The following is a 446,039-nucleotide window of genomic DNA, read 5'->3' as shown; positions in this document are numbered from 1 at the left end:
CGGGCTGTGCGACCACGGCGTCTTCACCCTTCTCTATGTCGCGCTCGCCGCGTCGATGGGCACGGCGGAGGCTTGGGCCCTCGCCATCGCCGCCGGGGTGGCGCATGCGGTGCAGTCCAGCCTTTATGAGGGCGAGCGCGCCCGCTTCCATCGTCGTGCGCGCGGGGTCGGCCTTGCCGCGCCGCCCCAGCCCACCGGTGGTGCGCTTGTCCGCCTCTACGACCATGTCGCGGGCAGTCTGGACCGCATCGCCATGCCGTTCGAACGGACGCTGGTGGCCGCCGCCGATCCCGCAAGCCTCGGCCGCACCTATGGCGCACGCGCGGTGCCGCCGATGCGGCTGTTATCCCTTCTCACCGCCAATGTCCGTGTCGCCGCGATCTTCGTCGCGACGCTGGCCGCCGATCCGCGGCTCTTCTGGTGGTTTGAAATCGCGCCCCTCACGGCCGTCGCCGTGATCGGTATCGCCTGGCATCGCCGGGTCGAGCATGCGCTGGCCGCCCAGGGCGCCACCGCCGGCCGACCGGCCTCTTCGTTTATCGTAAAGGAACAGAAACAGTCATGAACAGCATCCGGATCGCCGTCGTCGGCATCGGCAACTGCGCGAGCTCGCTGGTGCAGGGGCTGGAGCATTATCGCGAAGGCGCCAACGACATGATCGGCCTCATGCATTATGAGGTCGGCGGCTATCGTCCCAGCGACATCAAGGTCGTCGCGGCGTGGGACGTCGATGCGCGCAAGGTCGGCAAGGACGTGGCCGAGGCGATCTTCGCCAAGCCCAACTGCACCGCCGTGTTCGCCGCCAATGTGCCCGCCACCGGTACGATCGTGAAGATGGGCGCGGTGCTGGACGGCGTCGCCGACCACATGGCCGATTACAAGGAAGAGCGTACCTTCGTCGTCGCCAACGACACGCAGCCCAGCAAGGAAGACGTGATCGCCGACCTGAAGGCATCCGGCGCCGACGTGCTGATGAACTATCTGCCGGTGGGCAGCCAGCAGGCGACCGAATTCTACGCCGAATGCGCGCTTGAGGCCGGCGTCGCCTTTGTCAACAACATCCCCGTCTTCATCGCGTCCAACCCCGTCTGGGCCAAGCGTTTCGAGGATGCCGGCGTGCCGATCATCGGCGACGACATCAAGGCGCAGCTCGGCGCCACCATCGTCCACCGCGTGCTGACCGACCTGTTCGCCAAGCGCGGCGTGAAGCTGGACCGCACCTACCAGCTCAACACCGGCGGCAACACCGATTTCCTCAACATGTCGAACCACCGCCGTCTGGAATCCAAGAAGATTTCCAAGACCGAGGCGGTACAGTCGGTCGCCGCCGAGCGGCTGGACGATGACAACGTCCATATCGGCCCGTCCGATTACGTGCCGTGGCAGAACGACAACAAGGTCTGCTTCCTGCGCATGGAAGGCCAGCTTTTCGGCGGCGTGCCGATGAACCTCGAACTGCGTCTCTCGGTCGAGGACTCGCCCAACTCGGCGGGTGTCGCGATCGACATGATCCGCTGTGCCAAGATCGCCAAGGATCGCGGCCTTGCCGGCGTGGTCGACCCCGCATCGGCCTATTTCTGCAAGCATCCCCGCAAGCAGATCACCGACGACCTGGCCAAGCAGGAAGTCGAAGCGTTCATCGCAGCCGCCTGAACGCGATGATCCGCACCGCGATCATCCTGGCGGCCGGCGAAGGCAGCCGGCTTCGGCCGGCCGCCCCGTTCAAGCCGCTCTGTCCCGTCGCCGGCCTGCCGCTGATCGACCATGCCCTGTCCGGGCTGGCGGCGGCAGGGCTGACGCGGGCGATCGTGGTGCTGGGCTATGGTGGCGACACGATCGCGCGGCACCTCGCCGCCCGGTCGCAGCCGCTGCGCGTGGAAACGGTGCATAGCGACCATCGCGAGCCCAACGGCGTCTCCGCGCTTGCCGCCGCCCCGCTGCTGCGCGGCGAGGAGGCGCTGCTCGCCATGTGCGACCATCTCGTCGATCCCGCGCTCTACCGCCGCCTTGCCGCCATCGGCGCGCAAGGGGGGCTGACGCTGGGCATCGACCGCCGCCTGGGCCATGACTGGGTGGACCCGCTCGACGTCACCGCCGTGGCGACACAAGGGGACCGCATCATCGCGATCGGCAAGGGGCTTGAACCGCACGATGCCTATGACACCGGCGTCTTCGCGATCGGTCCTGCCCTGTTCGCCGCACTCGGCAGCCTGGGCCATGCCTCGCTGACCGACGGGGTTCGCCTGCTCGCCGGTGAAGACCGCGCATTTGTCGCTGATTGCAGCGACTTGGCCTGGATCGACGTCGATGACGCGCCGGCCCTTGCCAAGGCGGAACAGTGGCGCGCGCTGGCTGCGTGATCGCGATTGTAATCCCGCAGCTTTTCTGAATAGTATACCGTAGATGGCCGATCGTTCGGACCATCGCCCCTTTTACGCGCGTGCAGGAGCCGCATGAGCCTCATCGTCCGCACCTTGTCCGAACAGATTTTCGCGATCGTCCGTGAACGGATCATCAGCGGCGTTCTGCCCCGGGATACGCCGATCCGTCAGGACGCCCTTGCCACCGAACTGGGCGTCAGCAAGATACCCCTGCGCGAGGCGCTCGCGCGGCTCGAACAGGAAGGGCTGCTGACCAGCCAGGCCAATCGCGGCTTCTTCGTCCGCCCGATGAGCGCGACCGAGGCCGAGGAAATCTACGAACTGCGCCTCGCGTTGGAGCCGGAGGCCGCCGCGCGCGCCTGCCTGCTCGCCACGGAGGATGACCAGCAGGCCGCGCGTGAGGCCTTTGCCGATCTCGACATCGCCGCGCACGAGGCGCTGCATGACGTCGCCGTGTGCAACCGCGCCTTCCACATCGCGCTCGTCGCCCCGCTCGGGCGACCCCTTACGATGCAGCTGGTCGAGCGCCTTCAGGTGCTGGCTGAACGCTACGTCATCACCCATCTCGAACCCGCCGGCCGCGACGACCGTGCCCACCGCGAACATCACGACATTCTGGAGGCCTGGCTGGCGCGTGACGCGGACCGCACCGCGCACCTGCTGACCGGTCACCTGAACGGCACGCTCACCGATCTGCGGGCGCAACTCGCCACCGACTGACAATGACATAAGAACAAAGGGGATATCATGGGGGTGTTTGGACCGCGCAAGGCCATGGAGGGGGGCGCCGGCATGGCCGGCCACCAACTGGCCAAGACGCTTAGCTGGCCGCATCTGATCGCACTCGGCGTGGGGGCGATCGTCGGCACCGGCATCTATACGCTGACCGGTGTCGGGGCGGAGCGCGCCGGGCCCGCCGTCATCCTCGCCTTCGCGATCGCCGGTGCGGTCTGTGCCTGTGCCGCGCTCGCCTATGCCGAAATGGCGACGCTGATCCCGGCCGCCGGCAGTGCCTATACCTTCAGCTACACCGCGATGGGCGAGGTCGTCGCCTGGGTCGTCGGGTGGAGCCTGATCCTCGAATATTCGCTCGCCTGCTCGACGGTCGCCGTCGGCTGGTCGGGCTATCTGGTCGGCTGGATACAGTCGGCGGGCATCCATCTGCCGCCTGCCCTTCTCTCCGGGCCTCATGCCGGCGGCGTCGTCAACCTGCCGGCGGTTCTCGTCGCGCTCGGCGTCATGGGCATGCTGATCGCGGGCACCCGCGAAAGCGCCACGCTGAACATCATCCTGGTGGTCATCAAGCTCATCGCGCTGACCATCTTCATCGCCATGGCGCTGCCCGCCTTCAACGGCAACAATCTCGAACCCTTCATGCCTTATGGCTTCGCCGCGACCGAAATCGACGGGCAGAAGCGCGGCGTGATGGCCGCCGCCGCAATCGTCTTCTTTGCCTTTTACGGCTTCGATGCGGTCGCGACCTCGGCAGAGGAGGCCAAGAACCCCGGACGCGACCTGACGATCGGCATCGTCGGCTCGATGGCGGTGTGCACGCTGATCTACATGGCGGTCGCGGTCGCCGCGATCGGTGCTACGCCCTTCACGACGCTGGCCAATTCGCCCGAGCCGCTCGCCCTCGTCCTCCGCCAGCTCGGCCAGCCCACCGCCGCCTACCTGATCGCCCTGGCCGCCATCGTCGCGCTCCCCTCGGTCATCCTCGTCATGATGTACGGCCAAAGCCGCGTCTTCTTCGTCATGGCGCGCGACGGCCTGCTCCCGCGCTCGCTCTCGCGCGTCAGCAAGCGGACCGGCGCGCCGACCACCATCACGCTGCTCACCGGCATCGCCATCGCCGCGGTCGCCGGCTTCTTCCGGCTGGACGAGATTGCCGAACTGGCCAATGCCGGCACGCTGATCGCCTTTATCGCGGTCGGCGCCTGCCTCATGATCATGCGCCGCCGCGCGCCCGATATGCCGCGCCTGTTCCGCTGCCCGGCGCCATATCTGGTCGGCACGCTGGCGATCCTGGGTTGCCTGTATCTGTTCTTCAGCCTCCCCGCCTCCACCATCGCCCGCTTCGTCCTGTGGAACGCGCTGGGCCTCGTCTTCTACTTCGCCTACGGCCGCCGCCACAGCTTGGCCCGAATTACGAAGGAATAAGGGGCCGGCGGCATGATAAGGGGGTATGTCGCCGGAACCGGAAGGACGTGCCGCCCTGATGAAGTGTCTGATTGCCGCCCTCTTCGCGCTGGTCTGCGCCATCGCCGCTCCGGCGGCGGCGCAGACCGCACCGTTCGATCTCACCGGCCCGTCGCTGCGTATTCAGGTTACCCATGCCGGGCAGACGCTGCCCATCTCGCGGGTGCCGAACCTCTCGGCGGGCGATCGCCTGTCGATCAAGGCGGAACTCCCCGCCGACCAGTCCGCGCATTATCTGCTCGTCGCCGCCTTTCTACGCGGCGCCACCAATCCGCCGCCAAAGGACTGGTTCTTTCAGGCAGAGACCTGGACGAAGAAGGGGCGGGACGGGCTCAGCATCACCGTGCCGGCCGGTGCACGCCAGATCATCCTGTTTCTGGCACCCCAGACCGGTGGCGATTTCAAGACGCTGGTCGATGCCGTACGCGGCCGCCCCGGTGCATTCGTCCGCGCGGCGCAGGATCTCAATCAGGCCGCGCTCGACCGCGCCCGTCTCGATAGCTTCCTTGGCGCCATCCACCGCCTCGATCCCGGCGACCCCGCCCGGTTCGAGGCGGTCCCGCCGCTTCTCGCCCGCAGCCTCGCGATCAAGCTCAACACCGACTGCCTGCAACGTCAGGTCGATCTCCAGGCCGCCTGCCTGACGCAGAACCGCGACTCGCTGGTCCTGTCCGACGGCCACAGTGCGACGATAACCGAGGCGCTGGCCGGCACCCCGGCCGATCTCGCCATGCAGATCGCTGCCACGCCGCAGGGCGGTCTTGGCTATTACAGCCCCTATATCGCGGTGGTCCGCGATGTCGTGCGCATCCTTGGCGCGTTCCAGACCGCACAATATCAATATATTCCCGCGCTCGGCCTGATCCGCGATGACCTGATCGGCCTGCTGCTGAACGCCGCGCCCTCCTTCCATTCGCCCTATTCGGTTCTCGTCACTGCGCTGCCCATGGTCGACGCGCCGCAAATCCCGCCCTTGCGCGCCGCGCGTCCCGACCCGCTATGTATCGCCGCCCCCGGGCTGACGCTGCCGGTAGAGGGCGCGCCGCTCGTCTATGCCACCCCGTTCGCGCACAACATGGCGCTGCGCCTGAAACGGCGCGACGGCACGACCATCGACCTGCCGGCCCGCGCCGATGCGGAGGCCGGCGGCTACCGTATCGACACCGCCGGTCTCGATCTCGCCACCCTGCCGCCCACGGCACAGGGCGTCCTGCACGGCCGCTGGGGGTTTACCGCCTTTGACGGTCCCGCCTTCCGGCTCCAGACACCCACTGGCTGGAACTGGTCCCCCGGTGGCGGCTCCGCCGTGGTGGGCCGTGTGGACGCCGTAACGCTGGCCGGGGGTGCCGCCACCTGTGTGGAGGGCGTCTCGCTTCGCCACCCCTCGGGCCGCGTCGAATCCGTCACCTGGTCGGCGAACGCGGCGGGCGACCTGACGATCAAGCTGCCGCTCGAACAGGCCCGCCCCGGCGCCGCGACGCTGCTGATCGCTACCACCGGACAGGCGACACCCGCCACCCTGCCGCTGACCCTGTTCAACGAGGCGAGTGCGATCGATGCGCTCACGCTGCGTCCCGGCGACATGGAAGGCGAGCTTACCGGCGCCCGCCTGGACGCGGTTGCGCGTGTCACCGTCGGCGATCTCGCCTTCACCCCCGGCGCGCTTACCCGCCGCGACGGTCGCGATCATCTTATCCTCGCCACGCCGGCGCCTGTTTCCCTGACACAAGGCCAGACCGCACAAGCTAAGGTGACGTTGAAGGATGGCCGGGTTCTCGCCACCACGGCCACCATCGCCGCACCGCGTCTCCGGCCCGAGGTGATCGCACGAACCGTGGCCCGCCCGCCCTCGCTGCTGACCCTGGCGGATGAAACCGCTCTTCCCCACGACGCCACGCTCACCTTCTCGTTGCGCGCCGACCATTTCGATGGGCGTGAAACGATCGAGGTCGCCAACGCCGATGGCACCGCAGTGACCACGCTGGTGCCGGGTACGGATATCATGCTGCAAAATGCGCGCACCTTGGTCGCCACCCTGGCGCCTGCGCGTGTATTCGGACCCTCCATCTACGGCCCGCTGCGCTACCGCGTGATACAGGTCGGGACACCCAGCCCGTGGCAACCCCTCGCCACCTTGGTGCGCCTGCCCAACATCACCCGCGCCGCCTGCTCGCCGGATGGCTGCGCGATCACTGGGGCCCGCTTGTTCCTGATCCACTCGGCCGGCGCCCTGACCGTACCGGAGGGTTTCACCGGCACCAGCCTGAGCGTCCCCAGCCCCCTGCTACACCTGTCCGACGCTCCCGCGATCACCGCAACGCTACAGCAAACACCTGCTCAATAGGCTGGCGGGTCGCTCGCGGGAAAGCTTTCGTCGGACCCTTGATCGACGCGATCCCAATCCCCTTGTGCATCACGTATCCGGTCCTGTCCGGCGCCCCGTACCTGAACCACGCTCTCGGCCGGTCCCTCCTCCACCACGAACGCCACCGGCACACCCCGCCGCACCACCCGCCCCCGCCCGAGCAGGAACCCGGCCAGGAAAGAAAGACCAATTACGACAGGTGCTTGCCACCCCGAGGATGCAGTGCTGCGCGGTTTTTCAACGGGCGTCGCCACCATCCCGTTAGTTTCGGCAAAGACAACGCCAGAGGCTTCTTCCACCTCGACAACCCGGCCATTTTCCACTGCGATTTGATGTCGGAAGCCGTTCTCGACGTCGCCGGAACCTTCGCCGCGCATACCGCCGTCGGGCGTGCCCTGCTTGTCCTCTGTCTCAGCCCCTCCATAAACCCGAACACCCATAAATCCTCCATCTCTTTGCCCCGCGAAACGCGTCGATGCAGAACTTGTGTCCGGTTTATCTTCATGAATAATCACGCAATATTCCGATCAACCACCTCTGAGCAGAACCGTCGGGATGCGTAAAACCGTACGCAGGTCGGTCGCGTCGTCCGTCGCGCCGACCTCAACCGACCAGTTGAGGCTGGCGCGGTCGGTTACGCGGTAGGTTACGCCGAAGAGCAGGCGTCCGATCTGCAGGTCGCGGGAGCGGGTCATGCGCTGTCCGGGCCAGGCGGCTGTCGGCTCGATCAGGCTGGTGAGCGTCTTGGTGCCGAAGGCCCAGCTGTGGGCGTAGCCGAAGTTCATGGTGGTGCGCTGGTTGAAGGCGATGCCGATGCCGGCGTTGGCGGAAAGGGCGTCGCCGGGGTCGACATAGTCGATGATGACGGGGGGGATGCGGGTGTCGACGTTCTTGCCGAGGTTGAAGGTGTAGGCGAGGGTGGTGAAGAGGACGAGGGGTCGGTGGGGAGGATGGCGGTGAGGCCGGGGGTGAGGCCCCAGAAGCCGGCGCCGGTGCTGGCTCGGGTGGGGCGGCCGAGTTCGTCGCGGGGGATGGCGAAGGGGTCGGAGCCGGTGGGGATAACGCCCTGTAAGTTCGCGATAACGAAGGGTAATCCCGCCCGCCCGTCAATCAACTGATAGCGCGCGGAAAGTTCGATATCACCGATGCCGCGACCCGAAACCGAGCTGTCCAGCGTCGCGGCGGAGTCGTTGGGCGTACTGCCCGCAATGGGCGCGACGACCGACGCATCGGAGCGGTAGACGAACGGGACCCGCATGCCGAGTTCCAGCCGATCGGTCAGGCCGTAGCGAAGCGCGGCGGAGGCGGTCAGCACATCCTGTCGGCTTTCGTTGATGTCGAAGACCCCGACCAGCACCGCCTCCACCAGTTCGATGCCGCGAAAGATCGCACGGTTGCGATCGGCGCGAGCATAGTCGAACTGCAATTCGCCGGTAAGCTGACCCTTTCGCGTGACGACGCTGCCCTGCGCATCGAGCACGGCCAGCTCGATCGGCCGATCCTCGTCCTCCGGCGCCTGGCCGACGCGCTCGAGCGGCGCGAGCGGCGGTTGCAGCACGCCGGCGGGATCGCCGGGCGCACCGGGCGCGGCCGCCTGCGCGGCGACCACCGCGGGCGGACGCACCGGGCCGATCGGGGGAAGCGGTGCGGTGGCCGCCGCCTCCCCGGCATCCACCCGCTCGCGCAATCGGGCGATCTCCGCCGATTGGGTCTGCAACTGCTGGCGCTGCGCCTCGATCAGCGTCATCGCCCGGTCGAGTTGCGCCTGGAGCGACGGGCGCCGCTGGCGCTGGGCGGCATCGGCGGGCGCGGCGAGCAGCAGCGGCAAACCCGCCCCGGCGAGCAGCAGCGCGCGTACCCCCCGCATCAATTGGCGGCCCGCATCATGGCGGCCTCGATCCCCACATTGGCCGCACGGAACATCGCGGAGCCCAGCACGTCCGGCCCGGCATTGGCCAGCGCGATGCTGACGCTGGTCTGCGTATCGATCGCGCGGTCGTCGCCGGTATTGAGGATGAGCGAGCCGAACCCGGCACCGGCGAAATGGGTGATGCTGAGATCCTGCCCCTCCAGCGTCGCGGTGCGCGTGGCACCGGCGGTCGCCTGACGCAGCCAGCCGGCATCGGTGGCGGCGCTTGCATCCCCCACGCGCTGGAGCCCGGCCGCAAGCGACTGGGCCGAGGCGGCACCGCCGGTGATGGTGACGCCGGGCATCGCCGCGCCGCGCGTGACATGGATGCCGGTGGCGCGATCATAGCTGATGACCGGCGTGGTCGCGGATGCCCCCCCTGCCCGCCATCGCCGCGCGCCGCCACGGTTTCGCCGGGACGCGGCGTGTAGACGGCAAAGGACGGGCCGGCATCCTCGGTCCGGAAGACGGTGCGCAGCACGACCGCGCCGTTGATCGCCGTCTGCGCCTGCACGGTCAGCGCGACATCAATGCCGCTGGGCAGGCGGAAGCCGCCGCGTTGCTCGGCCAGTTCCGTATCGGCCACCGGCGCCGCCGCGAACGGCGCCCCTTGCGCGATCAGCATCATCACGACTGCCCCCATCATGATATGTCTCCGTAAAATGGCGCGGTGATCGACAGCGCCTGCTGGCTGACCGGTTCGGCAAAGCGCGCGCCCAGCGGCGCCCGCGCATAGGCCGACCATTGCGACGCCCGGTTGAAGCGGTTGCGTGCCAGTTGCTGGTCGGCGGCGAGCACGAAATAAATGCCGTTCCACGCCGCCTGGAACGCGGCCCGTGGCATGACGGTGATCCCCGATGACGGATCGCCGAGCAGCACCTCGTCCCCCCGGACACCCTTCACCACCACGAAATGGCGGTAGTTGCGGACCGCGATCAGCGCGATGCCGGGTATGCCGGTATCCGCCACCCGGTCGAGCGGCACCTTGTAACCATCCGCCGCCAGCCCGCGACTGGCGAGCCACCGCTTCATGTCGAGCAGCGAAAAGCCGAGGCGACGGATCTGCGCGCGGTCGCCGCGTGCCCACATGCCGCGAAAGGCCACCTCCTCGCGCACGTCGAGGTCGTAATGGTAGCGAAGCAGCGTCGCGAGCGCCGCCGACCCGCAACTGAAATCGAATTTCTGGCGGACGATGCCGGCGAAACGCTGATCGGCCACCGAGCGGATGGGCACCGAGAAATCGCCGACGGGCGCCCCGGATGTGACAAAGCGCGCGCGGTCGGACACCGTCCCCCCGCACGCGCCCAGCAGTAGCGGCAGCGCCATTCCCGTCGCGACCGCCATGCCCCCGATGCCCCCCCGCCCGGTCATGGAGCCGGTGCGATGGCGATATTGACGTTCATCGCCGCATTGATCGCGACGTTGTTGCCGGTGTTGATGTTCACGATCGACAGGCCGGACAGGTTCTGAAACGCGTTGTCCGCAACGCTGGCGTCGCCGGTGCGAACGTGATCGCCGACACTGTTGTTCGCAACCCCCGCCGCCTGATCGGCCAGCGCCGCCTGGCGCGTATCCTGTCGCCCCGCGATCGCCGCCAGCACATCCTCGTCCAGCGCGGATGTGCCGAACAGCATGTCGCTTGCCGGCAGCGTCACCGGTTGCGCCTCACCCCGATCCTGTACCTGAGCGGCAAGCGGCGCCGGAGCAGCGATGCACAGGATCAGGGCGGCGGTGGTCATGGGCAGGATGGTCATCGAAATCTCCCCAGGCGAGAAAGGAAGAAGCGGCGGCAGGGGAACTGCCGCCGCTTCGTGACGCCCCCGCCTTAGAAGGCGACGTCGCCGGTGGAGACCGCCACGCTGACATTGGCGTTCTGCGATGCCGCGACCCCGGTATTCTGGTTCAGCGCCTGCATGCCGGCGAAGTTCTGGAAGGCACTGCCGTCATTGCTGATGCTGTTGTCCACCGCGGGCGTATCGCCGTCATAGCCACCGAAGGTGACGCTGACGCCGGTGACGTAGCTGGACAGCGTGGAGCTGGCGACCAGCGCGCCGTCGCCGAACACGTTCGAGGACGAGGCCGTCCCCGTACGGGTCGAATAGTCCAGCGAATTGGTCGAATTGTCGTTGCCGCTGTCGGCGATCATCACCGAATTGTCGTTGGTGGAATTGTCCGAATTGTCCGTCTGCGAGTTGTCGTTGCCGCTATCGGCGATGTCGACCGAATTGTCGGTGGTCGAGTTGTCGGAGTTGTTCGAATTGTCATTGCCGCTGTCGGCGATGGCGACCGAGTTGTCGGTGGTCGAATTGTCGTTGCCGCTGTCGGCGACGTTGGTCGAGTTGTCGGTCTGCGAATTGTCATTGCCGGAGTCGGCGATGTTGGTCGAATTATCCGAGCTGTCGTTGCCCGAATCCGCGATATTGGTCGAGTTGTCCGAGCTGTCGTTGCCCGAATCGGCGATGGCCACCGAATTGTCGCTGTTGTCGCTGTTGTCGGTCACCGTGCTGCCATTGTTGGCCGCGAAACGACCGCCCGACACCGAGCTGTTGTCCGAGCTGTCGCTGTTGCCGCTATCGGCGATGGCGACCGAGTTGTCGGTGGTCGAGTTGTCGTTGCCCGAGTCGGCAATGTTGGTGGAGTTGTCCGAACTGTCGTTGCCGCTGTCGGCAACGTTGGTCGACGCATCGGTGGTCGAATTGTCGTTGCCGCTGTCGGCGATCGACACCGAATTGTCGGTGTTGCCGCTGTCGGCGACGTTGGTCGACGCATCGGTGGTCGAATTGTCGTTGCCGCTGTCGGCGATCGAAACCGAGTTGTCGGTGGTGGAACTGTCGTTGCCACTGTCCGCGACGTTGGTCGATGCATCCGTCGTCGAATTGTCGTTGCCGCTATCGGCAATCGACACGGAATTGTCGGTCGTGGAACTGTCGTTGCCGCTGTCCGCGACGTTCGTCGAATTATCGGCGTTGCCGCTATCGGCGATCGAGACCGAGTTGTCGGTGGTGGAGCTGTCGTTGCCGCTGTCCGCAACATTCGTCGAATTGTCGGCATTGCCGCTGTCGGCGATCGAGACCGAATTATCGGCATTGCCGCTGTCGGCGACGTTGGTCGAGGCATCGGTGGTCGAGTTGTCGTTGCCCGAGTCCGCGACGTTGCCCGAGTCCGCGACGTTGCCCGAGTCCGCGACATTGGTCGAGTTGTCGGTTTGCGAGCTGTTGTTGCCGCTGTCGGCCACGTTCGTGGAATTGTTGGTCTGCGAGTTATCGTTGCCCGAGTCCGCGACGCTGGTCGAGTTGTCGGAACTGTCGTTGCCCGAATCCGAGATCGTCTGCGTGGCTTCCGCCGTCGATTGATCGTTGAGGTTGTAATCGTAGGACGAGGAAGAAGAACCGTCCTGCGCCACGTTGCGACCGGCTTGTGCGTCGTTCTGGGTCGTAGGTTCGGTGGTCTGTGCATCGGCGACTGCCGCCGCGCCGACGAGCAGCGCCACCGCGGAGCACGAACGGAAGAGATGGATCTTCATGATCTGCATTCCTCTCTGACGAGATTCACATCGCATCCGTCCCCCTGTTTCGCGGCGGATCACATGCGAAGTGGCGCCGACATTCGGCGCTGGCCCAGATATTCACCTGTTGTTCATGTTGTTCGCCCCCGGCTTGCGGTGTTTCCCCACCCCGACCGGGGGGCGTGACAGCCCCCATTCGGGGGGAGCGCTCGGCAGGTCACACATAATGGGTGCGGCACCCGGGCGCGGTGCGCACCGCACTTTTGAGCATCAGCCAGACCAGTTCGGCCTGTCGGTTGGTATCCGTCTTCAGGAAAATCTGTTTCAGATAAGAGCGTGCGGTCTGTTCGCGGACATGCATCGCCGCGGCCGCCGCGTTCAGGCTGAGCCCGTCGGCCAGCAGACAGGTGAGCCGCGCCTCCACCGGCGACAGGCCGTACAGCTTGCAGGCGGGCTCGACGACACGGCGCAGATCCTGTTCGGGATCGAAGACGTAGATCACCGCGCTTTCGCCGCCCTGCCCGGCCGGACCGGTCTCACCCGACATGATCGCGGCGAGCAGCGGGCGACGGCCTTCGCGGGTGAGCGCGACGACGGGGGCATCACCGGGCCCCGAGGGTTCGCCGGCCCCCAGCACATGCTCGATCGCGGCCTGCAGGCGCAGGGTATCCGCGAGCCGCCGTCCCGCAACCAGGCCGCCATTGCGACGCAGGCCGTCTCCGGCGGCGATCATCGCCTCTGCGGTGGCGTTGGCGAACACGCATTGGCCATCGCGATCGACCAGCAGGATGCCGACATCGCTGGTGTTGACCGCCGCCGTCAGGCCACGCAACCGGGTGAGCGCCCGCAGCCGCCCGGCCCATAGGCGCGAGACCGCCTGGACGATGGGCAGCCAGCGGGTGGCGGCGTCGCGCGCCGGGCTGCGCGCGGCGATGCCGATGCGGCGGAACAGCGAGGTGATGGTGACGGTGCCGCCATGCGCGGCGATGCTGGTGGTGAGCAGACCGCCGGTGGAGGCGTCCTCCAGCGCGCGCCACTGGCCGGGCATGGCGGGATCGATCCCGGTGGCGGCGCGCAGGGCGCGGTCGGTTATCTCGTCACGGGTGTGACGCTCCTCGGCACAGGCGCCGCCTGCGAACAGCAGCACCGGCGCGCGGTCGCGATCATGCCATGCGACCAGCACCCCGTCCGCGGCGATGGCCGTGGCCATCTCGCGCATGACCGCGGCGACCGGGGCCAGGCCGTCTTCGTCCTGCGCAGGCCCGATGGCCGCGCCGTCGGTAGCGGGGGACAGGAGAGCGTATCCCGGCACATGCCGGTCCCGCGCATGCCCGGCCGGCTGCACAATCGTCGCCATCGCCACCACCTCCTCCGCAGGCGACGTCCCTCCTCTCTCCCGCGCGCCCGAGCGGGCGCTGCCGGGGGGCGGATCGTCGCCCGAACCCGTCGCGGCGCAGCGCGGCGGGTCGATGGCTTATGGTGTGCCCGGTGGCAGGGGTCGGGGCAATTCGGCCGGAATGGCTACGCCCATGCTATCCGCAAGGGTGCGGGAACCTTCCGCCGGCGCGCGCAGCAGCGACCAGCCGGGGGGCAGATAGTCGATCGCCATATAGTAATAGAGGGTGCAGGTGCCGTCACCGCGGTAGCTGCCGCCCTTGACGATGCCGAAGGCGGTGGTGCCGAGGAAGACCGGGCCGCCGCTGTCGCCGCTGCGGCAGGTGGGGCCGCGCACGGCGACCCAGGTGGGGGTGCAGCCGCCGCCGCACAGGTCGCCGGCAGGGGCGAAGTCGACGAGTTCGACCGTGGCGCAGCTATAGCCAGTGCGTTCGCCGCGGTGGCAGACGATGTCGCCGGCGCGGGTGGCGTCTCGGGAGCGGGACGTGGTCACGGTGCGGGTCAGCGTCTTGGCGGTGTCCGAGAAGAAGCGGGCGGCGAGCGGCTGCGCGCTGACATGGACCTGTACGTCCTGATAGCCCCAGCCCCACTGGCCGGCAAATTCCAGCGGCGTTTCGCTGCGGTCCGGCTCGACATAGGACAGCGCATCGGGGCAGTGGGCGGCGGTGACCACCCCGCTGCGCGCGCCGTCGGTGACGACGAAGCCGGTGGTGCATGCGTAGCGGCGGCCATCGGCTGGATCGACGCCGACGAGGCGGGCGCCGCCCTCCGCCGACAGGTTCGCGGCGGCATCGTCGAGGCGGGCGATGCGGACGGGCACGCCGGTCAGCGCCGCCAGGCGCGCGCGCAGCTCGCCGGGGGCGTAGAAACCGGCATCCCCCTCGCCCACCATCACCACCAGCTCGCCGGTGCGCGGGTCGACGCCCATGGCCGGGGGGCGGGACAGCATGTTGCGGATCTGCGTCTGGTAAAGGGCGATCGCGGTGACCAGTTGCGCGCGGGTCGCCGCAGCGCCGGTCCGGTAATGAATGGGAACGGACAGGCCGCCGGCGCGCACGGTTTCGTCGGCGACCGGATCGGTGCCGGTCAGGAGGACGACGATGCGCCAGACGGGTTCATGCTCGATCGCGATGCCGGCCAGGCGGTCCGCAAAGCGGGCGCGGATCGCATCGGTGGCGGCGACGCTCTCCTCCTGCGCGGCGAGGCGCTGGACCGCGATGTCGAGGGATACGCCGTGCGTGGTGGCGTATTCGGCGGCGTCCTGCGCCAGCGCAGCCTCCGGCGCCTGTTGCGCGACCGCACCCGCCCCAATCATCATCAGCAACAACGCTGCCACCCAGCTTCGTCTTCTCACACGGGCGATCTAGACGGACGCGGTGATATGCCGCCTGAACGGATCAGCGCTCCGGCGGCGCAAAGGCGTGGATGACGCGCATGTCATATTCGACGATGCCCGCCGCGACCCGCTCGATCATGCGCTGCGCATGGCGCCACATGGTGGGCTGGCGCGGCTCGGCCGCGTGGGGCACCGCGAGCAGGCGGCTGCCGCAGGAGCGGGCGAAGGAGGCCATCGCGTCCTCCCCCTCCCGCTCGGTCACCACCACCGAGGGGAAGGGCAAGGGCGCGGCGGGCGAGGCGAACAGCGTGTCGCGACCGTCCGCGCCGTCGGGCATGAACAGGAAGGCCCCCGCCACCCGGTCGACATATTGGCTGGGCGAAAGCCGGGCCCACCAGGCGGCGGCGGCACAGCTTGCCCCTTGCGCGACGAGCAGGACCGCGCGGTCCGCCTGCGCCACCGCCTCATCCAGCCGCGCCGCCCACAGGTTGCGCTGCGCCGCGCTGGTGGCGGTGAAGGGCAGTTCGGCATCGCCCCGGACCGGCCAGGCGAGAAGCCGGTCCCAGGCGGGCGCACCCGCCTCACCGCCACCGGGCAATGTGATGATCGAGAACGGATCCCTGGTGGTCAACGCCAATGCCATGTCGCGACTCCGCCTGCCTGGCCGTCCAAGGTAAGCGAATGCCCGGCCGCCGCAAGCGGCTTCAGCGCGCCATGGCGGCGGACTGGTCCACGGGCACGACCGGCAACCACACCCGGCTGGGTTTGGCCCCGCCCTGTTCGATCGTCACCGTCGCCGCCCGGTAATCCTCCTTCTTTGCCAGGAAGATATTGGGCACGAAGGTTTGCGGATTGCGATCATAGAGCGGGAATTGCGACGATTGCACCTGCACCATGATGCGGTGGCCGGGGCGGAAGACATGGTTCACCGTCGGCAGGCGGAAGCGATATTCCTGCACCTTGTTGGCCGGTATTGCGGAGGGCCGCGCGAAGCTGTCGCGGTAGCGGCCGCGGAAGATGTCCTGCGAGACGGCGAGCTGGTACCCCCCCATCGACGGTTGCGACGCATTCTCCTCGGGCAGCACGTCGATCACCTTGACCACGAAATCGCCGTCGGTGCCGGTGGTGCGCGCGAACAGATCGGCGATCGGGGCGCCGGACACGCGCACCGCCTGCGTCAGCACCGGCGTGGTATAGGTCAGCACATCGGGCCGCCCGTCCACCCCGCGCTGGTCGCTGACCAGCCAGTCGCCCCAGCGACCGTCATCGAAATTCACCGGTCGCGGCAGATGCGGCACCGGCTTCATCGGATCGGAGACATAGGAGGTGGAAGACGTCGCCGGTTTCTCGAAACCGAGGCTACCCTCCCCGCCCAGATAGAGCGGGGTGAGCGGCGCCGCGCACCCCTTCTCGCATGCCAGCGGCCAGGTGGCGAACCGGTCCCAATGATTGTCGCCGGTATTGTAGATCGCGGCCTGCGGCAGATTGGCGGCAGGCCCGTCCTTCAGATACTGGTTGAACAGCGGCAGCACCATCTGTTCGCGAAACTGCGCCGCGGTATCGCCATTCCATTGGAACGGCCCCAGCGAGCGCCCTTCGCGGTTGATCTGGCTGTGCCGCCACGGTCCCATGACGAGGAAGTTGTTGCCCGTCTTGCCGGCCGCCTTCAACGCCTCCCACGACATGATCGCGCCGTACATATCCTCCTGATCCCACAGGCCCTGTTCCCAGATGGTGGGGACGTTGGACGGATTGGCGGCGATCAGCTTGTCGAGCGCCTGACCCTGCCAATAGGCGTCGTAGGACGGGTGGCTGACGAAGCGTTTCCAGAAGGGCAGCTGATCATAGCCGGACTTCCTGGCCCAGTCGCCCGCCGAGCCGGCGAGGAAATTCCCGTAATCGTCATAGCCGCCGCTGGGCGGTGCCTTGCCCGCGCCCTTGTAGCCGGTCTGCGAGCCGATCCAGCCGATATTGGCGAGCCGGAACGCGCCGTGGTGGAACCAGTCATCGCCCATCCAGCCATCGATCATCGGGCTTTCGGGTGCGGCGACTTTCAGTGCAGGGTGCGGGTTCAGCAACGCCATGACGACGGTGAACCCTTCATAGGACGAGCCGATCATGCCGACGCGGCCGTTCGATTCCGGCAGGTTGGCCTTGTTCACCAGCCAGTCGATCGTGTCATAGGCGTCGGTGGTGTGATCGACCTTGGTCGGGTTGAGCGGGCCGATCGGCGGACGGGTGACGATATAGTCGCCCTCCGACCCGTATTTGCCGCGAATGTCCTGATAGACGCGGATATAGCCGTCCTTGACGAAGATCTCGTCGGCCAGGGGCAGCGCGTTCAGCATGCGCGAGCTGTCCATGCGGCTGGCGCGGCCAGCGGCGTTATAGGGCGTGCGGGTAAGCACGATCGGCGCGTTCGTCGCGCCCTTGGGGACGACGATGACCGTGTAGAGGCGCGTGCCGTCCCGCATCGGCACCATCACCTCGCGCTTGTCGTAATCATAGCCGATGCGCGGCGGGCTGAACTTCTGCGGGATGTCGCCCGTCGCCCCCTGCGCTACCGCCTGCCCGTCCTTCGGCGCGGGCGTCGCCTCCTGCTGGGCAAGGGTGGGCGACAGGGCGAAGAGTGCGGTGGCGGCGAACAGCAACGGCTTTATCATCGATGGCCTCGAAATAGGTGTCGGCGGCATCGTGGCGATACGCGCCGCCATGCGCAATGGGATAGTGTATCACGGGACGGTGGACAGCGTGGGTACAGCTAGCCCCGTCTAGCGTTTTCGCCCGGAACAAGGAGGATGTGCGATGCGAAGCCTGATCGGCATGACGGCGATGATGGCGGTGGGCGGGATCACGGGCGCCGCGGCCCCTGCCGCCGAGAAGACCGCCGATTACAGCTTCGACTATAGCTATCCTCAGGAGGCGGCGCGCATTCCGGCGCTGCGCGCCTGGCTGGAAGCGGACAAGGCGCGGTTGCGCACGCAGACCGCGCGCGACGCGGCGCAGGAGCGGGTCGAGGCGCGCGACGGCGGCTATCCGTTCCGGCCCTATGATACGCAAAAGACGTGGAAGCTGGTGACGGATACGCCGCGCTTCCTGAGCCTGTCGGGCGACGTGTACAGCTATACCGGCGGCGCGCACGGCACGCCGGGGTCGATGGGACTGCTGTGGGACAAGGCGGCGGGCAAGAGGATCGCGCCCAAGCTGGTCTTTTCCTCGCTGCCCGCGGCGCAAGGCGTGATCGGCCCGGCCTTTTGCGCAAAACTGAAGGCGGAGCGGCGGCGACGGATCGGGGACGCGGCGGCGAGCGACGGCATGTTCGCCACCTGCCCGACGCTGAAGGATTTGACGGTGCTGCTGGGATCGTCCGGCGGCGGGCGGTTAAACCGGATCGGCCTGATCGCCGACCCTTATGTCGCGGGGTCCTATGCCGAGGGGGCCTATGAGGTGACGCTGCCGGTGACGCAGGCGCTGATCGGCGCGGTGAAGCCGGAATATCGCGGGGCGTTTGCGGTGGGGCGGTAGAGCGCAGAGGATGGATGTGGTGGCTGAAAGCGCCCAATAGCGGACATGGCGACGAAGAGGTACAAGTGGGCATGAAGCAGCGACTGCTACCGGTGATAGGCGTCTTCTTCGCGCTCTCCGCCTGCTCCGACTGGAAGGCCGGCCCGCCACTGGCATCCCCTGACGGGAGAACGATCGCGCAGATTGAAGTAGCGCTCGCAGGAGCGCCTGCCAACAACAGAACGCGTGTGGTGCTCCGCAATGGGCCCGGCGGCACCTTGCCTAAACCGGTTCATATTGTTGAAGCGAAAGACGCAATAGTCGGGTCCACTCGTCTACAATGGGCGGACGGAAATCACCTTCAGGTTACGCTCTGCGACGCTACATCCTTTAATGTCATCGCCGAGAACATGCGGGAACCTGCGTATTTAGACGCCGGGAGAGCCGATGGGACCGGCTTGCCTAACGCGGTGTGGGTAGAGGTTGTGAACCTCACCTACTCCGAAACGAACCGGGCTTGCTTGCCACATCGTAACGGCAGCTAGCGTCCGCTAACCACCAAATTCGGTCATGCTGGTACGACCTACACCGTTAAGCCACGCCCGGCATCAGCCACGATGCGGCCCGAAGAAGATCACCGCCGCACCAATCAGGCACAACGCCGCGCCCGCCAGATCCCAACGATCCGGGCGGACGCCCTCGGCAAGCCATAGCCAGAGCAGCGCGGACGTGATGTAGATGCCGCCATAGGCCGCATAGGCCCGCCCCGCCTGTGCGGTATCGACCAGCGTCAGCAGCCACGCGAAGATCAGCAGCGATACGGTGCCCGGGACCAGCCAGAGCGGCGACCGGCCCATGCGGGCCCAGGCCCAGAAGGCGAAACAGCCGGCAATCTCCGCCAGCGCCGCGCCGATATAAAGGATCGCCGATTGCACCGGGCGATCCTAGCGCGGCATGGGCATGGTGCCGACGAAAAAAATCGGGCCGGTCCAAGGGGGAAGGACCGGCCCGAGGCTCGGGGAACCGGGGCAGAAAGGATGGGCGTCAGAAGCGCGCGCGCAGGCCCACCAGCACCTGACGGCCCGGATAATAGACGCTGTAGGCGGCATTATCGTAGCCGAAGGTGGTGCGGATCGGCTCGTTGGTGATGTTGAGCACGTCGAGCGTCAGGCGCACGCCATTGTCGAGGAAGGGCAGTTGATAGCCCGCCGACAGGTCGAGCTGGCCGCGCGAGTCCGCGCGCAGCGGCAGCGGCAGGTTGTTCTGCGGCGCATTGGCCGCGATCACTCCGCCCTGCCAGACATAGTTCAGGCTGAGCGACAGGCCGTGATCCTCGTAATAGCCCTGCACGTTATACTGCCAGCGGGGCACGCCGGAGGCGACCAGCGTCTGCGGGCTGCCATTGACCAGCACCGGATCGGAATCCTGGGTGATGTGCGTGCCGTTCGCCTGGAAGCCGAGGCCCTTGATCGCGAAGTCCAGCGGCTGGTTCCAGGTGACCTCGACGCCCTTGATGATCAGGCTTTGCAGGTTGATCGGGCGGTTGACGGTGATCGGCACCGCCGCGATCGCCGCTGCGGTGGCACCCGCGCCGCCGGCCCGGTCGACCAGCGCCTGACGCTGCGTCGCCTGCAGCGAATCGAGCGGGATGTTGAGGTCGCCGAAGGCGGTCGGCTGCTGCACGGTGACGGTGAAGCCCTGGATGTTCTTTCGGAAGAGGGCGACGCCGATATAGCCGGCGCCGCCGGTGTAGAACTCGCCACCGAGGTCGAGATTGTCCGAGGTGTAGGGCTGGAGTTGCGGGTTGCCGGCGGTGGCGATCTGGGCGGAGGGGTCGGAGAAGGTGATGCCCGGCAGGATCGAGCCGGCATCGGGGCGGGTCAGCGCCTTGGAGGCGGCGAAGCGCAGCTTCAGGTTGCGCGCGACGTCATAGGTGAGGTTCAGCGAGGGCAGCACCTCCTGATAGGAGGAGTTGGCCGTGATATCGACGATGGTGCTGCCGATCTGGCTCGGGCCGACGACGCGCTGGTCGGTCCAGACATAGCGGAAGCCGGCATTGGCGCGCAGCTCGCGACCGAAGATCTCCGACACGCCGTTCAGCTCGAAATAGCCGCCATAGACCTTCTCGAACACGTCGCCGGTGGCGCCGCCGGTCACCGACCCGCGCGCCTCGGGCGCGGTGTCGCGGAACTGGGCGTAGTTGGTCGCCTGGGCGAGACGGGCGATGTCGGGGACGATGAAGCTGGTGACGCCGAAGCGGCCGCGCGACAGGTGGCCGAAATTGTCGACGCCGGTGCGGTTCAGATATTGCGGGATCGCGCTCGTCGGCACGGTGCCGGTGTTGCCGGTGCACGGATTGCCGCAGACCGACAGCTGATAGGCGTTGGTGTTGTCGAAGGCGCGGACGCTGCGCGCCGCCTCGTCATAGGCGGCGCCGATCTTCACGTTGAGCGTGTCGTCGCCGTAATAGATGTCGAGATGCGCGCCCTTGGTCTCGGTCTCGCGGCGGACGTTCTGGACGTTCACGCGGTACCATTGCCAGCCGAGATTGGGATCGCCCAGGTCGCGGTTCGCCGAGATGATCGGCTGCGGGCTGTCCGTCGTATTATCATAGGTGACCTCGACCCCCGAATTGGGCGCGGTCTGGAAGGCGAAGGTCGGCTGTTCGCGGAAGAAGTTGCTCTTGCCCCAGTTGCCCGACAGGTCGATCTTCAGCCGCTCATTCGGGCGCCAGCTGATGCTGGGGTTCACGTTCCAGAATTCGGTATCCTGGTTGAAGATGCTGTTTTCGGAGAAGAAGGACGAGTTGGCGAAGGTGCCCGAGGTGACGACGTTGTTCTGGTCGACCTGGATGTCGAACGGGACCATGCCGCCGGTCGATTGCGGCGAGGTGCCGGGGCCGGAGTTGCGGACCTGCCAGTTCATGTTGGAGCGCAGATAGTCGCGGCGCGACTTGGCGTAGATGCCGTCGACCACCAGGTGCAGCGCGTCCGACGGGCGCCATTCGGCCGAGCCAACCGCCGAGATGCGCTCGCGCGTGCCGGTGGTCAGCACCGGGCGGCCGAGGCGGGGAATGATCGCCTTGGACAGCTGCGAAAGGGACAGCCCCGAGGTGGCGGCGAGATCGAGCGGCTGGCCGGTGGTGAAGCCGCGGCCCAGGTTCGCGGGCGCGGTGCTCGCAAAGACGAAGCCGTTGCTTTCCGGCGGCGAGGCGTTGCAGCCGGGGCCGCAGGGCAGGTTCGCGTCGGTGAAGCCCACCGTGTCGTAGCCGTCGATGCGCAGCTTCTGATGCACGCCGGCGACCCCGAGCAGGATGCCGAAGGTGTCGCCAAAGGTGTGGCTGGCGACAAGCGCGCCGCGCGGGCCGATGCGGTCGTTGCTGTCGGTATAAGCGCCCTGGGCCACGACGGTGACGTGCGTGCCCGGATTGTCGAAGGCGCGGGCGTTGCGCAGATTGACGGTGCCGGCGATGCCGCCTTCCAGCATGGAGGCGACCGGGCTCTTGTTCACGTCGAGCCGGGTGAAGAGTTCGGACGGGAAGAAATCGAGATCGACCTCGCGATTGCCGCCGCCGGTGCCGTTGGTGCCGCCATCGGACGCGACCGCGAACTGCGCGCCGTTGAGCAGCACCTTGGAAAAGCTGGGGCCGAGGCCGCGGATCGACACCTGCGTGCCCTCGCCGCTGATGTCGCGGTTCAGGCGGACGCCGGGGATGCGGTTCAGCGTCTCGGCGAGGTTGGTCGCCGGCAGCTTGCCGATATCCTCGGCAAAGATCGAGTCGCCAAAGGCGACGGCGTTGCGCTTGGCATTGGTCGCGCTCTGTAGCGAGCCGCGGATGCCGGTAATGACGATCTCCTCGGTCTCGCCCTGCCCGACCGACGGATCGGTGACCGAGTCGGTCTGCGCGGGTGCGGGATCCTGCGGCCCCTGCGTGGGAGCAGGCTGCGCCGTGATGCCGAGCGACGGGTCGGGGGCGGTCTGCGCGGCGAGCGGTGCGGCGATGGCGAGGACGTTGAAGGCGGCGGCGCCGAGCAGCGCGACGCGGATGGCGGGACGACGGGCGATGGTCATCATTCTTCCCCTCCTTGATCAAAGGACCGGCCCCGCTTCATCTGGCTGGGTGCCGCGAACGCTTCTAATCTGATAGCGCTATCATCATCTGACCACGTTACGCCGGATTGGTCAAGCCTATCTATGTGGTCATAAGGCCACTATCCGACACCAAATCGCCTATCGGTAGCGATAGAGGCGCACCCGTTGGATACCCCATGTCCCGGCGGGCAGGCGGATATGCCGCCCCTGATGCGTCTGGTCGCCATTCAGCAGCCGGCCCGGCTTCCAGTTGCCGGCAGCATCGAACACACCCTCATGCGCACGATCGATCCCGGCGAGCCCCGGTCCGTCACCGATCGGCTTGAAGGTGACGGTGATCCCCTGCCCGGCGACCAGATATTCGTCCTCGCCGGTCTGGATGATGAGACCGCCATAACCGGCGGTGTCCGGCGTCATCGTCGGCCGCTGGATATCGGCATAGGCGATGGTGAAGCGGTAGCCGCCGATGTCGCGCACCTGCGGCTCGTAATCCACCGTCTCGTCGTAGCGCTGGCGGGGCTTGAACCCGGCCATGCGGCCCGTCCCCTGCGCATCGAGGATCATCGGGCGAAGCTGGTCGAGCACCGCATAGGCGTCCTTCAGCGCGCCGGGCGCTTCATCGATCGAGTCGATGGAAAACGGCCCGAAGCCGAGCGCATCATGCTCGCCGATCGCATAAAAGGCATTGGCGGGAACGATCGGATTGTCGGCGTTGTGCGCCTCAGGGATGAACAGGGGATTGTCCGGCCGCTTGTAGCGATCGACGATCTGGGTGAAGTTCGGGAAGTAGATGTCGGGCGCCAGGAAATCGAGGCTGGGGGCGCCGGCCTTCCACACGTCGATCAGGTGGGGGAGCGGCCCGCCGCTGGGATATTCGCCGGGAATACGCCCCGGACGATTGAGCGCGACGTTGACGTACATCGGCATCGGATACGCCGCCTTGCCGGCCGCGGCGAGACCATCGGCGAAGCGCGCATAATGCCAGGCGGCGAACACCTCCGCCGCGGCATCGCCGGGGCCGAACAGCTCCTCCCAGCTGCCTGCGGTTCTGGCGCCCCGCTCTGTCCACATCGCCTTCATCTCGGGGACCAGCGTGTCGCGGTGCGCGACGAGATAGTTGACCAGTTCGGGCGGCACCGGTTGCCGGAAGGCGGCGTTGGCGGGCGCGCTGTAATCGCGCGCGACGGGCAGCATGCCGATCTCGTTTTCGACCTGAAGCATCACCACCGTGTTGTCGCGGTCGTCCACCGCCTTCAGATGCGCCATCAGCGCGGCCAGCGCACGCTGGTCCGCGCGCAGCGTATCGGCGCCGAAGGTGGACAGGATTTCCACCCCCTGCCCGTTCGGCAGTTCCGCACGCGGGAAGCGGGCCTGATCGCGCTTCACCCAGGAAGGCACATAGGTGGACATGGAGTTCTTCCACGCCCCGAACCACAGGATGACGAGCTTCAGGTCGTTGGCGCGCGCCGCCTTCAGCATCGTATCGACCGAGGACCAGTCATAGCGCCCCTCGACCGGCTCGATCAGCTCCCACGAGACGGGGGCAAGAACGGTGTTGAGATGCATCGCGCGCAGCCGTGCCCAATGCGGCGCCATGTAATCGGCGCTGGAGGCGGCGGAGTTGGACAGCTCGCCCGCGATCATCAGCATCGGCTTGCCATTCACGACGAGCTGCGTCGCATCGCCCTTCTTTACCAACCGCGGCGGATCGGCAAGCGCGGGCGTGGCGAGGCCGAGCGCGGCGGTGGCGAGCAGCAGGGTGCGGATCATTGCGAAGCCTTCAGCAATGTTCGGATGGCGCCGTGCGCACCCGATCGTTCGAGGTTGGTCAGGTGCGCGGCGATCAGCTCGTGAACCGCCGGCTCGACGCGCGTGCCGAGCAGCGCCAGCGTCGCGGTGACGGGATCGTCGCTGCGTGCCGCCACGGCCAGGCGGTCGGCGAGCGGATCATCGACGGTGAACGTCTCACCGGCATCGGTCCGCCCCGATTGCCAGCGTATCCAGGCGGCGACGCCAAGCGCCAACGCATCCCCCCGTCCGGCCACCAGCGGCGCAAGCAGGCGCTGCGGCAGTTTCTGCGACCCATCCATCGCGATCTGGCGGGTGCGATGCTGCAGCGCCGGGTTGGCGAAACGCGCCATCAGCGCGGTGCGATAGGCCGGAATGTCGAGGCCGGACGGCGGGTTCAGCGTGGCGGCGGCCTGATCCCAGAGCCGCTCGACAAAGGCCCGGCCCTCTTCGCGGGCGACGAATTCGTGAACAAAGGCGTCGCCGATCAGCCCGCCGAGATAGGCGATGCTGGAATGGGCGCCGTTGAGCAGGCGCAGCTTGGCATCCTCCCAGGGCGCGACATCGGCGGTCAGCTGCACCCCGGTGAAGTCGGGGCGCGGACCGCAAAAGCGATCCTCGACCACCCATTGCAGGAAGGGCTCGGTCTTCACCATCGCCTGATCCTCGACGCCGAGGCGGGTGGCGAGCGCGGCAATGTCGTCGGGGGTGGTGGCCGGCACAATGCGATCGACCATCGATGCGGGAAAGGCGCCCTCCGCCGCGATCCAGTCGGCAAGACCGCCATCATGGGCGCGGGCCATTTCGAGCACGGCGGCGCGCAGCAGGGCGCCGTTATGCGGCAGATTGTCGCAGGACAGCACAGTGAAAGGCGGCAGGCCGGCGGCACGGCGCGCGGCGAGGCCGGCGACGAGGAAACCGGGGGCGGTGCGCGGCGGGGCGAGATCGGCCAGGTCGTGCGCGATCTCGGCGTCGTCCGCCAGCAGCGTGCCCTTCGCCCGGTCCAGCTTATAGCCCTTTTCGGTCACGGTGAGCGTGACCAGATGCGTGTCGGGATGGGCCAGCGCCGCGACGACGGCGGCGGGGTCTTCCGGCGCGACCAGCACCTCCAGCACCGCGCCCATGACCTGCGCGCGCTCCCCCGCCCCGTCGCGGACGAGAAGCGTGTAGAGCCCGTCCTGCGGGGCCATCTGGTCGCGGACGGCGGCCGAGCGGAGCGATACGCCGGTGATGCCCCAGCGCAGATCGCCCGATGCCAGTGCGGCCTCGAAGATCGCGGCCTGATGCGCGCGGTGAAAGGCGCCGATCCCCAGATGCACGACGCCGCGGCGGACGGCGGGACGGTCATAGGCGGGGCGGGCAATGTCGGCGGGCAGATGCGCCAGCGCGGCGTCGGAAAGTCTCAAGCCTTGGCCTCCGTGATGATGCGGACATTCTGATAGCGCGGATTGAGCAGGTGGAAGACCAGCAATGCGAGCAGATAGGCCAGGCCGCAGGCGATAAAGAAGGGTTGGTAGCTGCCCACCCGGTCGAGCAGCAGGCCGAGTGACTTGGACGCGATGAAGCCGCCCACCGCGCCGGCAAAGCCGCCAAGGCCGATCAGCGTCCCTTGCGCGAAGCGCGGGAACTGGTCGCCGGGCAGCGCGAACAGGTTGGTGGAGAAGCCCTGATGCGCGGCGCACGCCAGCCCGATCAGCGTCACCGCGATCCAGATGTTGGACGCCTGCGCCGCGAACATGACCGGCACCGCGAACAGCGCGCAGGCGAACATCGCCCGCTTGCGCGCGGTGCCGGCAAAGACGCCGCGCTTCAACAGGTGCGACGAATACCAGCCACCCGCGATCGCGCCGAAATCGGCCAGGATGTAGATGGCGACGAGCGGCGGGCCGAAGCTCTTCAGGTCATAGCCGTAGCGGGTGTTGAAGAAGTCCGGCAGCCAGAACAGGAAGGTCCACCAGACCGGATCGATCAGGAAGCGCCCGGCCATATAGGCCCATGCCGCGCGGTGGCGCAGCACCGTCAGGAAGCCGGCGCGGCCGCTGGTGTCGGCCGGCTCCGCCTCGATCCAGCGGCGCTCCTCGGGCGTGATCGCCGCATGCTCGTGCGGCGCGCGGTAGAAGCGCCACCAGACGAACAGCCAGACGAGGTTGAAGCTGCCGGTGATCAGGAACGCCCAGCGCCAGTCGAACAGCAACCCGGCGACGATGAACGACACGAGCAGCGGGGTGATGATCGCCCCGACATTGGCGCCGGCATTGAAGATGCCGATGGCGAGCGCGCGCTCCTTTTGCGGAAACCACTGCGACGCGGCGGCGAGCGCGGACGGGTAGGTACCCGCCTCGCCGAATGCGAGCGGGATGCGCGCGATGACGAAGCCGGTGGTGGAGGTGACCAGGATCTGCGCGAAATGGCCGAGCGTCCAGCTTCCCATCGCCAGCAGATAGCCCAGGCGCGGACCGATGCGGTCGATCGCCCAGCCGAACAGCAGAAAGCCGATGCCGTAGAAGACCTGGAAATAGCCGGTGATGTCGCCGTAGCCGGTGTTGGTCCAGCCGTAGAGCGCGGTCAGTTGCGGCTTCAGCACGCCCAGCACGAGCCGGTCGATATAGCTCAGGACCACGGCGGCGAAGAGCAGCGCGCAGATCGCCCAGCGGATGCGGCCGCGCGGGCGGGGAACGGCGTGCGCAGCGGTTTCCGGCGCCTCGGCGGCGGTTTCGGTGAAGTTGCTCATACGTCGGCCCTCTCCCGTCCGGGGAGAGGGAGGGGCCCCGCGGCATAGCCGTGGGGAGGGGGAGGGGCTGCCAAGCAGTGCCCTGCCCGCGGCAGCCCCTCACCCTTCCCACTGCCTGACGGCAGCGGGCCCCTTCCAGCATCAGGTCGCCCATGCCACCGGCACTGGCTAAACAGCGCGGAGCGCTGTTCACCGGATGCTCCCCGAGTGGGAGAGGGCGTGACGTGGCTCACCAGCTCCATAGCGTGCCGTCCTCCAATCGGTTTACGGGGAGGAAGGCGCGCTTGTATTCGTACGTCGCCGCCAGATCCTCGTCGACGTCCACGCCCAGCCCCGGCGCGTCGCCCGGGTGCATCATGCCGTCCGCGAAGCGGTAGCCATGAGGAAAGACCGCATCGGTCTCGGCGGTGTGGGGCATGTGTTCCTGAATGCCGAAATTGGGCACCGACAGGCCGAAATGCAGCGCGGCGGCCATCGTCACCGGCGACAGGTCGGTGGCGCCGTGGCAGCCGGTGCGGACCTGATATAGCTCGGCCAGCGCGGCGATACGGCGTAAATGCGTGATCCCGCCGGCATGGACGATGGTGGCACGGATATAGTCGATCGACTGCGTTTCGATCAGCGACTTGCAATCCCAGATCGAATTGAAGACCTCGCCCACCGCCAGCGGCGCAGTCGTGTGCTGGCGGATCAGGCGGAACGCGTCCTGGTTCTCCGCCGGCGTCGCATCCTCCAGCCAGAAGGGGCGATAGGGCTCCAGGTCGCGGCCGAGCCGCCCCGCCTCGATCGGGGTGAGGCGGTGGTGGATGTCGTGCAGCAGATGGATGTCCCAGCCCAGCGCCTCGCGGGCGGCGGCGAACAGTTGCGGCACCACGCGCATATATTTCTCGGTCGACCACACCGCCTCGGTCGGCAGGTCGCCATCGGCCGGCTCGTAGCGCTGGCCCGCCTTGGCGACGCCGTAGGTGGAGGCAAGGCCCGGCACGCCGCATTGCAGGCGGATCGCCCGGTATCCCTGGTCGCGGTGGCGGATCGCCTCGGCGATGGTGTCCTCGATGCTGGTGCCGTTGGCATGGGCATAGACCATGCAGCCGTCGCGCACCGCGCCCCCCAGAAGCTGGTAGACGGGCAGGCCCGCAACCTTGCCCTTGATGTCCCACAGCGCCATGTCGACCGCGGCGATCGCGGTCATCGTCACCGGGCCGCGGCGCCAATAGGCGCCCTTGTAGAGATATTGCCAGATATCCTCGATCCGGTGGGCGTCGCGGCCGATCAGGCAGGGGACGACATGGTCGGTCAGGTAGCTGGCGACGGACAGTTCGCGGCCGTTCAGCGTGGCATCGCCGAGGCCGGTGGTGCCGTCGTCGCATTCGATGCGGAGCGTGACGAAATTGCGGCCCGGACAGGTGACGATGACGCGGGCGGAGACGATCTTCGGCATCGTGGTCCTTCAGGCGATGTCTAGGGTGACGGACTGGAGATCGCGGCTATTGGCGCCGGTCATGATGTGGAACTGGCCGGGTTCGACCACCTCCTCCATGTCGAGGTTCCACAGCGCGAAGGCGTCGGGACCGAGGGTGAAGCGCACGGTGCGCCGCTCGCCGGGCTTGAGCGAGACGCGCTGGAAACCCTTCAGCGCCTTGATCGGCTGGGTGACGCTGGCGACCAGATCATGGACGTAGAGCTGGACGACCTCGTCCCCCGCCCGCGTGCCGGTGTTGGTCACGTCCACCTCGACCTCGACGCTGGCCGCGACACCAATGCGGGTGGCGGACAGGCGCGGCGGGGAAAGCTGGAAGGTCGTGTAGCTGAGGCCGAAGCCGAACGGGAACAGCGGATCGGTGGTGTCGAACAGATAGCCGCGCCGCGCCGAGGGCTTGGCATCGTAGAAGACCGGCAACTGCCCGACATGGCGTGCGACGGTGACGGGCAGCTTGGCGCCCGGGTTGACGTCGCCGAACAGCGCGGCGGCCATCGCATGGCCCCCCTCCTGCCCCATATACCAGCATTCCAGCACGGCGTTCGCGCCCCCCGTCACGGTCGGCCACGACGGCGGACGGCCGTTGATCGCGAGTACCACGACGGGCTTGCCGGTCGCCTTGAGCGCGAGAAACAGCGCGTTCTGTTCGCCGAGCAGGTCGAGGTCGGTGCGGTCGCCGAGATGGTTCTTCGCATAGCCCTCGCGGCTGGTCTGTTCGGTGTCGCCGATGGCGAGCAGGACGATATCGGCGGTGTTCGCCACCGCCACCGCCTCGGCGATAAGCTGGCGGTTCTTGGCGGGATCGGCGAGCAGCACCTCGTTGGCGGAGCGATCCTCGCTCCGGGTGATGAAGACGCCTTGGGCATGGACGACCTCGGCACGACCGGCGAGACGCTGGCGGACGCCGTCGAGCAGCGAGACCGGCGATTTCGGGATGGACGAATAGCCGCCCAGCCGTGCGACCGCCGCATTGGGGCCGATCACCGCCACGCGCCTGTGCCCGCCCGGCGTCAGCGGCAGGGTGCCGTCGTTGACGAGCAGCGCGATCGACTTTTCCGCGGCCTCTCGGGCAAGCGCCCTCGCCTCGTCATTCGCGGTCAGGCGGGCGGCGGCGCGGGGATCGACGGTGGCACCCTCGAACAGCCCGGCGCGGAACTTCAGCGTCAGCATGCGGCGGCATGCGGCATCGACCGCGGCGAGCGAGACCTGGCCGGCGCGAACCTGATCGGCGAGCGAGCGGAACGCCTGCCCGTCGGGCAGGTCGCTGTCGACGCCGGCGGCGAGCGCTAGGCGGGCGGCGCCGTCCATGTCGGCCGCGACATGGTGGAAGCTGGCGAGTTCGGGGATGGCGGCATAATCGCTGACGATCGCGCCGTCGAAGCCCCATTCGCCGCGCAACACCTGCGTCAGCAGCCAGCGGTTCGCGTGGCTGGGGACGCCGTCGATCTCGTTATAGGAGGGCATGACCGCGCCGATGCCGGTCCGCTTCACCACCTTGCGGAAAGGCGGAAAGAAGCGTTCGCGAAGCTCGCGCTCGGCGATCGGGGCGGGCGCGACATTCTCGCCGCTTTCCGGCTGGCCGTGGCCGGTCATGTGCTTGAGCGTGGCGAAGACCTTGCCCGGTGCCAGCGTCTTGCCCGGCCCCTGCAGGCCCAGCACCGCGGCGACGCCCATCTCGCCGCACAGATAGGCGTCCTCGCCGAACGTCTCCTCGATCCGGCCCCAGCGCGGGTCGCGGGCGATATCGACGACGGGCGACAGGGCCAGCACCGTGCCGTGCGCCCGCACCTCGCGCGCGATGACCGCGTTGACGCGCTCGACCAGATCGCGGTCGAAGCTGCCGGCGAGCGCGATCGCCTGCGGAAAGCTGGTCGCCTCGGGCGCCATGTAGCCATGCAGCGCTTCCTCATGGAACAGGATCGGGATGCCCAGGCGGCTGCGCTCCACCGCCCAGCCCTGCGCCGCGTTGACGAAGGCGATCGTGTCGGCCGGTGCGCGCCAGCGGCCGGTGACGTCGGTGCCGGTGTTGTTCGCGGTCGCCGCACCGCCCCGGTCGGACGGCCGCGCGATCTGGCCGATGCCGTGGGGATAGGCGGCGTCCGCCCTGCTCGGATCGAAGGCGCGCGCATCGTTCATCACGTCACGCTTGGAGGTGGAAAGGGTGATGAGTTGCGCCACCTTCTCGTCCAGCGTCATCCGGCCCATCAGGTCGCGGACGCGCAGGTCCACGGGGGCGCGTGCATCCTTGTAGAGCGGCGCGGCGGGGCGGGCCGCGGCAGGCAGGAAGGCGAGCGCGGAGGCCGACACCGACCAGCGCAGCAGATCGCGGCGGCTTGCCATCATTGCACGGCCCCGACAGGGTGGAACGACGTGGCAGATTGCATCCTGACCTCTCCTGAAATTGGTCAGACGCCACATTCTTCTTGATGCGGTCGCTGATAGCGTTACCAATGACCTAGCCGACGGGGACTTGTCAATTACCCGCGGGATCGCCCGGTAAAATGGGGAAAGGTGAGGATGGCCATGATGCGATGGAAAGCCCTGATTTCTGCGGCTCTGGCGAGCGCGTCTTTGCCTGCGATTGCGATGGCCGAGGATGGATATGCGCTCTGGATGCGCTATCAGCCGCAAGCGTCCCTACAGGGCGAAGTGGTCAGGCAACCGGTATCGATCGTCGTCCCGAACGCCACGCCCACCCTGACCCGCGCGGCGGAGGAATTGCGACGCGGGCTGTCCGGCTATGCCGCCGGGCCGGTGGCGACGGCGCCGGCCGTGCGCGCCGGATCGGTGATGCTGGCGGTCGCGAGCGACCCGGCGGTGGCGAGCCTGCACCTCCCGACACGGTCGCTGGCCGACGAAGGCTATCTGGTGCGATCGGTCACGATCGGCGGAGCGCCGGTGACACTGGTGACGGGCAATAGCGACCGGGGCGTACTCTACGGCGCCTTTGCGCTGCTGCGCCATCTGGGCACCGGCGGCACGCTGGCCAAGGTCGACCTGACCTCCACCCCCAAGGTGAAGCTGCGCGTGCTGAACCATTGGGATAATCTGGATGGCTCGGTGGAGCGTGGCTATGCCGGCCAGTCCATCTGGGACTGGTGGAACCTGCCCGACCTGAAGGACCCGCGCTACACCGACTATGCCCGCGCCAACGCGTCGATTGGGATCAACGGCACCGTCCTGAACAATGTCAACGCCAAGGCGGACAGCCTGACCGCGCCCTATATCGCCAAGGCGGCGGCGCTGGCCGACATATTCCGTCCCTGGGGGATCAAGGTCTATCTGTCGGCCCGCTTTTCCGCCCCGATCGAGATCGGCGGGCTGAAGACCGCTGACCCGCTCGACCCGCAGGTCGCGGCATGGTGGAAGGCGAAGGCGGACGAGATCTACCGTGCCATTCCCGATTTCGGCGGCTTTCTGGTCAAGGCCAATAGCGAGGGCCAGCCAGGTCCGCGCGATTACCATCGCAGCCATGCCGACGGCGCGAACATGCTGGCCGCCGCGGTCGCCCCGCACAAGGGCATCGTGATGTGGCGCGCCTTCGTCTATGCCGACACCGATCCCGACGACCGGGCCAAACAGGCCTATACCGAGTTCAAGCCGCTGGACGGCACGTTCGCGCACAATGTGCTGGTGCAGGTGAAGAACGGCGCGATCGACTTCCAGCCGCGCGAACCCTTCCACCCGCTGTTCGGCGCGATGCCGAAGACGCCGCTGGTGATGGAATTCCAGATCACCAAGGAATATCTCGGCTTCGCCTCCCACCTCGCCTATCTCGGGCCGTTGTTCCAGGAGGTGCTGGACGCGCCCACCGGCGTGAAGCGCGGTCAGACGGTGGCCGATGTCGTCGACGGATCGGCGGAAGGGCACAGGCTGACGGGCATGGCGGGCGTCGCCAATATCGGGCGCGACCGCGACTGGACGGGATCGCCGTTCAACCAGGCCAACTGGTATGTCTTCGGCCGCATGGCCTGGGACCCGGAGGCGCATGCCGACACGATCGCGCGCGAATGGGCAGCGCAGACCTTTACGCCCGACCCGGCGGTGGTCGATCCCGTGGTCGCGATGATGATGGGATCGCGCGAGGCGGTGGTGGATTACATGACGCCGCTGGGCCTGGCCCATCTGATGGCGACGGGGCACCATTACGGGCCGGGGCCGTGGGTGTCGGACCTTGCCCGGCCGGAATGGAACCCGGCTTACTATCACCGGGCGGATAAGCAGGGCATCGGCTTCGACCGGACCAGGAGCGGCAGCAACGCGGTCGCGCAATATGCGCCGCCGGTGGCCAAGCGCTTCGCCGATGTCGGCACCGTGCCGGAGCGCGACCTGTTGTGGTTCCACCATGTCGGCTGGGACCGGCGCATGGCATCGGGCCGGACCTTGTGGGAGGAGATGGTGCGGCATTACGATGCCGGCGTCGCCTATGTCGCGGGGATGCGGCAACAATGGGATGCGCTGCGCCCGCGGATCGATGCCGAGCGGTGGGAGAAGACTGCAACGCTGCTGGCGATACAGGAGCGGGAAGCCCGGTGGTGGCGGGATGCCAGCCTTGCCTATTGGATGTCGGTCAACGGCCGCGCATTGCCGGCCGGCGCCAGGGCGCCCGAGCATGATCTGGCCTGGTACAAGGCACAGAACTTTCCGCGGGCGCCGGGGCATACGGGGTAGTTTTTGATCACGCGAAGACGCGAAGCCGCGAAGAGGAAGAAAGAACGGGTTCACGCGGAGGCGCGGAGGCGCGGAGATTGCGTTGGTAGCCCCGTCTCGCGTCAGCGAGACCTTCCACATGTCTGCTCGCCATTGCATGAGCCGCCGCTGGCGGCTCGGGGCATGAACCGCGGGCGGAACATCCTCCGCGTCTCCGCGCCTCCGCGCGAACCACCTTCTTCCTTCTTCCTTCTTCGCGTCTTCGCGTCTTCGCGTGAAAACCTAAAGCCCCTCGCCCCACCCACTGCGCATGGGACAGCCGCCGCGCGAGGTCCCAGACCTGCTGGCGCTGGGGCATACGGCGTGATTGATCACGCGAAGTCGCGAAGCCGCGAAGAGGAAAGAAGAACGGGTTCACGCGGAGACGCGGAGACGCGGAGATTGCGTCGGCGGCCCCCGTCTCGCGTCAGCGAGACCTTCCATAACCCTGCTCGCCATTGCATGAGCCGCCGCTGGCGGCTCGGAACATGGGCCGCGGGCGGAACATCCTCCGCGTCTCCGCGTCTCCGCGCGAACCACCTTCTTCCTTCTTCGCGGCTTCGCGTCTTCGCGTGAAAACCTAAAGCCCCTCGCCCCCCACCCACTGCGCATGGGACAGCCGCCGCGCGAGGTCCCAGACCTGTTGACGCAGATCGGGAACCGCAACCACCTCCCACAAGCCACCGCGCGTCATCGGGCCGATGCAGTAAAGCCGGTCCTGCGCCTCACCACCCGCATCGATCGCGCGCGACTGGCGGTCGACCTCCAGACCGAGGCGCAAGGGATCGGGACGGATCGCGCCCTCAACCAGCAGATGGCGGATCAGCGGCTCGTCCGAGCGCAACAGGTCGCCCTGCGGCCCGGTACAGTTGACGAGGCGCGCGGCGGGCGTGCTCTCCACCCGGTCCGTCCCGCGCGGGCGCCAGTGCAGCGTCAGGCCGGACGGCGCGGCCTCGGTCGCAATCGACTTGCCCGCAACGAACCGCAAGCGCCCACTCTCCACGAGCGCATCGATCCGGTCGGCCACCTGCGGCGCGAGGCGGTGGCGATGGACGTCCCAATAAGGGCGCAGGTGGCGGAGGAAGCGGCGACGATCGGCATCGTCGGTCGCGCCCCACAGCATCTGCGTCACCGGGCGCAACTCGTCCACCGCACCGCGCCAGCCGATCTCCTGCGCGCGCGCGCGGACGGTGGCGATCAGCGCGGAGGGACGCCCCTGCGGCCGGTCGCGCAGGCCGGGGACATGGGCGCCCTCGGCATGGCGGCGCGGGGCAAGGCCGCGACGGGACAGCGCGAGGATCTCGCCGCGAAAGCCGCGCGCATCGAGCAGAAGCGCGGCATCGATCGCGGTCAGGCCGGTGCCGACCAGAATGACGCGGTCGTCGTCCGCCAGCCCTTGCGCGATGTCCGCGCTCCACGGATCGGGGCAATAGCCGGGGACCGCCGGGTCGATGCCGGGCGGGGTATGCGGCGGCAGGTTGCCCAGCGCCAGCACCGCGACGTCGGCGGCGATCCTCGTACCATCGGCCATGGCCAGCGTGACACCGGAGCCGGGGCGGTCGATCGCGCGGACCTCGCCCGTCACCAGTCGCAGCCGCCCGCCCGCCTGTGCGGTGGCGGCATCCAGCATGGCGCGCAGATAGGCGCCGTAGATGCGCCTGGGCACGAAGCTGTGGCGATCCCCCTTGCCCTCGCGCGCCAGCCATTCGACGAAATGGCCGGGTTCGTCGGGCAAGGCGCTCATCCGCTCGGCGCGGACGTTGAGCAGGTGATCGGGATGCGCCGCGCTATAGGCGACGCCGCGCGCCAGTTGCTCGGGCCGCCGCTCGACCAGGGTCACGCGCGGCCCTTGATGCCGGAGCAGGTTGATCGCGAGCAGGGTGCCCGAGAAACCGGCGCCGACGATCACGACATGATCGGCGTCGGCGGCGAGAAGCAGGTCGGATTGGGCCATCGCCGCACAGACTAGGCGATGGCCCCCGCCATGGCTACCGCTTGCTCACAGGTCGATCGAGGCGGACAGCTTGAAGGTGCGCGGGGCGCCCTGCAACAGCGCCTGCGACGACGTATCGAAGGCCGAGGCCCAATAACGGCGGTTGGCGACGTTATCGACCGCGAAGCGGAAGGTCAGCGGCATCTCGCCGATCACCGCGACATAGCGCGCGCCCAGGTCGAGCCGGGTCCAGTCCCCGATCGAAAGCGTGTTGGCCGCATTCACCTGCTGCTCGCCGGTGTGCACGACACGGCCGGTCAGCGTCAGGCCGGGGACGAAGGACAGGTCCCATTCGACATTGGCGTTGGCCAGCCATTCGGGCACGCCGGGGGCGGTATTGCCCTCGTTGGCGACCAGCGCCTGGTCGCGCAGTTCGGTATCCAGCACCGAGACGCCCGAGATCAGCCGCAGCCCGCGGGTCAGCTCGCCGCCCAGCGTGAATTCCAGCCCGCGATTGCGCTGTTTGCCGAACACGCCGAAGCGGTTGAACCCGGTCCCTTGCGGATCGGGGATCGCATAGGCGCTGGGCAGATCGGTGGTGAAGGCGGCGAGGCTGGCGTTGATCGCACCGATCGCGAACTTGGCGCCGACCTCATACTGCACCGACTTGAACGGCGCGAAGATCTCGCCGGGGTTGATCAGCGTCGTATCGGTGGTCGACGCGGTCGGCCCCTGCTGCAACCCCTCGATCCGGTTGGCGTAGACCGACAGGGTCGGAGTCGGCTTGAAGACGATGCCGACCACGGGGGTGATCGCATCCTCGTCATAGCGGGTGGCAAGTGCGCCGGTCGTGATCGCATAGCCCTTCACCGCGATCGTCTGGAGGCGCAGGCCCGCGGTCACCAGCAGCCGATCCTCGAAGAAGCCCAGCGTGTCGGACGCGAAGACGCTGCCCAGCCGGGTGCGGCTGACCGGGAAGGGATCGTCGAGATTGCCGCCGACCAGTGTCGAGCTCGGGATGGTGGCGACCGGCGTGTCGTACAGGTTGGTGGCAAATCCGACATAGCCGGGGCCGTAGAGGAAGTCGTAGGCGTTGCGATTGACCTGCCAGATATGGCTGCCGCCGACATTGATCTCGTGGCTGATCCCGGCGCCGGCCAGCTTGACGCGCAGTCCGCCCTGCGCCGCCTCGTTGTTCGCGGTCAACGGCACGAACAGCGCGGTGCCGGTGGCCGCGCCGGTCGCCGCATTGTTGATGGTCAGCCCGCTATACAGCCCGCGCTCCGACCCGTCGCGCGCCCCGGCCTGCGCCCACAGCATCGCACCGTCCGCCAAATCCCACTCCCCCCGCACCGTACCAAACACATCGCGCAGCGTCGAATAGGTCCAGGGTTGCGCGTAATTGGCATCGGCATCGGGCACCGCCGGGATCGCTGCACCGGCACCGATCGTGACCTTCGGGCGCAGGCCGCGGATCCTGACCCGCTGATAGCCGAGGTCGGCGGACAGGCGCACCGCCGCGCCCCGGTAGTCGATCGCGCCGCCGATGACGTAGCTGCTGCGGAACTCGTCCTCGATCGCGACGTCGCCGCTGCGCCCCGCACCGTTGATCCGCACCCCCCATGCGCCGTCATCGCCGAAGCGGCGCGACACGTCGAAACTGCCGCCGAAATGGCTGTCGGAGGTGTAGTTGCCCGTCACGCGGGTCAACGGCACGTCGCCCGCCCGCTTGGCGATCAGGTTGACGCTGCCGCCGATGCCGGTGCCGCCGGGCGCCGCCCCGTTCAGGAAGGCGGTGGCGCCGTTCAGCACCTGGACCTCCTGGTAGAGTTCGGGCGCGATCAGCTGGCGCGGCGTGATGCCATACAGGCCGTTCAGCCCGACATCGTCGCCGTAGAGCGTGAAGCCGCGGATGACGAACTGTTCGGCGGCATTGCCAAAGCCATAGGTGGTGCGGATCGTCGGGTCATTTTCCAGCACCTGTCCCAGCGTCTGGGGCTGCTGGTTGAGGATCAGCGCCTCGTTATAGCTGCGGATGCTGAACGGCACGTCCTCGCCGCGCTTGTCGCCCAGCACGCCGACCGAGCCGGCGGACACGACCTGCGTCGCATTCTGCCCCTGCGCGGTCACCAGGATTTCATCGTCACCGGCGCGGTCCTGCGCTGTGGCGGGGATGGCGTGGAGAACAGCGGCGCCGGCCAGCAGCACGGCCAGGCGGCGGGTGGAAACGTTCATCGATCTTCCTTTGGTACGGATCAGGTGCGGCGGCGCATCGCCCAGCCGACCGCAACGATCGGCAGCGCGAGCGCGACCCAGGAAAGGACATCACGCGCGCCGTCACCGGTCAGCGCGACGACGAGCCCCAGGATGCTGGCGAACGCGAGCAGGACGGGCACGGCAAAGGTCGAGCGGATCATGCCACCACCACGGGCGCCGCGACGATGCCGCCCGTCTCGACCTCGCGCACCCGCGCCTCCAGCGGTGCGCGGCGGCGGCCGAGCCAGAGATAGACGCCAGAGCCGAGCACGACGACCGTGAAGCCGGTCAGCACCGCCCACAGGATCTTGAGCGGCAGGCCGCCATAATCGCCGAAATGGAGCGGCTGCGACAGCAGCAGCATCTTCACATACCAGGGCAGCGGGCGACTGTCGGTCAGGCGGCCCGTCTCGGCATCGACCAGCGCCGGGATCAGCAGCCGCTCGGTCAGCGGCGTGGTGCCCTGCAGGAACACCGCATAATGGTGCCGGCTGCTATAGGGGGTGCCGGGAAAGGCGATGAACTGCGGTGCGCTGCCCGGCGCCGCACGGCGCGCCGCCGCCATCGCGCGGTCGAGCGAGCCGTAGCGCGACGGCGGCAGCGCGGCACGCCCCGCATAGGCCTGCGTCATCTCCGCCAGCGCGCCGACGCGCCACAGGTCGATGATCGGGCTGGCCAGCGCGTTGATGACGCCGGTCGCGCCGACCACGGTCATCCAGGCGAGTGCGACGATGCCGAGCAGGTTGTGATAGTCGAGCCACTTGATCCGCCGGCTGCGGCTGGTGCGCAGCGTGCCGAAGTCGAGCTTGCGCATGAACGGCGCATAAAGAACCACGCCCGACACGATCGCGACGACGAACAACAGCCCCATCGCGCCCAGGAAGAACATGCCCGGCAGCCCCAGGAACATGTCGCGGTGCAGTTGCAGCAGAAAGTCCATCACGCCGCCGCCGGCCTCCTGGCCGACCTCGCGGCCCGTCGTGCGATCGAAGAACCGCAGCGTCATCTGCTCCACCGCCGCGCCCGCCCGCGGACCGGTGGTGACGGTGACCATCGGCGAGGCATTGTCGAACGCCATGTAGAGCGGCACCGCGCCGGGACGGGTGGCAAGCGCGCGCGCCATGACGGTATCCAGCGGCAACAGTCCCGCCCCCTCCCCGGACGAGGCCGGACCGACCAGCGGCGGGGCATGGCCGGTCCAGCGATCGATTTCCTCATGGAAGATCAGCGGCAGGCCGGTCAGGCACAGCATCAACAGGAACAACGTGCAGATCAGGCTGGTCCATTTATGGACCAGATACCATGCGCGCACCGTCCGCCGGGTCATCGCCGGACGGCCCGCCGAGCAAAATTGCGACGCATTATCATAGTTTGCCGCTATGCGCGATTGGCCGGCCCGTTGCAAGGCGATCGCATTTTCGCCCGAAATGGCCGCTGACCGCCGCCGGCTGATCCCCACCGCGGTACGGGTCCGTTGCACGTCAGCTATACCGAATCGGGCGCGCCGTGGCGCATAGCTCCACGCTTTTCACGCCATCTGCCTAAAAAATCAGCATTCGGGGTGGAGCATTGCGTCCCGCTGCGCCATGTATTGGCCCACCCCGTTCGAAAAGGAGATGCCCGGTTTGGAAATCGTGACCCTGTGCCTTGTGCTGTTGCTCGCCGTCGTGGTGAGCGGCATGATCTCCCGCCTGCTGCCATCCGCTTTGCCACGGCCGCTCGTCCAGATCGGCTTGGGCATCGCCATCGGTTCCATCGCGCATGTCCGGGTCACGCTCGATCCTGAACTCTTCTTCCTGCTGTTCGTGCCGCCGCTGCTGTTCCTGGATGGATGGCGCATCCCCAAGGACGAGTTGTTCAAGGATCGCGGTGCCGTGCTGGGACTGGCGCTGGGCCTCGTCTTTCTGACGGTCCTTGGCATGGGGTGGTTCATCCACTGGATGATCCCGGCCATGCCCTACGCCGTCGCCTTCGCACTGGCCGCCGTGGTGTCGCCGACCGATCCGATCGCGGTGTCGGCCATCGCCGCCAAGGTCCCGATCCCGCGCCGGATGATGCACATCCTGGAGGGGGAATCGCTGCTGAACGACGCATCGGGCCTAGTCTGCCTGCGCTTCGCCATTGCGGCGGCGCTGACCGGCACCTTCTCGCTTGGCGAGGCGGCGCTGACCTTTGCTTGGATGGCGCTGGCGGGCGTTGCGATCGGCGTCGGCTGCACATGGGGCATCACCGCGGCCAAGGGCTGGTTCGCGCGCCGCTTCGGCGACGATTCCGGATCGAACATCCTGGTCAGCCTGCTCATCCCGTTCGCGGCCTATCTCGCGGCGGAGCATGTCCATGCCTCGGGCGTGCTGGCCGCCGCCGCCGCCGGCCTGTCGATGACCTTTACCACCGCCTGGGCCAGCGTGATGGCGGCGACGCGCATCCGCCGGCGGGCGGTGTGGGACATGCTGCAATTCACGCTGAACGGCGTGATCTTCGTGCTGCTGGGCGAACAGATGCCCGAGGTGTTCGCCGCCGCGCGCGACACGGTGGTGTCGACCGGGCATGACAGCCCGTGGTGGCTGGGCGTCTATGTCGCCGCGATCGTCGGCGGGCTGGCGCTGCTGCGCTTCGCCTGGGTGTGGGTGTCGCTGCGCTTCACGCTGTTTCGCACACGGCGCCGCGACGGCACGCATGTCAGCCCGCCGCGCCGCATCGTGGCCGCGATGTCGGTGGCGGGCGCGCGCGGCGCGATCACGCTGGCCGGTGTGCTGACGCTGCCGCTGGCGATGAACGACGGCAGCCCCTTTCCGGCGCGCGACCTGGCGATCTTCCTCGCCTCGGGCGTGATCCTCGCCTCGCTGGTGATCGCCAGCGTCGCGCTGCCGCTGCTGCTGCGCGGGCTCGACCTGCCGCCGGAGCATGGCACGGAGGCGGAACGCGACCGGGCGCGGCGCATCGGTGCGCAGGCGGCGATTGCGGCGCTGGAAAAGGAACAGCACCGGATGAGCGAGAACAGCGAGGATGCCGACCATTATGTCGAGATCGCCGCGCGCCTGATGGATGGCTATCGCGACCGGATCGACAGCCTGTCGGACGACACCGAGACGAAGCGGCAGGACGAATGGGAAGGCACGGAGCGCATCATGCGCCTCGCCGCGATCCGGGCCGAGCGTAAGGCGATCTTCGATCTGGCGCAGACGCGCGAGATCAACATGGACACGGCGAGCCGGCTGGGGCGCGAACTGGATCTGCTCGACGCCCGGCTTTCCACCGCGCGCTGATCCTTGCCCCCGGTCGCTCGAGCCGCTTAGGTAGCGCGATCGACATGCAGGAGGGGCGATGCGGCAGGGTTTGGCTTTGGCGGCGGGCGTGCTGGCCGTGCTTGCGGCACCGGCAGCGGCGGCCGATCGCTGGCAGGGAAGCTGGGGTGCCGCACAGGTGGCGACGGGGGGCGACACGGCGTGGCCGGCCACCCGGTCCCGCGACGTCACGCTGCGCCAGATCGTGCGCGTCTCGGCCGGTGGCAGGCGGATGCGCGTGCTGCTGTCCAATGTCCATTGCACCGAACCGCTGACCATCGATGCCGCGGCGGTGGCACTGGCCCCTGCCCCCGGCACGCCGCGCGCGAACACGGCGCAGCCGCTGCGCTTCTCCGGCAAGGCCTCCGTCACCATCCCGGCCGGCGAAGAACGTTGGTCCGACGCGGTCGCCATGGCCCTGCCGCCCGCCGCCGATGTTGCGGTCAGCCTGTACCTGCCCCGCGTGCCGGCGCCGCAGACCGGTCACCCCGGCGCGCGCGCCACCAGCTTCCTGAGCATTGGCAACCATGTGACGGACGTCGACCTGCCGGGGGCCGAGGCGGTGACGCGCTGGTACTGGCTGGCCGGCATCGACGTGGAGGCGGCCCGTCCCGCCGCGATCGTCGCGGTGGGGGACTCGATCACCGACGGCTACGGCGTGAAGCCGGAGCGCAACAGCCGCTGGACCGATGTGCTGGCCGCACGCCTGCGCGGCAACGCCTCGACCCGGACGATCGGGCTGGTGAATGCCGGGATCGGCGGCAACCGCGTGTTGAACGACGGCAGCGGGCCGCGATTGATCGACCGTTTCCAGCGCGACGTGCTGGATCGCAGCGGTGCGCGCTGGGCCATCCTGCTGGAGGGGGTGAACGACCTCGGCACGTTGACGCGCGACGCCCCGGCGACGCCCGCCGCGCATGCCGAACTCGTCCGGCGGATCACGCACGCTTATGCTGACATGGCGGCAAAGGCCCATGCTCGCGGCATCAAGATTGCGATAGGCACGATCATGCCGTTCGGCGGCAACGACTATTACCATCCCGACGTAGAAACCGAAAACACCCGACAAGCCATCAACAGCATTATCCGCTCGGACGGCTTAAACGGTTCTTTCGATGCGGTGATCGACTTCGACGCGGTGATGCGCGATCCCGCCGCGCCCGACCGACTGGCCCCACAATATGACTCCGGCGATCACCTTCACCCGTCCGAGGCGGGTTATCGTGCGATGGGCGAGGCGGTGCCGCTGGGGCTGTTTGCGCCTGCCGCGGCAACGCCGATGGCGCTGACCTTTGACGACCTGCCGGCGCATGGCCCCCTGCCGCCGGGTGCCTCGCGGACAAAGGTGGTGGAGCAGATCGCCGCGGCGCTGGCGGCGGAAAAGGCACCGGCATTCGGCTTCCTCAACGGCGGCTTCGGCACGGATACGCCGAAGGACAGCGCCGCCGCGATCGCCGCCTGGACCGGTGCGGGACTGGCGCTGGGCAGTCACGGCTATGCGCACGCCGCGCTCGACACGCTTGGCGCGGCGGGGTTTGCGGCCGACCTTGCGCAGAACGAGGCGGTGCTAAGGCGCGTGGCGAAGGGCGACTGGCACTGGTTCCGCTATCCCTTTCTGAACGAAGGGCGTGACCCGGACGTGCGCGAAGCGGCGCGCCGATCGCTTGCCAAGGACGGCTACCGGATCGCGGCGGTCACGACGAGCTTTGCCGATTATGACTGGAATGCGCCTTACGCGGCATGCGTGGCAAAGGGTGATGCCGGCGCGGTGGCCCGGCTGGAGGCGGCATATCTGGCCGACGCGCGCGCCTCGGCGGCGGCGGCAAGGGCTGCCGGGGGTGAAACGCCGCAGGTGGTGCTGATGCATGCCGGCGCGTTCACCGCCCGCATGCTGCCCCGACTGCTGGCGATGTACCGCGCCATGGGCTTCCGCTTCGCACCGCTCGCCGAGGTGGAGCGTGCCCCCTTCTACGCCGCGGCGGTCAATCCCTCGCGGCCCGGACCTACCGCCTCATTGCCGATGCCCAAGCCGGCAGGGCCGCCTGCGGGCATCTGCCAATAGCTCCCGCGGAGGCGCGAAGAACGCGCCTCTGCGCGAACCATCCTACCCCGCCGGCGTCAGGCGCACGGCCGCGCCCCCCGAAGGCGCCAGCAGTAGCGACAGGCTGTCCTCCGCGGAAACGGTCCGGTCGCTGCGCACCGCCTGGTCGGCGGCGGCGCCGTCCTGCCAGATCTCCGCCTTGAATCGCCCCTTGCCGAGGAAGTTGAGCGGCAGGGTGACGGGGCGGCCCTGTTCGGACGTCATCGCGCCGATATACCAGTCCCGTCCCTTACGCCGGGCGATGACGACATGGCTGTCGATGTCGCCGTCGAGGAAGCGGGTTTCGTCCCACACCGTGGGCACCGCCTGGATGAAGCCGAATTCCGGCTGGCCGGCATAGGCGTCTGGACTGTCGGAGACCATCTGCAGCGGGCTTTCCCAGACCACATACATGGCAAGTGCCGCGCCGCGCGTCGTCTGCACCTGCGGCGGGCTGTTGACGATCTGGAAATCGGCCGGTGTGCGGTTGCGAAAGCCCCCCGGCGTATAGTCGAGGGGGCCCAGCACCATGCGCGTAAAGGCGAGATTGACGTTGTGCCGCGCGGTGATGAGGCGTGACCATTTGTTATATTCCGCCCCCATCACGCCTTCCTGCGTGACGAAGTTGGGCCAGGTCCGCGCCAGACCGGTCGGCGGATAGGCGCCGTGCAGGTCGACCATCAGGTGCCGCTTGGCCGCCGCCGCCAGCACGCGGTGATAATAATTCACCATCGGCTGGTCGTTGCGATCCATGAAGTCGACCTTGATGCCCTTGATCCCCCAGCGGGCATATTGATCGAGCGCTTCCTCCAGCCGCTGATCGAGCTGGCTCCACTGCAGCCAGAGCAACAGGTCGACGCGCCGCGCCTTCGCATAGGCGACCAGCTCGGGCATGTTCAGGCCGTTTTGCGTCTTCGTGATGTCGGTATCGGGCGGCGCGGAGCCGCCGACGCCCGAGTTCAGTGCCCACCCCTCGTCGACCAGCAGATAGGGCAGCCCCGCCTGACCGGCAAAGTCGATCAGCTTCTTCAGGCCGGTCATGGTCATCGGTCCGGGCGCCTGACCGGGGAAATATGGCCCGGACCACCAGTCCCAGGCGGACTTGCCCGGCTTCAGCCACGACCAGTCGCCGCTCGCCTGCGGATTGAGGTTGCCGATCGTGTTCGACGCGATCAGGTCCCCTGCCTTGTCCGCCATCAGCACCACGCGCCACGGCGTTACCACCGCCTGCCCCGCCGCCTTGCGCACCGCCGTCCGCAACTCGCCCGGCAGCATCGCCTGCACCACCTCGACCCCCAGGGCGCCATCTCCGCGCCCGGCAAAGTAACTGCCCGGATAATCGGTCAGATCCGCCTCGGTCAGCATGAAGTTGGTCGCGCCGCTGGGCGTGCGGCACAGCAGCGGATTGTCGTACAGGTCGGTCGGTCGAAGCTGGCTGATCGTCAGAGGGTCATAATAACCCTCATGGCTGGAGGTGAAGCGGCCGACGTTCAGGCCCCAGCATTTGTCGTCGGTCGGGAAGGAGAAACCGGTCCGCTCGACGCGGATCTCGGTGGGCCTGGCGCCGCCCGGCATGGTGTAGCGAAAGGCGATGCCGTCGTCATAGGCACGCACCGTCAGTTCGATGGCCGCGCGGGTACCGGCCGGATCGGCAAGCGCCACGACCATCTCGTTATAATGGTCGCGCGCCCTGGCCGCCTTGGTCGCGACCAGCGGCAGCATCCGGTCCGCGGTCGAGCGGCGCAGTTCGCGTGCGCTGAGCGCGTCGGTGCGGGAGCCGTCGGTGAAGTTGAAGCCGAGGGGGGACGGGGCGATGATCGGTTCGCCGCGGCGGGCGATCTGGAATTGCGGGGGACCGCCGGTGCTGCCGTTCAGGGAGAAGACGATGGTCCCGTCGGGCGAGGCGAGCGTCAGCGCCTGTTGCGCGGCGGCGGGCGATGCACCGGCCAGACACGTGGCGGCGAGCAACAGCCCATGGCGGATGTTCGTCATGCTAATCCCCTCTTGATACGATTGGTGCGTGCGTCAGCCGAGCCGCGCGGGCGGACGCCGCCTGGGTGCCGCGTCCGACTGGCGCCGGATCAGGCTGAAATCGAGCAACCGGTGCGGTTCGGCCGCCCCCGTCTGGCGGCGGATCGCCGAGACGAGCAGTTCGACGGCGGCGCGGGCCATGTCGGCGATGGGCTGGTGGATGGTAGTCAGCTCGGGCCAGATGGCGGTCGCCAGCGTGGTATCGTCAAAGCCGACCACGGTCAGGTCGCCGGGCACGTCCAGCCCGCGGCGATGCGCCACCGCGACGGTCGCGGCGGCCATGTCGTCGTTGGAGGCAAAGATCGCCGATGGCGGATCGTCGCGCTCCAGCAGCCGTTCGGCCGCGTCCAGCCCGGAGCGATAGGTATAGAGCCCCTGCGTTACCAGCCCCTCGTCAAAGGCGATCCCCGCCTCGTCCAGCGCCGCCCGGTACCCCTCGAACCGCCGGTCGCTGGCCGTGAGGTTGGGATTGCCGCGGATGAAGCCGATACGCTGGTGACCCAGCGCCATGATGTGGCGCGTCATGTCCAGCGCGGCGGTACGGTCGTCGATGCGCACCGCCAGCATCGCCTCGCACGGCTCGCCGCTGGCGACCAGCACGGTGGGAATGCGTGCCTGGTTGAGCGCGGCGAGTACCGCATCGGCCTCACACAAGGGGGGCGGCAGCACGACGCCGTCGATGCCGCCCTCGATCAGGTGGCGGGCGACCTCCACCTCATGCTCGCCGATCTCGCATTTCTCGACAATGATCTGCACGTCGGAACGCGATGCCTGGTCGAGGCTGCCGAGCAGGAATTCGCTGAGAAAGCCGGCACTCGGATTGCTGTAGAGCATCCCGATGCGGATCTGCGCCGCGCCGGCCAGGCTGCGTGCCGCCGGGTTGGGCGCGTAGTTCAACGCCGCGATCGCCGCGTTCACCGCCTCGCGGGTGGCGGGTCGGACATTGTTCTCGCCATTGATGACGCGCGACACGGTCATCAGGGAAACGCCGGCAGCCTTGGCAACGTCGCTGATGGTGGGAGCGCTACGGGTACGGCGCGTCGGTTTCTGGCTCATGCTCCCCTAGCTTCCACGATCGCGCGGCGAGCGCAATCAGCCGCGCAACTTTTGCTGCCGATGATCCGGTCATATTGTGCTTGCACGACATGTAAGGCCAATCCTATGATAGCGCTATCGCAAATGGTCCCGGCAAGAGGACCGTCATTAGGAAGGACGTCGAATGCGCCGCATCCGATCGCTGTCTGTCGTGCCCGCGCTGGCACTGGCCATCGCCGCCTGTTCCCCCTCCGGTCCGGGTGGCAATGCCGCCGCCGCGAACGAGAGCGCCCCCAATGCGCAAGGCCAGGCCAAGCGTTACCTGTCACAGCCGCTGGTCACCGAAATCTACACCGCCGACCCGTCCGCGCATGTCTTCGGTGGCAAGATCTACGTCTATAACAGCCACGATATCGACGGGCCGACGCCCGAGGACGATCTGGGCGCGCATTTCGAGATGCGCGACTACCGCGTGCTCAGCATGGACAAGATCGGCGGCCCGGTGACGATCGGCCCGGTCGCGCTGGACGTGTCGCAGGTGCCATGGGCCGAAAAGCAGATGTGGGCGCCCGACGCGGCATATAAGAACGGCACCTATTACCTCTATTTTCCCGCCAAGGACCGGCAGGGCGCGTTCCGGATCGGCGTCGCCACCTCGAAGAACCCCATGGGCCCGTTCAAGCCCAATCCGCAGCCGATCAAGGGCAGTTTCTCGATCGACCCGGCCGTCTTCACCGATGATGACGGCAAGTCGTACATGTATTTCGGCGGCATCTGGGGCGGGCAGCTTCAGCGCAATACCAGCGGCACCTATGATCCGAACGGATCGAAGACCGACCTGGAGGCGGATGACAAGCCGGCGCTGACCGCCAAGGTCGCCGCGATGGACCCCGGCATGACCGAATTCGCGGAAAAGCCGCGCGACGTCGTCATCCTGGATGAGCGCGGCCAGCCGCTCAAAGGTGGCGACCATGACCGTCGCTTCTTCGAAGCGTCGTGGATGCACAAGTACAAGGGCAAATACTACTTCAGCTACTCGACCGGCGACACGCACTACCTGGTCTATGCAATCGGCGACTCACCTTATGGTCCCTTTACCTACAAGGGTCGGATCATGGAGCCGGTCGAGGGGTGGACGACGCATCATTCGATCGTCGAATGGGACGGCCGCTGGTGGCTGTTCTACGCCGACACGCAACTGTCCGGCCAGACGCGGCTGCGCAACGTGAAGGTAACGGAGATGTTCTACAATCCCGACGGCACCATCAAGACGATCAACCCGGTCCTGAAATAACCCCTGCCCCCCAAGCGGGGATAAGGAAGCGCGCATGTTCCTGGGTATCGATATCGGCACGTCCGGCGTGAAGGCGGTGGTGCTGGACGCGGGTGGCACGGTGGTGGCGCAGGGTACCGCCCCGCTCGGCGTGCAGCGGCCACAAGCGCTGTGGTCCGAACAGGCGGCGGACGCCTGGTGGGACGCGACCTGCGCAGCAGTCGAGGCGATCGATGCCGATGTGCGGCGCGGCGTGCGGGGCATCGGGCTGGCCGGGCAGATGCACGGCGCCACGCTGCTCGGCGCCGACGATCGGCCGCTCCGCCCCGCCATCCTGTGGAATGACGGGCGCTCCTACACCGAATGCGAGGAACTGGAACGTGCCGCGCCCGACCTACATACGGTGGCGGGCAATCTGGCGATGCCCGGCTTCACCGCGCCCAAATTGCTGTGGGTGCGCCGTCACGAACCGGACGTGTTCGCCGCGACGCGCACCGTGCTGCTGCCCAAGGACGACGTTCGACTGCGCATGACCGGTGAGAAGGTTTCGGACATGTCCGACGCCGCCGGTACGCTGTGGCTGGATGTCGGTGCACGCCGGTGGAGCGACGATCTGCTCGCGGCCACCGGCCTTGGGGTCGGACAGATGCCGCGGCTGGTGGAAGGATCGGCGATCTCGGGTGTGTTGCGTGCCGAAGTCGCGGCGCACTGGGGCATGGCCCCGGTGCCCGTCGCCGGCGGCGGTGGCGACAATGCCGCCGGCGCGGTCGGCGTCGGCGTGGTCCGCGACGGCGATGCCCTGCTGTCGCTGGGCACTTCGGGCGTGATCTTCGTCGCGAACGGCCGCTTCAAACCCTATCCGCAAGGGGCGGTTCATGCCTTTTGCCACTGCCTGCCCGGTATGTGGCATCAGATGAGCGTGCATCTGTCGGCGGCGGCCTGCATCGATTGGGTGGCGCGGCTGACCGGTGCGCCGGGGGCGGCGGCGGTGTTCGAGCAGGCCGAGCGCGCCGGCCCGGCATCCGGCCCGGAGCTTTTCCTGCCCTATCTGTCGGGCGAGCGGACGCCGCATAACGACGCGCAGGTGCGCGGCGGCTTCCTGCGCCTCGACCATGACACCGGCCCCGAACGGCTGTCGCAGGCGGTGCTGGAGGGGGTCGCCTTCGCATTGGCGGACGGCGTCGGCGTGCTGCGCGCCGCGGGTACGACGATCGACCGGCTGGCGGTGATCGGCGGCGGTGCACGGTCGCGCTACTGGGGTCGAACGCTGGCCGCCGCGATGCAGGTGCCGCTGGTCTATCTGCAGGGTGGCGAGGTCGGGCCGGCACTGGGCGCGGCGCGCCTGGCGCAACTGGCGGTCGACGGCGGCGATCCGGCGGACGTCTGCATAGCCCCGCCCGTGTCCCTCATCGTCGAGCCGGAACGCGACCTGATCGACCGGCTCGCCCCGAAATACGCCGCCTTCCGCGACGCCTATCCCCGTATCAAGCCCTGAACAGGAGCAGCCAATGGCCACCGACTTCTTCGCCGACGTGCCGACGATCCGCTATGAAGGTCCCGATACGGACAATGAACTCGCCTATCGCTGGTACGACAAGGACCGGATGGTGCTGGGCAAGCGGATGGAGGACCATCTGCGCTTTGCCGCCTGTTTCTGGCACAGCTTCTGCTGGCCTGGGTCGGACGTGTTCGGCGGCGGCACCTTCGACCGGCCCTGGCATCGCGGCGCGAACGACAGCGCGGCGGCGGCGAGCAAGCGCGAAGTGGCGTTCGACTTCTTCTCCAAGCTCGACATACCCTATTACTGCTTCCACGATGTCGACGTGATGGCCGATGCGCACGGCGTCGCCGAGCATCGCCGCCTGTTTGCCGAAGCGGTCGATCATCTGGAGCGGCTGCAAGGATCGTCCGGCCGCAAGCTGCTGTGGGGCACGGCGAACCTGTTCGGCCATCCGCGCTTCGCGGCGGGCGGCGCAACCAATCCGGACCCGGAGATCTTCGCGTTCGGCGCGATGCAGGTGCGCGACGCGCTGGAAGCGACGCATCGCCTGGGCGGTGCGAACTATGTGCTGTGGGGCGGTCGCGAAGGGTATGAAACGCTGCACAACACCGATCTCGGTCGCGAGCTGGACAATCTCGGCCGCTTCCTGACGCTGGTGGTCGAACATAAGCACAAGATCGGCTTCAAGGGCACGATCCTGATCGAGCCCAAGCCGCACGAGCCGACCAAGCATCAGTACGACTTCGACACCGCCACCGTGTACGGCTTCCTGAAGCGCTACGGGCTGGAGGACGAGGTTCGCGTCAATATCGAGGCGAACCATGCGACGCTTGCCGGCCATACCTTCGAACACGAGATCGCGACCGCGGGTGCGCTGGGCATCTTCGGGTCGATCGACGCCAATCGCGGCGATCACCAGAATGGCTGGGACACCGACCAGTTTCCCAATTCGGTCGAGGAGATGACGCTGGCGATGCTGGAGATCCTGCGCGCGGGCGGCTTCACCACCGGCGGCTTCAACTTCGACGCCAAGGTGCGGCGCCAGTCGATGGAGCCGGTCGACCTGTTCTACGGCCATGTCGGCGGGATCGACACGGTCGCCAAGGGCCTGCTGAACGCCGCCGCGCTGATCGAGGACGGCCGGCTGGATGCGATCAAGGCGGAGCGCTATGCCGGCTGGGACGGCGAATTTGGCCAGGCGATCGCCGGACTCGACCTGGCCGGGATCGCCGACCTGGCGGAAGCGCGCGCGATCGACCCCCGCCCCCGCTCGGGCCGGCAGGAGCGGATCGAAAACCTGCTCAACCGCTTCCAGTAAGCCGAACCGGCGGCGCCCATGACGGGGCGCCGCCGCCTTCCTCATTCGCCGAACAGGTCCTTGAACCGGCGCGGCTGCGAGCGGAGATATTGCGGCGCAGCCTTGACCTGCGCGCCCAACTCGGCCGCGGCATGCCAGGGCCAGCGCGGATCGTAGAGGATGGTGCGGGCCAGCGCGATCATGTCCGCGTCGCCGGTCGCCACGATCGCCTCGGCCTGTTCATAGCCGGTGATCAGGCCGACCGCGACGACGGGCATGGTCGTCGCCTGCTTCACTGCGCGGGCCAGCGGCACCTGATAATTGGGGCCCACCGGGATCTTCTGGTCGGGGTGCAGGCCCCCGCTCGATACATGGATCGCAGCACAGCCGCGCGCTTCCAGTGCCTGTGCAAAGGCGATGGTCTGTTCGACATCCCAGCCGCCTTCCACCCAGTCGGTGCCGGACACGCGCATCGTCACCGGCTTGTCCGCCGGGAAGGCCGCACGCACCGCATCGAACACCTCCAGCGGGAAGCGCATGCGGTTCTCCAGCGAGCCGCCATAATCGTCGTCGCGCCGGTTCGACAGCGGCGACAGGAACTGGTGGAGCAGATAGCCATGCGCGCCGTGCAACTGCACCGCATCCAGCCCCAGCCGCGCCGACCGCTTCGCCGCCTCCGCAAAGGCGTCACGCACCCGCGCCAGTCCGTCGCGATCCAGCGCGACCGGCGACACTTCATGGGCTTCGAACGGCACCGTAGAGGGGGCGACCGTCTGCCAGCCATGCGCATGATCCGGGGTCAGTTGCGCACCGCCGTCCCAGGGCCGCTCGGTCGACGCCTTGCGCCCGGCATGCGCCAGCTGGATCGCGATCGGCATGTCGGACCAGCGGCGGACACTTTCGATCACGCGCGCCATCGCCGCCTCGGTCCTGTCGTCCCACAGGCCGACATCGGCCCAGGTAATGCGCCCCTCGGGGACGACTGCAGTCGCCTCGATCGTCAGCAGGCCGGCACCCGACAGGACAAGCTGGCCGAGATGGATCAGGTGCCAGTCGGTCATGCAGCCGTCCTGCGCCGAATATTGGCACATCGGGGCAATGACGATGCGGTTGGGCAGCGCCATGCCGCCAAGCGACAGGGGCTGGAACAGGGCGGGATTGGCCATGCTGGTCTCCGATGATTGCACTGCGCCGGATGGTTCGGCCGGTCGCTTCCGCGCCACAACCGTTCAGGGCCGGCGGACGTTGCGATAGGCCCGACACGGCCGGGCGCGCCTTAACCTCGTTCTAACCGGCTGGAGAATAAGGCGGGCGGGTGAGGCACCGCCATCTTCCGTCCCTTGCGCGCGCCGGGGTCCTGCTCGCGGCCGCCACCTCGTGCGTGCCGCAGCCGCGGGCCGCGCGCGACGCGGCGGCGGCGCCCGCACCGCTCGCCGCGCAGCCGCTGCTGCGCGAACTGGCGCTGGACGTACCCGCCGATGCCGTCGCACCCGAAGCCGCCGCGCTGCCCGCAGCGGCGCTCGCCCCCGCCCCGCCCTTCGTGGCGCAGGCGGCAAGCGCGGACGATGCGGCGCGCGCCGCCGACTGCCTGACCGCCGCGGTCTATTACGAGGCACGCTCCGAACCCGTCGACGGCCAGCGCGCGGTGGCGCAGGTGGTGTTGAACCGGGTACGCGATCGGGCCTTCCCGCGCAGCGTCTGCGGCGTCGTCTATCAGCGCTCGTCGCGCGGATGCCAGTTCAGCTTCGTGTGCGACGGATCGATGGACCGGCGGCGCGAGCCGGGTGCCTGGGCCAGAGCCGAGGCCGTCGCACGCGGGGCGCTGGCGGGTCTGGTCTATGACCCGGTCGGCTCGGCCACCTTTTATCACACCAGCGCGATCCTGCCCTGGTGGGCCCCCAGCCTGTCGCGGATCGGCACGGTGGGCGCGCATATCTTCTATCGCTGGCGCGGCGGCATGGAGCGCGCACTGGCCTTTCGGCAAAGCTATGCCGGCGTGGAGCCGGGCAGCACGCCGCCCCTCCTGACGCCAGCGGCCGAGTCGCGGATCGCCACCGTACTGGCCGAGGAGGTGGAGCGCACCGGCGGCGTCACCATCCATCGTGGTGGCCAGACGCTGGTCGCCCAGGGCAAGGCTCCCGTCCAGCAGAGCGGCGGCGTGCGCATCCATCGCGGCGTCCCGGCGCCGGCCGGGATGCAGGATGCCGGGGCCGTGATCGGCGAGGAGGAAAGTCCGACCTGAGGCCGGACGCCTCGCCGCGAACCACGGTCATCGGCGCATTTGCGACGGACTCTAGGCCCTTCAATCCGCCGCCCCTTGCCGCTAGGGAAGCCGCAATCATCAGGAGATACATGTGAGCAAGCTGCATCTCGTCTTCGGCGGCCGCGTCAGCGACCCCCAGACGCTCGATTTCGTCGATCCCTCCAAGCTGGAAGTGGTCGGCATCTTCCCCGATTATGCCAGCGCCGAAAAGGCATGGCGCGCCGCGGCCCAGCGCACCGTCGACGATGCCGAGATGCGTTTCGTGGTCGTCCACCTCCACCGCCTGCTGGAGCCGCAGCTTCCGCTGGCATAAGGCTTCGCGCTTGAACGTGAAGCGTTCATGCTGAGCGAAGTCGAAGCAGGGCCACCAGCGCTTGGCCCTTCGACTTCGCTCACGCCGAACGGATATATGGGTCAGATTTTACGCATGATCTTTCAGGTCCCGCGATAGCGCCAGAGCAGCAGCGGCCGGGCGAGCGCCAGTCCGGCGATGAAGCCCCCGATATGCGCGCCGATCGCGATCGTCGTGCCGCCGAACCCGGCCAGCCCGACGAGCAACTGGATGCCGATCCACGCCGCGGCCAGCCACAGCACATGCACCATATCCGCCGACACGCCCGCCACCGCCTGCGCACGACGCTGGCCATAGAGCAGCGCATAGGCGCCGACGACCGCGGAGATCGCGCCGCTCGCCCCGATCATCGGCACATGCGACACCGGGTCCATCAGATATTGGCCGAGTGCCGCGGCAAATGCGCCGGCAACGTACAGCAGGACGATCCCGCGCGCGCCCACCGCCCGCTCCGCCTGCCCACCGCAATAGACCAGCATCAGCAGGTTCAGCGCGACATGCGCGAACCCGCCATGGATCAGGGTGGCCGTCAGCGGCGTCAGGATCGCCGGCACCGGAAAGCCCGCATCGGGCGGCACGGCGGCGTCAAAGCGCAGCGGAATGAAGCCGCCACCCACCGCCGCCTCCGGCAGCAGGTTCATCGCCAGGATGAGCAGCGACGCGACCAGCGTGACGATGGTGATCGTCGCGGTGGCGCGTGCCTGGCTCCAGTCCACCGCGTTCAGATGAAGTCGATCTTGGACACGAGGTAGTAGCGCTCGCCCGCGGGCACCGACACTTCCACCTCGTCATCCACCTTGCGGCCGATCAGCGCGCGACCCAGCGGCGAGTTGTAGCTGATCCGCCCGGTCTTGGCATCCGCCTCGGTCTGGCCGACGATCTGGTACGTCACCGGCTTGTCGTCCTCGTCCAGCAGCGTCACGGTCGCGCCGAACACGACCTTGTCGCCCGAAAGCTCCTTGGGGTCGATGATCTGCGCCCGCGCCAGCTTGTCCTCGATATCGCTGATCGTGGCTTCGTTCTGGCCCTGCTGTTCCTTGGCGGCGTGATATTCGGCATTTTCCGACAGATCGCCGTGCGCACGTGCTTCCTCGATCGCATCGACGATCAGGGGGCGTTCGGCTTTCAGACGCTTCAGGTCCGCGGTGAGCTTTTCATAGCCCTCCTGGAGCATCGGCATCTTTTCGACGGTCGCCATAATACTAGTCCCCAATTCCTATATCCCCGAGCGGACCCCCGCGGGGCCCGCTCGCACATCATCGTCTCATGTCGGGATCAGTTGTGCGAAGGAGGATAGTAGGATTGCAGGGGGCGCACTTCAAGGCCACCCGAATCGCCCGCGCGAATCGCGCGCGCGGCCTGCACGCTGGCCGGTGCGGTGGTGAAGTACGGGATGCGCTGGCCCAGTGCCGCCTCGCGGATCGGCTTGGAATCCTTCAACGATTGCCAGCCCTCGGTGGTGTTGAAGATCAGGTCGATGCCGCCGTCCTTGATCCGGTCAACGATATGCGGCCTTCCTTGCGCCACCTTGTTCACCCGCTCGACCGGCAGGCCGGCACGCTCCAGATAGTCCGCGGTGCCACCGGTCGCGACGATCGCGAAGCCCGCCTCGACCAGATCGCGGACCGCGCCGACGATGTGCGGCTTGTCCGTGTCCTTGACGCTGACGAACACCGCGCCACCCTTGGGCAGCACCGTACCCGCACCGAGCTGCGACTTGGCGAAGGCGGTGGTGAAATCGGGATCGATCCCCATCACCTCGCCGGTCGACTTCATTTCCGGCGACAGCACCGGATCGACGCCGGGGAAGCGGGCGAAGGGGAAGACCGCCTCCTTTACCGCATAATAGTCGATATGCCGGTCGATCTTCGGCAGGTCGGCCAGCTTCTCGCCCGCCATCACGCGCGCGGCGATCTTGGCGATGGGCGTGCCGATCGCCTTGGCCACGAAGGGCACGGTGCGGCTGGCGCGCGGGTTCACCTCGATCAGATAGACCTTGTCGTCCTTGACCGCGAACTGGATGTTCATCAGGCCGCGCACGTTCAGGCCGCGGGCCAGTGCCTCGGTCTGCCGCTCGATCTCGGCGATAATCTCGGCCGACAGGCTGTAGGGTGGCAGCGAGCAGGCGCTGTCGCCCGAATGGACGCCCGCCTCCTCGATATGCTGCAATACGCCCGCCACGACGACATCGTCGCCGTCGCACAGCGCATCGACATCGACCTCGATCGCGTCGCGCAGATACTGGTCGATCAGCACCGGCGCCTCGCCGGACACCTGCACCGCGGTCTGGATATAATCCTCAAGCTGTGCCGGGCCGTCGACGATCTCCATCGCCCGGCCGCCCAGTACGAAGCTGGGACGCATCAGCACCGGATAGCCGACGCGATCGGCGACGATCAGCGCCTCCTCGCGGCTGCGGGCGATGCCGTTGGCCGGCTGCAACAGGCGCAGCCGGTCGACCAGCGCGGCAAACTGCTCGCGGTCCTCGGCCAGGTCGATCGCGGCCGGGCTGGTGCCCAGGATCGGGATGCCGGCCGCTTCCAGCCCGCGTGCCAGGTTGAGCGGCGTCTGCCCACCGAACTGCACGATCACGCCGACCAGCTCGCCACGGCTCTTCTCGACGTCCAGGATCGCCAGCACGTCCTCGGTGGTCAGCGGCTCGAAATACAGCCGGTCGGACGTGTCATAGTCGGTCGACACCGTCTCCGGGTTGCAGTTGACCATGATCGTCTCATAGCCCGCATCCGCCAGCGCGAAGCAGGCGTGGCAGCAGCAATAGTCGAACTCGATCCCCTGCCCGATCCGGTTCGGGCCGCCGCCCAGGATCACCACCTTGCGCCGGTCGGAGGGCTGCGCCTCGTCCTCGGGCTCGCCAAAGGTCGGCGCCTCATAGGTCGAATACATGTACGGCGTCTTGGCATCGAACTCGGCGGCGCAGGTGTCGATCCGCTTGAACACCGGGCGCACGCCCAGCTTCTGGCGATGCTCGCGCACTTCCTCTTCGGTGACGCCGCCGGTCATCGCCTTGACGACCTCGTGGATCAGCCCCGATCCACGCGCGATGCCGCGCGTCATGCCCCGCAGATTGGCCGATTGCAGCGCCAGCCACGCCAGCCGCTTGTCCGAAAAGCCCATCGCCTTCAGGCGGCGCATGCCGGGTGCGTCGATCGGCAGGCCATGCTCCATCACCTCGGCCTCCGCCGCGACGATCTCGGCGATCCGCTCCAGGAACCACGGATCATATTTGGCGATCGCGTGCACCTCGGCGACGGTGAAGCCTTCGCGCAGCGCCTGTGCCGCGACCAGCAAGCGGTCGGGCGTCGCGCGAGCCAGCGCGGCCTCGATCTCGGCGCGCGGCGCGCCGACCAGATGCTCGACATGGTTGAAGCCGGACAGGCCGGTTTCAAGCCCGCGCAGGGCCTTTTGCATCGATTCGTGGATGTTGCGGCCGATCGCCATCACCTCGCCCACCGACTTCATCGCGGTGGAAAGGACCGGCTCGGCGCCCTTGAACTTCTCAAAGGCGAAGCGCGGGATCTTGGTGACCACATAGTCGATCGTCGGCTCGAACGATGCGGGCGTCGCCCCCGTGATATCGTTCTCGATCTCGTCCAGCGTATAGCCGACCGCCAGCTTGGCCGCCACCTTGGCGATCGGAAATCCCGTCGCCTTGGACGCCAGCGCCGAAGACCGCGAAACCCGCGGATTCATCTCGATGACGACCAGACGGCCGTCCTTGGGATTGACCGCGAACTGGACGTTCGATCCGCCCGTCTCCACGCCGATCTCGCGCAGCACCGCAATGCTGGCGTTGCGCATGATCTGATATTCCTTGTCGGTCAGCGTCAGCGCGGGCGCGACCGTGATGGAATCGCCGGTATGGACGCCCATCGGATCGATATTCTCGATCGAACAGATGATGATGCAGTTGTCCGCCCGGTCGCGAACCACCTCCATCTCATATTCCTTCCACCCGAGCAGCGACTCCTCGATCAACACCTCGGTCGTCGGCGAAGCATCCAGCCCCGCCCGCGCGATCGCCAGGAATTCCTCCCGGTTATAGGCGACGCCGCCACCGGTGCCGCCAAGCGTGAAGCTGGGGCGGATGATCGCGGGCAGGCCGACCTTTTCCAGCGCTTCCAGCGCCTCGGCCTCGCTGTGCGCGATGGCGGAGCGGGCGCTTTCCAGCCCGATCTTGGTCATCGCGTCCTTGAACTTCAGCCGGTCCTCGGCCTTGTCGATCGCCTCGGCATCGGCGCCGATCATCGTCACGCCGAACTTTTCCAGCGTGCCGTCATGGAACAGTGCCAGCGCGGTATTTAGCGCGGTCTGGCCGCCCATCGTCGGCAGAACGGCATCGGGCCGTTCCTTCTCGATGATCTTGGCGACGATGGCGGGCGTGATCGGCTCGACATAGGTCGCGTCGGCCAGATCCGGATCGGTCATGATCGTCGCCGGGTTCGAATTGACCAGGACGATGCGATAGCCCTCTTCCTTCAGCGCCTTGATCGCCTGCGTGCCCGAATAATCGAACTCGCACGCCTGACCGATGACGATCGGCCCCGCGCCGATGACGAGGATGGAGGAGATGTCGGTGCGTTTTGGCATGAGTGCCCCTTCAACGGCGGTGGGCCGCCGATTATTCCGATGATGACGACCGTTCAGGCCGGAAAGCTGCGCAACCGGATCAGCCCCGATCGCTCCGCAACGACCCCACGAACCGCTCGAACAGATAGAAGCTGTCCTGCGGTCCAGGACTCGCCTCGGGGTGATACTGCACCGAAAACGCCGGCCGGTCGGTCAGTTCCAGCCCCGCATTCGACCCGTCGAACAGCGACACATGCGTCTCGCGGGCGTTGGCGGGCAGCGTCTCGCGCTCGACCGCGAAGCCGTGGTTCATGCTGGTGATCTCGACCGCGCCGTCGGACAGGCGCTTGACCGGATGATTGGCGCCGCGGTGGCCCTGGAACATCTTGGTGGTCTTCGCGCCCACCGCGAGCCCCAGCAACTGGTGGCCCAGGCAGATGCCGAACAGCGGCTTGCTCGTTTCCAGCAACTGCCGGATCACGGGCACGGTATAGTCGCCGGTCGCGGCCGGATCGCCCGGGCCGTTCGACAGGAAGATGCCGTCCGGCTCCAGCGCCATGATCTCGTCATAGCTGGCGGTCGCCGGCACCACCGACACCTTGGCGCCGGCCTGAACCAGATTGCGGAAGATGTTGTGCTTCGAGCCGTAATCGATCGCGACCACGTGCGGGCGATCCGCGTCTTGGATCCCGCCATAGCCGAAGCCCAGCCGCCATACGCCACCCTCGCGCGTCTCGCCCCAGCCATAATGCAGCTCGGTCGACACGCCCTTGGCGAGGTCCATGCCCTCCAGCCCCGGCCAGCCCCGCGCCATCGCCATCAGCGCGTCGAGGTCGAACACGCCGGCCGCCGAATGGGCGATCACGCCGGTGGGGCGCCGCCGCCGCGAATGCGCCGGGTCAGCGCGCGCGTGTCGATGCCGGCCAGGCCAATGCGCGTATGCCGCGCCATCCAGCCGGACAGGTTCTCCATCGCGCGGAAGTTGGACGGCGCGGTCGGGTCCTCGCGCACGATCATGCCGAGCGCGTGCGGCGCGTCAGCCTCGATATCGTCGGGGTTCGCACCGACATTGCCGATATGCGGAAAGGTGAAGGTGATGATCTGCCCGGCAAAGGACGGATCGGTCATGATCTCCTGATAGCCGGTCATCGCGGTGTGGAAGCAGACTTCGCCCACCGCTTCCCCTTCGGCGCCGAAGCCGCGGCCCCACAACACCTCACCGGATGCCAGAACGAGGACCCCGGTCGCGCCCTCGGGCTTGTCGGGCATGGCAAAGGGCTTGGCGTCGGCCATGATCGGCGGGCACTCCATGTTGGTTGGTCGGCGATGTCGCTAAGTGCCGCCCGCTAGACCCCATCGGCCCCCACGTCAACCGGTTCACGGGGCGGGCCCGCCCGGCTATCGTCCGCGTTTTGGCGAAAGACGAGACGATGATTCGCGACGACATCAAGGCCGCACAGGTGGCCGCCATGAAGGCCGGCGACAAGGAAAGCCGCGCGGCGATCAGCCTGATCCAGGCCGCGATCAAGAACCGCGACATCGAAGTCCGCACCGGCGGCGCGCCTGCCGACGACGATACGCTGGTGATCGAGGTGCTGCAGAAGATGGTCAAGCAGCGTCGCGAATCGATCGCGATGTACGAGAGCGGCAACCGCCAGGAACTCGCCGACGCCGAGCGCGCCGAGGTTGCGGTGATCGAACGCTTCCTGCCGCAAACGCTGAGCGATGACGAGACCCGCGCCGCGATCGAGGCGATCAAGGGGGAGATCGGCGCGACCGGCATGAAGGACATGGGCCGCGTCATGGCTGAGCTGAAGGCGCGCCACGCCGCCGTGCTCGACATGGCGAAGGCCAGCGGGCTGGTAAAGGCGGCACTGGCGTAAGGCCGCGCAAAATCGCGCCGGTCGAGGGGCATCGCCGCTTGCCCCCTCCCGCTAAAAGGGGCATGATATAATCAGCGGGCTGCCATGAGCCTGACCCCGCAATTCCTCGACGAGCTCCGCGCCCGGACGACCCTGTCCGCGCTCGTGGGCAAGAGCGTCAAGCTTCACAAGGCGGGGCGGGAGCATAAGGGCTGCTGCCCGTTCCACAATGAGAAGACGCCCAGCTTCTACGTCAACGACGAGAAGGGCTTCTATCACTGCTTCGGCTGCTCCGCGCATGGCGATGCCATTCGCTGGATGACCGACCAGCGCGGCCTGCCCTTTATCGATGCGGTCAAGGAGCTGGCGCAGGCGGCCGGGCTGGAGATGCCGGCGCAGGATCGCCGCGCCGCCGAAAAGGCCGAGCGCGCGCGGGGGCTGCACGATGCGATGGGCGACGCCGCGACCTGGTTCACCGAGCAACTGGGCGGCCTGTCCGGATCGGAAGCGCGCGGCGTGCTGGACAAGCGCGGCATCCGCCCCGACACCGCGCGCGCCTTCGGCCTGGGCTTCGCGCCGGACAGCCGTGGGCAGCTCAAGGCCGCGCTCAAGGATTATGGTGCGCCCGCGCTGATCGAATGCGGCCTGCTGATCAGCGTCGAGAACAAGGAGCCTTACGACCGTTTCCGCGGCCGGCTGATGATCCCGATCCGGGACCAGCGCGGCCGGGTGATCGCGTTCGGCGGCCGGATCATCGGCGATGGCGAGCCGAAATATCTCAATTCCCCCGACACGCCGCTCTTCGACAAGGGGCGCACGCTCTACAATCTCGATCGCGCCGCACCTGCGGTGCGCAAGTCCGGCCGCGTGCTGGTGGTCGAGGGGTATATGGACGTGATCGCGCTGGCGCAGGTCGGCATACATGAGGCGGTAGCCCCGCTCGGCACCGCGCTGACCGAACACCAATTGGAAAAGCTGTGGCGCATGGTCGAGGTGCCGGTGCTGTGCTTCGATGGCGACGCCGCGGGTCAGAAGGCCGCGATCCGCGCCGCGCACCGCGCGCTGCCGCTGCTCCAGCCGGGGCGCAGCCTGTCCTTCATCACCCTGCCGCAGGGGCAGGACCCCGACGATCTGGTCCGTGCCAGGGGTGCGGGCGCGATGGAGGAACTGCTGGCGAGCGCCCAGCCGCTGGTCGACCGGCTGTGGCAGAGCGAAATGGCCGCCGAACCGCTCGACACGCCCGAACAGCGCGCCGGGTTGAAGCAGCGCCTGTCCGAACTGGCCGGCACGATCGCCGACCAGGGTGTGAAGTTCGAATATCTCTCCGAATTCCGCCGCCGCGCGGACGAGCATTTCCGCCCGGCCAAGAAACCGTTCGTGCCGTTCCAGAAGCGCACCGGCCCGTGGAAGCCCCCGCCCCTGCCCGTGACCGAGGATGCCAAGGCGTTTCGGGCGGCGGGGATCGACCGGGTACTGGCCAAGGCGGTGCTGGCCGGACTGATCCGCCATCCGGCCGAGATCGCCCGGCACATGGAGGTGTTGGGATCGCTGCGGCTGGTCGATGGTGCGCTGGGCCGATTGTTCGAAGCGGTGGTCGATGTCGCGCTGGAGGATCAGCGCGGACAGGACCCGCTTGATAGCGGGCGGCTCGTCACCATATTGGCGCGGTCCGGTTTCGAGACAGTCGCAAGCGAACTGCTGAGGGCCGATACGATGCCATATTCGTTTACGCAGCGATCCGCCGACCACGACCGTGCCCGTGCCGACCTGGACGAAGCCATTGCGATCCTGATCGCACGGCCCGAGGTCGACACGATGCTGGCGGAGGCGACGCAAGCGATGCAGTCCGAATTCACCGCGGATGCATTCGAACGGCAGGTGGCATTGGTGAGGGAAAAACAGGCGTTGGAGGATCGGCTTGCAAATCTGGTGCAGTCGAACGAAGACGCCCGTGCGATGGGATCCGAGGGCAATTGATGGCGAAGGCGAATATGGCGGCGGACACGACCGACACCACGGAAACGGGCGATGCGCCGCTGATCGACCTGAACGATGCGTCGGTCAAGAAGCTGATCGCGCGCGCGAAGAAGCGCGGCTACATCACCTATGACCAGTTGAACGAGGCGCTGCCGCAGGACCAGATGTCCTCCGACCAGCTCGAGGACATCATGTCCGCCTTGAACGAGATGGGCGTCAACATCGTCGAGAACGAGGAAGCCGGCGAAGACGGCGAGGCCGAGGAGGATTCCGCCGACGAGGCGGAGGCCGTCGACGGCGAGTCCGATGGTGCCGCGCCCGCGCTCGAAACCAAGAAGAAGGAAACCGTCGATCGCACCGACGATCCGGTCCGCATGTACCTGCGCGAGATGGGAGCCGTCGAGCTGCTGTCGCGCGAGGGCGAGATCGCGATCGCCAAGCGGATCGAGGCGGGCCGGGACACGATGATCCTGGGCCTGTGCGAATCGCCGATCACCTTCAACGCGATCATCGACTGGTCGACCGCGCTCAACGAAGGCACGATGCAGCTTCGCGAGATCCTCGATCTCGACGCGATGCTGTCCAAGGATGCCGGCCCCGGTGACCTGTCCGACGACGAGGACGACGATTCGGGCGAGATCAGTGCCAAGAACGCCGGCCCGCAGTTCAAGGAAGAGGAAGAACCCGAAGAGGTTTCCTCCGACGATGACGACGACATGACCGAACGGCGCGCGCCGCGTCCCTCGGACGACGAGGAGGAGGACAACACCCTCAGCCTCGCGCAGATGGAGGAAACGCTCAAGCCGCAGGCGCTGGAGAAGTTTGCCAACATCACCGCGCTCTACAAGAAATTCTCCAAGGTCCAGCAGAGCCGGCTCGACGCGATGGCGGGCGGCGACGACCTGTCCGCGGCCGACGAGAAGAAGTATCACAAGCTGCGCGAGGAGCTGACCGCCGAGGTCGAGAGCGTGCAGTTCCACAACCAGAAGATCGAATATCTGGTTGACCAGCTTTATGCCTATAACCGCCGCCTGACCGCGCTGGCCGGGCAGATGCTGCGTCTGGCCGAGCGTCACAAGGTCAACCGCAAGGACTTCCTGGACCGCTATCTCGGCCATGAGCTCGATGAGAGCTGGCTGGATGCGGTGCGCGGGCTGGACAAGAAGTGGGGCAATTTCGCTGCCAACGAGGCCGCGACGGTGGATCGCATCCGCTCGGAAATGGGCGAGATCGCGCAGCAGACCGGCATGGCCCTCATCGAGTTCCGCCGCATCGTCAACATGGTGCAGAAGGCGGAACGCGAGGCGCGTATCGCCAAGAAGGAAATGGTCGAGGCAAACCTGCGCCTCGTCATCTCCATTGCCAAGAAGTACACGAACCGTGGCCTTCAGTTCCTGGACCTGATCCAGGAGGGCAATATCGGCCTGATGAAGGCGGTGGATAAGTTCGAATATCGCCGCGGCTACAAGTTCTCCACCTATGCGACGTGGTGGATCCGGCAGGCGATCACCCGCTCGATCGCGGATCAGGCGCGGACCATCCGCATCCCGGTCCACATGATCGAGACGATCAACAAGCTGGTCCGCACCAGCCGCCAGTTCCTCCATGAGCAGGGTCGCGAGCCCACGCCCGAGGAAATGGCGGAGCGCCTCTCCATGCCCCTGGAGAAGGTGCGCAAGGTGATGAAGATCGCCAAGGAGCCGATCAGCCTCGAAACGCCGATCGGCGACGAGGAAGACAGCCACCTGGGCGACTTCATCGAGGACAAGAACGCGGTGATCCCGGTGGACGCCGCGATCCAGGCGAACCTGAAGGAAACGGTCACCCGCGTCCTGGCCTCGCTCACCCCGCGTGAAGAGCGCGTGCTGCGCATGCGCTTCGGCATCGGCATGAACACCGATCACACGCTGGAAGAGGTCGGGCAGCAATTCTCGGTGACCCGCGAGCGCATCCGCCAGATCGAGGCCAAGGCGCTCAGGAAGCTGAAGCACCCCAGCCGCAGCCGCAAGATGCGGTCGTTCCTGGACCAGTAAGCTGCACTACTCCCTCTCCCCTCCGGGGAGAGGGCCGGGGTGAGGGGCCGCCAAGCCGTGCCATGCTGCTGGGTACCCCCTCACCCTTCCATCGCTGCGCGACGGGCCCCGCCATTTCCCCGGAGGGGCGAGGGTCTTTTCATGCCCTCTTCCCTCCGGGGAGAGGGAGGGGAGCCACGGCAAAGCCGTGGGGAGGGTGAGGGGCCGCCCCACACGCAACGGCGGTGATGCCCACACTTTGCGATCCCGCCCCCACCCCGCTACGGCGCTTCTCATGAAGCGCATCCTCCTCGCACTCCCCTGCTGCTGGCATCCGCCGCCACGCCCACCAACGCCCCGAAGCCCGGCTTCGTCCGCGTCCAGATCAACACCACCGAGGGGCCCATCGTCGTCGCCCTCGACATGCGCCGCGCGCCCGCGACCAGCGCCAATTTCCTCGCCTATGTCGATGACGGCCGTTTCGACGGCACCACCTTCTACCGCGCCGCACGCGGCAAGGCCGATCCGAAAAAGGGCTTCGTCCAGGGTGGCATCCGCACCGATGCCCGCCGCATCCTGCCCCCCTTCCCGCTGGAGACGACCGCCAAGACCGGCATCCGTCACACCGACGGCGTGATCTCCATGGCGCGTGGGCAGACCCCGGCCTCGGCCGGCGGCAATTTCTTCATCACCGTGGGACCGGCGCCCGCGATGGATGCCCGCCCCGGCTATGCGGGCTATGCCGCGTTCGGCCATGTGGTGGCGGGCATGGAGACGGTGAAGCGCATCCTCGCCAAGCCGTCCGGCGGCGGAATGGACGCGTTCAAGGGACAGATGATCCTGAAGCCCGTCGGCCTCGTCTCCGCCAAGCGGCTCGACGGGCGGCCGAAACCGACCGGCCAGCCCAAGCCCTGGCTCATCAACATCGGCGGCTGATGATAATGTGCTGAGTTCAACCCGACACCCGTTCGTGCTGAGCGCAGTCGAAGCAAAGCCACCCGCGCTTCGCCTTCGACTATGCTCGATCCGTCTGGACGGGGGTAAACCAGTCTCAGCATAGTCTGCCCTGAACGCGCCCACGAAAAAGGGCGCGGAAGCCGAAACTTCCACGCCCCTTGACGTTCAGGCCAAGGCCCGCGCCGGGATCACTCCGCGGCGGCAGTGCCCTTGGCAGGACGCGTGTCGCGGCGCTCGGCGATACGCGCCGACTTGCCGGTGCGGCCACGCAGGTAATAGAGCTTCGCACGACGAACCGCGCCCTTGCGGACGACGTCGATCGAATCGATGTTCGGCGAGTAGAGCGGGAAGACGCGCTCGACGCCCTCGCCGAAGCTGATCTTGCGCACGGTGAACGACGAGCCCATGCCCTTGTTCGAACGCGCGATGCACACGCCCTCGTAGTTCTGGACGCGGGTGCGCTCGCCCTCGACCACCTTCACGCCGACCTTCAGCGTATCGCCGGGGCGGAATTCGGGGATCTTCTTCGTCTCGTTGAACTTGGCGATCTGCTCGGCTTCGAGCTGCTGGATCAGGTTCATAAACAAACGTCCTCAATCATCGCCGCGCGCCAGAGGGCGACCGACCCGAGCGCCCTCATGACGCTCCCAAAGGTCCGGCCGCCGTGACCGTGTATCGTCGCACGCCCTGGCATGGCGCCAGGCGGCGATCTTCGCATGATCCCCCGATCGCAGCACTTCGGGGATCGTGCGCCCTTCCCACATGGCGGGCCGGGTGTACTGCGGATATTCGAGGAGGCCGCTTTCGAAGCTTTCCTCATCTCCGCTCGAAGCCGCGCCCATTACCCCTGGAAGCAGCCGAACGCAAGCGTCGAGCAGCACCAGCGCGCCCATCTCGCCACCCGACAGGACATAGTCGCCGATCGACACCTGTTCGATGTCGCGCGCCTCGAACAGACGCTCGTCGAACCCCTCGAACCGCCCGCACAGGATCGTCACCCCTGGCCCCGCCGCCAGACTGCGCACGCGCTCCTGGTTCAACGGCCGCCCCCGCGGCGTCATCGCCAACACCGGCCGCGCGTCCGCCACCGCATCCACCGCCGTGGCCATCACATCGGCCCTCAGCACCATCCCCGCCCCGCCCCCGCCGGCGTATCATCCACCGACCGATGCTTGTCCGTCGCGAAATCCCGCAACTGAACCGCATCGCAAGCCCAGCGCTCCTCGCGCAGCGCACGCCCGGCGAGGCTGTGCCCCAATGGTCCGGGAAACATTTCAGGGTAAAGCGTCAGGATGGTGGCGCGAAAGGTCGGGGTCACGGCGTCCGTTTCAGGCAGGGAAGTCGGCAGGCGCTATACATGGACGCGCCGTAACAAGGAACGATGATCCCGCCTCAACGCTTTGGCCCGCCATGGACGATTGCATCATCATCGGTGCCGGGCCGGCGGGCTTGACCGCGGCGATCTATCTGGCGCGGTTCCACCTGTCGATCCGCCTGTTCGACAGCGGGTCGAGCCGCGCGGCGATGATCCCGTGTACCCACAACCATGCCGGCTATCCCGACGGAATCAGCGGCAAGGATCTGCTGGCCGCCATGCTGGCCCAGGCGGAACGTTATGGTGCACGGCGCGAAGCCGCGCGGGTGACCGCGATCGAGCCCGATGGCGACACGTTCCGCGTCGTGACCGACCATGCGGCCTATCGGGCGCGTACGGTGCTGCTAGCTACGGGTGTAGTGAACCATCGCCCGAAAAGCCTGTTGCCGGATGTCCACGATCCGGCGCTGGAACGCGGGCTGCTGCGCTATTGCCCGATCTGTGATGGTTATGAAGTCACCGACACGCGCGTTGCGGTGATCGGCACCAGCGACCACGGCATGCGCGAGGCCTTGTTTCTGCGAGGGTTCACCCGCGACGTCACGCTGATCGCGCCCGACGCCGAACACATGCTCGACAAAGCCTGCGCAGACGCGTTGGACGACGCGGGCATCACGCGGGTCGACGGACCGTGCGGCGGCTGGGCGATCGAGGGGGATCGGCTGGCGCTGGATACCGCGGGCGGTCGGATGGCGTTCGACAGCGTCTATCCCGCGCTGGGTTCGCGCATCCGCTCACACCTTGCCGTCGCGGCGGGAGCGCGGGCGAACGACGAGGGATGCCTGGAGGTAGACGACCACCAGCGTACCAGCGTGCGCGGCCTGTTCGCCGCAGGGGACGTGGTGAAAGGACTGGACCAGATCAGCCACGCAATGGGGGAGGCGGGGGTCGCCGCAACGACGATCCGCAACCTGCTCAGCGAGCAGCGCCCGATCAGGCGATAAAGGTCCGCGCGACGATCAGGCGGTTCGCGTCCCATTCGGGCACCGCCTCGACCTTCATCGGCACCATGAAGCGCCGGCCGTCGGGCCATTCGATCTCGATCACGTCGCCCGCGCCGAAATCCTCGATCGCGACAACATGACCCACCGCCTCGCCATCGTCGGCGACGACGGGCAGGCCGAGCAGATCGGTGTGGTAATATTCACCCTCCTCCAGCGGAGGCAGGGCGTCACGCGGCACCGTCAGTTCGGTACCGCGCAAGGCCTCGGCGGCATTGCGATCGCTCACCTGCGCGAAGCGGGCGATCGCGCCGTTCGATCCATGCCGCAACGACTTCAGCGTCAGCGTGCCATCGTTGAAGGTGGTGAAAGCGGACATGTCGTCCGCAAACACCTTCAGCCGGACCTCGCCACCGATGCCATGGGCACCGATGACGACGGCCAGCACGACGGCACCGTCAGGCTTGGGGCGAGCCGGTGTCGCCGTCGGGGGCGTCGTCGCCGCCTTCGGCTGGGTCCGTCGTGGAGACGCCTTGGTTGGTGGCATCTTCGTCGTCATCGCGGTCGGTCCGGGGATCAGGGTCGATCATGGTCATGCGCTTTTCCTCTCACACGAAGGGAAGAGGCAAACGCATGACCATGGCAAACCGATGCTTATGCTTCGGCGGTGGCTTCTTCAGCAGCCTTGGCCTTCTCGGCACGCTCCTCGGCGCGCTCCTTGGCCTTCTCGCCCGGCTCACCCTTCTTCGGGTTGCTGCGCGCGGCGCGCTCCTTCACGCCGGCCACGTCCAGGAAGCGGGCGACGCGGTCGGTCGGCTGCGCGCCATTGGCCAGCCAGTGCTTCGCACGCTCGGCGTCGAGCACGATGCGCTTCTCGTCGTCCTTGGCGAGCAGCGGGTTGTAGTTGCCGATCTTCTCGATGAACTTGCCGTCACGGGGGCTACGCGCATCGGCCACGACGATGCGGTAATAGGGGCGCTTCTTGGAGCCGCCGCGCGACAGGCGAATGGAAAGTGCCATGATGTTCGTCCTTCGTTTATAACTGGATGATGATGATGGTGATCCGGCCGAGGCCGGGGTTACTTCTTCTTCAAGAGGTTCTCGAAACCGGCGGGGAGCTTGGGCATGCCATCCGGGCCGCTGCCCATGCCGCCCGGGCCACCCAGACCCGGCAGGCCACCGCCCGCCTTGGTCATCATGTCGCCCATCTGCGGGCCGCCCAGCGCATTGCCGAGTCCGCCAAGGCCGCCCTTGCCGAGCATCGACATCATGCCCTTCAGGCCGCCCATCTTCTTGATCTTCTTCATGGCGGTGGACATTTCCTGGTGCATCTTCAGAAGCTTGTTCACCTCCTGCACCGTGGTGCCCGACCCCTTGGCGATGCGGATCTTGCGCTTGGCGTTGATCACCTCGGGCTTGGCGCGCTCCTTCACCGTCATCGAGGTGATAATCGCGTCCATGCGCACCAGGATCTTGTCGCCACCGGCATCGTTCAGCGCGTTCTGCGCCTTCTTCATGCCCGGCATCATGCCGGCCAGCGCCCCCAGCCCGCCCATGCGGCGCATCTGGGCCAGCTGGCCGCGCAGGTCGTCCATGTCGAACTGACCCTTGGCCATCTTCTTGGCCATGCGCTCGGCATCTTCGGCCTGGATCGATTCGGCCGCCCGCTCGACCAGGCTGACCACGTCGCCCATGCCCAGGATGCGTCCGGCGACGCGCTCGGGGTGGAAGCCCTCCAGCGCGTCCAGCTTTTCGCCGGTGCCCGCGAACTTGATCGGCTTGCCGGTGACCGAGCGCATCGACAGCGCCGCGCCGCCGCGCGCATCGCCATCCATCCGGGTCAGCACGATGCCGGTCAGCGGCACCTGTTCGGAGAAGCTGGTCGCGACGTTCACCGCGTCCTGACCGGTCAGCGAGTCGACCACCAGCAGGATTTCCTGCGGTTTCGCAATCTTGGCGACCGACTTCATCTCGTCCATCAGCGCCTGATCGACGTGCAGCCGGCCCGCGGTGTCGAGCATCAGCACGTCGAAGCCCTGCAGCTTGGCCGCCTGGATCGCGCGCCGCGCGATGTCGACGGGCTGCTGGCCCTGGATGATCGGCAGCGTCGCCACCTCGACCTGGGTGCCCAGCGTCGCCAGCTGCTCCTGCGCGGCCGGGCGATTGACGTCGAGCGACGCCATCAGCACCTTCTTGCGCTCGCGGCCCGACAGGCGCTTGGCGATCTTGGCGGTGGTGGTCGTCTTGCCCGAGCCCTGCAGGCCGACCATCATCACGATGGCGGGCGGCGTGACGTCCAGCGCCAGCGAGGATTCGTCCGCGCCCAGCATTGCGACCAGCGCGTCATGGACGATCTTGACGACCTGCTGGCCCGGCGTGACCGAGCGCAGCACGTTCTGGCCGATCGCCTGTTCGGTGACCTTGTCGACGAATTCGCGCGCGACGGGCAGCGCGACATCGGCTTCCAGCAAGGCCACGCGCACTTCGCGCATCGCGGTGCGAACATCCGCCTCCGTCAGCGCGCCACGGCCACGCAGACGGTCGAAAACGCCGCCAAGCCGGTCGCTCAAGCTCTCGAACATCGCCTACTCCAATCCAAATATCACCAAAAGCAAAAGCGCCGGCGGGCGAAACCTCGCCGGCCAGCGTGCACCCTTGGGCGCGCAAATTCGCATTCCGTGACGGAACGTGGCCGGCCATCTACGCCAAAACACGGGTCGGCGCAAGCGAGGCGGGGGACACCAGCCGGTTAACCTCTTCTACATCGCTGACGTGCAAGGAAAACCGGCGTGGGAGACGAACCGATCATCGTGGCCGATACGGCGCATGGCCCAGCGCGGATCTTCGCCGCCGGGCTGGCGACGGGCACGGCGCTGCTGGCGATTGCGGTATTTTGCGCGGTGAGCGGCTATGGTGGCCTGGCGCTGATGGTGCTGATCGCCGCTGCCATTGGCCTGGGCCTCGTCTATCGATCGATGCCGGCAAGCGTGCCGCGCCTCCCCTCGTTCCACCGGACGAGCCCGACCCCGGATCGCGACGCGTTCCGCACCGGTGCCGCCGCCCTGATCGATGCCGCGCGGCGGCGTCGCAAGGTCCCGACGCTGCTTCGCCTGGATATCGACCGGGTGCGGGCCATTTCCGGGCCGCAGGGGCGCGAGGCGCATGATCTGGCACTGCGCCATGTCGCAGCGCTGCTGGACGACGAACTGCCACGGTCCGCGCTCGTCGCGCGGCTGGAGGGGGATCGCTTCGCCGCGGTGATGGCGTTCGCGCCCGGCGACGCGGCACGGGTCGAGCGCATCGTCGATCGCCTGGCGGTACGGCTGGTGCAGCCGATCCGCCGCGACGGCATGGAGGTACAGGCCAGCGTCACCTTCGGACTGGCGCGCGACACCGGCCAGGAGTCGCTCGACACGCTGCTCCGCCAGGCGGACATGGCACTGACCGCATCGGCACAGGGAACGGGTGGCCAGCCCTGGTTCACGCCCGAGATCGAGCGGGCGCTGGGTGAGCGCGCCGCCTTCGTCGCCGCACTGCGTGCCGGGATCGAGCGCGGCGAGATCGTGCCGCATTTCGATCCGCAGGTCGATCTGGGCAATGGGCGTCTCGTCGGCTTCGAGGTGCTGGCGCGCTGGCACCATCCCGAACGCGGTATCCTGCCGGCCCGCGAGTTCCTCGCCATTGCGGAGGAGACGGGGCTGATCTGCGACCTGTCACTCGCCGTGATGCGTCAGGCCTTTGCCGCCGCACGCGATTGGGACCCTTCGCTCAAGCTGGCGATCAACCTGTCCGCCACGCAGTTCCAGGATGCCTGGCTGGCGCAGAAGATCATCAAGATCCTGACCGAAACCGGCTTTCCGGCCCACCGGGTCGAGGTGGAGATTACCGAACGCGCGCTGCTCGCCGACCTGCCGCTAGCCCAGTCGATCGTCGCCAGCCTGAAGAACCAGGGCATCGGCCTGGCGCTGGACGATTTCGGCACTGGCTATTCCAGCCTGGCGCATCTGCGCGCCCTGCCCTTCGACCGGATCAAGATCGACCGCACCTATGTGCAGGCGATGGGCGCGGATGCGGAGCGCGCCGCCATCGTGCAGGCGATCGTGCAACTGGGCGACAGCCTGAACCTGCCGACCACGGCCGAGGGGGTCACCGATGCCGATCTGGCCGAGCGCTTGCGCACGCTGGGCTGCGTCCAGGCGCAGGGTACGCTGTACGGCGAGCCGATGGCGTTGCCCGATATCCGCCGGCTGCTGGCCGAACGGCATCTGCTGTCCCGCGCGGTGGTGACGCCCGGACCGGGGCTTACCAGCCCGCGCCTGGCTGGCTGAGATAGGCCTGTTCCTCGGGCGTCGATTCGCGGCCCAGCGCCGCATTGCGGCTGGGATAGCGGCCGAACCGGGCGATCACGTCGCGATGCTCGACCGCGAAGCGCAGGTTTTCCTCCACGCCCAGCGCCTCGAACTTGCGGACGCTCAAATGCTGCACGGCCAGGGATTCGGCATGCATCAACGGCATGTAGAGGAACACGCGCCTCTCCGGTGGCAGGCGCATGTCCCAGCCCTTGTCGATCGCCTCCATGGTCAGCGCCAGCGCCAGCGTATCGCCGTCATAGGCGCGCGCATCGCCCCGGTGCATGTTGCGCGACACCTGATCGAGCAGGATGATCGCCGCCAGCAACGTTTCCGGGTCGTCCCGCCACTCCGCCGCGCTGTCCGCCAGCACGGCATCGCGCAGCGCGCCGAACCGCTCGGTCAACGCCGCGTCCAGCTCCGCATCCTTGCCGAAATGCTGTTCCGGGGTCAGCGCGAACAAGAATGCCAACACGCTTTGCGCGTCTTCATGGACTATTGCGCCGCGCGCTCCTAGATCGCCATCCATGTCCGCTTCTCCTGCGCCCGAGGTCGTCAGCCTGGGTTGCCGACTCAACATCGCCGAGAGCGAAACGATCCGTGCGCTGCTCGGCGCGACGGAGGACACCGTCGTGGTAAATAGTTGTGCCGTCACGAATGAAGCCGTCAAGCAGACGCGTGCCGCGATCCGCCGCGCCGCCCGCGCGCGGCCGGGGGCGCGCATCGTGGTCACGGGCTGCGCGGCCGAGATCGACCCGCACAGCTTCACCGCCATGCCCGAGGTGTCGCGCGTGGTGCGCAACCCGGACAAGCTGCGCCCGGAAAGCTGGGGCGCCACCACCGCCGCGACCCGGCCGGTGGCCTTCGGCCAACACGCCCGCGCCTTTGTCGAGGTGCAGAATGGTTGCGACCATGCCTGCACCTTCTGCATCATTCCCGCCGGGCGCGGCCCCAGCCGCTCGCTGCCGGCGGGCGGCGTGGTGGACCAGATCGCGCGTGCGGTGGATGCCGGCCATAACGAGGTCGTGCTGACCGGCGTCGACCTGACCAGCTATGGCCACGACCTGCCCGGCCAACCGACCCTGGGGTCGCTGGTCGAACGTATCCTGACCTTCGTGCCCGCCCTGCGCCGCCTGCGGCTGTCGTCGCTCGATTCGGTGGAGGTCGACGATCGGTTGTTCGATCTGGTGACGGGCGAGGCGCGGGTTATGCCGCACCTGCACCTGTCGCTGCAGGCCGGCAACGACCTGATCCTGAAGCGGATGAAGCGCCGTCACAGCCGGGCCCAGTCGGTGGAGATCGTCCAGCGGCTGCTCGCCCGCCGGCCGGAGATCGCGATCGGCGCCGACCTGATCGCCGGCTTCCCGACCGAGGATGACGCGATGGCGGCGGATACGCTGGCGCTGGTCGAGGATTGTCGCATCGTCCATGCCCATATCTTTCCCTATTCCGCGCGCACCGGCACGCCCGCCGCGCGCATGCCGCAAGTGCCGCACGACCTGCGCCGCGCGCGTGCCGCCGCCTTGCGCGACGCCGCGGGCCGCGCGCGCGCGGCATGGCTGGCGGCTCAGGTCGGCAGCCGGCAGGAGGTGCTGGTCGAACGCCCCGGCACCACCGGCCACACCCCCGGCTTCGCCACCGTGCATCTCGATTCCCCGGCCCCGCCCGGCACCATCGCCCCGGTCCGCGTGACCGGCGCCACCGACACCCATCTCATCGGAACGCGTCTATGAGCACATCCCCCTCCTGGCACGAAAAGCTGCTGGGCGGCTTTCGCCGTACCTCCGACCGGCTGGTCGGCAATCTCGCCGGGCTTGGCGGCGCGCGCCTGGACGAGCCGACGCTGGACGATATCGAGGAGGCGCTGATCGCCTCCGACCTGGGGCCGGAGACTGCCGGCCACATCCGTCAGCGGCTGGCCGAGGGCACGTTCGAGCGCAACATGGAGGATCTGGGCATCCGCCTCGTTGTCGCCGAGGAGGTGGAAAAGGCGCTGGCGAAGGTCGCCACCCCGCTGGAGATCGATGCCTTTCCGCGCCCGCAGGTGATCCTCGTCATCGGCGTCAACGGATCGGGCAAGACCACCACCATCGCCAAGCTGGCGCATCTGTTCATGGAGCAGGATTACGGCGTGATGCTGGCCGCGGGCGACACGTTCCGCGCCGCCGCGATCGGCCAGCTTGCCACCTGGGCGGCGCGCGTGGGCGTGCCGATCGTCTCGGGCAAGGAAGGCGGCGACGCGGCCGGCATCGTCTATGAGGCGGTCAAGCAGGCCACCGCGACGGGTATCGACGTGCTGATCGTCGATACCGCCGGGCGCCTGCAGAACAAGCGCGAGTTGATGGACGAACTCGCCAAGATCCGCCGCGTGCTCGGCCGCCTGAACCCGGAGGCGCCGCACGACATCGTGCTCGTGCTCGACGCGACGACGGGCCAGAATGCGCTGAACCAGATCGAGGTGTTCAAGGACGTGGCGGGCGTGACCGGGCTGGTCATGACCAAGCTGGACGGCACCGCGCGTGGCGGCGTGCTGGTGGCGGCGGCCGAGCGCTACGGCCTGCCCATCCATGCGATCGGCGTCGGTGAAGGGATGACCGACCTGCGCCCGTTCGACGCCAGCGAAGTCAGCCGGATCATTGCCGGCATCGAAGGAGGCCGCAAGTGACCGCGCCGCGCGACGCCGCGCCCGACCGGGCCGGGCTGAAGCTGGGGCTGGAATATGGGCCGCTGCTGCTGTTCTTCGCGGTCAACTTCCTCGCGCCCGCCGGTCCGCTGACCCGGGTGCTGATCGCCACCGGCGTGTTCATGGCCGCCACCGTGGTCGCGATGATCGTCAGCCGGATCAAGCTGGGCCGGGTGTCGACCATGCTGTGGCTGTCGGGCGCGCTGGTGCTGCTGTTCGGCGCGCTGACCCTGTATTTCCGCGACGAGCGCTTCATCAAGATGAAGCCGACCATCGTCTACACCGCCTTTTCGGCGATCCTGACCTATGGCCTGATCACCGGCCGGCCGCTGCTCGAAGCCTTGCTCGGTTCGGTCTATGCCGGGCTGACTCAGACCGGCTGGCGCAAGGTGACGCGCAACTGGGCGATCTTCTTCGCCTTCATGGCGGTTTTGAACGAGGTGGTGTGGCGCTCCAGCACCTGGGACTTCTGGGTGGGCTTCAAGCTGTGGGGTGCGATCCCGCTGACGCTGGGCTTTGCGCTCGCCAACATCCCGATGCTGATGCGCAATGGCCTGAGCGCAGGCGAGAAGCCAGTCGGCGACATTCCGCCCGAATAAGGAAAAGGGGGCGCACAGGTGATCCTGTACGCCCCCCCCTTCCCGTCCCTCCCGCCGAAGCGGGAGGGGACGTCGACGTCAGGCGCCGGCCGCCTCGAAGCGCTTCGACACCTCGTTCCAGTTCACCACGTCCCACCACGCCTTCAAATAGGCGGCGCGGTCGTTCTTGTAGGTGAGGTAATAGGCGTGTTCCCACACGTCGTTGCCCAGGATCGGCGTGCCCTTGTCGGCCACGTCGTCCATCAGCGGATTGTCCTGGTTCGGGGTCGAGGTCACCTTGAGCGCGCCCGAGCCATCGACGATCACCCACGCCCAGCCCGAGCCGAACTGCCCGGCGCCCTTGGTGTTGAAGTCTTCCTTCAGCTTGTCGAGGCCGCCATAGGCATCGATCGCCGCCTGCAGCTTTTCCGACGGCTGGCCACCGGTGCCCGGCTTGGCGAGGATCTTCCAGAAGAAGTCGTGGTTCCAGTACCCGCCGCCATTGTTGCGCACCAGCGGCGGCTGCGACGAGATCTGGCCGAGAATGTCCTCGATCGACTTGCCCTGCAGCGACGCGTCCTTTTCGACGCCTTCGTTCAGCTTGTCGGTATAGGCCTTGTGATGCTTGTCGTGGTGGAAGGTCATCGTCTCCTTGGAGATCACCGGCTCCAGCGCGTCATAGTCATACGGCAGCGGGGGCAGTTCGAACGCCATTTCTTTGTCTCCTTGGGGATTTGCCATGGCAAACGCGAGGCGCCCCAAATGGCTCCCCCGGCCTGATTACGCAACCGTACCGATCAGGTCATGACGACGAAGCGCATGACGAAGCTGATCATAGGACAGGCCGAGCGCATCCGCCGTCGTCCGCTGGTTGAACCGGTTGTCCGCCAGCGACTTGGCCAGCAACTCCCGCTCGAACCGCGCCACCCGGCTCTTGAAGTCGGACGGCCCGACCTCGCAGGCCGCGACCTCGTCGCCCGATGACGGCTCCTCCTTCGCGGGTGCGGGCGCCGCCGCTGCGGATGCCGCAGGCGACTGCCCCTTGGGCCGGAACGGCGACTGGAACGGATCGATCTCGATCGCATCCACCGGCCCCTCCCGCTCCCACCGGTACACCGCGCGCTCCACCACGTTGCGCAATTCGCGCACATTCCCCGGCCAGCGATGCTGCATCAACGCATCGACCGCCGCCGGCCCGAAGCCAGGCCAGCGATCCCAGCCGATCTCCGCCGCCATCCGCCGCCCGAAATGATCGGCCAGCACCATGATATCGGCCTGCCGTGCCCTCAGCGGCGGCAGCGTCACCACCTCGAACGACAGCCGGTCGAGCAGATCGGCGCGAAACTCGTGCGCCTCCACCTTGTCGGGCAGATGCTCGTTGGTGGCGGCGACGATGCGGACATCGACGCGCATCGGCCGCGACGCACCGATCCGGGTTACCTCGCCATATTCGACCGCGCGTAGCAGCCGGTCCTGCGCCGCCATCGACAATGTGCCCAGTTCGTCCAGGAACAACGTGCCGCCATCGGCTTCCTCGAACCGCCCGGCGCGCGTCTTGGCGGCGCCGGTGAACGCACCCGCCTCATGCCCGAACAATTCCGCCTCGATCAGCGTTTCGGGAAGTGCCGCGCAGTTCATGACGACCAGCGGCTGGTCCCAGCGCGGCGACAGGCGGTGGAGCCGTTCGGCCACCAGTTCCTTGCCCGTTCCCCGCTCGCCGATGACGAGCACGGGCCGGTCCAGCGCCGCCGCCCGGCTGGCGCGTTCCAATGCGTCGAGGAACGCCCCCGACTGACCGATTACCTGGCTCGTCCGTTCCATGGCCAATTGGTGGCGGATTTCACCAAGGCTTGGCAAGCGGGAATATGGGTTAGGCCTGCAACGATCGGCAAACCGCACGGAAATCCGCCGTTTTTAAAATTGGCACGGGTCCTGCAATGCTGTTGGCATCCCGCCGATCGGCGGATCACCAAGGTTCAGGAAAAAGGGATTTCCACCATGTTCACCACCGAGATCAGCCGCAAGTTCGCCACCGTCGCCTGCACCATCCTGATGAGCGCCACCTGCCTGTTCGGCGCGCTGGCCCCGGCGACGGCGTCCCACACCGAAACCCCCGTTGCGGCGGCGACCGGTCCGGTCGCATAATCGCCGCAACCTGTTTCCCCAAGGAGTACCCGATGGGCATTTTCTCCCGCACCCGCGATATCGTTGCCGCCAACTTCGCCGACCTGCTCGACAAGGCGGAGGACCCCGCGAAGATGATCCGCATGATCATCCTCGAAATGGAGGAAACGCTGGTCGAGGTGCGCGCCTCCGCGGCCCGCACGATCGCGGACCAGAAGGAGATGCGCCGCCACATCAGCAAGCTGGAGCAGCTTCAGGCAAGCTGGACCGAAAAGGCCGAGCTGGCGCTGTCCAAGGACCGCGAGGATCTGGCCAAGGCGGCTCTGGTCGAGCGGCAGAAGGCGGCCGACATGGCCGACCAGTTGTCGGTCGAGGTGCAGGTGCTCGACGATGCGCTGCGCGCGTCGGAAGAGGACATCACCAAGCTGCAGAACAAGCTGCGCGAGGCCCGCACCAAGCAGAATGCGGTGCAGACCCGGCTGGAAAGCGCCAACACCCGCGTCCGCCTGCGCGAGATGTGGAACGGCCCCAAGACTCACGACGCCTTCAGCCGGTTCGACGTGCTGGAACGCCGGGTGGACGAGGCCGAGGGCCGCGCCGACGCGCTGGGCCTGGGTGTCGCCAAGACGCTGGAGGAGGAGATTGCCGAGCTGCGCACCTCCGACAAGGTCGATGCCGATCTCGCCGCCCTGAAGGCGCGCATGAAGAAGGAGGGCTGAGATGAATTTCGAGGGCGTACTCGCCATCTTCCTCGCGCTGATCGGCCTGCCCTGGCTCATCTTCCACTATGTCACCAAGTGGAAGCAGGCGCCCAAGATCACGCATGAGGACGAGCAACTGCTCGACGAGCTGCACATGCTCGCCCGCCGCCTGGAAGACCGGGTGAACACGGTCGAACGCATCGTCGCCGCCGACAATCCCAACTGGAAATCGGGCATCGCCGCCCCGGAATGGCAACCCGAACCGCGCCTGACCAAGGGCGACTACGCACCCGATCGGAGGAACTGACATGTCCGCCAGCCGCACGCAATTCTACCTCGACAAGCAGAACGCCAAGTTCAAGGGCGTGTGCGCCGGGATCGCCGACTATACGGGGATCGACGCGCTGTGGGTCCGGGTCGCCGCCGTCCTGCTCACCGTATCGGGCGTCGGCATCCCCTGGGTTCCCCTTGCCTATGTCCTCGTCGCCTGGATGGCGGTGGCCAAGCCGATCGGCCTGTATCAGACCGATGACGACGCCAAGTTCTGGCAGGGTGTCCGCTCCAACCCCAAGCGTTCGACCGCCGAGGTCCGCTCCAAGTTTCGCGACATCGACCGCAGGCTCGCCGACATCGAGCTGCACTATACCAGCCGCAACAGCCGCCTGGCCGACGAGATCGACAGCCTGCGCTGACCCGGAGGATAAGACCATGTCCCCTGATAAATTCGCGACGATACAGGCCCTGTTCCCCTTTATCGCGATCATGGCGTCGCTGGGGATCGGCGGCTGGGTGCTGACCACCTGGATGCGCATCAAGAACGGCTACCCGCTGGACGGTGCCTGGGGTCAGGCGATCTATCCCAAGACCGATCAGGAGGCCGCCGAGCGCATCCGCCTGCTCAGCCAGGAAAACGCGCAGTTCCGCGCCGAAATGGGCGCGGTCAAGGACCGGCTGGCGGTGGTGGAACGCATCGTCACCGACGGCAGCCACCGGCTGGATCACGAGATCGAGCAGCTCCGCCACAAGCCGAACTGAAGGACCGAGCCATGAACGGATATGTCATCGCCTTCTTCTTCATCCTTGTCGGCTTGCCGGTGATGGTCGGCGTCGCTGGCGACATGTTCAAGCGCCACCTGCGCTTCAAGGAGCGGCAGTTGGAGATCATGGGCTCGCAAACCGCGGAAAAGGCTGCACAATATGCAGCGCAGACCGAGCGTCTGGAACAGCGGGTGCGCGTGCTGGAACGCATCGTCACCGACAGGGGGATGGACCTGTCGGACGAGATCGAGCGGCTGCGTGACGAGCGTCCGCTCAACTGAAAACCAAAAGATACAAGGGAGATGAAAGATGAGCGGCGGACAGGTGATGGTCGTCCTGATCGTGATGATCGTGATGATCGCCAGCGTCGTCAGGGGTAAGCATCGGCGATCGCCCGGGCTCGACCTGATGGACCGGAGCCATGGCGAGCAGGACGGCGAAACCCGCGCGATGCGCCAGGAAATGCAGCAGTTGAAGGAGCGCATCCAGGTGCTGGAGCGCGTGATCACCGACAACCACAAGACCGTCGACCTCGACCGTGAGATCGACCGGCTTCGCGACCGCTAAGGGAGGCGGACATGACGGACCCCGATTTCTACATCACCATGGCCGCCGCCGGGCTCGTCGGGCTGGGCATGACCACCGCCGCCGCGCTGGCCGGATGGCGCGGCTGGCTGCAGCTCAAGAACCGCGAATATGACCGGGCGCACGACCTGCCCTTCACGTCCCCGGCCAATGCGGGCGCCCGCATCGAAATGGCCGACCTGAAGGAGCGCATCCGCAAGCTGGAGGCGATCGCCGCGGGTGTCGATCTCTGAACCGGGCAAGGGGCGTTTTGCCCCCGGCGGTTGCTCCCAGGGGCCCGAGGCGGTAGCGCAGGGCCCATGCCGAACCTAGCCGACCTTCGCGACGAATATGACTTTCTCGACGCCGACGATCGCTACCGGTTGCTGATCGATCTGGGCCGCGAGCTGGAGCCGATGCCCGAGCCGTTGAAGACCGATGCGACGCTGGTACGCGGCTGCTCCGCATCGGTCTGGGTCTATCCGACCCGCAAGGAAGACGGCACGCTCCATTTCCTCGCCGATTCGAATGCCGCGATCACCAAGGGGATCATCGCGCTGGTCCTGCTCACCGTGCAGGACCGCGAGCCCGCCGCGATCTCCGCCACCGATATCGAGGGGGAACTGGCCTCCTTCGACCTGAAGAACCAGCTGAGTTCGAACCGGACGCAGGGCATTCCGAACATGATCGCGCTGATCCGCGACACCGCCGCGCGCTACGCCTGAGGGGCACCCCGTCCCAGACGCATGGCGATCTCCGCCACCGGATCGCCGGGCGACACCACCAGCCATTCGCCCGGCCGCGCGGTATCGACCAGGGTGACGGCGTTCCTAGGGCACAGCTTCAGGCACCTGGTCTCGATCACGCCCAGCGGTGCCTTGCGGCCCTTCCCCCCGATCAGCTTGCGCAGCACCTTGGCGAGCGGCGTCCTGCCCTTCGGGCCGAACCCGCCGCCGACCTTCTTGGAACATTTGCCGCAGACCATCACGGCGCCGGTCCACTCCGCCTTGGCACGCCGGATCATGCGCGCTGCGTGCTCCGCATCTCCTCGGCGGCACGCAGCACCTCATAGGCGGCCTGCACCTGCTGGAACCGCGTCGCCGCATCCGGATCGTTCGGGCGGACATCGGGGTGATTCGCCTTGGCTAGTCCGCGCCACGTCGCGCGGATCAGGTCGAAGGTAGCGTCCGGCTCCAGCCCCAGCACGTCCAGCGCGCGCATCTCGTCACGCGACCGGCTGCCGTCGCCCGACCCCGCCCAGCCATGATGGCGCGATTGCGCATAGCCGGCATTGGTCCGCCGCTCGCCCGCTTCGCGCGCCGCCGCTTCCTCGGCGTCCAGCCCCTGAAAATAGTCCCAGCCGCGATTATACTCGGCGGCATGGTTGGTGCAGAAGTACCAACGATCGGGATTGTTGGGAGATTTGGGGGCCGGACAATCGCCCGGCTCGTCACAGCCGTGCCGGTCGCAGATCCGCACGGGCTTGGCCTCGCGGCCCGAGCCATAGCCTCGCCAGCGGGGAAAGCCCCAATCGTTCGATCGTGTAGTCGGTCGCGCCACAGGAGCGGACATAAGGCGATGCGCCGCCGGTGCAAGACGTGGCGCGCGCACGAAAGGTGCCATGCCGGCCGTAACCCCTTGACCGTCGCGCCTGCCCTGCCATCATGAACATGTCATAAAAGCTCTCATGTCCGAAGAAAACGGACAGTGGTGCCGATGCTTTAGCGAGTAGGATCAATGGTGCCGACTTCCCGTTCCTTTATGGCCAATCTTCGGGCGGATGTCCCGGCCTCGATCGTGGTGGCGCTGGTCGCCCTGCCCCTGTGCCTGGGCATCGCACTGGCATCCGGGGCGCCGCTTTTCTCGGGCCTGATCGCGGGGATCGTCGGCGGACTGGTCGTCGGCTTCGTGTCGAAATCGCCCCTGTCGGTCAGCGGGCCGGCGGCCGGGCTCACCGTGATCGTGCTGGAAGCGATCGAGCGGATGCCCAACTACCAGATCTTTCTGGTCGCGGTGATGCTGGCAGGCGTGCTGCAACTGGGTTTCTCCTTCACCCGCGCCGGCATCCTGGCGGAATTCGTCCCCTCCTCCGTCATCACCGGCATGCTGGCCGCGATCGGCCTGATCCTGATCCTGAAGCAGGTGCCCCACCTCGTCGGCTATGACGGCGATTTCGAGGGCAGCTTCGAATTCGCCACCGCATCGGGCGGCAACACCTTTACCGACCTGTGGACCAGCGTGACCAGCGACGTCACGCCCGGCGCGATCGTCATCGGCGTCGTCTGCCTGCTCTTCCTGTTCACCTGGGACGCGTACCGTCCCAAGCAGGGCCTGCTGCGCTTCGTGCCCGGCCCGCTGCTCGTGGTGGTGATCGGCGTCGTCGGCAATGCGCTGCTCGGCGCGACCGTGCCGGGCTGGCAACTGGGCGCAAAGCATCTGGTGCAGGTGCCGGTCGCGGGCAGCCCGGCGGAGTTTGTCGGCCTGTTCCGCATGCCCGATTTCAGCGGCCTGACCATGGGCGTGGTGTGGACCAGCGCGGTGACGCTGGCGATCGTCGCCAGCCTGGAATCGCTCCTGAGCGTCAAGGCGGTGGACGAGATCGACCCGCGCCGCCGCACCACCGACAAGAACTGGGAGCTGATGGCGCAGGGCAGCGGCAACATCGTGTCCGGCCTGCTCGGCGGCCTGCCCGTCACCTCGGTGATCGTCCGCTCCTCGGCCAATGTCGATGCCGGCGCCGAAAGCAAGCTGTCCGCGATGCTGCACGCGCTCTGGCTGCTCCTGTCGGTCGCGCTGATCCCGGTGATGCTGAACCTGATCCCGCTCTCGGCGCTCGCCGCGGTGCTGATCGCCACCGGCTACAAGCTGACCAAGCCCAAGCTGTTTACCGAGCGGTTCAAGCAGGGCTGGACGCAGTTCGTGCCCTTTGTCGCCACCGTGCTGGCGATCCTGTTCACCGACCTCCTGATCGGCATCCTGATCGGCCTGGCCGTCGGCTTCGTCTTCGTCGTCGCCCGCAACTTCCGCACCGCCATCACCTTCGCATGCGAAGGCGAGGACTGCCTGATCCGCGCCCGCCGCAATCTGTACTTCATCCACAAATATGAACTGCAACAGCAGCTTGCCCGCGTACCCGACGGCGCGAACCTGCTGATCGACCTGTCCTCCACGTCGTATGTCGACCTCGACAACGTCGACATCATCAACGCCTTCATCAAGGGCGCCGCCTACCGCGACATCGACGTGATCGTCCGCGGCGACATCGCCGAGCGCAGCGCGCCGCTCATCAACGCCCCCATCGCCGGAGTGCGCTTCGCATGAGAGAATACAAGCAGCTCCTACTCGCCAACAAGGCGTGGGCGACCGAACTGATCGAGGAAAAGGCGGACTTTTTCGAACGCCAGACGGCGGGGCAGAAGCCCGATTTCCTGTGGATCGGCTGTTCGGACAGTCGCGTCACGCCCGAGCGGATGACGATGACCCCGCCGGGCGGCATGTTCCTGCACAGGAACATCGCTAACCTCGTCCATGACGACGATCTGAACCTGTTGTCGGTGGTGCAATATGCCGTCGACGTGCTGAAGGTCCGCCACGTCATCCTGTGCGGCCATCATGGGTGCGGCGGGGTGCAGGCGGCCCTGTCGGGCGGGACCAGCGGCCCGGTCAATACCTGGCTGGGCAATGCCCGCGACGTGCTGCACCGCCACCGTGCCGAGATCGATGCCGAACCGACCGAGGACGGCAAGGTCAACCGCCTGGTCGAGCTGAACGTCCGCGACCAGTTGATGCATCTCGCGCGCATCGACATCATCCAGAACGCCTTCCGCGAAGGACGCGAACTTTGGCTGCACGGCTGGGTCTACGACATGCGCGACGGCCATATCAAAACGCTGATGGAAATCGATGCCAGCACCGAATTGAGCGCGGTCGGCAACCCCGACAAGGTTCTGGTATAATCCGGTCAGCCACCGTCAGGCGGTCACGCCCGACAGTGGCTTTCCTCTTCACCCCGGCAATCGGAAGTTCACGCGCTGCGTCGTCGCGCCGCAACCCAGGCTGCCATCGGGCCGATAGGTCTTGGCATAGCGTGCCGCGCTAAACATCTTCGTGCCCGCCTTTGAAAAGACGAAGGGCGGATAGCTGAGCAGCGTGCGGGCATTGGCCACACTGCCATCCGCCTTCACGTCATATTGCAGCTGCGTCCACCCCTCGAACCCCCAGCGCAGTGCGTCCGTCGGAAAATCATTGGCGCCGAAGCTGGAGAGTTGCTTGGGCGGTGCATCCATGATGCTGCACTGGTTCGCCGACAGCCCGGTGCGATCGAACGCCGCCCTTGCCGCCGTCCCGTCGCCACGCGACTGCGCCAGCGAGGCGAGACGAACCAGCGCCCCCACCTTCAGCGGGTCATTGGCCGCCAGGGCGCCATCGTCGGCCACCTGCCGCAACAGCGGCTCGCTTTCCGCGCCCCTCTTGCGATCGCGATCGGCGATCATCAGCCGCAGCGCGGCGCGCGCCTGTGGATCGCCGGCATAGACGGGGTCGGTCAGCATCGGCTCGACCGCACGCCGGAAGCGGCCGGGCTTCCACAGATCGGGTGCGTCGGCGGTCAACATCGTCATCGCATAATTGAGCCTGACCGGGGCCGGCGCGCCCGCCGCCGTCGCGATCGCCAGCGCACGGGTGGCCAGCGGCTTCTTCTCCGCGTCCGGCACCATGGCGTTGGTGAGCAGCGCCTGGATCGCGCCCAGCGCCGCCAGCGACTCCGCCCCCTTGCCTGCGTCTGCCTGGCGCAGGGCCTCGCGCTGTGCGGCCAGCGTGGCGGGGCCCGGCCGCTCCGGATAGGGGGCCACCGTCACGCCCTTGCCTTCCAGCCACGCCACCGCTTCGCTATCCAGCTCTCCCCCGATCGAGGGCCGCGAAAAGGCGGTCGAACACCGCATCTCGACGCGCATATTATAGCGGTAAAAGGCCGGCAGCGTCTTGATCTGCTCCGGATTCCACCACCAGTCCTGGACGATCCGGGCAAAGGCCAGTGCCTTTTCCCCGCCGCCCGAGGCATAGATAGGCGTGGCCTGGATCACCGTGCCGTCGTCGCCGATGCTGAATTCCACGACGCCGACATCCTCGGGGCGCAGGTCCGCCTCGCCGCCACAGTCCGGGGCCTTCATCTGGGCACCGGGCGAGAACTCGCCCTTGGTGGAGCGCCCGGCGCCGGTATAGGCGAGATATTCGCGCGCTTCCTCCTCATGCCCGCCAAGCAGCGCGGCGATCGCCGTATCGGACCGGGCGGACACGTCCAGCAGGTCGGTGCGGTTGGTGATCCCGCCCAGCAGTTGCACCGCGGCCTTGCCGTCGCGTCGTGCCACCTCGAAATCACCCTGATTCATGTGCAGCATCGCCCGGCGCCGCATGAACAAAGCCCGCGAAGCATTGTCGACCGACGCGGTCTTCAAAACCGCATCGGCCCGGTCCAGCGTCGCCCCGGCGGCGGCCGGATCGGTGAAAATCTGCGCCTGGGACAGCCCGAGCAACGCGATCAGCATATCGGCGGGGACGATCGCATTCTTCTCCGCCTGCGCATATTCGGCGGCGGCGCCCGCATAATCGAACGCATCGGCGGCGATCCGGCCCAGCATCGCATGCGCCTTGGACCGGTCCTCCGCCAGCGAGGCGTCATCGGTGGGCAAGCCCGCCAGCCCGGTGCGGATCATCGCCAGCGCCTCGTCCCGCCGCCCGAGGCGAAACAGCGCGCCGCCCCGGCGAACCTGCACGATCGCCCGGCTGCGGCTGCCCGGCTTCGTGCGCGGCTCCAGCTTTTCCCAAGCCGCCAGCGCCGCGGCATTGTCCTTGCCCGCGTCGAGCGCGGTGGCCGCGTCGTAATCCTGCTGGACACTGCCGGTCGCAGGCTGCTGTTGCGCGGAAACCGCGCTGCCCGTGAGCAGCGCTGCCGCGATCAGCGCGCGCGCGGTGGTGAAATCGTGCATCCCCCATGGCCCTCCCAAACCTCGTCGCCCGAGGTCTGAACCATTCGAAAGGATAACGCCAGAGGGTCTGTAAGCCGGGTTCTGTCCACCGGCCACAAGGCCGGATGGGCGACCATTCGTCTAGGACGACGCTTGCGCGCCGCCTCAAGCAACCAACCCGGACGGCGGGCGGGAACACGCCCCGGACCATGAAGGTCCATGCCATCCCTATTCGGTCTTGCTCCCGGTGGGGTTTGCCGTGCCGTCCCTGTTACCAGGGCCGCGGTGCGCTCTTGCCGCACCCTTTCACCTTGACCTGCCCGAAGGCTTCGTCCCGAAGGATTGGGTCGTCTGCTCTCTGTTGCACTGTCCCTGGGGTCGCCCCCGCCGGGCGTTACCCGGCACCGTTGTTCCGCGGAGCCCGGACTTTCCTCGCCTCCATCGCTGGAGCCGCGGCCGCCCGACCCTCTGGCGGGGCGGGCTGTAGCGGCATGAGGGCGCGCTGACCAGAGCTATCCGACCAGCGCCGCGATCCAGCCCCGCGCCGGGTTGGCGGGATCGGCGAGCAGCTTGATCGTCAAGGCGATCGACATGACGACCAGCAGCGGCCGCACCCCCCGCCCGCCGAAGCGCATCGCCAGCCGCGCGCCGATCAGGTTGCCCGCGACATTGGCCGCCGCCATGCCCAGCCCCAGCATCCACAACATCTGCCCGCCCGCGATCATCGCCAGCACTCCGGCAAGGTTGGTCGCCAGGTTCAGGAACTTGGTATTGGCGATCGCGCGCACCAGCCCCAGCCCGCCCAGCGCGACCAGCGCGGTCGTGATGAACGATCCCGTGCCCGGCCCGAAAAAGCCGTCGTAAAAGCCGATGACGCTCACCACCCCGGTCAGCCCGATCCGCCCCAGCCGCGCATGGCGATCCACATCGCTCATCGGCGGCGACAGCAGGAAGTAGAGCGCCATCACGATCAACAGCACCGGCACCAGCCCGGCGAGGAAACCGGGATCGATATACTGCACGGCGGTGGCCCCGGCGACCGACCCGGCAAAGGCGCCGATCGCCGGCACGGTGAAGCGGTGCAGATCGACATGCCCGCCGCGCCGGTAGGCGAGAAACGCCGAGCCCGTCCCGATCGCGCTCTGCAGCTTGTTGGTCGCCAGCGCGGAAACCGGCGGCACGCCCGCCGCCAGCAGCGCCGGAATGGTCAGCAGCCCCCCGCCCCCGGCCATTGCGTCGATCGTGCCGGCGAACAGCGCGACCGTCATCAGGAACAGGATGGCGTCCAGCGTCAGGTGCATGGGGGCTCGCTGGTCCGTTCCAGCTCGGCGATCTCGAAGTCGTAGCGGGTCCAGCCACGCTGGCGGGCGGCGTCGGCGGCGGCCGCCTGCTTGCCACGCGCTTCGGCCAGCGTCTTGGCGTGGCCCCAGAACACCTCGGTCTTGCCGTTCTGCAACACCGCCACGATGCGCCAATAATGGCTGAAAGTAGCGTTGGTCGGCCCGATCGTCTTCACATAGCCGTCGGGCATCGTGGCCGTCAGGTAGAATTTGCGGGCCATGGGCGCGTCAGTCGTCGCCCTGCGGCCGGGGCAGCAGCAGCGCGAGCAGGATCATCCGGCACTCGGCATCGATCTCGCCGTCTACCAGCTCGGGGCGGAAACGGCGCTGAAACGCCATGATCGCCGCCATCCGGTCGGTCACGTCATAGCCGAAGCGTTCCAGCGCCAGGCAGAAGCCGGCCTCCGTCCACATCGGGTCCATCAGGTTTCTGGTCGGCCGCGGCAGGGCTAGGCGCAGCCGCGCGAGTTGCCCCCAGGGAAACAGTTCGCCCGGATCGCGCTTGCGGGCGGGCGCGATGTCGGAATGGCCGACGATGTTGCCGCGGGTGATCGCGTACCGGTCCTTCAGGTCATGGACCAGGGCGATGACCGCGGCGATCTGCTCGTCGGGGAAGGGCCGATATCCCCAGTCATGGCCGGGATTGACGATCTCGATGCCGATGCTCGCCGAATTGACGTCGTCGACGCTGCGCCAGTGCGAGCGACCGGCGTGCCAGGCGCGCTTGTCGTCGTCCACCATGCGCAGGACCGTGCCGTCCTCCGCCACCAGATAATGGCACGACACCTTGGCCTCCGGATCGCGCAGCCGCTCGATCGCGGACTGCGCATCCTGCATGCCGGTATAATGCAGCACGATCATCGTGATGGGCAGCGAGCGCTCGTCGAAATTGGGCGACGGCGTGTCGATGATCGTCATCAGGCTTTCCCCGGCCACGCGCCTTGACCACGCGAGGCCCCGCGCATCGCGGGAATGGTGCGCGGCGTCAAGCGGCCTTGGCGGCGCTCCGTCCCCCGCCGGAGCAACCCTCGGCCGGTTGATAGAATCCGCGAAAGCGGCCGCTCGGCTCGAACCGGTCGGTCTGGCCGATCACCGTCTCGCCCGCGCCCAGCACCAGCAGCCCGCCCGGCGCTAGCGCATGGGCCAGCCGGTCGAACGCGCCGGCCTTTGGCACCGGGTTGAGGTACAGCATGACGTTGCGGCACAGGATCAGGTCGAACGCGCCGCCCGGCGGGCGATCGGCGACCAGGTTGATCTGGCGAAACGCGATGTGGCGCAGGAGTTCGGGGCGCGCGGTCCACTCGCTGCCGTCGCCCTCGAACCAGCGCATCATCCGCCGGATGGGCAGGCCGCGCTGGATCTCGAACTGCGAAAACCGCCCCGATCGGGCGCGGGCCAGCGCGGCGGTGGAAATGTCGCTGGCGACGATCTCGGGCATGGGTGCGCCGGTCGCCTCCTGCCGCTCGGCGAACAGCATCGCCAGCGACAGCGGCTCCTGTCCCGTAGAGCATCCGGCGCTCCAGATGCGCACCCGGCGCCCCTGCTCTTCGGCGGCGGTGACCGCCTCCACCATCATGTCGAACACCGCGGTGTCGCGAAAGAACGAGGTTTCCTGGTTCACCAGCGCATCGACGATATGCCCGGCGAGCGCCGGATCGCGCCCGTCGAGCAGGCGCGCGACCAGATCGTCCAGCGTGTCGAGCCCGCGCGCGCGCATCAGCGGCGTCAGTGCGGCATCCATCCGGGTCGAACGATGGCTGGCGGTATGCTGTCCGGTGCGCACCTCCAGCAGCGCGGCCAGCACGTTGATCGCAGAGGCCGACATCACGGCCTCCGCCGGCTGGCGATCAGCGCACCGATCGCCTCGGGCGGCAGCACGGCGTCCGCGCCGCCATGATTGGCGACCGCGCCCGGCATGCCCCATACGACGGAGCTGGCACGGTCCTGCACCACCACCGCCCCGCCCGCCCCGCGCACCGCGCCCGCGCCCTCGGCCCCGTCCCGCCCCATGCCGCTCAGCACGACCGCCATCGCCCGCTCGCCATAGACCGCGGCAAGCGAGTGGAGCATCGGATCGACCGAGGGCATGCAGCCGCTAGCGACCGGCTCGTCGCTCAGGCGGATGGCCATGCCCCCCTCGCCCAGGCTGACGCAGTTGATATGGGCGTCGCCCGGTGCGACGATCAGGCGGCCGGGCCGGATGCGCATCCGGTCGACCGCGACATCGCATGGCCGGCCCGCGAGGACCGAGAGTTGCGCGGCGAAATAGGGAATGAACGACGCCGGCAGATGCTGCGTGACCAGCACCGGCAGGTGAAAGGATGCGGGCAGCGCACGCAGCACATGGCTGAGCGCATGGATGCCCCCGGTCGATGCGCCGATCGCCACGATGTCATAGGCATCCGCCCGCCCGGCCCGCGGTGTGACGGGGGCGGCGGCCGCGATCCGCAGCATCGGCTGCACGGTGCGCTGGCGCAGGCCGATCAGCCGCTCGATCAGCATCTCCGCGAAACGCCCGGACAACGCATGGCTGTGCGGCTTGACCAGCGTATCGGCCGCTCCCAGCGCCAGCGCCTGCACCGTCGCCACCGCCCCCTCGGTCGCCGCCGACGACACGATCAACACCCGCGCCCCCTGCCCCGCCACCAACAAATCCGGCAACGCGGTCAGCCCGTCCACGCCGGGCATCTCCAGGTCGAGCAGGATGACGTCGACGCGATTGGTCGCCAGAAACGCGCGCGCGGCGGCGGCGTGCGGCACCGATCCGGCCACCTGGAACGCGGGGTGCGCCTCCAGCAGCCGGCCGATCACCGCCCGCGCGACGGCGGAATCGTCCACCACCAGCACGCGGGTGGGCGGCTCGGCGCTTGAGGAAATCGGATCGGACGCCATGGCGGATCGCTCAAGGAAAAGAGGAAGCCCTACAGCCCGGTTCAGGCCATACCGACGATCTGCAGCTTGCTTTCCAGCGTGTCGCGGTCGAACGGCTTCATGATATATTCGTCGGCACCCGCCTCGATCGCGGCACGGATATGGGCCATGCCGTTCTCGGTCGTGCAGAACACGACGCGCGGACGCGGCCGGACATCGGCCTCGCGCAGCGCACGCAGGAAATCCATCCCGCTCATCACCGGCATGTTCCAGTCGAGCAGCACGACATCGGGCGCCGCGACCAGGCAGGCGTCCAGCGCCTCGCGCCCGTCCGCCGCCTCGCGCACGGTGAAATCCAGCGTCTCCAGGATGTGGCGGGCGACCTTGCGGATCACCTTGGAGTCATCGACGACGAGACAGGTCTTCATGGAAACGCCCTATAGGAGAAGGAGTACGCGTAGCCGCACGATAGAGCGGCAAGGGTAAGGACCGGGTTAACCCCGTTCAGGCCGCCTGCGCCGCGGGCGCCATGCTCGCCGGGATTAGCCGCGCCAGATCGAGGATCAGCAACGGCTCGCCGTCGCGCACCACCAGGCCCGATCCCGCACGCGCCCAGCCCTGGCGCAGCGCCAGGCCGGTGGACAGCGGCTGGCGCTCGAACAAGGCGATATCGTCCAGCGCATCGACCAGGATGGCGTAGAAATGCCCGTCCTGCTGCGTGATGACGGCGCGGCGCGCGGTGGCCGGCGTCGGGTCGAGCCCCAGGGCGATGCCGGTATCGATCACGGTGACCACACGGCTGCGCAGGGCGGCAAGGCCACGCACCGCCGCCTCCACCCGCGGCACCGCGACGACATCGCCGATATCGACAACCGAATCGACCTGGTCGGCATCGATGGCGATGCCCTTGCCGGCGACATAGGCGATCAGGAAAAGCTGCATCAGCGGGCTCCCGCACGGGCGCTGTGATCCGCCAGCGCCGCGATCAGCGCGGGGCGGTCGTAGCGATAGATGCTGTCGGCGCAGGCGCCCACCGCCTCGCGCTCGCGACGCAGGCGCAGGACGGGGGTGTCGCTGGCGGCGGCCGGCGCCTCGCCATCCTCCATCACCAGCGCGACCACCGGCCGTTCGCCCGGTGCCAGCCGGCTGGTGCAGCGATAGCCTTGCGCCTCCAGCGCGGGGCGCAGGAACGTGTCCATCCACGGCGATCCGTCGCCCTGCAACAGGCACAGGGGCGCGACGCCCGTGCCCACATCGATATCGGCGAACAGCGCCAGCGGGTCGATCACCTCCACCTGCTCGCCCGCAATCACGGTGACGCCGAGCACGGGACCGGCCACGCCGCGCGCCGGTGCGATCTCGGCCTGCAACTGCACGATCTCGATCGCCTCGGCGATGGCATAGGCGGTCTCGGCATGGCCGTCGGTCAGGCGCAGCACCGCGACCTCGACCAGCCCGTCCAGCGGCGCGATATGGTGCAGCGGGATCAGCGTGTCGCCCAGCGCCAGCCGCATCCGCCCGGCCGTGCGCCGGATGGCGGAGGTCGGCACGGTATCGACCCGGTCGATCGCGCCCAGCGGGATGGCGCGGCGTGCCCCGTCCAGATCGTCGAACAGCAGGGCGCTCACCCCTTGCGCGGCGGCATCGGCATTCTCGGTTTCCACGGCCACCGCCCGGTGGAAGCGCAGGCCCGCGACGGTCGCCAGTCCGGCGCTGTCCAGCAACAGCATCGGCAGGCCGCTGTCGGGCAGCGTCTGCCCGGCATACAGCCCGGTCGCCATCACCACCGGCGCGGCAGGCTTTACCACCACTTCCTCGGCATCCAGCACCGAATCGATGCCCAGCGCATAATCGCCGTCGCGCGTCGCGACGATCGCCAGCGAGGCGAGCTGCCCGCCCTCGATCCCCAGGAAATCCGCCAGCGGCAGCAGCGGCAGGCGCCGGCCGCGCACGGTGGCGACCGCGGCATCGCCCACCATGTCGATCCTGACCTGGTCGCCCCGGATCGCCACGATCTCCTCGATCGCCTGACGCGCCACCGCAAAGCGCTGGCCGCCGGCGCCCAGCACGATGGTGGAGATGATCGACAGGGTCAGCGGCACATGGATCACCAGTCCCAGCCCGCGCCCCGGCTGGTTGTTGATCGAGATGCGCCCGCCGATATGTTCGATATTGGCGCGCACCACGTCCATGCCGACGCCGCGACCCGATACGGCGGAGGCCACGTCCCGGCTCGATAGCCCCGCCTCGAAGATCAGCTCCAGCCGCTGCGCCTCGGTCATGGCGGCGATCTCGGCCTCGCTGCGGATGCCGCACGCCACCGCCTTGGCGACGATGCGGTTCAAGTCGATGCCCGCGCCGTCATCGGTGATCTCGACCAGGATCTGGTTGCCCGACTGGCGCGCGGCGATGACGAGTTGCCCGGTCTCCGGCTTGCCCGCGGCGCGGCGTCTCGCTGGCGCCTCGATGCCATGGTCGATCGCGTTGCGCACGATATGCGCCAGCGGATCGCGCATCAGCTCGATCATCTCGCGGTCCAGCTCGACATCGGCGCCGTCGATGCGCAGCGCCACCGCCTTGCCCAGGTCCGCCGCGGTATCGCGTACCATGCGCGGCAGGGCGGAGAACAGCGCCTCGATCTTTTGCATGCGCGTGCGCGTCACCGTGTCGCGCATGTCGGCGACAGTCAGCGACAGCCGGTCCAGCGCGGCCTCCAGCCGCGGGTCCAGCGTCTCGTCGCGCAGCCGCCGCGCCAGCTCGTTGCGCGCCAGCACCATCTCGGACATGCCGCTCATCATCCGGTCGAGCAGATCGACGTTCAGGCGCACGCTGCGACTGGCGGTTCGCTGGCCGCTCGGCTGGCCGGCCGCCGCCACCGGCGCCACCTCCCCGCTGAGCGCCGCGATCAACAGGTCTTCCGACGAATCGTCCAGCCCGGCGCCGGCGTCGATCGCCTCGACGATCTCGCCGATCCGGTCGACGATCGCCAGCACCGCGTTCACCAGATGCGTGTCGGGCACGCGCGTGCCGTCGCGCACCGCGGCCAGCACGTCCTCGGCCGCATGGCTCAGCCGGGCGAGCCGCGGCAGGTCCAGAAAGCCGCAACTGCCCTTTACCGTATGGACGAAGCGGAAGATCGCATCGAGGCGCGCCCGGTCCGTGGGCGCCGCTTCCCAGGCGACGATCTCGCCCGACAACGCCTCCAGGGTTTCGCGCGTCTCGGCGATGAATTCCTGCAACAGGTCGTCCATGGGTCCTCGGTCAGCGCCTTGATCGCCAACGCTGTGGACCGCGACCCGTTAAGAGGCGGTTTAGGCGCGAAACCTGTCAGGATCTGTGCGGAAACGTGCCGAGGCACGGCTGGCGGTGCCCCGAAACGCGCTCTTTTGCGCGTTTTCAGCCAAACCCTCAGACCGCGCGCATCGCCGCGCCCAGGATCATCACCCCCTCGGCGGGCTCGGACACCAGCACCTGCCCGCTCGCCTCGGTCGCCAGCGTATGCACCAGGAACGCCGCCGCCCCGCGCGACGTCACCTCGCCGCTACCCTCGCCCTGCACCAGCGTCCGGCGCAGATCCGGGTCCAGCACGATCCGTGCGCCCTCGATCTTTACCACGATCTCGATCGCGGTATCGTGCACCTCGGCCCCCACATCGATGCGCCCGCCGCGCACCAGCGCCTCGACCCCGATCAGCGCCAGGTTCAGCAGGATCTTGACCGCGGGCTTGGGCAGTTGCGGCTCCTCCACTACCCAGCCCAGCGTCGTGCGACGATTGTCCGCCAGCAGCCCCTCGATCGCGGAACGCGCCTCGCGCATGTCGACCATGTCGCCAAAGCCGCCCGCCGCCCCGAACGCCAGGCGGAAGAATTTCAGCTTGTTGGCCGATGCCCGCGCGCTTTCCGCAAGCAGGTCCATGCACCGTGCGCGCATCGCCGGATCGGTTTCATCCGCCAGCAATTCCAGACCGTTGTTAAGCGCACCCACCGGGGACAGGAGATCGTGGCACAGCCGCGAACACAGCAGGCTCGCGAAATCCACCGGACTGACGGTCATGAATAATCCTTCCAACAGGATTGCCTATCTGACGGAGCCGCGGGGTCTTCGCAAGCGAGTGTGACGCGTGTGAACCGCCCATGCCGCTCACCTGCCGCCACCGCGCGCCAGGCGGTGACGGTATCGCCGGCCACCAGCAGCCACAGCCGCCCGTCGGGCAGCGCATCCTCGGCATCGCGCGGCGACGGCTCGGCGTGCCCGCTCGGGTGCGAGTGATAATGGCCGAGCACCGCCGGCCCCCCGCCGCGCGCCGCGCGATAGGCGGCGAGCAAGGCGGCCGGATCGATCTCGAACCGGGTCGCCGGCGTCGCGCTCACATTGTCGCACGCGCGCGCCTCCTGGATATGCGCACCCTCGCCCAGCAACAGGCCGCACACCTCGACCTTTGGCGATGCTGCCGCCGCCGCCCGGATTCTTTTCAGCGTATCGCTTGAAATCGTTACGGTCATGCGCACATCGGTACGGTATGGACCGGGGGGTTTCCATCCTTGAAGCGACGATCGCGCCTGCGGCTGACGGCTGGCGGCTGGATCGTGCGCTGGCGGACGCGGTGCCGACCTTGTCGAGAGAGCGCCTGAAGGTGCTGATCGCGAGCGGGGCGGTATCGCGTGACGGCGTGCTCGCCCGCGATCCCGCCAAGCGCGCCAGCAGCGGCGACCTGTTCCACGTCACGATCCCCAATCCCACCCTGCCGCATAACGAGGCGCAGGATATTCCCCTCGTCGTTGCCTATGAGGACGAGCATCTGATCGTCATCGACAAGCCGGCCGGGCTGGTCGTCCATCCCGCGGCCGGCAATCTCGACGGGACCTTGGTCAACGCGCTGCTCCATCATTGCGGTGGATCGCTGTCGGGCATCGGCGGCGTCGCGCGGCCCGGCATCGTCCATCGCATCGACAAGGACACCTCCGGCCTGATGGTCGCGGCCAAGACCGACCGCGCGCATGAGGGACTGGCCAAGCAGTTCGCCGCCCATTCGATCGACCGGCGCTACCGCGCGATCACCGGCGGTGTGCCGCGACCGGCCGAGGGCTCGGTCGACGCCCCACTGGCGCGCAGTCCGCAGAACCGCAAGAAGATGGCGATCGTGCCCGGTGGCAAGCGCGCGGTGACGCACTACCGGATGATGGAGCGGCTGCGCGACGCCGCCCTGGTCGAATGCCGGCTGGAGACGGGGCGCACGCATCAGGTGCGTGTGCACATGGCATCCATCGGCCACGCCTTGCTGGGCGACCCGGTTTATGGTAGAACAAAAGGTACACAGAAAGGGCTGCTCGAAACGCTCGGTTTCCGCCGACAGGCCTTGCACGCGGCGCATCTGGGGTTCATCCACCCCGTGAAATCTGTCGCTTTGGCGTTCGAAAGCCCGATGCCTGCCGATATGCAGGAACTGTTCAGTCAGCTTCACGTATAGCACGGAGCATACCGCATCGCCGAAAACGGCATCGCGGCATGGGCTCCAAGGAAGGGAGATCAAGGATCATGGCAAAAAGCAGCAACGTCCCGGCGACGATTCCTGCGCTCGGCGGGGAGCAGTCGCTCAACCGCTATCTCGCCGAGATCAAGAAATTCCCGATCCTGGCGCCCGAGCAGGAATATATGCTCGCCAAGCGGTTCCAGGAACATGGCGACCCCGACGCGGCCGCGCAGCTGGTGACAAGCCACCTGCGCCTCGTCGCCAAGATCGCGATGGGCTATCGCGGCTATGGCCTGCCCACGTCCGAGCTGATCTCGGAGGGCAATATCGGCCTGATGCAGGGCGTGAAGAAGTTTGAGCCCGATCGCGGCTTCCGCCTCGCCACCTATGCGATGTGGTGGATCCGCGCCTCGATCCAGGAATATATCCTGCGCTCGTGGAGCCTGGTGAAGATGGGCACCACCGCGGCACAGAAGAAGCTGTTCTTCAACCTGCGCCGCATGAAGTCCAAGCTCGACGCGTTCGAGGATGGCGACCTGAAGCCCGAGGACGTGGCCAAGATCGCCACCGATCTCGGCGTCAGCGAGGGCGACGTGGTGTCGATGAACCGTCGCATGGCGATGGGTGGCGACACCAGCCTCAACGTGCCGATGCGCGAGGATGGCGAGGGTCAGTGGCAGGACTGGCTGGCCGATGACACGCCGCTGCAGGACACCGTCGTCGCCGAAGCGCAGGAGGCCGATGTCCGCCACGGCATGCTCGTGTCGGCGATGGACGACCTGAACGACCGCGAGAAGCACATCCTGACCGAGCGCCGCCTGACCGACGACCCCAAGACGCTGGAGGAACTCAGCCAGGTCTACGGAGTCAGCCGCGAACGCGTCCGCCAGATCGAGGTGCGCGCCTTCGAAAAGCTGCAAAAGGCGATGATGCGGATCGCGGGCGAAAAGCGGCTCCTCGCCGCCGCCTGACATGGGCCGCACCGTCGTCATCGGCGGCGGCGCGGCCGGCATCGCGGCCGCGCGCACCCTGCACGATGCGGGATGCGACGTATTGATGGTCGAGGCGGGCAACCGCCTCGGCGGCCGCGCGCACAGCGTCCCGCTGACGCTTCCTAGCGCCCATGTTACCGTCGATTTCGGCTGCGGCTGGCTGCACTCCGCCCGGCGCAATCCATGGGTCGCCCTTGCGGAAGCGGCACGCTTCACCATCGACCGCGCCCCTCCCAACTGGGAGGGCCAATGGCGCGACCTGGGATTTTCGCCCACCGAACAGCGCAGCTTCGGCGCGGCTTGGGACCGTTGGGAACAGGCCGCCCGCGCCGCGCTCGACGGACCGGACCAGCCACTCTCCGCCTTTATCGCGCCGGACGATCCCTGGCTCCCGATGATCGACGCCATATCGGGCTATGCCAATGGCGCGCCGCTCGGTGCCGTCTCGCTGCACGACTGGATCGCCTATGAGGACGCGGCCGGTGAGGATAACTGGGCGGTGGTGGAGGGCTATGGCACGCTCGTCGCGGACCATGCCCGATCGCTTCCGATCCGCCTGAACACGCCGGTCACGCGGATCGACCACCGCGGCCGCACCATCCGGCTGGATACGCCCGCCGGCACGCTGACCGCCGACCGGGCCGTCGTCGCCGTCCCCACCCCCATCCTCGCCGAGGGCGGCATCGTCTTCAACCCGCCCCTGCCCGCCAAGCAGGACGCAGCGGCGAACCTGCCGCTCGGCCTGGCGGACAAGGTGTTCCTCGCCGTCGATCGCCCGCCATGGCCCCCGCATCAGCATCTGACCGGCAACCCGCGCGCCGCCTGCACCGCCAGCCACCGCTTGTCCCCCTTTGGCTGGCCGATCGTGGAAAGCTTCTTCGGCGGCGCCTGTGCGCAGGCGATGGAAAGCGAGGCCGCTGCCATCCAGTTCGCGATCGACGAGCTCGTCGCGCTGCTCGGCAGCGACTGGCGCACCCGCCTCCATCCGCTTGCCGCCACCGACTGGGCCCATGCGCCCCATATCCGCGGCAGCTACAGCCATGCGCGCGTCGGCCATGCCGGCGCCCGCCGCATTCTGGCCGAGCCCGTCGACGACCGCCTGTTCTTCGCCGGCGAGGCCTGTTCGGCGCATGATTTCTCCACCGCGCACGGCGCCTCTGCGACCGGTGTCGCTGCTGCACATGCGATCATGACAGCGGGGCCGCCCCTCGCCTAGAAGGGCGGCCATGTTCCGTGCGCTCCGCTGGCTGCTCAAGGCCGCCCTTGTCTTCGTCGCCGTCACCGTCCTCTGGGTCGGGCTGTACCGGTTCGTGCCCCCGCCCTTCACCTTCACCATGCTGGGCGATGTCGTCGGCGGGCGCGGCGTGACCAAGGACTGGATGTCGCTGTCGCAGATGGACCCCGACATGGCCCGCGCCGCCATCGCCGGCGAGGATGCCCGCTTCTGCGAGCATCATGGCTTCGACTTCAACGCGATCGCCAGCGCCGCCTATCGCAACGCGAAAGGAGGCCGCATCCGCGGCGGATCGACGATCAGCCAGCAGACCGCCAAGAACGCCTTCCTGTTCCAGGGCGGCGGCTATGTCCGCAAGGCCGCGGAGGCATATTTCACCGTGCTGATCGAGGCGCTGTGGGGCAAGCGGCGCATCATGGAAGTCTATCTGAACATCGCGGAAACCGGGATCGGCACCTATGGCGCCAATGCCGGGGCGATGCGCTATTTCCACCACGACGCGTCGCGCCTGTCGCCGACCGAGGCGGCGCGCATCGCCGCCGTCCTGCCCCTGCCCAAGAAGCGCGAAGCGGTCTCCCCCGACGGTTTCGTCCGCCGCCACGGCAACCGCATCGCCCGCTATGTCGGCGTCGTCCGACGGCAAGGGCTGGACGCCTGCGTCCGGTGATGAAAACCCTCCCCCCTCGGGGGAGAGGGATGCGTTCCTACTTCGCCTCGCCTGAAATGGCGTCGCCGGCCTTGTCCGCCGCGGCGCCCACGCTCCGCGCGGCCGACGCCACCGCATCGTCCTTGCGGCTTTCGGCGCTGTTCTGGTTGAACAGGAAGAACGCGCCGATCACCACCGCGACCAGCAGCACCAGCGCGATCGCGATCCCGCTGCCGCCGCTGCGCCGCTCGATGATCGTCGTCGTGTGCCCCGCCGGCGCCGCCGTCGTGGTGGTCGTCGTATCGGAATAACGTTCATCGGCCATGTCGTTGATCCTCCTCCTTATTTTCGAGGAAACAAACGCCATGGCCTGCAAACCCGTTCCCGGGCCGGAACGGAATCAGATCGGCAGCTTGAAGCCCGGCGGCAGCGGCAGGCCGCTGGTCATCTTGCTCATCTCGGCGTTGGAGGCGGTATCCGCCTTGCCGCGCGCATCGTTGATCGCGGCGGCCAGCAGGTCTTCCAGCATCTGCTTCTCGGACACCTGCATCAGCGAATCGTCGATGGAGATGCCGATGATCCGGCCCTTGGCGGACGCCTTCACCTTGACCAGCCCGCCGCCCGACGCGCCCTCAACCTCGATCGTGTCGAGATTGGCCTGCGCCTTTTGCAGTTCGTTCTGGACGTTCTGGGCCATCGCCAGGATGTCGTCGAGATTCTTCACATCATGCTCCGTTTTCCGGGCCATTCCACGAGTTCGGTCTCGGGAAAAGCCTCTCGTGCGGCGCGCACCATGGGCGAATCCCAGGTTGCGGCCTTGATCGCCTCGTCCCGGACCTGCTGCGCCTCGTTCAGCGTCGGCTGGCCCGGAACATCGTCCAACGTAATGCGCCATGCGCTTTTCGTCATCGTCTTCAGGACGGCCGCCAGATCGGTCAGCGTGTCCGCCGCCATCGGCCGGCTGCCGCTGAAGACGATCTCGGGCGGCTGATACCGCACCAGCCGCGCTCCCTGACGAAGCCGCGCGACGAGCAGAAGTTCCCCGTCCGCGTCCAGCCGCTCGACCAGCGCCTCGAAACTCTCCGGCATCTGCGGCTCCGCCGGCGGAGGGGCCGCCACCGCGACGGGTGCCGCAACCTGCGCGGGGGCGGGCGCCGAGGCGGACACTGCCCCCGCACCCTGCCCCGGCGACTGCGTCAATTGCCGCGCCAGTTCGCCCGGATCGGGCAGCGTCGAGGCATGGACCACGCGCAGCAGCGCCATTTCCGCCGCCTCGATCGGCAGGGCGGCGCGCGCCACCTCGTCATGGCCCTTGAGCAGCAGCTGCCAAAGCCGGTGCAGCATCGGAAAGCCGAGGGCCGCCGCCCATTCCCCGCGCGCCTCGCGCTCCTCCAGCGGTTGCGCCGCATCGGGGGGCGTGCCGACCTTCACCAGCGTGATGCCGTGCACCGTCTCCAACAGCGCGCGCAGCACCGATTGCGGATCGACCCCGTAATCATATTGCCGCCGCAGCAGCGCCAGCGCATCGGCCGCCTCGCCGCGCAGCATCAGGCCGAGCAGGTCTCGCACCGCGCCCCGGTCCGACAGGCCGAGCATCTGGCGCACCGCCTCCGCGCTGACCCCGCCGCCATCCAGGTCGGCATGCGCGATCGCCTGGTCCAGGATCGACAGGCCATCGCGCGCCGATCCTTCCGCCGCCCTCGCGATCAGCGCCAGCGCCTCGGGCTCGGCGGTCACGCCCTCGGCCTCGCAGACATGCGCGAAATGCGCCGCCAGCATCTCCGCCGAAATGCGCCGCAGGTCGAAACGCTGGCACCGCGACAGCACGGTGATCGGTACCTTGTTCACCTCGGTGGTGGCGAACAGGAACTTCACGTGCGCCGGCGGCTCTTCCAGCGTCTTCAAAAGCGCGTTGAACGCGTTCTTGGACAGCATGTGGACCTCGTCCACGATGTAGATCTTGAAGCGCGCCGACACCGCGGCATAGCGCGACGCCTCGATGATCTCGCGCACGTCGTCGACGCCGGTATGGCTGGCGGCATCCATCTCGATCACGTCGATATGGCGCCCCTCGGCGATCGCGCGGCACGGCTCGCAAACCCCGCACGGGTCGATCGTCGGCCCGCCCTGTCCATCCGGACCGATGCAGTTCAGCGCCTTGGCGATCAACCGCGCGGTGGAGGTCTTGCCCACCCCGCGCACGCCGGTCATCAGGAACGCATGCGCCAGCCGATCGCGCTTGATCGCGTTGCCCAGCGTCTGCACCATCGCATCCTGACCGATCAGCTGCGCGAAGGTCTGCGGACGATATTTGCGCGCAAGCACGCGGTAGGCGTCGGGCTTGGCCGGCTGTGGCGGTTCGCCGAGGTCGAAGGAGTCGGACATCGCGGGTCTATGTAGGCCCACGATGCGGCGATTGATAGCGGATTGGAGGGGGCTGTCGGGGGGCGACCTGGCGGAGCCTTGTCGTCGGACGGTGCTGATGCCCCGCCGGGCCGCGCCGTGGCAAAGCCACGTCGTCGAACGGTGCTGGCGCACCGCCGGGCCGCGCCGTGGCAAAGCCACGTCGTCGAACGGTGCTGGCGCACCGCCGGCCGCGCTTACCTGCACGGCAGGTTCGCGGTGGGAGCCGGGACGACCCGCAGCGAAATCGTTACGGCTGCTTCCGTCAGGACCTGACCGGGTTGGCGACGACTACGTCCGCCCGACTCCCGCCGCGCATATGGCGGAGCCGGGCGGATCGATCAAGCCGCCTTGTTGCTAATCAGCGACGAACGTTGAAGCAGCGGCGAACCGGCCCGTAATAGCCATCGACCCAGCGACATACCGTGCGCCCGCGATAGCCGTTGCGGTACCCCCGGTCGCGATAGCCTGCCCGGTATCCGCGGTCCCAGCGATCGCCGCGCCAGTGGCGTCCACGGTCCCAGCGCGGCCCGTCCCGCCAGCCCGGCCCACGGTCCCAGCCGCGCCCGCGCGGCCCGTCATGCCACCCTTGCGGATGCGCGGCGGCTGGTGTCGCCGCGGCAAGGCCGGTGACCGCAAGAAGACCGGAGGCCATCAGGGCAAAGACTTTCATGACGCATACTCCCGTTTACGCGCCCGCCGGAACCGGTGGGCATGTGGGGAGATTGCGGCCGAGTCGATGATCGCGTGCTGAATTAACCGTTTAGCGGGTGTTCAGGCGGCACGCCGTGTGGCCGCGTGATGCTCGGCCCGGCGCACCAGCCGCTCGACGTCGTCGCGGTCGATGTCCAGCGTATCGCCGAATTCCGCCAGCGCGCGGTCGATATCCTCCGCCGCCAGATCGGCAGCACGCGGTGCCGCCAGCGTCGGCGCGCGGTGCGGGTAGCTGTGTCCGGACAGCCGGTGGAACGCCACGCCGACCAGTGCGATGATCACCGCGTTCACCCCTACCGGGACGAAGGCAAAGGCATAGCCCGCACCCAACACCGGCGCCCCGCCGATCACCGCGGTCAGCGCCGCCGCGCCGCCCGGCGGGTGCAGCGACCGGGTCACCGCCATGGCCAGGATCGCGCCCCCCACCGCCAACGGCGCGGCAAGGCCACTGCCCGGCAGGGCATGGACCACCGCCACCCCGACCAGTGCCGAGATCACGTTGCCGCCGATCACCGGCCAGGGCTGCGCCAGGGGGCTCGCCGGCACCGCGAACACCAGCACCGCCGAGGCGCCCATCGGCGCCACCAGCAGCATCGTCGCGCCCGCGTCTCCGCACAGCAGCGCGGTCACCACCCCCGTCAGCGCGATCCCGATCAGCGCCCCTAACGGCGCGATCAACCGGTCGCGCAGAAAGCCGGCGGACAGAACGGAGGGGAACCGCGAACGCATCGAAAACCCGTATGAAAGAAGAGGAAAAAACCGCCGCGCTATGCCCCCGGCAAGCCCGCGTCGCAACCGGCGCGGCGATCAGGGCAGCCGCACCACCAGTCCGTCCAGCGTCGTATCCAGCCGGATCTGGCAGGACAGCCGGCTGGTCCGCGTCGCTCTTGGCGCCAGGTCCAGCATATCCTCCTCCTCCGCGCTCGGGCCGGGCAGCCGGTCCGCCCAGGCCGGGTCGACGACGACATGGCAGGTGGCACACGCCATCTGCCCCTCGCACGTTCCCTCCAGCGGCTGGCCGATCGCCTGCCCCACGCGCAGCACCGTATCGCCGGCCTCCCCCTGCGCCTCCGACACCGATCCGTCGGGCGCGACGAAGCCGACCCGGATCATGCCTGCGCCGCCGCCGCGACCAGGATCGCGTCCACCGCCTGCATCAGTTCCGCCTCGCGCGTATAGCGCCCGAACCCCAGCCGGATCGACGACCGCGCCTGCGCATCGGAAAGCCCGATCGCGCGCAGCACATGGCTGGGCCGCCCCGATCCGCTGGCGCAGGCGGAGCCCGCCGAAAACGCGACACTCCGCACGTCCGACATCAACCGGCCGACATCCAGGCGGTCGCGCCGCACGTTCAGATTGCCCGGATAGCGCGGATCCGCCGCCCCGTTGAGCGACCAGCCCGCCGCCCGGAACCGGTCATGCGCCGCCCGCCACAGGCCGGTGACCGCGCCCGCATCGTCCGCCGCCATCAACTGTGCCGCCACGCCGAAGCCGGCGCACAGGGCCGGGCTCAGCGTGCCCGAACGGCCCGGCGCCTCCTGCCCCCCGCCATGCATCAGCGGCGCCGGCACCACTCCGTCGCGCAACCACAATGCCCCGATGCCCTTGGGGCCATGGATCTTGTGCGCAGAGACCGCCACCATATCGACCGTCGCGGGCAGCGGCACCCGGCCATAGCCCTGCACCGCATCGCACAGCATCCACGCGCCGGCATCATGCGCCAGGTCCGCCAGTTCAGCGATCGGCTGCACCACTCCGATCTCGTTGTTGACCAGCATCGCCGCCACCAGCCCGGTGCCCGGCCCGATCGCCGCGCGCGCGGCGTCCAGGTCGACCAAGCCGTCGCCATGGACGGGCAGCACGACATGCGGCCGCCCGCTCGCCGCCACCGTGTCCAGCACTGCGGCATGCTCGGTCGCGATCGTCACGATCGCCCCCGCGCTGCCCTTGATCGCCCAGTTCAACGCCTCGGTCGCGCCACTGGTAAAGGCCAGCCTGCCGCCGGCGGGCAGCAGCGCGGCGATCCGGTCCCGCGCCACCTCCACCGCCGCCCGCGCGGCCCGTCCCGGCCGATGCGGCGAATGCGGATTGGCATGCGCATCGCGCAGCCACGGCACCATCGCCTCGAAGGCTTGCGGCGCCAGCGGCGTCGTCGCCTGATAATCCAGATAGATCATGCCCGCCCCCGCGCGATCCCGCGCCACGCCGCGATAAAGGCGTCGACCTCCTCGCGCGTCGTCGTCCGCCCGAAACTGACCCGCACCACCTCGCGCGCCGCCTCCTCACGCCAGCCGAGCGCCGCCAGCACGTGACTGGGCTTCAGGCTCCCGCTCGCACAGGCGCTCCCCGCCGACACTGCGATCCCCCCTGAATCGAACCGGATCAGCTGCGCCGCCGCCGGCACCCCCGGCATCCGATACGCCCCGATCGCCGGGTGCCGCACACTATCCTCGGCCACCACGATCCCCCCCGACCGCCGCACCGCATCGTCCAGATGCGCGCGCAATGCCGTGTGATCGGGCTCCGCCTCGCCCAGCGCCGCGGCATAGCCGATCGCGGCGGGCATGTTCTCCGTCCCCGGCCGGTATCCCCGCTCCTGTCCGCCGGTCGGCAGCAACGTCGCCAGATCGCGCACCAGCAGCGCGCCGATCCCCGGCGGCCCGCCGCGCTTGTGCGCCGACAGCGCGACGAAATCGGCATGTTCGGCGACGTGCAGGTCCGCCCCCGCCGGCATCTGCGCGGCATCGACCAGCAACAGGTGCCCGGCGGCATGCACCGCCTCGGCCAGCGCGGCGATCGGCTGGCGCACGCCGGTCTCGCTATTCGCCCATTGCACCGCCACCAGCGTGCGCGGCCCCGCCAGATCGGGCAGCACCACATGCCCCGCCGCATCCACCGCCATCACGCTCGCCGCCCCGCTCGCGCGCAGCACCGCATCATGCTCCACCGCCGAGACGAAGCACCGCTCCACCATCGAGCGCCCCAGGGCGATCGCCAGCGACTCGCTCGCGCCCCCCGTCAGCAGCACCTCCTGCCCCCAGCCATAGGCCGCCGCCACGTCCGCGCGCGCATCCTCCACCAGCCGCCGCGCCGCGCGCCCCTCCGCATGCGGCGAAGACGGGTTTGCCCAGCGCGCAAAACCGTCCGCCACCGCCTCCCGCGCGGCGCGGGTCATCGGCGTGGTGGCGGCGTGATCAAGATAGAGACGGGTCAGGACGCGCGTTCCAATTGCTTGTAAGGGGCTCCCGCCTATATAGCGCGCACTGTCCGGCGCTCCACCTGCGCCCTTCCTGATCGGCGAGATTCATGCCCGAAGTCATTTTCCCCGGCCCCGAAGGCCGCCTCGAAGGCCGGTTCGTCCCTGCACCCCGGCCCCGCGCGCCCGTCGCGATGATCCTGCATCCCCACCCCTCGGCGGGCGGCACGATGAACAACCGCATCGTGCAGGAACTCTACAAGACGTTCCAGCGTCGCGGCTTCGCCACGCTGCGCTTCAACTTCCGCGGCGTCGGCAAGAGCCAGGGCACGTTCGACAACGGCATCGGCGAACTGTCCGACGCTGCCGCCGCGCTCGACTGGGTACAGAGCTTCCATCCCGAGGCCTCGACCACCTGGATCGCCGGCGTCAGCTTCGGCGCATGGATCGGCATGCAACTGCTCATGCGCCGCCCCGAAATCCGCGGCTTCATCTCGGTCGCGCCGCCGGCCAACATGTACGACTTCACCTTCCTGGCACCCTGCCCGTCGTCGGGCATCATCATCCAGGGTGAAGGCGACGAGGTGGCGACCCCCGCCGCGACGCAGAAGCTGGTCGACAAGCTGCGCACGCAAAAGCACATCACCATCCACCACGACACGATCCCCAAGGCGAACCACTTCTTCGAGCATGAGATGCCCGAGCTGATGGGCAGCGTGGACCGTTACCTCGACATGCGCCTGGATCCGAACTCGCCGATCAAGTGAGGCGCGTTGCAGCCGATTAGCGCGAAGCTAATCGGCGCCGCGGCAACGTGCCCGGCCGGCGGCGCCCAGGCGCTGACCGACATGGCCGGTCCTGAGCGACTGCCTTGGCAAGCGGTCGAAGGATGGCTCTGCCACGCCGGGCGCTCACATCGTCCAGATCAGCACATTGCCCAGCAAGACCGCGGCCATGACGAGCATCAGCACCCCCTTGGTCCGGTCGCGGCGCTTGGCGATCAGATAGCCCCCACCGCCCACACAGGCGAAACAGGCCAGCATCGCCAGCGCCGGCGCGGCCTGCGCGATCCCCTCAAGCACCGGCCAGCACCCGGCCATAGGCGGCCATGTCGACGTTGCCGCCGGACAGGATCACCAGCATTCCCGGCTCGGCCCGCACGCGCCCGGCGAGGAGCGCCGCCAGCGCCACCGCCCCGCCCGGCTCCACCACCAGCCGCAGCGTCTCCGCCGCCCAGCGCTGCGCGGCCGCGATCTCGGCTTCCGACACCGCAACGCCCTCCGCGCCCCGCCGCGCCAGCACGTCGAAGGTCAGCGGCGACACCCGCGTCGTCTGCAACGCGTCGCACGCGGTCGGCGGCGGATGGTCGCCGACCGGCTCGATCCACCCCGCCTCCAGGCTGCGACGCATATCGTCCCACCCCTCCGGCTCGACCACCGTCACCCGCGCCTCGGGCAGCGCCAGCGTCAGCCCGGCTGCCAGCCCGCCGCCGCCACATGGCACCACCACATGCGCCGGCGCCGGCAGGCCGCGCTCCGCCATCTGCCGCGCCGCCTCGATCCCGGCGCTCCCCTGCCCCTCGATCACCCACGGATCGTCGAAGCTCGGCACCAGCGTGGCGCCGCGCGCCTCGGCCAGCCGGCCCGCGATCGTCTCACGGCTTTCGCGCGCGCGGTCGTAGTCGACCACCTCCGCCCCCAGCGCCAGCGTCCCCTCGCGCTTGGCGCGCGGCGCATCGGCGGGCATCACGATCGTCGCTGCGATCCCCAGCCGCTTCGCCGCCCAGGCGATTCCTTGCGCATGATTCCCCGACGAGAACGCCACCACCCCACGCGCCCGCGCCGCCTCATCCAGAGCGGTGAGCCGGTGCCAGGCACCACGAACCTTGAACGCACCCATGGGTTGCAGGGATTCGGCCTTGAACGCGACCTCCACCCCCTTGAAACGATGGGTGAAAAGCGGCGTCGGGGCCAGGATTTCCGCCATTTTCGCGGCGGCGTCCCGTACCCCGGCCCGTGTCGGCTGTCGCAGAATAGTCACATTTTATCCCTGACCGGTTTCAGACGCTTTACATAGCCAAAAGTGGGTCCTACATCGCGCGTCCGCTGCCCCATGGGACTTCCAACCGCAAGGCAGCTTTTTCTGTTGTCATGCCGCAAGGCAATTGGAGGTCCCTTGAGTTGCACAAGCATCATAGCGCGCTGGGGTTAGTTTCCACCCTTCGTCCGGTACAGCCGGTCACGCTCGTTCGCCCGCACGCCGCTGCGCGCGCCGCCCGCTTCTTTGTGGAGAAGTTTCCGGGCCGGCCGATGTATGCGGTAAAGGCGAACCCGTCCCCCGAACTCCTGCAGATCCTGTGGGACAACGGCGTCACGCACTACGACACCGCGTCGATCGGCGAGGTGCGTCTGGTGAAGTCGACCCTGCCGGATGCGGTGTGCTGCTTCATGCACCCGATCAAGGCGGAGGAGGCGATCGCCGAGGCGTATTTCGACCACGGCGTGCGCACCTTCTCGCTCGACAGCATGGAAGAGCTGGCGAAGATCGTCCGCGGCACCCGGGGTGCCACCGATCTCACGCTGTGCGTGCGCCTTCGCGTGTCGTCGGAATATGCGAAGCTGAGCCTTGGCTCCAAGTTCGGTGTCGCGCCGGACGAGGCCAGGGAGTTGCTGATGGCGACCCGCCAGGTGGCGGACGCGCTCGGCATCTGCTTCCATGTCGGCAGCCAGACCATGTCGCCCGACGCCTATGCCAATGCGATGGAGCGTGTCCGCGCCGCCATCGTCGAGGCCGCGGTGACGGTGGACGTGATCGATGTCGGCGGCGGTTTCCCGTCGCGCTATCCCGGCATGAACCCGCCCCCGCTGGAGCGGTATTTCGAGACGATCCACCGCGCGTTCGAGAGCCTGCCGATCAGCTATTCGGCGGAACTCTGGGCCGAGCCGGGTCGCGCGCTGTGCGCCGAATATGCCTCGGTCGTCGTCCGCGTCGAGCATCGCCGCGGATCCGAACTGTTCATCAACGACGGCGCCTATGGCACGTTGTTCGATGCGGCGCATATCGGCTGGAAGTATCCGGTGCAGTTGCTGCGCGAGCCGGAATCGGACGCGCGGGACATGGACTTCGCCTTCTGGGGTCCGACCTGCGACGATATCGACTATATGAAGGGTCCGTTCCCGCTGCCTGCGGACACGCGTGCCGGCGATTATTTCGAGATCGGCATGCTCGGTGCCTATGGCTCGGCGATGCGCACGCAGTTCAACGGCTTCGGCTCCGACCTGACCGTCGTGGCCGGGGACGAACCGATGTTCTCCGTCTACCGCGAGGACGAGGCCGACGACCGCGTTGCGACGGGCAACGTCGTCAAGCTGTAACGGCCTCCCTATATCACATGTCTTCCCCCCTCCCGCTTGCCGGCGGGAGGGGCGGCTTTGGGTTTCCGCGTCCCCAATATCGAACGACGACGGCTGGATAGCCAAGGGCGAACCATGACCGACACGCTGACCAAGACCGCAAGCGCCAACGCGCCGATCAACGATACCCGCAAGGCCGAACTGCTGTCGAAGCAGGTGAAGCATATCGACATCAAGAGCTTCGACGCGCGCCCGATCGTCGACGCGATGGCCGATATGAGCTTCACCAGCCGCGACCTGGGCCGCGCGACCGGCATCTACAACCAGATGCTGGCCGACAAGGACTGCTCGATCTTCCTCGTCATCGCCGGGTCGACCTCGGCCGGCGGCTGCATGGACCTTTATGCCGAGCTAGTGCGCAACAACATGGTCGACGGCATCGTCGCGACCGGCGCCACCATCGTCGACATGGATTTCTTCGAAGGCCTGGGCCACAAGCATTACCAGGCGCTGGAGATCCCCGACGACGACACGCTGCGCTCGCTCTACATCGACCGCATCTACGACACCTATATCGACGAGGAAGCCCTCCAGAACGTCGACCACACGATCTTCGAGATCGCCGAGTCGCTGGAGCCGCGCGCCTATTCCAGCCGCGAGTTCATCCGCGAGATGGGCAAGTATCTGGTCAAGCACGGCAAGAAGGAGAACAGCCTCGTCAAGCTCGCTTATGAGCATGACGTGCCGATCTTCTGCCCGGCGTTCGTCGACAGCTCGGCCGGCTTCGGCCTCGTCAAGCATCAGGTCGACGCCGCCAAGGCGGGCCGTCCGTATCTGATGATCGACGCGGTCGCCGACTTCCGCGAACTCACGCAGATCAAAATCGAGGCTGGCGTCACCGGCCTCCTGATGATCGGCGGCGGCGTGCCCAAGAACTTCATCCAGGACACCGTCGTCTGCGCCGAGATCCTGGGTCATGACGACGTCCAGGTACACAAGTACGCGGTGCAGATCACCGTCGCCGACGTGCGCGACGGCGCCTGCTCGTCCTCGACGCTGCAGGAAGCGGCAAGCTGGGGCAAGGTGAACACCGGCATCGAACAGATGGTCTTCGCCGAGGCCGGCTCGGTCATGCCGCTGCTCGCCTCCGACGCCTACCATCGCGGCCACTGGAAGGACCGCCCGGTCCACCGCTGGGCCAAGCTGTTCGACAAGTAAGTTGGAAAAGGGCCGGCGGGAAACTCTGCCGGCCCTTTCCTACCCCTCGCCCCTTCCGGGAGCATCAGGTAAACAGCGCCCCGCTCTGTTTAGTCCATGCCGGGGGCATGGACGACTTGATGCAGGAGGGGCCCGCCGCGAAGCGGTGGGAGGGTGAGGGGCAGCCCAGCAATGCTGAAGCCTGTGGGACCATAGTCCCCCTTGCCCCCAACCCCACACCCCGCCAATCTCCGCCCCAAACTGCGGAGAGGCCAGCATGATTTCCCGACGCACGCTCATCGCCGCCACCGCCGCGCTGCCGCTGGCCACCCGCGCGACCGCCCAGGCCCGCCCCCAAACCCCCTGGCCGCCTGCGGAACACGTCAAGCTCTGGCCCGGCCCACCCCCCGGCGCCCCCAGCCCCCTTCCCCGCTACGCGCCGGAAATGAGCGGCAACCCCGCCGACCCCGAACTCTGGCTGCGCGGCGTCATCGAACCCGTCATCGGCGTCTTCCGTGCCGAGCGTCCGGACGGCCGCGCGGTACTGTCGATCCCCGGCGGCGGCTATGGCTTCGTCTCGATCGAAAACGAAGGCATCGACGTCGCCCGCGCGCTCAACCCGCAAGGCATCACCGTCTTCGCCCTCGCCTATCGCCTCCCCGGCGAGGGCTGGGCGAACCGTGCCGACGTACCGCTTCAGGATGCGCAGCGCGCCATGCGCCTGATCCGCGCCAATGCCGCCCGCTACGCCATCGACCCCACCCGCCTCGCCGCACTCGGCTTCTCGGCGGGTGGCCATCTCGCCGCCGCGCTTACCGTCGGCCACGCCGACCGCGTCTATGCCCCCATCGACGCCGCCGACCGGCAATCCACCCGCCCCGATGCCACCGGCCTCGTCTACCCCGTCACTCGCATGTCCGACCCGCGCACCCGCGGCCGCTCGACCGACAACCTGCTCGGCCCCACCCCGGCCCCCGAAACCGTGACGCGCTACGACACTCCGCCCCGCGTCCGCGCCGACACCCCGCCCCTCTTCATCGCCCACGCCATGGACGACCCCGCCGCCCGCGTGGAGGAATCCTTCGCGATCCTCGCCGCGGCCCGCGCCGCAAACGTACCCGTCGAAGCACACCTGTTCGAACGCGGCGGCCACGGCTTCGGTGCGCGCCGCGCGGCCGAAGGGACGCCGCCACGCGAATGGCCGCACCTGTTCGACCTGTGGCTGCGCCAGCGCTTCAACCGAACAGCCGCGTAAGGCTCCGCTCCAGCATCAGGAACTGCCACAGCGTCCGGCCATGCTCCGCGCGGCCGGCGCGGTGGTCGTCGGCAAGGCGCGCAATCTCGGGCAGCGCGAACCACCCCGTCTCGCGCAGCAGCGACGAGGTGGCGAGCCCCGCCGCCTCCTCGGCCAGCGCCCCGCGGAACCAGTCGCTGATCGGCGTCACGAACCCCATCTTGGGCCGGTACAGAATGTCCCCGGGCAGATACCGCTCCAGGCTGCGCTTCATCAGCCATTTGCCGCATCCGCGCTGCAACCGCATGGCCGGCGGCAGGCTGGCGGCGAACTGCACCAGCCGGTGGTCGAGCAGCGGCTCGCGCGCCTCCAGCCCCACCGCCATCGAGGTGCGGTCGGTCTTGGTCAGGATGTCGCCGGGCAGCCATATCTTCAGGTCGGCATATTGCACCCGGTCCAGCGCCCCTTGCGCCGGGGCATTCTCCATCGCCGCGACGTAACGATCCTCGGCCCGGTGTCCGCCCAGCGCGGCCCGCGCTTCCTGCGTGAACAGCCGCGCGCGCAGGGCCGACGTCGTCACGGCGACGCTCGCCGCATAGCCTTCCGCGCTTCCGGCCGCGAGCGCCAGCAGCGTCGTCTTGGCCCTCAGCGGCCGCGGCGCCCAGTCGGCCTTTGGATAGAGATTGCCCAGCGTCCCGAACACCGATTGCCGGAACCCCGCCGGCAACAGGCCGCGCACCCGGTCCTCCGCCGCCTGGAACGCATGCCGGCGATACCCGGCCATCGCCTCGTCCGCGCCGTCACCCGACAGCGCCACGGTCACATGCTCCCTTGCCAGCGCACAAACCTGATAGGTCGCCAGGGCCGAGGCATCGGCGAACGGCTCGTCGAAATGATGGACCAGCGTGTCGATCAGCCCGAAATCGTCGCTGCGCACCACCCGCGTCGCATGCGCGGTGGCGAAGCGGCGCGCGACCGTCTCGGCGTAAGCGCGCTCGTCATAGCCCGCTTCCTCGAACCCGATCGTGCAGGTGCGCACCGCGCGCGGGCTCGCCTCCGCCATCAGCGCGACCACCGCCGAGCTGTCCACCCCGCCCGACAGGAACGCGCCCAGCGGCACGTCCGCCACCATCCGGCTGGTCACGCCCGCGCGCATCAGGTCGAGCAGTTCCTCGCCCAGCGCCGCCGCCGATCCACTGGCGCGCCGGGAGAAATCCACGTCCCACCATTGTCGCGGCCGGGGAATGCCCCGCCCGCGCTCGACCAGCAGGTAATGCCCGGCCGGCAACTTGCGCACGCCCGCGATCAGGCAGGCATCGTCGGGCACATAGCCCAGCGCCAGATAATCCTCGACCGCGGTCAGGTCGGGTTGCCGGCGGAGCAGGGGATGCGCCAGCAACCCCTTCAGTTCGGAGGCGAAGGCGATCGATCCGTCGGACAGTTCGGCCCAGTGCAGCGGCTTCACGCCCAGCCGGTCGCGCGCCAGGAACAGGGCGCCCGCCAGCATGTCGTGGATGGCGAAGGCGAACATCCCGTCCAGCCGGTCGAGCATCGCCGGCCCCCAGTAGCGCCATCCCTGAAGCAGCACCTCGGTGTCGCCCTCGGTGCGGAAATGTGCGCCCATCCCGCGCAATTCGGCCCGCAGCGCCTGAAAATTATAGATCTCGCCGTTGAAGGTCACCGCGATCTCGCCGTCGATCATCGGCTGCGGCGATCCCGCCAGGTCGATGATCGACAGTCGGCGATGGCCCAGCCCGACGCCGGGGGCGGTCCATACCCCGTCGCCGTCCGGCCCGCGGTGCGCCTGCGCCGCGATCATCGCGCGCACCCGCGGCGGATCGACCGGCTTGGGCGTGCCCGGATGAAAGATCCCTGCGATCCCGCACATCTCAGCGCGCCGCCGTCAGCCGGTCCGCGAACCGGGCCGTTCCGCCGGTCGCCGCGACGAAGTCGCCGATCGCGGCGGGGTCGCGCCCCTCGGTCGACAGGTGGATCGCGGTCGCCGGTCGCACCTCCCCCAGCAGGCGGGCCTTCATCGTCACCATCTTCACCCGTCTTTCGTCCGCCGTCGTCTCGCCACCGACCCGGTACCATGTCGCCACGATCCGCTCCACCGGTCCCGGTGCCATGATCCGCATGGCCGATCCGCCCGCGATCGGCGCCATGTCCGCCACCCGCACCCAGCGGTCGTCCTCGCGCAGCACGCCGGTGCCGAACGCCGCCAGTTTCTTGGTTCCATGCTGCTCGGCGAACACCGCCACGCCGACATCCACCGGCCGCCCGCGCGCATCGACATAGCGGCCGAACAGATAATGGTCCGCCGCCGGATACCAGGGCTGCCATGCCGACCCCAGCGGCGCGCGGTGCCATCCCGGCACATCGGGCAGCACCATCTGCGCGGGCAGCGTCGCCACCCGCCCGCCCGTCATCGCCGCCCAGCTGGGGAAAACCGCCGCCGTTGCGATCACCAGCGCCGCGCCCGGGATCAGGCCGATGCGCCGGCGCGGCACGCCCGACAGTGAAGCGGGGTCGAAGGCGGGGTCATCGGGCGCCCGGTCGAACCATCGCCACCCGATCGCCAGCACCGCCGCCATCACCGCGGCGAAGAACAGCCATCCGAACACGATATGGTCGAACCCCGCCGCCGCCTCGATCCCGAACAGCTGCGCACCATAGATCGTCCCCCACGCCCGCACCCCGTTCGCGAGCACCGGCACCACCAGGCACGCCGCCAGAAACGCCGCCCGCCGCGTCCAGCGCCGGAAACACAGGTTCGCCACCAGCACCCCGAACGCCAGCATCGCCAGCACGAACTTCGATCCCGAACATGCCTCCGCCACCTCGAACCGATACGCCCCCGCCTGGATCAACACGCCGTCGACCGCTGCCGGCACCCCCGCCAGATGCAGCAGCGGCATGACGATCGCCACCGTCACGCGTTGCAGCGACGGCTCCAGTTCCTGCCCGAACGGCACGGCGAACAGCGCATAGGCCAGCGGGAACAGCACGCCCCGCGCCACCATCGGCCCCAGCAGCGTCACCACCGCCCCCTGGCACATCAGCACCAGCCCGAGCTGCCGCGCGAACGCCACCGTCCCCGCCTCGCCCATCAGCCAGCCCGCCCCGCCCAGCGCCACCAGCGCCAGCCCCGGCCACCACGCCTGCGGGCGCAGTTCCGCCAGTTGCGCCCGCCGCTGCCACACCAGCCACCCGACCACCGGCAGGATGAACAGGCAATGCCCATAGGTCGTGTTCGTCCACCACAGACCGACCAGCTGCACCACATCCCGCCAGAACAGCGCCACCAGCGCCAGCCACACTGCCGCCAGCACCAGCAGATGCCAGCGCCACCGGCGGCTCACGCCTCCAGCCCCATCAGCGCGTCCAGCGGGGCCAGCCGCGCGCCCCAGTCATAGCGGCTCAGCACCTGGGCGCGCGCGTCCGGCCGATCCGCGGGTCCGTCCAGCGCCGCGATCACCGCCGCCGCGAACGCCTCCGGGCTATCGGCCACCGCGATCGTGCCGCCATGGTCGATGCCCTCGGCCGCCGCCTGCGTCGCCACCACCGGGCGGGCCATCGCCATCGCCTCCAGCACCTTGTTCTGGATACCGCGCGCCAGCCTGAGCGGCGCCACGCACACCCGCGCCGCCGCCAGCCATCCGCGCACGTCGGGCACCGTCCCCGTCACCACCACCCCGTCCCGCGCACCCAGCCGCGTCACCGCCGCCACCGGCGCCCGCCCCACGATCACAAACACCGCCGCCGGCCGGCTCTGCCGGACGATCGGCAGGACATGGTCGGCAAACCACGTCACCGCCTCGATATTCGGGCGGTAATCCATCTGTCCGGTAAACAGGATCGTTTCCGCCCCCGCCGCCACCGGCTGACACGTGGCCGGGTCATAGGTCGCCGCATCGATCCCGTTCTCGACCGCGACGATCCGTCCCCGACCACCGCCTGCGCGAAACAGCGCTGCCTCCGCCGCGCTGACGAACAACGTCGCCGCGGCGCGCGCCGAAACCGATCGCTCATGTGCCGCCAGCAATCTGGCCTCGCGCGCATAGATCCACGCCATGGGGCCGCGCGCGCCCTCGGCCAGTTGCGCGAACTTGGCGGAATCGACATCCACCATGTCCATCGTCATCGGCACGCCCGCCGGGGCATAGGGCGCCATCTGCCCCGAAAAGACATAGGTCGCAGCGATCGGGTGGGCGCGCACCACGTCCGCGACGGCCGCCGTCATCCGGCGATCGGCAAAGGCGGTCAGCGACAGGGGCCGCCCGCTCGCCAGCGCCTCCAGCCCCGCGCGCGGGCTGGATTTGGTGCGCGGTACGATGCGGCAACTCGCCAGCCGCGCCGCCAGCGCGGGCGGCACCACCCGGTCCGCCGGATCGTCGGCAAAGGCGCACAGATGCACCCGCGCCCGCGCCGCCAGATGCGACAGGATATGGAAGCTGCGGATCTTGTCCCCGCGGTCGGGCGGAAACGGCGCCCGGTGCGCCAGGAACAGCAGGTCCTTCACCGCCTCAGCCGAGCCCCCTGGAAATCCAGGGCCCGGCACGATTGGCCAGCCATAACGGCAGGCGCTTCCACGTCGCCACCATCAGGGCATATTTGGGGTTCAGCGGGTTCACCTCGCGCGCATCGCCCTCGTGCCGGCTGGCATAGCGCAGCGGCTGGCCGTCGAACCCCCAATTCTTCTTGAACGCGGCGGCCCCCGTGCCCGTCTTCGACCGACCGAAGTCGAACCGCGTACATCCGCGTTCGCGCGCATGACGCATCAGGGCGAAATACATGGCGTCGTTGGCGCGCAGGCCCCGCGCCGCCTGCGTACCCCCGCCCCAATAAGGATACACCGTTCCGCCGAAATACAGGTTCAGCACGCTCGCCACCGCCCGGCCCTCATGCCGCACGGTCAGGATGTCGGCGTCCAGTTCGTCCAGTACGGCCGCGAACAGCGCGCGCGGGAATACCGGCGTCCCCAGATTGCGCACCGACTCGCCGTAAACGCGTGCATGCGCCGCCCGGTCGCGCGCCCCGCCGCCGGTTTCGATCTGCAGGTCCAGCGCCAATGCCTTGCGCAACTCCGCACGCTGCTTGCGCGGCACCGCCTTCAATTCCGCCTCGTCATCCGCCGCCAGCGGCCGGACGAAGCCCAGATAGCTGCTGTCATTCACCGCCCAGCCCTCGGGTGCCGGCCCGCCGCGCAACTCGACATTGCCCATCCCCCCGGCCCGCGCCATAGCCCAGGCCGCCGCCGCCAGCGCGTCCACACCCTCGCCCAGCACGCCGCCATCGACACCGAACCCGGCGGATACCAATGCCTTACCGAACAGGGGCGATCGCATCGCGGTCAGCGGCAGCACCCCCACCGGCACGCCGCCGCGCTCCGCCACCAGATAGCGTGCCTTCTGCCCCGTGCCCCGCTCCACCGCGCGCGACCAGCCGGTCAGGTGAAAGGGCGTGGCGCCCGGCGCCTGCTGCACGAACGCATCGATGCGCGCGGCCTCACCGGCCACACGCAGGTCCGCCACGCGGATCTCGGTCATGACAGCGCCCGTGCCTCCTGCGCCACCACCGCGTCCATCCGGCCCCAGTCGTGCCGCCTCGCCAGTCGGCGCAGCTTGCCCGCCATCGCGCCCAGCCGCGAATAATGCCGCACCCGCGATTTCAACGGCGCGTTCGCCACGCGCGGCTGGTCCGGGTCGATCTCCCAGGGGTGGAAGTAGAACACCGCACCATGCGCCTCGGCGTTCACCTGTCGCACCGCAAAGTCCATCAACTGCCCCGGCAACAGGCGGAAAAAGCCGCCCCCCGTTGCCCATCGCCGCCCGGCGATCTCGGCCACCGTCACCGGCACCTCGATCAGCGCGCTGTCGCCGAGCGGGCGATAGGCGTAGCGCGGCGCCTCGCGCCAGCCATAATGGTCGTGCGCCAGCGGTGCGACGCTGGAGGAATAGGCATAGCCTGCCTCGGCCAGCACCTGATGCGCCCATGGAGTGCGCGCATCGATCGAAAAGCTCGGCGCGCGGTAGCCCGTCACCGGCTGCCCCGATGCATCCTCGATCGCGGCCCGTGCCCGCGCCAGATCGGCGCGGAACGCCCCTGCGTCCATGGTGAAGACGCGGGCATGATCCCAGCCATGGCTCGCCATCTCGTGCCCGGCATCGACGATGCGGCGGATCAGGCGTGGGTGGCGGTGTGCCACCCATCCCAGCGTGAAAAAGGTCGCGCGCGTTCCCGTCTCGGCGAACAGGTCCAGCACCGCACCGGTATTGGCCTCGACGCGGGCGTCCAGCCGGTCCCAGTCCGCCTTGTCGATCACCCGCTCGAACGCGCCGACCTGGAACCATTCCTCCACGTCGACCGACATGCCGTTCAGGGGCTTAGGCGGCATGGTCCCACGCGCTCGGTCGGTGCAGGGGCGACAGGTCGGGCTGTTCGCGATCGGATTCCACCCAGTCGACCAGCAGCGTCAGGATACGGCGCAGCGCCGCCTCCTGCTGCTCGACGCGCGTCTCCAGCGCCGCCACCCGCGCGCGCAATCCCTCGTCGGGGGCCGGAGCGGGCGACGGAGTGACGGGCACCGGTACCTCGTCGGCAACGAAGCGCACCGGTTCCGGAGCCACGGCCTCGGTCGGCATCGGCAGGTCCGCCGCCATGTCCTCCGCCACCGTCTCCACCACCCCGGCATCGATCAGCGTCAGGTCGAGCACCGCCGCCTGCAGCATCACCCGCCCGGCCAGCAGGTTCAACCGCCGCGGCACGCCGCCCGACACGCGGTACAGCGCCGCGAACGCGTCGTCGGCGAAGTCCGGCCGCCCCTGCCACCCCACGATCGACAGGCGATGCGCGATGTAATCGGCGACCTCATGTTCCTCCATCGGGTCGAGATGGTGGATCGCGATGATCCGCTGGCGCAGTTGCTCCAGCCGCTCCGACCCGTGCAGCCGCTCGCGAAACTCGGGCTGGCCGAGCAGCACGATCTGGAGCAGCGCATGTCCGCCCGCCTGGAAGTTGGAGAGCATGCGCAGCTCCTCCAGCGCATCCACCGGCAACCCTTGCGCCTCGTCCACGATCAGCAGCGTCCGCCGCCCGGTCCGCGCGACGCCGTGCAGCCCCCGCTCGATCGCGGTCAGCAGCTGCGCCTTTTCCAGCCCGTCGGGATCGACGTTCAGCTGCGTCGCGATGGTGCGCAGCAGGTCGCGCGCGTCGATCGCGGTCGACACGATGGTCACCGCATGCAGCCGCCGCGGATCGATCGTCTCCAGCAGGTGACCGACCAGCGTCGTCTTACCCGCGCCGATATCGCCGGTGATGACGATGAAGCCCTCGCCCTGCGCCAGCCCATATCCCAGATAGGACATCGCCTTGCGGTGGGTCGCCGTCTCGTACCAGAAGCGCGCGTCGGGCGTCAGCTGGAACGGCCGTCCGGTTAGCCCGTAATGCGTGTCGTACATATCCTGCCTTTCCGGCCGATCAAAAATAGTAACGGGCGGCGATGAGCGCCTGTGCGGACAAGGCGCTGTCGAGGTCGCCCACCTGGAAGTGGTACAGCCCGACGCTGGCCGTGGTGCCCAGCCGTCCGAAATTGCGGTAATAGCTGGCGGTCGCCCCCACCGAGACGACATCGTCCGCCCCCGCAAGCTCGCTGCTGTAATGATTGATGAAGGCGTTCAGGTCCACGCCCGACACCGCGTTCAACTGGCGTGCATAGAAGAGCTGCCCGTACCAGCTTTCGTCCTCCAGCCCGTACAGCACCACGCCCCCCGGCACGTTCGGCGCAAAGAGCCGCCGGTTGGCATAGCCGGCACCCGCGCCCCAGGTCGCCAGTCCCCGCTGCACCGTGACGATCCCGTCCACCCCGCGCGCGCGGTAGCTGGCCGTCTGCACCGACTGGAACACGTCGTTCAGGCATCCGCCCGGCGTCGTCCCGCTGGTCGAGAAGACGCAGCCATTCACCCCCTGGCCGAACACGTCGCGCGCACCGATAAAGCTGGTCGGCAGGCTGGCCAGCCCGGTGCGAAGCTGCCGTCCGAAGGTCTGCACGCCGTCATACACCACGACCGCCACACCCATGCTGCGCGACGCCTGATAGCGCAGCGATCCCGTGTAGCTGATCGATCCGAACCGCTCGCCCACCCGCGCCTCCAGCGCGGTGCGGCGGTTGGGCCGCCACATCACGCCGACATCGTAATAGACGCCGTCCGTCCGATACGCGATCCGCCGCGGCGAGGCGGGATCGGTGACGAAGCGGCCATCCCCGTCCAGCACCGGCGCCCCGTCCGCACCGCGCAAGGCGTCGCGCTGGCTCGTCTCGATCCGCTCGTAACCGACCCCGCCGACCAGCGCGACATAAGGGGAGACCGGCCACAGCACGTCGCCGCGCCCGTACCAGCCCTCGTACCGGCCGGACAACTGCCCCGCCGTTTCGCGCTCATAGGCGCCGCTGGCCGTAAAGCCCGGCGTCGCCACCACGCCCGGCGCCACGCCGATGCTGGCGGTCGCAATGTGGTTCCAGCTGTCGTCGAAATAATCCAGCCGCGGCAGCGTGGGCGAAATGCCGCCGATCGACGGCACCTCCACCTTGGTATAACCCAGCCGGTAATTGGCGTTCACCGTCGCGAGGCCCAGCTGGCCGGTATAGCTCGGCCCGACATAGGCCGAATAAAGCTGGCTGGTGTTGCCGACATTGCCGACCAGCACGCCCGGCGCATCGCCGCGAATGTCCGATCGCACCCGCGTCGCCAGCGCCCCGCCCTCCAGGCTCAGCCCGCGGGTCAGCGACACGAACCCGCGCGCCAGCCCGGCATGCACGTCGCTGTCCGCCAGATCGTTGCCCCAGCCGATCCGCCGCTCGTAGCGATAGCTGGCCTGCCCCTGCGCGCGCGCGGTGGCGATCGACGCATCCACCCCGGCGGCCAGCGTGGTATAGGTCAGCACGTCGCCGGAGCGCAGGTCCGCCGCCAGCACCTGCCCCAGTTCGATATAGGGCTGCACCACCGTGCGGCCCGATGCCGGCGCCCCGTTCGCGGTCCCGTCCGCAACCTGCGCCTGCGACGGCACCGATGGGCCGGCGACGCCGCCGCCCGTCTGCGCCGCCGCGGGCACCGCCAGGACGAGGCCGGCAAGGGCCGCCACTGCCTTCACCGTGCGCCCTCCTGCCCGTAATAGCTGCCGAACCGCTGGCTGCCGGACACGAACGCCACCGAGTTCAGCACGAGCTGGATATGCTCGCACCCGTCGAGCAGGTTCACCGCTGCGGCCAGTTCGTTTTCCGGCGTGCGGTCCGCCCGCACGATCAGCATCACCTGCCCGACGAGCATCGCCAGCACCGAGGCGGGCGACGCCGCCAGCGCCGGTGGCGAATCGAAGATGATCAGGCGGCGGGGATTGGCCTCCAGCAGCCGGGCCAGCACCGCGCGGGTTCGCGCCGATCCCAGCAATTCGGTGTCGCTCGCCGTCTTGGTACCCGCCGACAATACCGACAGATGCGGCACGTCGGTGCGCACCACCAGCGTCTCGACGTCGATCCGCGCATCGTCCAGCGCATCCAGCAGCCCCGGTCCCTCGGGCAGCCCCAGCCGCGCCAGCACGTCGGGCTTGGCAAAATCGGCATCGACCAGCAACACCTCGGTATCGCGTTCCGCTGCCACCGACAGCGCCAGGTTGATCGCGCAGAACGTCTTGCCGTCGCGCGGCCGCGACGAACAGACCAGCACGCTACGCGCCTTGTCCGTCTCGCCCGCCGCCAGCAGCCGTTCGCGCGTCACGAACAGCTGCCGCTTCACCAGCCGGAATTCCTCCGCCAGCGGCCCCACCGGCGCGCCGGGCACGATCATGCCGTTTTCCGCCAGCATCGCCCGGTCGATCGTCGCCACATCGGTAAAGCCCGGCGCATATTCGCTTGCCAGGAACGCGCTGTCCGCCGCACTCGCCCGAAACACCTCGGGAATGTTCAGCAGCACCGGCCCGTCATTACCCGGCGTCGCCGGCATCGCGACCGGCGCCTCGAACTCCCGTTCCGGCGGCACGGCCACCGCCGCCGGCGGCGTTGCCCGAACATGCGCCGAAAAGTCGTATATCTCGGCCGCACGTTCCAGCAGCGAGGATGATCGGCGCGGTCTGGGGTTGCTCATCTGGGTCCTCACGCCGCCATTCCGCGCTGCAATACCTCAACACCCAGCAGCAGCACATAGGCCACCCCCAGCGCCGCCGTCCCGCCGAGGAACAGTTTCAGCCGCTTTGCCCGTGCCTCGGCCTGGGCGCGGGTCACCACCTCGCCGATCGCACCGATCACCGGCATGCCGGTCGCCCGCTCCAGCGCGCCAACCGTGGTGAACGTCCCCCTCAGCTTCGCCAGCGCGAACGCCGCGGCGACACCTGCGCCCAATCCGGCCACGAAAACGCCGCTCAGCAACAACATGCGGTTCGGCGCCACCGGCTTGGAGGCCAGCGTCGGCGGATCGATCAGGCTGAAGCGCACGGCATCGGTCTGCGTCTGTGCCTGACCGCGCAGCGCGATCTGTTCGCGCTGGCGCAGCAACTGGTTATACTGGTCCTGCAGCACCTGGTAATCGCGCTCGATCTGGCCCTGCTCGGCCGCGACCTCCGGATCGCCGGCCAGCTTGGCGTTCAACTGGTCCAGGTCGCCCTGCAACTGCGCCTTTCGCATCCGGAGTGCCGCGACCTGCGCCTGCTTGTCCGCCGCCAGCGATTGCAGCGACAGGTAGAGGGGATTGGCCGTCGCACCGCCCGCAGTGCCCGCCGGCTCGGCCCGCGCCGCCGCGGTCGCCGCGCCCAGCTGGCTCTTCAGCGCCACCACATCGGGGTGATTGTCGGTATAGCCGCGCGCCCGCGCATCGGCCAGCTGACCCTGGATCGCCGCCAGCCGCGCGCGCGCCGGGCCACCGGTGGTGCCCCCCGGGCCCGCCACGGTCTGTGCGGTGGACGCCATCTGCCCCTGCACCGCCGCCAGCCCGGACTGCGCCGCCGCCAGGTCGCCGTCCACCTGCGCCATCTGCGCGCGCGACGCACCGATCCGGTCGCTCACCGACCCGGTACCCGGCAGGCCGCCCAGATACCGGTTCTGGAAGTCGGCGCGCTTGGCCTCCGCATCCGCCAGTTGCCGCTGCCGCTGCGCCAGTTGCTTGTCTAGAAACGCCAGGCTCTGGCTCGTCGCGCTGCGATCGCCCGCCAGGTTGGTTTCGACGAAAATGTCGATCAGCTTCTGCGTCACGTCGCGCGCCAGCTTGGGGCTGCTCATCGTCGTGGTGATCTGGAACAGATTGTCCTGCTGGCTGTCGATCTTGATCGACTGCGCCAGCGACGACACCCGGTCGGCCACGTCGCGGTCGTTCGCCACCGTGTTCGCCAGATCGGTGCCGCGCACCACCTTTTGCAGGTTCACCGCCGAGATCAGCGTCTGGCGCACCTGGTCCACCGTCTGCTGCGCCGCCTGCGGCGCCCCGTTCAGGTCGGCGGGCAGGATCGACTGCATGTCGACCAGCACGCGGGCGCGCGACTCGTACCGGCTCGGTATCTGCGCCACGAACAGCCAGCCGAGCACGCACACGGCCCAGGCGACCGCCAGCGCGACCCAGCGCCGCGTCCACACCGCGTGCAGCGCCAGCCGTACCTCGTCCAGGATGCCGTTCATGCGCGCATCCTCAGAACATCGACTCGGGGATGATGATCACGTCGCCCGGCTCCAGCCGGACATTGGCGGAGGAATTGCCGCGCTTCAGCAGGTCGGCGATCTTCAGCGCATATTCCTTCTGCTTGCCCGTCGCCCGGTCGTAGCGCACCAGCTTGGCCTTGTTGCCCGCGGCATATTGGCTGAGACCGCCGACCGCGATCATCGCATCGAGCAGCGTCATGTTCGCGCGGTAGGGCAGCGATGCCGGCTTTTCGGTGGCGCCGACGATGCGCACCTGCTGGCTGAACGTGCCGGAAAAATTCTCCACGATCACCGAGACGATCGGCTTGGAGATATATTCGGACAGGGCCTTGGTCATGTCGTCGGCCAGCATCGCCGGCGTCTTGCCCACGGCGGGCATGTCGTTGACCAGCGGCGTCGTGATCCGGCCGTCGGGGCGCACCTGCACCTTGGCGGTCAGTTCGGGATTGCGCCACACGAAGATGTTCAACTGGTCCAGCGGACCGATCACATATTCCTCGCCCGGCTGCTCCTTGCTTGCCACATAGGACGCCGCGGGCAACTGCGCTGCCGGCGTCGTCGTCGTGGCGCACCCGGTCAGTGCCGTGGCAGCGATGCCGGCGAGCAGGCAGGAACGGACAAATGGGCCGGGCATCGGAACATCACTCCTCAAGACGCCATGTCCGGCGCCATCGTCTTCACCCTCCGCTATGCTGTGCCAGAGGTGAACATAGCGTTAGAGGCGCATGGAAAGTCGCAAAACGACGGCACCGTCACCGCGCCAGCCGCTCCGCCGCCGCCGGATGGCCCAGAAACGCCGCCGGGCTTGCGCTCGCGCCATACGCCCCCGCCAGAAAGATCGCGATCACGTCCCCCGCCGCGGCGGCGGGCAATGCCACCCGGTCGCCCAGACGGTCCAGCGGCGTGCACAGCGGCCCGACCACCGATACCGTCTCGTGCCGTTCCGCGCCCATCGCATGCGCCACCGCCAGCGGATAGTTGCGCCGCACCACCGTGCCGAAATTGCCGCTCGCGGCCAGCTGGTGGTTCAACCCGCCCGACAGGATCAGGAAGGTCTCGCCCCCGCTCTCCTTGCGGTCGATCACCCGCGCCAGATACACGCCCGCCTCCGCGACCAGCCAGCGGCCCAGTTCGATCGCGAACCGGCTGTCGGCCAGCACCGCGGCACGCCCCGACAGGGCATCGACCAGCGCCGCACCCACCGTTTCCACCTCCAGCGCCGTGTCGCCCGCGAAATAGGGCACGCCGAACCCGCCCCCCAGATTGACCAGCGGCGGCGCATGGCCCGCCTCGTCCGCCAGCCGCGCCGCCAGATCCAGCGTCGCGGCGTGCGTGTCGATGATCGCCTGCGCATCCAGCGCCTGGCTGCCCGCATAGATGTGGAAACCGCGCCAGTCCGCTCCCGCCGCCACCAGCCGCCGCACCAGCGCGGGCACCCGCACCGCGTCGATCCCGAATGGCGAGGGGCGCCCGCCCATCCGCATGCCCGATCCGCGCAACTCCACATCCGGGTTCACCCTGACCGCCAGCCGCGGCACCCGGTCAAGGCGTGCCGCGATGGTCAGCGCCCGCTCCGCCTCCCCTTCCGATTCCAGGTTCAGCGTGATCCCGGCGGCGATCGCCGCGGCCAGTTCGCCGTCGCGTTTGCCCGGCCCGGCAAAACTGACCGGCAGGCCAAGCCCTGCAACCGTGTCCAGTTCCCCGGCAGATGCGACATCGAAACCGTCGACCATGCCGGCCATCGCTGCCAGCAGCGGCGGGAACGGATTGGCCTTGATCGCATAATGCAGGTCGATGCCCGCAAAGCTCGCGCGGAACCGCGCCACCCGCGCCGCGACGATGGCGGGGTCATAGACGAATACCGGCGCGTCCCCCTCGATCCACTCCGCCGCCGCGCGCCCGCCGATCGCCAGCGCACCCCGCTGCCCGGCGAACTCCGGCGGGATCGGTCCCATCGGCTTCATGCGCGCAACCCCGCCCGGTCCAGCTTGCCATTGGCGTTGCGCGGCAGGGCTTCCCGCCAGTCATAGCTGCGTGGTTGCATGAAACTCGGCAGGTCGCGCTTCAACCGCGCGCGCAAGCCCGCCTCCTGCGCCGGATCGCCGGCCAGCACGACATGGATCGCCTGGCCCAGCCTGTCGTCCGTCAAGCCCATCGCCACCGCTTCGCGCGCCTCGCCACCCGCCAATACCGCCTCCTCGATCTCCTGCGGGCTGATCCGGTTCCCCGCCGACTTGATCATCTCATCGTCCCGCCCGACGAAGCGCAACAACCCGTCCTCGCCCTCCACCACGGTGTCGCCCGACCACACCGCCATGCCCCCCGACACGGCAAATTCCGGCGCCGGGCGAAAGCGTTGCGCGCTACGCTCCTCGTCCTGCCAATAGCCTCCCGCGACGAGCGGCCCGGCATGGACCAGTTCCCCCTGCTCGCCGGGGACCGCACGCGTGCCGTCGGCCCGCACCACCATCACCTCGGCAAAGGGAATGGCCCGCCCGATCGCGTCGGGATGCGCGTCGACCAGCGCCGGATCGAGATAGGTGGAGCGGAACGCCTCGGTCAGCCCGTACATCGCGTACAGGTCGGCGCCCGGAAAGCGCGCCCGCAGATCGCGCACCAGGCGCGGCGTCAGTGCGCCACCGGAATTGGTCAGTCGCCGCAGCGATGCCGCGACCTCCGCCGGCCATTCCGCCTCCAGCACCTGCACCCACAGGGGCGGCACCCCGGCCAGCGTCGTCGCACCGACCCGCGCCACCGCCTTCACCACGTCGCGCGCGGTCAGATAATCCAGCGGCGCCACGCTTGCGCCCGCGATCCAGCTCGAAAACAACTGGTTCTGCCCGTAATCGAAACTCAGCGGCAACACGCCCAGCACCCGGTCGTCGGGCGCCAGCTTCAGGTAATGCGCGACCGACACCGCCCCCAGCCACAGATTGGCATGGCTCAGCATCACCCCCTTGGGCCGCCCGGTCGATCCGCTCGTATACAGGATCGCCGCCAGCGCACCGGTATCGGCGCCGGAGCGGCCGAGCGGCGGCCCGTCCAGCGCATCCTCGGCAACGATCGGCGTCGCCACATCCTCAAGGCCCGCCGCCCGCACCTCCTGCGTCACCAGCATCCGCGCACCGCTGTCGTTCAGGATATGCTCCACCTGTGCCCGGCGCAGTGCCGGATTGATCGGCACGTGCACCAACCCGGCGCGCGGCACCGCCAGCGGCAGGATGCAGGCCATCCGCGTCTTGGGTAGCCAGCTCGCCACCCGGTCCCCTTGCGCAAAGCCCTGCGCCGCCAGCCAGCCGGCCGCCCGCGCGACCGCATCCTCCAGCGCGGCATAGTCCATCACCCCCGCCCGCTCGATCAGCGCCGGCGCACCGGGCGCGCCGGCCAGAACATGGTCGATGGGTCGGGGGGTGGCATCCAGTGCGATCATGACACCGCCGCTATGCGCCAAGCCGTTGCCGAATTCACCCCCGCGCATTAACGGGCGGGCTGAACCATAGCGAGGCCACAAGCCGTGATCCCCGAAGGCCGCCACGAAATCGAACATACCGTCCGCGCCGTTCTGGCCGACGTGCTGGGACTGACGCCGGAGCGCGTTGCCGGCTTCACCGCCGACACGCCGCTGTTCGGCGCGCTACCCGAACTCGACTCGATGGCGGTCGCCGGCGTGCTGACCGAGCTTGAGGACCGGTTGGGTGTCCTGATCGAGGATGACGAGGTGGACGGCGAGATGCTGGAAAGCTTCGGCAGCCTCGTCGCGTTCGCCGCCGGCAAGGCGCTCGTTTGATCGATCGCTACACCTGGTCGGGGGGTACCGAGGCGATGCTGCGCTTCGGCCCCCCGACCGGTGTTGTGGTCATCGCCATCCTTCCGCTTCTCGAAGAAGCGAATCGCACCCGCGGCCTTGCCGTCGCGATCCTGCGACATCTTGCGGATCGCGGCATTGCCGGGGCGCTGCCCGATCTGCCCGGCACCGGCGAAAGCCCGCTTCCTACCGATGCGCTGTGCCTGCCCGACCTGCGCACCGCACTCGCTACCGCCGTCCGCTCCCTGAACCGCCCCGCCGTCACGCTCGCCATCCGCAGCGCCGCGCTTCTCGATACCGACGCGCCGATGGTCGCGCGCTGGCTTCTGGCGCCGCAGGGGGGCGACGATCTGCTGCGTGCATGGCGGCGACTGTCGACGGGCGAGATGGTGGCGGGAAATGCCGTCGCACCCGCGCTGCTCGCCGCGCTGCCCGGCAACGACCCCGTCGCCAGCGACGTACCGACCCGCGTCGTGCGCCTGGATACCGATCCCCGCCCCGCGGACATGAAGCTGCCCGGCGCTCCCCCCTGGCACCGTTCGGAACCGGACACGGACCTGACGCTCGGCACGGCGCTGGCGGACGATATCGCGACATGGGTCCGGCGATGCGCCGCCTGATCGCCTTCGCGTGCGAGGGGGCGTCCCTGCTCGGCACGCTGGACGACGCGGCGGGCAGCACCGGCATCCTGATCGTCTCCGGCGGCAACGAACCTCGCATGGGCGCGCACCGCGGCATGACGATGCTCGCGATCCGGCTCGCCGCACGGGGCCACCCCGTCTTCCGCTACGACCGGCGCGGCATCGGCGATTCGCAAGGGGCGAACGGCGGCTGGCAATCCGCCGCGCCCGATCTCGCCGCCGCCGCCGCTATATTCCGTGCCGCAGCGCCGCAGGTCACGCGGCTGATCGGCTTCGGCAATTGCGATGCCGCCACCACCCTTGCGCTCTATGGTCGCGCCGCCGGGATCGATCGCGTCGTTCTGGCGAACCCGTGGCTGGGGAAGGACGATGACGCACTTCCCCCCGCTGCCGCGATCCGCCGGCATTATGCGCAACGCCTGTTCTCGCCCGCGACATGGTGGCGCCTCGCCCGCGGCGGCATCGACCGGACCCGCCTGCGCGCCGGTCTGGTGAAGCTGTGGCGCTCGCCCACCCCGCCCCTTTCGGACCGCGTGATGCGTGCCATCGCCGACTGGGGGGCGGACGCCTCCATCCTGCTTGCCGAGGGCGACGCCACCGCCATCGGCTTCCAGGCCGCCGCCCGCCGCCACCGTTTCGCCACCAGCTACGTGGCCACCGCCTCCCACAGTTTCGCCGGCCACCCGCAGGCGGTGGACGCGGCGATCCTGGCAGCACTTGCTTAGAAGGTGGTGCTGACGCCCAGCGTAAAGATGCGACCCAAGCGGTAACGGTTGATGTCCACCTGCGCACCGTTTTCGAAGGTCTGGAATTCGCGGTAACCGGTGCCCGTCAGGTTCCGTGCCTCGAACTTCACCTCGAACTGACCGCCCAGCAAATCGACGCCCTGCCGCGCCACCACGTCCAGACGGATGCCCGGACGCTCGATCAGATCCGGCAGGCGCAGGCCGCCGCCGCCCGACACCGGGCCGCGATTGGTCACGCGGTTGCTGGCATAGTTGAACAGCACGGTCAGCTGCGACAGGCTCTCCTTGTCCTCCAGCCCCAGCTGCAGGTTCACCAGATGGTCCGACTGGCCGACCAGCGAGGCACCGTCCTGGAACAGGATGTTGGCCGGGCGCAGCACCGGGTTGACGCCGGTCTGCAGCGGGCTGGCAATCAACTGGTCCGTCGCGTCGATCGACGATTTGGTGAAGGTATAGTTAGCGATCGCGACCAGGCGGCGCGTCGCTAGGAAGCCGATGTTCAGCCCGTCGAGCGGGATATATTTCTGCAGCTCGACCTCGCCGCCGTACAGCTTGGCGCGCGGGGCATTGGCGAAACCGGTCTGGAGCACGTCCGCGCCGCCGGGGAAGAACGCCACCGCCTCGATCGGATCGTCGATCCGCTTGTAGAAGCCGGAGGCGCTGAACCGCTGGTCGCGCGCGAAATACCATTCGTAGCGCAACTCGCCGTTGTAAAGCTGCGAGTCCTTCAGGAAGGCGTTGCCGAAAAACAGGCGATCGCTCTCGAAATCCTGGTAAAGCTGCGGCGCCAGTTCGCGGAACTGCGGCCGAGCCAGCGTCTTGGACATATGCCCGCGAAGCTGCATGTCCTCGGCGAAATTCCAGGTGATCGTCACCGCCGGCAACCAGTAATCATTCTCGATACGCGTCGGCGCGGCATTGCCCGAGGGCATCACCTGCTCGTCGCCATTCTCGTAGCGCACGCCGACCGTGGCACGCAGCCCGTCGGTGATCTCGCCCTCCACCTGCGCATAGGCGCCGTGGACGCGCAGGCTCGCGTCATATGCGGCCGCTCCCTGCCCGGTCGACGTGTTGCGCAGATAGATGCCCGCATTCTGGATGGTGAAGTCGGACAGCAGGTAATCGGGACGCAACTGTGCGATGGTGTCGGACACCGGTCCGTTGTTCGGCCCCGAATATTGGAAGGTGTAGCGGCTGGAGCTACGCGCCGTGTCGTTATAGGCATAGCCGACCGACACCGCGAACGGCCGGTCGAACGGCACGTTCCAGGTCAGGTTCGCCTGACCCGACCACAGGCGCTCGTCCAGTTCGCTGAACGCGATGGCGGCGGACTGCAACCCGCTCAGGTTGTTCGTATAGTCGCCGATCGCCTCGTTATACTGATAGGTGAAGCCGCGCTCATACGGGCTGTTGCGCTTGGTCTTGGCATAGGCGCCGCGTGCGTCGAACGAGATGTCGTCGAACTTGAACTCGCCCACCAGCTGCGTGTCGCGCAGTTCGCGCTCGAACCAGCTCGTATTCTGGTTGATGAACGGGTCGATCCCGCCCGGCAGCGTACCGATATTGGCGGTCGTCCCGCGCGACAGGCGCCCCTGCTTCAGCGTGTCGTGGATGTAGAGGTTGGTCAGCCGGATCTTGTGCGCGCCGAACTCGGCACCCATGCCCAGCATGCCGTTCACGATCGCGCGGTGATCGGTCAGCACGGTGCGGAAATCGCGCAGCAGGCCGCCGTCGATGTCGTCGGATAGCTGCTGGCGCGAATCGCGGGTCCGCCAGCTGTTCGACAGCCCGGCCGCCGCGATCACGCCCAGTCGGACATTGCCGATATCGGTGGAGCTGCCGAAGCTGGCCTCATAGGAGAAGTTGGCCGGCAACTGGTTGTTCTGCTGGAGCAGCGTCGTCTGCGCGTTGTTCAGCCCGATGATCTCGGACGATCCGGGCGACGTGCCCGCGATGCCGGCGCGCTTGATGAAGCCCGGCGTCGTGCGCGTGCCATCGTCGAACCCGGTCCAGTCCGCATCGCCGCCGGCATAGGTATAGCCCAGCTCGCTGGTCGTCACCGTGTCCGCGCCGAGCGATCCGCCGATCTGGAAGAAGGTCTTGTCCGGCACCGCCTTGGTGGTCAGGTTGATGACGCCGCCGCCGAATTCGGCCGGGTAGTTCACCGAATAGCTCTTCTGCACCAGCGCAGAGGCGATGACGTTGGTCGGGAAGATGTCGAGCGGCACCACGCGGCGCAGCGGCTCGGGGCTGGGCAGCGGCGAACCGTTGAGCAGCGACGAGGAGTAGCGATCGCCCAGGCCGCGGACATAGACGAAGCCGTTGCCGACCACCGACAGGCCGGTCACGCGGCTGAGCGCACCGGCGATGTCGCCCTCGCCCGTCCGCTGGATGTCGGCGGTGGACAGGACGTTCAGCACCTCCGGCGTGGCGCGCACGACATTGGGGATGTTGCGACCGACCACGACGATCTCGTCCGTGTTCGCCGCCCCGCCCGGGGTCGAGACGTCGACCTGTTCCTGCTGCTGCTCGGCGGCCGCTTGCGGGTCCTGCTGCGCCGGCGTGCCGGCCTGCGGCGACACCACCTGACCGGCCGGAGCCCCGCCGCCCGCGGGCGCCGCAGTGCCGGTCTGCGCGACGGCGGCGGCCGGAAGCAGGATGGTGCTCGCCAGCAGGGTGGAAAGGTAGGATGACGTCATGATGGCCCCGAGCCTTGAAGTAATGGCTCGTGGGCGACCCCCGCCGCCCCGAGCCTTGAATGGGTTCGCGGGCGGCTCCGGCCGCCCGCGTGGATGAGCTGCTTAGCTCGGCAGGCTGGTACAGGCGCCCGACGTCGTGCCGAAGTTGGCGCGGTTGGAATTGCACGTCCAGCCGCGGAACCAGGTGTCGTTCGGGCCGCTGACCGCGCCGACATAGCTGGTCTGAACCAGGAACGAGGTGCCTGCCGGGTTCAGCGTGGAGGCGTTGAACGCGGTTGCGGTCGTGGCCTGGCCGGCGGGGTAGAAGCCGTTGGTCAGCAGGCCGGTGCCGCGCTCGACATTGTTGCCGCCCGCTGCGTTGAAGATCGCCGCCATTTCCGCATTGGTGACGGTGACGTTGTTCACCGTCGTCTCCGCATAGGGGTTGGCGCAACCGAACAGCACCGAGTTGAACACCGGCGGGCCATTGTCCTCCAGCGCGGTGTTGGCGGGACGGATCGTCGTCTTGCCCTGCGCATCGGCGCCCGCGACGATGTTGAGGCAGGCGGTCGGGCCGACCACGATGCCATTGACGAAGCGCGCATCGGCGCCGCCACGCAGGCGGATCGCGGCGTTGGTCGCGGTCGAGGTCTGCACGAAGGTGAAGTTCGACAGCGTGTAGCGCTGACGCGGCAGCGCGTCCTCGTTGTTGTTCGAGTCGATCTCAGTCGAATAATTGTCGGTCTGCGTGTTCACCGGCTTCTGGATCGCCAGCACGAACTGGATGAAGCCCTGCCAACCCACATCGGTATCCACCGCGTCGTCGTCGGTGCCGGTCATCACCAGGTAGCGCATGTTGGTGCGACCGCCGAAGACCTCGATGCCGTCGTCCGACGAGTTATGGACCTGGACGTGGTCGATCGTCGTGCCGGAGCCCGTGCCGCCGAGCGTCAGGCCCTGCAGCTCGTTGTTCGGGCTGATGATCGTGCCCGAATACCGGATCTGGACGTAGCGCACGGTGCCCGAGCTGTCGGTCGGCGTCGCGCCGCCGTAGAGCGCGGTGGAGGTGCCCTCCACTACGTTTTCGCAGTTCACCGAACCACCCGCGACGGTCGCGTTGCAGTTCGAGATCGGCGCGCGGCCGGCCATGATGATGCCGCCCCACAGGCCCTGGCTCTCGTCGGTGACGCCGCCGGTCAAATTCTGCTGCGCGGTGAAGATGATCGGCTGCGTCTCGGTGCCCTCGGCGTTCATGCGCGAGCCGCGGTTGACGACCAGGAAGTCGTTATCGGCGTTGGTCGTGTTGGCATAGATCAGCACGCCCGGCGCGATCGTCAGCGTGGCCGACGCACCGCCCGGTGCGTTGCCCGCGCCGCCGATGTCGACGCCGACATCGACGCGGCCGTTGATCTCATAGGCGACGCCCGCGACCTTCTGGAGCGACAGCGAACCCTCGATGCGGCTCGGCAGGCGGCAGCCGCGATAGCTGCCGACGATGCCGGCGTCTGACGTGCCGGTGGGGCAGGACGCGGCGGGCGTGCCGGGTCCGGTGGGGGTCGGTGTGGGGGTGGAGGGCGTTGGCGTCGGGGTGCCCGGCACGACGATGACGCCTTCGCCCGGCGAGGCGACGCCGTCCGCGCCGTTGCAGCCGGCAAGTGCCAGGCTCGCGGTCGTCGCCAGTAGAAGAGTGCCGAGGCGGTGGAAGCGGGCCATGTTAAGCTCCTGGTCGATCTTGGATGGTGCGATCGACCAGAGCATTCCCCCCTGCCGATCTCCCCGCGGCGGTTAGGCGGGCCGCATGACGGGAAGATGTGGTTTCGGGGTCAGAACTGTTACGGCTGCGTGACGGTTTCGTGACGATGCCGGGATGACACAGCGCGGCCGCATCGGCCGTTTCGATGCAATGCAGCAATGCTGCTCGTCAAAGACCGACGCTATCGGAATGGCATGGGGAGCCCCTCCCCTTCAGGGGAGGGGTTGAGGTGGGGCGTTTCCTCGAACGCGGCGCTTGTGGAGGCGCCACTGCTTCGACCTTTGAAGATGCAGGGTCGCTGGACTGTTCGCTCACGCCCCCGGCCTCTCACCCCAGCTTGGCGGTGGGCGTCAGCCACACCGTGCCGCGCCCGCGAAAGACGAACACCAGCCCCTCGCCGCTGCGCATCGCGTTGCGAATGCCCTGCACCAGCGGCCGCAACTCCACCTGCAACGTCGCCGAATACATCAGCATCAGGTCGCCATCGACGATCAGTTCGCCCGACCCGTCCAGTTCGATCACCTCGATCTCGTCCACCGGCACCGGCGCCTCGACGACGAACGCACCCGCGCCCGTCAGCTTGGGCTGCATCAGCCCGTTGCCGGAAAACAGCCCCGCGACCGAGCGGTGGACATGCGTCGACACCTGGATGTTCGCGTCGCACGCGTAAAAGGCGCCGTCGTCCAGGATCAGCGAATCCTGCGGCCCGTCCATCGCCGCCAGGATGAAATGCTTGGTGGTCGGCTCGGTCCACACCTCGCCCCGCCCCGAAAAGCGCGTCGCATAGGCCGATTCACCCGACCCCGCCGATTTCACCGCCCGTGCCAGAAAGCCGCCGCTCTCGTTGCGCTGCACCTCGGTATGGATCGCGCCGTGCGCATATTGAAGCGCCCCCGGCTCCAGCAGCGCGGCCCCGCCCTCCAGCACGATGCGAACCTGCCGCGCGGTCGCCTCATGCGCGGGGTAGACATAGACGGGGGCCGCGGCGGCCTGCCCGGCCGTTCCGCCCTGCGCCGTCGCCTGCACCGCGCGCGCCATGGCATAGCTCTTGCGCTTGAACTGAAAGAGTTCCAGCCGCATGCCATTGCCCTGCTGCTCGTCGATCTTCGTCCTGAAATCGGCCATCTCGTCCTCCGTCACGTCACGCGATCTTCAGTTCGGCGCCCGTCGTCCCGAACGCTTCGGCCCGCGCCATCACCCGCCGTGCCCAGCGGGCATGCGTCGCGGGTTCGCACATCACGCCCGCGCTGTTGAACACCGCCGGGCTGTCCTCGCCAAGGATCGCCTGCGCCTCGGCCAGTTGCGCCATCGGCACCGCCAGCGCGGCATGGATCACCGGCACCTGGGACGGGTGGATCGCGGTCTTGGCGCACAGCCCATGGTCCAGGTCGCGCTCCACCTCGGCGGCGAGCAGCGCAGGGTTGGCGAAATTCTCCATCACCGGCGCGGTCAGCTCGAACCCCCAGGGTGCGAACGTCGCCACCAGCGTTCCGATCAGCGGGCCGAGCGGCCCGTCATAAACGGTGCGCGTCGCCGATCGCCGTGCCCCCAGGATCTGCAACAGGTCGTTGCCGCCGATGCGCAGCGCCAGGATACGGTCCTGCTGCCCCAGCAACTGGTCGCGCAGGCGGCGCATCTCGTGCCCGTCGCATACCTCGCGCGTTTCCAGCGTCGGCATCAGCCGGTGCCCCTCGTGCAGCGGCAGCGCCAGATAGGCGGGCAGGCTGTCGGCATGCGCCTTGGGGATCACGAAGCCCGCCGCATGGCCGATGCCGTCCAGATGCAGGATATGCTCCAGCATGCCCGCACTTCGCGGCCGGACGAACACCGCCAGCGGAATGGCGCCAAGGACCGGCAACACCGCCGCCAGATTGTCCAGCGCCGCCGGCACGTCGCGCGCATGCACCGAATCCTCGACGCACAAGACCGCCGATCGCAGCCCCGACGCCGCCGCCCGCGCCAGTGCCGCCGCCAGGTCGCCCCGCGTGCACGGCATATACAGGGTCGCGCCCAGTTCGATCGCGGATACGGTCATGCCGCCACCCGGTCCCGGCCCAGCGAGCGGATGATCGTCACCGCCCGGTACCGGCAATCGGCGTCCAGCCGCTCCACCGGCACGCCGCCCTGTTCGGCCAGATGGATCAGGTGCGCGACATCGGCATCGCCGGGATCGCGCACGAACAGTCGTTCCGGCATCCGCCGCAACAGGGCGCGTGTCGCCTCCGCGATGCCCGGCTTCACCCGGTTCGCATCCCCGCTGCCGATCGCCGCCAGCATCCGCGTGACCAGCGCACCGCTCGCCGCGCGCAAGGCCGGGCGCTCCGCCCCGTGCCCCCCGATCGGCCGCGGTTGCGCCAGCGCCGCCATCGGCGCCAGCGCGTCGACGAATGTGCGCGACCGGTCCGCCCCCGCATGCTCGGGATAGGTGACGCAGGCATGGAAATCCCCCGGCCCCACCACCGCGTCCGACAGGATCGACCGGCTGACCAGCCCGGACACGATGCCGTTCAACAGCCCCGACGCGATCAGGTAATCGTCCGCGGTCGCCGCGATATCGGCCACGCCCGCCGGGTCCGCCACCACCGCCAGCACCGGTGCAAAGCCGAACGGCCGGTCGGCCAGGCTGCGCTGCAACTCGCCCGCGATCGCGCCCTTGCCCGTCCAGCCGTCGACGAACACCACGTCCGCCGGATCGTGCCGCGCCGCGATATGGGCCAGCGCCGCACGGTCGATCCCCCGGTCGCGGATGATGCTGATCGCATAATGCGCCGCTTTGACGCCGTGCGCACGCAGCGTGCGCAGCAGCAGCACGCCGATCGGCGTCCCCGCCCGCGCCAGGCTGGCGATCACCACCTCGCGGCCCTCCGCCCGCGCCGCCAGATGCGCGGCCAGCGCGGCGATATCGCTCGCCAGCCTCAGGCCGTTGCGTTGCAGGGCGGCATCGTACAGCGCCAGATAGGCGGCATCGGGCACCGCCTCGGGCGCGATCATCTCCGAATAATGCCGCGCGCCGGACTGGATCGCCCGTTCCTTGGCCGCGACGTCGGTGGCCGCCAGCACCACCGGTTTCAACAGGAAGGTGACGTCCGCCGGATCGTAGCTTCCGGAAAAGCCGCTCATGCGAACAGCCGGTCCGCCAGTTGAGATCGCGTCGGCAGCATCGCGAAATCGCACAGCGCCATGAACGGCGCATCGGTCAGGCTGTCGCCCACCCCGATCACGCTCGCCTCCGGAAACCGCGCGCGAAGGCCGGGCAGCAGATGCGCCACCGCATTGGCCTTGCCCAGATAGGGCGGCATCATCGCGACGTTGTTGCCGTTGCGATGCAGCGTCCATCCCGCCGGCACGTCCGGGATCGCGGCGTCCACCACCTTGAACAAGGCGTTGTGATCCGCCTCGGGATGCTTGGCCAGCGTGTAGATCGGAACGCCCGCCTCTTCCAGCACCCGTACCCTCAGCGGCACGCCCTGTGCTTCCGCCTCATGGGCGATCGCCGCGGCATAGCCGTCCAGCGCCCCGGCATGGTCGGCCGCGGCACGCGCGATCTCGGCCGCCCAGCCTTCATCCGGCTCGCCATCCTCGCCCAGCACCACGCCGCCATGCGCGCACACGCCGGCGGCAAAGGGCACGTTCACCCGGCGCAGCGCATCCAGGCTGCGGCCGGTGACGGGCACCAGATGCGTCGTCTCGGCCAGCCATTCGATGAAGCGCATCTGCCGCGGCGTGGCATAGCTCAGCGGTGCCCCATCGACTGCAAAGCCGATCGGGGTCAGCGCCTCGTCGGCCAGGTCCTCGGGGCATTTCGCCCGCGTCTGGAACAGCGTGTCGTCCAGATCGACCAGCGCGATCGCCCGCATCAGCGCGTACTCCAGCGCAGCGTTTCTGCATCCAGCGCCGCGACCAGTGCCGGATCGACATCCGGTGTCTCGTGGCAGATCCATGTCGTCCGCCCATCGGCGGCATCCGCATTGTAAAGGAAGTTCGGCACACCCGTCCCATAATTGTCGTCGAAACACAGCGCGCAGGCCAGCGCCCCGCCGATCCGCGCCGGACTGCGGCTCGTCGCCTGCACCACCACGTCCAGCCCCGCCGCCTCCAGCCGCTCCGCCAGCCGGAACGGCGCATAGGTGAACTCCCCGGTCCCTACGATCCGCAGCGGACCGTGCACCGCCGGCTCCCTGTCCGGCCCGGCGACATCGCTGTCACGGCGGCCCAGCCGCCCGTGATTGACGGGGTCGTCCAGCACGCCCAGCGTTCCCGCCGCCGCCTCGAACCCGGCCACGTCTTCCGCCGCCCCGCCCGGCGTCCAGCCCAGCCGCCCTTGCAACAGGCTCGCGATCGTCGCCGGCCGCGGCATCGCCGCCAGCCATCCGCCCCCCGACCAGTCGGTCAGCGTCGCGACCACGATCCGCTCCACGCTCGGCCAGCGCGCCACCAGTACCCTTGCCAGATTGGTCAGCGTCGTCCCCGTCGACACCTCGTCATCGACCAGCACCAGCGTCCTCGGCGCCTCGAACCCCGGCTCCACCGGCTCGTACACCAGATGCGCGGACGCATGGCTGTGCGGCTCCTCGAACCGCGCCAGCAGCGGATGGTCGATCCGCTGCCGCGTCGAATGCAGGAACAGCGCGTCGCCCCGCGCCATCTCCTCATGCAGCGTCTGGCCCAGGCACACCGCCGTCTCGGCCAGCCCCATCACCACGATGGGCCCCGCCAGATCGCCCGGCAACCGCGCCGCCAGCGCGCGCACCGCGGCGCGCATCTCCCCCGGCCGCGCCGGCCAATGCCGCCCCAGCACTTTGGACACTACCAGGAAACCGCGCCTGGGATTGCGCCGCGCCGCGAACCCGCACAGCCGCGCGAGCGGCCAGTCCGGATCGCCCCCCGTCACCTCCACGCGCAACTGCCCCGTCGGCAGCGACACCGCCGCTGCCGACACCTGCCCCCCCGCCGCCATCATCGCCTAGACGTTGACGCCGAACGACCGGGCCAGCGGCCCCAGGCCACCGACAAAGCCCTGGCCGATTGCCTTGAACTTCCACTCGCCACCATGGCGATACAGGTCGCCGAAGATCATCGCCGTCTCGGTCGATGCGTCTTCGGACAGGTCGTAGCGCGCGATCTCGGTGCCGCCATCGGCGTTCAGCACGCGGATGAACGCATTCGATACCATGCCGAAATTCTGCCGACGCGCCTCGGCCTCATGGATCGTCACCGCAAAGCTGATCTTGGCGATGTCGGCGGGCAGCGTGTCGAGGTTGACGCTTACCGTCTCGTCGTCGCCCGAGCCTTCGCCGGTCAGGTTGTCGCCCTGATGCTCGACCGCGCCGTTTGCGCCCAGCTTGTTGTTGTAGAACACGAAGTCCGCGTCCGACCGCACCTGTCCCGCCTCGTTCAGCAGGAACACCGACGCATCCAGGTCGAACCCGCTGCCATCGGTCACGCGCGTGTCCCAACCCAGGCCGACGCGTACCGCCTTCAGGCCGGGTGCTTCCTTCGACAGGCTGACATTGCCGCCCTTGGACAGGGATACCGCCATCTGATCGTCTCCATTGCTTGCCGGCCGATCATCGACCGATATTGACGTAAAGGTTGCGCGCTCAGTCCTTCAGCGCGGTGCCCGACGGCTTGACCGGATCGGCCGCCTCGATCGGCTGCTCCGGATCCCGCTTGTTGCTGCGCACCGACGCCCAGAAGGCCAGACCGATCAGCGCGGCGCCGATCAGGCCGGTCACCGTCTCCGGTATCTCGAACTCGACCGACAGCAGCATGATCGCGGCCAGCGCGATGATCGCGTAAAAGGCGCCGTGCTCCAGATAGCGATACTGGGTCAGCGTGCCCTTATCGACCAGCATGATCGTCATCGAACGCACGAACATCGCCCCGATGCCGAGGCCCAGCGCGATGATGAACAGATTGTTCGACAAGGCAAACGCACCGATCACCCCGTCGAACGAGAAGCTGGCGTCCAGCACTTCCAGATACAGGAAGGATGCCAGGCCCGACCGCGCCGCCGCGCCCGTCGCGGCATCGCCGTCGCCTTCCAGCAGCACGCCCAGCGCATGCACCGCGATATAGGTCAACAGCCCGAAGATGCCGGAGGTGATGTAGGTCATCGCCTCCTCGACGGGGATGAAGCGCGAGATCACGTACATCGCCAGCAGCACGATGCCGACCGCCAGACCCGAAATGTCGGTCAGCTTGGCCAGCGGCCGCTCGATCACGCCGATCCAGTGCTCCTCCTTCTCGTCGTCGAAGAAGAAGTTCAGGCCGACCATCGCCAGGAACGCGCCGCCAAAGCCCGAGATGCCGACATGGGCGGAGGTGATGATCTGTTCGTACCGCACGGGATCGCCCGCCGCCAGCTTCAGCGCCTCGACCGGCCCCAGGCTGGCCGCGATCGCGACGATCGCCAGCGGGAACACGATGCGCATGCCGAACACCGCGATCAGGATGCCCCAGGTCAGGAAGCGGCGGCGCCATTTCTCGTCCATGTCGCGCAGCACCGTCGCGTTGACGACGGCGTTGTCGAACGACAGCGACACCTCCAGCACGCCCAGCACCGCCACGATCCACAGCACGCCCAGCGTGCCGCCGACGGTGCCGGTGCTCTGCATCCCCAGCCAAGCCGCGATGGCCAGGCAGATGCCCGTGAAGATGAACGAACCCTTGTAATATTTCAGCAGCACGAATGTCCCCCGGATGCGCCGTCTTGGTGTATGGGGCGCTTATGTCAGTCCTTTGACCCCGCCGTCCAGCGCAGGCCCCAGCGATAGGCTTCGTCCAGCTTGCGCTGCCCCTGATGGTAATCCACCAGCCGCATCGCCTGGAACCGGCCGCCGACATTTTCCAGCATCGCGACCGCGCACAGCCGGCGGTCGTTGCGACCCTCGGTCATGCGCACCTCGATATCCTGTTCGCCGGGCATCTTCACCGTCACCACGCCGTCCGTCGCCTGCCAGTTCGGCACGCCTTCGTAGATCAGCGCGAAAACGAGGATGCGGCGGATTCGGTCCCAATGCCGGCCGTTTACCCGCATCGTCTCGCCGCTGGCGGTGTCGCCCGATCGATCGTCGGCGGACAGCGCGATCCACGGCTCGCCCTCATAATCGCCGAATGTGCCGCCCAGCGCCTGGATCACGCCCTTCCAGCCATCGTCCAGCTCGAACAGGCAACCCAGGTCCAGGTCGACCGCGCCGCTGCGCCCCCAGCCGCCCCTGCCGCGCGACCAGTTCAGGTTGATGACGATCTCGCCGGTCGGCTTGGCAAGGCTGACCGTCTGGCGCGGCTTGTCCAGCGTCACCTTGCTCAGCCGCACCGGCGGGGGTGGAGGCGGTGGCGGTGGTGGCGCGGCGACAGGCTCCGCCACCTCGATCCCGAACGAGCGGGCGAGCGGCGCCAGCCCGCCGTCGAAGCCCTGCCCCACCGCGCGGAACTTCCACTGCCCGGCGCGCCGGTACAGCTCGCCCAGCATCATCGCCGCCTCGCTCGCCCCTGCCAGACGAGGGCGATATTCGACATCGCCCGCCGTGATCGCGGCGCCCTCCAGCACGGCCACCGTGCCCCGGTCCACGGTTATGCAGAACACGATCCGCTCGATCGCCGGGTCCAGCCGCGACAGGGTGACCGCAAAGGTCCGCGTCGCCACGTCCAGCCGGACCGCGCCCGCGGGGTCGGCGGGCTGGTTGTAGAACAGCATGTCGGCATCGCCGCGCACCCGCCCGTCCCCGCGCAGCAGGTAAGCGGACACATCGGCCTCCGCCGGCAGGGTCAGGGCGACGCGCACCGCGTCCCCCGCCACCGGTGCATTGCCGCCCTGGCTCAGTTCGCGCATCGCGAGGGGCGCCCTTACAACGCGGCCGTGATCGGCCCCATCATATCGTGAAAGGTGCGGCCCGTGGTCTTCTCGCCCAGCGCCTTCATCTCCCACCCGTCGCCGACGCGCACCACCTGCGCCATCACCTGCCCGGTATGCGTGCCCGATCCCGACAGATCGAACCGCGCCAGTTCGCTGCCGTTGGTGGCATCCACCAGCCGGCAATAGGCATTGTCGATCCGGTCGAACGTGTCGCCGCGAAAGCTGTTCACCGTGAACACCAGCGCGCGCACCGTGGAGGGCAGACGCGTCAGGTCGACATTGATCGTCTCGTCATCGCCAGCACCCGCCCCCGTAAGATTGTCGCCCGAATGGACGATGCTGCCGTCGCGGCTGGTCAGTTGCCGGAACCACACCTGGTCCACCATCTGCCCGCCGGCATCGAACAGCAGGCAGGACGCATCCAGGTCGATGTCGCCGCCCCCGCCGCCCAGCAGCGCGCCGAACAGCCCCTTGGCCTTTTTCACGTCCCAGCCCAGCCCCATGGTCACGCGGGTCAGCGTGCCGCCACCGCGCTTTTCCAGTCGAACTGTCTGACCTTTTTGAAGATTTACCATCGCGCTGCCCCTCCCAAGGCAAAAGATCGGAAGATGTCCGCACCACGCTAGACCGCCCCTGCGGGCGCCCGCAACCGCTATTCGTCGCGGATCATCGCGGAAAAGGGCGGCGCCGGCGCATCCAGCCGGATCGCATCGGGCACCGCCGCCACCAGTGCGCGCCCCCGTGGGCGCGGCACCATGTCCGCATGCGCCAGCCCCAGTCCCAGCGCGACATGCCACCAGGGCAGGTTCACGCCGGCAAACATGGTGTTCAGGCACCCGCCGCTCATCCGCGTATTGACCTCGATCAGCCGCGGCTGCCCGGCCGCATCCTCGATCATCTGCACGTTGATCAGGCCGGACAGGCCGAACAGCCGCACCGTCGCCGCCGCCAGGTCGATCGCCTCGCCCTCGCTTTCCACCCACTGCCCCACGCGCTCCTTGCGCCGGGCGACCGCACTCACCACGCGGCCGCCGTCCGCCAGCACATCGACGCTCGTCTCATGCCCCGGCAGATATTCCAGCACCAGCAGGTCGGGCGCCTGCCCGTCGTCCAGCGCCTGCGCAAAGGCCTCGACCGCGATCGTCCGCGCATCGACATCCATCAGCGTCGCGATCAGCGGCCGTTCGTCCTCCAGCCGCCAGAAGCCCGCCCCGAACACGCCGCGCCGCGGCTTGACGCACGCGCCAAGCCCCTGCCCGCGCAGGGCGGCGGCGGCGCCGCGTACGTCATCGCCGCCCCGCGCCAGCCACGCCTGCGGTACCGGCAACCCGGCCGCCGCCACCGCGTCCATGAACGCCCATTTGTCGTCCAGCAGGTCCAGCATGTCGGGCGCCGCCGGCAGCGCCAGCCGCGTGCCAAGCGCGGCAAAGGCGGCTGCGTCGCCCGCGATCAGGTCGCGGCGCATGCCGGGCACGAACAGGTCGACGCCGTGCACCCGGCACATCTCCAGACACCAGTCGCGATAGCCGTCCGCCGCGATCGGCTCGATCAGCGCCAGATCGGCGGCCGCCAGCGCCGCGGCATCGGCATAAGGGTGCGAGGCGATCAATCGCACCCGCCCGTTCGCCCCCGCTCTTATCAGGGCCAGCGCATTGCGGACCGAATGCCCGCGATCGAACCAGATCGTCTTCATCGCCGGCGCTGTTTCAGACTTTGCGCGCCAGCGATAGCGCCCCCCGGCCGGTATCACCCTGAAACCGGCGCCGCCGCGAAGGTCCGACCGGGTATCCTTCAGGCGTGACTGTCGTTGAACGCCAGGCTGCTGGAAATCTCCGCCGCCGCCGCCCGGATCGCGTTGCATGCGGCATCTTCCGATACCGTCGAATCGGTCAGGCGCAGGAACGGTACGGTCAACGCGGCGATCGCCTGCCGCCCGCGCAGGATCGGCGCGGACAGATCGCGCATCCCGTTGATGCACGGGTTGTCCTGCCGCCCCAGGCCGGTGACGCGGATCTCGTCGGCACGCGCCCGGAACGCATTCAGCTCGTCGGCCGAGGGGGCCGGCTGGAACGACCGCTCCCAGTCACCCCGGATGGAGGGCGACTGAAACGCATAGAGCACCGCTCCGGAGGAGGTCCGGTGCAACGGCTGCCGATATCCGACCCGTACCGCAAAGCCCACCGCCGCGGTCGATTCCATGCGCGCGACCACGGCCATGTCGCTGCCCGTCTGGATGCCCAGATGACAGGATTGACCGATATCGATGGTCAGTTGCCGCATGATCGGCAGGGCCTGTTCCAGCATGCTGCGTACCGGCGGCCGCTTCAATCCCAGATGGAACAGGCGCGGCGTCATGACATAGCCGGCGGGTCCCTGTTCCACGAAACCGCGATGCTCCAGCACTTGGATCATGCGAAACAGCTCGCCCGTGGATCGCCCCAGTCGCTGCACGATGGCGCTGACCGTCAGCGGCTGCTCCTCGCCCGCCAGCAGCTCCAGGATATCCAGACCTTTTTCCAGCGCGGGCGCGCGATAGAGCCGCTTGCCGTCCCGCTCCAGGATGCCGTCTTCCATTTCCGCTTCCGCTTCCAAACGCCGTTCCCCCGTTCCTGCTGTCTGGCTCGATCTTTTGCTTATCGGTCCGTAGCTTCGCGACATGTCGGTTCGGTCGTGTGCATCGTTCCAAACCAGCGTACCGTAACCTGGATTAACTTTAGCTATGCAATGGAACGCGGAAACGTCAATGATCTATGCGTTTGCTGACACCGCTGGACAACAATGGCGCGCAAAACCGTGATCCTGCCGGCCCGTTCACCCTGTCGCAATCCCCCGTCCCCCACAGGCTAGGTCATATCGACCCGTCAAATCCACCCAAATCGGGATGTTCAATGGCCATGTCGCCTCTCCTTGCCCGCCGCCACCTGCTCCGCGGTGCCGCGCTGCTGCCGCTGGTCGCGATCGGCGCCTGCACCACGCCACTCGGCTCCTACAGCCTGGGCGACGGCATCCACCGTCTGCTCACCCTGTCCAGCCAGCGTGCCTTTGCCCGGCTGCTGCAACCCGGCGGCTTCTACGACGACCAGCTGACCCGCATCACCGTGCCGCAGCAGGTGGCGGGCGGCCGCGACGGCGACGTGCTGGCCGCGATCCTGCGCACCCGCGCGGTACGCGACCGCATCGCCTTTGCCCTGAACGACGTGGCCGTGGATGCCGCCGACCGGGCGACGCCGGTCGTGCTTGATGCGATTCGCGGCCTTAGCGTGGCCGATACCGTATCGGTGCTGCGCGGCGGGCCGACCGCGGCGACGACCCTGCTCGAACGCCAGGCGCGCGGCGCGGTGGTCGACGCCATGTTTCCCGAGATTGGCGGCGCGCTACGCTCCGACGGCGCGGAGATACTGGGCGCGGTCATCGCCGCGCGCACCGGGGTGGATTACACCGCACTCGCCCGGGATGTCGCCGAACAGGCCGGCAGCGCCATCTTCCGCGCGATCGGTCGCGAGGAGGCCGCGATCCGCGCCGACCCGCTGGCGACGCGCGACCCTGTGCTGATCGCGGTACTGGGCGGCCGCTGACCCGTCGGTCAGCGTGCCAGTTCCACCATCTCGCCGCAGGCGGGGATGAACCGCACCGCCTCGGTCAGCGGCGCCCCCGCCAAAAGGCAGCGGAGCGTCGCGATCGACCCGCCATGCGCGATCACCAGCACATGGTCAGCGTCGGGCAGCGCGTCCCAGGCCGCCCGCACCCGCCCGGCCAGCATCGCCCCGGTCTCGCCGCCACCCGGACGGAAACCGTGCGGGTCGGTCATCAGGCCGTCCATCGCATTCCCGCTCTCGCGCCAGATCGCGTCCCAGCGCCGGCCCTCCCACGCGCCGAAGTCGCGCTCGCGCCACCGCGCGTCCTCGATCGGCGCGGAACACAGCATCTCGGCCAGTCGCCGCGTCCGCTCCAGCCCCGAATGCACGACCCGGTCCGCCCGCACCGCCGCCGCCAGCGACCACGCCATCGCCCGCCCTTCGCGGCTCCATCCCATGTCCGACACGCCGTAGCACCGCCCGGCCCAGGCCCTGGCGACCGGCGGGTGCCGCAACAGCCGCACCGTCACGCGCCGGCCACCACCAGCAGCACCAGCACCTGCGCCGCATAGGCCGCAAAGCCCAGACAATCCCCCGTGCCGCCCCCGATCCGCCGCCGTATCCCGCGCGCGATCCACACCAGCATCAGGCTGATTACCACCAGCACGATCGATGCAGTCCATCGTCCGCCGGTCGCCAGCAGTCCGATCGCCGGCAACACCATCACCGCCGCCAGCCAGAAGGATCGTCGCGGCAGGCGTCCGATATCCTTCGCAACGCCCTCGCCCGTCGCTGCGGGCGGCGCCATCGCCATCAACAGCACCGCGCTCCACCGCGCGATCCCCGCCGCGGCAACGATCGCATACAGTCCAACCGAACCCGGCACCGCCAGCGTCGCCGCCACGCGCAGCGCGACCGCCAGCCCCAGCCCCAGCGCACCGTAACTGCCGATCCGGCTGTCCTTCATGATCCGCCGCGTCGTCTCCGCATCGCGCGCAGCCCCGAACGCGTCGCAGAAATCGGCCACCGCATCCTCATGAAACGCACCGGTCAGCCACGCCTCCACCGCCAGCGCAACCAGCAGCGCGACCAGCGGCGGCCACCATATCTGCCCCAGCGCGAACACGGTCGCCGTCATGATCCCGATGACGGTGCCCACCAGCGGCAGCCATCCGGTCGACCGCACGAACGCGTCGCCCGCCCTTGCGCCGTCCAGCCGCGCCAGCCACGGCACGGGCACCCGCGTCAGGAACTGTACCGCCATCAGCGGCGGTGCCCAGAACGGCGCCCTAGTCCGCACGGCCCACGCCGATCGCATCCAGCTGCGCCACGTCGCGCAGCAGCGCCGCCGCGCTGTCCAGCAGCGGCAGCGCGACCAGCGCCCCGCTTCCCTCGCCCAGCCGCATGTCCCATTCCAGCATCGGCGCCAGCCCCAGCGCCGCCAGCGCCGCTGCGTGCCCCGGCTCGGCCGAGCGATGCGCCGCGATCATCGCCCGCGCCGTCCCCGGCGCCAGCCGCTCCGCCACCAGCGCCGCCGCCGTCGCGACATAGCCGTCGATCAACAGGGTCACGCCGGCCCGCGCCCCCTCGGCATAAAATCCCGCCATCGCCGCGATTTCATAGCCGCAGATACCCGCGATCGCCTCGCGGACATCAGCCTCGCCGCGCGCTCGTGCCACCGCACCGGCGGTCACCGCCCGCTTTGCCGCCATCACCGCATCGTCCGCACCCGCCCCGCGCCCCACCGCGGCATCGGCCTCGATCCCCGTAATGAGCGCGGTCAGGCACGCCGCCGGCGTCGTATTCCCGATCCCCATCTCGCCCGCGATCAGCACCGCCGCGCCTTCACCGACCGCGCGGCGCGCCTCCTCGGCGCCCACCGCCCATGCCGCCTCGAACGCGTCGATCGACATCGCAGGCCCCCGCGCAAGGCTCGCCGTCCCGTCACCGACCCGCGCATCGCGGAAAAAGGCCGGCCCATCGGTGGTGCGCGGCCCCGCCACACCGACATCCACCAGCCTGAGCGCACAGTCCTGCGCGGCCGCCAGCGCATTGCTCGTCGCCCGGCCGCTCAGGATCGCCCCGACCATCACCCCCGTCACCGCCGAGGGCCAGGCCGACACGCCATCGTCCACACAGCCATGGTCGCCCGCGAACAACACCAGGCGGCGCGGCCGGGTCTCCGGATCGATCCGCCCCTGGCTCAGCGCCAGCCGCACCGCCACATCCTCCAGCCGGCCCATGGCGCCCCGCGGCTTGGCCAGCGCGTCCAGATGCGCGCGCACCTCCGCCTCGGCGATCATGCCGCCTTCCCCGCCAGCGCCAATATCCGCTCCACCGCCACCACCGCCTCCAGTTCCCCCGCGATCGCATCCAGCGCCGCATCGATCGCCTCGCTCCGGTCCCACCCGTCCGACACCGCCCCGATCACCTCCAGCCAATGCCCCCGCGCGCCCACCCGGTCGAACAGCCCATGGACGTAACAGCCCGCGATCCGCCCATCCTCAGCGGTCGCGCCATCGACGCCGCCATCCTCGAAGCGAAGCAGCGGCGGCGTTCCCGCGTCCACCCGCGTCACCCCGGCATGGATCTCGTACCCGGCAAAGTCGCCCCCGCCGCCGTGCAGCGTGCCCGTCACCGCCCGCACCCGCTTGTCGCGGCCGAGTTCGGTTTCCACCGGCAACAGGCCCAGTCCCGCGACGCTGTCCGCCGCACCCTCGATCCCCTCCGGATCGGACACCCGCCGCCCCAGCATCTGATATCCGCCGCAAATCCCCAGCACCCGGCCGCCACGCCGGACATGCGCGAACAGGTCCACGTCCCACCCCTGCGCGCGCAGGAACGCCAGGTCTGCGATCGTCGCCTTGCTCCCCGGCAGGATCACCAGCGCCGCATCGGCCGGCAAAGGCTGCCCCGGCGGGATCATCGCCAGCCGCACGCCCGGCTCGCTCGCCAGCGCATCGAAATCGTCGAAATTGGCGATCCGCGACAACATCGGCACCGCGATCACCACCCCCTGACCCCCGCCCATCCGGTCGAGCGCCACCGCATCCTCCGCCGGCAACCGCGCCGCCGCGTTCAGCCACGGCACCAGCCCCAGCGCCTCCCACCCGGTCCGCGTCTCGATCGCCGCCATGCCGTCTGCGAACAGCGCCGGGTCGCCGCGGAACTTGTTGATCAGAAACCCGCGTACCATCGCCCCGTCCGCCTCGTCCAGCACCGCGCGCGTGCCGACCAGCGATGCGATCACCCCGCCCCGGTCGATATCGCCCACCAGCACCACCGGCACGCCCGCCGCGCGCGCAAAGCCCATATTGGCGATGTCACCGTCGCGCAGGTTGATCTCCGCCGGACTTCCCGCCCCCTCCACGATCACCAGATCGGCTTGCCCGCGCAACCGGCGATAGGACGCCAGTACCGGCGTCATCAGCCCCGCCTTCGCCTCGCGCCAGCGCCCCGCCTGCACCACGCCCGCGACCCGCCCCTGCACCACCAGTTGCGACGTCCGGTCGGACTGCGGCTTCATCAGCACCGGGTTCATGTCCGTCGTCGGCGGCGTGCGCGCGGCGATCGCCTGCAACGCCTGCGCCCGCCCGATCTCGCCGCCATCCGCGGCGACCGCCGCATTGTTCGACATGTTCTGCGGCTTGAACGGCCGGACCTTCAGCCCCCGGTTGGCAAAGAGCCGGCACAGCCCGGCGACCAGCACCGACTTGCCCACGTCCGACCCCGTCCCCTGCAGCATCACCGCGCCCAAGCGATCACCCCCACCAGCATCCACATCATCAGGCACGCGCCGCGATAGACGCGCAGCGCCCGCCTCAGATCGCCCGCATCCGGCACCGCCCCCTCGCCCAGCACCGCCCGCATCGCCGGCTCGCCATCATAGCATACCGGCCCGCCCAGCCGCCGCCCCAGCACGCCGGCCATCGCGCTCTCCGGCCAACCGCCATTGGGCGAGGCATGTTTGCCCGCATCGCGCAGCATCACCCGCCATCCGCCCCGCCCGACCAGACAGATCAGCAACCCCGCGATCTGCGCCGGCAACCAGTTGATCACATCATCGGCCTTCGCACTCGCCCATCCGAACGCCGCCAGCCTTTCGGTGCGATGCCCCACCATGCTGTCCGCGGTGTTGATCGCCTTGGCCACGAACAGCCCCGGCAAACCGCCGATCAGGAACCAGAAGGCCGGCGCCACCACCCCGTCGCAGAAACTCTCCGCCAGGCTCTCGATCGCCGCCGTCGCCACCCCGCCCTCGTCCAGCGTGTCGGTATCGCGCCCGACGATCATCGCCACCGCGCCGCGCGCCGCCACCAGATCGCCCGCCGCAAGGGGGGTCGCCACCGCCGAAACATGGTCGTGAAGGCTTCGCTGCGCCAACCCCGTCGTGCCCGCCAGTATGACCGCGACCCACCCGAGCATCCCGATCGCCAGCCCGGCCGCGATCGCCAGCCCGATCAGCACCGCCAGCAACACCACGCCCCCGATCCGGCGATGCCGCCGCCAACGCCGCTCGAACGCCGCGATCAGTGCCCCCACCGCCTCCACCGGATGCCGCCACCGCCGCGGATAGCCCAGCACCGCCTCCAGCATCAGGATCGCCAGCAGCGCCGCCGCCTGGTTCATGCGCGCGCGGTCGGCAGGATGAAGCGGTGTCCGCCCGGTGTCCGCCCGATTTCCACCGCGACACCATAGGTCCGGGCGATCAGCGGCGCGGTCAGCACCGCCTCCGCCGCTCCCGCCGCAACGACCCGCCCCCGGTTCAGCAGCACCACATCATCGGCGATCCGTCCCGCCAGATGCAGGTCGTGCAGCACCACCACCACGCCGCGCCCGGCATCCGCCACGGCGCGCAGCCGCGCCAGCACGTCCAGTTGATGCGCCGGGTCCAGGCTCGCCAGCGGCTCGTCGGCCAGCAGCCAGTCCGGCTCCCCCGCCAGCACCCGCGCCAGCAGCGCGCGCCCCCGCTCCCCGCCCGACAGGCGTTCGACGCCGCGCCGGGCCAGATGCTCCACATCGGTCTCGGCCATCGCCCGCGCCACCGCCGCGCGGTCGGCATCGGTCTCGCCCCAGCGCCCCCGATGCGGCAGGCGACCCAACGCGACCAGCGTCGCCACGTCGATGTTCCAGTGCACATCGCCGTCTTGCGGCAGCAGCCCGATCCGCCGTCCCCGCTCGCGCCGGTCGAGCGCCGTCACCCCGTTGCCGTCCAGCGTCACGCGGCCCGCATCCGGCCGCCGCAACCCCGCCACGCAGGACAACAGGCTGCTCTTGCCCGCCCCGTTCGGCCCCAGCAGCGCGGTCACGCGCCCCTGTGCAAACGCGAACGACACCTCATGCAGCACCGGATTGCCGCCCAGCGCCAGCGAGACGCCCTCGATCGCCAGCACGCTCATGCCAGCCCCCGCCGCATGCGGATCAGCAGATACAGGAAGAACGGCCCGCCCAGCATCGACATCGCCACCCCCAGCCTCAGTTCGCTGACCGTCGGCGCGATCCGCACCAGACTGTCGGCCACCGTCACCAGCAGCGCCCCGCCCAGCGCGGAGGGCAGCAGGATCGCCGAGGGGCGATTGCCCGCCAGCGGCCGCACCAGATGCGGCACCATCAGCCCGACAAAGCCGATCACCCCGGCCGTCGCCACGCTCGCCCCCACGGTCAGCGCGGTGCCCGCGATCACCGCCAGTTGCAGCCGCCGGGGATCGACCCCGATCGACCGTGCCGCCGCCTCGCCCAGCGTCAGCGCATCCAGCGACCGCGCCGTCGTCGCCAGCACCGCGATCCCGCCTGCGATCAGCGGCAGCGCGACCTTGACGTCGTCCCAGCTCCGGTCGGTCAGCGCGCCGATCAGCCAGGTGACGATCTCGCTGGCGACGAACGGCGTCGGCGCCAGGCTGATCGCCAGCGTCGTCAGCGATCCCGCGATGCTGGTCAGGATCATGCCCGCCAGCGTGAACAGGATCAGGCTGCCCGACCGCCCGGCGATCAGCGCGAGCAGCGCCATTGTCACGCCTGCCCCGGCCAGCGCGAAGCCCGGCAGCAACCACGCCTGCGCCGCATAGCCGAAGAACAGCGACAAGACCGCCCCCAGCGCCGCGCCGGACGATACGCCGAACAGCCCCGGATCGGCCAGCGGGTTGCGCAGATAGCCTTGCATCACCGCACCCGACAGGCCGAGCGCCGCGCCGACCGCCATCGCCAGCACGGTGCGCGGCAGGCGCAACTCGGCGATGATGATCCCGCGCGGATCGTCCGCGGTCCATGCGCCCCACGGCACCCAGACCTTGCCCGCCGCCACCGACAGCAACGCCGCCGCGATCAACGCCAGCAGCAGAAACAGGCTCAACCGCTTCATCGCCCCAAACCTTTCCGCACCGCACGCAACCGCGCCATCGCTGCGACGATCGTCGGCCCGCCGCAATTCATCAGCCGCGCCGGATAGGGCGCCACCGTGATCCGCTCGCCCAGCCGCCGCACCGCCGGATGCCGCGCCAGCCGGTCGCCGCCGGCCTCCGCCGTGCCCACCGACAGCAACACCCGCGGCGGTCGCGCCACCAGATATTCCAGCGGCAACACGTCCCATTTCTTCAGGCCATAGGCCGCGCTCATGTTGCGGAACCCGCTGCGCGCCAACAGGTCGTCGGACAGGGTTCCCGCTCCCGGCACCAGTCCGCCACCCTGCCAGATCAGCGCCGGCACCTTTACCCCCGCCACCGGCCGCGCCGCCGCCGTGATCGCCCCCGCCAGACGCGCGCCCCGGTCGGCATGGCCGATCGCGGCGGCCATCTCGCGCACCTGCGCCACGCTTTCGTCCACGCTGTCGGGTACCGGATATTGCACCAGCCGGATCTTCATCCGCTTCAACGCCGCGATCGTGGAGGGCGCGACATGGGGGCCGCTCAGCACCAGATCGGGGCGCAGCGCCACCACCTCCTCCGCGGTGCCCGAGGTCGCGTGAAAGCGCCGCGCGAGGTCCAGCGGGATGGAGGAGGCGCGCGCATCCTGCGAATAATGGCTGATCCCGGCGATCTCGGCGGGATCGGCGATGCGCATCAGGATCGCATCGATGCACGGATTGATCGACACGATGCGCAAGGTCCCCGGCACCGGCACCGGCGCCGCCGACACCGTCATCAGGCACGTCGCCGCGCCGATCGCGCGCGCCATGCTCAATATTCGACGCCCTTCTGCGCCTTGAAGCCTGCGTTGTAGGGATGTTTCACCTCGCCGAACTCGGTCACCAGATCGGCGATCTCCAGCAGTTCGGGCTTGGCATGGCGCCCGGTGACGCAGATATGCTTGGTCAGCGGCCGGTCCTTCAGGAACGCGACGATCTCGTCCGCCGGCAACGTCCCGTCGCGCAACACGATGTTCAGTTCGTCCAGGATCACGAAGTCGATCTCGGGGTCGAGGATCATCGCCTTGGACCGTTCCCACGCCGCGCGCGCCGCGCGGATATCCTGCTCGCGGTCCTGCGTGTCCCAGGTGAAGCCTTCGCCCATCACCTCGAAGGTGGCGAGATCGGGATGCGCTTCGAAGAAGTTGCGCTCCCCCGTCTCCCACTTGCCCTTCACATATTGCAGGATGGCGACCTTCATGCCCCAGCCGATGCTGCGGATCGCCATGCCGAAAGCGGAGGACGACTTGCCCTTGCCGTTGCCGGTATGGACGATCAACAGGCCGCGCTCCAGCGTGCGCCTGGCCTGCATCTTCTCGCGCGCCGCCTGCATCCGCTTCATCTTGGCGTTGTGGCGGGCATAGTCCTCGGGCGTATCGGTCATCGCTTGAACTCCTGTAACGCGTCGGCCAGTCGCCGCACCGCGGCCGCGTCTCCGGGCAGGCCGATGCGCAACCGGTCCGGCTGGTCGGCCAGCGGCCGCACCAGGATCGCACGCTCGGCCAGATGGCGGAACAGGCGCCCGGCACCGGGTACCGCGACCAGCCGGAACAACCCCGCCCGCCCCGACACCGCGAACCCGGCTGCATCCAGTACCGCATCCAGCGCCACCGCCGCATCCCCGATCCTGCGCACCTGCTCCACCTGCCACGCCGTGTCGCCATAGGCCTGCGTCCCGATCGTCACCGCCGGCCCGCTCACCGGCCAGTCCCCCAGCAACGCCCGCAAGGCGTCCGCCAGCGCCGGCGCCGCGATGACGAAGCCCAGCCTCACCCCCGGCAACCCATAGAATTTGCCGAACGACCGCAGCACCACCAGCCCCGCGTCATCCATCGCCGCCAGCCCCGGCGCCGGGTCGGCATAGGCCTCGTCCACCACCAGCATGCCGCGCGCCAGCAGGTCGCGGGCGCTCACCGGGTCCAGCCGCCGGCCGTCGGGGTTGGCAGGGCTGGCAAGTATGGTCAGGTCGTGGCCGCCCTGCCCCAGCGCCTCCCACGCGATCGGCACCGCCGCCGGCCACGCGGCCCGGTGCCCGCCATAGCCCGGCACCACCACCGCCGGACGCTCCCCCGGCATCAGCAGCGCCAGCAGCCGCATCGCCAGGTCCGTCCCCGGCACCGCCACCACCGCGCGCGCGCCGGGCACCCCGAACGCGCGCGCCGCCGCCGCCTCCAGCGCCGCCACCGCCCCGCTCTCCGGCAGGCACGCCAGCCCGGTTTCCGCCACCGGATAGGCCCGCGGCGCGATCCCCGTCGACAGGTCGATCCAGTCCTCGCCCCCGAACACAGCCCGCGCCTCCGCCACCCGGCCGCCATGCACGTAGAACGGTGCCAGATCCCCCGCGCCGATCATCGCCTCAATACGCCACCCGCACGCCTACAAACCCCGCCCGCCCCTGCTGACCGTAATCGAGCACCGTCTGGTAGCGTTCGTCGAACAGGTTCTCGATCCGGCCATAGACGGCCAGATTGCCCGTCACCGGCATCGATGCGCGCAGGTCGACCAGCGTGTACCCATCGAGCCGGCGAACATTGGCCGCATCGTTGAAGCTGTCGCCGACACTCGTCACCGTCGCCCCCGTCTCCAGCCCGAACGCCCAGCGGTAATCGGCATTCACCGTCACGCTGTGATCCGGCCGCCGGGCCAGCCGCCGCCCGAAACCGGCGGTGCCCGCCGAGCGATCCTCGGCGTCCAGATAGGTATAGGCCGCACTCAGCCGCAACGCCTCGACCGGCACCAGCGCCAGGGTGAACTCCAGCCCCTGTGACCGTGCCCGCGCGACATTGTCATAGGTACCGAACGGCCGCCCCGCACAGATGCCGGAAAGCGGCGCGGCGCACGACACGAAGGTGATCAGGTCGCGCGAGGTGCGGTGGAACCATGTCGCACTCGCCTCGATCGCACCGTCCAGCGCGCGCTGCGTAATGCCCGCGTCCCAGCCCTTCGACCGTTCGGGATCGAGCAGCGCGTTGCCATATTCGCTCTGCAACTGGTACAGCGTCGGCGCCTTGAACCCTTCCGAATAGCTGCCCCGGAACAGCGTATTGCCGCCATTGGGCGACCAGACGCCGCTGGCCGATACCGTGGTCGCGCCGCCGAACACGTTATGGTCGTCATGGCGCACGCCGCCCGTCACGGTCAGCCCTGCGACGGGCGTCACCGCCAACTGGCCATAGACGCTGAACAGCCGCGCCCGCCCGCGCGTTTCCGGCCCGCCAAAGCTCGTGGTGGTGAACCGCGTCACCTCGCGCTCCGCGCCGAACGTGCCCTGCACCGCGTCGCTCAGGTCGAGCAGCCCCTGATATTCTATACGCTCGTTGCGGCCATTGCCGCGAAACGTCTCGGTCGGCACCCCGTCCGGATCGATGTTGCGCCGCCGCGTCTGCGTATAGGCATAGCCCAGCCGGTTGCGCAGCCGCCCGTCGAACAGCGCCAAGTTCGCGCCGCCATAGCCGACGAACTGCTTCGACGTGCCATATTCGCGCGTATCGCCAAAGGTGAAGGCGGGTGCGGGAAAGCCGTCAATCTCCGTCCGGCCATCCGAATAGAATCCGCGCAGGTCCAGCGACAGGTTGGTGGCAACGTCCACCGTCACGCTGCCATTGGCGCCGTAGTTGCGATATCCGTCGCGCTCGGTCCCGCCGGCAAAGGCGGACAGGCCGTCGCTGGTGAAATACCCGCCGCCAAGGCTCGCCGCGACCGGCCCCGCCTTGCCCGACACGTTCGCGAACACCTGCCCCGTATCGCGCCAGCCCCCTTCCGCGCGCGCGTTGACCGACAGTGCCTCGGTCGGCTGCCGCGTGATCAGGTTCACCACACCGCCGATCGCCTGGCTGCCCCACAGCACCGACTGCGCACCCCGCAGCACCTCGATCCGCGCGATATTCCCCACCAGCAATCCGCCGAAGTTGAACCCGCCGCCGGGCGCCGACGGATCGTTCAGCTTGATGCCGTCGATCAGTGCCACCGTCTGGTCGGTTTCCGCACCGCGGATGCTGACCCCGGTCTGCGTGCCGATCCCGCCGTTGCGGGCGATGGTCACGCCGGGCGTCTGGCGCAGCAGGTCGGCCACCGCCACCGACTGGCGCCGCGTGATCTCGGCGGTGTCCAGCACGCTTATCGCCTGGCCCACCCGGTCGATCGGTTGCGCGGCGCGGTTGGCCGTCACCACGATGCGGTCGTCGGCGCCCTGCACCTGTTCCAGTCCGGCATTGGACTGCGCGCTCTGGCCCCAGGCCGGCAGCGCGGCGAGCAGCACCGGCGCCGCCAATAGATATCGAATCGTCACAGCTCTTGTTTCCCCCTTCGCGTTCGCAACAGGGGGCACGCGCACGGGCGGCGCCGAACAAGCCCCGCTGCACCCACGCCCCCAAAGACGTCGTCACGCGAGGATCATTCCTCGATCGCCCGGCACACCCCGTCCGCGCGAAGGACAGACCGCGACAGGCAGGTCTCCTGGCTCCCGGGTCAGCGCCGCGCCCGGCCTTCCCGGATCAACTCCAGTGGCATGGGGATGGGCGAGGCTCGCCGGTCACAGTTGCGGGGGCAGCTTCGGATCACGCCGGCCCGGTCCGGGCGTCGCTTCCGAATTCCCTTTTCATCCCGTCTCCGGGAACCTGTCACGCTTGCGCCCTTAGGCGGGGGCGGGCACGGGGGCAAGATGGCGACGACGTTGTTCCTCGGGGGTGCCCGCTCGGGCAAGAGCCAGCTGGCCCAGACCGCGGCGGAGCGCTTCGCCGCGCCGCTGATCTACTGCGCGACGGGCCAGGCGTTCGACGACGAGATGGCGGAGCGCATCGCCCGGCACCGTGCCGATCGCGACGCGCGCTGGACGACGATCGACTGCCCGGTCGCGCTGCCCGCGGCGATCCGCGAGGCCGTGGGCGGTGCGATCCTGGTCGATTGCCTGACCCTGTGGCTGACCAACGTCATGCTCGGCGATCACGACGTCGCTGCCGCCCGCGCCGACCTGCTCGCCGCGATCGGCGAAGCGCGCGCGCCGCTGTTCCTCGTCTCCAACGAGGTGGGGCTCGGCCTCGTCCCCGAAACCCCGCTCGGCCGCACCTTTCGCGACGAGGCCGGCCGGCTCAACCAGGCGGTGGCCGCGGTGGTGGAGCGTGCCTATTTCGTCGCCGCCGGTCTGGCGCTGCGCCTGCAGCCGCCCGATATTTGACGTGCGCGACCCCGCCCGCAAAAGAAGATCATGCCCACCGACAAACGCACCACCGGACGACCCACCCGCGAACAGGCGCAGCAGATCAACGACCTGGTCCTCACCGGCGCGCGCGAGGCCTTTTGCTGCCGCGGCATCGACGGCACCTCGATGGAGGAGATCGCCGCTGCCGTCGGCGTCAGCAAGCACACCATCTATCGCCGCTATCCCGGCAAGATGGCGCTCCTCGATGCGGTAGTGACGCGCGACCTTGAGCGACTGGCCGAGGCGTTCGTCGAGGGCGACGGCGCGGAAAATCCCCTCGCCTCGCTGAAGCGCGCCTCGCGCCATTTCTTTGGCTTCTGCCTGTCGCCCGACAATGTCCGCTTCATGGCCTTTCTCACCTCGGAGGCCGCCTATTCGGAGGAGCTGCGCACCCGCTTCGCCGCGTGGAACCGGATCATGTCCGCGCCCATGCTCGACCGCATCCGCCACGCGCAAGCCGCCGGGCTGCTCCGCCAGGCCGATCCGACCTGCCTCTACCATCTGCTGGGCGACCTGCTCGACGGCCCGACCCGGCGCCTCCAATTCGGCCTGCCCGATCCCTTTTGCGGCCTTTCGCCGGATGCGTTTTTCGAGGAACGCTGGCGCGTCTTCCTGCGCGACGCCGCGATCTGAAGGAACGCCGGCCCACGCCGCCGCGTTCGCGCCCGCATGGCCGACGACTTCCTGATCTTCCGTCCCGACGATGTCGACCTCGCACGCTCGCCGCTGCGTCGCGGGATCGCCGAGCCGACCTATGTGCTGGGCGCGTTCAATCCCGGCATGGCGCGATTGCCGAACGGCAACCTGCTGCTGATGGTCCGCATTGCCGAGGCACTGGCGCAGCCGGTGGTGGACGGCCATGTCCGCGCCATCCGCTGGACGCCCGGCGGCTATGTGCTCGACCGCTACCCCCTTGCCGGCGTCGACATGACCGACCCGCGCCAGTTCGCGCTGAAGGGCCATGCCCACCGCATGCTGGCGCTCACCTCGCTGTCCTGGCTGCTGCCGGTCGAACTCACCCCCGATGGCGAGCGCATCGTCGCGGTCCATTACGACAAGGTGATCGAGCCCGCCGCCCCCTATCAGGATTACGGGGTCGAGGATGCCCGGATCAGCCGCATCGCCGATCGCTGGTACATGACCACCTGTTCGGTCTCTGCCGAGCGTCACTGCACCACCCTCCACATCTCCGACAACGGCATAGATTACCGGCTGGAGGGGATCGTCCTCGATCATCAGAACAAGGACATGATCCTGTTCGAAGGGCTGGTCGGCGACCGCTTCATGGCGCTGACCAGGCCTTTGGGAGAGGTGTATTTCGCCTATCCCGAGGACAGCCCCTATGTCGGCGGCCCCGCGATCAACTTCGCCGCCTCCCCCGACGCGCTCCACTGGAAGCCGCTGGAGGCACCCGGCATTCGCGCGCGCAAAGGCTCCACCTCGGCGATGAAGATCGGCGGCGGCACGCAGCCGGTGCTGACCGATGAAGGCTGGCTGACCCTCTATCACGGCGTCGAGCGGCGCGAGACGGTCGGCATCTATCGCAGTTTCTGGGCGCTGCTCGACCGCGACGACCCCACCCGCATCCTGCGGCTGGAGGACGATGCGCCCTTGATTGAGGCCGCACCCGCCCTCACCGCCGACATCGCGCACCAGATGTACCTGCCGACCCCCGTCGTCTTTTCCACCGGGCTGGCCGATGGCGGCGACCATTATCTGGTCGCCAGCGGCGAGGCCGATCTCGCCTGCCGGATGACCCGCCTGCGCAAGGATCGCTTCCGATGAGCATATCGGCCCCGGACGTGACCACGGAAGCACCATGGTGGCGATCCGCCGTCCTGTACCAGATCTATCCCCGCTCGTTTCAGGACAGCGACGGCGACGGCATCGGCGACCTGAACGGCATCGCCGCGCGGCTCGATTATCTGGTCGATCTCGGCGTCGATGCGATCTGGATCTCGCCGATCTTCCCCTCGCCCATGGCCGATTTCGGCTATGACGTGGCGGATTATTGCGGGATCGATCCGCGTTTCGGCACGCTGGCCGATTTCGATGCGCTGCTCGCCGCCGCCCATGCCCGCGGGCTGAAGATACTGCTCGATTTCGTGCCGAACCACAGTTCGGACCAGCATCCCTGGTTTCGCGAAAGTCGCGCGTCGCGCACCAACCCGAAACGCGACTGGTATCTGTGGCGCGACGCCGCACCGGATGGCGGCGTGCCCAACAACTGGATCAGCGATTTCGGCGGCCCCGCCTGGGAATGGGACGAGGCGACCGGCCAATATTACTATCACGCCTTTCTGAAGGAACAGCCAGACCTCAACTGGCGCAACCCGGATGTGCGTGCGGCGATGCTGGACGTGCTGCGCTTCTGGTTCGCTCGCGGCGTCGATGGCTTCCGCATCGACGTGCTGTGGCACATGGTCAAGCACGCCGATTTTCCCGACAATCCGCTGAACCCCGCCTGGCACGTCAGCATGGGCGAGATGCACCGTGTGCTGCAACTCCACTCCACCGACCAGCCCGAGGTGCACGCCATCGCCGGCGACATGCGCCGCATCGCCGACGATTACAGCACCCCCGGCGAGGAGCGCGTGCTGATCGGCGAGATCTACCTGCCGCTCGAACGCCTGATGCACTATTACGGGCAGGACGAAAGCGGCGTCCACCTGCCCTTCAACTTCCAGTTGATCGACGCCCGCTGGGACGCGCGCACGCTGGCGCAGATGATCGCCGATTATGAGGCAGCGCTCCCCCCCGGCGGCTGGCCCAACTGGGTGCTGGGCAACCATGATCGCCCACGCAGCGCCACCAAGCGCGGAGCCGAACAGGCCCGTGTCGCCGCCATGCTGCTGCTCACCCTGCGCGGCACGCCCACCCTTTATTATGGCGACGAACTGGGGCTGGAGGATGCGACCATCCCGCCCGACCGGGTGCAGGACCCGCGCGAGTTGCGCGAACCCGGCCTCGGCCTCGGCCGCGATCCGGTTCGCACACCGATGCCATGGGATGCCGGCCCCCATGCCGGCTTCTCCACCGCCGAACCATGGCTTCCGCTCGGGGCGGACTGGCGGACGCGGAACGTCGCGGCCGAACGGGATGACCCGGCCTCGATGCTGTCGTTGCACCGGGCGTTGCTCGCCCTGCGCCGCCGCCATCCCGCGCTCGGCGTCGGCCAGTTCCGGTTGATCGAGGCGGAGGGCGATGTTCTCGCCTATGAACGCGTCTGCGGCGACGACCGCATCGTCGTCGCGCTCAACCTCGGCACGACGCCGCACCCCGTCATCCTGCCGCCGGGCGCATGGCGCCTGCTGCTGTCCACCACTCCCGACCCCTTCACCGATACCCTCGCGCCCAACCAGGGCGTCATCCTCCAGCCAGAACGGTAACGCCCTTTTCATGAAGATCGCGATGATCGCCCCGATCGCCTGGCGCACCCCGCCGCGCGCCTATGGTCCCTGGGAACTCGTCACCAGCCTGCTGACCGAGGCGCTTGTCGCGCGCGGGGTGGACGTCACCCTGTTTGCCACCCAGGACAGCATCACCGCCGCCACCCTCGCCGGCCCCGTCCCCGCCGCCTATTCCGAAGATCCCTCGATCGACGCCAAGGTATGGGAGATGCGCCATCTCTCCACCGTCTTCGCGCGCGCGGCCGAGTTCGACCTGATCCACAACCAGGCCGACTTCCCCGCCCACGCCTTCGCGCCCCTCGTCTCCACCCCGATGGTCACCACCATCCACGGCTTCTCGTCCGACCGGATCCTGCCGATGTACGCGCCCTATCAGGACCGCGTGCACTATGTCGCGATCTCGAACGCCGACCGCCACCCCGCGCTCCGCTACGCCGCCACCATCCACCACGGCATCCCGGTAGACGACTTCCCCTTCGACCCCGTCGGCAGCGATGACCTCCTCTTCTTCGGCCGCATGCACCCCGACAAGGGCGCCCGCGAAGCGATCGACGCCGCCCGCGCCACCGGCCGTCGCCTCCACATGGCCGGCATCGTCCAGGATCAGGGTTACTGGGACCGCGACGTCCAACCCCATGTTGACGGCACCCGGGTCATCTATCACGGCCCGCTCGGCGGCGAGGACCGCACCCGCGCACTCGGCAACGCCAGGGCGCTTCTCCACCTCATCAACTTCGACGAACCCTTCGGCCTGTCGGTGGTCGAGGCGATGGCCTGCGGCACCCCGGTCATCGCGATCGACCGTGGGTCGATGCCGGAGCTGATCGAAGACGGCGTCAACGGTTTCCTGGTAAAGGACGTGGCGGAAGCGGTAAGGGCGATCGACCGCCTCGACACCATAGACCGCGCCGCCTGCCGCCGCACGGCGGTTGAGCGCTTCTCGATCGACCGCATGGCCGACGCCTATATCGCGCTCTACCGCGACATCCTCGGCACCTGAACCCCTTTCCCCTGCGGGGAGCATCAGGTAAACAGCGCCCCGCGCTGTTTGATTCATGCCGGGGGCATGAACGACCTGATGCTGGAGGGGCCCACTGCCAAAGGCAGTGGGAGGGTGAGGGGCCGCCAAGCAGCGCAGCCTCTACGACCCCAAAACCGCCCGCTCCATCCTTCGGAGCATCGCGGTAAACCCCGCCAGTTCCTCCTCCGAAAACTCGGCAAACAACCGCGCCTCCAGTTCCAGCGCCTTGGGCGCCACCTGTGCGTACAGTTCCTCTCCCGCCGCGGTCAGCATCAACAGGTGCGACCGCCGGTCACCGTCATGCGGCACCCGCGCCACCAGACCGCGATCGGCCAGCGCGATCGCGGCGCGGCTGACCGTCACCTTGTCCATCCGGCTCCGCTCGCAGATCGCCGACTGGGCGATGCGGCCCTCTTCCGCCACGATCGCGACCAGCCGCCATTCGGGAATGCTCAACCCGAAAAGTTGCTCATACGCACTGGCGATATGCCCGCTCACCAGATTGGATGCGATCGACAACCGATAGGGCAGGAAATCGTCCAGCCGCAGCACCGCCGCACCGCCGTCTTGCGATCGTAACATTTGACACCATCCTTCCCGTGCGGCACATTGGTAACCAACGATACCAGATCAGGAGTTGGATGCCATGTCCGTCGAAACGAACCCGCTGGGCCTGGACGGCTTCGCCTTCTGCGAATTCACCTCGCCCGAACCCGAAGCGCTGGCCCGCCAGTTCGAGATGATGGGCTTTGTGCCTGCACATCGCCACCCGACCAAGGCGATCACCCGCTATGTGCAGGGCCGCATCAACCTGCTGCTCAATGCGGAGGAAACCGGCCAGGCCGCCGACTTCCGTGCCGAACATGGCCCGTCGGCCAGCGGCATGGGCTTTCGCGTCACCGATCCGGCCGCGGCGCACGCCCATGCGCTTCAGCACGGCGCGGTCGCGGTCGATCCCTCTGTCGGCGCGCTGGGCGCGGACAGCTTCGCGGTCGAGGGGATCGGCGGCTCCTATCTCTACCTCGTCGCCGCCGGCAGGGACATGTACGCCGACTGGATCGAAATCCCCGGCTGGCAACAGGCGGCACGGGAAAACAGCGTCGGGCTCGACCTGCTCGATCACCTGACCCACAATGTCCGCCGCGGCGAGATGCGCACCTGGTCCAGCTTCTACGGCCGCATCTTCGGCTTCGAGGAGCAGAAATATTTCGACATCAAGGGCAAGGCGACTGGCCTGTTCAGCCAGGCGATGATCGCCCCCGATCAGGCGATCCGCATCCCGCTCAACGAAAGCCAGGACGAGAACAGCCAGATCGAGGAATTCATCCGGCAATATCAGGGCGAGGGCATCCAGCACCTCGCGCTGACCACCGACGACATCTACACCACCGTCGAAAAACTGCGCGAGCGCGGCGTGCGCCTGCAGGACACGATCGAGACCTATTTCGAACTGGTCGACAAGCGTGTCCCTGGCCATGGCGAGGATCTGGAACGCCTTCGCAAGAACCGCATCCTGATCGACGGCTCGGTCGAGCGCGGCGAGGGACTGCTGCTCCAGATCTTCACCGAGAACATGGTCGGCCCGATCTTCTTCGAGATCATCCAGCGCAAGGGCAATGAAGGCTTCGGCAACGGCAATTTCCAGGCGCTGTTCGAGTCCATTGAACTCGATCAAATTCGTCGGGGCGTCATCACCGTCGACGCTTAAGAAAGAAGTGGATCACGCGAAGGCGCGAAGACGCGAAGAGGTACCGTCCCGGGCAAGCGATCGCGTCAGCGATCAAACCGATGCCTGCGGGTCGATATGGGAAGGCCGCTCACGCGGCATACGCATCATCTTCGCGCCTTCGCGTCTTCGCGTGAACAATCTTCTTGCAGGAGATCGGCGATGACCGACTACACCCCCGGCTTCGGCAACCACGTCTCGACGGAGGCCGTGGCCGGCGCCCTCCCCATCGGCCGCAACTCGCCGCAGCGCCCCGCCTTCGGCCTCTATGCCGAGCAACTGTCCGGCACCGCCTTCACCGCGCCGCGTCACGAGAACCGCCGCTCCTGGCTCTACCGAATGCGCCCCACCGCGGAGCATCCGCCGTACACTCGCTACGAGGGCGCCCCCCGCTTCGCTCCCGGCACCGTCGAAGGCCCGCTGCCCCCCAACCGCCTCCGCTGGGACCCCATCGCCGATCCCGCCCCCGGCACCGACTGGCTGGACAGCCTGACGACGATGCTCGCCAACCGCGACCCCGCCGATCTCGAGGGCGTCGCCATCCACCTCTACGCCGCGAACAAGGACATGCACGACCGCGTCTTCATGGACGCGGACGGCGAACTGCTACTCGTCCCCCAGTCCGGCCGCCTCGCGATCTTCTCCGAACTCGGCCGCCTCGACCTCGCCCCCGGCCAGATCGCCCTCATCCCCCGCGGCGTCCGCTTCCGCATCACCCTCCCCGATGGAGCCGCCCGCGGCTATGTCTGCGAAAACCACGGCGCCCTGTTCCGCCTGCCCGATCTCGGCCCGATCGGCGCCAACGGCCTCGCCAATCCCCGCGACTTCGAGACGCCGCACGCCTGGTATGAGGATCGGGATACCCCCACACAGGTCGTCCAGAAATATCTCGGTCATCTGTGGACGACCCAACTCGATCACAGTCCGCTCGACGTCGTCGCGTGGCACGGCAATCTTGCGCCCTGGCGCTATGACCTGTCGCGCTTCAACACGATCGGCACGGTCAGCTTCGACCATCCCGATCCGTCGATCTTCACGCTCCTGACCTCGCCCTCCGACGTGCCCGGCCGCGCCAATGCCGATTTCGTCCTGTTTCCGCCGCGCTGGATGGTGGCGGAGGATACGTTCCGCCCGCCCTGGTTCCACCGCAACGTCATGTCCGAGGCGATGGGCCTCATCACCGGCGCCTATGATGCCAAGGCGGAAGGGTTTCAGCCCGGTGGCCTCTCGCTCCACAACCTCATGGCCGGCCACGGGCCGGACCTCGCCAGTTGGCAGGGCGCCTCGCATGCCGCATTGAAACCGCACAAGATCGACGGCACGATGGCGTTCATGCTGGAAAGCTGCTGGCCCTATCGCCCCACCCGCTTCGCGCAGGATCATGCGCAGCTCGATTACGATGCGGTGTGGAAGGACTTCCCCAAGGCCCGGCTGCCGTGACCCTGCGGCTGCACGGCTATTGGCGCTCCAGCGCCGCCTACCGTGTCCGCCTCGCGCTCGGGCTGAAGGGGCTGGCCTATGAACAGGTCCCGCACGACCTGCGCACCGGCGCGCAGGCCACACCCGACTACCGCACACTGAATCCGCAGGCGCTGCTGCCGACGCTGGAGGCGGACGGCCTGGTCCTGACGCAAAGCCCCGCCATTCTGGAATGGCTGGACGAGCGCTTTCCCGATCCCCCGCTGCTGCCCGCCGACCCCGATGCGCGCGCCGTCGTTCGCGCCATGGCGGCGATCGTCGCCTGCGACATCCATCCGGTGAACAATCTGCGCATCCTCTCCGCGCTTCGCCGCGACTTCGACGCACAGGATGTCGCGGTCTCGCGCTGGATACGCCGCTGGATCACCCAGGGCTTCGAAGCGCTGGAGGTGATGATCGCCCGTCACGGCGGCGGTTTCGCCTATGGCGACACGCCGACGATCGCCGACTGCCACCTGCTCCCCCAGGTCTATAACGCACTGCGCTTCGACCTCGACCTCGCCCCCTTCCCCCTCCTCGCCGCCGCCGCCGCAAAACTCGACGCCCGCGTGCCGCAAGCCCATCCCGACGCGCAGCCGGACGCGCCATGAACGACAGCGGCGCAAGCGAAACGCGCCTGACCGCCACCCCCGCCGGTGTTCGCCTGGGGCCGCTCGACACCATCGCGGACGGCGCCGCCCGCAACTTCGTCCTCCAGATGCGCGCCGGCCGGTTCCACGGCTTCATCGTCCGCCGCGGCGATGCCGTGCATGGCTATGTCGATCGCTGCCCGCACATGGGCCTGCCCCTCGCACAGGCGCTCGACGCCTATCTGACGCCTGACGGCACCCATATCGCCTGCTCCTGGCACGGCGCCGTCTTTGCGGTGGAGAATGGACTTTGCCTCGGCGGCCCGTGCACGGGCCAGCGGCTGACGCCGTGGCCCGTTACCGTTACTGATGGCCAGATCGTCACCGCCACCAGCGACCGGGATTGATCGCGCGGCAACGATGGTGCAGCTTGGGGCGTTGTTATCGCAACCCGATACGAAAGGACGCCGTGAGCATGCTCTCCATCCTCCTTTTCGCCGCCGCCGCCGGTCAGGCCGCCGACCAGCCTCCCGAATTCGGCATCGATGCGCCCACACCGAATATGTGGCAGGGCATTCAATATTATCCGACGCTCTACACCCAGGGCGATGACCGCGCCTTTCGCCGCCGCATGCTGGCCTTTCGCGAGGAAGCGTTGCAGCAACAGGCGCTCGACGGCGGCACGCTGACCGCCGAACATCGCGCCGAATTGCAGCGCAAGCTCGATCGCATCCACTTCCGCTACGCCGAACGTCGCCGGCGGGCCGACATATTGGCGGTGGATAGCAATGGTCGCGCGGTCTATTCGGCCGCGACGCGTCCGACCTTTGTGCAACCCCCGGGGCTGCGCCTGACCCGCGTGGCGAACTGACCGTCGGTCAGCGCGCCACCATCGGCCGTTCGTCCCGCCGCAGCGTCAGGACCTCGACGCCGTCCTTCGTGACCGCGACCGTATGCTCGAACTGTGCCGAGAGCTTGCCGTCGCCGGTCACCACCGTCCAGCCATCGTCCATGGTGGACACCTTGCGCGTGCCCTGGTTGATCATCGGCTCGACGGTAAAGGTCATCCCCTCGCGCAGCGGCGCGCCCGTACCCGGCCGCCCGAAGTTCAGCACATCGGGCGCCTCGTGCATCTCGCGGCCGATGCCATGGCCGCAAAAGTCGCGCACCACCGAATAGCCGTTCTTCTTGGCATGCCGCTCGATCGCAAAGCCGATATCGCCCACATGCGCGCCCGGTCGCACCTGCGCAATGCCCTTCCACATCGCCTCCTGCGCGACCCGCACCAGCCGTTTCGCGCCCGGTGACACCTCACCGACCATGTAGGTCTTGCTGGCGTCGGCAATGAACCCGTTCTTCTCCAGCGTGATGTCCAGGTTGATGATGTCGCCGTCCCGGATGATCGTCGCCGCATCTGGCACGCCGTGGCACACCACTGCGTTGATCGAACAGTTCAGCACATAGGCAAAGCCATATTGCCCCTTGCTCGCCGGCCGTGCCGCCAGATCATGGGTGATGAAGCGGTCCACCATGTCGTTCACTGCCAGCGTCGACATGCCCGCCAGATCCTGGCCGTCCAGCATCTCGAACACCGATGCCAGCAACCGGCCGGACGTGCGCATCAACGCCAGTTCGTCGGGGGTCTTCACCATATCAGGCCGCCACCGCCCGCACGCCGCCAACCTGTGCGGCCTCGACCTGCATTCTCATGATTTCGTTGAACGAAAGCGTGGGATTGCACTCGGCGATCATGCCCACCTTCATCCAGAACTCCGCCTGCGCATTGATCGACCTGCACATCACAGCGCTCGCCCGACGCGCCTCTTCATGCAGGTCGTCGTCGATCTTCACGATACCCATGCCAATTTGCCCCTCTATATGGAACATATACGTTTCATATATTCGAGGTCAATCCGCCATGCCCCCTGCCGTCCCTCCCCATCGCAGAGGTCAGGAGGTCCCGTGAGGACCAAGCCCGATCCGACACCATCAGGTTCGGAGCTGATCGCGCCGATCCGCGGGATGAAACGTGATCCCGTGTACGGGAGCATGTCAGACGCAAAGATGGATCACCCACCGGCGGCGCGCCAGGCACAGCTGTCACCCGCCAATGGCCGCGCGACCTTGCGCGTCAGGCGCGCACCACCTGGCCGACGCGTCCGCCATTTCGCCGGACCGTACCCCGTGATGGCCGGACGGCTGCGGCCTAGGCCGTCAACTCGGCCTGTGCCACCGCCTGCAGACGCTCCATCAGTTGCGGCTCCAGCCCCAGGTCGCGTCCGGCACGCTCGTTGCGGCCCAGCGTGCGAACGTCGACCCCGGTCACCCGTCCGAAGATCGTCAGCGCTTCCAGATAATAGCCCGCCGCGCTCGCATGATACTGGTCCCAGGTCCACAGATCGACCTGCCCGAAGGCGATGCCGTCATAGGGATTGGGATCGGCGATCCGGTCGCGCATCGCCCGCGTCCATGCCTGTCCCACTGGAATCGCGCCGGCAATATCGGAACTGGCGCGCACCGCCAGCGCGTTGCCCGCCGCCAGTGTCTCGGCCATCGCGGCATAGCCCTGCCCCCGCCACGGACTGGGGTGGCGATAGGTCAGGTCGGCGCGGCTCCACGTCGTCACCAGCTCGACGCGCACCTTGGAGTTGGCGCGCTTCACCATGGCGGCCAGTTGCGCGGCCGCCCCGGCATGACGCATCGGGTCGCCGGGCTTTTCCGGGTCCAGCGTGCTATACCCTTGCAGGATCACCGCGTCCCAGCGACGGTCGATCTGCCGCTGCTTATGTTCGAAATGATAAGCCAGATCCTTGCCCGGCACCGTCTCCAGGCTGACCTTCCAGTCGAGCTTCGCCTGCTCGGCAAAGGTCTTGAACAGCGCCGGCACGCCGCCGATCCCCTCCCGGTTCAGGTCGGTCACCGCATCGGGGCGGTAGCGCATCACCGGCGAATTCGCGCCAAAGGTAAAGCTGTTGCCGACGAACAGGATCGTCTCCGCCGCCGCCGGCGTGGCAATCAGCGCACCCAGCGCGGCAACGATGATCCCGATCCTCATGGCATCCCCCAAACCCTGTGCGTGCACGCAACGCCCCTAGCCGCTCGGCGATCCTTGCGCCAACAGGCGATATACCCTATACCCCTATAAGCTATGGCCCATGTCACGACCAACAAGGACAAGATCGTTGCGCGCGTTCGCCGCATCGCCGGGCAGGTCGCCGCGGTCGAACGCTCGGTGCTTGCCGACGCGGAATGTGCGGACACGCTGCATCTCGTCGCCGCCGTGCGCGGCGCGGTCGCCGGGCTGATGGACGAACTGGTCGAGGATCATCTCCACGCCCATGTCGCGGCCGCCGGCGTCACCGATGCGGAGCGTGCCGCTGCCGCCGCCGAACTCGCCAAGCTGCTCCGTCGCCACTTCCGCTAAAGGTTTCGCGACCATGGTCTCGCACGATCACGATTATCTGGGCCACCATCATGACGAGAATGCGCGCCGGACGCGCTGGGTCGTCTGGCTGAGCGCCGGCATGATGGTGGCCGAAATCGTGGCGGGCTGGCTGACCGGGTCAATGGCCCTGCTCGCCGACGGCTTCCACATGGCGACGCATGTCGGGGCGCTGGGGATGGCGGCGCTCGCCTATTCCTATGCACGCCGCAACGTCGGCAATCCGCGTTATGGCTGGGGCACCGGCAAGGTGGGCGAACTTGCCGCCTTCGCATCGGCACTGGTGCTGGGGATCGTGTCGCTCGGCATCGCGGTCGAATCGATCATGCGGCTGGGTGAACATCACCCTGTTGCGTTCGGCGACGCCACGCTGGTCGCGGTCCTCGGCCTGTTGGTCAATCTCGCCAGCGCGGCGCTGCTCGGCGGCGGGCACCATCATCACGGCTCCCGGCATGATCATGATCACGGCCATGACCATGACCATGGCGACGATGCCAATATGCGTGCCGCCTATCTTCATGTGCTGGCGGACGCGCTGACCTCGGTCATGGCGATCGCCGCGCTGCTGGCGGGACGCTATCTGGGCTGGTGGTGGCTCGATCCGCTCACCGGACTTATCGGCGCGGTGGTCATCGCACGCTGGTCCTGGACGCTGATGCGCGATGCGTCCGCGGTGCTGCTCGACGCCACCGATCCCGCGCTCGCCGCCCGCGTCCGCGCGTGCGTGGAAGGCGCCGGCGATGTCCAGATCCTCGACATGCACGTCTGGCGGATCGGCCCCGGCGCCCATGCCGCCATCGTGGAGGTGCGCGGCACCGTCACATCGGCCACCTTGCGCCAGCGCCTGTCGCCGATCCCTGCCCTTGCCCACGTCACCATAGAGGTGCGCTGAACCTCTTTTTCCGTCCCGCTACGGTACGGAACCGGACCCTGACAAGCCGGGGCGGAGTGGGTTAGGATGCATTCATGGCCGATGCCTGGCGCCCCCTTGCCGCGCGGATCACCGCGATCGCGATCCTGTCCGTCACCGCGGGCAGCGCCGCCATGTTCGCGATGGCGGCGGATGGTTCGAGCGTGGCGCCGCCCCCGGCCCGGAAGGCGGCCGCAAAGCTATCTCCGACTCCAACTCCCGCGCCCATTCCAACGGCGACCCCAACCCCGCTGGTCGTCCGCCGCATCCTTCACCTCGAAAAGCCCCTGCGCCACGGTGATTTCGTCTGGGATGATGCGGGCGTACCGACGGGCCCACTGGTCATCACCATCGATCTGGCGGCGCAGACCATTTCGGCATTTCGCGACGGCTACGAAATCGGCGCGGCCGCCATCCTGTACGGCGCGGATAACAAGCCGACCCCTCTTGGCGTCTTCCCGATCCTGGAAAAGGACGCCGATCACGTCTCCAACCTGTATGACGCACCGATGCCCTATATGCTGCGTCTCACCCGCGACGGTGTCGCGATTCACGCCAGCGACGTGCGGTTCGGCTATGCGACCCATGGCTGCATCGGCGTGCCGCCCGGCTTCGCGCGGCGCCTGTTCACGGCGGCCAAGCTGGGTGACACGGTCATCGTCACCAATGGCAAGATGATGCAGATGGGCGATACGATCACCAGCTAGGGGCGGTCGCAGGGCGGGGCGGCGGTTTTCGGGGCGGGCGGCGGCACGGTCGCCTGGGGGGCCAGCGCTTCCCATTCCTGCACCCCGACGCCCGCCCCTTTCGATGCCACGAATTGCGCGCGCAGGCACCGGGTGGTCACGCGCGGGAAAGCCACCGTCTGCCACTTATCGGCGGACGTGCCATAGGGGCCGGCTCCCCGAACCGGCTTCCAGCCGCCATCCCAATATTCCAGCCGCCACGATGCGGGCGGCGCCACCCCTTCGCCGGCCCCTGCCGGCTGGTCCGCGAAGAAGCGGATGCGGCTGCCGTTCAGCGTGACCGGGGCCGCCCAGCGATATTCGATCCACGGCGTTGCGGGATTGTCCTTGCCCCGCCAACTCGACCACATGTCGGGCGGCAGCGGTGCAGCGCGTATGATGCCGTCGTTCAGCGATTTCAGCCAGAATTGGGTGGGTAGCGCGTTCGGGCCGGCGGTGGGGGTGGCCGCGGGGGCGATGTTGCGGCCGGGGCGCGGGGCGGCGCGGGGGCGATGGTCGGTACGACCGGGCGGATCGCCGCCGGCGTCACGCTGTCGTCCCATTCCAGCCGGTCGATCGCGACCGAGCGGCGGAAATGCCCGCCGCCCTTTGCGTCCGCAGTGTGGTAGGTGATGTACCACTTCCCCTTGAATTCGACCGCCCCCGCATGCGACGTGGTGGACGATACCGGCTTCAGCACGACCCCGCGATAGGTCCACGGCCCCAGCGGCGACGTGGCCGTGCCATAAGCCTGGCACGCATGGTATAGTGCTGGCGTGCACGGGCTGTCCGGTCCGGCGTTGTTGCCGGCATAAAGCATATAATACACGCCCTTGCGCTTCATGATCCACGGCGCCTCGAAAAAGCCCGTCAGCCCCTCGATCACCTGCTCCGGACCCTTGGCGCTCACCATGTCCGATGCCAGTTCCATCCCCCGCAACCGCCCGAACGTCCCCCAATAGATGAACACCCGCCCATCCTCATCCACCAGCACCGTCGGATCGATATTCTGGATGTCGTTGTTCTCCGGCACGCGCTGCGAGATGATTGGCCCCGCAGGATGCGCATCCTTCCACGGACCGCGGGGACTGTCCGATACGGCGACACCGATCGCGAACCGGTCCCGGGCGTCGCTGTTCCGCTCCTCGACGGGCGCGTAGAAGTAGAAGCGGCCGTTCCTCGCCTTCACGATCTGCCCGGCATAGGCGCGGCCCGGCGACGCCCAGGCGAACAGGCGCTCCGGCCGCGCGATGCCGGGATCATGGCGCCACCGACGCGACGCCGGATCCTGCGTGGATAAAAGCTGCCACTCGTTCATGATGAAGTCGTTCACCCCGTCGGGGGCCTCGTCGCGCCCTGCCAGGATGTACAGCGTATCGCCATTGACAACGGGGGCGGGATCGGTGGTGTAATACCGTCCGTCTGCAAGGATCGGATTACCCGCAGACTGCACCGTTTGCCCGTCAGCCGCAGGTCCTGCCAGCAGCAATGCCGGCGCCATCGCCAACCATCCAATCGGCTTCATCTTCATCTCCCGTTGCCGGTATCTTCCTCCAACTGCAATCGAATGACAATATACCGTATAACAATGATTGAAAGTTGTGGCGTGGGCCGATACGCTTCAACGAACGGGCGCATTCCGGCGCCTTTCCGTCTCTCGCAGCTTGCTCAACGAGGTCCGTCATGCCGCTCCTTCGTCCTGCCATAGTGTTTGCCTTGACGTTGGGCACGGCTACCTCCGCCTTGATTGCGCAGGATGTACCGAAACCGGCCGTTCGCCCGGTCGCGACGACCGAATACAGCGTCGGCCCGTTCCGCCTGGCGCTGCGCCGAGACACGCAGACGCTGGCACGCCTGTCTCCTGCGGGTGAGCCGGGCTTCAGCTTCGTACCCACCGCGCGCGAAGCGGAACGAAGCGGTGATGGCTATAATCATCTCGGCGATCTCAACCTTCGCCTGCGTACCCCCGGCGGCACGTGGCGCGACTTCGCCTCCGCGCATGAACGCCGCCCGATCCGGCCCCTTCCCAGCGGCGGCACGATCATCGCTGCGGCCGACATCACCGCCAGCATGGGCGAAGGTGCCCCGGTCCGGGTCGAGCGCTATTGGCGCAACGAAGACGGGCGCCTTGCGCTCGCCTTTCGCATCACCAACACTACCACCACACCGGTCGAGATCGGCGCGCTGGGCATGCCGATGGTGTTCGACAACATCATCACCGATCGCAATCTGGAACAGGCCCATGCGCAGGCCAGCTTCGTCGATCCCTATATCGGGCGCGATGCCGGCTATCTTCAGGTGACACGCCTGAACGGGCTTGGTCCCGCGCTGCTCGTCCTGCCGGCCAAGAACACGCCGCTGGAAGCATATGTCCCGCTGAAGAACCCCGGCGAAGCCGAGGACGGATCGATCTTCACCGATCGCAGCCCGCGCGGACAGACCTCCGAGGGCTTTTACGACTGGACGGTACATTCCGCCGGCTATGGCGAGCGTGAATGGAAAAAGGCGGGCGAACAATGGAACGCCCCCACCGCCCGCACGCTCTCGCCCGGCGAAACGCTGGAAGTCGGCGTACGCTTCGCCCAGTCTCCATCGATCCGTGCGATCGAACCGACGTTGATCGCCAACAATCGTCCCGTCGCGGTCGGCCTGCCCGGCTATGTCGTTCCTACCGATCAGGATGCGGCGCTGTTCGTTCGCGGGCCGGCCGCGATCACCTCGATCGAGAGCTATCCCGCAGGCAGGGTAACGGCGAAGCCCGCCGGCACGGTGAAGGGCTGGACACGGCTCGCGCTGCGCGGCAGCCAATGGGGGCCTGCGCGGCTGACGATCGGCTATGCCGACGGCACGAAGCAGACGGTCAGCTACTTCATCACCAAGCCGCTCGATCAGGCGATGGCGGACCTGGGGCGCTTTTCGACGAACCAGCAATGGTATGAGGGCAAGGGCGATCCCTTTGGCCGCAGCCCGGCCATCCTGACCTATGACAACGAAAGCAAGGCGATCGTGGATGTCGAACCACGCGTCTGGATCGCGGGGATGAGCGACGAGGGCGGCGGCGGCAGCTGGGTTGCGGCGACGATGAAGCAACTCGATCATCCCGACCCGCAGGAGGTCGCCAAGATCGAACGGTTGGTGGATGAAACCGTGCATGGCCGCCTGCAGGTGGTCAGCGGGCCACAGGCCGGCGGCGTGAAGAAGAGCCTGTTCTATTACGATCCGGTCAAGTTCCCTACGCTCTACACCGGTGATCCGGAGAAGTGGAAAAGCTGGACGTCGTGGAAGGAGAAGGATGCCAATGATCTGGGGCGTGCCTACAACTACCCCCATGTCGCGATCGGCTATTGGGTGCTGTATCGCATCGCCCGCAATCATCCCGGCATGGTCAGCCGGCACGATTGGCGCTGGTATCTGGACCGGGCGTATGAAACCTCGGTAGCGATGACGCGCGCGCATTATGCCGAATTCGGCCTGATGGAAGGCGACGTCTTTCTCGACATCCTGAAGGATCTGAAGCGCGAAGGCATGACCGCAAAGGCTGCCGACATGGAGCGGCTGATGAAGGCGCGGGCCGATCACTGGCGCACGTTGAAATATCCGTTCGGATCGGAAATGGCCTGGGATTCGACCGGCCAGCCGGAAGTCTATGCCTGGATGCGCTATTTCGGTTTCCAGCCACAGGCGGACGTCACGCGCGAGGTGATCCTGGGATATGATCCGACGGTGCCCAGCTGGGGGTATAACGGCAATGCCCGCCGCTACTGGGATTTCCTGTATGGCGGCAAGTATCCGCGTATCGAACGACAGATCCATCACTACGGATCGGCGCTGAACGCGGTGCCCCTGTTCGATGCCTATCGCCAGAATCCGGCCGATCTGCACCTGTTACGGGTCGCCTATGGCGGCATGATGGGCGGCATCACCAATATCGACCAGCAGGGCTTCTCGTCCGCCGCTTTCCATGCCTGGCCGGACATGATGAAATGGGACCCGTATAGCGGTGACTATGGCATGGGATATTACGGCCATGCCCTGACCGCGGCGACCTATCTGGTCGATCATCCGACCTTTGGCTGGGTCGGTTTCGGCGGAAGCGTGGTCGAAAACGCCGGCACGGTGACGATCGTCCCGAAGGACGGTGCACGCACCCGCTTGTTCGTCGCGCCCGTTGGTCAATGGATCACCCTGGAGGCCGGGAGGATCGCGGAGGCGTGTTACGTGCCGAAAACCGGCCGGATCACCCTGACGCTGGACCCGGCGGCACCGAATACGCCAGCCGCGCGGGTATTCGTCGAAGGAACGATGGCGGGTGCGAAGACCTATGTCCTGAACAACGGCAAGATGGAGCGAGGTGGCTACACCGTGCCGCTCGGCCATGGCGCCACAAGGATCGAACTGACCCGGCCATGATCCGGTGCCCTCCCCCTGCCGGGGAGGGCTTTGCATCACTGTTCCAAGCCCAACAGAAAAGACGCCGTGCATCGCTGCACGGCGTCTTTGTCCTGTCGCCAGGTCCCCGGACGTTCCCGCCCGGGGAAAAGCGGGTTCAGGCCTTCTGCGGAACGCCCGAAGCCGCCGCCACTTCGGCGGCGAAGTCGGATGCTTCCTTCTCGATGCCTTCGCCGAGCTGGAAGCGGACATAGTCCTTCAACACGATCTCGGCGCCGGCATCCTTGCCAGCCTTGGCAACGACGTCGCTGATCTTGGTCTTGCCGTCCATCACGAACAGCTGGCTGACCAGCGCATGCTCCTTGCGGTACTTGGCGATCGAGCCTTCCACCATCTTGGCGATGATGTCGGCGGGCTTGCCGCTCTCGCTGGCCTTTTCGGTCGCGATCGCGCGCTCGCGCTCGATCTCGGCCTCGTCCAGATCGCCTTCGTTCAGCGCCTTCGGGAAAGCGGCCGCGATGTGCATCGCAAGCTGCTTGCCCAGGCCCTGCAGCACCTCGTCGGACGCTTCGGACTCGAGCGCGACCAGCACGCCGATCTTGCCCAGGCCCGGCGATGCCGCGTTGTGGACGTAGGACACGACCGCGCCCTTCGACACTTCGAGGCGCTTGGCACGGCGGATCGCCTGGTTCTCGCCGATCGTCGCGATGTTGTTGGTCAGCGTTTCCTCGACCGTCGTACCCGACGGCATTGCGGCGCCCTTGATCGCGTCCAGATCGTCACCGGTGTTGAGCGCGATCTGCGTCAGCTCGCGGACGAACGACTGGAACTGATCGTTCTTGGCGACGAAGTCGGTCTCGGAGTTGACCTCGATCGCGGCACCCTTGGTGCCGGCGGTCGCAACGCCGACCAAGCCCTCGGCCGCCGTGCGGCTGGACTTCTTGGCGGCCGCGGCCAGGCCCTTGGTGCGCAGCCAGTCCATTGCGGCGTCCATGTCGCCGCTGGTCTCGTTCAGCGCCTTCTTGCAGTCCATCATGCCGGCGCCGCTCTTTTCGCGCAGCTCCTTGACCATCGCTGCCGTGATCTCAGCCATGTTCCGTAATCCTCTTTGATCGTTCGATATGGTTGCGGGCGAGACGGGGCGTCGCCGCCCTATCCCGCCCGCATGACGTCTTGACGACGATTAGGCGTCGATCTGGCGCTCGGCCTCGGCGCCAGCGCCCTCGACGTTCGCCGCGGCGGGCTCTTCGACGCTCAGCGCTTCCTCGACGGGCGGCTCGGCCATCGCACCGACATCGGCACCGCTGCGGCGCTGCTGCTCCTGGCCGCCGCGGGTCGCGGCGATCGCCACGGCTTCGCAATACAGGCGGATCGCACGGCTCGCGTCGTCATTGGCGGGCACCGGGAAGGCGATGCCGTCCGGCGACACGTTCGAATCGAGGATGGCGACGACCGGGATGCCCAGCGTGTTGGCTTCCTTGATCGCCAGCTCTTCCTTGTTCGCGTCGATCACGAACATCACGTCGGGCACGCCGCCCATGTCGCGGATGCCGCCCAGCGACAGTTCCAGCTTGTCGCGCTCACGGGTGAGCTGCAGGACTTCCTTCTTGGTCAGGCCCGCGGTGTTGCCCGAAAGCTGCTCTTCGAGCGACTTGAGACGCTTGATCGAGTTCGAGATCGTCTTCCAGTTGGTGAGCATGCCGCCCAGCCAGCGGTGGTTGACGAAATGCTGGTTCGAGCGGCGGGCCGCATCGGCAACCGCTTCCTGCGCCTGGCGCTTGGTGCCGACGAACAGCACCTTGCCGCCGCCGGCGACCGACGAGCTGATGAACTCCAGCGCGCGCGCGAAAAGCGGCACGGTCTGCGAGAGGTCGAGGATATGGACGCCATTGCGGTCGCCGAAGATGTAGGGCTTCATCTTCGGGTTCCAGCGGTGGGTCTGGTGGCCGAAGTGCGCGCCGGTCTCGACGAGCTGCTGCATGGTGACGACAGGTGCCGCCATAGTGAAATTCCTTTCCGGTTTGTCCTCTGGGAAGCGGATGACGCGTCAGCCTAAGGCCTGCGCACCGGTATGTGATGCTTCCCATGCGGTGTTGAGGCGCGCGCCTTACCGCATCGAACGGCCTTCTGCAATCCGCTGAAAAACAGGTTGACCGCTGGAACGAATGTGGAACATACATGGACCACATAGAGGACACGGAGCGATTCGTCGCGTTTCACATGCGAAACGTCTTGAAATCGGTGCAACTCACCGACTCAGCCCCGGAACCTGTCCACTATGCGTCTGTTGATCGAGACGTTCGATTGAGCGTCGGACCGGAGGGCATCATGGTTACAGTGCTGAGTGTCTTGGTATTCGTGGGTGCCCTGGTCACTGCCGTGTCGGTGATCGCCATGATGGTCGCCCCCCAGTGGCGGCGCATTCTGCATCTTGCGTCCGGCCATGTCGAACCAGCGTTCACGCCCCTGAGCCAGCTGGTGGTCGCCGAGCGCCGGATTGCCGTCAGGCGCTGGTCGTCGATGTCGCCGGCTTATGTTCCGGTGCGCCAGTCGCGCGCTGCCGCCTGACCCGTCCGTAATTCATCATGCTGAATGGGATGCTGGCGAGATAGGCGACGCAGATCAGCGTGAGCGTGTGCCACGGCACGGACACCAGCGCCCCACCGAGCAGGACGACCAGCGCCAGCGCTTCGAAGCGCACCGTACGGCGCAGGCGGAACGATCCCCATGAAAAGGTGGCGACGCTTGATACCATCAGCATCGCGATGAACGCGACCCAGGGGCCGACCAGATAGGGCGAGGCGAACAGCGTTTCGCCGGTCCAGAACCACAGATACATGGGCAGCATGGCGAGCCCCGCTCCGGCGGGCGCCGGAATGCCGGTCAGGAAGCCGGCCGATTTGTGCGGCTGCTCCACCTCGTCAATCGCGGCATTGAACCGCGCCAGTCGTAGCGCGCAGAACACCGCAAGCAGCAAGGCGCAGATCCATCCGATCCGCGGGGCGCTGGACAGCGACCAGAGGTACAGGATCAGCGCTGGTGCGACGCCGAACGAAATGGCGTCGGACAGCGAGTCCAGCTCCGCCCCGAACCGGCTTTCACCGTGAAGCAGGCGAGCGATCCGTCCGTCCAGCCCGTCCAGGACGCCGGCGATCATGATCATCGCAACCGCGCTCTGCCATTCTCCGCCGATGGCGAAGCGGACGCCCGACAGACCGGAACAGAGGGCGAGCGCCGTTACCGCATTGGGGGCGACCGCCCGCAATGGCAGTCCGCGTGGCGCACGGCGCAGCCGGGACCGGCGCGGCAGCGCCATTACTGCGCGACGCCCGTAACGGGTCGTCCACCGACACGGCCGAGCACCGTTTCCCCGGCGATCGAACGCTGCCCCAGCGTCACCTGCGGCATCACGTCATCGGGCAGATACACGTCGACGCGGCTGCCGAAGCGGATAAGGCCGATGCGCTGGCCGGCCGCGACCATGTCTCCGGGCTTCACGAATCCGACGATCCGGCGTGCGACCAGCCCCGCGATCTGGGTAAAGCCGATCTTGCGACCGTCCCGGCCTTCGACCACGAAATGCTGTCGTTCGTTTTCGTCGGATGCCTTGTCGAGGTCGGCGTTGAGGAACTTGCCGGAGATGTAGACGACCTGGCGGATCGTGCCTGCGATCGGGGTGCGGTTGATGTGCACGTCGAATACCGACATGAAGATCGACACCCGCATCATCGGCGCGGTGCCCAGCTCCCCGGTCAGCTCGCGCGGAATGGGTACGCGCTGGATCATGGTGATGAGGCCGTCGGCGGGTGCGACGATCAGGTCGTCGCCCTGCGGCGTGGTGCGGATCGGATCGCGAAAGAACGCCGCCACCCAGATGCACAGGCCGATGAACGGCCAGAACAGGATCTTGGTGACCAGCGTGGCGAGCAACGTGAGGCCGCCGGCGATCAGGACGTATTTGCGCCCTTCCGGATGGACGGCGGGGAAGCGCCACTTGACCGTGGTCGTGGCGACAGGGGGCTTTTCAAGCGAAGGCATCGCATCAGTCTACCGGTGGCGGGCGCACGACACAATGTTTTCGGTGCGCGACGGCCCGTGCCCCGCCCCCCGGTTGATCCAGCCGCCCCCCTCCCCTAGACGCATGCCCAAACCACCCCTGCCAAGGAAGTGAAGATGGCCAAGATCAAGGTGAAGACGCCCGTCGTGGAGATCGACGGCGACGAGATGACGCGGATCATCTGGGAATGGATCCGCGAGCGCCTTATCAAGCCGTATCTGGACATCGACCTGGAATATTACGACCTGGGCATCCAGAAGCGTGACGAGACGGACGACCAGATCACCGTCCAGTCGGCCAAGGCGATCCAGAAGTACGGCGTCGGCGTGAAGTGCGCGACGATCACCCCCGACGAGCAGCGCGTCGAGGAGTTCGGCCTGAAGAAGATGTGGCGCTCGCCCAACGGCACGATCCGCAACATCCTGGGCGGCGTCGTCTTCCGCGAACCGATCGTCATCAAGAACGTACCCCGCCTGATCCCCGGCTGGACGCACCCGATCGTCGTCGGCCGCCACGCCTTTGGCGACCAGTACAAGGCCACCGACTTCAAGGTGCCCGGCAAGGGCAAGCTGACCATGAAGTGGGAAGGCGAGAATGGCGAGACGATCGAGGAGGAGGTGTTCGACTTCCCCGCGGCCGGCGTCGCGATGGGCATGTACAATCTCGACGAATCGATCCGCGACTTTGCGCGCGCCTCGATGAACTACGGCCTGGGCCGCGGCTGGCCGGTGTACCTGTCGACGAAGAACACGATCCTGAAGGCCTATGACGGCCGCTTCAAGGACATCTTCGAGGAAGTGTACGCCGCCGAGTTCAAGGACCAGTTCCAGGCCGCGGGCATCGAGTATCAGCACCGCCTGATCGACGACATGGTCGCCTCCGCGCTGAAGTGGCACGGCGAGTTCGTCTGGGCGTGCAAGAACTATGACGGCGACGTGCAGTCGGATCAGGTGGCGCAGGGCTTCGGCTCGCTGGGCCTGATGACCTCGGTGCTGATGACGCCCGACGGCCAGACGATCGAGGCCGAGGCCGCGCATGGCACCGTCACCCGCCACTATCGCCAGCATCAGCAGGGCAAGGCGACGTCGACCAACCCGATCGCGTCGATCTTCGCCTGGACCGGCGGCCTGAAGTTCCGTGGCAAGTTCGACGGTACGCCGGACGTGACGCGCTTCGCCGAGACGCTGGAGCAGGTCTGCATCAAGACCGTCGAGAACGGCCACATGACCAAGGATCTGGCGATCCTGATCGGCCCGGACCAGCCCTGGATGACCACCGAACAGTTCTTCGAGCAGATCCGTTCGAACCTGGAAGCCGAGATGGGCAACTGGGCCTGAGCTGAACCACCGGAAAGCGGGCTCCGGCAACGACCGGGGCCCGTTTCCCTCGCGGCGGGGGCTATTCCCCTTCCGCCTCCAGATACCGGATCACGTCGGCACGATCGAGCGGATCGGCAAGCCCGGCAAAGCTCATCCGCGTGCCCGGCGCGAAACGCTGCGGATCGGCAAGCCAGCGATCCATCGTCGCCCTGTCCCAACGCCCGCCGACGCGCGACAGCGCCACCGTATAGCCGAACCGATCGCTGCCGCCCGCAACCGGCTTGCCCATGATCGCATGCAGGTTCGGCCCTGCACGGTCCAGCTGCCCCTGCCCGATCGTGTGACAGGCCAGGCATTGGCCGAACACGCGCCGGCCATTACCGGGATCGGCGACCCGCATCAGCGCATCGAGTGACGGGTTCGGCCCCGCCGATGCCAGCCGCCTGGCGTGGTCATCATCACCGCATCCCGCCAGCGCCAACAGGATCGTCACGGGCAGCGCCCACCAGCATTTCGTCATGCCGCGGCAGATAGGGCCCCGCCCGCCCCCCGCGCAGTGGACAGTTCGTCCCATCCGGCGACCGGGCGCCCGGTTTGTGCAAAACATACCTGACAAGGGGGACATGGGCTGGTTAAGCTGCGGCCATGGCACTTCGGCTCGACAATCACGGCTTCAGCGACGCGCTCGTCATCCTTGGTGCGGCAGGCATCGTCATCCCGGCCTTTGCCCGTTTCCGGGTCAGCCCGGTGATCGGCTTCATCCTGGTCGGCCTGCTGGTCGGCCCGGCCGGGCTCGGCTCGCTCGTGCCCGACGCCTCCTGGCTTTACTATGTAACCATTTCCGACCCGGAATCGATCGAGCCTTTCGCCGAGTTCGGCATCATCCTGCTGCTGTTCTCGATCGGACTGGAATTGTCGTTCCGGCGCTTATGGTCGATGCGGCGGCTGGTGTTCGGCACCGGCGTGACCGAACTGCTCGGCTCCGCCTTTCTGATCGGCCTGGCGCTGCATCTGCTGGGGCAAAGCTGGGGCGGTGCGATCGGACTGGGGCTGGCCTTGGCGCTCTCGTCCACCGCGCTGGTGCTGCCGCTGGTAGGCACGACCAGTCCGGTCGGGCGCGGCGCGTTCGCGATGCTGTTGTTCGAGGATCTGGCGCTGGTCCCCATCATCTTCGCGCTCGGTGCGATGGCGCCGACGGCCAGCGAGGAAGGCTGGGTGGGCATCGCCGGCGTCGCTCTGCGTGGTGGCCTGACCGTGGTCGCGATGTATCTGGGTGGGCGCATCGTGCTGCCGCGCCTGTTCGCACAGGCCGCGCGTACCAAGAGCCCGGAGTTGTTCCTGGCCGCGTCGCTGCTGGTGGTGATCGTCGCCAGCGTCGCGACCACCGCGGCCGGATTGTCGCCGATCGTCGGTGCGCTGCTCGCCGGCCTGCTGATCGCGGAAACCGAGTATCATTCGGAGGTTGAGGTGATGACCGCCCCGTTCAAGGGGCTGGCGCTCGGCGTCTTCCTCATCACCGTGGGCATGAGCCTGGACCTGCGCCTGATCGCCAAGAACTGGCCGTCGCTGCTCGCCGCCGTCATCGGCGTCGTCGCGGTGAAGGCGATCGTTACCTATCTGCTGCTGCGCGTCGCCCATGCCCGGCGCGGCACCGCGGCGGAAACCGGCCTGCTGATGGGCAGCCCGTCGGAGACCACGTTGATCGTGCTGGGGACGGCGGCACAGGCGCAGTTGATCCAGCCGTCGACCGCCGCCTTCTGGCAGACCGTGACCGCGATCGGCCTGACGCTGACTCCGCTCCTTGCCAAGGCCGGGCGTATCGCCTCGCGCCGGATCGAGCAGGCCGGAGAAGGCCCACCGATCCCCGAAGTGGAGACGGAAGGTCCCGGCGCGGTCGTCATCGGTTTCGGCCGGGTCGGCAAGCTGGTGTCGGATATGCTGACCGCGCACGGCCAGCGCTATCTGGCGGTGGAGGCGAACATCGACGCCGTGACCGAGGCGCGGCGGGCCGGCTATCCGGTGCTGTTCGGCGATGTCGCGCGGCCGGAACTGGTCGACCGGCTGAACCTGGCACAGGCGCGCGCGCTGATCCTGACCATGGACGATCCGGTGCTGACCGTCCGGCTGGCGCGGCGCATCCGGCAGGCGGTGCCGGCCCTGCCGATCATCGCGCGCGCCCGCGATGCCAGCCATGCCGCCGAACTCTACCGTGCGGGCGTCACCGATGCGGTGCCCGAAACGCTGGAAAGCTCGCTGCAACTCTCCGAGGCGGTGCTGGTCGATCTTGGCGTCGCGATGGGCCCGGTGATCGCCTCGATCCACGAAAAACGCGACGAACTCCGCCAGACGATCCGGCGCGAGGCGCAATTGACCCGCGAACCGCGCATCCGCCGGATCAAGCGGCTGAGCGAGACCGGCTGATGGCGGGCGGGGACGGTGCCGCCCCGCTTCCCACCTTACCCTAACCGGCCCAGCGCCGCGTGCAGCCGGGCCGCTTCCGCCATCTTGTCGGCATGATCGGCCCGCGCCTTTTCCACCGCCTCGGGCTTGGCGCGCTCGACGAAGCTGGCATTGCCCAGCCGCGCGCCCAGCGAATCGCGCTCCTTTTCGGCCGCGGCGATCGCCTTGGTCAGACGGGCGCGCTCCGCATCCAGATCGATCACGCCTTCCAGCGGCAGGATGAACGTCGCCTCGTCCACCACCACCTGGGCGGCCCCGCCGCTGGCGGCGTCACCCTCGGCGCGGTCTACGCGGGCCAGCCGCGCCAGCACCGATGCCTGCCGGTCGAGGCGTGCCAGCGTATCGTCATGCGCATCGCGGACGTGCAGCGGCAGGCGTGCGCCGGGCGGCACGTTCAGTTCGGTGCGCGCGGCGCGGATGTCGCCGACCAGCCGGATCAGCCAGTCGATCTCGCGCTCCGCCTCCGGATCGAGCGCGCGGGCGTCCGCCATCGGCCACTGGGCGACGATCAGGTCATGATCGCGCGGCCCCATTGCGTGCCACAATTCCTCGGTGATGAAGGGCATGAACGGGTGGAGCAGCACCAGGATCTGGTCGAGCACCCACCCGGCGACCGCGCGGGTCTCTTCGCCACCGGCCTCGCCGCCTTGCAGCACCGGCTTGATGAGCTCCAGATACCAGTCGCAGAAACGGCTCCAGACGAACTGGTAGATCGCGTTGGCCGCCCCGTCGAACCGGTAATCGGCCAGCGCCAGGTCCACCGCCTGCACCGTCTTCACCGTCTCGGCGATGATCCACTTGTTCACCGCCAGCGTGGCGACCGGCGCGTCGAGCGTCGCGGAGGCGCCGATGCCATTGGCCTGTGCGAAGCGCGCCGCGTTCCACAGCTTGGTCGCGAAGTTGCGATACCCCTCGACGCGGCGCTCATCCATCTTGATGTCGCGGCCCTGGCTCTCCATCGCCGCCATGAAGAAGCGCAGCGCATCGGCGCCATATTGGTCGATCAGGCCGAGCGGATCGACCGTGTTGCCCTTCGACTTCGACATCTTCGAGCCGTCGGCCGCGCGGACCAGCCCGTGCAGGTAGAGCGTGCGGAACGGCACGTCCTTCATGAACTGCATGCCCTGCATCATCATCCGGGCATCCCAGAAGAACAGGATGTCGAAGCCGGAGACGAGGACGTCATTGGGATAGCGACCACCCAGCGTCGGATCCGCCGCGTCGGGCCAGCCGAGCGTCGCGAACGGCCACAATGCGGAGGAGAACCAGGTGTCCAGCACGTCCGGATCGCGGGTCAGCACCACGCCGGCGCCGGCCTGTGCCTGCGCCTCTTCCTCGGTTTCGGCGACGAAGGCGCGGCCATCCTCGGCGAACCATGCGGGGATCTGATGGCCCCACCAAAGCTGGCGGCTGACGCACCAGGGCTGGATATTCTCCATCCAGTTGAAGAAGGTCTTCTCCCAGCTTGCCGGCACCAGCTTGATCGCACCCGATCGCACCGCCTCGATCGCCGGTTGCGCCAGCGTCTTGGCGTCGACATACCATTGATCGGTCAGCCACGGCTCGATCATCACGCCCGATCGGTCGCCATAGGGTGTCTGGATCACCCGGTCCTCGACCCGCTCCAGCACGCCCGCCTCTTCCAGCAGCGCGATCACGGCCTGGCGCGCCTCGAACCGGTCGAGCCCGATCAGTGCTTCGGGCACCAGCCCGTCCGCGGTCTGGCAGATGCGCGCCTTCGCATCGAGCATGTTGAGCATGTCGCGCGCCTCGATCCCGGCGCGGCGGCCGACCTCGAAATCGTTGAAGTCGTGGCCCGGCGTGATCTTCACCGCGCCCGAGCCCAGTTCGGGGTCGGCATGCTCGTCGGCGACGATCGGGATCAGGCGGCCGGTGATCGGCAGGCGCACTTGCGCACCGATCAGCGCGGTATAGCGCGGATCGTCCGGATTTACCGCCACCGCCATGTCGGCCAGCATCGTCTCCGGCCGCGTCGTCGCCACCGAGATCGTGCCGCTGCCATCGGCCAGCGGATAGGTCAGGTGCCAGAACTTGCCCTGCACCTCGCGCGTCTCGACCTCCAGGTCGCTGATCGCGGTGCCAAGGCCCGCATCCCAGTTCACCAGCCGCTTGTCGCGGTAGAGCAGCCCCTGACGGTGCAGTTCGACGAACACCTTCAGCACGGCCCTGGAGAAGCCCTCGTCCATGGTGAAGCGCTCGTTCGCCCAGTCCATCGAGCAGCCCAGCCGGCGAAGCTGGCGCGTGATCTGGCCGCCCGACTCCGCCTTCCAGTCCCAGATTCGGGCGACGAAATCATCGCGGCCGAGGTCGGTGCGCTTCACACCCTGCTGCGCCAGATTGCGCTCGACCACCATCTGGGTCGCAATGCCGGCATGATCGGTACCGACCACCCACAGTGCGTCCTTGCCCTTCAACCGGGCGTGGCGCGTCAGGATGTCCTGCAGCGTATTGTCCAGCGCGTGGCCGATATGCAGGCTGCCCGTGACGTTGGGCGGCGGGTTGACGATCGTCCACGGCTCGGCATGCGGGCGCTCGGGACGGAACAGCCCCTCCTGCTCCCAATGGGCATACCAGCGGGCCTCGATGGCGGCGGGGTCGAAGGTCTTGGGCAGTTCGGTCATGCCCCTGCCCTTAATCGGCGTCGCGGCCGGGCGCTAGACCATCAGGTGCGCGCGCCCGGCTTGTCGAGGACGGCGCGGATGCGCTCGTTCAATTCCCCGCGACGATAGGGCTTGCGGATCAGCTCGTAGGAGCGCGAACCCTCGTCGATCGCCTCATCGGCAAACCCGGTGGTCAGCAGGATCGCAGTGCGCGGGTAATCGCGCTTCACCGCCTGCGCCAGACCGACGCCGTTCATGCCGCCGGGCATCAATATGTCGGTGAACAACAACTGGAAATTGGCGTCGCGCGCCAGCACGTCCAGCGCCTCGCGCGCGTTATGGGCAAGGACCACGTCATAGCCCAGGTCCTGAAGCATGGCGCGGCCCAGTTCGCCCACCTCTTCCTGGTCCTCGACCATCAACACGCGCTCCACGCCGTGTGCGGCGGGCTTGGACAGGGCCGGGTTCGGTCGCCGCTCGGTCGCACCGCTGGCGCGCGGGAAATAGAGCGAGAACAGCGCACCGCCATCGTCGCTGGTCCCCACCGTCGCCAGCCCGCCGGACTGGCGCATGAAGCCATAGACCATCGCCAGGCCAAGGCCGGTGCCCTTGCCCATGTCCTTGGTGGTGAAGAACGGGTCGAAGATCTTGTCGGCGATCGCCGGATCGACGCCGGGGCCGTTGTCCGCGACGGTTACCTGCACATATTCGCCGGCATCCAGCTTCAGCGCGGCGCCCCCCTCGTCATCGGCATCTTCCGGCAGGAGGACGTTGCGCGTGGCGATGGTGATGCGCCCGCCGTCGTCGTCCACCGCGTCGCGCGCGTTGCCGACGATGTTGAGCAGCGCCATCTCGGCCTGCACCGGATCGATCCGGCAATTCCACAGATTGTCCGCCAGCTGCCGTCGCAGCGCGACCGCATCCCCCACCGTCCGGTCCAGGATCGGGCGGAAATCGGTGACCAGCGAATTGAAGTTGAGCAACCGGTCGCGCAGTTCCTGCTTGCGCGCAAAGGCCAGCAATTGCTGGGTCAGCGTCGCACCGCGGCTGGCCGCCCCCGAAATCGCCTCTACGGCACGCCGCGACGCCCGGTCACCATCGGCAACCCGCGCTTCCAATATGTCGACATAGCCCAGAATGACCTGGAGCAGGTTGTTGAAGTCGTGCGCGATGCCGCCGGTCAGCTTGCCGACCGCCTCCATCTTCTGCGCCTCGTGCAGCGCATCCTCCGCTTCGCGCCGCCGCGAAATGTCGAGCTGGCTGCCGAAGAAATAGACGAGTTCCCCGTCATCGTCATAAACCGGCGACACGAACAGCGCATTCCAGAAGGTCGATCCGTTCTTCCGGTAGTTCAGGATCTCGACCGCGACTTCCTCGCGCGTGCGGATCGCGGTGCGCACCTGATCGACGACGCTGCGATCGGTTTCCGGTCCCTGGAGAAAGCGGCAGTTGCTCCCGACGATTTCCGCCTGGGTATAGCCGGTCATGAAGGTGAAGGCGTCGTTGCAGAAGATGATCGGATTGTCCGGCTGATGCGGATCGGTGACGATCATCGGCATCCGCGTCGCCTTCACGGCCGCAAAGAAGATGTCGCTGCTGCCCTCCTGCTGGGCTTCGGCCTTGCGGTCACGCGGTGGCGGCGTGTGCGGCGTCTCGCCACCCTCGTGGTCAGGCATCGATAGTGTCCGACGGCACCGATAGTTGCCGGATCAATGCCCTTCGCCGGTGATGCGGGCGATCTCCCGCGCCACCATGCTTTCCACCATGTTCGGCAGATTGGCATCCAGCCACTCGCGCAGCATGGGACGCAGCATCTCGCGCACCAGTCCCTCCAGCGTTCCGTCGCTCCCGGCCTCCGGCTTGACCATCAAACGGGTCAGCGCCTCCAGCGAACCACGGCTCGCCTCGGCGACACGGGGGGATACGATCGGATCGGCAGCCGGTTCGGGCTGGGGTGCAGGTGCGGGCGCCGGGGCAGGCGCGGCGGCACGCGGCGCGGGCTTGCTGAGCAGCGGCGAAGCGGCAGGGGGCGCGGCGGGCACAGGCGGCGGAACCGGCATGGGGTCGCTCAACTCCAGCACCTCGCCTGCATCGTCCTCATCCTCGTCATCGGCATCGTCCAGTGAGGGATGCAGCATCGGCGGCGGCATGGTGCGCGCAGGGCGGCGCGGGCGGCCCGGTGCATCCCCTTCTTCCGCGATGATCCGCTTAATGGAAGACAGGATCTCCTCCATCGACGGTTCCGCGCTGATATCCCCCATGACAGCAATCACCCCGGTTGACGTCCTATTGTCTGTTCGGCGATTCCGCACCTGTGGTTAAAGCCGGGCTTCTGTCAACCGGTCGATCGACCGTGCTGTCCAGAGGACGGGTGACGACCGCGGTCTGCGCCGGCGTGTTGGCCGTGGAGACGGCGACCGGCATGGGCTCGCCGTCTCCGCCCCAGTCGTTGATCCGGTTGCGGACGCGGCGGTAATTGACCACCGGATCGTACAGCACGCCACCGTCGAGCCCCAGGTCGCGAGCCTCGGCATTGCCCATCGCCGCCAAGAGCGCGAAGCCCGCGACATAGGCGTCGCGCCGGGCGGTGACGAGCTGCACCTGGCTGTTGAGCAGTTCCTGCTCGGCGTTCAGGATTTCGATCACGGTGCGGGTGCCGACGCTGTTCTCGGCACGAACACCCTCCAGCGACAGCGTGTTCGCACTGACCGCGGCCTCGGACGAGGCGATCACCTGGCGCGAGGCCTGCCATTGGGCATAGGCGGACCGCGCCTGCGCGATCACCTGCCGCTCGGTCGCGGTGACATTCTCGATGGCCTGGGCGCGCAGCGCCTCCGCCTGGCGGACCTGCGCGGCCGGGAGCCCGCCCTGGAACAGCGGCACGTTCAACTGCAGGCCGGCGTTCACATTCTTGCCCGATCCCGGAATGCCGGCGCGAACCGCCTGATCGGTCAGCGAATCAAGATAGTTGAAGTAGGACCCGCTGGTCACCGCATTCAGCCGCGGCAGGCGGTTGGCGCGCGCCACGCCGATATCGAACCGCGTCGCATCGGCATTGCGACGCGCGGCCAGCAGTTGCGGATTGCTTTCCAGCGCGACCGACACGGCCGTGGACGGTGCATCGGGCAAGTTTGGCAGCGACGGCGGCTGTTCCAGCCGGTCGGGCGGCGAGCCGACGACGTTGATATAATCCTCTCGGCTGGCGATCAGCTGTGCCTCCGCCGATTGCAGCTGCGCGCGCGCCTGAGCCAGTCGCGCCTCCGACTGGGCGACGTCGGTGCGGGTCAGGTCACCCACCTCGAACCGGTCGCGACTCGCGCGCAGGTTCGTCTCCAGCACCCGGACATTCTGCGTGTTCAGCCCGACCACCGCCTCGTCGCGAATCACGTTCATGTACGCGCTGACGACGGAGGTGAAGATCTGCGCCTCGGTGCTGCGCAGGGTCGCGCGACCGGCATCGACGCGGGTTTCCGCCGCGCGCAGCCCGTTCTTGACCGCGCCACCCTGATAGATCGGCACGGAAAGCTGGACGTTGGCCACGCCCTGTCGGGTCGGATTGACGAAATTGTTGTTCGCCTGGACCACGAACTCGGTCAACTGCCCCGTCGCGTTCACCGTCGGCAGCGCCCCCGCCCGCGCGATCGGGACGTTCTCGTCCGTGGCACGCTGTTGTGCCCGCTGCCCCGTGATCGTGGGATTGCCCTGATAGGCCTTCAGCAGTGCCTCCCGCAGCGTGTCGGCCGACGCCGGCACGCACGGAACGATGGCTGCGCCGATCAGCAGCAGGCGGACGGGGCGGAGGCGCATGGTTTCGCCTAGAACCGGAAGGAGCGCGGACGCTCGAAACCGGGCAGCACGGTGCAGTCCACATCGGCAAAGGGCTGCAACCCGAAACCGCCCTCGGTGCGTCGGCCGGTGGCCAGGCGGCTGACGCCGTTTTCGATCAGCCCGGTCGCGATCCGCCCACCGACGCGCACCTGCTCGATCAGTGCGGCCGGCACCTCTTCGACGGCGCCGTCGATCAGCAGCACGTCATAGGGCGCGTCCGCGGCATGACCCTCGGGCAGCGGCCCCTCGACCACGCGGACATTGCCATATCCGGCAAGAGCCGCGCGGGCATCCTGTGCCAGCGCCGGATGGCTTTCGACCGCCACCACTTCGGCGACGATGCCGGACAGCAGGGCCGCGGTATAGCCGCCAGCCGCACCGATCAGCAGCACGCGGTCGCCGCGCTCCAGATAGGCCTCGGTCAGCAATCGGCCGGTGGCCATCGGCAGGTTGATGCTGCGGCCATGGCCGATGTTGATCAGGCTGTCGCGATAGGCGAGCGAGCGCGCGTCGGCGGGCAGGAACGCCTCACGCGGGACCTGCGTCATCGCGGCGACGACACGGGTGTCGTTCACCGCATTGGTGCGCAACTGGCTGGCCACCATCGCGTGGCGCATCGCCTCGTAAGTCGTGGAGCCAGCGGCGTTTCCGGCCGCGCTGGTGATCCCGGATTCCGTCATCGTGGTCGTCATGGCCATCCCTGTCGCACAACTGTTGTAGCTGCGCAATACACTAGTTCAACTGATGCGGCTTGTATCGCGCCCGCATGACGAGGCCAAGCGGACCGTGACGATGCCATGGCATCCCCGACATGTAGAAATCGTCGGCTGCGGCTTGACCCGTTTCAAAAAACCTACCAAAGGCCCGCCTCCGGCCCGATGGCGGAGTGGTGACGCAGAGGACTGCAAATCCTTGCACCCGGGTTCGATTCCCGGTCGGGCCTCCACTCTTCTTACCAAACCCGCAGAAATCAGCTGGTTTGGAAGAGAAAGATGGCTAACCCTACATGCTGGTTAGCCATCAGATCGTCTGAGGCGCGCTGAATGACGGCGCGGCATGGCCCACGTTTTCTGCGCGAAAATGCATTGTTTGCCCGCAGATTGCGATGTGTGAGCTGGATCAGCGACCATGGGTTCCCATCTTGATCGCGGTTGAGATATGCAGGTTGGATGATCCGGAAAGCGCACGCGGTCGAGTTGATCAAGGAACTCAACGTCACCGATGAAACCGAGGACCTTGAAGCCAAGGAAGTTGGGAGCTCGTTGGTCGGCAAATCAGTTTATGAGACGATCTGCGCTTTAAGCAACGAACCTGGGCTGGAAGGTGGAACCATCCTTCTTGGGGTAGAGAGGGAAGTTGCACTCTTCACCTTATATCGACCCGCGGGGGTGACTGACCCCGATAAGTTATCTGGCGACATTTCGTCAGCATGCGCGACGATGTTCAATCAGTCCGTGAGGGTGGATATAAAAACCGAGAAGGTCGGCAATGCAACAATCTTGCGTATTGACGTACCCGAACTTCCCCACAATCAGAAGCCGCTATACTTCAAAGCCACTGGCCTGCCGCGTGGGGCGTTTCGACGCATCGGCGCAGCCGACGTCAAATGCAGCGATGAAGATCTACAGGCGTTCTTTCAAGGCAAAGTATCAGATCCAATAGACGGTCGCGTCCTGCTCGATGCAACTATAGACGATCTTGATACAGCATCTATCGTTGCATATCGAAAAGCGAGATCAGACGCCAACCCGATTGCCGAAGAACTAAATTGGTCCGATGAAGAAATGCTCCATTCACTTGGAGCTTTGAAGCGCGTAAACGGCCAATACCAAATCACAGTAGCGGGCCTTCTGACGTTCGGTAAAGCCAGCGCGTTGCGCCGATTGGCTCCAGCGCAACGTGTGGATTACATACGCGTGCCAGGACGGCATTGGGTTTCTGATCCCGACGCACGATTCGATTCGCTAGACATGCGAGGCTCCTTAGTGACCCTGATAGGGAGGGTTATCGCTGCAATTGTGGACGATCTTCCCAAAACGTTAGTTTTTGACGAAGGCGTCACGGGGCAGCGCAAGGAAACCCCGGTATTACCACTTCGCGTGCTTCGCGAGGCCGTGGTTAATTCTCTTATGCATCGAGCGTATGATGTCAGTCAACCGGTACAGGTAATACGCTATGCAAATAGGATCGTGATCCGCAATCCAGGCTATTCTCTGAAGTCACAGGAGCGCTTTGACGAACCTGGATCGGCTATAAGAAATCCAACGATTGCTGAAATTTTACATGAAACCCGTTTCGCCGAAACGAAAGGTAGCGGCATACGGGTCATGCAGCAAAAAATGAAGCAACGCGGACTAGCTGCTCCGACGTTCGAGTCCGACCGAGACGGACATGAATTTCGGGCAACATTCTTGTTTCACCACTTTCTTGATGAGAAGGACTGGCAATGGCTGAGCCGGTTCACAAAATTCAACCTGACGCAAGACCAAATGAAGGCATTGATCTTCGTTCGCGAAGTTCAGGCAATCGATAACGCAACTTATCGCAGCTTAACGCAATTGGATACGTTGTCTGCCAGCAAGAGCCTCCGTGCGTTAGTGCAAAGTAAGCTTCTGAAAGACAAGGGCAGCGGAGCAAAAACCTTTTACGTAGCAGGCCATGAGATGGCACTACGGGAGATCCCGTACGACGAACCAACCATCCATGCTAACGCTCCTAGCATGGATGGTAGCGCCGCTAAGATGGATGCTAACGCCGCTACGCCCCCTCCCCGACGCTCAAGAGAAAGCAGCTTAGCGCTGGTCGGCGGTCGGCATGTCGAGCTTGCAGATTTGCCTACACAGCTGCGGTACGCGGTGCGTTCGCTCGCATTGAAAAAAAGAGTGCCCCCGGAAGAACTGACTTCAATGATTGCAAGGCTCTGCGACTGGAAAGCGTTATCGGCAACCGAGATTGCTGGGTATCTTGGTAAAAAACATAACTACATCTCGCAGCGGTTTATAGCGCCGATGGTTTCCCAAGGTCTCATCCGATACAAATATCCTGAAATGCCCCAGCATCCTGAGCAAAAGTATCTATCGCCCCGGCTAAGTGACATGCAAGGCAGCAGCCGTCGATAGCAGCATCGCAGAATACCATCTGCGCTAGTATATAACATTACCGTATCGCTGTTGTAACAACAAACACATGCTCAGAGAATGCCATGAAAGTACGTTGGGTCATTCTGCTATTCATTGTTGCACTATTCTTGTGGGGATTGTGGGCTGACTACAGCGTTACCATTTCACAGTTTTTTTTAGAAAGGAAGTCTGTTGCCGTCCAAGAGGCCGGCTCTTGGGGCGATACATTTGGGGCGTTCACGGCGCTAATCTCGACGCTTGGTACAGTCATAGTCATTGTGACACTTAACGTGCAGCGCCGAGCCATCAGAGATCAGGCTTTAGACCTACACCGGCAAAGGTTTGAAAGTCATTTTTTTGAGCTTTTGAAACTTGCACGAGAGCTTAAGGCAGAGCTCAGCTATGAGTACTCCGATGCATTTTTTAGACAACGCCGAGCGCAAGATTTTACAACCGGGATAGTCGCGCCATCGTCGTCAGCAAAGCTTGTAAAGGTTGTGAAGGGCGGGGATGCGTTTCAAGCAACGATTGACGACTATCGATTTCATATTACGCAAAGCGAAAAATACTTTCGCTCGTTCAAGTCTTTGGGCGAATCTTATTTGAAACACATCCACCCTCGCGCTGAGCCAACTTTTTCACCATACTTCAGATTGATATACACTATTCTCGATCGATTAAGATCGGATAAGGTTCTCACTGCTAGTGAAAAGCACCAATACGCTCGTCTCCTTAGAAGTCAGCTAACGAGTACCGAACTGACTATGATCGCGGTAAACGCAACGGCGACGTCGTTATCAAAAGATATGCACAAGCTGTTGGTTGATTTTCGTATGCTAAAGTACCTTCCACAAACCAGCTTGTATAAGAGACTTCGACACGCCTATGGTGAAGAAGCATTTCAACCGCGGGATTAATACAACATATATATGGTAATTACGGACGCAGTCTCACCATAACCATGAGCTAAATTCTAGGCGCCATCATCATTCATGAACCGCTTGTTTGCTTAGACTGCGCAGCAGCGCGTTTCGAATATACCTACGAAAGCGAGGTGCTTATCTGATCGACCAGCAGCCGCGAGCACAGATTTCTATCATCCGATGCATTCCCGACGCACCACTGCCATGCGCGCCATCAACGGGCCGCAGCCGCTCAAGTTCGAAGCACACCATCCCGGCTTCATTCCCTGACGGTCACATCGATAGAATCGCGCGCCCGCTCCCATCGCGCCAATGACGCGATCGCATCATCAGCCATGCGTCGCTGATCCGCCTGCGCGGTGTAGTGCGCGACCTCGTTGTCCTTGCTGTGGCCGGACACCGCCTTCATCGACTGGTTAGCCGTGCCGAGCTCCGCCATCCGGCGCATCGTCGCCTTCCGAAGGCCGTGGGCGGTGCAGCGATGAAGCCCCGCTTCGTCGCAGCGTTCCCTGAACCAATTACCGAAACCGCCATCCGTGAACGGCCGCCCGCATTCGTTGATCAGGAAGCATAGGTGGCTCCCGCGTGCCGGCATGGCGACGATCGCCTCCAGCAGCTGCGGTGCGACGGGTAGCCAAAGCCCCTTCCCGCCCTTCTTCTGTACGACGTGGATCCGACCGTCCTTGATATGCTGGCGACCCATGCGAATCGCGTCGCTACGGCGCTGACCGGTCCATAGCATCAGTTCCATGGCGAGGCGGGCATTCGTGCCCAGCCTGTGATGGGCGCGGTACTGCGCGATCTCGTCCTCGGTCCACGTGTGGAAGCCTGTCGATCGCTGATCCACTGGCACCTTTACGCGCTCCGCCTGGGCGGCCGGGTTCGTCGCGATCATCCGCTTCTTCACGGCGAAGTCGAACAGCCGGACCAGCTCCTTCCGCAGCTTGCGTGCCGCCTCCGGTCCTCCGCTAGGCCGCTTGCCCCGCGGCGTATCGACCATCGTGCGCACCAGCTTCTTGGCGATGATGCCTTCGACGTGCTCGAAACCGATCCGGTTCACGGGCTTGCTGCCATGCTCGTCGCGGAAGGCGCCGACGATTCGCCGCACCTTGTCCTGGGTCACCGTCGACGGGCCGAGTCGGGTCGGCACGGCGAAATATTGAGCGACCAGGTCGGCGATCGTCCCGGGCGCGGCGCGCTCTATCGCGATCGTCGACGGTGCGGTCGCTGCGTCGAGGAAGGCCCGGTATTCAATCCGAAACTCCTCGGTGCCGAACGCGGCCTTGAAGTAGCCGGTGGGCTGCCCTGCCCTGCGGAATCGCAGGCGCTCCTTGCCGTGGCGATCAGCGAAACTGGAGACGTACTTCGGAAGAAATCTGCGCTTAGCCAAGGACGGTGTCCCACGGGTTAGGTTCGGACGCGGGCGCGACCGATTCGCTGAGAATGACGATACGCCCGTTCGGATCGATCTCGACCCGGCCGACGCGCATCCCGGCCGCCTTCGCGCCCTTCACTGCGCGCGTGACGTCCTGCTGCTTGAACTTTGCGGCGAGGGTCACGCCCATCTCCTCCGTTCCCATTGCTCGTATTCGTGTGCGAGCCATACGTGCGGTCCGGCGCTGCCGCAGACATCGCGGTGCTGCCACGCCAGAGCCTCGGCGAGCTCCGCCTGCGCCGCGAGGTCGGCATCGTCCGGGTCGCGGCGAGCACGGTGCCACGCGCCGCCAGCGACCCGCATCGCATTGTCGCGCATCTCCTCCCACGTCGCTCCGAAAGCGTCGCGGTAGTCGGCCGGCTGCGGCAGATCGCGAGGTTCCAGCGCCATCCGCCACAACGCAACGATCGCACGCATAATGCGCAGGCCGCGCTCGGCATCATCGGGCGTCAGCTTGTTGGCCTCGATCGCGGCAGGATAGCCCTTCTCGCGCTGGTCGAGCAGCTGCGCCGCCATACGGCTGATCCCCGCCCAGTCGCCACACCGACGCGGCAACGGCCGATCACCGGCGAAGCTGATGGGCGGGCGGTTCACCGGGCGCGACCCCGGCCGATGGATTGAGCAGCGCCAGATAGGCGCCGCTTGGCGACCCGGCCGATGCGGTGGGTGGCATGGGACACGACGGCTTCGGCCGCACGCTGCGCGGCCCAGCCCGCGATCTGCATGGCAGCGTCCTGTGGCCGCATCAGACACGCCCCGCCGTCACCAGCGCCAGCAAGCCACCAACCACAGCTCCAATCAGGAACCAGCGGAGCCTGCTCGCAGAGACGCTGCCGATAGCTGGCCTTGCGCTATGCACGGTGCGCGTGTCGATCTTCATGCCGACCCACCCATCGCCAGCGACAGGACGGGACGAAGCCGCCCGGTCGGCGCCGGGTTGCACGCAGGCGTCCATTCCTCGGCGCTGACATCGAGCATCCAGCCGCGCTGATAGCCATGCTCGCGCGCCCAAGCGGTGAACTGGTAGTTGAGGCGCTTCACCAGCGCGGCGACGGCGTCCGTGTCCCAGTGGTTCGGGCCGCCCTCTCCGTCTTCGCCCAACAGCTCGGCGTTCACGTCCTCGAACACGTCAGCGATGCAGCCGTCCGGCTCGAACATGCTCGGCTCGAAGATGTCGAGCGCGTTGGTCTGCGGCACGGCTTCGGCCGTCCAGAAGCCGACGCCCGGGAACCGTTGGCCTGCGGCGATCGCGGCGGCCTCGCGCGTGACATGTGGGCCGTACCAGATCTCGGCGTCTTCGAAGCACGGCGTGGTGCTGTAGTAGAAGGCGGGCATCAGCGGACCCTCCCCACACCGACTTCGATCATCAGGCCGAACCACTGGAGACAGAAGGTCCAGCCGCGGACCTCGTCGCGCTCGGGGATCTTCGTGTCCTGGCCGAACGCGATCCGCATGTTGCGGATGAAACCCGGCTTGAGCTCGACGCCCCCGTCCGGATTGTAGGTCAGCGCGTCACCGCTCCAGCGGCCACCCTCGGCGCGGGGTTTCAGGTGACGGATCATCAGTGCGCCTCCGTCAGCAAGACAGCCGGGGCACGCCAGAGGCGCCGGCGGTGACTATCGCTCCAGCGGGTCTCCATGTGCTGCCAGCGCACGGTCGAGCGGCCGAAGCCTTCGACGTTGAGGATCGCGAAGGGGATGAACACGGTCCGCCACTGGCGGCGGGCGAAATACCGGACGCGGCGCCGGTCGACCTTGGGCAGCGCGCGGATCATCAGAACCGCCCCGCGACGTGCGCGGTCAGCATGCCGATGCCGACATACAGGGCGATGCTCAGGGGGGTCCCGATCATCATGCCGCGGGCGAGGCCGCGATCGACGGGCGGCCTGATGCCACGTGCGCGCATGCGCTGAACGGTCGACGCGATGTCGAGCGACGCCGGGCGGGGATAGGCGATGGTGGGCTCGGGTGCGTCGTGCCCGAGCGAGTTCATGAAGGCATGCAGCGAGGCGCTGGTGCCCTCGCCGTCATGGTGGTGTGGCTGGATGCGCATAGCGGTCTCCTGACCGCCGGGCGTCAAAGTGCCGGCGGTAGGCCGCTATTTGTACGAGCTGTTCGCACGCGTCAAACGATTATTTCGTACAGACCCTTCGCATACGTCGCACATCTGTAGGCGAGGCATGTATATCCCATTTGAATTGGCGCTTCGCCGCGTAAGCATCTGGCATTGTCACCGATACGTGGTCTGCCTTGAGCATCGCCCTCACGAGCCTCCTGTCAGCGTCTTTCTCGCGTGGCATCCAGCTGCCCTTATCAAACCAAGCCATCTCAACATGCTGCTTGGGCCAGCCACCAAACCTGAAGTCGGCGAACACCCCCCGGAGAGGAGGTGGCCGATCAGGCGCATGCACGAGGGAGAGATGTAGCGATGGAACGCCGTCTTCATTGCATGAAGCTGAGATCTCCGGACGCCGTCCGTCGATTAGCGTGGTTTCAGTCGAGACGAGACGAAGACCGCCCATGAAGTCATCGTTCGTCTCGACGTAAGTTCTACCAGCAGATGGCGTGGCGCTCGGCTTTTCTGCTGGAGGGCGATCGCACGCCGTGACAGCAAGCGCGAACAAGATGATCCGTTTCATCGCTTGAAAAAGTGCTGTTGGTGGGCGCGGACTACAATGCCGATTACCCGTACATGGTCGTCATGATGGGCGTCATTGTCAGGGTTGCCTATCTCAATGTCGGCCTGAAACTCAGGCTTCGTTGATTCGCAGCGCAGTAACCATCGGTCATCCTCCCGAACCAGGCGCTTGCATGTCATCTCCGTTAGATCATGCGCGGTGCGCTCGACGATGACCAAGTCACCCGGCCGCGGTGATAGGCCGCTTGCGCGGACGTCGATGCATTCCAACTCAGAACCAGGCGGGATGATTTTATCCATCGACTGGCCATCTACGCGGACGGCGAAGCGAACGGCGCCCTTGATTGGCGATGGCGGCACCACGATCGTATATCGCTCCTCGGCACGCCAGTGGCTCTGTTCCCGCCATATTCCAGCTGCCACCGATCCAATTACCTCCAGCCTGTCCTCATGAATGTCGCGGCCTTCAGGCGCAGGCGTGCGCGGCACGACGCCGGCCAACTCCATTACCTCTGCGCGTTCGATGCCGTGCAAGACGAGAATGTCGGCCACTCGGCGGGCGAACGGAACGGGTAGAAATTCGCGCTTCGACTTCTTCGTGTCCTCGTATGCCGCATAGGTGCTCAAGGCGAGGCCAAGAGCCTCGGCCATGGCCCTGATCGTGAGTTTGGGCTCAGCGCGCTCCCGCAGCGCCTTCAGTTTTGGAGCAACCGGTTCCATGTGGTGAGGCATGCGCGATTTATTCGCACGCTGTCTGTACGAAATGTTCGTTGTATTTTGTGCGACAGAGTCGTACACGGCGTTCCATGAGCGAGCGACGTACCCTCTTCGACGCCTTCGGTGGCACCCGCAAAATGGCGGACACCTTGGGAGAAGCGCCGTCTACGGTCCAGAGTTGGAAAAGCGCTGGTCGCATCCCTGCTGGTCGGCAACCGGCTGTCTTCGACAAAGCGGCCGAGCTCGACCTCGGCGTCACGGCTGAGGACATCATCTGGCCGATGGGCCGCGAGGTGGCTGTCGCACGCTCCGAGGACTGTGAGGTAGTCGCATGATGGCCGTGCTCTGTCATAGCCATGACATTGCCGGAGCCGGGTGCGGTTCGTCATCGGGAACGTCGTCCAACCTTTCCCAGCAGGCGGCGGCATGACCATGATCGCTTCTACCGCGGTCAAGGGCCGCATCCTGAAGGTGCGCTTCGGCGAGCTGGTCGCGAAGGTAGGCGGGATCGAAGCCGCCGCCTCGCTGACCCGCGTCGGCAAGAGCGCAATCGCACGCTACGCCTCTCTTAATCCTGCCGAGGCGGAGTGCTTCGCCCCCGTCGACATCGTCCGCGACCTGGAGGCGGTAGCGGGCGAGGCGATCGTCACCGCCGCGTTGTGCACCATGGCGGACGGCACCTTCGTCGCCCTGCCCGATGCCCCTGCCACCCGTGAGGATCTGCTCACGCTGCTGGCGAAGCAGGCGAAGGAGCAGAGCGATACGACCGCCGCAATCTGCGCCGGTCTTGCGGACGGCAAGCTCGATGCGGCCGACGCCGAGAAGATCCTCGCCGAGCTCGACCAACTCATTCGCGTGTCCGCGCACATGCGCGCGGAGCTGCTGACCATCATGAAAGGGGATCAGTGATGCAGAAGCTGCACCTGCCGGCGAAGGCGCCCAGCGAGGGCGCCCGTCGCCTCGCACAATGGATCATGGCACTGCCCGGCGGCCTGAGCGAAGCCGCAACGGCGCTGGATATCTCCGACAGCTATGTCCAGCGCATGGTCGAGGGTGACATGGTCCCCGGTCTGAAGACGGGGAGTGACCTGCACCGGCTGATCGGCATGACCGCTCGCCAGTTCCGCGTGCCTGCGCGCGGCGGCTGGTTCGACCGCGTGTCCCTCGCGGTGGCCGCTTGACGATGTTTTCCGAGATCGTGCGCGGGCTTCCCCCGGCCGCGTGCGACGGCGCGGTGGGGTCTGCCCCCCACTCCACCGCGCCCATCCCATCCGAGGAATTGGTGCTGATGGTGGCCTCCCCGGAGCGCATCCGCGCCTGGCTGAGCATGGCCGTCGCGGGCGACCAGTTCCTCTATGCGACCTGGGCACGAGCGCCGGGCAATCACCCGGGCGCGGTTCTGATGCGGACGCTGGCCGGCAAGGGCCTGGTGCACCTGAAGCAGAAGCGCGTCGGGACGTCGCTCGTGCATCGCTACACCGCCGAGCGGTCGAGCAAGCCGATCGAGACGCCCGCACCGCGCACGGTGCTGTCGGCGCGATTGGCGGTGATCGCCGAAGGCGAGACCGATCTCGTCAATGCGCTGATGCAGCAGCTGCTGCGCGCCGCGCGCTTCCGCCTGCCCTGCCCCACCGACGCGCAGATGGCGCGGCGTGCGGGCGTGGTGCCCGAGGTCGTACCGGTAGCGATTGCGGCGATGGTCGAGGCGGGGATGATCCGGGTGCATGCGGCGCCCGCCCCCACGCTGCGGCGTGTGACGATCGTGGATTCTGGAGACGTGACGGGGATGGCGGCATGACGGTGGAAGTTGAGCGCGACGCGCTGCTGGGCGCGGTTCGGGCGGTGGTCGACGTGGTGGAGGCCCGGACGACGATCCCGGTCCTGTCAAACTTCCTGATCGAAGTGGGCGGCGGCAAGCTGACCCTGACGGGCACCGACCTCGACCTGCAGGTCAGCGCGACGATCGAAGCGGCGGGGACGCTGACGACGACGATCGATGCGCGCAAGTTCCAGGCGGCGGTGGACAGCCTGCGCGCCGGGCGCGTGACGATCGCGCCGATGGAGGGCCGCGCGGCCGTGACGATGAAGGCGGGGCGCGGTCAACGCATCCTGCCGACGATTTCGGCGGCAGACTTCCCCAAGCGGGGCGCGATGGAGAGCGGATCGACCTTCCGCCTGCCGGCCGCACAGATGATGCGCATGCTCGACTGCACGAGCGTGGCGATGTCGAGCGAGGAAACACGCTATTACCTTTGCGGCATCTATCTGCACGTCGCGAATGACCGCCTCTGCGCTGCCGCGACGGACGGGCACCGGCTGGTACGTGTGCAGGCCGATCAGCCCGAAGGGGCCGATCGGCTGACGGACGGCGCAATCGTGCCCCGCAAGGCCGTGGGTCATCTGCGCAAGCTACTCGCGAAGCGCGAAGGGTGGATCGACATCGAGCACACCGGCGCCGCGATGGCGGTATCTATCGGCGGCATCCGCGTGCTGATGAAACTCGTCGACGGCACCTTCCCAGACTACGGCCGGATCATTCCGGATCATGTCGGCCGCGGCTTCACAGGGCGTTCGGGCGCGATCAGCGAGACGGTGGGCGCCGTGACGGCCGTCACCTCGCCAGAGGGCGAGAAGATGAAGGTGCGAGCGGTGACGCTCGAAACCGTCCAGGCACCGGGTGAATGTCAGGCGCGCGCCAAGGATCAGGTCGGCACGTCCGCCGAGGAGGTCCTGGATGTCGAGCCGATCGGCGGGCCGATCACCTTCGGCGTCAACCGCGACTATCTGAAATCGCTCGTCACGCTCTTCGATGAGAGCGGCGCGCTGACCATCGACATCCGCGACCCGGCATCCCCGATCAAGATCAGCGGCGAGAAAGATCCCGATCTCCTCGCGGTCGTGATGCCCATGCGAATCTAGAAAGGAGCAGACGATGTTTGACGACGAACACCAGGTGAAGGATCTGGCTGCCGCCATCCAGCGGGGCGATCGGGACGAGGCCTTCATGGCGCTGGATGTGATCATCCGCGACACGGAGCGGCCCGACGTGGTCCGTCACTGGATCGACTGTGCCAAGGCGACCGCGCGATGACCTCGCAGCAGCAGGAGCGCGAGCGCGGCCGTGCCTACGCACGCGCATGGCGCGAGCGCATGAAGCCGGCGTTCGACGCCATGTACGGCCGTGACGCGTGCTCCTGCTGCGGCCGTCCGTACAAGCAAGGTGCGGCATGAAGCAGAAGCTGGAGCATCAGGTCGCCGCAGCCGTGGGCGCGCTCCTCGTCGGGCTGGAAGCGATCACGCTGGACGAGGTGCAGCAGCGCCTGCCGGCGCACCTGAAGGCGGCGAACCCCACGCTGAAGTCCATCACGAAGGCGATCGTCAGCGCTGGATGGATCGGCAGGCAGGCAGGTGGCGGTACGGTCCTCTACGTGCCCGAGGGCGCGGAGCCGATTGCGCCGGCCGATCACAACGGCAGCGACGAGGGATCGGTGGCAGCGGACGAGATCCGGCTGCTGCTGGAGCGTGCCGAGCGGCTGGAGGAAGAGAAGAAGGGCATCGCCGACGACATCAAGGACACCTGGGCGGAAGCGAAGGCGCGTGGGTACGACGCATCAGCGCTCAAGGGGATCATGAAGCTGCGCGGCCAGAAGAAGGACGACGTGGTCGCCAAGCAGGCGATCATGGACACCTATCTGCGCGCGTTGGGGATGATGGCATGAGCGAGCTGGTCAAGATCGAGGCGGGCCGCGTCGTGGCCGACAGCCGTGAGGTCGCGCTGACGTTCGACAAGCATCATAAGGATGTGCTTCGGGCGATCGACAGGCTCGTAAAGGCGGAGCCGGAACTCCGGCGCAATTTTGCGCCGATGTTGTTCGAAGCTCCCGGAGGAAATGGCGCTATAAGGCGCTTCCGCCGATGCGACATAGACCGCGACGGCTTCGCGCTGCTGGCCATGGGCTTCACCGGTCCGAAGGCGCTCCAGTGGAAGATGCGCTACATCGAGGCGTTCAACCGCATGGAGGCGGCGTTGCTGGCTCCGGTGATCGCGGAGGCGCCCGCCGAGTCGCTGATCGCGATGCCGGCGTTCGGCTTCACCGACGAGCAGGTGCGCACCATCGAGACGGTCCACAAGCTGGCCGACGCGGTCGGCAAGATGAGCCGTGTCGCCGGCCGGGCGATGGCGATGGACATGTGGACGAAACTGGGCGGATCGATGTTCGCCGACAGCGTCCCCGCCCTGCCCGCGCCGCGCGTGGCGGACGCCGGTGTCGCGTCGTGGCTCAGCGAGCGCGTCGAGAGCGCGGCGGACGGCGAGATGCCCACCCGGTGGCTGCATGAGGACTATCAGGGCTGGTGCGCGACCAACGGCGCGCGCTGCCTCGTGCTGTCCGAGTTCGGCCGTCACCTGAACCGCCTGGGCGTGCCCCAGAAGATGAGCAACGGATCGCAGCGCGTGGGCGTGCGCCTGCGACCCATCGGAGAAGTCGCATGAGCAGCGTGAACAAGGTAATCATCGTCGGCAATCTCGGGCGCGACCCGGAGAGCCGCAGTTTCCAGAACGGCGGCAAAATCGTGAACCTGCGGATCGCCACCTCCGAGCGCTGGAAGGATCGCGGCACGGGCGAGCAGAAGGAGCGCACCGAGTGGCACTCCGTCGTCATCATGAACGAGGGCCTGTGCAGCATCGCGGAGAAGTATCTCCGCAAGGGCAGCAAGGTCTATGTCGAGGGCAAGCTCCAGACCCGCAAGTGGCAGGACCAGGCGGGGACCGACCGGTACTCGACCGAGGTCGTGCTGGGGCCGTTCAATTCGGTCCTGACCCTGCTCGACAAGGCGCAGGGCGATCCCGGCCGTCACGACTATTCCGGGCACTCCGATGGCCCCGGCATGGATCGCGGCGGCAGCGGGTCGGGCTTCGGTGGTGGCGGCTTCGCGGGTGACGATCTGGACGACGAAGTTCCGTTCTGACGGGCGCGCGCTGACGCGCCCCCGCTGGCAGGCCGGGTTTTCGCCTGCCGCATCTCTTAGTATCCGGGGGCGTAATCGTGGCCTTGACCGAAACCTCGCCGTCTCTGCTTGAGGCGGCGCTTACCTACGCGCGCCGTGGCTGGCCCGTCTTCCCATGCGACACCAGTACGAAGCGGCCGCTGCTGCCGCGCGACAAGGATGCCGACGGCAACCCGATCAAGGGATCGGGCGGCGTCACCAAGGCGATCACCGACGAGGAGCAGATCCGCGCCTGGTGGCGGAAGTGGCCGCGCGCAATGATCGGCGTTGCGGTCGGCCGAGCCGGGCTGATCGTGATCGACTTCGATCCGGGCACGTATGACGTCGTCGACAAGCAGACGAAGGAAGTCGTCGGGCAGGAGACCTGGACGCTCGACCAGCTGAAGGACGCGCTCGCCGAGCGGATGGACGGCGAACTGCTGCCTGACACCCTGACGTCGCTGACGCGGTCGGATGGCGAGCATCACTGGTTCCTGATGCCGGACGGCGAGCCGATCGGGAACAGCGGCAGCCTGCCCAAGCACATCGATGTGCGCGGCCTTGGCGGCTACGTGATCGCGCCGCCCAGCCATTTCGACGGCAACGATGTGGACGCAGCGGGCGACTATCGCTGGCTGCTGGGTCACGACCGGACGGAAATCGCGGCATGTCCGCCCGCGCTGGTCGAGATCATGCGCACGCCACCAAGGCACGAGCAGGTGGCAGATGCGCCGCCCCGCACCCCGCGGGAGTTGGCGTTCGCCGTCGACGTGGACGCCTCGACGCGGCGCTATGCCATGCAGGCACTGGACAACGAATTGCAGGAGCTCGCCGCGACGCCGAAGGGCGGCGGACGCCATGGCGGGCGCAACATGGGCGCGTACTGGGCGGCCTTCAATCTCGGCCAGTTCGTTGGTGCCGGCGCCCTCAGTGAGGCGCTGGTGCGGCAGTCGCTGCTGGATGTCGTCAGGGGGTTCGATCCCCATGCCTACCAGCAGCACGCGGATGCCGTGGAGAACGGCCTGACGAACGGCATCGCCAAGCCTCGCGATCTCAGCGCCGTAGGCGCGCAAAAGGCGCGCGGGCGCGATAGCGGCCGCTCTACATCCTCATCCCCCATTCTCCCGACGCCGCCTCCAGAGGCTTACGCCGACGACTTCGATCGCATGGGCGGCCCCGCACCCCGCGAAGAAGGTGAAAGCGATGTCTCCTTCCATTCAGGAACCTCCCCTTCTCCGGCCCTTCCGGGGGGCGTGGGGGAGAGGATTTCGCCTGCGGCGAATGCCGAAGTCGATCGGCGGTGCGCCTTCTACTCGCTCACCGATCTGGGCAATGCGGAGCGATTCAGGACGCGCCACGGGTGGCGTTTCCGCTTCTGCAATGAATTGGGTTGGTTCGTGTGGGACGGCAAGCGGTGGGAGCTGCTGTCGGAGGAGAAGGACAAGGTGCCGGGCAAGGTCAGCCTTGCCGTCTACGACACCGTGCGAGCCATCCGGAACGAAGCCGATTTCGTCGAGGCCAGCGGCTTGCGCGAGGAGGTGCCGGCTGACGCGACCGACGAGGAACGCGCGGCAGCGCTGGACCATATCGTCGGCTGGCGGGGCAGCGGCGACAACAAGGTGCCGATCTACTTCTCGGAGACGCTGCGCGCCCATGCGAAGTCCAGCGAAGGCGCGAGCCGGATGGGCTGCATCGCCAATCTGGTGAAGGCGTTCGACGACGTCGCTATCAAGGCCGACGCCATGGATGCCGATCGCATGGCGATCAACGTCCAGAACGGCACGCTGCGCCTCACTTGTCAGGGCGAGCGCTGGATGATGCGGAACGGCAAGCTGGAGCTCGTCGGCCAGAGCAATGAGTGGGGCCTGTCCCTGACGCCGCACAATCCGAACGACCACATCAGCAAGATCGCGAACGTCCACTTCGATCCGGAAGCCGAACGGGTCGAGTTCAACGGCTTCCTCGATACCGTCCAGCCCGACGCCGCCACCCGGCGCTTTCTCGCCCAGTGGCACGGCCTCAGCCTGACCGGCGACATCAGCGAGCAGAAGCTGGCGTTCTACCACGGCAAGGGCCGCAATGGTAAATCCACCATGGTCGACGCGTGCAGCGACGTGGCCGGCGACTATGGCGGGTCCGTGGGCATCGAGACGTTTCTCGATCAGGGGCGCGGCCGGAAAGGCGGCGAGGCCACTCCGGACCTCGCGCGCCTGCCGGGCATACGCTTCCTCCGGACCTCCGAGCCCGAGAAGGGCGCCAAACTGGCGGAGGCGCTGATCAAGCTGATCACGGGCGGCGAGCTGATCGACGCGCGCCATCTCAACAAGGGGTTCTTCAGCTTCCTGCCGTCGTTCAAGGTGACGATCTCGGGCAACCACAAACCCAAGATCACCGGCCATGACGATGGCATCTGGCGGCGCGTGATGCTCGTCCCATGGGACGTGCAGATCGCCAAGGAGAACGTCGACCGGACGCTGCCCGACAAGCTGCGCAAGGAGAAGTCGGGCATCCTCAACTGGATGATCGAGGGCCTGCTGGACTGGCGCGAGAATGGGCTCGTGGAGCCGGAGAGCGTGCTGGCCGCGACGGCGAAGTATCGCGAGCAGAGCGATCAGCTGGGACGCTTCCTTGACGAGTGCACGAAACCGGTGTCTGGTGCGCGCTCCAAGTCGTCAATGCTGTTCGCACTCTTCACCGCCTGGACCAAGGCGACGGGCGCGGCGGAGTGGCAGCCACAAGGCTTTTCCAAGGCCATGGAGGATCGCGGGTTCGAGAAGAAGACCTCGAACGGCGTCCAGTGGCTGGACATCGAGATGACCAAGGACGTGGGCGACTTCGCCGAGGCAACCGGGGACGATCCCGGCCCCCGCTATGGCGACTACGGCCCGTCCTATGGTGATGATGTCCCGCTCTGACCGGCGAATGGAAGGATACGTCCTTCCACGCGGAAGCACGATTGGAAGCACTAAAATGGCGGATTTCTGCGGCATTGGAATAGGTGGAAGGACTTTGCTTGGTCCTGCCTCATGCGCATGTGCGCGCGCCCGCGCATGCGCGCACCCGATACCACCCTGATTTCTCCTTCCACTCCTTCCAAACTGATCATTCCTGATCATCACCGAACATCAAACCCACGCAAATCCGCCATTCTTGGCGTACGAAGGACCCCGAAAAATGGAAGGACATACCCTCGACCACCTCTCTCCATTGGAAGGACACCTCCTTCCAACCGGCGAACTGACGTTCGACATGGTGCAGGACCGTCTGGTGGAGGCGATGGTGACGTGCTGGCGCCAATCGGATCGCGAGCGCGCATGGCTGCACGTCCGGTCGGCGTGGCCCGAGATCGCGCGCGAGACGTCGGCCGGCGACTATGACGCGCGGGGCGGCGACGCCAGCAGTTCGCAGGTGTCGCTGCGTCCTGCCTCCCTGACGCGGGTGGACATCGCGGAGATGGAGCAGGCGTTCGCCTGGGTGAGGGATCTGCCGGAGGATGACCGCAAGGTGCTGGCGCTGGCGATCACGCAGCTGGCGAGCGGAAAGCGGGAGATCGGCTGGCGTCAGATCATGACGAAGATGGGCGTGGCGCACGGCGCCGACGGGATCAGGATGCGATATCGCCGCGCTATCGCCGCCATCTGCGATGCACAGAATGGCGGAAATGCACGGGGTTCGCGTGTCAATGCGGATAATCAGCAAGCCTGATAATTTTCTCTGTTCTCCTATCGGGCGAAAACAGCCTATTTCTTATCACGCTGGGACGGGCCTTCGGGCGGCGCTCTGCATCTCTCCTGACCTTCATGAAGGGCGGCGCGGCTTCGGTCTCGCCGCCCTTCGTGCTTTCGAGGACCGCGCGTGGCCAAGCTGACCAGCCTGACCCCGCGCCTCCAGCCGCTGCGGTCGAAGCTGTCGAGCGTGCCGGTCACCCGGCAGGACCGCGACCGGGCACGCGACCAGCAGCCATGGCGTCGCTGGTACAAGACGACGCGCTGGCAGAAACTGCGCATGGACGTGCTGCTGCGTGACCTGTTCACCTGCCAGTGGCCCGGCTGCGGTCGGATCGAGGCGGACACGTCGCAACTGGTGGCGGATCACAAGACGCCGCACCGTGGTGACGCGGACCTGTTCTGGGATGACCGGAACCTCTGGTGCCTGTGCAAGCGGTGCCACGACAGCGCGAAGGCGCGCGAGGAGAACCGGCGCGGCGAGTGACCGGGGGGGGTGTAAAGTCCGGAAGGCCGATCGGTCCCAGACCACAGGCCCTCTCATTTGGAGATTTTTTTTCGCATGGCGGAAGATTTGGGACGCGACCTGTTCGGCGATCCCGTTCTGCCGAGCAAGGAAGCCCGTGGGCGACCGGAGCATTCCTGGTCCCGCGAAAACTCGAACAAGGTGCTGCTGGCGTTCGCGCTGGGCCGGAGCGTCAAAGAGGCGGCAACGGCGATCGGGGTCTCGGTCCCGACGCTGCGCAAACATTATTTTTCCGAGGTCGAAAAGCAGAAGGACGCGAGGTTGCGCATGGAGATGACGCAGCTCGCCCGGCTGAACGACGCCGCCACGGCGGGCAACGTCACAGCCGAGAAGGAACTGTTCAAGCGCTTCGACAAGGCAAGGCAGGTGGAGGTCGCCGACCGCGTGGCCGAGCGTGGCCGCAACGGTGCCCCCGTCCGCCAGCCGAAGCCGGGGAAGAAGGCGGCGGCCAAGGCTGCGGCGGGTGCGGTGCAGGGCAAGTTCGCCCCGCCCCCGGTCCCGTCGAAGCTGATCAACTGACGTGACGGAGCGCACCTGGTCGACCGCTTGCCCCGACTGGCGGGAGCGCATCGTCGCGGGCCAATCGCTGGTCCCGATGGAGCCGCTGTTTCCAGACGAGGCGGAAGCGGCGCTGGAGGTCTTCAAGTCGCTGCGCATCGTCGACGTGCCCGGCATGCCGACCTTCGGCGAGGCGTGCGAACAGTTCGTGTTCGACTTCGTGGAGGCCATCTTCGGCGCGCAGGACCCGGAGACGGGGCGCCGGCTGATCTGGGAGTTCATGCTCCTGATCAGCAAGAAGAACTCGAAGTCGACGATTGCGGCCGGGATCATGGTCACGGCGCTTATCCGCAACTGGCGGCAGGGCGCCGAGCTGCTGGTGCTGGCGCCGACGAAGGAAGTCGCGGGCAACGTCTTCACGCCTGCGGCCGCGATGGTGCGGGCTGATCCGGAGCTGATGGAGATCCTGAAGCCGATCGACCACGAGAAGAAGATCAGGCATCTTGTGAACGACGCCGAGCTGAAGGTCGTGTCGGCAGACGCCGGCGTCGTCAGCGGCAAGAAGGCGGCGTTCGTTCTGGTCGACGAGCTCTGGGTCTTCGGCAAGGACCCGAAGGCGGCCGCGATGCTGATGGAGGCCACCGGCGGGCGCGTGTCGCGTCCTGAAGGCTTCGTCGTGTATCTGTCGACGCATAGCGACGAGCCGCCCCGGGGCGTGTTCAAGGACAAGCTCGACCAGTTCCGTGGCGTCCGCGATGGAACGATCGTAAACCGGCGCAAGCTGGGGATGCTCTACGAGTGGCCGGAGGAGATGCTGGAGCGGGACGCGTATCTCGATCCGGCCAACTTCTACATCACGAACCCGAACATCGGCCGGTCGGTCGATGCCGAGTATATCGAGGAGAAGCTGATCGAGGCGCAGGGCGGCGAGCCCGGCGACCTTCAGGTCTTCCTCGCCAAGCACCTGAACGTCGAGATCGGCACCCGTCTGTCGCGGGACCGCTGGACCGGCGCGGAGTTCTGGGACGCTGCGGCCGATCGGTCGCTGACGCTTCAGGACCTGATCCGGCGCAGCGAGGTCATCGTCGCCGGGATCGATGGCGGCGGCTTGGACGACCTTCTCGGCCTGTGCCTGATCGGCCGCGAGAAGGGCAGCAAGCGCTGGCTGGTCTGGGCGCGGGCCTGGGCGTGGTCGATCGTCTGGGACCGCCGCAAGGACATCGCGACCAAGCTGGACGAGTTCCGGACCGAGCAGACCCTGATCCGGTGCGAGATGCCGGCGCAGGCTACGATCGATCTGTCGAAGGATGGCGACGAGGAGGAGCTGACCGACGACGTGCGCGGCGTCGCCGATGTTCTGTCGGAGGTGCAGGAGGCGGGCCTGTTCCCGGATAGCGGCGCGATCGGCCTCGATCCGGTCGGGGTTGCCAGCATCGTCGACGAACTGGTCGCGCGGGGGTTCGACGAGAACCAGCTGCGCTCGATCTCGCAGGGCTACAAGCTCAGCGCGGCGATCAAGAGCTCGGCACGCAAGCTGGCCGCCCGCACCATGCGGCATGATGGATCGTCGCTGATGCAGTGGTGCGTCGGCAACGCGAAGATGGAGCCGCGAGGGACCAGTGCGGTCGCCATCGTGAAGATGACGCCGAGTGCCAAGATCGACCCGTTCGCCGCGATGCTGAACGCCGTCATGCTGATGACGGAAAGCCCTCAAGTGGCCGATGGCCCCTCGGTCTACGAGGAGCGCGGCATTCTCGAAATCGAAGTGGATTACCTCTGATGGGACGTCTGGTGAACGCCCTCAGGGCACTGACCGCGCCGAGCATGGAAGCGAGCGCCCACTACGGCCCTTCGTCCAGCGTCGGCGCCAACGACGGCTGGTTCGTCCGCATGCTGGGCGGCGGGCCGACGAACGCCGGCACGCACGTGTCGGAGACCAACGCGCTCTATCTGCCGGTCGTCTATGCCTGCGTGAACCGGATCTCGAACCCCGTGGCGAACTTCCCGGTCGGAATCGTCGAGCCGGACGGTCGCGGCGGATGGACCCGGGTCGAGCAGCACCCGATGTCGCAGCGTCTCGGCCTGCGGCCGAACGACTTCATGTCGTCGCGGACGCTGCGCAAGACGACGCAGGCGCATGCGCTGTTGTGGGGCAACGGCTACCAGGAGATCGAGCGGAACGGGCGCGGTGAGGCGGTGGGGCTCTGGCCCCTCCTGCCCGATCGCACCCGCCCGCATCGTGACGGGGACCGGCTGGTCTTCCGCACGACGATCTCCGGGCAGACCTACCAGCTCGACCAGGAGAACGTCGCCCACGTCATGGACCTCAGCCACGACGGCTACATCGGGCTGTCGCAGGTCGCCCTCGCACGCGAGGCCATGGGGATGGCCAAGGCGCTGGAGACGTTCGGAGCCAAGTTCTTCGGCAACGACATGAAATCGGGCGGTTTCCTGATGCACCCGGGCCGGCTGGGGTCGAATGCGCGGCAGAACATCCGGGGTGCCGATGGCCAGCAGAAGGCCGCGGCGGAGAACCCGGCCGCGCCGATCGAAAAGCAAGGCGGGCTGGAGAACGCGCACCGGGTCAAGGTGCTCGAAGAAGGGATGAAGTTCATCTCGACCACCATCCCTCCGGAGGATGGTCAGTTTTTGTCGACCCGCGAGTTCCAGATCGCGGAGATCGCCCGCATGTACGACGTGCCGCTGGTGCTGCTCCAGAGCCACGAGAAGTCGACCAGCTGGGGCAGCGGCATCGAGCAGCTGATGATCGGCTTCATCATGCAGACCGTCGCGCCGTGGGTGCAGGCGACCGAGCAGGAGCTGACGTGGAAGCTGTTCACCGAAGACGAGCGCGAGCGCGGCCTGAAGGTGAAGTTCAACATGAACGCGCTGCTGCGCGGCGACATGGCCGCGCGCTCCGCCTTCTACAAGTCGATGTTCGAGCTGGGGATGACGATCAACCAGATCCTCGCGCTGGAGGACCTGAACGGCATCGGCGCCGATGGCGACATCAACTTCGTGTCGAACAACGTCCAGACGCTGGAGCGCGCCCGCACCGGCGAACCGGCACGGCCCGCTCCGGGCGAGCCCGTGCCCCGCAACACCGGCGCCGAGGCGACCGGCGCACCGGAGATCGAAGCATGAAGTATCCCTATCTGCTCGCCGCCTTCGCATCCGAGTTCTGGGCGATGGAGGAGACGAAGCTGCTGGCGATCGTCGACCTGCTGGCGATGCAGGCCGAAGGCGTGAAGTTCACGGCCGAGGAGATCGAGGCGCGGATCTCGCCCGCGACCGCCTCGGCCGTGGCCCGCAAGGAAGGCGCCGTCGCCGTGGTGCCGCTGCGCGGCGTCATCTCGCCGCGCGCGAGCATCGTCGAGAACAGCTCGACGGGTGGCGGCACCACGGCCGAGGGCTTCGCGGCCACGATCGAGCGCATGGCCGACGATGACGGCGTGAAGGCGATCATCGTCGACGCGGACACGCCGGGCGGCAATGTTTTGGGCGTCGACGAGGCGTCGGCAGCAGTCGCGGCGGTGCGTGGGCGCAAGCCGATCGTCGTCCAGGTGACTGGCTATCTGGCCAGCGCGGGCTACTGGATCGGCGCGTCGGCCGACGAGATTGTGATGTCGCCGAGCTCGGCGGTCGGCGCGATCGGCGTGCGCACCGCCTATGACGACGTTACCGAGGCGCTGACCAAGGCTGGCATCACCCGTGAGATCATCGCGGCGGGCAAGTTCAAGGGCGAGGGCCTGCTCGGCCCGCTGTCCGACGACACCCGGACATACATGCAGGGCCGGATCGACGAGTATTACAGCATGTTCGTCGACCGCGTCGCAGCCGGCCGCGGGGTCACCGCTGCCGCGGTTCGCGACGGTTTCGGGCAGGGCCGCATGCTCGGCGCCAAGGGCGCCGTCCGCGAGAAGATGGCGGACCGCGTCGCCACCATGAAGGAAACGCTGGATCGCTTCGGCGCCGGCGGTCCTGCTCCCCGGCGCCTGGCGCCGGAGCGAGAACGGCGGGCGCTCGCCCTCCGCTGAAATCCTGCCCTTCGGAAGGGATCGCCCCGCCCGGTCGTCGACCTGGGCGGATGAAGGCGCTTGCTCGACACCACCAAGGCCTACGGGCCGGGAGATCATCCAATGCAGAAGACCATGCTTCTCGCGGCCATGTGCTCGGCCGCAATCCTCGGGCCGATGTCGGCGAGCGAGCGTCGGCTCGGCCGCTACATGCGGCGTCCCGAAGGTCACGGCAATCAGCCGTCGCCGGTCGCCGCCCTTCGCGTGCAGCGCACCGACCTCGTCGCCAAGCTGCGCGGCATGATCGAAGCGGCCGAAGGCGAAAACCGCGACTTCACCGCGGAGGAGACCGAGGCCTATGACGGCCTGAACGCCCAGCTGACCAGCCTCGACGCGCGCATCGCCCGCCTGACGGGGCTCGCGACCGTGGAAGCGGCCGGCGATGCGGTCACGCCGGCCGTCTCCCGGCGTCAGGGCGTGACCATCCCGCAGGGTCCCCACGCCGCTCGCGAGTTCGAAAGCCTCGGCGAGTTCATGGCGGCCGTCCGCTTCAACCCGGGCGACCAGCGCCTGAACTTCGTCGAGGGTGTCGGCGCGGTCGGCGAGGACGGGACCGAGATCGGTGCGGAGCTTCGCATGGATCAGCACCAGACGGGCGGCGGCTTCCTCGTCCCGACGCAGTTCCGGCAGGAGATCATGCGGGTCGAGCCGCAGGACGCACTGGTGCGCCCGCGCGCCAACGTCATCCCCGCCGGGTCTCCGCCCGACGCGGCGCTGACGATCCCCGCGCTCGATCAGACCGGCGCCGGCCCGAACAACATCTTCGGCGGTGTCCAGGTCCAGTGGATCGAGGAAGGCGGTAACAAGCCGGAGACCGACGTCGCGCTGCGGTCGATCACGCTGGAGCCGAAGGAAGTCGCCGGCACGATCGTCGTGACCGACAAGATGCTGCGCAACTGGGCGGCGTCGAGCAGCTTCCTGGAAAGCATGCTGCGCGGCGCCGTGACGCAGGCGGAGGAGTTCGCGTTCCTGCGCGGCGACGGTGTCGGCAAGCCCCTCGGCGCGATCAACGCTCCGGCCATGTTCTACGTGAACCGGCGCGGTGCCGGCCAGATCACCTATCTCGACCTCGTCGACATGGTGGCGCATCTCCTGATGCGGGGCGGCACGTCGCCGGTCTGGACGATGCCGCAGGGCGCACTCGTCCAGATCGCGACCCTTCAGGACCCGGAAGGCCGCTACATCTGGAAGCCGGATGCGCGCGACGGCTTCGCCGGCACCCTGCTCGGCTACCCGGTCCGCTGGGACAACCGCGCGCCGCTGCTCGGTACCAAGGGCGACGTGACCCTGATCGACTGGTCGCAGTACCTGATCAAGGACGGCTCCGGGCCGTTCGTCGCCGCGTCCGAGCACGTCCTGTTCCGTCAGAACAAGACGGTGATCAAGATCTTCTGGAACGTCGACGGCAAGCCTTGGCTGACCGCGCCGATCCGGGAGGAGAACGGCTGGCAGGTGTCGCCGTTCGTTGGCCTCACGGTTCCGGCCTGACCCACCCCTGCCCCGGCCACGTTGGCCGGGGCATCCTCATATCGATAGGTGATCGATGCGATATCTCGTGATTTCGCCGTGCGAAGACGTGCGCACTGGCAAGGCGTTCGAGCAGGGCGACGAGTTCCTGCCCGAACCCGATGGCGCGCAGGCCGTGCGCCTGGTCAACGCCGGGTGTCTTCGTGTCATTCCGGATGACGCGCCCCGCCTCCCCGGCACCGAAGGCACCGATGCCCTGATCGCCGATCTGCGCGAGCAGCTGGACCGCGCCGGGGAAACCATCGTCGGCCTGAACCTGCGGCTCGACAAGGCCGTCACCGAAGCCGGGCAGCTGTCGTCGGATCTGAAGGATGCGATCGAGCATCGCAACACGGCCTCGGATGAGTCGCTTGGCCTGCGTGGCGAGAACGAGAAGCTGGCCGCGCGCGTCGCCGATCTGGAGCAGCAGCTCGACGCTGCCACCAAGCCGGCCGACGAGAAGGGCGAGGAACAGAGCGGCGCCAGTGAGACGCCTCCTGCGAAGACCACCAAGGCGAAGGGCTGACGATGTCCCGCGTCGTCGTCGTCACGCCGCCCAAGCCGGTCGTCAAGCTGGACGACCTGAAGAAGCACGTGAAGGTCGAGCATGACGACGACGATGTCCTGCTGGAGGCATATCTCGCCGCGGCGACCGCGCATATCGACGGGCCGGATGGATGGCTCGGCCGCGCACTCGGCGTCCAGACCCTGGAGGCTGGCCTCGACGGGTTCGTCTATGACCCGATCCCGCTGCCGTGCCGGCCGGTCCTTTCGATCGACAGCGTCCGCTACGAGGACGTGACGGGTTTGTGGCGGGATCTGGCGCCTGACGTGTACGAGCTGCGCGACGACATGCTGGGCACGGCATGGGGCAAGTCCTGGCCGGGCACCCGTGCCTATCGCGGCGCCAGCCGGTCGACGGTGATCCGCTACCGCGCCGGGTACGAAACGGTGCCCGCACCGATCACCGTCGCGATCATGATGATGGCGGCAGACCTCTACAAGTTCCGGGAAAGTTCGGTCGCCGGCGTCAGCGTGACCAAGGTCGAGATCCCGGTCGCGGCGCAGATGCTGCTGAATCCGTTCCGGGTGTTCGTATGATCGACGCCGGCGAGCTGGACCGGCGGATCGAGATCCTGCGGGCCGATACGATCGACGACGGTCTGTCCCAAGTGACTGGCCCCTTCCGGCCGATCGGCAGGCGCTGGGCGAAAAAGACGGATGTCAGCGATGGCGAGCAGATCCGGGCGGCGCAGGTCGAGCAGTCGCTGACGGCGCGCTTCCTGGTGCGTCACGACAGCCTGACCGCCCGGATCGACGGCACGTACCGCCTGGCCTGCGAAGGCACGACCTATGAGGTCACGGGCACGAAGGAAGCGCGAGGGCGCCGGGTCGGGATCGAGATCACGACCGCATCGCTCGTCGAGAAGAAGGCGGCGGGCGCATGAAGGTGAAGGTCACGTCCACCGGCACCAAGGACATCGCGCGCCGGCTCGACGCCATGTCGAAGGCGCTCCAGCGCAAGACGATCATCCCGGTGCTGATCAAGAACACACAGCCGATCGCCGATGACATGCGGGACAAGGCGCCGCGTCGCAGTGGCCAGCTGGCCAACAGCGTCACGGTGTCGACCCGCCTGTCGCCGCATCAGGCTACGGTGAACGAGCCGATCGCGCAGTTCGAAGTCTATGTGGGTCCCGGCCCGTTGCCGCAGGCGATCCAGGAGGAGTTCGGCAACGATCACCAGCCGGCGGAGCCGTTCATTCGTCCGGCCTACGATGCCGGCGTCGAGCGCGCGCTCCGCGGCATCGCGGAGGATGGCATCGCCGCGATCCTTGCGGCCGGCAAGAAGGGCTGACCGAATGGAGGAAGCGCTTCGCGCGGTGCTGCTCGGCACCGAACCCCTCGTCGCGCTCGTGGAGCGCCAGATCGGCTGGGGCCTGCGGTCGCAGGGCGATCCGCTGCCGGCGGTGACCCTGACGCTGATCAGCTCGGTCGCCGGGCTGATGATGACGGGCTCCAGCGGGTGGACGCGTGCGCGGGTCCAGGCCGACGTCTGGGGCCGCACCTACAAGGATGCGCGCGACGCCGCGCGGGAGATCGCGGGCCGCAGCGGTGTGCTGAACGGGGCGCGGGTCACCGTCGAGGGCGTCCGGCTGCGCACCTTCATCCAGGCCCAGCGCACGCTCGATACGCGTGACGCCGAGGGTCCCCTGTTCCGCCAGTCGATCGACGTGACGGTCTGGCACGACGCCTGAGGAGACACCCGATGAAGATCACCGTGACAATTGCCTTCTACGACCAGGAGGACGGCAACAAGCTGCGCAAGGTCGGCGCCGTGCTGGAGGTGTCGAAGGAGCGCGGCGCCGCCCTGATCAAGCTCGGTCTCGCCAACGCCGGCGAGGATGCAGCCGAACCGACCACGTCGCTCGCCAAGTAACCCCACCCTCAACACCACTGGAGACAAGCCATGGCAGAAACCGTCGCCGCGACGGACATCGGCTTCAAGACGATCCTGTCGAAGAAGTCGGGCGCGAACACTTACACGCCGTTCGCCGAGATCACCGAACTGACCCTGCCGGAGATGAGCCGGGACAGCGTGCAGTTCACGCACATGACCAGCCCGGATCATTTTCACGAGTTCAAGCCCGGGCTCGCGGATGCCGGCGAGGTCGGCGTGACCTACAATCTCGTGCCCGGTCTCGCCGACGACGCGGTGATCGCCACCCACTTCGCCAGCCGCCTCGTCGAGGGCTGGCGCATCACCTTCCCGAACGGCGCCACGCTGGACTACAACGGCTTCGCCACCGCCCATGGTCGCGCGACGCCGATCGATGACAAGATGACCGGCTCCGCGACCTTCAAGATCTCGGGCAAGCCCGTGATGACGCCGGCGGCCTGATCATGGCGGCCAAGCTCAAGGGCGAGGTGTCCTTCAAGGCCCTCGCCAGCACGTTCACGCTCGTCGTGGACTTCAACGCGATCTGTGCGATCGAGGACGAGCTCGACATCAAGATCGACGAGATCGGCGATCGGCTGAAGGGGAGCGGCAAGACGATCCGCTCCGTCTTCCGCATCGGCCTCGCCGCCCGACATGGGACGCTGACCGATCTGGAGGCCGGCAACCTCATCCAGGAGATCGGCGTCATGAAGGCGGCCGAACTGCTGGCCGAGGCGATGACCGCCTCCTTCCCGGAGGCGAAGAAAGCCGCAAGCCCTCGGGCGCCGGCGACAGCGCCGGAGACAGCTGGAGCATAGAGCGGGCGCTGTCGGTCTGGCTGGAACTCGGCCTGGGCACTGACCCGGCCGAGTTCTTCCGCTGGACGCCCCGTCTCCTGGATCTCGCCGTCGCGGCCAAGGCCGAAGCGGTGCGGGTCGAAAACGATCGCGCGATCGAGCGCGTTTATCTGGGCGCCATGCTCGGCCGGGTGAAGAAGCCGCCTCCGCTGGAGAAGCTGCTCAGTCGCCGCAAGCCGAAGCCGATGGCGTGGCAGGACATGCTGAAGGCGGCCGAAGGCTGGTGCGCCTCCCTCAAGTAAAGGACCGGACCACATGGCAATCGCTGTCGTCGGCGCGGCGCGCGTCCAGTTCGGCGCCGACATCATCGACTTCGAGACCGGTGCGCACCGGGTCCAGTCGATCACCGAACAGGTCTCCGACAAGTTCAAGGAACTGGAGAAGACCGTCCGCACCGTCGGGTTAGTGATGACCGCCGCGATCACCGTGCCGTTCGCGGCGATGGTGCGAGCGGTCGATCGCGGCGCCGGCAGCTTCGAAGGACAGATGAAGCGCGTCGAGGCGGCGCTCGACAACGTGTCGGGCGAGCAGCTGAAGGCACTGTCCGATCAGGCCCGCCAGCTGGGTCCCACCGTGGGCAAGGGCGCGACCGAGGCCGCGACGGGGATCGAGGAGCTTGGCCTAGCCGGCCTGTCGACCGCGGACATCCTCGGCGGTGGTCTGAAGGCTACGCTGGATCTGGCAGCGGCCGGCATGTCGGACGTCGCGCCTGCGGCCGGCCTCGTGACGGACGTCATGGGCCAGTTCAAGCAGACGGCCGCTGACCTGCCGCGCGTGGTGCAGCAGGTCGTCGGGTCGATGGACGCGTCGAAGTTCGGGTTCGAGGACTTCCAGCTCGCCGTCGCGCAGGGCGGCGGTGTGGCGGCCGCTGCCGGCGTCAGCTTCGGCGAGTTCGCGACCGCCATCGCCGCCACGTCGACGCAGTTCTCCAGCGGCAGCGACGCGGGCACCTCGTTCAAGACGTACATCCAGAGCCTCGTGCCCGCATCGGATGAAGCCGCGCGCGTGATGAAGACGCTGGGCATCCAGTTCTTCGACACTGACGGCCGGATGAAGCCCCTCGCCGAACAGGCGGAGGTGTTGCGCAAGACGCTGGGCGACCTGTCCGACGAGAGCAAGAACGAAGCCCTGAAGACGATCTTCGGGTCGGATGCGGCGCGCACAGCCATCGCGTTGATGGAGCAGGGCCGCGAGGGTTTCCAGCGCTATGCGGACGTCGTCGCGGGCGGTGACGTGGAGGGCAAGATCGCCAAGCGCCTTGAAGGCGCCGAGGCGGCGGGCAATCGCGTCCGCGTCGCCTGGGAGAGCGTGAAGATCGCGCTCGGTCTCGACACCGGCCTGTTGACGATCACGGCCGCGATCAAGAACGCCTTTGCCGGCTTTCTGGAGATGATCGCGCGCGCATCGCCGGCGGTCCACATGATCGGCGCGGCGTTCGCCGGCCTTGCGTCGCTGATGGGGCCGCTGATCGCGATCTTCGCCGCGGTCGGCGCGCACATGCTCGCCTATTTCGTTTCGGGCTTCGGCCTGGTCGGCAAGGCGATCGCTCTTATCGTTTCGCCGGTCACGACGATCCTGCAGATGCTCGGCGAGGCTGGCCTGATGCGGGTGCTGGGTATGGTCGGTGCGCGTCTGGCGGCGCTGCTCGGCCCGGTCGGGCTCGCGATCGGTGCCTTCATCCTGATGCGGGACAACATCCTGCCGGTGCTGGGCCAGATCTGGGACAAGCTGACGAACACGCTTGGGCCTCCCCTGGCGGCGATCATCGGCAAGGTCGGGGCCATCTTCTCCACGCTGGCCAGCGGGCCTGCGGCGACGGCGGTGTCCGCGTTGATGGGCCTGCTCGGCGGGCTGGCGGACGTTCTGGGTGTCGTCGTCGCGGGCGTGTTGGCGATCGTCGGCGAACTGCTGGTGCGGACGCTCGGCGCGGGCGTGGCGGTGATCGGCGGTTTCGTCGGTGCGGTCGAGGGTATGGTTTCCGCAGTCAGCGCGCTCCTGACCGGCGACTTCGCCGGCGCTTGGAACGCCCTGATCGGCGCCGTAACCTCGATCATGGACGGGATGGTCGATGCCGTCGTGTCGATGGTGCCGGATCTCGAACTGCCGCTGCGCACCGCCTACGAGGCGGCCAAGGCATGGCTCGCCGATGGGTTCGGCAGCGTGCTGACCTGGGTATCGGAGGCTGTCAGGTCGGCGGTCACCTATGTGGCCAGCGTCTTCCCCAACGTCGTGGCGGCCGCAAAGGGCGTCTACGAGGGCGTGAAGGGCTGGCTCGTCGACAAGTTCGGCGGGATACTCTCGTGGGTGTCGTCGGCCGCTGCGTTCATCAGCGACCGGTTCGCCGAGATCAAGAAGAACCTCGGACTGGGCGACGCTGCGGCTGCGGCCACGCCAGCAGCGCCTCCCGCGCCGAAGCCCGTCGCCGCGCCTCCGGCCGCGCCGAAGCGGTCGGTCGACTTCGACAAGGACAAGAAGAAGAAGCGCGAGAAGAAGGGGCGCGATACCACCTATGACGCCACCAACCGCGAGCAGCTGCGCCTCCAGAACGAACTGGAAGCGGCCCGGCTGCGCGGCGATCGCGAGACCGAACAGCGCATCCAAAGCCGGCTGGATCTCGAAAAGCAGATCGAGGCGTATCAGCGCACCGGCCTGACGCACGAGCAGGCCCGCGTGCTGGCGCAGCGGGACATGACGGAGCTGGCCGCGGCGCGCGCGCAGGCGGTCGCCCGGGAGATCGCGGACGAGCAGCAGCAGGTCGCGCTCGACGTGGCGCAGCTGGGCAACAACGCCGCGCTGGAGGACAGCCTGTCGCGGCAGGTGGAGTTGAAGCGCCGCATCGCCTTCTACTACGCCCAGACCCGTGATCTGGCGGAGGCCACCCGGCTTGCCGAGGCTGACCAGGCCAAGGTCGATGCGGCCCGGCTGGCGGTACGGGAGCGCTGGTTCGCGGAGGATGCGCAGGACCGCGAACTGCGGCTGGCGCAGGCGCGGTGCGAAAGCGAGGAGCGCATCCGCCTCCTTCAGCGCGAGATCGACATCCGCGAGCGAGCGCGCGAGCTGGAGCGGCAGGGCATGGGCGCCGACGAGGCGGCGCGGCGCGCGGCGACCGAGTGGAGCGAGGGCGAGAAGGCGCGGCAGACCGGTGTCTTCCGCGACACCTTCAAGGCCGGCGTGCAGGCCGCGATGGGCGGCGACCTGAAGGACTGGTTCCAGAACTGGTGGCGCGACCGCGTCGCCAAGGGGATGGAGGATGCGCTCAACAGCCTCGCGGACCTGATCTCGAACCTGTTCTCGAAAGCCGGCCAAGGTGCGGCGAACGGCGGTGGTGGCATCCTTGGCGCGCTGGGCGGTGCGCTAGGAGCCGTCTTCGGGAAATCGCCATCGAGCGGGATCGGCGCCATCAACACCACGACCTGGGGGGAGGCCGGCGCCGTCAGTCTCGGTTTCGACAGCAGCAACTTGCCCAAGTTCAACACCGGCGGGTCGTTCAGGGTGGGCGGCATGGCCGGCATCGATCGGAACGTCGTCAGCATGAAGCTGAGCCGTGGCGAGATGGTCGACATCACCAAACCCGGAGCCGAGCGTGAGGCCCCGCCTGCGGTCGTGCAGCTCGCGGTCGAGGAGGGGTCGCTGTTCCGGCCGGTCGTCCGGCAGGAAGCGGGCAACGTCTCGGTTCAGACCACCCGCACCAAGGCGCGTGCCGACGCACGCGCGCAGAGCCGGAGGCTCCGTTGATCGATCTGTCGGAGATCCTGCTCGACGATGTGCAGCCGGCCGTCCTCGACTTCGGGGGCACCCTCAAGCCGGCACTGGGCGGGGCTTGGCAGCGCATCATGCGGATCGGGACGCGGTGGGCGTTCACGATGCAGACGCCGAAGCTGGATGCGGAGCCGGATCTCCGCGTCTGGTCCTCACGCCTTGCGCAAGCGAAGCTGGAGACCGGCCTCGTCTGGATACCGGAGCCGGATCTCGTCTTCGGGCCGGAGGGTGCGCCGCGGGTGGCGCAGGCCGTGAATGGCGGCACCTCGCTGCCGCTGTCGGGTCTGACCCCTGGGCTCGTCATTCCGGAGGGCAAGTGGCTGTCGATCATCCATGACGGGCGACGCTACGTCTACCGGGTCGCGCGGGACATGGCCGCGACGGCTGGTGGAGCGGTGACGTTGCCGATCTATCCCCTGCTCCGGACGCGTCTCGCGCCCGGCGATGTCGTCGAGCTCGCGCGGCCCAAGGTGCAGGGCGAGATCGATGGCGACTTCTCGTGGAGCGTGCCGGTCGGCCGCTCCGCGCCCCTGTCTTTCACGATCGCGGAGGAAGAATGACCCCCCAGATGGAGGCCGCCCTCGCCGGGCGGCGCGTGCTCCTCGCGGGGCTGCTGCGCATCGTCCTGCCGGATCACACGATCCGGCTGTGCGACGGCTCCGGCGTCGTGACGTGGGGGGAAGAGGTCTTCACCGGCCGCGACCCGCGCTTCGGCACGATCGGCGACGTCGAGGAGCTGGTCGAGGCGGTCGGCGATTCGATCCCCGGCCTGGAGCTGTCGCTCCTGCCTCCGACGACGTCGGCCGCGGTGACGCTGTCCTCGGCCGCGATGCAGGGCGCGCCGGTCCGGGTGTGGCTGGCGGTGGTCGACGAGACCACCGGCGCGGTCCTGCCCGATCCGGAGCTGCTGTTCGCGGGCGAGCTCGACGTGCCGTTCCTTGAGGTCGACCAGGGCACGCGCAAGCTGAACCTGTCGATCGCCAGCGCGTGGGAACGGCTGTTCGAGCCGAACGAGGGGGCGACCCTCTCCGACAGCTTCCACCGCTCGATCTTCCCGGCAGAGCGCGGGCTGAAGCACACGGTCGAGACCCAGATCGAAAAGCTCTGGGGACCGGGCGAGAAGCCCCCTGCCCTCACCTCCGTCCCCGACTTCCCCCGGGGCGGCGTCCAGGCGTACTTCTGACATGCACGATCTCGAACGCCGCGCACAGGCCGTGCGCGCCACCCTGTCACATTGGCAGGGCAAGCCCTTCGCCTATGGCGCGGTCGACTGCGTGAAGGTCGGCGCGTGGCATCTGCGCCAGATGGGCCACCACCTGACGCTGGGGCTCGCCAAGGCCGGCACCTACCGCTCGGCCAAGGGCGCCAAGCGGGCACTGACGCGCGCGGGTCACGACAGCGTCGCGGCCGCGCTGCTGGCGGCGGGGCTTGAGCAGATCCCGCTCGCCATGGCGTTGCCCGGCGACCTCGTGCTGGCCGAAGGCTCGCACGGTCTGGAATCGGTCGGCATCCTGATCGGCAACGGCGCCATCGCCGGCTTCCATGAGGACGCCCCCGACGCCGGCCTTCAGGTGATCCGTCTCAACAGCTTCGCTCCCGTGGAGGCATGGCGCGCATGAGCACGTTCTTCCGGGTGATCGGCACGGTGGCGAGCATCGTGGCCGTCATCCCCAGCCCGATCCAGCCGATCGCCGCTGCGGTCGCGGTCGGCGCCAACATCGGCGCGGCCGTCACCGCCAATCGGCCGGCGAACGACCAGCAGGGCCGCCAGTTGCAGTTCAAGATCGGCGCCGACATGCCGATCCCATTCGTCATGGGACGCTCGGCGGTGGGCGGCTCGGTCGTCTACCGGGACACCTACGGCAAGGACAACAGCTACCAGACGTTCTTCATCGTCCTGTCCGCCTCGTCGGCGCTGACCGGCATCGGCGGGATCGAGTCCTTCACGGCCGACAAGGCGACGGTGCCCTTCGCTGGCATGGAGGCGACGGGCTATTTCGCGCGCTGGATGTGGCAGGACCGCCAGCTGGGCGTGGCGCCGGCGCCGGCTGCGCTGTCGAACGGCATCCGGAATCCGCCCTACGGCTTCGCCGGCATTCCCCCGGGCTGGGGCGCGGACGCGAAGCTGTCCGGCTATGCCGCCACCTCGCTGTCGCTGCTCTACGACACCAAGGCCCGCCGCTATGCGCAGGGCGAGCCGACGCCGTCATGGATCGTGAAGGGCAACCTCGTCTACGATCCGCGCCGCGACAGCACCTATCCTGGCGGCTCCGGCCCCTGCCGGTGGGCGGACCCGTCGAACGTCGCGGCGTTCGATGCGGCACGTCGGACGTGGATCTATTCGGACACGCCCGCGCTGCACGGCTTGATGTGGCGGCTCGGCGTCTGGTGGCGCGATATGGCGGACGCCGCCTCGCGCTACCAGAAGATCATGGGCATCGGCGCGCCGATCGACATGATCGACCTCGCCGCGATCGTGCAGGCCGCCAACGTCCAGGAGGCCAACGGCTGGCGCATCGGGGGCGAGATCACCAGCGCGCAGGACAAGTGGGAGGTCCTGAAGCTGATCGAGCAGACGGGCGGCTGCGAGCCGATCGCCGTCGGCGCAATGATGTCGACGCTGGTTAAGGCGCCGCGCGTGTCGCTGCGCCGGATCACCGCGGCGGATCTGGCGGACGGCACCTTGTCGGCGCCGGGCGTGCGGCGCCGATCGGAGCGGCTGAACGGCTTCCGCGCGCGCTTCCGATCGGAGCCGCATGGCTGGGAGATCGTGCCGATCGATATCGTGCAGATCCCGGCCTATGTGGCCGAGGACGGACGCGCGAGGACGGGCAGCGGGGACTTCAGCCTGTGTCCCGATCCCGACCAGTGCGCCGAGCTCGCCGCATACGAGGTCTTCGACAGCCGCGAGCTGGAGCCGATCACGCTGCCCCTGAAGCCGTTCGCGGTCGGCTATCGGCTGGGCGACTGCCTGACGATCGATATCGAGGAGATCGGCCTCCAGAACCGCGACGTCATCGTGCGCGGTCGCCGCGTCGACCCGGCGACCGGCATCGTCACGCTGACGCTGCGGACCGAGACGGCTGCCAAGCACCCGGCTGCGCTCGGCCTGACCGGCGAGACGCCGCCCACTCCGACGTTGACGGCCGATCCGGACAGCATCGCGGCGCCCGCTGCGGGATCGTGGACGCTGACCGCCGGCACCGCGGTGTCCAACGGGCTGACCGTCCCGGCGATCTACGTCGACGGCGCCGTCGACAACAGCAACGCGGACGGCATCGTCATCGAATATCGGCGCGTCGGCGATGGAACGTGGTCGTCGACCGGGCTGCTCCCGCCCGATACCCGCCAGCGCGCGATCACGCCGGTCGAGGCTGGCGTCTCCTACGAGGCGATCGTGCGCTACCGTGGGCGCGGGATCTACAGCGACGGGCTGCTGATCGGGCCGGTCAGGACGCCGGATGCGTCGGCGGATTGGGAGACGGGTGTCACCGGGCCGAAGAAGCCCGACGACAACGCCACGAACAGTGCCGACCCTAATAGCCCCTTCGGTCCTGACGGCACGGTAAAGGAAGCGATTGCCACGCTGGAGCGGGTCGACCCGATTGAGGTGAAGACGCAGCTTCTCGACCTGATCCAGGCGGATCAGGCGGCAGCGATCCGGCAGGCTGCGCGGGATAACGCAACGCTGGCCCGCGCACTTCTCCGAGCCACGGACGAGTTGAACCGGACCCGCGAAGTTTTCCGGGACGCGGGCGTGACGGTGAACCCGGCGACGGGCGAGGTGCGCATCTATGCGGTGGATCAGGTCGCTGATCGCACTTCCCAAGCGGAAATCCGGCTGAACGCGGTGCAGTCGAGCCTCAACCTCCGCGTGACGCTCGACCAGCTAAACGAAGCGATCCTGAAGGCGCAGCTTGACCCCTCGGGGCAGGTCGATGTCGATGCGATCTTCTCGCGCCTGACCAACGTCGAGATCGGGCTGGACGGCGTCCGCGCCACCCTGCTCCTGAAGGCGGATGCCACTACGGTGACCGCACTGGGCGGGGTGGTGACGTCCGTGTCGCAGTCGCTGGACGCTCTGGCCGGGGTGGTCGAGACGAAGGCCAGCAGCACGGCCGTGTCGGGGCTGACCGAGCGGGTGGGCAGCGTCGAGCAGACGATCCGCACGCTGGGCGACGTGTCGAGCATGTCGGTCGAACTGCGCCAAGCGCGTATCGCGGTCGGCAAGGCTGGTCAGGCGCTGCTCGCCGGCGTGGTGGCGAATGAGGAAGCCAATGCGCGGCAGGTGCTGGCGCTCAGCCAGGCGCGGCAAGAATTGCAGACCTTCACCACCGAAGGACTGAAAGCGGAGGCGTTCGCGCGCACGCAGCTGACGGCCCGTGTAGGCGGCACCGAAGCATCGCTGGCGACCGAGATCCGCGTGCGGGCCGAGCAGAACGCAGCCCTGACCCAGAGCATCACCGAACAGGGCGTGCGGATCGGGCAGGTCGACGCCACCATCGTGGCGGTGCAGAAAGCGCAGGCGGACGATCGCAGCGCCAACGCGCAGGCAATCGAGCAACTGCGCTCCAGCATCGCGGCAGCGGACGGAAAGGCCGCGGCGGTCGATGCGCGCGTGACGCGCCTCGCGGAGACGTCAGCCAGTGAGGATGCCGCGCTCGCGCGCCTGATCCAGCAGGTATCTGCACGGATCAGCGGCCTTGGCGAAGTCGGACTGGAGCAGGCGTTTCAAGCGGTGGTGTCCCGGCTCGGCAAGATTGAGGGCCGCTATACCGTCACGGTCGATGCCAACGGCAACCTCAGCGGCTTCCAATTAATCGGCTCGGATGCCGGCCCGGGCAGCCTCAACCTGATCAACACCAATCTCCGGATGGGCACCGGCCTGATCATCTGGAACGATGGCAACTTCATGGAGGTGAAGGGCATCGGGTTCGGTCGGAACCGTGATCTCCTGTCCTGGTACGGACCGACCATGGCGATCGAGGCATGCACGCGAGCCAATGGCTTGGAGTGGAAAGGCACCGACGGGCTGATCTACACCGCTGCAGCGATCAAGGCGGGCCCCTACGTCAACCGTGGCACGTCGACGCTGACCGCAGCCGATGCCTCATTCACGCTCGGGCCGTTCACCAGCAACGGCGGGTCCAAGGCGGTCGTGGCCTCCTATACCTTCCGTCGTAACCGACAGGTGGCGCCAGGTGGTGGGGGCTCCGCGACCGGTGCGCCGTCCGCCACGCTGGTGCTGGAATATCAATCCGGACCCAATCTGTGGTCGCATGTCGCGACCATCCAGACCGGCAATCCCGTCGTGACCGTCATTCCCGCGACCGGAGAAGATCCCGGCGTCCTGGAAGAGGCCATGTCGGGCAGCGTCACCTGGACTGACACCCGGACGATGCTGGACGGATACCTTTACCGGCTGCGCCTGACCGCCCGCCAGCAGGCCAGCTTCACCGGCACGGCACAAGGCGCCGACAGCGTCACGCAGTCACTGTCGATCGTCTCGCAAGAATAACCTCCGAGGCCGGTACGCGCGGCCCCGCACCCTTCATCTGAGGACCTGCCATGACCTATTCTGTGGGTACGATCACGCTCACCAACGGGAGCCGGGTAGTCACCGGCGCCGGCACGAAGTTCGTTGCCAACGTGTTGCCCGGCTTCCTGCTGATCCCGGTGGGCGGCAGCGCTGCCGTCATCGCCGAGGTGAACAGCGACACGCAACTGACGCTCGCCCGTCCTTGGGTCGCGGCCACGCTCAACGGCACCGGCTATGACATCGTGGAAACGTCAGGCGGAGACGTCGACCTCTCCCTGCGCGCGCTGGCGATTCTCAACACCTTCGGGGCTGTCCGAGACACCGTCGGTCAGGGCATGTTCCAGGATGGTGGCGTAGGCGCTCCGGGCTTCCGCTTCATCGCCGATCAGGACACTGGCATCACCCGCCTAGCGCCGAATGTGCTTGGATTGATCGTCGGAGCAGCGGTGCGGATGCAGATCGCACCGGACATCACGTCTATCCAGGACGTGGTCAATATCGCTGGCGTGGCCCCGAGCATCTACTTCTCCAGCAACGTGGCTGCATGGTCGGTGTCGACGCCCGCCAACACCAACGGCATCTCGTTTGTCGAACGCCAGTTTGGATCGGAGAAGCTGCGATTGGAGGCGGGCGGCGCGTTGCGGCCTGGTAACGACAACGGCCAGACGCTTGGCTCAGGCGGCTTCCGCTGGTCGGTGGTCTATTCCGGCACCGGCTCCATCAACACGTCGGACAAGCGCGAGAAGAAGGACATCGGCGATATCCCAGCCGAGTGGCTGGATGCCTGGGGCGACGTGCAGTGGCAGCGATTCCGCTTCCGCGATGCGGTGAAGGCCAAGGGCGAGGAAGCGCGCTGGCACCTGGGCCTGATTGCTCAACAGGTACAGGAGGCGTTCGCCGCGCGCGGTCTCGATGCCCGCGAGATCGGCCTGCTCTGCCATGACGAATGGGAGGCGACGCCTGCCGTCAAGGAAGTGCGTAACGAGGATGGCGAGATCGTCACTCACGCTCAGCCTGCCCGCAAGGCCGGCGATCGTTGGGGCCTGCGATATGACGAATGTCAGGCGATTGAAGCGGCTTGGCAGCGTCGGCGCATTGGCGAACTGGAGGCGGCTGTAGCCGCTCTGCAAACCATGCCTGACGGTTAAGAGCCTTACCGTTTGTAACGCTTCGATGGTTGTCGAGCATCGTGACTACCCTGCGTAAGTACACGGGCGCAGACGCTGATCACGAGCGGCCAGAAGATTGTATGGCCGATGTCAGAATAGGTGTCGGCGGCGCGCCATCCGTAGCCGATGAAGTCAACCACCTCGTTCAGCACTTCAAGGCCGACAACAGCGACGAAGGGAATGAACGAGCCCAACGGGCGGCGCGTGATTGCCCACGTTGCCACGAGGATCAGCAAGCCCCCGTGCGTGTGCAGGATTGGATCGGTGTAGCCGGTGTTGACCGCGATCCACTCTTTTGCAGCGTGATAAACCTCGGGAATGCTCATTTCCGCGCCCTGAACCCTAACGTATCCTGAGCACAAGAAAAACTGCGGGGATGGCCGGCGCCACGGGAGAAGACGCCGGCCGCGGGGAGTGTCGCTGTAGCCGGGGGACGGCGTAGCCAGCGAACGAAAGCCTTCTACGCGGGCGGCCGTATCGGGCGCCTGACCATCACATGACAATTCCGCAATGAAGCGGATCGGAGAAGCACGACATGACCACCATGACGTCGGCTGCGCATGCGGTCGTCCAGACTTCGGCGGGCGGATCGATACGCGCAGGCGTGTGGACCGGCGTCATTCTCGCGGCGATCGGCGTCGTGTCCCTCATCGTCCGCCAGTGGGGCCCATGGCAGATCATCGCCCGGGACACGCGCCGTGCGGACATGGAGGGCATGGGCCGGCGCATCGCCGACTTGGAAAGCCGGCTCGATCGCCAGACGGTGCAGCACGAAGCGAAGCTGGAGCAGGAGCGCGCTCAGCATGCGGCCGAGTTGCAGATCATGCGGCACCGGATGAACAACTTGGACCAGTGCCTCACGATGTTGCTGGCGCTGATCGAACTGGACCCGGCCAAGGCGCGCGAGTCTGCGGCGCGCGTCCGCCAGATGCGCGAGCGTCAGGAAGCGAACGAGGTCGCGGAGAAGGGCGCAATCGCTGCGGCCCGCATCGCCCCGGCCGGCTCGGAGGATGCGGCATGAACGACGTCGACCGCCACTGGCGCTACGTCATCGCCCTAGTGCTGATCATCGGCTACCTGGCGCTCGCCGGCGCGGCCTTCTTCCATGAGGTGCCGCCCAACAACACCCGCTTTGTCGACGGCTATTTCACTGGCTTGGGGCCGATCGTGGGTGCTGCCGTCGCGGCCGTTCTCCAAGTCGGCAAAGGCGCCAGCGCGCAGCAAGACGCGAACCTCGCCACAGCGCTCGACAAGCTGCCTCCGGTGACCACCGGGACGGGGCCAGCAGAACCCGCGGCACCACGTGACATCGACAAGCTCTAATCTGCGGTTGGGGGCGGCCAAAAAGGGAGAAAGGCCGCCCCGCTGCCGCATCGTTTGGGCGCGCACAGCAGCAGCGGCTCAGCCGCTCGAGGCCGCACATAGTAGCCATAGTTCACGGCGGGAAGCCTGTGCGCGCGTGCCATTTCGACGCACCGTCAAATAAACGGGCCCGCCCCGGGTGGGGAGGAGGCGGGCCCGTTGAGGCTGTGAGCCAAACAGCTGTGGGAGAGTGGCGCTGGCTCGATCGCGTCAACAACGCCCGCGCTGGGCGGTTCCGACGTTAACCTTGAAAGGAAAAATGATGAAGAACGAACCGGCGTGGCTTCGGGCCGCGCGAGCACGCATCGGCGTGCGCGAGGCGCCCGGCACTGGCAACAGCCCGATCATCATGGGCTGGGCCAAGCGGCTGGGCGTGAAGGTGCTCGGCATTGCCTACAATGCCGACAGCGTGCCCTGGTGCGGGGTCTTCGTCGCAGAGGCTCTGACCGCCGGCGGGATCGACCTCGCGGCCGAAGGGATGCACCGCATGCGGATCGCGGTGCGAGCGAAGGCGTGGGCGGACTGGGGCTCGGCACTGCGGCCGGATCGCGTGGCGCCTGGTGCCGTGCTGGTCTTCGATCGGGCCGGGGGCGGCCATGTCGGCTTCTATGTCGGCGAGGACGCGCGAGCCTACCACGTCCTGGGCGGCAACCAGTCGGACGCGGTGAACATCATGCGCGTCGAGAAGGCGCGCTGCATCGCGATCCGCTGGCCAAAGGGCGAGCCGGTGATCGGGTCGCCCGTGCTGATGAAGGCGATCGCGGGCATCCCGCTGTCGACCAATGAGGCATGACGTGGGCCGCGGCGCTCCGCTTCTGGCCCGCCATCCCGGTCCTGCTGCTCGGACTGTGGGTGGCGCGGCTCGACCATCTCCGCGCAGGCTATCGCGAGAAGGCGATCACCTGCGCGTCCGGCCGCATCGTCGACCGCGCGAACGGCGAACGCGACGTCGCCAAGGCTGAGACGGCACACGTCAGGCGGGAGGCGGCCGCGACCGCTTCCTACGCCGCGAGCTTGGCGACGCGCGAGCCGCTGATCATCCGATCCACCAACACAGTGAGGGAATATGCGAATAGTGATGCTGGGCGCGTGCTGTGCCGGGCTCCTGACCGGGTGCGCGCGATCGACGAGCTCGACGCAGAGCTTGCCCGTCCTGCCGGCAGCCGCGCTGGTGCCGTGCCTGCCGACGCCCCAGCACCGGCAGGCTGACGGCAGCGCCTCCGCGGCGGACGACGATGCCACGATCCGTGACGGCCGCTTCGATCTGGCGGCGTGCGAGGCGCGGCGCCGGCTGCTGGTGGACGCGTGGCCTCAGTGACGGCGCGCAGGAACCCGCATCAGGATTGCGCTCCTGCGGCTTCACCTCGCGTCGGCCAATCCGGCTCGGTAGAATAAGGGCGCTTGCCGCAGCGCGAACATCGGAGGCGCCGGCAGAGCGCGGGCACCTTCGCCGCGTCCGGCAGCATGTCGACGTTGACCGAGGCCTCGTGGCCGCACCGGCAGCGAGCGACGACGTTGCGAACCCGATGGGTCCTCATGTTGCCCAAGCTCATCCATAGCGCCTCGTCGAGTTCGGGCCTCATCGCCGCCAGAGATCGCGAACGCCGAGCCCCCTCTCCTCCACGCCGAAGAACTCGGCCAGCGTCCGATGATCACCGGGAGATAGCGCGGCCGGGTGGCCGTCGTTCACGAAGCGGCCGAGGTAGCCGTCTCCTCGGCCGAGCATGCGGGACAAGGCCGCATAGCTCTCCCGCGATGCCTGCACCCGCTGCGCCAGCGTCCGGCGCGGGCATGGCTCATGGTAGCGGCTGACGCGCTCGACTTGCTGGAACGGAGGCCGGCGCATGCTCCGGGGCATCAGTAGCAGAGCCAATCTGTCTCGGCCTCGTCGACGGCTTCGAACATGTCGCCATCGGCCTGCATCTTGTTGAGGTGCTTGCGAACGTCGTCCGGAGATCCGTTGAACGGGAACTGGCGGTCCAGGCGGACGGCGGTCACCAGCTGGCCGACAAGGCCGGATCGATCCTGCTGCGCCTTCAACCATTCGGTAAAGGCCGGGCGCGTGTCTGTAGCGGTCTGCATCATCGTCTCCATGGGCGATTCGAGGACGGCATACTGCCCTTTGTTCCTCGTATGTTCCACATGGAAGTATGTAGGAACGTGCGACGGTCAAGGTAGGGATGTGCCGTCTGAACGCTAAACGATGGTACTTACGCCCCCTCCTGCGTCTCGCTGCTCTTTCCTCATAGTATCCGTATGTATCAAGAGCGCATGCAATTCGGCTTCATTGCCGTCGATCGCCACAATCGTACAGAACATGGACAGTGCCACGCCCAAGCCTATACAAAGGACTGGCAGGGCTTCGGCGAGGGAGTCCGGGTCTGGACCGATTATATGCCCATCATAAGAACCATCCTGATTGCGCTTCAGGTATCGGTGAAGGCTATTGAGCGAGTTATGCGCGGAGCCTGCGCTAAGGTGCTTGTACGCATCGTAGTAGCTATACAAACCGCCACGCTTCGCAGCATCCTGTATAGAAACGGTATCAGCTCTGATTATCTTAGAGTCTAGATCAGCAATCCTTTGTCTAAGCTGATCTTCCATGTCTGGATTTGGCTGGTAAGCGCCATCTCTATACTGTTCTAAGTAATATTTAGCCCTTGCCTTTTGTGATTTGCATTCGTCGTTGATGAACGCGCGCCTTGCTGCCTCAGGATCACAATCAATAAATCCGAGCCAAAATGCTATCTCATAGATGCTGCGAGACAGTGTGTCCCCTTCTGGAGCCATGCCTCGCTGATAAAGGATGATTGCTCCTTGGAAAGCTGACAATGCCCGCCAAATCATGCGGGTCGCCAATGATATAGGATGATGGCTAGAGAGGCCTACAACTTCGTTCTCACGGCGATATAGCGCGGCGAGGCCCGCCCGATTTAGTGATGCAGCATGCGCGAACCATTCGGCATGCTGACGAACGACAGCAGGGACAGCCTCGTCTATGAAAGGCGACAGGAAACCCTCCTTGCGGAAGGCATAAACAAATTCCTGCTCGGTACAGCTGAGGCGAGGAATATCGTCTTCGGTCATCATTGCTCTCGTGGGTGCTGCTGAGCGTTAAACCAATTACCTGCTGCCAGCAGTTATGCCGCTCCGGCGTTCGTTGCCGCTGACGGGGTGAAGCTGAACGATCCGCCGATCTCCAGCAAGCCGCCCGGCTCTCGAAACTGCGTCATTGCAAAGGTTCTAGACATTGCATCAATGCGCTGCTGGCGGAAGTGCGCTGCACGCGGCCACGTAAAAACGGCCGTTTGATCCGTCCAAAAGGTTAGCCCTGCTTCTCGGGAGGGCGCAGATATGCGTGACCATTTCCACACACGTTAGCCATGCTAAGTTACTGCGATTCAACGTTTAGTAGAAGCCCGGTCGGGCCTCCATCCTTCTTCCGAAAATAGCAGATTTCAGCCGTTTTCGGAGGAGGGTTTGGCTAACACATGCCTCTTCCTTTGGCTTACCTATGGCTCCCCCTGCGAATGAACAAGATGTTGGCCGCCCGCTTCCAAGAGGAAAGCGCGGGGAGTGCCAATAGACTAGAATGGCGCGCTAACGCGGAAGACCTCCATGCCAGGAGATAAATATGCGCAACATCAGCGGGTGATATTCAATCCGGCCTTCGAGGATATGCGCGACGCATTACGCATGCGGGAGCAGGCGTACTTCGATACCGGAATGGCTTGACCGGTCAGACCGAACTTCTCCTGCATCTGTAGCGGCACTCAATTCATTGGTAGCGCTGTACTAAAATTGTACGTTGTAAAATAACGCACCGGTACGGCGGCTTAGTTGACTGCTATGCGCCCATCGCGGCGCGGGCTCGAAGCCGCGATGGGGGAATAATGGCACACGATGCGATTGCTTCGGCGGATTATATCCGCACGAAACCTGCTGGGCGTCTCGACTTCATGGATGCAGCGCGAGCGATTATGCTCTTGCTGGGAATACCGTTCCACGCATCTGAAATGTACCGAATCTCGGGTGGCTTTGGCATTGATTCCCCGGACAAAAGCTTTCTAGCCTCGCTGATCTCAGGTATTATTCATTGCTTCCGGATGCCGTCATTTTTCATCCTTAGCGGCTTTTTTGCGGCGTTGATCCTCTCAAAGCGCGACACAAGCGCCTGGATCAAAGGCAGGATCTACAAACTCGGCGTCCCGTTAATTGCCACTACACTGACGCTGGGAATTGTCGAAGAAGCGATCACCATGATGTTCAACAGCAAGCTTGGCCCGCTTTCATCCCTCGTCGCCGCGTCTCACGCAAGCGTATTGGACTGGGTCGGCCCTCGCTGGTTCCTGATTACTTTACTGATGTTCTGCATCTGCCTGCTGCCACTCGCATCGGTCTTGCAGAAACAGAACACCGGGGTCGGTCGAGACTGGACAAATGTGCTCAACCCCACCGTGAAAAAAGTCGTCTTTTTGTCTTTGCTGGCTGCCGTCCCCGTTATCGCGATTGTGCTGGGCAAAGTCGCAGCATTGGCTAGCGGCGGTGACCCATGGACGAAATATTACGCCATATCCTTCGTGAGATACTCAACTTTCTTCTTCTTCGGCGTATTGATGCACATGTCGCCAGCTCATTTTGAGCAATTTATGAAATTTGACCGCACGGATAGCTTTTTGGCCATAACCATTATCGCATTATACCTTATCACTTACTTCGCCTTCTACGAAAAAGTCGCGCTGGCATCGCAGAAGGGATGGCATCCTCTATCCATGACGAGAATCGCTATAGAGACAGCGGCAGGTTTTTACGCTTCGAAAGCCTTTTTCACCTTAATGCGCCGCTATTTTTCCCGAAAAAGCGCGGTAGTCATGTATATCGTTGATGCTTCGTTCTGCATCTATCTGGTGCATGAAATGTTTCTGCTCAGCATCGGAGGAGCGTTGCTGAACATTGGAATGGCGCCGATGATCGAAATCATATTGATATGTGCCGGCACGCTAATCGGCTCAACGGCCGTCTATGAATTAGCGCGAAGGTCATGGCTTTTGGCGCAAGCGCTGAACGGAGGTGAGTTCAAGCGCATGGCGGCGTGATTCCGAGGCACGTGCCGCTAATCACGGTGGTTTGATCGCGCTGCCGCAACGGCGGACACTGCTATCCCGCGTATAACCGTCGGCCAGTAGGATGGCGCGCGGGTTACGGCTGATCATCAAGCTGCGTGGCGGCAGCTTTTCCAGATCGCGCCGGCGATGTAATCATTCAGCGCATCCTCGTCGTCGAAGACGCAAATCCTCCACCGTGTTTGCTCCACCATCATAATTCCTTGTGGACTTCACAAGGCATTCTCCATCGCAATTACCAGTTTGTTCTGAGAACACTCGGGAATGTGCATCAGTCGCGTGCATCTCGCCTTCAAGGCGCTGGTCGCGCTCTATGAAGTCACACAGACGGGGTGGTACCTGTAGAGCAGCCTCCGGTTCCTGCTCGCCTACCTGTAGAGCGTCCGCCGCGACGACCGAGCATGCATCGACCCGTTCTGGCAGACATGCCAGGTCACGTCATCAGGGCCGCAGCCTGGCTATCAGCCCGGCAGCTACCTCAACATCTGCTGTGAGGCCGTCGCGTGTAGTGCGGGCGCGACCATCAGCAACGAACTTTTAGAGCGCATTGAACCGCTGCTGATGCGGGCGGTGCGTGGATCCGATCTGGAGTCTCGATCAGCACGAACAGGTCGGCCGTGAGCTTGCCTTTTTTATCAATCAAGTGCGGTTCGCGACGACGCAGATAAGTCAACCAATTAAGCGATCCATAGGGATAAAATGTCGTGCACGGGACGCGCGGCTTTGCGTTGCCGCATCTGCACATACCAACCACGATAAGCGTGTGCTTGATGGTCTTGTTAGTAGCCCGGTCGAACCGCTATTTCGATAATAAACTGCCCCCGTAGCGCGCGGACGCTGTATCTTAGTGGATACAATACGAAGGTTTCAGTTATTAACCAATCACGTCCCTTTTCGGTTTCATGAAGAAAATTGTTGGTGCGTTTCTGGACGGTTGGCAGGGCCGACGGCTCCCGATACGCATTTTCGCAGGTTATGCTTGCGATCCGGCGTGCACGCCCTTCCCGCCTGATATCACGGGCGATCCATCACCGGCCCGCCTCGATGGGCCAAGGAGCTAGATGACATGGACACTTCCGGCGAACGCGCGATTTCACGGCGCGGGATGCTGGTCGGCAGTGCCGCCTCGGCCGCGTTGACCGCGGTGCCGGCGGACGCGCAGACCCCGCCCCCGCGGCCCAGCCCAGCATGATAACCGTGGCGATGGAGGTGAACGGCAAGCGGCGCGAGTTGCAGGTCGATACCCGCACGACGCTGCTCGACGCACTGCGGGAGCATTGGCGCCTGACCGGCACCAAGAAGGGGTGCGACCATGGCCAGTGCGGCGCCTGCACGGTGATCGCGGACGGCAAACGGATCAACGCCTGCCTGTCGCTGGCGGTGCAGCATCAGGGCGACCGCATCACCACCATCGAGGGGCTGGGCCAGCCCGGCGACCTGCATCCGATGCAGGCGGCCTTCGTCAAGCATGACGGCTATCAATGCGGCTATTGCACGCCGGGCCAGATCTGTTCGGCGGTCGCGGTGCTGGACGAGATCCGGGCCGGCGTCCCCAGCCATGTGACCGCCGACATCACGGCTGCCTCGCCGATGACGACGACCGAGATGCGCGAACGGATGAGCGGCAATCTGTGTCGTTGCGGCGCCTATTCCAACATCGCCGAGGCGATGGCCGAAGTCGCGGGAGCGAACGCATGAAGCCCTTCAGCTATGAACGCGCCCGGACGCCCGCAGAGGCGGCGGCCGCGGTGGTGCAGCGGCCGGGCGCCAAGTTCCTGGCAGGCGGCACCAACCTCCTCGACCTCATGAAGCTGGAGATCGAGGCACCGACCCATCTGGTCGACGTGCAGGACCTGAAGCTGGACCGGATCGAGGAAACGCCGGAGGGCGGCCTGCGCATCGGCGCTTTCGTGTCGAACACCGCGCTGGCCGCCGACATGCGCGTGCGCCGCGATTACGCCGTGCTGTCCCGCGCGATCGTGGCGGGCGCGAGCGGACAGTTGCGCAACAAGGCGACCACCGCGGGCAATCTGCTCCAGCGCACCCGCTGCCCCTATTTCTACGACACCAACCAGGCGTGCAACAAACGCCGGCCGGGTTCCGGTTGCGCGGCAATCGGCGGCTATTCGCGGCAATTGGCGGTGGTGGGCAGCAGCGATGCCTGCATCGCGACCTATCCCGGAGACATGGCGGTCGCGATGCGCGTGCTCGACGCACAGGTGGAGACGGTGAACGCCGCCGGTGCGACGCGGACGATCCCGATCGACGCGTTCCACCGCCTGCCCGGCAACACCCCGCATGTCGAAAACGCGCTGCAACCCGGCGAGCTTATCACCGCGGTCACCCTGCCCCGTCCGCTGGGCGGCCATCATGCCTATCAGAAGGTGCGCGACCGCGCTTCCTATGCCTTTGCGCTCGTCTCCGTGGCAGCGGTCATCCAGAAGGACGGCACCGGGCGCGTCGCGATCGGCGGCGTGGCACACAAGCCGTGGCGGGTGGAGGCGGCCGAGGCGGCCATGCCGCAAGGTTCGAGGGCGGTGTCCGCCCGCCTGATGGCCGGGGCCCGCCCGACCCGCGACAATGCCTTCAAGGTTCCCCTGGTGGAACGCACGCTGGCGCTTGTCCTCGACGAAGCCAAGGAGGCGCGCGCATGAAGTACGAACAGCCAGCCGGCACCAACGTGCTCGACCGGATGACGATCGTCGGGAAACCGACCGACCGGATCGACGGCCCGCGCAAGACCACGGGCACCGCACCCTATGCCTATGAACGCCACGATGTCGCGCCCGGCGCGGCCTATGGCTATGTCGTCGGTGCAGGCATCGCCAAGGGGCGGGTGACCGCGATCGACACCGCCGCCGCCAAGGCCGCCCCCGGCGTCATTGCCGTGATCAGCACGCTCGACATGCCCAAGCTGCCGCTCAGCCGGATGAACACCGCGTCGCTGTTCGGCGGGCCGGTGGTGGAGCATTATCATCAGGCGATCGCGCTGGTGGTGGCCGACACGTTCGAGCAGGCGCGCGCCGCCGCGGGCCTGCTGCGCATCGACTATGCGCGCACCAAAGGTCGGTTCGACCTGAAGGAAGCCGCGCCGACCGCCCCCTATACCGGTGGCGACAGCGGGGAAGGATCGGGCGCGCCGCCGATCGACCGCGTCGGCAATTTCGACCGCGCCTTTGCCGCGGCACCGGTGAAGCTCGACGCCGCCTACACCACGCCCGACGAAAGCCATGCGATGATGGAGCCGCACGCCTCCATCGCGGCGTGGCAGGACGGCAAGCTGACGGTGTGGACGTCGAACCAGATGATCGCCTGGGGCAAGCGCTCGCTCGCCACCACGCTGGGGCTGGACCCGGCGGATGTGCGGATCGATTCGCCCTTCATCGGGGGCGGCTTCGGCGGCAAGCTGTTCATCCGCGCGGACATCGTGCTCGCGGCACTGGGTGCGAAGGCGGCGGGCCGCCCGGTCAAGGTCGCGCTGACCCGGCCGATCATGGCGAACAACACCACGCACCGTCCCGCCACCATCCAGCGCATCCGCCTGGGCTGTACCCGTGACGGCACGATCACGGCCATCGCGCATGAAAGCACCAGCGGCAACCTGCCCAAGGGCGATCCGGAAACCGCGGTCGCGCAGACCAAGCTGCTATATGCCGGCAAGAACCGCATGACCGCGCTGCGCCTGGCCGTGCTCGACCTGCCGGAAGGCAATGCGATGCGCGCCCCCGGCGAGGCGCCCGGTATGATGGCGCTGGAAATCGCCATGGACGAGATGGCGGAAAAGCTGGGCATGGACCCGGTCGCCTTTCGCGTGAAGAACGATACGCAGGTCGATCCCGAGGACCCGAAACGTCGCTTTTCGCAGCGCCAACTAGTCCGCTGCCTGGAAATGGGTGCGGAACGCTTTGGCTGGTCCGCGCGCAATCCGAAGCCGGCACAGGTGCGCGACGGCCGCTGGCTGGTCGGCATGGGCATGGCCGCCGGTTTCCGCAACAGCCCCACCCAGAAGTCGGCGGCACGCGTCGGCATCGATCGCAAGGGTGTGGTGACCGTCGCCACCGACATGACCGATATCGGCACCGGCAGCTACACGATCATCGCGCAAACCGCCGCGGAAGCGATGGGCGTGCCGCTGGACAAGGTGGTCGTGCTGCTCGGCGATTCGGACTTCCCCGCCTCCGCCGGCTCAGGCGGCCAGTGGGGCGCGGCGAACAGCACGTCCGGAGTTTATGCCGCATGCATGAACCTGCGCGCCAGCATCGCGCAGCGGCTGGGCTATGATGGTCCCGACGTGACCTTTGCCGATGGCGAGGTCCGCTCCGGCAACCGCCGTGCGAAGCTGGGCGACGCAGCGGGCCGCGACGGCCTCTCGGCGGATGGCCAGATCGAATATGGCGATCTCGACAAGCAGTACCAACTATCGACGTTCGCCGGACATTTCGTCGAAGCGGGGGTGGATGCCTATACCGGCGAGGTGCGGGTGCGCCGGATGCTGGCGGTGTGTGCCGCGGGCCGGATCATCAATCCCAAGTCGGCGCGCAGCCAGGTGATCGGTGCCATGACGATGGGGGTGGGCGCGGCCCTGATGGAGGAGCTGGCGGTCGACACCCGCTTCGGCTTCTTCGTGAACCACGATCTGGCCAGCTACGAGGTCCCCGTCCATGCCGACATTCCGCATCAGGAGGTGATCTTCCTGGACGAAGCGGATGCCTATGCCTCGCCGATCAAGGCCAAGGGGGTGGGCGAACTTGGCCTGTGCGGCGTCGGCGCGGCCATCGCCAACGCGGTCTACAACGCCACCGGCGTGCGTATCCGCGATTATCCGATCACGCTGGAGAAGCATTTGGCAAAGCTGCCGCCGATCGCCTGATCCCGGCGGCATCCCAGGCCAGACAGGCGGCAAGCTGGCGGACCAGGGGCGGGTCCGCCGGCGGCATCGGCAGGCTGGCCATGTCGGCCGGCCGCTCCCAGCGAAGCGCGGTCGCGGCATGCGGCCGTGCCTCGCCCTGCCATTCCCGCATGACATACAGCATCAACAGCAGGTGCCGGTCGGGCAACACTTCGGTCGCGAACCCCGCCGGCGTCAGCGCGTCCGACGCGACCGATATCTCCAATTCCTCCGCCAGTTCGCGAATCAGTGCCGCCTCGGGCGATTCGCCGCGCTCCACCTTGCCGCCAGGAAACTCCCACAACCCCGCCAGCGGCTTGCCCGCGGGGCGTTGCTGGAGCAGCACGCGACCGGCGGAATCGACCAAAGCTGCGGCAACTACCGGAAAAATCACCCGTTCGTTCATTCTTAAGCCCTTACGGATAAGCCGTTTTCTCGATGAAGCTGCGAATCGCGAAGCTGTTGCGCCCTCGGGTGCCCCTTGCCGACCTTTGGCATCAGTCGCGTGGCGCGACCGCCATCGAATACGGCCTGATCCTGGCGCTCGTCTTCCTGGTCATCATCGTCGGCGTCGGCCAGACGGCCGACAGCACCATCGGCATCTGGAATCGCGTCAGCTCCCGCATCGTCAACGCCCGCTGATCGCATCGTGTTTACCCTTTCTTCAAAGGGATAGGGGTAAAACATCGTCGCTGCTCCGGTGTGATGTCCGGTTCAGCCGGGTGATTGACGCTTTGGAAAGCATGGAGACCGGAATGCAGACGATCCGCAAGATTCTCAAGAACAACAAGGGCGCGACGGCCATCGAATATGGCCTGATCGCAGCCCTCATCGCCGTTGCCGCCATCGCCACGATGACGACGCTGGGCACCAACCTGAACAAGACGTTCTCGAACGTCTCGTCCAACATCAACAAGGCCGGCTAAGCCGATCTTGCTCTGACAAGCAAAGGGGCGGCGGAACGATGGTTCCGCCGCCCCTTTTTGCTTGGCGATGTTACAGCCGGCCCATCGCCAGGAACTTGGCGGCACGCGCCCGCTTCAACTCCGCCGCGCTCAATCCGTCCAGATCGCCCAGCGCACCCGATAGCGCATCGCCGAGCGCGCCGATCGCCGCACCCCGGTCGCGGTGCGCGCCGCCCACCGGCTCGGCAACGATCGTGTCGATGACGCCCAGCGCCTTCAGGTCCTGTGCGGTCATCTTCATCGCCTCGGCCGCCTCCGGCGCCTTGTCGGCGGTGCGCCACAGGATCGATGCGCAACCCTCCGGGCTGATCACCGAATAGACCGCATGCTCGAACATCAGCACCCGGTTGCCTGCCGCCAGCGCGACTGCGCCGCCCGAGCCGCCTTCACCGACGATCGCCGACACCACGGGGACACCTGCCGCCAGGCATGCCTCGGTCGAACGCGCAATCGCCTCCGCCTGGCCGCGTTCCTCGGCCTGGATGCCAGGAAACGCGCCGGACGTATCGACCAAAGTCACGATCGGCAGGCCGAATCGATCGGCCAGTTCGACCAGCCGGATCGCCTTGCGATACCCTTCCGGCTTGCCCATCCCAAAATTGTGGCGAAGGCGCGTGGCGGTATCCTCGCCCTTCTCATGACCGAGCACCATGACGCGGCGACCGCGAAACGTGGCGAAGCCGCCCAGGATCGCCTGATCGTCGGCAAAGGCGCGGTCGCCGGCCAATGGCACGAACTCGTCGAACAGCGCCGCGACATAATGCTTGAAGTGCGGCCGTTCGGGATGACGGGCCACCTGCGTCTTTTGCCACGGCGTCAGCTTGGCAAAGGTATCGCGCAACAGCTTGTCGGATTTGGTCTGCAAACGGGCGATCTCGGCTGCGATATCCACCGTCCCGTCGGCGGCGGTTTCCCGCAGCTCGTCGATCCGGTTCTGCAGCTCGGCGATCGGTTTCTCGAAGTCGAGGAAGCTAGGCATTCCGCGCGCCTACGGTGCACCGGCCGGAAAATCAACGAGGGCGCACCCGCCTCAGGCGTCGCGCGCGGCCAAATCGACCAGTGGGTGACGCGTATTCACCAGTTCGACCAGTCGCGCGGCATCGACATGGGTATAGATTTCGGTGGTCGCGATGTCCGCATGCCCCAGCATTGCCTGCAAGGCGCGCAGGTCGGCGCCCCCCTCCAGCAGGTGGGTGGCAAACGCATGGCGCAGGATGTGCGGGCTGACCCGGTCGGGTGGCACCCCCGCTTCCGCCGCCAGCGCCTTCAGCAACTGGTACAACCGGATCCGCGTCAGATGCCCCTTGCCGCTGGGGAACAGCCAGACGCGGTCGGTGGCGACATGCGCGCGCCACGCCGCCACCGCCGCGCGCGCCCGGTCCGATATCGGCACCATGCGCTCCCGACCGCCCTTGCCGCGCAGGATCAGGAACGGCCGGTCGGGATGAACCGCCCCGCGGGGCAGCGCGACCAGCTCGCTGGCACGCAGGCCCGATCCGTAGAGCAGCTCCACCAGCGCGGACAGGCGCAGATCATTGGCGGCTGGGTGCGCCACCGCCAGCCGCTCGGCAATGGCGGCGAACAGGCGATCGACATCGGCGTGGCTCAACACCTTGGGCAGCGCGCGCCGCGTACCCGGCCGTGGCAATGCGGTGCCGGGATCGTCCGCCCGGTGCCCTTCCTCGTGCAGGAACGCGAAGAAACGACGCAAGGCGGAGGATTTGCGGGCCACGCTGGCATGCGACAGGTCGCGCCATTCATGGGTCAGCGTCGCGATCGCATCCGCATCGGCCCGAGCCAATCCGCCGTCCAGCACCTGCGATGCCAGGGACAGGTCGCTGCGATAGGCCGCGACGGTGTTCGCCGCCGCGCCCGTCTCCGCTGCCATCATCTCCAGGAACCGGTCGATCAGCGCGCGGTCCTCAGGGCCGGTCACGTCCGGGCGATCGCCTCGGCCGCGATCATCCGTGCCTCGCCGTCGAAGCCGACGGCGCGCAGCGCGCTGATGATGCGGTACAGCGCCTGTGGCGGCACGCCGCGCCAGTCGCCGGTCTGCATGCCGATCGCGGCGAGCAGCACCACCATGCCGGGCTGGTCGCGCTCCACCGCGCGGTCCAGTGCGCGGGTCCAGCTATTCTGCGCGCCGATCCGCACATCCAGCGCCTGCGCGGCACGCTCGGCATCCTCGGCGCTCATCCGGCCGAGGCCGGCAAGGCCGGCGAACAGCATCTGCTGCTTGCGGCGCGAATCGCCGCCGCTGCCGCCATAGACGGCCATGTCGTCATAGCTGATGCTGGACTGCGCATCGGGATCGGCCAGCAGGATCATCGCCCAGGCGTCGCCGCCTGCCGTCACCGCGCTGCGCCACCGCGCCGCGCTGCGATCCAGCCCCGCCGACAGCATCGACGCGACCAGCCGGTCGCCATCCTCGCTGTCGGCGACCAACGGCAGCCGCGCCGCCGCCCGCGCGGTCAGCACCAGCCGGTCATAGCGTGTCCGCGGCTCGCTGCCCCAGATCTGGCGCAGCGCCGCCAGCCGTCCACCCGCGTCACCGGCCATATAGGCGGTGCGCAGATCGTTCGCGACGGCACTGGCGGCCCCGGGCGCCGAATCATCGTCCGCGACGCTGCCGTACAGATCGACCAGCGCGACATTGGAGAACACGCCCTGCGCCGCGGCACGCTCCGCCAGCGGCAGTCGCTCGGCCAGCGGCAGCATCGGGGATTGCGCCAGCCAGAGCCGCGCCTGTGGTCCGACGCCGTCCAGCATCTCGTCCGGGATGGCGACGCCGGTCGCGTTCGCCAGGCCGAAGCGCCAGACGGTCAGGCGGTCGACGCCGCCCCATTCGATGGTCACCGCGCGCCGGCTGTTCGCGCCGGCGCCGATCACCTTTTCCGCCAGCTTGCGGTCGATATCCTCGCCCAGCCGACGTCGGCGAACGACCCGCATCGCAGCCGTCGCCTCGGCCGACTGTCCCTCCAGCCCGGCGCACATCGCCTGCGCCACCGTCCAGCCGCCCTCCCGCGTCACCGCCGCGCCCCCCGCCGCCAACGGACACAACCCCGCCGCATCCCCCGTCGCCAGCATCGCGTTCATCGCAACCTGGTACAATTTGGACGTGTAGTTCGCAGTGTCGACACCCTGCACCACGGCGCGGGCCGGGGCCGATTCGCCCATGCGCAGCAACAGCCAGGCACGCTCCGCGGCGAAATCGGCGCCGTTCACGGCATCGGGCGTGACCAGACGCGCCGCCAGCGTGCGCCGCAACAGGATCGACATCCAGCGCGACGGCAGCGGTGCGCTCAGGCGACGCATCAACTGTTCGGCAAAGCGCCCGTTGGCCGTGGCGAACGCCGCGGCGTCCACCCCGCCCTCGCGCATGCCCGCCGGCCCGATCAGATCCAGCGAGCGGCGAGCATAGCCCGGCATCTCATATTGGGCGGCAATGGCCGGATCGACGGGGCTGGGCGTGGGCGACGGCGTCGGGCTGGGCGTATCCACCGGCAGCGGCTGCACCACCGCGCCGGGCGGATCGGGCCGCGCGACCGACGGCGGCGGAAGCGATCCTGCCGGTGCCGGGGTCGGGCTTGGCGCCGGATCGCCGAAGCCGGGTGGAAGCAGCGATTCGGGCCGATCCTGCGCCGAGGCGAGCGCAGCCGCGCTCACCAGCCCCAACGTCAGGAATACCGCGCGCTTACTGGAGATTGGCAAGCGAGACCGCCTTCTCGACCTGGGTCGTCGGCCGTTCGGTGGCGCGACCGCCCAGCAGCGCCATGCCACCCACGACCACGACCACGATGACGACAAGCGAGATGACCAGGCGGGACATGGGACGCAAACCTTGGCTATGAAGCAATGTTGCCCGGCGGATGTTGCCGGGCGCGGTCCCGCTGTATAGCGCAGGCGGCGATGTTGCAAAGCCACAACCCCGCCCCCGCCTCATGGGACGGCCAGCCGATCGTGCTGGTCGGGCTGATGGGCGTGGGCAAGTCCACCGTCGGCCGCCGTCTGGCCGCCCGCCTGCGCGTTCCCTTTGTCGATGCCGACCACGAGATCGAGGCGGCGGCGGGCATGACCATCGCCGACATGTTCGAAAAATTCGGCGAGGCGCATTTTCGCGACGGCGAGCGGCGGGTGATCGCGCGGCTGGTCGATGGCCGCCCGAAGGTGATTGCCACCGGGGGCGGCGCGTTCATCAACGACGAGACGCGCGCGCTGATCCTGGAACAGGCGACCGCCATCTGGCTGACCGCCAACACCGACGTGCTGGTCGAGCGGGTGCGCAAGCGCGATACCCGCCCGCTGCTGCGCGGTCGCGATCCGCGCCAGGTGCTGGCCGACCTCGCCGCCAAGCGGAACCCGATCTACGCGCTCGCCCCCATCCACGTATCCAGCCACCGCGGCCCCCATGAGGCCACGGTCGCCGCCATCCTGAAGGCCATCGGACGATGAAGACCGTCACCGTCGCGCTCGGCGCGCGTAGCTATCCGATCCATATCGAGGCGGGCCTGCTGGCGCGCGCCGCGGAATATCTGGCGCCGCTGGCGCGCGGTCGCACGATGGCGATCGTCACCGACGAGAATGTGCGCCCGCACCTCGCCACGCTGCAGGCCGCCCTGACCGCGACCGGCGTTGCCAGCGAGGCGATCGTGCTGCCGCCGGGAGAGAAGACGAAGAGCTGGCCGATCCTGGAGCAGCTTTGCGACCGCCTGCTCGAACTCGGCGTCGAACGGCAGGATCACGTCGTGGCCCTTGGTGGCGGGGTGATCGGTGATCTGGTCGGCTTCGCCTGCGCGATCCTGAAGCGCGGATGCCGCTTCGTACAGATCCCGACGACGCTTCTGGCGCAGGTCGACTCGTCGGTGGGCGGCAAGACCGCGATCAACACGCGCGCGGGCAAGAACCTGATCGGCGCGTTTCACCAGCCCGCCATGGTGCTGATCGACCCGGACGTGTTGGACACGTTGGGGTTGCGCGAGGTGCGGGCCGGGTATGGGGAGGTGGTGAAGTATGGGTTGATAGATGACTTTGCGTTCTTTGAATGGTGCGAGGGGCATGCCGGGGCGCTGTTCGCGGGAGAGGCCGAGGCGCGGGTCCATGCGATCGCGCATGCGGTGGCGGCCAAGGCGCGCATCGTCGCGGCGGACGAGCATGAGACGGCGGGGATCAGGGCGCTGCTGAACCTGGGGCATACCTTCGGGCATGCGCTGGAGGCGGAGGCCGGCTTCTCCGACCGGTTGCTGCACGGTGAGGGTGTGGCGGCGGGGTGTGCGCTTGCCTTTCGCTATTCGGCGCGGCTGGGGCTGTGTTCGGGGCAGGAGGCGATGCGGGTGGCGGCGCACATGCGCGCGAGCGGCCTGCCGGACGGTCTGGCCGCGGCGGGGATCGCCGCATCCGGCGAGACGTTGGTCGCGCATATGCGGCACGACAAGAAGATGAATGCGGGCACCCTGCCCTTCCTGCTGGCGCGCGGGATCGGCCAGACCTTTCTCGACAAGACGGTCGATCTGGCCGACGTCGCCGCGTTTCTGGACGAAGAGCCGCGCTGATGCCGAACGGCGTCGCCAAGCGGGACCTGCCCACCAAGCTCTGTCCCGCGTGCGGCCGGCCGTTCACCTGGCGCAAGAAATGGGCGCGCGACTGGGACCAGGTCGTTTATTGCTCGGACCGCTGCCGCAAGGCGCGGTAGCGCTCAGCGCTTCACCAAAGTGACCTGCGCGACATCGATGCCGCCACCGCGGAAACCGCCCTCGCAATACATCAAATAATAGCGCCACAGCGCGACGAACCGCGCGTCGAAACGGGCCGGCAATCGCCCCTCCGCCACCGCCACATCGAAACGTTCGCGCCAGAGACGCAGCGTTTCGGCATAGTCGAGGCCGAAGGCGTGAGGCGCGTCCCAGTGCAGTCCGCGTGCCTGTGCGAGCTGGCGGAAGCGGGATTCGGAAAGAAGCATGCCGCCGGGAAAGACGTAGCGCTGGATGAAGTCGACGCTGTCCGCATAGGCGGGGAACACGTCGTCGGCGATGGTGATATACTGGATCGCGGCGCATCCGCCGCGCTTCAGGCGCGATGCGATCATGTCGAGATAGGCGGGCCAATATTCCTGGCCGACCGCCTCCACCATCTCGATGCTGGCGATGGCGTCATAGGTGCCGGTGGCGTCGCGATAGTCGGTCAGCGAGACGGAAACGCCGGGCAGGCCGCGGGCATCGACCACCGCCTTCTGCTCGGTGGACAGCGTCAGGCAATGAACGCCGACGCCGGCACCTGCCGCAAGCGCGGCGAACGAGCCCCAGCCGCAGCCGACCTCCAGAATGGTATCGCCCGGTTTCGCACCCGTGCGGTCCAGCACCGCGCGCAGCTTGGCGTCCTGCGCCGCCTCCAGCGACTGGCCGGGCGCGGTGAACAGCGCGCTGGAATAGGTGAGGCCGGGATCGAGCCATTCGCGGTAGAAGTCGTTGCCCAGATCATAATGGGCAGCGATGTTGCGGCGCGATCCGGCGCGGTCGTTGCGGCGGAAACGATGGCCGAGCCGCGCCAGCACCTTCACCACGCCGCCGGCGCGCGCCGCATCGCCCAGCGTCACGCGGTTGCGCATGAACAGGTCGAACAAGGGCACCGGATCGGGGCTGGACCAGTCGCCTGCCGCCCATCCCTCGTACCAGCCCACCGACCCGCCGGTCGCCAGCCGGACGAGCGCGCGCCAGCGGTGCACGGCGACGATCGCCACGGGGCCGGGCGCGCGGCCGCCGAGCAGGCGCTGCGTGCCATCGGGCAGGCTCGCCTCGATCGCGCCCGCCGCCAGCCCGCGGTCGATGCGGTCGAGCAGCCGGTGGAAGATGGGCGCGACCATCCGACTCGACGTGCTGCCGCCCTGCCCCACCATCGCCACGGTTTCGTTCATGGCGCGCCCCATGCACGGCGAACGCGCGGGTGAAAAGGGTCAGCCGCGCATCGCCTTCGCCGCGGCCAATGCCCGTTCGCGTCCCTCGCGGTGGCCGATGATCCTGTGCGGATAGGCCCGGGGGCGTGCGGCGTCGTCGGGATCGTGGATCTGCGCGTCGGAGAGGTCGGCGAGTTCGGGCACCCAGCGCCGGATATAATCGCCCGCGTCGAATTTCTCCGACTGGCCGAGCGGCGCCATGATCCGGCCGAACATGTTGGCATCGATGCCGGTCCCGGCGATCCACTGCCAGTTGACCGAGTTGTTGCCGTAATCGGCATCAACCAGACAGTCCCAATACCAGCGTTCGCCCTCGCGCCAGTCGATCAGCAGGTGCTTCACCAGAAAGGATGCCGCGATCATCCGCACCCGGTTGTGCATCCAGCCGCTGGTCCAGAGCTGGCGCATGCCGGCATCGACGATCGGATAGCCGGTGCGGCCGCGCTGCCACGCCCGCAGATCACGCTGCGCCGCCGCGCCTTTGCGCCACGGCAACCGGTCAAAGGCGCCGCGGCCATTTTCATCGGCATAGCGGGGCAGCGCCATCACCACCCCGTCGGTGAAATCGCGCCAGGCGAGTTCCTTGCGGAATTTCTCCGCGTCGCGCTGCCCCTCGATCGCATGCCACACGGCGCGCGGCGATATCTCGCCGTGATGGAGATGCGGCGACAGGCGCGAGGTGCCTTCCTCCGCCGGCAGGTTGCGGTCCCGCTCATAGCCCGCGACGCGGTCGACGAAATCGGCGAGGCGTTCGCCGGCCTGCGCCTCGCCGGGTTGCCATTCCTCGCCAAAACCGGCCGACCAGTCGGGTCCGGACGGGAGCAGCGCCCAGTCGGCAAGCGCATCGCTATCCGGCCAGCGATCCGGTGCCGGGATCGTCTCGGGCGCCTCCCATGGCGCCTCGGGCGGCAGATGCGCCTGCAACGCGCGCCAGAAAGCCGAGTAGATGCGGAACGGCTTGCCCGACCCCGTCGTCACCGCCTCGGGCGGGGCGAGATGGTTGCCGTCATGCAGGCACAGCCGCTCGCCCAGATCGTCTTCCGCGGCCCGCCACCAGGGTTCGTAATGGCGGATGGCATGGATCGCGCCGGCGCCGCTTTCCTCGGCCAGTTGCGCCAGCACCTTCGCCGCGGGGCCGCGGCGCAGCAGCAGCCGCGAGCCTCGGCTCTCCAGATCGCCGGCGAGCGCATGGAGGCTGTGGTGCAGCCACCAGCGCTGCGCGCCGCCGATCCGCCAGTCGCCGGGTGCATCGTCATCCAGCACATAGACCGGGATGACCGGCCCGGCATCGGCGGCGGCGCACAAGGCGGGCTGGTCGTGCAGGCGCAGATCCTGACGAAACCAGAGGATCGAGGGCTGGGTCATGACGGGGTTCCGGTACGAATGGGGGCAAAGGCGGTGCCGAGCGTCAGGATGGCATCGACATGGCGCCGGGCGATGGCGAGCGCGTCGTCACCGTAACCGCCGCCGACCGTACTCGCGAGCGGTACGCCGCGCCGGATGGCGAGGTCGGCGATCAGCCGCTCGCGCCGGGCAAGACCGTCCAGGCTGAGCGACAAGCGGCCGAGCCGGTCGCCGGCAAAGGGATCGACGCCGGCCTGATAGAGGATCAGGTCGGGCGCGACATCGTCGAGAAAGGGCACAAGGGTGGTGGCCAGCGTGTCGAGATAGCCGTCGTCATCGACGCCGTCGGGCAGACCGACATCCAGTGTCGAGCGCGCCTTGCGGACGGGGAAGTTCTTTTCCGCATGGATCGAATAGGTCGCGATATCGCTTCGGCCGGCGGTGAGCGCGGCGGTGCCGTCGCCCTGATGCACGTCGCAATCGACGATCGCGATGCGGGCGACGGTACCTTCCTCCACCAGCCGGACGGCGGCGAGTGCAAGGTCGTTGAACACGCAATATCCCGCCCCCGTCGCCGCCAGCGCATGGTGGCTGCCCCCCGCGGTATTGGCGGCGAAGCCATGCGCGAGGGCCAGATGCGCGGCCATCCAGGTGCCGGCGGGCACCATCTGCGCGCGGAGCGCGACGGGGGACGTGACGGGAAAGCCGATGCGGCGCGTCTTTTCGGGCGGCACCCGCGCCTCCAGCACCTCCGCGACATAATCGGGGTCGTGCACCGCCTCCAGCCAGTGGCGCGGCATCGCCTCCGGCTGGTGCCAGGCGATACGTGCGCCCTCCTCCAGCAGCAGGTCGCGGATCAGGCCGTTCTTGCCCCAGCGATAGGTGGAACGGGCGGGCGCGGGCGAGACATAGGCGGGGTGATGGACGACATGGATCATGATCTCTAGACAGCCCCTGCCACGTCGCTTCGAGGAACCGCATGTCCGATCAGCCTTTCGTCCGACCTGACGTTCGCCAGTTCCTAACCTATCTCAACGCGCTACCCGGCCCGCGGATGCACGAAATGGAAACGGCGGCGGCGCGCTCGCTGTTTCTGGCGTCGAACGACGTGGCCGAACTGCCGGTGGGCGAACTGGCGGTGATCCGCGACGTCGCGATCCCCGGCCCCGCCGGCACCATCCCGGCGCGGCTGTTCGACACGGTGGAGGCGCGCGTGCCCGGCCCGGTCATCGTCTTCTATCATGGCGGCGGCTTCGTGATCGGGGACCTCGACACGCACGCATCCTTTTGCGCGGCGCTGGCGCGGGGCACCGGGTTGCCGGTGGTGTCGGTCGGCTACCGCCTCGCGCCCGAGCATCGGTGGCCGGCGGCGCCCGACGATGCGGAGGCGGCGGCGCGCTGGGTGGCGAACAATCCCGCCGAACTGGGCATCGCCGCAACCGCGCTTATCCTGTGCGGCGACAGCGCGGGCGGCACGCTGACCATCACCACCGCGATCGCGTTGCGGGACGATCCGGCGGCGGTGCCGGTGATCGTGCAGGCGCCGATCTATCCGGCGACGGATCTGACCACGCATTATCCCTCCTTCGCGGCGTTCGGCGAAGGCTATCTGCTGTCGCGCGATTCGCTGCGCTGGTTCGCGGATGCCTATGCCGCCGACATCCATCATGCCCGCGCGTCGCCGATGGCGGCGGACCTGACCGGCCTGCCCCCGGCGGTGATCGTCACCGCCAGCCTGGACCCGATCCGCGATCAGGGCCGCGCCTATGCCGCGGCGCTTGCCAGGGCGGGCGTGCCGGTGGTGTTCCGCGAGGCGGTGGGCACGGTTCACGGCTTCATCACGCTGCGTCGTGCCATCCCCTCCGCCGTCGGCGATGTCGCCGGCTTCATCCTTGCGCTGAAGGCTGTCGTCACCGAAGCCGAAGCGGCGCGCGTTTCCATCCAGGCTGCCGGCTGATCCCCATGACCGACCTTCCCTATCGCCCCTGTGCGGGCGTGATGCTGATGAACCGTGACGGCCGGGTGTTCGTCGGCCAGCGGCTCGATTCGACGCTGGAGGCGTGGCAGATGCCGCAGGGCGGGATCGATCCCGGCGAGGACGGCTACGCCGCGGCGGTGCGCGAACTGTTCGAGGAAACCGGCGTCGTCGCCGATCATGTCGAACTGGTCGCGGAGGCGCCGGGCGAATTCTTCTACGACCTTCCCGACGAGCTGATCGGCAAGGTCTGGAAAGGCAAGTGGCGCGGGCAGCGGCAGCGCTGGTTCCTGTTCCGCTTCTTAGGGGATGACGGGGATATCGACATCCGTACCGCCCACCCGGAATTCCGCACCTGGCGCTGGGCCGATCCGGCCGACCTGCCGGCGATGATCGTGCCGTTCAAAAAGGCGCTGTACGAACAGGTGCTGGCCGCGTTCGCGCCTCATCTCGGCGCAACCCCGGGCAGCGACGCCGTTTCCGCCGCGACGCAACAACCGTAAGGGCGATCGTCGTGCGTTTCCTGTTCCTCCTTGCCGCTGCTCCGTTTCTGCTCGCCAATACCGGCGATCCCGATCCGGCGCTGATCCCGCCGGCCGTGAAGGCGATGCTGGATGCCGCCGTGGCGTCGGGCAACGAGAATGATATTTCGACCATCGTCCGCTACGCGCTGAACGCCTCACCGGAGGCGGCCGACGCGATCAATGCGGTGGTGGAGGCATGGCGCGACGAAAAGAGCGCCAGCAAGACGCGCACCGTGCGCGAGGCGGGCGTGTTCGACCTGTGGCGCGGCCGGGCCGAGCTGGGCGGCTATGCAACCACGGGCAACACCGACAATCTGGGCGTGACCGCGATCATCGACCTGACGCGCGAAGGCCTGCAATGGCGGCACAAAGTGTATTTGCAGGCTGATTACCAGGAAGCCAGCAACGTCACCAACCGCGAACATTATCTGGCGCGGTACGAGCCCAACTACAAGCTGAACGCCGACATCTACGTCTATGGCTCCGCCCTGTACGAGAGCGACAAGTTCCTGGGCTATTTCAACCGTTATTCGGGATCGGCAGGGGCCGGCTACAGCGTAATCCGCGGGCGGCGGGTGACACTGGACCTGGAACTGGGGCCGGCATTCCGGCACACCGAATTCACCGACGACACGATCGAAAGCAGCCTGGCGGCGCGCGGCAACGTGAATTTCGGGTGGAAGCTGACCAATGCGATCAGCCTGAACCAGACGACATCGGCCTATCTGCAGGAATTCAATAGCACGGTATCGAGCGTGACGGGGCTCAACGCGCGGCTGCTGGGCCCCTTGTCGGCGCAGATGTCGTACACGGTGCAGTATGAAAGCCAGCCGCCGGCCGGCCGGCGCACGACCGACACCACCACCCGCGCGTCGCTCGTCTATAGCTTCTGAGGGTTCGCTTGGGCTAGGCTCCCCCGCATGGAGGGGATGACCAACGACGAGCGCGCCGCGATCGACCGGATCGACGCCGGCGCGATGCTGGCCCAGGTCGAGGACTGGTCCGCGATCAACAGCGGGACGGGCAATCTGGCCGGTCTGGCGACGGTGGCGGGGCGGCTGGCGGATGCCTTTGCCGTGCTGCCGGGCGCAGTGTCGCTGGTCGACCCGGCACCGGTCGAGCGGGTGGGCGCGGACGGGGTGCCCGCGCCCCTGGCGCATGGCCGCCACCTGGCTCTGACCGTACGGCCCGACGCGCCGGTGCAGATGCTGTTCACCGGGCACATGGACACCGTCTATCCCGTCGACCATCCGTTCCAGGCGCTGCGCTGGATGGAGGATGGCACGCTGAACGGCCCCGGCGTGGCCGATATGAAGGGCGGGCTGGCGGTGATGCTGGCGGCGCTGCGGGCGGTGGAGGCGTCCCCCGCGGCGGCGCGGCTCGGCTATGCGGTCGTCATCAATTCGGACGAGGAAACCGGGTCGGCGGCGTCCGCGTCCCTGCTGGCGGAGGCGGCGCGCGGCAAGGTGGCGGCGCTGACCTATGAACCCGCGCTGCCCGACGGGACGCTGGCAGGCGCGCGGGGCGGCACGGGCAATTTCACGATCGTGGTGCGCGGGCGGGCCGCACATGCCGGGCGCAACCCGCGCGACGGGCGCAACGCCGTCGTCGCGGCGGCGGCGATCGCGGTGGAACTGGCCGCGCTGATGGCGGACGACCTGAGCGTGAACCCGGCGCGGATCGCAGGCGGCGGGCCGAACAACGTGGTGCCCGATCTTGCCATACTGCACGTCAATTTCCGCCCTGCCTCCGCCGCGGCGATTGCGCGGACGGATGCGGCGATGCGCGGGATCGCCGAGGCCGTCGCGCAGGCGCATGATGTCGCCGTGTCGGTGCATGGCAGCTTCAACCGGCCGCCGAAACCGATCGATGCGGGCGCCGCCATATTGTTCGAGCGGGTCCGGCAGGCGGGTGCGGACATGGGGCTGTCGATCGGCTGGCGGGCGACGGGCGGGGTGTGCGACGGCAACAACATCGCGGCGGCCGGCGTGCCGGTGGTCGACACGATGGGCGTGCGCGGCGGGGCGATCCATTCGGCGGACGAGTTCCTGATACCCGACAGCTTGGCCGAACGCGCCGCGCTGTCCGCACTCACCATCTTGCGCACCATCGGCTTGGGGGGCCGCCAATGACGTTTCGTATCCGCGCCGCGCGCGACGCCGACCTGCAACATCTTTATGAAATGGCCAAGCTGACCGGGGGCGGCTTCACCAACCTGCCGCCCGACAGGCGGGCGCTGGTCGCCAAGCTGGAGCGCAGCCACGCGGCCTTTGCCCGCACCGCCGGCGCGCTGGACGACGAATTGTTCGTGCTGATGCTGGAAAATGCCGACACCGGCGAGGTGCGCGGCACCTGCCAGATCTTTACCCAGGTGGGGCAGCGGCATCCCTTCTACAGCTACCGCCTCGGCACGCTGACCCAGCACAGCCGCGAGTTGCAGCGCACCTTTCGCGCCGAGATGCTGTCGCTGACCACCGACCTGGAGGGCGCGAGCGAGGTGGGCGGGCTGTTCCTGCATCCCGGCGAGCGCGCCGGTGGCCTGGGCCTGTTGCTGGCGCGCAGCCGCTATCTGTTCATCCGCCAGCATCGCAAGCGCTTCGCCGACCGCATCCTGGCCGAATTGCGCGGCGTGATCGACGAGGCGGGCGGATCGCCCTTCTGGGACGGGCTGGCCGGGCGCTTCTTCGGGATGAACTTCCAGGATGCGGACCAGTTCAATGCGATCAACGGGCATCAGTTCATCGCCGACCTGATGCCCAAGCATCCCATCTATACCGCGATGCTGACCGAGACCGCGCGCGCCGCGATCGGCCTGCCCCACCCCTCCGGCCGGGCCGCGATGCGGATGCTGGAGAATGAAGGCTTCGCCTATGAGAATTACGTCGACATCTTCGACGGCGGCCCGACGATGACCGCGCGGACCGACCAGGTGCGATCGATCCGCGAGGCGGCGGACGACGTGATCGTGTCGGTGAACCGGGGCGGCGGGGCCGAGGCGCTGGTGGCGACGGGCGTGCTGGGCGATTTTCGCTGCGCCTTTGGCCATGTCCGTCGCGAGGATGGCGGCATCGCACTGTCCGAGGAATGCGCACGGGCGCTGGAGGTCGGCGCGGGTGACAGTGTGGTGCATGTGGGACGGTGGTGAGCGCGGTGCTGAAGGAAATCAATTTCGACGGGATCGTCGGCCCCAGCCACAATTATGCCGGCCTGAGCCACGGCAACCTGGCCGCGACGCGCAATGCCGGCCAATCGTCGCACCCGCGCGCCGCCGCGTTGCAGGGCATCGCCAAGATGCGCGCGAACCTGGAGCTGGGGCTGGTGCAGGGCGTGCTGCTGCCCCACCGCCGTCCCGATCACGAATGGCTGGCCCGGCTCGCCACGACCTATGCGGAGGCGCCGCCGCATCTGAAGGCGCAGGCGCTGTCCGCCTCCGCCATGTGGGCGGCCAATGCCGCCACCGTCTCGCCTGCGCCCGACACCGCCGACGGACGCTGCCACCTGAGCGTCGCCAATCTGGTGACGATGCCGCATCGCAGCCATGAATGGCCCGAAACGCTGGCGCAGTTGCGGGTCGCCTTTGCCAACCCGGCCTTTGCGGTGCATGGCCCCGTACCGCCCCCCTTTGGCGACGAGGGCGCGGCCAATCATATGCGGCTGTGCGCGGATCATGGCGCGCCCGGTGTCGAGGTGTTCGTCTATGGACGCAGCGGCGGCCGCTTCCCCGCGCGCCAGCACCGCGAGGCATGCGAGGCGGTGGCGCGTGCGCATGGGCTCGACCCCGCACGCACGCTGTTCGTGGAACAGTCCGAGGTCGCGATCGCGGCCGGCGCCTTTCACAACGACGTGGTGGCGGTGGCCAATGGCCGGGTGCTGTTCGCGCACGAACAGGCCTTTGCCGATCGCGACGGTTTCTACGCCGACCTCCGCCGGTTGATGCCGGAGGTCGAGATCGTCGAGGTGCCCGCCGCGCGCGTGTCGCTGGAGGATGCCATCGCCTCCTATCTGTTCAACGCGCAGCTCGTGACGCTGCCCTTGGGCGAGCAGGCGCTGGTGCTGCCGGGCGAGGCACGGGCGACACCCAGTGTCTGGCAATGGCTGGAGGATCATGTCGCGGGCAACGGCCCGATCCGCCGGCTGGAGGTGGTGGACGTGCGCGAATCGATGGCGAATGGCGGCGGCCCTGCCTGTCTTCGCCTTCGCGTCGTCGCCGATCCCGCGACGGTCGATCAGCGCTTTCTGGTCGATCACGCGCGGCTCGATCGTATTGCGGCGGTGGTCGAAGCCTATTGGCCGGAGACGATCGCGCCCGGGGATATCGCCGACCCGGCGTTGATTGTAGCGATCGAGGCCGCCCGCGCGGCGCTGCTGGAGGCGCTCGACCTGCCGCCGCACTGGTGATCAACGTCTAGCGAATGCAGCCTCCACCCAGACCCGTTCGTGTCGAGTAGATCGCGTAGCTCCGCAGGAGCGTATCGAGGGCTCGTATCGAGACATTGTTGTACGCGGCAACCTGTCTCTCGATACACCGTCTCGATACGCGGCTTTGCCGCTACTCGACGGCTACTCGAGACGAACGGGTTTTTAGGGTCCGCTGACACCATCAGGCCATAGCGATTCCCATTCCGGGACGGGGTGCGCGGTTGCGCCGCTTCGGCCACGGGTGTCTAACCTTCACCCATGTGGCACCGGATCGTCAGGCTCTTCACGATCAAGAGCAAGTTCGAGGCGTTCCTCATCATCTACGGCCTGGCCGTGGGTGCGTGTCAGCGCGGTGCCATGTATCTGGATCAATATCCCGGCTGGCCCGGCAAGATGATGTTCGCGGTCTGCCCGATCGCCGTCTTCATGGCAGGCGCGCGCATTCTCGACTCGATCGAACGCGAGCAGGCGGACGGCGACGACTTGGGCGCGTGTTAGGATAAGTTGGTCGCACCGTGCGCCAGAGACATTATCTGGCGTGGAGATGACCCGTCTCACCCATCTCCAGCGCCTGGAAGCCGAAAGCATCCACATCCTGCGCGAAGTCGTCGCCGAGGCCGAGCGCCCGGTGATGCTCTATTCCGTCGGCAAGGATTCGGCGGTGATGCTGCATCTGGCCAAGAAGGCGTTCTTCCCGGCGCGTCCGCCCTTCCCGCTGCTGCATGTCGATACGACGTGGAAATTCCGCGCGATGTACGACCTGCGCGACCGGGCGGCGGCGGATGCGGGCATGGAGTTGATCGTCCATCGCAACCCGGAAGCAGAGGCGCAGGGCATCAATCCGTTCGATCATGGCAGCCGGCATACCGACATGTGGAAGACCGAGGGGTTGAAGCAGGCGCTGACGCTTCACGGCTTCGACGCGGCATTCGGTGGCGCCCGCCGCGACGAGGAGAAGAGCCGGGCGAAGGAGCGCATCTTCTCGTTCCGCTCGGCCTCGCACGGCTGGGACCCCAAGGCGCAGCGGCCAGAGCTTTGGCGGCTCTACAATACGCGCAAGCACAAGGGTGAGAGCATCCGCGTCTTTCCGCTGTCCAACTGGACCGAGCTGGACATCTGGCAGTATATCCTGGCGGAAAATATCGAGATCGTGCCGCTTTACTTCGCCGCACCGCGCCCGACCGTGCAGCGCGACGGCATGCTGCTGATGGTGGATGACGACCGCTTTCGCCTGCGCCCCGGCGAGGTGCCGGTGGACCGTTCGATCCGCTTCCGCACGCTCGGCTGTTATCCGTTGACGGGTGCCGTCGAGAGCGAGGCGGCGACGCTGCCCGCGATCATCCAGGAGATGCTGCTGACCACGACCAGCGAACGCCAGGGCCGCGCGATCGACCATGATCAGGCGGCGAGCATGGAGAAGAAGAAGCGCGAGGGGTATTTCTGATGGCCAGCATGGCAGAGCTTGCGCCCCGCGGCGTCTATGAGCCCGACGCGCTGATCGCATCCGACATCGCAGCCTATCTGGAGGGGCATGCGAACAAGTCGATGCTGCGCTTCATCACCTGCGGGTCGGTGGACGATGGCAAGTCGACGCTGATCGGGCGGCTGCTCTACGATTCCAAGACGATCTTCGAGGATCAGTTGAACCAGCTGGAGGCGGATTCGCGCCGGCTGGGGACGCAGGGGCAGAATATCGACTTCGCGCTGCTCGTCGACGGCCTTGCCGCCGAGCGCGAGCAGGGCATCACCATCGATGTCGCCTACCGCTTCTTCGCGACGGAGAAGCGCAAGTTCATCGTCGCGGATACGCCCGGCCACGAACAATATACGCGCAACATGGTGACGGGCGCGTCCACCGCCGACTGCGCGGTGATCCTGATCGATGCGCGAAAAGGCGTGCTGACCCAGACGCGGCGGCACAGTTACCTGGCGCATCTGGTCGGCATTCGCGAGATCGTGCTGGCGGTGAACAAGATGGATCTGGTCGGCAACGACCAGGCGGTGTTCGACACGATCGTCGCGGACTATGCCGCGTTCGCGCAGGCGATCGGGATCGAGCATTTCCGCGCCATCCCGCTGTCGGGGCTGACCGGTGCGAACGTCACCAGCCGCTCGGACATGATGCCCTGGTATGACGGTCCGGCGCTGCTGCCGCATCTGGAGAGCATCGACGTCGATGCCGACCGTGCGGGCTTGCGCCCCTTCCGCATGCCGGTCCAATGGGTGAACCGGCCCGATCTCGACTTTCGCGGTTTTGCCGGGCTGATCGCGGGCGGACGGATATCGGTCGGCGATCCGGTGCGGATCGTGCCGTCGGGCCGCAGTTCCAAGGTCGCGCGGATCGTCACCTTCGAGGGGGATCGGCCGAGCGCGATCGCCGGCGAGGCGGTGACACTGGTGCTGGCCGACGAGGTGGACTGCTCGCGCGGGGACGTGATCGCCGCCGCGTCCGCGCCGCCGGAGGTGGCGGACCAGTTGCTCGCGACGATCGTGTGGATGGCGGATACCGAAATGGTGCCCGGCCGCGGATATTGGCTGAAGCTGGGCACGCAACTGGTCAACGCGGTCGTGCAGCCGCCGCGCCATGTGGTGGACGTGAACACGCAGGCCGAATTGTCGGCAACGACGCTCAGCCTGAACGATATCGGCGTGGCGGAGGTCTATGCCGACCGGCCAATCGTGTTCGAGCCCTATGCCAAGGGCAGCGACCTGGGCGGCTTCATCCTGATCGACCGCGCGACCAATGCGACGGTGGCGGCGGGCATGATCGCCGAGCCGCTGCGCCGCGCACAGAATGTCCATTGGCAGTCGATCGACGTGACGCGCGAGGCGCATGCGCGGCAAAAGGGGCAGACGCCGCGTGTCCTGTGGTTCACCGGCCTGTCGGGATCGGGCAAGTCGACCATCGCCAATCTGGTCGAGAAGCGGCTGCACGCCATGGGGCGGCACACCTTCCTGCTGGACGGCGACAATATCCGCCACGGGCTGAACCGCGATCTGGATTTCAGCGAGGCAGGGCGGATCGAGAATATCCGCCGCGTCGGCGAGGTGGCCAAGCTGATGGCGGATGCCGGGTTGATCGTGCTGACCGCGTTCATCTCGCCCTTTGCCGCCGAGCGCGACATGGTGCGGCGGATGCTGCCCGAGGGCGAGTTCGTCGAAATCTTCGTGGATACGCCGCTGGACGTGGCGGAGGACCGCGACGTGAAGGGCCTCTACGCCAAGGCGCGGGCCGGTGAGATCGCCGACTTTACCGGCATCTCCAGCCCCTATGAGCGTCCGGCCCGGCCCGAACTGCGCATCGACACGGTGCGCGAGACGCCGGAAGCGGCGGCCGAGCGGATCGTCGAGCATCTGCTGGGCGTGTGGACCTACGACCTGTGACCGATGCGGAGCTTGCACGCGCGGTGGCGCTGGAGGCGGGGGCGTTGCTGGCGCGCATCCGCGGCGCCGGCGACTGTTCCGGCAAGGCGCTGGGCGACCGCGGCGACCATGATGCGAACCTGCTGATCCTCGACCGGCTGCGCGCCACCCGGCCGGACGACTTCATCCTGTCCGAGGAGTCGGTGGACGACCGTGCGCGCTGCGCGGCGCGACGGGTGTGGATCGTCGACCCGCTGGACGGCACGCGCGAATATGCCAGCGGATCGGACGAATGGGCGGTGCATATCGGGCTGGCGATCGACGGCCGCCCGGCGGTGGGTGCCGTCGCGGTGCCGGCACTGGCCCGCGTGTTCGCGACCGACGATGTGGCGGCGCCCCCGCCCCCCCTGCCCGATCGGTTGCGGGTGGTGGTCAGCCGCTCCCGCGCGCCGGAAATCGCGCGCGGCGTCGGCGAGGCGCTCGGCGCGACAATGATCGCGATGGGGTCGGCCGGTGCCAAGGCGATGGCGGTGGTCGACGGGCGCGCCGACATCTACCTGCATGACGGCGGGCAATATGAATGGGACAATTGCGCGCCCGCCGCCGTGGCGATGGCCGCCGGGCTGCACGCGTCGCGCATCGACGGCAGTCCGCTCGTCTATAATTGCGAGAACCCGCTGCTGCCCGACCTGCTGATCTGCCGGCCGGAACTGGCGGAGCGGGTGCTGGCCGCGATCCGCGCAGGCCGGGGCTGAGGCTCTACGCCGCCACCCGCTGCGGCACGCGTCCCAGTTCCTCGGCGAACCACGCACAGGTCTTGGCAAGACCGTCGGCCAGCGGCACGCGCGGTTCCCAGTCGAGCAGCGCCTTTGCCCGGTCGATGTTCGGGCGGCGGCGGCGGGGATCGTCCTGGGGGAGCGGGGTATAGACCAGCCGGTTGGTGCTGCCCGTCATGGCCACCACCTTCTCCGCCAGGTCCGACACGGTCAGCTCGTTGGGGTTGCCCAGATTGACCGGCTCCAGCCCGTCGATCTCGCTTTCCATCAGGCGGATCAGCGCGTCGACCATGTCGGAGACATAGCAGAAGCTGCGCGTCTGCGTGCCGTCGCCGTGAATGGTGATGTCGCGGTTCGACAGCGCCTGGCAGATCAGGTTGGAGACGACGCGGCCATCATCGGGATGCATCTGCGGGCCATAGGTGTTGAAGATGCGCGCGACGCGAACCTCTGCACGCTTCATGCGCGCATAGTCGAAGGTCAGCGCCTCGGCGGCGCGCTTGCCCTCGTCATAGCAGGCGCGGGGCCCGGTGCAGTTCACCCAGCCGCGATAACCCTCCACCTGCGGATGCACCTCCGGGTCGCCGTACACTTCGGACGTGGAGGTGAGCAGGAAGCGCGCGCCCGTCTGCTCGGCGAGGCGCAACAGATGGTTGGTGCCCATCACGTTGGTCAGCATCGTGTGTTCGGGATCGACCTGATATTGCGGCGGCGAGGCGGCACAGGCCAGATTGTAGATGCGCACGATGCGGCCGGCCTCGCGCAGCACCGCCTCGGGCAGCGGATCGACGATGTCGCCTTGCACGAAGGTGAAACCCGGCCGCCCTTCCAGCAGACGCAGGTTGGAGGGACGCGCGGTCTGCAGATTGTCGAGGACGATCACCTGCCGCCCCTCGTCCAACAATCGCGCGGTCAGGTGCGAGCCGATGAACCCCGCGCCGCCCGCGATCAGGATCACCTCCTCCGATGCTGCCATTGCCTCTTCCTTTCCATGGTCATCGTCACGCGACCTGCGGTTCGCGTGCGGCCGCTGTTGCGGCATGTTCCAGATATGCTTCGAGTTCGGCCGCGCGGTGGCGCGCGGTATGCTGGGCCAGCACGCGGGCCTGCGCGGCCCGGCCCATCGCCCCGGCATCCCCGCCGGACAGCGCCGCCACCACCGCCTCTGTGCCGTCCGCCAGGATGATTTCCGATTGCGGCACGAAGAGCTGGTCCAGCCCCTCCCAGATGTCGGAAATGATCGGCGTGGCGCAGGCCGCGGCCTCGAACAGGCGCACCGAGGGCGACCAGCCGCGCGCGATCATGTCGCCGCGCGTCACGTTCAGCGTGAAGCGCGAGGCGGAGTAGAAAGCAGCATGGTCGGCAGGCGGGCAATGCTCGATCCGCTCGACATTGGCCGGCCAGTCGATGTCGGCGGGATATTGCGGCCCGGCAACGACGAAGCGGCGATCGGGCATGCGCCGCGCCGGCTCCAGTAACAGCCGCTCCAGCGTTGGTTGCCGATCGGGGCTGTAGGTGCCAAGATAGGAGAGGTCGCAGCGCGGGGCCACCTCCAGCGGCCGATAGGCATCCTCGTCCACCGAACAGAACAGCGCGCGCGCGGCCGGCGAGCCATATTGCCGCTCCAGATGGTCCAGCGTCGGCCCACCGGTGAACGACAGATACAGGTCGTAGCCGGGGATCACCGCCGGCGAGAGATATTCGAAGTCGCCGCGTTCCAGCTTGGCCAGCGTCACGGGCGTGTCGATGTCGTAAAAGGCGGTGACGCCGCGCGCCAGTTCCTGCACCAGCCGCGCGACCTCGACGCCTTGCGGCACATAGGAGCCGACGATCACCGCGTCGGCCCCGGCGATCGCCTCGCCCCAGCGGCTGCGCAGTTCGTCCAGGTCGGCGTAAAAGGCCAGTTCGCAATAATCGGGATCGGTGCAGTCGCGCTGGCTGGCATACCAGGGGACGTCGCGTTCCAGGAACAGGATATCGTGCCCGCGCGCGGCAAATGCCTTCAACAGCGCGCGAAAGGTGGTGGCGTGGCCATTGCCCCAGGACGAGGACAGCGACAGGCCAAGGACGACGAGCCTCATGCCGGCACCGCCTGTCGGGCGAGATGGTCGCGGAACAGCGCGTCCACCTGTACCGCGCGCAGTTCGTAGGTATGTTCGGCCAGCACCCGCGCCTTCGCCGCCTGCCCGATCGCCTGCGCCCGTTCGGTGGTCAGCGCCGCCAGATGATCCGCCACGTCCTGCCCGTCGCGCGCGACCAGCACTTCGCTGTCGGGGGTCAGGAACTGTTCGATCCCTTCCCATGCATCGGTGATCAGGCAGGCCGCCGCGCCCGCCGCCTCGAACACGCGGGTGGCGGGCGAGAAGCCGATATGCGCCATCGAGTCGCGTGCGACGTTCAACACCGCGCGCGGCGTGCAGTTGAAGGCGTTGTGCTCGGCGGTGTAGACATGGCCGCGGTGGCGGACATTGCCGGGCATCTGCTTCGTCTCCCAGCCATTGCCGCCGATCAGGAACTGGCGATCGGCGAGACGGGCGGCCGGCTTCAGGAAGAATTCCTCCACCCGCGCCTCGCGGTCGGGCAGGCGATTGCCCAGAAAGGCGAGATCGCAGGCAAAGCGCGGATCGGGCGCGACCGGATGATGCGTCTCCGGGTCCAGCGCGTTGTAGACGGGGATGCACCGTTTCGCGCTAAAGCCGGTATAGGCGTCCACCACCGGCGGCCCGCCGCCATAGGTCAGCACCATGTCCAGATCGGGAAGCGCGGCGAGCACGGGGTGCGACGCGTCGCCGCGCATCTCGTCCAGCGTCGCGGCGGCATCGACATCCCAGAAGATCTTGAGCGCGTGGGGCCCGGCATTGGCGATGATGCCTTCCAGCAGTTCGCGGTCGAACACGCCGACGCCGTTCGCCTTCACCACGATGTCGGCGCCCCGCGCATCCGCCAGCACGTCGCACAGCGCTTCCGGGGTGGCGGGATAGACGACCGATCTTGCGTAGGAGGGCGGATCGATGTCGCGGTGCTTCTGCCGGTCGAACGCGTCAGGCTCGTAAAAGGTGATGTCCCAGCCATGGCGGGCAAGCGCGCTCAATATGCCGCGATAATAGGTGGCGGCACCGTTCCAGTAGGAGGAAACGAGGCTGGAGCCGTAAAAGGCGATCTTCATGCGGCAGTCCTCTGGAGCGCGGGCGCGTGCAATTGGCGCGCGATGGCGAGCAGTTCGTCGACGCGGTGCGCGCAGGTGTGGCGGGCGCGGATCGTCTCCAGCCCGGCGGCGACCAGCGCGGCGCGCAGATCGGCGTCTTCGGCCAGTGCCCGCAGGTGCCGGGTCATCGCGGCGCCATCGGCCGCGACGAGATAGTCGGTGCCGGGCCGGAACAGGCTTTCGGCATCCTCCCACGGTGCGGAGACAAGCGGGATGCCGCAGGCCAGCGCCTCGAACACGCGGATGGTGGGAATGCCGGGCAGGATCGTCGTATAATAACGGCGCGGCACGTGAACCGTGGCGAGCGCGCGGGCGAAGATGTCGGGCGCGCCGGCATTGGGCGCCCAGCCGTGATAGCGGGCACCATGCGCGGCCAGCATTGCTCTGGCTTCGTCAGGGTAGCGGACACCGTAGATATCGAGCGGCAGCCCGGCTTCGGCGGCGGGCCGGAACAGGAAGCTTTCCAGTTCGCGCGTCCGCTCGCCATCGCCCCAATTGCCGATCCAGACGAGGCCGGACCGCGCGCCGTCCTCGGCCGGCGGGTGGAAGCGGCGGGTGTCGGCCGCCTCATGCCAGGTCCATACCCGGCCCTCCCAGCCCCAGCCGCGATAAACCTCAGACAGCGTTTCGCCGAACGCCAGCACACCGTCATAGCCCGACAGGTCGAAGGCGGTCATCTCGTCCGGGGCACTGACCGCGCGGTGATGCGTGTCGTGGAACAGCAGGCGGAACGATCCCCCCCGCCTGCGCACGTCGCCGATTGCCGCGACCAGTGCCGGCTCGTTCCACTCATGGACGATGACCAGATCGGCCCCATCGACCAGCGGCTCCAGCGCGATCTCGGGCGCGATGCTCTGGGAGGACAGTTCCGGGTAATGGCGGCGATAGGGCTCCAGCCCCGCCTCGCCCGCATCGGCCAGCAGGTTGGTCAAGCTCCAGGGGTTGATCGGCTCATAGACGCGCACGTCATGCCCGCGCGCGATCAGGTCGCTCAGCACGCCGCGCAGGAAATGGGCGTTGCCGTGGTTCCAGCAGGATTGCAGGCTGTGGGTAAAATAGACGATCTTCATGCGGCGACCTTGGTGGAGGGCTTGGCCGCGCCGAGCAGGCCGGCATAGATGGAGGCCATGGCACCGGCCATCGCATCGGGGGTGTAGCGGGCGGCCCGGATGCGGGCGGCCTCCCCCATATGCTGGCGCAGCGCCTGGTCGGCGATGACGCGGCCGATCGCGGCGGCAAAGCCATCGGCATCGTCCGGGTCCACGAACAGCGCGGCGCCCGTCCACAATTCGCGAAACGTGTCGATCCCCGACAGGACCAGCGCGCAGCCCGCCGCCGCCGCCTCCAGCACCGACAGGCCGAACGGCTCGAAGCTGGCCGACGAGACGAAGATCGGCCGGCGTGCCAGTTGCGCGGCCAGATCGGGGGTGGAAAGCGTACCGAGCGACCGGGCGTGCCGGAGCCGGATCGTCTCGCCATGCGGGGCGACCAGCGGGCCGGCAGCGAGCATCGGCCATGCGATGCGCCCCGCCGCCTCGTCGAGCAGGCGGACACGCTTCACCTGATCCCATAGCCGCCCGGCGGTCAGCACATGATCGGCCTGGGCGAGCCCCGTAGGCACGGGGAGCGCGGCGCGGCCGTTATGCACGGTCAGCGGCGGCGTCGGCAGCCGGTGGCAGCGGGCGACGATCGCGGCATAGCTGGCACTGGGCGCGACCACCGCGTCGGCGCGCATCAGTCCGGCGCGCACCAGCCGCGCCTGCCAGGCAAAGGCGCGGTCGGGCTGGGTGCCGTGCGCGGCATCCCACCAGGTCGCGACGCAGCCATGGATGACCGCGACGACCGGCACGGGATAGCTGGTCTCGGCGGCAAGGCAGGGTTGGTTGAGGTGGACCAGGCCCACCCCCTCGCGCTCGGCCAGCGCGCGAATCGCCTCGCCCGCCGCCTGCACCGGGCCGGGCTCGTCGCACAGCCAGTCGAGCGGCAGGCCGGTTTCGACCAGCGTCAGCCCGGGCACGGCCGCCGCCTCGCCCCGCTGCGCCGCCGTCGCCGGCGGGCCCAGCGTCGCCAGCACCGTCTCGATCCCGTGCGGCACCAGCGAGGCGGCCAGATCGGTCGCATATTGCCAGACCCCACCAACCGCGTCGGCGGTCATCAGGATGCGCATCGTCACGACGCCAGCGCCGTCATGTCGCCGACCGGCAGGTTCAACCGGCGCTCGCTCGCCAGCCAGCGCGCCAGGTTCGCCACGCCCTCGCGCCACGGCACCCTCGCGCCCAGCCCCAGGGCCGCTTCCGCCTTGCGCGTGTCGGCGACGAAGTAACGCTGGTCGCCCGCGCGCCAGTCCGCATAGTCGATCGCCACGTCCTGCCCGATCAGCGTGCCGATATAGGCGAGTAGGGTACGCAGGCTGACCGCATTGTCCGCGCCGCCGCCCAGGTTGAACACCTGCCCCGACACCCGGTCGATATTGGCCCAGGCCCGCACATAGGCATCGACCGCGTTCGACACGTCGAGGATGTCGCGCACCTGCTGCCCGTCGCCATAAAGCGTGATCGGCCGCCCTTCGAGCGCGCGGATCAGGAAATGGGCGACCCATCCCTGATCCTCGGTCCCCATCTGGCGATGGCCGTAGATGCAGCTCATCCGCAGCACCGCGGTCGGCACGCCGTAGCTGCGCGCATAATCCAGCACATATTGGTCGGCCGCGCCCTTGGAACAGCCATAGGGCGTGTGGAAGTCGAGCGGCCGGTCCTCGCCGATGCCATGGTCGCGGATCGCCGCGTCGACCGGCGCATAGCCATTGTCGCTCGCGGCGAAATCCAGGTCGGCCAGATCGCCATAAACCTTGTTGGTGGACGCAAAGATCAGCGGCGTCGCATCGCCCCGCTTGCGCAGCATCTCCAGCAGCGACAGCGTGGCCGCGATGTTGATCGTGAAGTCGTCCACCGGATCGACCAGGCTGGTGGTCACCGCCACCTGCGCTGCCAGATGGAACACCGCCTTGGCGTCGGCGGCGGCATCGGCGAGCGCGTCCTGCTCGCGAATGTCGGCGATCCGCGCCTCGATCCGGTCGCCATGCCGGCTCTGCAACCAGTGCAGATTCTGCTCGACCCCGGCGCGGGCGAGCGCATCATAGACGCGGACGCGGTGCCCCTCGCCCGCCAGCCGGTCCGCGAGGTTCGAACCGATAAAGCCAGCGCCGCCCGTGATCAGGATGGGCCGGTCGTCGCTCACGCCACCAGCCCCCGCTTCTCCAGTTCGGCGCGCATCGTCGCCACCTTGTCCTCTGCGGTCTGCTCGGCAACCCATTCGGCCAGTTCGGCCAGTCCTTGGGTGAAATCCTGCGTCGCGCGGAAATCCAGCTTCTCGGCGGCCAGACCGGTGTCGCAGAAACAATGGCGGATGTCGCCGATCCGCGCCTTGCCCACGACCTCGGGGGTCAGGTCGTTCTTGCCCATCGCACGGGCCAGTTCGGTCGCCACTTCGGTGACGGAGCGGTCATGCCCCGATCCGATGTTGAACGTGCCGCCGACCGCCTGGGGCAGCGTCAGCGAGTCGGCAAAGGCGCGCGCTACGTCCGACACATGCACGAAGTCGCGGCGCTGCTCGCCATCCTCGAAGATCATCGGCTGCTGGCCGTTGAGCAGGCGCGAGGCGAAGATCGCCAGCACGCCGGTATAGGGGTTCGACAGCGCCTGACCGGGGCCATAGACGTTGAACAGGCGCAGGCACACGCCCTCGATGCCATAGGGCGCGGCCATGATGTGGGTGGTGCGCTCCTGCACATATTTGTTGAGCGCGTAGATCGAGGCGAGGTTCGGACGCTTCCATTCGGGCGTCGCCACCGGCGACAGCGGCCGCCCCTGCGCATCGACCGGCTCCCAGTTGGACAAACCGTCGCGCAGACCCCGGCGCTCGGCATCCTCGACCAGATTGCCGTCCGCATCGCGGTACAGCCCCTCGCCATAGATCGACATGGACGAGGCCGTGACGACGCGGCGCACCGGCTTGTCGATCAGCTTCTCGAACAGCACCGCGGTGCCGACATCGTTGGTCGAGGTATAGCGTTCCACCTCGTACATCGACTGGCCGACGCCCACTTCGGCGGCGAGGTGGACGACGCTGTCCACCCCGTCCAGCGCGCGCGACACCGCATCGCCGTCGCGCACGTCGCCGCGGATCAACTCGACCTCGTCGTTCAGCAGCGGGGGGCGATCCACCTGCCCGTGCACTTGCTCGATCAGGCTGTCGAGAACGCGGACCCGGTTGCCGCGGGCGAGCAGTTCATCGGCAACGAAGCGGCCGATAAAGCCGGCGCCGCCGGTGATGAGAACCGTCTCGCTCATGCCGGAAACTTGATCTGTGTTGTTGACGAAAAGCGGATTGTCGCGGCCACTCGGGTCATTCGGTTCAACACCCCCTCATCACAATGCTTTCGGTAGTGGAACGAAGCTTCTTCTTCTTTGTTCCTAACCTATTGAGAAGCTATCTTCTTAACAATTGTTAAGTCGCTGCCATTCCCGGTGCGGCGATACAGGGGGCGGGGAAGGGTACATTTGACCGCAACGATCCTTTTCATCCGCCATGCGGCGCATGCCCATCTGGACGTACGTCTTTCGGGACGCCTGCCAGGCGTGCCCTTGAGCGAGGCCGGCATGGCGCAGGCAGCCGCCTTGGGGGCGGCGCTGGTCGGTCAGGGGATCACCCGCATCGAATGCAGCCCCCTGACCCGCACCTGCCAGACGGCGCAGGCGATTGCGGACGCGTGCGGTCTTCCGGCGCCGACCATGGTCGATGCGCTGGTCGAGATCGACATGGGCGACTGGACAGGGGCTGCATTCGGCACCCTGCACGGCCCCGCCTGGGACGCATGGAACAACCGGCGCGGCACGGCGCGCATCCCCGGTGGCGAGACGATGGCGGAGGCACAGGCGCGCATCGTCGGCCATATCGACCGGCTGGCGCGCGACGCCGATGGACAGGTGATCGCGCTGGTCAGCCATAGCGACATGATCCGCGCCGGCATCGCGCATGTGCTGGGCCTGTCGCTCGACAATCTCCTGCGCTTCGACATCGCCCCGGCCAGCGTCTCGCGCGCCGTTGTCGGCGACTGGGGTGCCAAATTGCTGAGCCTGAACGAGAGGATGTGCTGATGGCGACGATCGCCGACAAGGCTTTGCGTGAACAGGTGGCCGCGCTGGGGCCATGGTTCCACAATATCGATCTGGGCGGTGGGCTGTGGACCGCGCCCGATCATTTCCTGGGCAATTACCCGGGCTTCAAGTTCGACCGCTTCGCCCACGCCCTGCCTGCCGACCTGACCGGCAAGTCGGTGCTCGATATCGGCTGCAATGCCGGCTTTTATTCTGTCGAGATGAAGCGGCGTGGCGCAGACCGGGTGCTGGGGATCGACAGCGACGAGCGCTATCTGGCGCAGGCGCGGCTGGCGAGCCGGGCGCTGGGGTTCGAGGGTGTCGAGTTCCGTAACCTGTCCGTCTACGATGTCGGTGCGCTTGGTGAACGGTTCGACCTCGTGATCTTCATGGGCGTGCTCTATCACCTGCGCCACCCGCTGCTCGCGCTGGACCTGATCCGGGAGCATGTCGCGGGCGACATGCTGCTGTTCCAGACGATGCAGCAGGGGTCGCGCGACGCCTATGACGCGCCGGCCGACCATCCCTTTCACAAGCCGGGCACGCACCAGCCGCCCGACTTCTTCGACGATGCCGCCTATCCGAAGATGCATTTCATCGAGCGTGCCTTCGCCAACGACTGGACCAACTGGTGGGCACCGAACCGCGCCTGTTCGGAGGCGATGCTGCGCGCCGCAGGGTTCCGGATCGAGGCGCATCCGGAGAACGAGGTCTATCTCTGCCGCGTCAGCGATATACCCTATGCCGAATACGGCCCTGCCGCCGTCTATCCGAACAAGGGGGAGGAAACACGATGATCGAAGCCGCGATGATCTGGAACGAGCCGAACAACAAGTCGCATTGGGACCCGGAACTCGATCCCGACTGGGCGATCTTTGCCGATACGGTCGCGCGTGCCGGCAACGCGATCCACGCGATCAACCCGGCGATCACCCGTGTGCTGGGCGGCATGTCGCCCATCGATCCGGCCTGGGTGCGCCGCATGGAAGGGCACGGCGCGCTGGACGCGGTCGATGTCGTCGCGGTGCACGGCTTCCCGCTCGACTGGAACCTGTGGTCGATCCACGAATGGCCGGCCAAGGTCGCCGAGATCGAGGCGGTGACGCACAAGCCCGTCTGGGTGACCGAAGTCGGCGTCGGCTCTTTCGGGGCGGAGGAGGTGCAGGTGTTCGGCCTGCGCCGCACCGCCGAGCTGCTGCTCGGCCGCGTGCCGCGCGTCTTCTGGTATTCGCTGTTCGACCTGCCGATGGAATGGGGCGCCACCACCCGCCACCGTGAGGCGGAAGGGTCCAGCTATTACCGTCACTTCTACATGGGGCTTATCCGCCCGGACGGTACGCCGAAGCCCGCCTTGGAGGATTATGCCAAGGTGGCGGGCGAGATGGGGCTGATGCAGTGGTTCCATTTCGAGGACCCCCGGCTGGACGATGCCGTCGCCTGGATGAAGCGGCTGGGCACGAAGAAGCTGCGCACCGGGCTGAGCTGGGCGGACAGCTTCCGGCCCAACGCGACCGACTGGTTCGACCGCCAGATGGAGGCGCTGGCCGATTTCGACGTCACCGTCACCTTCTGCTTCACGCCCGAGCATCTGGGCGTCGCGCCGCATCATACCAGCCCAGCGCGCGAGCCGCAGGCCTTTGCCGATTTTTGCGCATGGATGATCGACCGCTACGCACCGGCATCGACCAGCGTCCCTGCGGTGGCGGCGGAATGAAGATCGGGCACGCGCCTGGTATCAAGCAATTGTAATCCGATGTTATTTTGCTTCGCATGGCACGGTGTCATCGCGCTGCTGCAACCGGTGCCGGCACCCGCCGCACCCGGTCATGCAGGAGCGACGATGACCCATGAAGCGAGGCGTGCCTGATGGCGCGCAATCCCCTGCGCGTGCTTGGCACCGGCATCATCACCGGGGCGGCGGACGACGATCCTTCCGCGATCGGCACCTATGCCACCGCGGGCGCACGGTTCGGCCTGGGCTTTCTATGGATCGCCCCCGTGCTGCTGCCGATGATGTATGTCGTCGTCTATGTCTCGGCCAAGCTGGGGCGCGTTTATGGCAAGGGACTGTTCGCCGCGGTGCGCGACCGGTTTCCGCGCTGGGTGCTGTATCCGCTCGTCGCCTGCGCGTTCACCGGCAATGTCATCGAGGCGGCGGCCAATCTTGGCGGGATCGGCGCGGCGCTGGCGCTGCTCGTTCCCGTGCCCGTTCCCGCCATCGTCGTGGGCGCGGCGGCGATCATCGTCGCCTTTCAGATCTTCGGCAGCTACGATCTGCTGCGCACCATCTTCCGCTGGCTGGCGCTTGCCCTGTTCGCCTATGTTGCGGCCGCGATCATGGCCCGGCCCGACTGGGGGGCGGTGCTGCGCGCGACGGTGATGCCACGGGTGACGATGGATGCCGAGTTCCTGGCGATGGTCGTCGCGTGCATCGGCACCTCCCTGTCCGCCTATATCTACACCTGGCAGTCCAACCAGGAGGTGGAGGAGCAGATCGCCGAGGGCAGAAGGCGCTGGCGCCAGCGTTTCGGTGCCAGCCGCGGGGAACTGGAACGCACCCGCCGCGACGTCATCATCGGCATGCTCTTCTCCAACGTCATCCTCTACTTCATCATCCTGTCGACCGGTGCGACGCTCCACCCCGCCGGCCAGACCGAGATCGAAAGCGCCGCACAGGCCGCCTCCGCGCTGGAGCCGCTGGCGGGTCCGGCCGCCAAATGGCTGTTCGCCGCCGGCGTGGTCGGCGTCGGTTTCCTCGCGGTGCCCGTGATGTCGACCGGCGCCGCCTATGATCTGGTACAGGGGGTCGGACGCGAGGGGCATCTGAACGCAAAGGTCGGCGAGGCGAAGCTGTTCTACGCGGTCATCGTGCTGGTCACGATCGTCGCGGCGGCGCTCAACTTTCTCGGCTTCAATCCGATGCGGGCCCTGGTGTGGTCGGGGATCGTGCAGGGCTTTTCGGTGCCGCCGCTGCTATGTGCAATGATGATCATGACCGGCGACCGGCGGATGATGGGCGCGCGGCGCAACGGCTGGCTGACCACCATGCTTGGCTGGATCACCGTGCTGGTCACCTTTGCCGCGGCGATCTCCCTGATCGTCGCCTGGGCTTCATGATAACAAACGACAAGGAACAGATGGTGAGCGAGACGATGCAGGCCGCGATACTGGCCGCAGCCGAACGGTTCGAGATGGTGGAGGTGGCCCGCCCCGAACCCGGACCCGGCGAGGTGCGCATCCGGCTGGAGGGCTGCGGCGTCTGCGCCTCGAACGTCGAGCCATGGGCCGGACAGCCGTGGTCCAGCTTCCCCGGCGAGGCGGGCGGCATGGGGCATGAGGGCTGGGGCATCGTCGACGCGGTCGGCCCGGACGTGTCGGGCGTGCGCCCCGGCGACCGCGTCGCCACTTTGTCCTGCCACAGCTTCGCCCCTTACGACATTGCCTCCGCCGACGCGCTCGTCGTCCTGCCCCCCGCCCTCCACGGCCGCCCCTTCCCCGGCGAGCCCCTCGGCTGCGCGATGAACATCTTCCGCCGCTCCGACATCCGCCCCGGCCACACCGTCGCCATCGTCGGCATCGGCTTCCTCGGCGCGATACTCACCCGCCTCGCCACGAACGCCGGCGCCCGCGTCATCGCGATCTCGCGCCGCGACGAGTCACTGGCGCTTGCGCGGCATTATGGTGCGGCGGAGACGATCCCGATGCACGACCACTGGGCGATCATCGAGGAGGTGAAGCGCCTGACCGGGGAGGCGCTGTGCGACCGGGTGATCGAGGCGGTGGGCAAGCAGTGGCCGCTCGATCTCGCCAGCGCGATCACCGGCTTCGGCGGCAAGCTGATCGTCGCCGGCTATCATCAGGACGGGCCGCGCCAGGTGAACATGCAGGACTGGAACTGGAAAGGCATCGACGTCATCAACGCGCATGAACGCGATCCCGCGGTGCAGATGCAGGGCCTGCGCGAAGCGGTGGACGCGGTGGCGAGCGGCCGGATTGATCCCGCTCCGCTCTACACCCACCGCTATCCGCTCACGCAACTGGGCGAGGCGATCGCCGCGACCCGCGACAAGCCGCAAGGGTTCGTGAAAGCATTGATAACGTTCGGAGACGCCGCATGAACCGCCCGCGCATCGGCTTTCTCGGCGTCGGGTGGATCGGCCGGCACCGGATGCAGGTGATGCTGGAGACGGGGCTGGTGGAGGCGGTGGCGATCGCCGATCCGTCCGCGGACATGATTGCCGAGGCGGCGAAGCTGGCGCCGGACGCGCAAGTGGTGAACGGGCTGGAGGCGATGCTGGCGGCCGGCGTCGACGGCGTCGTCATCGCCACGCCCAGTGCGCTCCATGCCGAACAGTCGATCGCCGCGCTGAATGCCGGCGCGGCGGTGTTCTGCCAGAAGCCGCTCGGCCGCGATGCCGCCGAGGCGGCCCGCGTGGTGGAAGCGGCGCGCGCCGCCGACCGGCTGCTGTCGGTGGACTTCTCCTACCGCTTCACCGCCGGCATGCAGGCGATCCGCGCCCTGCTGGCGGAGGGCGCGCTCGGCCATGTCCAGGCGGTCGATCTCGTCTTTCACAACGCCTATGGCCCGGACAAGCCGTGGTTTTACGACCGTGCGCAATCGGGTGGCGGTTGCGTGATGGATCTGGGGGTGCATCTGGTCGATCTGGCGCTCTGGGCGCTGGGCTTTCCCGAGGGCGATCCCGCGGTCACCGCGCAACTGTTCGCGGACGGGCGCCTGCTTCCCCCCGCAGCGGAGGCCGTGGAGGACTTCGCCACCGCCAGCATCGTGCTGCCAACCGGCACCGTCGTGCGCCTCACCTGCTCCTGGCGGCTCCATGCCGGTCGCGATGCGGAGATCAGCGCCGCCTTCTACGGCACGCAGGGCGGCGCTGCGCTGCGCAACGTCGATGGTTCCTTCTACGACTTCGTGGCGGAGCGCTATCGCGGCACCCAGCGCGAAACGCTCAGCCAGCCGCCGGAGGAATGGGGTGGCCGCGCCGGCGCCGACTGGGCACGGCGACTCGCCGGCGGGGCGCGCTTCGATCCCGCCGCCGCGCAACTGGTCACCGTGTCGCGCATGCTGGACCGCATCTACGGTCGGTAATCGGGATAAGGCCCTTCCTGCGGCGCGGGAGGGGCCATTTGGTCGATGCTGTCTGGTGAATGGCGCGCCCGGAACGATTCGAACGTCCGACCCTCAGATTCGTAGTCTGATGCTCTATCCAGCTGAGCTACGGGCGCGCATGGGTCGCTGGGACCTGTTTTTCCACTGGCGCGCCCGGAACGATTCGAACGTCCGACCCTCAGATTCGTAGTCTGATGCTCTATCCAGCTGAGCTACGGGCGCGCTGTGGAGGTGGGCTCTTAGAAGCGGGCGGAAACGAACGCAAGAGTGTTGCTCGACTTTCTTCACTTTTCTACGGACGAGGGATGATGCCGTCGCCCCGCCCCCTCGCCCTGGCTTTATCGCTCAGCCTGTCGCTCGCCGCCTGCGCGAAGGACGACACCGTCTATCCCTCGCTGGGCGTGCGCCCGGTCGAGAAACTGGGTTTCGCCGAGCCCGAGGTGAAGCCGGTGGAAATCCGCCCCGATCCGGCGCTCGACGCGCGCATCGCCGAATGGAGCCGCCAGTTGGATACCCTGGCCCGCGACTTCGATACCGAAGCACGGCAGGTCGAGACTCAGGCACGCGCCGCGCGCGGCCAGGCGGTCGGCAGCGAGCCCTGGCTGAACGCGCAGGCGGGATTGGCGCAACTGGACGATCGCCGCGCGCAACTCTCCGCGCTGGTTACCACGATCGACGAGGCCGCGATCGACCGCGCCGCGCAACTGGCGCCCGACTATCCCGCGCTGACCGCGCTCAAGACCCGCGCCGCCGCCGAGGGCACGCGGCAGAGCGCGACGATCGACCGCCTGCAAGCCGGGCTGCCCGCCGCCTGATCCTAGAACCCCCGGATCAGCGGCAGGATGGTCGAATAATCATCGGTCCACACCGGCACATGCCCGGTGTTCGCGATCGGCGCCCAGCCCGGATTGCGGTCGGCCAGCGTGTCGATCACCGCCCGGTCCCGCGAAAGGGCGATCCACAAGGACGCCGATGCATCGGTATCCAGTGTGGAAGGATTGTAGTTCAACTGCATGGCATGCCACCCCCCGCTCTGGGCGGCGGCAGCGACCACGGGTTCGAGGTCGAGAAAGCGGTTGGAGATGTGGACGAGCAGCATGCCGCGGTCGGACAGGACGCGCGCATAGGTTTCGAACGCCTCGCGCGTCATCAGATGCATCGGAATGGCGTCGGACGAGAAGGCGTCGAGCGCGAGCAGGTCAAGGCTGTCGGGTGCGGCCTGCGCCAGGCTGATCCGCGCATCGCCCAGCAGGATCGTCGGCCGCGGCAGGCAGCGCGACAGATAGCTGAACTGCCCGGTATCGCGCGCGATACGGATCACGGCGGGATCGATCTCGTAGAAGCGCCAGCTTTGCCCCGGCCGGGCGTAACAGGCGAGCGTTCCCGTCCCCAGCCCGACCACGCCGATGCGCGCGCCGGCGCCGTACAGGGTCGGCGCCAGCAGCATCGCCTGCCCCACGCCGGAGCCGGGCGCGTAATAGGTCGTCGGCTGCCGCTCGCGCGCCGGCGATCCGCGAAGCTGCACGCCGTGCACGGTGGTGCCGTGATCCAGCTCGCGCCGGTCGGGACGGATATTGACCGTGTAGACGCCGAAATAGCTGCGCGTCCGCGCGCCGGCATCCAGGCTGAGCGCGATGGCGCGGTAACCGCCGAACACGACCAGCGCACTGGCGAGCAGCAGGACATAGCCCGCACGCGCGCCGATCGTCAGCAGCCCGAGCGTCGCCAGCATCAGAAAGGCGATACCGTTCGCCGCCCCGGTCAACCCGTCGGCACGCAGCACCGCCACGTTGATGCCGACGCCCAGGATCAGCGCCAGCCCGATCAGCATGGCACGGCCATGGCGTGCCCATAGCCGGTGGATCGGCGCCGCCAGGAACTGTTGCGGCACCAGCATCCCCGCCGCCAGGATCAGCAGCGGATATTCATAGGTCCAGTCGAACAGCACGGGCGCCAGCAGCCCGGCGAACACCCCGCCCAGCGCCCCGCCCGCCGACATCGCCAGATAGAATCCGGTCAGCCGGTCCGGCGCCGGTCGCGCGCGGAACAATGCGGTGTGCAGCGCCACCGACACCATGAACAGCAACAGCAGCGCGATGCCCGCATTGAAATAAGGCCGCTGGTGATAGCCCGCCATGATGACGCCGCCGAACAGCAGCAGCGTCACCGGCGCGATCCGCGTGACCATTTCGGCGGCGCCGCGCCGCGCGGCGAAGGCGATGGTGAAGCTGAGCAGGTAGAGCCCCAATGGCAGCACCCACAACAGCGGCATCGCGACGATGTCGGTGGTGATATAGGTGGAGGTCGCGAGCATCAGGCCCGAGGGGACCAGCGACAGCGCGATCCAGTAGGCGATGCGTCGCGGCGTGGCCGGCGGCGTGACCGCATGTTGCGCCTCCGTCACCGCGCGCGGCGGCAGGCGCAGCGCACAGGCGGCGACGAGCAGCACCAGCGCGCCGTAGCCGATCGTCCAGACCAGGCTCTGCCCCTTCAGCGCCAGCGAAGGTTCCACCAGCAGCGGATAGGCGATCAGCCCGCCGAAACTGCCGAGATTGGACGCGGCATAAAGCGCATAAGGGTCCCGCCCGCCGCTTGCCGCGGCGAACCAGCGCTGGATCAGCGGCGCCTGCGCCGACACGGCGAAGAACAGCGGCCCGATCGACAGGCCGAGCAGCCACGGCACCCACACGGCGGGATCGGCATCGGCCGGCGGATCGCCCGCGACCAGCCCGATCGGCAGCCACAAGGCCGCGATCGCCAGCAGTCCCAGATGAATGCCCGCCTGCACCCGCGGCCGGAACCGCGCCAGCCCGTGCGCATAGGCATAGCCGCCCAGCAACAGCGCCTGATAGACCAGCATCGCCGAGTTCCACACGGCGGGTGCCCCGCCCAGCCGGGGCAGCGCCATGCGCGCCACCATCGGCTGGACCAGGAACAGCAGGAACGATCCCGCCAGGATCGTCGCCACGAACAGCGCGTGCACCGGCCGTGACATGGCGGTGGTCATGGGGGCGGGACCCGCGGCGCCGTCCGCCACCGACACGCCCGCCACAGGCGCCTCGCTCACGCGCCGAGCAGCCGCGCGGCATGCGCCGCATGATAGGTCAGCACGCCCGAACACCCGGCACGCTTGAATGCCATCAGCGTCTCCAGCACCAGCGCGTCGCGGTCCATCGCGCCGACGGCGGCCGCCGCCTCGATCATCGCATATTCGCCCGACACCTGATAGGCGAAGACCGGCACCTGGAACTCGGACTTCACCCGCAGGATGATGTCCAGATAGGGCAGGCCCGGCTTCACCATCACGCTGTCCGCGCCCTCGCCCAGGTCCAGCGCCACCTCGCGCAGTGCCTCCTCGGCATTGGCGGGGTCCATCTGGTAGGTCTTCTTGTCACCCTTCAGCAGCCCGCGGCTGCCCACCGCATCGCGGAACGGGCCATAGAAGACGCTGGCATATTTGGCGGCGTAGGACATGATCTGGACATTGTGGAAGCCCTCGGCCTCCAGCGCGCCGCGGATCAGGCCGATGCGGCCGTCCATCATGTCGGACGGCGCGATGATGTCGGACCCGGCACGCGCCTGGGTCAGCGCCTGCTGCACCAGCGCGTCCGCCGTCCTGTCGTTCTCCACATAGCCTGCGGCATCGACCAGCCCGTCATGACCATGCGTGGTATAGGGATCGAGCGCGACATCGGTCAGCAGGCCGATCTCGGGCACCGCATCCTTGATCGCGCGGATGGCGCGGCACATCAGATTGTCGGGGTTCAGCGCCTCCTCGCCCGCATCCGAACGCAGCTCCGGCGGCGTGTTGGGAAACAGCGCCAGGCACGGAATGCCCAGGTCCCGCGCCTCGCGCGCCCGCGCCACGATGCCGTCCAGCGACCAGCGGGACACGCCCGGCAGGCTGGCGACGGGCTCCTCCACCCCCTGCCCTTGCGTGATGAACAACGGCCAGATCAGGTCGGCCGGGGTCAGGACGGTTTCGGCATGGAGCCGGCGGCTCCACCCCGAGGCGCGCGTACGGCGCAGGCGAAGCGCAGGATAGGCGGCGGTCATCGTCATGCTTTGCGGGATCGCGGAGCACTTGCCAAGCGTTGCGCGCCCGAAAGGAATTGGTCTTGAGGGAAATCCGGTCGGCCGCGATGGTCGTCAATGCCAAGTCCCGCAAGGGGCAGAAGCTGTTCAAGCGTGCCTGTCAGGCGATGTCCGGCCTGCCTTATCAGGTAGATGCCCGCGCGGTGGACGACCCCAAGAACCTGGAACGGGTGGTCAGGGACGTATTGTCGGTCAAGCCCGACCTGCTGATCCTGGGCGGCGGCGACGGTACGATCAGCGGGCTGGTCGACCTGATGGTCGGGCATGACGTGATCCTGGGCGTGCTGCCGCTCGGCACCGCGAACAGCTTTGCCCGTTCGCTGAACATCCCGCTGACGGTCGACGGCGCGATCGACGTGATCCGGAACGGCGCGCCCAGGCGGATCGATCTGGGCATGATCGACAAGGATTACTACGCCAATTGCGCGGCGATGGGCATCAGCCCCAAGATCGCCGAGACGGTGCCGCACAATCTGAAAAAGGTGTTCGGCCGCGTCGGCTATCTCGGCTGGGCGGCGTACCAGTTCATGCGGTTCCGACCGTTCACCCTGATCGTCGGCGAAGGCGCCAGTGCGGAACGGCTGCGCGTGGTGGAGGTGCGCATCTCCAACGGGCCGTATCATGGCGGCACCGAACTGGTGGAATCGGCCTCGGTCGATTCGGGCGAGATCGTCGTGCAGGCGGTGTGCGGCCATGTGAAACGCCGCCTGATCGCCAACTGGACGGCCAGCATCTTCCGCAGCGAGGCACGCAAGGAAGAGGTGCGCGAGTTCCGGGCCAAGTCCCTGCGCATCGACACCGAACCGCGCCTGCCGATCTCCATCGACGGCGAGGTGCTCGCCCGTACCCCCGTCACCGCCAGGGTCGCCCCCGGCATCATCGAGGTGATGGCACCGCGCGACTGACGGCGGGCGCCCGGCTACCCGACCGGCATCTTCTTGGCGGTCGGTTCCTCGCAGGCCATGGCCTGTTCCTCGGCCTCGGGTGGTGCGAGCGGCCTGCCCTTTTTCCAGTTGCCGTGCCGGTAATAGCCGATGGTCATCACCATCGACGCCAGCGAGCCCGCCGGAAAACTCCACCAGATCGCATCCGCCCCCCAGGCGGGGGTCAGCGCATAGGCCAGGCCGAGGCGCACCGGGAACAACGCCACCGCCAGGATGACGAGCGGCGCCACCACCGCGCCGTTCGCGCGCATCGTGGCGGACAGCACGATCGATACGCCGAACAGGATGAAGCTGGCCGATCCGATCAGGTTGATCCGCGTCGCCGCCCCCACCGCATCGCCGTCGCTGCCCAGGAACAGCCACAGCACGTGCCGGTCGGCGGCCGCGACCGCCGCGACCAGGCCGCCGGTGAGGATCAGGTTCAGGATCACGCCGGACCGGTTGACCCGCTCCACCCGGTCCCAGCGGCCGGCACCGATATTCTGCGCCACCATCGCGCTGACCGCGCCGCCCACCGCCATCGCGGGCATCTGGATATAGGTCCATAGCTGGCTGGCCGCGCCGTAAGCGGCGGTGATCGTCGTTCCTTGGCGATTGACCAGCCCGATCATCGCCAGCGCCGATCCGGTCGCGACCAGCATCTGCAACCCCATGGGTATTCCCTTGGTGACGAGCGGCTTCAACAGCGCAGGGTCCGGCCGCAGATAGCGCCACTCGGACCGCCGCAGCCGCACCACCAGATCGCGGCGATAGACGAAGACCAGCATCGAGGCGAAGGACAGCGTGTTGGCGATCACCGTGGCAAGCGCCGAGCCGGTGATGCCGAGTTCCGGAAACGGCCCGACCCCGACGATCAGCAGCGGGTTCAACCCGGCATCCAGCACCGCGCCGAGCGCAAGGAACTTCAACGGGGTGATCGCATCGCCGGTGCCGCGCAGCGCCATGCTGACCAGTACCGACAGGAACCCGGTGGGCATCGAGACGAAGATGACCCGCAGATAGGCCAGCGCCAGCGGATAGGCCTCCGCCGGCGTGCCGAGCGTGGTCAGGATCGCGGGCGCCGCCAGCCACCCGACGACCGCGACCAGCGTCGACAGCACCGCGAACAGCCCCAGCGTGGTGCCGAACACGCGGCGCACCCCCTCGATATCGCCGCGCCCGGCGGCCTGCCCGATCATGATCGTCGCCGCCATGCCGAAGCCGAACACCGCCGACACCAGCAGGAACAGCACCAGATTGGCGTTCGTCGTCGCCGCCAGCGCGCGTTCGCCTAGAAACTGGCCGATCCACACCGCATTGATCGATCCGTTGATCGACTGCAGGATGCTGGAGCCGAGCGTCGGCAGCGCGAACAGCAGCAGCGAGCGGCCGATCGGCCCGCTCGTCAGGTCGCGCTGTCCCGGGCGGGCGCCGGGTCGGCCGGTTGCATTCAAGGGCCTGCGTCCTCCTTGATCATTTCCTCCCCGATCGCGCGCGCCATGCCCCCGATCTGGAAGCCGGGGAGCTGATTGGGCGCGCCGCTATAGACACCGCGCAGATAGCCGCGGTCGAAGGCGGTCATCTCGACCGGCGCCACCACGCCTTCGTCGAACAGCGACAGGATCGTTGCGGCATCCCCTTTGCGCCGCGGCTTCGTCTCGGCAAAGGCGCGCATCGCGGCATAGTCGGCGATCTGCGTCACCAGCTTGCCCGCCACCGCCTTGCGCTCGATGATGACGACGGAGGACAGCATGTCCTGCCGGATCGGCAGAGCGGTGCGCGTCGCGGTCGACACCTTCAGTTGCGGCACGTCGCCCGGAAAATCGACCGCCATCCGGTCCCCATCGCGCGAGCGGGTTTCCACCGCGCTCCACGCATAGACCGGCCCCGGCTCCTTCAACAGCGCCTTGACCTCGTAATAGGACAGGCTGCGCATCAGGCCGGAGGTGCGCTTGGCGATCCGCTCCACCCCGGCATGGCTGTCGTCGATGAACAGCACCAGCACGTTGGGACTGCATGTCGCCTTGCCGTTCATCGGCACGCGGGCCGCTTCGGCCACCTGCACCATCCGGTCCAGGATCGCGGCTCCGGTATCGGCACCAAGGCCCATCGTGCCCAGGCAGACGGGCTCGATGAACCGCGCCAGCGGCTTGTCGAAGCCGGGATGACCGGTCACGCCATCGACCTGCCGGCGCAGTTCGGCCTTGTCGGGCGCACGCCGGCCGGTGACGACCAGTTCGTCGCTCTTCGGCGGTGCCGGCGCATTCGGGGGCGCGGTTTGCGCCACCGCTCCCGCCGCCCACAGGCCGATCAATCCCAACGTCCAGTGCCGCATCCCACCTTCTTCCCGAAAGGCGTCCGCGGACCTGCGGACGTCAGGCCATCCTCACCCCGCCAGCGCCTCCCGCACGGCATCCAGCGCCTCGGCGGCCTTGGCGCCGTCCGGCCCGCCGCCCTGCGCCATGTCGGGCCGGCCACCGCCGCCCTGCCCGCCCAGCGCCGCCACGGCCCGGCGCAGCAGATCCACCGCGTTGAGGCGACCGACGACATCGTCGGTCACACCGACCGCCACCGATGCGCGGCCATCGTTCACCGCGACCATCACCGCCACGCCGGAGCCCAGCCGCTGCTTGGCCTCGTCCACCGCGCCGCGCAGCCCCTTGGCCTCGAACCCGTCGAGCACCTGTCCGATGAACGCCACGTCGCCGATCTGCTCGGGGCCGACCGGGCCCGCGGCACCGCCACCCATCGCCAGCGCCTTCTTCGCCTCGGCCAGTTCGCGCTCCAGCCGGCGCCGCTCCTCGATCAGCGCGGCGACGCGCGCGGGCACATCGTCGGGCGCCGTCTTCAGCGCGGTCGCCGCCTCACGCAGCTTTTCGTCGCGCGCCGACAGATAGCTGCGCGCCGCCTCGCCGGTCAGCGCCTCGACACGGCGCACGCCGCTCGACACCGCGCCCTCCGACACGATCTTGAACAGCCCGATCTCGCCCAGCGCGCCGACATGCGTGCCGCCGCACAGTTCGATGGAATAGGTGCCGTCGGCATCCTCGCCCATCGACACGACGCGAACCTCGTCGCCATATTTCTCGCCGAACAGCGCCATCGCGCCCATCGCGATCGCATCGTCCGGGGTCATCAGCCGGGTGGTCACCGATCCGTTGCCACGCACCTGCGCATTGACCGCCGCCTCGACGACCGCGATGTCCTCGGCGCCCACCGCGACCGGCTGCGAAAAGTCGAAGCGCAGCCGTTCAGGGGCGACCAGCGAACCCTTTTGCGCGACATGGCTGCCCAGCCGCTCGCGCAGCGCCTCGTGCAACAGGTGCGTCGCGGAATGGTTGGCGCGGATCTGCGCACGGCGTGCGACATCGATCGCCAACTTGACGGGATCGCCGACCTTGATCTCGCCCGCCTCGACCTGGGCGTGATGCACGAACACCCGGCCAAGCTGCTTAGAGGTATCGGTAACCGCGGCGCGCAGGCCGGCATCGTTGGAGATGGTGCCGGCATCACCCACCTGCCCGCCGCTCTCGCCATAAAAGGGGGTCTGGTTGACGACGATCGCCACCGTATCGCCGGTGCCGGCACGATCGACGCGCGCGCCGTCCTTGATCAGCGCCAGCACCTCGCCCTCGCCCGTGTCGGAGGCATAGCCCAGAAACTCGGTCGACCCGGTTTCCTCGGCGATGTCGAACCACAGGTCGTCCGACGCCTTGGCGCCCGATCCCTTCCATGCGGCGCGCGCGGCACGCTTCTGCTCGGCCATCGCCGCATCGAAACCGGCGCGGTCGACCGACAGCCCCTGCGCGCGCAACGCATCCTCGGTCAGGTCATAGGGAAAGCCATAGGTGTCGTAGAGCTTGAACGCGGTCTCGCCGGCCAGCGTCGCGCCCTCGTCCATGCCCGCGGTCGCCTCGTCGAGCAGCTTCAGCCCCTTGTCCAGCGTCTGGCGGAACCGGGTCTCCTCCTGCCGCAGCGTCGCCTCGATCAGCGGCTGTGCACGGAACAGTTCCGGGTACGCCGCGCCCATTTCGGTGATGAGCGCGGGCACCAGCCGGTGCATGAGCGGCTCCTTGGCGCCCAGCAGGTGCGCATGGCGCATCGCGCGGCGCATGATCCGGCGCAGCACATAGCCGCGCCCCTCATTGGCGGGCAGCACGCCGTCCGCGACCAAGAAGCCTGCCGAGCGCAGATGGTCGGCGATGACGCGGTGGCTCGCCATCTGCGCACCTTCCGCCCTGGTATGGGTCAGGTCGCACGACGCCGCGATCAGCGCCTTGAACGTGTCGGTGTCGTAATTGTCGTGCACGCCCTGCAACACGGCCGCGACACGCTCCAGCCCCATACCCGTGTCGATTGACTTCTTGGGCAGTTCGCCGATGATCTCGTTGGCTTCCTGCTCATATTGCATGAAGACGAGGTTCCAGATCTCGACGAAGCGGTCGCCATCCTCCTCCGGGCTGCCGGGAGGGCCGCCATAGATATGCTCGCCGTGATCGTAGAAGATTTCCGAACACGGTCCGCACGGCCCGTTCTCGCCCATCACCCAGAAATTGTCCTTGGTGGGGATGCGGATGATCTTGTGATCGGGAAGCCCCGCGATCTTCTTCCACAGGTCGAACGCCTCGTCGTCGGTGTGGTAGACGGTGGCGGTCAGCTTCTCGGCGGGAATACCCCAGACCTTGGTCAGCAGCGTCCAGGCATGGGTGATCGCCTGTTCCTTGAAATAATCGCCGAACGAGAAATTGCCCAGCATCTCAAAGAAGGTGTGGTGCCGGGCGGTGTAGCCGACATTGTCCAGATCGTTATGCTTGCCACCGGCGCGGACGCATTTCTGCGAACTGGTCGCGGTCGAATAAGGCCGCGATTCCAGGCCGGTGAACACGTTCTTGAACGGCACCATGCCCGCATTGACGAACATCAGCGTCGGGTCGTTCTGCGGCACGAGCGGTGCGGACGGCACGATCTGGTGCCCCTGTTCACCGAAATAGTCGAGAAAGCCGCGGCGGATGTCGTTGGTCGAGGTCATGGGACAGCGGCTTAGAGGCTGTTTGAAAACGTGCCAAGGCACGTTTTGCGGTGCCCGTCGGGACGCGCCCGTGCCCTTGGCGACGGGCCCCTTCCCTCTCCCACCGGGAGAGGGGGGAGCGGCAAAGCCGCGCAAGGGTGAGGGCGATCAGCGCGGCGCGTTCGCCGGCGGCAAACGGTGCCCGCCCAGCGGCTGGTCCAGGTCGTGTGGTGGCTGGCTGAACCAGCGCGGCCCCGCCTCGGTCATGTAGAAGCAATCCTCCAGCCGGACCCCGAACTTGCCCGGCAGGTACAGCCCCGGCTCGTCCGAAAAACACATGCCCGGCGCCAGCGGCGTCGCCTCTCCGCGCACCAGGTTGACCGGTTCGTGCCCGTCCATGCCGATGCCGTGCCCCGTCCGGTGCGACAGGCCCGGCAGCTTGTAATCCGGGCCGTAACCCAGTTTCGCGTAAAAGCGCCGCACCGCGTCGTCGACCTGCCCGGCGGCCAGGCCCACTTTGGCGGTCGCAAAGGCCAGTTGCTGCGCCTGTGCCACCTGTTCCCACACGGTGCGCTGCGCCTTGCTGGCGGTGCCGTGCACCCAGGTGCGCGACACGTCCGACTGATAACCCTGCACGGTACAGCCGCAATCCATCAGCACCACCTGCCCCTCACCCACCCGGTGGACCTGTTTCGATCCGTGAGGGTAGGCCGATGCCTCGCCGACCAGCACCAGGCTGAACTCCGGACTGCCGCCCAGCGCGCGCGTCGCGGCGTTCATCAGGGCCGCGATGTCCAGCCCGGTCATCCCCGCCTCGACGCGCGGAAAGACGAAGCGATACGCCGCCATCGTCACGTCCGTCGCCATCTGCATCAGCGCGATCTCGGCCGGCGTCTTCACCATCCGGCACCCGCGCACCACCGGATTGGCGGACACCAGCTTCGCCTCCGGCAGCGCGCGTGCCAGCCCGTCGAACGCGAAGAAGCGCGCCGTTTCCTCAATCCCGATCGTGCCCGCCGCCAGCTTGCGGTCGCGCAAGTAACCGGCGACCACCGCCAGCGGGTCCTGATCCTCCTGCCACACCCGCACCTCCGCCGGCACGCCCAGCGTTTCGCGGACCGACGGCTCTTCGAAGAACGGCGTGACGATGCACGGCGGCCCCTCCACCGGCAGCACCGCCGCGGTCAGCCGCTCGCTCCGCCCCCAGCGGACGCCGGTGAAATAGACCAGCGACGATCCCGGCTCGATCAACACCGCGCCGATCCCGTTCGCGCGCATCAATCCTTGCGCCCGCGCCAGCCGCGCGGCACGCTCCGCCGCATCGATCGGCCTGGCCCTGACCGTCATGTCGCGCAGCGTCGACAGGTCGGTGTCGGCCGCGCGCACCAGCCCCGGTCGGGCGAGCAGCGGCAGGGTGGCGGCACCGGCGATCAGCGTCCGGCGGGAAAGAACAGCGGGCATGGCCCAAGCGATACGGTTCTTGACCGCAGCCCCGCAATCCCCTTGGTAGCGGGCCTGTATTTCCGGGGAGCGTGTATCTTGGCGAAGCGGTTGACGCGGTTCATCCTTCTGGGGCTGGTTCTCGGCCTCGTCGTCGGCTGGGCGATCAATGCGGGACTGTCGGACGGGACACCGGCCTCGGCCGCGCGGCTGAAGGCGATCGCCGGCTGGTTCTCGGTGCTGACCACGATCTTCCTGCACCTTATCAAGATGATCATCGCGCCGCTCGTCTTCGGCACGCTGGTGGTCGGCATCGCGCATATGGGCGACACCGGCGCGCTCGGCCGCGTCGGGCTGAAGTCGCTCTTGTGGTTCGTCAGCGCCAGCCTGTTGTCGCTGACCCTGGGGCTCATCCTCGTCAACCTGCTGCAACCCGGCGTCGGGCTCAACCTGCCGCTCCCCCCCGCCGGCCAGGGCAGCGGCCTCGACAAGACCGCGTTCGATGCCGCCAAGGTCATCACCCACATCTTCCCGACCTCGATCATCGACGCGATGGCGACCAACGACATCCTCCAGATCGTCGTCTTCTCCGTCTTCGCCGGCGTCGCCATCACCGCGGTGGGCGAGCGTGCCGCGCCGCTGGTGAAGGCGGCCGAGGCGCTGGTCGCGGTCATGCTCCAGATCACCGACTATGTGATGCGCTTCGCCCCCGTCGCGGTGTTCGCGGCGGTGGCGGCGACCCTGGTCGAACAGGGGCCCGGCGTGATCGGCCGCCTCGCCTATTTCATGGGTTCGGTCTATGTCGGCCTTGCGGTGCTGTGGGCGGTGCTGATCGGCATCGCCTTCCTTCTCGTCGGCCCGCGCATCCGCCTGCTGCTGCGCTATGTCCGCGACCCGGCGCTCCTCGCCTTCTCCACCGCCTCTTCCGAGGCTGCCTTCCCCCGCACCCTGGAGGCGCTCGACCGGTTCGGCGTACCGCCGCGCATCGCCAGTTTCGTGCTGCCGCTCGGCTATTCGTTCAATCTCGACGGTTCGATGATGTACATGACCTTCGCGTCCTTGTTCATCGCGCAGGCCTACGGCATCGACCTGACGCTCGGCACGCAGATCGCGATGCTGCTGACATTGATGATCACGTCCAAGGGGATAGCGGGCGTACCGCGTGCCAGCCTGGTGGTGATCGCCGCCACGCTGGCGCAGTTCGACCTGCCCGAGGCCGGACTCCTCCTCGTCCTCGCCATCGACCACTTCCTCGACATGGGCCGCTCCGCCACCAACGTCCTCGGCAACGCCATCGCCGCCACCGTGGTGTCGAAGTGGGAGGGCGGGCTCGATCCGTTGGAGCCCGCCGAGATCGAACCGCTGCACGCGCCATCCGGCCACGGCCCCGCCAAGGACGTCGACAGCTTTCGCGATATCGGTCGCTAGAGCCGGTCAGGCGAAGGTGTAGGGGCCGCCCTTCGCCAGCGCCGCCTGATAGGCGGGCCGGGCATGGATCTTGTCCAACCACGCCATCGTCGCCGGGCGGCTTTCGTTCAGGCCGCCACGCTTGCGCGCCGCTTCCAGCGGAAAGCTCATCATGATGTCTGCCGCCGTCATCTGGTCGCCGGCGAACCACGGGCGTCGCGCCAGCTCCGCCTCCACATAGTCCAGATGCCGGTCCAGCATCGGCTGCACCCGCTTGATCGCGGCCTTGCCCATCAGTGGAATACGCCCGAGCACCAGCAGCAGGAGCAGCGGCGGCATCAGCGAGCCTTCCGCATAGTGCAGCCAGAAGCGATAGCGCAGCGCCGCCTCGCGGTGCGACGGCGCGCCCAGTCGCCCGTCCGCCTTTTCCACCAGATATTCGGCGATCGCCCCGGTTTCCGCCACCACCGCGCCGTCATCCTGGATCACCGGCGACTTGCCCAGCGGATGCACCGCGCGCAATTCACGCGGCGCCAGCATCGTCTTGGGGTCCCGCTCGTACCGCTTCACCTCATAGGGCAGCCCCAGTTCCTCCAGCATCCACAGGATGCGTTGCGAGCGGCTGTTTTCCAGATGATGGACGACGATCATGCGGCCTCCCCTGCTGTCGCGGTCCAGATCCAGATGGCCGCGGTGAAATCGATCGCCCCGTCCACGACGCGCGGATGGAGCAGGGAGCGCAAACGCGCTTCCAGCGCATAACGCTCCGCCGGGGCCGCATTGGCAAGCGGCGTCGCCGCCGGCCCGATCCGCGCGAAGAAGCCGAGTGCGTCCTCCACCGCATCGTCTCCGCCGCCGACGCGGTAGGCGACGTCATGTGCCGCCGCGCGGATGTCCGCCCATCCGGCCCGGCCAAGCATGTCCTGCGTAAACGCGCGATCGGCCAACCCGAACGGGCCGGGCGCATAGCCAGCGGGCAGGGCCGGCCCACCGCCCACCGCTGCGTCGAGCGCCACCGCCCAGTCATTCTCGGCCCGCGCCCGGAAGCAAGAAAAGACCAGCGGCGCGCCCGGCCGCATCGCCGCGCGCATGCGGGCAAAGGCCATGGCCGGATCGTCGAAGAACATCACGCCGTGACGCGATACGATCATGTCGAGCGGCGCCAGCGTCGGCAGGACCGCCAGCGCGTCGCCCTGAACAAAGGCGACATTGCCATGTCCCTCACCACGTTCCCGAGCCGTGCCGAGCAGATCGGGCGAAAGGTCGATCCCGGTGACCCGCAGATCCGGTCGTGCCGCGGCGAGCGCCAGCGTCGTGCTGCCCGCGCCGCAGCCGATATCGACGGCATCGCCGCTTTGTGGCGCAACCGCCGCGATCGCCGCATCCAGCCGCTCGGCCACGCCCGCCAGCGCGCGATCGGTACGGCGCCATTCCTGTGCCCATACCCGACCCACACGGGACTGCCATTCGGATCGTCCGGTCATGCGCTCCATTCTCCTGGTCGGCGATAAAGGCCGCGGCCCCTCCGTCTCCGAAACGACAAAGGGCCCGCCGGATCGGCAGGCCCTTCTCGTGTCGGCATCGGCATGATGCAAGATGACCTGCCGCGCGCCCCCATTCGAGAGGCGCGGGCCGCCCTCAGGCGTCGTCCTCGGCATCCGGGCCGGTCATCATCTCCTCGGCGACCTTGTCGGTGCGCTGACGGATGGCGCGTTCGAGCCGGTCGGCCATTTCCGGGTTTTCGCGCAAGTACGTCTTGGCGTTCTCGCGCCCCTGCCCGATCCGCACCGAGTCGTAGGAGAACCAGCTACCCGACTTCTCGACCAGCCCGGCCTTCACACCCAGATCGAGGATCTCGCCGATCTTGGAGATACCCTCGCCGTACATGATGTCGAACTCGACCTGCTTGAACGGCGGCGCGACCTTGTTCTTCACCACCTTCACGCGGGTCGCGTTGCCGGTCACTTCCTCGCGGTCCTTGATCGCGCCGGTGCGGCGGATGTCGAGACGAACGGACGCATAGAATTTCAGCGCGTTGCCGCCCGTCGTCGTCTCCGGGTTGCCGTACATCACGCCGATCTTCATGCGCAGCTGGTTGATGAAGATCACCATGCAGCGCGAACGGCTGATCGAACCGGTCAGCTTGCGCAGGGACTGCGACATCAGGCGCGCCTGCAGGCCGACATGGCTGTCGCCCATCTCGCCCTCGATTTCCGCGCGCGGCACCAGTGCCGCGACCGAGTCGACCACCAGCACGTCGATCGCGTTGGAGCGGACCAGCGTGTCGGTGATCTCCAGCGCCTGTTCGCCCGTGTCGGGCTGCGACACGATCAGCTCGTCGATGTTGACGCCCAGCTTCTTGGCATAGACCGGGTCGAGCGCGTGTTCGGCGTCGACGAAGGCGGCGGTGCCGCCATTCTTCTGCGCCTCGGCGATGACGTGGAGGGCCAGCGTCGTCTTGCCGGACGATTCAGGGCCATAGACCTCGATCACGCGACCGCGCGGCAGGCCGCCGACGCCGAGTGCGATGTCGAGACCGAGCGAACCGGTCGAGATCGCCTCGACCTGCATCGCCTCCTTCTGCCCCAGCTTCATCGCGGAGCCCTTGCCAAAGGCGCGGTCGATCTGTGCCAGCGCGGCGTCTAGCGCCTTTTGCCGGTCTGCATTGAGGGTTGCCATACCGGTATCGATCACTTTCAGATTGGCGGCCATCAGAAGCTCCCTTCGCTAGAGCATGCTGTTTCTACGTTCAATTGCTGACCGCTATGTACGCTCTTTGTTCCTCCGGAACAAGGATGGAACATGACAATTTTTGTCGCTGTCCGCCGCTTTCGCATGCTCGCTTCCCTGAAGGCGCCGATGGGGCTAACGCGCCCCAGCATGACCCGCGACGACCTTCTCGACATCCTGCTCTCAACGCTCGTGAAACAGGTGGGTGGCACCCGCCGTCGCTGGCGGATCGTACTGGGGGACATGCGCGTCTACAGTGCCGAGACGCATCCCCATTGCAACTGGTCGCTCGCCCCCGCCGGCACCGCGGGCGAGAATGCCGCGGTGGAACGCACGCTCGACGATCTGCGCGGCCGCCATCCGATCGTCACCTGACGATCCGCGATCAGCCTTCCCGCCGCTCGCCATCCTGAAAGCGGTAGACGGTCAGCCCGGACCGGCCGGTGGCGATCTCGCCCGCATCCAGTTGCGCGATGACATGGTGCATGTCGCGCGCGCCGCGTGTCCACCGCTCGCCGATCGAGCGCGCGGAGAAGTCCAGTGCCTTGCCCGACACTTCGCGCTCCTCGCCGCCATAAGCCATGTGGATCAACGTCACCGTGCGCGGCGTCTCGCCGGGTATTCGTGCGCGCAGGTCATAGTCGCGCTGCCACCCGGCGATCGCCCGCCGCGCCTGACAGGCAAAGGCCAGGTCCTGCATCCGCTGCAACGAATCGCCCAATGTCCGCGCCGCGCCGCCCTCCAGCGGTAACAGGTCGACCGCGATGCACAGCAACGCGCCCTCGCCCGGCTCCGCCAGCACCAGATCGACCGGCAGGTTCGACGCGGTACCCCCGTCGACCAGGTCGCGGCCATCGACGCTGACCGGCGGGAACAGCGGCAACAGTGCACCGCTTGCCCGCACATGATCGACGCCGACGCGGCCGCCCTGCGTGTCGAACACGCGCTCCGCTCCCGTCTCCAGATCGACCGCCACCGTGGCGTAGCGCATCCCGCCGTCGTTCAGCCGGTCGATATCGACCAGCCGCGCGATGCCCCGCCCCAGCGGCGACGAATCGTACAGCGCCTGCGTACCCATCGGCCATGTACCGGGCCCGCGTGGCGCGAACACGTCGCCGCGCCCCCATAACATGGCCTCCGCGACACTGGCGGTCCGCCGCGCCGTCTCTCCGGGCCCGGTCGGCGATATGGCGCCTTCCGCCGGCCGCCAGAAGTCGCGCAACCGGTCAAGCCGTGCCTCGGGTGCATTGCCGCAGATCAGCGCGCCGTTGACCGCCCCGATCGAGGTGCCCGCGATCCATTCCGGCACGATCCCTGCCGATTGCAGGGCCTCGAACACGCCGGCCTGATACGCACCCAGCGCATTGCCCCCACCCAGCACCAGCGCGACGCGGGGCCGCGCACCATGATCGTCGGTCCAACTGCCCATCGATGCTCCAGCCTTCTCTGCCATGCCGTCCACAACGCGCGACGCGCCGTTCGCCGCATCGCATGAACCAACGGGTCGCAATCGAGTTGTGCCAGATAGTGACGTGTTTTCAGTCACTTAGGACAACATGCGTTAACGGATTTGGTTCCGGAGGATGGGATTTATGTCATCGACGGTATTGGACATCGTCAAGCCCCCTGAGGACATTCCGGGCGTCAGCGCCTATGTGCTGGGCCTGCGCGAGGAACTGATGGGCGGCGCGATGAAGCGGCTCGACCGGTTCGGCCTCGGCGACCTGTCGGTCGACATCTGCCAGGGCGCGGACTCGGTCTGGCTGATCATCCGCCGCCCGGACAAGGGCGGGCTGGCCCTGCGCGCCGCCTACACCCCCGATGGCGGGTTCAAGGTCCGCAAGCTCGCCCCCGAACAGCATGAGGTGCTGCGGCTGGAGGCCGAAAGCGTCGTCGGGCGCCACGTCATCGCGCTGCGCACGTCGGAGGCCGATCTTCACCGCCTGCAGATGCAGGTGCGGCTGACCCCGCGCGCGCCGCTGCTGATCCCGTTCCACCCGCGCGACTGCTACGTGCTGGGCGCCGACGACGATCCGCTGGGCGCGCACGGGACGGTCGAGGCGGCCCAGCGCGGCGTGAACAGCGCGCTCATCTATTTCCGCTTCGAGGAACCCGCGTTCGGCAGCACGCTCTACTTTCAGAACCTGACCGCGCTGAACGACTATTTCCGTGCCACCGATACCGTGCCCGACGCCGCGATGGGCGGCGAGTGGCCTGAACTCGGCTATCTCCTGCCCACCCCGCCGCAAAGCGGCACGCCCCCCACCCACCCGCTGCCCGCCGGGCAGGAGGTGATGATCTCCGACGCCATCCTCGTCTTCCGCGACCGGGCGGGCGACAACGAACTGGAGATGGCGCGCCAGTTCCTCCAGATGCTCGGCATCGCGTACAAGGCGCTGCCGCTGCCGCGCACCGACTATCGCGACTGGGTCGGCCTGTCGGAACGCACGCTGCGCGATCTGGCGGAGGCGCCGCAGGCGAGCAGGCGCGAATATGGCCACCGCTACATCATGCCCTATCCGGACGGCGAATATCCCGACGTCATGGTGCAGATGTCGGTGCTGGCCGCGGTGCATGATTATGGCCGCTGGCTGGGCGCGCCCTTGCCGCTGGAAGACGAACTGCGCGCCGGGCTGGCCCGCTTCTACGACCCCGATCTCCAGACGCTACGCCGCTATCTGCCCAATGTCGGCAAGGACAAGGACGCCGACGCCGTCGACAGCTGGTATCTCTACCACCCGATGCTCAACATGGCGCGACTGGCGCTGCAAGGCGACGAGGTCTGCCGCGAACTCCTGCTGAAGTCGGTCGGCTTCGGCATCCGCGCGGCACATCATTTCGATTATGTCTGGCCGGTCATGTACGACATGCGCGACTTCACCGTGAAGACGAAGGCGCGCAACGACGACCGCTTCGGCCAGACCGATGTCGGCGGCATCTACGCCTATCTGATGCTGCAATGCCACGAGCTGACCGACGACCCGACCTATCTGGCGGAGGCGCGCGCGGCGATCGATGCGGCGGTCGGCATGCGCTTCGACCTGGAATATCAGGCGAACCTGACCGCCTGGGGTGCCGCCGCCTGCATGCGGCTGTGGCGGATCACCAACGACGACCGTTACCTGTCGCAAAGCTACGTCTATCTCGCCAGCTTCTTCCACAATTGCGAAATCTGGGAATCCGAGGTCGGCCACGCGGTGCATTACCGCACCTTCCTGGGCGCCACCTGCCTGCACGACTCGCCCTATATGGCGATCTACGAATGCTTCGACAGCTTCACCGCGTTCGAGGCATATCTGGCGGACAGCGGCCCCGATCTGGAACCCGCGGTGCGCATGCTGATCGGCGAATATTGCAGATACGCCCTCGACCGCGCCTGGTTTTATTATCCCGAGGCACTGCCCAAGGAGATACTGGCCGATCCCCCGCATCAAAGCGGCGTCATCAACCCGGACCTCGCCTTCCCGCTGGAGGATCTCTACGGCGACGGCCAGTCGCCCGGCCAGGTCGGGCAGGAAATCTATGGCAGCGGCGCCGCGCTGGTCTTCGCCGCCCGCTCCCACCACCTCATCGAAGAGGCGCCGTTCCGCCTGTTCTGCAACCTGTTCATCCGCAGCATCGAGCGGACCGGCGACCGCGCGCTGACCCTGTCGCTGGACGGCGGCGAGACCTGTCGGGCCGATCTGTCGCTGGTCCGCCTGAAACGCCGCAAGCTGCCGCAGGCGACGCTGACCACGGCGGAGGGCGACATCGTCCGCGCCCACACCACCTCGGACGACCGCCTCGATTTTCGCGTGCCGGCCAATGGCCGCCTGATCCTCACCTGGAGTGCATGACCGTGCAGGGAAAGAACATCATCGTCACCGGCGGCACCACCGGCATCGGCCGCGCCATCGTCCGCAGCCTCGCCGACAAGGGTGCCCGCGTGCTGACGCTGGGCCGCGACGAGGCGGCACTGGCGGAAGCGCTGGAATCCTTCGCCGATGCGCGCGGCGAGGTCCATGGCATCAGCGCCGATCTGGGCACGCGCGAGGGCGTCGCGCGTTTTTTCGAGGAAGCGGATGAGCGGCTGGGGCATATCGACGCGTTCGTCTCCAACGCCGCACTTGGCGCCGATCCGATTGACGAAATGGAGGACGATGCCTGGCGCTATGTCGTCGATGTCAATCTGGTCGGCGCGCTCGCCTGTACCCGCGCCGCGCTGGAGCGGCTGGACGATGGCGGACAGATCGTCATCATTGGGTCGATCAGCGCCGCCATCCATGCGCCGGGCGAAAGCGTCTATTCCGCCACCAAGGCCGGCCTGTCCGCCTTTGCCGAGACGCTGCGCAAGGAGGTAAAGGATCGCGGCATCCGCGTCGGCCTGGTCGAGCCCGGCACGGTGGGCAGCGACATGCAGGAGCCTTCTGCCGACGAACAGCGCGAGATGATCGCCCGGCACGAGATGCTCTATGCCGAGGACATTGCCGAGGCGGTCGATTTCATCCTCACCCGCCCGCCCCGCGTCGATGTCGTCACCCTGCGCGTCGAACCGCGGATGCAGGAACTGCCATGACCGCCGCATTCGTCGGCACCTATGCGGGCAAGGGCGGCACCGGACTGGTGCCGCTCGTCCATGACGGCCAGGGCGGCTGGACGGCGGGGCCGCCGGTCCCGTCGATCCGCAATGCATCCTTCGCCGTCACCTCCGCCCGCCACGGCCACCGCTATCTGGTGGACGAGGCGGCGGGCACGGTGGACGTCTATGCCGCCGACTGGCACCCGCTGGCGCAGGTCCGCTCGGGCGGCGAAGCGCCCTGCCACCTCGCGCTGTCCCCAGACGAACGCCACCTCGCCGTCGCCAACTATGCCAGCGGCAGCGTGACGCTGTTTCCCCTTGGCGACACTGGCCTGCCCGGCGCCGGCATCACGCTGGCCGATCGCGGTCACGGCCCCGACCCGGATCGTCAGCGCGGGCCGCACGCGCACTGGGTCGGCTTCACCCCGGCGGGTGCGCTGCTCACCGTCGATCTCGGCACCGACCGCATCCTGTCGCGCCCCCTGAACGATCTGCATGCGCCGCAGACGCTCTACACCGCCCCGCCTGGATCGGGTCCGCGCCATCTCGCGCCCCATCCGGCGCTGCCGGTCGCCTATCTGGTCAGCGAACTCGCCGCCACGCTCACCGTCCTGCGCCCCGAGGGTGCGATGCTACGCGCCGAATCGATCCGCGCGATCACGGTCGAACAAACGCTGGGCGGCGCCATCGCGCTCGATGCACCGCACGCCCGCCTTTACGTCACCACCCGCGGCGGCGACTGCATCGTCACCTACGCGCTCGACACCCACGGCACGCCCACCCGCATCGGCCACATCTCCAGCATCGGCCGCTTCCCCCGCCACCTGCTCCTCCACCAAAACCACCTCCTCGCCGCCAACGAGGAAAGCGGCCAGGTCACGATTTTTCCTATCGGTGCAAATGGTTGCCCCATGCCGGAGGCCGAGGTCATCGAGATCCCCGGCGCCGCCTTCCTGATGACCGCCTGATCCGTACGTCTCGAAATTGGATGACAGCCGCTTGGCCCACCCCCGCCCCAGTCGCCGAGTAGCGGCAAAGCCACGTATCGAGAGGCACGTCGACGCGAACGGATCAAGGCGATGTCATTCCGCTTCAGCGCGCGGCAGCGATCGTCGCCTGCCGCGCGATGAGTTGCCAGGTGCCGGCACGGTTCGTCCATATGTCGGTAAACGGACGCATGACCTGCTTGCCCGCACCCGGCCCCTTGGTTGGCACCATGGTGTCGTAGCCCATGACCACGGTCACTTCAGGCTTTTCGCCGACAAAGCTGATGTGCTTGCGAAAGTCCCTATAGTCGAGGAAATCGCGCTCCATCGCCGCGATCACCTCGTCGCGGTGCAGCACCATATTGTTGGGCGCATTCACCACGAAGTCCTCTGCCCAGACCGCACGAACGCCATTGGCATCATGCGCCATCATCGCTTTTCCCAATCGTGCATATGCAGCGCCGATCTCCGGCGGCACACGAACGGCGGGGGATGATTGGGCGACGGCCGGCACGGCAGTGATGAAAGCCGCCAGCATACCGATCTTCCTGAGCATCCTGCCCTCCCGGTCATTCGCTTCCACGATAACTACAGCACGCCGTGCTTCATGGCGTTGTCTTAAGGGGCATTACCTATTCAGAGCGACCACATCGGAACCGAACCGCTCACCGGAACGACGTCGAAACAAAACGGCAGAGGCCCGCCCTGCGACACCCGCTGGCCAGCATCACGGCACCAACGATTCATGGGCCAGCACCACCCGCCACCCCTCGGGGAGCTTCTTCCAAACGGAGGTAATAACCAGCCGCGCCGGCTTCTGATCGCCCGCACGCGATACCCGCATCCATTGCAGGGACGTCACCACGCCGTCACCTTGCGACACGATTTCGGCCGGCCGCTGTTCATCAAAGCGGATGCCGGCGCTTTTGTCGGCCCACCACTTGCGCTGTTCGCGCGCAATGATGTCCTATCCGCGCATCGTCTCGCCATCGAACGTGATCGTGAGTCGGGGTGACCGCCAGTAGCTGCGCATGAACGCGTCCGCATCCAGCCGCTGCGCCGCGCGGTTCATGTCCATGATGGCCCGGCGTACCTGATCCTCGCCGCTTTGCGCCTGTGCCACTGTCGCACAAGCCGCCGCGACAAGCGCGGCCGCTACCCATGAACACCGCATCACGGCCTCCCGGATCGAGTATGGGTAACGCGCCCGTTCCGCCGCATTCCCTGGCTTGCAGCATCTGCCTGAACTTGCAGAAGTGCAACCAGGCGTCTCCGCAATTGGGAATGAACGCCCGCTCACCCCACCGGCGTTTCCAGCACCTCGCGCACCTTGGCGGCCAGTTCCTCGATGGTGAACGGCTTGCCGATCAATTCGACGCCGGGGTCCAGCACCCCGTTATGCACCACGGCGTTGCGGGTATAGCCGGTGGTGAACAGCACCCGCAGGTCGGGACGCCGCCGCCGTACTTCCTCGGCCAGCCTGGCGCCGTTCACCTCGGGCATCACCACATCGGTAAACAAAAGCGCGATGTCGGGATTGGCATCCAGCAGGCGCAGCGCCGCCGCCGCCGAGTCCGCCTCGATCACGCGGTAGCCGAGCTCGGTCAGGGCCTCGACGCTGAACTGCCGGACGCTCGGCTCGTCCTCCACCACCAGGATCACCTCTTCCTGCTCGCCCAGCGGCAGGTCGCGATCGTCGGCCAGCGAGGCGGGCTCGGCCTCGGCACCGATCAGCCGCGGCAGATAGACCTTGACGGTCGTCCCCTCGCCCGGCTCCGAATAGATCTTCACGTGCCCGCCGGATTGTTTGACGAAGCCATAGACCTGGCTCAACCCAAGTCCCGTCCCCTTGCCAACGCCCTTGGTCGTGAAGAACGGGTCGAATGCCTTGGCGATCACCTCGGGCGGCATGCCGGTGCCGGTGTCCGATACCGCGATCAGCACGTAATGCCCCGCCGCCACGCCCATCTGCGATGCGACATAGCGGCTGTCCAGATGGGCATTCTGCGTCTCGATCGTCACGCGCCCGCCCTCCGGCATCGCGTCACGTGCGTTGATCGCCAGGTTCAGGATCACGTTTTCCAACTGGTTCGGATCGACATGCGTCGGCCAGATGCCACCCGCCAGCACCGTCTCCAGCCGCACGTCGCCGCCCAGCGAATGGCGCAGCAGATCCGACATGCCGGAGACCAGCCGGTTGGGGTCCACCGCCTCGGGCCGCAGCGGCTGTTGCCGTGAAAAGGCGAGCAACCGCTGGGTCAGCGTCGCCGCGCGCCGCGCACCGTCCGTCGCTGCATCGATATAGCGTTTGGCACGCGCATCCGATGCGCCGATCCGCCGGTTCAGCAGATCGAGCGAGCCGATCGTTACCGCCAGCATATTGTTGAAATCGTGCGCGATGCCGCCGGTTAACTGGCCCACCGCTTCCATCTTCTGCGCCTGGCGCAACTGCTCCTCGGCCGCCGCCAGCCGCGCCTGATCGCGCAGCCGGTCGGTCACGTCCACGGCATATTGGAACGCGCCGACAAAATGCCCTTCGCGGTCATGCAGCGCGTTGAAGCGCAACTCGTAATAAGGACGATCCAGGTCGCGCTCGCCGAACGGCTCGGTCACGGTGAACGCCTCGCCCGACAATGCGCGACGCCAGATCGCCAGCGCTTCGTCACGATGCTCCGCAACCGGTGCCATCAATTCGCCCAGGCTGTCGCCCACCTTGGGATGGATGCCGTAGATGCGCGCAAATTCCGCAGCATAGGCGGCGTTGAGCGCGAGGAACCGATAGTCGGGCGAGACCACCGCGATCATTGCATTGGCGTTCTCGATCACGTCGGCCCACAGCTTGCGCTCGGCCAGCGCGTCCTCCACCCGGTGTTCCAGCGTCTCGTTCAGCGCCCGCAGCGCCACGTCGGTGCGGCGACGCTCGGTGATGTCGTTGAACAGGATCGCGACGCGCCGCGCCTCCGCCGGCCCCAGTCGAAGCGCATGTACCTCGAACCAGCGGCCCATCGCCTCCGATCCGTTCTCGAACCGCACCGGCTCGCCGGACAGCGCGACACGGCCATAGCTTTCGAACCAGTGCGCCTCCAGTCCGGGCACCAGTTCGCGGGCGCTGCGCCCTTCCACGTCCTTCAGGCCGGTCTGCCGCTCGAACGCCGGATTGGCCTCGACAAAGCGATAGTCGACCGGGTGGCCCTCGTCGTCGAACACCATGTCGATGATGCAGAAACCGGCCTCGATCGCCTCGAACAGCGTGCGATAGCGCTGCTCGCTGGCGCGCAGCGCATTTTCCGTTTCACGCCGTTCGTCGATGTCGATGACCGATCCGATATAGCCGAGGAATGCCCCGTCCGTGCCGAAACGCGGCGATGCGGCATCGATCGCCCAGCGATAGGTGCCGTCGTGGCGGCGCAGGCGATATTCCAGCCGGAACGGTGCCTGGCGCGCATTGGCGTCCAGAAACACCTCGCCCGACCAGCCGCTGTCCTCGGGATGCACCGCGTTCAGCCAGCCCAGCCCTTCGGCCGTCTCCGCGGTCTGCCCGGTGAACTCGTACCATGCCTTGTTCAGATAGGTGCAGCGCCCGTCCGGGTCGGTCACCCACATCATCACCGGCGCATGATCGGCCATGTTGCGGAACCGTGCCTCGGACTCCACCAGCGCCTGTTCCCGCGCCTTCTGCTCCGACACGTCCCGCACCTCAATCACCGTACCCACCGGGCTGCCATGATCGTCCAGCACCGGGCTCGCGGTAAATGCGACGGGGTAGAAGGAGCCATCGGGGGCGACGAACAATTCCTCGCCATCCATCTGTGCACGCTCGGGAAATGCCCGGTCGATCGGACACTCCTCCAACGGGTAGTGCCGCCCGTCGGGATACGTATGGTGCACCACGTCGTGCAACGGCCGCCCCGCCATCTCCCCCAGACGATACCCCGTCAAAGCCTCGGCCGCCGCATTAACATAGACGCAATGCTGCCGCTCATCCATCAGGAACACGGCCATTCGCGTATTATCCAGCACGGCATTGAGCCGTCGATCGGTCTCGGCGAGTGCGCGGTCCACGCCACGTCGTCCGGCAATTTCCGCTTCCAGCTGGGCTGTCCGCTGGTCGCGCAGTGCGATCGCGCGACGCAGGTCCAGCTGCGTCATCACCTGTCGCGCAAGCACTTGCAGTGTCAATTGCTGACGCTCGGTAATGCCCTCCGGCCGTGCTTTGGTGTCCAGCACACACACCGTTCCGAGGGGGAGGCCGGTGGGGGTGGTTAGGGGGGTGGCGGCGTAGAAGCGGAGTTTGGGGGAGGAGGCGACCAGGGGGTTTTGGGCGAAGCGCGGATCCTGGGCGAGGTCGGGGACGATGAAGAGGCCGGGGTGGCGGATCGCGTGGGCGCAGATGGAGGCGTCGAGGGGGAGTTCGCAGGCGCCGATGCCGACCTCCGCCTTGAACCATTGCCGGTCGCCCGCCACGAGATTGACCACCGCCATCGGCGCTTCAAACACATCGGCGGCCAGCCGGGCGATATCGTCAAACTCCGCCTCCCGCGAAGTATCGAGAATCGCGTAGGATTCCAGTTCAGCGAGGCGATCGGCCTCGGTCCAGGCAGGGTTTGCGGCAGCGGTCACTTGGGGGGATTACCTGAGGGACGGAGGAAGCATCAACAAACATCGCCGCACGCTGGTTGCGCCCGCGCCGAAAAGCTTCGCCGCAGACGGGGCCGCGAACAAGTTCGGCAGCCATTCGTTCGAACCTCGTGCAGACCGCCCCCTCCCCCACCCGCGCCGGCATCGGCACCTGGAAGCCGCGCCGCGTGGTCGTGACGCGTTCCGCACGCGATTTCGCGCATGGACGCGCCATTCTGGTGCGGGCCGAGCGTATGGGGATCGAGGTGGTGGAACTGTCGGGGGACCGTCTGGTGCTGGGGTTCGAGGACGATCCGCGCCGCGCCTATGCCGAGGCCAAGGCGACGCTGGCGGTGGTGGTGGCGCCACCGTCGAAACGCCGGTTGCAGCCGATCGCGCCAAGCGCGGACTGGCGGGTCGACCTGGCGGAAGGATGCCCGGCGCATTGCAGCTACTGCTATCTTGCAGGATCGCTGAAGGGGCCGCCGATCACCCGCGTCTATGCCAATCTAGACGAGATACTGGACGGCCTGCCCGCCTATCTGGGGCAAGGCACGATCACCTCGCGCAGCAGCGCGCGGGCGCATGAAGGGACGACGTTCGAGGCGTCCTGCTACACCGACCCCCTTGCGTTGGAGCCGCTGACGGGATCGCTGTCCGCGGCCATCGCATGGTTCGGGCAGTGGGACGTGCCCGCGCAACTGCGCTTCACCAGCAAGTTCGCCGATGTGGCCCCCCTGCTGACGCTCGACCATGGCGGGCGCACGCGGATGCGCGCATCGATCAACCCGCGCGCCTTTGCCCGGTTCGAGGGGGGCACCGCGCCCGTCGCGCAGCGGCTGCGCGCGCTGGGGCAGATGGCGGCGGCGGGCTATCCGGTCGGACTGACGATCGCGCCGATCATCGCGGCGGAAGGGTGGCAGACGGCCTACGGCGCGCTGATCGACGATGCCGCCGCCGCACTGGCGGGGGTGGCGGACCTGGACCTGACCGTCGAGTTGATAACCCACCGCTTCACCGCCGGATCGAAGGCGGTGCTGGACAGCTGGTATCCGGGATCGTCGCTGGACATGACGCCCCGCGACCGGGTGACGAAGCGCACCAAGTTCGGCACCGAAAAGCAGGTCTATGACGCGGCCACGATGCGCGACCTGCGCCAGTTCTTCGAACGCCGCATCGCCGAGGCCTTGCCGATGGCGCGGGTGCTGTACTGGACATGACGATCTTCTTCACCGCGGACACGCATTTCGGCGATCACCGCACGATCAACATCTCGCGCCGGCCCTTCGCCTCGACCGCGGAGATGGACGAGACGCTGATCGCCCGCTGGAATGCGGTCGTCGCACCCGGCGATACGGTGTGGCATCTGGGCGACGTCGCGCGGCGCCCCGCCGATGTCGCCGCCCTGCTGGCACGGCTGAACGGCACCAAGCATCTGCTGCGCGGGAACAACGACCCGGAGGACACGCTGGCCGCACCCGGCTGGGCCAGTACCGGCGATTATGCCGAGCTGACGCTGGACGATCACCGACTGGTGCTGTGCCATTATCCTTTCCGCAGTTGGAACGGACAGCATCGCCGCGCGATCAACCTGCACGGCCACAGCCATGGCCGGTTGAAACCGATGCCGCGGCAATTCGATGTCGGCACCGACGTGCACGACTTCGCCCCCGTGACGCTATCCGACCTGTTGAGGACCTGACACATGAGCGAGGAATCGAAGGGCCGGGCCGTGCCCGGCGGACGGATCGGGCGACTGGGCGGCATGGGCCGCATCGTCGGCGGCATCGCCGGGGGAATCGTGACCGAGGGCGCCCGGCGACTGGCGGCGGGCGAGCGGCCGAAAATGAACGACCTGATCCTGACGCCCAAAAACGCGGCACGGGTGGCGGATCAGCTCGCCAATCTGCGCGGCGCGGCGATGAAGCTGGGCCAGATGATCTCGATGGATGCCGGCGACATCCTGCCGCCCGAACTGACGCAGATCCTGGCCCGCCTGCGCGACAATGCGCATCACATGCCGCCCAAGCAACTGGACGGCGTCCTCACGGCGGAATGGGGGCGCGACTGGCGCCGCAAGTTCCGGCATTTCCAGGCGCATCCGATCGCCGCCGCGTCGATCGGACAGGTCCACCGCGCCGAGATGCCCGATGGCCGCACGCTGGCGATCAAGGTACAATATCCGGGGATCGCGAACAGCATCGACGCCGATGTCGACAATGTCGCGACGTTGCTGCGCGTCTCGGGCCTGTTGCCGCGCGAGCTGGATATCGCGCCGCTGCTGGGCGAGGCCAAGCGGCAGTTGCACGAGGAAGCCGATTACGAGCGCGAGCGCGCGATGCTGGAGCGGTATCGCACGCTGGTCGGCGACGATCCCGCCTATGTGGTGCCGGGATCCGACCCGGCGCTGAGCACCGGCCGGGTACTGGCGATGGAATTCGTGGCCGGCGAGCGGGTTGAGGTGCTGGAGGCGACCGATCAGGCGACGCGCGACAAGGCGGCCGAGGCGCTGGTGCGGCTGATGCTGCGCGAACTGTTCGCCTGGGGGGTGATGCAGACCGATCCCAACTTCGCCAACTATCGCTGGCAGGCGGATACGGGCCGGCTGGTGCTGCTGGATTTCGGGGCGGCGCGGGTGATCCGGCCGGAAACGCAGGCCGCCTATCACCGGCTGATCCTGGCGGGCCTGAGCGGCGACCGCGATGCGGTGCGCGTGGCGGCGGTGGAAACCGGCTTTCTGGGCGCGGCGGCGACCGAACGGCACCGGGCGACGGTGGACCGGATGATCGGGGTGATCCTGGCCAAGCTGGAGCAGCCGGGCGCGTTCGACTTCGGCGACCGTGCCTTCGTCCCCGTGCTGCGGCAGGAGGCGGCGACGATGGCGGAGGACCGGGACACCTGGCACCTGCCGCCGGTGGATACGCTGTTCGTGCAGCGCAAGGTGAGCGGGACGGCCCTGCTGTGCGCGCGGTTGAAGGCGCGTGTGGATGTGCGGGGGATGGTCGAGGGGTATCGCGAGGCGGTGTTTGGGGGTGTGTGATTCCTTCTCCTCCTCGGGGAGAGGGGGGGGCCCGTCGCGGAGCGATGGGAGGGTGAGGGGTGGCCAAGCAGTGCGGCGCTTGTGGCGGCCCCTCACCCTTCCCACTGCCTTGCGGCAGCGGGCCCCTTCCAGCATCAGGTCGTCCATGCCCCCGGCATGGACTGAACAGCGCGGGGCGCTGTTCACCTGATGCTCCCCGTAGGAGCGAGGGAGTCAGGGTGCGACTTGCGCCTCCACGATCCCCAAACCCGTAACGAAGCGGTTCCATATCTCCACCGGCAGCGCGCCGCCGGTGGCCTGGGCGTGGCCGTTGCCGTAGCGGCCATCGGCGCCGTCGGGGCGGTGTTCGGCGAGAAAGGCGAGGAGATCGCGGCCGGTGGCGGAGCGGGTGGCGAAGTGGACCCAGCCGGGGCGGTAGCCGCTGTTCGCCGCGATCACGATCTTGTCGCGCAGCCGTCCGCGCCATTGCTGGGCGATCAACGGATGGATCTGGCAGGGCGAGGAAAAGAGGAGCAGCGCGACGTCGCCGGCGATCCGGGGAGGAACGCGGCGGGCGGCCTCCACCGCGTCACGCACCTCCGCCTTTGCCGCCGCGAGCGCCTGGACGTCCGGCCCCTCCCCCCGGGTGATCGCCTTGGGCCCGTCGCCGGCGAGCAGCAGGCGGAGCGCGGGCCCCGCATCGGCGGCGGCGGTGCGGCGCGGTGCGTTGACCAGCGACACGGCATCGCGCAGCGCGGTCTTGCCCCAGCGGCTCTGCGCCTCGGCCAGTTCGGGAAAGCCCGCCGCCTCCGCCATGTCGCCGATCAGGCCGAGTGCGGCGAGCCAGAGCAGGTCGCTTTGGTCGCCCAGCGCCGCCGTCGCCCACCAGGCGATCAGGGCGCTGGTCGGTTCGGGATCGAGCGTATGGCCGCTCAGCGTGATGGCGTCGGGGGGCGTGCCGGTCGGGCGGTGATGGTCGACGACCAGTGTCGGCGTGCCGGCAAGCACCGGTTCGGCACGGGTGCCGAGATCGGCGAGGATCAGCCCGCCGGGGTTCAGGGCGCGCAACCGGCCTGCAAAATCCTCGTCCCACGGGGTCTGCGCCTTGCCGACGATCACCGGTTCGGCGGTGCGGCCGGCGTTGCGCAGCGCGCGCGTGAGGATGGCGGCGGCGGCAAGGCCGTCCGCGTCGAAATGCGCGGCGACCGCGATCGTCTCGTCGGGCGCGATGCGGCCAAGGAAGCGTGCCATGCCGCTGGCGGCGGCGGTTCGGGGGTCGGCCGGGTTCAGGGTCATGGGGGCACAACGCGGGATGGGCGATGTGGATACCGGTGCACGGCGGGCGATGGCGGGATAGTGCGACGATCCGTTCGGCCTTGCGCGAAGTCGAAGGCCGAACGGAAAAGGAATCGGCGTGCTGCCTGTTACGCGATCGGCCGGGTCTTGTCGGTGGTGACGCGGTGGGTGGCGGTCACCCGGCGGGTAAAGGGTTTGGCGAGGATGGTGGACACCGCGATATGTTCGGCGGTGGCCGCATCGGGGGTGAGCGTCAGCAGCGTATAGCCCTTCGAGTCTTGGTCGCAGAACACGACCTCGCGATTCTGGTCTGCCAGCACCTTGCCGAGGCCGGGGAGCAGCGAGCCATAGGACGGGCTGGTGATCGCGGTGGCCCCGAATTCGGCCGCGACCAGGTGGCCGGCATCGTCGTACAGGTCGTTCGACCATGCCGCATGGCTGTCCCCCGACAGGACGATCGGACGCGCGCCGGCACGCCGGAAGCTCTGGTAGAGCCGTTCGCGGGCCGCCGGATAGCCGTCCCACGAATCGAGGCTGAAGGGGATGCCGACGCGGTAGCTGGCGAGCGACTGGGCCAGCCGGTCGCGATATGCCGCCGGAATGCGGGCAAGCGTCGCGGCGTATTTTTCAGCGCCCAGCGCCTTTTCCAGATCGGGGCCGGCGACGCGCGCCATTACCACCTGATTGCCGAGCAGCTGCCACGGCTTGTTCGCGCGGACGGAGCGGGCCAGCACATCCTCCAGCCAGCGCTGCTGCTGCGCGCCGAGCATCTCGCGGTCGGGGCGGGCGGCTTCGGCCAGGGCGGCGGCATAATCGCCGGACGCGGGCGCCTGCCCCTTGGGCGCGACCTGTTCGCTGCGCGCGAGCAGCCGGGTTTCCACCATCGCCAGCGTTGCCAGGTCGCCGAACTCGAAGCTGCGGAAGATGGCCTCGCGACCCAGCCCGCGACGCGATTCGCGGATCGGCATCCATTCGAAATAGGCCTGCATCGCCGCCGCCTTGCGCGCGGCCCAGTCGCCCTCGGTCGCGGGGTCGTGGTTCTCGGCGCCGCCGACCCAGCCGTCATTGGCGACCTCGTGATCGTCCCACACGCAGATAAAGGCGGCGCGGGCGTGGGCGGCCTGCATATCGGCATCGCGCTTCACCTGTGCGTGGCGGCGGCGATAGTCGGACAGCGAGACGATCTCGTGCGCCGGATCAGGCAGGCGGTTCAGCTTGCGGCCGATGTCCGCGCCGTACCCCCCGGCGCCATATTCGTAGATATAGTCGCCGAGATGGAGAACCGCGTCGAGCCGGGGCAGTGCCGCCATGTCGGCATAGGCGTTGAACAGGCCGCCGGGATATAGCTGGCACGAGGCGACGGCCAGGACGAGGCGGTCGACCGCGCCCCTGGGCAGGGTGCGGAAGCGGCCGGTGGGCGAGCGGGTGCCGGCGGCGTCGGTGAACCAGAACCAGTAGTCGCGGCCGGGCGCGAGGCCGGTCACCTCCAGCTTGGCGGTATGGTCGGCGGCGGCGCGGGCGACGACCCGGCCGGTGTGGCGGGGTGCGGCGTCGGGGCCGTCGGCGACGTGCCATTCCAGCGCGACGTCGGCACTGGCGTCGGCGGGGGTGGCGCGGGTCCACAGCACGGCGCCGTCCGCGGCCGGGTCGCCGCTGGCGATGCCGTGCTCGAAGCGGGCGCTGGCCGGGGCACGCGCCACAGCCGGAATGGAAAGGCTGGCACCGCTGCCGATCAGGGCGAGGGCGCCGCGCCGTCCGATGATGGTCATGGGTTGGTCTTTCGAAAAGGAGGGCATCAGAAGCGCGCGGTCGCCTGCGCGCCGTAGAAGCGCGGCTCGCCGGGGATGTAGGTGGGGATGCCGAAGCCGCCGCCGGTATTGCCGGCGTCGAGGAGATAGTCGCGGTCGAAGGCGTTGCGGATGAAGCCGGCCAGTTCATAGGCGCCATCCGCGAAGCTGATCCCGGCGCGGGCGTTGACCAGCGTGACGGGGCCTTGCGACGTGGCGGGGCTGTTGGGCAGTTCGAAGAAGATGCTGCTGCGATGCGTGATGCTGGGCGTGGCGAACAGGCGCATGCCACCGCCCAGCGGCGCATCGACGGTGAACCCGCCCGCCGCCTGCCATTTGGGCTGAAGCCGGAAGCGGGCGCCGGAGAAGGCGGGCGCGAAGCTGTTGTTCCGGTCGATGCCACCATCGATATAGCCGACATTGCCGAACACGTTCAGCCAGCGGACCGGGCGGATGCTGAGTTCGGCCTCGACCCCCAGATTGCCGGCCGATCCGGCGCTTTGCGTGATGGCGGTGCCGTTCGCCTGCTGCACGCTGACCTGGAAGCCGTCATATTTCTGGTAATAGACGCCGAGCGAGCCGGAAATGCCGCCATGGCTGGCCTTGATGCCGCCCTCGTAATTCCAGACGACCTCCTCGGGCACGCGTTGCACGTTGGGGATCGCGCCGGCGGCGGAGGCGCGGGCGTTGAGCTGCACCACCGGCGAGCGGCGGCCCTTGGAGATGGTGGCGTAGACGTTCACCGCCGGGCTCAGGCGATACAGCGCGTTGAAGCGCGGCAGGATCGCGGCATAGCTTTGCTGCGCGGTGAAGGTGCGGCCGCCGGTATCGACCTGGTTGGGCACTAGCGAGGCGCCGACGCCGCGCGCCGCCAGCTGCGCGCGCAGTGCCGCGGGCAGCAGCGCCGGCAGGATCGGGCGCGGAACGCTGGCGATATAGCCGGACTTGCGCTGTTCGATCAGCACGCGCGCGCCCGCGGTCAGCTCCAGCGCGGGCACCGGGATCCAGGTGGTGTCGGCAAAGACCGAATAGCTGTCGTTCTGCCCCTGATTCTCGGTCACCGAGCTGTAGGGGATCTGCGTCAGCCGGCCGCCGGTGACCTGTGCGGTGGTGCCGGCCGCGACCACGGCCCCCGCGGCATTGACGCAGCCACCGGTCAGCGCGCCCGCAAGGCAGCCGATGAACGTCCCCTCCTCACCCGAGAAGGGCACGCGCTGGAAATTGTCCTCCACAAAGACGTTCCAGCCGAACGAGGCGCGCCAATGATCGTCGGCATAGTTGAAGCGGCCTTCGTGGCTGGCCTGCCAGCCCTTGGCGATTTCGGCGAATTCCAGATACCAGGCGGCCGAACCGTCGGCATCGAACACCTCGGCACTGTCGAAGCGGCGATAGCCGTTGACGGTGGTGAAGTTCCAGCCATCGGCAAAGTCGTAGCTGGCGGTCAGGTTGACGTCATAGACCTTGCGGTCGAGGCCGAGCTGGTCGTTGCCCAGCACCTGCGCCGACAAGGGCGAGCCGCCCAGGTTCGCACGACCGAACGGGTTGCCGGGGCCATCCTCGGTCGGCAGGGCGCGCGAGATAAAGGGGGTGCCGCCATTGTCCTGCCGGTCGAAGGTGCCGATCAGGTCCACGGTCAGCGCGTCGGTCGGGGTGTAGCGCAGCGAGGCGCGGATGCCGAGCTGGTCCTGCGCATAGAGGTCGCGCTTCTGGCGCGGCGACAGGTTCTCGACATAGCCGTCGCGCGTCTTCCATTCAAAGGCGACGCGCCCGGCGATGACGTCGTTGCCGGCATTGAGAAAGCCGGACAGCAATGTCTGGTCGAAATTGCCGTAGCCGCCGGTCAGCGTGCCCGAGAAACCCTCGCGCGGGCGGGCCGAGGTCAGGCTGATCGCGCCGACCGCGGAGGCGGTGCCGAACAGGGTCGCCTGCGGCCCCTTGATCACCTCGACCCGTTCCAGATCGTAGATCGCCTGGTAGGAGCCGCGCGACCGGGAGATATCGACGCCGTTATAATAAAGGGTGACGCGTGGCCCCTGCTGCGACGATCCTGAATCGGAGGTGATGCCACGGATGACGATGCCGGGATTGTTGGCGCTCTGTTCCTGGATGTTGAGACCGGGAATGTAGCTGGATAGTTCGTCCAGATCGCCGACGCCGAGTTCGGCGATGCGCTGGCCGCTGAGCGCGGAGATGGTGATGGGCACGTCCTGCGCCCGTTGTTCGATCTTTTGCGCGGTGACGATGATGTCGTTGCCGCTCCGCTCGCCTGCGTCTTCGGGCTGTGCGGAGGCCTGGGCGAAAGCGGGCGTGGTGCAGAAGGATACGGACGCGAGCAGCGCCGCGGCAAAAGAAGGACGCGAGATCATGGTTACCCCTTTGGAAGTGGGCAAGCCATTGGCGGTACTAGATGAAATCGCCGCGACGGTCTCGTTACGCGGGTGTGACAAACCAGATAAGTCACACAAGCGGACGCGCGCCCGGGCAAGGTGCGTTCAGGCATCGGCGATGTGGGAGGTCCGCCGTAACAGCGGAAAAACCGTGGTGACCCCTACGAGAATCGAACTCGTGTTTTCGCCGTGAGAGGGCGACGTCCTAACCGCTAGACGAAGGGGCCGTTCGGTGGAGGCGCGCTGTTATCCGTAGAGGCCGTGGCCGTCAAGCGGATTTGCGCGCTTTGCTGTGGATAAGTGGGGAGCGCCCTCCCCACTTATCGATCGGTTCAGGCCGCGTCGCGGCGGCGTTCGGCCATTTCGGCGTTCAGCATTTCGGCGAGCAGGAAGGCCAGTTCGATGCTCTGGCTGGCGTTCAGGCGCGGGTCGCAATGCGTGTGGTAGCGGTCGGCCAGCGTCTGTTCGGTCACGTCGATCGCGCCGCCGGTGCATTCGGTGACGTTCTGCCCGGTCATTTCGGCGTGGATGCCGCCGGCATGCGTCCCCTCCGCCCGGTGCACCGCAAAGAAGCCGCGGACTTCGGCCAGGATACGGTCGAAGGGGCGCGTCTTGTAGCCGGTGGCGGCCTTTACGGTGTTGCCGTGCATCGGATCGCACGACCAGACGACCGGATGGCCTTCGCGCTTCACCGCGCGGACCAGTTTGGGGAGCGCCGCCTCGATCTTGTCATAGCCGTAGCGGGTGATGAGCGTCATGCGGCCGGGCACGCGGCCCGGATTGAGCGTGTCGAGCATGCGCAGCAGCGCGTCCGGCTCCAACGAGGGGCCGCATTTCACGCCGATCGGGTTGCCGATGCCGCGCAGGAACTCGACATGCGCCGACCCCTCGAACCGGGTGCGATCGCCGATCCACAGGAAGTGGGCGGAGGTGTCGTACCAGTCGCCGGTCAGCGAATCCTGCCGGGTCAGCGCCTGCTCGAAGGGCAGCAGCAGCGCCTCGTGGCTGGTATAGAAATGCGTCTGCGACAGTTGCGGCACGGTTTCCGGATCGATCCCGCACGCCGCCATGAAATCGAGCGCCTCGCCGATCCGGTTCGCGGTCTCGGTATATTTCTGCGCCCAAGGGCTGCGGCCCATGAAGTCGTGCGTCCAGCGGTGCACCTGGTGGAGATTGGCATAGCCCCCTTGCGCAAAGGCGCGCAGCAGGTTCAGCGTCGCCGCCGACTGCGCATAGGCGCGCAGCATCCGCTGCGGATCGGGAATGCGCGACGCCGCGGTGAAGGCGATGTCGTTGACATTGTCGCCACGGTAGCTGGGCAGTTCGACACCGTCGATCGTCTCGGTAGGGGTGGAGCGCGGCTTGGCGAACTGGCCCGCCATGCGGCCGAGCTTCACCACCGGCAGCTTCGACGCGAAGGTCAGCACCACCGCCATCTGGAGGATGACGCGGAAGGTGTCGCGGATGTTGTTCGCGCTATGCTCCGCAAAGCTTTCCGCGCAGTCGCCGCCCTGAAGCAGGAAGCCGCGCCCCTCCGCCACTTCGCCGAGCGACGCCGTCAGGTTGCGCGCCTCGCCGGCGAAGACGAGCGGCGGATAGCTGGCGAGCGCGTCGGTCGCCTGTGCCAGCGCGGCGGCGTCGGGATAGTCGGGAAGCTGACGGGCTTCGGCGGTGGTCCAGCTATTGGGGGCCCAGTTCGCGGCCATGGCGATCACTTTCTTCACATTCGATTGTCGGCTCCCATGCGCCGATTTTCCGCTTCGCGCAACGAAGATGGCCTTTCACCCCCCTGCCCCGCGCGCAATGTTGCGCGAATGCGACGAGGCTTTCGGTCGCGGCAGCGGCGGGCTAGGCAGCGGGGCATGAGATCGATGCTTGCCGCCGCCGCGCTGCTCGTGGCGCTGCCCGCACCCGCGCCCGCCCCGGCGCAGGAAACGCCCGAGCAATTCGCCGCGCTGCGTGACGTGGACATGCGGCTGGCCGGGATCGCGTGGCGGCTGGCGACCGCGAACCGTGCGCTGTGCCGCGACCTGGCGCCGGTGCCCGGCATCGCGATCCATGCGATCGACCAATATGATCCGAAACTCCGCGCCGGCCTGCCCGCCATCTTCGGGTTCGAGGCGCCCGTGGCGGTGGAAGGCGTGGTGCCGAACAGCGCCGCGGCGCGCGCGGGCGTGCGGCCGAACGAGGGGATCAGCGCAGTGGCCGGTCAGGCGCTGGCGATCAGCCCCGCCGGGCGCGCGCAGGCGAGCAGCGCGACACGCGACGCCGCCGCCGCCGTGATCGCCCGGCAACCGGCGGATGCGCCGCTGGCGCTGACGCTGATACAGGGCGGGCGGACCCGCACGGTGACGGTGCCGCCCTCCCCCGGCTGTCGGTCGCGGTTCGAGGTGCTGGTCGGGCCGGGGCTGTCGGCATCGGCGGACGGGGATATCGTGCAGATCGGCGTGCGCTTCTTCGAACGGTTCGACGACGACATGATCGCGGTGGTCGTCGCGCATGAATTTGCGCACAACATCCTGAAGCATCGCGAGCGGCTGGATGCGGCGGGGGTCAAGCGCGGGCTGCTGTCCGAATTCGGGCGCAACGGGCGGCTGTTCCGCCAGACCGAGAACCAGGCGGACCTGCTGGGCATGCACCTGCTGCGCAATGCCGGGTGGGACCCGGCACTGGCGGTGCGTTTCTGGCGCGAGCATGGCGGCGAGGTGGACGGTGGCCTCTTCCGCAGCCGTACCCACCCCTCGTCCAAGGCGCGCGGCGATGCGGTCGCCGCGGAGATCGCGGCGATACCGGCGGGAAGTGCGCTCCCCTACCTGCCGCCGGTGCTGGCGGAGCGGGACAAGCCGCTCAACTAGCGGCCGATCGCGGTGTAGCGGAAGCCGGCCGCTTCGACCGCGTCGCGGCGATAGACGTTGCGCAGGTCGACCATGTTGCGCGTCGCCATGATCTGGCCGAGCCGCTTGATGTCGAGCGCGCGGAATGCGTCCCATTCGGTGACGATCACGACGGCATCGGCGCCCTCCGCCGCCTCGTATGCGTCGCGGCAATAGACGAGGTCGGGCATCATCGCCCTGGCCGCCTCCATCCCCTCCGGATCATAGGCGCGGATGGTGATGCCTTCGTCCGCTAGGCACTGGGCGATGGCGATGGCGGGCGCGTCGCGCATGTCGTCGGTGTTGGGCTTGAAGGTCAGGCCGAGCAGCGCGATCGTCTTGCCGCGGTGATCGGGGCCCAAGGCGTGGATGACCTTGCGCCCCATCGCGCGCTTGCGCGTGTCGTTCACCTGCACCACCGCCTCGACGATGCGCATCGGGCTGGCCGCGTCCTCCGCGGTCTTGAGCAGGGCCAGCGTGTCCTTGGGGAAGCAGGAGCCGCCATAGCCGGGGCCGGCGTGAAGGAACTTGCGGCCGATGCGGTTGTCCAGCCCGATGCCGCGGCTGACATCCTGCACGTCGGCGCCCACCGCCTCGCACAAGTCGGCGATCTCGTTAATGAAAGTGATCTTGGTCGCGAGGAACGCGTTGGCGGCGTATTTGGTCAGCTCCGAGGTGCGGCGGCCGACGAACAGGATGGGCGATTCGTTGAGGTAGAGCGGGCGATAGATTTCGTGCATCACGGCGCGGGCGCGTTCGTCGTTGGTGCCGATGACGATGCGGTCGGGCCGCTTGAAGTCGCCGATCGCGGCGCCTTCGCGCAGGAATTCGGGGTTGGAGACGACCTGCACGTCGTGACCCGGCGCCAGACGGCGCATGATCTCCTCCACCCGGTCGCCGGTGCCGACGGGAACGGTGGACTTGGTGACGACCACGGTCGCCGCGGTGACGGCGGCGGCGATCTCCTCCGCCGCGGCATGGACATAGGTCAGGTCGGCATGGCCGTCGCCATGGCGGCTGGGGGTGCCGACCGCGATGAACACGGCGTCGGCGCCCGCGACGGCACCGGCCAGGTCGGTGGTAAAGGACAGGCGGCCGGCGTCCACATTGGTGGCGACGAGCTGGTCGAGGCCGGGCTCGTAGATCGGCATGCGACCGGCCTTCAGCGCGTCGATCTTGCCCGCATCCTTGTCGACGCAGGTCACGTCATGGCCGAAATCCGACAGGCAGGCGCCCGAGACGAGGCCGACATAGCCCGAGCCGATCATCGTGATACGCATTGGCGAAACGTCCCTGTGGCGGGGGCCGAAGTGCCCCGGAAAAGCGGGTGTCTAACCGATCGGCCCGTCTTTTCCAGCAGGCTTGGTACGGTCGGCCGATTGTGCGGCGCGGCAGGATCGGCGATGGAGAGGCGATGAACATTCCTGCGCTCTACGCCGACCTGATCCAGTGGATCGCGGGCGGCACCGGCATGTCCGACAGCATCCTGCACGTCCATGCCGGGATGATCGTGCTGTTCCTCGCGCGGATCGTCACCCGCCGCTCGCTGTCGACGCCGATCCCGCTGGCCTTTGTCGCGCTGGCGGAGGCGGGGAACGAGATACTGGACCGGCTGCATTACGGGTCGTGGCGTTGGGAGGATACGTCGTCGGACATCGTCAACACGCTGTTCTGGCCGACGGTCCTGTTCATCGGCCTGCGGCTGCGCCGGCCGCGGGATCCGGCCGCGGTGCCGGCGCCGGAGACTGCCGAGTAAGCTGCGACGATATCCGGGTTTTTCCCGGATAGAAGCGCATCCGCCTTTCGCACAAGGACGCCTTCGTGGCGGCTGGTGAGGGAGCGCTGGCCGTCACATGCTTCATGCGGCATGGGGGTGTCGCCGGTATCGGCCATGACGCCGGCCACACTTCCATGCTTGCGGGGCCCATGCCGCCGGTCTCCTGCCTCAGGCGAGCGGACCGTTGGCCACCGGCGGGTTGAAGATCGGCACGCCCTTTCCATCGTAACGGATACGCTGCACGCGGGTGTGGCGGTTGGGATCGAACAGCGGATCGCCCTTGATCGCCTCGTAATCGCGCGCATGGAAGACCAGCATGTCGCGACCGCGCTCGTCCACGGTGAAGCTGTTGTGGCCGGGGCCGAAGATCTTGTGCTCGGGCGAGGAGGTCATCACCGGCACCGGGCTCTTGGCCCAGGCGGCGGCATCCATGATGTTGGCATCGTCGCGCGCGGTCAGCATGCCCATGCAGTAGCGCGCGTCGGTGGCGCTGGCCGAATAGGTCATGAACAGGCGGCCGTTGCGCGCCAGGACCGCGGGCGCCTCCGCCACCTTGAAGCCGCGGATCTCCCAGTCCAGCGTTGGCACGGTCAGGCGGACCGGCGTGGCGGCAAAGGTCAGCGGGGTGGCGAGCGGCGCCAGATACAGGTTCGAGTTGGTCTCGATCCCCGGCTCGCGCTGCGCCCAGGCCATGTAGCGCTTGCCGCGGTGCATGAAGACGGTGGAGTCGAGGTTGAAGCTGTCCCACGGCGTCTGGAGCTGGCCGAGCACGCTCCACTTGCCGGTCATGGGATCGGGGCCGTCGCAGACCACCGCATAGGTGCGGATGCGGAACACGTCCTCGCCGCCGCCGCTGGGGCCGGCGGCAAAATACATGATCCAGCGGCCGTCGATCATGTGCAGCTCGGGCGCCCAGAGGAAGCCGGACATCGGCCCGGTCTTCTCATGCCGCCACAGCACCGCCTCCTTTGCGGTCGACAGGCCGGCGATGGTGCGCGAGCGGCGCAGCACCAGCCGGTCATATTCGGGCACCGATCCGGTCAGGTAATACCAGCCATCGGTGTGGCGGAAGACCTGCGCATCGGCGCGGTTGCGCACCAGCGGGTTGACGATCGTGGGGGCCTTCTTCTGCGCAAAGGCGGGCATGGCGGCCGTGGCGGCGGCGCCGGCCAGGAACAGGCGGCGGGTGGGGTCGGACATGTCGCTCTCCATCGATATCGTTCAGTTCAGCGCGGTCGGCCAGCCATCGGTACCCCAGCGCAGCGGCGCGATCCGCAACGTCGGCGCGCCCTTCGCCTCGCGGTCATAGGCATGATAGACGACATAATCGGTGCCGTCGGTATCGTGGAAATGGCCGGGATGGCCGGGGCCGCGAAAGCGCCCCTTTTCCTGCAGATCGGCGCGCAACAGGATGGTGCCGCCGCCCTTCAGCATGGCGCTGCCATCCTTGCCCAGATAGGGGCCGGTGATTGCCTTCGACCGCGCGACGACGGTGTAATAGGTGCTGGCATTGCCCTTGCAGCAATAATCATAGCTGGCGAGCAGCCAGTACCAGCCGCCATGTTCGAAGATATAAGGCGCCTCCACCGGGGCCGGCGCACCGGCGGGCGCAGGGCGGCTGGCGATCGCGATCGGCTTTGCCTTAGGGTCGGCGGGCTTGCCCGTCTTCCGGTCGAGCGCGAACAGCTTCAGCCCGCTCCAGAAGCTGCCTAGCGACAGCCAGTCGCGACCCTGTCTGTCGCGAATGAAGGCGGCGTCGATCGCGTTGAAATCGTCGGCCGGGGTCGACATCACCACCAGCCCCTCGTCCCGCCAGCCATAGCCGGGCTTGGCCGGATCGAGCGTCGGCGTGGTCAGCAGGCCGATCGCCGAGCGGTTCGATCCGAAGGTGGAGACGGCGTAGTAAAGCCGGTAGCGCCCGTCGACGAACGAGATGTCGGGCGCCCAGGCGTTGCCCGATCCGGGGATCGCGGTCTTTGCCCAGGCGGGCAGCGCGGCGAGCGGTGCGGGCGCGCGTTCCCAATGCACCATATCGCGCGAGATACGGTGGGCGATGATGCCGTCCGGCCCCTCGCCCAACCCGGTCGAGAAGACGTGCACCACCCCGCCCTCGCGGATGATGACGGGATCGTGGACGGGCGCGATATCACCGGTGATCCGGTCGTTCAGCGGGGTCGCCTGCGGTGCGGCGGCCCCCAGCATCAGCGCCGCCGCCGCCAGTTTCAGCCCCATTTTCAACCGGCGCATGGCCTGTCCTCTCATAAGTGGCCCCTCCCCGCTTCCCAGGGAGGGGCATCGCCCGCTTAACGCAGGTCGAGCATGACGACCGACTTGGCCGGCAGGGTCACGGTCAGCGTGTTGCCGCTCAGCTGCGCGCCGTTGAAGGCCGTGGGGACGAGATTGTTCGGCTGGTCGAAGGTGTTGAGCGCGTTGATCGTCGGCGCGGTCAGCACCTGACCGCTGACGCCCGACGCGTTCAGGCCGGCCAGCGTCGTGGTCACCGTGATCGCCTTGTTCGGATCGGCGTTGGCGAGGCCGACATGCACCACCCCCGCCTTGTCGCGAACCGCCGACGCGCTGACTGCCGGCATCGTCCACTGCTCGTTATTGTACCAGGGCGACTTCATCTCGATCGGCAGCACGGTGCCGTCCATGTACGGCTTGTACATCTTGAAGACATGGTAGGTGGGCGTCAGCACCATCTTCGCGCCGTCGGTCAGGATCATCGCCTGCAGCACGTTCACCATCTGCGCGATCGCGGTCATCCGCACGCGGTCGGCATGCTTGGCGAAGACGTTGAGGTGGATCGCCGCGACCAGCGCGTCGCGCAGGGAGTTCTGCTGGCGGAGGAAGCCGGGATGCGTGCCCGGATCCTGCGCATACCAGGTGCCCCATTCGTCCACCGCCAGGAACACGCGCTTCTGCGGATCATATTTGTCCATGATCGCGCTGTGCCTGGTGATCAGCTCGTCCATCCTCCACGCGCCCGCCAGCGTCTCCGCCCACGAGGTTTCGTCGAAGTCGATCGCGGACACCTTGGGGACCGGGTTCCAGCCGCCGGGCACGGTGTAATAATGCAGCGACAGCGCATCCAGCTGGCCCGCCGCCTCGCGCATCATCACCTCGGTCCAGTGATAATCGTCGATGTTGGCACCGGCCGCGATCTTCATGATGCGCGTGCCCGCGGGCGCCTTGATGAAGGTGGCGTAGCGGCGGGTGACGTCGGCGGCATATTCCGCGCGCATGTTGCCGCCACAGCCCCACAATTCGTTGCCGACGCCGAAATAGGGCACCTTCCACGGGGTCTTGCGGCCGTTCTTGGCGCGCTCGTCGGCCAGCGTGCCGGCGGGCGAGGTCATGTATTCGACCCACTCCGCCATTTCCTGCGGCGTGCCGTTGCCGACATTGCCCGAGATATACACCTCGGCGCCGACCTGCTCGGTCACGTCCATGAACTCGTGCGTGCCGACGGTGTTCGGCTCGGTCACGCCGCCCCAGTGCGTGTTGATCTTCACCGGGCGCTTGTTCTTGGGGCCGATGCCTTCGCGCCAGTGATATTCGTCGGCGAAGCAGCCGCCGGGCCAGCGGATCACCGGCACGCCCAGGTCCTTCAGCGCACCGACCACGTCGTTGCGAAAGCCGCGCGTGTTGGGAATGCGCTTGTCGTTGCCGACCCACAGGCCGCCATAGATGCCATTGCCCAGATGCTCGGCGAACTGGGTGAAGATGCGCTTGTCATAGGTAGCGCCGGGCTGGTCAGCCCGCACCGTTGCGGTAGCGGTATCACGTGCGGGCGCAGTGGTTTGCGCCTGCACCAGCGCCGCGCTGCCTAGCAGCAGGGCGGCCGTCAGGCTCTTCCACGGTTTCATCATGTCCCTCTCCCTTGTCATGGCGACCGGCCGGTTCGGCCCGCCGGTTCGCCCGTTCAATCCTCGAATGCGTCGACCACCATCCGGTGGCCGCGCAGGAACGCATCGGCGACGAGACGCATCGGCGCCACGTCAACATCGCTCTGCCCCGTCTGCACCAGTTCGGCGAAACGGGCGTAGAGGCCCGCATATTCGCGGTCCTCGCGCGCCTCGCCCCCGTCCGGCAGGGTCAGCACCGCCCCGCCCTTCGACAAGGTGCAGGTGCCGGCATCGGTTTCGACCACGATGTCCCAGGTCTGCGGCCCCGTCTGGCGCCAGTCCAGATCCATCGCGATCGGGGTGCCGGCGCTGTCGCGGAACGACAGGTCGGCGGCAATCGGCGCGGCGCGGTTGGCGGGCAGCGACAGCGTCCCTTCGGTCAGGAAGAAGGGGCGCGGCAATATGTGCGTGGCGATCGACAGCGCGTTGATGCCGGGATCGAACACGCCCAGGCCACCCGGCTCCCAGATCCAAGCCTGCCCCGGATGCCAGACGCGCACATCCTCGCGCCAAGTGATCTGTACGCTGCGGATCGTCTTGTCGGCCAGCCACGTCCTGGCGGGCGCGACACCCGCGGCGTAGCGCGAATGCCAGCTTGCGAACAGCGACGCGCCGGTGGCCGCCGCCTCGCCTTCCAGGGCCACGACCTCGGCCAGCGTTGCGCCGGGCGGCTTTTCCAGAAAAACGTGCAGACCGCGGCCCAGCGCCTGCGCCGCGAGGTCGTAGCGGACCTGTGGTGGGGTGCAGAGCGCCACCGCATCGATCGCAGGCCCGTCCGCCAGCAGCGCGTCCAGGCTGCGGAAGTTCGGCACCTCCGCCAGCCCCTCGCCGCGCGGCGAAACGGTGGCGGCAAGCGTGAAGGCGTCGTTGCCGGCGATCGAGGGCAGATGCTGGTCGCGGGCGATCTTGCCGAGACCGACAATGGCGATGCGGATGGCGCCCATGCCGTTCAGAGCGCCTTGACCGTGGTCACCGCGTCCGCGGCCCCCTCGGCACGCGCCAGCGGGTTGCGCAGCGGCAGCGTGAAGGGCGCCGCCTCGATCTCGAACACGTCGCCTTCCTGCGTGCGCACGCCGTCGGTGAAGGACAGGGTCGCGGTACCGAAGAAGTGGACATGGATGTCGCCCGGCCGGCGGAACAACGCATATTTGAAATGGTGATGCTCAAGGTTCGCCAGCGTGTGCGACATGTTCGCCTCACCCGACAGGAACGGCTTCTCCCACAGCGTCTTGCCGTCCCGCACGATGCGGCTGGCGCCCTCGACATGGTCGGGGATGTCCCCGACGTACAGTTCCGGGCCAAGCGAGGCCTGACGCAGCTTGGAATGGGCGAGCCACAGATAATTGTGCCGCTCGGTCACATGGTCGGAAAACTCGTTGGCGAGGCACAGCCCCAGGCGGAAAGGCGTGCCGTCCGGGCCGATCAGGTAGATGCCGGCCAGCTCGGGCTCCTCGCCGCCATCCTGCGCAAAGGCGGGCATGGTGAGCGCATCGCCGGGCGCGACCAGTTGCGAGCCGTCGCCCTTGTAGAACCATTCGGGCTGCTGGCCGACCTGCCCCTCGGCGGGCTTGCCGCCCTCGACGCCTTCCAGGAACATGCGCATCGAATCGGTCTGTTTCTCGACCGCCGCCGCCTCGCGGTGCATCTTGTCGCGGCCTTCCGCCGAGCCGAGATGGGTCAGGCCGGTGCCTGCCATCACCAGATGCGCCGGATCGGCATGATCGATCGGGGACAGGATATGGCCGGCCGCCAGTTCGGCGACGAGGTCGACGCTGTTCCCGGTGCCACAAGCGCGCACCGCATCCGCCAGGCTCTGCCCGGCTTCGATCGCGCGGGTGGCGAGCGCATGGACGCTTTCGACACCGGGCACGATGGTGGCGCGGTCGCCCTCTGCGACGATTACCGAGCGGGCGCCGTCGGGCGCACGGTGCTGCAACAGGCGGATGGCCATGGTCTTCCCCTCACTGGAATCGCGCGCCGCCGTTGCGGTCGCGATAAATGGTCATGAATACATCGGCGGATCGCCCCCGCATGGGAGGACGATCCGCCTTTGAAGCGTTACGCCGGCTGGCCGTCGATCAGACGCGGCGCACCCTTGGCATCGTCGCGCAGTTCGGCGGGCAACAGCGCCGCACTCAGATTCTGGTACGACACCGGGCGCAGGAAGCGATCGATTGCCATGCTGCCGACCGAGGTCGTGCGGCCGTCCGACGTTGCCGGGAACGGGCCGCCATGCACCATCGCATGCGCGACCTCGACGCCGGTCGGCCAGCCATTGGCCAGGATGCGACCCGCCTTGCGCTCCAGGATCGGGATCAGGCGCGCGGCCAGATCGGTGTCGCCCTCGTCCATCTGGATCGTCGCGGTCAACTGGCCCTCGGCGGCGCTCAGCACCTGCGCCAGTTCCTCTGCACTCTGGCAGCGGACGAGCAGCGAGGATGCGCCGAACACCTCGTGGCCCAGCGTGTCATCGGCCAGGAACTCGGCGGCGGTGGTGGCGAAGAATGCCGCCTGCCCCTGCGCCACGCCCTCGCCGACCTGACCGCGGGCGATCGTCTCGACATGGTTGTGTCCGGCCAGTGCCTCGACACCCTGGTCATAGGCCTGGTGGATGCCCTTGGTCAGCATGGTCTGCGCCGCGGCACCCGGCAAAGCCTCCCGCGCGGCGTTCACGAACGCGTCCAGCCCCTCGCCCTCTATCGCCAGCAACAGGCCAGGATTGGTGCAGAACTGGCCGGCGCCCATGGTGAGCGAGGCGACGAACGCCGTGCCGAGCGCCGCACCGCGCGCCTTCAGCGCCTCGGGCATCAGCACGACCGGATTGATGCTCGACATCTCGGCATAGACCGGGATCGGCACCTCGCGACCTTGTGCGATCTGCACCAGCGCGAGGCCACCGCCGCGCGAGCCGGTGAAGCCGACGGCCTGGATGCGGGGATCGCGGACCAGTGCCGCGCCCAGTTCGTTGCTCGGGCCGGTCAGGTGACCGAACACGCCCTCGGGCAGGCCACAGGCGGCAACCGCGCGGCGGATCGCGCCGGCGACCAGCTCACCGGTCTGCGGATGGGCGGGGTGGCCCTTCACCACCACCGGGCAACCGGCGGCGAGCGCGGAGGCGGTGTCGCCGCCCGCGGTCGAGAAGGCGAGCGGAAAGTTCGACGCGCCGAACACCGCTACGGGTCCGAGCGGGATCATGCGCAGGCGCAGATCGGGGCGCGGCAGCGGCTGGCGATCGGGCATGGCGGGGTCGATCCGCAGGCCGAGATAGGCGCCGCGACGGACGACGCCGGCGAACAGCTTCAACTGGCCGACGGTGCGGCCGCGCTCACCCTCCAGACGCGCGCGCGGCAGGCCGCTTTCGCGCATCGCCGCCTCGATCAGCGGCTCGCCGATCGCCATGATCTCCTCGCCGATCTTTTCCAGAAAAGCGGCGCGCGCCTCGCGATCAATCGCGCGATAGGTGTCGAACGCAGCCTCGGCCGCGGCGCAGGCGGCATCGACATCGGCGGGGCCATGAACGGCGAAAGGCTCGCCCACCGGCTGTCCAGTGGCGGAGTCGATCGAGCGGAAAGCGGTCGCCTCGGTACGATCCAGCGTGGCGGCGGCGGTGTCTGTCATGTCCTGCTCCTTGATTACTCTGACATAAAAGATCGACAGCGGTCTGGCAATCTTTATCGTTCCCCCCTTAGCCTGCAATTGATAGGCAAAGCCACGACGGGAGGATAAACAGCATGGGTGACGCGGAACGCAGTGCGGCGGACAGCGGGGTGCCGGACGCGACCAGACGAGTGCCGCGCGGGACGGGGCGTCGCCTGCACGGCGCCATCGCGCACAAGCTGGGCGTGGCGATCTTGTCCGGGGAATATGTTCCCGGCGATACGCTGTCGGGCGAGGTCGCCTTTTCGGAAGCGCTGGACGTATCGCGCAGCGCCTATCGCGAGGCGGTACAGGTACTTAGCGCCAAGGGGCTGGTGGAAAGCCGGCCCAAGACGGGCACCCGCGTGCTGCCGCGCAACCGCTGGAACCTGCTCGACCCCGATGTTCTCGCTTGGGCGTTTTCGGGCGAGCCCGACATCCAGTTCGTCCGCTCGCTGTTCGAATTGCGCGCGATCGTCGAGCCGGCCGCGGCACGGCTGGCGGCGGAGCGGCGCGACAAGGCGGAGCTGAAGGCGATGAAGGAAGCGCTGGCCGCGATGCGCCGCCACACACTGGCGACCGAGGCCGGCCGCGCCGCCGACCGCGACTTTCACGACACCATCCTGCGCGCGACGCGCAATGATGCGCTTGTGGTGCTGTCCGCGAGCATCGGGGCGGCGGTGAACTGGACGACGCAGTTCAAGCAGCGGGCGCGCGCGTTGCCGCGCAATCCGGTGCCGGACCATGTGCGCGTGTACGAGGCGATCGCGGCGGGCGATGCGGTGGCGGCGAGCGAGGCGATGCGCGTGCTGGTCGACCTGGCGCTGGAGGATACGCGCAGCGCGATGGAGGAGTGAGCGGCAAACCCCTTCCTCCCCCTCTCCCGCGCATGAAGAAAGGGCCGCCCGGTTTCCCGGACGGCCCTTTTTCATGTACCCTGTCAGGCGGTTCAGCCGACCGGCTTCTGGTCCGGCAGCGCGTTGGTCGCCTTGGACCCCCACACCGCGTAGAACAGAATGTAGAGTTCGCACACCGCGGTCAGGAGGAACGAGGTCTGCAGGCCATAGGTGTCGGCCAGCCAGCCCTGTACCACCACCAGCGCGCCGCCGGCGATCGCCATGATCAGCAGGCCCGATCCTTCCTCGGTCAGCGCGCCCAGGCCCTTGATGCCGAGCGTGAAGATCGTCGGGAACATGATCGAATGGAACAGGCCGACCAGGATCAGCGACCACATCGCAACCGGACCGCTGGCGAACACGGTGATCATCATCACGATGAAGGCGAGCACCGAGAAGACCGCGAGCACGCGCTCCGCCGACACCTTCTGCATCACGAACGAACCGGCGAAGCGGCCGATCATCATGCCGCCCCACAGGAAGGTCAGGTAGCGACCCGCCTGCTCGTGCGTCAGGCCCGCGACCGTGGGCGAGCTGACGAAGTTCACGAACAGGTTGGCGACGCCGATCTCCGCGATCAGGTAGATGAAGATGGCGGGGATGCCGAACACCAGGTTGCGGTGCTTCCACAGCGAATGCTGCTTGCGCTCCGCCTTGGCGACGCGGCTGGTGGACGAACCCATGGCCGGCAGCGGGAAGCGCGCGATCACGATCGCCAGCACGACCAGCACCGCGGCGACCAGCACATAGGGCAGGATCACCGACTGCGCATCGGCGAGCCGCTCCGCCTCGGTCAGGACCGCGCCCGCCTGCGCCGTGCCGCCCTTGGACCGGCCCAGGATCAGATAGGCCCCGAACAGCGGCGCCAGCATCGTGCCCAGCGAGTTGAACGCCTGCACCAGGTTGAGGCGCGACGACGCGGTCTCCGCCTTGCCGACCACCGCGACATAAGGGTTCGCCGCCACCTGGAGCAGCGTGATGCCGCTGGCGATGACGAACAGCATGAACAGCGTCACCCCGTAGGACGGGATGCTGGCGGCCAGCGTCATGCCCAGCGCACCCGCCGCCATGATCAGCAGCCCGGTGACAAGCGACTTCTGGTAGCCGATCCGCTCGATCAGCTTGGCCGAGGGGATCGAGGCGAAGAAATAGGCGATGAACCACACGCTCTCGATCAGCGTCGTTTGCGTGTAATTGAGGTCGAACACGCTTTTCAGATGCGGCAGCAGCGTGTTGTTGATGACCGTGATGAAGCCCCACATGAAAAAGAGGCTGGCAAGCAGGGTCAGCGCCGACCGGTAATTGGTATCATCCCCGGCGCCGGGGGCCGCGGCTGCGGCGTTAACGTTGATTGGCGAAGCCATCCCACCCTTCTCCTGATCGGCACCCCGAATTGCCGCCCATCCGCGACGCAACGGCTTGCCCTTCTCTGTATTGTCCGACTATATTGCTCACCAAGACGCGTCAATGGCGTCAAGCAGGCGAAGGGATGAGGAATGCGGACGGCATCAGTCAAGGGTATGACGTTGGTAGCGGTATCGATTTTGGCTCTTTCAGGGACGGCAGCCTACGGCGCGGAGGCAAAGCGCACACCGGCGGGCACGTTGCAGGACGGCAGCACCGTCGAGGCAATCACGCTGACCAACGCACAGGGGCTGTCCGCACGCATCCTGACGTACGGCGCGACGCTGCAATCGGTGATGCAGCCCGACCGCGCGGGCAAGAAGGCCGACGTGCTGCTGGGCTATGACGATGTCGCGGCCTACGAACAGCATCCCAATTTCTTCGGCGTCACCGTCGGCCGCTATGCCAACCGCATCGCCGGCGGCAAGTTCACGCTGGACGGCAAGGCATACCAATTACCGCTGAACGACAAGACCAATTCGCTGCACGGCGGCGGCAAGGGCTTCGACAAGCAGAACTGGCGCATCGTCTCGACCAAGAACGGCCCCACCGCCAGCGTCGTGCTGGCGCACACCAGCCCGGACGGCGAATCGGGCTATCCGGGCAAGCTGGACACCACCGTCACCTATTCGCTGGACGAGCAGGGCGCGCTCACCATCGCGTTCGAGGCGAAGACCGACAAGCCGACGATCGTCAACATGACGAACCATGCGATCTTCAACCTGAACGGCGAGGGTTCGCCGATGGGCGCGACCTTCCACAAGCTGACCATCCCCGCCGCCGCCTATACGCCGGTCGACGCCAGGCTGATCCCGACCGGCGAGCGCAAGCCGGTGGAGGGCAGCGTGTTCGACTTCCGCCGCCCGCGCGTGGTGGCCGACGGCATTCGCGACGGCCGCGACCAGCAGATCCGCTACGGCCAGGGTTACGACCATAATTTCGCGCTCGACAAGGGGCTGACCGCCACGCCGCAGTTGGCCGCACGGCTGGAGGACCCCGCCTCGGGCCGCGTGCTGGAGGTCTTGACGACCGAACCCGGCGTGCAATTCTATACCGGCAACTTCCTTGACGGCACCTATGTCGGCAAGTCGGGCCACCTGTACCGCATGGGCGACGGCATCGCACTGGAACCGCAGAAGTTTCCGGATGCACCGAACAAGCCCGACTTCGTTTCGCCGCGTGTCGATCCGGGCAAGCCGTATCGCCACACGATGATCTATCGCTTCTCCACCGCTCGCTGATCCGGAACCATCATGACCGAACCGTCCACCACACCCAAGCTGCGCAGCCGCGCCTGGTTCGACAATCCCGCCAATATCGACATGACCGCGCTCTATCTGGAGCGGTACCTGAACTTCGGGTTGAGCTTGGAGGAGTTGCAGTCGGGCAAGCCGATCATCGGCATCGCCCAGACCGGCTCCGACCTCAGCCCCTGCAACCGCCACCATCTGGTGCTGGCCGAGCGCGTGCGCGAGGGCATTCGCGAAGCGGGCGGCATCGTACTGGAATTCCCGGTCCACCCGATCCAGGAAACCGGCAAGCGCCCGACCGCCGGGCTCGACCGCAACCTGGCCTATCTGGGCTTGGTCGAGGTGCTGTACGGCTATCCGCTGGACGGCGTGGTGCTGACCATCGGTTGCGACAAGACGACGCCGGCCGCGCTGATGGCCGCCGCCACCGTCAACATCCCGGCGATCGCGCTGTCGGTCGGCCCGATGCTGAACGGCTGGCACAAGGGCGAGCGTACCGGTTCGGGCACCATCGTGTGGAAGGCGCGCCAGATGCTCGCCGCCGGTGAGATCGACGACAAGGAGTTCATCCGCCTCGTCGCCTCGTCCGCGCCGTCGACCGGCTATTGCAACACGATGGGCACCGCGACCACGATGAACTCGCTGGCGGAAGCGCTGGGCATGTCGCTGCCCGGTTCGGCCGCGATCCCCGCGCCCTATCGCGACCGTCAGGAAGTGTCGTACATCACCGGCAAGCGCATCGTGGAGATGGTGGCCGAGGACCTGAAGCCGTCCGACATCCTGACCCGCCAAGCTTTCCACAACGCGATCCGGGTCAATTCCGCGATCGGCGGATCGACCAACGCGCCGATCCACCTGGCGGCACTCGCCCGTCACATCGGCGTCGACCTGCCGCTCAAGGACTGGGAGACGGAGGGGCACAAGGTGCCGCTGCTCGTCAACCTGCAGCCGGCCGGCGAGTATCTGGGCGAGGATTATTACCGTGCCGGCGGCGTGCCCGCGGTGGTCAATCAGCTGATGGGCCAGGGGCTGATCCATGAGGATGCGCTGACCGTGAACGGCCGCACCATGGGCGACAATTGCCGCGGCGTGGAAATCGAGGACGAAAAGGTCATCCGTCCCTATGACCAGCCGCTGAAGGAAGAAGCCGGCTTCATCGTGCTGTCGGGCAACCTGTTCGACGCCGCGATCATGAAGACCAGCGTGATCGGCACCGAGTTCCGCGAACGGTACCTGTCTAACCCGAACGACCCGGATGCGTTCGAGGGGCCGGCGGTCGTGTTCGACGGGCCGGAGGATTATCACCACCGCATCGACGACCCTTCGCTCGGCATCACGCCCGAGACGCTGATGTTCATGCGCGGCGCCGGCCCGATCGGCTATCCGGGCGCCGCGGAAGTCGTCAACATGCGCCCGCCCGCCTATCTGATCACCGAGGGCGTGCACGCCCTGCCCTGCATCGGCGACGGTCGTCAGTCGGGCACGTCCGGATCGCCCTCGATCCTGAACGCCAGCCCGGAGGCTGCGGCCATGGGTGGCCTGGCGCTGCTGCGCACCGGCGACCGCGTGCGCATCGACCTGAACAAGGGCACCGCCGACGTGCTGCTCTCCGATGAGGAACTGACCCAGCGCCGCGACGCGCTGGTCGCCGCCGGCGGGTACCAATATCCCGCCTCGCAGACCCCGTGGCAGGAGATGCAGCGTGCGGTGGTCGGCCAAATGAACACCGGCGCGATCCTGGAGGGCGCGGAAAAGTACCAGCGAATCGCACAGACGCAGGGACTGCCGCGCGACAACCACTAAGGGCGCGCTGACGAAGGGCGGTTGCCGGCAGGACTGCGATCCTGTCGGCCGCCGCCCTTTTTATGGATGAAAAACGGTTGCCGAAGGTTATTTCGGCAAAACAAGAAACCATATCTTTGCAAGTTGCACCGATATCGGTTGCATGTATCGCGTCGCCCCACCTCCTTCGTGCTGAGCGCCCTGCGCCCGCGCGAGCCGCGCACGAAGGTGTTCGTGCCCTGCCGCCTGAACCTGAGCGGGACCTGGGGGGATGCCTGCATCCATAACGTATCGTCGCGCGGCCTGCTGATCGCGGCGGACCATACGCCCGACACCGGCGACTATATCGAGGTGCGCCGCGGCACACTGGTCATCATCGGGCGCGTCATGTGGCGCAAGGACCGCTTTTTCGGTGTGCGTACGCAGGACCGGGTCAGTGCCGAGGCCCTGACGCGCGAGGCGCGGCTCGCCACCCGGCCGAGCGGCCGCACGGAAAGCGACCAGGAACGCCGCACCCGCGCGCGGCTGGTGGCGGAAGGCCGCGTCGCCCGGCGGGTGGAAACCTCGCGGTACCGGTCGTCGGCCTTTCAATATGCCGTATTCGCCATTGCCGGCACCGCCACCGCGGTCGTCATCGCGCTGGAGGTGCACGATGCGCTGGCCAGTCCGTTTGCGGCAATCAATACCGCTCTTGGTGGCAGCGTTCAGTAACCTCCGACCCCTTTCCTGATCGAAGGGGCCGGGGCTCGGTTCAACCGCGGCTGCGCGGCACCACCATCTCGGCGCCGCTATAGGTCACTTCGGCATCGAAGCCGTTGTCGTCGGTGACCGGGCGGCCGGGCGAGACCCACTTCACCCGGATCGTGCGGGTGGCGGGCATGCCCTTCCACCCCTTGCCCTCGCGCGCGCCCAGCGTGACGCTGCCGGTCGCCTCGTCATAGCGGATCGGCATGCGCGCCCAGGCGCCGGTGCGATATTGTTCGCTGGTGCCGTCATCCTCATAGAGCGAGAAGCGGCCGTCTGCGCCGGTATAGACGGTGATGGTCAGCGGTGCGCCGGGCTGCTGGTCGACATATTGCGTCACCGGCCCCATCGGCACGATCGCGCCGGCGCGCACGAACAGCGGCATCCGCTCATAGGGGGCGGCCACGCTCACCCGGCCGCCGCCGCGATAGGCCTGCGCCGTGGCGAAGTCGTACCACAGCCCATTCCCCGGCAGATAGACGGAGCGGGTCCGCGCCTTGTGCTCGGTGACGGGCGCGACCAGAAAGGCATCGCCGAACAGATACTGGTCGTCGACCTGGCGTGCGGTGCGATCCTCCGGCCAGTCCATCACCAGCCCGCGCATGATGCTGCCGTCCTTGTTGAAGGTGTCGGCGGCGACCGTGTAGATATAGGGCATCAGGCGGTAGCGAAGCTGGTCGTACCAGACCATCGACGCGCGCATCGGCGAACCCTCGGGCGCGATCTCGTAGATCTCGCGGTACGGCGCCTCACCATGGCTGCGGAACAGCGGGGTGAACGCGCCGAACTGGAACCAGCGCAGGTTCAGCTCGCGCCATTCGTCCAGATCGGCGGCGGTCGGCGTCTTGGTGGAGAAGCGATCCTCCAGCGCGAAACCGCCGATATCGTGCGTCCAGTTGGGGATGCCCGACAGCGAGACGTTGACGCCGGCCGAGATCTGCGCGCGCAGATCGTACCACCGGCTGGCCACGTCGCCCGACCACACCGCCGAGCCCGTCCGCTGCAATCCGCCGAAGCCGGAGCGGGTGAGGATGAAGGGGCGCACGTCCGGCTTGAACTTGCGCCAGCCGTCATAGACGCCCGTCGCGTGGACCAGCGGGAAGCTGTTGAAATATTCCGCCGCCGGCCCGCGTGCCGTTGGCCCCATCACCGCCAGCCGCTCCTCGATCGACAGGTTGGAATGGATGTCGGGCTCGCTGGCATCCAGCCACCATGCGTCGGTGCCGATCGTCCCCAGCTTGTCGCGCACCTGCCGCCAGAAGATCTGGCGGGCTTGCGCCGAATAGGGATCGTAATCGGTGTTGGCATAGCCCTTGCCCACCCAGTCGCGATTGCCCATCTTCAGGTTGCCCTGATAGGTCAGCCCCTTGGCGGCCAGTTCCTTGTAGTTCTCGGTGGTCGGGTAGAATTTGGGCCAGACCGAGATCATGAAGCGGGCGTGCAGGTCGTGCAGCCGGTCCACCATCCCCTTGGGATCGGGGAAGCGGGATTTCTCGAAATCATGGCTGCCCCAGGCGTCCTCGGGCCAGTAGAACCAGTCCTGCACGACATTGTCGATCGGGATGTTCAACGCCCGGTAGCGCTCGACCACGCCGACTACTTCGTCTTGCGTGTTGTAGCGCTGGCGCGACTGCCAGAAGCCATAGACCCATTTTGGCATAATTCCGGCCTTGCCGGTCAGTTGCCGATAGCCGGCGATCACGTCGTCCATGTCGCGGCCGGGCACGTACCAGTAGTTCACCGCGCGCGCGACCTCGCTGGTCATCCACAGCGAATGGCGATCCGCCTCGGGCAGCGGGTCGTTGTGGAGGAGCGCGATATAGCCGGCATTGGGCTCCCACTCGATGCGCAGGTCGACCGCCTTGCCCTTGGTCATCGGCAGGTCGAAATTGTGATACCAGGGATTCCAGTTCTGCCGCCAGCGGTTGAGCACCTCGCGCCCGTCGGCGAAGACCTTGAAATAGCTGGAGCCGTAGAGCTGGAACTTGTGGACGCCGCCCTTGTCCGGCGTCACCCGGCCGGTCCACACCACCTTTTGCGTCTGCACCGCATTGCCGGCGGTGTTCTGCCCGCCGGTCGCCGCGGTGGTCTGCGCCTTGGCCGCGGCAGGCCATTTCGCCTGGTCGCGGATATACTGGTAGTTGATCGTCGCTTCCTGCTGCGTCACCGCCAGCTTGCCGCCCAGATAATAGCGCGCGGTGAAGCCCGGCTTGCCGCCGCTGGTGACGCGCAAGGTGCCGCCCCCGCCCTGTCCGACCAGCGTGTAGGGCGCCGGGTTGCCGAAGCGGGTGATGCCGTCATTGTCCCACAACAGGCCGTAATTCTTCGTCGACACGACGAAGGGCACCGCGATGTCCATGTTGTGCTGGGCGAGTTCGACGTCCTCGCCATTATAGTCCATCTGCGCGTTCTGGTGCTGCCCCAGGCCGTAAAAGCCCTCGTCGGTGCCGCGATTGAACTGCTGCGATGCGGTGACATATTGCCGCCCGTCGATCAGGTTGGTGGCAAAGGACGCCGTGCCCGCCTCGGCCAGCGTTTCGCGGCCTTGCGCGTCGGTGAAGCGGACGCGGCCGGTCGCCAGATCGACATCCGCGGTGGTGCGCGCCGCCGCGAGGATGACATGCCCGCCCGCCTCGCGCACGGTGAACGCACCCGCCGCCGGCGCCTGCGGCACCATCAGGCTTTCGGCCTGCACCGCGCCCAGCGAGGTGCGTGGCGCGGCGATCACATGGATGATGCCGTCGCCGTGCACGGTCAGCGTTACCCGCGCGGCCGGGCCGCCGGCCGGCGTCACCGCGATCCCGCCATCGACCTTCTCGTACCGCCCCGCCCCGGTCTGCGCATGCGCAGACGTGATAGCGCTACCGGCAAGCAGCGCCGCGATCATCATGCCCTTCATCACCCTATTCCCCTGTTGTCCCGGTGCCTTTAGCGGTACCGCCCCATGGTCACCTTCAGCACCTGCGGCCGATCGACCAGATTGATGCCGTAATCTGTCTGGTCGCCGTTCCAGATGCGGTGCATCACCCATTTGCCGTCCTGGAACGTGCCTTCCTCGACGCGCAAGGTCATGCCGTTCGGCGGCGCACCGGGCGCGGAGCCGAAGCTGATCCGGGCATGGTCGCCCACGACCAGGAATTCGTCGTCGGACAGTTGCGCGACCGCGACCCCGCCGACCGGCTCCTTGCCCCAGGGGGTCGGATCGGCCTTCAACCAGGTCCAATCCGCCTGGCCGAACTGCCACAGCCCCCAGTTCACCGTGATCGCCCACTGGCCCATCACCGTCTTCTGCGCGGCGCCGTCATCCGGCTTGGCGGTGCCCCAGGTCGGGCGGCTGGCCGCGATCCGGGCCCAGTCGCGCGAGATCGAGCCGAGCATTTCATAGGGCAGCGCAAACGCATCCAGCGTCGCATCGTCCAGTTGCTTGGCACCCAGCGGATAGTTGGACGCGCCCGTGTCATCGATGCCGAAGGGCGCAAAACCGATCCCGCCGCGCCCGATCGTCGCATAGAAATACCGCCCGAAATCACGCGAGTTGCCGATTTCCGGCACCATCAGCGCATTGTCGGGCCGGGCATATTTATCCAGATACTGGATCACGTTGGTGCTGGAGCGATCATAGATGTCGGGGGCGGCGAAATCGATCGCGGGCGCCGCCGCCTTCCAGATGTCGAGCACGTCCTGCTGCGGACCGCCGCTGGCCACGCCCATCGGGTCGGGCACGTTGGACGGCCCGGCCAGCGAGGCGTTGACGTACATGGGCAGCGGCTTCACCGCCTTGCCGGCGGCCGCGATCGCGTTGACGAAGGACGCGGTGTACCAGGTGTTGAACGCGCGGTCCGCCTGATCCCCGAACGCCTGCGTCCAAGTGCCGCGCTTGCCCGTCTTCCTGGCCAGCGCTGCGGGAATACCTTGCGCGAACAGGCGATTGGCCTCCGCGCCGTAATCGCGCGGGTTGCGGTAGCTGCCCACCTCGTTCTGCGGCTGCACCATGATGACGGTATTCTGCGGATCGTGATCGCGCAGATATTCGATCACCTTGACGAAGGCGCGCTTGTCCGCCTCCAGCGTCGCGCGCCCGTGCGGCGAATGGACGTAATGATCCTCGCCGGTCTTCGTCTTGGCGCGCGGGAAGCGACGATTGTCCAGCTTCACCCAGTCGGGGGCATAGCTGGGCGACGTGTTCTTCCACGTCCCGAACCACAACAGCACGACGCGCTTGTCATGCGTGCGCGCCTGATCGAGCAGCGTCTGGAGATAGGAGAAGTCAAACCGGCCCTCCTGCGCCTCCACCTGTTGCCACGCGATCGGTATCTCCAGCGTATTGGCGTGGATGCGATCCAGCATCGGCCAGATCTTGGGCAGCGACGCGGCATAGTTGCTGGAATTATGCGCCTGTGCGCCCAGCATCAGGAACGGCGCGCCATCGACCAGCAGCGCGTGGCGGCCATTCTTGCTCACCAGCTTCGGGATCGGCGTTGCCGCACTCGGGGCTGCACCCGGTGCCGGCACGGTCTGCGCTGTCACCCCGGTCGTCGCCAGCAAAGCGGCCGCGATCGCCGTCATCCATCGTCCGTTTGCCGGCATCCCCTTGTCCCTCCTATAGATTTTCCGCCCACTTGACGGCTCTTCGGATGCGACCGATACCGCTAACAGAGACGGAGGGGAACAGGTGTTGCACCAAATTGACGCGTTGATCGCATCGCTGCCGGCCGACTGGCGCGAAGGGCGCTTTCTCGGCCGCATCGACCGTGGCGAGGGCCCCTGCCCCGTGCTGGTCGAGCGCGGCGAACTGATCGACATGAGCCGCGTGGCCCCCACGGTCGCCGCGCTGATCGACGCCGGCGCGATCGACCCGGCGCAGGGCGAATCGCTGGGCGACCTGGCCGAACAGGACGCACTGACCCTGCTCAGCCCGATCGACCTGCAATGCGTAAAGGCCGCCGGCGTCACCTTCGCGGTGTCCGCGCTGGAGCGCGTGATCGAGGAACAGGCCCGCGGCGACTATGCCGCGGCGGCGGCGGTGCGCGAGCGGCTGGAAGCGGCGCTGGGCGGCAGCATCCGCTCGGTCGTCCCCGGCTCGCCCGAGGCGGCCAGCCTGAAGCAGGCGCTGATCGAAGGCGGCATGTGGTCGCAATATCTGGAGGTCGCGATCGGCCCGGATGCGGAGATCTTCACCAAGAGCCCGGTTCTTTCCACCGTCGGCGACGGCGCGGAGATCGGCGTGCGCTCCGATTCGACCTGGAACAATCCGGAGCCGGAGGTGGTGCTGGTCGCCGATGCGCACGCACACGCCGTCGGCGCCACGCTCGGCAACGACGTCAACCTGCGCGATTTCGAAGGACGCTCGGCGCTGCTGCTGGGCAAGGCGAAGGACAACAACGCGTCCTGCTCGCTCGGCCCCCTGATCCGCCTGTTCGACGACGGCTTCACCATGGACGATGTCCGGTCGAGCCAGGTGTCGCTCAAAATCGAGGGCACCGACGGCTATGTGCTGAACGGCGCCAGCTCGATGTCGGAGATCAGCCGCGATCCGCAGGACCTGCTGGCGCAGGCGGTGAGCGAGCATCATTATCCCGACGGCTTCGTCCTGTTCCTCGGCACGCTGTTCGCACCGACCCAGGACCGTGACGAACCCGGCCGCGGCTTCACCCACAAGACGGGCGATGTGGTGACGATCAGCAATCCGCGCCTCGGCACGCTCACCAACACCGTCACCACCTCCAAGGCCGCACCCGCCTGGTCCTTCGGGATCGGCGACCTGATGCGCAACCTCAGCGCACGCGGCCTGCTTTCGGCATGAACGACATGAACAATCGCGCCGTCTATCCCAGCCTCGCGGGCAAGCGGGTCATCGTCACCGGCGGTGGCTCCGGCATCGGCGAAGGGCTGGTCGAGGCGTTCGTCGCGCAAGGGGCGCACGTCGGCTTCGTCGACATCGCCGAGGAGGCGAGCGCGGCACTGGTCACGCGGCTGGGCGCGGGGGCGGCGCATGCCCCGGTGTTCCGCCGCTGCGACCTGACCGATCTGGACGATCTGGCCCGCGTCTTTGCCGAGCTGGAATCGGCGCTGGGCGGGGTCGACATCCTCGTCAACAATGCCGGCAACGACGACCGCCACGGTATCGACGACGTGACGCCCGCCTATTGGGACGAGCGGCTGAACGTGAACCTGCGTCACCAGTTCTTCGCGGCCAAGGCGGTGCTCCCTGCGATGAAGCGCGCCGGGGGCGGATCAATCCTGAACTTCGGGTCGATCAGCTGGCACCTCGCGCTGAACGACCTCGTCCTCTACCAGACGTGCAAGGCCGCGATCGAGGGGCTGACCCGCAGCCTGGCCCGCGACCTGGGTCGCCAGAACATCCGCGTCAACACGATCGTCCCCGGCAACGTCCAGACGCCGCGACAGGAAAAATGGTACACGCCCGAGGGCGAGGCGGAAATCGTCGCCGCCCAGTGCCTGGATGGCCGCATCCAGCCGTCGGACGTGGCGGCACTGGTGCTGTTCCTTGCATCGGACGACGCAAAAATGTGTACTGGCCACGACTATTTTATCGATGCGGGGTGGCGATGAACGCGGAACATCTTCTGACCGTCGGGGCGACGCTGGCGGAGGGCCCGATCTGGGTCGACGACGCCTTGTGGTTCGTCGACATCAAGCAGCAGCGTATCTATCGCTACGATCCGGCCACCGACACGCGCGACGACTGGGCCGCGCCGGAAATGGTCGGCTGGGTCGTGCCGGCGGAGCGCGGCGGCTTCGTCGCGGGGCTGCAATCGGGCCTGCATCATTTCGATCCGGAAACCGGCACCTTCGAGCGGCTTGCCGAGATCGAGCCGCATCTGCCCGCCAACCGGCTGAACGACGCCGCGGTGGACGGCCAGGGTCGCATCTGGTTCGGCACGATGGACAATGACGAAAGCGCCGACAGCGGCCAGCTCTACCGGTTCGAGAACGGTGCGGTTTCGGAGGCCGAGGCGGACAAGGTGTGCATCACCAACGGTCCCGCCATCGCGCCGAACGATAGCGTGCTCTACCATGTCGATACGCTGGGCAAGACGATCGTCGCCCACGCCATCAACGCGGACGGGACGCTGGAGCCTGCCCGCCCCTTTCTCACCTTCGGCGACGAGCATGGCCATCCCGACGGTGCGATCTGCGATGCGGAGGGCGGCGTCTGGGTCGGCTTCTTCGGCGGATCGGCCGCGCGCCGCTTCTCGCCCGACGGCACCATGACGCACGAGGTGCGCTTCCCCGTGTCGAACATCACCAAGGTGGCGCTGGGCGGCCCGGACGGACGTACCGCCTATGCCACCACCGCGCGGCAGGGCCTGTCGCCCGAGCAGCTGGCGGAACAACCGCAGGCCGGCGACATCTTCACCTTCCGCGTCGACACGCCCGGCAAGCCGGTGCTGCGCGCAAAGGTCTGACGATCGAGGGTCGCCCTCACCCTTCCCACCCGGCTCCGCCGGGTGGGCCCCTTCCCTCTCCCGCCGGGAGAGGGAGGGAGGCGCGGAATGCGCCGGAAGGGTGAGGGCGATCCCACACGAACAATACCCGCCTACCCGCCCGCAACGAAGGCGGCATGTGCGGCCACAAGGGAAGGATCGACACGTGGAAGGCAGGCACAATACGGGCCTGATCTCGCTCATCGTCGCCGTGGCGACGATCGGCGGGTTCATGTTCGGCTATGATTCGGGTGTCATCAACGGCACCCAAAAGGGCATCGAGGCGGCCTTCGATCTCGGCCGGCTCGGCATCGGCATCAATGTCGGCGCGATCCTTGTCGGATCGTCGATCGGCGCCTTCACCGCCGGGCGGCTCGCCGACCTGATCGGGCGGCGCAACACCATGATGCTGGCCGCGGTCCTGTTCCTGGTGTCCGCGGTGATGGCGGGCGCGGCGGGTTCGTCGGCGATCTTCATCATCGCGCGGATCATCGGTGGTCTCGGCGTCGGTGCGGCATCGGTCACCTCGCCCGTCTACATCTCCGAAGTGACGCCCGCGAGCATCCGTGGCCGCCTGTCGAGCGTGCAGCAGGTGATGATCATCTCCGGCCTGACCGGCGCGTTCGTCGCCAATTTCGCGCTGGCACGCTGGGCCGGTGGCTCCACCGCCGAATTCTGGCTGGGCTTCCCCGCCTGGCGCTGGATGTTCTGGCTTCAGGTGGTGCCCGCCGCCATCTATCTGGTCGCGCTGCTCTTTATTCCGGAAAGCCCGCGCTATCTGGTGGTCCGTGGCCGCGATGCGCAGGCGGAAACCGTGCTGGCCCGCCTGTTCGGCGCCGAAACCGCGCGCCGCAAGGTCGCCGACATCCGCGCCAGCCTCGCCGGCGATCAGCACAAGCCGCGCCTGTCCGACCTGCGGGACCGCACCACCGGCCGCATCCGCCCGATCCTGTGGGTCGGCATCGGCCTTGCCGTGTTCCAGCAGCTGGTCGGCATCAACGTCGTCTTCTATTACGGCGCGACCTTGTGGGAAGCGGTCGGCTTTACCGAGGACAATGCGCTTCAGATCAACATCCTGTCGGGTGCGCTGTCGATCGGTGCCTGCCTGCTCACCATTGCCCTGATCGACAAGATCGGGCGCAAGCCGCTGCTCCTCGTCGGCTCGGCGGGGATGACCGTCACGCTGGCGACGGTCGCCTGGGCCTTCTCCACCGCCGTTACCGACGCGTCGGGTGCGGTCAGCCTGCCGGGCAATTCCGGCATCATCGCGCTGGTCGCCGCCAACCTCTACGTCGTGTTCTTCAACGTCAGCTGGGGCCCGGTGATGTGGGTGATGCTGGGCGAGATGTTCCCGAACCAGATCCGCGGCTCCGCGCTCGCGGTGTCGGGCTTCGCGCAGTGGATCGCCAACGCGGCGATCTCGGTCAGCTTCCCGTCGCTGGTCGTCTCGCCGGGTCTGGCGATCACCTATATGGGCTACACCGCCGCGGCGTTCGTCTCGTTCTTCTTCGTCCGCGCCATGGTTCACGAAACCCGCGGCCGCGAACTGGAAGACATGGTCGGCTGATGCAAAAAACCCCTCCCCTTGGCCGGGGAGGGGTTGGGACTGCGGCGCTTCCCGCAGACGCAGTGTTTGCGGGAAGCGCTTCGCCGATCAGATCGGCGACCACTCCACGGTGTCTTCCTCGCCATCGTCATTCACCGGTGCGTCCGCCGGCGGCCCCATCGCCTCCAGCAGCTTGTCCAGCACCCAGTCCACACCGATGCCGCTCGCGCCCGACAGCGGGATTACGTCCGCGCCGCTCGCCTCGGCCAGCTCGGCGGACAGCGCCTCGATCAGCTCGTCGTCCAGCGTATCGATCTTGTTCAACGCTACGATCTGCGGCTTGTCGACCAGCCCGGCGCCATATGCCTCCAGCTCGTCGCGCACGATGCGATAGCTTTCCGCCACGTCCTCGTCATTGGCATCGACCAGATGCAGCAGCACGCGGCACCGCTCGATATGGCCCAGGAAACGGTCGCCGATCCCGGCACCGTCGGCCGCCCCTTCGATCAGGCCGGGAATGTCGGCCACCACGAACTCGCGTTCCTTGTGCCGCACCACGCCCAGCTGCGGCCGAGTGGTGGTAAAGGCATAGGCGCCGACCTTGGCCTGCGCATTGGTGACGGCATTGATGAAGGTCGACTTGCCGGCATTGGGCAGGCCGACCAGCCCCGCATCCGCCAGCAGCTTCAGGCGCAGCCACACCCACGCCTCTTCGTTCGGCCAGCCGGTGCCGTGCTGGCGCGGCGCGCGGTTGGTGGACGTCTTATAGCTGGCATTGCCGCGCCCGCCGTCGCCGCCGCGCAGGAATATCTCGCGCTGCCCGACCTTCGTGAAGTCGATCAGCACCTCTTCCTTGTCCTCGGACAGCACCTGCGTGCCCACCGGCACCTTGATCACCAGATCCTCGCCGCCGGCGCCCGTGCGGTTCGACCCGGAACCGCCCTGTCCGCGCGGTGCGCGAAAATGCTGCGTGTAGCGGAAGTCGATCAGCGTGTTCAGTCCGGCCACCGCCTCGAACACGATGTCGCCGCCCTTGCCGCCATGTCCCCCGTCAGGGCCACCATATTCGATGAACTTCTCACGACGGAAACTGACGGCACCGGGACCACCGGCGCCGGAGCGGACGTAAATCTTGGCTTGATCGAGAAAATGCATGGTCCGCCCCTTAGCCGAAGCGGCCCCTCTTGGGGAGCGTCAATCCTGTGACGGGCGCGGCGCGCCTTGCGCGTCGTGTGCCGCCAGCAGATGGCGCAGCGCCAGCCCGCGTGCCGCCTCGCCATCCAGCCCCAGGGCTGCTGCCAGTTGCTGGCCGATCAACGCCTGGCCCAGCGCGGTCAGCACCAGCGACAGCGTCGTCTCCGCCAGGAATACCCTGTCCGCCGGGTCCGCGGGGTTGGACGACAATTGCTCCACCAGTTCGCGGATCGCGGTCAGCATCGGGTCGAACACCCCCCGCTCGCCCGTCAGGATCACCCAACTGGCCAGCGCCCCGCCACCCTCCCGCCCGAACGCATCGAAGGTCAGCGCGACGATCGCCGCCGGGTCCCCCGCCCCCGACCGCGCCGCCTGCACCGCCACGCCGATCTGGCGCGTGATGTCGGTCGCCATCCGCTCGGCCAGCGCGCGCTGCAGGTCGGCGGCGCTGCCGAAATGATGCAGCAGATTGGCATGGGTACGCCCCATCCGCGCCGCCACCGCCTTCAGCGTGATCGCCTGCGGCCCCGATTCGATCAGCAGCGCGCGTGCGGCATCCAGCGCCTGGGCGCGCGACTCCTCCGGGGGCAAACGACGTCGGGTTGACGCTTCCACGCACGCTCCTTACCTACACTGATGTAAGCTATCTAACTTACACCACAGTCGGAGGTTTTTGTGGCCAAAGCAATCACGCCCGCCGATTTGACGATCACGCCGCGCGATGTCCGGTTCGGCCGCGACGCGCGGTTGCGGCGATACTGGTTGAACGACGATCCCGTCGCGACCGCCTTCTACAATGCGCTGTCCGTCACCTTTCCGCGCGGCGAGGCCTTTTTCTGCGACAGCGTCAAGGCGTTCCGCGACGGCACGCCGCCCAAGCTGCAAGGCGAGATCCGCGCCTTCGTGAAGCAGGAGGTGATCCACAGCCGCGAGCATGTCGCCTTCAACCGCCACGTCACCGAGCAGGGATACGATACCAGCCGGCTGGAGCGCGACGTGGTGGCGCAACTGGCGCTGACCGACGGCAGGCCCGCGATCGTGCGCCTGGCCGCGACCACCGCGCTGGAGCATTTCACCGCGATTTTGGCGCATGCGCTGATCGCCGACCCCCGTCATCTGGCGGGCGGCGACCGGGAAGCGGCGCGGCTATGGCTGTGGCACGCCGCCGAGGAGATCGAGCACAAGGGCGTTGCCTATGACACATGGCTGCACGCCACGCGCGACTGGCCGCGTTTCAAGCGCTGGCGGATCAAGGCGCTGGTGATGCTCATCACCACCGGCCGGTTCGTGAACGGTCGCCGCCGCGGCATGCTGGACCTGCTGCGCCAGGACGGGCTGACCGGCCCGCGCATCTGGTGGCGGCTGTTCCATTATGCGCTGGTCCGGCCCGGCATGGCGCGCAAGGTCGCCGGCGCATGGCTCAGCTACTTCCTGCCGGGCTTCCACCCCTGGAAGCATGACGACCGCGCGCTGATCGGCCTTGCCGAAAGCGATTATGCCGATGCGGTCATGCCGGAAGCGCGCGCCGCCTAGGCCGCGAGCGCCACCGGCGCCGCTCGCTCCTCGTCCAGGTCGCGCGCATAGGCGATCGCCAGCCCCGGTTCGCGCCGCCCCCGCGAGGTGAGCGGCGCGATTTCACCCGTGGCGCAGAAGCCGAGCTTGGCCAGCACCCGGCCAGATGCGGGATTGTCGACGAAGTGGCGCGCGTGCAGCCGCCGGACACCCAGCGCGTGGCGGGCGATGTCGATCATCGCGCGCCCCGCCTCGGTCGCATAGCCGCGCCCCCAGGCGGCCGGGGTCAGCCAATAGGCCAGTTCCTCGCCGTCGATCAGTTCGATCCCGCCGACCAGCCGCGGGCCGGCCGCGATATCGTCGAAGATCAGGAAGCGGGGTTCATGGCCCCCGCGCGGCTGCGCCAGGAACGCCTGCGCATCGCCCAGCGCATAGGGCCACGGCGCCCGTGCCAGCCGCGTGACCACGTCCTCATGGCCGATCGCCCGCACCAGCTCGGGTGCGTCCTCCGGCCAGCCGGGCCGCAGCATCAATCTCTCCGTCCGCGCGAACATTCTCGTACACTCCTCGTCGCGTCGCGCGTGCTCTGCCATATCCACATGACGGAACAACGACATACGCTAGAACGGGAGCACGAAAAAAAGGGAGCCGGGGTGACCCGTCTCCCTTTTTGGCAGGTTCCGTCGCGGAACCCGGGTCACCCTGGTGGGCGACCCGTATGATCGCCCTTATTCGGCCGCAGCCGCAATCATTTCGACCGAGCAATATTTGCGGCCGAGCTTGCCTTCGGCAAACGCGACACGGCCGTCGGTCAGCGCGAACAGCGTGTGATCCTTGCCGATGCCGACATTGCGGCCCGGATAGAACTTGGTCCCGCGCTGACGCACGAGGATGTTGCCGGCGACGCACTCCTGGCCACCGAACTTCTTCACGCCAAGGCGGCGGCCGGCCGAATCGCGACCGTTGCGCGAAGAACCGCCTGCTTTCTTATGTGCCATTGCGATCTACTCCTGGATTCTCGAAACGTCTGCTCAGCCGACCGAAACGATCTTGAGGATCGTGTGGTTCTGGCGATGGCCGTTGCGGCGACGATAATTGTGGCGGCGACGCTTCTTGAAAACGATCACCTTCTCACCCTTGGCCTGGGCGATGATCTCTGCGGCGACCGTCAGGCCGCTGGTCGACTTCAGCTCCGAGCCCTCGCCCATGAGCAGCACATCGTCCAGCGTCACCGACGCGCCGGCCTCGCCCTCGATCTTCTCGACGACGATCTTGTCTCCGGCGGCGACGCGGTACTGCTTGCCGCCCGTGCGCACGACTGCGAACATGGCTGTTGTCACTTCCCAAATGCATGTGCCCCGCAAAGGCCACGCCCAGCGGGAAAGAAGCGTCAGCTAGGCAAATGAGGCGACATTGTCAACCGCGCGAGCGGGTATTCGGACGTTTTGCCGACACCGCATGAGACTCGCCCCGCCACGCGCTCGGACTCAGTGCCGATGTTCCTGTCGCAGGCGATAACGCCCATCTTCGAACCCGGTGAACAACCCGGCGATCGCCGGATGGTCGATCGGCTCGTCACTGTCGTCGGGCACCAGATTCTGCTGGCTGACATAGGCGACGTAGCTCGACTCCATGTTCTCGGCGAGCAGATGGTAAAAGGGCTGGTCCTTGGACGGCCGAATCGATTCGGGGATCGCCTCGTACCATTCCTCGGTATTGGCAAAGACCGGGTCCACGTCGAACACCACGCCCCGGAAATCAAACAGGCGATGCCGCACCACCTCCCCGATCGCGAAGCGGGCGTGCGCGATGGCGGGGGCCTCCACCTCCAGGCGGTCGGACATATGGACGGGATCATGACGTGGCATGGAAACAATCTAGGCTTTTTGCGCCGCGGCACAAGTTCGACGCTTGCATCGCCCGAATCCTTCGATTAGAGGCCCGCCCTCGACCGATCGGACGGACGCCCAGGCGCCCGGTGCGAACCTCAGCGGAGAGGTGACAGAGTGGTCGAATGTACCGCACTCGAAATGCGGCGTGCCCTCACGGGTACCGTGGGTTCGAATCCCACCCTCTCCGCCACTTGACATCAAATAGCGCGATCACCGGCACCCGCCGGCCTTTTGCACGTTCCACCCGGTCAGGCATGGGGAAACGTAGATGCATCAGGTTGTAACGGCCGGTCTTTGGGGGCTGGTCGGCGGATCGGCGCTGATCCTCGGCGCGGCCATTCCCTATCTCGTCACCCTGCCACAGCGCATGATCGCCGCGATCATGGCCATCGGCTCGGGCGTGCTGATCTCGGCCGTCGCCTTCGACCTGATGGACGAGGCCTATGCACAGGGCGGCTTCGATTCCACCGCGGCGGGTTTCGTCGGCGGCGCCGCGGTCTACACCCTCGCCAACATCATCGTATCGCGACAGGGCGCGCGTCATCGCAAGCGTTCGGGCAGCAACCCGCAGGAGAGGCAGCCCGATGCCGGGGCCAATTCCGGCCTCGCCATCGCGATCGGCGCGCTGCTCGACGGCATTCCCGAATCGGTGGTCATCGGTACCAGCCTGCTCAGCGGCGGCGGAGTCAGCGCGGTGATGGTCGCCGCGGTGTTCCTGTCCAACGTTCCCGAGGGGCTGGCGAGTGCGGCGGGGATGAAGCGGTCGGGCCGGTCGCCGACCTATGTCTTCGGCGTATGGATCGGCATCGCCCTCGCCTCGGGTCTTGCCGCGATGATCGGCAATGCCGCGCTGGCCGGGGCTGCGCCGGACATCCTTGCGGCCGTCACCGCCGTTGCTGCGGGCGCGATCCTGGCGATGCTGGTCGATACCATGATCCCCGAAGCGACCGAATCGACGCACGATTATTCGGGTATGATCGCCGTGGTCGGCTTTCTGGCCGCCTTCATCCTCACCAAACTCGGGGGCTGAGCGCCGGGGCCGGGCCAAAAAAAAGGCCGGTCCGCAGACCAGCCATGAAAGTTTTTAGGAGAGGATGCCTGAAAGGCCCGCTCCTTGTGCAGCGCAGCAAGCTATCTCGCAAGTGCATTGAATTCACGCGCGATTGCACACCCTGCAATCGTCAGGCGTTGGACGCATAGGCGTACATCAGCCCGAACGCGATCAGCATCGCGAAGACCATATAGGCCGCCATCGACGGCGCGATGATGCGCGATGCCTTCTTGCCCTTGGAATTGTCACCCGCGCCCTCGGGAACATGCGCCATCATCGTCTCCTGCATGAATGAACCATGCCCACCGAACGCGCGAACGCGGCGAAGGATACCGCCCCTTCGTCCGGGGCATGCATTGGCACCCCCCGCCAACCGCGCTAACGCCGTCCGCCATGGCGCTGTTTCCTCCCTCCTCCTGCACGCGGCTGGTCGTGAAGATCGGCTCGGCGCTGCTTGTCGCCCCCGATGGTGCGGTGCGGCGTGAATGGCTCGCCAGCCTTGTTGCCGACCTTGCCGAACGTCACCGCGCCGGGCAGCAGGTCGCGATCGTGTCCTCGGGCGCCATCGCGCTCGGTGCGCGCCGCCTGGGGCTGCCCAAGGGCGGCCGCGCCAGCCTGGAGGATGCGCAGGCCGCCGCCGCGACCGGCCAGATCGCGCTCAGCCAGACCTGGGCCGAACTGCTCGGCGATCAGGGCATCACGGCGGCGCAGATGCTGGTCACGCTGGACGACCTGGAGCATCGCCGCCGCTACCTGAATGCCGCCGCCACGCTGGGCCGGCTGCTCGGCCTCGGCATCGTGCCCGTCATCAACGAGAATGACAGCGTCGCCACCGAGGAAATCCGCTTCGGCGACAATGACCGGCTTGCCGCGCGTATCGCGCAGGCGGCGGGTGCCGGCGGCGTCGTGCTGTTGTCCGATGTCGACGGCCTGTACGATGCCAATCCGCACACCAACCCCGCCGCGCGCCATATCGCACGGGTCGATGCGATCGATGCGGTCGCCGGCATGGCGGATGCCGGCTCGGCCTCCGGCATGGGGTCGGGCGGCATGGTGTCCAAGATCGCGGCGGCGCGCATCGCGACCAGCGCGGGCGCCCATCTCGCCATCGCCAGCGGCCGCATCGATCACCCGCTCGCCACCGAGGCGCGTCATACCCTGTTCGTCGCCGCCCATGCCGCCCCCGCCCGCAAGGCATGGCTGGCCGGCGGGCTCACCGCGCGCGGTGCGATCCATGTCGATGCCGGCGCCGCCCGTGCGCTGGCCGGGGGCGGCAGCCTGCTGGCCGCGGGCGCGGTGCGGGTGGAGGGGCGCTTCGACCGTGGCGACCTCGTCACGATCGAGGGGCCGGGGGGCACGATCGCGCGCGGCCTGTCCGAATATGACGCCGCCGACGCCGCCCGCCTGCTCGGCCGGCGTTCGGACGAGCAGGCCGCGATCCTCGGCTATGCGCCGCGCGCCGCGCTGGTCCACCGCAACCATCTGGCGCTGCTGTGATCCTCGGCGTTACCGGCGCCACCGGCTTTGTCGGCCGCGTCGTGGTGGAACAGGCGCTTGGCCGCGGCCACCAGGTCCGCGCCCTTACCCGCCGTCCGCAACCGCTGCGAGACGGCGTGATTTGGGTAGAGGGCGCGCTCGACCGCCCCGACACGCTGGCGACACTGGCTGGCGGCGCGGACGCCGTTCTCCACATCGCGGGCGTCGTCAACGCGCCCGATCGCGCGGGCTTTGCGGCCGGCAATATCGACGGCACCGCCGCGATGCTCGCCGCCGCGCGCGCCGCCGGTGTCGCCCGTTTCGTCCATGTCTCCTCGCTCTCCGCACGCGAGCCGCAACTGTCCAATTATGGCTGGTCCAAGCGCGAGGCGGAGACGCTCGTGGAGGAAAGCGACCGCGACTGGACGATTGTCCGCCCCACCGGCGTCTATGGCCCCGGCGATACCGAGATGCGCGACATGTTCCGCCTGGCGCGGCGCGGCCTCGCCCTGCTGCCACCACCCGGTCGCCTGTCGCTGGTCGCGGTGGAGGATCTCGCTCGCCTGATTGTCGCCCTCGGGCTCACCCGCGGCCCGCCTGCGGTGCTGGAGGTGGATGACGGCACCGTGCTGACCCATGCCGATCTCGCCCGGCTGATCGGCCGTGCGGTCGGCACCCGCGTGCTGCCGATGCACCTGCCGGCCGGGCTGCTGCGCCTCGGTGCGCGGCTCGACCGCCGTTTCCGCGGTGCGGGCGCCAAGCTGACCCCCGACCGGGTCGGCTATCTCTGCCATCCCGACTGGACCGCCGACCCCGCCCGGCGCCCCGATCCGTCGCTCTGGACGCCCGCCATCGCCACCGCCGACGGGCTCGCGGCCACCGCCCGGTGGTATCGCGACGCCGGTTTGCTATAGGCCGCCGGAAAGACGCCGCATTTGCATGCCATGCGGCTTCCGCGAAAGGATCATCATGAGCGACCGCCAGACCATCTTCGACACCGTCGCCGCCCAGATCGCCCCCTTCAACAAGAAGGGCGTGGCGCTGAGCGAGACGACCACCTTCCAGGGCGATCTCGAATGGGACAGCCTGACCGTGATGGATTTCGTCGCCGCGATCGAGGACGAGTTCGACATCATCATCACCATGAACATGCAGGCGGAGATCGAAACCGTCGGCCAGCTCGTCGATGCCGTCGTCAAGCTGAAGCAGGACTGATCGCCCCCCGCGCCCGCCCGGTTCCGGCGGGCGCGACCGTCCCCGATTGCGGAAACCCCGATTGCGGAAACCTTGTGACATGACCGAAGCCGCCGCCCAGCCCCACGCCCTCCCCGCCGATCCCGCCCCGGTCGCTCCCGACCGCGACCTGATGTCGAAATTCGACGGCCTGATTGCCGAGCGCCGGGCGCTGCTCGATTCCGGGGTCACCGATCCGTTCGCGATCGTCATGGAACAGGTGAAGTCGCCGACCGAGGCGGTGATCGAGGGCCGCGACACCATCCTGCTCGGCACCTACAATTACATGGGCATGACCTTCGACCCGGACGTCATCGCCGCCGGCCATGCCGCGCTCGACCGGTTCGGCTCGGGCACCAACGGCAGCCGGATGCTGAACGGCACCTTCCAGGACCATATGGAGGTCGAACAGGCACTGCGCGACTTCTACGGCACGACGGGCGCGATCGTCTTCTCGACCGGCTACATGGCCAATCTCGGCATGATCTCGACGCTCGCCGGCAAGGGCGATTACGTCATTCTCGACGCGGACAGCCATGCCTCGATCTATGACGGCTGCAAGCAGGGCGTCGCCGAAATCGTCCGCTTCCGCCACAATTCGGTAGAGGACCTCGACAAGCGGCTCGGCCGCCTGCCCAAGGACGCGGGCAAGCTGGTCGTGCTGGAGGGCGTCTATTCGATGCTCGGCGACATCGCTCCGCTGAAGGAGATGGTTGCGGTCGCCAGGAAGCACGGCGCGATGGTGCTGTCCGACGAGGCGCATTCGATGGGCTTCTACGGTCCCAACGGGCGCGGTGTGTACGAGGCGCAAGGGTGCGAGGGCGATGTCGACTTCATCGTCGGCACCTTCTCCAAGTCGGTCGGCACGGTGGGCGGTTTCTGCGTATCGAACCACCCGAAATTCGAGGCGATCCGATTGGCTTGCCGCCCCTACATCTTTACCGCCTCGCTCCCTCCCTCGGTCGTCGCCACCGCCGCCGCCTCGATCCGCAAGCTGGCCACCGCCACCGCCAAGCGCACCCAACTCTGGACCAACGCCCGCACGCTCCACGCCGGCCTCCGCCAACTCGGCTTCCGCCTCGGCACCGAACAGGCCGACAGCGCCATCATCGCGGTCATCCTGGAGGACCAGCAGCAGGCCGCGATGATGTGGCAAGCGCTCCTCCACGCCGGCCTCTACGTCAACCTCGCCCGCCCCCCGCCACCCCCGCCGGCACCTTCCTGCTCCGCTGCTCGCTCTGCGCCGAACACACCCCCGCCCAGATCGAACGCGTGCTGGGCATGTTCGCCGATGCGGGCCGGGCCGTGGGCGTCATCGCCTAAGCCTTTCGCCCGCTTCCCTCGCACCACCGACTGCGATAGCTTCCCTTCCGTGGAGCGGACCGAAGCCGAATTCGTCGCCCGCGAGGGCGGCACGACCTGGCGCACCATCGCGCTCGTCGTCATGGGGCTGGCCGGCGCGGTGACGCTGGTGATGCTGATCGTCACGCTCGGCCACGCCAATCGCCAGCGCGACCGCGCGCTGGACCTGCAACAGCATTCCTATGACGTGATGATCCTGGCGCGCACGCTGGCGGGCACCATCGCCCGGTCGGAGGCGTCGCTGGGTCGCTACGTCATTTCCGGCGACCGCCAGCTTGGCCAGCTTTATTTCGACGAATGGACGCTGGCCCGGTCGCAGATCGACCGCCTCGAACACATCACCTACGACAATCCGCAGCAGCGCCCGCTGATCGACCGCCTGCGCGACGCCTATGACACGCGCGGCGAGGAACTGTCCGCCATCGCGCTCGCCACCACCTATAACAAGAACAGCCTGGCCTATGCCCGCTATTATCAGGCAAGGCAGGCCAGTTCGCTGGCACGCATCACCGGCACGCTGGACGGCATCATCCGCTCCGAACGCGCGCTGCTTGCCGAACGGACGGCGGACGCGAGCGGGTCGGTGGCTCGGTCGAGTCGGATCGCGGGGGGTTTGGCAGGGTTCGGCATCCTGATCGTCGCGGGGGCCATCGTGCTGGGCTGGATGACGGTGCAGGCGGTGGGCGAGCGGGCGGCGGCGCGGGCGGATGCGGAGGCGGCGCGGGCACGGGCCGAGGAACTGGCCGCGGCAGTGGACGAGGCGACGGCCGAGCTGAAGGTGCAGGAGGCCAAGCTGCGCCAGGCGCAAAAGATGGATGCGGTGGGCCAGTTGACCGGGGGCATCGCACATGATTTCAACAACATGCTGGCCGTCGTTCTGGGAGGGCTCGAACTCGCCCGCCGCGCCGCGCCGGGCGACCATGCCGCCCTTCAGCGCCATATCGACAGCGCGACGGAGGGCGCGAACCGCGCCGCTGCGCTCACCCGCCAGCTGCTCGCCTTCAGCCGCGAGGAGTCGCTGAAGCCGCAGGCGATCCTGCCTGCCGCGCTGGTCGCCGGCATGACTGATCTGCTCGACCGGACGCTTGGCGACGCGATCGAGCTGATCGTCGACGATCGCACCACCGGCTGGCGCGTCCATGCCGACCGCGTGCAACTGGAAAACGCCATCCTGAACCTGGCGGTCAACGCCCGCGACGCGATGGAGGGCCGCGGCATCCTGACCATCACCAGTGGCGAGATCACGCTCGCCGAGGGAGCGGTGGGACAATGCGTCGCCGGCGACTATGCCGTGCTGTCGGTAACCGACACCGGCAGCGGCATGACCCCCGAAGTGGCCGAGCGCGTGTTCGAGCCCTTCTTCACCACCAAGCCCGTCGGCAAGGGCACGGGCCTCGGCCTCAGCCAGATCTTCGGCCTTGTCGGCCAGCTGGGCGGCGATGTCGCGCTGCGCACCGCGCCCGGCGCCGGCACCACCGTCACCCTGTACCTGCCGCGCGACCGCAGCGCGGCGCCCGCCGCCCTGCCGGTCGAGCCGGCCGCCCCCGCCCCCATGCCCCCTTCCGCGCTGTCGGTGCTGGTGGTCGAGGATGATCCCCGCGTGCTGGCCGCCACGATGGGCGCGCTGGAGGAACTGGGCCACCACGCCCTGCCCTGCGACGATCCGCTGGCGGCGCCGGCGATGCTGGCCGCCAATCCCGACATCCAGCTCGTCATCTCCGACGTGCTGATGCCGCGCCAGACCGGCCCGGAGATGATCGCGGGCCTGGCCGGCCGCTTCCCCGACCTTGCCGTCCTGTTCGTCACGGGGTTCGCGGGCGAGGCGAATGCGGCGGTGTTCGGCGACCATGAGCTGCTCCGCAAGCCCTTCACCCTGGCCGGGCTGGAGCGCGGTATCGCCGCCGCCATGGCGCGCGCGGCGCACCGCCTGCCCTCCTCCATCGCGGCGGAATGACCGGCGCGCAGAATTGGGGCTGACGCGCGAGCCTCGCGTTCGTATAGCCGAACTCCCCGCCCGCCCGAGCAAGCTCCAAGCCACCGCATGAAATCCATCGACCGCTATATGGCCCGGCTGATCGCGTTGCCGCTGTTCGCGACGCTGGTCATCGCCGCGATGCTGCTGGTGCTGGACCGCATCCGCCGCCTGTTCGACTTCGTCGCGACGCAGGGCGGGCCGATCAGCGTGGTGTGGCGCATGCTGGCCAATCTGCTGCCTGAATATCTGGGGCTGGGCATCCCGATCGGGCTGATGCTGGGCATCCTGCTCGCCTTTCGCCGCCTCGCCACCTCGTCGGAGCTGGACGTGATGCGCGGCGTCGGCATGAGCTACACCCGGCTGCTGCGCGTGCCCTATATGTATGCGATCGTGCTGGCCGCGCTCAACCTGGCGATCGTTGGCTATGTCCAGCCGATCGCCCGCTATTATTACGAAGGGCTGCGCTACGAGCTGCGCACCGGCGCGCTCGGCGCCTCGATCAAGGTGGGCGAGTTCACCCATCTGGGCGACCGCATGACGCTCCGCATCGAGGAAAGCCGCGACAAGGGCCGTGACCTGTCCGGCATCTTCGTCCATGCGCAGACCGGCAAGGGCGACTGGATCGGCGTCACCGCGGAGCGTGGCCGCTTTCTTGCCACCGACGATCCCAACGTCATCATCTTCCGCCTGACCAACGGCACGCTGATCCACGACCGGCAAAGCTTTCGCGCGCCGCGCGTGCTGACCTTCTCCAGCCACGACCTGCCGATCGACCTGCCCAAGTTCGAGAATTTCCGCCAGCGCGGCGGCCGCGACCTGGAGTTCACCCTGCCCGAACTCGCCCGTCACGGACAGGAGGCACAGTCGGAGGAAGCGCGCGACGGCAGCCGTGCCGAATTTCATTTCCGGCTGGTCGAGGTGGTGACGATGTTCCTGCTGCCGCTACTTGCGGTGGCGCTGGGCATTCCGCCGAAGCGATCGACTTCCGCACTCGGCGTCTTCCTGTCGATCGTGATGCTCGTCACCTATCACAAGGTGAACCAGTATGCCGCGGACATCGGCGCGCTGGGCCGTGTCGATCCGCTGATCGCGCTATGGGGTCCGTTCGCGATCTTCGCAGGGATCGTCGGCTGGATGTACTACGTCACCGCCTATGTCCCCGGCGGCCAGCCGATCGGCATTCTGGAGCGCAGCTTCGCCAAGCTGGCCAAACTGTTCACCCGCTGGCTGCCGGGGCCGCGCCGCCGCGCCCGCGAGATGCGCGCGCGTGAAGCGGAGACCAAGGCATGAGGCTGTCCGCCATCTTCCCGTCGCGCACCATCGCCATCTACATGGGCAAGCTGTTCCTGGTCCGCACCTTTGCGATCATGGCGGCACTCGTGCTGGTCCTCCAGGCGCTCGACCTGTTGTCCGAATCGGGCAACATCCTGGCGGTGCCGGGCAATGGCGACGGCGAGGTGTGGCGCTACGTCTCGCTGCGCGCGCCGCAGATCATCTCCTTCGTGCTGCCCTTTTCGGTGCTGCTCGGCACCATCCTGACGCTGATCACGATGAACCAGAATTCGGAGGTCATCGCGCTGAAGGCGGGCGGCCTGTCCGCGCATCAGGTGCTGGCGCCGCTGCTGCTCGCCAGTGCCGGGGTCGCGGTAATCAGCTTCGCGTTCAACGATCGCATCACCCCGCGCGCGACCGCCACGCTCAACGCCTGGCAAAAGGTCGATTACGGCCCCTTGCCGATCGACAGCGGCGACCGCTCCAACGTCTGGGTGCGCGACGGCGACGACCTGTTGCAGGTGGACCTGATCCGCGGTCGCGGCGCCGCGACGCAGCTTGGCGGCGTCACCCTGTACGATCGCACCGGCGGCTCGCTGCGCAGCATCGTGCGTGCACCGCGGGGCCAGCGCGAGGGCAATGCTTGGCGGATCGGCCCTGGCACCCGTTTCGACGTGGCGAGCGGTCAAGTCACCCGCTTCGCATCCATGGTCGTCGGCAACGGCGTCACTCCCGAACAACTGACACTGGCCGGTGTCGATGCCGACAGCCTGTCGTTCCGTGGCCTGTCGGAGGCGATCGACGATCTTCAGAAAGCCGGCCGCCCCACCAAGGCGCTGGAGGGGTCGCTGTGGCACAAGCTGTCCGGTCCGCTCTCCGCCGTGCTGATGCCGCTGCTCGGCGCCGTCGCCGCATTCGGCGTCGCGCGCTCGGGCAAGCTGTTCGTCCGTGCGATCATCGGCATGGCGCTGGGCTTTGCCTATTTCGTCGCCGACAATTTCGCGCTGGCGATGGGCAATCTCGGTGCCTACCCGCCCTTTCTGGCCGCCTGGGCCCCGTTCCTGCTGTTCTTCCTGATCGGCGAAGCGGTGTTGATCCGCACCGAGGAATAGCGGCTGGCTGGGTGAGCCTGTTTGCCGGTCGGTGGCGCACGGCAACATGTCACTCGATACGCCGTCTCGATACGCAGCTTTGCTGCTACTCGACGGCTACTCGAGACGAACGGATGTAGAGGGCGACTTGATGATCCGCTCCGCTGCCTCGGCACCTCCCCAAAGCTGACGTCGTTTAACCCGAACCCTCCGTTCGTCTCGAGTAGGCACCGAGTAGTGGCGCAGCCACGTATCGAGGTGCCGTATCGAGAGACAGGCCACCGCCCCGGAACCATCACGAAAAAAGGGGGAGCGGCACCGCCACTCCCCCCGATCAATCCCGCACCGCGACCGCGCTCAGCGGCGAACCGCCATCGTACTGCGCACGATCTTGTTCACCAGTCCCGGCAACCCCTTGTAGCTCGCCTTGTGATAGGGCGATCCCGGCTCCAGCGCGGCGGTCACCCGGCGGTGCGCCTCGCCCAGATTATGATAGGGCACACCCGGCAACAGGTGATGCAGCGCGTGATAGCGCAGGCCGACCGGCGCCCAGAACGCGGGCAGCAGCGCCGGCGGCGGCACATTGACCGAGTCGAGATACTGCGCGGTCACCGTCATCGCCTCGCCGTCATTCTCCCACAGATGCGCGACCAGCGTGCGGACCTGGTTCACCACCGCCACGCCCGATCCGATCGCCATCGCGATCAGGAAACCGCGCAGCGGGATCGTGCCGGTGGCCACCATGGTGACGATCGCGATCGCCCAGATGCTGGCCGCAGTCTCGACGCGGTTCCACATCCGCGCCGCCTCACCCTCAGGCATGCGGCGGCGGAACTGCGGGTTGATCGCCAGGGCCGAGTAACGCTCGACCACGACGCGGCGGAAGCCGGGGATCACCAGCGACAGGGGCGACAGGATCGCGAAACGGATCAGCAGGCCGAGCGGCGCGAGCGCGGACACCAGGATGAACACCGGCAGCGTCCACGGCTTCATCAGCGCCAGCGGCAGATATTCCGGATCCTCGACCGTGCCATAGCGCGTCTTGGCATGGTGCAGGTTGTGGACCCCCTCATACATGAAGGAGGGCGTCAGCATCGGCACGCCGACCAGCGCGTTCCAGCCACCGCGAAAGCGCGGCAGCGCGGCATGCTTCATGTGGCTGATTTCGTGGATGAAGCTGAGCGCGCGGTAGAGCGCCAGCATCGACACCACGCCCGCCGCGATTGCCAGCGCGGTCGAGCCGGCCGTCACCGCCACCGCCAGCGCGCCATAGCCGATCACTACCGAGGCGATCAGGTCGGCCCAATAGACGCCGGCGCGCGGCGCGATCAGGTCGCGCGTCAACTCCGCCGCGGTCCGCAGCATCGTCTTGTCGTCCGCGATACGGTGCAGCGGCACCTTGGTCGCGGCGGCACCGCCAGCGGTGCTCCGGGCGAGGGAAATTGTGGTGTCCATGACCTTTTCCATTGCCACAAGATAGTGGCGGGACCGTGGCATTTACAGCGCCGCGCCGCGGGCGGGCTGGCGGAATCCTCACTCGCTATGATCGACGGATGCGTTTAGGAGGCGCGACACTTATCGATTGCGGGAACGACCATGGCCGACACGTTGACGATCCGACCGGTGCTGACGCAGCGCGACCGCAAGGCGTTCGTCGACCTGCCCTTCCGCCTGTATGCCGACGATCCCAACTGGGTACCGCCGCTCAAAGGCGAGGCGCTGGGCCTGATCACCCCTGAGAAGAACGGCTGGTACAGCCATGCCAAGGCGCAGCTTTTCCTGGCCGAGGAGCGGGGACGCGTGGTGGGGCGCATTTCCGCGCATATCGATACGCTCGCGCTGACCATGCCCGCCGAACAGGGCTTCGGTCCCGGGATCGGCCAATGGGGGCTGATGGATGCGGAGCGGCAGGATGTTTTCCAGGCGCTGCTGGCGGCGGCGGAAGGCTGGCTGCGCGAGCAGGGCATGACCCGGGCGATGGGGCCGGTGTCGCAATCGATCTGGGAAGAACCCGGCCTGCTGGTCGATGGCTATGACCATGCGCCCACGATCATGATGGGCCATGCCAAGCCCGAATATCGCGGCTGGATCGAGGGAGCGGGCTACACCACGATCAAGCAGCTCTTCACCTACGAACTGGACATCACCCAGGAATTTCCGCCCATCGTGAAGCGGATCATCCAGTCGGGCGAGAAGAACCCGCGCATCCGCGTGCGCGAGGTGAACAAGGCCCGGTTCGAGGAAGAGGCCGCGATCATCCTCGACATCCTGAACGATGCCTGGGCGGACAATTGGGGCTTCGTCCCCCTCACCCCGCCAGAGATCAAGGATGTCGGCGTCAAGCTGAAGCCGATCGTGTTCAACGACCTGATCCGCATCGCCGAGCTGGACGGCAAGCCCGTCGCCTTCATGATCACGCTGCCCGACCTGAACGAGGCGATCAAGCCGCTGAACGGCAGCCTGCTACCCTTCGGCTGGGCCAAGCTGCTGCTGTGGCTGCGCAAGCCGCAGGTGCGCACGATGCGCGTGCCCCTGATGGGCGTGCGCAAGGATTTGCAGTCCTCGCGCATGGCCAGCCAGCTGGCCTTCATGATGATCGAATATATCCGCCGCGCCTCGGTCACCAAATACGGCGCCAGCCGGGGCGAGATCGGCTGGATCCTCGACGACAATCAGGGGATGCGCTCGATCGCCGAGACGATCCAGAGCCGCGTCAACAAGACCTACAACGTCTACGCGCGCGACCTGTAAACGGGCGTGCCGGTCAGCGCGTGACCGGCATCAACCCTTGCGCGATCCATTGCCGCATCGTGCGGCACACCGGTCGCTCGCCCCGCGCCTCGCGGTAGCAATAGCGTTGCTGGCCGAGGGCGGGCTCCTCGGGCGCGGCCAGGGCGGCGGCCATCACCCGGGCGTCGATCCGCTCCGGCCTGGCCGCGGTGGCCGCGGTGCCGGCCGTTACGGCCAGCACCACCGCCACCATGCGCCATGCCCCGCGGGTCACTTCGCTTCCAGCGGATCGAAGCCGCGGGCCAGCCAGTCCGAACGGGTGCGGCATTCCTTGCGCGAGATCCGCGATCCGGTGACCGTGTCCTTGATGCAATAGCGCAGCGTGTCGGCGCGCTCGGTGCGAGCCGTACCGCGCTCGGGGCTGGCAGCGGCGGTGGCGGCAGCGGCGGCGGGTGCCTTCACCACCGGCGCATCCTTGGCGGCAACGGCCACCGGCGCGGTCAGGGCGATGGCAACGGCGATCAGCTTGGCTTGGAACATGATGGTCACTCCCTTGAACACCGGGGCGGCGCCCCGATGTCCCAGGCAGTGCAGCAACCGTGCCAGTTCGCTAACACAGCGGAAATCCGCCATTTTTGAAAAAAAGGCCTAATTCGCGCTCGCCAAGTGATGGTTCGGCCCGCCAACTCGTGGCGAAATCGGCCGATCAGAAGTGGCGCGCAACCCCGCAATAGAAGCGCGCCGCCGGTGCGCCGCCGGTCAGGCCGAACACAGATCCGACGTCGAACTGCACTTCGTCGCTCGGCTGCCATGCCACCGCGAGGCCCGCGACCGCCTGCCGCGAGGGCTCGACCGGGTCGTCGTCCCGCCGCCACTGCACCTCGCCGACCAGTTCCCAGGCGTCCGACACGTCATATTCCAGACCGATGACGCTGCCATAGGCCAGATGCCGGCCGGCACCGTCCTCGTCCGCTGCCGCATCGATCTCCGGCATCAACTCGAACTGGAGCGCATCGGACAGGTCATAGGTCATCGGCACCATCAACCCCGCCGACCATGTGCCGGCGCCCACCGGCGCCCGCCCGACGGGCAGGGTCACGATCGGCTCCACCGCGATGGCAAAGCCATGCCCGTCCGGATTGCGCAGGTTGCGCTTATATTCCAGCGTGACGTCGCCGACCCGGTCGGCACGCCCGCCCCCGGCCCCGCGCTCGCGCACATGGCCGAAGGGGGTCCAGCCGACCGCGACCTCGCTCGACGCGTCCAGCCCCAGCCGCACCAGCGTATCGCCGAACAGCCAGGTGTCCGCATCGCTTCCCCGCTCCCAATCGGCCAGCGCGACCTCGACCATCACCGATCCCGGATCAACGGTGCAGGCCGGCGAACTGAGCCCCGGCCGATCGGGGCACAGATCGCGCTGCGCCTGGGCCACGCCCGGCAGAGCGACCAGCAGCGCCGCCATCAGCAACGGGCGCATCAGCGCAGCGTCACCCAGGTGGGGGCATGGTCGCTGGCCTTTTCACGCCCGCGATACGCCTTGTCGACGCCGGCATCGACCAGCCGGTCGGCGGCCTGCGGGCTGAGCAGCAGATGATCGATCCGGAACCCGGCGTCGCGCGCCCATGCCCCCGCCTGATAGTCCCAGAAGGTCCACACCCCGCCCTTGGGCGCACGGGTGCGCAATGCATCGGTCCAGCCCTGCGCCAGCAACCGGCGGTAAGCGGCCCGGCTCTCCGGCTGCATCAACGCATCCTCGGCCATGGCGCGCACGGAGAAGGTGTCGTCGTCGTTCGGGATGACGTTGTAATCCCCCGCCAGCACGGCAGGAACTTCCTCGGCCAGCAACACCTTCGCGCGCGCCGCCAACCGCTCCATCCAGCGCAGCTTGTAATCGAATTTGGGCCCCGGCCGCGGATTGCCGTTGGGCAGGTACAGGGCGGCGACCACCAACCCGTCCACATCGCATTCCAGATAGCGGCTCTGCTCGTCCTCGCCCGCCAGCCCGCGCTGCCGCTCGACCGGCGTGGCACCCTTCGCCAGCACCGCGACGCCGTTCCAGCTTTTCTGCCCATGCCACACCGCGCCGTATCCGGCCGCTTCGATGTCGCTCAGCGGGAAGGTCTCGTCGCTCGCCTTCAATTCCTGAAGGCAGACGATGTCGGGCTGTTCCTCGGTCAGATACTCGACCAGCCGCGGCAACCGCGCCTTGATGCCGTTGACGTTATAGGTGACGATTTTCACAGACAACCGATCAGACGGAGAAGCTGGTGCCGCAACCGCAGCCCGAGGCCGCGTTGGGATTGGTCACCCGGAACGCCGCGCCGCCCAGCGACTCGACATAATCGACCTGCGCCCCGCGCACGAGGTCCAGGCTGATGCTGTCCACCACCAGGCGCACGCCATCGGTCTCGGTCACCGCATCGTCGCTGTCCGCCATGTCGGCGAACCCGAACTTGTACTGGAACCCCGAACAGCCCCCGCCCTCGACGGACAGGCGCAGGATGGCGGGCTTGTTCTGCTTGGCCGCGATGGCCGCGACGCGCGCGGCGGCGGCCTGGGTAAGCCCGATGGCGGATACTGCACTGGTCATGGCCGGGAGATAGGCGCCTCGTGCCCCCCCGGCAATGGCGTCACCGCTAGACGGTCGTTTGAAAAACTCGCGGAAAAGCGAGTTTTTGGGACGGTGCCGGCCCACTCCCCCACCCGGCCACCCATCAAGGATACTTCGTGGGTGGCCGGGTGGGGGAGCGGGCCGGCACCGCGAAACGCGCATCAGCGCGTTTTCAAAAGGCGCTTCAATCCTGCGCGGCAGGGCCGTCGGTGGAAACCGGGATCTGGTGAACGCTGTGATCCTGCGAGGCGAGCAGGTAATCGGCGGTGGTCAGGAACGGCACCGGGTTCACCGCATGACCGTCCATGCGCACTTCATAATGGAGGTGCGGGCCGGTGGAACGCCCGGTCGAACCCATCAGCGCGATCAGCTGGCCGCGGTGAACGCGCGCGCCGTCGGTGACCAGGATCTTGGACAGGTGGCCATAGCGCGTCGCGATGCCCTTGCCGTGATTGATCTCGACCAGATTGCCGTAGCCGCCGCGACGGTCGGCATGGGAGACGATGCCGTCGGCGGTGGCATAGATCGGGGTGCCGACGGGGCCGGGAATGTCGACGCCGGCATGCATCGCTGCGGTGCCACGGAACGGGTCGGAGCGGATGCCGAAGTTGCTGGTGAATTGCAGATTGGCGACCGGCTGGACCGAGGGGATCGCGATCGTCCCCTGCTGCAGGCCGTCCATCTTCTTCCAGCTCTGGAAGAGCGTCCGGAACTGCTGGTCGGCATGCAGGTCGGCGGCGGCCTCGGCACTGTTCGCCGGGATATATTCGCCGCCCATCGCCGCGCCCTTGGCCGGCGCGCTGCGCTTGGCGACACGCTCGGGCTTCAGGCCCAGCTTGCGGATGGCCGCGCTGGTGTCGGCATAGCGGCGATCGAGCATCGCCTGCGCCGGCACGGCAAGCGCCGCCTGCCGCGTCTCGACCTTGGTCAGCGGCGCCAGCACATGCGCCTCGACGCCGTCCTTGGCCGCCGGCACCGGCAGCGTCGCGGCGGCCAGCTCCTTGTTGTAACCCTCGCCGGTCATCACCGCGGTCAACAGCGCCTGGCGCTGCTCGACGCGTTGGGCATGGACCTGGGCGGTTTCGCGGATCGCGGCGACCCGCGCCTGCATGCGCGCGATCTGCGACTCCATCTGCGCGATCTGCGCGGTGTTGTCATGATGGGCGACCGCGCCGGTCGCCGCCATCGCGCCGTAACCCGACAGGCTCAGCACCATCGCGCCGGCGGTGGCGACGCCGAACTGCGCACGACCGTGCAGGCGGAAACGGCGAACCGAGCGACCATCGTGGAACAGGATGTTGCGGGTGACGAACAGACCGCGGAGGCGGGTTGCAAGCCGAGCGGCCGATACCGGAAAGCTAATCATCGAACCCCGACAAGCTGCGTCATCCCGCGGCAAGGTCCCACGGAACGACTTCGTGCATCCAACGCTGTTTCGCAGCCCCACCGCGCCCCAGACGCGCAAAGGTTTGCCGTGGAACGTCAGTTCTGGGCAAGAGGCGCGTAGAAGTCTCGCGTCAGACCGGCTGACTCGCGCGCCGAGTCGTTGAACGGAGGCTTCAGCGAACCCCGGAAATAGCGGCGCACTAGCGCCTGCCAGTGCGGTGCCGGATCGATATCCTGTTCAGCGCTCACATAACCGAACCATTTCGCACCGAATCCGACATGGCGGATCTCGTCGGTATAGATGCGGTTCAGAATGCGCGCGGAGGCGGTGTCGCCCGCCGCCTCGAACCGCGCCACCGTTTCCGGCGTCACGTCCAGGCCGCGCGCTTCCAGTACCATCGGCACCACCGCCAGCCGCGCCATGGCGTCATGGGCGGTCGCCTCGGCCGCTTCCCACAAACCGGCATGGGCGGGCAATGCCCCGTACGGCGTACCCAGCCGGCGCAAGCGTCGGTCCAATATGGCAAAATGCATCGCCTCGTCCGCGCCGACCGATATCCAGTCATCAGCAAAGCGGCGCGGAAACTGTGCGCCGAAGCGCGCGGCCATGTCGAACGCCAGGTCGATGGCGGAAAATTCGATATGCGCGAGCGCGTGGAGCAGCGCGGTCCGGCCGCGCTCCGATCCGCCCCGCCCGCGTTTGGGCATGCGGTTGGGGGCAGCAGTTCGGGCCGCTCGGGCCGCGCCGGCACATCGGGCAGGCCCGCGTCGAACCGGTGTTCCAGCGCCCCGCGCCGCCAGCGCCGCGCGGTTTCCCGCGCCATCCGCACCTTGGCCATGGGGTCCGCAGTGTTCAGCACCGCCGCACAGGCCGCGCCCAGGCTGGTCGCGTTCACAGGCCCTGCACCGCCTCCAGCACCGCCTCGGCATGGCCCGGCACCTTCACCTTGCGCCACGCGCGCACCAGCCGGCCGTCGCGCCCGAACAGGAAGGTGGCACGCTCGATCCCCATATAGGTCTTGCCGTACAGCATCTTCTCGCCCCACGTCCCGAACGCGTCGCACACGGCGCCGCTCTCGTCGCTGAGCAACCGGACCGACAGGTCGTGTTTCGCCGCGAACTTCGCATGTCTGGCCGCGCTGTCCTTCGACACGCCGACCACGCTTGCCCCCGCCGCCACGAACTGCGCGCTCAAGGCGCTGAAATCCAGGGCCTCGCGCGTACATCCCGGCGTGTCGTCCTTGGGATAGAAATACACCACCGCGGGCAGCGGCAGGCTGTCCAGCGACACGGCCGTGCCGTCCGCCGCGACGGCGCTCACCGCCGGCATCGCCTCGCCCTCGACCATTGTCATGCCTTGCTCTCTCCACCCTGCCAGACGCGGGCGACCTCCTGCCGGGTCGTCTCCAGCATGGCAACCACCGCCGCCCAGTCCGCCACCCCCAGCGCACGCGCGATCAGCGCCTGCGTCGCCGGGGCCGGCGGCTGCCCGTCGGGTGCCAGCAGCCGCAGGGCGACCAGCGCACGCGTCAATCGGTCATGCGCCTCGCGCATCCCCGCCGGCAGCACCCCCGCCTCCACCAGCGCCGCGATCGCTTGCCCCAGATGCGGGTCGAACCCGACCCGGTGGATCAACTGCGCCCGGTGCACCGCGAATTCCAGATCGACCAGACCGCCGGGCGACAGCTTCACGTCCAGCGGCCCCGATGGCGGCTTGTGGCGCATCATCTCGGCACGCATCTCCTCCGCCTCGCCGGCGATGTCGCGCGCCGGCCGCTCGCCGGCCAGCACCCGGTCGACGATGGCCTGCGTCGCCGCACGCGCCGCCGCCGACCCGAAGATGGGCCGGGCGCGGGTCAGCGCCATATGCTCCCAGGTCCATGCGTCCTCGCGCTGGTAGCGCGCGAAACTCTCCAGCGAGACGACCAGCGGCCCCTGCGTGCCCGACGGTCGCAGCCGGGTGTCGATCGGATAGAGCGGCCCCGCCGCGGTCGGCACCGACAGCGCCGCCGTCACCCGCTGCGCCAGCCGGTTATAATAGAGCGTGGCGCCCAGCGGCTTTTCGCCATCGGACTCGCCGGCAAAGTCGCCGGTGAAGAGGTACACCAGGTCGAGGTCGGACGCATGGGTCAGCGCCGCGCCCCCCATGCGCCCCAGCGCCAGGATCACCAGTTCGCTGCCCGGCACGACGCCGTGCCGTACCGCGAACGCATCGACGGTCGCGCGCGCCAGTACCTCGACCGCGGCCTCGGCCACCCGCGCATAGCCTCCCGCCACCTCCAGCGGATCCGACGCCCCCGCCACCACCTGCGCCCCCAGCGCAAACCGCATCTCCCCCACCAACTGCCGCACATGATCCAGCCGCCGCTGATAATCATCCGCATCGCCGCCGCTCATCGCCGCGACCAGGGTCGACACCGGCCCCATCGGCTCGAAGGCGGTGGCGTCGATCAGTCCGTCGAGCAGGGCCGGCCGCCGGGTCAGGTCGGTCGCCAGCGGCTGCGCATGGCTCAGGATCGCGATCAACAGCGTCGCCAGTCCCGGCCGCGCCTCCAGCAGGCGGAAGATGTTGATCGCGCTCGGCATATGCTCGAACAGCGCATCCAGCCGGATCATCGCGTCCGCCGGATCGGGTGCGGCGCCCAGCGTCTCGACCAGCGTCGGCAGCACCGCCTCCAGCGCGTCGCGCGCCGCCGGACTGCGCAGCGCGGCATAATTGCCCCCGCGCCACGCCGCGATCCGCCGCGCCGCACCATCCGCATCGGCAAAGCCCATCTTCGCCAGCCGCTCGGCCAGCCCCGCCCCCTCGCCCGGCAGGCCGACACCCTCGCGGCCATCGTCCAGCGCATCATAGGTCCGCCCGACCCGCGTCACATGCGGTGCCAGCAGGTCGATCAGCGCGGCCCCGTTCTCCAGGCCATGCAACCGTGCGACCTGCTCCAGCCCATCGCCGGTCGGCAGCTTATGCGTCTGCCGGTCGTCGATCATCTGCACCCGGTGCTCGATGGTGCGCAGCAGGGTGTACGCTTCCCCGAACGCTGCCGCATCCCCTTCGTCGATCCGCCCCGCCGCCGCCAGCCGCGCCAGCGCCTCGCGCGTCGCCGGCGCCCGCAGATGCGCATCCCTCCCGCCATGGATCAACTGATGGATTTGCGCGAAAAATTCGATCTCGCGGATGCCGCCGCGCCCGCGTTTCAGGTCGTATCCCGGTCCGAATGCCTGTCCCTGCGCATGGTGATCGCGGATGCGCCGCGTCAAATCGCGCACCTCGCGCACCGCACCGAAATCGAGCGTGCGGCGCCATACGAACGGCTTCACCGCCTCCAGGAAGCGACGGCCGAGCGCGATGTCGCCCGCCGCAGCGCGGGCGCGAATGAACGCGGCCCGCTCCCACGCCAGCGCCTGGCTTTCATAATAAGCGATCGCGCCGTTCACCGGCAGCGCGATAGGCGTCGCCTCGGGCGACGGGCGCAGTCGCAGGTCGACCCTCAGGACATAGCCGTCCCCGTCGCGGGCCTGCAAAATCTCCACCACCCGCTTGCCTATCCGGACCGCCGCTTCCTCCGGCTCTTCCCGCGCCCGGCGCGGCAGCGTTTCCGGATCGAACAGGAAAATCGGATCGATGTCGGAGGAATAATTCAGTTCGCCGCTACCCTGCTTGCCCAGCGCGATCGCGACGAAGCCTTGCGGCTCGGCATCCGGCACCCGCTCGGTGATCGCGGCGCGGATCGCGGCATCCAGGGCATGGTCGGCGAAACTGGTCAGGGCACCGGTGACCTCTCCGAGATCCAGGACCCCGGCCAGATCGCCCAGCGCGACCGTCAGCGCCAGCGCGCGCCGCTCCAGCCGGAGCCGCCGCCCGACCGGTTCGTCCGCATCGCGCCTGATGTCGAGGTTCAGCCGTCCGTCAAAGGCCTCGGCCGTGCGCTCCGGCTCGCGCTCCATCAGCATGGCGAGAAATGGCGAATGCGCGCGCGCCCGCGCGGCAGCTTCGGCAATGGCTGCATGCTCGATGCGGTTCGTCATTCCTCGTCCCATGCAATTGTGCCTCTTGACATCCGGCAGGAAACTTGCGCCGCATCCGACCGTTCAGTCGGTATGGCACCGCAAGCATCCGGAATGAAGCAGGGTAACGGCATCATCGTCGCACGACCGCGATTGACCGATGCGATCGGTGCGGCGCTGCGCGATGCCTATACCGCGCTGCCGACCCGGAACGATGACTTCATGGCGCTTCTGCGCCAGCTCGACACCGCCACGACCCGCCCCAACTGAAAAAGGCCACCGCACGAATGTGCAGCGGCCCTTCCCGTCAACGATCTCGATCGATCAGCGCCCGCGGCTCAACTCGTCCACATCGCCCATGATTGAATCCAGCGCGGTCTTGCTGCTGTCCGTTTCATGCTCGCGCCGCGACGGCAATGTTCCATCGCTCAGGATCGATTCCAGCGCGACGCGACCGCGCGCCACCCGGCTCTTGATCGTCCCCACGGCGACGTTGCAGATTTCCGCCGCTTCCTCATAGGCGAAACCACCCGCGCCGACCAGGATCAGAGCCTCGCGCTGGGGTTGCGGCAGGTGCATCAGCGCGCGTTGCATGTCGCCTAGTTCGACGTGACGATCCTGGCTGGCCGGTGCCGCCAAGATACGGTCCGCCACCAGATCGTCCCACTCGCCCTTGAAGCGGGCGCGGCGCATCTGCGACAGATACAGGTTGCGCAGGATGATGAAGGTCCAGGCGCGCATATTCGTGCCCGCCTGGAAGCGCTTGCGCGCCGCCCAAGCCTTCAGCAGCGTTTCCTGCACCAGATCGTCGGCCAGATCGCGGCTGCCGGACAAGGATCGCCCGAACGCACGCAGATGCGGGATGACTCGCGCAAGTTCCGCCTTGAACTCGGAATCAGGTAGAGCAACGTGCTCGACCGGCGCGTCGCCTGGGAAATCGTCCCGCGGCTGGGGCTGGGTCATGGAAATCCGATCATCCGAAGGCGCTCGCGGTCGAACGCCCTCGCTACATAAGGAACCGGCTGGCCGAATGCCAGCGTCGTGCGTGCAGGCGACGGAGGTCAGCGCATCACCAAAAAGGCGAAGATGACAATTACCAGCACGAGCGAGACGGGCAGGATATACCGCGTCATATGCGGTGTGCTTCCTGCCCGAGCGCGCTCGCCATCGACATGCATGGGTTCGTTCGGATCAGCCATGCACCGTCAACGCACCAACATCGTTTTGGGTCCGTAATCGTTTAAATTGCCGGAACCGTGCTTTCGTCGAAGAACAGCGCCTGGCTGATCGCCGCCTTCACCGTGGACCGCTGGAACGGCTTGGTGATAAGGAAGGTCGGCTCCGGACGCTCGCCGGTCAGCAGACGTTCCGGGAAGGCGGTGATGAAGATCACCGGCACCTCGAACTCGGCCAGGATATCCTTCACCGCATCGATGCCCGAGCTGTCATCGGCAAGCTGGATGTCGGCCAGCACCAGACCGGGGCGATCCTCCATCGCCAGCGCAACGGCCTCGTCGCGGGTTACCGCAACGCCGGTCACTTCATGGCCCAGGTCACGCACGATCGTCTCGATATCCATCGCGATGATCGGCTCGTCCTCGATGATCAGGACGCGCGCACGCGTCTGCTTCTCGATCTCGGCCAGCGCCTCGGCGACCAGCTTCTCGACCTCGCTGGGGTCGACGTCGATCAGATAGGCCGCGTCCTCGGGCGTGAATCCTTCCATCGCCGTCAGCAGCAGCGCCTGACGCGACAGGGGCGTCATGCGCGCCAGGCGAGCACGGGCCACGGCCTCTCCGCCATCGGCGCCGCCGGTGTCGATGTCGAGTTCGTCATAGTTCGCCGACGACCAGATTCCCTGGAACATCCGGTACAGGCCGAGACGGGGATCAACGTCACGCGGAAACTGGTCAGGCGCGGCGACGATCGCTTCCAGCGTGGCGCGGACATATTTGTCGCCATGGCTCTGGCTGCCGGTCAGGGCCCGGCCATAGCGCCGCAGGAAAGGAAGATGGGGCGCGAGTTGCTGTCCAAGCGACATGGGTATTCGGTACTCCCTGACGTGATCGCGGGCCTCTCATGTGTCCGGGGGCCCGCCGGTTTTCAATCCCGTTCGTCGAAATCGCCGTCGGACGTCGGATGAACCCTACGCCTCGCGGAATTTTCGCGTTGCGGCTGGAACCATCGACATCCAATTTGGTTTCCTCGCGTTATCAACTATGGCTCGCACACGTCGCGGAAGCACGGCGAGAACCGTTACCGCAGCGTCTGTTGCCCAAGTCCTTGGGTCGTGCAGGGGGAATTTTTGAGTTTGGGCACCGAGACGAAGAAGACCACGCCGTCCAGCAAACCGGGCCAGCCTGGCGATTCAGGCCAGCAGGGTGCGGACAAGGACCGGGACATGGGTGGCGCGTTGCGCTCGGTGTACCAGAAGGCGGTCGATGAAAAAATTCCGGACGAGATGCTTGATCTCTTGAGCAAGCTCGACTGAACAGGGGCCGTATGGCCATCGACACCGTTAACGCATCGGATACCGATGCATCGCCTTCCCGTCCGCCGGCATTGTCCCGGCTGACGACCGGGTCGAAACTCGTCCTGATCCTCAGCGTGGCGCTGTTGCTGCTCGCGCTGATCGCCATCTTCGCGACCTTGCAGACCACGCGCCTGGCCGATGCCGAGGCGCGCGGTCGTCTGCGCGTTGCGGCGAACGAGGATGCCCGCGCGCTGGCGACCGAATTGTCGGGGGACATGACCGCATTGCGCGTCGCGGTCGGCGCGCTCGGCAATGATCCGCTGGACCTGCCAAGTTGCGCGCGCGCCCAGGGCGTCTTTGCGCAGCAATCCATGTCTGGCGCGCGCTTCCAGATCGTCGATCGTCGCGGCCTTGCCCTGTGCGGAGATGCGTTGCCCGCCGCCATGCCGGTGCGCGATCAGGCATCACCGGTCGGCGCCGACATCCTTCCCGATCAGGGCCTGGTTCTTTCGATCGAGGCCGGCGACCGCCGCGCGGCGGCACGCGCATTCTTTCCCCTGTCGTTCCTGCGCACCCTGGTGACGCGCAATACCCGCACCGACCCGGCGGAGAACGTCCTGCAGCGGGGCGAAGAGGCGCTGGTCCTCGATCGGATCGATGCCCGTGGCCCGCTCGATCGGATGGAAACGCTGACCACCGATCTGGGGATCGCCGGATTGTCGCTGCGCACCAGCATGCGCAGTGCGCCGATCACCTCTTCCCTCGTCGTGGCGCTCGCCCTGCCGATCCTGATGTGGATCGCGGCGGTCGGTATCGGCTGGCTGGTCGTCGACCGGCTGCTGATCCGCCCGCTGCGCCAGTTGCGCCGCACGGTTGCCGCCTATGAGCCCGGCGAGGCGCTGGACATCAGTGCCGTGCGCGAGGCGCCGGCGCAGGAAATCCGCGACCTTGCCGAAACCTTCCAGGCGATCACCCAGACGGTGGCCATGCACGAGGAAGGCCTGGCCGAGGGTCTGGTGCGCCAGACGAAGCTGACCCGCGAGGTCCATCACCGGGTCAAGAACAACCTGCAGGTGATCTCCAGCCTCATCAACTTCCACGCCCGCGGCGCGAAGACTCCGGAGGCGACGGCCGCCTATTCCTCGATCCAGCGCCGCGTCGATGCACTGGCCGTGGTACACCGCAACCATTTCGCCGAGTTGGAGGAAAATCGCGGCCTGAACCTGCGGACGATGATCGGCGAACTGGCCGCGAACATCCGCGCGACCGCGCCGGAACAGTCCCATGGCCTGGGGATCACGCTTGATGTCGATCCCGTGCTGGTCAACCAGGACGTCGCGGTCGCCGTCGCCTTCCTCATTACCGAGACGATCGAACTGGCGATGGGCTGCGACCCCACCGCGCAGATCCGTCTGGTGGTCAAGCCGATCGCCGAGGAACCGGGCCGTGCCCGGTTGCGGGTGGTATCGCGCGCACTGGTCGAGGACGACATGCTGCGCGACCTGGCCACCAACCGCTACGGCCGCGTCATGGAAGGTCTTGCGCGCCAGCTCCGCGCCAAGCTCCACCACGATCCGCTGACCGGTGCCTATGAGATCACCATCGCGATCGTCGGGCGCGACTGACCATCGGGATTGAGGCATCGGAAAAGGGCCGAAAAAATTTTCGGTAAAATTTCGAAACGCGTGGAACCCCAGAACCCGTTGCCTGTTCTACTCCCCGGATAGCGATCTTATGCCCCCCCGCTCTCGCTGTCCACGACATGGGCTTGGAAGCGTCAACCCTCCCCCCCCCGGTGGCGCTTCCAGGCCTACATTCGTTTTAAGAGCCGTGCATTCGTGCCGGGGCAGTGTCTGGCGATCTCCGGCAGATCATTTTACCTTCTCGTAACATCGGCGGAACGAACGCTTCGGCTCAGGCATTTGGATCGCGGTATTTACGCTGTTCAGGAGGTTCTTATGCGTAAGTTTGTTGGGCTGGCGCTTGTCGCCGGCGCGCTCATGGTCAGCGCTTGCAACACGGTGGAAGGCGTCGGCCGCGATGTCGGCTCGGCCGGCGATACGGTCGCCAAGACGGCGAACGACGCCAAGTAAGCCTGACAGGCTTCAAGCAAAACGGCCCCGCCACAGACTGTGTGGCGGGGCCATTTTTATGTCCGGGTCTCGACCGACAGGCCGCCGGTCGGGGCCGAAGGCTCAGACGGTTTCGACATCCTGACCGGCTTCCCTGGCGCGCTTGCGCTCGGTGAACCAGATGCCGATGAGCGCCAGTTCGTAGAGCAGGCACAGGGGCACGGCGAGCAGGATCTGGCTCATCAAATCGGGTGGGGTCAGCACGGCCGCGATCGCCGTCGCACCCACGATGGCATAACGCCGCGCGCCCACCAACTGCTTGCGGGTGACGATCCCGGCACGCTCCAGCAGCATCAGCAACACCGGCAGCAGGAACGCCAGGCCGAACGCGAACAGGAACTGCATGACGAACGACAGGTAGTTGCCGATGGCCGGCAGCGCTTCGCGCCGCACGCCGCCGACCATCCCGTCGAACCCCATCGAGAAATGCAGGGCCATCGGGATCGCGACGTAATAGGCCATCGCTGCGCCCATCAGGAACAGCATCGGCGTCGCGATCAGAAAAGGCAGCAGGGCGCGCTTTTCCTTGCGATACAATCCCGGCGCGACGAACTGCCAAAGCTGGTTTGCGATCACCGGAAACGCGATCATCATGGCCGCGAAGAAGGCGACTTTGACCTGTACAAAAAAGGCCTCGAATATTTCGGTATAGATCACCCGGCCCTGCCCGACGGCCAGCAATGGCCGGGCGAGAAAGCCGAAGATCGCCTCCGAGAAATAATAGGATACGGCAAAGGCCAGCCCGATGGCGAGCATGCAATAAAGCAGCCGCCGGCGCAGTTCGATCAGGTGGTCCAGCAAGGGTGCGCGGCTGGCATCCAGTTCGTCGGTCTCGGTCAAGACGGGGCTCCGTCCGGCGTATGCGCGGGGGTGCCTGGCGCCGCCGGCACGATATGGGGCTTCTCGACGGTCACCGGGCAATCACTGGTGTCGTCGTGAACGGGGTCGGTGGCACCGTGATGATCGGTGGGCTTGTCCAGCGACACCGGGGTCGCGGGCGCCTCATCGTCCAGTGCGGCCGGCGGCGCCGGCGGATGCTCGCGCATGATCCGCTCGTTCTCCGCGGCCCAGCGCTTCTCCATTTCCTCCAGTTCCGCCTCGCGGACCATGGTGTCGAAACCCTGGCGGAACTGGCGCGCGACCCCGCGCGCCTTGCCGACCCAATAGCCGACGACCCGCATCGCCTTGGGCAGATCCTTCGGACCGATCACGACCAGCGCCACGAAGGCGACCAGCATGAACTCGGTCGGCGCGATATCGAACATGGGGGCGCCGGGCTATGCGGTCAGATCAACGATCGTCGCGAACACGTTCGCCGTCACGATCGAACGCGGGCTCCGCGGCCTTCTTCGCCTCGATCCGCGCCGACGGCTTGGTTGAGGATTCCTCTTCCTCCGCCATGCCCTTCTTGAAGTTCTTCACGCCCTTGGCGACATCGCCCATCAGGTTCGAAAAACGGCCGCCACCCAGCAGCAGGATCGCCACCACGGCGAGAACGAGAAGATGGATCGGGCTAAAGCTGCCCATGGCACGTCTCCTGAAAACGAAGTTTCATGTAAGCGTTGCGCACGCGGCGGGCAATGGCCGATGGCGTGCGCTTGGCGGATGAGGGCGCTTTCGCCGCGGCATCTTACACCGGCGTGACAGTGGATCAGCTATCCTCGTCCGTCGGCGCCTCGGCGCGCATCTCCATCCGTTCGGCGCCCAGATCGACCGGATCGAGCAACCCGGCCGCGCGCAGATCGGCAAGACCGGGCAGATCGCGCAGGCTTTCTAATCCGAAGTTCGCCAGGAAATCGGGCGTCGTGACATAGGTCAGCGGCCGCCCCGGCACCTCGCGCCGTCGGCCGGGACGCACCCAGCCGGCCTCCATCAGCACGTCCAGCGTTCCGCGCGACAATGCGACGCCGCGGATCGCCTCCACCTCGGCGCGCGTCACGGGTTCGTGATAGGCGATGATCGCCAGCGTCTCGGTCGCCGCGCGGGTCAGCCGGCGCGGCTCGTCGCGCTCCCGGCGCAGCAGATGCGCCAGATCGGGTGCGGTCTGAAACAGCCACCGGTCGCCGCGCCGGGCAAGCTGGAAGCCGCGTTCGGCATGATGCTCCGCCAGGGTATCGAGGACCTCGCGCACCTCGGCGGCGCTCGCCTCCCCGCCGACATGCCGGCGGATCGCCTCGACCGTCATCGGCTCGGCCGCAGCGAACAGCACCGCCTCCACCGCGCGGACAAGGGCGCTCATGCCGGCGCCTTCAGGTAGAGCGGCGCGAACGGCGCATCCTGCCGCATCACCACCCGCCCCTGCCGCGCCAGTTCCAGCGCCGCCACGAAGCTCGACGCCAGCGCCGACCGCCGCAGCCGCTCGGTCCCCTTGGGCAGGAACCGCTCGATTGCGGTCCATTCGATCCGCTCGCCCACCATCCGCGACACCCGCGCCAGCGCGGTCTCCAGCGTCATCACCTGCCGATCCGCCACCACATGCATCACCGGCCGATTGCGCGCGGTGACATGTCCGTAAGCGGTCAGAAGATCGTAGATATCGGCGCGCCAGCTCCCCTGCCGTTCGACGCGCAGCCCCTCGGGCGTCCCGCGCGCGAACACATCGCGCCCCAGCCGGTCCCGCGCCATCAATCGCGCGCCCGCCTCGCGCATCGCCGCCAGCCGCTCCAGCCGCAGCTGCAACCGCATGGCCAGGTCTTCCGGGTCGGGCTCCGCCTCGGGTGGGCGCGGCAGCAGCAACGAGGATTTCAGGAACGCCAGCCACGCCGCCATCACCAGATAATCCGCCGCGACTTCCAGTTGCAGCGCGCGCATCCGGTTCACATAGCCGAGATATTGCTCGACCAGCGCCAGGATCGAGATCTGGCGAAGGTCCACCTTCTGCGCACGCGCCAGCGACAGGAGCAGGTCGAGCGGCCCTTCCCAGCCCTCCAGGTCCAGCGTGAGCTGCTCGCCGGCCACGTCACTCCACCAGCGACAGGAACGCGTCGCGCGTCGCGATCAGCGCGTCGAAATCACCCTCGCCCGCGCCGACGCTCGCCATCGCCCGGTCAAGTCGCGCCCGCGACGCCTCGCCGATCGGCCCCAGCCGCCCGGCAATCTCCACCATCTCGTCCATCCGCGCCCAGCAATCGAGCACCAGGTCGCATCCCGCCGCGATCGCCCCCGCCGCCTTTTCGCCGGCACTGCCCGACAGTGCCTTCATGTCGATATCGTCGGTCATCAACAGCCCGTCGAAACCGATCGCGCCGCGGATGATCCGCTCGATTACCACCGGGGACAGCGTTGCCGGCCGCGCCGCGTCCCATGCCTCGAACACGATATGCGACGTCATTCCCATCGGCGCCCCTGCCAGTGCGCGAAACGGTGCGAGATCATCCTCCAGCGCGGCGGCATCGGCGGTGACGGTCGGCAACAGATGATGCGAATCGACCAGCGCGCGGCCATGTCCCGGCATGTGCTTGACCACGCCGACGACGCCGCCCGCCGCCAGCCCTTCCAGCATCGCCCGCCCGAGCGCCGCCACCCGCATCGGCTCGCGGCCATAGGCACGGCAGGCGACCGCCTCGGTCGTATCGGCCTGCACCACGTCGAGCAGCGGCGCACAGTCCACGGTGATCCCCACCTCGCGCAGCATCAGCCCCAGCGCCTGACCATTGGCCCGCGCCGCCTGGATCGCCGACATCGGCGCCATCTCGTACAACGCATCGAAGGCGGGGCCGGCGGGGAAGGCCGGCCATTCCGGCGGCCCCATGCGGGCGACGCGTCCACCCTCCTGATCGATCAGGATCGCCAGATCGTCGCGCCCGGCCAGTTCGCGCAACGAGTCCGTCAGCGCGCGTACCTGCACCCGGTCGACGATGTTGCGCTTGAACAGGATATAGCCGGCCGGCTCGACACTCGCGAAAAACGCGCGTTCGTCGGCGGTAAGTACGGGGCCGGACAGGCCAAAGATGACGGGCTTCATATCACGGGTCTAGCGTGACGGCGAAGCCCGCGCCACCGACCTTCAGCTTGCGACGAAGCAGCTTTCCCCCGCCACGCGCAGCCGTCCGCAGATATCCGCCGCCTGGTTCGCGCTGCCCGCATTCACCCGCAGCCGGTACAGCGTCCGCCCGTTGATCGACACGGTTTCCACCGATTTGCCCAGTGCCGCGATATAGGAGAAGCGCTTGGAGAAGCGGCCCCAGGCGTCGTTCGCCACCGCTTCGCTCGGATAGGCGCCGAGCTGCACCAGCGATCCGCCCGTGCCGCCCCCTTGCGTCGGCGCGCGCTTCACCGTGACGGGCGCCGCGGCGACCAGCCGCCCACCCGATTCCGGCACCTGCGCCACCGCGTTGCGGCCACCGCCCGCCTCGCTCGGCTTCTGGACGACGCGCGTGCCGTCGACCGGCTTTTCGGGCACCGCCGCCAGGTCGATCGCGCCGTTGCCGGTGCCGCCCTTGCCGGCGCTGGTGGCGATGGCGCTGTTGCCCTCGCCCTTCACCTTCAACCCGCCGGGATCGTTCGGGCGCACCTTGTAGTCGCCCTCCTGCGCGGCGATCACCGCGCCGTCGCCGGCCTCGCCGCCCCGTGTCTGCAAACGGTAGATGCCGAAGACGATCGCGGCCAGCACGCCCAGTCCCAGCACGACCAGGGCGACGACCTTGCCGATGCCGACGCCTTCCGGCTCATCGGGCTCCACCGTCTCCAGCCAGGGCAGGCGATCTTCCTCGCGCAGGTCCATCTCGTCCGCCATTCACTTCATCTCCGAGACGGCCTCGACGCCCATGATGGCGAGGCCGTTGCGCACAATCTGCCCGATCGCGGACGCCAAGAAAAGCCGTGCCCGCGTCGCCTCGGCATCCTCCACCACCAGGAAGCGGCGGTCCGGCCGGTCGTTGCCGACATTCCACAGCGCATGGAAGGCAGCGGCCAGATCGTAGAGATAAAAGGCGATCCGGTGCGGCTCGCGCGCCGCCGCCGCCGTTTCCACGATACGCGGGAACTGCGCGGCCAGCTTCACCAGCGCCAGTTCCTCCGTATCAAGGCGGGACAGGTCGGCCTCCCCTTCCGCGATCCCCGCCTCGGTCGCGCGGCGATGGAGGGAGGCGATCCGGGCATGCGCATATTGCACGTAGAAGACCGGATTGTCCTTGGACGCCTCCACCACCTTGGCGAAGTCGAAATCCATCTGCGCGTCGGCACGGCGGGTCAGCATGGTGAAGCGCACCACGTCGCGGCCCACCTCGCGCACCACATCGGCCAGCGTCACGAAATTGCCCGCGCGCTTGGACATCTTCACCGGCTCGCCACCGCGCAGCAGGCGCACCATCTGCACCAGCTTCACGTCGAAGCGCGTCTGCCCCCCGGTCAGCGCTGCCACCGCCGCCACGATCCGCTTGACCGTGCCGGCATGATCCGCGCCCCAGATGTCGATCAACTGGTCGGCACCCTGCGCCTTTTGGAAGTGGTAGGCGAGATCGGCGCCGAAATAGGTCCACTGCCCGTTCGACTTCCGGATCGGGCGATCCTGATCGTCGCCATAGGCGGTAGAGCGGAACAGCGGCAGCTCCACCGGCTCCCAGTCGTCCGGCGTCTCGCCCTTGGGCGCTTCCAGCACACCGTCATAGACCAGCCCGCGGGCGCGCAGTTCGGCCTCCGCCGCCTCGGGCTTGCCCGCCGCCTGCAACTCCGCCTCGGACGAGAAGACGTCGTGATGGATGCCGAGCAGCGCCAGATCCTCGCGGATCATCGCCATCATCGCCGCCACCGCGCGCGTGCGGAACGTCGCCAGCCATTCGCTCTCGGGCGCGCCGACGAAGCGGTCGCCGAACTCAGCCGCCAGGTCTTTCGCGACCGGCACCAGATAGTCGCCGGGATACAGCCCCTCGGGGATCGTCACCGTCTCGCCCAGCGCCTCGCGGTAGCGCAGGTGCACCGAGCGGGCGAGCACGTCGACCTGCCCCCCGGCATCGTTGACATAATATTCGCGGATCACCGTGTGGCCGGCGAACTCCAGCAGGCTGGCCAGCGCATCGCCCACCACCGCGCCGCGGCAATGGCCCATATGCATCGGCCCGGTCGGATTGGCCGAGACATATTCGATGTTGACGGTCACGCCCTTGCCGGACGGGGCGCGGCCATAATCCGCCCCCGCCGCCGGGATCGCCGACAATTCGCCGCGCCATGCATTGTCGGTCAGCTTCAGGTTGATGAAGCCCGGACCCGCCACCGCGACGTTGTCCACATCGTCCAGCCGACCGAGTTCGGCGGCCAGGGCCTCGGCCAGCACGCGGGGATTGGTGCCGGCGGGCTTGGCCAGCACCATCGCGGCATTGGTCGCCAGATCGCCGTGGCTTGCATCGCGCGGCGGCTCCACCGTCACGTTGCGACGATCCAGCCCGCCCGGCAGCGTGCCGGCGGCAACCAGCGTGTCCAGCGCCGCATCGATATGCGCGGCAAAGCGGGTGTAGAGCGTCATCACCAGGTCCGATCGAACAGAAAGCGGTGCGCTCTAGCCGAAAGCCCGCCGCGCTTCAAATCCCGGCCGGCGGTACACCCACGGCGTGCAAAAGCTGCAACTGCGCGCGGCGCCTTTGCATTTGCCGCCGATGCTGCACCGCAATATCCCGTCGACAACCCTGCGGAGGCCCGTGCGGCCGCCCGCCCAACCAGGAGCATCCACGATGCGCAAGACCATCTTCCTGGCCGCTGCGACGGCCGCCTCCTTCGCCACCGCCGCCGTTGCCGCAGACGAGCAGCGCTTCACCCATGACGGCCAGACTTACGTCTACACCGCGACGCCCGCCAAGTCGGGTCAGGTGATCGAGGGTCGCCGCTATCCGGGTGGCGAGCCCTTCCGCCTGGTGGTCCGCGACGGCCGCGTTTCGGGCTTTTCGGGCAAGACGCCCGTGTCCTTCCGCGCCGCCGACGCCAAGGGCGCGGTCAGCCGCGGCGTGGAAACCAGCGCACGCTGATCGCCATACGGCTATCGACAGCGAAAGGGCCGCTCCGGCAACGGGGCGGCTTTTTTGCGGGTGGCGGCATGGCTCAGGGTCGACATCGGATCGATCCACACACCCCCGCTCGTCTCGAACAATCGTCGCGTAGCGGCAGAGCCGCGTATCGAGAGACACATCGCCGCGCATGGCGCTGTGTCGATGTCATCCACCCCTAGAACCCCTCAGGCAGATCGATCGGCCCCACCAGGTCGCGGTACCGCGCCACCGCATAGCGGTCGGTCATCCCCGCGATGAAATCCGCGATATGCCGGCTGCGATCCGGCTCTGCCGCCGGCAACCGTTCGCGCCATTCATCGGGCATCGCGGCAGGATCCGCCGAATAGGCCGCGTATAGCCCGGATACCACCGCATGCGCCGCCGCCGCCGCCTCCAACTGCCGGGGATGGTGGTAGAGATTGGCATACATGAAGCGCTTCAGGTCGCGCTCCTCCTCGCGCATCTGGTCCGAAAACGCGGCCAGCGCGCGTCCGGCCCCGCGGACGTCCTCGACAGTGCGCACGCCACTTTCCCCGATGCGGCGCTGCGTCTCGGCGACCAGATCGTTGACCATCGCGCCGATCTGCGCGCGGATCAGTTCGCTTGCCAGTCGCTTGGGCGGCACGTCGGGAAAGCGGGTGCACGCCGCCGACCATCCCCGCGCGACCAGCGGGATGGCGAGCAACTGGTCGAGCGTCAGCAATCCGGCGCGAAGCCCGTCGTCGATGTCGTGATTGTCGTACGCAATGTCGTCGGCGATTGCCGCTACCTGCGCCTCCAGCGAGGCATGGCTTTCCAGTTCCAGCGGAAAGTCCGCATCGGCCGCGCGGAGCGCCCAGCCGGGATGGCGCACCGGCCCGTTATGCTTGGCCAATCCTTCCAGCGTTTCCCAACTCAGGTTCAACCCGTCCCAGCGCGGATAGGGCCGCTCGATCGTCGTCAGCGTGCGCAGCGTATGGCCGTTGTGATCGAACCCCCCCGCGCCCCCCAGCGCCGCCCTCAGCGCGTCCTCGCCTGCATGTCCGAACGGCGGATGCCCGATATCGTGCGCCAGGCACAGCGCCTCGGTCAGGTCCTCGTTCAGCCCCAGCGTGCGCGCCACCGTCCGCCCGATCTGCGCTACCTCCAGGCTGTGGGTCAGGCGGACGCGGAAATGGTCGCCGTCCGGCGCCATGAACACCTGCGTCTTGTGGCGCAGCCGGCGAAAGCTGATCGAATGGATGATCCGGTCGCGATCGCGTTGAAACGCGTCGCGCGGGCCCCGCTCCAGTCCGCTCGCTTCACCATGCAGGCGCCCGCGCGTGGCGGCGGGGTCCGACGCCCATGGTGCGCGCCCCGTCATTTCGCGGGCAGCTTGGTGACGACCTGTCCGGCATCGCTGGTGAAGGTGAACGCGCTGACCCCCTGTTTGGACAAGGTATTGACGAAGGCACGCGCCTCCGCCTCGGTCTTGAACGGGCCGGTCAGCACGCGATTGGTGGCGCGCAGCGGCGTGGAATAGCCCTGCTTGCCGGCAAAGGCATCGGCCGCCTTGCCCTTGGTCGCGCTCCACGCCTTGGGCAGATCATTGGCGTTCGCGCCGCCTGCCACCTGCACCCAGATACGCGCCGGATTGGCGCGGGCCAGCTTCTTCTCTTCGGCGGCTTCCTTGGCCGCGAGGGCCTTCTTCTCCGCGGCCGCCTTCTTTTCGGCCGCCGCCTTCTTCTCGGCCGCGACCTTGGCCGCCGCAGCCTTCTTTTCCGCCGCCGTCAGCGGCTTGGGCTCGGTCACCTCCGGCTTGGCCGTCTTCTTCGCCGCCACCGCAGCGACTTTTACCGGTGCCGGTTTCTCATCCTCGGCATCGGGCAGCAGGGCCACCGCCTTGGCCCGCGTCGCGACATCCTGCGCCGTCCGCGCCTTCGCCTCGGCCAGCACCTGCTCCGTCGCCTCGCTCACCGGCGCCACCGCCCGAACCGGTCCCTCGACCCCCAGTTCGGCCGCCGGAATGGACAGCCCCGCAACGATCCGCGCGAGCACCGAATCGTCCCGTACGGCGGTCGCCGCACTGGTCTGCACCGGCACCCCTGCCGAAGCCCGCGGCGGATCCGCCGGCGACACCGCCTGAACCATGGCGGTTTGCACCGGAGCCGCTTGCACCGGGGCTGGCTGCGCTGGAGTTGGCTGCACCGCGGCCGTCTGCACCGGCGCGGCCGACACGGGTACGACCGGTGCCGGCTCCGCGCGTGTTGCGGCGCTTTGCGCCACGGTCGTGGTCGGGGGGCGGCGGGGGTAGTCTGCGGTGCCGCTGCGGGCGACGCAGTCGTGGTGGCGGGCACGGTCTGCGGCAGCGGCTGGACCGTTGCGAGTTGCGTGGGTGCCGGGGCGGTTCGGACGGGTGCCGAAGACGCCGCGTTGCCTTGCATAGCCGTCTGCGGCAGCGGCTGAACCGTCGCGAGCTGTGCCGGCACAGGCGCGGTGCGCACCGGCGTGGACGGTACCGCACTGCTCCGGGCGGCAACCTGCGGCAGGGGTTGAACCATCGTCATCGGCGCCGCGGCACGGGTGACCGGCGCCGCCGTGGGGCGCACGTTCTGTGCGGCCAGCTCGACCCGGCGGGCGCGCTGTTCCTCCCGTTCGCGCCGGCGGCGGTCGCTGCGGCTTTCGGGACGGGCAGCGGGTTGCTGCACCGCTGCAAGCGCGACCGGTGCGGGCGTTGCGACCGCCGCCGGCAGCGGGGTCAGCCTGGGCGCCAGGCGCGCATCCGCAATCCGCTCCGGCGTCGGCAGCAACTCGCCGAAATGGACCGCGAAAGCGCGATCAACGGCATTCAGGGTCGGCAGGCGCTGGAAAAACGGCTGGATCCCTTGCGCCAGTTGCGGCGGCATCATCGTCGTCGCGATCTTCACCGCGCCGGCCTGATCCCCGGTCATCGCCAGGATGAAGGCGCGTGCCCGCCATGCCGCGCGGTCGCTGCTGCGCAGCAACGGATCGAGCACCGCCAGCGCTTCGTCACGCTTGCCCGAAATGCCCAGCGACAGGGCGTAGCGTCGCCGCGTCTCGTCCTCCGGATTGGTCTGAAGCGCGGTGCGATAATCCTGCTGCGCCCGCGCCTGATCGCCGATCAGGTCATAGGCAAAGCCGCGGTCGGCCGCCATGCGGGCGACGGGCAGGCCCATCGATTCGGCCTGCGCAAAGTAGCGCAACGCCTCCCCCGGACGCTCCGAGCGCACCAGGATCGACGCCATCCCCGCCTTCACCCGCGGATCGCTCGGCGACACCTTCTGCGCCCGCGCGAACAGCGATGCCGCGCCACTCATGTCGTCCAGGTGCAGCGACATCTCCCCCGCCTGCACCAGCGCATCCACGTCGGTCGGGCGGGCCGCCACACGGCGCATCACCTCCCCCAACCGATCCGCCTCGGTCGTACCGGGCAGTGGCTGAACCACTTCCTGAGCCAGCAGGGAAGACGGCGCCGCCAGCGCCAGCGCGAGCGCCAGAGCGGCGCGAGAGAGCATCGAGGACGTCATGGGACCGATGCCGCTAAAGCATGATGCGCCCCGCTTGACCAGCCCGTCAGCGTACCGTGGAAGCCCATCGGCCCGGTCCGCACGCCGAACGGCAGGGATCGGGCGGGTACCGCAAAGAGGTTGGAGCCGCCCTGTCACGAAAAAGCCGGATCGTGCATCCCGCGCGATCCGGCTTTTTGCCGTATCGGGTGCGGCAACGCGCCGCGCCCGCCGATCTTACTGGTTGTTCTGGCGGTGCAGGAAGCGCGGAATGTCCAGGGGCTCGGCGCTGCCATTGTCGCTTTGCGCCGCGCCGCGCGCCGCATTCGACATCCGCTCGAACAACGTGCCACCCATCTTCACCCGCGGCGCCGGAGCAGCCGCCTGGTCGGCGGCGCCCTCCCCGCCCGGTGCCAGCCAGCGCCGGCGGGACGGGTCTTCGCCCGCCACCGGTGCCGCCGGCGCAGCGGGCGCAGCGGGCGCATCCTGCGGCACGATCGTGTCGCTGCCCAGCACCAGCTCGTCCTTGTCGGCGGCGGGGGCAGCCGGTGTCGGGGCAGGTGCCGCCTGCGGGGCCACCGCGGCCGCGGCTGCCGGCGCCTGTTCGGGCGCCAACGGCTGTACCGCCTGCGCCGGTGCGGCGGGCTCGCTCGGGCGGAAGGACGGCGTTTCGTCCGTCTTGCGGCCCATGCCGAAGCTGAAGCCGCGCGACGCCTCGGACGGGGCCGGCGTCGGCGCCGCCTTTACGTCGGCATCGATACCGGTCGCGACCACCGACACGCGGATGCGGCCTTCCAGTTCGGGGTTGAAGGCCGAACCCCAGATGATGTTCGCATCCGGATCGACCAGGTCGCGGATGTGGTTCGCGGCCTCGTCCACCTCCAGCAGGCGCATGTCGTCGCCGCCGGTGATCGAGATGATGACGCCCTTGGCACCCTGCATCGACACACCGTCGAGCAGCGGGTTGGCGATCGCCTTCTGCGCCGCTTCGAGCGCACGGTTGTCGCCCTCCGCCTCGCCGGTGCCCATCATCGCCTTGCCCATCTCCTGCATCACCGACCGCACGTCGGCGAAGTCGAGGTTGATCAGGCCGGGCATGACCATCAGGTCGGTGATCCCGCGAACGCCCTGTTGCAGGACCTCGTCCGCCATCGAGAACGCTTCCTTGAAGGTCGTGTTCGCATTGGCGATCAGGAACAGGTTCTGGTTGGGGATGACGATCAGCGTATCGACGAACTTCTGCAGTTCCTCGATCCCGCCATCCGCCGCCTTGGACCGGCGATTGCCCTCGAACGCGAACGGCTTGGTGACCACGCCGACGGTCAGGATGCCCATGTCGCGCGCCGCCTTGGCGATCACGGGGGCCGCACCGGTGCCGGTGCCGCCGCCCATGCCGGCGGCGATGAACACCATGTGGCAACCCTCAAGCTGCTTGGCGAGGCTTTCGATCGTCTCCTCGGCCGCGGCGCGACCGATCTCGGGTCGGGCGCCAGCGCCCAGCCCTTGCGTGATCTTGGCGCCCAACTGGATGCGGTTGGGTGCGTTCGACTGCTTCAATGCCTGCGCGTCGGTGTTGGCGACCAGGAAGTCCACCCCCTGGACGTCCGCACGCATCATGTTCGCAATCGCGTTGCCGCCCGCACCACCGACGCCGATCACCGCAATGCGCGGCGTCAGTTCGTCGACTTCCGGTGCGATGAATTCGATGCTCATCCAAAATTCTCCGCCGTCCCGAAACGATACGCTGGGTTCGGGCCCCTGATTAACCTTTGTGCACCATGCTATTGCCCGGTGCCAATCGAAAAGCACGCGATTCGCGTGATCACTCGTCAATAATTTGCGCGCGCGGCCTGAATAAGCTTGCGGAAAATTCCAATTCCGCTTGGCCGGTGGACGGTTTGCCCCGTCGGGGCAACGCTGCGCAGATCAATTGGGTCCGCCGCTGCATAGAAAGCCAGACCCGCAAGCGTCGCGAAAGCCGGTCCGCCATGCGCTTCGGGCAGTCCGGTCAATCCGCGCGGCCGGCCGACCCGGACCGAGCGTCCCAGCGCCTGTTGCGCATAGTCGGCGACCCCCTTCAACTCGGCGCCACCGCCGGTCAGCACCACCTGGCGTCCGACCGGGCCCTCGAATTTAAGGTGCTGGAGCGCCTTGCGAATCTCGCCCATCTGATGTTCCAGCCGTTGGCGGATCACACCGATCAACTGCGCCTTGGTGATCTGCATGCCATCACCTGCCCCATCTTCCGCCGAGATCGGCACGACCGGGATCATGTCGTGATTGTCGCGCGGGGAGGCATTGGCCGAGCCGTGGAAGCACTTCATCCGCTCCGCCTGCTGACGCCTGGTGCCGAAGGCGGAGGCGACATCGTCGGTGATGTCCGCCGCCCCCATCGGCAGCGAGCACAGCCCGACCAGCATCCCACCCGCGAACAGCGAGACGTTGGTGATCCCCGCCCCCATCTCGACCAGCGCGACGCCCAGTTCGCGCTCCTCTTCCGACAGGCAGGCAAGGCCGGTGGCGACGGGCGAGGCGATGATCGACTTCACCTCCAGATGCGCCGAGCGCACGCACAGGTCGAGATTGCGCACCGGCGAGCCGTCGGCGGCGACGACATGGATATGCACGCCCAGCCGGTCGGCATGCAGGCCCAGCGGCTTCTTCACGCCGGTCAGCCCGTCCAGCGTATAAAGCGCCGGCTGCGCGTGCAGCACCATGCGCCCTTGCGGATCGATCGAGTTGCGCCCGGCCTGGAGCAGCGCGTCGATATCGCCCTGTTCCACCCGGTGCCCGCCCAGCTCGAACTCCACCTCCGCCACGTCGGACACCAGTCCGCCAGCAGAGAAGCCCACCCAGACATTCTCGATGTTCAACCCGGCGATCCGCTCGGCCTGTTCGACCGCCTCGCGCACCGCCGCCTCGGTCGCGCCCATGTCGGCAATATAGCCGCGTTTCACGCCGCGGCTTTCGCGCTGGCCGGTGCCCAGCACGATCAGCTCGCCGCCATCGCCCTTCTTCGCGATCATCGCCGAGACCTTGGACGATCCGATGTCCAAGGCGGTAATCAGGCCTTCCGGTGCCACCTTTGCCATTGCCGTGCCCCTTTATGCGCCATCCGCGCTTGCGGTCATCGCCGGGGTGCCCCCTTGCGGCTCGGCGATGGCGTGATTCTGATTCATTCCCGGCTTGCGCGCAACGAGCTTTGCGGGGTCGCGCATGTCGAAACGCAACCACCCCCGGCCCAGGAGCGGCCGCGCGCCGTCCATCTCGGCGAACTTGACCAATGCGGCGCCTGCCCCGTCCTCGGGCAGCGCCAGCGTTTCGCCGCTTTCGAAGGTCAGGTCCCAGCGCCGGTTGCCGACCCAGGTCGCCGCCTTCACCCGCGGCTTGAGCGCCGGTGCCGCAGCCACTAGCGCCTGATAGCTCGCCTCCTGCCGGTCCGCGCCGGGCCCGATGACCAGCGGCAGGTCGGGGATGGCGGCCGCGTCCACCGGCTCCAGCAACACCCCTTGCGCATCGATCAGCGTGAGTTGGCCATTGTCCTGCCACACCGCCGCCGGCGTCCGCTCCTCGATATCGACGAGCAGCGTGTCGGGCAGGCGGCGCGAGACGTGCGCGTCCTTGATCCAGCCATAGCGAAGCAGCTTCTGGCGCACCGCCTCCAGATCGACCAGCGGCATCGCCCGGCTCTGCTGGTCGAGCGCGACGGCATAGACCGACATGCGATCCATCCGCTTCAGCCCGGTCACCTCGATCTGTTCGACCCGGAAGCCGGCACGCCCGACCTGTTCGGCCAGCGCCGTGCCGATCATCCCCGGCACGCCGATCCACGTCGCCAGCGCCAGGGCCGCAATGCCCGCGCTCCCGGTGATCGTCCAGGTGACGGCCTTCTTCACCGTCTCTTCGCTCACCGGCACGCGTGCCAGGATGCGCTGCGACAACGGCACCTTGCGCACCGGCTGGCGGCGGCGCGGGGCCGGCCGCTTGGGCGGTGGCCCGCGCTTGATCGTCCGGCTCACGGCGTCCCGGCCCCGGTTATCGCCTCGTCGACGATCGCCTGCACCAGTTCCGGATAGCTCATGCCCAGGTGGCGCGCCTGTTCGGGCACCAGGCTGAGCGGGGTCATGCCCGGCTGGGTGTTCACCTCCAGCAGGAACAGGCCGTCGACGCCGCGCTCGTCGTCCCAGCGAAAGTCCGACCGGCTCGCCCCCTTGCAGCCGAGCAGGCGGTGCGCCTCCAGGGCCAGGGATTTGCAGGCATCCGCAATCTCGTCCGGAATCTGCGCCGGGCAGACATGCTCGGTCAGGCCATCGGTATATTTCGCGTCGAAATCATACCAGCCGTTCCGGGGCTTCAACTCGGTCACGCCCAGCGCCCGGTTGCCGAGGACCGCGGTCGTCAGCTCGCGCCCGCGAATATAGGGCTCGGCCAGCAATTCGTTGAACTCGGCCCACGGCCCCGCCGATCCCTGCGCGATCGGGTTGCCGTAATTGCCCTCGTCGGTGACGATCGCGACGCCGACCGACGACCCCTCGTTCACCGGCTTGAGCACATAGGGACGCGGCAGCGGATCGCGCTCGAACAGGTCGGCGGACCGGACGATCCGCCCACCCGGCATCGGCACGCCGTGCGGCACCAGCGCCTGCTTGGTCAGCACCTTGTCGATCGCGATCACCGAGGTGGACAGGCCCGAATGCGTGTAGCGCAGGCCCATCAGGTCCAGCATCCCCTGCACCGTGCCGTCCTCGCCGGGCGAGCCGTGCAGCGCGTTGAACACCAGATCGGGTTGTGCCTTCGCCAGATGCGCCGCCACGTCGCGGTCCATGTCGATGCGCGTCACCCGGTGGCCCAGCGATTCCAGTGCATCCGCCACGCCATTGCCCGACTGCAACGACACCGATCGCTCGGCGGACCATCCGCCCATCAGAACGGCGATATGCATCACTTCTCAACCCCTACGCGCTGGATTTCCCATTCGAGCGTGACGCCCGACTGCGCCTTTACCCTGTCCCGCACCACCTCGCCCAGCGCCTCGATGTCCGCGGCAGACGCGTCACCCAGGTTGAGCAGGAAGTTGCAGTGCTTTTCCGACACCTGTGCCCCGCCCAGCGTCAATCCACGACAGCCCGCAGCATCGACCAGCGCCCAGGCCTTGTGCCCGTCCGGATTCTTGAAGGTCGACCCGCCGGTCTTCGACCGCAATGGCTGCGACGCTTCGCGTGCCGCCGCGATCCGGTCCATCTCGGCACCGATCGCCGCCGGCTCGCCGGGGGTGCCGCGGAACACCGCCTCCACCACCACCGCGCCGCCCGGCAGCGCGGAATGACGATAGGTATAGCCCAACCGCTCGGCCGGCCACACCGCCAGCGTGCCGTCGCGCGTCACCACCGTCGCCTCGACAAGGATGTCGCACACTTCGCGACCATAGGCGCCGCCGTTCATCCGCACGAAACCGCCCACCGTGCCGGGGATCGAACGCAGGAACTCGACGCCCGCAATCCCTGCATCGCGCGCGGTCGAGGATACCAGGATACCGCTCGCCCCGCCGCCGCAGCGTAAGGTCACGTCATCCACCCGCGTGACCCTGGCAAAGGCCTTGCCCAGCCGGATCACCACGCCCGTCATCCCGCCGTCGCGCACGATCAGGTTCGACCCCAGTCCCAGCGGATACACGGGAATGGCGGGATCGAGCGCGATCAGAAAATCGGCAAGGTCCGCGACATCGGCCGGCTCGAACAGCCACTCGGCCGCCCCGCCCGCCTTGAACCAGACGAGCGGCGCCAGCGGTGCGTTCGGCGTCAGCCTGCCGCGAACCGCGGGCAGCGTCACCACGGATTCACCACGGCCCGGCGCCCCATAGCCGTACCCAGGCGCTCCACGCCGCGACATTGGCCTCCGCCGCACGACGCGTCGCTTCCTGCGCCTGCACCAGTGCGTCACCGGCCGCCGTCGCATGGCTCCCCGCCTCCAGCGCCTTGCGCTGCGCGTCCAGCATCTGCCGCTGGAGCCGGATCGAAGTGTCGAACCAGTCGCTCATCACGCCTTCTCCTGCTTTGCCGCGATTGCCGTGGCCAGCCCGGCCGCCCATTTGGTGATGTCGCCGGCACCCAGGCAGACGATCATGTCGTCGCGCCGGATCGTGCCCGCCAGTTCGGCTGCCAGCGCATCGGCATCGGCAACCGTCGCGGCAGAGCGATGCCCGCGCCGCTTCAGCCCCTCGACCAGCGCATCGGCATCGACCCCGGCGATCGGCGCCTCGCCCGCGGCATAGACCGGGGTCACCAGCACGCGGTCGGCATCGTTGAACGCGGTCTGGAAATCCTCCATCAGATTGCCCAGCCGCGTGAAACGGTGCGGTTGCACCACTGCGATCACCCGGCCCGCCGCGCCCTCGCGCGCCGCGGCCAGCACGGCGCGGATCTCCACCGGATGGTGGCCGTAATCGTCGATCACCACCGCCTTGCCGCCATCGGTCGCGACCTCGCCCACCTTGGTGAAGCGGCGCTTGACCCCGCCGAACGCGTGGAAGCCCTTCTGGATCGTCGCGTCGTCGATGCCCAGTTCCAGCGCGACGCCGATCGCGGCCAGCGCGTTCTGCACATTGTGGCGCCCCGGCATCGGCATCTCGATATGCTCGATCGAGCGGGTCGATCCGTCGCGGTTGCGCACGATCGCCTCGAACCGGTTGCCGCCGGGAATGGGCGTCACGTTCACGCCGCGCACGTCCGCCTGCGCGGAAAAACCATAGGTCACCACGCGCCGGTCGCGTACCCGCGGCAGGATGTTCTGCACCTCCGGATGATCCAGGCAGAGCAGGGCCGCGCCGTAGAAGGGTACGTTCTCGACGAACTCGACGAACGCGTCCTTGACCCGGTCGAAGCTGCCATAATGGTCGAGATGTTCGGGGTCGATATTGGTCACGACCGCGATCGTGCCGTCCAGGCGCAGGAAGCTGCCGTCGCTCTCGTCGGCCTCCACCACCATCCAGTCGCTGGCGCCCAGCCGCGCGTTGGAGCCATAGCTGTTGATGATGCCGCCATTGATGACGGTCGGGTCCACCCCGCCCGCGTCGAGCAGCGCCGCGACCATCGACGTCGTCGTCGTCTTGCCATGCGTGCCCGCCACCGCGACGGTGGATTTCAGCCGCATCAACTCGGCCAGCATCTCGGCCCGGCGCACGACGGGGATGCGTCGCTCCAGTGCCGCCTCGACCTCCGGGTTGGACCGGGTGATCGCGGTGGAGGTGACCACCACCGCCGCATCGCCGATATTGTCCGCTGCGTGCCCGATCGCGACCGGAATGCCCTTGTCGCGCAGGCCCTGCACCACATAGCCCTCCGCCACGTCGGAGCCCTGCACCGCATAGCCGAGATTCTTCATCACCTCGGCGATGCCCGACATGCCGATGCCGCCGATGCCGACGAAATGGATGGTGCCGATATCGGTGGGGACGCCCTTCATGCGCCCGCTCCCGCCAGCACCGGCTTGGCGCGCCCGACCGGCAGCTTCACCCGCGGCGCGTCCAGGCTCTCAACCAGATCGGCCAGATCGCTGGCCGCATCGGGCCGCCCGCACGACCGGGCCCGGCCGGCGGCATTCTGAAGGGCGGCGGGGTCCAGCCCCAGCTTCTGCATCTGCTTGGCCAGTTCCACGGCGGTGAAGTCCTTTTGCGCGATCGTGCGCGCACCGCCCGCCAGCGTGATCTCGCGCGCATTGGCGGTCTGGTGGTCGTCGGTGGCGGAGGGCAGCGGCACCAGGATCGCCGGCCGCCCTGCCGCGGTCAGCTCGGCCAGCGTCGATGCGCCCGCGCGCGCGATCACCAGATGCGCCCAGGCCAGTTGCTCGGGCAGATCGGGCAGATAGGTCGCCAGTTCGGCCGGGATCTGATGCTCGGCATATTTGGCGCGCACCGCGTCGATATCCTCGACCCGCGCCTGATGCGTCACCTGCAACCGCCGGCGGAAGGTGACGGGCAGCATGGCGAGGCCGTCGGGCACCACGTCGCTCAGGATGCTCGCGCCCTGGCTGCCGCCGGTGACGAGCACGCGGAAGATGCCGTCTTCCTCCAGCAGCGGATAGGCCTTGGTACGCAGCGTCAGCACCGCATCGCGCACCGGATTGCCGATCAGGTGCGTCTTGGCCGCATGCTTGGCCGCCAGCCGCTCGGTCTTGTCATAGGAGGTGGCGATCGCATCCACCTTGCCCGCGACCAGCCGGTTGACCCGGCCGAGCACCGCATTCTGCTCGTGAATCGCGGTCGGGATCTTGTCCGCGAACGCCGCCAGCAGCGCCGGCATCGCCGGGTATCCGCCAAAACCGATCACGGCGGCGGGCCGGAAAGTGCGGTACAGTTCGCGCGCCATTGCCCGGCCGCGCCACATCTCGCGCGTCGCCTTGGCCCATCCGATCGGCCCGCCGGCAAAGCGCCCGGCGGGCAGCACATGCGTCTGAATATCCTCGAACAGCCCCGGAAAACGCACGCCGCGCGCGTCGGAAACCAGCGCAACGCGGTGCCCGCGCCTGGTCAGTTCGGCGGCCAGCGCGGCGGCGGGAACCATATGTCCGCCGGTGCCCCCGGCGGCGAGAACGAAATGCCGGCTCATTCCCCGCTCCACCGCACGACATAGGGGCTTCGCGTCAGGAACGGGTTACGCCGGGTAAAGGCGAGCAGCAGCCCCATGCCGATCGACAGTGCGATCATCGACGAACCACCATAGCTGATAAAAGGCAACGTCATTCCCTTGGATGGGGCCAGCCCCGTATTCACCGCCATCGACACCAGCGCCTGCGCACCGAACTGCACCGCCAGCCCGGATGCCGCATACAGCTTGAACTCGTCCTGTTCGTCCAGCAGCTTCACGAACACGCGTACCACGATCGCGAGAAATACGAGCGCGACGATCGAACAGGCGATCAGGCCGAACTCCTCGCCGATGACCGAGAAGATGTAATCGGTATGCGCCTCGGGCAGCCCGAACTTCGCGCTGCCGCCGCCCGGCCCGGTACCCGTCCAGCCGCCCGCGGTCAGCGTGTTGTGTGCGGCGTTCACCTGAAAATGGTCGGATGCGCCCTCGCCTTCCGCATCGGGAAAGATGAACGCGTTGATGCGGTTGCGCGCGGTGCCATAGAACATATAGGCCGCCGCCAGCCCGGCCGGTGCCATGGCGGCGATCCCCACCAGATAGCGGGTCGGCGTGCCGGAAATCATCAACAGGGCCATCCACACCGCGCAAAAGATGATCGTCTGTCCGAAATCGGGCTGCAGCATCAAAAGTGTGGCGACCACCCCGGTCAGCCCGCCGGTGATCCACACGACGGGCAGCGTCTTGTCCTTTGCGCGTAGCGACAACAGCCATGCCGTGGTCACGATGAACATCGGCTTCAGGAACTCGGACGGCTGGAACTCCGCCACGCCCAGGCTGATCCAGCGGCGCGCGCCGTTATGCTGCGCGCCCAGGATCGGCGTCGCCAGCAGCAGCGCGATGCACACCCCTGCCCCGACCAGCGCCATACGCCGCGCGGTCGGCACCGGCAGCATCGACACGCCGAACAGCACGGGCAGCGACACGCCCACCCACATCAACTGCCGCCAGAAATAATAAAGCGGCGTTAGCTTATGATGCTCGCCCGAATAGCGGACCGCGGTCGCGGGGCTGGCGGCGGCGACCGCGATCAGCCCGATCGCGATCAGGAACAGCGTCAGCAGCAGCAGCACCCGGTCGATATCCCAGAACCAAGTGCCCAGCGGCGAGCGATCGCCGCGGCCACCGCGCCCCTTCATCGATGCGACCAGGCCCGGCGCCCGTGCCCTGCCCCTTGCCATATCCGTCACGATAGCGCCTCCACTGCCGCCCGGAACGCCGCACCACGTGCCTCGAAATCGCGGAACTGATCGAAACTAGCACAGGCCGGCGACAACAGCACGACATCCCCTGCCCGCGCCGCCGCCGCGGCCTGCGCCACCGCCCGCTCCAGCGTCACCGCCTGCTCCACCACCGGCACCCGACCCTGCAACAGGTCAAAGAACAGCGCCGCCGCCTCGCCGATCGTATAGGCCGCCACGACATTGCCGAAATAAGGCGCGCAAGGGTCGAGATCGTCGCCCTTGCGCTTGCCCCCGACGATCCAGTGGATACGGGCAAAGGCGCCCAGCGCAGGTGCGGCGGATTCCGGATTGGTCGCCTTGGAGTCGTTCACGAAGACGACGCCGCCCCGCTCGGCCACGCGCTCCATCCGGTGCGCCAGCCCCTGGAAGCTCGCCAGCCCCGCCGCAATCGCCTCCTCACCCACGCCCAGCGCGCGAACGGCGGCGATGGCGGCAAAGGCGTTCTGCGCATTGTGCGGGCCCTTCAGCGACGGCCAGCGCGACTGGTCCATCGCCACGTCCGCCGGAATGACGGTCAGACGCTCCGTCGGCACCTTGGCCGCGATCCCGGCCGACGCCGCATCGCCCGTCCCGACGATCGCCACCTGCCCCGCCGACTGCATCGCAAACAGCCGCGCCTTGGACGCCGCATAGGCATCGAACCCGTCATAGCGGTCGAGGTGATCGGGCGTGACGTTCAACAACACCGCGACATCGCAGTCCAGGCTCTGCGTCAGGTCGATCTGGTAGCTGGACAGTTCCAGCACATAGACGCCGCCCGTCGGTAAAGGCTCCTGCGCCAGGATCGGCAGGCCGATATTGCCGCCCATCCTTGCAGGCACGCCCGCAGTGGCGAGGATGTGATGGATCAGCGCAGTCGTCGTCGACTTGCCGTTGGTGCCGGTAATCCCGACCACCTTGTGCGGCGGCAGATCCGCGCGCGCTTGCGCGAAAAGTTCGATATCCCCGATGACGTAAACACCCGCATCTCGCGCCGCCGCCGCCAGCGGATGCGTATTGAGCGGCACGCCGGGGGATACGACCAACGCGTCGAAGCCGCTCAGATCCTCGATCGGAGCAACCGCCAACACCCCTCTCCCCTCCGGGGAGAGGGAGGGGCCCGTCGCACCAGCGACGGGAGGGTGAGGGGCAGCCCCAGACGCAGCACTGCTTGGCTGCCCCTCACCCCACCCCTCTCCCCGGAGGGGAGAGGGAGCCAAGGCTTCCCGTTTGGCGGCATCCGCATCCCAAGCCAGCACGTCCGCCCCGCCCGCCAGCAGCGCGTGCACCGTCGCCGCGCCCGAGCGCGCCAGCCCCAGCACCGCGAATCGCTTGCCCGCCCAGGTGCGTGCGACGATCACCGCAACTTCAACGTCGAGAGACCGGCCAGCGCCAACACGAAGGCGATGATCCAGAACCGGATCACCACCGTCGGCTCCGACCAGCCGAGTTGTTCGAAATGATGATGGATCGGCGCCATCTTGAACACGCGCCGACCGGTGCGCTTATAGAAGAAGACCTGCACGATCACCGATAGTGCCTCCACCACGAACAGCCCGCCGATGATGCCCAGCACGATCTCGTGATGCGCCGACACCGCGATCGTGCCCAGCGCGCCGCCCAGCGCCAGGCTGCCGGTATCGCCCATGAACACCGCCGCCGGCGGCGCATTGAACCACAGAAACGCCAGCCCGGCGCCGATCACCGCGCCGGTGAAGATCGCCAGCTCGCCCACCAGCGGAACGTGCGGGATGCCCAGATAGGCGGCGAACCGCGCGTTGCCGGCCAGATAGACGATCACGGTGAACGCCATCGATGCGATGATGACCGGCATCGTCGCCAGCCCGTCCAGTCCGTCGGTCAGGTTCACCGCATTGCCGAACGCCACGATCGTGAACGCCGCGAACAGCGGATAGGCGTAGCTCAGGTCCAGATACATGCGCTGCGTGAAGGGCAGATAAAGGTGCGGCCCGTTCTGCCCCATGATGATCCATGCCGCGATGCCGGCGATCAGGAACTCCAGGATCAGCCGCGTCCGCCCGGACACACCCGCGGTCGAGGCTTTGCGCACCTTGTCGTAATCGTCCAGGAACCCGATCGAGCCGAAACCCAGCGTTACGAACAGGCATGCCCAGACATAGGGGCTGCGCGGGTCCATCCAGATGAACACGGCCAGCGCCATGCTGGTCAGGATCATCAGCCCGCCCATCGTCGGCGTGCCGCGCTTGGCAAGGTGCGTCTGCGGGCCATCGGCGCGGATCGGCTGGCCCTTGCCCTGCCGAACGCGCAGCCAGCCGATGAACTTCGGCCCGATCAACAGCCCGATCAGCAGCGCGGTCGCCACCGCGGCCCCAGTCCGAAAGGTCTGGTAGCGAATAAGGTTCAGGACCCCGGGAAACCCGAGTTGCTCCGCGATCCAATACAACATGCGTTACGTCCCGCCCCGCAGGGCCGCCACGACGCGCGACAGCCCCACCCCGTTCGATCCCTTGACGAGCACCGCGTCACCCGGTGCCAGCCTGTCCGCCAGCACCGCCTGGGCCGCGCGTGCGTCGGCCACATGGACGAAATCGACCCGGCCCTCAAGCGCCCTGCCGAGCGGAGCCATCGCTTCGCCGACGAGCAGCGCCATTTCGACGCGCGCGGCAAGGATCGGTTCGGCCAGTGCCGCGTGGTAGTCGTCGGACGCGTCACCCAGTTCGCGCATCTCGCCCAACACCGCGACATGACGGCCCGGTTCATGCGCCAGCACGGCCAGCGTGGCGCGCATGGACGCGGGATTGGCGTTGTAGCTTTCGTCGATGACGAGGGCGGTCTGGCCGTCCGCCAACGGTGCGATGAACCGCGCCCCGCGCCCCGCCAGCCCGCCCAGTTCGGCCAGCGCCAGCCCGGCCTGCCCCAGGTCGCCACCCGCCGCGTCGACCGCGGCCAGCACCGCCAGCGCGTTGGACACCCAGTGTGCGCCGGGCTGCGACAGGGTGAAGCTCAGCTCGCGTTCCCCCACCCGCGCGGTGACGAAGCTGCCGCCGGTGGCCGCCCGCATGCTTTCGATCGCCCGCACATCGGCGCCCTTGTCAAAGCCGAAGGTGACGATCCGCGCCGCATGAGGCTGCGCCGCCGCGATCAGCCGGTCGCGGTGCGGACTGTCATGGGGCACGATGGCGACGCCGCCCGGCTCCAGCCCCTGGAAGATCTCTCCCTTCGCATCCGCAATCGCCTCCTCGCCGGAGAAGAAGGCAGTGTGTGCGGGCGCGATGGCGGTGACGATGGCGATGTGCGGGCGGACGATCCGGGTCAGCGCGGCCAGTTCGCCGGCATGGTTCATCCCCATCTCGAACACGCCCGCGCGCATGCCCTGCGGCATCCGCGCAAGGCTCAGCGGCACGCCGGTATGATTGTTGTAGCTCTTGACCGACCGGTGCACCCGGCCCCGCCAGCCGCGGTCGAGCGCCGCGAACAGCGCCTCCTTGGCGCTCGTCTTGCCGACCGATCCGGTGACGCCGATGATGGTCGCCTCGCTGCGCGCGCGCGCGGCGCGGCCCAGATCCTGCAATGCTTCGAAACTGTCGCGGACGCGCACATGCGGGTGATCGGTGGGCTCCGACACGATCGCACCGGCCGCCCCTTGCTTAAAGGCCTGGGTCAGGAAATGGTGGCCGTCCGTCGCCTCGCCCTTCATCGCGACGAACAGGTCGCCGGGGCCGACCTCACGGCTGTCGAAGGCGACGCCGACCGTCTCGAAGGGGGCGGACGCGGTGCCGCCGGTGGCCGCGGCGATATCGCTGGAGGTCCACACTGTCACGGCGCATTCCCCGGCGGGGGCGCGGGCTGCGACCCTGCCCCGCCGCCATATTTCAGGCCCAGCTTGGGGCGTGCGGGCTTGGCATCGGCCCGGCCTTCGGGCACGCCCGCCGGCGTCTTTGGCGTGCCGCTCATGCTGCCGCGCACTCCCGCGCGACCGTCACGTCATCGAACGGCAGCACCATGTCACCGACGATCTGCCCCTGCTCATGTCCCTTGCCGGTGATCAGCACGATATCCTCCGGCCCCGCCTCGCGGATCGCCGCACCGATCGCCGCGCGCCGGTCGCCGATCTCCGCCGCGCCCGGTGCGCCGCGCATCAGCGCAGCACGGATCTGGGCCGGATCCTCGGTCCGGGGATTGTCGTCGGTCACGATCACGCGATCCGCCTGCATCGCCGCCACCTGCCCCATCGCCTCGCGCTTGCCCGGATCGCGGTCCCCGCCCGCACCGATCACGGCGATCAGCCGCCCGCCCGCATGCGGCTTCAGCGCGGCGATCGCCGCCTCGATCGCGTCTGGGGTGTGCGCATAATCGACATAGACCGGTGCCCCCGATCGCGCGATGGCGGCGCGCTCCAGCCGGCCGCGCACCGGCTGCAAACGCGCCAGATTGGCCACCGTCTGCCCGATATCGCCGCCGGTTGCGATCACCAGCCCCGCCGCCACCAGCGCATTGGCCGCCTGATATCCCCCGATCAGGGGCAGTTGCACGCGGTGGGTGGCGCCGTGCTCGTCCTCGATCACCAGCCCCTGGCCGAGCAAAGTCGGATGCCGCTCGACCAGCCTGAGCGTGCTGCCGCGCGTGCCGACGGTCACCAGCCGGTTGCCACGCGCCCGCGCCAGATCGATCACCCGCGCCGCCTCGACATCGTCGGCCCACACCACCGCCGTGCCGGCCGGGTCGAGAACCTCGGAGAACAGCCGCATCTTGGCGGTCAGATAGGCGCCCATGTCGCCGTGATAATCGAGATGATCGCGGCTGAGATTGGTAAAGGCCGCCGCCGACACGGTCAGCCCCTCGGTCCGGTACTGCGTCAGCCCATGGCTGGACGCCTCGAACGCCAGATGCGTGACACCCTCACGCGCCAGCCCGGCAACGTTCGACAAAAACGTCACCACATCGGGCGTGGTCAGCCCGGTATGCACCCGCTCGTCCGCCGTCGTGACGCCCAATGTTCCGATCGAGGCGGCATGTTCGCCCGCCATCCGCCACAACTGGCGCGTCATCTCGACGGTGGAGGTCTTGCCGTTGGTGCCGGTCACCGCGACGTTGGTTGACGGGAACGGCGCAAAGAACCGCGCCGCCAGCCGGGCAAAGGCGGCCCGCGGCTCGTCGTCGGCGATATGCACCGCGCCCTCGACCCTGACGCCGCGCCGCGCGACCACCGCGACCGCGCCGGCGCGCACCGCATCGGCGATGAAATCCTCACCATTCACCCGCGCGCCCTGAAATGCGCCAAAGATCGTCCCCGGCGCCACCTTGCGATGATCGATCGCAAAGCCGGTGACGACGTCCGTCTCGTTACCGCCGGTCAGTTGTCCCAGCTTCATCGCACCATGCTCAATGCCCGACCGCCGGCCGACGGCTGGGATCGTCCCACAAGGTCGGCGTGATATCCGATACGTCCACGTCCCGCGTTTCGTCGGGCACCACGCCCAGCATCGCGCCGATGCGCGATATGGTCCGCCCGACAACCGGGGCCGCGTTCCACGCTGCGGTCTTCCATCCAGAGGTCTCCTTCGTGCCGAGCGGCGAATCGAGCATCGCCAGCACGACGTAGCGCGGCGCATCCATCGGAAATGCCGCGGCAAAGGTCGCCACGTTGCGCGACCGGTCATAGCCGCCTGCCACAGCCGCCTCCGCCGTGCCAGTTTTGCCCCCCACCCGGTAACCGGGCGCGTCGCCCTTGCGACCGGTGCCGCGCTGCACGATCAGGCGCAGCATCTGGCGCATTCGGGCGCTGGTCTGCTCGCTGATGACGCGGCGTCCGACCGGCACATGGCCGGGCTGCACCTTCAGCAGGGTCGCCGGGCGCCAGATGCCGCCATTGACCAGCGCGGCATAGGCATTGGCCAGGTGCAGCGGCGTGACGGCGATGCCATGGCCATAGGCGGTGGTCATCGTCGTCGTCCGCGCCCAATAGGTCGGCAGCAGCGGCCGCCCCTTTTCGCGCAGTTCGATATCGGGCTTGGTGTCGAAGCCCAGCTTGCGGAACATCGCCTGCATCCGCTGCGGCCCGATCTCGTCGGCGACGCGCGCGGTGGCGATGTTGGAGGAATAAATCAGCGTTTCCGCCATGTTCAGCCAGCGCTTGGGATCGCCGCGCTCGTCATGGATGGTGTAGCCGCCGACATGCAGCGGATGCGTCGCATCGAAGCGTCGCTCGAACGAAGTGACGACACCGGTGTCCATCGCGGTCGCCATGGTGATAGGCTTGAAGGTCGATCCCAGCTCGAACACGCTCTGTGTCGTGATGTTGCGCAGCTCCTCGCTGCCCGCCATGCCGACGCGGTTGGGATTGAAGGTCGGCAGCGACACCATCGCGATCACCTCGCCGGTCGCCACGTCCAGCACGATGCCGCCGCCGGCGCGCGCCGAAAAGGTCGTCATCGCGCGGCCCAGTTCGCTTTCCATCGCCGCCTGCACGCGCGTGTCGATCGACAACGCCACCGGCTTGCCGCTGGTCGCCGGATTGGTCAGCCGCTCGTCCAGCACGCGCTCCATGCCGCTCATGCCGTGCCCGTCGGTCGACAGGAAGCCCAGCGCATGCGCCGCCATGGTCGATTGCGGGTACAGCCGCTGCGTTTCGCGATCGAAGACGATCGCCGGCTCGCCGATCGCGTTCACCTGCTCGACCAGCGCCGGGCTGGCACGGCGCTGGAGATAGGTGAAGCTGACATCCTTCGTCAGCAGGCCGTAGAAAAAGGCCTGGTCGCCCCGTTCCGGCATCAGCGCGGCCAGCTTGGCGGCGATCTCCATCGGATCGCCGATCAGCTTTTTGGGATGGACCGCGATCGTCCAGGCGTCGATCGTGCGGGCCAGCGGCGCGCCGTTGCGATCGACGATGTCGCCCCGCGCCGCCAGCGTCGCGATCCGCGTCGCCGCATCCGCCGGCCCCTCGAAGATCGCCAGCAGCGCCAGCCGCCCGATCACCACCAGCACCGCGGCGGCGAACAGCAGCATCAGCATCATCAGCCGGGTATGCGCCGTCGCCACCAGCGCCTGCCGCTGGCCCGACGACCGACGCGCCGTATCGGGTCGGGCGACCAGTACGCTCAACGCAGGCGCTTCGATTCGGCGCGGGCACCGGTCAGGATGTCACCCAGCGTGGTATCGGACAGGAGCTTGCGGTCCAGCATCGCCACCGCCTGCGGCCGCACCTTGGCGACCGCGGCGGCACTGCGCACGACGGCCACCTCGCGCGCCTTGGTGGGTGCGATCGTGTTGGCGACGGCGGCGCGCACGACCTGGGGCTTGGGCGTGGGCAGCGATGCCATCTGGACGATCGCGGCGCGGGCGGCGGGCTTGGTGGCGGATGGGGCGGCGGGCTGCACGATGACGGTCGCGGGGGCGGCGGGCAGGACGGCGGGCGGTGCGGGCAGCGAGGGGACGAGCAGGGCGGCGGTCTGGATCGCGCCGCCGGCCTGGCCGCGCGTCACGTCCAGCGAGGCGAGCGCGACCTCGTCGGCCACGAACTGGCCCGCCACCGGTGCGGTCAGCGCCAGCGTGTCGCCGTTCCACTTCTCCAGCTGGACGAGGTTCGCGCGCGTGTCGAACTCGGTCTCCAGCGCGCGGATGTCCCGCTCGGCATTGCGGATGCGCGTGTTGACGTCATCCAGCTTCTTGCGCTCGGCCGCGACCTGCAGCGACACCAGGTAGAAGCCCAGCACCACTGCCACGCAGCTGCCGAACCATCCCAGACCTTTCAACCGATACGCCGCCGTCATTCGCCCAACTCCCGTGTCCCCCAACTGCCCCATGCCGGCGCGGCCGTCCGCCGCGCCGCCCGCAAGGTCGCCGATCGTGCGCGTGGATTGCGGGCCAGTTCGGCCTCGCTCGCGCGGATCGCTTTTCCAACCATCTCGAAACTGGGCGCTTTTGCCTGAACCTGCGCTGGCAGGTGGCGTGACCCGCCCGGCATCGCGCCCGATCGTTCGCGCAGGAACCGCTTCACCATGCGGTCCTCCAGGCTGTGAAAGGTCACCACCGCCAGCCGCCCGCCCGGCTTCAGCGCGCGCTCGGCCGCCGCCAACCCCTCGGCCAGTTCGTCCAGCTCGCGGTTGATATGGATGCGGATCGCCTGAAAGGCGCGCGTCGCCGGATCCTTCTTCTCGTGCGGGCGATGGCCCAGCGCGCGGCGCACCACCGCGGCCAGTTCGCCGGTGCGCGTCAGCGGCCGGGCCGCGACGATCGCACGCGCCACCCGCCGTGACTTGGGCTCGTCGCCATATTGGTACAGGATGTCGGCGATCTGGTCTTCGTCGGCCGTGTTCAGGAAATCCGCCGCCGACAGCCCGCTCTGTGCCATGCGCATGTCGAGCGGCCCGTCCGCCTGGAACGAAAATCCGCGCTCGGCCTGATCCAGCTGCATCGACGAGACGCCGATATCCATCACCACGCCGTCGACGGGCGCGGCAAGCGCGGCCTCCATGCCGGAGAAGTCGGCATGGACCAGCGTCAGCCCCGGCTCGGCCGCCGCAAGCGACCGGCCGCCCGCGATTGCATCGGGATCGCGGTCGAACGCGATCACCGCCGCGCCCTGCCCCAGCATCGCGCGGGTATAGCCGCCCGCCCCGAACGTGCCGTCGACATGCGTCTCGCCGGGCAGGATGGCGAGCGCGTCGAGGACCTCATCGAGCAGGACGGGGATGTGCGGGGCATCATGCGCGATCGCGGTCACAGCGCGATCCCCTTTTCCATGCAGTGATACTGCGCAGCGGAGATCATCTTGGCCGGCAGGCCCGGCGTATCGACCAGCGTCCTGGGGTCCCAGATTTCGATATAGTCGAACGTGCCCCAGAAAAAGGCATGGCCCTTTATGCCGGCATGGAAGCGGGGAAAGCCCGGCATGATGAAGCGCCCGGACCCGTCGAACGGCACCGATTCGCCATTCGCCAGATCGCGCTTGATGTTATAGTCGATGCGGCCATCCGCGCCGCGCGACAACTCGGTCCGCGCGTCCAGCTCCTTCTTCAGCACGGCGACATAGGCGGGGTCATAGGCGATCAGGCAGCGCTCGGTTTCGTGAACGGCGATGATGATGGTGCCGCCATCCTTGCCGTCGGGGCGCGGCGCGTTCTGGGCCAGGGTGGAGCGCAGGGCGTTCGGAATCGCGACCCGGCCCTTGTCATCGACAAGTCCGATACCGCTTCCCTGATACAAACCCCTTTCGGACACGCGAACCTCGCACTGGCGCGCACGGCCTCACCATGTCGAAAACCGCTTTTCGACGCGTTGAAATAGCCAACAGTGAGCCTGCCCCTCTGTTGATTTGGATTTACTATGCGCATGCCGGGGAAGCAACGGGATTTTTGGGGATGGCCGGGGAAACGCCCTTAAAATGGGCTGGGATCAGCCGCCAATTCGGGGAATGCGCCACATGGCGCAGCGGTCACGGCCGCCGAAAACGACGCTGACGCGCGGGTTTCGCACCCGGATCCCGTGTTTTCCCGCCGCGTCCCGCTGTTCAGAAATTCGTATGTCCCGCCGGTCATCGGCGCGGATTCGGTCGACCGTATCAACGGTCGTCGACGGCAACCTGCGCGTTCACGCTGGGGGAGATGCCCAGTTCGGCCAGCGGTTCGTTGGGCAGCGCCGTCTCGTTCCCCGCCGCGACATTGGCCGCGATATCGGGCTGCGCCGCGACGCCCGCCGGCTGGTCGCGGCTGAGCGAGGCCAGGATCGTGCTGGCAAGGGCGATCAGCAGCACGACGGCTGCCAGGCCGATCATGCCGACCTTGACGCGCTGCATCGCTTGATGGGGATCGGGAGACTTCATCTGGTCCGACAAGACTAACGCATCATCGCGGTCCTGTCGATTCTTGCCTCGATGGGCCAGGATCGCGCCCTTCCTTAAAGCCCTTTGGCAGCGCGCCATGCCGGATCGTGCAGCGTCGACAGATAGCGAAAGCCGGTATCGCACAGAATCGTCGCTATCCGCTTGCCCGGCCCCAGCTGCCGCGCCAGCGCCACGGCGCCTGCGACGTTGATACCCGACGACAGGCCCAGACACAGCCCTTCCTCGTCGAGCAGGCGGCGGACCCAGTGCCAGCCCTCGCCATCGGCGATTCGGAACTGCGTATCGACGGGCGCACCCTCCAGATTGGCGGTGATCCGGCCCTGCCCGATGCCCTCCGCGACGGACGATCCTTCCGCCTTCAACTCGCCATGCGCATAATAATCGTAGAGCGCCGCGCCATGCGGATCGCTCAGCGCGATGCACACCCCCTCGTCCCGCGCCTTCAGGCCCAGGCCCACGCCGGCCAGCGTTCCCCCCGTCCCCACCGCACAGGTGAAGCCGTCGATTCGGCCATCCATCTGCGCCCAGATCTCCTCGGCGGTGCCGACGATGTGCGCCCGGCGATTGGCGATATTGTCGAACTGGTTCGCCCACACCGCATTCTCGGTTTCTTCGGCGATCCGGCGCGAGGTGTGCACGAAGTGGCACGGGCTGGAATAGGGTGCGGCCGGCACCAGCACCAGCTCGGCGCCCAGCGCACGCAGCGTGTCCATCTTCTCCCGGCTCTGCGTCTCGGGCATCACGATGATCGTGCGATAACCCTTGGCATTCGCCACCAGCGCCAGCCCGATGCCGGTATTGCCCGCGGTGCCCTCCACGATCGTGCCGCCGGGACGCAGCGCACCGCGTGCCTCGGCATCCTCGACGATGAACAGCGCCGCGCGGTCCTTCACGCTGGCACCGGGATTGGCGAACTCGCACTTGCCGAAAATGTCGCACCCGGTTTCCTCGCTCGGCCCCTTCAACCGCACGAGCGGGGTGTTGCCGATGAGCGCCAGAGTGTCGGGAATGATATGCATGGCGCGATAGATGGCGCCTCGAACCCCGCCCGGCAAGCGAGCGATACTATTCGCCGGCAAAGCCCGCCCGCGCCAGATGCGGACCCAGCCGCCCGGTCATCCACAGGAAGAACATACGAAAATCACTGACCAGCGACCACCAGGGGTGGCGAAACGTCGCCGGCCGGTTCCGCTCCACCAGGGCATGGGCGGCCCATGCGAAGCCATAGCCCGCGGCCGGCACCGCCAGCCACCACCATCCCCCGATCGCGATCGCCGCGGCCAGGCACAGCAGGGTCAGCGCGGTGCCCGCATAATGCAGCGCCCGTGTCGCGGGCCGGCGATGCTCGCGCAGGTAATAGGGCCAGAAGGCTGCGTAGCTGCCGATTCGCTCAACCATGATCCGCTCTCCAGACACCATGCTAAGCCGCTTTGCACCCATCGGAAAGCGTCTGCCATCTTGACGTAACCATGTTGCATGCGCGAAGCAGCGGACCGCTATGAAGAGCCTCCTTCCCCTCTCCGTCGCCGCTGCCTCGCTGCTCGCGCTTGCCGCATGCAACTCGCAGCCCGCTCAACCCGAAGTCGTGGATGCCAATCCCGATCCTATGGCGACCACCCTCGCCAATCGCGCGCCCGTCGAGCTGCCGCCGGCGATCAAGGCGGACAAGACCTTCCGTTGCAAGGACAACAGCCTCGCCTTCGTCACCTTCTTCGAAGGCGACAAGCTGGCCAATGTCCGCCTGAAGGAAGGCGAGACCCCGGTCCGCCTGACCGCTCCGGAGGCTGGCCAGCCGCTGACCGCCGATGGCGGCTGGAAGCTGACGGGTGACGAGAAGAACATCACCCTGACCACCCCGGATAAGCCCGCGCAGACCTGCCACGTCTGATCGCGGTCACGAAACAGCTTGATCCATGTGAGGTCGGCGGGAGATAGCTTCCGCCGACCTTTTTCTTTGCCGAAACCGGCGGGGCACGGGCGTCAGGGGGCCTTGTGAAGACGATCGCGATCTACAGCCTGAAGGGCGGAGTGGGAAAGACCAGCATGGCGGTCAACCTTGCCTGGTGCGCGGCCAGCCAGGGGCGGCGGACCTTGGTGTGGGACCTCGATCCCCAGGCCGCGGCGACCTGGCTGCTCGGCGGACCGGCCAAGGGGGACCGCGCGCAGGCGATCTTTTCGCGCGACATCGCTCCCGCCAAGCTGATCCGCACCACGGACACGCCGCAGCTGGACCTGATCGGTGCCGATGCTTCGCTGCGCCTGCTCGACCAGCTGTTCCATGACCTGTCCAAGAAGAACCGGCTGGGCAAGCTGCTGGACGGCCTTGGCGACTATGACCGCATCATTCTCGATTGTCCGCCGGGGCTGACCGAAACCACCGAGCAGGTGCTGCGCGCCGCCGATCTGGTGGTCGTGCCCGTGGTGCCCTCCGCCCTCGCCCAGCGCGCGCTGGAGGTGGTGGACGGCCATGTCCGCGGCCGGGTGCCGCTTCTGCCGGTCCATGTCATGGTCGATCGCCGCCGCCGTCTCCATGCCGATGCAGTGGCCGCGCAGCCGGAGTGGCCGGCGATCCCGATGGCGAGCGTGGTGGAGGCGATGGGCGAGCATCGCGCCGCCGTCGGCCGATTCGCCCCGCGCAGTGCCGCCGCACAGGGCTACGCCGCCTTGTGGCGCGAGGTCGAGCGCCGTATCGCCAAAGGCTGATGGAACGGCTCGATCCCCAGCTTGTGCTCGGTGCCTATGCGGTCGGCGTCTTTCCGATGGCGGACCGCCGCGATGCCGACAGCGTCTATTGGGTGGAGCCGCGCAAGCGCGCGATCATGCCGCTGGACGGGTTCCGCCTGTCCCGTTCGCTGCGCAAGGTGGTGGCGGCCGACCGGTTCCGCGTCACCTGCGACCTGGCCTTCGATGCGATGATCCGCCTGTGCGCCGAAAGCGCCGCGGACCGCCCCGAAACCTGGATCAACACCGGCATCGAACAGGTATTCGGCCGCCTCCACGCGATGGGGTTCGCCCATTCGGTCGAATGCTGGGTTGGCGACGAGCTGGTCGGCGGCCTTTACGGCCTGGCCTTGGGGCGCGCCTTTTTCGGCGAAAGCATGGTCAGCCGCCGCACCGATGCGTCAAAGGTCGCGCTCGCCTGGCTGATCGCCCGGTTGCGCCGCGGCGGCTTCACCCTGCTCGATTGCCAGTTCCAGACGCCCCACCTCGCCTCGATGGGGGCGGTGGAGGTCAGCCGCGCCCGTTATATGGCGCTGCTGTCCGATGCATTGGCCGGGGTGGTCGATGCCGGCGCCTCCTCGGCCGGGGTGTCCGCCGCGGGCGACTTCTTCGCGCTGGATCGCGGCGCGGGTGCCGCCGACGACACCGTATCCGGGCCGGTCTCGGGCCAGGACATCGCGCAGCTCTTGGTCCACACGTCGTAGATCGGGTGCGGCACCACGTTCAGCTGTGGCCGTTCCTTGTAGAGCCAGCCTGAAAAGGCGCGCCGCCAGTGCCGGTCGGTGCCGCGCACGTCCAGTTGCACGAACGCGCCGGTCAACTGCTCCTGCTCCCACGATGCGGTACGCTCGCAGGCGCGCAGGCGCACGATCGCGTCGCCGACGCGCACCGCCTGGCCGGGCCTCAACTTCAGGTCGCGTGATTCGCCGTTCCGCTTGTTCAGCAGGCCGACCACCGCGACGCGCTCCGCCATCGGGGTGCCGCCCTGGGGCAGCGTTCCCGCTTCGGGATCGACCGTTTCAATGCCGGGCGCGCCCGGCCGGTCGGGCACGAGCTGGCTGACCGACGGATCGGCCGCTTGGGGTTGCGTGGACGGACCGGTCCAGGCTTGGTATCCCAGCCAGCCACCGACCCCCAGCGCCGCCGCCAGCACGCCGCCGGCGAGCCAGCGCGTCTTCACCCCTCGGGCGTCCAGGCTTCGTAGTCGCCGGTCGCGGGGGCACGGCGGCCACCCTTTTCCAGCGCGCCGGCGGGGCGATAGGCCATCGCCGTGCCGGTCAGGTTCGCCGCCGCCGGCTTTTCCCAGCGACGCGGCTCGGGCAGCGAGCGGTCGGGCACGTCGTCCACCTGATGGTGCAGCCAGCTGAACCAGTCGGGCGGGACCCGGCTGGCGTCGTTGGAACCGCTATAGATCACCCAGCGCCGCGGGCGGCCTGCGGTGTCGGTGCCGCCCTGATAATAGACGTTGCCTAGCGCATCCTCGCCGACACTGGTCTTGCCGCGCAGGCCGAACCAGGTGCCGACGGTGGCGCCGTTCCACCAGGTGAAGGGGTTGAGGTTGATGCCCATAATGAAACAGCGCTTAGCTCGTGCGGGGCGTGCCTTCAACCGCGATCAACGCGGCCACGTCACCCGGTCGCCCTCGGCGATGCCCAGCTCGGCCGATCGGCCACCGACCAGTTCTAGCACCGCGGCCACCGGCTCGCCGGACGGGATCTGCGCCTCCGAAAACGGCGTGGTGTTCTCCGCGATGCGCGCGATCGTGCCGTCGGCGCGGATATACAGGATGTCCAGCGGGGTCGGCGTGTTCTTCATCCAGAAGCTCGTCTCGCGCGGGGGGCCGCCATCCGGGGGATAGGGCGCGAACAGCATTCCGCCATCCGGGGTCAGGTCGGTGCGGTACATCAGCCCTTGGGCCTGTTCCGCCACCGTGCGCGCCGGCTCGACCTGGAAACGATGCTCGCCGCTTGCGGAATGGACGGTGACGGGGATCGTCTTCGCCGCCGCCTGCGCCGTGCCGGAACCGTCCCGCTCGCCGCCCCCGGCCGAGCAACCGGCCAGCACCAGCGCCGCCGAGAAGGCCAGACACCGGATCAAGCCGCCGTCCCCATGGCATCGCCCTCGACGACCACCGCCAGCGGCCCTTTTCGACCATCGACGATGCGCGCGCGCAGCGGCTCGTCCGGCTCCACCGCCGCGATCCCGCCCCGGCGCAACGTCTCCATATGAACGAACACGTCGCGTCCGTCGCTGCCCCGCACCAGAAAGCCATAGCCTTTCAGGCGGTTAAACCATTTGACGACCACCGGTTCGAATGGCCCGGCGCTGTCCACCAGCGCGACCGGATCGATCCGGTCGCCCTGCGTGCGCGCCACCTTGGGTGCCGGCTCTTCCACCGCACCCGACAGGTCGATCGTCAGGATCTCGCGCGCCTGGAATCCGCGCCCGCGCTCCACCGCCAGCGCCTCGACGCGTGCCCCTTCGGGCAGGCTGCGCCGGCCGTGCGGCTGCAGAACGGAGAAGTGCACCAGCACGTCGCCGATTGCGCTGTCGTCCGCCACCGCAAAGCCGAAGCCGCGGGTCACGTCGAACCATTTGATCACCCCGGCCAACCGGACGACGTCCCCTGTCGTCCCATCGGCTGTGGCGTGTTGCTCCTGCGGCGTTTCACCAAGCATAATCGCACCCCTGAGGTGCTGTGCTAGCATGCTTCTTCGCAGCCGCAACGAAAAGCCGCATTTCAGTGGCCTCAAGCGTCCTCTTCAGGGACATCGCCGGGTGCGCACGCAACGATCCTGCGGGAAAGCGCGAAATCGTGTCCGGCGCGCAGCATCGCTGCCAGTTGCTTCTGCTGCACGTCCCGGTCCGCCTCGCCGCGGCCATAGGGCCCGATCCGCTTGCGCCGGGCAAAGGTCAGCGCCGCCGCCATCGCCTGCCCCTCGATCACCGGGGCGAGCGCCTCGCTGTCCGCCTCGCCGACATGCGCCTCGCGCAGTGCCCCCGCTACCCGCCTCGCCCCCAGCCCGCGCCGCCCCAGCGCCCCCACCCGCGCCTCCGCGAACAACCGGTCGTTCACATATCCCAGATCCACCATCCGATCCGCCAGTGCCGCCGCATCCCCGGGCTCCCCCGCCCACCCCCGCTCGCGCACCTTGCGCCGCAGATACGCGATCAGCTTCCCCCGCGTCGTCGCAAATCGCTCCACATAACGCAGCGCCAGCCGCTCCAATGCGGCATTATCCAAAGGCTTGGGCGGGCGGCGCTCGGCAGACACGCCTTGTTTGTGCCACAGTGACGCAGGAATGAGAACGTGCAAAGCCGCCATCGAAGCGGTCGCACAGACCTGCAATCAGGCGGGCGCAGCAAGGAACGAAGGCAAGGGACATGAGCAACCAGCACCATCAGGACGACGCCGGCGCGCCCGTCGCGACGCCGACCGAGGATGCGCTGCCGCGCCGTTTCGCCGACTTCGAAACGCTGGGCGAGGCACTGGATTACGCGGCCGAGGGTAACCGCGGCCTTAATTTCCACGACGCGCGCGGTACGCTGCTGCGTCCCTATCCCTTTGCCCAGCTCCGCCGGGATGCGCTGGACTATGCCCGCCGGCTGATCGCCGCCGGGATCACGCCCGAGGATCGGATCGCCATCGTCGCCGAGACGGGTGCCGAGTTCGCCGCCCTGTTCTTTGGTGTGGTCTATGCCGGTGCGTGGCCGGTGCCGCTGCCCCTGCCCACCTCGTTCGGCGGCCGTGGCTCCTATATCGAACAACTCCGCGTCCAGCTTTCGTCCTGCGATCCGCGGATGCTGATCTATCCGCCCGAGCTGGCACCGATGGCGGGCGAAGCCGCGGCGCTCGCCGGGGTCGAGGGGATCGACTGGTCCGAATTCGCCACCCGTCCCGCGCCCGACGCGCCGCTGCCCAGCGCGGATGCGGAGGCGATCGCCTATCTGCAATATTCCAGCGGCTCGACCCGCTTCCCGCACGGTGTGGCGATCACCCACCGGGCGCTGCTCAACAACCTCGCCGCCCATGCACACGGCATGGCGCTGATCGGCACCGATCGCTGCATCTCTTGGCTGCCCTGGTATCACGACATGGGGCTGGTCGGCTGTTTCCTGTCGCCGGTCGCCAACCAGGTCTCGACCGATTATCTGAAGACCGAGGATTTCGCCCGCCGCCCGCTCGCCTGGCTCGACCTCATCACCCGCAACACCGGCACCTCGATCAGCTATTCGCCGACCTTCGGCTACGACATCTGCGCGCGCCGCATGTCCAGCCAGACCAAGGCCGCCGACCGCTTCGACCTGTCGCGCTGGCGCCTTGCCGGCAACGGCGCGGACATGATCCGGCCGGACGTGATGCAGAGCTTCGTCGATGCCTTTGCCGATGCCGGCTTCCCCGCCACCGCTTTCCTGCCCTCCTATGGCCTTGCCGAAGCGACGCTGGCCGTCTCGATCATGCCGCCGGGCGAGGGCATCCGCGTCGAACTGGTCGAGGAAACGCAGCTTTCCGGCGCCGCCAATGACGAGCGCCGGCCGCAGCGTTTCCGCGCCATCGTCAATTGCGGCAAGCCGGTGCGCGACATGAGCGTGGAGATTCGCGAGGAAGACGGCACGCCGCTTCCCGAGGGCGCGATCGGCAAGGTCTGGTGTTCGGGCCCGTCCGTGATGGTCGGCTATTTCCGTGATCCGGAGGCAACGGCGGCCTGCATGGTCGATGGCTGGCTCGACACCGGCGACATGGGCTATATGTCCAACGGCTATATCTACATCGTCGGCCGCGCCAAGGACATGATCATCGTCAACGGCCGCAACCACTGGCCGCAGGACATCGAATGGGCGGTGGAGCAACTGCCCGGCTTCAAGGCCGGCGACATCGCGGCCTTCGCGATCACCACGCCCGGCGGCGAGGAAACGCCCGCCGTCCTCGTCCAGTGCCGCAGTTCCGACGAAGCCGAGCGCCTGCGCCTGCGTGAGGAAATTCGCGAGCGCGTCCGGGCAGTCACCGGCATGAACTGCGTGATCGAGCTGATCCCGCCGCGCACCCTGCCCCGCACCTCCTCGGGCAAGCTCAGCCGCGCCAAGGCCCGCAACCTTTATCTGGCCGGCGAGATCAAGCCCTACGACGTCGCCGCCTGATCCTTATCTGCTCCCCTCCCCTGCGGGGGGGGGGTTACGGCCCTACCCCTTCAGCGGATCGTGCCCCCAGTTCATCAGCGAATAGCGCCACGGTGAGTGTTCCTTGTCGTCCGCCGGGCCACCCTGTTTCAGGTGGCGGTGCACATAGCCGACCACTTTCTTCATGTGCGCATAATCGTCGTCGGTCAGATCGGCCTTCTTCTTGCGCTTGATCTCCACGATCCGCTTGCCCGACTTGTGGCCGACGCTCTCGCCCGCGCCGTCGCCATCCTCGCCCTTCCAGCCGACCTCCTTCGACTCGTCGGTATCCAGAAACTTCTCCAGCTCGGCGGGCGTCATGTTCACCGCTTCGCCGAAATCCTTCCAGATCGTCTCGTGATCGTCCGCCATCATCAAACTCCTTTGACGACGGGAAAACGCCGGCGCCGCGATCAGGGTTGCGAGAGCATCACGTCGATCGCAAAGCCGATCCACATCGCCAGCAATACCGCCACCGACATCAGGAACAGGCGGAAGCGCCGGATGGTCGAACCCGTAACATGCGCATGGCTGTGCAGCGCACGCAGCACCACATAGATCCACCCCAGCAATACCTGCGCGACGCCGCCCTGCCCGGTGATCAGCAGCAGCGGCACCAGTGCGTAGAACAGCACCGGCATCTCGAACAGATTGCGCAGATTGTCCGCCGGCAGTGCGACCGCGGCGAAATAGCGGGCCGCCGCCTCGCCACTGGCGAAATCCTCCCGGCGCGGCGGTGTCGCCTTCATATGGCGCAGCCGTGCGCCCAGCAGCACGAACGTCATCACGAAGGTCAGCGCGACCAGCCCGATCACCGGCCCCAGCATGGTCAGCAATATCCTCATTTCGCGCGCACACCCCCCTTGATCACCGCGACCGGCCGTTCCAGCAGCCGCACATCGGCCAGCGGATCGCCGGCCACCGCCACCAGATCGCCCCAGCGCCCGACCGCGATCGCACCCACGTCGTCACGCGCCAGGGCGGCGGCGGCGTTGGTGGTGGCGGCGCGGATCGCCTCGATCGGGGTCATCCCCCATTCCACCATCTTGGCGAATTGCAGCGCATTCTGCCCCGCCGGAAAGACCGCGCCATTGTCGGTGCCGAAGATCATCTTCACGCCCGCACGATGTGCATCGCGAAACGTCTCGCGCTGCTTGCGTCCGATCGCGCGCTCCTTGGCGAGGCTTTCCTCATGCACGCCGTTCTTCGCGCCCTCGGCCAGGATATAATCGTCGTCATAGATATCCATGGAGAACCAGGCGCCCTTCTCCTTGGCCAGTCGAAAGGACTCCGCATCGGCCAGGCTGGCATGCTCAATCGTGTCGATCCCGGCGCGCAGCGCGTCGTTGATGCCGACGGTGCCGTGCGCATGCGCGGCGACCTTCATGCCCAGCATGTGCGCCTCGTCCGCCACCGCCTTCATCTCGTCCAGGCTCATCTGCTGCGCACCCGGCGCATCGCGCTTGGACAGCACGCCGCCCGTGGCACAGATCTTGATCGCCTCCGCCCCGTATTTGCGCATCACCCGCACCAGCCGGCGATAGGCATCGGGCCCGTCCGCCACCGCCGGATTGGGCACGTCCTGAAAACTGGGCGGCAGGCTCTCCGTCCCGTCGCAATGCCCGCCGGTGGCCCCCAGCGCATAGCCCGAAGGCACGATCCGCGGCCCCGGCACATAACCGCGCTCGATCGCCTGTTTCAGGCCGACATCGTTGTAATTCTCCGCCCCGACATTGCGGACGGTGGTAAAGCCCGCCTCCAGCATCGACTTCGCATTCGCCACCCCCACCGCGGCCCAGAAGCTGTCGGTATATTCAAGGCGGCGATACCCGCTGATCCGCGCATCGGCATCCAGATGGACATGCATGTCGATCAGGCCGGGCAGGATCGTCACGTCGCCCAGATCGATCCGCTTCGCATCCGCCGGCACCACGCCGCCGATCGCGGTGATCCGCCCATCGGTGATGGTGATGACCGGCTTCGGCGTCACGCGCCCACGCTCCACATCCAGCATCCGCGCCGCGGTGACCACCACCGTCTCCGCCGTCGCCGGCGTGGCAAGAAAAAGCGCGGCAAGGATCGCTAGTCGCATCGGGGCTCCGACAACAAAGGAGGGAAAACACGGTGAAAAAGGAAGGATTGCAGAAAGACCGCGCCCGGAACAGCGCCCTGCACACAAAAAGGGGCGGAAAGCATAACGCTTCCCGCCCCCGCCGCTGCATTTCCCGCAGGCTTAGATGTGGATGGCGCGCCCATAGGCAGACAGGACCGATTCGTGCATCGATTCGGAGATGGTCGGGTGCGCGAACACCGTTTCCATCAACTCCGCCTCGGTCGTCTCCAGCTGGCGGGCGACGACATAGCCCTGGATCATCTCGGTCACTTCCGCGCCCACCATGTGCGCACCCAGCAACTCGCCGGTCTTGGCGTCGAACACGGTCTTCACGAAACCTTCCGCCTCGCCCAGCGCGATCGCCTTGCCGTTGCCGATAAAGGGGAACTTGCCCACCTTCACGCTGTAGCCGGCTTCCTTGGCCTTGGCTTCGGTCAGGCCGACGCTGGCCACCTGCGGGCGCGAATAGGTGCAGCCCGGGATGTTGCCCTTGTCCATCGCATGCGGGTGCACGTCCTTGTTGCCCAGCGCCTGCGCGATCGCCTCGGCCGCGATCACGCCCTCATGGCTCGCCTTGTGCGCCAGCCACGGTGCGCCGGTCACGTCGCCGATCGCCCAGATGCCGTCGACGTTCGTGCGGCCATAACCGTCGGTGTCGATATGTCCCCGCTCGGTCTTCACGCCGAGCGTCTCCAGGCCGATATTCTCGGTGTTGGGCACGATGCCGATCGCGACGATCGCATGGCTGAACTCGGTCGTCTCGACCTTGCCGTCCGCGGTCTTGATCGACGCCTTGACGCCCGATCCGGTCGCTTCCAGCTTTTCCAGCCCGGCCTTGATCTTCAACGTCATGCCGAACTTGGTCAGTTGCTTGGCCATGAACTCGCTGACTTCGGCATCCTCGACGGGCAGGATGCGGTCCATCATCTCCACGACCGTCACGTCCGCGCCCATGTCGTTGTAGAAGCTGGCGAACTCGATGCCGATCGCGCCCGATCCGATGACCAGCAGCTTGGTCGGCATTTCTTCCGGCACCATCGCATGGCGATAGGTCCAGACGCGCTTGCCGTCCGCCTTGGCGAAGGGCAGGTCGCGGGCGCGCGCGCCGGTGGCGACGATGATGTGCTTGGCCTGCAGCTCGACGGTCTTGTCGCCCTGGCTGACGGAAAGCTTGCCCTTCCCCGTCAGCGTGCCGACGCCCTCGTGCACCGTCACCTTGTTCTTCTTCATCAGGCCCTTGACGCCGGCATTGAGCTGGCCCGCGACCTTGCGGCTGCGGTCCACCACCTTGCTCAGGTCGAACGAAGGCTTCTCCGCCGACAGGCCGTACTGCGCGGCGTGCGTCATGTAGTGATAGACTTCGGCCGAGCGGAGCAGCGCCTTGGTCGGGATACAGCCCCAGTTGAGGCAGATGCCGCCCAGCCGCTCGCGCTCGACGATCGCGACCTTGAGCCCGAGCTGCGCGGCCCGGATCGCCGCAACATAGCCGCCCGGACCGGAGCCGAGGACGATAAGGTCGTAAGTGTCAGCCACGTTGATCTTCCTTATGATCGCTCGGCCCCCCGAGCGGATGCAGATGGCGGCGGGTTCGCGCCCGCCCTATTCTCTCAGGCGGCCATCGGCGGCACGCGCCGCGGCTGGCGATCCTCGCCCATTGCGACGAAGACGAAGCGCGCCTGCGTCACCATGAAGGCTTCTTCCTTGTGCCGGCTGCGGCGCCACGCCTCGACGTCGATCGTCATCGAGGTGGAGCCCGTCGCCACCAGCGTGGCATAGACCGACACCTCGTCGCCGACGATCACCGGGCGGTGGAACTTCATGCCCTCCGCCGCGACCGTGACGGCGCGGCCGCCCGAATGGCGCGACGCGACCGAGCCTGCGGCCAGGTCCATCTGGCCCATCAGCCAGCCGCCGAAGATATCGCCATAAGGGTTGGCGTCGGCCGGCATCGCGGTGACGCGGATCGTCGGCGCACCATCGGGCAGGACGCCAGGCAGGCTGCTCATGCCCGCACCCCGCGATCGATCGCGCGGGCACGGCGCAGCGGGCCGATGCCCATCGCGATCGTCGCCACCATCGCCGCCGCGCCGCACCACCAGATCACCTCGCGACCCAGCGGATAGGCCCAGGCGCCGGCCCAGGTCATGGCCAGCGCCACGACCAGGCCGGCGACGATGTAGAACAATTCGATCGCGCTACGCATCGCTCAAGCGTCAGGCGAGCATGCCGAGCGGGTTCTCGACCAGCTCCTTGAACACCTTCATCAGCTCCGCGCCATCCGCGCCGTCGATCGCGCGGTGGTCGAAGCTGCCGGTGGCCGACATCACGCTCGCCACGCCCAGTTCGCCGTCGATGATATAGGGGCGCTTCTCGCCCGCACCGATCGCCAGGATCATGCCCTGCGGCGGATTGATGACCGCCTCGAACTGCTTGATGCCGAACATGCCCATGTTCGAGATCGACGCGGTGCCGCCCTGGAATTCCTCCGGCTTCAGCTTGTTGTCGCGCGCACGCCCGGCCAGATCCTTCATCTTGGTCGAGATGGACGACAGCGAGCGGGTGTCCGCCTCGGTCACGATCGGGGTGATCAGGCCGGCGGGCGTCGACACCGCGACCGAGATGTCGGCGCGGTGGAAGGTGATGAGCTGGTCCGGCGTGAACATGACGTTGCACTTCGGCACCGCCATCAGCGACACGCCCAGCGCCTTTACCAGCATGTCGTTGACCGACAGCTTGACGCCGCGCGACTCCAGGCTGGCGTTCAGCTCGCCACGCAAGCGCAGCAGCTTGTCCAGGCGGATGTCCACCGTCAGGTAGATGTGCGGCACCTGCTGCTTCGACTCGGTCAGGCGGCGGGCGATCGTCTTGCGCATGTTCGACAGCTTGGTCGCCTCATGCGGGATGTCCGGGATCTGCGCGGGCTTGGGTGCGGCCGCCGGCGCTTCGGCTGCGGGCGCGGCGGCGGGTGCGGATGCCGTCGGGGCGCTCTTGGTCTGCGCACCGGGCTTGGCACCCTCGACATCGGCCTTCACGATCCGGCCGTTCGGCCCCGAACCGGCGATCGCCGACAGTTCCAGCCCCTTGTCGGCGGCGATGCGGCGGGCCAGCGGGCTGGCCTTCACCCGGTCGCCCGACGACGAAGCACTACCGGACACGGGGCTGGCGGCGCCGGCATCGGCGGGGCGGCCATGATCCTCGGCCTCTTCCTTGGTGCGCTCGACCGGCTTGGCCTCGCTGCCCGTCTTGTTGGGATCGCTGGGGTCGGGGCGCCCCTTGAACTCGGCATCGGTAGGCTCTGGCGTTTCGGCCTTTTTCGGCGCCTCGACGGACGCTGCATCCTCGCCTTCCTCGGCCAGGATGGCGATCACCGCGCCGACCTTCACATTGTCGGTGCCCTCGGCGACCAGGATCTTGGCGATCACACCCTCATCGACAGCCTCGAACTCCATCGTGGCCTTGTCGGTCTCGATCTCGGCCATGATATCGCCGGACTTCACCGTATCGCCTTCCTTGACGAGCCATTTGGCCAGCGTGCCTTCCTCCATCGTCGGGGACAAAGCAGGCATCTTGATCTCGATCGACATGGAGGTCCTCTCGGGGAAAACGAATTCCGTAGCGGCCCCGTCTCTCGCGCCCCAAGCCGTCAGGGTCAAGTCACGGCCTTGCGCGAAAAGGGTGAAGGCGCCATCCACAGGCCAAACAAGGGGAATGGCATGCGCATCTATCTGGTCGTGGTGGACGATACGCCCGAGGCGGAAATCGCGCTGCGCTTCGCCGCGCGCCGTGCGGTGAAGACGAACGGCGGCGTCGAGATCCTGACCCTGCTTCCCCCGCAGGAGTTCATCGCCTTTGGCGGCGTACAGGCCACGATCGAGGAGGAAGCCCGCCACCATGCCGAGGCGCTGGTGCAGGGTGCGGCCGGCACGCTGTTCGAGGAATCGGGCCTGCGCCCCTCGATTACCGTGCGCGAAGGCGAGGGCCCCAAGGTTATCCGCGAGATGATCGCGGGCAATCCCGAAATCGCCGCGCTGGTGCTGGGCGCGGCGGCCAGCGGCGCACCCGGCACGCTGGTGGCGCATTTTTCCGGCACCGATGCCGGCGCGCTGCCCGTCCCCGTCATGATCATCCCCGGCTCGCTCAGCCTGGAGGCGATCGACCGGCTGAGCTGACAATCTCTTTGACGGAGATTGTTGCCACGTCTCTCGCACCTTGGCACGGTTGCCCGCATGATTGCTGCCCTGCTTCTCGCCGCCGCGGCGCCTGCCGCCCCCGCCCCGTCCGTTCCCCGGTTGAAGGCCAACGTCGCCGCCCTGGTCGGCTTCGGCACGCGTCACACCCTGTCGACCACCACCGATCCCAAACGTGGCATCGGCGCCGCGCGTGACTGGGCGGCGGCGCAGTTTCAGGAGATCGGCGCCACCTGCGGCGGCTGCATCACCGTGGAGCGGATCAACCGCTCCTTCACCGGCCCGCGGGCGCCCAACGGGGTGATGGTGGAGGACGTGCTGGGCATCCAGCGCGGTCGCGATCCCAACCGCGTCGTGATCGTCGGCGCGCATATCGACAGCCGCGTCACCGATGTGATGAACTTCACCGACGATGCGCCCGGCGCCAATGACGATGCCTCCGGCGTTGCCCTGGTGCTGGAGGCGGCGCGCCTGCTGGCCGGCAGGCAGTTCGATGCGACGATCGTCTATGCGGTCTTTTCCGGCGAGGAACAGGGCCTGTGGGGCGCGACGCTGCTGGCCGACACCGCCAAGACGCGCGGCTGGCAGGTGTCGGCGATGCTCAACAACGATATCGTCGGCAACACGATGGGCCAGGGCGGCAAGCACGAGGCGCGCTGGGTGCGCGTCTTTTCCGAAGGCATCCGCTCGTCCGAGGATTTGGCGCAGCAACAGCGCCGCCGGTCGGAGGGAGGCGAGGATGACGGCCCCAGCCGCGCGCTGGCCAAGGCGATCGACGGCATCGCCGACGGGCTCGGTCCGCGCGGGGTCGACGTGTTTCTCGATCGCCGCCCGGATCGGTTCGGGCGCGGCGGCGATCACGAACCGTTCCTGAAGCTCGGCTATCCCGCAATCCGCTTCTCGGTCGCCAACGAGGATTGGGACGCGCAGCATCAGGATCTGCGTACCGAGGCGGGCACCGCCTATGGCGACACGATCGACAAGATGGACTTTCCCTATCTGGCCAAGGTCACCGCGGTGAACGTCGCCACGCTGCAGCGCCTCGCCGCGGCCCCCGCGGCGCCGGCAAGTGCCTCGATCGCCGGTGCCCTGTCGCGCGACACGACGGTGAAATGGGCCGCGGTTCCCGGTGCGGTTCGCTACCGCGTCCATTGGCGCCGCAACGACACGCAGGACTGGAGCCAGTCGCGCGAAGTGACCGAAACCGAAACCGTGCTGACGCAGGTGCCGGTCGACGATCACTTCGTCGGCGTCTCCGCGATCGGCGCGGACGGCGCGGAAAGCTTGGTCACCTTCGCGGGCCGCGAGGGACGATAGCGCCACCGGCCCGTTCCCGTCGGGGAACGGGCGGCGTCGTTCAGCGGCGCAGCAGCTTCGTCTTGCGCCGGACCACCTTGCGCGGCGTATAGCGCACCCGGTCCTCATACACCTCAGTGGTCGTGGTGGTGACCACCGGCGCGCTCTGCACCACCACCGTCGTCGTGGTCGTGCCCGGATAATAATAGCCGCCGGCCGGATAGCCGCCCGCGGTGGTCGTGGTCACCGTGGTACGCCCGTCGGGCGAGACCCAGGGCGCACCGCCCTGCACCGTCGTCACCGCCGGGGCGACCGGGGGCGGGGGCGGCGGATAGCCGTCGTCATAATAGGGGTCGTATCCCGGGCCGTAATCGTCGGCATAGTCGGGCCCGTAATCGGGCGCGACCGGATAGTCATATCCCGGTTCCGCCCGGCGTCCCCGGCTGCGCGAACGCGAGCGGTCGATCGCATAACCGCCCGCCGCGCCGACCCCTGCCCCGATCAGCGTCCCGCCCAGCCGGTTGCCCCGCCCGGCAATCACATTACCGGCAACACCGCCCGCCACCGCACCGATGGCAGCGCCCGTCAGGCCGTCGCCGTCGCGGCGATCGTCGCGCGCGAACTGGTCGTGCCGGCGGTCACCCATCCAGTCGACGTCGCCCACCATGTCATAGACCGTGCCACGATCGTCGATCAGCACCGCATCGTCATAATAGCGTGCCCAGCGGCGCCCCCGACCGGGCGTGTCGAGCCCATAGTCGCGCCAGTCGTTGACCGTGAACCGCGGCGATGCCCAATAGGGTGGCAAGGCAACGCCGCGCACCGGGCGACGATAGGCGTTCCAGCCCCCCGGCGCATTCGCGCCGCCCCACCAGCGGCCATCCACCATGCTGCCCCAGCGCGCGCCGGTCGGCCGGGCGGCGGCAGGGAGCGGCGCCGGGCGGTGGCTGGCGTTCGGCCGGTTCGCGGGCGGCAGGGCTGCAGGCGGCTGGGGAGCCGGCACGTTCGCACCCGGCGGCGGATAGCTCGCGCCCGGTGCCCGCTGGGCCTGTGCCCCGCCACTGATCGCCGTGATGATACCCGCGCCTGCGAGCAGCAGCGTCCGCATGGTCGCCTGTCTCCCTGTTGTCAGCCCCGCCAACGCGGCAGCCGGTTTACAGGTTGCTTACCATGACCCCGCCTGGGCCGAGAAGCGCCCGCCGCCGTCCCGATTTGGGCCGCGCGATACGCCTTCAGCCAAGCCGGGGAGCCAGCAGCGCCATCAGCGCCTCGCATCCCTGCTGGTCCTCGGCGTCGAAACGGTCGGGCACCGGGCTGTCGAGGTCGAGCACCCCCAGCACCCGGCCGTCGACGACGATCGGCACCACAAGTTCCGACCGGCTCGCCGCATCGCATGCGATATGTCCCGGAAAGGCATGAACATCGGCGACGCGCTGCGTCTCCCCGCTCGCCGCCGCTGCGCCGCACACGCCTTTCCCCACCGGAATGCGGATGCAGGCCGCCTTGCCCTGGAATGGCCCCAGCACCAGTTCGCCCTCCACCATCCGGTAGAAGCCGGACCAGTTCAGCGCGGGCAGATATTGCCAGATCAGCGCCGCTGCATTCGCCATGTTGGCGATCGCGTCGCGCTCTCCCACGGTCAGCGCGTCGAGCGCGGCGTGCAGGTCACGGTAAAGCTCCGCCTTGGAGCCGGCGGCGATATCGAACTGGAACATGCGCCGCCATGTAGGCCGGCCCCGGCACGATGCAAACCGCTCTCCCGCCTCATTGCCTCATCTGTTTGCAACAAAAGGATAAGTTCGGGGATTTTTCCGGATGCACGGCGCTGGCATCTTGGTACAGCTTGGCGTCGATGGGAGAGTTCGCAATGCCAGACACGGTGCCATTGGCCGCCGCCGCCGAACCGCCGGCCCCCGTGGCGCCGCCGGACGGCTTCTGCCCCGCCGACTGGTATGAACGCCATCAGGCGCCGTTCCGCGCCGGCATCCTGGTTCGGCAGGATCGGTCGCCACGCCTGCTGGAACAGCTGCCGCCCGCCTGACGGCCTTAATCCAGCCGCGGCTTGCCGCGTCCTGCCTTGACCGTGCTGCGCCCCTTCTTGGCGTCCACCCGCCGCGTCTGCGACGCACGGGTCGGCTTGGTCGGGCGGCGCTTCTTCTGAACAAAGGTCGCGTCGTGGATCAGCGCCAGCAACCGCTCGCGCACCTCCTCCCGGTTCATGTGCTGCGACCGGGTCGATTCGCCGCGCAGGATCAGCACGCCCTCCCGCGTGATCCGCGATCCCGCCAGTTCGATCAGCCGCCGCTTCACCATGTCGGGCAGGTTAGGCGAACCGGCGACGTCGAAGCGCAGCACCACCGCCGAATCCGTGGTGTTCACATGCTGCCCCCCGGCGCCTCCCGAACGCGTCGCCGTCTCGACCAGTTCGTCGCTGTCGATGGAGATGGAGCGGGTAACGGGAATGGCGACCATCGGGCAGCTATGCGGCGAAGGTTCCGAAGCGTTCGGGCACCGGCGCGCTCGCCACGATCGGGTCCTTGGCCCCGCGGCCGATCTTCAGGTCCGCGGCGTGGAGCAGCATGCCGGCCGCATCCGCGCGCCCATATACCGGATCGCCGACCACCGCGACGCCCAGCCCCGCGGCGGCATGGACGCGGATCTGATGCGTCCGCCCCGTCTCCGGCCGGAACTCGACCAGCGTGCGCCCGCCCTCCTGCCGGATCGCGCGCCAGCCCGAGCGGGCCGCCTTGCCGTTCGCGTCCGGCACCATCCGCCATCCGGTCTCGCGCGTGGAAACCTTGGCGAGTGCGAGGTCGATCACGCCCTCCCCCTCGACCAGCCCGTCCAGCACCGCCAGATAGCGCTTCTCGACCAGCCCACCCTCGAACGCCTGCTGAAAGCGCGCATGCGCCTTAGGATTGCGCGACAGGAGCAGGCAGCCGCTGGTGTCGCGGTCCAGCCGGTGCACCGGCTGCGGCCAGCGCTGAAAGCCGAAGCGCAGCGAGTCCAGATGGTTTTCCAGACTGATGGCGCCATCGCGCGGCGGATCGACGGGCAGCCCGGCGGGCTTGTCGATCACCAGCGCTTCGCCGTCGATAAAGAGTACTCGGTCACCATGCATGATGCCGCTCCCTTGCCACCGAGTGCGCGCACATGCCAGAGCCGGTGGATCATGATGCTGCGAATGCTGCCCTTCCTGTCGCTTCTTCTCGCCCCCGGCCTGGCCGCGGCGCAGATTTGCGAGGGCACCGGGCTGAAGCCGTCCGCCGATGGCCGCGTGCTGGGCCATTTCCCCTATGGCGACGTGTCGCGCGACGAACTGGTGGAAGCGCCCGAGGGGTTCGCCCTGGGCCAGCGCTGCATGATCCGGCGCGACATGCTGCCCGATCTCCAGCGGCTGATCGCCGCCGCGGCGGGCGATCCTGCGGTCATGGGGTCGCTGCGCGGCCTGTCCTGCCACCGCGCGATCATCCGGCAGGGCAATGTCTTCTGCCGCGAACAACCGGGCGACGCATCGTCGCGCGCGATCTCCGTCGCGCCGCCGGGGCATAGCGAGCACACAACGGGCTATGCGATCGACTTCGCCGTCCGCCCTTCGCCCAACTGCCCCGATGCCGAAGCCTGCATGGCCGCGACGCCGGCCTTTCGCTGGCTGATGGCGAACGGCCCGAAATACGGGTTCGAACTGAGCTTCCCCGCTGCCAACAAGCAGCGGGTGAAGTGGGAGCCGTGGCATTGGCGCTGGGTCGGCGCCAGCGCCACCGCACCGGGCGCCGCCCGCGCCCGCTTCATCTTCGCCAAGGCGCGTGCGGCCTTTCCGGCCAATCCAGCGGTGGCGGACCCGGTCAAGGTCACCGTGTCCGCCCAGCCGCCCATTCCCGCGGCACCGCCTGCGCCGGAGCCCAGGAAAGGCAAGCGCAAGCGGAAGTAGCGGCACGCCGAATACCCTCTCGCCCGCAGGGGAGAGGGTATAAAGGCGTTACCCCTTCAACTTCGCCGCGGTCTCGGCGATGCGCTTGCCCTGATAGCGCGCACCATCAAGTTCCACCTGGCTCGGCTGGCGGCTGCCATCGCCGTCGGCGATCGTGCTGGCGCCGTAGGGCGTGCCGCCCTTCACCGCATCGACGCCGTTCTGGCCGGAAAAGCCGTAATCCAGCCCGACTATCGTCATGCCGTGATGCAGCAGGTTGGTCAGGATCGAAAACAACGTCGTCTCCTGCCCGCCATGCTGGCTGGCGGTAGAGGTGAACGCGCCGCCGACCTTGCCGACCAGGCCACCCTTCATCCACACGCCGCCCGTCGTGTCCCAGAAGGCCGCCATCTGGGAAGGCATCCGGCCATAGCGGGTCGGTGCGCCGACGATCACCGCGTCATAGTTGGTCAGCGCGTCCGGCCCCTCGATCTCGGGATGCGCGGTATCGGTCTTGAAGTGCGCCGCCGCGACCACCTCGGCGGGCGCGGTCTCCTTCACGCGGCGGATGTCCACCTCGGCACCGCCGGCGCGGGCCCCCTCGGCGATCGCGTCCGCCATCTGCTCGATATGGCCATAGGACGAGTAATACAGAACGAGCACCTTGGTCATGGTCGGTTTCCTTGAACGTGAACGAGAAACGTTATGCGGCGTCGACAAGGACGATTTCGGCATCCTCGACCGCGGTGATGGTCACGCGCTGGCCGCCGCTCAGCGCCGCGCCATCGCGGGCGGAGAACGCGACACCGTCGATCGTGATCCGCCCGGTTGCGGGCACGAGATAGGCATGCCGCCCCTCGCCCACCGCATGCTCGACGCTTTCGCCGGCCTTCAGCGTCGCGCCCAACACCCGTGCATCCGCCCGGATTGGCAGCGCGTCGCCGTCATCGGCAAAGCCGCTCGCCAGCGTCACGAACCGGCCGGAACGCTCGCCCTTGGGAAAGGGCTTGGCACCCCAGCTCGGCTGGCCACCGCGACGGCGCGGCTCGATCCAGATCTGGAAGATGCGCGTCGTCTCGGATTCCAGATTATATTCGGCATGGCGCACGCCGGTCCCGGCACTCATCACCTGCACGTCGCCCGCCGCGGTACGGCCGCTGTTGCCCAGCGAATCCTGGTGCGTGATCGCACCGGAGCGGACATAGGTGATGATCTCCATGTCGGCATGCGGATGCGGCGGGAAACCGGCATTGGCGGCGATCTCGTCGTCGTTCCACACCCGGATCGCCCCCCACCCCATCCGCGCGGGATCGTAGTAGTTGGCAAAGGAGAAATGGTGCCGCGCGTTCAGCCAGCCGTGATCGGCATGGCCGAGCGAATCAAAGGCGCGGCGGTCGATGGTGTTCAGCGTGTCGGTGGTCATGATGTCATGCTGCCGTTTGGTTGCCCCCAAGATAAGCAGGCCATCGATCGCGTAAACGGAAACGCTGGAAACCGATCGTTTCCCGTATTAACATGGCCGGATCAACAAGGGGTCACGTCATGCGCCTGCCGGATCTGGAAGCCTGGGCGATCTTCGCCGCGGTGGTCGAACATCGCTCGTTCAGCGCCGCGGCAGAGGCGATCGGCCTGTCCAAGGCCACCGTGTCCAAGGCGATCACCCGGCTGGAGGCGCAACTGGGCCAGTCGCTGTTCCACCGCACCTCGCGCCGCCTCGCGCTGACCGAGGCGGGCAAGCCATTGTCCGAACACGCCGCCCGCATTCTGGCCGAGGCGCGCGCCGCCGAGGAGGCGGCCCACCATGCCGCCAGCGCCCCCACCGGTCGCGTCCGTCTCGCCGCTCCCATGTCGTTCGGAGTCGCCAACATCGCCCCCCTGCTCGCCGATTTCCTGAAGCTGCATCCGGGGATCGAGATCGAGCTCAGCCTCTCCGATTCGCGCATCGACATCGTTGCCGAAGGGTTCGACATCGCGCTGCGCATCGCCGACCTGCCGGACAGCAGCCTGCGGGCGCGCCGGCTGTGCGGCATCTCGACCCACATCATCGCCTCACCGGGTTATCTCGCCGAACACGGGCATCCCGCGCATCCGGCGGAACTGGGCGAACACCGGCTGCTCGGCTATTCCAACCTGGCCGGCCCCTGGCGCTTCCGCCGCGCCGACGGGGCCGAGGTCTCCGTCCGCGCCGAAGGACCGCTCAGCGCCAATAGCGGCGACGCGCTGGTCCCCGCGATCCTCGCCGGGCTCGGCATTGCGCGCCTGCCCGGCTTCATCATCGGGCCCTATCTGGCCGACGGCCGGGTAGTGGAAATCCTGCCGGACTGGGCGCCCCCGGCGATCGGCCTCCACCTGCTCACCCCGCCCAGCCCGTTGCGCCCCGCGCGTGTCGAGGCGCTGATCGGCTATCTGGCCGATCATGTCCGCGATCCGTGCGGAGCGGGTCGATGAGCCGCCTGACCCCCGACGAGGACGATGCCCGCTATGTCCGCCGGGTCGTCCTCACCATCCTCATCGTCGCCATCACCGCTGCGCTCTACCGCGCCGGCGACCTGCTGATTCTCGCCTTTGGCTCCATTCTGGGTGCGATCGTCATCCACGCCATCGCCGATCTCTACCGCGATCACCTGCCGGTCGGCCCCAAGCGGTCGCTCAGCCTGGCGATCGTCACCGTGTTGGCGGTGATCGGTTTTCTCGGCTGGCTGTTCGGCGTCGCCTTTCGCCAGCAACTCAACACGCTTGTCACGCAACTGCCCTCGCTGCTCGGCGATCTGGAGGCGTGGGCGAGCCAGTCGCCGGTGGGCGCCAAGGTGGTCGATGCGGTGCAGGCCGCCTATGCCGGCAGCCGCGTCGCGCAGGATGTCGGCGGGATCGCGACGGGCGCGGGCGAGTTCGTTCTCAACTGCCTGCTGCTCCTCGTCGGCGCGCTGTTCTTCGCCGCCGACCCCAAGGTCTATGAGCGCGGCTTCCTGTTCCTCGTCCCCCGCGGCAAACGCCGTGCGGTGGAGGATGCGCTGTTCGACACCGCCTCGACGCTGCGCCTGTGGCTGCGCGCGCAGTTGATCCAGATGACCACCATGGGCGTGCTGGTCGGCCTCGGCCTGTGGATCGCCGGGGTGCCCTCCGCCGCCGCCCTCGGCCTGCTGACCGGGCTCAGCGAATTCGTCCCCTATGTCGGCCCGATCGCGGCGATGCTGCCCGCGCTCGGCCTTGCCGCCACCACGCACGGCGACGGCGCGATCATCGGCACGCTCGTCACCTTCGGCGTCGTGCGCATCATCCAGACCAACGCCATCACCCCCTTCGTCACCAGCCGCGTCGTCGCCATCCCCCCGGCGGTTACCCTGTTCGCCATCATCGCGGTCGGCGTGATCTTCGGATTGTTCGGGCTTTTCTTCTCCGCCGCGCTGCTCGTCGTGATCTTCACCCTGATCCGCAGCCTGTATCTGCGCGAGGTGCTGGGCGAGGATATTCCGCGCGCCGAACACAATACCCTGCTCGGTCCGGGCGCGTGGCTGCGCCGCGACGACAAAGATAACAAACCCACTTAGGCATCAATTAACCTTTGGCGTTCACAGATTGCGTGGTTAATGAATCAAGGGTCGACCGCCGGGGCCGGTGGATTTCCGACGTGGAATAGACCGACAGGGGAATGCCAGATGCGCGTACTGCTGATCGAGGACGAGCCGACGACCGCCAAGGCGATCGAGCTCATGCTCTCCACCGAAGGCTTCAACGTCTATACGACGGATCTGGGCGAAGAGGGCTTGGACCTCGGCAAGCTCTACGATTACGACATCATCCTGCTCGACCTGAACCTGCCCGACATGCACGGCTATGACGTGCTGAAGCGGCTGCGCGTCGCGCGGGTGTCGACGCCGGTGCTGATCCTGTCCGGCGTCAACGAGATGGACTCCAAGGTGCGCAGCTTCGGCTTCGGCGCCGACGACTACGTTACCAAGCCCTTCCACCGCGAAGAATTGATCGCGCGCATCCACGCCGTCGTCCGCCGGTCCAAGGGGCACAGCCAGTCGGTCATCCGCACCGGCAAGCTGGCGGTGAACCTGGACGCCAAGACGGTCGAGGTCGACAGCGCCCGTGTCCACCTGACCGGCAAGGAATATGCGATGCTGGAGCTGTTGTCGCTCCGCAAGGGCACGACGCTCACCAAGGAAATGTTCCTCAACCACCTGTATGGCGGCATGGACGAGCCCGAGCTGAAGATCATCGACGTCTTCATCTGCAAGCTGCGCAAGAAGCTCAGCCTCGCTTGCGACGGCGAGAACTATATCGAAACCGTCTGGGGCCGCGGCTATGTCCTGCGCGAACCCGACGAAGTCGGCCAGCCGGTCGAGGCCGCCGTCGCCTGATCTTTCAGGTTGCGAGGCAAACAAGTCCCCTCTCCCCTTGGGGGAGAGGGCTTGAGGCCGCATCCACTTCCTTAACCCGTCGCATGCCAGGATCATGGCCATGCTCGACGCCCTGACCGCCCGCCTCGCCAACCGCTCGCCGCGCGAATTGCTGCGGCTGTCCGTCAAGACGCTCTGCCACCACCTGCGCGCCCAGCGTCCCGCCGCCCGCGCCGCGCGCCGGGCCGACCGCGCCTTTGATCGCAGCTGGGGCACCGACACCAGCGGCATGGTCGCGGTCCATGATCTGGCGCTGCGTGCCGAGCGTCGGCGCAGCGCGGTGCATTACGCCCCCAGTACCCAGGCCATGTTGCGCGATCCCGTCGCCACGCTCGGCATCGATCCGCGCGACTATCATTTCATCGACTATGGCGCCGGCAAGGGCCGCATGGTGATGCTCGCCCAGCAACTCGGCTTTGTGCACGCCACCGGGGTCGAGCTGTCACCGCATTTGTGCGAGATCGCCCGGCGCAACCTCGCCACCTTGCGCGAACGCTCACCCGCCCTGCCCCCGGCCGCGATCTTCGAGGGCGACGCCTGCGAATATCTGCCGGCGGGGCAGCGGCTGTGCGTGTATCTCTATAATCCCTTCGACGCGAGCGTCCTCGCCGGCGTTCGCGCACGGCTGGACCAGGCGCTGACCGCGGGTACCGAGCGGATCGTGGTGATCTACACCAATCCGGAACAGGCGCAGATCTTCCACGACGCGCCCGGCTGGCGGGCCGGGCCCGTTCTGCCCGACACCGCCTGCTTCATCGCGGGCGCGGCCTGAGCGCTACTTGCGCTCCCAGACCTTTTCGCCGCCGACCCAGGTTTCCTGCACCTTGGTGGCGCGAAGTTCGCTCGGCCCTACCTCCAGCGGATCGCGGTCGACGATGATGAAGTCCGCGCGCTGCCCGGCGCCCAGCCGCCCGAACTTGTCCTCGGCAAAGCCCGCATAGGCCGCATCCGCGGTAAAGGCCCGCCACGCCTGCTCCCGCGTGATCCGCTCCTGCGGCTGCCACCCGCCGAATGGCTGCCCGTCCGCCCCCATCCGGGTGAACGCCGCCGCCCAGCCTGCGAACGGGTCGGGGCTTTCCACCGGATAGTCCGACCCGAAGGCCAGCCGCGATCCGTTCTTCAGCATGGAATTCCACGCATAGGCACCTGCCAGCCGGTTCGGCCCCAGCCGCACCTCGGCCATCCGCCAGTCGCTGGTTTGGTGCACCGGATGCATCGATGCGATCACGCCGTGCTTGCCGAAGCGCGGCAGGTCGGCGGGATCGACGATCTGCGCATGCTCGATCCGCCAGCGGCGGTCGCCCTTGAACGTGTCGGCCAGCTCGTCGATCGCATCCAGCACCTGGGCGTTGGCGCGGTCGCCGATCGCGTGCACCGCGACCTGGTATCCGTCCATCGATGCGCGCACCATCAGGTTGCGGATCACGTCGTCGGACATGAAGCCCAGTCCGCTCTGGTCCGGTGCATCGGCATAGGGCGCCTTCAGCCACGCGCCGCGCGACCCCAGCGCGCCGTCGCCGTACAGCTTCACCCCCACCAGCCGCAGCCGGTCGTTATACAGCCACGGCGTCGGCCCGGTGCCGCCGATCCGCACCGTATCCTCGATGCCTGCGCCGTAACTCATGATCCGCACGCGCAGGTCGCCGCGGTCGCCCATCCGGCGATAGGTCATCCAGTCGTCCAGCGAGGTGCCCATGTCCGCGGTCGCGGTGATGCCATGGCTCAGCAACAGGCCTTGCGCCTTCACGAACGCGGTATTGCGCTCCTTGCCCAGCGGCTGCGGAATCACCTTGGTGATCAGGCTCTGCGCCGCGTCCACGAACACGCCGGACGGCTGCGCGCCCGTCTTCTCGATCCGCCCCCCGGCCGGCGACACGCTCTTCGCCGTCACCCCCGCCGCCTTCATCGCCGCCTCGTTCGCCCAGGCGGCATGCCCATCGACCCGTGACAGGAAGATCGGTCGATCCCCCGCCACGCCTGCCAGGTCGGCCGCGGTCGGGAAGCGCCCCAGCCCCCACGCCTCCTGGTTCCAGCCGCCGCCCAGGATCCATTTGCGCTCGGGATTCGCCGCCGCATAGGCCGCAATCCGCGCCTTGGCCTCGTCCAGCGAGCGCGCGTCGGACAGGTCCAGCTCCAGCTGACGGAAGCCCAGTTCCATCATATGCCCATGCGCATCGACGAAACCGGGGATCAGCGTGCGCCCCTTCATGTCGGCGCGCCAGTCCAGCTTCTCCGGCCGCTTGTCCTTGGACGACAGCAGCTTGGTCACCTTGCCATCGAGCGACAGCAGCAGCCCGTTGAAGCGGACGACTTTACCGTCCTTGTCCAGCGTAATGCCGTTCACATTGTCGACCAGCGCATCGGCCAGCACCGGCACCGGCGCCAGCATCGCGAGCAATCCGGCGATCAGCTTCGTCCTGAACCTCACCGGGGCAGCCTCCGCACGATCGCACTGGTATCCTGACGGCCGCCATCCATCCCCTGCACCTCGGCATAGAATTGATCGACCAACGCGGTCAGCGGCAGCACCGCGCCGTTGCGCTTGGCCTCGTCCAGCGCCAGCCCCAGGTCCTTGCGCATCCAATCGATCGCGAAGCCGAAATCGAACCGGTCGTCCGCCATCGATTCCCAGCGATTGACCATCTGCCAGCTTTGCGCCGCGCCGCCGGAGATCGCCTCCAGCACCTTGCCCGTATCCAGCCCGCTCTTCTGGGCAAAGCGCAGGCTCTCCGCCACGCCCTGGATCACACCGGCAATGGCGATCTGGTTGCACATCTTGGTCTGCTGCCCGGCGCCTGCCGCGCCGACATGGACGATGCGCGCGGCATAGGCCTGCATCAGCGGCCCGGCCACCGCCAGTGCCTCCGCCGTGCCGCCGCACATGATCGACAGCTTGCCGTTCTCGGCGCCCGCCTGCCCGCCCGACACCGGCGCATCGACCACCATCAGACCCTTTGCCGCGCCGGCCTCGGCCAGTTCGCGGGCGATCGCGGCGGACACCGTGGTGTGATCCACGAACAACGCACCCGCGCGCATCGCGCCGAACGCACCATCCTCGCCCAGCGTCACCTGCCGCAGATCGTCGTCATTGCCGACGCAGGCGAACACCGCATCGGCACCCCGCGCCGCCTCGGCCGGCGTATCCGCCACCGCGCCGCCATGCCTGTCCGCCCAGCCTTCCGCCTTGGCGCGGGTGCGGTTGAACACGGTGACCTCATGCCCGGCGGAGACCAGATGCCCCGCCATCGGGGCGCCCATCACGCCCATGCCGATAAATGCCAGCTTTGCCATGGGCCAGTCTCCTAATCGGCGCGACGCATGGTGGGAAGCGCGCGTTTCACCCCGCCCGCCGGCAATCGTCCGCGCCGACCGTGTAGGACTCCTTCATCCCCGCAGTGACATAGCCGCGCTGGATCACCAGTCCCGACCGACAGGTCAGCCGGAACGTCCCGTCGCCGCGCGGCCGCCCGGCATAATGGCCCACCGCGAATTCGCGCATCCGCCGCGGCTCACCCATATCCTCGATCTCCGCCCCGACCAGCAGGTTCAGGGGATCGTGCACCACCGCATAGCCGCGAACGGCCAGATCCAGCGCCCCGACCGCCAGCCCCGCCAGGATCACCACCACCGCCACTTTCCACGACAGGAACCATCTCGGCATCGTTTCCCCACCGCAACGCTGTTCACCTCTTGCCCTATATCGGCTAGTCCCGGCGGCCATGGCTACGCAACCCGCCGTTCAGGCAGCACCGCCCGTCACGATCGCCGATATCCGGGCCGCGCAGGCACGTATTGGCGATGCGATCGTGCGGACGCCGACCCTGCTCAGCCGCACGCTGTCGGCACTCACCGGCGCGACCGTCTATTTGAAGTTCGAAAACCTCCAGTTCACCGCTGCTTACAAGGAGCGCGGCGCGCTCAACACGCTGCTGCAACTCTCTGACGAGGCCCGGGCCAAGGGCGTCATCGCCGCCTCGGCCGGTAACCATGCGCAAGGACTCGCCTATCACGCGAATCGGCTCGGCGTGCCGGCGACCATCGTCATGCCGCGCACCACCCCGATCGTGAAGATCGTCCAGACCGAAAGCCACGGCGCCACCGTCGTTCTCGAAGGCGACACCTTCGACGCCGCCTATGCCCATGCCCGCGTGCTGGAGGGCGAGCGCGGCTACACCTTCGTCCACCCCTTCGACGATCCCCGCATCATCGCCGGCCAGGGCACCACCGCACTGGAAATGCTGGAGGACGTGCCCGGCCTCGACACCTTCGTCATCCCGATCGGCGGCGGCGGCCTGATCTCGGGCATCGCGACCGTCGCCAAGGCCGCCGACCACCCGATCGAGGTCGTCGGCGTGCAGGCCGAACTCTACCCCTCCATGTATAACCGCATCCGGGGCACCGACCTGCCCTGCGCCGGCGATACGCTGGCAGAGGGTATCGCGGTCAAGGAACCGGGCGGCATCACCGCGCGGGTGATCGCGAACATCGTCGACGATATCGTGCTGGTCGGCGAACGCTGTCTGGAGGAATCGGTCAGCCTCCTTCTCCAGATCGAAAAAACCGTGGTCGAGGGCGCCGGTGCCGCCGGTCTCGCCGCGCTGCTCGAACATCCCGAGCGGTTCCGCGGCCGCACCATCGGCATCGTGCTGTGCGGCGGCAATATCGACACGCGGCTGCTCGCCAACGTGCTGCTGCGCGACCTTGCCCGCTCCGGTCGCCTCGCGCGCCTGCGCATCCGGCTTCAGGATCAGCCCGGCGCGTTGTTCAACGTCGCGCGCATTTTCGACCAGGAACGGGTCAACATCATCGAGGTCTATCACCAGCGCGTGTTCACCACCCTGCCCGCCAAGGGCCTGATCACCGACATCGAATGCGAAACCCGCGACCGCGCGCATCTCGACCGGCTGATCGCGGCGCTGCGCACGGCCGGATATGAGACAAGTCAGGTCGAACTCGCCTGATCGTCCCGCTTTGCAAGCGGGCATGCACCACTCATATAGCTTTAACAGCTAGGCTGTTTCACATGCATGTCCGGGGGATCTGTCGGCGGTGACCGCGCCATTCCGCTTTCCGCGCTTCTTCGTCACCTCGCCGGCCCCCTGCCCCTATCTGCCGGGCCGGCAGGAGCGCAAGGTGTTCACCGAGCTGAACGGCGCGCATGCCGGCGAGCTGAACGACGCGCTCGGCCGTATCGGCTTCCGCCGCAGCCAGAGCGTCGCCTATCGCCCGTCGTGCAGCGGCTGCGCCGCCTGCGTCTCGGTGCGCATCGTCAGCGGCGAATTCGTGCCCAATGCCAGCCAGCGCAAGCTGCTGAAGCGCAACGCCGATCTGGAGGTGACCGCGTGTCGCCCCTGGGCGACGGACGAGCAATATCAATTGCTGCGCCACTATCTCTCGCTGCGCCACCCCGGCGGCGGCATGTCCGGCATGGACGAGGATGATTATGCCGACATGGTGGAGCATTCGCCCGTCGACTCGCTGATCGTCGAATATCGCGAGCCCACCGTCGACGGCCGCCGCGGCCGCCTGGTCGGCGCCTGCCTGACCGACCGGCAGGCGGATGGCCTGTCGATGATCTACAGCTTCTTTGCCGCCGACGATGCAGGGCGGGCGGGCATGGGCAACTTCATCATCATGAATCACATCCTGCGCGGCCACGCCGCCGGACTCCCTTATGTCTATCTCGGCTATTGGGTGCAGGGCTCGCCCCGCATGGCCTACAAGATCAAATACCGCCCGATCGAGGCACTCGGCCCCAATGGCTGGCGCCGCATCGCCCCCGATGCCGAGCCGATCCCGGCCGAACTGAAATCCCCCGTGCCGGTATGACTTGACCCTCTCCCCTCCGGGGAAAGGGAGGGGCCCACCGCGCGAGTGGTGGGAGGGTGAGGGGTCGCCAAGCAGCGCCGCACTGCTGGTCCACCCCTCACCCTTCCCGTTGCCTGAAGGCAGCAGGCCCCTTCCCTCGCCCAGGAGGGAAGAGGGACTCCGCAAATCAATCCTCCCGCATCACGCTGACATCCACCGCCAGATCCTCCTCGCCGTCGCCCAGTCGCGATCCCGCCACCGGCGCTGCACCCACCGCATCCAGTGCGGTGGCGACGCGCACATAATCCTCCTCCGGGCACATCCCCGTGCAGGGGTCGAACGCGACCCAGCCCAGCCCGTCGATATGCGCCTCTGCCCAGGCATGCGGGGTCGCCCGGTGCCCGTCGACACGCAGCGCATAGCCCGAGACATAGCGCGCCGGAATGCCCAGCCCCCGCGCGCCGACGCAGAAGATGTGGGTCAGGTCGCGCGGCGTTGCCAACGGCCGCTGGAACGCGCCGCCCGCGTCCAGCCCCGGTTCGGGCCGCCCCATGTCCATCTCGAAACGTGCATGCAGCGCCGCGTTCCAGCGGTGCAGCCGACCGAGCGGGTCACCCGCGCCGGTCGCTTCGTCGGCAAAGGCGATGATCGCCGGGTCGCGCGGCGTCATGTCGGTGGCGCGCAGATAGAGCGGCGGCGGCAGCATCTCGGCCGCGCCCCGCAGCACCCCGCTCGACGTGCTGGTCAGCACCTCCCCCGACACGGTGATCGCGATCCCGTCCAGCGGCCCCTCGACATACAGCATCGTCACCGCATTGCCGAACCCGTCCCGCCCCTCCCTCAGACGCGCGTCGCGATCGACATCGATCCGCCACCCTGCGACCGTCTGGTCATGCGTATTCTCCGGCGTCAGGCGCAGCATCTGCACCAGCCGTGATTGCGGTTCGGAGAAACGATAAACCGTGCGATGATCGATCGAAAGCCGCATTGCCGCCCCCCTTGGTTTCGTGCGTCCCTCTCGCCCTCTCCACCGCGATGATGGACCTCAACTAAACTTGAACTGCCGGCCTATGGCACTGTGCAGCAAGGCATTCTCATGGATGAACGCTTGAAGATATTGATGTAGCCCGGATGCGATCACTTCGCCCGACCGCGTCTTTGCGACGCGGCTGGCACGCAGCCGCGCCATCCGGTCCGCCTCGCCATGCTGGCCGGTGCGCCGCGCCAGCATGCCCAGCACGTCCACCGTTTCCTCCACCGACGCCGCCAGGCTGCGCGGCAGTTCGGACCGGGCGATCAGCAGGTCGATGACGTTGGCCGGCTCCAGCCCGTCCGAATACAGCCAGCGATAGGCGGTCACCGCCGACACCGTCTGCAGCAACGTCGTCCACTGGTCGCGATCGACCACGCCGCCCACCCGCTCACCGGCCGGCAGCAGGATATGGTATTTCACGTCGAGCAGCCGCGCGGTATTGTCCGCGCGTTCCACCGCCTGCCCCAGCCGGATGAACCACGTCGTCTGGTTGCGCAGCATCCGGTGCACCGCGCCTTCGAAGCCGCGGGTCTCGTTCTTCACCGCCTCGACGAGGTTCAGCACTTCGGTCGGGGTGTCGGCCGCCGGCCGGCTCTCGAACACCAGCCATGCCCGGTTGATCCCGGTCCACGCCTCGCGGGTCAGCGCGGTGCGCACCGCCCGCGCGTTGTTGCGGGCCATGTCCAGACAGCGGACCAGCGATCCCGGATGGCTGGAATCCACCGTCAGGAAGCGGCCGACATCGCGCCGGCGCAGTTCGCGTCCGCCCGCGGCATAGGCCTCGGTCGTCTCGGTCACGGTCAGCGCGGTATTCCACGCCGCCAGCCCGGCGGAGCGCGGCGACAGCACGTCCAGCCGCACCGTCGCCTCCACCAGCCGCGCGATGAAGTCCGCCCGCTCGCAATATCGCCCCAGCCAGTAGAGCGAGGATGCCGTCCGGCTCAGCATGCGCGCGATCCCGCAGCGCACGGCGTCGGTCGCCGCACCGTCATGACCGGCGTTCCTGACCCGAAGTCTGGCCCTGACCCTGGCTTTGCGTCATGCCCCCCATGGTCTGCTCCTGCACCCCTTCCAGCATCTGGCCCTGCCGCATGCCGGCATCGTCCATCAGCACGAAACTGTCCTTGGTGCCGCCGCCCTGGCTCGAATTGACCACCAACGATCCCTCGCGCAGCGCCACGCGGGTCAGGCCGCCGGGCACCACCTGCACGCCCTTCGATCCGGTCAGCACGAACGGACGGAAATCCACGTGCCGCGGCGCCAGCCCGCTGTCCGCCAGCGTCGGCACCGTCGACAGCGCCAGCGTCGGTTGCGCGATATAGCGTTCCGGCTGCGCGATCAGCGCGGCGCGGAACGCCTCGATCTCTGCCCGGCTCGCGGTCGGGCCGACCAGCATGCCATATCCGCCCGAACCATCGACCAGCTTGACCACCAGTTCGTCCAGATGGTCGAGCGTGTAGCGCAGCGCCTCCGGCTCGCGGCACCGCCACGTCTCGACATTGGGCAGCTTTGGCTCGCTTCCCGAATAGAAACGCACGATCTCGGGCATGTAGCTGTAGATCGCCTTGTCGTCGGCGATGCCGTTACCCGGTGCGTTCAGGATGGCGACGTTGCCCGCGGCATAGGCGGCAATCAGGCCCGGCACGCCCAGCATCGAATCGGGACGGAATACCAGTGGGTCCAGGTAATCGTCATCCACCCGGCGATAGATCACGTCCACCTTCACCCGGCCGGCAATGGTGCGCATCCATACGATGTCGTCGTCGACCACCAGGTCCGCCGCCTCGACCAGTTCGACGCCCATCGAATCGGCCAGGAAGCTGTGCTCGTAATAGGCGGAATTATAATGCCCCGGCGTCAGCACCACGCAGACGGGATTGCCCACCCCGTGCGGCGCGACCGACTTCATCGTCTGCAACAACTTGTCCGGGTAACTGTCCACTGCCGCCACGCGGAACTGGCGGAACAGCTCGGGACACAGCCGCAGCATCGCCTCGCGATTTTCCAGCATGTAGCTGACGCCGGACGGCGTGCGGGCATTGTCCTCCAGCACGAAGAAGTCGTCCGGGCCGGTGCGCACCAGATCGATGCCGCAGATATGCGCCCACACGTCGTGCGGCGGCCGCATGCCGGCGATTTCGGGCCGGAACTGTGCATTGCCGAAGATCAGGTCGGGCGGCAGCACGCCTTCCTTCAGGATGCGGCGCTCGCCATAGATGTCGTTCAGAAAGGCGTTGATCGCCTCCACCCGCTGCACCAGCCCTTCGGACAGGCGCGTCCATTCGTCCGCCAGGAACACGCGCGGCACGATGTCGAACGGAATGATCCGCTCGGCCGCATCGCTTTCGCCGTAGACCGCAAAGGTGATGCCCAGTTGCCGGAACGTCGCCTCCGCCGATTGCTGGCGGCGACGCAACTCATGGTCGGGCGTTCGCTCCAACCATTGTCCAAGTGCAGTCAGTTCGGCACGCGGCGGCGGTCCGCCGGCCGTTCCCATGATCTCGTCGAAGGCCTGTCGCTTCCCCATCAACCTCGATACGCTCCCCCGGTCGCCCCGGTTCCATGCTGTAGTGCATATCGGTCGGGAACAAGCATCATTTCGGCTGTGACACGGCTTTTCAGCGGTTCAGCGCCTCCAGCATCGCCGGCGTCAGCACTTGGGGCAGCACGCGCGGCCCCGCCGCGCCCGGCGCGTAGTACAGGTACAGCGGCACCCCTGCGCGATTGTGCCGCTCGATGAAGCGGCCCAGCACGGGATCGCCATCCGTCCAGTCGCCGACCAGCACCGCCACCTTGTTGCGGCGAAAGGCATCGCGCACCGACTGCCGCTCGATCGCCGCCGCCTCGTTCACCTTGCACGTCACGCACCAGTCGGCGGTGAAATAGGCAAAGACCGGGCGTCCCTGCGCCCGCAGGCCGGCCAGCTTGGCCTCGCTGAAGGCGTCGCCGCGATCGGCCTGCCCGCCCGCCGCCGCCGGCTGCACCACCGCGACCAGCGCCACCGCCGCCACCAGCGCCGGCAGCGCGGGCAGCCAGGCGCGCTCCGCACCCCCCGCCTGCCGCCGCCCCGTCCACCACAAGCCGAAGCTCGCCACCAGCACCGACGCCAGCCCCAGCGTCATCCCCGACACTCCAGCCTGCCGCCCCAGCACCCATGCCAGCGCCAGCGCCGTCACGAACATCGGCACCGACAGCACCCGCCGCATCGTCGCCATCCACGGCCCCGGCCGCGGCAACCGCGCGCGCAAGGGAGGCACGAACCCGATCAACAGGAAGGGCAACGCGATCCCCAGCCCCAGCCCCGCGAACACCAGCAGCGCCGCCCCGGTCGGCAGCACCAGCGCCGCCCCCAGCGCCGCCCCCATGAACGGCCCCGTACACGGCGTCGCCACGAACGCCGCCAGCGCCCCCGTCGCAAACGCCCCCGCATGCCCCGACCGCCCCGCAAATGCCGGCGTCGGCAGTTCGAACAACCCCGCCAGATTGAACGCGATCCCCGCCACCAGCAGCAGCAGCACGCCGATCACGCGCGGATCCTGCAACTGGAATGCCCAGCCCATCGTCGCGCCCCCCGCGCGCAGGGCGAGCAGGGCGGCACCCAGCCCGACGCACACCAGCACCACGCCCGCGCTATAGGCCAGCGCCTCGCTGCGTGCCGCGGCCGGGGTCGCGCCGCCGCGCGCCAGGCTCAGCGCCTTCAAGCTCAGGATCGGGAAGACGCACGGCATGACGTTCAGGATCACGCCACCCAGCACCGCCCCCAGCAGCGCCAGCAGGGCCGTGCGCCACGCCCCGTCACCCGTGACGCCCGCCACCGCACCGGGTATTGCGGTCAGCGCCAGCCCACGCCCCTTGTCGGTCGCCAGCACGCCCGCGATCGCGCCGCGCACCGGCACCGCCGCCGCACCGGTCTCGACGATCAGCACATCCCCATCGCGCCGCACCGTCTGCGGCGCGGCATGCGCCAGGACACCGGGCGCGGCGGGGTAGAAATAGACGTCGCCGATCTCCGCCGCCGCCGGCAGCGGAACCGCCAGCCGAAAGCGCCCGTCCGCCACCTGATAGGTCGCCTGCGACCCCAGCGGCCGCGGCAGCGCCGCCCGCCACGCATCGAACCGCGCCAGCGACCCCGCCTCGACCGCGCCATCGCCCACGATCAGCGCCGTCGACAGCATCTGGCTTTCCGGCACGCAGATGCGGTCGGTGCATACCAGGTAATCCGCCTTCACCTTTACCGGCAAACGCGTGCCCGGCACCGCATCCCGCGGGATCGACACATCGGCCAGCAGCGCGAACGGCGCCTCGTAGACATAGTTCATCAGGCCGGAGATCAGCAGCCGCCCTGGCACCGGATAACGAAGCGGCCCCGCGGTCACCCCCGGCGGCAGCGTCCAGTTCAGGCTGGTGCCCAGCCCCGCATCCCCGCCATGGCTCCAATAGGCATGCCAGCCGGGCTGCGGCACCGCCGAAAAAGCCAGGGTCACCCTGCCCCCCGGCGCCGGAGCGGCCGTTTCCGGGATCAGCGTCATGCGGACATGCGGCGCAGGCAGACTGGCCGGGTCGGCATTGCCCTGCGCGCCCGCGCCCTTTGCGACGAACAGCAGCACCAGCGTCATCATCATGTAAAGCCAGTGCCGCATCGAAACCTTGCCTCTGTCGCGTTCCCCGTCCCATAGCGGGGGCGCCCCATCTATGCATCAAGGTTCCCGATGAAATCCTTTCTCGCCATGCTGCTCGCCTCCACGCTGGCCGTGGGCACCCCCGCCGCCGCGCAGCAGGCGCCCGCCCCGACCCCCGCGCCTTTCCCGGCCGCCAGGCCGAAACTGATCGTCGCCATCTCGGTGGACCAGTTCGCCGCCGACCTGTTCCAGCAATATCGCAACCGCTTCACCGGCGGCTTCGCGCGGCTGCTGTCGGGCGGTGTCTTCCCCTCGGGCTATCAGAGCCATGCCGCGACCGAAACGTGCCCGGGGCACTCCACCATCCTCACCGGCTTTCGCCCGGCGCATACCGGCATCATCGCCAACAACTGGATCGACCAGCGGGTCGGCCGCCCGGACAAGATCGTCTATTGCTCGGAGGACGAGAATGTCCCCGGCTCCAGCCATGACAGCTACACCGTGTCGGACAAGCATCTGAAGGTGCCGACACTCGGCGAGCGGATGAAGAATGCCGATCCGCGCACCCGCGTCGTCTCGGTCGCGGGCAAGGACCGCGCGGCGGTGATGATGGGCGGCCACAAGGTCGACGAGCTCTGGTGGTGGGACGGCAAGACCTATGTCTCCTATGCCGGCCGCGCGGTGCCCCCGGTGGTGCAGCGCACCCGCGATGCGGTCGCCGCCCTGCTCGCCAAGCCGCAGGAGGCGCTGCCCCTGCCCGGCTGGTGCAAGCCGCTCGACCGCCCGATCGCCGTCGGCAACCAGGTGATCGGCCAGGGTCGCTTCCAGCGCGCGGCGGGTGATCTCAAGGCGTTTCGTGCATCCCCCGCGTCCGACGCCGCGGTGTTCGCGATGGCCGCCGGGCTGGTGCAGGACATGAAGCTGGGTCAGGGGCCGCAGACCGACATCATCTCGATCGGCGCCTCCGCCACCGACTATATCGGCCATTCGCTGGGCACCCAGGGCACCGAGATGTGCATCCAGATGAACGAGCTGGACCAGACGCTCGACGGCTTTTTCGCCGTGCTCGACCAGACCGGTGTCGATTACGAAGTGGTGCTGACCGCAGACCACGGCGCGCACGACATGACCGAGCGCCAGATCGAACGCGCGATGCCGATGGAAACGCATGTCGATCCGCAGTGGCAGGCCAAGACCGTCGGTGCCGCGATCGGGCAGGCCATGGGGCTGAAGGGGCCGGTGCTGCTCGGCTCGGACGGCGACATCTATGTCGATGCCGATCTGCCCGCCGCCACCCGCGCCAGGGTGTTGGCGGAGGCGAAGCGCCGCTACCTCGCCATGCCGCAGGTCGCCGCCGCCTTCACCCGCGCCGAGATCGCCGCGCAGGCCTGGCCGACCAGCCCCCCCGAAACCTGGACCCTGCTGGAGCGCGCCCGCTCCTCCTACGATCCCGAGCGGTCGGGCGACCTGCTTGTCCTGCTCAAGCCGCGGGTCACCACGATCGAGAAGGCCGCCCCCGGCTATGTCGAAACGCATGGCAGCCCGTGGGACTATGACCGCCGCGTGCCGATCCTGTTCTGGCGCCGCGGCATGACCGGCTTCGAACAGCCGCTATCGGTGGAAACGGTGGACATCGCCCCCACCCTCGCCGCGACGATCGGCCTGCCGGTATCGGGTCTCGACGGTCGCTGCCTGGACCTGGACTCCGGCCCCGCCGACACCTGCCGAAGGTAACTTTCACCCTCTCCCCTCCGGGGAGAGGGAGGGGACCCTCACCACCATTGCCCCCCGCCCCCGACCTTCGCTAACCAGCGAAAAAATCGGGGGGTATCAACCATCATGCACATGACGCCGACGGAGATATTCCTCCTCGCGATCCTTATCATCTTTACCGGCCCCTATCTGGTCTGGCGACTGGGCCGTACCGATTACTGGGCGCCGCTCGTCGTCGTGCAGATCATCGGCGGCGTGCTGCTCGGGCCGGGCGTGCTGGGCGCGATCTTCCCAGGCTACTACGCCTTCGTGTTCGCCGGGCCGACGATCACCGCGCTGAACGGCATCGCCTGGTGGGCGGTGATGCTGTTCGTCTGGATCGCCGGGCTGGAACTGGATGTGGGCGAGGCGTGGCGCCGCCGCCGGGAGACCGGGATCACCGCCGGCCTCGCCCTCGGCGTACCGCTGATCGCCGGCAGTCTTGCCGCGCTCGCGATGCTGCGCTTCCCCGGCTGGCGCGGCGCGGACGGCGCGGACTGGCAGGTGGTGCTCGGCATCGGCATGGCATGTGCCGTCACCGCGCTGCCCATCCTCGTCCTGTTGATGGAAAAGCTCGCCATCCTGCGCGCGCCGCTCGGCCAGCGGGTGCTGCGCTATGCCAGTCTCGACGACATCGCCATCTGGGGCGTTCTCGCGCTCATCCTGCTCGATTGGGAACGCGTGACGCGACAGGCCGGCTTCCTTGTCGGCTTCGCCGTCGCCACCTGGGCGATCCGCCGCCTGCTGCGCGCCATTCCGGAAAACGACCGCTGGTATGTCGGGCTCATCTGGCTGGCCGCCTGCGGCTTTGCGGCCGACTGGGCGGGCCTGCACTTCATGGTCGGCGCGTTCCTGGCCGGCGCCGTCCTCGACGCGCACTGGTTCGGCGAGGCGCGCATGGACCGGTTCCGCCAGACGATCCTGATGGGCATCATGCCCGTCTATTTCCTGTCGACCGGCCTCAAGACCCAGTGGGGCGTCGGCGGTGCCGCGGTGTTCGCCGCCGCCGCACTGCTGCTCATCGCCTCGGTCGGCGGCAAGCTGGCGGGCGTCGCCATGGCCGGCCGCATCCTGAACTGGCCGAAGGGCGATGCCAAGGCGATCGGCTGGCTGCTTCAGACCAAGGCGCTGATCATGATCATCTTCGCCAACATCCTGCTCGACAAGCACATCATCACCAACGAGACCTTCACGGCCCTGTTGCTGATGGCGGTCGCCAGCACGATGCTGACCATCCCCAAGGTCGCTCCGATGCTGAAACGCGACCCCGCGCTGGTGAAGCGCGGCTTCTGATCCCCGCCCAGATTGCCCCGACGCCGGGGATGGCGGCCCCGGCAGGACCCCAACCTGCAAAATGGCTGTTCCCCTCTCCTTGCAAAGAGAGGGGACCGGCTCAATCCAGGTTCGGGCGCAGCCAGCGCGTTGCCTGTGCAACGTCCACGCCGCGCCGCGCTGCATAATCGGCGACCTGATCCTCGCCGATCCGCGCCACGCCGAAATATTCCGCCTGCGCATGCCCGAAATAGAAGCCGCTGACCGCCGCGGTCGGCAGCATCGCGAAGCTCTCGGTCAATTCGATGCCCACCGCATCTTCCGCGCCCAGCAGGTCGAACAGCGTGCGCTTCAGGCTATGCTCGGGGCAGGCCGGATAGCCCGGCGCCGGGCGGATGCCGCGATACTGCTCGCGGATCAGCGCCTCGTTGGTCAGCTGCTCGCCCTCGGCATAGCCCCACAACACGGTGCGGACATGCGCGTGCAGCGCCTCCGCGAACGCCTCCGCCAGCCGGTCGGCCAGCGCCTTGAGCAGGATGTCGTTATAATCGTCCACATCCGCCTTGAACCGCGCCAGATGCGGCTCGATGCCGTGAATGGCGACCGCGAAGCCACCCATCCAGTCGCCTGCGGGGTCGATGAAATCGGCCAGGCACATATTGGCCCGCCCCTCGCGCTTGGCGATCTGCTGGCGCAGGAACGGCAGCCGCGTGCCTTCGTCCAGCACCACATCGTCGCCGTCGCGCCGGCAGGGCCACAGCGCGGCCACGCCCCTGGCGGTCAGCCACTTCTCCGCGATAATTCGGTCGAGCATGGCCTGCGCATCGGCATGGAGCGACCGTGCGCTTTCCCCCACCACCGCGTCGTCCAGGATCGCCGGGAAATTGCCCGCCAGTTCCCACGCGCGGAAAAAGGGCGTCCAGTCGATATGATGCCGCAGGTCCTCCAGCGACCAGTCGTCGAAGACGTGCAGGCCCGGCTGCTTCGGCGCGCTGGCCTTCAGCATCATGTCCGCGGTGAAGCCGCGCGCCCGCGCCTCGGCCAGGGGCAGCAGGTCGTTCTGCCCCTTGCCGGCCCGCGCATCGCGCACCTTCTGATATTCCGCGGCGATCCCGGCGACATAGCCTTCCGCCTGCGTGTCGGAGACCAGCGTGGTCGCGACGCCCACCGCCCGGCTCGCGTCCAGCACGTGCACCACCGGCCCCTCATAGGCGGGCGCGATGCGCAGCGCGGTGTGCACCTTGGACGTGGTGGCGCCGCCGATCAGCAGCGGCATCGTCATGTTGGCGCGCTGCATCTCCTCGGCCACCGTTACCATCTCGTCCAGCGAGGGGGTGATGAGGCCGGACAGGCCGATCATGTCCGCGTCGTTCTCGTTGGCGGCCTCCAGGATCTTGGCCCAGGGTACCATGACGCCCAGGTCCACCACCTCGAATCCGTTGCACTGGAGCACGACGCCGACGATGTTCTTGCCGATATCGTGCACGTCGCCCTTGACGGTCGCCATGATGACGCGGCCCTTGCCCTTGGCGCCCGGCTCCTTGGCGGCCTCGATGAAGGGCAGCAGGTGCGCCACCGCCTTCTTCATCACGCGCGCGGACTTCACCACCTGCGGCAGGAACATCTTGCCCGAACCGAACAGGTCGCCGACGACGTTCATCCCGTCCATCAACGGCCCCTCGATCACCTCGATCGGCCGCCCGCCGCGCTCGGCGACCGCCGCACGCAACTCCTCGGTATCGTCCACGACATGCGCGTCGATGCCCTTGACCAGCGCATATTCCAGCCGCTTGGTCACCTCCAGCCCGCGCCACTCGGCGGCCTGCTTCTCCGCCACCGCATCGGTACCCCGGAATTTTTCCGCCAGCGCGACCAGCCGGTCGCCGGCCTCCGGATCGCGGTTCAGGATCACGTCCTCGCAGGCGGTGCGCAGTTCGGGGTCGATCGTGTCATACACGTCGAGCTGCCCGGCATTGACGATCCCCATGTCCATGCCCGCCGGGATCGCATGGTAGAGGAAGATCGAGTGCATCGCCCGGCGCACCGGCTCGTTGCCGCGGAAGCTGAACGACAGGTTCGACAGCCCGCCCGAGATGTGGACGTGCGGGCAGCGCGCCTTGATCTCGCGGCACGCCTCGATGAAGTCGACGCCGTAGTTGTTGTGCTCCTCGATCCCGGTCGCCACCGCAAAGACATTGGGGTCGAAGATGATGTCCTCGGGCGGGAAGCCGATGCCTGTCAGCAGGTCATAGGCCCGGACGCAGATCTCGACCTTGCGCTCCTTGGTGTCGGCCTGCCCCACCTCGTCGAACGCCATGACGACCACCGCCGCGCCGTACGCCATGCACAGCCGCGCGTGATGGAGGAATTGCTCCTCGCCCTCCTTCATGCTGATCGAATTGACGATCGGCTTGCCCGAGACGCATTTCAGCCCCGCCTCGATCACGCTCCATTTCGAGCTGTCGATCATGATCGGCACCCGCGCGATATCGGGTTCGGCCGCGATCAGCTTGAGAAAGGTCGTCATGGCATATTCGGCGTCGAGCAGCCCTTCGTCCATGTTGACGTCGACCACCTGCGCGCCATTCTCCACCTGGCTGCGCGCCACCTCGACCGCGCGGGCATAGTCGCCGGCCATGATGAGCTTCTTGAACGCCGCGGATCCCGTGACGTTGGTCCGCTCGCCGACATTCACGAATTGGGTGGAGGAATTGGTGGTCATGATGTTCTTTTCTAAGCCCTCTCCCCTCCGGGGAGAGGGTTGGGTGAGGGGTAGGTGTCTCACTGAGCGAAGCGCTGCTGGGCAGCCTTCACCAGCCCTCCCCCCGAGGGAGAGAGGGCTGAAAGGGTCACGCCGCCATCGTGAACGGCTCCAGCCCGGCCAATCGCGTCCGTACCGGCGGCGTCGGGATGCGGCGCGGCGCCACGCCCTGCACACGCTCGGCGATCGCCCGGATATGCGCCGGCGTCGATCCGCAGCATCCGCCCAGCACGTTCACCTGCCCCGCGCCCGCCCATTCATGCACTAGCCCGGCCGTCGTCGCCGGCGCCTCGTCATAGGCGCCCAGTTCGTTGGGCAGCCCGGCATTGGGATAGACCATGATCAGCGTGTCGCAGATTTCCGACAGCGTCTTCACGTGCGGCCGCAACTGTTCGGCGCCGAACGAGCAGTTCAGCCCGATCGTCACCGGCCGGGCGTGGCGCACCGCATGCCAGAACGCCTCCACGGTATGGCCCGACAGGTTGCGCCCTGACAGGTCGGTCAGCGTCATCGACAGCATGACGGGCACGTCCCGGCCCAGATCGCGCGCCGCGTCGCTCGCCGCCATGATCCCCGCCTTGGCGTTCAGCGTGTCGAACACCGTCTCGATCAGGATGAAGTCCGCGCCCCCTTCTAGCAGCGCATCGATCTGCTCCCGGTACACGCCCTTCAGATAATCGAAATCGATCTCCCGATATCCCGGATCGTTGACGTCGGGCGACAGCGACAGCGTCTTGTTCGTCGGCCCGATCGCCCCCGCCACGAAGCGCGGACGGCCATCCTTCGCCTGGAACTCGTCGGCGAGGCGGCGCGCCAACCTGGCGCTCTCGACGTTGATCTCGCGCACCAGATGCTCGGCACCGTAATCGGCCTGGCTGATCCGGTTGGCGGAAAAGGTGTTGGTCTCGGCGATATCGGCGCCCGCCTCGAAATAGGCGCGGTGGATCGCCTCGGGCACCTCGGGCTTGGTCAGCGCCAGTATGTCGTTGTTGCCCTTCTGGTCATGGCCCAGGCCCAGCGTCCCGGCATAATCCGCCTCGGACAGCTTCCAGTTCTGGATCTCGGTGCCGAATGCGCCATCGGTGATCAGGATGCGCTTGGCCGCCTCGGCGAAGAAAGTGTCTCGGATCGTCATGTCACCACCTGATCCTCCCCGGCACGGGGAGGGGGACCGCTCGCCAGAGCGGTGGAGGGGGCTCTCCACAAAAGTCTCGGCTGGTGGAGAGCCCCCTCCACCAGCCTCTGGCTGGTTCCCCTCCCCGTATCGGGGAGGATCCGATCAGGCCGCCGCCACCACGGCCTGCGGCTTGGCGCGCACGCCCAGCATGTGGCAGATTGCAAAGGCCAATTCGGCACGGTTCAGCGTGTAGAAGTGGAAGCTCTTCACGCCGCCCGCATACAGCCTGCGGCACATCTCGGCGGCGATCGTCGCCGCCACCAGTTGCCGTGCGGCGGGATGATCGTCCAGCCCCTCGAACAATCGGTCCATCCAGTCCGGGATCGCCGCCCCGCACAGCCCGGCGAACTTGCGCGTCTGCGCCACGTTCGACACCGGCAGGATGCCCGGCACGATCTCGGCGGTGATCCCCGCTGCCGCCACCGCGTCGCGAAAGCGGAAGAATGCCTCTGGCGAGAAGAAGAACTGGGTGATCGCCCGCGTCGCGCCGGCATCCAGCTTGCGCTTCAGATTGTCGATATCGCCCACCGTATCCACCGACTCCGGGTGGCATTCCGGATAGGCCGCTACCGAGATTTCGAACGGGTGCCGCTTGGCCAGTCCCGCCACCAGATCGGCCGCATTGGCGTATCCGCCCGGATGGCTGGCGAACTTGGCGCCCATGGTCGGCGGATCGCCGCGCAGCGCCACGATATGGCGCACGCCCGCCGCCCAGTAATCCTCGGCGACCTGATCGATCTCCTCGCGCGTCGCCTCCACGCAGGTCAGGTGCGCCGCCGCCGCCAGCGAGGTTTCCCGCTGGATGCGCGCCACCGTCGCATGCGTCCGCTCGCGCGTCGATCCGCCCGCTCCGTAGGTCACCGATACGAAGCGCGGGCCCAGCGGCTCCAGCGTGCGGATCGCGTCCCACAACTGCGCGTCCATCTTCTCCGTCTTGGGCGGAAAGAACTCGAAGCTCACCTCCATGTCGCCGCCGACATCGGCGAACAGCGGCGCTTCCAGCGCACGGCGCGCTTCTTCAAGCTGGGGAACGGAAATCGTCGTCATGCCGCTTTCACCATGTTGGAGTCGACCGGGCGCAGGCCTTTCAGCCCCTGTTTGGTGCCCAGCCACAATTTCACCGTCAGCGTACCGCCGCCCAGCGTTTCGATCTGCGTCATGCGCAGGCCCGCATTGGCGAACCAGCCCGCAATCTGCTCGTCGGCAAAACCCAGTCGGGTATGCGCGTCGCGCGCGCGCAGGTCCTCGCGGTCATGCGGCGCGAAGTCGGCGATCAGCAACCGCCCGCCCGTCGCCAGCACGCGCGCGGCCTCGGCGATCGCCGCGCCCGGCTGTTGCGCGAAATGCAGCACATGGTGCAGGATCGCGACGTTCGCCGCGCCGTCCGCCATGGGCAGCGCATACAGGTCCGCCTGGCGCAATTCGGTGTTCGGCCGGTCGTGCAGCTTGGCGCGCGCCAGCCGCAGCATCTCCGACGACCGGTCGATGCCCAGCGCCGCGTCCGCCTGCTCGCCGAACACCTCCAGCATCCGGCCCGTACCCGTGCCGATATCGATCAGCGTGCCGATCGATCCCTGCCCCAGCAGCGCGGCCATCGCCGCCTCGACCTCGCTCTCGGCGACGTGCAGCGAGCGGATCGCGTCCCATTCGGCGGCATGATCCTCGAACCAGGTCGCGGCCGATGCCGCGCGGTCCGCACGCACCGCCGCCAGCCGGGCCGCGTCCGCCACCGCCCAGTGATCGGGCTCGTGCACCGACCATTGGTCCAGCGCCGCCACGATCGGCGCCACCGCCTCGCGCGCGCCCAGCGCGACGAATACCCAGCTGCCTTCCTTGCGCCGCTCCGCCAGCCGTGCATCGACCAGGATCTTCACATGCCGCGACACGCGCGGCTGGCTTTGCCCCAGCACCTGCGCCAGTTCGCCGACCGACAGCTCCATCGTGCGCAGCAACGCCAGGATGCGCAGCCGCGTCGGGTCGCCAAGGGCACGGAAAATGTCGAGCGCCATCGCCATGGATCGACATATAAAGATATCTTTATATGCGGTCAACGAAATGGTCGTTTCGGACCTCAAACGGCACATCTGCGTTATGGCCCGGTTGCGGACGGTTGAGTTCGCTTCGGAAATCCAAGGGAGTATGCCCGCATGAAGACGTTTACCCTCGGTCTGACCGCCGCCGCCGCCCTCGCGCTCGCCGCCTGCAGCCAGAACGCCCAGGAGCAGACCGAACAGGCCGCCGACGCCGTCGCCGCCGATACCGAGGCGACCACGCGCAACGCCGTGAACGACGTCGACGCCGCCAGCGATCGTGCGCTGGGTTCGGCCGAGCGTTCGATGGACAATGCCGGCGACCGGATCGAGAACGGCGCCCGCAAGGCCGGCGATTCGATCAGCAACGGTGCGGATGCCGCCGCCGATGCGACCGGCAACGCGCTCACCCGCGCGGGCAACGCGATCCGCGATTGATGATGACGGCCGGGGATATGGGCCGGTGCCCTGTCCCCGGCGCCCCCGTCGGACTGGACAGCGCCGACCCTGCCGGACGACACTTGCCGCATGAACCGCCTTTTTCCCGCCGCCGCGCTCCTGCTTCTTGCCGCCTGTTCGGGCAGCGACGACCAGCCGGGCGGCCTTACCGCCGACGAGGCGAAACAGTTGGACGAGGCCGCCGCCATGCTCGACGCCAATGCCGTCGACCTGAACGCGCTGGATGACAACGCCACCGATCCCGAAGGGTGATGCCATGACCGATCCGCAGAACCGCCGCCGCCTCGGCTCCACCGACCTCCAGATCACGCCCCTGGTCCTGGGCGGCAACGTGTTCGGCTGGACGGCGGACCGCGCGGCCAGCTTTGCCGTGCTCGACGCCTTTGTGGCGGGCGGCGGTACGCTGATCGATACCGCCGATGTCTATTCCGCCTGGGTCGACGGCCATCGCGGCGGCGAGTCCGAGACGATGATCGGCGAATGGCTCCGCACCAGTGGCAAGCGCGACGCGGTGCTGATCGCCACCAAGGTCGGCATGCTCCCTGGCGAGGGCGGCGAAAAGCTCGCCCCCGCCCACATCGCCGCCGCGTGCGACGCCTCACTGAAGCGGCTCGGCACCGACCGGATCGACGTCTATTTCGCGCATCAGGACGATGAGGACACTCCGCAGGAGGCCAGCATGGAGGCGTTCGGCCGCCTGGTCGACGCCGGCAAGGTCCGCGTGATCGGCGCCTCCAACTTCCACGCCGCCCGCCTGAAGTCGGCCAACGACGCCGCCCGCGATGCCGGCTTGCCCCGCTTCCACGTCCTGCAGCCCGAATATAATCTGGTCAGCCGCCACAAGTTCGAGGGCGAGCTGCAGGATTATTGCGTCACCGAGAATATCGGCGTCGTGCCCTATTACGGCCTCGCCTCGGGCTTCCTAACCGGCAAGTACCGCACCCGCGACGATCTCGGCAAAAGCGTGCGCGGCGGCCGCATGGCCGACCTGCTCGACGGTCGCGGCAAGGCCGTTCTCGACGTGATGGACGCCGTCGCCGCCGAAACCGGCGCCACCCTCGCCCAGATCGCGCTCGCCTGGCTGATCGCGCAGCCCGGCGTCACCGCCCCCATCGCCAGCGCCACCAGCGTCGCGCAGGTGGAGGATCTCCTTCCCGCCATGACGCTGGTCCTGACCGACGACCAACTGGAACGCCTGACGCTCGCGGGCGCGTGACCGGTTGTCCCTTGGCCATCGTGAGAGCGGAAGGCGAGGCGCGTTCGGCGCCGAACCTTTCCGCGATCAGCCAAGGATAGCCGCGGCACCCCGCGCCATGCCATAGACCTGATCGCCCCGGCGGCGGATGCGAACAGGAGAAGCCATGACCACCCCGATGTCCAGACGCACGATCCTTGGTGCGATCGGTGCCACGGCACTTCCCCTCCCCGCGCACGCCGCCCCCGCCTCGCTCGCGCTCTACGCCGGCGGCTACAACCGGGAAGGCGGTCATGGCCTCCTGCCCCTCCACTACCGCCCCGACACCGAGAGCTGGCAGGCGGCCGCGCCGGTCGCCGACGCGCCCGACGCCTCGTTCGGTATCCGCCACCCCCGCCACGGGCTCCATTATCTGGTGCGGGAGGGCGCGGACGGCATGGTCTCCGCCTTCCGCACCGATGGCGACCGCTGGACCCGCGTCGCGCATGTCTCGTCCGCCGGCGCCGATCCCTGCCACGTCGCGCTCGACCGCACCGGCACCGCGCTTGCCGTCGCCAATTACAGCAGCGGCAGCGTCGCTCTGATCCGTCTCGACCCCGCGACCGGCCTTCCCTCGGCCCCGGCGACGGTCCACCCCCACCACGGCAGCGGCCCCGTCACCGATCGCCAGGCGGGCCCGCATGCGCACTGGGTCGGCTTCACCCCGGACAATCGCTGGCTATGGTCGGTCGATCTCGGCGCCGACACCGTCTTTGCCCATCCCTTCGACGCACGCACCGGCACGCTCGGCACCGCGCAGGCCGCCCTGCGCGCACCCGCCGGCTCGGGCCCCCGCCACCTCGCGCTGCACCCCGCCCGCCCCTTCGCCTATCTGATCCACGAACTCGCCAACACCGTCACCGCACTCCACGTCGGCCCTGCCCCCACGCTGACCCCACTCGCCCCGCCCGTCTCCACCCTCGCACCCGGCTTCACCGGCAAGAGCCAGGCCGGCGCCATCGCGATCGACGCGCGCGGCCGCTATCTCTACGCCTCGAACCGCGGCGCGGACACGATCGCCGTCTTCGCCATCGCCCCGAACGGCACCCTCACGCCGGTCCAGACCATCTCCGCCACCGGCCGCTGGCCCCGCCACATGCAACTCCTGCCCCGCCAGTCCCGCTTCCTGGTCGCCAACCAGCACAGCGGCACGATCGACAGCTTCGCGGTCGCCCCCGATGGCCGCCTGACCCCGCACGGCCCCGGCACCGCCGCCCCCGGCGTCGCCTTCATCGGCCTGCGCGATTAAACCTCACGCCACCAGCCTGACCCAAACCCCGTTCGTCTCGAGTAACCGTCGAGTAGCGGCAGAGCCGCGTATCGAGACGGTGTATCGAGAGGCATGTTGCCGCACGCGGCCATGTCTCGGCACGAACAGCCAAGGGGGACGACCTTGCGCGCGAAACCCTGCGCGCCCTCAGGCAAGCTGGCAGATGTCGAGCACGTCCATGTCCTCATAATCCTGGTTCTCGCCGGCCATCGCCCAGACGAAGCTGTAGCTGCTGGTGCCGGCGCCCATGTGCACCGACCATGGCGGCGAGATCACGGCATCGCCATCGCCCAGCAGGATATGGCGCAGTTCGTCGGGCTGACCCATATAGTGGAAGACGCGCGCATCGTCCTCCAGGTCGAAATACAGGTAGATTTCCGATCGCCGCTCATGAACGTGCGGCGGCATCGTGTTCCACACGCTCCCCGGATCGAGCCGCGTCAGCCCCAGGCACAGCGACGCGCTCTGGCAGGCATGGGGCAGCACCAGCTGGTGGATCGACCGCGCGTTCGACGTCTCCTGGCTGCCGCGCCGCATCGGCGGATTGCCCGCCAGAGTCATGTGGACGATCGGATAGGCGGCATGCGCGGGCACGCTGAGCAGATAGAACCGCGCACCCGCCCCTTCGAACCGCACGTCCCGGCTGCCCATCGGCACGTAAAGCGCCTCATATTTCGCCAGCGGATAGGCGACGCCGTCCACCGTCACCGTGCCGGCCGCGGGCCCGATATTCACCACGCCCAGCTCGCGCCGCTCCAGCAGGGGGTGCCCGGCCGCACTTGCCGGCTCCCGCTGCACCGGCAGGTCCAGCGCCGCCTCGCCCGGCATCGCCCCGCCGATGATGAAACGCTCCCCGTGCGAATAGGTGAGCACCAGTTCACCGGCACGGAACAGCCCCGTCACCGCATGGCGATCGTGCAGGTCGGCGTTGCTGGCCCCCATCATCATGTCGGGATGAACGGCATGATAGGTCTTGGCGAACAGGGGATCGGCGCTCATCGCCCGGTCCGCTCCATGTCGGCGATGGCGGTGGCGGCGAGCAGAAAGGCCCCGACGCCGTAATATTGCGTATCGTTGGCGGTGACCCGGTCGGGCCGGTCGCTCACCTGCTGCACCCAGCCCAGCCGTCCGTCGGGCTGTATCGCGCGGGTCAGCGCATTCCAGCCGCGGAGCGCCGCCGGCCGATAGCGCGCCTTGTCCAACAGACCGGCCTTCACGCCCCAGGCAAAGCCATAGGTGAAGAAGCCCGTCCCGCTCGTCTCCGGCGGGGAATTCTCCGGCGCCAGCAGGGACGGCGCCCAATACCCATCCGGCTTCTGCAAGGTCAGCAGCTTGGCCGCCATTTCCTTGAACAGCGCCTCCATCCGCCGCCGGTCCGGGCTGTTGGCGGGCAGTTGCGGGATGATCCGCGCCATGCCGCCGAACACCCAGCCATTGCCGCGCGCCCAGAATTGCTTGCGATCCTGCTCGTCGCGCCGATCGAAGAAGCGGCTGTCCCGGTAATACAGATGCTCGACCGGATCATACAGGAAGTCGGTGGTCGCCCAGAACTCCTTGGTGGCGAACTGCCGGTATTTGGGGTCGCCCGTCTGGTTGCTCAGCACCGCCAGGGCGGGCGGCGCCATGAACAGTGCATCGCACCAGCACCAGCGGTCCAGGCACTCGGTGGCACTGTAACCGCCCTTTTTGGGCACCGCGAAGGCCAGGGTCGTCACCGCCGGCCGGTCCACCACCCGGTCGAATGCCGCGCGCGTCGGCGCCCGCGCCTCGGCACCTGCGCCATGTGCCGCCGCCCACAGATAGGCCTGGGTGATCGCGTGATCGTCCGCGAAATAGGGCTTGTCGCCGGGCCGCCAAGCGTTGCGCCGGCCCATGTCCATGATCGCCTGCTTGATCCGCGGCGGGGTGCCCGGCGCATCCGCCAGCGCGGTCATCCCCACCCAGAACACGGCCTGCTCCCACGCCCGTGGATTGCGCGTCTCGCCGGTGGCTGCCGCGATATGGCTGGGATCCAACCGGCCGAGCTGCCAGTCCGCCAGCTTTACCGCCGTTGCCCGCACCGCTGCCGGATCGACCGCCGCCGCGCCTTGCGCCGCGGCAGGGATCGCACCGGGCCATGCGGCGACGGACGCCAGCCCCAGCGCCAGGGCAAGACGCATGTTCATCGTCACTTCTCCATCACAGCAAGGGGGGCGCGCCGATGGCGAACGCCGGGCATCACGCGGCGATCAGATAGCCCTGCCGCCTCCCCTGCCCGCTCGTGCCGCCTCGGCATCCATCCCCCCGATCTCGCGCATCGTTCGGCGCCGGATAATTTGTAGGATAACTATCGGCCGTATGTCAAACGGTTCACGGCAAGACGGTCTGGGGATCGTCGTTCGCGCCGTCGCTCAATTCGGAATGGCGGTTCAGGCTTTCCTGCATATGGTCCCACGCCGCCTGGCGCGCACGCGGCACGTCCATGCGCGTGATGGCGTCCAGGATCGCCTCATGCTCGGCCCGCACCTTGGCGACATAGGCCTCATGCGCGCCCACCGGCTTGTTGCGCAGATACAGGTTGCGTGGCGGCACCAGACGCAGGCCCAGAAAGTCGATCAACCGGACGAAATAGTCGTTTCGTGTCGCCCGCGCGATCGCCAGATGAAACTCCACGTCCGCCGCGGCGGCGGCCACCGGATCGTCGCTGAACTGCGCCATCCGCCGCAGGGCGGCGCGCATCGCCCCCACATCCTCGGTCGTGCGGCGTGCCGCGGCGAACGCCGCCATCTCCGCCTCGATCGCCAGCCGCATCTCCAGCAGCCGGATCACGTCGGCCAGTTCGGACAGCTCGTCGCGCGTCACCTGAAACGCGCGATAGCGTGCATCCTCGGCCACATACACGCCCGATCCCTGACGGGAGACGACCAGCCCCTGCGCCTCCAGCCGGGCGACCGCCTCGCGCACGACCGTCCGGCTGACCTTTTCGGTTTCGGCGATGATCTTCTGCGTGGGCATCTGGGCACCGGGCGCCAGATCCCCGTCCAATATGCTGGTTTCCAGCTTCGCGAACAGGGCATCCGCCATCGACAAAGCCTTGGCCATCTCACTCCTCGCCACCCGGTCTTATCCTACGATTACACGCTTCCCCCGCACCTACATCGATAGCTCTGTCAATAGTCGACCGGATAGTCCTTCCGGAAATCCTGCCCCGCATAGGCGCGCCGCATCGTCCACGGCATCGCCGCCCCCGTCCAGAACGGGTCCGACGCCGGCCGCCCCAGCGCCACCAGCCCTTCGGACGCGATATACATGCTGCCGGCGTTCGAATACCAGTCGCCCAGTGTCGGCTGCGCGCGGGTGAAGCCGATCGTCAGGAAGCCGTCCGCATTGAAGTTGCTCGGGTCGGCGAACACCCGTCGTGCCGCCATCACCGTCGCGGAGCGGACCTGCGGCCCGGGCAGCGTTTCCGGCAGCCAGCCACGCCACGCCAGCACGCCCAGCACCTGATGCGCCGCGATGCGATAGGTCAGCGACCGGCCGATGGCGGCATAGGCGCCGTCCGGTCCGATCATCCGCTCCAGATGCTCGCCATATCGCTGCATCCGGTGCCGCGCCTGTTTAAACGCTTCCACCGGCTTCAGATTGTTGAACGACGGGTTGCCGCGCGACAGCACCTCCAGCACCTGCACCATCATCGGATGGATGACGTAGCTGTTGTAGTAATCGAAGTGGAACCGCTCGCCATCGCCGTACCAGCCGTCCCCGACATACCAGTCGCCCGCGAACAGCTTGACCGTCATGTCGACGCGCATCGGGTCCCAATCCTCGCCGATCGAGAACAGGAACGCTTCGTTCATCGCCGCGAACAGCAGCCAGTTCTGATAAGGCGGGGATATGCGGCGCAGGCCTTTGATGACCGCGACGATGCGCTGCTTGGTCTTGGTGTCCAGCGGCTCCCACAACGTCTTTGGCGCACGCAGCAACGCGCTGGTGAAATAGGCGCTGTCGACCAGCGCCTGGCCATGCCCTTCCCAGCCCAGCCGGTCCGGGCTGGCCGGATCGACCGCGTGGACATAGCTTTGCACCGCCTGTTCGCGCAGCGTACGCCGCAGCCGCCCCTCGGCATCGTCGGTGTCCGGCAGGGCCAGCCAAGGCGCGATCCCGTCGATCAGCCGCGCGAACGCCTCCATATAGGCGACCTTGGAATCCCGCTTGTCCCAGGTCGGGCTCAACTCGGGCGTCCACTCCTGCTGCAGACGCCCCCGCGCCATGCGCGACAGCACAGGCGTCGCCATCCGCTCCAGCAGGCCGAGCATATAGCGGCGGTCCTCTGCCCCGCTCGGCAGCGCGGACCTGTCCCCCGCCGCCTCCCCGGCCATCCCCTGCGCCCGCACCGGCACCGCCGCCCCGGCCACACCCCCCGCCATCGCCATCAACACCCGCCGCCGCTCCATCCCCATTCCCATCCCCTCCATCCTCCCCTTCATCGTACCGGCACCGAAAAATCCAACGCCTGCGATGCAGCGTAGGACTGCCACTTCTCACGCGTGTCGAAGCCCCCTGCCCCCTTGCTCCAGGCAGAGCCCGAAAAGTAGACAAGGGGCTTCCCCGCTTTCACCCGCACCAGGAACAGGTGATTGTCCGCATCGTCGCGCTGCTCGACGATGGTCGAAGGATCGACACGAATCGCAACAGCCATCCGGCCATGCGCGCCATCTTCCGGGCCCCACCACGTCATGACCCCGCGCGTGCGATCGGCACTCATCTGCCCCGCGACCGGCCCGGTCGTACGCTTGCCGATACCGATCCCGACGATCATCTCGCCCGGCTTGTTTGACGATAACGTAGACACCATGCGCGTAAAATGCGTCCCGAGCGGGAGGGTAAAGCGGCGCGTTTCCCATACCGTACGTCCGACATCGACCGGCCAGGGGGCATAATCCACCTCGAAATCGGCCGCTTTTCCGCCGGTTGCCCTGATCCGGTGCCGAATGAAATTGCGCGACGTCCACAGCTTGTTGTCATGCCAGATGCCCAATCCGCCCGCGCCACGACCGGAGCCGACATTGTAGAAGTCGATGCCCTCGCCGTGATAGCCATGCTGGTCGCCGGTACGCAGTTGGCGATCGGCGAAGGGCCAGGCGAACTGCTTGCCCCAACTATCGATGCCCGATCCCGATGGTGGCTCCACCGCCTCCAGGGCGTGACCGTAGATGCGATGCGCAGTGCGGTCATTCTCCCAAAGCAGATCGTCATGGCGATAATCCGCCAACACCGCCACCGCAGCAGGCTTATGATTGGCTGGCGGGGGCAGTGACTTATCGATCGGCGGCATGGCGGTTGTCGGCTGCTGCTGCGCATCCAGGCCCGAGCCACCCAGGACCATGATCGTCATCACCGGCAGACCACGCATAAACAAGCTTCTCAAGCGCAAGCTCACCATGCCCCTCCTTAGTTATATTACAAGTTATCTTCTCCCACGGCGAATGCAAGCGGGTTATTGACGCGCGCAAACAGGCGTACATGCTGCATCGTGCTTTGGCGTTTTGCAGCGCTGAGCTCACCACGGCCCCGATCATTTCGGACCGAAACCATTGCTTCGATTACTGCAGAAACCCCTACCGAAACCGTGTCACACGTCGCCCAAGGCCGGAGATGGGTAAGGCCAAACCGCATGTCATGCCGGCTTCATGGACAACGCTTGTTGGTGCAGCAGGTCACTGTTCCAGGCCTTGGTTATAAAGGAGGCTTGAACGAGCGACGCGGTTTTTGGATGAGGATTGAGCACTGAACAGCTCAGGCTGCCGCTGGAGCACGGACGGATACCGGCTGGCGGGTGCGAACCGACCGGTTTCCGACAGGCATGATGTGGATCTCCCGTACCGCACGGCACTTGCCGATGATTAGGGCAAAGGGTATGGAAGGTTCGCCGCTACTGGCGCCAGACACGGATAAATCCGTTCGTCGCGATGCTGGAGCCGCTGCACGGATGGCCAAACAAGACCGCTGCGCCGACATGATCGATATATGCCGTTGTCCGGGCGCAACTGAGCGGCCCCCTTCTGAGTGGTCCATCGACTATGACAGTCTGGGGCAAGGGACGACGAATGCTGAACCGCGCCGGGTTTGTCGGAGGCCCCAACTCCTGAGAGGAAGGGGCTATGACGAGCAAGACCACGAATAAGTTTTCGCTTGAGGTGCGCGTGCGTGCGGTGCGGATGGTGCTGGATCACGAGCGCGATCACCCGTCGCGGTGGGCAGCGGTGGTGTCCATTGCGGAGAAGATCGGCTGCGTGCCGCAGACGCTGCATGAGTGGCTGAAGAAGGCGCAGGTCGACAGCGGCAAGCGCGCTGGCGTACCGACCGAAGTCGCCGAGAAAGTAAAGGCGCTGGAGCGCGAGGTCCGCGAGTTGCGCCAAGCTAACGAGATCCTGCGCAAGGCGTCCGCGTATTTTGCCCAGGCGGAGCTCGACCGCCCGTTCGGCGATGATCGCCTTCATCGATGACCACCGCGAAATCTATGGGGTCGAGCCGATCTGCCGGGTCCTGCCGATCGCCCCATCCACCTACCGCAAGCACGTCGCGCAGCGACAGGACCCGATGCGGCTGTCGCGAGAGCGCAGCGGGAGCAGGTTCTCAAGCCGGAAATCGCCCGCGTGTTTGCCGAGAATTTCGGTGTGTATGGCGTGCGCAAGGTCTGGCGCCAGATGATGCGCGAGGGCTTTTCGGTGGCCCGCTGCACTGTCGAGCGGTTGATGCGCGAAATGGGCTTGGCGGGTGTGATTCGGGGCAAGCCAGTGCGCACCACCGTCAGCGACAAGGCAGCGCCATGCCCACTCGACCGCGTCAACCGCCAGTTCCGGGCGCTGGCGCCGAACAGGCTCTGGGTGTCAGACTTCACCTATGTCGCGACCTGGGCTGGCTTCGTCTACGTCGCCTTCGTCATCGACACCTTCGCCAGACGCATCGTCGGCTGGCGGGCCAGCAGGACGGAGCATGCCAGCTTCGTGCTGGATGCGATCGAGCAGGCGCTGCACGATCGTCGGCCAGTTCATCGTGGCGGCCTGGTTCATCATAGCGACGGCGGGTCGCAGTACGGGTCCATCAAGTACACCGACCGTCTCGCCGAAGCGGGGATCGAGCCGTCGGTCGGTAGCGTCGGCGACAGCTATGACAACGCTTTGGCCGAGACAATCAACGGCCTCTACAAGACCGAGGTGATCCACCGGCGCGGACCCTGGCGCAGCTTCGAGGCCGTCGAATACGCCACGCTCGACTGGGTCGACTGGTTTAACCATCGTCGGCTGCTCGAACCCATCGGCAACATCCCGCCTGCTGAAGCCGAAGAACTGTTCTATGCTGCCGCCGACCAGATCCATATGGCCGCGTGACTCACAACCCAATGCCTCCGGCGGACCCGGGGCGGTTCAGCTGGTCGGCCGATCCTACTCCTAGTCGCTAACCTCGGGTTCGATTTCCCAGGAGGTGGTCGAACCCAGCTTTTCGCGCAGGTATTCCGCAAGACTCTCTCCGTCGGCGAAATGCCTGCCGACGTCGAGACCTTCGGTCATTTGCTTCCCCGTCTCGGCGTCCCGCACCGCATCGATCTGAAACAGATCGCCCGTACCTCAGGCGCTCGACGGACTAAGACTGAGGGTGGATGATAATCGCACCATAGACATGTCGCACGGCGCTGCGCAGATCGGGCGCGAGTGTTCGAAAAAAGAATAGGGGGACAGGCCGGACGCTTTACAGGCTGGTGCCTAACCCATTGATCTTACAGTGTCTCGAGTCGACATTTTTTACAGCTTTACGTGTCTACAAGCGCGGTGGATTAAGAATACGAAAAACCCCGCCAAGTCTCTCGACTTGCGGGCTTTTTCGGATGGTTGCGGGGACAGGATTTGAACCTGTGACCTTCAGGTTATGAGCCTGACGAGCTACCGGGCTGCTCCACCCCGCGGTGGTGAGGTTTTGTTCTTGCGCTGTGTGCGGCGCAAGAGGGATGTGAATGGGTTCTTTGTGTGCATGTTCGCGGGCTTCAATGCCTGGCGACGACCTACTCTTCCATCGCTTGAGCGATAGTACCATTGGCGCGGTCGGGTTTCACGGCCGAGTTCGGGATGGGATCGGGTGGGACACCGACGCTATGGCCACCAGGCAATGGAGCCTGCGAGCATGCGGTTGTGTTGGGTTAAAATCGATGCACCTTGGAGGTTTTATCTGGCTGAGAGTTATTTCCATCCACCCGTTCATCTAGCCCAGGGCTGATGGTGGGGGTGTGGAGCTCTCAAGCGCGACCAGAGCAATTAGGACCGGTTAGCTCCATGCGTTACCGCACTTCCACATCCGGCCTATCGAGGTCGTGGTCTTCGACCGCTCTTGATGAAATCTTATCTCGAGGGAGGCTTCCCGCTTAGATGCTTTCAGCGGTTATCCCGTCCGTACATAGCTACCCTGCTGCGCCGTTGGCACGACGACAGGTACACCAGAGGTACGTTCAACCCGGTCCTCTCGTACTAGGGTCAACTCCTCTCAAATTTCGACGCCCACGGCAGATAGGGACCAAACTGTCTCGCGACGTTCTGAACCCAGCTCACGTACCACTTTAATTGGCGAACAGCCAAACCCTTGGGACCTGCTCCAGCCCCAGGATGTGATGAGCCGACATCGAGGTGCCAAACAACCCCGTCGATATGAGCTCTTGGGGGTTATCAGCCTGTTATCCCCGGCGTACCTTTTATCCGTTGAGCGATGGCCCTTCCACGAGGGACCACCGGATCACTATGACCGACTTTCGTCTCTGCTCGACTTGTCAGTCTCGCAGTCAGGCTGGCTTATGCCATTGCACTCTAACAGCCGGTTTCCAACCGGCCTGAGCCAACCTTCGCGCGCCTCCGTTACTCTTTAGGAGGCGACCGCCCCAGTCAAACTACCCGCCACAGAGGGTCCCTGTACCGGTTTCACGGTACGAGGTTAGACAGTAGACAACAACAGGGTGGTATTTCACCTATGGCTCCACATCAGCTGGCGCCGATGCTTCAAAGCCTCCCACCTATGCTACACAGTTCTTGTCCACTGCCACTCTGAAGCTGCAGTAAAGGTGCACGGGGTCTTTCCGTCTAACCGCGGGTACTCCGCATCTTCACGGAGAATTCAATTTCGCTGAGCATGTCCTGGAGACAGTGGGGAAGTCGTTACGCCATTCGTGCAGGTCGGAACTTACCCGACAAGGAATTTCGCTACCTTAGGACCGTTATAGTTACGGCCGCCGTTTACCTGGGCTTCATTTCAGAGCTTGCACTCCTCCACTTAACCTTCAGGCACCGGGCAGGCGTCAGGCCCTATACGTCGTCTTGAAGCCGACTTAGCAGAGCCCTG

At 67.6% G+C, this 446,039-nt stretch carries 432 protein-coding genes, 6 tRNA genes, 2 rRNA genes, 2 other RNA genes, 7 pseudogenes, 1 riboswitch and 1 other annotated feature (2 of these 451 running past the window's edge); of the genes and pseudogenes, 186 read left to right on the top strand and 263 right to left on the bottom strand.

Annotation, left to right across the window (positions count from 1 at the left end):
* The 6 genes from NPJ82_RS06935 to NPJ82_RS06910 form a co-directional block, all read left to right on the top strand.
* Positions 1–565: the 3' portion of a CDP-alcohol phosphatidyltransferase family protein gene (locus NPJ82_RS06935; protein WP_342658808.1), read on the top strand. It extends 308 nt beyond the left edge of the window; 565 of the gene's 873 nt are visible here — the last part of the coding sequence; its start codon lies off the left edge, out of view; it ends in the stop codon at positions 563–565.
* Positions 562–1,653 (top strand): inositol-3-phosphate synthase, encoded by a 1,092-nt coding sequence (locus tag NPJ82_RS06930; RefSeq protein WP_112382480.1) that lies wholly within the window; start codon positions 562–564, stop codon positions 1,651–1,653. The genes NPJ82_RS06935 and NPJ82_RS06930 overlap by 4 nt, the downstream gene beginning before the upstream one ends.
* Positions 1,654–1,658: 5 nt before the next feature.
* Positions 1,659–2,360 carry an NTP transferase domain-containing protein gene (locus tag NPJ82_RS06925; RefSeq protein WP_342658807.1) on the top strand — a complete coding sequence of 234 codons (702 nt, stop codon included), beginning with the start codon at positions 1,659–1,661 and terminating at the stop codon, positions 2,358–2,360.
* 93 nt (positions 2,361–2,453) lie between these two features.
* Positions 2,454–3,101, top strand: a complete 648-nt coding sequence (locus NPJ82_RS06920; RefSeq protein ID WP_149681667.1) for a GntR family transcriptional regulator — start codon at positions 2,454–2,456, stop codon at positions 3,099–3,101.
* A 27-nt stretch (positions 3,102–3,128) separates the two neighbouring features.
* Complete coding sequence (locus NPJ82_RS06915; RefSeq protein ID WP_112382483.1) at positions 3,129–4,541, top strand: amino acid permease; 1,413 nt, start codon at positions 3,129–3,131, stop codon at positions 4,539–4,541.
* 58 nt (positions 4,542–4,599) lie between these two features.
* Complete coding sequence (locus tag NPJ82_RS06910) at positions 4,600–6,924, top strand: hypothetical protein (protein ID WP_342658806.1); 2,325 nt, start codon at positions 4,600–4,602, stop codon at positions 6,922–6,924.
* Here NPJ82_RS06910 and NPJ82_RS06905 read toward each other — a convergent pair.
* The 4 genes from NPJ82_RS06905 to NPJ82_RS06890 are packed head-to-tail and all read right to left on the bottom strand — an operon-like array spanning position 6,918 to position 9,159.
* On the bottom strand, positions 6,918–7,460 hold the full coding sequence (locus tag NPJ82_RS06905) for a hypothetical protein (RefSeq protein ID WP_342658805.1): 543 nt from the start codon (positions 7,458–7,460) through the stop codon (positions 6,918–6,920). The two genes, NPJ82_RS06910 and NPJ82_RS06905, sit on opposite strands and share 7 nt — an antisense overlap.
* A 12-nt stretch (positions 7,461–7,472) precedes the next feature.
* Entirely contained in the window at positions 7,473–7,730 is a 258-nt protein-coding gene (locus tag NPJ82_RS06900) for a hypothetical protein (protein ID WP_342658804.1), read from the bottom strand.
* Positions 7,727–8,812 (bottom strand): hypothetical protein, encoded by a 1,086-nt coding sequence (locus NPJ82_RS06895; RefSeq protein WP_342658803.1) that lies wholly within the window; start codon positions 8,810–8,812, stop codon positions 7,727–7,729. Before NPJ82_RS06895 ends, NPJ82_RS06900 begins: the two co-directional genes overlap by 4 nt.
* The gene (locus NPJ82_RS06890) at positions 8,812–9,159 is read right to left on the bottom strand and encodes a hypothetical protein (RefSeq protein ID WP_342658802.1); all 348 of its coding nucleotides are present in this window, start codon (positions 9,157–9,159) and stop codon (positions 8,812–8,814) included. Before NPJ82_RS06890 ends, NPJ82_RS06895 begins: the two co-directional genes overlap by 1 nt.
* Before the next feature lie 65 nt (positions 9,160–9,224).
* Here NPJ82_RS06890 and NPJ82_RS06885 point away from each other — a divergent pair, with 65 nt between their 5' ends.
* Positions 9,225–9,515, top strand: coding sequence for a hypothetical protein (locus NPJ82_RS06885; protein ID WP_342658801.1), 291 nt, complete (start codon positions 9,225–9,227; stop codon positions 9,513–9,515).
* Here the strand turns inward: NPJ82_RS06885 and NPJ82_RS06880 are convergent.
* The 7 genes from NPJ82_RS06880 to NPJ82_RS06850 all read right to left on the bottom strand — a co-directional run bounded on the left by NPJ82_RS06880 (position 9,497) and on the right by NPJ82_RS06850 (position 17,753).
* Positions 9,497–10,225: a C39 family peptidase gene (locus NPJ82_RS06880; RefSeq protein ID WP_342658800.1), complete on the bottom strand. Its 729-nt coding sequence runs from the start codon at positions 10,223–10,225 to the stop codon at positions 9,497–9,499. The genes NPJ82_RS06885 and NPJ82_RS06880 overlap by 19 nt on opposite strands.
* Positions 10,222–10,608, bottom strand: a complete 387-nt coding sequence (locus NPJ82_RS06875) for a hypothetical protein (RefSeq protein ID WP_342658799.1) — start codon at positions 10,606–10,608, stop codon at positions 10,222–10,224. The genes NPJ82_RS06880 and NPJ82_RS06875 overlap by 4 nt, the downstream gene beginning before the upstream one ends.
* 71 nt (positions 10,609–10,679) lie before the next feature.
* Entirely contained in the window at positions 10,680–12,377 is a 1,698-nt protein-coding gene (locus NPJ82_RS06870) for a hypothetical protein (RefSeq protein ID WP_342658798.1), read from the bottom strand.
* Between the two features lie 199 nt (positions 12,378–12,576).
* Positions 12,577–13,716: a PAS domain-containing protein gene (locus NPJ82_RS06865; RefSeq protein WP_342658797.1), complete on the bottom strand. Its 1,140-nt coding sequence runs from the start codon at positions 13,714–13,716 to the stop codon at positions 12,577–12,579.
* A 117-nt stretch (positions 13,717–13,833) separates the two neighbouring features.
* Positions 13,834–15,090, bottom strand: a complete 1,257-nt coding sequence (locus NPJ82_RS06860; protein WP_342658796.1) for a hypothetical protein — start codon at positions 15,088–15,090, stop codon at positions 13,834–13,836.
* 61 nt (positions 15,091–15,151) lie between these two features.
* The gene (locus tag NPJ82_RS06855) at positions 15,152–15,733 is read right to left on the bottom strand and encodes an alpha/beta hydrolase (protein ID WP_112382492.1); all 582 of its coding nucleotides are present in this window, start codon (positions 15,731–15,733) and stop codon (positions 15,152–15,154) included.
* 61 nt (positions 15,734–15,794) lie between these two features.
* Entirely contained in the window at positions 15,795–17,753 is a 1,959-nt protein-coding gene (locus tag NPJ82_RS06850) for a CocE/NonD family hydrolase (protein WP_342658795.1), read from the bottom strand.
* A 142-nt stretch (positions 17,754–17,895) separates the two neighbouring features.
* Here NPJ82_RS06850 and NPJ82_RS06845 point away from each other — a divergent pair, with 142 nt between their 5' ends.
* Entirely contained in the window at positions 17,896–18,615 is a 720-nt protein-coding gene (locus NPJ82_RS06845) for a DUF4163 domain-containing protein (RefSeq protein WP_342658794.1), read from the top strand.
* 587 nt (positions 18,616–19,202) lie between these two features.
* Here NPJ82_RS06845 and NPJ82_RS06840 read toward each other — a convergent pair.
* The 7 genes from NPJ82_RS06840 to NPJ82_RS06810 form a co-directional block, all read right to left on the bottom strand.
* Positions 19,203–19,529 carry a YnfA family protein gene (locus NPJ82_RS06840; protein WP_342658793.1) on the bottom strand — a complete coding sequence of 109 codons (327 nt, stop codon included), beginning with the start codon at positions 19,527–19,529 and terminating at the stop codon, positions 19,203–19,205.
* A gap of 109 nt (positions 19,530–19,638) precedes the next feature.
* Entirely contained in the window at positions 19,639–22,665 is a 3,027-nt protein-coding gene (locus tag NPJ82_RS06835; protein WP_267347615.1) for a TonB-dependent receptor, read from the bottom strand.
* A gap of 159 nt (positions 22,666–22,824) precedes the next feature.
* On the bottom strand, positions 22,825–24,456 hold the full coding sequence (locus tag NPJ82_RS06830; protein ID WP_342658792.1) for a DUF5597 domain-containing protein: 1,632 nt from the start codon (positions 24,454–24,456) through the stop codon (positions 22,825–22,827).
* Positions 24,453–25,880 carry a mannitol dehydrogenase family protein gene (locus NPJ82_RS06825; RefSeq protein WP_342658791.1) on the bottom strand — a complete coding sequence of 476 codons (1,428 nt, stop codon included), beginning with the start codon at positions 25,878–25,880 and terminating at the stop codon, positions 24,453–24,455. The genes NPJ82_RS06830 and NPJ82_RS06825 overlap by 4 nt, the downstream gene beginning before the upstream one ends.
* Positions 25,877–27,205 (bottom strand): MFS transporter, encoded by a 1,329-nt coding sequence (locus NPJ82_RS06820; RefSeq protein ID WP_112382499.1) that lies wholly within the window; start codon positions 27,203–27,205, stop codon positions 25,877–25,879. Before NPJ82_RS06820 ends, NPJ82_RS06825 begins: the two co-directional genes overlap by 4 nt.
* A gap of 229 nt (positions 27,206–27,434) precedes the next feature.
* Positions 27,435–28,646, bottom strand: coding sequence for a D-mannonate dehydratase ManD (gene manD, locus NPJ82_RS06815; protein WP_342658790.1), 1,212 nt, complete (start codon positions 28,644–28,646; stop codon positions 27,435–27,437).
* Positions 28,647–28,655: 9 nt separating this feature from the next.
* Positions 28,656–31,025, bottom strand: a complete 2,370-nt coding sequence (locus NPJ82_RS06810; RefSeq protein WP_342658973.1) for a glycoside hydrolase family 3 N-terminal domain-containing protein — start codon at positions 31,023–31,025, stop codon at positions 28,656–28,658.
* Between the two features lie 183 nt (positions 31,026–31,208).
* Between NPJ82_RS06810 and NPJ82_RS06805 the strand changes: the two genes are divergently transcribed.
* Positions 31,209–33,356, top strand: coding sequence for an alpha-glucuronidase family glycosyl hydrolase (locus NPJ82_RS06805; protein WP_342658789.1), 2,148 nt, complete (start codon positions 31,209–31,211; stop codon positions 33,354–33,356).
* 598 nt (positions 33,357–33,954) lie between these two features.
* Here the strand turns inward: NPJ82_RS06805 and NPJ82_RS06800 are convergent.
* From NPJ82_RS06800 to NPJ82_RS06785, 4 genes are read right to left on the bottom strand one after another with little or no spacing between them, the layout of a single operon-like run.
* On the bottom strand, positions 33,955–35,328 hold the full coding sequence (locus NPJ82_RS06800) for an FAD/NAD(P)-binding protein (protein ID WP_342658788.1): 1,374 nt from the start codon (positions 35,326–35,328) through the stop codon (positions 33,955–33,957).
* A 45-nt stretch (positions 35,329–35,373) separates the two neighbouring features.
* A complete protein-coding gene (locus NPJ82_RS06795; RefSeq protein ID WP_342658787.1) occupies positions 35,374–37,542 on the bottom strand; it encodes a TonB-dependent receptor in 2,169 nt (722 codons plus the stop codon).
* A gap of 20 nt (positions 37,543–37,562) precedes the next feature.
* Positions 37,563–37,724 (bottom strand): hypothetical protein, encoded by a 162-nt coding sequence (locus tag NPJ82_RS06790; RefSeq protein WP_342658786.1) that lies wholly within the window; start codon positions 37,722–37,724, stop codon positions 37,563–37,565.
* On the bottom strand, positions 37,721–38,890 hold the full coding sequence (locus tag NPJ82_RS06785; protein WP_342658785.1) for a PepSY domain-containing protein: 1,170 nt from the start codon (positions 38,888–38,890) through the stop codon (positions 37,721–37,723). Before NPJ82_RS06785 ends, NPJ82_RS06790 begins: the two co-directional genes overlap by 4 nt.
* Before the next feature lie 298 nt (positions 38,891–39,188).
* On the opposite strand from NPJ82_RS06785, the gene NPJ82_RS06780 reads away from it, so the two are divergent.
* Both NPJ82_RS06780 and NPJ82_RS06775 read left to right on the top strand, forming a co-directional pair.
* Entirely contained in the window at positions 39,189–40,829 is a 1,641-nt protein-coding gene (locus NPJ82_RS06780) for a Na+/H+ antiporter (protein WP_112382667.1), read from the top strand.
* A gap of 58 nt (positions 40,830–40,887) precedes the next feature.
* Entirely contained in the window at positions 40,888–42,909 is a 2,022-nt protein-coding gene (locus tag NPJ82_RS06775) for a GDSL-type esterase/lipase family protein (protein ID WP_342658784.1), read from the top strand.
* Positions 42,910–42,951: 42 nt separating this feature from the next.
* Here NPJ82_RS06775 and NPJ82_RS06770 read toward each other — a convergent pair whose 3' ends face one another.
* Both NPJ82_RS06770 and NPJ82_RS06765 read right to left on the bottom strand, forming a co-directional pair.
* A complete protein-coding gene (locus tag NPJ82_RS06770; RefSeq protein ID WP_342658783.1) occupies positions 42,952–44,919 on the bottom strand; it encodes a glycoside hydrolase family 97 protein in 1,968 nt (655 codons plus the stop codon).
* Positions 44,920–44,952: 33 nt separating this feature from the next.
* Positions 44,953–46,014 (bottom strand): LacI family DNA-binding transcriptional regulator, encoded by a 1,062-nt coding sequence (locus NPJ82_RS06765; protein WP_342658782.1) that lies wholly within the window; start codon positions 46,012–46,014, stop codon positions 44,953–44,955.
* Positions 46,015–46,177: 163 nt separating this feature from the next.
* Here NPJ82_RS06765 and NPJ82_RS06760 point away from each other — a divergent pair, with 163 nt between their 5' ends.
* From NPJ82_RS06760 to xylA, 3 genes are read left to right on the top strand one after another with little or no spacing between them, the layout of a single operon-like run.
* A complete protein-coding gene (locus NPJ82_RS06760; protein WP_342658781.1) occupies positions 46,178–47,287 on the top strand; it encodes a glycoside hydrolase family 43 protein in 1,110 nt (369 codons plus the stop codon).
* Positions 47,288–47,321: 34 nt separating this feature from the next.
* Positions 47,322–48,761: a xylulokinase gene (xylB, locus tag NPJ82_RS06755; RefSeq protein WP_342658780.1), complete on the top strand. Its 1,440-nt coding sequence runs from the start codon at positions 47,322–47,324 to the stop codon at positions 48,759–48,761.
* A gap of 13 nt (positions 48,762–48,774) precedes the next feature.
* Complete coding sequence (xylA, locus tag NPJ82_RS06750; protein ID WP_342658779.1) at positions 48,775–50,085, top strand: xylose isomerase; 1,311 nt, start codon at positions 48,775–48,777, stop codon at positions 50,083–50,085.
* Positions 50,086–50,126: 41 nt separating this feature from the next.
* Here xylA and NPJ82_RS06745 read toward each other — a convergent pair whose 3' ends face one another.
* On the bottom strand, positions 50,127–51,230 hold the full coding sequence (locus NPJ82_RS06745) for an NADH:flavin oxidoreductase/NADH oxidase (protein ID WP_342658778.1): 1,104 nt from the start codon (positions 51,228–51,230) through the stop codon (positions 50,127–50,129).
* A 149-nt stretch (positions 51,231–51,379) separates the two neighbouring features.
* Here NPJ82_RS06745 and NPJ82_RS06740 point away from each other — a divergent pair, with 149 nt between their 5' ends.
* Together NPJ82_RS06740 and NPJ82_RS06735 are read left to right on the top strand one after the other, a co-directional pair.
* Positions 51,380–52,306, top strand: coding sequence for a cell wall hydrolase (locus NPJ82_RS06740; RefSeq protein WP_342658777.1), 927 nt, complete (start codon positions 51,380–51,382; stop codon positions 52,304–52,306).
* Positions 52,307–52,418: 112 nt separating this feature from the next.
* Positions 52,419–52,640: a DUF4170 domain-containing protein gene (locus NPJ82_RS06735; RefSeq protein WP_112382510.1), complete on the top strand. Its 222-nt coding sequence runs from the start codon at positions 52,419–52,421 to the stop codon at positions 52,638–52,640.
* A 122-nt stretch (positions 52,641–52,762) separates the two neighbouring features.
* Here NPJ82_RS06735 and NPJ82_RS06730 read toward each other — a convergent pair whose 3' ends face one another.
* From NPJ82_RS06730 to carA, 4 genes and pseudogenes are all read right to left on the bottom strand, one after another.
* Positions 52,763–53,395 (bottom strand): rhomboid family intramembrane serine protease, encoded by a 633-nt coding sequence (locus NPJ82_RS06730; RefSeq protein WP_342658776.1) that lies wholly within the window; start codon positions 53,393–53,395, stop codon positions 52,763–52,765.
* A 5-nt stretch (positions 53,396–53,400) separates the two neighbouring features.
* Complete coding sequence (greA, locus tag NPJ82_RS06725; protein WP_112382511.1) at positions 53,401–53,877, bottom strand: transcription elongation factor GreA; 477 nt, start codon at positions 53,875–53,877, stop codon at positions 53,401–53,403.
* Between the two features lie 77 nt (positions 53,878–53,954).
* Positions 53,955–57,287 carry a carbamoyl-phosphate synthase large subunit gene (gene carB, locus NPJ82_RS06720; RefSeq protein ID WP_342658775.1) on the bottom strand — a complete coding sequence of 1,111 codons (3,333 nt, stop codon included), beginning with the start codon at positions 57,285–57,287 and terminating at the stop codon, positions 53,955–53,957.
* A gap of 79 nt (positions 57,288–57,366) precedes the next feature.
* Positions 57,367–58,559: pseudogene (gene carA / locus NPJ82_RS06715) on the bottom strand (glutamine-hydrolyzing carbamoyl-phosphate synthase small subunit).
* Positions 58,560–58,696: 137 nt separating this feature from the next.
* Between carA and NPJ82_RS06710 the strand changes: the two are divergent.
* From NPJ82_RS06710 to NPJ82_RS06695, 4 genes are all read left to right on the top strand, one after another.
* Positions 58,697–59,149, top strand: coding sequence for a GatB/YqeY domain-containing protein (locus NPJ82_RS06710; RefSeq protein WP_342658774.1), 453 nt, complete (start codon positions 58,697–58,699; stop codon positions 59,147–59,149).
* A gap of 84 nt (positions 59,150–59,233) precedes the next feature.
* Complete coding sequence (dnaG, locus tag NPJ82_RS06705; RefSeq protein ID WP_342658773.1) at positions 59,234–61,105, top strand: DNA primase; 1,872 nt, start codon at positions 59,234–59,236, stop codon at positions 61,103–61,105.
* Positions 61,105–63,138, top strand: coding sequence for an RNA polymerase sigma factor RpoD (gene rpoD / locus NPJ82_RS06700; protein ID WP_342658772.1), 2,034 nt, complete (start codon positions 61,105–61,107; stop codon positions 63,136–63,138). The genes dnaG and rpoD overlap by 1 nt, the downstream gene beginning before the upstream one ends.
* Positions 63,139–63,438: 300 nt before the next feature.
* Entirely contained in the window at positions 63,439–64,053 is a 615-nt protein-coding gene (locus tag NPJ82_RS06695; protein WP_342658972.1) for a peptidylprolyl isomerase, read from the top strand.
* 209 nt (positions 64,054–64,262) lie between these two features.
* On the opposite strand, the gene rplS is transcribed toward NPJ82_RS06695, so the two are convergent.
* Together rplS and trmD are read right to left on the bottom strand one after the other, a co-directional pair.
* A complete protein-coding gene (rplS, locus tag NPJ82_RS06690) occupies positions 64,263–64,655 on the bottom strand; it encodes a 50S ribosomal protein L19 (protein WP_112382516.1) in 393 nt (130 codons plus the stop codon).
* Between the two features lie 16 nt (positions 64,656–64,671).
* Positions 64,672–65,347: pseudogene (gene trmD, locus NPJ82_RS06685) on the bottom strand (tRNA (guanosine(37)-N1)-methyltransferase TrmD).
* A 137-nt stretch (positions 65,348–65,484) separates the two neighbouring features.
* Between trmD and NPJ82_RS06680 the strand changes: the two are divergent.
* The gene (locus NPJ82_RS06680; RefSeq protein WP_342658771.1) at positions 65,485–66,393 is read left to right on the top strand and encodes an NAD(P)/FAD-dependent oxidoreductase; all 909 of its coding nucleotides are present in this window, start codon (positions 65,485–65,487) and stop codon (positions 66,391–66,393) included.
* Here the strand turns inward: NPJ82_RS06680 and rimM are convergent.
* Genes rimM through ffh form a run of 4 tightly spaced genes read right to left on the bottom strand, consistent with a single transcriptional unit; the run spans position 66,383 to position 68,972 of the window.
* Positions 66,383–66,838 carry a ribosome maturation factor RimM gene (gene rimM, locus NPJ82_RS06675; RefSeq protein ID WP_342658770.1) on the bottom strand — a complete coding sequence of 152 codons (456 nt, stop codon included), beginning with the start codon at positions 66,836–66,838 and terminating at the stop codon, positions 66,383–66,385. The genes NPJ82_RS06680 and rimM overlap by 11 nt on opposite strands.
* A 10-nt stretch (positions 66,839–66,848) precedes the next feature.
* Positions 66,849–66,986, bottom strand: a complete 138-nt coding sequence (locus tag NPJ82_RS06670; protein WP_235903914.1) for a hypothetical protein — start codon at positions 66,984–66,986, stop codon at positions 66,849–66,851.
* Between the two features lie 58 nt (positions 66,987–67,044).
* Positions 67,045–67,410: a 30S ribosomal protein S16 gene (gene rpsP / locus NPJ82_RS06665; RefSeq protein ID WP_112382519.1), complete on the bottom strand. Its 366-nt coding sequence runs from the start codon at positions 67,408–67,410 to the stop codon at positions 67,045–67,047.
* A gap of 59 nt (positions 67,411–67,469) precedes the next feature.
* On the bottom strand, positions 67,470–68,972 hold the full coding sequence (gene ffh / locus NPJ82_RS06660; protein WP_342658769.1) for a signal recognition particle protein: 1,503 nt from the start codon (positions 68,970–68,972) through the stop codon (positions 67,470–67,472).
* 207 nt (positions 68,973–69,179) lie between these two features.
* Between ffh and NPJ82_RS06655 the strand changes: the two genes are divergently transcribed.
* Positions 69,180–70,718 carry a bifunctional diguanylate cyclase/phosphodiesterase gene (locus NPJ82_RS06655; protein ID WP_342658768.1) on the top strand — a complete coding sequence of 513 codons (1,539 nt, stop codon included), beginning with the start codon at positions 69,180–69,182 and terminating at the stop codon, positions 70,716–70,718.
* Here NPJ82_RS06655 and NPJ82_RS06650 read toward each other — a convergent pair.
* A complete protein-coding gene (locus NPJ82_RS06650) occupies positions 70,693–71,214 on the bottom strand; it encodes a DUF924 family protein (protein ID WP_342658767.1) in 522 nt (173 codons plus the stop codon). The genes NPJ82_RS06655 and NPJ82_RS06650 overlap by 26 nt on opposite strands.
* Before the next feature lie 52 nt (positions 71,215–71,266).
* Between NPJ82_RS06650 and mtaB the strand changes: the two genes are divergently transcribed.
* Genes mtaB through NPJ82_RS06635 form a run of 3 tightly spaced genes read left to right on the top strand, consistent with a single transcriptional unit; the run spans position 71,267 to position 74,021 of the window.
* Positions 71,267–72,472 carry a tRNA (N(6)-L-threonylcarbamoyladenosine(37)-C(2))-methylthiotransferase MtaB gene (mtaB, locus tag NPJ82_RS06645; RefSeq protein WP_342658766.1) on the top strand — a complete coding sequence of 402 codons (1,206 nt, stop codon included), beginning with the start codon at positions 71,267–71,269 and terminating at the stop codon, positions 72,470–72,472.
* On the top strand, positions 72,469–73,404 hold the full coding sequence (gene ftsY / locus NPJ82_RS06640; protein ID WP_112382524.1) for a signal recognition particle-docking protein FtsY: 936 nt from the start codon (positions 72,469–72,471) through the stop codon (positions 73,402–73,404). Before mtaB ends, ftsY begins: the two co-directional genes overlap by 4 nt.
* The gene (locus NPJ82_RS06635) at positions 73,401–74,021 is read left to right on the top strand and encodes a septation protein A (RefSeq protein WP_240313479.1); all 621 of its coding nucleotides are present in this window, start codon (positions 73,401–73,403) and stop codon (positions 74,019–74,021) included. The genes ftsY and NPJ82_RS06635 overlap by 4 nt, the downstream gene beginning before the upstream one ends.
* A gap of 78 nt (positions 74,022–74,099) precedes the next feature.
* Here the strand turns inward: NPJ82_RS06635 and NPJ82_RS06630 are convergent, their stop codons facing one another.
* Both NPJ82_RS06630 and pspF read right to left on the bottom strand, forming a co-directional pair.
* Positions 74,100–74,714: a superoxide dismutase gene (locus tag NPJ82_RS06630; protein ID WP_342658765.1), complete on the bottom strand. Its 615-nt coding sequence runs from the start codon at positions 74,712–74,714 to the stop codon at positions 74,100–74,102.
* A gap of 66 nt (positions 74,715–74,780) precedes the next feature.
* Positions 74,781–75,821 carry a phage shock protein operon transcriptional activator gene (pspF, locus tag NPJ82_RS06625; protein ID WP_342658764.1) on the bottom strand — a complete coding sequence of 347 codons (1,041 nt, stop codon included), beginning with the start codon at positions 75,819–75,821 and terminating at the stop codon, positions 74,781–74,783.
* A gap of 9 nt (positions 75,822–75,830) precedes the next feature.
* Between pspF and NPJ82_RS06620 the strand changes: the two genes are divergently transcribed.
* From NPJ82_RS06620 to NPJ82_RS06580, 9 genes are all read left to right on the top strand, one after another.
* Positions 75,831–76,145 carry a hypothetical protein gene (locus NPJ82_RS06620; RefSeq protein ID WP_342658763.1) on the top strand — a complete coding sequence of 105 codons (315 nt, stop codon included), beginning with the start codon at positions 75,831–75,833 and terminating at the stop codon, positions 76,143–76,145.
* Positions 76,146–76,177: 32 nt separating this feature from the next.
* Positions 76,178–76,843, top strand: a complete 666-nt coding sequence (gene pspA, locus NPJ82_RS06615) for a phage shock protein PspA (protein ID WP_149681703.1) — start codon at positions 76,178–76,180, stop codon at positions 76,841–76,843.
* Between the two features lies 1 nt (position 76,844).
* Positions 76,845–77,132 carry an envelope stress response membrane protein PspB gene (gene pspB, locus NPJ82_RS06610; protein WP_112382528.1) on the top strand — a complete coding sequence of 96 codons (288 nt, stop codon included), beginning with the start codon at positions 76,845–76,847 and terminating at the stop codon, positions 77,130–77,132.
* Position 77,133: 1 nt separating this feature from the next.
* Entirely contained in the window at positions 77,134–77,517 is a 384-nt protein-coding gene (pspC, locus tag NPJ82_RS06605) for an envelope stress response membrane protein PspC (RefSeq protein ID WP_342658762.1), read from the top strand.
* 16 nt (positions 77,518–77,533) lie between these two features.
* Positions 77,534–77,860 (top strand): hypothetical protein, encoded by a 327-nt coding sequence (locus NPJ82_RS06600; protein ID WP_342658761.1) that lies wholly within the window; start codon positions 77,534–77,536, stop codon positions 77,858–77,860.
* Between the two features lie 62 nt (positions 77,861–77,922).
* Entirely contained in the window at positions 77,923–78,144 is a 222-nt protein-coding gene (locus tag NPJ82_RS06595; RefSeq protein ID WP_235903958.1) for a hypothetical protein, read from the top strand.
* A 28-nt stretch (positions 78,145–78,172) separates the two neighbouring features.
* The gene (locus NPJ82_RS06590) at positions 78,173–78,430 is read left to right on the top strand and encodes a hypothetical protein (RefSeq protein ID WP_235903916.1); all 258 of its coding nucleotides are present in this window, start codon (positions 78,173–78,175) and stop codon (positions 78,428–78,430) included.
* Positions 78,431–78,441: 11 nt separating this feature from the next.
* The gene (locus NPJ82_RS06585; RefSeq protein ID WP_112382532.1) at positions 78,442–78,681 is read left to right on the top strand and encodes a hypothetical protein; all 240 of its coding nucleotides are present in this window, start codon (positions 78,442–78,444) and stop codon (positions 78,679–78,681) included.
* 66 nt (positions 78,682–78,747) lie between these two features.
* A complete protein-coding gene (locus NPJ82_RS06580) occupies positions 78,748–79,152 on the top strand; it encodes a SufE family protein (RefSeq protein ID WP_342658760.1) in 405 nt (134 codons plus the stop codon).
* On the opposite strand, the gene NPJ82_RS06575 is transcribed toward NPJ82_RS06580, so the two are convergent.
* Positions 79,143–79,451 carry a (2Fe-2S) ferredoxin domain-containing protein gene (locus tag NPJ82_RS06575; protein WP_342658759.1) on the bottom strand — a complete coding sequence of 103 codons (309 nt, stop codon included), beginning with the start codon at positions 79,449–79,451 and terminating at the stop codon, positions 79,143–79,145. The two genes, NPJ82_RS06580 and NPJ82_RS06575, sit on opposite strands and share 10 nt — an antisense overlap.
* On the bottom strand, positions 79,448–79,999 hold the full coding sequence (locus NPJ82_RS06570) for a J domain-containing protein (RefSeq protein ID WP_342658758.1): 552 nt from the start codon (positions 79,997–79,999) through the stop codon (positions 79,448–79,450). Before NPJ82_RS06570 ends, NPJ82_RS06575 begins: the two co-directional genes overlap by 4 nt.
* 189 nt (positions 80,000–80,188) lie before the next feature.
* Between NPJ82_RS06570 and NPJ82_RS06565 the strand changes: the two genes are divergently transcribed.
* Positions 80,189–81,748, top strand: a complete 1,560-nt coding sequence (locus NPJ82_RS06565; protein WP_342658757.1) for a SulP family inorganic anion transporter — start codon at positions 80,189–80,191, stop codon at positions 81,746–81,748.
* Entirely contained in the window at positions 81,745–82,383 is a 639-nt protein-coding gene (locus NPJ82_RS06560; RefSeq protein ID WP_342658756.1) for a carbonic anhydrase, read from the top strand. Before NPJ82_RS06565 ends, NPJ82_RS06560 begins: the two co-directional genes overlap by 4 nt.
* A 48-nt stretch (positions 82,384–82,431) precedes the next feature.
* On the opposite strand, the gene NPJ82_RS06555 is transcribed toward NPJ82_RS06560, so the two are convergent.
* The 12 genes from NPJ82_RS06555 to NPJ82_RS06500 all read right to left on the bottom strand — a co-directional run bounded on the left by NPJ82_RS06555 (position 82,432) and on the right by NPJ82_RS06500 (position 93,103).
* The gene (locus tag NPJ82_RS06555; protein WP_342658755.1) at positions 82,432–84,411 is read right to left on the bottom strand and encodes a hypothetical protein; all 1,980 of its coding nucleotides are present in this window, start codon (positions 84,409–84,411) and stop codon (positions 82,432–82,434) included.
* 54 nt (positions 84,412–84,465) lie between these two features.
* An RNA gene (rnpB, locus tag NPJ82_RS06550) (RNase P RNA component class A) lies at positions 84,466–84,862 on the bottom strand.
* 40 nt (positions 84,863–84,902) lie between these two features.
* Complete coding sequence (locus tag NPJ82_RS06545; RefSeq protein ID WP_342658754.1) at positions 84,903–85,691, bottom strand: TSUP family transporter; 789 nt, start codon at positions 85,689–85,691, stop codon at positions 84,903–84,905.
* Positions 85,682–85,951, bottom strand: coding sequence for a hypothetical protein (locus NPJ82_RS06540; RefSeq protein WP_342658753.1), 270 nt, complete (start codon positions 85,949–85,951; stop codon positions 85,682–85,684). The genes NPJ82_RS06545 and NPJ82_RS06540 overlap by 10 nt, the downstream gene beginning before the upstream one ends.
* Positions 85,952–85,958: 7 nt before the next feature.
* Complete coding sequence (locus NPJ82_RS06535; RefSeq protein ID WP_112382676.1) at positions 85,959–86,648, bottom strand: N-acetylmuramoyl-L-alanine amidase; 690 nt, start codon at positions 86,646–86,648, stop codon at positions 85,959–85,961.
* A 67-nt stretch (positions 86,649–86,715) separates the two neighbouring features.
* Positions 86,716–87,555 carry a CheR family methyltransferase gene (locus tag NPJ82_RS06530; RefSeq protein ID WP_342658752.1) on the bottom strand — a complete coding sequence of 280 codons (840 nt, stop codon included), beginning with the start codon at positions 87,553–87,555 and terminating at the stop codon, positions 86,716–86,718.
* Positions 87,555–88,622: a chemotaxis-specific protein-glutamate methyltransferase CheB gene (cheB, locus tag NPJ82_RS06525; RefSeq protein ID WP_342658751.1), complete on the bottom strand. Its 1,068-nt coding sequence runs from the start codon at positions 88,620–88,622 to the stop codon at positions 87,555–87,557. The genes NPJ82_RS06530 and cheB overlap by 1 nt, the downstream gene beginning before the upstream one ends.
* Before the next feature lie 41 nt (positions 88,623–88,663).
* On the bottom strand, positions 88,664–89,029 hold the full coding sequence (locus NPJ82_RS06520; protein WP_342658750.1) for a response regulator: 366 nt from the start codon (positions 89,027–89,029) through the stop codon (positions 88,664–88,666).
* A gap of 76 nt (positions 89,030–89,105) precedes the next feature.
* The gene (locus NPJ82_RS06515; protein WP_267347590.1) at positions 89,106–89,543 is read right to left on the bottom strand and encodes a chemotaxis protein CheW; all 438 of its coding nucleotides are present in this window, start codon (positions 89,541–89,543) and stop codon (positions 89,106–89,108) included.
* Positions 89,543–91,852, bottom strand: coding sequence for an Hpt domain-containing protein (locus NPJ82_RS06510; protein ID WP_342658749.1), 2,310 nt, complete (start codon positions 91,850–91,852; stop codon positions 89,543–89,545). The genes NPJ82_RS06515 and NPJ82_RS06510 overlap by 1 nt, the downstream gene beginning before the upstream one ends.
* A gap of 157 nt (positions 91,853–92,009) precedes the next feature.
* Positions 92,010–92,654 carry a histidine phosphotransferase family protein gene (locus tag NPJ82_RS06505; protein ID WP_342658748.1) on the bottom strand — a complete coding sequence of 215 codons (645 nt, stop codon included), beginning with the start codon at positions 92,652–92,654 and terminating at the stop codon, positions 92,010–92,012.
* Positions 92,651–93,103, bottom strand: coding sequence for a M67 family metallopeptidase (locus NPJ82_RS06500; protein ID WP_342658747.1), 453 nt, complete (start codon positions 93,101–93,103; stop codon positions 92,651–92,653). The genes NPJ82_RS06505 and NPJ82_RS06500 overlap by 4 nt, the downstream gene beginning before the upstream one ends.
* Positions 93,104–93,120: 17 nt before the next feature.
* Between NPJ82_RS06500 and NPJ82_RS06495 the strand changes: the two genes are divergently transcribed.
* The 4 genes from NPJ82_RS06495 (at position 93,121) to mtgA (ending at position 96,964) form a co-directional block, all read left to right on the top strand.
* On the top strand, positions 93,121–94,068 hold the full coding sequence (locus tag NPJ82_RS06495; RefSeq protein ID WP_267347597.1) for an RluA family pseudouridine synthase: 948 nt from the start codon (positions 93,121–93,123) through the stop codon (positions 94,066–94,068).
* Positions 94,069–94,136: 68 nt separating this feature from the next.
* Positions 94,137–95,042: an RNA polymerase sigma factor RpoH gene (gene rpoH / locus NPJ82_RS06490; protein WP_112382548.1), complete on the top strand. Its 906-nt coding sequence runs from the start codon at positions 94,137–94,139 to the stop codon at positions 95,040–95,042.
* A 1-nt stretch (position 95,043) separates the two neighbouring features.
* Entirely contained in the window at positions 95,044–96,279 is a 1,236-nt protein-coding gene (locus NPJ82_RS06485) for an NAD(P)/FAD-dependent oxidoreductase (RefSeq protein WP_342658746.1), read from the top strand.
* A 10-nt stretch (positions 96,280–96,289) separates the two neighbouring features.
* Positions 96,290–96,964, top strand: coding sequence for a monofunctional biosynthetic peptidoglycan transglycosylase (mtgA, locus tag NPJ82_RS06480; RefSeq protein WP_112382550.1), 675 nt, complete (start codon positions 96,290–96,292; stop codon positions 96,962–96,964).
* Positions 96,965–97,001: 37 nt separating this feature from the next.
* On the opposite strand, the gene NPJ82_RS06475 is transcribed toward mtgA, so the two are convergent.
* The 9 genes from NPJ82_RS06475 to NPJ82_RS06435 form a co-directional block, all read right to left on the bottom strand.
* Positions 97,002–97,268, bottom strand: a complete 267-nt coding sequence (locus NPJ82_RS06475) for a hypothetical protein (protein WP_342658745.1) — start codon at positions 97,266–97,268, stop codon at positions 97,002–97,004.
* Positions 97,269–97,343: 75 nt separating this feature from the next.
* Positions 97,344–97,667: a YbaB/EbfC family nucleoid-associated protein gene (locus NPJ82_RS06470; RefSeq protein ID WP_112382552.1), complete on the bottom strand. Its 324-nt coding sequence runs from the start codon at positions 97,665–97,667 to the stop codon at positions 97,344–97,346.
* Positions 97,664–99,328 (bottom strand): DNA polymerase III subunit gamma/tau, encoded by a 1,665-nt coding sequence (locus NPJ82_RS06465; RefSeq protein ID WP_342658744.1) that lies wholly within the window; start codon positions 99,326–99,328, stop codon positions 97,664–97,666. The genes NPJ82_RS06470 and NPJ82_RS06465 overlap by 4 nt, the downstream gene beginning before the upstream one ends.
* Positions 99,329–99,561: 233 nt before the next feature.
* Positions 99,562–99,659, bottom strand: an RNA gene (ffs, locus tag NPJ82_RS06460) — signal recognition particle sRNA small type.
* Positions 99,660–99,707: 48 nt separating this feature from the next.
* Positions 99,708–100,019 (bottom strand): hypothetical protein, encoded by a 312-nt coding sequence (locus tag NPJ82_RS06455; protein WP_112382554.1) that lies wholly within the window; start codon positions 100,017–100,019, stop codon positions 99,708–99,710.
* 101 nt (positions 100,020–100,120) lie between these two features.
* Positions 100,121–100,789: an HPP family protein gene (locus NPJ82_RS06450; RefSeq protein ID WP_342658743.1), complete on the bottom strand. Its 669-nt coding sequence runs from the start codon at positions 100,787–100,789 to the stop codon at positions 100,121–100,123.
* Between the two features lie 78 nt (positions 100,790–100,867).
* A complete protein-coding gene (locus tag NPJ82_RS06445) occupies positions 100,868–101,173 on the bottom strand; it encodes a 2Fe-2S iron-sulfur cluster-binding protein (protein ID WP_342658742.1) in 306 nt (101 codons plus the stop codon).
* Complete coding sequence (locus NPJ82_RS06440) at positions 101,170–102,237, bottom strand: cysteine desulfurase family protein (protein ID WP_342658741.1); 1,068 nt, start codon at positions 102,235–102,237, stop codon at positions 101,170–101,172. Before NPJ82_RS06440 ends, NPJ82_RS06445 begins: the two co-directional genes overlap by 4 nt.
* Positions 102,234–103,235, bottom strand: a complete 1,002-nt coding sequence (locus NPJ82_RS06435; RefSeq protein WP_342658740.1) for an aminotransferase class V-fold PLP-dependent enzyme — start codon at positions 103,233–103,235, stop codon at positions 102,234–102,236. The genes NPJ82_RS06440 and NPJ82_RS06435 overlap by 4 nt, the downstream gene beginning before the upstream one ends.
* 131 nt (positions 103,236–103,366) lie before the next feature.
* Between NPJ82_RS06435 and NPJ82_RS06430 the strand changes: the two genes are divergently transcribed.
* A complete protein-coding gene (locus NPJ82_RS06430; protein WP_112382558.1) occupies positions 103,367–104,023 on the top strand; it encodes an alpha/beta hydrolase in 657 nt (218 codons plus the stop codon).
* Positions 104,024–104,167: 144 nt separating this feature from the next.
* Here NPJ82_RS06430 and NPJ82_RS06425 read toward each other — a convergent pair whose 3' ends face one another.
* Positions 104,168–104,338 carry a hypothetical protein gene (locus tag NPJ82_RS06425; RefSeq protein WP_211368833.1) on the bottom strand — a complete coding sequence of 57 codons (171 nt, stop codon included), beginning with the start codon at positions 104,336–104,338 and terminating at the stop codon, positions 104,168–104,170.
* Positions 104,331–105,242 carry a pyridoxal-phosphate dependent enzyme gene (locus NPJ82_RS06420; protein ID WP_342658971.1) on the bottom strand — a complete coding sequence of 304 codons (912 nt, stop codon included), beginning with the start codon at positions 105,240–105,242 and terminating at the stop codon, positions 104,331–104,333. Before NPJ82_RS06420 ends, NPJ82_RS06425 begins: the two co-directional genes overlap by 8 nt.
* A gap of 194 nt (positions 105,243–105,436) precedes the next feature.
* Here NPJ82_RS06420 and NPJ82_RS06415 point away from each other — a divergent pair, with 194 nt between their 5' ends.
* From NPJ82_RS06415 to NPJ82_RS06405, 3 genes are all read left to right on the top strand, one after another.
* Positions 105,437–106,630 carry a type III PLP-dependent enzyme gene (locus NPJ82_RS06415; RefSeq protein ID WP_342658739.1) on the top strand — a complete coding sequence of 398 codons (1,194 nt, stop codon included), beginning with the start codon at positions 105,437–105,439 and terminating at the stop codon, positions 106,628–106,630.
* Positions 106,631–106,744: 114 nt separating this feature from the next.
* A complete protein-coding gene (locus NPJ82_RS06410) occupies positions 106,745–107,827 on the top strand; it encodes a deoxyhypusine synthase (protein WP_112382562.1) in 1,083 nt (360 codons plus the stop codon).
* Between the two features lie 256 nt (positions 107,828–108,083).
* On the top strand, positions 108,084–109,061 hold the full coding sequence (locus NPJ82_RS06405) for an alpha/beta hydrolase (protein ID WP_342658738.1): 978 nt from the start codon (positions 108,084–108,086) through the stop codon (positions 109,059–109,061).
* Here the strand turns inward: NPJ82_RS06405 and NPJ82_RS06400 are convergent.
* The 12 genes from NPJ82_RS06400 to NPJ82_RS06345 form a co-directional block, all read right to left on the bottom strand.
* Entirely contained in the window at positions 109,042–110,928 is a 1,887-nt protein-coding gene (locus NPJ82_RS06400) for an XrtA/PEP-CTERM system amidotransferase (RefSeq protein ID WP_342658737.1), read from the bottom strand. The two genes, NPJ82_RS06405 and NPJ82_RS06400, sit on opposite strands and share 20 nt — an antisense overlap.
* A gap of 1 nt (position 110,929) precedes the next feature.
* Entirely contained in the window at positions 110,930–112,402 is a 1,473-nt protein-coding gene (gene xrtA / locus NPJ82_RS06395; protein ID WP_342658736.1) for an exosortase A, read from the bottom strand.
* A complete protein-coding gene (locus tag NPJ82_RS06390; protein WP_342658735.1) occupies positions 112,399–113,562 on the bottom strand; it encodes a TIGR03087 family PEP-CTERM/XrtA system glycosyltransferase in 1,164 nt (387 codons plus the stop codon). Before NPJ82_RS06390 ends, xrtA begins: the two co-directional genes overlap by 4 nt.
* A 4-nt stretch (positions 113,563–113,566) precedes the next feature.
* Positions 113,567–114,589, bottom strand: coding sequence for a FemAB family XrtA/PEP-CTERM system-associated protein (locus tag NPJ82_RS06385; protein WP_342658734.1), 1,023 nt, complete (start codon positions 114,587–114,589; stop codon positions 113,567–113,569).
* Positions 114,586–115,437, bottom strand: a complete 852-nt coding sequence (locus NPJ82_RS06380) for an XrtA system polysaccharide deacetylase (protein ID WP_342658733.1) — start codon at positions 115,435–115,437, stop codon at positions 114,586–114,588. Before NPJ82_RS06380 ends, NPJ82_RS06385 begins: the two co-directional genes overlap by 4 nt.
* A complete protein-coding gene (locus tag NPJ82_RS06375; RefSeq protein ID WP_342658732.1) occupies positions 115,427–116,500 on the bottom strand; it encodes an AAA family ATPase in 1,074 nt (357 codons plus the stop codon). Before NPJ82_RS06375 ends, NPJ82_RS06380 begins: the two co-directional genes overlap by 11 nt.
* 19 nt (positions 116,501–116,519) lie before the next feature.
* On the bottom strand, positions 116,520–118,190 hold the full coding sequence (locus NPJ82_RS06370) for a hypothetical protein (protein ID WP_342658731.1): 1,671 nt from the start codon (positions 118,188–118,190) through the stop codon (positions 116,520–116,522).
* The gene (locus NPJ82_RS06365; protein WP_342658730.1) at positions 118,187–119,179 is read right to left on the bottom strand and encodes a chromosome partitioning protein; all 993 of its coding nucleotides are present in this window, start codon (positions 119,177–119,179) and stop codon (positions 118,187–118,189) included. Before NPJ82_RS06365 ends, NPJ82_RS06370 begins: the two co-directional genes overlap by 4 nt.
* Positions 119,180–119,187: 8 nt before the next feature.
* The gene (locus tag NPJ82_RS06360) at positions 119,188–120,699 is read right to left on the bottom strand and encodes an XrtA system polysaccharide chain length determinant (RefSeq protein WP_149681739.1); all 1,512 of its coding nucleotides are present in this window, start codon (positions 120,697–120,699) and stop codon (positions 119,188–119,190) included.
* 10 nt (positions 120,700–120,709) lie between these two features.
* The gene (locus NPJ82_RS06355; RefSeq protein ID WP_149681740.1) at positions 120,710–121,354 is read right to left on the bottom strand and encodes an XrtA/PEP-CTERM system exopolysaccharide export protein; all 645 of its coding nucleotides are present in this window, start codon (positions 121,352–121,354) and stop codon (positions 120,710–120,712) included.
* 118 nt (positions 121,355–121,472) lie between these two features.
* The gene (locus NPJ82_RS06350) at positions 121,473–122,684 is read right to left on the bottom strand and encodes a pyridoxal-dependent decarboxylase, exosortase A system-associated (protein WP_342658729.1); all 1,212 of its coding nucleotides are present in this window, start codon (positions 122,682–122,684) and stop codon (positions 121,473–121,475) included.
* Positions 122,681–124,150: an AMP-binding protein gene (locus tag NPJ82_RS06345; protein WP_342658728.1), complete on the bottom strand. Its 1,470-nt coding sequence runs from the start codon at positions 124,148–124,150 to the stop codon at positions 122,681–122,683. Before NPJ82_RS06345 ends, NPJ82_RS06350 begins: the two co-directional genes overlap by 4 nt.
* Positions 124,151–124,234: 84 nt before the next feature.
* Here NPJ82_RS06345 and NPJ82_RS06340 point away from each other — a divergent pair, with 84 nt between their 5' ends.
* Genes NPJ82_RS06340 through NPJ82_RS06330 form a run of 3 tightly spaced genes read left to right on the top strand, consistent with a single transcriptional unit; the run spans position 124,235 to position 125,891 of the window.
* Positions 124,235–124,507: an acyl carrier protein gene (locus tag NPJ82_RS06340; RefSeq protein WP_112382575.1), complete on the top strand. Its 273-nt coding sequence runs from the start codon at positions 124,235–124,237 to the stop codon at positions 124,505–124,507.
* On the top strand, positions 124,504–125,145 hold the full coding sequence (locus NPJ82_RS06335) for a hypothetical protein (protein ID WP_342658727.1): 642 nt from the start codon (positions 124,504–124,506) through the stop codon (positions 125,143–125,145). The genes NPJ82_RS06340 and NPJ82_RS06335 overlap by 4 nt, the downstream gene beginning before the upstream one ends.
* Positions 125,133–125,891 (top strand): hydrolase 1, exosortase A system-associated, encoded by a 759-nt coding sequence (locus NPJ82_RS06330; RefSeq protein ID WP_342658726.1) that lies wholly within the window; start codon positions 125,133–125,135, stop codon positions 125,889–125,891. The genes NPJ82_RS06335 and NPJ82_RS06330 overlap by 13 nt, the downstream gene beginning before the upstream one ends.
* Here NPJ82_RS06330 and NPJ82_RS06325 read toward each other — a convergent pair.
* The 13 genes from NPJ82_RS06325 to NPJ82_RS06265 all read right to left on the bottom strand — a co-directional run bounded on the left by NPJ82_RS06325 (position 125,888) and on the right by NPJ82_RS06265 (position 140,775).
* Positions 125,888–128,611, bottom strand: coding sequence for a TonB-dependent receptor (locus NPJ82_RS06325; protein ID WP_342658725.1), 2,724 nt, complete (start codon positions 128,609–128,611; stop codon positions 125,888–125,890). The two genes, NPJ82_RS06330 and NPJ82_RS06325, sit on opposite strands and share 4 nt — an antisense overlap.
* Before the next feature lie 102 nt (positions 128,612–128,713).
* Positions 128,714–130,303: a hypothetical protein gene (locus NPJ82_RS06320; RefSeq protein WP_342658724.1), complete on the bottom strand. Its 1,590-nt coding sequence runs from the start codon at positions 130,301–130,303 to the stop codon at positions 128,714–128,716.
* Positions 130,304–130,670: 367 nt separating this feature from the next.
* Positions 130,671–131,468, bottom strand: a complete 798-nt coding sequence (locus NPJ82_RS06315; protein ID WP_267349483.1) for an AIM24 family protein — start codon at positions 131,466–131,468, stop codon at positions 130,671–130,673.
* A 16-nt stretch (positions 131,469–131,484) separates the two neighbouring features.
* Positions 131,485–132,378 (bottom strand): HpcH/HpaI aldolase/citrate lyase family protein, encoded by an 894-nt coding sequence (locus NPJ82_RS06310; RefSeq protein WP_342658723.1) that lies wholly within the window; start codon positions 132,376–132,378, stop codon positions 131,485–131,487.
* Complete coding sequence (locus NPJ82_RS06305) at positions 132,375–133,463, bottom strand: cysteine protease StiP domain-containing protein (protein ID WP_342658722.1); 1,089 nt, start codon at positions 133,461–133,463, stop codon at positions 132,375–132,377. Before NPJ82_RS06305 ends, NPJ82_RS06310 begins: the two co-directional genes overlap by 4 nt.
* Positions 133,460–134,200, bottom strand: a complete 741-nt coding sequence (locus NPJ82_RS06300; RefSeq protein ID WP_342658721.1) for a hypothetical protein — start codon at positions 134,198–134,200, stop codon at positions 133,460–133,462. Before NPJ82_RS06300 ends, NPJ82_RS06305 begins: the two co-directional genes overlap by 4 nt.
* Complete coding sequence (locus tag NPJ82_RS06295) at positions 134,200–135,303, bottom strand: phosphoribosyltransferase domain-containing protein (RefSeq protein ID WP_342658720.1); 1,104 nt, start codon at positions 135,301–135,303, stop codon at positions 134,200–134,202. Before NPJ82_RS06295 ends, NPJ82_RS06300 begins: the two co-directional genes overlap by 1 nt.
* Before the next feature lie 3 nt (positions 135,304–135,306).
* Positions 135,307–135,882, bottom strand: a complete 576-nt coding sequence (locus tag NPJ82_RS06290; RefSeq protein ID WP_342658719.1) for a TerD family protein — start codon at positions 135,880–135,882, stop codon at positions 135,307–135,309.
* A 61-nt stretch (positions 135,883–135,943) separates the two neighbouring features.
* Entirely contained in the window at positions 135,944–137,029 is a 1,086-nt protein-coding gene (locus NPJ82_RS06285; RefSeq protein WP_149681997.1) for a DUF475 domain-containing protein, read from the bottom strand.
* A 47-nt stretch (positions 137,030–137,076) separates the two neighbouring features.
* The gene (locus NPJ82_RS06280) at positions 137,077–138,177 is read right to left on the bottom strand and encodes a TerD family protein (RefSeq protein ID WP_342658718.1); all 1,101 of its coding nucleotides are present in this window, start codon (positions 138,175–138,177) and stop codon (positions 137,077–137,079) included.
* 14 nt (positions 138,178–138,191) lie between these two features.
* A complete protein-coding gene (locus NPJ82_RS06275; protein ID WP_112382582.1) occupies positions 138,192–138,776 on the bottom strand; it encodes a TerD family protein in 585 nt (194 codons plus the stop codon).
* A gap of 77 nt (positions 138,777–138,853) precedes the next feature.
* Entirely contained in the window at positions 138,854–139,894 is a 1,041-nt protein-coding gene (locus NPJ82_RS06270) for an ATP-grasp domain-containing protein (RefSeq protein ID WP_342658717.1), read from the bottom strand.
* 98 nt (positions 139,895–139,992) lie between these two features.
* Positions 139,993–140,775 carry an IclR family transcriptional regulator gene (locus NPJ82_RS06265; protein WP_112382584.1) on the bottom strand — a complete coding sequence of 261 codons (783 nt, stop codon included), beginning with the start codon at positions 140,773–140,775 and terminating at the stop codon, positions 139,993–139,995.
* A 314-nt stretch (positions 140,776–141,089) separates the two neighbouring features.
* Here NPJ82_RS06265 and NPJ82_RS06260 point away from each other — a divergent pair, with 314 nt between their 5' ends.
* The gene (locus NPJ82_RS06260) at positions 141,090–141,776 is read left to right on the top strand and encodes a DUF4197 domain-containing protein (RefSeq protein WP_342658716.1); all 687 of its coding nucleotides are present in this window, start codon (positions 141,090–141,092) and stop codon (positions 141,774–141,776) included.
* A gap of 8 nt (positions 141,777–141,784) precedes the next feature.
* On the opposite strand, the gene NPJ82_RS06255 is transcribed toward NPJ82_RS06260, so the two are convergent.
* Genes NPJ82_RS06255 through NPJ82_RS06205 form a run of 11 tightly spaced genes read right to left on the bottom strand, consistent with a single transcriptional unit; the run spans position 141,785 to position 152,464 of the window.
* A complete protein-coding gene (locus NPJ82_RS06255) occupies positions 141,785–142,306 on the bottom strand; it encodes a histidine phosphatase family protein (RefSeq protein WP_342658715.1) in 522 nt (173 codons plus the stop codon).
* Positions 142,303–143,040 (bottom strand): adenosylcobinamide-GDP ribazoletransferase, encoded by a 738-nt coding sequence (locus tag NPJ82_RS06250; RefSeq protein WP_342658714.1) that lies wholly within the window; start codon positions 143,038–143,040, stop codon positions 142,303–142,305. Before NPJ82_RS06250 ends, NPJ82_RS06255 begins: the two co-directional genes overlap by 4 nt.
* Positions 143,041–143,065: 25 nt before the next feature.
* Positions 143,066–144,079, bottom strand: coding sequence for a nicotinate-nucleotide--dimethylbenzimidazole phosphoribosyltransferase (gene cobT, locus NPJ82_RS06245; RefSeq protein ID WP_342658713.1), 1,014 nt, complete (start codon positions 144,077–144,079; stop codon positions 143,066–143,068).
* The gene (locus tag NPJ82_RS06240; RefSeq protein ID WP_342658712.1) at positions 144,076–145,533 is read right to left on the bottom strand and encodes a cobyric acid synthase; all 1,458 of its coding nucleotides are present in this window, start codon (positions 145,531–145,533) and stop codon (positions 144,076–144,078) included. The genes cobT and NPJ82_RS06240 overlap by 4 nt, the downstream gene beginning before the upstream one ends.
* The gene (cbiB, locus tag NPJ82_RS06235; RefSeq protein WP_342658711.1) at positions 145,521–146,405 is read right to left on the bottom strand and encodes an adenosylcobinamide-phosphate synthase CbiB; all 885 of its coding nucleotides are present in this window, start codon (positions 146,403–146,405) and stop codon (positions 145,521–145,523) included. Before cbiB ends, NPJ82_RS06240 begins: the two co-directional genes overlap by 13 nt.
* Positions 146,402–147,175, bottom strand: coding sequence for an ABC transporter ATP-binding protein (locus NPJ82_RS06230; RefSeq protein WP_342658710.1), 774 nt, complete (start codon positions 147,173–147,175; stop codon positions 146,402–146,404). The genes cbiB and NPJ82_RS06230 overlap by 4 nt, the downstream gene beginning before the upstream one ends.
* On the bottom strand, positions 147,172–148,134 hold the full coding sequence (locus tag NPJ82_RS06225; RefSeq protein WP_149681759.1) for an iron ABC transporter permease: 963 nt from the start codon (positions 148,132–148,134) through the stop codon (positions 147,172–147,174). The genes NPJ82_RS06230 and NPJ82_RS06225 overlap by 4 nt, the downstream gene beginning before the upstream one ends.
* Complete coding sequence (locus NPJ82_RS06220) at positions 148,131–148,946, bottom strand: ABC transporter substrate-binding protein (protein WP_342658709.1); 816 nt, start codon at positions 148,944–148,946, stop codon at positions 148,131–148,133. Before NPJ82_RS06220 ends, NPJ82_RS06225 begins: the two co-directional genes overlap by 4 nt.
* Positions 148,947–148,948: 2 nt before the next feature.
* The gene (gene cobO / locus NPJ82_RS06215; protein ID WP_149681760.1) at positions 148,949–149,560 is read right to left on the bottom strand and encodes a cob(I)yrinic acid a,c-diamide adenosyltransferase; all 612 of its coding nucleotides are present in this window, start codon (positions 149,558–149,560) and stop codon (positions 148,949–148,951) included.
* Positions 149,557–150,528: an aminotransferase class I/II-fold pyridoxal phosphate-dependent enzyme gene (locus NPJ82_RS06210; protein WP_342658708.1), complete on the bottom strand. Its 972-nt coding sequence runs from the start codon at positions 150,526–150,528 to the stop codon at positions 149,557–149,559. The genes cobO and NPJ82_RS06210 overlap by 4 nt, the downstream gene beginning before the upstream one ends.
* A gap of 4 nt (positions 150,529–150,532) precedes the next feature.
* Entirely contained in the window at positions 150,533–152,464 is a 1,932-nt protein-coding gene (locus NPJ82_RS06205) for a TonB-dependent receptor (protein ID WP_342658707.1), read from the bottom strand.
* Positions 152,465–152,603: 139 nt separating this feature from the next.
* Positions 152,604–152,811: riboswitch (cobalamin riboswitch) on the bottom strand.
* 25 nt (positions 152,812–152,836) lie between these two features.
* On the opposite strand from NPJ82_RS06205, the gene cobU reads away from it, so the two are divergent.
* Genes cobU through NPJ82_RS06180 form a run of 5 tightly spaced genes read left to right on the top strand, consistent with a single transcriptional unit; the run spans position 152,837 to position 157,783 of the window.
* Positions 152,837–153,349, top strand: a complete 513-nt coding sequence (gene cobU, locus NPJ82_RS06200) for a bifunctional adenosylcobinamide kinase/adenosylcobinamide-phosphate guanylyltransferase (RefSeq protein ID WP_342658706.1) — start codon at positions 152,837–152,839, stop codon at positions 153,347–153,349.
* 30 nt (positions 153,350–153,379) lie between these two features.
* Positions 153,380–154,006, top strand: a complete 627-nt coding sequence (locus NPJ82_RS06195; RefSeq protein ID WP_149681764.1) for a TetR/AcrR family transcriptional regulator — start codon at positions 153,380–153,382, stop codon at positions 154,004–154,006.
* A 36-nt stretch (positions 154,007–154,042) separates the two neighbouring features.
* A complete protein-coding gene (locus tag NPJ82_RS06190) occupies positions 154,043–155,158 on the top strand; it encodes a glycosidase (protein WP_342658705.1) in 1,116 nt (371 codons plus the stop codon).
* Positions 155,155–156,762, top strand: a complete 1,608-nt coding sequence (locus NPJ82_RS06185) for an alpha-amylase family glycosyl hydrolase (RefSeq protein ID WP_342658704.1) — start codon at positions 155,155–155,157, stop codon at positions 156,760–156,762. Before NPJ82_RS06190 ends, NPJ82_RS06185 begins: the two co-directional genes overlap by 4 nt.
* Before the next feature lie 10 nt (positions 156,763–156,772).
* Positions 156,773–157,783 carry a glycosyltransferase family 4 protein gene (locus tag NPJ82_RS06180; RefSeq protein WP_342658703.1) on the top strand — a complete coding sequence of 337 codons (1,011 nt, stop codon included), beginning with the start codon at positions 156,773–156,775 and terminating at the stop codon, positions 157,781–157,783.
* Positions 157,784–157,924: 141 nt separating this feature from the next.
* On the opposite strand, the gene NPJ82_RS06175 is transcribed toward NPJ82_RS06180, so the two are convergent.
* The gene (locus NPJ82_RS06175; RefSeq protein WP_342658702.1) at positions 157,925–158,386 is read right to left on the bottom strand and encodes a MarR family transcriptional regulator; all 462 of its coding nucleotides are present in this window, start codon (positions 158,384–158,386) and stop codon (positions 157,925–157,927) included.
* Positions 158,387–158,450: 64 nt separating this feature from the next.
* Here NPJ82_RS06175 and hppD point away from each other — a divergent pair, with 64 nt between their 5' ends.
* The 5 genes from hppD (at position 158,451) to NPJ82_RS06150 (ending at position 162,449) form a co-directional block, all read left to right on the top strand.
* Positions 158,451–159,512, top strand: coding sequence for a 4-hydroxyphenylpyruvate dioxygenase (gene hppD / locus NPJ82_RS06170; RefSeq protein ID WP_342658701.1), 1,062 nt, complete (start codon positions 158,451–158,453; stop codon positions 159,510–159,512).
* Positions 159,513–159,692: 180 nt separating this feature from the next.
* On the top strand, positions 159,693–160,970 hold the full coding sequence (gene hmgA / locus NPJ82_RS06165) for a homogentisate 1,2-dioxygenase (RefSeq protein ID WP_342658700.1): 1,278 nt from the start codon (positions 159,693–159,695) through the stop codon (positions 160,968–160,970).
* A complete protein-coding gene (gene maiA, locus NPJ82_RS06160) occupies positions 160,967–161,599 on the top strand; it encodes a maleylacetoacetate isomerase (protein WP_342658699.1) in 633 nt (210 codons plus the stop codon). The genes hmgA and maiA overlap by 4 nt, the downstream gene beginning before the upstream one ends.
* The gene (locus tag NPJ82_RS06155; protein WP_342658698.1) at positions 161,596–161,985 is read left to right on the top strand and encodes a Rieske (2Fe-2S) protein; all 390 of its coding nucleotides are present in this window, start codon (positions 161,596–161,598) and stop codon (positions 161,983–161,985) included. The genes maiA and NPJ82_RS06155 overlap by 4 nt, the downstream gene beginning before the upstream one ends.
* Before the next feature lie 68 nt (positions 161,986–162,053).
* Complete coding sequence (locus tag NPJ82_RS06150; RefSeq protein ID WP_112382603.1) at positions 162,054–162,449, top strand: hypothetical protein; 396 nt, start codon at positions 162,054–162,056, stop codon at positions 162,447–162,449.
* A gap of 7 nt (positions 162,450–162,456) precedes the next feature.
* Here the strand turns inward: NPJ82_RS06150 and map are convergent, their stop codons facing one another.
* From map to NPJ82_RS06135, 3 genes are all read right to left on the bottom strand, one after another.
* The gene (map, locus tag NPJ82_RS06145) at positions 162,457–163,230 is read right to left on the bottom strand and encodes a type I methionyl aminopeptidase (RefSeq protein WP_342658697.1); all 774 of its coding nucleotides are present in this window, start codon (positions 163,228–163,230) and stop codon (positions 162,457–162,459) included.
* Position 163,231: 1 nt separating this feature from the next.
* Positions 163,232–163,438, bottom strand: a complete 207-nt coding sequence (locus NPJ82_RS06140) for a ParD-like family protein (protein WP_342658696.1) — start codon at positions 163,436–163,438, stop codon at positions 163,232–163,234.
* A gap of 346 nt (positions 163,439–163,784) precedes the next feature.
* Complete coding sequence (locus tag NPJ82_RS06135; protein WP_342658695.1) at positions 163,785–164,633, bottom strand: PEP-CTERM sorting domain-containing protein; 849 nt, start codon at positions 164,631–164,633, stop codon at positions 163,785–163,787.
* Between the two features lie 93 nt (positions 164,634–164,726).
* Between NPJ82_RS06135 and NPJ82_RS06130 the strand changes: the two genes are divergently transcribed.
* The 3 genes from NPJ82_RS06130 (at position 164,727) to NPJ82_RS06120 (ending at position 166,637) form a co-directional block, all read left to right on the top strand.
* Positions 164,727–165,002 carry a metal/formaldehyde-sensitive transcriptional repressor gene (locus NPJ82_RS06130; protein ID WP_112382606.1) on the top strand — a complete coding sequence of 92 codons (276 nt, stop codon included), beginning with the start codon at positions 164,727–164,729 and terminating at the stop codon, positions 165,000–165,002.
* Positions 165,003–165,015: 13 nt separating this feature from the next.
* Positions 165,016–165,912, top strand: coding sequence for a CDF family Co(II)/Ni(II) efflux transporter DmeF (gene dmeF / locus NPJ82_RS06125; RefSeq protein WP_342658694.1), 897 nt, complete (start codon positions 165,016–165,018; stop codon positions 165,910–165,912).
* Between the two features lie 74 nt (positions 165,913–165,986).
* Positions 165,987–166,637, top strand: coding sequence for a L,D-transpeptidase family protein (locus NPJ82_RS06120; RefSeq protein ID WP_342658693.1), 651 nt, complete (start codon positions 165,987–165,989; stop codon positions 166,635–166,637).
* On the opposite strand, the gene NPJ82_RS06115 is transcribed toward NPJ82_RS06120, so the two are convergent.
* Together NPJ82_RS06115 and NPJ82_RS06110 are read right to left on the bottom strand one after the other, a co-directional pair.
* Complete coding sequence (locus NPJ82_RS06115) at positions 166,634–167,026, bottom strand: hypothetical protein (protein WP_342658692.1); 393 nt, start codon at positions 167,024–167,026, stop codon at positions 166,634–166,636. The genes NPJ82_RS06120 and NPJ82_RS06115 overlap by 4 nt on opposite strands.
* Positions 167,027–167,073: 47 nt before the next feature.
* A complete protein-coding gene (locus tag NPJ82_RS06110) occupies positions 167,074–168,180 on the bottom strand; it encodes a family 43 glycosylhydrolase (protein ID WP_342658691.1) in 1,107 nt (368 codons plus the stop codon).
* A 218-nt stretch (positions 168,181–168,398) separates the two neighbouring features.
* Between NPJ82_RS06110 and NPJ82_RS06105 the strand changes: the two genes are divergently transcribed.
* A complete protein-coding gene (locus NPJ82_RS06105) occupies positions 168,399–171,065 on the top strand; it encodes a DUF5695 domain-containing protein (protein WP_342658690.1) in 2,667 nt (888 codons plus the stop codon).
* Positions 171,066–171,201: 136 nt separating this feature from the next.
* Here the strand turns inward: NPJ82_RS06105 and tsf are convergent, their stop codons facing one another.
* Positions 171,202–172,137 carry a translation elongation factor Ts gene (tsf, locus tag NPJ82_RS06100; protein WP_112382610.1) on the bottom strand — a complete coding sequence of 312 codons (936 nt, stop codon included), beginning with the start codon at positions 172,135–172,137 and terminating at the stop codon, positions 171,202–171,204.
* Between the two features lie 90 nt (positions 172,138–172,227).
* Positions 172,228–173,046 carry a 30S ribosomal protein S2 gene (rpsB, locus tag NPJ82_RS06095; protein ID WP_149681778.1) on the bottom strand — a complete coding sequence of 273 codons (819 nt, stop codon included), beginning with the start codon at positions 173,044–173,046 and terminating at the stop codon, positions 172,228–172,230.
* A 176-nt stretch (positions 173,047–173,222) separates the two neighbouring features.
* On the opposite strand from rpsB, the gene NPJ82_RS06090 reads away from it, so the two are divergent.
* The gene (locus NPJ82_RS06090) at positions 173,223–173,612 is read left to right on the top strand and encodes a hypothetical protein (RefSeq protein ID WP_267349445.1); all 390 of its coding nucleotides are present in this window, start codon (positions 173,223–173,225) and stop codon (positions 173,610–173,612) included.
* On the opposite strand, the gene NPJ82_RS06085 is transcribed toward NPJ82_RS06090, so the two are convergent.
* Together NPJ82_RS06085 and NPJ82_RS06080 are read right to left on the bottom strand one after the other, a co-directional pair.
* Entirely contained in the window at positions 173,548–174,360 is an 813-nt protein-coding gene (locus NPJ82_RS06085; RefSeq protein ID WP_342658689.1) for a phosphatidylcholine/phosphatidylserine synthase, read from the bottom strand. The two genes, NPJ82_RS06090 and NPJ82_RS06085, sit on opposite strands and share 65 nt — an antisense overlap.
* Entirely contained in the window at positions 174,360–175,082 is a 723-nt protein-coding gene (locus tag NPJ82_RS06080) for a phosphatidylserine decarboxylase (protein WP_112382613.1), read from the bottom strand. The genes NPJ82_RS06085 and NPJ82_RS06080 overlap by 1 nt, the downstream gene beginning before the upstream one ends.
* A 135-nt stretch (positions 175,083–175,217) precedes the next feature.
* On the opposite strand from NPJ82_RS06080, the gene NPJ82_RS06075 reads away from it, so the two are divergent.
* Complete coding sequence (locus NPJ82_RS06075) at positions 175,218–176,438, top strand: NADP-dependent isocitrate dehydrogenase (RefSeq protein WP_267349442.1); 1,221 nt, start codon at positions 175,218–175,220, stop codon at positions 176,436–176,438.
* Between the two features lie 61 nt (positions 176,439–176,499).
* Here the strand turns inward: NPJ82_RS06075 and NPJ82_RS06070 are convergent, their stop codons facing one another.
* Positions 176,500–176,940 (bottom strand): cytochrome C, encoded by a 441-nt coding sequence (locus tag NPJ82_RS06070; RefSeq protein WP_342658688.1) that lies wholly within the window; start codon positions 176,938–176,940, stop codon positions 176,500–176,502.
* A gap of 125 nt (positions 176,941–177,065) precedes the next feature.
* Here NPJ82_RS06070 and NPJ82_RS06065 point away from each other — a divergent pair, with 125 nt between their 5' ends.
* Entirely contained in the window at positions 177,066–178,841 is a 1,776-nt protein-coding gene (locus NPJ82_RS06065; protein WP_342658687.1) for a cation:proton antiporter, read from the top strand.
* A 35-nt stretch (positions 178,842–178,876) separates the two neighbouring features.
* Here the strand turns inward: NPJ82_RS06065 and NPJ82_RS06060 are convergent, their stop codons facing one another.
* Genes NPJ82_RS06060 through NPJ82_RS06040 form a run of 5 tightly spaced genes read right to left on the bottom strand, consistent with a single transcriptional unit; the run spans position 178,877 to position 186,009 of the window.
* Positions 178,877–181,522: a valine--tRNA ligase gene (locus NPJ82_RS06060; RefSeq protein WP_342658686.1), complete on the bottom strand. Its 2,646-nt coding sequence runs from the start codon at positions 181,520–181,522 to the stop codon at positions 178,877–178,879.
* Between the two features lie 41 nt (positions 181,523–181,563).
* Positions 181,564–183,177, bottom strand: coding sequence for a histidine kinase famiy protein (locus NPJ82_RS06055; protein WP_342658685.1), 1,614 nt, complete (start codon positions 183,175–183,177; stop codon positions 181,564–181,566).
* A gap of 33 nt (positions 183,178–183,210) precedes the next feature.
* On the bottom strand, positions 183,211–183,762 hold the full coding sequence (locus NPJ82_RS06050) for a DUF2497 domain-containing protein (protein ID WP_149681785.1): 552 nt from the start codon (positions 183,760–183,762) through the stop codon (positions 183,211–183,213).
* A gap of 25 nt (positions 183,763–183,787) precedes the next feature.
* Positions 183,788–185,308, bottom strand: coding sequence for a TolC family outer membrane protein (locus NPJ82_RS06045; RefSeq protein WP_342658684.1), 1,521 nt, complete (start codon positions 185,306–185,308; stop codon positions 183,788–183,790).
* Between the two features lie 8 nt (positions 185,309–185,316).
* Positions 185,317–186,009, bottom strand: coding sequence for a protein-L-isoaspartate O-methyltransferase (locus NPJ82_RS06040; RefSeq protein WP_112382692.1), 693 nt, complete (start codon positions 186,007–186,009; stop codon positions 185,317–185,319).
* Positions 186,010–186,201: 192 nt separating this feature from the next.
* Here NPJ82_RS06040 and NPJ82_RS06035 point away from each other — a divergent pair.
* From NPJ82_RS06035 to NPJ82_RS06025, 3 genes are all read left to right on the top strand, one after another.
* Positions 186,202–186,275: transfer RNA gene (locus tag NPJ82_RS06035), tRNA-Cys, on the top strand.
* A 223-nt stretch (positions 186,276–186,498) separates the two neighbouring features.
* On the top strand, positions 186,499–188,448 hold the full coding sequence (locus tag NPJ82_RS06030; RefSeq protein ID WP_342658683.1) for an ATP-binding protein: 1,950 nt from the start codon (positions 186,499–186,501) through the stop codon (positions 188,446–188,448).
* Between the two features lie 83 nt (positions 188,449–188,531).
* Positions 188,532–189,365, top strand: a complete 834-nt coding sequence (locus NPJ82_RS06025) for a putative phage abortive infection protein (RefSeq protein WP_342658682.1) — start codon at positions 188,532–188,534, stop codon at positions 189,363–189,365.
* A 265-nt stretch (positions 189,366–189,630) separates the two neighbouring features.
* Here the strand turns inward: NPJ82_RS06025 and NPJ82_RS06020 are convergent, their stop codons facing one another.
* The 9 genes from NPJ82_RS06020 to NPJ82_RS05980 all read right to left on the bottom strand — a co-directional run bounded on the left by NPJ82_RS06020 (position 189,631) and on the right by NPJ82_RS05980 (position 194,163).
* Complete coding sequence (locus NPJ82_RS06020; RefSeq protein WP_342658681.1) at positions 189,631–190,761, bottom strand: tyrosine-type recombinase/integrase; 1,131 nt, start codon at positions 190,759–190,761, stop codon at positions 189,631–189,633.
* Positions 190,754–190,930: a hypothetical protein gene (locus NPJ82_RS06015; RefSeq protein ID WP_342658680.1), complete on the bottom strand. Its 177-nt coding sequence runs from the start codon at positions 190,928–190,930 to the stop codon at positions 190,754–190,756. The genes NPJ82_RS06020 and NPJ82_RS06015 overlap by 8 nt, the downstream gene beginning before the upstream one ends.
* Positions 190,927–191,322, bottom strand: a complete 396-nt coding sequence (locus NPJ82_RS06010; protein ID WP_342658679.1) for a hypothetical protein — start codon at positions 191,320–191,322, stop codon at positions 190,927–190,929. Before NPJ82_RS06010 ends, NPJ82_RS06015 begins: the two co-directional genes overlap by 4 nt.
* 229 nt (positions 191,323–191,551) lie before the next feature.
* Positions 191,552–191,686 (bottom strand): hypothetical protein, encoded by a 135-nt coding sequence (locus NPJ82_RS06005; protein WP_342658678.1) that lies wholly within the window; start codon positions 191,684–191,686, stop codon positions 191,552–191,554.
* The gene (locus NPJ82_RS06000) at positions 191,683–192,141 is read right to left on the bottom strand and encodes a hypothetical protein (RefSeq protein ID WP_342658677.1); all 459 of its coding nucleotides are present in this window, start codon (positions 192,139–192,141) and stop codon (positions 191,683–191,685) included. The genes NPJ82_RS06005 and NPJ82_RS06000 overlap by 4 nt, the downstream gene beginning before the upstream one ends.
* A complete protein-coding gene (locus tag NPJ82_RS05995) occupies positions 192,141–192,368 on the bottom strand; it encodes a hypothetical protein (RefSeq protein WP_342658676.1) in 228 nt (75 codons plus the stop codon). The genes NPJ82_RS06000 and NPJ82_RS05995 overlap by 1 nt, the downstream gene beginning before the upstream one ends.
* Positions 192,368–192,580, bottom strand: coding sequence for a hypothetical protein (locus NPJ82_RS05990; RefSeq protein ID WP_342658675.1), 213 nt, complete (start codon positions 192,578–192,580; stop codon positions 192,368–192,370). Before NPJ82_RS05990 ends, NPJ82_RS05995 begins: the two co-directional genes overlap by 1 nt.
* Entirely contained in the window at positions 192,580–192,858 is a 279-nt protein-coding gene (locus tag NPJ82_RS05985) for a hypothetical protein (RefSeq protein WP_342658674.1), read from the bottom strand. Before NPJ82_RS05985 ends, NPJ82_RS05990 begins: the two co-directional genes overlap by 1 nt.
* Positions 192,859–193,440: 582 nt before the next feature.
* Positions 193,441–194,163 carry a S24 family peptidase gene (locus tag NPJ82_RS05980; RefSeq protein WP_342658673.1) on the bottom strand — a complete coding sequence of 241 codons (723 nt, stop codon included), beginning with the start codon at positions 194,161–194,163 and terminating at the stop codon, positions 193,441–193,443.
* Between the two features lie 86 nt (positions 194,164–194,249).
* On the opposite strand from NPJ82_RS05980, the gene NPJ82_RS05975 reads away from it, so the two are divergent.
* The 33 genes from NPJ82_RS05975 (at position 194,250) to NPJ82_RS05815 (ending at position 223,220) form a co-directional block, all read left to right on the top strand.
* Complete coding sequence (locus tag NPJ82_RS05975; protein ID WP_342658672.1) at positions 194,250–194,495, top strand: hypothetical protein; 246 nt, start codon at positions 194,250–194,252, stop codon at positions 194,493–194,495.
* A 91-nt stretch (positions 194,496–194,586) separates the two neighbouring features.
* On the top strand, positions 194,587–195,069 hold the full coding sequence (locus tag NPJ82_RS05970) for a hypothetical protein (protein ID WP_342658671.1): 483 nt from the start codon (positions 194,587–194,589) through the stop codon (positions 195,067–195,069).
* Positions 195,069–195,341 carry a hypothetical protein gene (locus tag NPJ82_RS05965; RefSeq protein ID WP_342658670.1) on the top strand — a complete coding sequence of 91 codons (273 nt, stop codon included), beginning with the start codon at positions 195,069–195,071 and terminating at the stop codon, positions 195,339–195,341. The genes NPJ82_RS05970 and NPJ82_RS05965 overlap by 1 nt, the downstream gene beginning before the upstream one ends.
* On the top strand, positions 195,338–195,958 hold the full coding sequence (locus NPJ82_RS05960) for a hypothetical protein (protein ID WP_342658669.1): 621 nt from the start codon (positions 195,338–195,340) through the stop codon (positions 195,956–195,958). Before NPJ82_RS05965 ends, NPJ82_RS05960 begins: the two co-directional genes overlap by 4 nt.
* Complete coding sequence (dnaN, locus tag NPJ82_RS05955; RefSeq protein WP_342658668.1) at positions 195,955–197,079, top strand: DNA polymerase III subunit beta; 1,125 nt, start codon at positions 195,955–195,957, stop codon at positions 197,077–197,079. Before NPJ82_RS05960 ends, dnaN begins: the two co-directional genes overlap by 4 nt.
* A 13-nt stretch (positions 197,080–197,092) precedes the next feature.
* The gene (locus tag NPJ82_RS05950; RefSeq protein ID WP_342658667.1) at positions 197,093–197,251 is read left to right on the top strand and encodes a hypothetical protein; all 159 of its coding nucleotides are present in this window, start codon (positions 197,093–197,095) and stop codon (positions 197,249–197,251) included.
* Positions 197,248–197,391, top strand: coding sequence for a hypothetical protein (locus tag NPJ82_RS05945; protein WP_342658666.1), 144 nt, complete (start codon positions 197,248–197,250; stop codon positions 197,389–197,391). Before NPJ82_RS05950 ends, NPJ82_RS05945 begins: the two co-directional genes overlap by 4 nt.
* A gap of 218 nt (positions 197,392–197,609) precedes the next feature.
* Positions 197,610–197,879 (top strand): GapR family DNA-binding domain-containing protein, encoded by a 270-nt coding sequence (locus NPJ82_RS05940; RefSeq protein WP_342658970.1) that lies wholly within the window; start codon positions 197,610–197,612, stop codon positions 197,877–197,879.
* Positions 197,876–198,652: a Rha family transcriptional regulator gene (locus tag NPJ82_RS05935; RefSeq protein WP_342658665.1), complete on the top strand. Its 777-nt coding sequence runs from the start codon at positions 197,876–197,878 to the stop codon at positions 198,650–198,652. The genes NPJ82_RS05940 and NPJ82_RS05935 overlap by 4 nt, the downstream gene beginning before the upstream one ends.
* Positions 198,649–199,128, top strand: coding sequence for a single-stranded DNA-binding protein (gene ssb, locus NPJ82_RS05930; protein WP_342658664.1), 480 nt, complete (start codon positions 198,649–198,651; stop codon positions 199,126–199,128). Before NPJ82_RS05935 ends, ssb begins: the two co-directional genes overlap by 4 nt.
* Positions 199,129–199,205: 77 nt before the next feature.
* Positions 199,206–202,061 carry a phage/plasmid primase, P4 family gene (locus NPJ82_RS05925; RefSeq protein WP_342658663.1) on the top strand — a complete coding sequence of 952 codons (2,856 nt, stop codon included), beginning with the start codon at positions 199,206–199,208 and terminating at the stop codon, positions 202,059–202,061.
* Positions 202,062–202,320: 259 nt separating this feature from the next.
* A complete protein-coding gene (locus NPJ82_RS05920) occupies positions 202,321–202,851 on the top strand; it encodes a hypothetical protein (protein ID WP_342658662.1) in 531 nt (176 codons plus the stop codon).
* Positions 202,852–203,001: 150 nt separating this feature from the next.
* Entirely contained in the window at positions 203,002–203,358 is a 357-nt protein-coding gene (locus NPJ82_RS05915) for an HNH endonuclease (RefSeq protein ID WP_342658661.1), read from the top strand.
* A gap of 75 nt (positions 203,359–203,433) precedes the next feature.
* Positions 203,434–203,916 carry a hypothetical protein gene (locus tag NPJ82_RS05910; protein WP_342658660.1) on the top strand — a complete coding sequence of 161 codons (483 nt, stop codon included), beginning with the start codon at positions 203,434–203,436 and terminating at the stop codon, positions 203,914–203,916.
* Position 203,917: 1 nt separating this feature from the next.
* Positions 203,918–205,675, top strand: a complete 1,758-nt coding sequence (locus tag NPJ82_RS05905) for a terminase TerL endonuclease subunit (RefSeq protein WP_342658659.1) — start codon at positions 203,918–203,920, stop codon at positions 205,673–205,675.
* Between the two features lie 11 nt (positions 205,676–205,686).
* Positions 205,687–207,039: a phage portal protein gene (locus NPJ82_RS05900; RefSeq protein ID WP_342658658.1), complete on the top strand. Its 1,353-nt coding sequence runs from the start codon at positions 205,687–205,689 to the stop codon at positions 207,037–207,039.
* Positions 207,036–207,932 carry a S49 family peptidase gene (locus NPJ82_RS05895; RefSeq protein ID WP_342658657.1) on the top strand — a complete coding sequence of 299 codons (897 nt, stop codon included), beginning with the start codon at positions 207,036–207,038 and terminating at the stop codon, positions 207,930–207,932. Before NPJ82_RS05900 ends, NPJ82_RS05895 begins: the two co-directional genes overlap by 4 nt.
* Positions 207,933–207,992: 60 nt before the next feature.
* On the top strand, positions 207,993–209,459 hold the full coding sequence (locus NPJ82_RS05890) for a phage major capsid protein (protein WP_342658656.1): 1,467 nt from the start codon (positions 207,993–207,995) through the stop codon (positions 209,457–209,459).
* 55 nt (positions 209,460–209,514) lie between these two features.
* Positions 209,515–210,003: a hypothetical protein gene (locus NPJ82_RS05885; RefSeq protein ID WP_342658655.1), complete on the top strand. Its 489-nt coding sequence runs from the start codon at positions 209,515–209,517 to the stop codon at positions 210,001–210,003.
* A gap of 2 nt (positions 210,004–210,005) precedes the next feature.
* Entirely contained in the window at positions 210,006–210,578 is a 573-nt protein-coding gene (locus tag NPJ82_RS05880; RefSeq protein WP_342658654.1) for a head-tail connector protein, read from the top strand.
* The gene (locus NPJ82_RS05875) at positions 210,575–210,925 is read left to right on the top strand and encodes a phage head closure protein (protein ID WP_342658653.1); all 351 of its coding nucleotides are present in this window, start codon (positions 210,575–210,577) and stop codon (positions 210,923–210,925) included. The genes NPJ82_RS05880 and NPJ82_RS05875 overlap by 4 nt, the downstream gene beginning before the upstream one ends.
* Positions 210,922–211,335 (top strand): HK97-gp10 family putative phage morphogenesis protein, encoded by a 414-nt coding sequence (locus NPJ82_RS05870; RefSeq protein WP_342658652.1) that lies wholly within the window; start codon positions 210,922–210,924, stop codon positions 211,333–211,335. Before NPJ82_RS05875 ends, NPJ82_RS05870 begins: the two co-directional genes overlap by 4 nt.
* 4 nt (positions 211,336–211,339) lie before the next feature.
* Positions 211,340–211,735, top strand: coding sequence for a DUF3168 domain-containing protein (locus NPJ82_RS05865; RefSeq protein WP_342658651.1), 396 nt, complete (start codon positions 211,340–211,342; stop codon positions 211,733–211,735).
* A gap of 11 nt (positions 211,736–211,746) precedes the next feature.
* Positions 211,747–211,917, top strand: a complete 171-nt coding sequence (locus tag NPJ82_RS05860) for a hypothetical protein (protein ID WP_342658650.1) — start codon at positions 211,747–211,749, stop codon at positions 211,915–211,917.
* Positions 211,918–211,947: 30 nt separating this feature from the next.
* Positions 211,948–212,379 (top strand): phage tail tube protein, encoded by a 432-nt coding sequence (locus NPJ82_RS05855; protein WP_342658649.1) that lies wholly within the window; start codon positions 211,948–211,950, stop codon positions 212,377–212,379.
* A gap of 2 nt (positions 212,380–212,381) precedes the next feature.
* Positions 212,382–212,735, top strand: coding sequence for a hypothetical protein (locus tag NPJ82_RS05850; protein WP_342658648.1), 354 nt, complete (start codon positions 212,382–212,384; stop codon positions 212,733–212,735).
* 110 nt (positions 212,736–212,845) lie between these two features.
* Positions 212,846–213,016, top strand: a complete 171-nt coding sequence (locus NPJ82_RS05845) for a hypothetical protein (protein WP_342658647.1) — start codon at positions 212,846–212,848, stop codon at positions 213,014–213,016.
* A gap of 13 nt (positions 213,017–213,029) precedes the next feature.
* Entirely contained in the window at positions 213,030–216,509 is a 3,480-nt protein-coding gene (locus NPJ82_RS05840; protein ID WP_342658646.1) for a phage tail tape measure protein, read from the top strand.
* On the top strand, positions 216,506–217,093 hold the full coding sequence (locus NPJ82_RS05835; protein WP_342658645.1) for a hypothetical protein: 588 nt from the start codon (positions 216,506–216,508) through the stop codon (positions 217,091–217,093). The genes NPJ82_RS05840 and NPJ82_RS05835 overlap by 4 nt, the downstream gene beginning before the upstream one ends.
* Positions 217,090–217,716: a hypothetical protein gene (locus tag NPJ82_RS05830; protein WP_342658644.1), complete on the top strand. Its 627-nt coding sequence runs from the start codon at positions 217,090–217,092 to the stop codon at positions 217,714–217,716. The genes NPJ82_RS05835 and NPJ82_RS05830 overlap by 4 nt, the downstream gene beginning before the upstream one ends.
* A gap of 1 nt (position 217,717) precedes the next feature.
* A complete protein-coding gene (locus NPJ82_RS05825) occupies positions 217,718–218,152 on the top strand; it encodes a hypothetical protein (protein WP_298090454.1) in 435 nt (144 codons plus the stop codon).
* Positions 218,149–222,051 carry a hypothetical protein gene (locus NPJ82_RS05820; RefSeq protein WP_342658643.1) on the top strand — a complete coding sequence of 1,301 codons (3,903 nt, stop codon included), beginning with the start codon at positions 218,149–218,151 and terminating at the stop codon, positions 222,049–222,051. The genes NPJ82_RS05825 and NPJ82_RS05820 overlap by 4 nt, the downstream gene beginning before the upstream one ends.
* Before the next feature lie 50 nt (positions 222,052–222,101).
* On the top strand, positions 222,102–223,220 hold the full coding sequence (locus NPJ82_RS05815) for a tail fiber domain-containing protein (protein ID WP_342658642.1): 1,119 nt from the start codon (positions 222,102–222,104) through the stop codon (positions 223,218–223,220).
* A gap of 5 nt (positions 223,221–223,225) precedes the next feature.
* Here NPJ82_RS05815 and NPJ82_RS05810 read toward each other — a convergent pair whose 3' ends face one another.
* On the bottom strand, positions 223,226–223,567 hold the full coding sequence (locus tag NPJ82_RS05810) for a hypothetical protein (RefSeq protein ID WP_342658641.1): 342 nt from the start codon (positions 223,565–223,567) through the stop codon (positions 223,226–223,228).
* A 209-nt stretch (positions 223,568–223,776) separates the two neighbouring features.
* Here NPJ82_RS05810 and NPJ82_RS05805 point away from each other — a divergent pair, with 209 nt between their 5' ends.
* From NPJ82_RS05805 to NPJ82_RS05790, 4 genes are all read left to right on the top strand, one after another.
* Positions 223,777–224,262 (top strand): hypothetical protein, encoded by a 486-nt coding sequence (locus NPJ82_RS05805; protein WP_342658640.1) that lies wholly within the window; start codon positions 223,777–223,779, stop codon positions 224,260–224,262.
* Positions 224,259–224,564 carry a hypothetical protein gene (locus NPJ82_RS05800; protein WP_342658639.1) on the top strand — a complete coding sequence of 102 codons (306 nt, stop codon included), beginning with the start codon at positions 224,259–224,261 and terminating at the stop codon, positions 224,562–224,564. The genes NPJ82_RS05805 and NPJ82_RS05800 overlap by 4 nt, the downstream gene beginning before the upstream one ends.
* Positions 224,565–224,865: 301 nt before the next feature.
* Positions 224,866–225,396 (top strand): TIGR02594 family protein, encoded by a 531-nt coding sequence (locus NPJ82_RS05795; protein WP_342658638.1) that lies wholly within the window; start codon positions 224,866–224,868, stop codon positions 225,394–225,396.
* Complete coding sequence (locus tag NPJ82_RS05790) at positions 225,393–225,812, top strand: hypothetical protein (RefSeq protein ID WP_342658637.1); 420 nt, start codon at positions 225,393–225,395, stop codon at positions 225,810–225,812. The genes NPJ82_RS05795 and NPJ82_RS05790 overlap by 4 nt, the downstream gene beginning before the upstream one ends.
* Positions 225,813–226,182: 370 nt before the next feature.
* Here the strand turns inward: NPJ82_RS05790 and NPJ82_RS05785 are convergent, their stop codons facing one another.
* The 3 genes from NPJ82_RS05785 to NPJ82_RS05775 all read right to left on the bottom strand — a co-directional run bounded on the left by NPJ82_RS05785 (position 226,183) and on the right by NPJ82_RS05775 (position 227,693).
* Positions 226,183–226,449, bottom strand: coding sequence for a hypothetical protein (locus tag NPJ82_RS05785; RefSeq protein WP_342658636.1), 267 nt, complete (start codon positions 226,447–226,449; stop codon positions 226,183–226,185).
* An 11-nt stretch (positions 226,450–226,460) separates the two neighbouring features.
* Complete coding sequence (locus tag NPJ82_RS05780; protein ID WP_342658635.1) at positions 226,461–226,688, bottom strand: hypothetical protein; 228 nt, start codon at positions 226,686–226,688, stop codon at positions 226,461–226,463.
* A gap of 111 nt (positions 226,689–226,799) precedes the next feature.
* A complete protein-coding gene (locus NPJ82_RS05775) occupies positions 226,800–227,693 on the bottom strand; it encodes a DUF5677 domain-containing protein (protein WP_342658634.1) in 894 nt (297 codons plus the stop codon).
* Between the two features lie 803 nt (positions 227,694–228,496).
* Between NPJ82_RS05775 and NPJ82_RS05770 the strand changes: the two genes are divergently transcribed.
* From NPJ82_RS05770 to paoC, 4 genes and pseudogenes are all read left to right on the top strand, one after another.
* Positions 228,497–229,699 (top strand): acyltransferase family protein, encoded by a 1,203-nt coding sequence (locus NPJ82_RS05770; RefSeq protein WP_342658633.1) that lies wholly within the window; start codon positions 228,497–228,499, stop codon positions 229,697–229,699.
* Between the two features lie 1,093 nt (positions 229,700–230,792).
* Positions 230,793–231,424 (top strand): annotated as a pseudogene (paoA, locus tag NPJ82_RS05765) (aldehyde dehydrogenase iron-sulfur subunit PaoA).
* Complete coding sequence (locus tag NPJ82_RS05760) at positions 231,421–232,380, top strand: xanthine dehydrogenase family protein subunit M (protein WP_342658632.1); 960 nt, start codon at positions 231,421–231,423, stop codon at positions 232,378–232,380. Before paoA ends, NPJ82_RS05760 begins: the two are co-directional and overlap by 4 nt.
* Positions 232,377–234,596 (top strand): aldehyde oxidoreductase molybdenum-binding subunit PaoC, encoded by a 2,220-nt coding sequence (gene paoC / locus NPJ82_RS05755; protein ID WP_112384006.1) that lies wholly within the window; start codon positions 232,377–232,379, stop codon positions 234,594–234,596. The genes NPJ82_RS05760 and paoC overlap by 4 nt, the downstream gene beginning before the upstream one ends.
* On the opposite strand, the gene NPJ82_RS05750 is transcribed toward paoC, so the two are convergent.
* Positions 234,553–235,020, bottom strand: a complete 468-nt coding sequence (locus NPJ82_RS05750; RefSeq protein ID WP_342658631.1) for a (deoxy)nucleoside triphosphate pyrophosphohydrolase — start codon at positions 235,018–235,020, stop codon at positions 234,553–234,555. The two genes, paoC and NPJ82_RS05750, sit on opposite strands and share 44 nt — an antisense overlap.
* A 32-nt stretch (positions 235,021–235,052) precedes the next feature.
* On the opposite strand from NPJ82_RS05750, the gene NPJ82_RS05745 reads away from it, so the two are divergent.
* Both NPJ82_RS05745 and NPJ82_RS05740 read left to right on the top strand, forming a co-directional pair.
* Positions 235,053–235,256, top strand: coding sequence for a Flp family type IVb pilin (locus tag NPJ82_RS05745; protein ID WP_267349434.1), 204 nt, complete (start codon positions 235,053–235,055; stop codon positions 235,254–235,256).
* Between the two features lie 113 nt (positions 235,257–235,369).
* The gene (locus NPJ82_RS05740; protein WP_149681791.1) at positions 235,370–235,540 is read left to right on the top strand and encodes a Flp family type IVb pilin; all 171 of its coding nucleotides are present in this window, start codon (positions 235,370–235,372) and stop codon (positions 235,538–235,540) included.
* Positions 235,541–235,610: 70 nt separating this feature from the next.
* Here the strand turns inward: NPJ82_RS05740 and NPJ82_RS05735 are convergent, their stop codons facing one another.
* The 4 genes from NPJ82_RS05735 to NPJ82_RS05720 are packed head-to-tail and all read right to left on the bottom strand — an operon-like array spanning position 235,611 to position 239,408.
* Positions 235,611–236,558 (bottom strand): acetyl-CoA carboxylase carboxyltransferase subunit alpha, encoded by a 948-nt coding sequence (locus tag NPJ82_RS05735; protein WP_149681792.1) that lies wholly within the window; start codon positions 236,556–236,558, stop codon positions 235,611–235,613.
* Between the two features lie 51 nt (positions 236,559–236,609).
* Positions 236,610–237,470 (bottom strand): tyrosine-type recombinase/integrase, encoded by an 861-nt coding sequence (locus NPJ82_RS05730; protein WP_342658969.1) that lies wholly within the window; start codon positions 237,468–237,470, stop codon positions 236,610–236,612.
* Between the two features lie 41 nt (positions 237,471–237,511).
* Positions 237,512–239,290 carry a hypothetical protein gene (locus NPJ82_RS05725; protein ID WP_342658630.1) on the bottom strand — a complete coding sequence of 593 codons (1,779 nt, stop codon included), beginning with the start codon at positions 239,288–239,290 and terminating at the stop codon, positions 237,512–237,514.
* Positions 239,274–239,408, bottom strand: coding sequence for a hypothetical protein (locus NPJ82_RS05720; RefSeq protein ID WP_260173116.1), 135 nt, complete (start codon positions 239,406–239,408; stop codon positions 239,274–239,276). Before NPJ82_RS05720 ends, NPJ82_RS05725 begins: the two co-directional genes overlap by 17 nt.
* An 80-nt stretch (positions 239,409–239,488) precedes the next feature.
* On the opposite strand from NPJ82_RS05720, the gene NPJ82_RS05715 reads away from it, so the two are divergent.
* The 3 genes from NPJ82_RS05715 to NPJ82_RS05705 are packed head-to-tail and all read left to right on the top strand — an operon-like array spanning position 239,489 to position 241,268.
* On the top strand, positions 239,489–240,031 hold the full coding sequence (locus NPJ82_RS05715; RefSeq protein WP_112384000.1) for a shikimate kinase: 543 nt from the start codon (positions 239,489–239,491) through the stop codon (positions 240,029–240,031).
* On the top strand, positions 240,028–241,128 hold the full coding sequence (gene aroB, locus NPJ82_RS05710) for a 3-dehydroquinate synthase (RefSeq protein WP_342658629.1): 1,101 nt from the start codon (positions 240,028–240,030) through the stop codon (positions 241,126–241,128). Before NPJ82_RS05715 ends, aroB begins: the two co-directional genes overlap by 4 nt.
* Positions 241,128–241,268 carry a DUF2256 domain-containing protein gene (locus NPJ82_RS05705; protein WP_112383998.1) on the top strand — a complete coding sequence of 47 codons (141 nt, stop codon included), beginning with the start codon at positions 241,128–241,130 and terminating at the stop codon, positions 241,266–241,268. The genes aroB and NPJ82_RS05705 overlap by 1 nt, the downstream gene beginning before the upstream one ends.
* A 3-nt stretch (positions 241,269–241,271) precedes the next feature.
* On the opposite strand, the gene NPJ82_RS05700 is transcribed toward NPJ82_RS05705, so the two are convergent.
* Genes NPJ82_RS05700 through NPJ82_RS05690 form a run of 3 tightly spaced genes read right to left on the bottom strand, consistent with a single transcriptional unit; the run spans position 241,272 to position 244,807 of the window.
* Complete coding sequence (locus NPJ82_RS05700; protein ID WP_342658628.1) at positions 241,272–242,486, bottom strand: cyclopropane-fatty-acyl-phospholipid synthase family protein; 1,215 nt, start codon at positions 242,484–242,486, stop codon at positions 241,272–241,274.
* Positions 242,487–242,525: 39 nt separating this feature from the next.
* On the bottom strand, positions 242,526–243,890 hold the full coding sequence (locus NPJ82_RS05695) for a deoxyribodipyrimidine photo-lyase (RefSeq protein WP_342658627.1): 1,365 nt from the start codon (positions 243,888–243,890) through the stop codon (positions 242,526–242,528).
* Positions 243,887–244,807: a histone deacetylase gene (locus NPJ82_RS05690; RefSeq protein ID WP_342658626.1), complete on the bottom strand. Its 921-nt coding sequence runs from the start codon at positions 244,805–244,807 to the stop codon at positions 243,887–243,889. The genes NPJ82_RS05695 and NPJ82_RS05690 overlap by 4 nt, the downstream gene beginning before the upstream one ends.
* Before the next feature lie 41 nt (positions 244,808–244,848).
* Between NPJ82_RS05690 and NPJ82_RS05685 the strand changes: the two genes are divergently transcribed.
* The 10 genes from NPJ82_RS05685 (at position 244,849) to NPJ82_RS05640 (ending at position 254,905) form a co-directional block, all read left to right on the top strand.
* A complete protein-coding gene (locus NPJ82_RS05685) occupies positions 244,849–245,826 on the top strand; it encodes an alpha/beta hydrolase (RefSeq protein WP_342658625.1) in 978 nt (325 codons plus the stop codon).
* 5 nt (positions 245,827–245,831) lie between these two features.
* Complete coding sequence (locus NPJ82_RS05680) at positions 245,832–246,347, top strand: RNA pyrophosphohydrolase (RefSeq protein ID WP_342658624.1); 516 nt, start codon at positions 245,832–245,834, stop codon at positions 246,345–246,347.
* 11 nt (positions 246,348–246,358) lie between these two features.
* Positions 246,359–247,261, top strand: a complete 903-nt coding sequence (locus NPJ82_RS05675) for a DUF481 domain-containing protein (RefSeq protein ID WP_342658623.1) — start codon at positions 246,359–246,361, stop codon at positions 247,259–247,261.
* A 27-nt stretch (positions 247,262–247,288) separates the two neighbouring features.
* On the top strand, positions 247,289–248,500 hold the full coding sequence (locus tag NPJ82_RS05670) for a hydrolase (protein WP_342658622.1): 1,212 nt from the start codon (positions 247,289–247,291) through the stop codon (positions 248,498–248,500).
* Complete coding sequence (locus NPJ82_RS05665) at positions 248,497–249,513, top strand: arginine N-succinyltransferase (protein ID WP_342658621.1); 1,017 nt, start codon at positions 248,497–248,499, stop codon at positions 249,511–249,513. The genes NPJ82_RS05670 and NPJ82_RS05665 overlap by 4 nt, the downstream gene beginning before the upstream one ends.
* A gap of 5 nt (positions 249,514–249,518) precedes the next feature.
* Positions 249,519–250,766: an N-succinylarginine dihydrolase gene (locus NPJ82_RS05660; protein WP_342658968.1), complete on the top strand. Its 1,248-nt coding sequence runs from the start codon at positions 249,519–249,521 to the stop codon at positions 250,764–250,766.
* Between the two features lie 279 nt (positions 250,767–251,045).
* Positions 251,046–251,285: a hypothetical protein gene (locus tag NPJ82_RS05655; RefSeq protein ID WP_342658620.1), complete on the top strand. Its 240-nt coding sequence runs from the start codon at positions 251,046–251,048 to the stop codon at positions 251,283–251,285.
* Positions 251,286–251,331: 46 nt separating this feature from the next.
* Positions 251,332–252,231 (top strand): sulfate adenylyltransferase subunit CysD, encoded by a 900-nt coding sequence (cysD, locus tag NPJ82_RS05650; protein ID WP_342658619.1) that lies wholly within the window; start codon positions 251,332–251,334, stop codon positions 252,229–252,231.
* Between the two features lie 8 nt (positions 252,232–252,239).
* Positions 252,240–254,171, top strand: coding sequence for a sulfate adenylyltransferase subunit CysN (cysN, locus tag NPJ82_RS05645; protein ID WP_342658967.1), 1,932 nt, complete (start codon positions 252,240–252,242; stop codon positions 254,169–254,171).
* The gene (locus NPJ82_RS05640; protein WP_342658618.1) at positions 254,168–254,905 is read left to right on the top strand and encodes a 3'(2'),5'-bisphosphate nucleotidase CysQ; all 738 of its coding nucleotides are present in this window, start codon (positions 254,168–254,170) and stop codon (positions 254,903–254,905) included. The genes cysN and NPJ82_RS05640 overlap by 4 nt, the downstream gene beginning before the upstream one ends.
* A 4-nt stretch (positions 254,906–254,909) precedes the next feature.
* On the opposite strand, the gene NPJ82_RS05635 is transcribed toward NPJ82_RS05640, so the two are convergent.
* Genes NPJ82_RS05635 through NPJ82_RS05605 form a run of 7 tightly spaced genes read right to left on the bottom strand, consistent with a single transcriptional unit; the run spans position 254,910 to position 262,480 of the window.
* Complete coding sequence (locus NPJ82_RS05635) at positions 254,910–255,902, bottom strand: UDP-glucuronic acid decarboxylase family protein (protein ID WP_342658617.1); 993 nt, start codon at positions 255,900–255,902, stop codon at positions 254,910–254,912.
* 25 nt (positions 255,903–255,927) lie between these two features.
* Complete coding sequence (locus tag NPJ82_RS05630) at positions 255,928–257,007, bottom strand: glycosyltransferase (RefSeq protein WP_342658616.1); 1,080 nt, start codon at positions 257,005–257,007, stop codon at positions 255,928–255,930.
* Entirely contained in the window at positions 257,004–258,092 is a 1,089-nt protein-coding gene (locus NPJ82_RS05625) for a glycosyltransferase (protein ID WP_342658615.1), read from the bottom strand. Before NPJ82_RS05625 ends, NPJ82_RS05630 begins: the two co-directional genes overlap by 4 nt.
* Positions 258,089–259,201 carry a glycosyltransferase gene (locus NPJ82_RS05620; RefSeq protein ID WP_342658614.1) on the bottom strand — a complete coding sequence of 371 codons (1,113 nt, stop codon included), beginning with the start codon at positions 259,199–259,201 and terminating at the stop codon, positions 258,089–258,091. Before NPJ82_RS05620 ends, NPJ82_RS05625 begins: the two co-directional genes overlap by 4 nt.
* Positions 259,198–260,298 (bottom strand): glycosyltransferase family 4 protein, encoded by a 1,101-nt coding sequence (locus NPJ82_RS05615; protein WP_342658966.1) that lies wholly within the window; start codon positions 260,296–260,298, stop codon positions 259,198–259,200. The genes NPJ82_RS05620 and NPJ82_RS05615 overlap by 4 nt, the downstream gene beginning before the upstream one ends.
* A gap of 2 nt (positions 260,299–260,300) precedes the next feature.
* Positions 260,301–261,368, bottom strand: a complete 1,068-nt coding sequence (locus tag NPJ82_RS05610; protein ID WP_342658613.1) for an NAD-dependent epimerase/dehydratase family protein — start codon at positions 261,366–261,368, stop codon at positions 260,301–260,303.
* The gene (locus NPJ82_RS05605) at positions 261,365–262,480 is read right to left on the bottom strand and encodes an SDR family NAD(P)-dependent oxidoreductase (RefSeq protein ID WP_342658612.1); all 1,116 of its coding nucleotides are present in this window, start codon (positions 262,478–262,480) and stop codon (positions 261,365–261,367) included. Before NPJ82_RS05605 ends, NPJ82_RS05610 begins: the two co-directional genes overlap by 4 nt.
* A 210-nt stretch (positions 262,481–262,690) precedes the next feature.
* Between NPJ82_RS05605 and NPJ82_RS05600 the strand changes: the two genes are divergently transcribed.
* The 6 genes from NPJ82_RS05600 (at position 262,691) to NPJ82_RS05575 (ending at position 268,391) form a co-directional block, all read left to right on the top strand.
* The gene (locus NPJ82_RS05600) at positions 262,691–263,287 is read left to right on the top strand and encodes a histidine phosphatase family protein (protein ID WP_342658611.1); all 597 of its coding nucleotides are present in this window, start codon (positions 262,691–262,693) and stop codon (positions 263,285–263,287) included.
* Positions 263,287–264,084, top strand: a complete 798-nt coding sequence (locus NPJ82_RS05595) for a TIGR04290 family methyltransferase (RefSeq protein WP_267349415.1) — start codon at positions 263,287–263,289, stop codon at positions 264,082–264,084. The genes NPJ82_RS05600 and NPJ82_RS05595 overlap by 1 nt, the downstream gene beginning before the upstream one ends.
* Complete coding sequence (locus NPJ82_RS05590) at positions 264,081–265,001, top strand: glycosyl hydrolase (RefSeq protein WP_112383979.1); 921 nt, start codon at positions 264,081–264,083, stop codon at positions 264,999–265,001. Before NPJ82_RS05595 ends, NPJ82_RS05590 begins: the two co-directional genes overlap by 4 nt.
* A 152-nt stretch (positions 265,002–265,153) precedes the next feature.
* Positions 265,154–266,404 carry an Nramp family divalent metal transporter gene (locus NPJ82_RS05585; protein WP_342658610.1) on the top strand — a complete coding sequence of 417 codons (1,251 nt, stop codon included), beginning with the start codon at positions 265,154–265,156 and terminating at the stop codon, positions 266,402–266,404.
* On the top strand, positions 266,401–267,405 hold the full coding sequence (locus NPJ82_RS05580) for a zinc-binding dehydrogenase (protein WP_342658609.1): 1,005 nt from the start codon (positions 266,401–266,403) through the stop codon (positions 267,403–267,405). The genes NPJ82_RS05585 and NPJ82_RS05580 overlap by 4 nt, the downstream gene beginning before the upstream one ends.
* Positions 267,402–268,391: a Gfo/Idh/MocA family oxidoreductase gene (locus NPJ82_RS05575; RefSeq protein ID WP_342658608.1), complete on the top strand. Its 990-nt coding sequence runs from the start codon at positions 267,402–267,404 to the stop codon at positions 268,389–268,391. Before NPJ82_RS05580 ends, NPJ82_RS05575 begins: the two co-directional genes overlap by 4 nt.
* Positions 268,392–268,451: 60 nt before the next feature.
* Here the strand turns inward: NPJ82_RS05575 and NPJ82_RS05570 are convergent.
* Positions 268,452–268,528 (bottom strand) — tRNA-Arg (locus tag NPJ82_RS05570).
* Positions 268,529–268,557: 29 nt separating this feature from the next.
* Positions 268,558–268,634, bottom strand: a tRNA-Arg gene (locus tag NPJ82_RS05565).
* 83 nt (positions 268,635–268,717) lie between these two features.
* Here NPJ82_RS05565 and NPJ82_RS05560 point away from each other — a divergent pair.
* Positions 268,718–269,227: a hypothetical protein gene (locus NPJ82_RS05560; RefSeq protein ID WP_267351769.1), complete on the top strand. Its 510-nt coding sequence runs from the start codon at positions 268,718–268,720 to the stop codon at positions 269,225–269,227.
* A 2-nt stretch (positions 269,228–269,229) separates the two neighbouring features.
* Here NPJ82_RS05560 and NPJ82_RS05555 read toward each other — a convergent pair whose 3' ends face one another.
* Entirely contained in the window at positions 269,230–271,407 is a 2,178-nt protein-coding gene (locus NPJ82_RS05555) for a fused MFS/spermidine synthase (RefSeq protein ID WP_342658965.1), read from the bottom strand.
* A gap of 68 nt (positions 271,408–271,475) precedes the next feature.
* A complete protein-coding gene (gene hemB, locus NPJ82_RS05550) occupies positions 271,476–272,468 on the bottom strand; it encodes a porphobilinogen synthase (RefSeq protein ID WP_112383556.1) in 993 nt (330 codons plus the stop codon).
* Between the two features lie 86 nt (positions 272,469–272,554).
* On the opposite strand from hemB, the gene NPJ82_RS05545 reads away from it, so the two are divergent.
* Positions 272,555–273,412, top strand: a complete 858-nt coding sequence (locus NPJ82_RS05545) for a diacylglycerol kinase family protein (RefSeq protein WP_342658964.1) — start codon at positions 272,555–272,557, stop codon at positions 273,410–273,412.
* A 14-nt stretch (positions 273,413–273,426) separates the two neighbouring features.
* Here the strand turns inward: NPJ82_RS05545 and NPJ82_RS05540 are convergent, their stop codons facing one another.
* The 4 genes from NPJ82_RS05540 to NPJ82_RS05525 form a co-directional block, all read right to left on the bottom strand.
* On the bottom strand, positions 273,427–274,884 hold the full coding sequence (locus tag NPJ82_RS05540; protein WP_342658607.1) for an MATE family efflux transporter: 1,458 nt from the start codon (positions 274,882–274,884) through the stop codon (positions 273,427–273,429).
* Positions 274,881–275,765: a hypothetical protein gene (locus tag NPJ82_RS05535; RefSeq protein ID WP_342658606.1), complete on the bottom strand. Its 885-nt coding sequence runs from the start codon at positions 275,763–275,765 to the stop codon at positions 274,881–274,883. The genes NPJ82_RS05540 and NPJ82_RS05535 overlap by 4 nt, the downstream gene beginning before the upstream one ends.
* Positions 275,766–275,816: 51 nt before the next feature.
* Entirely contained in the window at positions 275,817–278,459 is a 2,643-nt protein-coding gene (gene alaS, locus NPJ82_RS05530) for an alanine--tRNA ligase (protein WP_342658605.1), read from the bottom strand.
* Positions 278,460–278,606: 147 nt separating this feature from the next.
* A complete protein-coding gene (locus NPJ82_RS05525; protein ID WP_342658604.1) occupies positions 278,607–279,899 on the bottom strand; it encodes a Xaa-Pro peptidase family protein in 1,293 nt (430 codons plus the stop codon).
* A 78-nt stretch (positions 279,900–279,977) separates the two neighbouring features.
* Here NPJ82_RS05525 and NPJ82_RS05520 point away from each other — a divergent pair, with 78 nt between their 5' ends.
* Positions 279,978–281,306: a dicarboxylate/amino acid:cation symporter gene (locus tag NPJ82_RS05520; RefSeq protein WP_149681819.1), complete on the top strand. Its 1,329-nt coding sequence runs from the start codon at positions 279,978–279,980 to the stop codon at positions 281,304–281,306.
* A gap of 6 nt (positions 281,307–281,312) precedes the next feature.
* Here NPJ82_RS05520 and NPJ82_RS05515 read toward each other — a convergent pair whose 3' ends face one another.
* The 3 genes from NPJ82_RS05515 to recA form a co-directional block, all read right to left on the bottom strand.
* Positions 281,313–281,936: a glutathione S-transferase family protein gene (locus NPJ82_RS05515; protein WP_112383520.1), complete on the bottom strand. Its 624-nt coding sequence runs from the start codon at positions 281,934–281,936 to the stop codon at positions 281,313–281,315.
* A complete protein-coding gene (locus NPJ82_RS05510; protein WP_342658603.1) occupies positions 281,933–282,769 on the bottom strand; it encodes a class I SAM-dependent methyltransferase in 837 nt (278 codons plus the stop codon). The genes NPJ82_RS05515 and NPJ82_RS05510 overlap by 4 nt, the downstream gene beginning before the upstream one ends.
* Positions 282,770–282,923: 154 nt before the next feature.
* Complete coding sequence (gene recA / locus NPJ82_RS05505; protein ID WP_112383519.1) at positions 282,924–283,997, bottom strand: recombinase RecA; 1,074 nt, start codon at positions 283,995–283,997, stop codon at positions 282,924–282,926.
* Between the two features lie 168 nt (positions 283,998–284,165).
* On the opposite strand from recA, the gene NPJ82_RS05500 reads away from it, so the two are divergent.
* On the top strand, positions 284,166–284,390 hold the full coding sequence (locus NPJ82_RS05500) for a hypothetical protein (RefSeq protein ID WP_342658602.1): 225 nt from the start codon (positions 284,166–284,168) through the stop codon (positions 284,388–284,390).
* Between the two features lie 10 nt (positions 284,391–284,400).
* Here the strand turns inward: NPJ82_RS05500 and NPJ82_RS05495 are convergent, their stop codons facing one another.
* A complete protein-coding gene (locus tag NPJ82_RS05495) occupies positions 284,401–285,444 on the bottom strand; it encodes a patatin-like phospholipase family protein (RefSeq protein WP_342658601.1) in 1,044 nt (347 codons plus the stop codon).
* 163 nt (positions 285,445–285,607) lie between these two features.
* On the opposite strand from NPJ82_RS05495, the gene NPJ82_RS05490 reads away from it, so the two are divergent.
* The 3 genes from NPJ82_RS05490 to NPJ82_RS05480 are packed head-to-tail and all read left to right on the top strand — an operon-like array spanning position 285,608 to position 289,541.
* Complete coding sequence (locus NPJ82_RS05490; protein WP_342658600.1) at positions 285,608–287,851, top strand: hypothetical protein; 2,244 nt, start codon at positions 285,608–285,610, stop codon at positions 287,849–287,851.
* Entirely contained in the window at positions 287,848–288,570 is a 723-nt protein-coding gene (locus NPJ82_RS05485) for an SDR family oxidoreductase (protein WP_342658599.1), read from the top strand. Before NPJ82_RS05490 ends, NPJ82_RS05485 begins: the two co-directional genes overlap by 4 nt.
* A complete protein-coding gene (locus tag NPJ82_RS05480) occupies positions 288,567–289,541 on the top strand; it encodes a beta-propeller fold lactonase family protein (RefSeq protein ID WP_342658598.1) in 975 nt (324 codons plus the stop codon). Before NPJ82_RS05485 ends, NPJ82_RS05480 begins: the two co-directional genes overlap by 4 nt.
* 124 nt (positions 289,542–289,665) lie before the next feature.
* Here NPJ82_RS05480 and NPJ82_RS05475 read toward each other — a convergent pair whose 3' ends face one another.
* From NPJ82_RS05475 to NPJ82_RS05460, 4 genes are all read right to left on the bottom strand, one after another.
* On the bottom strand, positions 289,666–290,115 hold the full coding sequence (locus tag NPJ82_RS05475) for a nuclear transport factor 2 family protein (protein WP_149681824.1): 450 nt from the start codon (positions 290,113–290,115) through the stop codon (positions 289,666–289,668).
* 171 nt (positions 290,116–290,286) lie between these two features.
* Positions 290,287–290,424, bottom strand: a complete 138-nt coding sequence (locus tag NPJ82_RS05470; protein ID WP_342658597.1) for a hypothetical protein — start codon at positions 290,422–290,424, stop codon at positions 290,287–290,289.
* A gap of 102 nt (positions 290,425–290,526) precedes the next feature.
* Positions 290,527–290,733: a hypothetical protein gene (locus tag NPJ82_RS05465; RefSeq protein ID WP_342658596.1), complete on the bottom strand. Its 207-nt coding sequence runs from the start codon at positions 290,731–290,733 to the stop codon at positions 290,527–290,529.
* A gap of 122 nt (positions 290,734–290,855) precedes the next feature.
* Positions 290,856–294,179, bottom strand: coding sequence for a PAS domain S-box protein (locus NPJ82_RS05460; protein ID WP_342658595.1), 3,324 nt, complete (start codon positions 294,177–294,179; stop codon positions 290,856–290,858).
* Positions 294,180–294,307: 128 nt separating this feature from the next.
* On the opposite strand from NPJ82_RS05460, the gene NPJ82_RS05455 reads away from it, so the two are divergent.
* The 3 genes from NPJ82_RS05455 to NPJ82_RS05445 are packed head-to-tail and all read left to right on the top strand — an operon-like array spanning position 294,308 to position 297,216.
* Positions 294,308–295,396 (top strand): spore photoproduct lyase family protein, encoded by a 1,089-nt coding sequence (locus NPJ82_RS05455; protein ID WP_342658594.1) that lies wholly within the window; start codon positions 294,308–294,310, stop codon positions 295,394–295,396.
* Positions 295,393–295,878: a metallophosphoesterase family protein gene (locus tag NPJ82_RS05450; RefSeq protein WP_112383510.1), complete on the top strand. Its 486-nt coding sequence runs from the start codon at positions 295,393–295,395 to the stop codon at positions 295,876–295,878. Before NPJ82_RS05455 ends, NPJ82_RS05450 begins: the two co-directional genes overlap by 4 nt.
* Positions 295,879–295,881: 3 nt before the next feature.
* Positions 295,882–297,216, top strand: a complete 1,335-nt coding sequence (locus NPJ82_RS05445; protein ID WP_342658593.1) for an AarF/ABC1/UbiB kinase family protein — start codon at positions 295,882–295,884, stop codon at positions 297,214–297,216.
* Positions 297,217–297,429: 213 nt separating this feature from the next.
* Here NPJ82_RS05445 and NPJ82_RS05440 read toward each other — a convergent pair whose 3' ends face one another.
* The 5 genes from NPJ82_RS05440 to NPJ82_RS05420 form a co-directional block, all read right to left on the bottom strand.
* Positions 297,430–298,491: a phosphoesterase gene (locus tag NPJ82_RS05440; protein ID WP_342658592.1), complete on the bottom strand. Its 1,062-nt coding sequence runs from the start codon at positions 298,489–298,491 to the stop codon at positions 297,430–297,432.
* Positions 298,492–298,619: 128 nt separating this feature from the next.
* Positions 298,620–300,260 carry an alkaline phosphatase D family protein gene (locus NPJ82_RS05435; protein WP_342658591.1) on the bottom strand — a complete coding sequence of 547 codons (1,641 nt, stop codon included), beginning with the start codon at positions 300,258–300,260 and terminating at the stop codon, positions 298,620–298,622.
* 26 nt (positions 300,261–300,286) lie between these two features.
* Entirely contained in the window at positions 300,287–302,644 is a 2,358-nt protein-coding gene (locus NPJ82_RS05430; protein ID WP_342658590.1) for a TonB-dependent receptor, read from the bottom strand.
* 173 nt (positions 302,645–302,817) lie between these two features.
* Positions 302,818–302,892 (bottom strand) — tRNA-Glu (locus tag NPJ82_RS05425).
* A 105-nt stretch (positions 302,893–302,997) separates the two neighbouring features.
* A complete protein-coding gene (locus NPJ82_RS05420; RefSeq protein ID WP_112383505.1) occupies positions 302,998–304,371 on the bottom strand; it encodes a 3-deoxy-7-phosphoheptulonate synthase class II in 1,374 nt (457 codons plus the stop codon).
* Between the two features lie 156 nt (positions 304,372–304,527).
* Here NPJ82_RS05420 and NPJ82_RS05415 point away from each other — a divergent pair, with 156 nt between their 5' ends.
* On the top strand, positions 304,528–305,520 hold the full coding sequence (locus tag NPJ82_RS05415; protein ID WP_342658589.1) for a M48 family metallopeptidase: 993 nt from the start codon (positions 304,528–304,530) through the stop codon (positions 305,518–305,520).
* On the opposite strand, the gene NPJ82_RS05410 is transcribed toward NPJ82_RS05415, so the two are convergent.
* Positions 305,517–306,818 carry a UDP-glucose/GDP-mannose dehydrogenase family protein gene (locus NPJ82_RS05410; RefSeq protein WP_342658588.1) on the bottom strand — a complete coding sequence of 434 codons (1,302 nt, stop codon included), beginning with the start codon at positions 306,816–306,818 and terminating at the stop codon, positions 305,517–305,519. The genes NPJ82_RS05415 and NPJ82_RS05410 overlap by 4 nt on opposite strands.
* Positions 306,819–306,952: 134 nt before the next feature.
* Between NPJ82_RS05410 and NPJ82_RS05405 the strand changes: the two genes are divergently transcribed.
* Positions 306,953–307,294: a hypothetical protein gene (locus NPJ82_RS05405; protein ID WP_112383502.1), complete on the top strand. Its 342-nt coding sequence runs from the start codon at positions 306,953–306,955 to the stop codon at positions 307,292–307,294.
* A gap of 195 nt (positions 307,295–307,489) precedes the next feature.
* On the opposite strand, the pseudogene NPJ82_RS05400 reads toward NPJ82_RS05405, so the two are convergent.
* The 6 genes and pseudogenes from NPJ82_RS05400 to NPJ82_RS05375 all read right to left on the bottom strand — a co-directional run.
* Positions 307,490–308,515 (bottom strand): annotated as a pseudogene (locus NPJ82_RS05400) (glycoside hydrolase family 43 protein); the annotation flags it as partial.
* A 21-nt stretch (positions 308,516–308,536) separates the two neighbouring features.
* Entirely contained in the window at positions 308,537–309,547 is a 1,011-nt protein-coding gene (locus NPJ82_RS05395) for an arabinan endo-1,5-alpha-L-arabinosidase (protein WP_342658963.1), read from the bottom strand.
* 71 nt (positions 309,548–309,618) lie between these two features.
* Complete coding sequence (locus tag NPJ82_RS05390; protein WP_342658587.1) at positions 309,619–311,187, bottom strand: alpha-N-arabinofuranosidase; 1,569 nt, start codon at positions 311,185–311,187, stop codon at positions 309,619–309,621.
* A gap of 53 nt (positions 311,188–311,240) precedes the next feature.
* Complete coding sequence (locus NPJ82_RS05385) at positions 311,241–312,167, bottom strand: Gfo/Idh/MocA family oxidoreductase (protein WP_342658586.1); 927 nt, start codon at positions 312,165–312,167, stop codon at positions 311,241–311,243.
* A gap of 5 nt (positions 312,168–312,172) precedes the next feature.
* Entirely contained in the window at positions 312,173–313,174 is a 1,002-nt protein-coding gene (gene araD1, locus NPJ82_RS05380) for an AraD1 family protein (RefSeq protein ID WP_342658585.1), read from the bottom strand.
* A gap of 107 nt (positions 313,175–313,281) precedes the next feature.
* A complete protein-coding gene (locus tag NPJ82_RS05375; RefSeq protein ID WP_342658584.1) occupies positions 313,282–314,841 on the bottom strand; it encodes an aldehyde dehydrogenase (NADP(+)) in 1,560 nt (519 codons plus the stop codon).
* A 113-nt stretch (positions 314,842–314,954) separates the two neighbouring features.
* Between NPJ82_RS05375 and NPJ82_RS05370 the strand changes: the two genes are divergently transcribed.
* Positions 314,955–315,716 carry a FadR/GntR family transcriptional regulator gene (locus NPJ82_RS05370; RefSeq protein WP_112383496.1) on the top strand — a complete coding sequence of 254 codons (762 nt, stop codon included), beginning with the start codon at positions 314,955–314,957 and terminating at the stop codon, positions 315,714–315,716.
* Positions 315,717–315,808: 92 nt separating this feature from the next.
* Here the strand turns inward: NPJ82_RS05370 and NPJ82_RS05365 are convergent, their stop codons facing one another.
* Complete coding sequence (locus tag NPJ82_RS05365; RefSeq protein WP_112383495.1) at positions 315,809–317,119, bottom strand: sugar MFS transporter; 1,311 nt, start codon at positions 317,117–317,119, stop codon at positions 315,809–315,811.
* Between the two features lie 156 nt (positions 317,120–317,275).
* Here NPJ82_RS05365 and NPJ82_RS05360 point away from each other — a divergent pair, with 156 nt between their 5' ends.
* The 3 genes from NPJ82_RS05360 (at position 317,276) to NPJ82_RS05350 (ending at position 320,902) form a co-directional block, all read left to right on the top strand.
* Positions 317,276–318,400 carry an aldose epimerase family protein gene (locus NPJ82_RS05360; RefSeq protein WP_342658962.1) on the top strand — a complete coding sequence of 375 codons (1,125 nt, stop codon included), beginning with the start codon at positions 317,276–317,278 and terminating at the stop codon, positions 318,398–318,400.
* Positions 318,401–318,412: 12 nt separating this feature from the next.
* Positions 318,413–320,212, top strand: a complete 1,800-nt coding sequence (locus NPJ82_RS05355) for an IlvD/Edd family dehydratase (protein WP_149681840.1) — start codon at positions 318,413–318,415, stop codon at positions 320,210–320,212.
* A gap of 138 nt (positions 320,213–320,350) precedes the next feature.
* Positions 320,351–320,902, top strand: a complete 552-nt coding sequence (locus NPJ82_RS05350) for a PilZ domain-containing protein (protein ID WP_342658583.1) — start codon at positions 320,351–320,353, stop codon at positions 320,900–320,902.
* 40 nt (positions 320,903–320,942) lie between these two features.
* Here NPJ82_RS05350 and NPJ82_RS05345 read toward each other — a convergent pair whose 3' ends face one another.
* The gene (locus tag NPJ82_RS05345; RefSeq protein ID WP_342658582.1) at positions 320,943–323,834 is read right to left on the bottom strand and encodes a TIM-barrel domain-containing protein; all 2,892 of its coding nucleotides are present in this window, start codon (positions 323,832–323,834) and stop codon (positions 320,943–320,945) included.
* A 29-nt stretch (positions 323,835–323,863) separates the two neighbouring features.
* The gene (locus NPJ82_RS05340) at positions 323,864–325,501 is read right to left on the bottom strand and encodes a DUF5597 domain-containing protein (RefSeq protein ID WP_342658581.1); all 1,638 of its coding nucleotides are present in this window, start codon (positions 325,499–325,501) and stop codon (positions 323,864–323,866) included.
* Positions 325,502–325,607: 106 nt separating this feature from the next.
* Between NPJ82_RS05340 and NPJ82_RS05335 the strand changes: the two genes are divergently transcribed.
* The 4 genes from NPJ82_RS05335 (at position 325,608) to NPJ82_RS05320 (ending at position 329,950) form a co-directional block, all read left to right on the top strand.
* Positions 325,608–326,738, top strand: a complete 1,131-nt coding sequence (locus NPJ82_RS05335; protein WP_112383489.1) for a fumarylacetoacetate hydrolase family protein — start codon at positions 325,608–325,610, stop codon at positions 326,736–326,738.
* A gap of 5 nt (positions 326,739–326,743) precedes the next feature.
* Entirely contained in the window at positions 326,744–327,508 is a 765-nt protein-coding gene (locus NPJ82_RS05330) for an SDR family oxidoreductase (RefSeq protein ID WP_342658580.1), read from the top strand.
* The gene (locus NPJ82_RS05325; protein ID WP_342658579.1) at positions 327,505–328,365 is read left to right on the top strand and encodes an SMP-30/gluconolactonase/LRE family protein; all 861 of its coding nucleotides are present in this window, start codon (positions 327,505–327,507) and stop codon (positions 328,363–328,365) included. Before NPJ82_RS05330 ends, NPJ82_RS05325 begins: the two co-directional genes overlap by 4 nt.
* Positions 328,366–328,549: 184 nt before the next feature.
* A complete protein-coding gene (locus tag NPJ82_RS05320; protein ID WP_112383487.1) occupies positions 328,550–329,950 on the top strand; it encodes a sugar porter family MFS transporter in 1,401 nt (466 codons plus the stop codon).
* Between the two features lie 87 nt (positions 329,951–330,037).
* Here the strand turns inward: NPJ82_RS05320 and obgE are convergent, their stop codons facing one another.
* Positions 330,038–331,084 (bottom strand): GTPase ObgE, encoded by a 1,047-nt coding sequence (gene obgE, locus NPJ82_RS05315; RefSeq protein WP_342658578.1) that lies wholly within the window; start codon positions 331,082–331,084, stop codon positions 330,038–330,040.
* A gap of 39 nt (positions 331,085–331,123) precedes the next feature.
* The gene (locus NPJ82_RS05310; protein WP_342658577.1) at positions 331,124–331,738 is read right to left on the bottom strand and encodes a TetR/AcrR family transcriptional regulator; all 615 of its coding nucleotides are present in this window, start codon (positions 331,736–331,738) and stop codon (positions 331,124–331,126) included.
* Positions 331,739–331,798: 60 nt separating this feature from the next.
* Here NPJ82_RS05310 and NPJ82_RS05305 point away from each other — a divergent pair, with 60 nt between their 5' ends.
* Complete coding sequence (locus NPJ82_RS05305; RefSeq protein ID WP_342658576.1) at positions 331,799–332,656, top strand: metal-dependent hydrolase; 858 nt, start codon at positions 331,799–331,801, stop codon at positions 332,654–332,656.
* Here the strand turns inward: NPJ82_RS05305 and NPJ82_RS05300 are convergent.
* The 4 genes from NPJ82_RS05300 to hspQ form a co-directional block, all read right to left on the bottom strand.
* On the bottom strand, positions 332,653–333,165 hold the full coding sequence (locus NPJ82_RS05300; protein ID WP_342658575.1) for a GNAT family N-acetyltransferase: 513 nt from the start codon (positions 333,163–333,165) through the stop codon (positions 332,653–332,655). The genes NPJ82_RS05305 and NPJ82_RS05300 overlap by 4 nt on opposite strands.
* 198 nt (positions 333,166–333,363) lie before the next feature.
* A complete protein-coding gene (gene rpmA / locus NPJ82_RS05295) occupies positions 333,364–333,633 on the bottom strand; it encodes a 50S ribosomal protein L27 (protein WP_112383483.1) in 270 nt (89 codons plus the stop codon).
* A 33-nt stretch (positions 333,634–333,666) separates the two neighbouring features.
* Positions 333,667–333,963: a 50S ribosomal protein L21 gene (rplU, locus tag NPJ82_RS05290; RefSeq protein ID WP_112383482.1), complete on the bottom strand. Its 297-nt coding sequence runs from the start codon at positions 333,961–333,963 to the stop codon at positions 333,667–333,669.
* Between the two features lie 159 nt (positions 333,964–334,122).
* Positions 334,123–334,479: a heat shock protein HspQ gene (hspQ, locus tag NPJ82_RS05285; RefSeq protein ID WP_342658574.1), complete on the bottom strand. Its 357-nt coding sequence runs from the start codon at positions 334,477–334,479 to the stop codon at positions 334,123–334,125.
* Positions 334,480–334,627: 148 nt separating this feature from the next.
* Here hspQ and NPJ82_RS05280 point away from each other — a divergent pair.
* A tRNA-Ser gene (locus tag NPJ82_RS05280) sits at positions 334,628–334,717 on the top strand.
* 78 nt (positions 334,718–334,795) lie between these two features.
* Positions 334,796–335,557 (top strand): ZIP family zinc transporter, encoded by a 762-nt coding sequence (locus NPJ82_RS05275; protein ID WP_342658573.1) that lies wholly within the window; start codon positions 334,796–334,798, stop codon positions 335,555–335,557.
* Positions 335,558–335,708: 151 nt separating this feature from the next.
* Here NPJ82_RS05275 and NPJ82_RS05270 read toward each other — a convergent pair whose 3' ends face one another.
* Entirely contained in the window at positions 335,709–335,867 is a 159-nt protein-coding gene (locus NPJ82_RS05270; protein ID WP_161555560.1) for a hypothetical protein, read from the bottom strand.
* A gap of 104 nt (positions 335,868–335,971) precedes the next feature.
* Between NPJ82_RS05270 and proB the strand changes: the two genes are divergently transcribed.
* From proB to lptG, 6 genes are all read left to right on the top strand, one after another.
* Positions 335,972–337,075 carry a glutamate 5-kinase gene (gene proB / locus NPJ82_RS05265; RefSeq protein ID WP_342658572.1) on the top strand — a complete coding sequence of 368 codons (1,104 nt, stop codon included), beginning with the start codon at positions 335,972–335,974 and terminating at the stop codon, positions 337,073–337,075.
* A complete protein-coding gene (locus tag NPJ82_RS05260) occupies positions 337,072–337,968 on the top strand; it encodes an NAD(P)H-binding protein (RefSeq protein WP_342658571.1) in 897 nt (298 codons plus the stop codon). Before proB ends, NPJ82_RS05260 begins: the two co-directional genes overlap by 4 nt.
* 55 nt (positions 337,969–338,023) lie before the next feature.
* On the top strand, positions 338,024–338,269 hold the full coding sequence (locus tag NPJ82_RS05255) for an acyl carrier protein (protein WP_112383549.1): 246 nt from the start codon (positions 338,024–338,026) through the stop codon (positions 338,267–338,269).
* A 79-nt stretch (positions 338,270–338,348) separates the two neighbouring features.
* Positions 338,349–341,603: an aminotransferase class I/II-fold pyridoxal phosphate-dependent enzyme gene (locus NPJ82_RS05250; protein ID WP_342658570.1), complete on the top strand. Its 3,255-nt coding sequence runs from the start codon at positions 338,349–338,351 to the stop codon at positions 341,601–341,603.
* Between the two features lie 87 nt (positions 341,604–341,690).
* Positions 341,691–342,914 (top strand): LPS export ABC transporter permease LptF, encoded by a 1,224-nt coding sequence (lptF, locus tag NPJ82_RS05245; protein ID WP_205411666.1) that lies wholly within the window; start codon positions 341,691–341,693, stop codon positions 342,912–342,914.
* The gene (lptG, locus tag NPJ82_RS05240) at positions 342,911–344,008 is read left to right on the top strand and encodes an LPS export ABC transporter permease LptG (RefSeq protein WP_112383475.1); all 1,098 of its coding nucleotides are present in this window, start codon (positions 342,911–342,913) and stop codon (positions 344,006–344,008) included. Before lptF ends, lptG begins: the two co-directional genes overlap by 4 nt.
* 336 nt (positions 344,009–344,344) lie before the next feature.
* Here the strand turns inward: lptG and NPJ82_RS05235 are convergent, their stop codons facing one another.
* Entirely contained in the window at positions 344,345–345,442 is a 1,098-nt protein-coding gene (locus NPJ82_RS05235) for a fatty acid desaturase (protein ID WP_342658569.1), read from the bottom strand.
* Between the two features lie 141 nt (positions 345,443–345,583).
* Between NPJ82_RS05235 and NPJ82_RS05230 the strand changes: the two genes are divergently transcribed.
* Positions 345,584–346,738 (top strand): N-acetyltransferase, encoded by a 1,155-nt coding sequence (locus tag NPJ82_RS05230; protein WP_112383474.1) that lies wholly within the window; start codon positions 345,584–345,586, stop codon positions 346,736–346,738.
* Between the two features lie 13 nt (positions 346,739–346,751).
* Here the strand turns inward: NPJ82_RS05230 and NPJ82_RS05225 are convergent, their stop codons facing one another.
* From NPJ82_RS05225 to NPJ82_RS05185, 9 genes and pseudogenes are all read right to left on the bottom strand, one after another.
* Complete coding sequence (locus NPJ82_RS05225) at positions 346,752–346,991, bottom strand: hypothetical protein (protein WP_342658568.1); 240 nt, start codon at positions 346,989–346,991, stop codon at positions 346,752–346,754.
* Positions 346,988–347,257, bottom strand: a complete 270-nt coding sequence (locus tag NPJ82_RS05220) for a hypothetical protein (RefSeq protein WP_149681858.1) — start codon at positions 347,255–347,257, stop codon at positions 346,988–346,990. The genes NPJ82_RS05225 and NPJ82_RS05220 overlap by 4 nt, the downstream gene beginning before the upstream one ends.
* A 166-nt stretch (positions 347,258–347,423) precedes the next feature.
* Positions 347,424–348,194 carry a transporter gene (locus NPJ82_RS05215; RefSeq protein ID WP_112383471.1) on the bottom strand — a complete coding sequence of 257 codons (771 nt, stop codon included), beginning with the start codon at positions 348,192–348,194 and terminating at the stop codon, positions 347,424–347,426.
* Positions 348,194–348,958, bottom strand: a complete 765-nt coding sequence (xth, locus tag NPJ82_RS05210; protein WP_342658567.1) for an exodeoxyribonuclease III — start codon at positions 348,956–348,958, stop codon at positions 348,194–348,196. Before xth ends, NPJ82_RS05215 begins: the two co-directional genes overlap by 1 nt.
* A 10-nt stretch (positions 348,959–348,968) precedes the next feature.
* Entirely contained in the window at positions 348,969–349,307 is a 339-nt protein-coding gene (erpA, locus tag NPJ82_RS05205; RefSeq protein WP_112383469.1) for an iron-sulfur cluster insertion protein ErpA, read from the bottom strand.
* A 205-nt stretch (positions 349,308–349,512) separates the two neighbouring features.
* The gene (locus NPJ82_RS05200) at positions 349,513–350,694 is read right to left on the bottom strand and encodes a M23 family metallopeptidase (RefSeq protein WP_112383468.1); all 1,182 of its coding nucleotides are present in this window, start codon (positions 350,692–350,694) and stop codon (positions 349,513–349,515) included.
* 116 nt (positions 350,695–350,810) lie between these two features.
* Positions 350,811–351,553, bottom strand: a pseudogene (locus NPJ82_RS05195) (ferritin-like domain-containing protein).
* A 53-nt stretch (positions 351,554–351,606) separates the two neighbouring features.
* The gene (locus NPJ82_RS05190; RefSeq protein ID WP_342658961.1) at positions 351,607–352,062 is read right to left on the bottom strand and encodes a peroxiredoxin; all 456 of its coding nucleotides are present in this window, start codon (positions 352,060–352,062) and stop codon (positions 351,607–351,609) included.
* A gap of 2 nt (positions 352,063–352,064) precedes the next feature.
* Positions 352,065–354,740: a bifunctional [glutamine synthetase] adenylyltransferase/[glutamine synthetase]-adenylyl-L-tyrosine phosphorylase gene (locus NPJ82_RS05185; RefSeq protein WP_342658566.1), complete on the bottom strand. Its 2,676-nt coding sequence runs from the start codon at positions 354,738–354,740 to the stop codon at positions 352,065–352,067.
* Between the two features lie 93 nt (positions 354,741–354,833).
* On the opposite strand from NPJ82_RS05185, the gene NPJ82_RS05180 reads away from it, so the two are divergent.
* Entirely contained in the window at positions 354,834–354,989 is a 156-nt protein-coding gene (locus NPJ82_RS05180) for a hypothetical protein (protein WP_342658565.1), read from the top strand.
* 54 nt (positions 354,990–355,043) lie between these two features.
* Here NPJ82_RS05180 and NPJ82_RS05175 read toward each other — a convergent pair whose 3' ends face one another.
* The 3 genes from NPJ82_RS05175 to NPJ82_RS05165 form a co-directional block, all read right to left on the bottom strand.
* A complete protein-coding gene (locus tag NPJ82_RS05175; RefSeq protein WP_112383465.1) occupies positions 355,044–355,682 on the bottom strand; it encodes a sigma-70 family RNA polymerase sigma factor in 639 nt (212 codons plus the stop codon).
* 98 nt (positions 355,683–355,780) lie between these two features.
* Positions 355,781–355,918 (bottom strand): hypothetical protein, encoded by a 138-nt coding sequence (locus NPJ82_RS05170; RefSeq protein WP_162844014.1) that lies wholly within the window; start codon positions 355,916–355,918, stop codon positions 355,781–355,783.
* 41 nt (positions 355,919–355,959) lie between these two features.
* Positions 355,960–356,760, bottom strand: a complete 801-nt coding sequence (locus NPJ82_RS05165) for a response regulator (protein WP_342658564.1) — start codon at positions 356,758–356,760, stop codon at positions 355,960–355,962.
* Positions 356,761–357,030: 270 nt separating this feature from the next.
* On the opposite strand from NPJ82_RS05165, the gene NPJ82_RS05160 reads away from it, so the two are divergent.
* The 3 genes from NPJ82_RS05160 (at position 357,031) to NPJ82_RS05150 (ending at position 359,285) form a co-directional block, all read left to right on the top strand.
* Positions 357,031–357,210 carry a NepR family anti-sigma factor gene (locus NPJ82_RS05160; protein ID WP_112383545.1) on the top strand — a complete coding sequence of 60 codons (180 nt, stop codon included), beginning with the start codon at positions 357,031–357,033 and terminating at the stop codon, positions 357,208–357,210.
* 11 nt (positions 357,211–357,221) lie between these two features.
* Positions 357,222–358,817 (top strand): histidine kinase dimerization/phosphoacceptor domain -containing protein, encoded by a 1,596-nt coding sequence (locus tag NPJ82_RS05155; RefSeq protein WP_342658563.1) that lies wholly within the window; start codon positions 357,222–357,224, stop codon positions 358,815–358,817.
* A 333-nt stretch (positions 358,818–359,150) separates the two neighbouring features.
* Positions 359,151–359,285, top strand: a complete 135-nt coding sequence (locus tag NPJ82_RS05150) for an entericidin A/B family lipoprotein (protein WP_112383462.1) — start codon at positions 359,151–359,153, stop codon at positions 359,283–359,285.
* A gap of 102 nt (positions 359,286–359,387) precedes the next feature.
* Here the strand turns inward: NPJ82_RS05150 and tatC are convergent, their stop codons facing one another.
* The 8 genes from tatC to argS form a co-directional block, all read right to left on the bottom strand.
* Positions 359,388–360,164 carry a twin-arginine translocase subunit TatC gene (gene tatC, locus NPJ82_RS05145; RefSeq protein WP_112383461.1) on the bottom strand — a complete coding sequence of 259 codons (777 nt, stop codon included), beginning with the start codon at positions 360,162–360,164 and terminating at the stop codon, positions 359,388–359,390.
* Positions 360,161–360,589, bottom strand: coding sequence for a Sec-independent protein translocase protein TatB (gene tatB, locus NPJ82_RS05140; protein WP_342658562.1), 429 nt, complete (start codon positions 360,587–360,589; stop codon positions 360,161–360,163). The genes tatC and tatB overlap by 4 nt, the downstream gene beginning before the upstream one ends.
* A gap of 25 nt (positions 360,590–360,614) precedes the next feature.
* Complete coding sequence (locus tag NPJ82_RS05135) at positions 360,615–360,851, bottom strand: twin-arginine translocase TatA/TatE family subunit (RefSeq protein ID WP_112383459.1); 237 nt, start codon at positions 360,849–360,851, stop codon at positions 360,615–360,617.
* Between the two features lie 124 nt (positions 360,852–360,975).
* Positions 360,976–361,563 carry an SMC-Scp complex subunit ScpB gene (scpB, locus tag NPJ82_RS05130; protein WP_342658561.1) on the bottom strand — a complete coding sequence of 196 codons (588 nt, stop codon included), beginning with the start codon at positions 361,561–361,563 and terminating at the stop codon, positions 360,976–360,978.
* Positions 361,560–362,282, bottom strand: a complete 723-nt coding sequence (locus NPJ82_RS05125; RefSeq protein WP_342658560.1) for a ScpA family protein — start codon at positions 362,280–362,282, stop codon at positions 361,560–361,562. Before NPJ82_RS05125 ends, scpB begins: the two co-directional genes overlap by 4 nt.
* 1 nt (position 362,283) lies before the next feature.
* Positions 362,284–363,288: a glycoside hydrolase family 3 N-terminal domain-containing protein gene (locus tag NPJ82_RS05120; RefSeq protein ID WP_342658559.1), complete on the bottom strand. Its 1,005-nt coding sequence runs from the start codon at positions 363,286–363,288 to the stop codon at positions 362,284–362,286.
* A 42-nt stretch (positions 363,289–363,330) separates the two neighbouring features.
* Positions 363,331–364,059: an SPOR domain-containing protein gene (locus NPJ82_RS05115; protein ID WP_112383455.1), complete on the bottom strand. Its 729-nt coding sequence runs from the start codon at positions 364,057–364,059 to the stop codon at positions 363,331–363,333.
* Positions 364,060–365,784, bottom strand: coding sequence for an arginine--tRNA ligase (gene argS / locus NPJ82_RS05110; protein WP_342658558.1), 1,725 nt, complete (start codon positions 365,782–365,784; stop codon positions 364,060–364,062).
* 205 nt (positions 365,785–365,989) lie between these two features.
* Between argS and NPJ82_RS05105 the strand changes: the two genes are divergently transcribed.
* The gene (locus NPJ82_RS05105; RefSeq protein WP_342658557.1) at positions 365,990–366,280 is read left to right on the top strand and encodes a hypothetical protein; all 291 of its coding nucleotides are present in this window, start codon (positions 365,990–365,992) and stop codon (positions 366,278–366,280) included.
* Positions 366,281–366,476: 196 nt separating this feature from the next.
* Here NPJ82_RS05105 and NPJ82_RS05100 read toward each other — a convergent pair whose 3' ends face one another.
* From NPJ82_RS05100 to NPJ82_RS04985, 24 genes are all read right to left on the bottom strand, one after another.
* Complete coding sequence (locus NPJ82_RS05100; protein ID WP_342658556.1) at positions 366,477–367,643, bottom strand: deoxyguanosinetriphosphate triphosphohydrolase; 1,167 nt, start codon at positions 367,641–367,643, stop codon at positions 366,477–366,479.
* Positions 367,640–368,317 carry an SPOR domain-containing protein gene (locus tag NPJ82_RS05095; RefSeq protein WP_342658555.1) on the bottom strand — a complete coding sequence of 226 codons (678 nt, stop codon included), beginning with the start codon at positions 368,315–368,317 and terminating at the stop codon, positions 367,640–367,642. The genes NPJ82_RS05100 and NPJ82_RS05095 overlap by 4 nt, the downstream gene beginning before the upstream one ends.
* The gene (locus NPJ82_RS05090; protein WP_342658554.1) at positions 368,233–369,807 is read right to left on the bottom strand and encodes a tetratricopeptide repeat protein; all 1,575 of its coding nucleotides are present in this window, start codon (positions 369,805–369,807) and stop codon (positions 368,233–368,235) included. Before NPJ82_RS05090 ends, NPJ82_RS05095 begins: the two co-directional genes overlap by 85 nt.
* A gap of 216 nt (positions 369,808–370,023) precedes the next feature.
* Positions 370,024–371,499 (bottom strand): cell division protein FtsZ, encoded by a 1,476-nt coding sequence (gene ftsZ / locus NPJ82_RS05085; RefSeq protein WP_342658553.1) that lies wholly within the window; start codon positions 371,497–371,499, stop codon positions 370,024–370,026.
* 116 nt (positions 371,500–371,615) lie between these two features.
* The gene (gene ftsA / locus NPJ82_RS05080; protein WP_112383449.1) at positions 371,616–372,878 is read right to left on the bottom strand and encodes a cell division protein FtsA; all 1,263 of its coding nucleotides are present in this window, start codon (positions 372,876–372,878) and stop codon (positions 371,616–371,618) included.
* A gap of 12 nt (positions 372,879–372,890) precedes the next feature.
* On the bottom strand, positions 372,891–373,805 hold the full coding sequence (locus NPJ82_RS05075) for a cell division protein FtsQ/DivIB (protein WP_342658552.1): 915 nt from the start codon (positions 373,803–373,805) through the stop codon (positions 372,891–372,893).
* Positions 373,802–374,728 (bottom strand): D-alanine--D-alanine ligase, encoded by a 927-nt coding sequence (locus NPJ82_RS05070; RefSeq protein ID WP_342658551.1) that lies wholly within the window; start codon positions 374,726–374,728, stop codon positions 373,802–373,804. Before NPJ82_RS05070 ends, NPJ82_RS05075 begins: the two co-directional genes overlap by 4 nt.
* A complete protein-coding gene (gene murB / locus NPJ82_RS05065) occupies positions 374,728–375,618 on the bottom strand; it encodes a UDP-N-acetylmuramate dehydrogenase (RefSeq protein WP_342658550.1) in 891 nt (296 codons plus the stop codon). Before murB ends, NPJ82_RS05070 begins: the two co-directional genes overlap by 1 nt.
* Positions 375,619–375,622: 4 nt before the next feature.
* Entirely contained in the window at positions 375,623–375,823 is a 201-nt protein-coding gene (locus tag NPJ82_RS05060) for a hypothetical protein (RefSeq protein WP_112383446.1), read from the bottom strand.
* Positions 375,823–377,247, bottom strand: coding sequence for a UDP-N-acetylmuramate--L-alanine ligase (gene murC / locus NPJ82_RS05055; RefSeq protein ID WP_149681877.1), 1,425 nt, complete (start codon positions 377,245–377,247; stop codon positions 375,823–375,825). The genes NPJ82_RS05060 and murC overlap by 1 nt, the downstream gene beginning before the upstream one ends.
* Positions 377,244–378,389: an undecaprenyldiphospho-muramoylpentapeptide beta-N-acetylglucosaminyltransferase gene (gene murG / locus NPJ82_RS05050; protein WP_162844013.1), complete on the bottom strand. Its 1,146-nt coding sequence runs from the start codon at positions 378,387–378,389 to the stop codon at positions 377,244–377,246. Before murG ends, murC begins: the two co-directional genes overlap by 4 nt.
* Entirely contained in the window at positions 378,386–379,609 is a 1,224-nt protein-coding gene (locus tag NPJ82_RS05045) for a putative peptidoglycan glycosyltransferase FtsW (RefSeq protein ID WP_235903969.1), read from the bottom strand. The genes murG and NPJ82_RS05045 overlap by 4 nt, the downstream gene beginning before the upstream one ends.
* Before the next feature lie 5 nt (positions 379,610–379,614).
* Positions 379,615–381,012 (bottom strand): UDP-N-acetylmuramoyl-L-alanine--D-glutamate ligase, encoded by a 1,398-nt coding sequence (gene murD / locus NPJ82_RS05040; protein WP_342658549.1) that lies wholly within the window; start codon positions 381,010–381,012, stop codon positions 379,615–379,617.
* On the bottom strand, positions 381,009–382,079 hold the full coding sequence (gene mraY / locus NPJ82_RS05035; RefSeq protein ID WP_112383442.1) for a phospho-N-acetylmuramoyl-pentapeptide-transferase: 1,071 nt from the start codon (positions 382,077–382,079) through the stop codon (positions 381,009–381,011). The genes murD and mraY overlap by 4 nt, the downstream gene beginning before the upstream one ends.
* A gap of 3 nt (positions 382,080–382,082) precedes the next feature.
* Positions 382,083–383,453, bottom strand: coding sequence for a UDP-N-acetylmuramoyl-tripeptide--D-alanyl-D-alanine ligase (gene murF / locus NPJ82_RS05030; protein WP_342658548.1), 1,371 nt, complete (start codon positions 383,451–383,453; stop codon positions 382,083–382,085).
* Positions 383,450–383,587, bottom strand: a complete 138-nt coding sequence (locus NPJ82_RS05025) for a hypothetical protein (protein WP_342658547.1) — start codon at positions 383,585–383,587, stop codon at positions 383,450–383,452. The genes murF and NPJ82_RS05025 overlap by 4 nt, the downstream gene beginning before the upstream one ends.
* Positions 383,584–385,005 carry a UDP-N-acetylmuramoyl-L-alanyl-D-glutamate--2,6-diaminopimelate ligase gene (locus NPJ82_RS05020; protein WP_342658546.1) on the bottom strand — a complete coding sequence of 474 codons (1,422 nt, stop codon included), beginning with the start codon at positions 385,003–385,005 and terminating at the stop codon, positions 383,584–383,586. Before NPJ82_RS05020 ends, NPJ82_RS05025 begins: the two co-directional genes overlap by 4 nt.
* A gap of 10 nt (positions 385,006–385,015) precedes the next feature.
* On the bottom strand, positions 385,016–386,734 hold the full coding sequence (locus NPJ82_RS05015; protein WP_342658545.1) for a penicillin-binding protein 2: 1,719 nt from the start codon (positions 386,732–386,734) through the stop codon (positions 385,016–385,018).
* The gene (locus NPJ82_RS05010) at positions 386,731–387,402 is read right to left on the bottom strand and encodes a hypothetical protein (protein ID WP_342658544.1); all 672 of its coding nucleotides are present in this window, start codon (positions 387,400–387,402) and stop codon (positions 386,731–386,733) included. Before NPJ82_RS05010 ends, NPJ82_RS05015 begins: the two co-directional genes overlap by 4 nt.
* Complete coding sequence (gene rsmH / locus NPJ82_RS05005) at positions 387,399–388,355, bottom strand: 16S rRNA (cytosine(1402)-N(4))-methyltransferase RsmH (RefSeq protein ID WP_342658543.1); 957 nt, start codon at positions 388,353–388,355, stop codon at positions 387,399–387,401. The genes NPJ82_RS05010 and rsmH overlap by 4 nt, the downstream gene beginning before the upstream one ends.
* On the bottom strand, positions 388,352–388,852 hold the full coding sequence (locus NPJ82_RS05000; protein ID WP_149681884.1) for a division/cell wall cluster transcriptional repressor MraZ: 501 nt from the start codon (positions 388,850–388,852) through the stop codon (positions 388,352–388,354). Before NPJ82_RS05000 ends, rsmH begins: the two co-directional genes overlap by 4 nt.
* A gap of 340 nt (positions 388,853–389,192) precedes the next feature.
* Positions 389,193–389,426 (bottom strand): hypothetical protein, encoded by a 234-nt coding sequence (locus NPJ82_RS04995; protein ID WP_112383436.1) that lies wholly within the window; start codon positions 389,424–389,426, stop codon positions 389,193–389,195.
* A 101-nt stretch (positions 389,427–389,527) separates the two neighbouring features.
* Positions 389,528–390,493, bottom strand: coding sequence for a cysteine synthase A (locus tag NPJ82_RS04990; RefSeq protein WP_342658542.1), 966 nt, complete (start codon positions 390,491–390,493; stop codon positions 389,528–389,530).
* Between the two features lie 46 nt (positions 390,494–390,539).
* On the bottom strand, positions 390,540–390,872 hold the full coding sequence (locus NPJ82_RS04985) for a DUF962 domain-containing protein (protein ID WP_342658541.1): 333 nt from the start codon (positions 390,870–390,872) through the stop codon (positions 390,540–390,542).
* 100 nt (positions 390,873–390,972) lie between these two features.
* Here NPJ82_RS04985 and NPJ82_RS04980 point away from each other — a divergent pair, with 100 nt between their 5' ends.
* From NPJ82_RS04980 to aat, 3 genes are all read left to right on the top strand, one after another.
* On the top strand, positions 390,973–391,362 hold the full coding sequence (locus NPJ82_RS04980) for a hypothetical protein (protein ID WP_112383434.1): 390 nt from the start codon (positions 390,973–390,975) through the stop codon (positions 391,360–391,362).
* A 104-nt stretch (positions 391,363–391,466) separates the two neighbouring features.
* Positions 391,467–392,177 (top strand): ParA family protein, encoded by a 711-nt coding sequence (locus NPJ82_RS04975; protein ID WP_267350706.1) that lies wholly within the window; start codon positions 391,467–391,469, stop codon positions 392,175–392,177.
* The gene (aat, locus tag NPJ82_RS04970) at positions 392,177–392,899 is read left to right on the top strand and encodes a leucyl/phenylalanyl-tRNA--protein transferase (protein ID WP_342658540.1); all 723 of its coding nucleotides are present in this window, start codon (positions 392,177–392,179) and stop codon (positions 392,897–392,899) included. The genes NPJ82_RS04975 and aat overlap by 1 nt, the downstream gene beginning before the upstream one ends.
* 35 nt (positions 392,900–392,934) lie before the next feature.
* Here aat and NPJ82_RS04965 read toward each other — a convergent pair.
* From NPJ82_RS04965 to NPJ82_RS04945, 5 genes and pseudogenes are all read right to left on the bottom strand, one after another.
* Positions 392,935–393,168, bottom strand: a pseudogene (locus NPJ82_RS04965) (DUF2155 domain-containing protein); the annotation flags it as partial.
* A 203-nt stretch (positions 393,169–393,371) separates the two neighbouring features.
* Positions 393,372–393,764, bottom strand: coding sequence for an NADH:ubiquinone oxidoreductase subunit NDUFA12 (locus tag NPJ82_RS04960; protein WP_112383431.1), 393 nt, complete (start codon positions 393,762–393,764; stop codon positions 393,372–393,374).
* 45 nt (positions 393,765–393,809) lie between these two features.
* On the bottom strand, positions 393,810–394,292 hold the full coding sequence (locus NPJ82_RS04955; RefSeq protein WP_342658539.1) for a DUF192 domain-containing protein: 483 nt from the start codon (positions 394,290–394,292) through the stop codon (positions 393,810–393,812).
* Positions 394,289–394,798 carry a cold shock domain-containing protein gene (locus tag NPJ82_RS04950; protein ID WP_311732257.1) on the bottom strand — a complete coding sequence of 170 codons (510 nt, stop codon included), beginning with the start codon at positions 394,796–394,798 and terminating at the stop codon, positions 394,289–394,291. The genes NPJ82_RS04955 and NPJ82_RS04950 overlap by 4 nt, the downstream gene beginning before the upstream one ends.
* 146 nt (positions 394,799–394,944) lie before the next feature.
* A complete protein-coding gene (locus tag NPJ82_RS04945; protein WP_342658538.1) occupies positions 394,945–395,469 on the bottom strand; it encodes a RecX family transcriptional regulator in 525 nt (174 codons plus the stop codon).
* Positions 395,470–395,579: 110 nt separating this feature from the next.
* Between NPJ82_RS04945 and NPJ82_RS04940 the strand changes: the two genes are divergently transcribed.
* Positions 395,580–397,334: a fatty acyl-AMP ligase gene (locus NPJ82_RS04940; protein WP_342658537.1), complete on the top strand. Its 1,755-nt coding sequence runs from the start codon at positions 395,580–395,582 to the stop codon at positions 397,332–397,334.
* A gap of 42 nt (positions 397,335–397,376) precedes the next feature.
* Here the strand turns inward: NPJ82_RS04940 and NPJ82_RS04935 are convergent, their stop codons facing one another.
* The 7 genes from NPJ82_RS04935 to NPJ82_RS04905 all read right to left on the bottom strand — a co-directional run bounded on the left by NPJ82_RS04935 (position 397,377) and on the right by NPJ82_RS04905 (position 403,049).
* Positions 397,377–397,727: a DUF3140 domain-containing protein gene (locus NPJ82_RS04935; RefSeq protein WP_112383426.1), complete on the bottom strand. Its 351-nt coding sequence runs from the start codon at positions 397,725–397,727 to the stop codon at positions 397,377–397,379.
* Between the two features lie 38 nt (positions 397,728–397,765).
* A complete protein-coding gene (locus NPJ82_RS04930) occupies positions 397,766–398,197 on the bottom strand; it encodes an MAPEG family protein (protein WP_342658536.1) in 432 nt (143 codons plus the stop codon).
* The gene (locus NPJ82_RS04925) at positions 398,194–399,444 is read right to left on the bottom strand and encodes an amidohydrolase family protein (protein ID WP_342658535.1); all 1,251 of its coding nucleotides are present in this window, start codon (positions 399,442–399,444) and stop codon (positions 398,194–398,196) included. The genes NPJ82_RS04930 and NPJ82_RS04925 overlap by 4 nt, the downstream gene beginning before the upstream one ends.
* 141 nt (positions 399,445–399,585) lie before the next feature.
* On the bottom strand, positions 399,586–400,998 hold the full coding sequence (lpdA, locus tag NPJ82_RS04920; protein ID WP_342658534.1) for a dihydrolipoyl dehydrogenase: 1,413 nt from the start codon (positions 400,996–400,998) through the stop codon (positions 399,586–399,588).
* 74 nt (positions 400,999–401,072) lie between these two features.
* Entirely contained in the window at positions 401,073–401,471 is a 399-nt protein-coding gene (locus NPJ82_RS04915) for an acyl-CoA thioesterase (protein WP_149681895.1), read from the bottom strand.
* Positions 401,468–401,668 carry a hypothetical protein gene (locus tag NPJ82_RS04910; protein WP_149681896.1) on the bottom strand — a complete coding sequence of 67 codons (201 nt, stop codon included), beginning with the start codon at positions 401,666–401,668 and terminating at the stop codon, positions 401,468–401,470. The genes NPJ82_RS04915 and NPJ82_RS04910 overlap by 4 nt, the downstream gene beginning before the upstream one ends.
* A 10-nt stretch (positions 401,669–401,678) precedes the next feature.
* Entirely contained in the window at positions 401,679–403,049 is a 1,371-nt protein-coding gene (locus NPJ82_RS04905; protein WP_342658533.1) for a pyruvate dehydrogenase complex dihydrolipoamide acetyltransferase, read from the bottom strand.
* Positions 403,050–403,178: 129 nt separating this feature from the next.
* On the opposite strand from NPJ82_RS04905, the gene NPJ82_RS04900 reads away from it, so the two are divergent.
* The gene (locus NPJ82_RS04900) at positions 403,179–403,634 is read left to right on the top strand and encodes a universal stress protein (protein WP_112383419.1); all 456 of its coding nucleotides are present in this window, start codon (positions 403,179–403,181) and stop codon (positions 403,632–403,634) included.
* Between the two features lie 57 nt (positions 403,635–403,691).
* Complete coding sequence (locus tag NPJ82_RS04895) at positions 403,692–404,969, top strand: M20/M25/M40 family metallo-hydrolase (RefSeq protein WP_342658532.1); 1,278 nt, start codon at positions 403,692–403,694, stop codon at positions 404,967–404,969.
* 40 nt (positions 404,970–405,009) lie between these two features.
* Here NPJ82_RS04895 and NPJ82_RS04890 read toward each other — a convergent pair whose 3' ends face one another.
* Both NPJ82_RS04890 and NPJ82_RS04885 read right to left on the bottom strand, forming a co-directional pair.
* Positions 405,010–406,056 (bottom strand): RcnB family protein, encoded by a 1,047-nt coding sequence (locus tag NPJ82_RS04890; RefSeq protein WP_342658531.1) that lies wholly within the window; start codon positions 406,054–406,056, stop codon positions 405,010–405,012.
* A 124-nt stretch (positions 406,057–406,180) separates the two neighbouring features.
* Entirely contained in the window at positions 406,181–406,663 is a 483-nt protein-coding gene (locus tag NPJ82_RS04885) for a GAF domain-containing protein (RefSeq protein ID WP_342658530.1), read from the bottom strand.
* Between the two features lie 152 nt (positions 406,664–406,815).
* On the opposite strand from NPJ82_RS04885, the gene NPJ82_RS04880 reads away from it, so the two are divergent.
* Positions 406,816–406,989, top strand: coding sequence for a hypothetical protein (locus NPJ82_RS04880; protein ID WP_160146753.1), 174 nt, complete (start codon positions 406,816–406,818; stop codon positions 406,987–406,989).
* Between the two features lie 5 nt (positions 406,990–406,994).
* Here the strand turns inward: NPJ82_RS04880 and arfB are convergent, their stop codons facing one another.
* Both arfB and NPJ82_RS04870 read right to left on the bottom strand, forming a co-directional pair.
* Positions 406,995–407,420, bottom strand: a complete 426-nt coding sequence (gene arfB, locus NPJ82_RS04875; RefSeq protein WP_342658529.1) for an alternative ribosome rescue aminoacyl-tRNA hydrolase ArfB — start codon at positions 407,418–407,420, stop codon at positions 406,995–406,997.
* A gap of 7 nt (positions 407,421–407,427) precedes the next feature.
* Complete coding sequence (locus NPJ82_RS04870; protein ID WP_342658528.1) at positions 407,428–408,069, bottom strand: RNA pseudouridine synthase; 642 nt, start codon at positions 408,067–408,069, stop codon at positions 407,428–407,430.
* A gap of 51 nt (positions 408,070–408,120) precedes the next feature.
* On the opposite strand from NPJ82_RS04870, the gene NPJ82_RS04865 reads away from it, so the two are divergent.
* Entirely contained in the window at positions 408,121–408,879 is a 759-nt protein-coding gene (locus NPJ82_RS04865; protein WP_342658527.1) for a M15 family metallopeptidase, read from the top strand.
* Between the two features lie 48 nt (positions 408,880–408,927).
* Here NPJ82_RS04865 and wrbA read toward each other — a convergent pair whose 3' ends face one another.
* Both wrbA and NPJ82_RS04855 read right to left on the bottom strand, forming a co-directional pair.
* Complete coding sequence (wrbA, locus tag NPJ82_RS04860; protein ID WP_112383412.1) at positions 408,928–409,530, bottom strand: NAD(P)H:quinone oxidoreductase; 603 nt, start codon at positions 409,528–409,530, stop codon at positions 408,928–408,930.
* A gap of 31 nt (positions 409,531–409,561) precedes the next feature.
* Positions 409,562–410,281, bottom strand: a complete 720-nt coding sequence (locus NPJ82_RS04855) for a pirin family protein (protein WP_149681903.1) — start codon at positions 410,279–410,281, stop codon at positions 409,562–409,564.
* 119 nt (positions 410,282–410,400) lie between these two features.
* Between NPJ82_RS04855 and NPJ82_RS04850 the strand changes: the two genes are divergently transcribed.
* The 4 genes from NPJ82_RS04850 (at position 410,401) to NPJ82_RS04835 (ending at position 414,036) form a co-directional block, all read left to right on the top strand.
* The gene (locus NPJ82_RS04850) at positions 410,401–411,306 is read left to right on the top strand and encodes a LysR family transcriptional regulator (protein WP_112383410.1); all 906 of its coding nucleotides are present in this window, start codon (positions 410,401–410,403) and stop codon (positions 411,304–411,306) included.
* The gene (locus NPJ82_RS04845; RefSeq protein ID WP_342658526.1) at positions 411,303–412,406 is read left to right on the top strand and encodes an AI-2E family transporter; all 1,104 of its coding nucleotides are present in this window, start codon (positions 411,303–411,305) and stop codon (positions 412,404–412,406) included. The genes NPJ82_RS04850 and NPJ82_RS04845 overlap by 4 nt, the downstream gene beginning before the upstream one ends.
* Before the next feature lie 108 nt (positions 412,407–412,514).
* Positions 412,515–413,225 (top strand): response regulator transcription factor, encoded by a 711-nt coding sequence (locus tag NPJ82_RS04840; protein WP_112383408.1) that lies wholly within the window; start codon positions 412,515–412,517, stop codon positions 413,223–413,225.
* Between the two features lie 100 nt (positions 413,226–413,325).
* A complete protein-coding gene (locus NPJ82_RS04835; RefSeq protein ID WP_342658525.1) occupies positions 413,326–414,036 on the top strand; it encodes a class I SAM-dependent methyltransferase in 711 nt (236 codons plus the stop codon).
* A gap of 3 nt (positions 414,037–414,039) precedes the next feature.
* On the opposite strand, the gene NPJ82_RS04830 is transcribed toward NPJ82_RS04835, so the two are convergent.
* The 3 genes from NPJ82_RS04830 to NPJ82_RS04820 are packed head-to-tail and all read right to left on the bottom strand — an operon-like array spanning position 414,040 to position 416,925.
* Positions 414,040–415,653: an amidohydrolase family protein gene (locus NPJ82_RS04830; RefSeq protein ID WP_342658960.1), complete on the bottom strand. Its 1,614-nt coding sequence runs from the start codon at positions 415,651–415,653 to the stop codon at positions 414,040–414,042.
* A gap of 35 nt (positions 415,654–415,688) precedes the next feature.
* A complete protein-coding gene (locus NPJ82_RS04825) occupies positions 415,689–416,555 on the bottom strand; it encodes an NAD(P)-dependent oxidoreductase (protein ID WP_342658524.1) in 867 nt (288 codons plus the stop codon).
* 46 nt (positions 416,556–416,601) lie between these two features.
* Positions 416,602–416,925, bottom strand: coding sequence for a hypothetical protein (locus NPJ82_RS04820; RefSeq protein ID WP_149681907.1), 324 nt, complete (start codon positions 416,923–416,925; stop codon positions 416,602–416,604).
* A 58-nt stretch (positions 416,926–416,983) separates the two neighbouring features.
* On the opposite strand from NPJ82_RS04820, the gene NPJ82_RS04815 reads away from it, so the two are divergent.
* Positions 416,984–418,225 carry a threonine ammonia-lyase gene (locus tag NPJ82_RS04815; protein WP_112383404.1) on the top strand — a complete coding sequence of 414 codons (1,242 nt, stop codon included), beginning with the start codon at positions 416,984–416,986 and terminating at the stop codon, positions 418,223–418,225.
* An 88-nt stretch (positions 418,226–418,313) separates the two neighbouring features.
* The gene (locus NPJ82_RS04810; protein WP_342658523.1) at positions 418,314–419,093 is read left to right on the top strand and encodes an arginyltransferase; all 780 of its coding nucleotides are present in this window, start codon (positions 418,314–418,316) and stop codon (positions 419,091–419,093) included.
* 166 nt (positions 419,094–419,259) lie between these two features.
* On the opposite strand, the gene NPJ82_RS04805 is transcribed toward NPJ82_RS04810, so the two are convergent.
* The 4 genes from NPJ82_RS04805 to NPJ82_RS04790 all read right to left on the bottom strand — a co-directional run bounded on the left by NPJ82_RS04805 (position 419,260) and on the right by NPJ82_RS04790 (position 424,745).
* Positions 419,260–420,060, bottom strand: a complete 801-nt coding sequence (locus NPJ82_RS04805) for a transglutaminase family protein (RefSeq protein ID WP_342658522.1) — start codon at positions 420,058–420,060, stop codon at positions 419,260–419,262.
* A 57-nt stretch (positions 420,061–420,117) separates the two neighbouring features.
* The gene (locus tag NPJ82_RS04800) at positions 420,118–421,053 is read right to left on the bottom strand and encodes an alpha-E domain-containing protein (RefSeq protein WP_342658521.1); all 936 of its coding nucleotides are present in this window, start codon (positions 421,051–421,053) and stop codon (positions 420,118–420,120) included.
* Between the two features lie 40 nt (positions 421,054–421,093).
* Positions 421,094–422,632, bottom strand: coding sequence for a circularly permuted type 2 ATP-grasp protein (locus tag NPJ82_RS04795; protein ID WP_342658520.1), 1,539 nt, complete (start codon positions 422,630–422,632; stop codon positions 421,094–421,096).
* A gap of 91 nt (positions 422,633–422,723) precedes the next feature.
* Positions 422,724–424,745: a thioredoxin family protein gene (locus NPJ82_RS04790; RefSeq protein WP_342658519.1), complete on the bottom strand. Its 2,022-nt coding sequence runs from the start codon at positions 424,743–424,745 to the stop codon at positions 422,724–422,726.
* 69 nt (positions 424,746–424,814) lie between these two features.
* On the opposite strand from NPJ82_RS04790, the gene NPJ82_RS04785 reads away from it, so the two are divergent.
* Complete coding sequence (locus NPJ82_RS04785) at positions 424,815–426,458, top strand: alkaline phosphatase family protein (RefSeq protein WP_342658518.1); 1,644 nt, start codon at positions 424,815–424,817, stop codon at positions 426,456–426,458.
* A gap of 105 nt (positions 426,459–426,563) precedes the next feature.
* Complete coding sequence (locus tag NPJ82_RS04780; protein WP_342658517.1) at positions 426,564–427,769, top strand: cation:proton antiporter; 1,206 nt, start codon at positions 426,564–426,566, stop codon at positions 427,767–427,769.
* Between the two features lie 100 nt (positions 427,770–427,869).
* Here the strand turns inward: NPJ82_RS04780 and metH are convergent, their stop codons facing one another.
* From metH to NPJ82_RS04760, 4 genes are all read right to left on the bottom strand, one after another.
* Complete coding sequence (gene metH, locus NPJ82_RS04775) at positions 427,870–430,470, bottom strand: methionine synthase (protein WP_342658516.1); 2,601 nt, start codon at positions 430,468–430,470, stop codon at positions 427,870–427,872.
* Between the two features lie 127 nt (positions 430,471–430,597).
* Positions 430,598–431,644, bottom strand: a complete 1,047-nt coding sequence (locus NPJ82_RS04770) for a homocysteine S-methyltransferase family protein (protein ID WP_112383396.1) — start codon at positions 431,642–431,644, stop codon at positions 430,598–430,600.
* 144 nt (positions 431,645–431,788) lie between these two features.
* Entirely contained in the window at positions 431,789–432,733 is a 945-nt protein-coding gene (gene metF / locus NPJ82_RS04765; RefSeq protein ID WP_342658515.1) for a methylenetetrahydrofolate reductase [NAD(P)H], read from the bottom strand.
* Complete coding sequence (locus tag NPJ82_RS04760) at positions 432,730–433,701, bottom strand: metalloregulator ArsR/SmtB family transcription factor (RefSeq protein WP_342658514.1); 972 nt, start codon at positions 433,699–433,701, stop codon at positions 432,730–432,732. The genes metF and NPJ82_RS04760 overlap by 4 nt, the downstream gene beginning before the upstream one ends.
* Before the next feature lie 132 nt (positions 433,702–433,833).
* Between NPJ82_RS04760 and NPJ82_RS04755 the strand changes: the two genes are divergently transcribed.
* From NPJ82_RS04755 to NPJ82_RS04740, 4 genes are all read left to right on the top strand, one after another.
* Positions 433,834–434,154, top strand: a complete 321-nt coding sequence (locus NPJ82_RS04755) for a hypothetical protein (RefSeq protein WP_149681917.1) — start codon at positions 433,834–433,836, stop codon at positions 434,152–434,154.
* 90 nt (positions 434,155–434,244) lie between these two features.
* On the top strand, positions 434,245–434,427 hold the full coding sequence (locus NPJ82_RS04750) for a hypothetical protein (RefSeq protein WP_112383393.1): 183 nt from the start codon (positions 434,245–434,247) through the stop codon (positions 434,425–434,427).
* A 4-nt stretch (positions 434,428–434,431) separates the two neighbouring features.
* A complete protein-coding gene (locus NPJ82_RS04745) occupies positions 434,432–435,391 on the top strand; it encodes an aldo/keto reductase (RefSeq protein WP_342658513.1) in 960 nt (319 codons plus the stop codon).
* A gap of 145 nt (positions 435,392–435,536) precedes the next feature.
* Positions 435,537–436,658, top strand: a complete 1,122-nt coding sequence (locus tag NPJ82_RS04740) for a lactonase family protein (protein WP_342658512.1) — start codon at positions 435,537–435,539, stop codon at positions 436,656–436,658.
* A 168-nt stretch (positions 436,659–436,826) separates the two neighbouring features.
* Here the strand turns inward: NPJ82_RS04740 and kduI are convergent, their stop codons facing one another.
* From kduI to NPJ82_RS04715, 5 genes are all read right to left on the bottom strand, one after another.
* Complete coding sequence (kduI, locus tag NPJ82_RS04735) at positions 436,827–437,663, bottom strand: 5-dehydro-4-deoxy-D-glucuronate isomerase (protein WP_342658959.1); 837 nt, start codon at positions 437,661–437,663, stop codon at positions 436,827–436,829.
* 11 nt (positions 437,664–437,674) lie between these two features.
* Positions 437,675–438,844: a glycoside hydrolase family 88 protein gene (locus tag NPJ82_RS04730; protein WP_342658511.1), complete on the bottom strand. Its 1,170-nt coding sequence runs from the start codon at positions 438,842–438,844 to the stop codon at positions 437,675–437,677.
* Between the two features lie 184 nt (positions 438,845–439,028).
* A complete protein-coding gene (locus NPJ82_RS04725) occupies positions 439,029–439,760 on the bottom strand; it encodes an FCD domain-containing protein (RefSeq protein ID WP_342658510.1) in 732 nt (243 codons plus the stop codon).
* Positions 439,761–439,828: 68 nt separating this feature from the next.
* Positions 439,829–441,133: a DUF2264 domain-containing protein gene (locus tag NPJ82_RS04720; RefSeq protein ID WP_342658509.1), complete on the bottom strand. Its 1,305-nt coding sequence runs from the start codon at positions 441,131–441,133 to the stop codon at positions 439,829–439,831.
* 8 nt (positions 441,134–441,141) lie between these two features.
* Positions 441,142–442,071, bottom strand: a complete 930-nt coding sequence (locus tag NPJ82_RS04715) for a DUF4861 family protein (RefSeq protein WP_342658508.1) — start codon at positions 442,069–442,071, stop codon at positions 441,142–441,144.
* Between the two features lie 748 nt (positions 442,072–442,819).
* On the opposite strand from NPJ82_RS04715, the pseudogene NPJ82_RS04710 reads away from it, so the two are divergent.
* Positions 442,820–444,049 (top strand): annotated as a pseudogene (locus tag NPJ82_RS04710) (IS3 family transposase).
* Positions 443,104–443,219: a sequence feature (AL1L pseudoknot), on the top strand. (Overlaps the previous pseudogene by 116 nt.)
* A 495-nt stretch (positions 444,050–444,544) precedes the next feature.
* On the opposite strand, the gene NPJ82_RS04705 reads toward NPJ82_RS04710, so the two are convergent.
* The 3 genes from NPJ82_RS04705 to NPJ82_RS04695 all read right to left on the bottom strand — a co-directional run.
* Positions 444,545–444,621, bottom strand: a tRNA-Met gene (locus tag NPJ82_RS04705).
* Positions 444,622–444,704: 83 nt separating this feature from the next.
* Positions 444,705–444,819: ribosomal RNA gene (rrf, locus tag NPJ82_RS04700) — 5S ribosomal RNA — on the bottom strand.
* Between the two features lie 127 nt (positions 444,820–444,946).
* Positions 444,947–446,039: ribosomal RNA gene (locus NPJ82_RS04695) — 23S ribosomal RNA — on the bottom strand (it continues 1,731 nt past the right edge of the window).

Origin of the sequence: Sphingomonas sp. NY01 (assembly GCF_038809135.1) — a bacterium.
In the GTDB taxonomy this organism is placed as follows: domain Bacteria; phylum Pseudomonadota; class Alphaproteobacteria; order Sphingomonadales; family Sphingomonadaceae; genus Sphingomonas; species Sphingomonas carotinifaciens.
This window is presented reverse-complemented; position numbering and strand designations above follow the sequence as displayed.

What these genes read in the sequence shown, in the direction of transcription:
- NPJ82_RS04825 (WP_342658524.1), bottom strand. Translation starts at nt 416,555, where the DNA reads ATGGCAAAGCTGGCATTTATCGGCATGGGCGTGATGGGCGCCCCGATG.
- NPJ82_RS05805 (WP_342658640.1), top strand. Translation starts at nt 223,777, where the DNA reads ATGACCACCATGACGTCGGCTGCGCATGCGGTCGTCCAGACTTCGGCG.
- NPJ82_RS06845 (WP_342658794.1), top strand. Translation starts at nt 17,896, where the DNA reads ATGCGAAGCCTGATCGGCATGACGGCGATGATGGCGGTGGGCGGGATC.
- NPJ82_RS06900 (WP_342658804.1), bottom strand. Translation starts at nt 7,730, where the DNA reads ATGAACTTCGGCTACGCCCACAGCTGGGCCTTCGGCACCAAGACGCTC.
- NPJ82_RS05490 (WP_342658600.1), top strand. Translation starts at nt 285,608, where the DNA reads ATGTCATCGACGGTATTGGACATCGTCAAGCCCCCTGAGGACATTCCG.
- NPJ82_RS04995 (WP_112383436.1), bottom strand. Translation starts at nt 389,426, where the DNA reads ATGCAGCGCGTCAAGGTCGGCATGATCGGCCTGGCAGCCGTCGTGCTG.
- ftsZ (WP_342658553.1), bottom strand. Translation starts at nt 371,499, where the DNA reads ATGAGCATCGAATTCATCGCACCGGAAGTCGACGAACTGACGCCGCGC.
- NPJ82_RS04725 (WP_342658510.1), bottom strand. Translation starts at nt 439,760, where the DNA reads ATGGCCAAGGCTTTGTCGATGGCGGATGCCCTGTTCGCGAAGCTGGAA.
- NPJ82_RS05105 (WP_342658557.1), top strand. Translation starts at nt 365,990, where the DNA reads ATGCGCAAGACCATCTTCCTGGCCGCTGCGACGGCCGCCTCCTTCGCC.
- NPJ82_RS06365 (WP_342658730.1), bottom strand. Translation starts at nt 119,179, where the DNA reads ATGAGCAACCCCAGACCGCGCCGATCATCCTCGCTGCTGGAACGTGCG.
- NPJ82_RS06805 (WP_342658789.1), top strand. Translation starts at nt 31,209, where the DNA reads ATGATGCGATGGAAAGCCCTGATTTCTGCGGCTCTGGCGAGCGCGTCT.
- NPJ82_RS06275 (WP_112382582.1), bottom strand. Translation starts at nt 138,776, where the DNA reads ATGGTAAATCTTCAAAAAGGTCAGACAGTTCGACTGGAAAAGCGCGGT.
- NPJ82_RS04890 (WP_342658531.1), bottom strand. Translation starts at nt 406,056, where the DNA reads ATGCGGACGCTGCTGCTCGCAGGCGCGGGTATCATCACGGCGATCAGT.
- NPJ82_RS06420 (WP_342658971.1), bottom strand. Translation starts at nt 105,242, where the DNA reads ATGGCGGAAATCCTGGCCCCGACGCCGCTTTTCACCCATCGTTTCAAG.
- NPJ82_RS05870 (WP_342658652.1), top strand. Translation starts at nt 210,922, where the DNA reads ATGAAGGTGAAGGTCACGTCCACCGGCACCAAGGACATCGCGCGCCGG.
- NPJ82_RS05705 (WP_112383998.1), top strand. Translation starts at nt 241,128, where the DNA reads ATGCCGAACGGCGTCGCCAAGCGGGACCTGCCCACCAAGCTCTGTCCC.
- NPJ82_RS05815 (WP_342658642.1), top strand. Translation starts at nt 222,102, where the DNA reads ATGACCTATTCTGTGGGTACGATCACGCTCACCAACGGGAGCCGGGTA.
- NPJ82_RS05785 (WP_342658636.1), bottom strand. Translation starts at nt 226,449, where the DNA reads ATGCGCCGGCCTCCGTTCCAGCAAGTCGAGCGCGTCAGCCGCTACCAT.
- NPJ82_RS04930 (WP_342658536.1), bottom strand. Translation starts at nt 398,197, where the DNA reads ATGAGGATATTGCTGACCATGCTGGGGCCGGTGATCGGGCTGGTCGCG.
- NPJ82_RS04835 (WP_342658525.1), top strand. Translation starts at nt 413,326, where the DNA reads ATGCTCGACGCCCTGACCGCCCGCCTCGCCAACCGCTCGCCGCGCGAA.
- NPJ82_RS06135 (WP_342658695.1), bottom strand. Translation starts at nt 164,633, where the DNA reads ATGAGGATCGGGATCATCGTTGCCGCGCTGGGTGCGCTGATTGCCACG.
- rpoH (WP_112382548.1), top strand. Translation starts at nt 94,137, where the DNA reads ATGGCAAAAAGCAGCAACGTCCCGGCGACGATTCCTGCGCTCGGCGGG.
- NPJ82_RS04800 (WP_342658521.1), bottom strand. Translation starts at nt 421,053, where the DNA reads ATGCTGAGCCGGACGGCATCCTCGCTCTACTGGCTGGGGCGATATTGC.
- tatB (WP_342658562.1), bottom strand. Translation starts at nt 360,589, where the DNA reads ATGTTCGATATCGCGCCGACCGAGTTCATGCTGGTCGCCTTCGTGGCG.
- NPJ82_RS06065 (WP_342658687.1), top strand. Translation starts at nt 177,066, where the DNA reads ATGGCACTTCGGCTCGACAATCACGGCTTCAGCGACGCGCTCGTCATC.
- NPJ82_RS06560 (WP_342658756.1), top strand. Translation starts at nt 81,745, where the DNA reads ATGAGAGAATACAAGCAGCTCCTACTCGCCAACAAGGCGTGGGCGACC.
- NPJ82_RS04730 (WP_342658511.1), bottom strand. Translation starts at nt 438,844, where the DNA reads ATGAACATGCGTCTTGCCCTGGCGCTGGGGCTGGCGTCCGTCGCCGCA.
- NPJ82_RS05525 (WP_342658604.1), bottom strand. Translation starts at nt 279,899, where the DNA reads ATGCCCGCTGTTCTTTCCCGCCGGACGCTGATCGCCGGTGCCGCCACC.
- NPJ82_RS06830 (WP_342658792.1), bottom strand. Translation starts at nt 24,456, where the DNA reads ATGATCCGCACCCTGCTGCTCGCCACCGCCGCGCTCGGCCTCGCCACG.
- NPJ82_RS04990 (WP_342658542.1), bottom strand. Translation starts at nt 390,493, where the DNA reads ATGCATATCATTCCCGACACTCTGGCGCTCATCGGCAACACCCCGCTC.
- NPJ82_RS06355 (WP_149681740.1), bottom strand. Translation starts at nt 121,354, where the DNA reads ATGCCCGGCCCATTTGTCCGTTCCTGCCTGCTCGCCGGCATCGCTGCC.
- xylA (WP_342658779.1), top strand. Translation starts at nt 48,775, where the DNA reads ATGGCCACCGACTTCTTCGCCGACGTGCCGACGATCCGCTATGAAGGT.
- NPJ82_RS05880 (WP_342658654.1), top strand. Translation starts at nt 210,006, where the DNA reads ATGTCCCGCGTCGTCGTCGTCACGCCGCCCAAGCCGGTCGTCAAGCTG.
- NPJ82_RS06775 (WP_342658784.1), top strand. Translation starts at nt 40,888, where the DNA reads ATGCGGCAGGGTTTGGCTTTGGCGGCGGGCGTGCTGGCCGTGCTTGCG.
- NPJ82_RS06745 (WP_342658778.1), bottom strand. Translation starts at nt 51,230, where the DNA reads ATGGCCAATCCCGCCCTGTTCCAGCCCCTGTCGCTTGGCGGCATGGCG.
- proB (WP_342658572.1), top strand. Translation starts at nt 335,972, where the DNA reads ATGGCGCTGTTTCCTCCCTCCTCCTGCACGCGGCTGGTCGTGAAGATC.
- NPJ82_RS06380 (WP_342658733.1), bottom strand. Translation starts at nt 115,437, where the DNA reads ATGCCGCCTAAGCCCCTGAACGGCATGTCGGTCGACGTGGAGGAATGG.
- NPJ82_RS05770 (WP_342658633.1), top strand. Translation starts at nt 228,497, where the DNA reads ATGGCACACGATGCGATTGCTTCGGCGGATTATATCCGCACGAAACCT.
- NPJ82_RS05980 (WP_342658673.1), bottom strand. Translation starts at nt 194,163, where the DNA reads ATGGAACCGGTTGCTCCAAAACTGAAGGCGCTGCGGGAGCGCGCTGAG.
- dmeF (WP_342658694.1), top strand. Translation starts at nt 165,016, where the DNA reads ATGGTCTCGCACGATCACGATTATCTGGGCCACCATCATGACGAGAAT.
- NPJ82_RS05860 (WP_342658650.1), top strand. Translation starts at nt 211,747, where the DNA reads ATGAAGATCACCGTGACAATTGCCTTCTACGACCAGGAGGACGGCAAC.
- ftsA (WP_112383449.1), bottom strand. Translation starts at nt 372,878, where the DNA reads ATGGCAAAGGTGGCACCGGAAGGCCTGATTACCGCCTTGGACATCGGA.
- cheB (WP_342658751.1), bottom strand. Translation starts at nt 88,622, where the DNA reads ATGGCGTCCGATCCGATTTCCTCAAGCGCCGAGCCGCCCACCCGCGTG.
- xylB (WP_342658780.1), top strand. Translation starts at nt 47,322, where the DNA reads ATGTTCCTGGGTATCGATATCGGCACGTCCGGCGTGAAGGCGGTGGTG.
- NPJ82_RS06930 (WP_112382480.1), top strand. Translation starts at nt 562, where the DNA reads ATGAACAGCATCCGGATCGCCGTCGTCGGCATCGGCAACTGCGCGAGC.
- NPJ82_RS05020 (WP_342658546.1), bottom strand. Translation starts at nt 385,005, where the DNA reads ATGAAGCTGGGACAACTGACCGGCGGTAACGAGACGGACGTCGTCACC.
- NPJ82_RS05670 (WP_342658622.1), top strand. Translation starts at nt 247,289, where the DNA reads ATGGAGGGGATGACCAACGACGAGCGCGCCGCGATCGACCGGATCGAC.
- pspF (WP_342658764.1), bottom strand. Translation starts at nt 75,821, where the DNA reads ATGGAACGGACGAGCCAGGTAATCGGTCAGTCGGGGGCGTTCCTCGAC.
- NPJ82_RS05950 (WP_342658667.1), top strand. Translation starts at nt 197,093, where the DNA reads ATGTTTGACGACGAACACCAGGTGAAGGATCTGGCTGCCGCCATCCAG.
- NPJ82_RS06590 (WP_235903916.1), top strand. Translation starts at nt 78,173, where the DNA reads ATGAGCGGCGGACAGGTGATGGTCGTCCTGATCGTGATGATCGTGATG.
- NPJ82_RS06855 (WP_112382492.1), bottom strand. Translation starts at nt 15,733, where the DNA reads ATGGCATTGGCGTTGACCACCAGGGATCCGTTCTCGATCATCACATTG.
- NPJ82_RS05990 (WP_342658675.1), bottom strand. Translation starts at nt 192,580, where the DNA reads ATGATCCGCGCGCTGCCCAAGGTCGACCGGCGCCGCGTCCGGTATTTC.
- NPJ82_RS05545 (WP_342658964.1), top strand. Translation starts at nt 272,555, where the DNA reads ATGGTCGTCAATGCCAAGTCCCGCAAGGGGCAGAAGCTGTTCAAGCGT.
- NPJ82_RS05070 (WP_342658551.1), bottom strand. Translation starts at nt 374,728, where the DNA reads ATGCATATCGCCGTTCTGATGGGCGGATGGTCCGCCGAGCGATCGGTG.
- NPJ82_RS05945 (WP_342658666.1), top strand. Translation starts at nt 197,248, where the DNA reads ATGACCTCGCAGCAGCAGGAGCGCGAGCGCGGCCGTGCCTACGCACGC.
- NPJ82_RS05825 (WP_298090454.1), top strand. Translation starts at nt 217,718, where the DNA reads ATGCACGATCTCGAACGCCGCGCACAGGCCGTGCGCGCCACCCTGTCA.
- NPJ82_RS05555 (WP_342658965.1), bottom strand. Translation starts at nt 271,407, where the DNA reads ATGTCACGGCCGGTGCACGCGCTGTTCGTGGCGACGATCCTGGCGGGA.
- NPJ82_RS06090 (WP_267349445.1), top strand. Translation starts at nt 173,223, where the DNA reads ATGGACCACATAGAGGACACGGAGCGATTCGTCGCGTTTCACATGCGA.
- NPJ82_RS06540 (WP_342658753.1), bottom strand. Translation starts at nt 85,951, where the DNA reads ATGGCCCGCAAATTCTACCTGACGGCCACGATGCCCGACGGCTATGTG.
- NPJ82_RS06770 (WP_342658783.1), bottom strand. Translation starts at nt 44,919, where the DNA reads ATGACGAACATCCGCCATGGGCTGTTGCTCGCCGCCACGTGTCTGGCC.
- NPJ82_RS06835 (WP_267347615.1), bottom strand. Translation starts at nt 22,665, where the DNA reads ATGACCATCGCCCGTCGTCCCGCCATCCGCGTCGCGCTGCTCGGCGCC.
- NPJ82_RS06375 (WP_342658732.1), bottom strand. Translation starts at nt 116,500, where the DNA reads ATGTACGACACGCATTACGGGCTAACCGGACGGCCGTTCCAGCTGACG.
- rplU (WP_112383482.1), bottom strand. Translation starts at nt 333,963, where the DNA reads ATGTTCGCAGTCGTGCGCACGGGCGGCAAGCAGTACCGCGTCGCCGCC.
- NPJ82_RS05365 (WP_112383495.1), bottom strand. Translation starts at nt 317,119, where the DNA reads ATGGCTTCGCCAATCAACGTTAACGCCGCAGCCGCGGCCCCCGGCGCC.
- NPJ82_RS06320 (WP_342658724.1), bottom strand. Translation starts at nt 130,303, where the DNA reads ATGGCCCGCTTCCACCGCCTCGGCACTCTTCTACTGGCGACGACCGCG.
- NPJ82_RS06545 (WP_342658754.1), bottom strand. Translation starts at nt 85,691, where the DNA reads ATGCACCTGACGCTGGACGCCATCCTGTTCCTGATGACGGTCGCGCTG.
- NPJ82_RS06040 (WP_112382692.1), bottom strand. Translation starts at nt 186,009, where the DNA reads ATGACGGAATCCGGGATCACCAGCGCGGCCGGAAACGCCGCTGGCTCC.
- NPJ82_RS05200 (WP_112383468.1), bottom strand. Translation starts at nt 350,694, where the DNA reads ATGATTAGCTTTCCGGTATCGGCCGCTCGGCTTGCAACCCGCCTCCGC.
- NPJ82_RS06080 (WP_112382613.1), bottom strand. Translation starts at nt 175,082, where the DNA reads ATGCCTTCGCTTGAAAAGCCCCCTGTCGCCACGACCACGGTCAAGTGG.
- NPJ82_RS05190 (WP_342658961.1), bottom strand. Translation starts at nt 352,062, where the DNA reads ATGGTCGAGGGCGAGGCGATGCCGGCGGTGAGCGCCGTCGCGGCGGAC.
- rpoD (WP_342658772.1), top strand. Translation starts at nt 61,105, where the DNA reads ATGGCGAAGGCGAATATGGCGGCGGACACGACCGACACCACGGAAACG.
- aat (WP_342658540.1), top strand. Translation starts at nt 392,177, where the DNA reads ATGGAACGGCTCGATCCCCAGCTTGTGCTCGGTGCCTATGCGGTCGGC.
- NPJ82_RS04750 (WP_112383393.1), top strand. Translation starts at nt 434,245, where the DNA reads ATGAACCGCCTTTTTCCCGCCGCCGCGCTCCTGCTTCTTGCCGCCTGT.
- NPJ82_RS06140 (WP_342658696.1), bottom strand. Translation starts at nt 163,438, where the DNA reads ATGGGTATCGTGAAGATCGACGACGACCTGCATGAAGAGGCGCGTCGG.
- NPJ82_RS04910 (WP_149681896.1), bottom strand. Translation starts at nt 401,668, where the DNA reads ATGCGTAGCGCGATCGAATTGTTCTACATCGTCGCCGGCCTGGTCGTG.
- NPJ82_RS06070 (WP_342658688.1), bottom strand. Translation starts at nt 176,940, where the DNA reads ATGACGAAATGCTGGTGGGCGCTGCCCGTGACGATCCTGTTGGCGCTG.
- rpsP (WP_112382519.1), bottom strand. Translation starts at nt 67,410, where the DNA reads ATGGCACTTTCCATTCGCCTGTCGCGCGGCGGCTCCAAGAAGCGCCCC.
- NPJ82_RS05820 (WP_342658643.1), top strand. Translation starts at nt 218,149, where the DNA reads ATGAGCACGTTCTTCCGGGTGATCGGCACGGTGGCGAGCATCGTGGCC.
- NPJ82_RS06450 (WP_342658743.1), bottom strand. Translation starts at nt 100,789, where the DNA reads ATGCGTTCGCGGTTCCCCTCCGTTCTGTCCGCCGGCTTTCTGCGCGAC.
- NPJ82_RS06305 (WP_342658722.1), bottom strand. Translation starts at nt 133,463, where the DNA reads ATGAGCGGCTTTTCCGGAAGCTACGATCCGGCGGACGTCACCTTCCTG.
- NPJ82_RS05395 (WP_342658963.1), bottom strand. Translation starts at nt 309,547, where the DNA reads ATGGGGCTGAAACTGGCGGCGGCGGCGCTGATGCTGGGGGCCGCCGCA.
- cobU (WP_342658706.1), top strand. Translation starts at nt 152,837, where the DNA reads ATGGCGACGACGTTGTTCCTCGGGGGTGCCCGCTCGGGCAAGAGCCAG.
- pspC (WP_342658762.1), top strand. Translation starts at nt 77,134, where the DNA reads ATGTCCGCCAGCCGCACGCAATTCTACCTCGACAAGCAGAACGCCAAG.
- NPJ82_RS05535 (WP_342658606.1), bottom strand. Translation starts at nt 275,765, where the DNA reads ATGCGGCACTGGACGTTGGGATTGATCGGCCTGTGGGCGGCGGGAGCG.
- NPJ82_RS06405 (WP_342658738.1), top strand. Translation starts at nt 108,084, where the DNA reads ATGATTTCCCGACGCACGCTCATCGCCGCCACCGCCGCGCTGCCGCTG.
- mtaB (WP_342658766.1), top strand. Translation starts at nt 71,267, where the DNA reads ATGTCCGCTTCTCCTGCGCCCGAGGTCGTCAGCCTGGGTTGCCGACTC.
- cysN (WP_342658967.1), top strand. Translation starts at nt 252,240, where the DNA reads ATGGCAGAGCTTGCGCCCCGCGGCGTCTATGAGCCCGACGCGCTGATC.
- NPJ82_RS05430 (WP_342658590.1), bottom strand. Translation starts at nt 302,644, where the DNA reads ATGATCTCGCGTCCTTCTTTTGCCGCGGCGCTGCTCGCGTCCGTATCC.
- NPJ82_RS05935 (WP_342658665.1), top strand. Translation starts at nt 197,876, where the DNA reads ATGAGCGAGCTGGTCAAGATCGAGGCGGGCCGCGTCGTGGCCGACAGC.
- tsf (WP_112382610.1), bottom strand. Translation starts at nt 172,137, where the DNA reads ATGGCTGAGATCACGGCAGCGATGGTCAAGGAGCTGCGCGAAAAGAGC.
- NPJ82_RS06175 (WP_342658702.1), bottom strand. Translation starts at nt 158,386, where the DNA reads ATGTTACGATCGCAAGACGGCGGTGCGGCGGTGCTGCGGCTGGACGAT.
- NPJ82_RS06060 (WP_342658686.1), bottom strand. Translation starts at nt 181,522, where the DNA reads ATGACCGAACTGCCCAAGACCTTCGACCCCGCCGCCATCGAGGCCCGC.
- NPJ82_RS04790 (WP_342658519.1), bottom strand. Translation starts at nt 424,745, where the DNA reads ATGCGGCACTGGCTTTACATGATGATGACGCTGGTGCTGCTGTTCGTC.
- erpA (WP_112383469.1), bottom strand. Translation starts at nt 349,307, where the DNA reads ATGACCAGTGCAGTATCCGCCATCGGGCTTACCCAGGCCGCCGCCGCG.
- NPJ82_RS05090 (WP_342658554.1), bottom strand. Translation starts at nt 369,807, where the DNA reads ATGACGTCCTCGATGCTCTCTCGCGCCGCTCTGGCGCTCGCGCTGGCG.
- NPJ82_RS04830 (WP_342658960.1), bottom strand. Translation starts at nt 415,653, where the DNA reads ATGCTGGCGCCGGTGCCGGTGCTGGCCGATGCGCTGGTCGACAATGTG.
- NPJ82_RS05700 (WP_342658628.1), bottom strand. Translation starts at nt 242,486, where the DNA reads ATGAACGAAACCGTGGCGATGGTGGGGCAGGGCGGCAGCACGTCGAGT.
- NPJ82_RS05965 (WP_342658670.1), top strand. Translation starts at nt 195,069, where the DNA reads ATGCAGAAGCTGCACCTGCCGGCGAAGGCGCCCAGCGAGGGCGCCCGT.
- NPJ82_RS04855 (WP_149681903.1), bottom strand. Translation starts at nt 410,281, where the DNA reads ATGACCACCGACACGCTGAACACCATCGACCGCCGCGCCTTTGATTCG.
- NPJ82_RS06265 (WP_112382584.1), bottom strand. Translation starts at nt 140,775, where the DNA reads ATGGAAGACGGCATCCTGGAGCGGGACGGCAAGCGGCTCTATCGCGCG.
- pspB (WP_112382528.1), top strand. Translation starts at nt 76,845, where the DNA reads ATGAATTTCGAGGGCGTACTCGCCATCTTCCTCGCGCTGATCGGCCTG.
- NPJ82_RS05665 (WP_342658621.1), top strand. Translation starts at nt 248,497, where the DNA reads ATGACGTTTCGTATCCGCGCCGCGCGCGACGCCGACCTGCAACATCTT.
- NPJ82_RS04985 (WP_342658541.1), bottom strand. Translation starts at nt 390,872, where the DNA reads ATGGTTGAGCGAATCGGCAGCTACGCAGCCTTCTGGCCCTATTACCTG.
- NPJ82_RS05410 (WP_342658588.1), bottom strand. Translation starts at nt 306,818, where the DNA reads ATGCGTATCACGATGATCGGCTCGGGCTATGTCGGCCTCGTCTCGGGC.
- NPJ82_RS05120 (WP_342658559.1), bottom strand. Translation starts at nt 363,288, where the DNA reads ATGAAGCCCGTCATCTTTGGCCTGTCCGGCCCCGTACTTACCGCCGAC.
- NPJ82_RS05420 (WP_112383505.1), bottom strand. Translation starts at nt 304,371, where the DNA reads ATGGCCGCGAACTGGGCCCCCAATAGCTGGACCACCGCCGAAGCCCGT.
- NPJ82_RS04865 (WP_342658527.1), top strand. Translation starts at nt 408,121, where the DNA reads ATGATGCTGCGAATGCTGCCCTTCCTGTCGCTTCTTCTCGCCCCCGGC.
- NPJ82_RS06925 (WP_342658807.1), top strand. Translation starts at nt 1,659, where the DNA reads ATGATCCGCACCGCGATCATCCTGGCGGCCGGCGAAGGCAGCCGGCTT.
- NPJ82_RS06570 (WP_342658758.1), bottom strand. Translation starts at nt 79,999, where the DNA reads ATGTCCGCTCCTGTGGCGCGACCGACTACACGATCGAACGATTGGGGC.
- NPJ82_RS06890 (WP_342658802.1), bottom strand. Translation starts at nt 9,159, where the DNA reads ATGCCCGGCGTCACCATCACCGGCGGTGCCGCCTCGGCCCAGTCGCTT.
- NPJ82_RS05910 (WP_342658660.1), top strand. Translation starts at nt 203,434, where the DNA reads ATGGCGGAAGATTTGGGACGCGACCTGTTCGGCGATCCCGTTCTGCCG.
- NPJ82_RS05780 (WP_342658635.1), bottom strand. Translation starts at nt 226,688, where the DNA reads ATGATGCAGACCGCTACAGACACGCGCCCGGCCTTTACCGAATGGTTG.
- NPJ82_RS06535 (WP_112382676.1), bottom strand. Translation starts at nt 86,648, where the DNA reads ATGACGATCATCGACACGCCGTCGCCCAATTTCGACGAGCGCTCGCTG.
- NPJ82_RS06800 (WP_342658788.1), bottom strand. Translation starts at nt 35,328, where the DNA reads ATGGCCCAATCCGACCTGCTTCTCGCCGCCGACGCCGATCATGTCGTG.
- NPJ82_RS06220 (WP_342658709.1), bottom strand. Translation starts at nt 148,946, where the DNA reads ATGGCGCGCGCGATCGGCGCGGCGACGTGCCTGATGACGGTGTCGGCG.
- NPJ82_RS04850 (WP_112383410.1), top strand. Translation starts at nt 410,401, where the DNA reads ATGCGCCTGCCGGATCTGGAAGCCTGGGCGATCTTCGCCGCGGTGGTC.
- NPJ82_RS05175 (WP_112383465.1), bottom strand. Translation starts at nt 355,682, where the DNA reads ATGACCCAGCCCCAGCCGCGGGACGATTTCCCAGGCGACGCGCCGGTC.
- NPJ82_RS06295 (WP_342658720.1), bottom strand. Translation starts at nt 135,303, where the DNA reads ATGATGGCGGCGGGGGGGCAGGTGTCGGCAGCGGCGGTGTCGCTGCCG.
- murG (WP_162844013.1), bottom strand. Translation starts at nt 378,389, where the DNA reads ATGAGCCGGCATTTCGTTCTCGCCGCCGGGGGCACCGGCGGACATATG.
- NPJ82_RS06895 (WP_342658803.1), bottom strand. Translation starts at nt 8,812, where the DNA reads ATGCGGGGGGTACGCGCGCTGCTGCTCGCCGGGGCGGGTTTGCCGCTG.
- NPJ82_RS06385 (WP_342658734.1), bottom strand. Translation starts at nt 114,589, where the DNA reads ATGACCGAGATCCGCGTGGCGGACCTGCGTGTGGCCGGTGAGGCCGCG.
- cobO (WP_149681760.1), bottom strand. Translation starts at nt 149,560, where the DNA reads ATGACCGATACGCCCGAGGACTATGCCCGCCACAACGCCAAGATGAAG.
- NPJ82_RS06025 (WP_342658682.1), top strand. Translation starts at nt 188,532, where the DNA reads ATGAAAGTACGTTGGGTCATTCTGCTATTCATTGTTGCACTATTCTTG.
- ffh (WP_342658769.1), bottom strand. Translation starts at nt 68,972, where the DNA reads ATGTTCGAGAGCTTGAGCGACCGGCTTGGCGGCGTTTTCGACCGTCTG.
- NPJ82_RS05275 (WP_342658573.1), top strand. Translation starts at nt 334,796, where the DNA reads ATGCATCAGGTTGTAACGGCCGGTCTTTGGGGGCTGGTCGGCGGATCG.
- NPJ82_RS04840 (WP_112383408.1), top strand. Translation starts at nt 412,515, where the DNA reads ATGCGCGTACTGCTGATCGAGGACGAGCCGACGACCGCCAAGGCGATC.
- NPJ82_RS05975 (WP_342658672.1), top strand. Translation starts at nt 194,250, where the DNA reads ATGAGCGAGCGACGTACCCTCTTCGACGCCTTCGGTGGCACCCGCAAA.
- NPJ82_RS05370 (WP_112383496.1), top strand. Translation starts at nt 314,955, where the DNA reads ATGGGTGACGCGGAACGCAGTGCGGCGGACAGCGGGGTGCCGGACGCG.
- NPJ82_RS05715 (WP_112384000.1), top strand. Translation starts at nt 239,489, where the DNA reads ATGTTGCAAAGCCACAACCCCGCCCCCGCCTCATGGGACGGCCAGCCG.
- NPJ82_RS05010 (WP_342658544.1), bottom strand. Translation starts at nt 387,402, where the DNA reads ATGACGGCGGCGTATCGGTTGAAAGGTCTGGGATGGTTCGGCAGCTGC.
- NPJ82_RS04760 (WP_342658514.1), bottom strand. Translation starts at nt 433,701, where the DNA reads ATGGCGATGGCGCTCGACATTTTCCGTGCCCTTGGCGACCCGACGCGG.
- NPJ82_RS05340 (WP_342658581.1), bottom strand. Translation starts at nt 325,501, where the DNA reads ATGACGGCGATCGCGGCCGCTTTGCTGGCGACGACCGGGGTGACAGCG.
- NPJ82_RS06290 (WP_342658719.1), bottom strand. Translation starts at nt 135,882, where the DNA reads ATGGCGGTATCCCTGTCCAAGGGCGGCAATGTCAGCCTGTCGAAGGAA.
- NPJ82_RS04925 (WP_342658535.1), bottom strand. Translation starts at nt 399,444, where the DNA reads ATGCGACTAGCGATCCTTGCCGCGCTTTTTCTTGCCACGCCGGCGACG.
- NPJ82_RS06865 (WP_342658797.1), bottom strand. Translation starts at nt 13,716, where the DNA reads ATGGCGACGATTGTGCAGCCGGCCGGGCATGCGCGGGACCGGCATGTG.
- NPJ82_RS06430 (WP_112382558.1), top strand. Translation starts at nt 103,367, where the DNA reads ATGCCCGAAGTCATTTTCCCCGGCCCCGAAGGCCGCCTCGAAGGCCGG.
- NPJ82_RS04795 (WP_342658520.1), bottom strand. Translation starts at nt 422,632, where the DNA reads ATGGGGAAGCGACAGGCCTTCGACGAGATCATGGGAACGGCCGGCGGA.
- NPJ82_RS06185 (WP_342658704.1), top strand. Translation starts at nt 155,155, where the DNA reads ATGAGCATATCGGCCCCGGACGTGACCACGGAAGCACCATGGTGGCGA.
- NPJ82_RS05740 (WP_149681791.1), top strand. Translation starts at nt 235,370, where the DNA reads ATGCAGACGATCCGCAAGATTCTCAAGAACAACAAGGGCGCGACGGCC.
- NPJ82_RS06270 (WP_342658717.1), bottom strand. Translation starts at nt 139,894, where the DNA reads ATGAAGACGATCTGGTTCGATCGCGGGCATTCGGTCCGCAATGCGCTG.
- argS (WP_342658558.1), bottom strand. Translation starts at nt 365,784, where the DNA reads ATGACGCTCTACACCCGCTTTGCCGCGCATATCGATGCGGCGCTGGAC.
- NPJ82_RS06580 (WP_342658760.1), top strand. Translation starts at nt 78,748, where the DNA reads ATGCCGAACCTAGCCGACCTTCGCGACGAATATGACTTTCTCGACGCC.
- NPJ82_RS05575 (WP_342658608.1), top strand. Translation starts at nt 267,402, where the DNA reads ATGAACCGCCCGCGCATCGGCTTTCTCGGCGTCGGGTGGATCGGCCGG.
- NPJ82_RS04845 (WP_342658526.1), top strand. Translation starts at nt 411,303, where the DNA reads ATGAGCCGCCTGACCCCCGACGAGGACGATGCCCGCTATGTCCGCCGG.
- NPJ82_RS05635 (WP_342658617.1), bottom strand. Translation starts at nt 255,902, where the DNA reads ATGGCAGCATCGGAGGAGGTGATCCTGATCGCGGGCGGCGCGGGGTTC.
- map (WP_342658697.1), bottom strand. Translation starts at nt 163,230, where the DNA reads ATGGTGAAGACCCCCGACGAACTGGCGTTGATGCGCACGTCCGGCCGG.
- NPJ82_RS06920 (WP_149681667.1), top strand. Translation starts at nt 2,454, where the DNA reads ATGAGCCTCATCGTCCGCACCTTGTCCGAACAGATTTTCGCGATCGTC.
- NPJ82_RS05165 (WP_342658564.1), bottom strand. Translation starts at nt 356,760, where the DNA reads ATGTCGCTTGGACAGCAACTCGCGCCCCATCTTCCTTTCCTGCGGCGC.
- ssb (WP_342658664.1), top strand. Translation starts at nt 198,649, where the DNA reads ATGAGCAGCGTGAACAAGGTAATCATCGTCGGCAATCTCGGGCGCGAC.
- NPJ82_RS06000 (WP_342658677.1), bottom strand. Translation starts at nt 192,141, where the DNA reads ATGCCCGCCTTCTACTACAGCACCACGCCGTGCTTCGAAGACGCCGAG.
- NPJ82_RS05235 (WP_342658569.1), bottom strand. Translation starts at nt 345,442, where the DNA reads ATGGACACCACAATTTCCCTCGCCCGGAGCACCGCTGGCGGTGCCGCC.
- ftsY (WP_112382524.1), top strand. Translation starts at nt 72,469, where the DNA reads ATGAGCACATCCCCCTCCTGGCACGAAAAGCTGCTGGGCGGCTTTCGC.
- NPJ82_RS06785 (WP_342658785.1), bottom strand. Translation starts at nt 38,890, where the DNA reads ATGACCCGGCGGACGGTGCGCGCATGGTATCTGGTCCATAAATGGACC.
- NPJ82_RS05435 (WP_342658591.1), bottom strand. Translation starts at nt 300,260, where the DNA reads ATGACCATCATCGGACGGCGCGGCGCCCTCGCCCTGATCGGCAGCGGT.
- NPJ82_RS04755 (WP_149681917.1), top strand. Translation starts at nt 433,834, where the DNA reads ATGAAGACGTTTACCCTCGGTCTGACCGCCGCCGCCGCCCTCGCGCTC.
- NPJ82_RS06445 (WP_342658742.1), bottom strand. Translation starts at nt 101,173, where the DNA reads ATGATCCGGGTCGGCTTCGTCGCGCCCGACGGATCGGTGTCGGAGGCG.
- metF (WP_342658515.1), bottom strand. Translation starts at nt 432,733, where the DNA reads ATGACGACGATTTCCGTTCCCCAGCTTGAAGAAGCGCGCCGTGCGCTG.
- NPJ82_RS05500 (WP_342658602.1), top strand. Translation starts at nt 284,166, where the DNA reads ATGACCCGCGACGACCTTCTCGACATCCTGCTCTCAACGCTCGTGAAA.
- NPJ82_RS06495 (WP_267347597.1), top strand. Translation starts at nt 93,121, where the DNA reads ATGGACCGGGGGGTTTCCATCCTTGAAGCGACGATCGCGCCTGCGGCT.
- NPJ82_RS06510 (WP_342658749.1), bottom strand. Translation starts at nt 91,852, where the DNA reads ATGGACGACCTGTTGCAGGAATTCATCGCCGAGACGCGCGAAACCCTG.
- NPJ82_RS06150 (WP_112382603.1), top strand. Translation starts at nt 162,054, where the DNA reads ATGCTCTCCATCCTCCTTTTCGCCGCCGCCGCCGGTCAGGCCGCCGAC.
- NPJ82_RS05250 (WP_342658570.1), top strand. Translation starts at nt 338,349, where the DNA reads ATGACCGAAGCCGCCGCCCAGCCCCACGCCCTCCCCGCCGATCCCGCC.
- obgE (WP_342658578.1), bottom strand. Translation starts at nt 331,084, where the DNA reads ATGCATTTTCTCGATCAAGCCAAGATTTACGTCCGCTCCGGCGCCGGT.
- NPJ82_RS04805 (WP_342658522.1), bottom strand. Translation starts at nt 420,060, where the DNA reads ATGCGGCTTTCGATCGATCATCGCACGGTTTATCGTTTCTCCGAACCG.
- NPJ82_RS05220 (WP_149681858.1), bottom strand. Translation starts at nt 347,257, where the DNA reads ATGTTCCAAGCCAAGCTGATCGCCGTTGCCATCGCCCTGACCGCGCCG.
- NPJ82_RS06030 (WP_342658683.1), top strand. Translation starts at nt 186,499, where the DNA reads ATGATCCGGAAAGCGCACGCGGTCGAGTTGATCAAGGAACTCAACGTC.
- rplS (WP_112382516.1), bottom strand. Translation starts at nt 64,655, where the DNA reads ATGAACCTGATCCAGCAGCTCGAAGCCGAGCAGATCGCCAAGTTCAAC.
- NPJ82_RS04820 (WP_149681907.1), bottom strand. Translation starts at nt 416,925, where the DNA reads ATGCCGAGATGGTTCCTGTCGTGGAAAGTGGCGGTGGTGGTGATCCTG.
- pspA (WP_149681703.1), top strand. Translation starts at nt 76,178, where the DNA reads ATGGGCATTTTCTCCCGCACCCGCGATATCGTTGCCGCCAACTTCGCC.
- NPJ82_RS06345 (WP_342658728.1), bottom strand. Translation starts at nt 124,150, where the DNA reads ATGATCGCACTGGATGCCACCCCCCGACCCATCGACCATGTTCTGGCC.
- NPJ82_RS06300 (WP_342658721.1), bottom strand. Translation starts at nt 134,200, where the DNA reads ATGCGGGCGATCGCGCTGGTCGATCTGGACGACACGCTGTTCCAGACG.
- dnaN (WP_342658668.1), top strand. Translation starts at nt 195,955, where the DNA reads ATGACGGTGGAAGTTGAGCGCGACGCGCTGCTGGGCGCGGTTCGGGCG.
- NPJ82_RS05810 (WP_342658641.1), bottom strand. Translation starts at nt 223,567, where the DNA reads ATGAGCATTCCCGAGGTTTATCACGCTGCAAAAGAGTGGATCGCGGTC.
- NPJ82_RS06400 (WP_342658737.1), bottom strand. Translation starts at nt 110,928, where the DNA reads ATGTGCGGGATCGCAGGGATCTTTCATCCGGGCACGCCCAAGCCGGTC.
- NPJ82_RS06600 (WP_342658761.1), top strand. Translation starts at nt 77,534, where the DNA reads ATGTCCCCTGATAAATTCGCGACGATACAGGCCCTGTTCCCCTTTATC.
- hspQ (WP_342658574.1), bottom strand. Translation starts at nt 334,479, where the DNA reads ATGTCCGACCGCCTGGAGGTGGAGGCCCCCGCCATCGCGCACGCCCGC.
- NPJ82_RS05255 (WP_112383549.1), top strand. Translation starts at nt 338,024, where the DNA reads ATGAGCGACCGCCAGACCATCTTCGACACCGTCGCCGCCCAGATCGCC.
- NPJ82_RS06325 (WP_342658725.1), bottom strand. Translation starts at nt 128,611, where the DNA reads ATGACGTCATCCTACCTTTCCACCCTGCTGGCGAGCACCATCCTGCTT.
- NPJ82_RS05465 (WP_342658596.1), bottom strand. Translation starts at nt 290,733, where the DNA reads ATGCGGTGTTCATGGGTAGCGGCCGCGCTTGTCGCGGCGGCTTGTGCG.
- NPJ82_RS05025 (WP_342658547.1), bottom strand. Translation starts at nt 383,587, where the DNA reads ATGAGCGGCACGCCAAAGACGCCGGCGGGCGTGCCCGAAGGCCGGGCC.
- NPJ82_RS05215 (WP_112383471.1), bottom strand. Translation starts at nt 348,194, where the DNA reads ATGCGCCCGTTGCTGATGGCGGCGCTGCTGGTCGCTCTGCCGGGCGTG.
- NPJ82_RS06680 (WP_342658771.1), top strand. Translation starts at nt 65,485, where the DNA reads ATGGACGATTGCATCATCATCGGTGCCGGGCCGGCGGGCTTGACCGCG.
- NPJ82_RS06485 (WP_342658746.1), top strand. Translation starts at nt 95,044, where the DNA reads ATGGGCCGCACCGTCGTCATCGGCGGCGGCGCGGCCGGCATCGCGGCC.
- aroB (WP_342658629.1), top strand. Translation starts at nt 240,028, where the DNA reads ATGAAGACCGTCACCGTCGCGCTCGGCGCGCGTAGCTATCCGATCCAT.
- NPJ82_RS06760 (WP_342658781.1), top strand. Translation starts at nt 46,178, where the DNA reads ATGCGCCGCATCCGATCGCTGTCTGTCGTGCCCGCGCTGGCACTGGCC.
- NPJ82_RS05180 (WP_342658565.1), top strand. Translation starts at nt 354,834, where the DNA reads ATGAAGCAGGGTAACGGCATCATCGTCGCACGACCGCGATTGACCGAT.
- NPJ82_RS05585 (WP_342658610.1), top strand. Translation starts at nt 265,154, where the DNA reads ATGGCGCGCAATCCCCTGCGCGTGCTTGGCACCGGCATCATCACCGGG.
- NPJ82_RS05045 (WP_235903969.1), bottom strand. Translation starts at nt 379,609, where the DNA reads ATGGCAAGGGGCAGGGCACGGGCGCCGGGCCTGGTCGCATCGATGAAG.
- NPJ82_RS06875 (WP_342658799.1), bottom strand. Translation starts at nt 10,608, where the DNA reads ATGACCATCCTGCCCATGACCACCGCCGCCCTGATCCTGTGCATCGCT.
- NPJ82_RS04980 (WP_112383434.1), top strand. Translation starts at nt 390,973, where the DNA reads ATGAAGAGCCTCCTTCCCCTCTCCGTCGCCGCTGCCTCGCTGCTCGCG.
- NPJ82_RS05995 (WP_342658676.1), bottom strand. Translation starts at nt 192,368, where the DNA reads ATGATCCGTCACCTGAAACCCCGCGCCGAGGGTGGCCGCTGGAGCGGT.
- NPJ82_RS05685 (WP_342658625.1), top strand. Translation starts at nt 244,849, where the DNA reads ATGTCCGATCAGCCTTTCGTCCGACCTGACGTTCGCCAGTTCCTAACC.
- NPJ82_RS06565 (WP_342658757.1), top strand. Translation starts at nt 80,189, where the DNA reads ATGGCCAATCTTCGGGCGGATGTCCCGGCCTCGATCGTGGTGGCGCTG.
- NPJ82_RS06225 (WP_149681759.1), bottom strand. Translation starts at nt 148,134, where the DNA reads ATGAAGCGGTTGAGCCTGTTTCTGCTGCTGGCGTTGATCGCGGCGGCG.
- NPJ82_RS05115 (WP_112383455.1), bottom strand. Translation starts at nt 364,059, where the DNA reads ATGGCGGACGAGATGGACCTGCGCGAGGAAGATCGCCTGCCCTGGCTG.
- NPJ82_RS05695 (WP_342658627.1), bottom strand. Translation starts at nt 243,890, where the DNA reads ATGACCCAGCCCTCGATCCTCTGGTTTCGTCAGGATCTGCGCCTGCAC.
- NPJ82_RS04715 (WP_342658508.1), bottom strand. Translation starts at nt 442,071, where the DNA reads ATGCGTGGTCTGCCGGTGATGACGATCATGGTCCTGGGTGGCTCGGGC.
- NPJ82_RS05760 (WP_342658632.1), top strand. Translation starts at nt 231,421, where the DNA reads ATGAAGCCCTTCAGCTATGAACGCGCCCGGACGCCCGCAGAGGCGGCG.
- NPJ82_RS05985 (WP_342658674.1), bottom strand. Translation starts at nt 192,858, where the DNA reads ATGCGCATCCAGCCACACCACCATGACGGCGAGGGCACCAGCGCCTCG.
- NPJ82_RS05345 (WP_342658582.1), bottom strand. Translation starts at nt 323,834, where the DNA reads ATGAAGGGCATGATGATCGCGGCGCTGCTTGCCGGTAGCGCTATCACG.
- NPJ82_RS05495 (WP_342658601.1), bottom strand. Translation starts at nt 285,444, where the DNA reads ATGGGCAGTTGGACCGACGATCATGGTGCGCGGCCCCGCGTCGCGCTG.
- alaS (WP_342658605.1), bottom strand. Translation starts at nt 278,459, where the DNA reads ATGACCTCGACCAACGACATCCGCCGCGGCTTTCTCGACTATTTCGGT.
- NPJ82_RS06520 (WP_342658750.1), bottom strand. Translation starts at nt 89,029, where the DNA reads ATGAAGACCTGTCTCGTCGTCGATGACTCCAAGGTGATCCGCAAGGTC.
- NPJ82_RS06500 (WP_342658747.1), bottom strand. Translation starts at nt 93,103, where the DNA reads ATGACCGTAACGATTTCAAGCGATACGCTGAAAAGAATCCGGGCGGCG.
- NPJ82_RS05885 (WP_342658655.1), top strand. Translation starts at nt 209,515, where the DNA reads ATGCGATATCTCGTGATTTCGCCGTGCGAAGACGTGCGCACTGGCAAG.
- cysD (WP_342658619.1), top strand. Translation starts at nt 251,332, where the DNA reads ATGACCCGTCTCACCCATCTCCAGCGCCTGGAAGCCGAAAGCATCCAC.
- NPJ82_RS06260 (WP_342658716.1), top strand. Translation starts at nt 141,090, where the DNA reads ATGGCCATGTCGCCTCTCCTTGCCCGCCGCCACCTGCTCCGCGGTGCC.
- NPJ82_RS05580 (WP_342658609.1), top strand. Translation starts at nt 266,401, where the DNA reads ATGATAACAAACGACAAGGAACAGATGGTGAGCGAGACGATGCAGGCC.
- carB (WP_342658775.1), bottom strand. Translation starts at nt 57,287, where the DNA reads ATGCCAAAACGCACCGACATCTCCTCCATCCTCGTCATCGGCGCGGGG.
- NPJ82_RS06595 (WP_235903958.1), top strand. Translation starts at nt 77,923, where the DNA reads ATGGTCGGCGTCGCTGGCGACATGTTCAAGCGCCACCTGCGCTTCAAG.
- scpB (WP_342658561.1), bottom strand. Translation starts at nt 361,563, where the DNA reads ATGAGCGCCCTTGTCCGCGCGGTGGAGGCGGTGCTGTTCGCTGCGGCC.
- NPJ82_RS06075 (WP_267349442.1), top strand. Translation starts at nt 175,218, where the DNA reads ATGGCCAAGATCAAGGTGAAGACGCCCGTCGTGGAGATCGACGGCGAC.
- NPJ82_RS04720 (WP_342658509.1), bottom strand. Translation starts at nt 441,133, where the DNA reads ATGGAGGGGATGGGAATGGGGATGGAGCGGCGGCGGGTGTTGATGGCG.
- NPJ82_RS05150 (WP_112383462.1), top strand. Translation starts at nt 359,151, where the DNA reads ATGCGTAAGTTTGTTGGGCTGGCGCTTGTCGCCGGCGCGCTCATGGTC.
- NPJ82_RS06515 (WP_267347590.1), bottom strand. Translation starts at nt 89,543, where the DNA reads ATGCAGCTTTTCCTGATCGCCTATGTCGCCGGCAAGGGCATCGCCATC.
- cbiB (WP_342658711.1), bottom strand. Translation starts at nt 146,405, where the DNA reads ATGAACCAGGCGGCGGCGCTGCTGGCGATCCTGATGCTGGAGGCGGTG.
- NPJ82_RS06130 (WP_112382606.1), top strand. Translation starts at nt 164,727, where the DNA reads ATGGCCCATGTCACGACCAACAAGGACAAGATCGTTGCGCGCGTTCGC.
- NPJ82_RS04815 (WP_112383404.1), top strand. Translation starts at nt 416,984, where the DNA reads ATGGCTACGCAACCCGCCGTTCAGGCAGCACCGCCCGTCACGATCGCC.
- NPJ82_RS05615 (WP_342658966.1), bottom strand. Translation starts at nt 260,298, where the DNA reads ATGCGCATCCTGATGACCGCCGACGCGGTTGGTGGGGTCTGGCAATAT.
- NPJ82_RS06850 (WP_342658795.1), bottom strand. Translation starts at nt 17,753, where the DNA reads ATGATAAAGCCGTTGCTGTTCGCCGCCACCGCACTCTTCGCCCTGTCG.
- NPJ82_RS05060 (WP_112383446.1), bottom strand. Translation starts at nt 375,823, where the DNA reads ATGAGCGACTGGTTCGACACTTCGATCCGGCTCCAGCGGCAGATGCTG.
- NPJ82_RS06350 (WP_342658729.1), bottom strand. Translation starts at nt 122,684, where the DNA reads ATGAAGCCGATGGGACCGATCCCGCCGGAGTTCGCCGGGCAGCGGGGT.
- NPJ82_RS05300 (WP_342658575.1), bottom strand. Translation starts at nt 333,165, where the DNA reads ATGCTGCGGCCCGGCTGGCCGGAGGACGCACCCGAGCTGGTGCGGGCG.
- NPJ82_RS05840 (WP_342658646.1), top strand. Translation starts at nt 213,030, where the DNA reads ATGGCAATCGCTGTCGTCGGCGCGGCGCGCGTCCAGTTCGGCGCCGAC.
- recA (WP_112383519.1), bottom strand. Translation starts at nt 283,997, where the DNA reads ATGGCCGCCAATCTGAAAGTGATCGATACCGGTATGGCAACCCTCAAT.
- NPJ82_RS05920 (WP_342658662.1), top strand. Translation starts at nt 202,321, where the DNA reads ATGGAAGGACATACCCTCGACCACCTCTCTCCATTGGAAGGACACCTC.
- NPJ82_RS05480 (WP_342658598.1), top strand. Translation starts at nt 288,567, where the DNA reads ATGACCGCCGCATTCGTCGGCACCTATGCGGGCAAGGGCGGCACCGGA.
- NPJ82_RS05605 (WP_342658612.1), bottom strand. Translation starts at nt 262,480, where the DNA reads ATGAGCGAGACGGTTCTCATCACCGGCGGCGCCGGCTTTATCGGCCGC.
- mraY (WP_112383442.1), bottom strand. Translation starts at nt 382,079, where the DNA reads ATGTTGTATTGGATCGCGGAGCAACTCGGGTTTCCCGGGGTCCTGAAC.
- NPJ82_RS05515 (WP_112383520.1), bottom strand. Translation starts at nt 281,936, where the DNA reads ATGATCGTCGTCCATCATCTGGAAAACAGCCGCTCGCAACGCATCCTG.
- NPJ82_RS04915 (WP_149681895.1), bottom strand. Translation starts at nt 401,471, where the DNA reads ATGAGCAGCCTGCCTGGCGTCCTGCCCGATGGTGCGCCGACGATCCGC.
- paoC (WP_112384006.1), top strand. Translation starts at nt 232,377, where the DNA reads ATGAAGTACGAACAGCCAGCCGGCACCAACGTGCTCGACCGGATGACG.
- NPJ82_RS04895 (WP_342658532.1), top strand. Translation starts at nt 403,692, where the DNA reads ATGATTGCTGCCCTGCTTCTCGCCGCCGCGGCGCCTGCCGCCCCCGCC.
- NPJ82_RS05390 (WP_342658587.1), bottom strand. Translation starts at nt 311,187, where the DNA reads ATGATGAAACCGTGGAAGAGCCTGACGGCCGCCCTGCTGCTAGGCAGC.
- NPJ82_RS05450 (WP_112383510.1), top strand. Translation starts at nt 295,393, where the DNA reads ATGACGATCTTCTTCACCGCGGACACGCATTTCGGCGATCACCGCACG.
- NPJ82_RS04935 (WP_112383426.1), bottom strand. Translation starts at nt 397,727, where the DNA reads ATGATGGCGGACGATCACGAGACGATCTGGAAGGATTTCGGCGAAGCG.
- NPJ82_RS05330 (WP_342658580.1), top strand. Translation starts at nt 326,744, where the DNA reads ATGAACAATCGCGCCGTCTATCCCAGCCTCGCGGGCAAGCGGGTCATC.
- NPJ82_RS05745 (WP_267349434.1), top strand. Translation starts at nt 235,053, where the DNA reads ATGAAGCTGCGAATCGCGAAGCTGTTGCGCCCTCGGGTGCCCCTTGCC.
- NPJ82_RS06230 (WP_342658710.1), bottom strand. Translation starts at nt 147,175, where the DNA reads ATGAGCGTGCTGGCGATCGAGGGCGTCTCGCTGGCGCTGGGCGGCAAT.
- NPJ82_RS04785 (WP_342658518.1), top strand. Translation starts at nt 424,815, where the DNA reads ATGAAATCCTTTCTCGCCATGCTGCTCGCCTCCACGCTGGCCGTGGGC.
- NPJ82_RS06085 (WP_342658689.1), bottom strand. Translation starts at nt 174,360, where the DNA reads ATGGCGCTGCCGCGCCGGTCCCGGCTGCGCCGTGCGCCACGCGGACTG.
- NPJ82_RS06910 (WP_342658806.1), top strand. Translation starts at nt 4,600, where the DNA reads ATGAAGTGTCTGATTGCCGCCCTCTTCGCGCTGGTCTGCGCCATCGCC.
- NPJ82_RS05385 (WP_342658586.1), bottom strand. Translation starts at nt 312,167, where the DNA reads ATGGGCGCCATCCGCATCGCCATTGTCGGTCTCGGCAAGATCGCCCGC.
- NPJ82_RS06820 (WP_112382499.1), bottom strand. Translation starts at nt 27,205, where the DNA reads ATGAGCAACTTCACCGAAACCGCCGCCGAGGCGCCGGAAACCGCTGCG.
- arfB (WP_342658529.1), bottom strand. Translation starts at nt 407,420, where the DNA reads ATGGTCGCCATTCCCGTTACCCGCTCCATCTCCATCGACAGCGACGAA.
- NPJ82_RS05440 (WP_342658592.1), bottom strand. Translation starts at nt 298,491, where the DNA reads ATGACCCTGAACCCGGCCGACCCCCGAACCGCCGCCGCCAGCGGCATG.
- NPJ82_RS05100 (WP_342658556.1), bottom strand. Translation starts at nt 367,643, where the DNA reads ATGACGGGGCGCGCACCATGGGCGTCGGACCCCGCCGCCACGCGCGGG.
- mtgA (WP_112382550.1), top strand. Translation starts at nt 96,290, where the DNA reads ATGTTCCGTGCGCTCCGCTGGCTGCTCAAGGCCGCCCTTGTCTTCGTC.
- NPJ82_RS05720 (WP_260173116.1), bottom strand. Translation starts at nt 239,408, where the DNA reads ATGTCCCGCCTGGTCATCTCGCTTGTCGTCATCGTGGTCGTGGTCGTG.
- NPJ82_RS06810 (WP_342658973.1), bottom strand. Translation starts at nt 31,025, where the DNA reads ATGGCAAGCCGCCGCGATCTGCTGCGCTGGTCGGTGTCGGCCTCCGCG.
- lptF (WP_205411666.1), top strand. Translation starts at nt 341,691, where the DNA reads ATGAAATCCATCGACCGCTATATGGCCCGGCTGATCGCGTTGCCGCTG.
- lptG (WP_112383475.1), top strand. Translation starts at nt 342,911, where the DNA reads ATGAGGCTGTCCGCCATCTTCCCGTCGCGCACCATCGCCATCTACATG.
- NPJ82_RS05655 (WP_342658620.1), top strand. Translation starts at nt 251,046, where the DNA reads ATGTGGCACCGGATCGTCAGGCTCTTCACGATCAAGAGCAAGTTCGAG.
- cobT (WP_342658713.1), bottom strand. Translation starts at nt 144,079, where the DNA reads ATGATCGCCGAGGCGGAGGTGCGCGCGCATCTGGACGCGCTGGCCAAG.
- NPJ82_RS05895 (WP_342658657.1), top strand. Translation starts at nt 207,036, where the DNA reads ATGAAGTATCCCTATCTGCTCGCCGCCTTCGCATCCGAGTTCTGGGCG.
- NPJ82_RS04745 (WP_342658513.1), top strand. Translation starts at nt 434,432, where the DNA reads ATGACCGATCCGCAGAACCGCCGCCGCCTCGGCTCCACCGACCTCCAG.
- wrbA (WP_112383412.1), bottom strand. Translation starts at nt 409,530, where the DNA reads ATGACCAAGGTGCTCGTTCTGTATTACTCGTCCTATGGCCATATCGAG.
- NPJ82_RS06045 (WP_342658684.1), bottom strand. Translation starts at nt 185,308, where the DNA reads ATGCGCCTCCGCCCCGTCCGCCTGCTGCTGATCGGCGCAGCCATCGTT.
- NPJ82_RS06115 (WP_342658692.1), bottom strand. Translation starts at nt 167,026, where the DNA reads ATGTGGTCGAGTTGGCGGGGCAAGGACAATCCCGCAACGCCGTGGATC.
- NPJ82_RS05325 (WP_342658579.1), top strand. Translation starts at nt 327,505, where the DNA reads ATGAACGCGGAACATCTTCTGACCGTCGGGGCGACGCTGGCGGAGGGC.
- NPJ82_RS04960 (WP_112383431.1), bottom strand. Translation starts at nt 393,764, where the DNA reads ATGGGCATCAACCTCAACCCCTTCACCTGGTGGAACGGCGCCACCGTC.
- NPJ82_RS06330 (WP_342658726.1), top strand. Translation starts at nt 125,133, where the DNA reads ATGCGCCGCCTGATCGCCTTCGCGTGCGAGGGGGCGTCCCTGCTCGGC.
- NPJ82_RS06915 (WP_112382483.1), top strand. Translation starts at nt 3,129, where the DNA reads ATGGGGGTGTTTGGACCGCGCAAGGCCATGGAGGGGGGCGCCGGCATG.
- NPJ82_RS06410 (WP_112382562.1), top strand. Translation starts at nt 106,745, where the DNA reads ATGACCGACACGCTGACCAAGACCGCAAGCGCCAACGCGCCGATCAAC.
- NPJ82_RS06110 (WP_342658691.1), bottom strand. Translation starts at nt 168,180, where the DNA reads ATGAAGCCGATTGGATGGTTGGCGATGGCGCCGGCATTGCTGCTGGCA.
- NPJ82_RS06795 (WP_342658787.1), bottom strand. Translation starts at nt 37,542, where the DNA reads ATGAACGTTTCCACCCGCCGCCTGGCCGTGCTGCTGGCCGGCGCCGCT.
- NPJ82_RS06310 (WP_342658723.1), bottom strand. Translation starts at nt 132,378, where the DNA reads ATGACCGTATCCGCGATCGAACTGGGCGCGACCCTGTATATGCCGTGC.
- NPJ82_RS06155 (WP_342658698.1), top strand. Translation starts at nt 161,596, where the DNA reads ATGAACGACAGCGGCGCAAGCGAAACGCGCCTGACCGCCACCCCCGCC.
- NPJ82_RS04780 (WP_342658517.1), top strand. Translation starts at nt 426,564, where the DNA reads ATGCACATGACGCCGACGGAGATATTCCTCCTCGCGATCCTTATCATC.
- NPJ82_RS05795 (WP_342658638.1), top strand. Translation starts at nt 224,866, where the DNA reads ATGAAGAACGAACCGGCGTGGCTTCGGGCCGCGCGAGCACGCATCGGC.
- NPJ82_RS06530 (WP_342658752.1), bottom strand. Translation starts at nt 87,555, where the DNA reads ATGTCGGCCTCTGCGATCAACGTGCTGGCCGCGCTGCTGGAGGTGCGC.
- NPJ82_RS06765 (WP_342658782.1), bottom strand. Translation starts at nt 46,014, where the DNA reads ATGAGCCAGAAACCGACGCGCCGTACCCGTAGCGCTCCCACCATCAGC.
- NPJ82_RS04870 (WP_342658528.1), bottom strand. Translation starts at nt 408,069, where the DNA reads ATGCATGGTGACCGAGTACTCTTTATCGACGGCGAAGCGCTGGTGATC.
- NPJ82_RS06180 (WP_342658703.1), top strand. Translation starts at nt 156,773, where the DNA reads ATGAAGATCGCGATGATCGCCCCGATCGCCTGGCGCACCCCGCCGCGC.
- NPJ82_RS06360 (WP_149681739.1), bottom strand. Translation starts at nt 120,699, where the DNA reads ATGAACGGCATCCTGGACGAGGTACGGCTGGCGCTGCACGCGGTGTGG.
- NPJ82_RS06555 (WP_342658755.1), bottom strand. Translation starts at nt 84,411, where the DNA reads ATGCACGATTTCACCACCGCGCGCGCGCTGATCGCGGCAGCGCTGCTC.
- NPJ82_RS06250 (WP_342658714.1), bottom strand. Translation starts at nt 143,040, where the DNA reads ATGGCGGTACAGTTCCTGACGCGGGTGCCCGTGCCGTGGCTGGCGCGG.
- NPJ82_RS04900 (WP_112383419.1), top strand. Translation starts at nt 403,179, where the DNA reads ATGCGCATCTATCTGGTCGTGGTGGACGATACGCCCGAGGCGGAAATC.
- NPJ82_RS05625 (WP_342658615.1), bottom strand. Translation starts at nt 258,092, where the DNA reads ATGAAGATCGCCTTTTACGGCTCCAGCCTCGTTTCCTCCTACTGGAAC.
- NPJ82_RS06190 (WP_342658705.1), top strand. Translation starts at nt 154,043, where the DNA reads ATGGCCGACGACTTCCTGATCTTCCGTCCCGACGATGTCGACCTCGCA.
- NPJ82_RS05135 (WP_112383459.1), bottom strand. Translation starts at nt 360,851, where the DNA reads ATGGGCAGCTTTAGCCCGATCCATCTTCTCGTTCTCGCCGTGGTGGCG.
- NPJ82_RS06010 (WP_342658679.1), bottom strand. Translation starts at nt 191,322, where the DNA reads ATGGCGGCGCAGCTGCTCGACCAGCGCGAGAAGGGCTATCCTGCCGCG.
- NPJ82_RS05620 (WP_342658614.1), bottom strand. Translation starts at nt 259,201, where the DNA reads ATGAAGATCGTCTATTTTACCCACAGCCTGCAATCCTGCTGGAACCAC.
- NPJ82_RS05475 (WP_149681824.1), bottom strand. Translation starts at nt 290,115, where the DNA reads ATGCTCAGGAAGATCGGTATGCTGGCGGCTTTCATCACTGCCGTGCCG.
- NPJ82_RS05360 (WP_342658962.1), top strand. Translation starts at nt 317,276, where the DNA reads ATGACGTTGGTAGCGGTATCGATTTTGGCTCTTTCAGGGACGGCAGCC.
- NPJ82_RS06475 (WP_342658745.1), bottom strand. Translation starts at nt 97,268, where the DNA reads ATGGCCGATGAACGTTATTCCGATACGACGACCACCACGACGGCGGCG.
- NPJ82_RS04880 (WP_160146753.1), top strand. Translation starts at nt 406,816, where the DNA reads ATGCCAGACACGGTGCCATTGGCCGCCGCCGCCGAACCGCCGGCCCCC.
- NPJ82_RS06315 (WP_267349483.1), bottom strand. Translation starts at nt 131,468, where the DNA reads ATGGCCGATTTCAGGACGAAGATCGACGAGCAGCAGGGCAATGGCATG.
- NPJ82_RS06630 (WP_342658765.1), bottom strand. Translation starts at nt 74,714, where the DNA reads ATGGCGTTCGAACTGCCCCCGCTGCCGTATGACTATGACGCGCTGGAG.
- NPJ82_RS06880 (WP_342658800.1), bottom strand. Translation starts at nt 10,225, where the DNA reads ATGACCGGGCGGGGGGGCATCGGGGGCATGGCGGTCGCGACGGGAATG.
- NPJ82_RS06505 (WP_342658748.1), bottom strand. Translation starts at nt 92,654, where the DNA reads ATGACCGTCAGTCCGGTGGATTTCGCGAGCCTGCTGTGTTCGCGGCTG.
- NPJ82_RS05445 (WP_342658593.1), top strand. Translation starts at nt 295,882, where the DNA reads ATGAGCGAGGAATCGAAGGGCCGGGCCGTGCCCGGCGGACGGATCGGG.
- NPJ82_RS05230 (WP_112383474.1), top strand. Translation starts at nt 345,584, where the DNA reads ATGGCCGACACGTTGACGATCCGACCGGTGCTGACGCAGCGCGACCGC.
- NPJ82_RS05510 (WP_342658603.1), bottom strand. Translation starts at nt 282,769, where the DNA reads ATGACCGGACGATCCGAATGGCAGTCCCGTGTGGGTCGGGTATGGGCA.
- araD1 (WP_342658585.1), bottom strand. Translation starts at nt 313,174, where the DNA reads ATGGCCATCCGCCTGTTGCAGCACCGTGCGCCCGACGGCGCCCGCTCG.
- NPJ82_RS06710 (WP_342658774.1), top strand. Translation starts at nt 58,697, where the DNA reads ATGATTCGCGACGACATCAAGGCCGCACAGGTGGCCGCCATGAAGGCC.
- NPJ82_RS05270 (WP_161555560.1), bottom strand. Translation starts at nt 335,867, where the DNA reads ATGCAGGAGACGATGATGGCGCATGTTCCCGAGGGCGCGGGTGACAAT.
- hppD (WP_342658701.1), top strand. Translation starts at nt 158,451, where the DNA reads ATGTCCGTCGAAACGAACCCGCTGGGCCTGGACGGCTTCGCCTTCTGC.
- manD (WP_342658790.1), bottom strand. Translation starts at nt 28,646, where the DNA reads ATGCCGAAGATCGTCTCCGCCCGCGTCATCGTCACCTGTCCGGGCCGC.
- NPJ82_RS06195 (WP_149681764.1), top strand. Translation starts at nt 153,380, where the DNA reads ATGCCCACCGACAAACGCACCACCGGACGACCCACCCGCGAACAGGCG.
- NPJ82_RS05415 (WP_342658589.1), top strand. Translation starts at nt 304,528, where the DNA reads ATGAGATCGATGCTTGCCGCCGCCGCGCTGCTCGTGGCGCTGCCCGCA.
- rpsB (WP_149681778.1), bottom strand. Translation starts at nt 173,046, where the DNA reads ATGGCGGCACCTGTCGTCACCATGCAGCAGCTCGTCGAGACCGGCGCG.
- NPJ82_RS05735 (WP_149681792.1), bottom strand. Translation starts at nt 236,558, where the DNA reads ATGCCTAGCTTCCTCGACTTCGAGAAACCGATCGCCGAGCTGCAGAAC.
- NPJ82_RS05485 (WP_342658599.1), top strand. Translation starts at nt 287,848, where the DNA reads ATGACCGTGCAGGGAAAGAACATCATCGTCACCGGCGGCACCACCGGC.
- NPJ82_RS04770 (WP_112383396.1), bottom strand. Translation starts at nt 431,644, where the DNA reads ATGACGATCCGAGACACTTTCTTCGCCGAGGCGGCCAAGCGCATCCTG.
- NPJ82_RS05590 (WP_112383979.1), top strand. Translation starts at nt 264,081, where the DNA reads ATGATCGAAGCCGCGATGATCTGGAACGAGCCGAACAACAAGTCGCAT.
- NPJ82_RS05790 (WP_342658637.1), top strand. Translation starts at nt 225,393, where the DNA reads ATGACGTGGGCCGCGGCGCTCCGCTTCTGGCCCGCCATCCCGGTCCTG.
- NPJ82_RS05830 (WP_342658644.1), top strand. Translation starts at nt 217,090, where the DNA reads ATGACCCCCCAGATGGAGGCCGCCCTCGCCGGGCGGCGCGTGCTCCTC.
- NPJ82_RS05595 (WP_267349415.1), top strand. Translation starts at nt 263,287, where the DNA reads ATGGCGACGATCGCCGACAAGGCTTTGCGTGAACAGGTGGCCGCGCTG.
- NPJ82_RS05875 (WP_342658653.1), top strand. Translation starts at nt 210,575, where the DNA reads ATGATCGACGCCGGCGAGCTGGACCGGCGGATCGAGATCCTGCGGGCC.
- NPJ82_RS05170 (WP_162844014.1), bottom strand. Translation starts at nt 355,918, where the DNA reads ATGGCTGATCCGAACGAACCCATGCATGTCGATGGCGAGCGCGCTCGG.
- NPJ82_RS06870 (WP_342658798.1), bottom strand. Translation starts at nt 12,377, where the DNA reads ATGAAGATCCATCTCTTCCGTTCGTGCTCCGCGGTGGCGCTGCTCGTC.
- NPJ82_RS06465 (WP_342658744.1), bottom strand. Translation starts at nt 99,328, where the DNA reads ATGTCCGACTCCTTCGACCTCGGCGAACCGCCACAGCCGGCCAAGCCC.
- hmgA (WP_342658700.1), top strand. Translation starts at nt 159,693, where the DNA reads ATGACCGACTACACCCCCGGCTTCGGCAACCACGTCTCGACGGAGGCC.
- NPJ82_RS06435 (WP_342658740.1), bottom strand. Translation starts at nt 103,235, where the DNA reads ATGACCCGCGCCGCGCGGGAGGCGGTGGCGGACGGTTTTGCGCGCTGG.
- NPJ82_RS06575 (WP_342658759.1), bottom strand. Translation starts at nt 79,451, where the DNA reads ATGATCCGGCGTGCCAAGGCGGAGTGGACCGGCGCCGTGATGGTCTGC.
- NPJ82_RS05775 (WP_342658634.1), bottom strand. Translation starts at nt 227,693, where the DNA reads ATGATGACCGAAGACGATATTCCTCGCCTCAGCTGTACCGAGCAGGAA.
- NPJ82_RS05855 (WP_342658649.1), top strand. Translation starts at nt 211,948, where the DNA reads ATGGCAGAAACCGTCGCCGCGACGGACATCGGCTTCAAGACGATCCTG.
- metH (WP_342658516.1), bottom strand. Translation starts at nt 430,470, where the DNA reads ATGACCACCAATTCCTCCACCCAATTCGTGAATGTCGGCGAGCGGACC.
- NPJ82_RS06670 (WP_235903914.1), bottom strand. Translation starts at nt 66,986, where the DNA reads ATGACCATGATCGACCCTGATCCCCGGACCGACCGCGATGACGACGAA.
- NPJ82_RS04940 (WP_342658537.1), top strand. Translation starts at nt 395,580, where the DNA reads ATGAGCAACCAGCACCATCAGGACGACGCCGGCGCGCCCGTCGCGACG.
- NPJ82_RS04885 (WP_342658530.1), bottom strand. Translation starts at nt 406,663, where the DNA reads ATGTTCCAGTTCGATATCGCCGCCGGCTCCAAGGCGGAGCTTTACCGT.
- NPJ82_RS05800 (WP_342658639.1), top strand. Translation starts at nt 224,259, where the DNA reads ATGAACGACGTCGACCGCCACTGGCGCTACGTCATCGCCCTAGTGCTG.
- NPJ82_RS06055 (WP_342658685.1), bottom strand. Translation starts at nt 183,177, where the DNA reads ATGCCTGACCACGAGGGTGGCGAGACGCCGCACACGCCGCCACCGCGT.
- NPJ82_RS05375 (WP_342658584.1), bottom strand. Translation starts at nt 314,841, where the DNA reads ATGACAGACACCGCCGCCGCCACGCTGGATCGTACCGAGGCGACCGCT.
- NPJ82_RS05630 (WP_342658616.1), bottom strand. Translation starts at nt 257,007, where the DNA reads ATGAGGCTCGTCGTCCTTGGCCTGTCGCTGTCCTCGTCCTGGGGCAAT.
- NPJ82_RS05730 (WP_342658969.1), bottom strand. Translation starts at nt 237,470, where the DNA reads ATGATGGCAGCGGAGACGGGCGCGGCGGCGAACACCGTCGCGGCCTAT.
- NPJ82_RS05750 (WP_342658631.1), bottom strand. Translation starts at nt 235,020, where the DNA reads ATGAACGAACGGGTGATTTTTCCGGTAGTTGCCGCAGCTTTGGTCGAT.
- NPJ82_RS06210 (WP_342658708.1), bottom strand. Translation starts at nt 150,528, where the DNA reads ATGATCGGCGCGGGGGATCTGGCACCGTTCTACGTGCATGGCGGCCGG.
- rpmA (WP_112383483.1), bottom strand. Translation starts at nt 333,633, where the DNA reads ATGGCACATAAGAAAGCAGGCGGTTCTTCGCGCAACGGTCGCGATTCG.
- NPJ82_RS06790 (WP_342658786.1), bottom strand. Translation starts at nt 37,724, where the DNA reads ATGATCCGCTCGACCTTTGCCGTGCCCGTCCTGCTCGCGTTCGCCAGC.
- NPJ82_RS05970 (WP_342658671.1), top strand. Translation starts at nt 194,587, where the DNA reads ATGACCATGATCGCTTCTACCGCGGTCAAGGGCCGCATCCTGAAGGTG.
- NPJ82_RS06455 (WP_112382554.1), bottom strand. Translation starts at nt 100,019, where the DNA reads ATGAAAGTCTTTGCCCTGATGGCCTCCGGTCTTCTTGCGGTCACCGGC.
- NPJ82_RS06050 (WP_149681785.1), bottom strand. Translation starts at nt 183,762, where the DNA reads ATGGGGGATATCAGCGCGGAACCGTCGATGGAGGAGATCCTGTCTTCC.
- NPJ82_RS06005 (WP_342658678.1), bottom strand. Translation starts at nt 191,686, where the DNA reads ATGAAGATCGACACGCGCACCGTGCATAGCGCAAGGCCAGCTATCGGC.
- NPJ82_RS05690 (WP_342658626.1), bottom strand. Translation starts at nt 244,807, where the DNA reads ATGATCCATGTCGTCCATCACCCCGCCTATGTCTCGCCCGCGCCCGCC.
- NPJ82_RS04740 (WP_342658512.1), top strand. Translation starts at nt 435,537, where the DNA reads ATGACCACCCCGATGTCCAGACGCACGATCCTTGGTGCGATCGGTGCC.
- NPJ82_RS04905 (WP_342658533.1), bottom strand. Translation starts at nt 403,049, where the DNA reads ATGTCGATCGAGATCAAGATGCCTGCTTTGTCCCCGACGATGGAGGAA.
- NPJ82_RS06885 (WP_342658801.1), top strand. Translation starts at nt 9,225, where the DNA reads ATGCCCCCCCTGCCCGCCATCGCCGCGCGCCGCCACGGTTTCGCCGGG.
- NPJ82_RS05680 (WP_342658624.1), top strand. Translation starts at nt 245,832, where the DNA reads ATGACCGACCTTCCCTATCGCCCCTGTGCGGGCGTGATGCTGATGAAC.
- NPJ82_RS05185 (WP_342658566.1), bottom strand. Translation starts at nt 354,740, where the DNA reads ATGACGAACCGCATCGAGCATGCAGCCATTGCCGAAGCTGCCGCGCGG.
- greA (WP_112382511.1), bottom strand. Translation starts at nt 53,877, where the DNA reads ATGGCGACCGTCGAAAAGATGCCGATGCTCCAGGAGGGCTATGAAAAG.
- NPJ82_RS05560 (WP_267351769.1), top strand. Translation starts at nt 268,718, where the DNA reads ATGATGCCGTCGCCCCGCCCCCTCGCCCTGGCTTTATCGCTCAGCCTG.
- NPJ82_RS05405 (WP_112383502.1), top strand. Translation starts at nt 306,953, where the DNA reads ATGAACATTCCTGCGCTCTACGCCGACCTGATCCAGTGGATCGCGGGC.
- NPJ82_RS06585 (WP_112382532.1), top strand. Translation starts at nt 78,442, where the DNA reads ATGACGGACCCCGATTTCTACATCACCATGGCCGCCGCCGGGCTCGTC.
- NPJ82_RS05850 (WP_342658648.1), top strand. Translation starts at nt 212,382, where the DNA reads ATGGCGGCCAAGCTCAAGGGCGAGGTGTCCTTCAAGGCCCTCGCCAGC.
- NPJ82_RS06120 (WP_342658693.1), top strand. Translation starts at nt 165,987, where the DNA reads ATGGCCGATGCCTGGCGCCCCCTTGCCGCGCGGATCACCGCGATCGCG.
- hemB (WP_112383556.1), bottom strand. Translation starts at nt 272,468, where the DNA reads ATGACCGCCGCCTATCCTGCGCTTCGCCTGCGCCGTACGCGCGCCTCG.
- NPJ82_RS06440 (WP_342658741.1), bottom strand. Translation starts at nt 102,237, where the DNA reads ATGATCTATCTGGATTATCAGGCGACGACGCCGCTGGCGCCGCAAGCC.
- NPJ82_RS05355 (WP_149681840.1), top strand. Translation starts at nt 318,413, where the DNA reads ATGACCGAACCGTCCACCACACCCAAGCTGCGCAGCCGCGCCTGGTTC.
- NPJ82_RS05155 (WP_342658563.1), top strand. Translation starts at nt 357,222, where the DNA reads ATGGCCATCGACACCGTTAACGCATCGGATACCGATGCATCGCCTTCC.
- NPJ82_RS05865 (WP_342658651.1), top strand. Translation starts at nt 211,340, where the DNA reads ATGGAGGAAGCGCTTCGCGCGGTGCTGCTCGGCACCGAACCCCTCGTC.
- murC (WP_149681877.1), bottom strand. Translation starts at nt 377,247, where the DNA reads ATGAAGGGCGTCCCCACCGATATCGGCACCATCCATTTCGTCGGCATC.
- NPJ82_RS06280 (WP_342658718.1), bottom strand. Translation starts at nt 138,177, where the DNA reads ATGCGCGAACTGAGCCAGGGCGGCAATGCACCGGTGGCGGGGGACGCG.
- dnaG (WP_342658773.1), top strand. Translation starts at nt 59,234, where the DNA reads ATGAGCCTGACCCCGCAATTCCTCGACGAGCTCCGCGCCCGGACGACC.